At 58.1% G+C, this 459,483-nt stretch carries 407 protein-coding genes, 9 tRNA genes, 10 pseudogenes, 2 riboswitches and 1 other annotated feature (2 of these 429 only partly in view); of the genes and pseudogenes, 188 read left to right on the top strand and 238 right to left on the bottom strand.

All coding sequences use genetic code 11. The features are described from left to right. The 3 genes in view from ACOI6Z_RS03485 to tssK are tightly spaced (at most 3 nt apart) and all read right to left on the bottom strand, a layout consistent with a single transcriptional unit that may run on beyond the window. Positions 1-287, bottom strand: partial view of an OmpA family protein gene (locus tag ACOI6Z_RS03485; protein WP_087824117.1) — the start only. 1,411 nt of this gene lie to the left of the window's left edge; only the first 287 of its 1,698 coding nucleotides appear in the window; its start codon is at positions 285-287; its stop codon lies off the left edge, out of view. Positions 288-290: 3 nt separating this feature from the next. Beyond that, positions 291-944 carry a type VI secretion system protein TssL, short form gene (gene tssL / locus ACOI6Z_RS03480; RefSeq protein WP_023290170.1) on the bottom strand — a complete coding sequence of 218 codons (654 nt, stop codon included), beginning with the start codon at positions 942-944 and terminating at the stop codon, positions 291-293. Beyond that, positions 941-2,281 (bottom strand): type VI secretion system baseplate subunit TssK, encoded by a 1,341-nt coding sequence (tssK, locus tag ACOI6Z_RS03475; protein ID WP_032453324.1) that lies wholly within the window; start codon positions 2,279-2,281, stop codon positions 941-943. Before tssK ends, tssL begins: the two co-directional genes overlap by 4 nt. Positions 2,282-2,878: 597 nt before the next feature. Between tssK and ACOI6Z_RS03470 the strand changes: the two genes are divergently transcribed. Both ACOI6Z_RS03470 and ACOI6Z_RS03465 read left to right on the top strand, forming a co-directional pair. Then, positions 2,879-3,208 (top strand): gamma-glutamylcyclotransferase family protein, encoded by a 330-nt coding sequence (locus ACOI6Z_RS03470; protein ID WP_023290172.1) that lies wholly within the window; start codon positions 2,879-2,881, stop codon positions 3,206-3,208. A gap of 115 nt (positions 3,209-3,323) precedes the next feature. Next, positions 3,324-3,863: a DUF2058 domain-containing protein gene (locus ACOI6Z_RS03465; protein ID WP_023290173.1), complete on the top strand. Its 540-nt coding sequence runs from the start codon at positions 3,324-3,326 to the stop codon at positions 3,861-3,863. 24 nt (positions 3,864-3,887) lie between these two features. Here the strand turns inward: ACOI6Z_RS03465 and ACOI6Z_RS03460 are convergent, their stop codons facing one another. Continuing rightward, a complete protein-coding gene (locus ACOI6Z_RS03460; RefSeq protein WP_032428902.1) occupies positions 3,888-4,586 on the bottom strand; it encodes an RluA family pseudouridine synthase in 699 nt (232 codons plus the stop codon). A gap of 191 nt (positions 4,587-4,777) precedes the next feature. On the opposite strand from ACOI6Z_RS03460, the gene ACOI6Z_RS03455 reads away from it, so the two are divergent. Both ACOI6Z_RS03455 and ACOI6Z_RS03450 read left to right on the top strand, forming a co-directional pair. Beyond that, positions 4,778-5,260: a cold-shock protein gene (locus tag ACOI6Z_RS03455; protein WP_004203243.1), complete on the top strand. Its 483-nt coding sequence runs from the start codon at positions 4,778-4,780 to the stop codon at positions 5,258-5,260. Between the two features lie 114 nt (positions 5,261-5,374). Then, positions 5,375-6,274: a LysR family transcriptional regulator gene (locus ACOI6Z_RS03450; RefSeq protein ID WP_023290175.1), complete on the top strand. Its 900-nt coding sequence runs from the start codon at positions 5,375-5,377 to the stop codon at positions 6,272-6,274. Here the strand turns inward: ACOI6Z_RS03450 and ACOI6Z_RS03445 are convergent. The 3 genes from ACOI6Z_RS03445 to ACOI6Z_RS03435 form a co-directional block, all read right to left on the bottom strand. Further along, entirely contained in the window at positions 6,249-7,058 is an 810-nt protein-coding gene (locus tag ACOI6Z_RS03445; RefSeq protein WP_420687030.1) for a substrate-binding domain-containing protein, read from the bottom strand. The two genes, ACOI6Z_RS03450 and ACOI6Z_RS03445, sit on opposite strands and share 26 nt — an antisense overlap. Positions 7,059-7,069: 11 nt before the next feature. Continuing rightward, positions 7,070-8,365: an MFS transporter gene (locus ACOI6Z_RS03440; RefSeq protein ID WP_044523912.1), complete on the bottom strand. Its 1,296-nt coding sequence runs from the start codon at positions 8,363-8,365 to the stop codon at positions 7,070-7,072. A 333-nt stretch (positions 8,366-8,698) separates the two neighbouring features. After that, positions 8,699-9,631 (bottom strand): LysR family transcriptional regulator, encoded by a 933-nt coding sequence (locus ACOI6Z_RS03435; protein ID WP_044523914.1) that lies wholly within the window; start codon positions 9,629-9,631, stop codon positions 8,699-8,701. 99 nt (positions 9,632-9,730) lie between these two features. Between ACOI6Z_RS03435 and ACOI6Z_RS03430 the strand changes: the two genes are divergently transcribed. Further along, positions 9,731-10,207, top strand: coding sequence for a GNAT family N-acetyltransferase (locus ACOI6Z_RS03430; protein ID WP_420686945.1), 477 nt, complete (start codon positions 9,731-9,733; stop codon positions 10,205-10,207). A 49-nt stretch (positions 10,208-10,256) separates the two neighbouring features. On the opposite strand, the gene pckA is transcribed toward ACOI6Z_RS03430, so the two are convergent. Then, a complete protein-coding gene (gene pckA, locus ACOI6Z_RS03425; protein WP_072413373.1) occupies positions 10,257-11,900 on the bottom strand; it encodes a phosphoenolpyruvate carboxykinase (ATP) in 1,644 nt (547 codons plus the stop codon). Positions 11,901-12,183: 283 nt separating this feature from the next. On the opposite strand from pckA, the gene ACOI6Z_RS03420 reads away from it, so the two are divergent. Then, positions 12,184-13,077, top strand: coding sequence for a LysR substrate-binding domain-containing protein (locus ACOI6Z_RS03420; RefSeq protein WP_023290180.1), 894 nt, complete (start codon positions 12,184-12,186; stop codon positions 13,075-13,077). Positions 13,078-13,082: 5 nt separating this feature from the next. On the opposite strand, the gene ACOI6Z_RS03415 is transcribed toward ACOI6Z_RS03420, so the two are convergent. The 5 genes from ACOI6Z_RS03415 to ACOI6Z_RS03395 form a co-directional block, all read right to left on the bottom strand. Continuing rightward, positions 13,083-13,802, bottom strand: coding sequence for an ABC transporter ATP-binding protein (locus tag ACOI6Z_RS03415; protein WP_023290181.1), 720 nt, complete (start codon positions 13,800-13,802; stop codon positions 13,083-13,085). Further along, positions 13,799-14,674, bottom strand: coding sequence for an ABC transporter ATP-binding protein (locus ACOI6Z_RS03410; RefSeq protein ID WP_044523916.1), 876 nt, complete (start codon positions 14,672-14,674; stop codon positions 13,799-13,801). The genes ACOI6Z_RS03415 and ACOI6Z_RS03410 overlap by 4 nt, the downstream gene beginning before the upstream one ends. Next, positions 14,671-15,957: a high-affinity branched-chain amino acid ABC transporter permease LivM gene (livM, locus tag ACOI6Z_RS03405; RefSeq protein WP_023290183.1), complete on the bottom strand. Its 1,287-nt coding sequence runs from the start codon at positions 15,955-15,957 to the stop codon at positions 14,671-14,673. Before livM ends, ACOI6Z_RS03410 begins: the two co-directional genes overlap by 4 nt. 9 nt (positions 15,958-15,966) lie before the next feature. Next, positions 15,967-16,881, bottom strand: coding sequence for an ABC transporter permease subunit (locus tag ACOI6Z_RS03400; protein ID WP_023290184.1), 915 nt, complete (start codon positions 16,879-16,881; stop codon positions 15,967-15,969). 109 nt (positions 16,882-16,990) lie between these two features. After that, the gene (locus tag ACOI6Z_RS03395; protein WP_162543149.1) at positions 16,991-18,049 is read right to left on the bottom strand and encodes a branched-chain amino acid ABC transporter substrate-binding protein; all 1,059 of its coding nucleotides are present in this window, start codon (positions 18,047-18,049) and stop codon (positions 16,991-16,993) included. 289 nt (positions 18,050-18,338) lie between these two features. On the opposite strand from ACOI6Z_RS03395, the gene ACOI6Z_RS03390 reads away from it, so the two are divergent. Continuing rightward, positions 18,339-18,485 carry a hypothetical protein gene (locus ACOI6Z_RS03390; RefSeq protein WP_004225356.1) on the top strand — a complete coding sequence of 49 codons (147 nt, stop codon included), beginning with the start codon at positions 18,339-18,341 and terminating at the stop codon, positions 18,483-18,485. A gap of 51 nt (positions 18,486-18,536) precedes the next feature. On the opposite strand, the gene pflB is transcribed toward ACOI6Z_RS03390, so the two are convergent. The 5 genes from pflB to tdcA form a co-directional block, all read right to left on the bottom strand. Further along, positions 18,537-20,831 (bottom strand): formate C-acetyltransferase, encoded by a 2,295-nt coding sequence (gene pflB / locus ACOI6Z_RS03385; protein WP_109547180.1) that lies wholly within the window; start codon positions 20,829-20,831, stop codon positions 18,537-18,539. Positions 20,832-20,860: 29 nt separating this feature from the next. Next, a complete protein-coding gene (gene tdcD, locus ACOI6Z_RS03380) occupies positions 20,861-22,069 on the bottom strand; it encodes a propionate kinase (protein ID WP_109547179.1) in 1,209 nt (402 codons plus the stop codon). 27 nt (positions 22,070-22,096) lie between these two features. After that, a complete protein-coding gene (gene tdcC, locus ACOI6Z_RS03375) occupies positions 22,097-23,428 on the bottom strand; it encodes a threonine/serine transporter TdcC (protein ID WP_032453337.1) in 1,332 nt (443 codons plus the stop codon). Positions 23,429-23,453: 25 nt separating this feature from the next. Next, positions 23,454-24,443 carry a bifunctional threonine ammonia-lyase/L-serine ammonia-lyase TdcB gene (gene tdcB, locus ACOI6Z_RS03370; protein WP_044523922.1) on the bottom strand — a complete coding sequence of 330 codons (990 nt, stop codon included), beginning with the start codon at positions 24,441-24,443 and terminating at the stop codon, positions 23,454-23,456. 93 nt (positions 24,444-24,536) lie between these two features. Then, on the bottom strand, positions 24,537-25,475 hold the full coding sequence (gene tdcA / locus ACOI6Z_RS03365; RefSeq protein WP_109547177.1) for a transcriptional regulator TdcA: 939 nt from the start codon (positions 25,473-25,475) through the stop codon (positions 24,537-24,539). Between the two features lie 197 nt (positions 25,476-25,672). On the opposite strand from tdcA, the gene ACOI6Z_RS03360 reads away from it, so the two are divergent. The 6 genes from ACOI6Z_RS03360 to ACOI6Z_RS03335 all read left to right on the top strand — a co-directional run bounded on the left by ACOI6Z_RS03360 (position 25,673) and on the right by ACOI6Z_RS03335 (position 30,857). After that, positions 25,673-25,795 carry a hypothetical protein gene (locus ACOI6Z_RS03360; protein ID WP_218811005.1) on the top strand — a complete coding sequence of 41 codons (123 nt, stop codon included), beginning with the start codon at positions 25,673-25,675 and terminating at the stop codon, positions 25,793-25,795. Positions 25,796-26,232: 437 nt separating this feature from the next. Beyond that, positions 26,233-27,204: an ABC transporter ATP-binding protein gene (locus ACOI6Z_RS03355; RefSeq protein ID WP_420686942.1), complete on the top strand. Its 972-nt coding sequence runs from the start codon at positions 26,233-26,235 to the stop codon at positions 27,202-27,204. After that, positions 27,197-27,826 carry an ABC transporter permease gene (locus ACOI6Z_RS03350; protein WP_023290192.1) on the top strand — a complete coding sequence of 210 codons (630 nt, stop codon included), beginning with the start codon at positions 27,197-27,199 and terminating at the stop codon, positions 27,824-27,826. Before ACOI6Z_RS03355 ends, ACOI6Z_RS03350 begins: the two co-directional genes overlap by 8 nt. Further along, entirely contained in the window at positions 27,826-28,494 is a 669-nt protein-coding gene (locus ACOI6Z_RS03345; RefSeq protein ID WP_048297792.1) for an ABC transporter permease, read from the top strand. The genes ACOI6Z_RS03350 and ACOI6Z_RS03345 overlap by 1 nt, the downstream gene beginning before the upstream one ends. A 61-nt stretch (positions 28,495-28,555) precedes the next feature. Then, on the top strand, positions 28,556-29,455 hold the full coding sequence (locus ACOI6Z_RS03340) for an ABC transporter substrate-binding protein (RefSeq protein ID WP_065812656.1): 900 nt from the start codon (positions 28,556-28,558) through the stop codon (positions 29,453-29,455). Next, positions 29,433-30,857, top strand: coding sequence for an LLM class flavin-dependent oxidoreductase (locus ACOI6Z_RS03335; RefSeq protein WP_309297080.1), 1,425 nt, complete (start codon positions 29,433-29,435; stop codon positions 30,855-30,857). Before ACOI6Z_RS03340 ends, ACOI6Z_RS03335 begins: the two co-directional genes overlap by 23 nt. Positions 30,858-30,904: 47 nt before the next feature. Here ACOI6Z_RS03335 and ACOI6Z_RS03330 read toward each other — a convergent pair whose 3' ends face one another. From ACOI6Z_RS03330 to ACOI6Z_RS03305, 6 genes are all read right to left on the bottom strand, one after another. After that, positions 30,905-31,705: a phosphate/phosphite/phosphonate ABC transporter substrate-binding protein gene (locus tag ACOI6Z_RS03330; protein WP_064154409.1), complete on the bottom strand. Its 801-nt coding sequence runs from the start codon at positions 31,703-31,705 to the stop codon at positions 30,905-30,907. Further along, the gene (locus tag ACOI6Z_RS03325; RefSeq protein WP_074186617.1) at positions 31,698-32,684 is read right to left on the bottom strand and encodes a fatty acid desaturase; all 987 of its coding nucleotides are present in this window, start codon (positions 32,682-32,684) and stop codon (positions 31,698-31,700) included. The genes ACOI6Z_RS03330 and ACOI6Z_RS03325 overlap by 8 nt, the downstream gene beginning before the upstream one ends. Before the next feature lie 422 nt (positions 32,685-33,106). Continuing rightward, positions 33,107-33,853: a proteasome-type protease gene (locus ACOI6Z_RS03320; protein ID WP_032453343.1), complete on the bottom strand. Its 747-nt coding sequence runs from the start codon at positions 33,851-33,853 to the stop codon at positions 33,107-33,109. Between the two features lie 16 nt (positions 33,854-33,869). Continuing rightward, complete coding sequence (locus ACOI6Z_RS03315) at positions 33,870-34,685, bottom strand: transglutaminase family protein (RefSeq protein WP_032453344.1); 816 nt, start codon at positions 34,683-34,685, stop codon at positions 33,870-33,872. Then, complete coding sequence (locus ACOI6Z_RS03310) at positions 34,682-35,611, bottom strand: alpha-E domain-containing protein (RefSeq protein ID WP_002910835.1); 930 nt, start codon at positions 35,609-35,611, stop codon at positions 34,682-34,684. The genes ACOI6Z_RS03315 and ACOI6Z_RS03310 overlap by 4 nt, the downstream gene beginning before the upstream one ends. Beyond that, entirely contained in the window at positions 35,605-37,044 is a 1,440-nt protein-coding gene (locus ACOI6Z_RS03305; protein WP_004180417.1) for a circularly permuted type 2 ATP-grasp protein, read from the bottom strand. Before ACOI6Z_RS03305 ends, ACOI6Z_RS03310 begins: the two co-directional genes overlap by 7 nt. A 486-nt stretch (positions 37,045-37,530) precedes the next feature. Here ACOI6Z_RS03305 and ACOI6Z_RS03300 point away from each other — a divergent pair, with 486 nt between their 5' ends. The 4 genes from ACOI6Z_RS03300 (at position 37,531) to ACOI6Z_RS03285 (ending at position 43,508) form a co-directional block, all read left to right on the top strand. Continuing rightward, complete coding sequence (locus ACOI6Z_RS03300; RefSeq protein WP_023290200.1) at positions 37,531-39,264, top strand: alpha,alpha-trehalase; 1,734 nt, start codon at positions 37,531-37,533, stop codon at positions 39,262-39,264. 255 nt (positions 39,265-39,519) lie between these two features. Next, positions 39,520-41,640 carry a TonB-dependent siderophore receptor gene (locus ACOI6Z_RS03295; RefSeq protein ID WP_420686940.1) on the top strand — a complete coding sequence of 707 codons (2,121 nt, stop codon included), beginning with the start codon at positions 39,520-39,522 and terminating at the stop codon, positions 41,638-41,640. Positions 41,641-41,951: 311 nt separating this feature from the next. Beyond that, the gene (locus tag ACOI6Z_RS03290) at positions 41,952-42,671 is read left to right on the top strand and encodes a hypothetical protein (RefSeq protein ID WP_224222698.1); all 720 of its coding nucleotides are present in this window, start codon (positions 41,952-41,954) and stop codon (positions 42,669-42,671) included. 12 nt (positions 42,672-42,683) lie between these two features. Next, positions 42,684-43,508, top strand: a complete 825-nt coding sequence (locus tag ACOI6Z_RS03285; protein ID WP_044523943.1) for a hypothetical protein — start codon at positions 42,684-42,686, stop codon at positions 43,506-43,508. 32 nt (positions 43,509-43,540) lie between these two features. Here ACOI6Z_RS03285 and emtA read toward each other — a convergent pair whose 3' ends face one another. After that, positions 43,541-44,152, bottom strand: coding sequence for a membrane-bound lytic murein transglycosylase EmtA (gene emtA, locus ACOI6Z_RS03280; RefSeq protein WP_044523945.1), 612 nt, complete (start codon positions 44,150-44,152; stop codon positions 43,541-43,543). Between the two features lie 175 nt (positions 44,153-44,327). Here emtA and ldcA point away from each other — a divergent pair, with 175 nt between their 5' ends. Together ldcA and ACOI6Z_RS03270 are read left to right on the top strand one after the other, a co-directional pair. Further along, on the top strand, positions 44,328-45,242 hold the full coding sequence (gene ldcA / locus ACOI6Z_RS03275; RefSeq protein ID WP_044523947.1) for a muramoyltetrapeptide carboxypeptidase: 915 nt from the start codon (positions 44,328-44,330) through the stop codon (positions 45,240-45,242). A 92-nt stretch (positions 45,243-45,334) separates the two neighbouring features. Further along, on the top strand, positions 45,335-47,068 hold the full coding sequence (locus tag ACOI6Z_RS03270) for a potassium/proton antiporter (RefSeq protein ID WP_087827134.1): 1,734 nt from the start codon (positions 45,335-45,337) through the stop codon (positions 47,066-47,068). 16 nt (positions 47,069-47,084) lie between these two features. Here the strand turns inward: ACOI6Z_RS03270 and dadX are convergent, their stop codons facing one another. From dadX to ACOI6Z_RS03255, 3 genes are all read right to left on the bottom strand, one after another. Further along, positions 47,085-48,155: a catabolic alanine racemase DadX gene (dadX, locus tag ACOI6Z_RS03265; RefSeq protein WP_420686935.1), complete on the bottom strand. Its 1,071-nt coding sequence runs from the start codon at positions 48,153-48,155 to the stop codon at positions 47,085-47,087. A gap of 9 nt (positions 48,156-48,164) precedes the next feature. Continuing rightward, complete coding sequence (locus tag ACOI6Z_RS03260) at positions 48,165-49,463, bottom strand: D-amino acid dehydrogenase (RefSeq protein WP_218799153.1); 1,299 nt, start codon at positions 49,461-49,463, stop codon at positions 48,165-48,167. Positions 49,464-49,561: 98 nt separating this feature from the next. Continuing rightward, complete coding sequence (locus ACOI6Z_RS03255; RefSeq protein WP_060591653.1) at positions 49,562-49,708, bottom strand: hypothetical protein; 147 nt, start codon at positions 49,706-49,708, stop codon at positions 49,562-49,564. Between the two features lie 76 nt (positions 49,709-49,784). Between ACOI6Z_RS03255 and ACOI6Z_RS03250 the strand changes: the two genes are divergently transcribed. Further along, positions 49,785-51,317 (top strand): SpoVR family protein, encoded by a 1,533-nt coding sequence (locus tag ACOI6Z_RS03250; RefSeq protein ID WP_004203310.1) that lies wholly within the window; start codon positions 49,785-49,787, stop codon positions 51,315-51,317. A 74-nt stretch (positions 51,318-51,391) separates the two neighbouring features. Here the strand turns inward: ACOI6Z_RS03250 and fadR are convergent, their stop codons facing one another. After that, positions 51,392-52,111, bottom strand: coding sequence for a fatty acid metabolism transcriptional regulator FadR (gene fadR, locus ACOI6Z_RS03245; RefSeq protein WP_004203311.1), 720 nt, complete (start codon positions 52,109-52,111; stop codon positions 51,392-51,394). Between the two features lie 248 nt (positions 52,112-52,359). Between fadR and nhaB the strand changes: the two genes are divergently transcribed. The 3 genes from nhaB to ACOI6Z_RS03230 all read left to right on the top strand — a co-directional run bounded on the left by nhaB (position 52,360) and on the right by ACOI6Z_RS03230 (position 55,064). Then, positions 52,360-53,910 carry a sodium/proton antiporter NhaB gene (gene nhaB / locus ACOI6Z_RS03240; protein WP_023290206.1) on the top strand — a complete coding sequence of 517 codons (1,551 nt, stop codon included), beginning with the start codon at positions 52,360-52,362 and terminating at the stop codon, positions 53,908-53,910. Positions 53,911-54,038: 128 nt separating this feature from the next. After that, complete coding sequence (gene dsbB / locus ACOI6Z_RS03235) at positions 54,039-54,569, top strand: disulfide bond formation protein DsbB (protein ID WP_004203315.1); 531 nt, start codon at positions 54,039-54,041, stop codon at positions 54,567-54,569. A gap of 150 nt (positions 54,570-54,719) precedes the next feature. After that, positions 54,720-55,064: a DUF1971 domain-containing protein gene (locus ACOI6Z_RS03230; protein WP_072413385.1), complete on the top strand. Its 345-nt coding sequence runs from the start codon at positions 54,720-54,722 to the stop codon at positions 55,062-55,064. 6 nt (positions 55,065-55,070) lie between these two features. Here the strand turns inward: ACOI6Z_RS03230 and ACOI6Z_RS03225 are convergent, their stop codons facing one another. The 3 genes from ACOI6Z_RS03225 to ACOI6Z_RS03215 form a co-directional block, all read right to left on the bottom strand. Beyond that, positions 55,071-55,517: a YcgN family cysteine cluster protein gene (locus ACOI6Z_RS03225; protein ID WP_017900197.1), complete on the bottom strand. Its 447-nt coding sequence runs from the start codon at positions 55,515-55,517 to the stop codon at positions 55,071-55,073. Between the two features lie 94 nt (positions 55,518-55,611). Continuing rightward, entirely contained in the window at positions 55,612-56,271 is a 660-nt protein-coding gene (locus tag ACOI6Z_RS03220; protein WP_117133796.1) for a fumarylacetoacetate hydrolase family protein, read from the bottom strand. 16 nt (positions 56,272-56,287) lie between these two features. Next, positions 56,288-56,569 (bottom strand): YcgL domain-containing protein, encoded by a 282-nt coding sequence (locus tag ACOI6Z_RS03215; protein WP_048297801.1) that lies wholly within the window; start codon positions 56,567-56,569, stop codon positions 56,288-56,290. A gap of 126 nt (positions 56,570-56,695) precedes the next feature. Between ACOI6Z_RS03215 and minC the strand changes: the two genes are divergently transcribed. From minC to minE, 3 genes are read left to right on the top strand one after another with little or no spacing between them, the layout of a single operon-like run. Next, positions 56,696-57,394, top strand: a complete 699-nt coding sequence (minC, locus tag ACOI6Z_RS03210) for a septum site-determining protein MinC (RefSeq protein ID WP_023290209.1) — start codon at positions 56,696-56,698, stop codon at positions 57,392-57,394. A gap of 23 nt (positions 57,395-57,417) precedes the next feature. Beyond that, complete coding sequence (minD, locus tag ACOI6Z_RS03205; protein ID WP_002910900.1) at positions 57,418-58,230, top strand: septum site-determining protein MinD; 813 nt, start codon at positions 57,418-57,420, stop codon at positions 58,228-58,230. 3 nt (positions 58,231-58,233) lie between these two features. Next, positions 58,234-58,503: a cell division topological specificity factor MinE gene (gene minE / locus ACOI6Z_RS03200; RefSeq protein ID WP_004103270.1), complete on the top strand. Its 270-nt coding sequence runs from the start codon at positions 58,234-58,236 to the stop codon at positions 58,501-58,503. A gap of 77 nt (positions 58,504-58,580) precedes the next feature. Here minE and rnd read toward each other — a convergent pair whose 3' ends face one another. The 5 genes from rnd to ACOI6Z_RS03175 form a co-directional block, all read right to left on the bottom strand. Then, positions 58,581-59,696, bottom strand: a complete 1,116-nt coding sequence (gene rnd / locus ACOI6Z_RS03195; protein ID WP_023290210.1) for a ribonuclease D — start codon at positions 59,694-59,696, stop codon at positions 58,581-58,583. A gap of 81 nt (positions 59,697-59,777) precedes the next feature. Beyond that, a complete protein-coding gene (gene fadD, locus ACOI6Z_RS03190) occupies positions 59,778-61,463 on the bottom strand; it encodes a long-chain-fatty-acid--CoA ligase FadD (protein WP_085551111.1) in 1,686 nt (561 codons plus the stop codon). A gap of 205 nt (positions 61,464-61,668) precedes the next feature. Then, a complete protein-coding gene (locus tag ACOI6Z_RS03185; protein ID WP_032453356.1) occupies positions 61,669-62,250 on the bottom strand; it encodes a Slp family lipoprotein in 582 nt (193 codons plus the stop codon). 38 nt (positions 62,251-62,288) lie between these two features. Continuing rightward, positions 62,289-62,984, bottom strand: a complete 696-nt coding sequence (tsaB, locus tag ACOI6Z_RS03180) for a tRNA (adenosine(37)-N6)-threonylcarbamoyltransferase complex dimerization subunit type 1 TsaB (RefSeq protein ID WP_023290213.1) — start codon at positions 62,982-62,984, stop codon at positions 62,289-62,291. 145 nt (positions 62,985-63,129) lie between these two features. Continuing rightward, on the bottom strand, positions 63,130-65,040 hold the full coding sequence (locus ACOI6Z_RS03175; protein WP_004175456.1) for an ATP-dependent DNA helicase: 1,911 nt from the start codon (positions 65,038-65,040) through the stop codon (positions 63,130-63,132). A 131-nt stretch (positions 65,041-65,171) separates the two neighbouring features. On the opposite strand from ACOI6Z_RS03175, the gene ACOI6Z_RS03170 reads away from it, so the two are divergent. After that, positions 65,172-65,516, top strand: coding sequence for a RidA family protein (locus ACOI6Z_RS03170; protein WP_002910910.1), 345 nt, complete (start codon positions 65,172-65,174; stop codon positions 65,514-65,516). Here ACOI6Z_RS03170 and ACOI6Z_RS03165 read toward each other — a convergent pair whose 3' ends face one another. Continuing rightward, the gene (locus ACOI6Z_RS03165) at positions 65,517-65,702 is read right to left on the bottom strand and encodes a YoaH family protein (protein WP_004203339.1); all 186 of its coding nucleotides are present in this window, start codon (positions 65,700-65,702) and stop codon (positions 65,517-65,519) included. Between the two features lie 88 nt (positions 65,703-65,790). On the opposite strand from ACOI6Z_RS03165, the gene pabB reads away from it, so the two are divergent. The 4 genes from pabB to ACOI6Z_RS03145 all read left to right on the top strand — a co-directional run bounded on the left by pabB (position 65,791) and on the right by ACOI6Z_RS03145 (position 71,001). Continuing rightward, a complete protein-coding gene (pabB, locus tag ACOI6Z_RS03160; RefSeq protein WP_064157411.1) occupies positions 65,791-67,146 on the top strand; it encodes an aminodeoxychorismate synthase component 1 in 1,356 nt (451 codons plus the stop codon). Positions 67,147-67,149: 3 nt separating this feature from the next. Beyond that, entirely contained in the window at positions 67,150-67,728 is a 579-nt protein-coding gene (locus tag ACOI6Z_RS03155; protein WP_023290215.1) for a CoA pyrophosphatase, read from the top strand. Between the two features lie 162 nt (positions 67,729-67,890). After that, positions 67,891-69,255, top strand: coding sequence for an L-serine ammonia-lyase (gene sdaA, locus ACOI6Z_RS03150; protein WP_004203344.1), 1,365 nt, complete (start codon positions 67,891-67,893; stop codon positions 69,253-69,255). Positions 69,256-69,444: 189 nt separating this feature from the next. Then, positions 69,445-71,001: an EAL domain-containing protein gene (locus tag ACOI6Z_RS03145; RefSeq protein ID WP_420686929.1), complete on the top strand. Its 1,557-nt coding sequence runs from the start codon at positions 69,445-69,447 to the stop codon at positions 70,999-71,001. A 36-nt stretch (positions 71,002-71,037) separates the two neighbouring features. Here the strand turns inward: ACOI6Z_RS03145 and yoaE are convergent, their stop codons facing one another. After that, the gene (gene yoaE, locus ACOI6Z_RS03140) at positions 71,038-72,597 is read right to left on the bottom strand and encodes a CNNM family cation transport protein YoaE (RefSeq protein ID WP_023290217.1); all 1,560 of its coding nucleotides are present in this window, start codon (positions 72,595-72,597) and stop codon (positions 71,038-71,040) included. A 446-nt stretch (positions 72,598-73,043) separates the two neighbouring features. On the opposite strand from yoaE, the gene manX reads away from it, so the two are divergent. From manX to mntP, 5 genes are all read left to right on the top strand, one after another. Then, the gene (manX, locus tag ACOI6Z_RS03135) at positions 73,044-74,015 is read left to right on the top strand and encodes a PTS mannose transporter subunit IIAB (RefSeq protein WP_008804289.1); all 972 of its coding nucleotides are present in this window, start codon (positions 73,044-73,046) and stop codon (positions 74,013-74,015) included. 56 nt (positions 74,016-74,071) lie between these two features. Beyond that, positions 74,072-74,872 (top strand): PTS mannose/fructose/sorbose transporter subunit IIC, encoded by an 801-nt coding sequence (locus ACOI6Z_RS03130; RefSeq protein ID WP_004203359.1) that lies wholly within the window; start codon positions 74,072-74,074, stop codon positions 74,870-74,872. Between the two features lie 12 nt (positions 74,873-74,884). After that, positions 74,885-75,736, top strand: a complete 852-nt coding sequence (locus tag ACOI6Z_RS03125) for a PTS mannose transporter subunit IID (protein ID WP_004145526.1) — start codon at positions 74,885-74,887, stop codon at positions 75,734-75,736. Positions 75,737-75,798: 62 nt separating this feature from the next. Beyond that, complete coding sequence (locus ACOI6Z_RS03120) at positions 75,799-76,257, top strand: DUF986 family protein (protein WP_023290218.1); 459 nt, start codon at positions 75,799-75,801, stop codon at positions 76,255-76,257. A gap of 199 nt (positions 76,258-76,456) precedes the next feature. Further along, a riboswitch (yybP-ykoY riboswitch) is annotated at positions 76,457-76,559 on the top strand. Positions 76,560-76,676: 117 nt separating this feature from the next. Beyond that, a complete protein-coding gene (mntP, locus tag ACOI6Z_RS03115; RefSeq protein WP_023290219.1) occupies positions 76,677-77,243 on the top strand; it encodes a manganese efflux pump MntP in 567 nt (188 codons plus the stop codon). Positions 77,244-77,246: 3 nt separating this feature from the next. Here the strand turns inward: mntP and rlmA are convergent, their stop codons facing one another. The 6 genes and pseudogenes from rlmA to mgrB form a co-directional block, all read right to left on the bottom strand. Then, positions 77,247-78,041 carry a 23S rRNA (guanine(745)-N(1))-methyltransferase gene (gene rlmA / locus ACOI6Z_RS03110; RefSeq protein ID WP_420686928.1) on the bottom strand — a complete coding sequence of 265 codons (795 nt, stop codon included), beginning with the start codon at positions 78,039-78,041 and terminating at the stop codon, positions 77,247-77,249. A 61-nt stretch (positions 78,042-78,102) separates the two neighbouring features. After that, on the bottom strand, positions 78,103-79,851 hold the full coding sequence (ftsI, locus tag ACOI6Z_RS03105) for a peptidoglycan glycosyltransferase FtsI (RefSeq protein WP_032428912.1): 1,749 nt from the start codon (positions 79,849-79,851) through the stop codon (positions 78,103-78,105). A gap of 187 nt (positions 79,852-80,038) precedes the next feature. Continuing rightward, positions 80,039-80,248: a transcription antiterminator/RNA stability regulator CspE gene (cspE, locus tag ACOI6Z_RS03100; protein WP_001062678.1), complete on the bottom strand. Its 210-nt coding sequence runs from the start codon at positions 80,246-80,248 to the stop codon at positions 80,039-80,041. An 85-nt stretch (positions 80,249-80,333) separates the two neighbouring features. Further along, positions 80,334-80,405: pseudogene (locus tag ACOI6Z_RS03095) on the bottom strand (DUF2627 domain-containing protein); the annotation flags it as partial. A 591-nt stretch (positions 80,406-80,996) separates the two neighbouring features. After that, positions 80,997-81,287: a YebO family protein gene (locus ACOI6Z_RS03090; RefSeq protein WP_023290222.1), complete on the bottom strand. Its 291-nt coding sequence runs from the start codon at positions 81,285-81,287 to the stop codon at positions 80,997-80,999. A gap of 74 nt (positions 81,288-81,361) precedes the next feature. Continuing rightward, complete coding sequence (mgrB, locus tag ACOI6Z_RS03085; RefSeq protein WP_002911375.1) at positions 81,362-81,505, bottom strand: PhoP/PhoQ regulator MgrB; 144 nt, start codon at positions 81,503-81,505, stop codon at positions 81,362-81,364. A 159-nt stretch (positions 81,506-81,664) separates the two neighbouring features. Between mgrB and ACOI6Z_RS03080 the strand changes: the two genes are divergently transcribed. Then, complete coding sequence (locus tag ACOI6Z_RS03080; protein WP_023290223.1) at positions 81,665-81,904, top strand: YobH family protein; 240 nt, start codon at positions 81,665-81,667, stop codon at positions 81,902-81,904. 57 nt (positions 81,905-81,961) lie between these two features. Here ACOI6Z_RS03080 and kdgR read toward each other — a convergent pair whose 3' ends face one another. Beyond that, entirely contained in the window at positions 81,962-82,753 is a 792-nt protein-coding gene (gene kdgR, locus ACOI6Z_RS03075) for a DNA-binding transcriptional regulator KdgR (RefSeq protein WP_004203369.1), read from the bottom strand. A 177-nt stretch (positions 82,754-82,930) separates the two neighbouring features. On the opposite strand from kdgR, the gene ACOI6Z_RS03070 reads away from it, so the two are divergent. Then, positions 82,931-84,301 (top strand): MFS transporter, encoded by a 1,371-nt coding sequence (locus ACOI6Z_RS03070; RefSeq protein WP_044523967.1) that lies wholly within the window; start codon positions 82,931-82,933, stop codon positions 84,299-84,301. 69 nt (positions 84,302-84,370) lie between these two features. Here ACOI6Z_RS03070 and htpX read toward each other — a convergent pair whose 3' ends face one another. The 4 genes and pseudogenes from htpX to ACOI6Z_RS03050 form a co-directional block, all read right to left on the bottom strand. After that, entirely contained in the window at positions 84,371-85,255 is an 885-nt protein-coding gene (gene htpX / locus ACOI6Z_RS03065) for a protease HtpX (RefSeq protein ID WP_023290225.1), read from the bottom strand. Between the two features lie 234 nt (positions 85,256-85,489). Continuing rightward, positions 85,490-87,538: a carboxy terminal-processing peptidase gene (gene prc / locus ACOI6Z_RS03060; protein ID WP_032453364.1), complete on the bottom strand. Its 2,049-nt coding sequence runs from the start codon at positions 87,536-87,538 to the stop codon at positions 85,490-85,492. A 19-nt stretch (positions 87,539-87,557) separates the two neighbouring features. After that, a complete protein-coding gene (gene proQ / locus ACOI6Z_RS03055; RefSeq protein WP_023290227.1) occupies positions 87,558-88,235 on the bottom strand; it encodes an RNA chaperone ProQ in 678 nt (225 codons plus the stop codon). An 81-nt stretch (positions 88,236-88,316) separates the two neighbouring features. Continuing rightward, positions 88,317-88,830, bottom strand: a pseudogene (locus tag ACOI6Z_RS03050) (GAF domain-containing protein). A 132-nt stretch (positions 88,831-88,962) separates the two neighbouring features. Here ACOI6Z_RS03050 and yebS point away from each other — a divergent pair. From yebS to ACOI6Z_RS03025, 5 genes are all read left to right on the top strand, one after another. Further along, positions 88,963-90,246 carry a membrane integrity lipid transport subunit YebS gene (gene yebS, locus ACOI6Z_RS03045; protein WP_032428915.1) on the top strand — a complete coding sequence of 428 codons (1,284 nt, stop codon included), beginning with the start codon at positions 88,963-88,965 and terminating at the stop codon, positions 90,244-90,246. After that, positions 90,215-92,848, top strand: a complete 2,634-nt coding sequence (locus tag ACOI6Z_RS03040) for a PqiB family protein (protein WP_017900210.1) — start codon at positions 90,215-90,217, stop codon at positions 92,846-92,848. Before yebS ends, ACOI6Z_RS03040 begins: the two co-directional genes overlap by 32 nt. 129 nt (positions 92,849-92,977) lie before the next feature. Next, entirely contained in the window at positions 92,978-94,408 is a 1,431-nt protein-coding gene (gene rsmF / locus ACOI6Z_RS03035; RefSeq protein WP_032428917.1) for a 16S rRNA (cytosine(1407)-C(5))-methyltransferase RsmF, read from the top strand. A 115-nt stretch (positions 94,409-94,523) separates the two neighbouring features. Next, positions 94,524-94,763 carry a YebV family protein gene (locus ACOI6Z_RS03030; RefSeq protein WP_002911393.1) on the top strand — a complete coding sequence of 80 codons (240 nt, stop codon included), beginning with the start codon at positions 94,524-94,526 and terminating at the stop codon, positions 94,761-94,763. 97 nt (positions 94,764-94,860) lie between these two features. After that, positions 94,861-95,052, top strand: a complete 192-nt coding sequence (locus ACOI6Z_RS03025) for a YebW family protein (RefSeq protein ID WP_002911395.1) — start codon at positions 94,861-94,863, stop codon at positions 95,050-95,052. Here the strand turns inward: ACOI6Z_RS03025 and pphA are convergent. Then, positions 95,049-95,702 (bottom strand): protein-serine/threonine phosphatase, encoded by a 654-nt coding sequence (gene pphA / locus ACOI6Z_RS03020; RefSeq protein WP_420686925.1) that lies wholly within the window; start codon positions 95,700-95,702, stop codon positions 95,049-95,051. The two genes, ACOI6Z_RS03025 and pphA, sit on opposite strands and share 4 nt — an antisense overlap. Positions 95,703-95,858: 156 nt before the next feature. Here pphA and ACOI6Z_RS03015 point away from each other — a divergent pair, with 156 nt between their 5' ends. Then, positions 95,859-96,827: a VirK/YbjX family protein gene (locus tag ACOI6Z_RS03015; protein ID WP_420686923.1), complete on the top strand. Its 969-nt coding sequence runs from the start codon at positions 95,859-95,861 to the stop codon at positions 96,825-96,827. Positions 96,828-96,930: 103 nt separating this feature from the next. Beyond that, on the top strand, positions 96,931-97,074 hold the full coding sequence (locus ACOI6Z_RS03010) for an Ecr family regulatory small membrane protein (protein WP_032425946.1): 144 nt from the start codon (positions 96,931-96,933) through the stop codon (positions 97,072-97,074). Between the two features lie 639 nt (positions 97,075-97,713). Here ACOI6Z_RS03010 and ACOI6Z_RS03005 read toward each other — a convergent pair. Genes ACOI6Z_RS03005 through yobA form a run of 3 tightly spaced genes read right to left on the bottom strand, consistent with a single transcriptional unit; the run spans position 97,714 to position 99,316 of the window. After that, positions 97,714-98,052 carry a YebY family protein gene (locus tag ACOI6Z_RS03005; RefSeq protein WP_050533809.1) on the bottom strand — a complete coding sequence of 113 codons (339 nt, stop codon included), beginning with the start codon at positions 98,050-98,052 and terminating at the stop codon, positions 97,714-97,716. 16 nt (positions 98,053-98,068) lie between these two features. Further along, the gene (gene copD, locus ACOI6Z_RS03000; RefSeq protein WP_048297809.1) at positions 98,069-98,938 is read right to left on the bottom strand and encodes a copper homeostasis membrane protein CopD; all 870 of its coding nucleotides are present in this window, start codon (positions 98,936-98,938) and stop codon (positions 98,069-98,071) included. 3 nt (positions 98,939-98,941) lie between these two features. Beyond that, the gene (gene yobA / locus ACOI6Z_RS02995) at positions 98,942-99,316 is read right to left on the bottom strand and encodes a CopC domain-containing protein YobA (protein WP_032453372.1); all 375 of its coding nucleotides are present in this window, start codon (positions 99,314-99,316) and stop codon (positions 98,942-98,944) included. A gap of 112 nt (positions 99,317-99,428) precedes the next feature. Between yobA and ACOI6Z_RS02990 the strand changes: the two genes are divergently transcribed. After that, positions 99,429-99,659 (top strand): DNA polymerase III subunit theta, encoded by a 231-nt coding sequence (locus ACOI6Z_RS02990; protein ID WP_002911406.1) that lies wholly within the window; start codon positions 99,429-99,431, stop codon positions 99,657-99,659. Between the two features lie 78 nt (positions 99,660-99,737). Further along, positions 99,738-100,397 (top strand): exodeoxyribonuclease X, encoded by a 660-nt coding sequence (gene exoX / locus ACOI6Z_RS02985; RefSeq protein WP_023290237.1) that lies wholly within the window; start codon positions 99,738-99,740, stop codon positions 100,395-100,397. A 3-nt stretch (positions 100,398-100,400) separates the two neighbouring features. On the opposite strand, the gene ptrB is transcribed toward exoX, so the two are convergent. From ptrB to ACOI6Z_RS02970, 3 genes are all read right to left on the bottom strand, one after another. After that, a complete protein-coding gene (gene ptrB, locus ACOI6Z_RS02980) occupies positions 100,401-102,461 on the bottom strand; it encodes an oligopeptidase B (protein ID WP_048297811.1) in 2,061 nt (686 codons plus the stop codon). A 120-nt stretch (positions 102,462-102,581) separates the two neighbouring features. Next, positions 102,582-103,241 (bottom strand): tellurite resistance TerB family protein, encoded by a 660-nt coding sequence (locus tag ACOI6Z_RS02975; RefSeq protein ID WP_032453375.1) that lies wholly within the window; start codon positions 103,239-103,241, stop codon positions 102,582-102,584. Positions 103,242-103,440: 199 nt separating this feature from the next. After that, positions 103,441-103,788: a YebG family protein gene (locus ACOI6Z_RS02970; protein WP_023290240.1), complete on the bottom strand. Its 348-nt coding sequence runs from the start codon at positions 103,786-103,788 to the stop codon at positions 103,441-103,443. A gap of 135 nt (positions 103,789-103,923) precedes the next feature. Here ACOI6Z_RS02970 and purT point away from each other — a divergent pair, with 135 nt between their 5' ends. Then, positions 103,924-105,102, top strand: a complete 1,179-nt coding sequence (gene purT, locus ACOI6Z_RS02965) for a formate-dependent phosphoribosylglycinamide formyltransferase (protein ID WP_032453377.1) — start codon at positions 103,924-103,926, stop codon at positions 105,100-105,102. 56 nt (positions 105,103-105,158) lie between these two features. On the opposite strand, the gene ACOI6Z_RS02960 is transcribed toward purT, so the two are convergent. The 4 genes from ACOI6Z_RS02960 to ACOI6Z_RS02945 form a co-directional block, all read right to left on the bottom strand. Continuing rightward, entirely contained in the window at positions 105,159-105,800 is a 642-nt protein-coding gene (locus ACOI6Z_RS02960) for a bifunctional 4-hydroxy-2-oxoglutarate aldolase/2-dehydro-3-deoxy-phosphogluconate aldolase (RefSeq protein WP_002911423.1), read from the bottom strand. Positions 105,801-105,838: 38 nt separating this feature from the next. Next, positions 105,839-107,650 (bottom strand): phosphogluconate dehydratase, encoded by a 1,812-nt coding sequence (gene edd / locus ACOI6Z_RS02955; RefSeq protein ID WP_023290242.1) that lies wholly within the window; start codon positions 107,648-107,650, stop codon positions 105,839-105,841. 222 nt (positions 107,651-107,872) lie between these two features. Beyond that, positions 107,873-109,348, bottom strand: a complete 1,476-nt coding sequence (zwf, locus tag ACOI6Z_RS02950; protein ID WP_004203394.1) for a glucose-6-phosphate dehydrogenase — start codon at positions 109,346-109,348, stop codon at positions 107,873-107,875. A gap of 10 nt (positions 109,349-109,358) precedes the next feature. Then, positions 109,359-109,508 (bottom strand): hypothetical protein, encoded by a 150-nt coding sequence (locus ACOI6Z_RS02945; RefSeq protein WP_032453387.1) that lies wholly within the window; start codon positions 109,506-109,508, stop codon positions 109,359-109,361. A 159-nt stretch (positions 109,509-109,667) separates the two neighbouring features. On the opposite strand from ACOI6Z_RS02945, the gene ACOI6Z_RS02940 reads away from it, so the two are divergent. Continuing rightward, complete coding sequence (locus tag ACOI6Z_RS02940) at positions 109,668-110,573, top strand: MurR/RpiR family transcriptional regulator (RefSeq protein ID WP_072096624.1); 906 nt, start codon at positions 109,668-109,670, stop codon at positions 110,571-110,573. Positions 110,574-110,698: 125 nt separating this feature from the next. Further along, positions 110,699-112,141, top strand: coding sequence for a pyruvate kinase (pyk, locus tag ACOI6Z_RS02935; RefSeq protein ID WP_002911440.1), 1,443 nt, complete (start codon positions 110,699-110,701; stop codon positions 112,139-112,141). Between the two features lie 63 nt (positions 112,142-112,204). Here the strand turns inward: pyk and ACOI6Z_RS02930 are convergent, their stop codons facing one another. Continuing rightward, a complete protein-coding gene (locus tag ACOI6Z_RS02930; protein ID WP_348852801.1) occupies positions 112,205-113,539 on the bottom strand; it encodes a 2-hydroxycarboxylate transporter family protein in 1,335 nt (444 codons plus the stop codon). 416 nt (positions 113,540-113,955) lie between these two features. On the opposite strand from ACOI6Z_RS02930, the gene ACOI6Z_RS02925 reads away from it, so the two are divergent. The 3 genes from ACOI6Z_RS02925 (at position 113,956) to dcuR (ending at position 117,421) form a co-directional block, all read left to right on the top strand. Further along, positions 113,956-114,903: an AEC family transporter gene (locus tag ACOI6Z_RS02925; protein WP_044523982.1), complete on the top strand. Its 948-nt coding sequence runs from the start codon at positions 113,956-113,958 to the stop codon at positions 114,901-114,903. 62 nt (positions 114,904-114,965) lie between these two features. Next, the gene (locus ACOI6Z_RS02920) at positions 114,966-116,651 is read left to right on the top strand and encodes an NAD-dependent malic enzyme (RefSeq protein ID WP_124073870.1); all 1,686 of its coding nucleotides are present in this window, start codon (positions 114,966-114,968) and stop codon (positions 116,649-116,651) included. A 53-nt stretch (positions 116,652-116,704) separates the two neighbouring features. After that, complete coding sequence (dcuR, locus tag ACOI6Z_RS02915) at positions 116,705-117,421, top strand: two-component system response regulator DcuR (RefSeq protein WP_165457769.1); 717 nt, start codon at positions 116,705-116,707, stop codon at positions 117,419-117,421. Between the two features lie 30 nt (positions 117,422-117,451). On the opposite strand, the gene lpxM is transcribed toward dcuR, so the two are convergent. The 3 genes from lpxM to znuA all read right to left on the bottom strand — a co-directional run bounded on the left by lpxM (position 117,452) and on the right by znuA (position 120,820). Beyond that, entirely contained in the window at positions 117,452-118,423 is a 972-nt protein-coding gene (gene lpxM, locus ACOI6Z_RS02910) for a lauroyl-Kdo(2)-lipid IV(A) myristoyltransferase (protein ID WP_420686918.1), read from the bottom strand. 117 nt (positions 118,424-118,540) lie between these two features. Next, positions 118,541-119,860 carry a murein DD-endopeptidase MepM gene (mepM, locus tag ACOI6Z_RS02905; RefSeq protein WP_023290249.1) on the bottom strand — a complete coding sequence of 440 codons (1,320 nt, stop codon included), beginning with the start codon at positions 119,858-119,860 and terminating at the stop codon, positions 118,541-118,543. A gap of 15 nt (positions 119,861-119,875) precedes the next feature. Next, positions 119,876-120,820 carry a zinc ABC transporter substrate-binding protein ZnuA gene (gene znuA, locus ACOI6Z_RS02900; RefSeq protein ID WP_048336020.1) on the bottom strand — a complete coding sequence of 315 codons (945 nt, stop codon included), beginning with the start codon at positions 120,818-120,820 and terminating at the stop codon, positions 119,876-119,878. Between the two features lie 111 nt (positions 120,821-120,931). Between znuA and znuC the strand changes: the two genes are divergently transcribed. Continuing rightward, positions 120,932-121,651 (top strand): zinc ABC transporter ATP-binding protein ZnuC, encoded by a 720-nt coding sequence (znuC, locus tag ACOI6Z_RS02895; RefSeq protein WP_228958578.1) that lies wholly within the window; start codon positions 120,932-120,934, stop codon positions 121,649-121,651. After that, positions 121,651-122,436 carry a zinc ABC transporter permease subunit ZnuB gene (gene znuB / locus ACOI6Z_RS02890; RefSeq protein ID WP_102004406.1) on the top strand — a complete coding sequence of 262 codons (786 nt, stop codon included), beginning with the start codon at positions 121,651-121,653 and terminating at the stop codon, positions 122,434-122,436. Before znuC ends, znuB begins: the two co-directional genes overlap by 1 nt. A gap of 62 nt (positions 122,437-122,498) precedes the next feature. Here the strand turns inward: znuB and ruvB are convergent, their stop codons facing one another. The 6 genes from ruvB to aspS form a co-directional block, all read right to left on the bottom strand. Beyond that, a complete protein-coding gene (ruvB, locus tag ACOI6Z_RS02885; protein ID WP_004148860.1) occupies positions 122,499-123,509 on the bottom strand; it encodes a Holliday junction branch migration DNA helicase RuvB in 1,011 nt (336 codons plus the stop codon). 8 nt (positions 123,510-123,517) lie between these two features. Then, entirely contained in the window at positions 123,518-124,129 is a 612-nt protein-coding gene (ruvA, locus tag ACOI6Z_RS02880) for a Holliday junction branch migration protein RuvA (RefSeq protein WP_002911454.1), read from the bottom strand. A 79-nt stretch (positions 124,130-124,208) separates the two neighbouring features. Further along, complete coding sequence (gene ruvC, locus ACOI6Z_RS02875; protein ID WP_004203412.1) at positions 124,209-124,730, bottom strand: crossover junction endodeoxyribonuclease RuvC; 522 nt, start codon at positions 124,728-124,730, stop codon at positions 124,209-124,211. A 34-nt stretch (positions 124,731-124,764) separates the two neighbouring features. Beyond that, positions 124,765-125,505, bottom strand: coding sequence for a YebC/PmpR family DNA-binding transcriptional regulator (locus ACOI6Z_RS02870; protein ID WP_002911459.1), 741 nt, complete (start codon positions 125,503-125,505; stop codon positions 124,765-124,767). A 27-nt stretch (positions 125,506-125,532) separates the two neighbouring features. Continuing rightward, positions 125,533-125,976: a dihydroneopterin triphosphate diphosphatase gene (nudB, locus tag ACOI6Z_RS02865; RefSeq protein WP_002911477.1), complete on the bottom strand. Its 444-nt coding sequence runs from the start codon at positions 125,974-125,976 to the stop codon at positions 125,533-125,535. A 1-nt stretch (position 125,977) separates the two neighbouring features. Further along, positions 125,978-127,765 (bottom strand): aspartate--tRNA ligase, encoded by a 1,788-nt coding sequence (gene aspS / locus ACOI6Z_RS02860; RefSeq protein WP_348852800.1) that lies wholly within the window; start codon positions 127,763-127,765, stop codon positions 125,978-125,980. Between the two features lie 267 nt (positions 127,766-128,032). Here aspS and ACOI6Z_RS02855 point away from each other — a divergent pair, with 267 nt between their 5' ends. From ACOI6Z_RS02855 to cmoB, 5 genes are read left to right on the top strand one after another with little or no spacing between them, the layout of a single operon-like run. Next, positions 128,033-128,599, top strand: a complete 567-nt coding sequence (locus ACOI6Z_RS02855) for a hydrolase (RefSeq protein ID WP_420686915.1) — start codon at positions 128,033-128,035, stop codon at positions 128,597-128,599. Beyond that, on the top strand, positions 128,596-129,414 hold the full coding sequence (locus tag ACOI6Z_RS02850; protein WP_334069200.1) for a DUF72 domain-containing protein: 819 nt from the start codon (positions 128,596-128,598) through the stop codon (positions 129,412-129,414). Before ACOI6Z_RS02855 ends, ACOI6Z_RS02850 begins: the two co-directional genes overlap by 4 nt. Positions 129,415-129,466: 52 nt before the next feature. Then, positions 129,467-129,862 (top strand): MAPEG family protein, encoded by a 396-nt coding sequence (locus ACOI6Z_RS02845; RefSeq protein WP_004203421.1) that lies wholly within the window; start codon positions 129,467-129,469, stop codon positions 129,860-129,862. A gap of 39 nt (positions 129,863-129,901) precedes the next feature. After that, positions 129,902-130,645: a carboxy-S-adenosyl-L-methionine synthase CmoA gene (gene cmoA, locus ACOI6Z_RS02840; RefSeq protein ID WP_004203422.1), complete on the top strand. Its 744-nt coding sequence runs from the start codon at positions 129,902-129,904 to the stop codon at positions 130,643-130,645. Further along, the gene (cmoB, locus tag ACOI6Z_RS02835; protein ID WP_064154391.1) at positions 130,642-131,646 is read left to right on the top strand and encodes a tRNA 5-methoxyuridine(34)/uridine 5-oxyacetic acid(34) synthase CmoB; all 1,005 of its coding nucleotides are present in this window, start codon (positions 130,642-130,644) and stop codon (positions 131,644-131,646) included. Before cmoA ends, cmoB begins: the two co-directional genes overlap by 4 nt. Positions 131,647-131,726: 80 nt before the next feature. Here the strand turns inward: cmoB and cutC are convergent, their stop codons facing one another. Next, positions 131,727-132,470 (bottom strand): copper homeostasis protein CutC, encoded by a 744-nt coding sequence (gene cutC, locus ACOI6Z_RS02830; RefSeq protein WP_101866313.1) that lies wholly within the window; start codon positions 132,468-132,470, stop codon positions 131,727-131,729. Positions 132,471-132,546: 76 nt separating this feature from the next. Next, on the bottom strand, positions 132,547-133,116 hold the full coding sequence (locus ACOI6Z_RS02825) for a VOC family protein (RefSeq protein ID WP_023290260.1): 570 nt from the start codon (positions 133,114-133,116) through the stop codon (positions 132,547-132,549). 236 nt (positions 133,117-133,352) lie between these two features. Here ACOI6Z_RS02825 and argS point away from each other — a divergent pair, with 236 nt between their 5' ends. Further along, entirely contained in the window at positions 133,353-135,086 is a 1,734-nt protein-coding gene (gene argS, locus ACOI6Z_RS02820) for an arginine--tRNA ligase (protein WP_420686913.1), read from the top strand. Between the two features lie 60 nt (positions 135,087-135,146). On the opposite strand, the gene ACOI6Z_RS02815 is transcribed toward argS, so the two are convergent. Together ACOI6Z_RS02815 and ACOI6Z_RS02810 are read right to left on the bottom strand one after the other, a co-directional pair. After that, positions 135,147-136,286, bottom strand: coding sequence for a glycoside hydrolase family 88/105 protein (locus tag ACOI6Z_RS02815; protein ID WP_087824142.1), 1,140 nt, complete (start codon positions 136,284-136,286; stop codon positions 135,147-135,149). A gap of 4 nt (positions 136,287-136,290) precedes the next feature. After that, positions 136,291-137,874, bottom strand: coding sequence for an MFS transporter (locus ACOI6Z_RS02810; protein WP_065881137.1), 1,584 nt, complete (start codon positions 137,872-137,874; stop codon positions 136,291-136,293). A gap of 356 nt (positions 137,875-138,230) precedes the next feature. Here ACOI6Z_RS02810 and uspC point away from each other — a divergent pair, with 356 nt between their 5' ends. After that, entirely contained in the window at positions 138,231-138,659 is a 429-nt protein-coding gene (uspC, locus tag ACOI6Z_RS02805) for a universal stress protein UspC (protein WP_004203433.1), read from the top strand. Positions 138,660-138,682: 23 nt separating this feature from the next. On the opposite strand, the gene otsA is transcribed toward uspC, so the two are convergent. From otsA to ACOI6Z_RS02780, 5 genes are all read right to left on the bottom strand, one after another. Beyond that, positions 138,683-140,107, bottom strand: a complete 1,425-nt coding sequence (otsA, locus tag ACOI6Z_RS02800; protein ID WP_032453397.1) for an alpha,alpha-trehalose-phosphate synthase — start codon at positions 140,105-140,107, stop codon at positions 138,683-138,685. Then, positions 140,082-140,870, bottom strand: a complete 789-nt coding sequence (gene otsB, locus ACOI6Z_RS02795; RefSeq protein ID WP_023290265.1) for a trehalose-phosphatase — start codon at positions 140,868-140,870, stop codon at positions 140,082-140,084. The genes otsA and otsB overlap by 26 nt, the downstream gene beginning before the upstream one ends. A 161-nt stretch (positions 140,871-141,031) precedes the next feature. Then, complete coding sequence (gene araH, locus ACOI6Z_RS02790; protein ID WP_023290266.1) at positions 141,032-142,012, bottom strand: L-arabinose ABC transporter permease AraH; 981 nt, start codon at positions 142,010-142,012, stop codon at positions 141,032-141,034. 14 nt (positions 142,013-142,026) lie between these two features. Further along, positions 142,027-143,541: an L-arabinose ABC transporter ATP-binding protein AraG gene (gene araG / locus ACOI6Z_RS02785; RefSeq protein ID WP_044523997.1), complete on the bottom strand. Its 1,515-nt coding sequence runs from the start codon at positions 143,539-143,541 to the stop codon at positions 142,027-142,029. A 60-nt stretch (positions 143,542-143,601) separates the two neighbouring features. Then, positions 143,602-144,582 carry an arabinose ABC transporter substrate-binding protein gene (locus tag ACOI6Z_RS02780; RefSeq protein WP_004203441.1) on the bottom strand — a complete coding sequence of 327 codons (981 nt, stop codon included), beginning with the start codon at positions 144,580-144,582 and terminating at the stop codon, positions 143,602-143,604. Positions 144,583-145,474: 892 nt separating this feature from the next. On the opposite strand from ACOI6Z_RS02780, the gene ACOI6Z_RS02775 reads away from it, so the two are divergent. Then, positions 145,475-145,984 carry a non-heme ferritin-like protein gene (locus ACOI6Z_RS02775; protein WP_048297826.1) on the top strand — a complete coding sequence of 170 codons (510 nt, stop codon included), beginning with the start codon at positions 145,475-145,477 and terminating at the stop codon, positions 145,982-145,984. Between the two features lie 103 nt (positions 145,985-146,087). Here ACOI6Z_RS02775 and ACOI6Z_RS02770 read toward each other — a convergent pair whose 3' ends face one another. Continuing rightward, complete coding sequence (locus ACOI6Z_RS02770) at positions 146,088-146,222, bottom strand: succinate dehydrogenase (RefSeq protein ID WP_135717122.1); 135 nt, start codon at positions 146,220-146,222, stop codon at positions 146,088-146,090. A 65-nt stretch (positions 146,223-146,287) separates the two neighbouring features. Here ACOI6Z_RS02770 and ACOI6Z_RS02765 point away from each other — a divergent pair. Continuing rightward, positions 146,288-147,743 (top strand): annotated as a pseudogene (locus ACOI6Z_RS02765) (MFS transporter). A gap of 37 nt (positions 147,744-147,780) precedes the next feature. On the opposite strand, the gene ACOI6Z_RS02760 reads toward ACOI6Z_RS02765, so the two are convergent. Beyond that, a complete protein-coding gene (locus ACOI6Z_RS02760) occupies positions 147,781-148,032 on the bottom strand; it encodes a DUF2766 family protein (protein ID WP_004203448.1) in 252 nt (83 codons plus the stop codon). A 147-nt stretch (positions 148,033-148,179) separates the two neighbouring features. Between ACOI6Z_RS02760 and ACOI6Z_RS02755 the strand changes: the two genes are divergently transcribed. After that, positions 148,180-149,616: an MFS transporter gene (locus ACOI6Z_RS02755; RefSeq protein WP_420686909.1), complete on the top strand. Its 1,437-nt coding sequence runs from the start codon at positions 148,180-148,182 to the stop codon at positions 149,614-149,616. A gap of 37 nt (positions 149,617-149,653) precedes the next feature. Here the strand turns inward: ACOI6Z_RS02755 and ACOI6Z_RS02750 are convergent, their stop codons facing one another. Further along, positions 149,654-150,292 (bottom strand): RpiB/LacA/LacB family sugar-phosphate isomerase, encoded by a 639-nt coding sequence (locus tag ACOI6Z_RS02750; protein WP_420686907.1) that lies wholly within the window; start codon positions 150,290-150,292, stop codon positions 149,654-149,656. A 242-nt stretch (positions 150,293-150,534) separates the two neighbouring features. On the opposite strand from ACOI6Z_RS02750, the pseudogene ACOI6Z_RS02745 reads away from it, so the two are divergent. Together ACOI6Z_RS02745 and ftnA are read left to right on the top strand one after the other, a co-directional pair. Further along, positions 150,535-150,645, top strand: a pseudogene (locus ACOI6Z_RS02745) (hypothetical protein); the annotation flags it as partial. A 57-nt stretch (positions 150,646-150,702) separates the two neighbouring features. Next, positions 150,703-151,200: a non-heme ferritin gene (ftnA, locus tag ACOI6Z_RS02740; protein ID WP_004203451.1), complete on the top strand. Its 498-nt coding sequence runs from the start codon at positions 150,703-150,705 to the stop codon at positions 151,198-151,200. Positions 151,201-151,236: 36 nt separating this feature from the next. On the opposite strand, the gene ACOI6Z_RS02735 is transcribed toward ftnA, so the two are convergent. Next, on the bottom strand, positions 151,237-151,476 hold the full coding sequence (locus ACOI6Z_RS02735; protein ID WP_023290274.1) for a YecH family metal-binding protein: 240 nt from the start codon (positions 151,474-151,476) through the stop codon (positions 151,237-151,239). A gap of 192 nt (positions 151,477-151,668) precedes the next feature. Between ACOI6Z_RS02735 and tyrP the strand changes: the two genes are divergently transcribed. After that, complete coding sequence (gene tyrP, locus ACOI6Z_RS02730; RefSeq protein ID WP_032428925.1) at positions 151,669-152,880, top strand: tyrosine transporter TyrP; 1,212 nt, start codon at positions 151,669-151,671, stop codon at positions 152,878-152,880. 25 nt (positions 152,881-152,905) lie between these two features. Here tyrP and ACOI6Z_RS02725 read toward each other — a convergent pair whose 3' ends face one another. After that, complete coding sequence (locus ACOI6Z_RS02725) at positions 152,906-153,574, bottom strand: YecA family protein (protein WP_004203454.1); 669 nt, start codon at positions 153,572-153,574, stop codon at positions 152,906-152,908. 98 nt (positions 153,575-153,672) lie between these two features. Beyond that, positions 153,673-154,554: a dihydrodipicolinate synthase family protein gene (locus tag ACOI6Z_RS02720; protein WP_072421503.1), complete on the bottom strand. Its 882-nt coding sequence runs from the start codon at positions 154,552-154,554 to the stop codon at positions 153,673-153,675. Here ACOI6Z_RS02720 and ACOI6Z_RS02715 point away from each other — a divergent pair. Continuing rightward, a complete protein-coding gene (locus tag ACOI6Z_RS02715) occupies positions 154,547-154,924 on the top strand; it encodes a hypothetical protein (RefSeq protein WP_130940524.1) in 378 nt (125 codons plus the stop codon). The two genes, ACOI6Z_RS02720 and ACOI6Z_RS02715, sit on opposite strands and share 8 nt — an antisense overlap. Then, on the top strand, positions 154,882-155,772 hold the full coding sequence (locus ACOI6Z_RS02710; protein ID WP_048297830.1) for a DUF1796 family putative cysteine peptidase: 891 nt from the start codon (positions 154,882-154,884) through the stop codon (positions 155,770-155,772). The genes ACOI6Z_RS02715 and ACOI6Z_RS02710 overlap by 43 nt, the downstream gene beginning before the upstream one ends. Before the next feature lie 386 nt (positions 155,773-156,158). On the opposite strand, the gene ACOI6Z_RS02705 is transcribed toward ACOI6Z_RS02710, so the two are convergent. The 6 genes from ACOI6Z_RS02705 to uvrY form a co-directional block, all read right to left on the bottom strand. Next, positions 156,159-156,245: transfer RNA gene (locus ACOI6Z_RS02705), tRNA-Leu, on the bottom strand. Between the two features lie 13 nt (positions 156,246-156,258). Beyond that, a tRNA-Cys gene (locus tag ACOI6Z_RS02700) sits at positions 156,259-156,332 on the bottom strand. A 40-nt stretch (positions 156,333-156,372) separates the two neighbouring features. Next, a tRNA-Gly gene (locus tag ACOI6Z_RS02695) sits at positions 156,373-156,448 on the bottom strand. 150 nt (positions 156,449-156,598) lie between these two features. Then, positions 156,599-157,147 (bottom strand): CDP-diacylglycerol--glycerol-3-phosphate 3-phosphatidyltransferase, encoded by a 549-nt coding sequence (gene pgsA / locus ACOI6Z_RS02690; protein ID WP_004141115.1) that lies wholly within the window; start codon positions 157,145-157,147, stop codon positions 156,599-156,601. A gap of 57 nt (positions 157,148-157,204) precedes the next feature. Further along, a complete protein-coding gene (uvrC, locus tag ACOI6Z_RS02685) occupies positions 157,205-159,037 on the bottom strand; it encodes an excinuclease ABC subunit UvrC (protein ID WP_050533826.1) in 1,833 nt (610 codons plus the stop codon). Beyond that, on the bottom strand, positions 159,034-159,690 hold the full coding sequence (gene uvrY / locus ACOI6Z_RS02680) for a UvrY/SirA/GacA family response regulator transcription factor (protein ID WP_002911539.1): 657 nt from the start codon (positions 159,688-159,690) through the stop codon (positions 159,034-159,036). Before uvrY ends, uvrC begins: the two co-directional genes overlap by 4 nt. 461 nt (positions 159,691-160,151) lie before the next feature. Between uvrY and ACOI6Z_RS02675 the strand changes: the two genes are divergently transcribed. After that, the gene (locus ACOI6Z_RS02675) at positions 160,152-160,376 is read left to right on the top strand and encodes a DUF2594 family protein (protein WP_023290279.1); all 225 of its coding nucleotides are present in this window, start codon (positions 160,152-160,154) and stop codon (positions 160,374-160,376) included. 67 nt (positions 160,377-160,443) lie between these two features. Here ACOI6Z_RS02675 and sdiA read toward each other — a convergent pair whose 3' ends face one another. The 5 genes from sdiA to tcyJ all read right to left on the bottom strand — a co-directional run bounded on the left by sdiA (position 160,444) and on the right by tcyJ (position 164,795). Then, positions 160,444-161,166 (bottom strand): transcriptional regulator SdiA, encoded by a 723-nt coding sequence (sdiA, locus tag ACOI6Z_RS02670; RefSeq protein ID WP_044524003.1) that lies wholly within the window; start codon positions 161,164-161,166, stop codon positions 160,444-160,446. A gap of 313 nt (positions 161,167-161,479) precedes the next feature. Continuing rightward, the gene (gene tcyN / locus ACOI6Z_RS02665) at positions 161,480-162,232 is read right to left on the bottom strand and encodes an L-cystine ABC transporter ATP-binding protein TcyN (protein ID WP_004203465.1); all 753 of its coding nucleotides are present in this window, start codon (positions 162,230-162,232) and stop codon (positions 161,480-161,482) included. After that, positions 162,229-162,897, bottom strand: coding sequence for a cystine ABC transporter permease (gene tcyL, locus ACOI6Z_RS02660; protein WP_008804215.1), 669 nt, complete (start codon positions 162,895-162,897; stop codon positions 162,229-162,231). Before tcyL ends, tcyN begins: the two co-directional genes overlap by 4 nt. A gap of 15 nt (positions 162,898-162,912) precedes the next feature. Next, entirely contained in the window at positions 162,913-163,899 is a 987-nt protein-coding gene (dcyD, locus tag ACOI6Z_RS02655) for a D-cysteine desulfhydrase (protein ID WP_420686902.1), read from the bottom strand. 95 nt (positions 163,900-163,994) lie between these two features. After that, on the bottom strand, positions 163,995-164,795 hold the full coding sequence (gene tcyJ, locus ACOI6Z_RS02650) for a cystine ABC transporter substrate-binding protein (protein ID WP_004203468.1): 801 nt from the start codon (positions 164,793-164,795) through the stop codon (positions 163,995-163,997). A 200-nt stretch (positions 164,796-164,995) separates the two neighbouring features. Between tcyJ and amyA the strand changes: the two genes are divergently transcribed. After that, entirely contained in the window at positions 164,996-166,483 is a 1,488-nt protein-coding gene (gene amyA, locus ACOI6Z_RS02645; protein ID WP_044524008.1) for an alpha-amylase, read from the top strand. A gap of 41 nt (positions 166,484-166,524) precedes the next feature. Here amyA and yedD read toward each other — a convergent pair whose 3' ends face one another. Beyond that, positions 166,525-166,959 carry a lipoprotein YedD gene (gene yedD / locus ACOI6Z_RS02640; RefSeq protein ID WP_072096626.1) on the bottom strand — a complete coding sequence of 145 codons (435 nt, stop codon included), beginning with the start codon at positions 166,957-166,959 and terminating at the stop codon, positions 166,525-166,527. 374 nt (positions 166,960-167,333) lie between these two features. On the opposite strand from yedD, the gene rcsA reads away from it, so the two are divergent. Next, complete coding sequence (gene rcsA, locus ACOI6Z_RS02635) at positions 167,334-167,957, top strand: transcriptional regulator RcsA (RefSeq protein WP_023290286.1); 624 nt, start codon at positions 167,334-167,336, stop codon at positions 167,955-167,957. A 32-nt stretch (positions 167,958-167,989) separates the two neighbouring features. On the opposite strand, the gene dsrB is transcribed toward rcsA, so the two are convergent. Beyond that, positions 167,990-168,181 (bottom strand): protein DsrB, encoded by a 192-nt coding sequence (gene dsrB / locus ACOI6Z_RS02630; protein ID WP_004203477.1) that lies wholly within the window; start codon positions 168,179-168,181, stop codon positions 167,990-167,992. Between the two features lie 136 nt (positions 168,182-168,317). Here dsrB and yodD point away from each other — a divergent pair, with 136 nt between their 5' ends. Next, positions 168,318-168,539 (top strand): YodD family peroxide/acid resistance protein, encoded by a 222-nt coding sequence (gene yodD, locus ACOI6Z_RS02625; protein ID WP_004203478.1) that lies wholly within the window; start codon positions 168,318-168,320, stop codon positions 168,537-168,539. A 299-nt stretch (positions 168,540-168,838) separates the two neighbouring features. Here yodD and dgcQ read toward each other — a convergent pair whose 3' ends face one another. Both dgcQ and ACOI6Z_RS02615 read right to left on the bottom strand, forming a co-directional pair. Further along, positions 168,839-170,518 carry a cellulose biosynthesis regulator diguanylate cyclase DgcQ gene (dgcQ, locus tag ACOI6Z_RS02620; protein WP_420686900.1) on the bottom strand — a complete coding sequence of 560 codons (1,680 nt, stop codon included), beginning with the start codon at positions 170,516-170,518 and terminating at the stop codon, positions 168,839-168,841. A 116-nt stretch (positions 170,519-170,634) separates the two neighbouring features. Beyond that, on the bottom strand, positions 170,635-171,546 hold the full coding sequence (locus ACOI6Z_RS02615; RefSeq protein WP_044524012.1) for a DUF808 domain-containing protein: 912 nt from the start codon (positions 171,544-171,546) through the stop codon (positions 170,635-170,637). 183 nt (positions 171,547-171,729) lie between these two features. Between ACOI6Z_RS02615 and yedA the strand changes: the two genes are divergently transcribed. After that, positions 171,730-172,641, top strand: a complete 912-nt coding sequence (gene yedA, locus ACOI6Z_RS02610) for a drug/metabolite exporter YedA (RefSeq protein WP_023290289.1) — start codon at positions 171,730-171,732, stop codon at positions 172,639-172,641. Here yedA and ACOI6Z_RS02605 read toward each other — a convergent pair. The 4 genes from ACOI6Z_RS02605 to drpB all read right to left on the bottom strand — a co-directional run bounded on the left by ACOI6Z_RS02605 (position 172,616) and on the right by drpB (position 175,602). Beyond that, positions 172,616-173,110, bottom strand: coding sequence for a very short patch repair endonuclease (locus ACOI6Z_RS02605; RefSeq protein WP_050533831.1), 495 nt, complete (start codon positions 173,108-173,110; stop codon positions 172,616-172,618). The genes yedA and ACOI6Z_RS02605 overlap by 26 nt on opposite strands. Further along, positions 173,091-174,491, bottom strand: a complete 1,401-nt coding sequence (locus ACOI6Z_RS02600; RefSeq protein WP_023290291.1) for a DNA cytosine methyltransferase — start codon at positions 174,489-174,491, stop codon at positions 173,091-173,093. The genes ACOI6Z_RS02605 and ACOI6Z_RS02600 overlap by 20 nt, the downstream gene beginning before the upstream one ends. Positions 174,492-174,567: 76 nt before the next feature. Then, positions 174,568-175,278 carry a phosphohydrolase gene (locus tag ACOI6Z_RS02595; RefSeq protein ID WP_050533833.1) on the bottom strand — a complete coding sequence of 237 codons (711 nt, stop codon included), beginning with the start codon at positions 175,276-175,278 and terminating at the stop codon, positions 174,568-174,570. A 42-nt stretch (positions 175,279-175,320) separates the two neighbouring features. Next, positions 175,321-175,602, bottom strand: a complete 282-nt coding sequence (gene drpB / locus ACOI6Z_RS02590; protein WP_023290293.1) for a cell division protein DrpB — start codon at positions 175,600-175,602, stop codon at positions 175,321-175,323. 540 nt (positions 175,603-176,142) lie between these two features. Here drpB and ompC point away from each other — a divergent pair. Then, positions 176,143-177,279 carry a porin OmpC gene (gene ompC / locus ACOI6Z_RS02585; RefSeq protein WP_044524020.1) on the top strand — a complete coding sequence of 379 codons (1,137 nt, stop codon included), beginning with the start codon at positions 176,143-176,145 and terminating at the stop codon, positions 177,277-177,279. Positions 177,280-177,554: 275 nt separating this feature from the next. Here ompC and ACOI6Z_RS02580 read toward each other — a convergent pair. After that, positions 177,555-177,644 (bottom strand) — tRNA-Ser (locus tag ACOI6Z_RS02580). Between the two features lie 90 nt (positions 177,645-177,734). On the opposite strand from ACOI6Z_RS02580, the gene mtfA reads away from it, so the two are divergent. Both mtfA and ACOI6Z_RS02570 read left to right on the top strand, forming a co-directional pair. Beyond that, entirely contained in the window at positions 177,735-178,535 is an 801-nt protein-coding gene (mtfA, locus tag ACOI6Z_RS02575; RefSeq protein WP_183129973.1) for a DgsA anti-repressor MtfA, read from the top strand. 100 nt (positions 178,536-178,635) lie between these two features. After that, positions 178,636-178,711: transfer RNA gene (locus tag ACOI6Z_RS02570), tRNA-Asn, on the top strand. Positions 178,712-178,990: 279 nt separating this feature from the next. On the opposite strand, the gene ACOI6Z_RS02565 is transcribed toward ACOI6Z_RS02570, so the two are convergent. Continuing rightward, on the bottom strand, positions 178,991-179,380 hold the full coding sequence (locus ACOI6Z_RS02565) for a RidA family protein (RefSeq protein ID WP_186983073.1): 390 nt from the start codon (positions 179,378-179,380) through the stop codon (positions 178,991-178,993). A gap of 140 nt (positions 179,381-179,520) precedes the next feature. Between ACOI6Z_RS02565 and ACOI6Z_RS02560 the strand changes: the two genes are divergently transcribed. Beyond that, positions 179,521-180,441 (top strand): LysR family transcriptional regulator, encoded by a 921-nt coding sequence (locus tag ACOI6Z_RS02560; protein ID WP_112201418.1) that lies wholly within the window; start codon positions 179,521-179,523, stop codon positions 180,439-180,441. A gap of 382 nt (positions 180,442-180,823) precedes the next feature. Here the strand turns inward: ACOI6Z_RS02560 and ldtA are convergent, their stop codons facing one another. From ldtA to nac, 3 genes are all read right to left on the bottom strand, one after another. Beyond that, positions 180,824-181,765, bottom strand: coding sequence for a L,D-transpeptidase (gene ldtA / locus ACOI6Z_RS02555; RefSeq protein ID WP_023290298.1), 942 nt, complete (start codon positions 181,763-181,765; stop codon positions 180,824-180,826). Between the two features lie 78 nt (positions 181,766-181,843). Further along, positions 181,844-182,794, bottom strand: a complete 951-nt coding sequence (gene cbl / locus ACOI6Z_RS02550; protein WP_023287797.1) for an HTH-type transcriptional regulator Cbl — start codon at positions 182,792-182,794, stop codon at positions 181,844-181,846. A gap of 106 nt (positions 182,795-182,900) precedes the next feature. Next, positions 182,901-183,818 (bottom strand): nitrogen assimilation transcriptional regulator NAC, encoded by a 918-nt coding sequence (gene nac, locus ACOI6Z_RS02545; RefSeq protein ID WP_004203498.1) that lies wholly within the window; start codon positions 183,816-183,818, stop codon positions 182,901-182,903. Positions 183,819-184,148: 330 nt separating this feature from the next. Here nac and ACOI6Z_RS02540 point away from each other — a divergent pair. Then, positions 184,149-184,224, top strand: a tRNA-Asn gene (locus tag ACOI6Z_RS02540). A 95-nt stretch (positions 184,225-184,319) separates the two neighbouring features. On the opposite strand, the gene ACOI6Z_RS02535 is transcribed toward ACOI6Z_RS02540, so the two are convergent. Further along, positions 184,320-185,954 carry a Na+/H+ antiporter gene (locus tag ACOI6Z_RS02535; protein ID WP_023290300.1) on the bottom strand — a complete coding sequence of 545 codons (1,635 nt, stop codon included), beginning with the start codon at positions 185,952-185,954 and terminating at the stop codon, positions 184,320-184,322. Positions 185,955-186,447: 493 nt separating this feature from the next. Here ACOI6Z_RS02535 and ACOI6Z_RS02530 point away from each other — a divergent pair. The 3 genes and pseudogenes from ACOI6Z_RS02530 (at position 186,448) to ACOI6Z_RS02520 (ending at position 189,177) form a co-directional block, all read left to right on the top strand. Beyond that, positions 186,448-187,273: pseudogene (locus ACOI6Z_RS02530) on the top strand (TetR/AcrR family transcriptional regulator). Next, positions 187,212-188,126: an MDR family oxidoreductase gene (locus tag ACOI6Z_RS02525; RefSeq protein WP_420687027.1), complete on the top strand. Its 915-nt coding sequence runs from the start codon at positions 187,212-187,214 to the stop codon at positions 188,124-188,126. The pseudogene ACOI6Z_RS02530 and the gene ACOI6Z_RS02525 overlap by 62 nt, the downstream one beginning before the upstream one ends. Positions 188,127-188,244: 118 nt before the next feature. Then, positions 188,245-189,177, top strand: a complete 933-nt coding sequence (locus ACOI6Z_RS02520) for a nucleoside recognition domain-containing protein (RefSeq protein ID WP_420686894.1) — start codon at positions 188,245-188,247, stop codon at positions 189,175-189,177. On the opposite strand, the gene ACOI6Z_RS02515 is transcribed toward ACOI6Z_RS02520, so the two are convergent. Continuing rightward, a complete protein-coding gene (locus tag ACOI6Z_RS02515) occupies positions 189,088-190,710 on the bottom strand; it encodes an alpha/beta hydrolase (protein ID WP_023290304.1) in 1,623 nt (540 codons plus the stop codon). The genes ACOI6Z_RS02520 and ACOI6Z_RS02515 overlap by 90 nt on opposite strands. A 272-nt stretch (positions 190,711-190,982) precedes the next feature. On the opposite strand from ACOI6Z_RS02515, the gene pmrD reads away from it, so the two are divergent. After that, the gene (pmrD, locus tag ACOI6Z_RS02510; RefSeq protein ID WP_023290305.1) at positions 190,983-191,228 is read left to right on the top strand and encodes a signal transduction protein PmrD; all 246 of its coding nucleotides are present in this window, start codon (positions 190,983-190,985) and stop codon (positions 191,226-191,228) included. A gap of 129 nt (positions 191,229-191,357) precedes the next feature. Continuing rightward, positions 191,358-192,812: an AMP nucleosidase gene (locus ACOI6Z_RS02505; protein ID WP_420686892.1), complete on the top strand. Its 1,455-nt coding sequence runs from the start codon at positions 191,358-191,360 to the stop codon at positions 192,810-192,812. 168 nt (positions 192,813-192,980) lie between these two features. On the opposite strand, the gene ACOI6Z_RS02500 is transcribed toward ACOI6Z_RS02505, so the two are convergent. The 3 genes and pseudogenes from ACOI6Z_RS02500 to ACOI6Z_RS02490 all read right to left on the bottom strand — a co-directional run. Next, positions 192,981-193,056, bottom strand: a tRNA-Asn gene (locus tag ACOI6Z_RS02500). Between the two features lie 126 nt (positions 193,057-193,182). Then, positions 193,183-194,619, bottom strand: a complete 1,437-nt coding sequence (locus ACOI6Z_RS02495; RefSeq protein ID WP_032456343.1) for an EmmdR/YeeO family multidrug/toxin efflux MATE transporter — start codon at positions 194,617-194,619, stop codon at positions 193,183-193,185. 89 nt (positions 194,620-194,708) lie between these two features. Then, positions 194,709-194,807: pseudogene (locus tag ACOI6Z_RS02490) on the bottom strand (DUF5951 family protein); the annotation flags it as partial. A 5-nt stretch (positions 194,808-194,812) separates the two neighbouring features. On the opposite strand from ACOI6Z_RS02490, the gene ACOI6Z_RS02485 reads away from it, so the two are divergent. Next, a tRNA-Asn gene (locus tag ACOI6Z_RS02485) sits at positions 194,813-194,888 on the top strand. Between the two features lie 253 nt (positions 194,889-195,141). Then, positions 195,142-196,245 (top strand): AarF/UbiB family protein, encoded by a 1,104-nt coding sequence (locus ACOI6Z_RS02480; RefSeq protein ID WP_130953023.1) that lies wholly within the window; start codon positions 195,142-195,144, stop codon positions 196,243-196,245. Here ACOI6Z_RS02480 and ACOI6Z_RS02475 read toward each other — a convergent pair. The 3 genes from ACOI6Z_RS02475 to ACOI6Z_RS02465 all read right to left on the bottom strand — a co-directional run bounded on the left by ACOI6Z_RS02475 (position 196,242) and on the right by ACOI6Z_RS02465 (position 199,009). Beyond that, a complete protein-coding gene (locus ACOI6Z_RS02475) occupies positions 196,242-197,213 on the bottom strand; it encodes a sensor domain-containing diguanylate cyclase (protein ID WP_023290317.1) in 972 nt (323 codons plus the stop codon). The two genes, ACOI6Z_RS02480 and ACOI6Z_RS02475, sit on opposite strands and share 4 nt — an antisense overlap. Before the next feature lie 204 nt (positions 197,214-197,417). Then, positions 197,418-198,254: an alpha/beta fold hydrolase gene (locus tag ACOI6Z_RS02470; RefSeq protein ID WP_044524034.1), complete on the bottom strand. Its 837-nt coding sequence runs from the start codon at positions 198,252-198,254 to the stop codon at positions 197,418-197,420. 179 nt (positions 198,255-198,433) lie between these two features. After that, a complete protein-coding gene (locus tag ACOI6Z_RS02465; RefSeq protein ID WP_420686889.1) occupies positions 198,434-199,009 on the bottom strand; it encodes a hypothetical protein in 576 nt (191 codons plus the stop codon). A 131-nt stretch (positions 199,010-199,140) separates the two neighbouring features. On the opposite strand from ACOI6Z_RS02465, the gene ACOI6Z_RS02460 reads away from it, so the two are divergent. Then, entirely contained in the window at positions 199,141-200,055 is a 915-nt protein-coding gene (locus ACOI6Z_RS02460) for a LysR substrate-binding domain-containing protein (RefSeq protein ID WP_048297841.1), read from the top strand. Positions 200,056-200,060: 5 nt separating this feature from the next. On the opposite strand, the gene ACOI6Z_RS02455 is transcribed toward ACOI6Z_RS02460, so the two are convergent. Beyond that, complete coding sequence (locus ACOI6Z_RS02455) at positions 200,061-200,396, bottom strand: DUF1869 domain-containing protein (RefSeq protein WP_023290321.1); 336 nt, start codon at positions 200,394-200,396, stop codon at positions 200,061-200,063. Positions 200,397-200,400: 4 nt separating this feature from the next. Next, positions 200,401-200,733: a DUF1971 domain-containing protein gene (locus ACOI6Z_RS02450; RefSeq protein WP_002911866.1), complete on the bottom strand. Its 333-nt coding sequence runs from the start codon at positions 200,731-200,733 to the stop codon at positions 200,401-200,403. Here ACOI6Z_RS02450 and ACOI6Z_RS02445 point away from each other — a divergent pair. Beyond that, the gene (locus ACOI6Z_RS02445) at positions 200,732-200,986 is read left to right on the top strand and encodes a hypothetical protein (RefSeq protein WP_048297843.1); all 255 of its coding nucleotides are present in this window, start codon (positions 200,732-200,734) and stop codon (positions 200,984-200,986) included. The genes ACOI6Z_RS02450 and ACOI6Z_RS02445 overlap by 2 nt on opposite strands. Here ACOI6Z_RS02445 and ACOI6Z_RS02440 read toward each other — a convergent pair. Together ACOI6Z_RS02440 and ACOI6Z_RS02435 are read right to left on the bottom strand one after the other, a co-directional pair. Further along, a complete protein-coding gene (locus tag ACOI6Z_RS02440) occupies positions 200,957-202,867 on the bottom strand; it encodes a putative bifunctional diguanylate cyclase/phosphodiesterase (RefSeq protein WP_072422157.1) in 1,911 nt (636 codons plus the stop codon). The genes ACOI6Z_RS02445 and ACOI6Z_RS02440 overlap by 30 nt on opposite strands. 10 nt (positions 202,868-202,877) lie before the next feature. Further along, positions 202,878-203,375: a molybdopterin-dependent oxidoreductase gene (locus ACOI6Z_RS02435; RefSeq protein WP_032428930.1), complete on the bottom strand. Its 498-nt coding sequence runs from the start codon at positions 203,373-203,375 to the stop codon at positions 202,878-202,880. 305 nt (positions 203,376-203,680) lie between these two features. On the opposite strand from ACOI6Z_RS02435, the gene shiA reads away from it, so the two are divergent. After that, positions 203,681-205,000: a shikimate transporter gene (shiA, locus tag ACOI6Z_RS02430; RefSeq protein ID WP_420686886.1), complete on the top strand. Its 1,320-nt coding sequence runs from the start codon at positions 203,681-203,683 to the stop codon at positions 204,998-205,000. Between the two features lie 46 nt (positions 205,001-205,046). Continuing rightward, positions 205,047-205,787 (top strand): lipoyl protein ligase domain-containing protein, encoded by a 741-nt coding sequence (locus ACOI6Z_RS02425; protein ID WP_420686884.1) that lies wholly within the window; start codon positions 205,047-205,049, stop codon positions 205,785-205,787. On the opposite strand, the gene ACOI6Z_RS02420 is transcribed toward ACOI6Z_RS02425, so the two are convergent. After that, a complete protein-coding gene (locus ACOI6Z_RS02420) occupies positions 205,747-206,703 on the bottom strand; it encodes a LysR family transcriptional regulator (protein WP_048297844.1) in 957 nt (318 codons plus the stop codon). The genes ACOI6Z_RS02425 and ACOI6Z_RS02420 overlap by 41 nt on opposite strands. 116 nt (positions 206,704-206,819) lie before the next feature. Between ACOI6Z_RS02420 and ACOI6Z_RS02415 the strand changes: the two genes are divergently transcribed. Further along, positions 206,820-207,209 (top strand): tautomerase family protein, encoded by a 390-nt coding sequence (locus tag ACOI6Z_RS02415; protein WP_023290327.1) that lies wholly within the window; start codon positions 206,820-206,822, stop codon positions 207,207-207,209. A 21-nt stretch (positions 207,210-207,230) separates the two neighbouring features. Here the strand turns inward: ACOI6Z_RS02415 and ACOI6Z_RS02410 are convergent, their stop codons facing one another. Continuing rightward, on the bottom strand, positions 207,231-207,962 hold the full coding sequence (locus tag ACOI6Z_RS02410; RefSeq protein WP_023290328.1) for an HPP family protein: 732 nt from the start codon (positions 207,960-207,962) through the stop codon (positions 207,231-207,233). Positions 207,963-208,161: 199 nt separating this feature from the next. On the opposite strand from ACOI6Z_RS02410, the gene ACOI6Z_RS02405 reads away from it, so the two are divergent. Continuing rightward, positions 208,162-209,271: an adenosylhomocysteinase gene (locus ACOI6Z_RS02405; RefSeq protein ID WP_101992230.1), complete on the top strand. Its 1,110-nt coding sequence runs from the start codon at positions 208,162-208,164 to the stop codon at positions 209,269-209,271. A 44-nt stretch (positions 209,272-209,315) separates the two neighbouring features. Here the strand turns inward: ACOI6Z_RS02405 and cobT are convergent, their stop codons facing one another. The 6 genes from cobT to dacD form a co-directional block, all read right to left on the bottom strand. Continuing rightward, a complete protein-coding gene (cobT, locus tag ACOI6Z_RS02400) occupies positions 209,316-210,383 on the bottom strand; it encodes a nicotinate-nucleotide--dimethylbenzimidazole phosphoribosyltransferase (RefSeq protein WP_420686881.1) in 1,068 nt (355 codons plus the stop codon). A 27-nt stretch (positions 210,384-210,410) separates the two neighbouring features. Beyond that, complete coding sequence (gene cobS, locus ACOI6Z_RS02395; protein WP_023290330.1) at positions 210,411-211,151, bottom strand: adenosylcobinamide-GDP ribazoletransferase; 741 nt, start codon at positions 211,149-211,151, stop codon at positions 210,411-210,413. 310 nt (positions 211,152-211,461) lie between these two features. Then, complete coding sequence (locus tag ACOI6Z_RS02390; protein ID WP_002911883.1) at positions 211,462-211,785, bottom strand: DUF496 family protein; 324 nt, start codon at positions 211,783-211,785, stop codon at positions 211,462-211,464. 167 nt (positions 211,786-211,952) lie between these two features. After that, positions 211,953-213,011: an FUSC family protein gene (locus tag ACOI6Z_RS02385; protein WP_004203544.1), complete on the bottom strand. Its 1,059-nt coding sequence runs from the start codon at positions 213,009-213,011 to the stop codon at positions 211,953-211,955. Positions 213,012-213,109: 98 nt separating this feature from the next. Further along, positions 213,110-213,583 carry a DNA gyrase inhibitor SbmC gene (gene sbmC / locus ACOI6Z_RS02380; protein WP_048336055.1) on the bottom strand — a complete coding sequence of 158 codons (474 nt, stop codon included), beginning with the start codon at positions 213,581-213,583 and terminating at the stop codon, positions 213,110-213,112. Positions 213,584-213,768: 185 nt separating this feature from the next. Beyond that, on the bottom strand, positions 213,769-214,932 hold the full coding sequence (gene dacD, locus ACOI6Z_RS02375) for a serine-type D-Ala-D-Ala carboxypeptidase DacD (RefSeq protein WP_023290332.1): 1,164 nt from the start codon (positions 214,930-214,932) through the stop codon (positions 213,769-213,771). A gap of 180 nt (positions 214,933-215,112) precedes the next feature. Here dacD and sbcB point away from each other — a divergent pair, with 180 nt between their 5' ends. Together sbcB and ACOI6Z_RS02365 are read left to right on the top strand one after the other, a co-directional pair. Then, complete coding sequence (gene sbcB / locus ACOI6Z_RS02370; protein ID WP_023290333.1) at positions 215,113-216,537, top strand: exodeoxyribonuclease I; 1,425 nt, start codon at positions 215,113-215,115, stop codon at positions 216,535-216,537. After that, the gene (locus ACOI6Z_RS02365) at positions 216,538-216,666 is read left to right on the top strand and encodes a hypothetical protein (protein WP_021313317.1); all 129 of its coding nucleotides are present in this window, start codon (positions 216,538-216,540) and stop codon (positions 216,664-216,666) included. It abuts the gene before it with no gap. A 222-nt stretch (positions 216,667-216,888) separates the two neighbouring features. Here the strand turns inward: ACOI6Z_RS02365 and fusA are convergent, their stop codons facing one another. Continuing rightward, complete coding sequence (fusA, locus tag ACOI6Z_RS02360; protein WP_032453436.1) at positions 216,889-218,991, bottom strand: elongation factor G; 2,103 nt, start codon at positions 218,989-218,991, stop codon at positions 216,889-216,891. Between the two features lie 240 nt (positions 218,992-219,231). Here fusA and ACOI6Z_RS02355 point away from each other — a divergent pair, with 240 nt between their 5' ends. Next, positions 219,232-219,540 (top strand): ArsR/SmtB family transcription factor, encoded by a 309-nt coding sequence (locus tag ACOI6Z_RS02355; RefSeq protein WP_023290335.1) that lies wholly within the window; start codon positions 219,232-219,234, stop codon positions 219,538-219,540. Positions 219,541-219,559: 19 nt separating this feature from the next. Here ACOI6Z_RS02355 and nifJ read toward each other — a convergent pair whose 3' ends face one another. Then, entirely contained in the window at positions 219,560-223,072 is a 3,513-nt protein-coding gene (gene nifJ / locus ACOI6Z_RS02350; protein WP_068814765.1) for a pyruvate:ferredoxin (flavodoxin) oxidoreductase, read from the bottom strand. Between the two features lie 403 nt (positions 223,073-223,475). On the opposite strand from nifJ, the gene nifH reads away from it, so the two are divergent. The 14 genes from nifH (at position 223,476) to nifM (ending at position 237,093) form a co-directional block, all read left to right on the top strand. Continuing rightward, a complete protein-coding gene (nifH, locus tag ACOI6Z_RS02345; RefSeq protein WP_004203553.1) occupies positions 223,476-224,357 on the top strand; it encodes a nitrogenase iron protein in 882 nt (293 codons plus the stop codon). 16 nt (positions 224,358-224,373) lie between these two features. Beyond that, positions 224,374-225,822: a nitrogenase molybdenum-iron protein alpha chain gene (gene nifD, locus ACOI6Z_RS02340; RefSeq protein WP_023290337.1), complete on the top strand. Its 1,449-nt coding sequence runs from the start codon at positions 224,374-224,376 to the stop codon at positions 225,820-225,822. Between the two features lie 55 nt (positions 225,823-225,877). Then, complete coding sequence (gene nifK / locus ACOI6Z_RS02335) at positions 225,878-227,440, top strand: nitrogenase molybdenum-iron protein subunit beta (protein WP_087827362.1); 1,563 nt, start codon at positions 225,878-225,880, stop codon at positions 227,438-227,440. Between the two features lie 39 nt (positions 227,441-227,479). After that, positions 227,480-227,698 carry a putative nitrogen fixation protein NifT gene (gene nifT, locus ACOI6Z_RS02330; protein ID WP_004203557.1) on the top strand — a complete coding sequence of 73 codons (219 nt, stop codon included), beginning with the start codon at positions 227,480-227,482 and terminating at the stop codon, positions 227,696-227,698. 10 nt (positions 227,699-227,708) lie between these two features. Continuing rightward, a complete protein-coding gene (locus tag ACOI6Z_RS02325) occupies positions 227,709-228,371 on the top strand; it encodes a NifB/NifX family molybdenum-iron cluster-binding protein (protein ID WP_420686876.1) in 663 nt (220 codons plus the stop codon). A 586-nt stretch (positions 228,372-228,957) separates the two neighbouring features. Then, complete coding sequence (nifE, locus tag ACOI6Z_RS02320; RefSeq protein ID WP_420686874.1) at positions 228,958-230,331, top strand: nitrogenase iron-molybdenum cofactor biosynthesis protein NifE; 1,374 nt, start codon at positions 228,958-228,960, stop codon at positions 230,329-230,331. Between the two features lie 9 nt (positions 230,332-230,340). Further along, on the top strand, positions 230,341-231,726 hold the full coding sequence (gene nifN, locus ACOI6Z_RS02315) for a nitrogenase iron-molybdenum cofactor biosynthesis protein NifN (protein WP_420686872.1): 1,386 nt from the start codon (positions 230,341-230,343) through the stop codon (positions 231,724-231,726). Further along, entirely contained in the window at positions 231,713-232,183 is a 471-nt protein-coding gene (locus tag ACOI6Z_RS02310; RefSeq protein ID WP_023290342.1) for a NifB/NifX family molybdenum-iron cluster-binding protein, read from the top strand. The genes nifN and ACOI6Z_RS02310 overlap by 14 nt, the downstream gene beginning before the upstream one ends. 194 nt (positions 232,184-232,377) lie before the next feature. Next, a complete protein-coding gene (gene nifU, locus ACOI6Z_RS02305) occupies positions 232,378-233,217 on the top strand; it encodes a Fe-S cluster assembly protein NifU (protein WP_032454927.1) in 840 nt (279 codons plus the stop codon). A 15-nt stretch (positions 233,218-233,232) separates the two neighbouring features. After that, positions 233,233-234,435: a cysteine desulfurase NifS gene (gene nifS, locus ACOI6Z_RS02300; RefSeq protein ID WP_130953018.1), complete on the top strand. Its 1,203-nt coding sequence runs from the start codon at positions 233,233-233,235 to the stop codon at positions 234,433-234,435. A 15-nt stretch (positions 234,436-234,450) separates the two neighbouring features. Next, on the top strand, positions 234,451-235,593 hold the full coding sequence (gene nifV / locus ACOI6Z_RS02295) for a homocitrate synthase (protein WP_110243226.1): 1,143 nt from the start codon (positions 234,451-234,453) through the stop codon (positions 235,591-235,593). A 2-nt stretch (positions 235,594-235,595) separates the two neighbouring features. Beyond that, positions 235,596-235,853: a nitrogenase-stabilizing/protective protein NifW gene (locus ACOI6Z_RS02290; RefSeq protein WP_023290346.1), complete on the top strand. Its 258-nt coding sequence runs from the start codon at positions 235,596-235,598 to the stop codon at positions 235,851-235,853. Next, positions 235,850-236,293 carry a nitrogen fixation protein NifZ gene (locus tag ACOI6Z_RS02285; RefSeq protein WP_023290347.1) on the top strand — a complete coding sequence of 148 codons (444 nt, stop codon included), beginning with the start codon at positions 235,850-235,852 and terminating at the stop codon, positions 236,291-236,293. Before ACOI6Z_RS02290 ends, ACOI6Z_RS02285 begins: the two co-directional genes overlap by 4 nt. Continuing rightward, positions 236,293-237,093, top strand: a complete 801-nt coding sequence (nifM, locus tag ACOI6Z_RS02280) for a nitrogen fixation protein NifM (protein ID WP_420686869.1) — start codon at positions 236,293-236,295, stop codon at positions 237,091-237,093. The genes ACOI6Z_RS02285 and nifM overlap by 1 nt, the downstream gene beginning before the upstream one ends. A 22-nt stretch (positions 237,094-237,115) precedes the next feature. Here nifM and ACOI6Z_RS02275 read toward each other — a convergent pair whose 3' ends face one another. After that, positions 237,116-237,646: a flavodoxin gene (locus tag ACOI6Z_RS02275; RefSeq protein ID WP_044524061.1), complete on the bottom strand. Its 531-nt coding sequence runs from the start codon at positions 237,644-237,646 to the stop codon at positions 237,116-237,118. Positions 237,647-237,965: 319 nt separating this feature from the next. Here ACOI6Z_RS02275 and nifL point away from each other — a divergent pair, with 319 nt between their 5' ends. The 4 genes from nifL (at position 237,966) to ACOI6Z_RS02255 (ending at position 243,107) form a co-directional block, all read left to right on the top strand. Then, a complete protein-coding gene (nifL, locus tag ACOI6Z_RS02270) occupies positions 237,966-239,450 on the top strand; it encodes a nitrogen fixation negative regulator NifL (protein WP_023290350.1) in 1,485 nt (494 codons plus the stop codon). Next, positions 239,447-241,021, top strand: a complete 1,575-nt coding sequence (gene nifA, locus ACOI6Z_RS02265; protein WP_177335431.1) for a nif-specific transcriptional activator NifA — start codon at positions 239,447-239,449, stop codon at positions 241,019-241,021. The genes nifL and nifA overlap by 4 nt, the downstream gene beginning before the upstream one ends. A gap of 164 nt (positions 241,022-241,185) precedes the next feature. Continuing rightward, on the top strand, positions 241,186-242,592 hold the full coding sequence (gene nifB, locus ACOI6Z_RS02260; protein WP_072413427.1) for a nitrogenase cofactor biosynthesis protein NifB: 1,407 nt from the start codon (positions 241,186-241,188) through the stop codon (positions 242,590-242,592). Then, positions 242,592-243,107 (top strand): nitrogen fixation protein NifQ, encoded by a 516-nt coding sequence (locus ACOI6Z_RS02255; protein ID WP_023290352.1) that lies wholly within the window; start codon positions 242,592-242,594, stop codon positions 243,105-243,107. The genes nifB and ACOI6Z_RS02255 overlap by 1 nt, the downstream gene beginning before the upstream one ends. A 1,425-nt stretch (positions 243,108-244,532) precedes the next feature. On the opposite strand, the gene plaP is transcribed toward ACOI6Z_RS02255, so the two are convergent. The 4 genes and pseudogenes from plaP to ACOI6Z_RS02235 form a co-directional block, all read right to left on the bottom strand. Beyond that, positions 244,533-245,891 carry a putrescine/proton symporter PlaP gene (gene plaP / locus ACOI6Z_RS02250; protein ID WP_004203583.1) on the bottom strand — a complete coding sequence of 453 codons (1,359 nt, stop codon included), beginning with the start codon at positions 245,889-245,891 and terminating at the stop codon, positions 244,533-244,535. Next, positions 245,881-245,943 carry a membrane protein YoeI gene (gene yoeI, locus ACOI6Z_RS02245; protein ID WP_096335043.1) on the bottom strand — a complete coding sequence of 21 codons (63 nt, stop codon included), beginning with the start codon at positions 245,941-245,943 and terminating at the stop codon, positions 245,881-245,883. Before yoeI ends, plaP begins: the two co-directional genes overlap by 11 nt. Positions 245,944-246,179: 236 nt before the next feature. Then, positions 246,180-247,070 (bottom strand): annotated as a pseudogene (locus tag ACOI6Z_RS02240) (LysR family transcriptional regulator). Between the two features lie 38 nt (positions 247,071-247,108). Next, positions 247,109-247,933, bottom strand: a complete 825-nt coding sequence (locus ACOI6Z_RS02235) for an SDR family oxidoreductase (protein ID WP_004152513.1) — start codon at positions 247,931-247,933, stop codon at positions 247,109-247,111. A 176-nt stretch (positions 247,934-248,109) separates the two neighbouring features. On the opposite strand from ACOI6Z_RS02235, the gene hisL reads away from it, so the two are divergent. From hisL to hisIE, 9 genes are all read left to right on the top strand, one after another. Continuing rightward, positions 248,110-248,160, top strand: a complete 51-nt coding sequence (gene hisL, locus ACOI6Z_RS02230; protein WP_004899375.1) for a his operon leader peptide — start codon at positions 248,110-248,112, stop codon at positions 248,158-248,160. Continuing rightward, positions 248,136-248,258 (top strand) — a sequence feature (His leader region). It overlaps the preceding gene by 25 nt. A gap of 47 nt (positions 248,259-248,305) precedes the next feature. After that, positions 248,306-249,205, top strand: coding sequence for an ATP phosphoribosyltransferase (gene hisG / locus ACOI6Z_RS02225; protein WP_023290356.1), 900 nt, complete (start codon positions 248,306-248,308; stop codon positions 249,203-249,205). Positions 249,206-249,244: 39 nt separating this feature from the next. After that, complete coding sequence (gene hisD, locus ACOI6Z_RS02220; protein ID WP_086076367.1) at positions 249,245-250,549, top strand: histidinol dehydrogenase; 1,305 nt, start codon at positions 249,245-249,247, stop codon at positions 250,547-250,549. Continuing rightward, entirely contained in the window at positions 250,546-251,607 is a 1,062-nt protein-coding gene (hisC, locus tag ACOI6Z_RS02215) for a histidinol-phosphate transaminase (RefSeq protein ID WP_420686864.1), read from the top strand. The genes hisD and hisC overlap by 4 nt, the downstream gene beginning before the upstream one ends. Then, the gene (gene hisB / locus ACOI6Z_RS02210) at positions 251,604-252,671 is read left to right on the top strand and encodes a bifunctional histidinol-phosphatase/imidazoleglycerol-phosphate dehydratase HisB (protein WP_017899706.1); all 1,068 of its coding nucleotides are present in this window, start codon (positions 251,604-251,606) and stop codon (positions 252,669-252,671) included. Before hisC ends, hisB begins: the two co-directional genes overlap by 4 nt. Then, positions 252,671-253,261 carry an imidazole glycerol phosphate synthase subunit HisH gene (gene hisH, locus ACOI6Z_RS02205; protein ID WP_002912227.1) on the top strand — a complete coding sequence of 197 codons (591 nt, stop codon included), beginning with the start codon at positions 252,671-252,673 and terminating at the stop codon, positions 253,259-253,261. Before hisB ends, hisH begins: the two co-directional genes overlap by 1 nt. Then, on the top strand, positions 253,261-253,998 hold the full coding sequence (hisA, locus tag ACOI6Z_RS02200) for a 1-(5-phosphoribosyl)-5-[(5-phosphoribosylamino)methylideneamino]imidazole-4-carboxamide isomerase (RefSeq protein ID WP_072413431.1): 738 nt from the start codon (positions 253,261-253,263) through the stop codon (positions 253,996-253,998). Before hisH ends, hisA begins: the two co-directional genes overlap by 1 nt. Continuing rightward, positions 253,980-254,756 (top strand): imidazole glycerol phosphate synthase subunit HisF, encoded by a 777-nt coding sequence (hisF, locus tag ACOI6Z_RS02195; protein WP_032453444.1) that lies wholly within the window; start codon positions 253,980-253,982, stop codon positions 254,754-254,756. The genes hisA and hisF overlap by 19 nt, the downstream gene beginning before the upstream one ends. Beyond that, positions 254,750-255,346: a bifunctional phosphoribosyl-AMP cyclohydrolase/phosphoribosyl-ATP diphosphatase HisIE gene (gene hisIE, locus ACOI6Z_RS02190; RefSeq protein ID WP_023290360.1), complete on the top strand. Its 597-nt coding sequence runs from the start codon at positions 254,750-254,752 to the stop codon at positions 255,344-255,346. Before hisF ends, hisIE begins: the two co-directional genes overlap by 7 nt. Before the next feature lie 38 nt (positions 255,347-255,384). Here hisIE and wbdC read toward each other — a convergent pair whose 3' ends face one another. Genes wbdC through ACOI6Z_RS02150 form a run of 8 tightly spaced genes read right to left on the bottom strand, consistent with a single transcriptional unit; the run spans position 255,385 to position 267,291 of the window. Next, on the bottom strand, positions 255,385-256,500 hold the full coding sequence (wbdC, locus tag ACOI6Z_RS02185) for an N-acetyl-alpha-D-glucosaminyl-diphospho-ditrans,octacis-undecaprenol 3-alpha-mannosyltransferase WbdC (RefSeq protein WP_044524108.1): 1,116 nt from the start codon (positions 256,498-256,500) through the stop codon (positions 255,385-255,387). 9 nt (positions 256,501-256,509) lie between these two features. Then, positions 256,510-257,655: a glycosyltransferase family 4 protein gene (locus ACOI6Z_RS02180; protein WP_008804110.1), complete on the bottom strand. Its 1,146-nt coding sequence runs from the start codon at positions 257,653-257,655 to the stop codon at positions 256,510-256,512. A gap of 46 nt (positions 257,656-257,701) precedes the next feature. Continuing rightward, positions 257,702-260,224, bottom strand: coding sequence for a polymannosyl GlcNAc-diphospho-ditrans,octacis-undecaprenol 2,3-alpha-mannosylpolymerase WbdA (gene wbdA, locus ACOI6Z_RS02175; protein ID WP_080901752.1), 2,523 nt, complete (start codon positions 260,222-260,224; stop codon positions 257,702-257,704). Between the two features lie 10 nt (positions 260,225-260,234). Beyond that, positions 260,235-262,361, bottom strand: a complete 2,127-nt coding sequence (locus ACOI6Z_RS02170) for a methyltransferase domain-containing protein (RefSeq protein ID WP_420686860.1) — start codon at positions 262,359-262,361, stop codon at positions 260,235-260,237. 19 nt (positions 262,362-262,380) lie between these two features. After that, positions 262,381-263,676, bottom strand: coding sequence for an O9 family O-antigen export ABC transporter ATP-binding subunit (gene wzt, locus ACOI6Z_RS02165; RefSeq protein ID WP_072413436.1), 1,296 nt, complete (start codon positions 263,674-263,676; stop codon positions 262,381-262,383). Between the two features lie 2 nt (positions 263,677-263,678). Next, positions 263,679-264,464: an O9 family O-antigen export ABC transporter permease subunit gene (wzm, locus tag ACOI6Z_RS02160; protein WP_004203602.1), complete on the bottom strand. Its 786-nt coding sequence runs from the start codon at positions 264,462-264,464 to the stop codon at positions 263,679-263,681. A gap of 5 nt (positions 264,465-264,469) precedes the next feature. Then, complete coding sequence (rfbK, locus tag ACOI6Z_RS02155; protein ID WP_012967600.1) at positions 264,470-265,852, bottom strand: O9 family phosphomannomutase RfbK; 1,383 nt, start codon at positions 265,850-265,852, stop codon at positions 264,470-264,472. Positions 265,853-265,875: 23 nt separating this feature from the next. Continuing rightward, positions 265,876-267,291, bottom strand: a complete 1,416-nt coding sequence (locus tag ACOI6Z_RS02150) for a mannose-1-phosphate guanylyltransferase/mannose-6-phosphate isomerase (protein WP_012967599.1) — start codon at positions 267,289-267,291, stop codon at positions 265,876-265,878. Positions 267,292-268,367: 1,076 nt separating this feature from the next. On the opposite strand from ACOI6Z_RS02150, the gene ACOI6Z_RS02145 reads away from it, so the two are divergent. Next, on the top strand, positions 268,368-269,372 hold the full coding sequence (locus tag ACOI6Z_RS02145) for an NAD-dependent epimerase (RefSeq protein WP_044524123.1): 1,005 nt from the start codon (positions 268,368-268,370) through the stop codon (positions 269,370-269,372). Between the two features lie 399 nt (positions 269,373-269,771). Continuing rightward, positions 269,772-269,894: a small membrane protein gene (locus tag ACOI6Z_RS02140; RefSeq protein WP_000429184.1), complete on the top strand. Its 123-nt coding sequence runs from the start codon at positions 269,772-269,774 to the stop codon at positions 269,892-269,894. A gap of 418 nt (positions 269,895-270,312) precedes the next feature. On the opposite strand, the gene ugd is transcribed toward ACOI6Z_RS02140, so the two are convergent. The 20 genes from ugd to ACOI6Z_RS02040 all read right to left on the bottom strand — a co-directional run bounded on the left by ugd (position 270,313) and on the right by ACOI6Z_RS02040 (position 295,140). Next, positions 270,313-271,479 carry a UDP-glucose 6-dehydrogenase gene (gene ugd, locus ACOI6Z_RS02135; protein ID WP_000704810.1) on the bottom strand — a complete coding sequence of 389 codons (1,167 nt, stop codon included), beginning with the start codon at positions 271,477-271,479 and terminating at the stop codon, positions 270,313-270,315. A gap of 180 nt (positions 271,480-271,659) precedes the next feature. Continuing rightward, positions 271,660-272,214, bottom strand: a complete 555-nt coding sequence (gene rfbC / locus ACOI6Z_RS02130; RefSeq protein WP_080935511.1) for a dTDP-4-dehydrorhamnose 3,5-epimerase — start codon at positions 272,212-272,214, stop codon at positions 271,660-271,662. Between the two features lie 14 nt (positions 272,215-272,228). Next, complete coding sequence (gene rfbD, locus ACOI6Z_RS02125) at positions 272,229-273,119, bottom strand: dTDP-4-dehydrorhamnose reductase (protein WP_064188111.1); 891 nt, start codon at positions 273,117-273,119, stop codon at positions 272,229-272,231. 31 nt (positions 273,120-273,150) lie between these two features. Beyond that, a complete protein-coding gene (gene rfbA, locus ACOI6Z_RS02120) occupies positions 273,151-274,020 on the bottom strand; it encodes a glucose-1-phosphate thymidylyltransferase RfbA (protein WP_032735999.1) in 870 nt (289 codons plus the stop codon). Between the two features lie 26 nt (positions 274,021-274,046). After that, a complete protein-coding gene (rfbB, locus tag ACOI6Z_RS02115; protein ID WP_080935509.1) occupies positions 274,047-275,111 on the bottom strand; it encodes a dTDP-glucose 4,6-dehydratase in 1,065 nt (354 codons plus the stop codon). A gap of 174 nt (positions 275,112-275,285) precedes the next feature. Further along, positions 275,286-277,142: an acyltransferase family protein gene (locus tag ACOI6Z_RS02110; protein WP_420686856.1), complete on the bottom strand. Its 1,857-nt coding sequence runs from the start codon at positions 277,140-277,142 to the stop codon at positions 275,286-275,288. A 433-nt stretch (positions 277,143-277,575) separates the two neighbouring features. Beyond that, entirely contained in the window at positions 277,576-278,982 is a 1,407-nt protein-coding gene (gene gndA, locus ACOI6Z_RS02105) for an NADP-dependent phosphogluconate dehydrogenase (RefSeq protein WP_000043542.1), read from the bottom strand. 161 nt (positions 278,983-279,143) lie between these two features. Beyond that, positions 279,144-280,469, bottom strand: a complete 1,326-nt coding sequence (locus ACOI6Z_RS02100) for a lipopolysaccharide biosynthesis protein (RefSeq protein ID WP_080935507.1) — start codon at positions 280,467-280,469, stop codon at positions 279,144-279,146. Continuing rightward, the gene (locus ACOI6Z_RS02095) at positions 280,466-281,692 is read right to left on the bottom strand and encodes a glycosyltransferase (protein ID WP_080935506.1); all 1,227 of its coding nucleotides are present in this window, start codon (positions 281,690-281,692) and stop codon (positions 280,466-280,468) included. Before ACOI6Z_RS02095 ends, ACOI6Z_RS02100 begins: the two co-directional genes overlap by 4 nt. Next, complete coding sequence (gene wcaK / locus ACOI6Z_RS02090; protein WP_186983055.1) at positions 281,689-282,957, bottom strand: colanic acid biosynthesis pyruvyl transferase WcaK; 1,269 nt, start codon at positions 282,955-282,957, stop codon at positions 281,689-281,691. Before wcaK ends, ACOI6Z_RS02095 begins: the two co-directional genes overlap by 4 nt. Positions 282,958-282,984: 27 nt before the next feature. Then, positions 282,985-284,226, bottom strand: a complete 1,242-nt coding sequence (locus ACOI6Z_RS02085; protein WP_080935504.1) for a hypothetical protein — start codon at positions 284,224-284,226, stop codon at positions 282,985-282,987. 27 nt (positions 284,227-284,253) lie between these two features. Then, entirely contained in the window at positions 284,254-285,414 is a 1,161-nt protein-coding gene (locus ACOI6Z_RS02080; RefSeq protein WP_080935503.1) for an EpsG family protein, read from the bottom strand. Between the two features lie 11 nt (positions 285,415-285,425). Next, complete coding sequence (locus ACOI6Z_RS02075; protein ID WP_186983053.1) at positions 285,426-286,262, bottom strand: glycosyltransferase; 837 nt, start codon at positions 286,260-286,262, stop codon at positions 285,426-285,428. Positions 286,263-286,273: 11 nt separating this feature from the next. Further along, a complete protein-coding gene (locus ACOI6Z_RS02070; protein ID WP_186983052.1) occupies positions 286,274-287,149 on the bottom strand; it encodes a glycosyltransferase in 876 nt (291 codons plus the stop codon). 186 nt (positions 287,150-287,335) lie between these two features. Beyond that, positions 287,336-288,247 (bottom strand): glycosyltransferase family 2 protein, encoded by a 912-nt coding sequence (locus ACOI6Z_RS02065; protein WP_080935500.1) that lies wholly within the window; start codon positions 288,245-288,247, stop codon positions 287,336-287,338. 33 nt (positions 288,248-288,280) lie between these two features. Further along, the gene (wbaP, locus tag ACOI6Z_RS02060) at positions 288,281-289,708 is read right to left on the bottom strand and encodes an undecaprenyl-phosphate galactose phosphotransferase WbaP (RefSeq protein ID WP_080935971.1); all 1,428 of its coding nucleotides are present in this window, start codon (positions 289,706-289,708) and stop codon (positions 288,281-288,283) included. 99 nt (positions 289,709-289,807) lie between these two features. Beyond that, entirely contained in the window at positions 289,808-291,973 is a 2,166-nt protein-coding gene (locus ACOI6Z_RS02055) for a polysaccharide biosynthesis tyrosine autokinase (protein ID WP_080935499.1), read from the bottom strand. 15 nt (positions 291,974-291,988) lie between these two features. Further along, a complete protein-coding gene (locus tag ACOI6Z_RS02050) occupies positions 291,989-292,423 on the bottom strand; it encodes a protein-tyrosine-phosphatase (RefSeq protein ID WP_016831488.1) in 435 nt (144 codons plus the stop codon). A gap of 2 nt (positions 292,424-292,425) precedes the next feature. Beyond that, positions 292,426-293,562, bottom strand: coding sequence for a polysaccharide export protein (locus tag ACOI6Z_RS02045; protein ID WP_004175230.1), 1,137 nt, complete (start codon positions 293,560-293,562; stop codon positions 292,426-292,428). A gap of 144 nt (positions 293,563-293,706) precedes the next feature. After that, the gene (locus ACOI6Z_RS02040; RefSeq protein ID WP_080935498.1) at positions 293,707-295,140 is read right to left on the bottom strand and encodes a capsule assembly Wzi family protein; all 1,434 of its coding nucleotides are present in this window, start codon (positions 295,138-295,140) and stop codon (positions 293,707-293,709) included. 330 nt (positions 295,141-295,470) lie between these two features. On the opposite strand from ACOI6Z_RS02040, the pseudogene ACOI6Z_RS02035 reads away from it, so the two are divergent. Next, positions 295,471-295,554: pseudogene (locus tag ACOI6Z_RS02035) on the top strand (hypothetical protein); the annotation flags it as partial. Positions 295,555-296,099: 545 nt separating this feature from the next. Here ACOI6Z_RS02035 and ACOI6Z_RS02030 read toward each other — a convergent pair. Next, on the bottom strand, positions 296,100-296,729 hold the full coding sequence (locus ACOI6Z_RS02030; RefSeq protein ID WP_284118463.1) for a phosphatase PAP2 family protein: 630 nt from the start codon (positions 296,727-296,729) through the stop codon (positions 296,100-296,102). A gap of 315 nt (positions 296,730-297,044) precedes the next feature. After that, positions 297,045-298,017: pseudogene (galF, locus tag ACOI6Z_RS02025) on the bottom strand (GalU regulator GalF). 758 nt (positions 298,018-298,775) lie between these two features. Here galF and ACOI6Z_RS02020 point away from each other — a divergent pair. Beyond that, complete coding sequence (locus tag ACOI6Z_RS02020) at positions 298,776-300,359, top strand: TerC family protein (RefSeq protein ID WP_420686850.1); 1,584 nt, start codon at positions 298,776-298,778, stop codon at positions 300,357-300,359. Positions 300,360-300,938: 579 nt separating this feature from the next. On the opposite strand, the gene asmA is transcribed toward ACOI6Z_RS02020, so the two are convergent. The 4 genes from asmA to alkA all read right to left on the bottom strand — a co-directional run bounded on the left by asmA (position 300,939) and on the right by alkA (position 305,093). Continuing rightward, the gene (gene asmA, locus ACOI6Z_RS02015) at positions 300,939-302,786 is read right to left on the bottom strand and encodes an outer membrane assembly protein AsmA (protein WP_420686849.1); all 1,848 of its coding nucleotides are present in this window, start codon (positions 302,784-302,786) and stop codon (positions 300,939-300,941) included. 30 nt (positions 302,787-302,816) lie between these two features. After that, the gene (dcd, locus tag ACOI6Z_RS02010; RefSeq protein ID WP_004151145.1) at positions 302,817-303,398 is read right to left on the bottom strand and encodes a dCTP deaminase; all 582 of its coding nucleotides are present in this window, start codon (positions 303,396-303,398) and stop codon (positions 302,817-302,819) included. A gap of 90 nt (positions 303,399-303,488) precedes the next feature. Continuing rightward, entirely contained in the window at positions 303,489-304,130 is a 642-nt protein-coding gene (gene udk / locus ACOI6Z_RS02005) for a uridine kinase (RefSeq protein ID WP_002912442.1), read from the bottom strand. Positions 304,131-304,244: 114 nt separating this feature from the next. After that, entirely contained in the window at positions 304,245-305,093 is an 849-nt protein-coding gene (alkA, locus tag ACOI6Z_RS02000) for a DNA-3-methyladenine glycosylase 2 (protein WP_177335788.1), read from the bottom strand. 137 nt (positions 305,094-305,230) lie between these two features. Between alkA and yegD the strand changes: the two genes are divergently transcribed. From yegD to ACOI6Z_RS01975, 5 genes are all read left to right on the top strand, one after another. Continuing rightward, positions 305,231-306,583: a molecular chaperone gene (yegD, locus tag ACOI6Z_RS01995; protein ID WP_420686846.1), complete on the top strand. Its 1,353-nt coding sequence runs from the start codon at positions 305,231-305,233 to the stop codon at positions 306,581-306,583. Positions 306,584-306,872: 289 nt separating this feature from the next. After that, the gene (locus ACOI6Z_RS01990) at positions 306,873-308,729 is read left to right on the top strand and encodes a sensor histidine kinase (protein WP_420687025.1); all 1,857 of its coding nucleotides are present in this window, start codon (positions 306,873-306,875) and stop codon (positions 308,727-308,729) included. Positions 308,730-308,743: 14 nt separating this feature from the next. After that, positions 308,744-309,448, top strand: coding sequence for a response regulator transcription factor (locus tag ACOI6Z_RS01985; RefSeq protein ID WP_048297884.1), 705 nt, complete (start codon positions 308,744-308,746; stop codon positions 309,446-309,448). Positions 309,449-309,685: 237 nt separating this feature from the next. After that, positions 309,686-309,826, top strand: coding sequence for a small membrane protein (locus tag ACOI6Z_RS01980; protein ID WP_004146563.1), 141 nt, complete (start codon positions 309,686-309,688; stop codon positions 309,824-309,826). Positions 309,827-309,942: 116 nt separating this feature from the next. Then, positions 309,943-310,554: a helix-turn-helix transcriptional regulator gene (locus ACOI6Z_RS01975; RefSeq protein ID WP_023290390.1), complete on the top strand. Its 612-nt coding sequence runs from the start codon at positions 309,943-309,945 to the stop codon at positions 310,552-310,554. Between the two features lie 274 nt (positions 310,555-310,828). Here the strand turns inward: ACOI6Z_RS01975 and ACOI6Z_RS01970 are convergent, their stop codons facing one another. Further along, entirely contained in the window at positions 310,829-312,103 is a 1,275-nt protein-coding gene (locus tag ACOI6Z_RS01970; RefSeq protein WP_032453470.1) for a dicarboxylate/amino acid:cation symporter, read from the bottom strand. Between the two features lie 300 nt (positions 312,104-312,403). Between ACOI6Z_RS01970 and ACOI6Z_RS01965 the strand changes: the two genes are divergently transcribed. The 8 genes from ACOI6Z_RS01965 to yegS all read left to right on the top strand — a co-directional run bounded on the left by ACOI6Z_RS01965 (position 312,404) and on the right by yegS (position 326,292). Continuing rightward, on the top strand, positions 312,404-313,642 hold the full coding sequence (locus ACOI6Z_RS01965) for an MdtA/MuxA family multidrug efflux RND transporter periplasmic adaptor subunit (RefSeq protein WP_420686844.1): 1,239 nt from the start codon (positions 312,404-312,406) through the stop codon (positions 313,640-313,642). Continuing rightward, a complete protein-coding gene (locus ACOI6Z_RS01960) occupies positions 313,642-316,764 on the top strand; it encodes an MdtB/MuxB family multidrug efflux RND transporter permease subunit (RefSeq protein WP_023290393.1) in 3,123 nt (1,040 codons plus the stop codon). Before ACOI6Z_RS01965 ends, ACOI6Z_RS01960 begins: the two co-directional genes overlap by 1 nt. Continuing rightward, entirely contained in the window at positions 316,765-319,842 is a 3,078-nt protein-coding gene (gene mdtC / locus ACOI6Z_RS01955; RefSeq protein WP_032453476.1) for a multidrug efflux RND transporter permease subunit MdtC, read from the top strand. A gap of 1 nt (position 319,843) precedes the next feature. Next, entirely contained in the window at positions 319,844-321,259 is a 1,416-nt protein-coding gene (locus ACOI6Z_RS01950; RefSeq protein ID WP_105491221.1) for an MFS transporter, read from the top strand. After that, entirely contained in the window at positions 321,256-322,752 is a 1,497-nt protein-coding gene (gene baeS / locus ACOI6Z_RS01945) for a two-component system sensor histidine kinase BaeS (RefSeq protein WP_023290396.1), read from the top strand. The genes ACOI6Z_RS01950 and baeS overlap by 4 nt, the downstream gene beginning before the upstream one ends. After that, positions 322,749-323,471, top strand: coding sequence for a two-component system response regulator BaeR (baeR, locus tag ACOI6Z_RS01940; RefSeq protein WP_023290397.1), 723 nt, complete (start codon positions 322,749-322,751; stop codon positions 323,469-323,471). Before baeS ends, baeR begins: the two co-directional genes overlap by 4 nt. A 320-nt stretch (positions 323,472-323,791) precedes the next feature. Then, positions 323,792-325,153 carry a tRNA 5-hydroxyuridine modification protein YegQ gene (gene yegQ, locus ACOI6Z_RS01935; protein WP_004201559.1) on the top strand — a complete coding sequence of 454 codons (1,362 nt, stop codon included), beginning with the start codon at positions 323,792-323,794 and terminating at the stop codon, positions 325,151-325,153. 242 nt (positions 325,154-325,395) lie between these two features. Continuing rightward, positions 325,396-326,292, top strand: a complete 897-nt coding sequence (gene yegS, locus ACOI6Z_RS01930; protein WP_023290399.1) for a lipid kinase YegS — start codon at positions 325,396-325,398, stop codon at positions 326,290-326,292. Here yegS and ACOI6Z_RS01925 read toward each other — a convergent pair whose 3' ends face one another. The 12 genes from ACOI6Z_RS01925 to dalD all read right to left on the bottom strand — a co-directional run bounded on the left by ACOI6Z_RS01925 (position 326,293) and on the right by dalD (position 339,626). After that, positions 326,293-326,763, bottom strand: a complete 471-nt coding sequence (locus ACOI6Z_RS01925; RefSeq protein ID WP_233672587.1) for a hypothetical protein — start codon at positions 326,761-326,763, stop codon at positions 326,293-326,295. Next, entirely contained in the window at positions 326,750-327,559 is an 810-nt protein-coding gene (locus ACOI6Z_RS01920) for a winged helix-turn-helix domain-containing protein (protein ID WP_420686839.1), read from the bottom strand. The genes ACOI6Z_RS01925 and ACOI6Z_RS01920 overlap by 14 nt, the downstream gene beginning before the upstream one ends. 419 nt (positions 327,560-327,978) lie before the next feature. Then, complete coding sequence (locus tag ACOI6Z_RS01915) at positions 327,979-328,752, bottom strand: ABC transporter ATP-binding protein (protein WP_023321305.1); 774 nt, start codon at positions 328,750-328,752, stop codon at positions 327,979-327,981. Positions 328,753-328,762: 10 nt separating this feature from the next. Then, positions 328,763-329,626, bottom strand: a complete 864-nt coding sequence (locus tag ACOI6Z_RS01910; protein WP_004103764.1) for an ABC transporter ATP-binding protein — start codon at positions 329,624-329,626, stop codon at positions 328,763-328,765. Then, complete coding sequence (locus ACOI6Z_RS01905) at positions 329,598-330,503, bottom strand: ABC transporter permease (RefSeq protein WP_004103766.1); 906 nt, start codon at positions 330,501-330,503, stop codon at positions 329,598-329,600. The genes ACOI6Z_RS01910 and ACOI6Z_RS01905 overlap by 29 nt, the downstream gene beginning before the upstream one ends. Next, positions 330,500-331,537, bottom strand: coding sequence for an ABC transporter permease (locus ACOI6Z_RS01900; RefSeq protein ID WP_049592941.1), 1,038 nt, complete (start codon positions 331,535-331,537; stop codon positions 330,500-330,502). The genes ACOI6Z_RS01905 and ACOI6Z_RS01900 overlap by 4 nt, the downstream gene beginning before the upstream one ends. Next, complete coding sequence (locus ACOI6Z_RS01895; protein WP_420686837.1) at positions 331,534-333,156, bottom strand: ABC transporter substrate-binding protein; 1,623 nt, start codon at positions 333,154-333,156, stop codon at positions 331,534-331,536. Before ACOI6Z_RS01895 ends, ACOI6Z_RS01900 begins: the two co-directional genes overlap by 4 nt. Before the next feature lie 119 nt (positions 333,157-333,275). Next, positions 333,276-334,430 (bottom strand): mandelate racemase family protein, encoded by a 1,155-nt coding sequence (locus ACOI6Z_RS01890; protein ID WP_420686835.1) that lies wholly within the window; start codon positions 334,428-334,430, stop codon positions 333,276-333,278. Between the two features lie 297 nt (positions 334,431-334,727). Further along, positions 334,728-335,390 (bottom strand): HAD family hydrolase, encoded by a 663-nt coding sequence (locus ACOI6Z_RS01885; protein ID WP_087849492.1) that lies wholly within the window; start codon positions 335,388-335,390, stop codon positions 334,728-334,730. 48 nt (positions 335,391-335,438) lie between these two features. Continuing rightward, entirely contained in the window at positions 335,439-336,716 is a 1,278-nt protein-coding gene (gene dalT, locus ACOI6Z_RS01880; RefSeq protein WP_048336184.1) for a D-arabinitol transporter, read from the bottom strand. A gap of 69 nt (positions 336,717-336,785) precedes the next feature. After that, positions 336,786-338,249 carry a xylulokinase gene (gene xylB, locus ACOI6Z_RS01875; RefSeq protein WP_065813257.1) on the bottom strand — a complete coding sequence of 488 codons (1,464 nt, stop codon included), beginning with the start codon at positions 338,247-338,249 and terminating at the stop codon, positions 336,786-336,788. A gap of 9 nt (positions 338,250-338,258) precedes the next feature. Further along, complete coding sequence (dalD, locus tag ACOI6Z_RS01870) at positions 338,259-339,626, bottom strand: D-arabinitol 4-dehydrogenase (RefSeq protein WP_049013472.1); 1,368 nt, start codon at positions 339,624-339,626, stop codon at positions 338,259-338,261. 206 nt (positions 339,627-339,832) lie between these two features. Between dalD and ACOI6Z_RS01865 the strand changes: the two genes are divergently transcribed. Next, positions 339,833-340,774: a sugar-binding transcriptional regulator gene (locus ACOI6Z_RS01865; RefSeq protein WP_048982266.1), complete on the top strand. Its 942-nt coding sequence runs from the start codon at positions 339,833-339,835 to the stop codon at positions 340,772-340,774. A gap of 21 nt (positions 340,775-340,795) precedes the next feature. On the opposite strand, the gene ACOI6Z_RS01860 is transcribed toward ACOI6Z_RS01865, so the two are convergent. Continuing rightward, entirely contained in the window at positions 340,796-341,797 is a 1,002-nt protein-coding gene (locus tag ACOI6Z_RS01860; RefSeq protein ID WP_065813255.1) for a substrate-binding domain-containing protein, read from the bottom strand. Positions 341,798-342,052: 255 nt separating this feature from the next. Here ACOI6Z_RS01860 and ACOI6Z_RS01855 point away from each other — a divergent pair, with 255 nt between their 5' ends. The 3 genes from ACOI6Z_RS01855 (at position 342,053) to ACOI6Z_RS01845 (ending at position 345,802) form a co-directional block, all read left to right on the top strand. After that, entirely contained in the window at positions 342,053-342,802 is a 750-nt protein-coding gene (locus ACOI6Z_RS01855; protein ID WP_004180592.1) for an SDR family oxidoreductase, read from the top strand. Between the two features lie 27 nt (positions 342,803-342,829). Then, on the top strand, positions 342,830-344,437 hold the full coding sequence (locus ACOI6Z_RS01850) for an FGGY-family carbohydrate kinase (protein WP_023290406.1): 1,608 nt from the start codon (positions 342,830-342,832) through the stop codon (positions 344,435-344,437). An 81-nt stretch (positions 344,438-344,518) separates the two neighbouring features. Further along, on the top strand, positions 344,519-345,802 hold the full coding sequence (locus ACOI6Z_RS01845) for an RbtT/DalT/CsbX family MFS transporter (RefSeq protein WP_072413730.1): 1,284 nt from the start codon (positions 344,519-344,521) through the stop codon (positions 345,800-345,802). A gap of 60 nt (positions 345,803-345,862) precedes the next feature. Here the strand turns inward: ACOI6Z_RS01845 and fbaB are convergent, their stop codons facing one another. The 3 genes from fbaB to thiM form a co-directional block, all read right to left on the bottom strand. Continuing rightward, positions 345,863-346,915 carry a class I fructose-bisphosphate aldolase gene (fbaB, locus tag ACOI6Z_RS01840; RefSeq protein ID WP_004201578.1) on the bottom strand — a complete coding sequence of 351 codons (1,053 nt, stop codon included), beginning with the start codon at positions 346,913-346,915 and terminating at the stop codon, positions 345,863-345,865. A 147-nt stretch (positions 346,916-347,062) separates the two neighbouring features. Continuing rightward, positions 347,063-347,863: a bifunctional hydroxymethylpyrimidine kinase/phosphomethylpyrimidine kinase gene (gene thiD, locus ACOI6Z_RS01835; RefSeq protein WP_065813253.1), complete on the bottom strand. Its 801-nt coding sequence runs from the start codon at positions 347,861-347,863 to the stop codon at positions 347,063-347,065. Beyond that, a complete protein-coding gene (gene thiM / locus ACOI6Z_RS01830) occupies positions 347,860-348,633 on the bottom strand; it encodes a hydroxyethylthiazole kinase (RefSeq protein WP_048297892.1) in 774 nt (257 codons plus the stop codon). Before thiM ends, thiD begins: the two co-directional genes overlap by 4 nt. 34 nt (positions 348,634-348,667) lie before the next feature. Continuing rightward, positions 348,668-348,765: riboswitch (TPP riboswitch) on the bottom strand. Positions 348,766-349,003: 238 nt separating this feature from the next. Between thiM and ACOI6Z_RS01825 the strand changes: the two genes are divergently transcribed. After that, on the top strand, positions 349,004-350,980 hold the full coding sequence (locus ACOI6Z_RS01825; protein WP_023290409.1) for an alkyl/aryl-sulfatase: 1,977 nt from the start codon (positions 349,004-349,006) through the stop codon (positions 350,978-350,980). A 65-nt stretch (positions 350,981-351,045) separates the two neighbouring features. Here ACOI6Z_RS01825 and ACOI6Z_RS01820 read toward each other — a convergent pair whose 3' ends face one another. Beyond that, entirely contained in the window at positions 351,046-351,681 is a 636-nt protein-coding gene (locus ACOI6Z_RS01820) for a helix-turn-helix domain-containing protein (RefSeq protein WP_223065696.1), read from the bottom strand. Between the two features lie 201 nt (positions 351,682-351,882). On the opposite strand from ACOI6Z_RS01820, the gene ACOI6Z_RS01815 reads away from it, so the two are divergent. Both ACOI6Z_RS01815 and ACOI6Z_RS01810 read left to right on the top strand, forming a co-directional pair. Further along, a complete protein-coding gene (locus tag ACOI6Z_RS01815) occupies positions 351,883-353,859 on the top strand; it encodes an alkyl/aryl-sulfatase (RefSeq protein ID WP_223065855.1) in 1,977 nt (658 codons plus the stop codon). A gap of 140 nt (positions 353,860-353,999) precedes the next feature. After that, on the top strand, positions 354,000-354,422 hold the full coding sequence (locus tag ACOI6Z_RS01810) for a universal stress protein (RefSeq protein WP_023290412.1): 423 nt from the start codon (positions 354,000-354,002) through the stop codon (positions 354,420-354,422). Here the strand turns inward: ACOI6Z_RS01810 and ACOI6Z_RS01805 are convergent. Next, positions 354,419-355,333 (bottom strand): LysR family transcriptional regulator, encoded by a 915-nt coding sequence (locus ACOI6Z_RS01805; RefSeq protein ID WP_048336188.1) that lies wholly within the window; start codon positions 355,331-355,333, stop codon positions 354,419-354,421. The genes ACOI6Z_RS01810 and ACOI6Z_RS01805 overlap by 4 nt on opposite strands. Before the next feature lie 120 nt (positions 355,334-355,453). Between ACOI6Z_RS01805 and ACOI6Z_RS01800 the strand changes: the two genes are divergently transcribed. Continuing rightward, positions 355,454-357,265, top strand: a complete 1,812-nt coding sequence (locus tag ACOI6Z_RS01800) for an adenine deaminase (RefSeq protein ID WP_065812296.1) — start codon at positions 355,454-355,456, stop codon at positions 357,263-357,265. A gap of 2 nt (positions 357,266-357,267) precedes the next feature. Continuing rightward, on the top strand, positions 357,268-358,611 hold the full coding sequence (locus ACOI6Z_RS01795; protein WP_023290415.1) for an NCS2 family permease: 1,344 nt from the start codon (positions 357,268-357,270) through the stop codon (positions 358,609-358,611). On the opposite strand, the gene ACOI6Z_RS01790 is transcribed toward ACOI6Z_RS01795, so the two are convergent. Then, positions 358,601-359,500 carry a LysR family transcriptional regulator gene (locus ACOI6Z_RS01790; RefSeq protein WP_032453496.1) on the bottom strand — a complete coding sequence of 300 codons (900 nt, stop codon included), beginning with the start codon at positions 359,498-359,500 and terminating at the stop codon, positions 358,601-358,603. The genes ACOI6Z_RS01795 and ACOI6Z_RS01790 overlap by 11 nt on opposite strands. Before the next feature lie 183 nt (positions 359,501-359,683). Here ACOI6Z_RS01790 and ACOI6Z_RS01785 point away from each other — a divergent pair, with 183 nt between their 5' ends. Next, entirely contained in the window at positions 359,684-360,001 is a 318-nt protein-coding gene (locus ACOI6Z_RS01785) for an RcnB family protein (RefSeq protein WP_004201590.1), read from the top strand. Further along, complete coding sequence (locus ACOI6Z_RS01780; RefSeq protein WP_065812295.1) at positions 359,976-360,437, top strand: GNAT family N-acetyltransferase; 462 nt, start codon at positions 359,976-359,978, stop codon at positions 360,435-360,437. Before ACOI6Z_RS01785 ends, ACOI6Z_RS01780 begins: the two co-directional genes overlap by 26 nt. On the opposite strand, the gene apbC is transcribed toward ACOI6Z_RS01780, so the two are convergent. After that, positions 360,434-361,543 carry an iron-sulfur cluster carrier protein ApbC gene (apbC, locus tag ACOI6Z_RS01775; protein ID WP_023290418.1) on the bottom strand — a complete coding sequence of 370 codons (1,110 nt, stop codon included), beginning with the start codon at positions 361,541-361,543 and terminating at the stop codon, positions 360,434-360,436. The two genes, ACOI6Z_RS01780 and apbC, sit on opposite strands and share 4 nt — an antisense overlap. 153 nt (positions 361,544-361,696) lie before the next feature. Here apbC and metG point away from each other — a divergent pair, with 153 nt between their 5' ends. Next, entirely contained in the window at positions 361,697-363,730 is a 2,034-nt protein-coding gene (metG, locus tag ACOI6Z_RS01770; RefSeq protein ID WP_032429194.1) for a methionine--tRNA ligase, read from the top strand. Between the two features lie 109 nt (positions 363,731-363,839). Here metG and ACOI6Z_RS01765 read toward each other — a convergent pair whose 3' ends face one another. The 3 genes from ACOI6Z_RS01765 to ACOI6Z_RS01755 are packed head-to-tail and all read right to left on the bottom strand — an operon-like array spanning position 363,840 to position 366,759. Further along, positions 363,840-364,310: a DUF1456 family protein gene (locus tag ACOI6Z_RS01765; protein ID WP_023290420.1), complete on the bottom strand. Its 471-nt coding sequence runs from the start codon at positions 364,308-364,310 to the stop codon at positions 363,840-363,842. Between the two features lie 47 nt (positions 364,311-364,357). After that, a complete protein-coding gene (gene btsR, locus ACOI6Z_RS01760) occupies positions 364,358-365,077 on the bottom strand; it encodes a two-component system response regulator BtsR (RefSeq protein ID WP_420686828.1) in 720 nt (239 codons plus the stop codon). Further along, entirely contained in the window at positions 365,071-366,759 is a 1,689-nt protein-coding gene (locus ACOI6Z_RS01755) for a sensor histidine kinase (RefSeq protein ID WP_004189065.1), read from the bottom strand. The genes btsR and ACOI6Z_RS01755 overlap by 7 nt, the downstream gene beginning before the upstream one ends. 229 nt (positions 366,760-366,988) lie before the next feature. Here ACOI6Z_RS01755 and ACOI6Z_RS01750 point away from each other — a divergent pair, with 229 nt between their 5' ends. Beyond that, positions 366,989-367,102: a protein YohO gene (locus ACOI6Z_RS01750; protein WP_002912762.1), complete on the top strand. Its 114-nt coding sequence runs from the start codon at positions 366,989-366,991 to the stop codon at positions 367,100-367,102. Here the strand turns inward: ACOI6Z_RS01750 and ACOI6Z_RS01745 are convergent. The 5 genes from ACOI6Z_RS01745 to bglX all read right to left on the bottom strand — a co-directional run bounded on the left by ACOI6Z_RS01745 (position 367,077) and on the right by bglX (position 373,254). After that, positions 367,077-367,814: an ABC transporter permease gene (locus ACOI6Z_RS01745; protein ID WP_064154329.1), complete on the bottom strand. Its 738-nt coding sequence runs from the start codon at positions 367,812-367,814 to the stop codon at positions 367,077-367,079. The two genes, ACOI6Z_RS01750 and ACOI6Z_RS01745, sit on opposite strands and share 26 nt — an antisense overlap. Then, the gene (locus tag ACOI6Z_RS01740; RefSeq protein WP_060590017.1) at positions 367,798-368,745 is read right to left on the bottom strand and encodes an ABC transporter ATP-binding protein; all 948 of its coding nucleotides are present in this window, start codon (positions 368,743-368,745) and stop codon (positions 367,798-367,800) included. The genes ACOI6Z_RS01745 and ACOI6Z_RS01740 overlap by 17 nt, the downstream gene beginning before the upstream one ends. Beyond that, positions 368,738-369,895, bottom strand: coding sequence for an ABC transporter permease (locus ACOI6Z_RS01735; protein ID WP_044524199.1), 1,158 nt, complete (start codon positions 369,893-369,895; stop codon positions 368,738-368,740). Before ACOI6Z_RS01735 ends, ACOI6Z_RS01740 begins: the two co-directional genes overlap by 8 nt. A 7-nt stretch (positions 369,896-369,902) precedes the next feature. Continuing rightward, on the bottom strand, positions 369,903-370,820 hold the full coding sequence (gene osmF, locus ACOI6Z_RS01730) for an ABC transporter substrate-binding protein (RefSeq protein WP_065812294.1): 918 nt from the start codon (positions 370,818-370,820) through the stop codon (positions 369,903-369,905). Positions 370,821-370,956: 136 nt separating this feature from the next. Continuing rightward, positions 370,957-373,254: a beta-glucosidase BglX gene (gene bglX / locus ACOI6Z_RS01725; protein ID WP_065812293.1), complete on the bottom strand. Its 2,298-nt coding sequence runs from the start codon at positions 373,252-373,254 to the stop codon at positions 370,957-370,959. Positions 373,255-373,448: 194 nt separating this feature from the next. Here bglX and dld point away from each other — a divergent pair, with 194 nt between their 5' ends. Both dld and ACOI6Z_RS01715 read left to right on the top strand, forming a co-directional pair. Then, positions 373,449-375,194, top strand: a complete 1,746-nt coding sequence (gene dld / locus ACOI6Z_RS01720; RefSeq protein WP_065812292.1) for a D-lactate dehydrogenase — start codon at positions 373,449-373,451, stop codon at positions 375,192-375,194. Positions 375,195-375,279: 85 nt separating this feature from the next. Continuing rightward, positions 375,280-375,834, top strand: coding sequence for a GNAT family N-acetyltransferase (locus ACOI6Z_RS01715; RefSeq protein ID WP_002912829.1), 555 nt, complete (start codon positions 375,280-375,282; stop codon positions 375,832-375,834). Positions 375,835-376,339: 505 nt separating this feature from the next. On the opposite strand, the gene pbpG is transcribed toward ACOI6Z_RS01715, so the two are convergent. Next, entirely contained in the window at positions 376,340-377,290 is a 951-nt protein-coding gene (gene pbpG / locus ACOI6Z_RS01710) for a D-alanyl-D-alanine endopeptidase (protein ID WP_074194602.1), read from the bottom strand. Between the two features lie 188 nt (positions 377,291-377,478). Further along, positions 377,479-378,066, bottom strand: coding sequence for a Yip1 family protein (locus ACOI6Z_RS01705; RefSeq protein WP_032453512.1), 588 nt, complete (start codon positions 378,064-378,066; stop codon positions 377,479-377,481). Positions 378,067-378,220: 154 nt separating this feature from the next. On the opposite strand from ACOI6Z_RS01705, the gene ACOI6Z_RS01700 reads away from it, so the two are divergent. Beyond that, entirely contained in the window at positions 378,221-378,790 is a 570-nt protein-coding gene (locus ACOI6Z_RS01700) for a DedA family protein (protein ID WP_023290430.1), read from the top strand. A 32-nt stretch (positions 378,791-378,822) separates the two neighbouring features. Here the strand turns inward: ACOI6Z_RS01700 and mdtQ are convergent, their stop codons facing one another. Next, entirely contained in the window at positions 378,823-380,262 is a 1,440-nt protein-coding gene (gene mdtQ / locus ACOI6Z_RS01695) for a multidrug resistance outer membrane protein MdtQ (protein WP_065812291.1), read from the bottom strand. A gap of 128 nt (positions 380,263-380,390) precedes the next feature. On the opposite strand from mdtQ, the gene ACOI6Z_RS01690 reads away from it, so the two are divergent. Further along, positions 380,391-381,125 carry a class I SAM-dependent methyltransferase gene (locus ACOI6Z_RS01690; protein ID WP_032453514.1) on the top strand — a complete coding sequence of 245 codons (735 nt, stop codon included), beginning with the start codon at positions 380,391-380,393 and terminating at the stop codon, positions 381,123-381,125. Between the two features lie 33 nt (positions 381,126-381,158). On the opposite strand, the gene ACOI6Z_RS01685 is transcribed toward ACOI6Z_RS01690, so the two are convergent. The 5 genes and pseudogenes from ACOI6Z_RS01685 to dusC all read right to left on the bottom strand — a co-directional run bounded on the left by ACOI6Z_RS01685 (position 381,159) and on the right by dusC (position 388,212). Beyond that, a complete protein-coding gene (locus ACOI6Z_RS01685) occupies positions 381,159-382,553 on the bottom strand; it encodes a glycoside hydrolase family 1 protein (protein ID WP_048297900.1) in 1,395 nt (464 codons plus the stop codon). Positions 382,554-382,568: 15 nt separating this feature from the next. Further along, positions 382,569-384,540, bottom strand: a pseudogene (bglF, locus tag ACOI6Z_RS01680) (PTS beta-glucoside transporter subunit IIABC). 29 nt (positions 384,541-384,569) lie between these two features. Then, the gene (gene bglG, locus ACOI6Z_RS01675) at positions 384,570-385,403 is read right to left on the bottom strand and encodes a transcriptional antiterminator BglG (RefSeq protein WP_048336199.1); all 834 of its coding nucleotides are present in this window, start codon (positions 385,401-385,403) and stop codon (positions 384,570-384,572) included. Between the two features lie 155 nt (positions 385,404-385,558). Beyond that, positions 385,559-386,923, bottom strand: a complete 1,365-nt coding sequence (locus tag ACOI6Z_RS01670; protein WP_072413738.1) for a carbohydrate porin — start codon at positions 386,921-386,923, stop codon at positions 385,559-385,561. Positions 386,924-387,279: 356 nt separating this feature from the next. Continuing rightward, complete coding sequence (dusC, locus tag ACOI6Z_RS01665; RefSeq protein ID WP_023290437.1) at positions 387,280-388,212, bottom strand: tRNA dihydrouridine(16) synthase DusC; 933 nt, start codon at positions 388,210-388,212, stop codon at positions 387,280-387,282. A 358-nt stretch (positions 388,213-388,570) separates the two neighbouring features. Between dusC and ACOI6Z_RS01660 the strand changes: the two genes are divergently transcribed. From ACOI6Z_RS01660 to sanA, 4 genes are all read left to right on the top strand, one after another. Then, on the top strand, positions 388,571-388,975 hold the full coding sequence (locus tag ACOI6Z_RS01660) for a CidA/LrgA family protein (protein ID WP_023290438.1): 405 nt from the start codon (positions 388,571-388,573) through the stop codon (positions 388,973-388,975). Continuing rightward, positions 388,965-389,660: a CidB/LrgB family autolysis modulator gene (locus tag ACOI6Z_RS01655; protein ID WP_004201621.1), complete on the top strand. Its 696-nt coding sequence runs from the start codon at positions 388,965-388,967 to the stop codon at positions 389,658-389,660. Before ACOI6Z_RS01660 ends, ACOI6Z_RS01655 begins: the two co-directional genes overlap by 11 nt. Positions 389,661-389,788: 128 nt before the next feature. Next, positions 389,789-390,673 (top strand): cytidine deaminase, encoded by an 885-nt coding sequence (gene cdd, locus ACOI6Z_RS01650; RefSeq protein WP_048336202.1) that lies wholly within the window; start codon positions 389,789-389,791, stop codon positions 390,671-390,673. 337 nt (positions 390,674-391,010) lie between these two features. Then, positions 391,011-391,727 (top strand): outer membrane permeability protein SanA, encoded by a 717-nt coding sequence (sanA, locus tag ACOI6Z_RS01645; protein WP_004201624.1) that lies wholly within the window; start codon positions 391,011-391,013, stop codon positions 391,725-391,727. Between the two features lie 70 nt (positions 391,728-391,797). Here the strand turns inward: sanA and mglC are convergent, their stop codons facing one another. The 6 genes from mglC to folE form a co-directional block, all read right to left on the bottom strand. Continuing rightward, positions 391,798-392,808, bottom strand: coding sequence for a galactose/methyl galactoside ABC transporter permease MglC (gene mglC / locus ACOI6Z_RS01640; RefSeq protein WP_002912871.1), 1,011 nt, complete (start codon positions 392,806-392,808; stop codon positions 391,798-391,800). A 15-nt stretch (positions 392,809-392,823) separates the two neighbouring features. Further along, on the bottom strand, positions 392,824-394,344 hold the full coding sequence (gene mglA / locus ACOI6Z_RS01635) for a galactose/methyl galactoside ABC transporter ATP-binding protein MglA (protein ID WP_004201625.1): 1,521 nt from the start codon (positions 394,342-394,344) through the stop codon (positions 392,824-392,826). A gap of 118 nt (positions 394,345-394,462) precedes the next feature. Continuing rightward, a complete protein-coding gene (gene mglB, locus ACOI6Z_RS01630; protein WP_023290441.1) occupies positions 394,463-395,461 on the bottom strand; it encodes a galactose/glucose ABC transporter substrate-binding protein MglB in 999 nt (332 codons plus the stop codon). Between the two features lie 296 nt (positions 395,462-395,757). Continuing rightward, positions 395,758-396,780, bottom strand: a complete 1,023-nt coding sequence (gene galS / locus ACOI6Z_RS01625) for an HTH-type transcriptional regulator GalS (RefSeq protein ID WP_023290442.1) — start codon at positions 396,778-396,780, stop codon at positions 395,758-395,760. Positions 396,781-396,935: 155 nt separating this feature from the next. Next, positions 396,936-398,093, bottom strand: a complete 1,158-nt coding sequence (gene yeiB, locus ACOI6Z_RS01620) for a DUF418 domain-containing protein YeiB (RefSeq protein WP_065812288.1) — start codon at positions 398,091-398,093, stop codon at positions 396,936-396,938. Positions 398,094-398,108: 15 nt separating this feature from the next. After that, a complete protein-coding gene (gene folE, locus ACOI6Z_RS01615; RefSeq protein WP_023290444.1) occupies positions 398,109-398,777 on the bottom strand; it encodes a GTP cyclohydrolase I FolE in 669 nt (222 codons plus the stop codon). A gap of 360 nt (positions 398,778-399,137) precedes the next feature. Between folE and fghA the strand changes: the two genes are divergently transcribed. Then, positions 399,138-399,971: an S-formylglutathione hydrolase gene (gene fghA, locus ACOI6Z_RS01610; RefSeq protein ID WP_064157250.1), complete on the top strand. Its 834-nt coding sequence runs from the start codon at positions 399,138-399,140 to the stop codon at positions 399,969-399,971. A 57-nt stretch (positions 399,972-400,028) separates the two neighbouring features. Here fghA and cirA read toward each other — a convergent pair whose 3' ends face one another. The 3 genes from cirA to yieE form a co-directional block, all read right to left on the bottom strand. After that, positions 400,029-402,002: a catecholate siderophore receptor CirA gene (cirA, locus tag ACOI6Z_RS01605; RefSeq protein WP_065812287.1), complete on the bottom strand. Its 1,974-nt coding sequence runs from the start codon at positions 402,000-402,002 to the stop codon at positions 400,029-400,031. A 497-nt stretch (positions 402,003-402,499) separates the two neighbouring features. Further along, positions 402,500-403,969 (bottom strand): amino acid permease, encoded by a 1,470-nt coding sequence (locus ACOI6Z_RS01600; RefSeq protein WP_023290447.1) that lies wholly within the window; start codon positions 403,967-403,969, stop codon positions 402,500-402,502. A gap of 179 nt (positions 403,970-404,148) precedes the next feature. Then, positions 404,149-405,015 (bottom strand): DNA-binding transcriptional regulator YeiE, encoded by an 867-nt coding sequence (gene yieE, locus ACOI6Z_RS01595; protein ID WP_004201638.1) that lies wholly within the window; start codon positions 405,013-405,015, stop codon positions 404,149-404,151. A 265-nt stretch (positions 405,016-405,280) separates the two neighbouring features. On the opposite strand from yieE, the gene ACOI6Z_RS01590 reads away from it, so the two are divergent. Both ACOI6Z_RS01590 and nfo read left to right on the top strand, forming a co-directional pair. After that, the gene (locus tag ACOI6Z_RS01590; protein ID WP_044524219.1) at positions 405,281-406,330 is read left to right on the top strand and encodes a YeiH family protein; all 1,050 of its coding nucleotides are present in this window, start codon (positions 405,281-405,283) and stop codon (positions 406,328-406,330) included. Between the two features lie 71 nt (positions 406,331-406,401). After that, positions 406,402-407,256: a deoxyribonuclease IV gene (gene nfo, locus ACOI6Z_RS01585; protein WP_023290450.1), complete on the top strand. Its 855-nt coding sequence runs from the start codon at positions 406,402-406,404 to the stop codon at positions 407,254-407,256. Between the two features lie 53 nt (positions 407,257-407,309). On the opposite strand, the gene fruA is transcribed toward nfo, so the two are convergent. The 3 genes from fruA to fruB are packed head-to-tail and all read right to left on the bottom strand — an operon-like array spanning position 407,310 to position 411,090. After that, positions 407,310-409,004 (bottom strand): PTS fructose transporter subunit IIBC, encoded by a 1,695-nt coding sequence (gene fruA, locus ACOI6Z_RS01580; RefSeq protein ID WP_044524221.1) that lies wholly within the window; start codon positions 409,002-409,004, stop codon positions 407,310-407,312. 16 nt (positions 409,005-409,020) lie between these two features. Then, positions 409,021-409,959 (bottom strand): 1-phosphofructokinase, encoded by a 939-nt coding sequence (fruK, locus tag ACOI6Z_RS01575; RefSeq protein WP_002912941.1) that lies wholly within the window; start codon positions 409,957-409,959, stop codon positions 409,021-409,023. Continuing rightward, positions 409,960-411,090 carry a fused PTS fructose transporter subunit IIA/HPr protein gene (fruB, locus tag ACOI6Z_RS01570; RefSeq protein WP_023290452.1) on the bottom strand — a complete coding sequence of 377 codons (1,131 nt, stop codon included), beginning with the start codon at positions 411,088-411,090 and terminating at the stop codon, positions 409,960-409,962. 336 nt (positions 411,091-411,426) lie between these two features. On the opposite strand from fruB, the gene setB reads away from it, so the two are divergent. Then, positions 411,427-412,608: a sugar efflux transporter SetB gene (setB, locus tag ACOI6Z_RS01565; protein ID WP_032453530.1), complete on the top strand. Its 1,182-nt coding sequence runs from the start codon at positions 411,427-411,429 to the stop codon at positions 412,606-412,608. Between the two features lie 34 nt (positions 412,609-412,642). On the opposite strand, the gene ACOI6Z_RS01560 is transcribed toward setB, so the two are convergent. Both ACOI6Z_RS01560 and ACOI6Z_RS01555 read right to left on the bottom strand, forming a co-directional pair. Next, positions 412,643-413,779 carry an HlyD family secretion protein gene (locus ACOI6Z_RS01560; protein WP_064157254.1) on the bottom strand — a complete coding sequence of 379 codons (1,137 nt, stop codon included), beginning with the start codon at positions 413,777-413,779 and terminating at the stop codon, positions 412,643-412,645. Between the two features lies 1 nt (position 413,780). Then, complete coding sequence (locus tag ACOI6Z_RS01555; protein WP_050533193.1) at positions 413,781-414,125, bottom strand: DUF3302 domain-containing protein; 345 nt, start codon at positions 414,123-414,125, stop codon at positions 413,781-413,783. Positions 414,126-414,338: 213 nt separating this feature from the next. Here ACOI6Z_RS01555 and ACOI6Z_RS01550 point away from each other — a divergent pair, with 213 nt between their 5' ends. Beyond that, a complete protein-coding gene (locus ACOI6Z_RS01550; RefSeq protein WP_032453533.1) occupies positions 414,339-415,271 on the top strand; it encodes a LysR family transcriptional regulator in 933 nt (310 codons plus the stop codon). Between the two features lie 2 nt (positions 415,272-415,273). On the opposite strand, the gene ACOI6Z_RS01545 is transcribed toward ACOI6Z_RS01550, so the two are convergent. Further along, a complete protein-coding gene (locus ACOI6Z_RS01545; protein WP_023290454.1) occupies positions 415,274-415,528 on the bottom strand; it encodes a YkgJ family cysteine cluster protein in 255 nt (84 codons plus the stop codon). Positions 415,529-415,675: 147 nt separating this feature from the next. Here ACOI6Z_RS01545 and yeiP point away from each other — a divergent pair, with 147 nt between their 5' ends. Beyond that, the gene (gene yeiP / locus ACOI6Z_RS01540; protein WP_002912951.1) at positions 415,676-416,248 is read left to right on the top strand and encodes an elongation factor P-like protein YeiP; all 573 of its coding nucleotides are present in this window, start codon (positions 415,676-415,678) and stop codon (positions 416,246-416,248) included. 71 nt (positions 416,249-416,319) lie between these two features. Here yeiP and uxuA read toward each other — a convergent pair whose 3' ends face one another. Beyond that, a complete protein-coding gene (gene uxuA, locus ACOI6Z_RS01535; protein ID WP_023290455.1) occupies positions 416,320-417,510 on the bottom strand; it encodes a mannonate dehydratase in 1,191 nt (396 codons plus the stop codon). A 207-nt stretch (positions 417,511-417,717) separates the two neighbouring features. Between uxuA and ACOI6Z_RS01530 the strand changes: the two genes are divergently transcribed. From ACOI6Z_RS01530 to yejF, 9 genes are all read left to right on the top strand, one after another. Then, positions 417,718-419,184, top strand: coding sequence for a mannitol dehydrogenase family protein (locus ACOI6Z_RS01530; RefSeq protein WP_023290456.1), 1,467 nt, complete (start codon positions 417,718-417,720; stop codon positions 419,182-419,184). Positions 419,185-419,304: 120 nt separating this feature from the next. After that, positions 419,305-420,282 (top strand): CobW family GTP-binding protein, encoded by a 978-nt coding sequence (locus tag ACOI6Z_RS01525; protein ID WP_065812284.1) that lies wholly within the window; start codon positions 419,305-419,307, stop codon positions 420,280-420,282. Positions 420,283-420,319: 37 nt separating this feature from the next. Next, positions 420,320-421,033, top strand: coding sequence for a phosphatase PAP2 family protein (locus ACOI6Z_RS01520; protein ID WP_074186063.1), 714 nt, complete (start codon positions 420,320-420,322; stop codon positions 421,031-421,033). A gap of 426 nt (positions 421,034-421,459) precedes the next feature. Further along, entirely contained in the window at positions 421,460-422,029 is a 570-nt protein-coding gene (mepS, locus tag ACOI6Z_RS01515) for a bifunctional murein DD-endopeptidase/murein LD-carboxypeptidase (RefSeq protein WP_004201653.1), read from the top strand. Between the two features lie 188 nt (positions 422,030-422,217). Continuing rightward, positions 422,218-423,780 carry a cyclic di-GMP phosphodiesterase gene (locus ACOI6Z_RS01510; RefSeq protein ID WP_065812283.1) on the top strand — a complete coding sequence of 521 codons (1,563 nt, stop codon included), beginning with the start codon at positions 422,218-422,220 and terminating at the stop codon, positions 423,778-423,780. Positions 423,781-423,848: 68 nt separating this feature from the next. Continuing rightward, positions 423,849-425,654, top strand: coding sequence for an extracellular solute-binding protein (locus ACOI6Z_RS01505; RefSeq protein ID WP_420686814.1), 1,806 nt, complete (start codon positions 423,849-423,851; stop codon positions 425,652-425,654). Positions 425,655-425,663: 9 nt separating this feature from the next. After that, positions 425,664-426,758: a microcin C ABC transporter permease YejB gene (locus tag ACOI6Z_RS01500; RefSeq protein WP_023290462.1), complete on the top strand. Its 1,095-nt coding sequence runs from the start codon at positions 425,664-425,666 to the stop codon at positions 426,756-426,758. Beyond that, positions 426,758-427,783 carry a microcin C ABC transporter permease gene (locus tag ACOI6Z_RS01495; protein ID WP_023290463.1) on the top strand — a complete coding sequence of 342 codons (1,026 nt, stop codon included), beginning with the start codon at positions 426,758-426,760 and terminating at the stop codon, positions 427,781-427,783. The genes ACOI6Z_RS01500 and ACOI6Z_RS01495 overlap by 1 nt, the downstream gene beginning before the upstream one ends. A gap of 1 nt (position 427,784) precedes the next feature. Next, on the top strand, positions 427,785-429,374 hold the full coding sequence (gene yejF, locus ACOI6Z_RS01490) for a microcin C ABC transporter ATP-binding protein YejF (RefSeq protein ID WP_420686811.1): 1,590 nt from the start codon (positions 427,785-427,787) through the stop codon (positions 429,372-429,374). 3 nt (positions 429,375-429,377) lie between these two features. On the opposite strand, the gene ACOI6Z_RS01485 is transcribed toward yejF, so the two are convergent. The 3 genes from ACOI6Z_RS01485 to rsuA form a co-directional block, all read right to left on the bottom strand. After that, entirely contained in the window at positions 429,378-429,722 is a 345-nt protein-coding gene (locus ACOI6Z_RS01485) for a YejG family protein (RefSeq protein WP_002912974.1), read from the bottom strand. A 330-nt stretch (positions 429,723-430,052) separates the two neighbouring features. Next, entirely contained in the window at positions 430,053-431,249 is a 1,197-nt protein-coding gene (locus tag ACOI6Z_RS01480; protein ID WP_023290465.1) for a Bcr/CflA family multidrug efflux MFS transporter, read from the bottom strand. After that, the gene (gene rsuA, locus ACOI6Z_RS01475) at positions 431,246-431,965 is read right to left on the bottom strand and encodes a 16S rRNA pseudouridine(516) synthase RsuA (protein ID WP_023290466.1); all 720 of its coding nucleotides are present in this window, start codon (positions 431,963-431,965) and stop codon (positions 431,246-431,248) included. The genes ACOI6Z_RS01480 and rsuA overlap by 4 nt, the downstream gene beginning before the upstream one ends. 147 nt (positions 431,966-432,112) lie before the next feature. Between rsuA and ACOI6Z_RS01470 the strand changes: the two genes are divergently transcribed. Both ACOI6Z_RS01470 and rplY read left to right on the top strand, forming a co-directional pair. Beyond that, a complete protein-coding gene (locus tag ACOI6Z_RS01470; protein ID WP_032453539.1) occupies positions 432,113-433,870 on the top strand; it encodes a DEAD/DEAH box helicase in 1,758 nt (585 codons plus the stop codon). A gap of 136 nt (positions 433,871-434,006) precedes the next feature. Then, on the top strand, positions 434,007-434,291 hold the full coding sequence (rplY, locus tag ACOI6Z_RS01465) for a 50S ribosomal protein L25 (RefSeq protein WP_032453540.1): 285 nt from the start codon (positions 434,007-434,009) through the stop codon (positions 434,289-434,291). A gap of 58 nt (positions 434,292-434,349) precedes the next feature. On the opposite strand, the gene ACOI6Z_RS01460 is transcribed toward rplY, so the two are convergent. After that, a complete protein-coding gene (locus ACOI6Z_RS01460) occupies positions 434,350-435,237 on the bottom strand; it encodes a LysR family transcriptional regulator (RefSeq protein WP_064157259.1) in 888 nt (295 codons plus the stop codon). Positions 435,238-435,340: 103 nt separating this feature from the next. On the opposite strand from ACOI6Z_RS01460, the gene ACOI6Z_RS01455 reads away from it, so the two are divergent. Beyond that, positions 435,341-436,627 carry a serine hydrolase domain-containing protein gene (locus ACOI6Z_RS01455; RefSeq protein WP_064157260.1) on the top strand — a complete coding sequence of 429 codons (1,287 nt, stop codon included), beginning with the start codon at positions 435,341-435,343 and terminating at the stop codon, positions 436,625-436,627. Between the two features lie 20 nt (positions 436,628-436,647). On the opposite strand, the gene ACOI6Z_RS01450 is transcribed toward ACOI6Z_RS01455, so the two are convergent. Then, the gene (locus tag ACOI6Z_RS01450; protein ID WP_032453543.1) at positions 436,648-437,244 is read right to left on the bottom strand and encodes an NUDIX domain-containing protein; all 597 of its coding nucleotides are present in this window, start codon (positions 437,242-437,244) and stop codon (positions 436,648-436,650) included. 81 nt (positions 437,245-437,325) lie between these two features. Here ACOI6Z_RS01450 and ACOI6Z_RS01445 point away from each other — a divergent pair, with 81 nt between their 5' ends. Beyond that, on the top strand, positions 437,326-438,093 hold the full coding sequence (locus tag ACOI6Z_RS01445) for a DeoR/GlpR family DNA-binding transcription regulator (RefSeq protein ID WP_049013174.1): 768 nt from the start codon (positions 437,326-437,328) through the stop codon (positions 438,091-438,093). Positions 438,094-438,106: 13 nt separating this feature from the next. On the opposite strand, the gene yejK is transcribed toward ACOI6Z_RS01445, so the two are convergent. Further along, positions 438,107-439,114: a nucleoid-associated protein YejK gene (gene yejK / locus ACOI6Z_RS01440; RefSeq protein ID WP_004144267.1), complete on the bottom strand. Its 1,008-nt coding sequence runs from the start codon at positions 439,112-439,114 to the stop codon at positions 438,107-438,109. Positions 439,115-439,300: 186 nt separating this feature from the next. Between yejK and ACOI6Z_RS01435 the strand changes: the two genes are divergently transcribed. The 5 genes from ACOI6Z_RS01435 (at position 439,301) to eco (ending at position 443,423) form a co-directional block, all read left to right on the top strand. Next, positions 439,301-439,528: a YejL family protein gene (locus ACOI6Z_RS01435; protein WP_064157332.1), complete on the top strand. Its 228-nt coding sequence runs from the start codon at positions 439,301-439,303 to the stop codon at positions 439,526-439,528. A gap of 18 nt (positions 439,529-439,546) precedes the next feature. Next, the gene (yejM, locus tag ACOI6Z_RS01430) at positions 439,547-441,307 is read left to right on the top strand and encodes an LPS biosynthesis-modulating metalloenzyme YejM (RefSeq protein ID WP_049013176.1); all 1,761 of its coding nucleotides are present in this window, start codon (positions 439,547-439,549) and stop codon (positions 441,305-441,307) included. 76 nt (positions 441,308-441,383) lie between these two features. Next, a tRNA-Pro gene (locus ACOI6Z_RS01425) sits at positions 441,384-441,460 on the top strand. Between the two features lie 187 nt (positions 441,461-441,647). Beyond that, positions 441,648-442,757 carry an AI-2E family transporter gene (locus ACOI6Z_RS01420; protein ID WP_032453546.1) on the top strand — a complete coding sequence of 370 codons (1,110 nt, stop codon included), beginning with the start codon at positions 441,648-441,650 and terminating at the stop codon, positions 442,755-442,757. Positions 442,758-442,931: 174 nt separating this feature from the next. Then, a complete protein-coding gene (eco, locus tag ACOI6Z_RS01415; protein ID WP_023290474.1) occupies positions 442,932-443,423 on the top strand; it encodes a serine protease inhibitor ecotin in 492 nt (163 codons plus the stop codon). Positions 443,424-443,478: 55 nt separating this feature from the next. Here eco and mqo read toward each other — a convergent pair whose 3' ends face one another. Next, positions 443,479-445,113 (bottom strand): malate dehydrogenase (quinone), encoded by a 1,635-nt coding sequence (gene mqo, locus ACOI6Z_RS01410; protein ID WP_023290475.1) that lies wholly within the window; start codon positions 445,111-445,113, stop codon positions 443,479-443,481. Between the two features lie 281 nt (positions 445,114-445,394). Between mqo and ACOI6Z_RS01405 the strand changes: the two genes are divergently transcribed. Beyond that, positions 445,395-446,633, top strand: coding sequence for a SulP family inorganic anion transporter (locus ACOI6Z_RS01405; protein ID WP_065812281.1), 1,239 nt, complete (start codon positions 445,395-445,397; stop codon positions 446,631-446,633). Here ACOI6Z_RS01405 and mgtE read toward each other — a convergent pair. The 6 genes from mgtE to ACOI6Z_RS01375 all read right to left on the bottom strand — a co-directional run bounded on the left by mgtE (position 446,596) and on the right by ACOI6Z_RS01375 (position 453,959). Then, the gene (gene mgtE / locus ACOI6Z_RS01400; RefSeq protein ID WP_023290477.1) at positions 446,596-448,032 is read right to left on the bottom strand and encodes a magnesium transporter; all 1,437 of its coding nucleotides are present in this window, start codon (positions 448,030-448,032) and stop codon (positions 446,596-446,598) included. The genes ACOI6Z_RS01405 and mgtE overlap by 38 nt on opposite strands. A gap of 149 nt (positions 448,033-448,181) precedes the next feature. After that, positions 448,182-449,825, bottom strand: coding sequence for a multidrug ABC transporter permease/ATP-binding protein (locus tag ACOI6Z_RS01395; protein ID WP_065812280.1), 1,644 nt, complete (start codon positions 449,823-449,825; stop codon positions 448,182-448,184). 74 nt (positions 449,826-449,899) lie between these two features. Beyond that, positions 449,900-450,553, bottom strand: coding sequence for a DNA oxidative demethylase AlkB (gene alkB / locus ACOI6Z_RS01390; RefSeq protein WP_065812279.1), 654 nt, complete (start codon positions 450,551-450,553; stop codon positions 449,900-449,902). After that, complete coding sequence (gene ada, locus ACOI6Z_RS01385) at positions 450,553-451,617, bottom strand: bifunctional DNA-binding transcriptional regulator/O6-methylguanine-DNA methyltransferase Ada (protein WP_065812278.1); 1,065 nt, start codon at positions 451,615-451,617, stop codon at positions 450,553-450,555. The genes alkB and ada overlap by 1 nt, the downstream gene beginning before the upstream one ends. Before the next feature lie 73 nt (positions 451,618-451,690). After that, positions 451,691-452,743, bottom strand: coding sequence for an FAD:protein FMN transferase ApbE (gene apbE / locus ACOI6Z_RS01380; RefSeq protein ID WP_023290481.1), 1,053 nt, complete (start codon positions 452,741-452,743; stop codon positions 451,691-451,693). Positions 452,744-452,846: 103 nt separating this feature from the next. Continuing rightward, positions 452,847-453,959 (bottom strand): porin OmpC, encoded by a 1,113-nt coding sequence (locus tag ACOI6Z_RS01375; protein WP_065812277.1) that lies wholly within the window; start codon positions 453,957-453,959, stop codon positions 452,847-452,849. Between the two features lie 772 nt (positions 453,960-454,731). Here ACOI6Z_RS01375 and rcsD point away from each other — a divergent pair. Both rcsD and rcsB read left to right on the top strand, forming a co-directional pair. Beyond that, on the top strand, positions 454,732-457,389 hold the full coding sequence (gene rcsD, locus ACOI6Z_RS01370; protein ID WP_065812276.1) for a phosphotransferase RcsD: 2,658 nt from the start codon (positions 454,732-454,734) through the stop codon (positions 457,387-457,389). Positions 457,390-457,404: 15 nt separating this feature from the next. After that, positions 457,405-458,055, top strand: coding sequence for a response regulator transcription factor RcsB (gene rcsB / locus ACOI6Z_RS01365; RefSeq protein ID WP_002913007.1), 651 nt, complete (start codon positions 457,405-457,407; stop codon positions 458,053-458,055). A gap of 44 nt (positions 458,056-458,099) precedes the next feature. Here the strand turns inward: rcsB and rcsC are convergent, their stop codons facing one another. After that, positions 458,100-459,483: the 3' portion of a two-component system sensor histidine kinase RcsC gene (gene rcsC / locus ACOI6Z_RS01360; RefSeq protein ID WP_023290484.1), read on the bottom strand. Its footprint extends 1,457 nt past the window's final position; only the last 1,384 of its 2,841 coding nucleotides appear in the window; the start codon falls outside the window, past its right edge — the gene reads right to left on this strand; the stop codon is at positions 458,100-458,102.

The raw sequence follows: 459,483 nt of genomic DNA, 5'->3' as shown, positions 1-459,483 counted from the left end.
CCGAGGCGGGTTTCGCAGTGCGCCGAACGCCCGGGAAACAGACCGTCGGTATCCCCGCAGACCAGAACCACCGCCCCCTGAAAATCCTCGGGCGGCAGGACGATTTCCGGTCGCTGACGGCTGACTGCCCGGCGACGCTGACGCCAGAGCGCCGCGCCGCCCACCAGCAGGATGCACAGACTGACGATCACCTGGTTGCCGATGGACAGCGGCCAGAAGCCCAGCGCCAGCCACAGGGCCAGGATGACGGTCAGTAGCGTAAGCAGACGACGGGCGTTATCACGCATCTCTTATCCCTGCCCTGCTATCTGCGCCACCATCTGTGACAGCATGGAGGAGAAGGTCAACCACAGCGCGGCCAGCGCCACAATGCCAGCCGCCCAACCGCACCAGTACATCCGCCGTCCGCTGCGCAGCCGGGAGGCACGAACCACCACCGGCGCCTCCTGGGTTATGCTGAACGGCGGAACCCGCGCGCCAAGCGCATGCGCTACATCCTCACGCCGTTCGTCATCCTGGGCGCGGTACTCTCCGACAAACCCCAGCTGCAAAGTACGAAAGAAGCAGGTCAGCACTGCCGCATCCGCCGCGGGCTCTCGTAGCAGCTGGCGGATCCGTTCCCAGAGCTCTTCCCCGGCGTTGAGGGTGCTGAAAAAGCGCGCCTGCAGCGGATCCTTGCGCCACCTGCGCCAGCCATCATCCTGACTGGCGCGGTTAAGGACGCTCTCATCAAGCAGCGCGCAGTAGGCATAGAGCATCTGCTCAGCGCTGGCTTCACTGACGCCTGCCGCCGCCAGCGCCTCGCGCGCCTCGGTCACCCATCGACAGGCCTGACGATAGAGCGCCTCGCCATCGGTCACCGGCTGGCCGCAGCGTAACTGACTGACCATCAGCCAGCCCGGGTAAAAGGTTTTGTTGATCAGATCGCTTTCAGAGATATTCATGAGCGCAGTACCGCAAAGAGTTCAAGTTTCACGTCGCCAAGCGATTCCGGGGTATAGAAGGTGCAGTTGCCAGCCTCCAGCATCGCGCGGGCGGCATCCGTGGAAAGATCCAGAGCGAAATATTGGTTTTCCAGACGTAGCGGAATGGCCGCCGGCACATGGCTCAGCGGTTTGATCGCGATGCCGCTGAGGGCAATGTTGACGACCTCGGCGACATCATCATGGCTACCCGCCTTACAGAGCTGCGGAAAGCGGCTCTGTAGCTGGTGAGGGGGGAGTGAAGAGCGCACCGACAGATAAAAATCCGCCCCCTCGCGCAGCCGTGCATCGTGCAGCCTCCCCCGCCAGATCTCCCGGTCAGCACCCTGCTCCAGCGCGATGGCGATCACCCTTGAGGGCAAGCTGACTTCGAGCAGCGTATCCAACAGGGCAAACAGCGGTGGGAATACCTGCTCCGGCGAGGCATGCCGGTAGCGGGGGATCGCGTCCAGATGATGTTCAAGAGAGAAGGTCAGCAGACTGCCGGCCAGCCTGGCCAGTTCACGATAGAGCAGCTCCGGATGGCGCGAAGGGTCCTGATGCAGCTCGCTGAGCACCGGCTCGGCGCTGTTCAGTGCGTTGAGCAGCCAGAACAGGGAAACATCCGCCACGGCAAAATCAGCCATCCGCGCATTGCTTTCACGGCGCATGGCCATCAGGCGTCTGCGTCGGGCCTGCAGGCGATGTAGCAGCTCGCCCAGCTCGCTGACCAGCGTCGGGCTTGCGGCCAGCGACAGCAGCGGCGGGATGAATTTCGGGTCAAAGATCCACTGCCCCTGGGCGTCGCGTACCAGACGCGCTACCGGGCAGGTTAGGAAGGCTGCGTTTTCTTCGATGGAGAGACGCAGCGTCAGCGTGTGCCGCAGGACGGCCAGCTCGCTGCGTTCATGGCCTGCCAGCTCCTGCACGGTCACCTGCTCGGCGCGCCAGCGGCGCGGGCGGGCGCTTTCCTGGCCGTCATCAAGATTGCCGCCGCTGGCGCTGAGCAGCGGCAGAGCGAGCAGAACCTCCACGTTGTCCTGCATCACGTCCGATACATCGCGGACCGGTGGCAAAATATCCGCCAGCTCGGTGTCAATCAGCGCGCCGTCGGCGAAACGCACGATCAGCCGGGTGGCGTTGAGCCGGGAAAGGGTGAGCGCGCTGGCGTCAAACTCCGCGCGCAATACCCCCCAGGGGTGGGCGAGCGCCATGCGGGAGACCGTATCGGCGACGTGCGCGTCCCAGCGGGCCTGTTGCTGAAACTGCTGCGGAACCAGAAAAGCCCCATCGCGCCATAATGGGCGGAAAATCTTCATCGCACCTCCTGTGCCTTTCACTTTCATCTGTCTGCAGACAGGACCAAATGCCCGGTGGGATATCCTTCATATACCTTGCGTTCGCCTCAGCCCCTGCATTTGCTCTGGCCTGTTCCTCACTAGCGGTTTTTCTCCCGAACGTCGTTCGTCTCGATTGATTGCCTGCCGCTTCAAGGAAAGGAAATATCTCCCCTGCCCGCGAGAATTTCGAAATCAGATGGTATTTTTTGTTCAAGGGAGGTTTATCTTAAAGTGAAATAGCCAGGGGAGGTAACGCCTGGCCCTAAATAATATCTGAATTCAACCCAAGGAAGTTTTATAATTCCTCTTCATTCCATTCACGCAGCTTATTCCATAAGCCGTCCATTTATTATTTCGCTATTAAATATTATTTATATTCACCTGCAAATAATAAAAAAACTCAACACTAAAATTGTCACTGCAGTAAATATGCCACCGACAGCGCCGGCGCCTGAATCTCCCCGGCATCAGAGAGACGCCTGACCCCCACCCGGCCATTGCCAGGCGCTGAATTACCCCGTATTTTGGTTTTCCGCTCCGCTGGGGGCGGGTATCAGGGCGAACGAGAGAGAGAAAATGAAACCGCTATTTGTCTATGGGACGCTCTGTCCCGGTCGCAGCAATGCGCATATTCTGGAGGCGATCGGGGGCGAGTGGCGTCCGGGTTACGTTACCGGTACCTTTTACGCGCGCGGCTGGGGCGCAGCCGCTGATTTTCCGGGGATCGTCCTCGACGCCAACGGCCCGCGGGTCAACGGCTATCTGTTCCTGTCCGACCGGCTGGCGGCGCACTGGCCCATGCTGGACGACTTTGAGGAGGGGTACGATCGGGTGTCGGTGGAGGTGACCACCGACGATGGACAGCAGGTCAGCGCCTGGATTTATCAGCTCCAGCCCCGGGAGTAATCCCCGGCCAGTCTCGCGCTACCGGGCACAGCGGCCCAGTACGTCCGCGGGTCTGGCGTCGTTTCCGCCAATGCAGGTATACTTGCCAGATGTTTCCTAAGCTTCAGATACGCAAATGACAAAACTTACCTTACAAGAGCAGATGCTCAAAGCCGGCCTGGTCAGCAGCAAAAAAATGGCCAAAGTCCAGAGAACGGCGAAAAAATCCCGCGTGCAGGCCCGTGAGGCCCGGGAAGCGGTGGAAGAGAATAAAAAAGCCCAGCTGGAGCGCGATAAACAGCTCAGCGAGCAGCAAAAGCAGGCGGTGCTGGCGAAAGAGTATAAAGCTCAGGTCAAGCAACTGATTGAGATGAACCGCATTACGGTCGCCCGGGGCGATATCGGCTTTAACTTTACCGATAATAATCTGATCAAAAAAATCATGGTCGACAAGACCACCCAAACCCAGCTGATTAACGGTCGCCTGGCGATTGCCCGCCTGGCGGTGGATAACAAACCTGAAGGGGAATATGCAATTATTCCGGCGATTGTGGCTGAGAAAATTGCCCAGCGCGATGCCAGCAGCATCGTGTTGCACAGCGCCCTGAGCCAGGATGAGCAGGATGAAGACGATCCGTACGCCGACTTTAAGGTGCCCGACGACCTGATGTGGTGATCGCGGGCTTCCGGCGGCAGGCGCTCAGAACGAGCTTGCCTGCTGGATATGCATCGGCTCGCGACTGACGGGGTGGCGAAAACGCAGTTCGCTGGCGTGCAGCATCAGCCGCGGAGCCTGTTCCGTGCCCGGCAATTCCCGGCCGCCATACAGATCGCAGCCAAGGATCGGATAGCCCAGCAGCTGACAGTGGATCCGCAGCTGATGGGTGCGCCCGGTCTCCGGGGTGAGCGCCACCCTCGTCAGCGCCAGCGCCCTCTCCCCTTCCCGCGTCTGGTACATACGGTCAATTACCCGGTAGCGCGAACGCGCCGGTTTGCCGTGCCGGGCGCAGATCGACATGCGCGGGAAACGGGCCGGGTCTTTGGCGATCGCCGCCTCCACTATCCCTTCATCTTCCGGCAGATGACCGCACAGCAGCGCCGTATAGACCTTACCCACCGTGCGCTGACTGAACTGCTGGCACAGCGCGGCGTTAATCACCTTGTTGCGGGCGACCACCATCAGACCGGAAGTGCCGAAATCAAGGCGGTGTACCAGGGTGCAGCCCGGAAAGCGCTGGACCAGTCGATGATGCACGGAGTCGAGGTTGCGCGGATCTTTGCCTGACAGGCTCAGCAGCCCGGCAGGTTTATTGATCAGCAGCAGGTGTTCGTCCTGATACAGGAGGGTTATCTGCTCGCGGCACGGCGGAGCGACAAAGGTATCGATAATGGTGGACATCAGACGGCCCGAAGAAGGAGTGGCCGACGATAGTACCCCATTTTGCCCGCCGGTACGACGCTGGCGCACGATCCGCCCTCGCGGCGGCGTCATTTATCACCCACACTTATCGCAAAGGCATGGTCTGCGCAGGCAATGTGCTTTACACTGCGCGCTGCAAAATTTGAGTTAACCAACGAGTAAGAACGGTAATGGCGATGAACGGAACAATCACAACGTGGTTTAAAGATAAAGGTTTTGGATTTATCAAAGATGAAAACGGCGAAAACCGGTATTTTCATGTGATTAAGGTCGCCAATCCCGATCTCATCAAGAAAGACGCGGCGGTGACTTTTGAACCTACCACCAACAATAAAGGGCTGTCGGCCTACGCGGTGAAGGTCATTCCGGAAAGCAAATATATCTATATCGCCGGCGAGCGGCTGAAGCTGACCTCCATCAAATCCTATGTGGTTTACCGGGAAGAAGAGCCGGTCGAGACCCGCGTGGATAAAGAAAACGCAGTGCTATCGGTCGGGCTGCTGATGAACAGCATCCGGCCAAAATCCACGGTGCAGCCGGGAGAGATGCGCTCGGTGAAAAAGCTGGCGATCACCACCTTTCAGGGGACAACCCTGATCTTCTCGGAAGACGAAATCGATATCGATGCCACGGTAAAACTGCTCAAGGTATGACGACCCGGCGTGCGGTCAGCCGCGCGCCCAGTCACCTGCCGAGCCGATTTTCGTCGCCATCGCCCCTCACCGGACGGGGCGAGGCGCCAGACAGCCGATAAGGATGCCGCCGCCATGCCCGTAAATTTTGACTTCAACGATCTCTATGCCTTTCGCGCCCTGATGGAGTATGGCAGCTTTCGGCTGGCCGCAGAATCCATTTGCCTGTCGCAGTCGGCCCTCAGCCGCCGCATTGAAAAGCTGGAGACCGCGTTAGGCAACCGGCTGTTCGAGCGCACCACCCGCCGCGTGACCCTTACGCTGTATGGACAGAATTTTGCCGAACGTTCGGAGCAGCTGCTGGCCCACGTCGAGACGGTGCTGGCGGATATCAGCCAGGTCAGCAAGGCGCGAACCGGGCTGGTGACAGTGGCGACGGTACCTTCAGCCGCCTACTACTTTATGCCGGAAATCATCCGCAGCTTTCAGGCGCGCTTTCCCCAGGTGCGTATCCGGCTGATCGACAGCAGCGCCGGGAATGTCATTGAGGCGGTGAGCAGCGGACAGGCTGACTTTGGCCTCTGCTTTGCCAAAAACCTGCCGGCCAGCATCGAATTCACCCCGCTGGCCGACGACCGCTATGTCGCCGCCTGTCGGCACGACCATCCGCTGGCGAGCAGGACGCACCTCAGCTGGCAGGCATACTTTGAACAGGATTATATTGGCCTCGATCGGGTCTCCGGCAACCGGACGCTGCTCGACAGGGAGCTGGCGCATCTGACGCCGGCGCGGCCAAGCATTTGCGAAACCCGCCACGTCACCACGATGCTGGGGATGGTGGAAGCGGGCATCGGCATTGCCGCCGTGCCCGCGATGTCGATGCCCGCCGGGGAGCATTCCGTTCTCCGCGCCGTACCGCTTACCGAGCCGGTGGTCACCCGTACGGTAGGCCTGATCCGCCTCAGCGGCCGTATTCAGTCCTACGTGGCGGCAGAGCTGGAGAAGCTGATTATTGAACAGTATCCTTCTGGATGACCGGCGCGGCGGCAGCTACGCTTCGCATACCGGTGGCGTGGATGGTCTCCTGCGCCGCCGGTGAGGCCAGATACGTCAGCAGCGCCTTTCCTTCCTGCGGGTGGTCGGCGCTGACGGTCACCGCCCCGGCAAAGCGGGTGATGTACTGCAGGTTATCCGGCAGTTCGCCGACAAAGGTCACGCCGGGCACCGGCAGCAGTTCGCTCACCTGCTGAAAACCGATCGCATACCGTCCCTTCGCCACTTCCGAGGCCACCGGAATACGCTCCACCATCTGCGCTTTGCTCTGCATCGCCTCATCAATGCCCAGGCGGTGGAACAGCGTCGAGCTGACATAGCGTCCGCTGGCGCTGTCGGAGTACGCGACCGACGGCGCAGCCAGCAGCGCCGCCCGCAGCTGGTCTGCGCTGCGGATAGCCGGCAGCGGCGCTCCCGCTTTCACCACCACGCCGATGGGCGAGTCGGCCAGCTCCCGGCGCGAATCCGGTTGCGTACGGCCCGCTTTCTCGAGGCTGGTCAGCGCGTCGCCGACCATAATCACCACGTCCGCGTGTTCGCCTCGCGCCAGGCGGTTAGGGATCGCCTGCGGCGTTTTCCCCATCGACGGCCCGGGGATCACCACGAGGTGGTTACCGCTTTGTTTTTCCCATGCCGGGGTCAGCTTTTCCAGCGCCGCTTTGAAGCCGCCGGAGATCATCACGGTGACCTCAGCGGACAGCGCGCTGCCGCCGGTGGCGGCCAGCAGCAGCGTGGCCAGCAGGGTTCCTGTCGTTTTACGCATCATCATCTCCCTGATTAACGTGCCGTCTGCAGCGTAACGGCGCTGCGGCGATAGAGGTAGCAAGTGGCCAGCAGGCCGCAGACGGCGGCAAAGCTCATCCAGTAGCCTGGGGAAGCTTTATCACCGGTATATTCAATTAGCGCCGTGGAAATCACCGGCGTGAAGCCGCCAAACACCGCGGTCGCCAGGCTATAGGCCAGCGAGAAGCCTGCCACGCGCACTTCGGCGGGCATAATTTCGGTCAGCGCCGGGATCATCGCCCCGTTGTACATGCCGTAGATAAAGGACAACCACAGCAGCACGCTCAGCATCATCAAAAAGCTCGGCGCGTTCGCCAGCATGGTCAGCGCAGGCCACGCGGTAGCCAGCGCCAGCAGGGTCATGGCAATCAGCACCGGTCGGCGGCCAAAGCGGTCGGACAGCGCCCCGCCCACCGGCAGCCAGAAGAAGTTGGAAATCGCCACCAGCAGCGTGACCAGCAGGCTGTCCGAGGCGCTGAGCATCAGCACTTTTTTGCCAAAGGTCGGCGCATAGACGGTGATCAGATAGAACGCGGTGGTGGTCATCGCCACCATCATCATCCCGGCGATGACCACCTGCCAGTTCGCCAGCAGGGTGGCGAATACCTGGCGCATCGCCAGATGATGGCGGCGGGCAGTAAACTCCTGGGTCTCCTCCAGCTTACGGCGCAGCACAAAAATGAACGGGACGATCAGGCAGCCGAAAAGGAACGGAATACGCCAGCCCCAATCGCTGATGGCGCTCTGCTCCAGCACGGCGTTGAGGGCAAAGCCCATCGCGGCCGCCACCATAATGGCGACCTGCTGGCTGCCCGACTGCCAGCTGGTGTAAAACCCTTTGCGGCCCGGGGTGGCGATCTCGGCCAGATAGACGGATACCCCGCCCAGCTCAGCGCCGGCGGAGAAGCCCTGCAGCAGGCGGCCGATCAGCACCAGCAACGGCGCCCACAGGCCAATGGCCTGGTAAGAGGGGATCAGCACGATCAGGAAGGTGCCGGTGGCCATGATCGACAGGGTCACAATCAACCCTTTGCGCCGCCCTACCTTGTCGATATAGGCGCCAAGCACGATGGCGCCGATGGGCCGCATCAGAAAGCCGGCGCCAAAGACCGCGAAGGTCATCATCAGCGAGGCGAATTCACTGCTCGCCGGAAAAAAGGTATGTGCGATGTAGGTGGCATAAAACCCGAACAGGAAAAAGTCGAACTGTTCGAGAAAGTTACCGGACGTGACGCGCAGAATGGCGCCGAGCCGGTCACGGGTACTCATCAGTGAGGTTGTCGAATGCATGCAGGTCTCCAGTTTGTTATCCACGCGTTGTCGCGCGCCTGTTGCTGAAGACTGAAACAGAACCGGGAATGAAATAAGCGTAATAAACGCATCCATTGATGCAATTTACGCATAAATAACATTTAACTAATTAACATTACTTTTATATACAATCATTTAACACTCTCTGCGCCATCAGCGTCGGCGGCAGGGATGAAAAGGTGAGTTTTCCGTTTTGTGACCGAGGCCAGGGTACGCCGCTGCGCCCCGGGCGCCAGGCGGTAAAAGACATACCCGGCCCGGCAGGGTTAACGCGACGCCGAGCGGCGAGATGTTAATAATCCGGACGTGACCTCAGGGCGCCGGCGCCGCGGCGGCGTTCCCCAGCGTCTGCAACAGGGAGATCAGCCAGCGGGTGGCCTCGCGTTTCCCGCTGCGTTTGTGGGCGTAAATCTTGACGTCAAACGGGGGAACCGGAAACGGCAGCGGGAAAATGGTCAGCCGGGCGGCGCGAGCCATCGTCTCCGCCGCCCGCCGGGGCAGCGCCATCAGCAGATCGCTCTGCTCAATAATAAAGGGAGCGCTCAGCATCGAGGGCGTTTTCACCGCCACCTGCCGCGAATAGCCCTGCCGCTCCAGCTCACAGTCCAGCACCCCCTGCCGCTCATTCCACGGGGTCACCACCAGATGACGGGCCGCAAGGTAGGCGTCCAGGGTCAGCGCCGTTCGGTCGGCCTGGCTAATAACCACATATTCGTCCCGCAGCCAGTTGATCTCCTCGAGATCGGGATGAGCTGGCTCGTCAGGGGTATTGAACCCGAGAGCCAGATCGACCTCGCCCGCCAGCAGCTCGGTCAGCGCCGGGCTGTGGGGCAGATAACGGAGCTCAAACCGCAGCCCGGGCGCCTCACGCTGCAGGTGGTGCATCAGCGTCGGAAAGACGCAGAACGCGGTGAAATCGGTGATCGCAATCTGCATGCAGTCGGTGCTGGCGGCCGGCACAAACGCCGCCGGCGGCGTCAGCTCCTGATTGAGAAATTTCAGCGCCGAAGCGATAGAGGGCGCCAGCTGGCTGGCATAGACGCTGGGACACATCCGGTGACCTTCCCGATAGAACAGCGGGTCGTTGAGGGCGCTGCGCAGCCGGGAGAGCGCATGGCTCAGCGCCGAGGTGCTCATCGCCAGCTCTTCTGCCGCCAGGCGCACCGAGCGGGAGCGATAGACCGCGTCAAAGACCGGCAGCAGGTTGAGGTCGATACGGCGCAGGACAGGATGCATAATATTCATCGTTTGCTGATTTCATTGCACTTAATTCTTTTCACAATACCGCTTATGCTCTGGGTCAGCAATTTTGCTTTCCTTCATACCATTCAGACAGGACGACCCATGAGCATCACAATCCGCCTGGCCACCCCGGACGACGCCACCGCTATTTATGACATGATTTATGAACTCGCGGTCTACGAGAAAGCCCCCGAAGAGGTGGTGACAACGGCAGAGGAGATCAGAGAGACGCTGTTTGCCAGCAGCAGCAAAACCGAGGCGCTGATCTGCGAGGTGGCGGGCAAAGCGGTGGGCTACGCCGTGTTCTTCACCAGCTACTCCACCTGGCTTGGCCGTAACGGCATCTATATGGAGGATCTGTACGTAACCCCCGACTATCGCGGGATCGGCGCCGGAAAAGCGCTGCTGAAAACCATCGCGCAATATGCTGTACAGCGTCAGTGCGGGCGTCTGGAGTGGAGCGTGCTCGACTGGAACCAGCCGGCGATTGATTTCTATCTGAGCATTGGCGCACAGCCGCAGGATGAGTGGGTGCGTTATCGCCTCACTGGCGATGCGCTGCGGGCCTTTGCGGAGTAAAGCGGCTCGCCAGCAGGTCGGCGCCAGGCGTCGACCTGCTGGCCGCGGATCAGGCTTCGACCGCGCTATTCTGCAGCTGCGGACCGGCCAGCGCCAGACGCGCGCCCGCTTCGGTATCGCTGTACTGCTTAAAGTTATCCATAAACAGCTGAGCCAGACTCTCCGCCTTCTCCTGCCACTTATCCGCTGAGCTCCAGCCATTACGCGGATCCAGCACTGCGCTGTCGACGCCCGAAATGCTCTGCGGGATCGCAAGATTGAACACCGGGATCGCTTCATCGCGCAGCGGGCCGGTGGTGCCATTGAGGATCGCGCTGATGATGCTGCGGGTATCGCGCAGCGACAGGCGTTTGCCCTCGCCGTTCCAGCCGGTGTTGACCAGCCAGGCTTCCGCACCGGATTCCGCCATCTTCGCCGCCAGTACGCTGGCGTACTGGGTCGGGTGAAGCAGCAGGAACGCCGCGCCGTAGCAGGCGGAGAAGGTCGGCGTCGGCTGGGTAATGCCGCGCTCGGTGCCCGCCAGCTTCGAGGTGAAGCCCGACAGGAAATGGTACTGCATCTGCTCGGTGGTCAGACGGGAGACCGGCGGCAGGACGCCAAACGCGTCTGCGGCAAGGAAAATCACCTTCGACGGATGGCCCGCCCGGGACACCGGCTTGACGATATTGTCGATATGCGACAGCGGATAGGAGACGCGGGTGTTCTCGGTTTTGCTGCCGTCGGCGTAATCCACGCTGCCGTCGGCGCGCACCACCACGTTTTCCAGCAGCGCATTGCGGCGGATGGCGCCATAAATCTCCGGCTCCGCCTGCGGGTCGAGATTGATGGTCTTGGCGTAGCAGCCGCCTTCGAAGTTAAACACCCCATCATCGTCCCAGCCGTGCTCGTCATCGCCAATCAGTTGACGATGCGGATCGGTGGACAGCGTGGTTTTGCCGGTACCGGAGAGGCCGAAGAACAGCGCGACGTCCCCTGCTTCGCCGCGGTTGGCCGAGCAGTGCATCGACGCGATGCCTTTCTGCGGCAGCAGGTAGTTCATGACCGAGAACAGCCCTTTTTTCATTTCGCCGCCGTACCAGGTGCCGCCGATGAGCTGAATACGCTCGCTCAGGTTAAAGGCGACGAAGTTCTCGGAGTTCATGCCCTGCGCCTGCCAGTTGGCATTGGTGCAGCCGGCGCCGTTGAGCACCACGAAGTCCGGGGTAAAGCTGGCCAGCTCGTCGGCGCTCGGCACGATAAACATATTTTTGACAAAGTGGGCCTGCCACGCCACCTCGGTGACGAAGCGCACGCCAAGGCGGGTGTCCGGGCTGGCGCCGCACCAGGCGTCGATGATGTACAGTTTTTTGCCGCTCAGCTGGCCTGCGACCAGGCTTTTCAGGCTGCGCCACACTTCTGGCGATAACGGCTTATTGTCATTGCGGCCGAGGCCGGAGTCAGCCCACCATACGGTGTCGCGCGTCTGCTCGTCTCTGACGATATATTTATCGCGCGGCGAGCGGCCGGTGAAGATGCCGGTATCCACTGCCACAGCGCCAGAGTCGGTCATTACGCCGCGGGCCGCGCCGGTCAGCTCAGGAGCGGTTTCATGTGCAATAAGCAAATCGTAATCAGGGTTGTAAAACAATTCGCCGCTTGCATTAATCCCCAGCTCCTGCAGAGCCATTTTTACTGATTCAATTTGTTGTGACATGGAACTCCTGACAAACTATTTAAGGTAAGAGGCCTGGGTTATTCATTGCTTTCGTCATCGTCGCCAGCTATTTAATAAGATAAATCCTGGGTAATGAAATAAAGCAATAAATAACCGTGAGTCGCGATTTCATATCGTGCTCATGTAGGGTCGCCGATACGCATTCATAAATCTCAACTTTCCAAAAAATGTTAACACCTGTCGATAATTATGTTAATTGCATAGTTTCTATGCGCTATGCTAAAATTGCATAGCCTTTATTGCGTTTTTGAGGACTGGATCGGTGTTGGCAAATCTGGAAGTTAAATGGCTGTATGATGTGATTGCTCTCGAGGAGTCACGCAGCTTTACCCTGGCGGCCAAAGCCCGCAATATCTCCCAGTCCTCGTTCAGCCGACGCATCCAGTCGCTGGAGGCTTCCCTCGGATTCAGCATCTTCGACCGCAGCGCCAACCCCCTACAGTTGACCAACCGCGGGAAAATTTTTGTCGGCTATGCGCGAAATATGCTCGACGACATGGATTTTCAGATCAGCCGAATTAAAGGTTTAAATAACACCACGCAGAAAATAAGAATCGACGCCGCCCCTTCGCTGTCGGTGTTATTGCTGCCGGAAATTATCGCCGGTTACACCGACCGTAAAAATAAGACTTTTCATGTTGAATCGATTAACGTCAACGACGCCGTATTTAACCTGAAAGAGGGTAAAAGCGATTTTATCCTCTCCTTCTATAATGAAGAATTAATGAACTATCCGTTTATTAATCATAAAATTTTTGATTCTTACCTGCACCTGGTCTCCCCCTGCGACGAACATGGCCGGCCGCTGTTTCATTTACATCGCGGCGTGCTGCCGCTGATGAAATACGCCAACGACAGCTATATGGGGCGCCAGGTGAACCAGGTCATCGACCGCACGCCGGAGATCACCTTCTCCCTCACCTTTGTCTCTTCCATGAGCGAGCTGCTCAAGCGCATGATCCTCAATGGCGACGGCGTGGGCTGGCTGCCGCAGTACTCCATTCAGCGCGAGCTGGACGAAGGGCGACTGACGATCCTCGATGAGAGCCTGTCGCTGCCGATCGGCGCCTGGCTCTACCGCTCCGGCTCGCGGCTTAACCAGGCCGCCGAACGTTTCTGGCAGCACATTAAAACCCGTAACCAACCGCGGGATTAACCCTCTCAGCCGCTGATCCCTAGATACGCCTTACGCACCTCCGGGTCGTTGAGCAGCGCCTGGCCGCTACCGCTCAGGCGGATCTGGCCGTTCACCATCACGTAGGCGCGGTCCGACAGGTTGAGGGCATGGCGGGCGTTCTGCTCCACCAGAAACAGCGTCATCCCCTGGGCCGTCAGCTCGCGCAGGATCTGAAATATCTGCTTCACCACCAGCGGCGCCAGTCCCAGGCTCGGCTCATCCAGCAGCAGCAGGCGCGGCCGGCTCATCAGCGCCCTGGCGATGGCCAGCATCTGCTGTTCGCCGCCGGAGAGGGTCATCGCCCGCTGTCCCCGCCGCTCTTCCAGCCGGGGGAACAGCTGGTACATCCGGGCCTTGTCCTCGGCCTGATAGCGGTTGCCAATGGCAATGGTCCCCATCAGCAGATTCTCCTCGACGGTCATATCGGGAAAGATGCGCCGCCCTTCCGGGGCCTGGGCGATGCCGTTGCTGGCGATAAAGTGGGTCGATTTCCGGCTGATCGCCTCCCCGCGATAGAAAATCTCCCCGCCGGCAATACGCGGCTGCCCAAAGACCGACATCAACAGCGTCGATTTACCCGCGCCGTTGGCGCCGATCAGCGCCACCGTCTCCCCCTCGTTGACGGTCAGGGAGACCTGCTTCAGGGCCTGGATCGGCCCGTAGAAGACATCCACCTCATCAAAGGCAAGCAGTGGCTGGCTCATCGGCGCGTCTCCTCTTCCTCAGCGCCAAGATAGGCGGCAATCACGCTGGCGTTGGCCTGAATCGCCTGCGGCGCGCCGCGGGCGATGACGTCCCCGTGATCGAGGACGATGATATGATCCGAAATCTCCATCACCATCCCCATATCATGTTCGATCAATAGCACCGTGATGCCGTGCTGCTGGCGCAGAAAGCGGATGATCCGGCTCAGCGCCTGGGTTTCGACCGGGTTGAGTCCGGCCGCCGGCTCGTCCAGACAGATCATCTCCGGACGGGTGCACATGGCGCGGGCGATCTCCAGCCGCCGCTGCTGTCCGTAGGAAAGCGTTCCCGCCAGACGGTTGGCGCAGTCCACCATCTCCACCACCTCCAGCCAGTAAAACGCGCGATCCAGCGCCTGACTTTCCGCCTGCCGATAGCCGCGGGTGTTGAGGATCCCGGCCAGCAGATGGCGGTTGACCTGGGTATGCTGGGCCACCAGCAGGTTCTCAATCACCGACATCTCGCGGAACAGGCGAATATTCTGGAAGGTGCGGGCCAGACCGGCGCGGTTCACCAGATGGGTGCCGCCGAACATCTTGTAATAGATCCGCCGCCCCAGCTGCGCCGGGTGGAGGAAATCGTCCGGGTGAAGCTTTTGCCCCAGCACCTGAATGACATCGGTGACCTTTTCCCGCGCCCGTAGCACGATACTCCCCCCCGTCGCCCGGTAAAAGCCGGTCAGGCAGTTAAATACCGTGGTTTTGCCCGCGCCGTTGGGGCCGATCAGGGCGGTGATCGACCCCCGCTCCACCTCCAGATTGACGTCATTCAGCGCTTTGATGCCGCCGAAATGCATCATCAGATGCTCAACGCGTAAGATGCTGTCGCTCATGGCGCGACTCCTTTTCGCAACGCGACCCCGCTGCGGCTGGTGCGCACCAGGCCGCGCGGCCGCCAGATCATCATCAGCACCATCAGCACGCCAAACAGCAGCACGCGATATTCGTCAAACCCGCGCAGCAGCTCCGGGGTGACCGTCAGGACAAACGCCGCCAGCACCACCCCAAGGGTGGAGCCCATTCCCCCCAGCACCACAATCGCCAGGATCAGCGCCGACTCAAAAAAGGTGAACGACGTCGGATTAACAAATCCCTGATAGCTGGCGAAGAACACTCCGGCGATGCCGGCGGTCGACGCGCCGAGCATGAACGCCGAGAGCTTAACCAGCACATGGTTGAGCCCCATCGCCCGACAGGCGATCTCATCCTCGCGCAGCGCCTCCCAGGCGCGGCCGATGGGCATCCGCGTCAGGCGATGCTTCACCAGCAGCACCAGTATCACCACCATGCACAGCACGGCGTAGAGGAAGATGAATTTCAGGTTGGGGTTGTAACTGACGTGGAAGAATTCATGGATAGGGATACCGCCATCCTTTGCCCGGCGGGTAAATTCGAGGCCAAACAGCGTGGGGGACGGCACCGGGACGCCGTTGGGGCCGCCGGTGAAGCTCACCCAGTTGTTAAGCACCAGGCGAATGATTTCGCCAAAGCCGAGGGTGACGATGGCCAGATAGTCGCCGTGCATGCGCAGCACCGGAAAGCCCAGCAACGCCCCGGCGAGGGCCGCCATCACCGCCCCCAGCGGCAGCATCGCCCAGAAGCCGAGACCCAGGTACTGGTAGCCCAGCGCCAGGCCGTAGGCGCCGATAGCATAGAACGCCACATAGCCCAGATCGAGCAGCCCCGCGAGACCCACCACGATATTCAGCCCCAAACCGAGCAGGACGTAGATCAGCCCGAGGATCGCCACGGTCAGCAGGTATTTGCTGGCGAGAAACGGAAAGGCGATAGCCAGGCCCACCAGCAGCGGCATTATCCAGCGCAGCCGCGAGCGGTAGCCCGGGGGCCGGACGTACACCCCGTCATCCGCCCCCTCAAAGCGGGCAACCAAGGCCTTGCCCCGCCGGCTCTGCAGCAGCAGGCTGAGCGCCAGTCTGCCGGCCATCACCACCGCCACCAGGATCGCCACCCGCGCGGGCGCGAGGGTAAAGCCATAGCCTTTGAGCACCACGCCGACGATCGGGCCAAAGACAATTAACGCGCAAAGACCGGCCAGCACGCTGTCGATCAGCGCGCTTTTGATATCCCGCGCAGGCTGGCGCGTCAGTTCACCCATAGAGCCCCCTCAGACCTTGGCCACCAGCGGTCGACCCAGCAGCCCCTGCGGGCGAAAAATCAGGATCGCCACCAGCAGCGCAAAGGAAAAAACGTCTTTGTAATCCGAATTCACCATTCCGGCGAACTGCGCCTCGGCCACCCCGAGCAGCAGTCCGCCCAGCATCGCGCCAGGCAGCGAGCCAATCCCGCCCAATACCGCGGCGGTGAAGGCTTTGATGCCGATAATAAATCCGATGTAGAAGTCGAAGGTGCCGTAGTTCATGGTCACCAGCACCCCGGCCAGGCCGGCCATCGCCGCGCCGATAACAAACACCAGGGAGATCACCCGGTCGGTATTGATGCCGAGGATCGCCGCCATGCGCCGGTCCTGCTGGGTGGCGCGGCAGATGCGCCCCAGCCGGGTGTACTGGATAATCCAGGTCAGGATCAGCATCCCCACCAGCGCGGCGACGAGAATAAACACCTTGGTCCAGGTGATCTGCACTACCCCATCGCCCACCGTCATACGCAGCGCGCCGCTGAGCAGCGTCGGGATCCCCTGCTGGTTTGGCCCCTGGCTCAGCTGAACATAGTTCTGCAGGATCAGCGACATTCCAATAGCCGAGATCAGCGGCGCCAGGCGCGTCGAGTTGCGCAGCGGCCGGTAGGCGATGCGCTCGATCGCCCAACCGTACACGCCGGTGACCACAATGGTGAATACCAGGGTGGCGAAAATCAGCAGCGGAAACGAATGGATCCCGAAGAAGGAGAGCAGCGCCAGGCCGATGGCGCACAGGTAGGCGGAGACCATATACACCTCGCCGTGGGCGAAGTTGATCATGCCGATGATCCCATACACCATGGTGTAGCCGATGGCGATTAAGCCGTACACCGCGCCCAGCGTCAGCCCATTGATCAGTTGTTGCAGAAAAAACGCCGTCATAGCCCCTCCAGCCGCCAGGCCGACGGCCGCCGGGATCGGTACCCGGTCGACCGCCGTCGTGAGACGATTAGCCAATCAAAACAACGGATAGTTCCTGGGTGGTAGCCGATCAGAGCTGGTGATATTTGCCCTTGTCGTCCCACTGATAGACCACATAGTCCGACACCTTGAGGTCGCCTTTGCCATCCCAGCCTTTTTTGCCCATCACCGTCTCGACGTCGTGGCTCTTCAGCCAGTCGCTGGCTTTGGCGTTATCGGTGCCGACGGCGTTCCAGGCGGCGGCGATAGCCTGAATAGAGGCATAGGCGTAGAGGGTATAGCCTTCCGGCTCAAAGCCGCCGGCGCGGAACTTCTCGATCACCGCTTTGCCTTCCGGGAGGGTGCGCGGGTCCTGACCAAAGGTCATCAGCACGCCGTTGGTGAACTGCGGCCCGCCGGCGGCCGTCACCAGCTCCTCGGTGACAATACAGTCGCCGGAGAAGAATTTCGCCTGCACTCCCTGCTCGCGCATCTGGCGCACCAGCGGGCCCGCCTCAGGGTGGCAGCCGCCAAAATAGACCACGTCCGGCTTGAGGGCGCCGATCTTGGTCACCAGGGCGTTAAAGTCTTTTTCACCGCGGGAGAGGCCTTCGTACAACACTTCTTTGGTGCCCCGCTTCGCCAGCGCCGCGCGGGTGGCATCGGCCAGCCCCTGGCCATAGGTGTCTTTATCGTGGATGACGGCAATTTTCTTCGCCTTCAGCACGTCCAGCATATAGTTGGCGGCAATCGCCCCCTGCTGATCGTCGCGGCCGCACATGCGGAAGAGATCCTTCATGCCGCGCTCGGTGATCTGCGGATTGGTGGAGCCGGGGGTAATGGTCAGAATCCCGGCTTCGTCATACACCTCGGAGGCCGGCATCGTTGAGGAAGAGCAAAAGTGCCCCACCACGGCGGAGACTTTCGCTTCGTCCACCAGCCGGTTGGCCACCGCTACCGCCTGTTTCGGTTCGCACGCGTCATCCCCCTGCACCAGCACAATCTTTTCGCCTTTGATGCCGCCGGCGGCATTGATATCAGCCACCGCCTGCGAGGCCCCCTTCCAGTACTGGGCGCCGTAGGTAGCGTTGGGGCCGGTGAAGGGCCCGGCGACGCCGATCTTCACGTCAGCCTGGGCGTAAAAGGCCATGCTCATACAACCTGCTATCACAACATGAAGCGTCATTGTTTTCAGTTTCAAAGACATTCGGATATTCCTCAGCGATTTAGAGCCTGGCGTCATGGAATGACGCAGAAAATATCACTTACCGTGTGGTACCGACGCAGGCGCAGCGCCAGGACGGCCAGGGTGGAAGAAGCAAAAATCCCGCCAGGTAGAGAGATCGCGCCGGAGAGCGGACGCCCCGGTCGGTGCGCACGCGACGACAACCCGTGCCGCATCCGGCAAGGGCGCATTCCCTTTCAGGTCAGGAGATCGGTTGCCATCACGTGGCGAGCCGGACAACGCGGTATCCGTACCGGCCCGTGAGCTAAACATAGATGCAGTTAGCGGTCGCTGCGCGCCAGCGTGGTGCAAAAATGCGAATATGATCAACAGTGGTGATTATTTTGTTGCGGTAATGTGAAGGTGATAACAGGAGAGCCCGTTAAGGGCTCCCCTGTGGCCCGGCGGCCGCTCAGAGCTGGCTGGTGAACGTTCGCGAGATCACATCCTGCTGCTGCTCGCGGGTTAGCGCGTTAAAGCGGACCGCATAGCCGGAGACGCGGATCGTCAGATTCGGATACTGCTCCGGATGTTCTATCGCATCGAGCAGCTTTTCCCGGTTCAGTACATTGACGTTGAGGTGCTGTCCCCCCTCCACCGTCTCCTCGTGATGGAAGTAGCCGTCCAGCAGCCCTACCAGGTTGTTTTCCTGCGCCGACGGCGCTTTGCCGAGGGCCGCCGGCACGATGGAGAAGGTGTACGAGATGCCATCTTTGGCGTAGGTAAACGGCAGTTTCGCCACCGAGGTCAGCGACGCCACCGCCCCTTTGCGGTCGCGGCCATGCATCGGATTGGCCCCCGGGGCGAACGGCGTCCCCGCCCGACGTCCGTCCGGCGTGTTGCCGGTTTTCTGCCCGTACACCACGTTGGAGGTAATGGTCAGGATCGACTGGGTCGGCACCGCCTGGCGCCAGGTGGGCAGCGCCTGGATTTTGCGCATAAAGCGCTCCACCAGGTCGCAGGCGATGGCATCGACGCGATCGTCGTTGTTGCCATATTGCGGATAATCCCCCTCAATGACAAAGTCCACCGCCAGCCCGTGATGGTCGCGCACCGGCTTCACCCGGGCGTACTTTATCGCCGACAGCGAATCCGCTGCCACCGACAGGCCGGCGATGCCGCAGGCCATCGTACGGTAGACGTCGCGGTCGTGCAGGGCCATCAGCGCCGCTTCGTAACTGTACTTATCATGCATGCAGTGGATGATGTTCAGCGCGCTGATGTACTGCACCGCCAGCCAGTCCATAAAGTGGTCGAGGCTGGCCATCACGCTGTCGTAGTCCAGCACCTCATCGCGCAGCGGCGCGGTTTTCGGCCCCACCTGGATCTTCAGTTTCTCATCCACCCCGCCGTTAATCGCGTAGAGCAGCGTTTTGGCGAGATTGGCGCGGGCGCCGAAGAACTGCATCTGCTTGCCGATCACCATCGGGCTGACGCAGCAGGCGATGGCGTAGTCGTCACTGTGAAAATCGCTGCGCATCAGATCGTCGTTCTCATACTGCAGCGACGAGGTGGCGATAGAGACCCGGGCGGCGTATTTTTTAAACGCCACCGGCAGCGCCTGCGACCAGAGCACGGTCAGGTTCGGCTCCGGCGCCGGACCCATGGTGTGCAGGGTATGCAGGTAACGGAAGGTGGTTTTACTGACCAGGGTGCGGCCATCCAGCCCCATACCGCCCAGGACTTCCGTCGCCCAGATGGGATCCCCGGAGAACAGCGAGTCAAATTCCGGGGTACGCAGGAAACGCACCATGCGGATCTTCATGATGAAGTGGTCAATCAGCTCCTGGGCCTGCTCCTCATTGAGTAAACCGGCGCGCAGATCGCGTTCAATATAGATGTCAAGGAAGGTGGCCGTCCGTCCCAGCGACATGGCGCCGCCGTTCTGCGACTTCACCGCCGCCAGGTAGGCGAAGTAGAGCCACTGCACCGCCTCCCGGGCGTTACGCGCCGGGTGGGAGATATCGCAGCCGTAACGGGCCGCCATCTCCTGCATCTGCTGCAGCGCGCGCCGCTGTTCGGCCAGCTCTTCGCGCAGGCGCAGGGTGGACTCCAGCGCCTCGCCGCGTTCAAGGGCCGGCTGCAGGTCGGCAAACTGCAGCTCACGTTCGCGGACCAGATAGCGAATGCCGTACAGCGCCACGCGGCGGTAATCGCCGATGATCCGTCCGCGACCGTAGCCGTCCGGTAGCCCGGTCAGCACCCCGGACTTACGGCAGCGCAGCATATCCGGGGAATAGACGTCAAATACGCCCTGATTGTGGGTCTTGCGCAGCGCCGTAAACTGATACTCAAAATCGGGGTCCATTTCGCGGCCATAGGCCTCGAAGGCGCTTTTGATCATATTGATGCCGCCAAAGGGATGCAGGGCGCGCTTCAGCGGCCGGTCCGTTTGCAGGCCGACGATCTTTTCCAGCGGCTGGTTGATATAGCCCGCCGCGTGGGCGGTGATGCTGGTGGCGACATTGGTGTCGAAATCCACCGGCGCATGGGTGGCGTTCTCGACGCGGATCCCGGCCATCACCTGCTCCCAGAGGGCGGTGGTGGCCGGCGTCGCGTCGGCAAGGAAGGACTCATCGCCCTCGTAAGGGGTGTAGTTATGCTGAATAAAGTCGCGAACGTTAATCTGCGTTTGCCACGCCGTACCGCGAAAGCCCTGCCAGGCGTCGGCGTATCGTGCGTCGTGGGTGTCGATATCTACTTTCATGAACATCGTCTCTCTACAGAATAAAAAAATCAGGCCAGCGCCGCCGCGGTGTGGATCCGGCCTAAGCGGATCGCATCGAGGGCAATCATGCGCTCTTCATTGGTGGGGATAACCGCGCAGCGCACCCGGCTGCCGTCGGCGGAGATCAGGCGCTCGCCGGCCGAATTAGGCTGCTGGTTGCGGGCAGCGTCCATCTCAAGGCCAAAGACCGCCAGCCGCTCGCTCACCAGCCGACGGATCAGCACCGAGTTTTCACCAATCCCGCCGGTGAAAATAATGCTGTCGAGACGCTGCAGCGCGGCGGCGTGGCCGGCGATATGGCGGGCGATGCGATGGACGAAGGTTTTGATCGCCAGGCGGGCGCGGGCATGGCCCTCATGCCAGGCCTGCTCCAGTACCCGCAGGTCGGAGGAAAGGCCGGAGATCCCCAGCAGGCCGGAGGCGGTGTTGGCCACCCGCTCCAGGTCGCTGAAGGTCTGCCGGGTTTCCGCGGCAATCCACGCCATGGCGCCGAAGTCGACATCGCCGCTGCGGGTGCCCATCATCAGCCCCTCCAGGGGCGTCATACCCATCGAGGTGTCCACGCTGCGGCCGTTGCGCACCGCGCAGATCGAGGCGCCATTGCCCAGGTGGGCGATCACCAGGCCGCTCTCCTGCTCCGGCAACCCGAGCAGCGCCAGGGCGCGCCGGGAGACATAGCGGTGGGATGTTCCGTGGAAGCCATAGCGGCGCACCCCGAGGTTCTGGTAATACTCCCACGGCAGGCCATAGAGAAAGGCTTCCGGGGCCAGGGTCTGGTGAAAGCTGGTATCAAAGACCGCCACCTGCATGACCCCCGGGAACAGCCGCTGCGCCGAGGCGATGCCGCTAAGGCTGGCGTAGTTATGCAGCGGGGCCAGGGACGATACCTGGCGAATATTGTCGATAACCTCCTCGCTGATAATGACCGACTCGGTGAAGAGGTCGCCGCCGTGGGCGACGCGGTGGCCAATCAGGGCCACGCTGTCGATAAGATCGCGTTGGGCTAATGCCCCGGCAATCGCCTGCAGGGCGCCTTCGTAGCCGCGCGGCGCCAGCGCCACCGGCTCGCCGCCGTTGAGCGAGAGAGACGCCTGGTCCGCGTTGATGCCCTCGGCTACGCCGTTGAGCAGGCAGTCGCAGCTGGCGGCGTCCAGTACGGAAAATTTGATCGACGACGAGCCGCAGTTGATCACCAGCACTACCGGAAATTCAGTCATGTTGTACTCCGCGTGGCCTGAGCCGGATTAGAACAGTTTGTAAACGATATTGAGGATGGTCAGCAGACCAATGGCGGTCACAAAGAGGTTATCGAGACGGCCACGGTATTTGGCCAGCGAAGGCGCTTTACGAATGGCGTACATCGGCAGCAGGCACAGCAGCGAGGCGATAATCGGCGCGCCCATGGCCTCAATCAGGTCGAGGATATTGGGGTTGGCATAGGCCACCACCCAGGTCGAGCCCATAATGAACACCATGCTCAGGGTATTGAGCTTGCCGCTGGAGACCCGGGTTTTATCCCCTTTATAGCCGAAGCGCAGGATCAAACCGTTCAGCCCTTCGAGGGTGCCGAGATAGTGGCCGAAGAACGATTTGAAGATGGCCACCAGGGCGATGATCGACGCGCCATACTCCAGCAGGGTGGCAAAGGTGGATTTGGCGCCCGACATCGAGGCAAAGTGGTTCGCCAGATAGGAGAGCACCGGGATATTCTGCGCCTTGGCGTCCGCCATGTTCTGCGGCGAGAGGGTAAACAGGCAGCTGAAGGCGAAGAACATCACCACCGCCACCATCAGCATACTGGCCCGGGAGATGATCTGCGAGCATTTGTGTTCGGTATACTCCCGGCCAAACTGCGCTTCATACTCTTCGCGTTTGGAGACCACAAACGAGGAGACGATCGGCGAGAAGTTAAAGGAGAACACCATAATGGAGATGCCCAGCCACACTGTCACCAGAATGCCGTCGTGACCGGTTAAGGCGATATCGCTGAGGTTCACCTGATCAATCACCGCGCTATTCCAGTAAGGGATCAGAGACAGGGAGATCACCACCAGGCTGGCGATAAACGGCCACACCAGATAGCTCATCACCTTGACCATCAGGTCTTTGCCAAACCAGATGACAAACGCCATCAGCAGCAGCAGGAGCAGCGCCACCACTCCGCGGTTGAGGGCCGGCATCTGCAGCTGGTTCTCCCAGAAGGTCATGAAGGTATTGGTGATCGTCACGCCATAAATCCACAGCAGCGGGCAGATGGCGAAGAAGTACAGAAAGGTGATCACCACCCCGCCGGTTTTGCCAAAATGCTCTTCCACCGTTTCGGTGATATTGCCGGAGGGGTTAGCCCCCGACAGGCACAGCCGCGCCAGCGCCCGGTGGCAATAGAAGGCGATGGGATAGGCCAGCACCAGCATCACCAGGATCGGGATCAGCCCGCCGAAGCCGGCGCGGATGGGGAAAAACAGCACCCCGGCGCCGATGGCGGTGCCAAACAGGCCCAGGGTCCAGGTGGTGTCGGATTTACGCCAGGACGAAAGGCTTGTCTGGCTGGATGCAATGCTCTCAGTCGTACTCATATCCTGTCCTCACTTATGTATTGAATTAAGCGTCAACAAAACCGGTAATTTGCGATACCCGCGAGAGATCGATATTGCCGCCGGAAATCAGGCTGACCGTTTTGCGGTTCTGGATATAGCTGTCTAATTTGCCGCTTAATAACGCGGCGCAGGCCAACGCTCCGGCCCCTTCGGTGATCACTTTATTGCGCTGAATTAAGGCGACCATGCTCTGGCGAATGTCGTCCTCGCTGACGAGGACGATGTCATCCACCAGCTGGCGGGCGATTTCATAGGTCAGTTTTCCCGGGCGGGCGACATCGCAGCCATCGGCTAAGGTGCCGGCGTGGCGATGGCTGGTGATCTCTCCGGCGTACCAGGAGGCGGCCATGCCGTGAACATTCTCCGACTGCACGCCGATAATGCGGATCGTCGGGTTAATGGATTTAATCGCAATCGCGATGCCGGCAATTAAGCCCCCGCCGCCAATCGGCACAATGACATTATCCACGTCATACAGATCTTCTAATATTTCGAGACCGATGGTGCCCTGCCCGGCAATAACCTGGGGATCGTCATAGGGGGGAATAAAGATACGGCCTTCAAGTTCAACAATATCGCTGGCTTTGGCGAGGGTATCGTTAAAATTATCGCCATGCAGCACCACCTCCGCCGAATAATCGCAGGTGGCGGCGACTTTCGATTTCGGCGCCCCTTTCGGCATCACCACTTTCCCGTCAATGCCGAGCATGGCGCAGGAGAGCGAGACGCCCTGGGCGTGGTTGCCCGCTGAGCAGGCCACCACCCCTTTGCGTTTTTCCGCTGCGGTTAAGCCGCAGAGCTTATTAAAGGCGCCGCGAATTTTAAATGAGCCCGTGCGCTGCATATTTTCGAATTTAAGAAATATTTCACCCTTGCAGCGTTCGCTAAAATAATTCGACCGCGGCATACCCGTTTTATATATTTTTCCTGTCAGGCGTTGCTTCGCTTCGAGAATATCGTCAATGGATACCGGAAGATCGTAGGTAATATGCATTATGGCCTCTGTATCTTAATATAAAGTCAATGACCGGGCGTCATCCTGCTGACAACAGCGAGGATGGTTGTTGGATTATTTAATCAATATCAGTCAGCCAATTTCTATTGGCTGCCAGTGGCGGTTGCCCTGCCCCGATGAATACTGTTTCGCCATCTCCACCAGCGACGCCGCCGCGGTTTTCAGCCGGTAATTTTTCGACCACACCGCCGCATAGCGCGCCACCGGCAAGGCCTCTTTAATGGGGATGGTGACAAACTGGCTCGAGCCGAACGGCGTGGTCATGTCGCAGGGAATGACCGTCAAAAAATCGGCATTGAGCACCAGGTTATAGATCGTCACCACCGAATCGGTATTGACGATATTTTCACGGCGGATGCCGCTGCGCTGCAGGGTGGTCAGCAGTTCGCTGTAGTAGCCCATATTGGTCTCCGGCAGCACCCACTGCTCGTGCTGGAGCGAGGCCAGGCGGACGGTGCCGTTGCCGATCCGCGCCCGGTTCGCCACCAGCACAAACTCAGACTCAAACAGCGGCTCGACGTGCAGGTCCTGCAGCTTCATCTCATCGCTCAGCGTCCCGATGGCAAAGTCGAGGCGCCCGTCGCGGATCGCCGGCAAGAAGGCAGAGAGCTGCGCCTCATACATCGATACCCGCGCCTTGGGGAAGGTCATTTTGAACTGATGCACCATCTCCGACATAAAGGTAAACCCCACCAGCGAGGGAAAACCAAAGGAGACATCCACCACCGTGCTGTTGGTCAACGCATTCATTTCATTGACCATATTTTTCATTTCCCGGGTGATCGCCTCTGACCAGTTCAGAAATACCTGCCCGGCCTCGGTGAGCGAGACGCCGGTATTTCGCCGGACGATTAATTCGCTGCCAAAATAGCTTTCCATGTCGCCAATGATTTTACTGACCGCCGGCTGAGTGAGTCCTAACGCTTTTGCTCCAGCCCCGATTGACCCGCTGCGGATCACTTCCTGGAAAACCACCAGATGCTGAGTTTTAGGCAGAGAAAAAGTATTCATCACGTCTCACTTTCATTCCTTTGTTGACGGCGGAAAGTGTAACAAATCGCGATTAGCGGGTTATGTGAGAGCTCTCACAAAGGCTCCGCCGTGGCCGATTAGCAGGATTCCCCACCCAGAATAATCCATTTAAAATCAATGCGTTAAGATCATAGTGAACGTCGTTTGCGCGTTTATTGCCGTAACCGAATGCGGGGATAAAAATAATTGATGGCGATAACATCGACGGCAAAATGGCGATAAAAAATACGCTTTTTGTACGCTATTTGACCCGCGCCGTCAGGGCGATAAAAAAGGCGAAAATTAAATTAATGCTGTAAAGAATAAAAAGCGGACATAATCAACGCCATTATTTAACGACAAGTCGGTTTGGCATCACATTTTATCGGCGGCGGGCGGGAAAAAGGCGCAGGCATTATTTACATCAAAGAAACATTAAATTCACAATCTTGTTTTTCTTGTGCGGCGGAGGGGGCGGCTTTTTCCGCCATATCGCAGGCGGTCATACTTTGATTAAAATCAACCCTGGCAATTTATCTTTTGCGGCGCCTGGCAGGCAGTCATTTGTGTTGCCGATCACAAATCCATAAAACAACCTCCCGGCCTCTCTTCCACCGCAACTGATTAACCAGCTTTTCACTATGCAAATGCAAATAACGTATTTGCCCTCCCCGCAGGCGCTCTGTAGTTTGAGCCTGGATCCCGGCGCCACTTTTTCCGGGTCAGGACTTTATTATTCAGAGTGTTGAATTCCGCCATGATAAAATTAGCGCATCTTTTCAAAACCTATTCAGGCAGCGCCCAGCCGGCCATTCGCGACCTCAGTCTGGATATTGATCATGGCGAATTCTGCACTTTCGTCGGCCCGAGCGGCTGCGGAAAAACCACCATCCTGCGGATGATCAACCAGCTGGATATTCCCGACAGCGGCGACGTCTATATTCAGGGCGTCCGCCTCGCTGACGCTGATATTATCCAGGTCCGCCGCCAGATCGGCTTCGTGATGCAAAGCGCCGCGCTCTTTCCCCATCGTACCGTGGCGCAAAATATCGCCACCGTGCCGCGGCTGGCGGGCTGGAGCAAAGCGCGCATCAGCGCGCGCATTGACGAACTGGTAGCGCTGATGTCGCTCGACAGCCATCTGCTGCACCGCTATCCGCATCAGCTCTCCGGCGGCCAGCAGGGACGCGTGGCCATCGCCCGCGCCATCGCCGCCGATCCGCCGATTTTACTGATGGATGAGCCCTTCGCCGCCATCGACCCGGTGGTCCGTGAACGCCTCCAGGACGAGCTGTTGCTGTTGCAGCAGCGGCTGCAGAAAACCATTGTATTAGTGACCCACGACATCAATGAAGCGATCCGCCTCGGCGATAAAATCGCCATTTTCCAGGAAGGCGGCGTGCTGGCGCAGTTTGATACCCCCGACCGTATTCTGGCCCACCCGGCGAGCGAGTTCGTGCGCCGCTTTATCGGCCCGGAGCCCAATCTGAAACGGCTGGGTATGATTCAGGTCGGCCAGCTGCCGCGTCACGATGTCCCCCTGCTCGACGAAGCGCTGACGCCGATCGCCAGCAGCCACAGCCTGCGTTTCGCCTACAGCGCGCTGCTCGACGTGGCGACCGGCGTGCTGGTGCATGTGGATAGCGAAGGACAATACCAGGGGGCGGTGTCCCACGCCCTGCTGCAGCAGGTGCTCGACGGCGCGGTGGGGGTGAGACCTCATGATTGACTGGGGCTGGGTTATCGATAACCGCGCGATGATCGGCGATCTTCTCTGGCAGCATGCGCGGATGGTCCTGCTGGCGCTGTTTTTCGGCTCCCTGCTCACCGGCGGCCTGTTAGCCATTACCCTGCGCTGGCCCGCGACGGCGCAGCCGCTCATCACCCTCTGCGGCGTGCTGTTTACCATTCCCTCGCTGGCGCTGTTTATTTTATTGCTGCCGTTTACCGGGCTGTCGCTGACCACCTCGCTGATTGGCCTGACGCTGTACTCGCTGTTGATCCTGCTGCGCAACGTGCTGGCCGGCATGGAGAAGCTGCCGCAGGCGGCGCTGGAGTCGGCGCGGGCGCTCGGCTACACCCGCGGTTTCCGCTTCTTCGATATCGAGCTGTGGCTGCTGCTGCCCTCTCTGTTTGCCGGGCTGCGCATTGCCTCGGTGACGCTGGTCGGCCTGGTCACTGTCACCGCGCTGATCGGTCAGGGCGGGCTCGGGCAGTTGCTGATGGCGGGCTTTAATCAGGACTTTCTGACACCGATTGTCGTCAGCCTGGTCCTCAGTCTTGTACTTTCGCTGGTCTTTGACGGGCTGATTGCCCGTCTCGGCGACTGGCTAACGCCGTGGACGAAATGATGACGCTGCTTCTCGCCACCTTTCACTGGTTAACCCAGCCGGAGCACTGGCTGGGCGACGATGGCATCCTGCTGCGCCTGGGCCAACACCTATATTACGTGCTGGTCAGCATGGCCGTTGCCTGCGCCATTGCCCTGCCGCTCGGCATCGCCCTGGGTTACTGGCGCAAAGGCGCCTTCGTGGTGATCAACCTGTTTAATCTTGGCCGCGCCCTCCCTTCGTTAGGGCTGATTTTATTATGCATCATCGTTTTCGGCTTTAACGATATCCCGGTGCTGGCGGCGCTGATCGCGCTTTCTATTCCGCCCATTCTCACTAACACCTGGGTGGGGATTTATCACGCCGACCGCCCGCTGTGCGATGCGGCCATCGCGCTGGGTATGACCCCCTGGCAAAGCCTGTGGCAGCTGCGGATCCCGCTGGCGGCGCCGCTGATCCTCGCCGGGATGCGCACCGCGCTGGTCCAGCTTATCGCCACGGCGGTAGTCGCAGCCTATGCCGGCCTGGGCGGGCTGGGACGTTTTCTGATCGATGGCCTCGGGCAACGGGATATCCCGCAGGTGATCGGCGGCTCGCTGGTGGTTTCCCTGCTGGCGATAGGCGGCGAACTGCTTTTCGCCCGCTGCGCCGGACGCTTGACCCACCGCCGAATTGCCGCGCCTTATTAGCGTGTACCTGACATTACCCTCAGCGCCTGGCGCTGATTAACCTGAAAATACAAGAGGTATTATGAAGCAATTATTTGGCAAGGCCGTCACCGCCCGTCGATTTCGTCTCTCGCTGCTGGCCGCCGGGCTCTTCAGTCTGAGCGTTAACACCTTTGCCGCCGGCGTCACCGTGGGCGGGGCCAACTTTACCGAAAGCTCCATTCTCGCCAACATCTACGCCAGCGCGCTAAAGAAAAATCATATTGAGGCCAACACCCGTCTCAACCTCGGCAACCGGGAAATTATTATTCCGGCGCTGCAGAGCGGTGAGATCGATATCGTTCCGGAATATCTTGGCGCCCTGCTCAATTTCTATAACGGCAAAACCGAGGCCACCAGCCAGCAGGACGTCAGCGCAGAGCTGGCCCAGGCCCTGCCCGCCGATTTCACCCTGCTGAACCCGGCCCCGGCCACCTCGATCACCGCCTGGGCGGTACGTGCCGAGACCGCGGATAAATACCATCTGCGCACCCTCTCCGACCTGAAGCCCGTCGCCCCGCAGCTGGTGATCGGCGGACCGCCGGAGCTGGCGGTACGTGCCCTGGGCCTGCCGGGGCTGAAGCGCGTCTATGGTCTTGAGTTCAAAGCGGTGAAATCGCTGGACATGGGTGGGCCGCTCACCCGGCTGGCGCTCAATTCGGGCAAAATCGACGTCGCGACGGTCGTCTCCACCCAGGGCAATCTGGCGAAGGAGAAATGGGTGGTCCTCGAGGATGATAAACATGAACAACCGAGTCAGAACGTGGTGCCGCTGGTGCGCAAAGCCAGTCTGACGCCGGAGATAGGCGCCGTGCTCAATGAGGTTTCCGGCAAGCTGGACAATGCCACGCTGATTGCCCTCAACCAGCAGGTAGATCTCCAGCATAAAGATCCGGCGGCCGTCGCCGAACAGTGGGTTAATGCCAACCTATCCCAACACTGACCGTCACCCCGCCACGGATGGCGTTCAGCCGCGAGTCTACGCTATGTCTAACCGACACATGATCCTGAACCTCTTCTTTTATAACCCACAGGGGGATTACCGTTTCTCCTGGCGCCACCCTGACGCGCCTGAAGCGGACATATTTACCCTCGACTATTACGCCAGCCTGGCGCGTAAGGCCGAAGCGGCGACCCTGGACGCTATCTTTGTCGCCGACCATATCGCGGTGTGGGATACGGTGCCCAGCGGCCTGAGCCACTATGCCAACGCCCGGCTTGAACCCCTGACGCTGCTCTCCGCCCTCGCCGCGGTAACGGAGCATATCGGCCTGATGGCCACCGCGTCGACCTCCTATAACGAACCCTATAATCTCGCCCGTTACTTTGCCTCGCTGGATTTCCTCAGCAATGGCCGGGCAAGCTGGAATGTGGTGACGTCGTGGCTGGAAGAAGAAGCGGCAAACTTCGGTCTGGAGCAGCTTCCCCGCCACGGCACCCGCTACCAGCGGGCCAATGAATTCATCGACGTGGTCACTCGCCTGTGGGATTCCTGGGAAGATGGCGCGGCAATCTTTGATAAAGCGCGCGGAGTCTTCGCCGATGCCGACAAGGTGCATCACCTCGACTATCAGGGCGAGTACTTCCGTGTCCGCGGCCCGCTCAACGTACCTCGCCCGCCGCAGGGCCATCCGCTGCTGGTGCAGGCCGGCTCTTCGGAGGCGGGAAAAGCGCTGGCCGCCGCCTGGTCTGATATGCACTTCGTGTTTATTCATTCGGTCGCCGAAGGGCTGGCCTATCGCGAAGAGATGAACCAGCGGCTGCGCCAGCACGGGCGCGATCCAGCCCATTTCAAAATCATCGCCGGGGTCCTGCCGGTGGTGGTGAACGCCGGCGAGGAGAAGGCGGCCCGCCAGCAGCTTAACGAGCAGCTCATGAGCGACCAGATGGCTATCGATCTGCTCTCCTCTTATCTTCGAATGGATCTCAGCGCCCTGCCGCGGGACCAACCTCTGCCGCCGCTCCCCAATGAAGAGAGCTTTGACGGCATCCGTACCGCGCTGAAGCTTATCCGCCAGTACGATCCGCAGCTCACTCTGCTGGAGTTGGGGAAGTTGTTATTACAGAGTTCTGATAGCTGGCTGCTGCTGGGCAGCGCCGAGGAGATTGCCGCCACCTTAACGGAGACCTGGCAGGCAGGCGCCGCCGATGGGTTCAACCTGATGTTCCCGCTGCTGCCGGGAGACTTTGACCGCTTTATTGACCAGGTGGTGCCGCTTCTGCAGCGTAACGGCGTCATGCGCGACCGCTATCCGCCCGGCACCCTGCGTGAAAAGCTCGGTCTGCCGGCGGTGGAAAACCGCTTCACCGCCCCGCCCCGTCCCGCGTTACCGCCGACGCCGTAGCTTGCCATGGCCCGCCCCGGGGCAGATCGCTGGCCGGGGCATTTTACCTACAGCTGACTGACCCCCAGCGCCGCGGCCTCATCCCGCCACGCCAGCAGCGGAGCATAGGCCTCCCGCGACATATCGCTATAGCCGCAGATCAGCAAGGCGTCGCACAGGGGACGATAGCGCGCATCGCTCACCAGCTGCTGGAGCGCCTCGCGCAGGCTGTTCAGCGTCGCCGCCGGGGTGGCGCCGGCGGTGATCAGCGGCAGCCCTGGCGCGGCCGGGCTCCAGCCGATCGCCGCCAGGCCTGCCAGGGCCTCCGGCTGATGGCGCTGCAGCAGAGCGTAGGTCACGCAGTCGATGGCGGCGATATCGGCGTTTTCCTGCTGCAGCTCGCGCAGCGACTGCCGATGGCTGCCGCTGAACACCACCGCCGAAAAAAATCGCCCCTGCCGGGAGAGCGGCGCGACCATTTTGCGCAGCACGTTGTAGCCAGACTGCGAGTGCTCGGCATTGCACACCGCGCGGCGGCCAAAAAAGTCCGCCAGCATCCGGTGACTATCCGCTTCGCGGACCACCAGCAGGCTGCGGTAGCGGCGCCCCTCGCAACCGGGCGCGGCGTAGTGGAAGCAGCCCACCGTCTGCACCTCCGGCAGCTGGGTCACCAGCGGATAGCCACAGGTCTGGCTCAGCACCAGCCTCGGCTGGCGCCAGTGGGCCAGCAGATCCTCGGGATCGGCCGCCGGAGGGTCCCCCGCCACCCTCACGCCGCGTTCAGCCAGCAGCGACTGCACCGCCAGCCACAGGGCCTGGGTCTGTTGTCGGTGGATGGCATACATGGGAAAGGTCATACGTTCAGCCATGTTCTCCTCCCGCCTGCGCCTGTTCGCCAAAGCCTGGATGGGCGTTCACCGCCACCGCCCGGCGGCTAAAATGGCGTCGCCACTCACCGTACCCGCGCACCAGGAACCCCTGATTACGCTGCAGATAAGCCGTCTGGCGATGCAGATACAGCCGACGTAAAGCGTACCAGGGGACCCCTGGCAGGTCATGATGTACCGCATGGTAGTTGAGATTGAGGAACAGCACCCGCCAGGGGAGCCCGGCCTCGTTGATCACCGAGCGGGCCAGCGGGTCATCCGCGGCCCGGTGTTCGAGAAAAGAGCGCACTTTGGTCAGGGCCAGCGCCGGGTAGCTCACCGCCAGCACAAACCACAGCGGGGAAAAACCCTGCGCCGCCATCCAGGCCAGCAGACCCGTCAACAGAAACAGATGCAGGCTCCACATGGCGATGGCGCGGCGGTCGCCCGCGCGGAAAGCCCGCAGCGCGCTACGCAGGGTGTGAACGATATCCATCAGCGGCGCCAGCAGCAGACGCCCCCAGAAGGTATTGCGCAGGTGGATAAGACGGCGCTGCCAGGCAGAGAAGCGCTGCCAGCTTTCCGCCGTCACATAGTACGACTCGGGGTCGTCCTCGGGGTGCGTCAGCAGATGGTTGCGATGGTGCGCCAGATGGCTGTCGCGGTAGACGCCGTAGGGATACCAGACCGCCAGCGGCAGCGTCCCCAGCAGCTGGTTGAACCATGCCAGCCGGGTGGGATGCCCATGGATCAGCTCATGCTGTAAGGACATATACCAGGCGGTAAACCAGATTAGCAGCAGCGTGGCCGGAAACAGTCCCAGCGTCCGCCAGCTCGTCACACAGGCAAACCAGCCGCCGTAAACCGTCACAATCAGCAGCCAGGTCGGCAGCTCGCTGCGCCACAGCCAGCTGCGCGCCAGCTGGCGGATCAGGATGCGCTGTTGCTCATCCACATAGACAGCCGTCTTCTTTTCCTTCACTTCCCATACCTTGCCGTGTTGCCTCATTTCCTCCGAAGATGTGAGATAACACGTTAAATAACAAAGTATTTAATTTACTTAGCTTTGCCAAAAAGCGCGTTTGCGTTCCGCATGAATCAGAGAATGCCGTCGATGGCGCAACGGGTCGATGGCGTGCAAATAGCGTGGGATTCTGACAGCCGTGGTATGAGTTAAGGGGAGACGTTCGCTGCAACCACCATCCGGTTAAGATGGCCCATCGCCCGGCGGCGCTAAGCTTGCCGGGCCTACGGGATGAACGTCGATCCCCGGTCACTGCAGGCCGGTGTTAGCGCAGCGCCGCCCGGCAATCCACCGCAGGCAACGTACCCCCTTTCTTGCCCGCTGGGGGCTGGCGCCTTATCCGCCTTCGCGCCGGCGTGGCCGGCGGAGCGGCGCAGAGACTACTCCTCTTCCCGCTCCGCTGGGGTCCAGGTCGGCAGGGTCCGGAAGGTGTGCAACAGCCCTTCCGACCACGCCTTGCGGATGCGGTTGAAGTAGGGATCGCTGTCGGTGATGCGATGCTGCCCGGCGCTGCTCAGGCTGCCGCTGCGGTAGAGCAGCGTATCCAGCGGCAGACCGACGGACAGATTACTGCGCAGCGTCGAGTCAATGGAGATCAACGCGCAGCACATCGCCTGCTCCAGCGGCGTATCGATGGTCAGCACCCGATCGATGATCGGCTTGCCGTATTTGCTTTCGCCAATCTGGAAATAAGGCGTGTCGCGGGTGGCTTCAATAAAGTTACCCTCCGGATAAATATGGAACAGACGATGGGTTTCACCGGCGATCTGGCCGCCAAGCAGCAGGTTGCAGTTGAAGTTGGTGTTACTGCAGTTTTGCTGGTTGCTGCTGTCGCGCTGGATCACCTCCAGCAGCGTTTTCCCGATCAGCATGGCGGCGTCGTAGAGGGAAGTTACCTGCATCAGGTTCGGCTCCTGCTGGGTACGGATCCGCGCGCTGAGCAGGCTTATCACGCTCTGGGTGGTGGCCAGGTTGCCGGCGGATTGCAGCACCAGCACCCGTTCCCCTTCCTGATGGAAAACGTGCAGCTTTTTAAAAGTGGCAATATGGTCGACGCCCGCGTTGGTGCGGGAGTCGGAAGCAAACACCAGTCCATCCGCCAGGCACATGGCCACACAGTAGGTCATTGCGGTTATTCCCGTATTATTGCTGCTGCGCCTGCTGGCTGTGTTCGCGCACTTCAGCGTTGGTTAACATAATCTCCCCGCCGCCGCCCAACCGGGTGCCCCGTACCGGGCAGGCGTCGAGATAATCCAGCCCGGTCGCCAGCCGCAGATGCTGATTCAGACGACGGGTATTATTGGTGATATCAAACGACAGCCAGCGGCCGTCGAGCCACACTTCCGCCCAGGCATGCATCGCCACATGCTGGGCGTTATCGCTGTAGACATAGCCGCTGACGTAGCGCGCCGGGATGTCCAGCGCCCGGCAGCAGGCGAGAAAAACATGGGTATGATCCTGGCACACACCCTTCGCCCGGGCGAAGGCGTCGGCAGCGGAGTCCTGCACCTGGGTCGCGCCGGGGGAGTATGGCATTCTTAACAGCAGATCCGCCATCAGTTGATTCAAACTCTCTTCCGCCGCATCGGGACGATAGAGGCGCTGGGCAAACTCGCGGATCGCCGTATCGGCGCGGGTCAGCGGCGTAGAGCGCAGAAAAACCAGCGGCGACAGCAGCTCGGCCTCTTCATCACGCGTCTCTTCCCCCTCGTCGGCGATATCGACAATCCCGCTGGCGCGGATGGTGATCTCTTTGTGCGGGTTATCCAGCGTCAGCACATGCAGCACATTGCCCCAGCCGTCGGTAGTAGTCACCGCCGCGCCGTCCGGCAGGGTCAGCGTCCAGGCGGTGATGGTCTGCCGTCCGGTGCTGCGCGGCGTCAGGCGCAGATACTGGGTGGAAAACTTCACTTCTTCATCGTAGCCGTAGCGGGTGAGATGATCGATGACCAGTTTCATAAGGCCTCCAGATAGGTTTGTCTGATGCTGTCGGACAGGGCGTTAATTCTCGCCAGCAGTCCGTTAAGCGTGGTCTGCAGGTCCGCCTGCGCCAGGTCGTCACGGGTGCTGAAGCGCAGGTCAACGTTGAGCTGATGGGCGAGGCGCAGCGGCTGATAGGAGCGATCGTTGGCGATCTTCTCCAGTTCGCCCACCAGGTCGGCAATGCTGGCGCGCAGCGAACGTGGAATATCGTTACGCAGGATCAGCAGCTCCATCACCGTTTCGCGACTGACCGGCTGGCGGTAGAGGCTGTTGTATGCTTCGCGGGCGCTGACCGCATTGAGCAGGGTATCCAGCCGGTAGTATTCGCGCACCGGGTCCGGATCGTTGGTCAGCTGTTGATCCTTAATCAGCAGCAGCTGGGTGGTGGCGAACGCACGCTCGATCAGCGTGCCGATACCGATAAAGCTCAGGGCATCGTTGCGCAGCAGCGTGCCAATCACCGCCCCGCGAAACAGATGCACCCGCTCTTTCACCCACTCGAAAAAGCCGTCGCTCCCCAGCTCGCCCAGCCCCTGCTGGCGGAGGGTTCGCAGCTCGATGCGGGTGGCATTGATGCTCTCCCACACTTCGGCCGACAGACTGCCGCGCACCGCGTGCGCGTTGTTCCACGCCATCTCCACGCAGCTGTAAATACTGCAGGGGTTGTTGCCATCGAGGGCAAAAAAGTTGAGCAGATTGCTCATGGTAAAGCGGGCGTGGCGCGCCTGAAACAGCTCGTGGGTCATCGACAAATTCAGCGGCAGCGCCAGATCCCGCGACTGCTGACTGTGGCGTGGGATCATTGATAATTTCCAGGTCACGTCCAGCACCCGGGCGTAGCTCTCCGCCCGCTCAAGATAGCGGGCCATCCAGAACAGTTCACTCGCCGTACGACTTAGCATGATGCGTCATCCTCCATCACCCAGGTATCCTTGGTTCCGCCGCCCTGCGACGAGTTGACCACCAGCGACCCTTCGGTCAGCGCCACGCGGGTCAGGCCGCCAGGCACCAGCCGCATCTCCTGCCCGGACAGTACGTAGGGGCGTAAATCGATATGCCGCGGCGACAGCCCTTCATCAACGAAGGTCGGGCAGGTCGACAGCGCGAGGGTGTCCTGGGCGATATAGTTGGCCGGATTGGCCAGCAGGCGCTGGCGGAAGGCCTCCCGCTCTTCTTTGGTGGAACGCGGGCCGACCAGCATGCCGTAGCCCCCGGCGCCATGGACCTCCTTGACCACCATCAGCTCCAGATTGCTCAGCACGTAGCGCAGGTCCTCCGCTTTCCGGCACTGCCAGGTGGGGATATTGCTGAGGATCGGCTGTTCGCCGAGGTAAAAGCGGATCATCTCCGGGACGTACGGGTAGATCGATTTGTCGTCGGCCACCCCGGTGCCGATGGCGTTGGCCAGCACCACGCCGCCGGCGCGATAAACGGACAGCAGCCCCGGTACGCCGAGCATCGAATCGGCGCGGAAGGCCAGCGGGTCGAGCCAGGCGTCATCGATGCGGCGATAAATCACATCCACCCGCCGCGGCCCCTCGGTGGTGCGCATATACACCGCGCCGTTTTTAATAAACAGGTCGGCGCTTTCCACCAGCTCGACCCCCATCTGCTGCGCCAGGAAGCTGTGCTCGAAGTAGGCGCTGTTAAAGCGACCCGGCGTCATCACCACGACGCAGGGATCATCCACCAGCGAACTTTCGCGCAGGGTCTGCAGGAGGTAGCTCGGGTAGCGCTCCACCGGCGCAATGTGATGCTGCTCGAACATCTCCGGATAGAGGCGCATCATCATCTTACGGTTTTCGAGCATGTAGGAGACACCGGACGGCGTGCGCAGATTATCCTCCAGCACGTAGTACTGTCCGTCGTTATTGCGCACCATATCGACGCCGGTGATATGGGCATAGGTGTTGTTTGGCAGGTTGATGCCCTGCATGCACGGCTGATACTGCTCGTTGGCCAGCACCTGTTCGGCCGGGATCAGCCCCGCACGCAGGATATTCTGCTCATGATAGATGTCATAGAGGAAAGCGTTCAGCGCTTTCACCCGCTGGCGTATACCGCGGTCAATGCGCTGCCACTCCCCGGCGGGGATGATCCGCGGCACGCTGTCAAACGGGATCAGCCGCTCGGTCCCTTCATCCTCGCCGTAAACGTTAAAAGTGATGCCGATACGGTGAAAGAGCAGTTCCGCTTGCGCTTTTTTCTGCCGGATAGAGAATTGATCGGTGTTGCGAAACCATTGCCACCAGGCATTATAGTGCGGCCGCTGTTCACCCTGGGCGGTCAGCATCTCGTCATAATAATGCCCGTCAGGAAGCGTTATTTTTATCATGGCCGTCTCCTCCGGTTGTACTCACTTTGTGGTAATCCCGGTAAGAGATAAGCATTAATTATGCCAGGTCATCCGCCGCCGCGGCGTTGTGCAAATCGGTTCTGACCCGCCGTCTGATTGTGCAAAAAATCGCCACAATGGCCGCCTGCGCCCGGCTGCGGTTGCACCGTCGTGAGGCAGGGCGACGATTTTTGCGCCATGGTGGACGCCAGCGCCGTCAGCCAGTGTGCCGCAGGCCGGGCCTCACAACCCTTCTCGATCCGCTGGTATTCGCCTCCAGCGCGCCGTGGCCAGTGGCCCGGGCGCGTTGGCTTGTCTGTAAGACTAATCGCTTTGCCGGCAGTTGTAGCAGAAAACCAGGCAGGTAAATCCTCTGTTTTCGCGCAAAATGTTACCCCTGACACGCGCAGCGGCAGATATTCGTCTAAGGTTTTTGGATGGCCAAACGTCGTGGCCCGCAGTCGATAATGATAAGGAGAACTCCCCATGACGAGTACTGATGCACATCGTCCCGCTGCTTTGCCCTGTTCCCTGCGCCTGGCGATCGGCGGCGCCCTGCTCGCCCTGATGAGCCTGAATGTCCAGGCGGAAGACGGCAAAACCGCGCCGCCACCCTCGCCGGATATTCTGCTGGGCCCGTTGTTCAATGATGTCCAGAGCGCGAAGCTCTTTGCCGATCAAAAAACCTTCGCCGACGCGATCCCTAACAGCGATCCGCTGATGATCCTTGCCGATTACCGGATGCAAAAAAACCAGGCCAGCTTCGACCTGCGCCACTTCGTCGAGCTGAACTTCACGCTGCCGAAAGAGAACGACACCTATGTGCCGCCCAAAGGGCAAACCCTGCGTCAGCATATCGACGGCCTGTGGCCGGTCCTGACCCGCAGCACCGTCGAGGTGGAAAAGTGGGACTCGCTGCTGCCGCTGCCTAAGCCCTACGTGGTCCCCGGAGGACGCTTTCGCGAAGTCTATTACTGGGACAGCTATTTCACCATGCTGGGTCTTGCCGAAAGCGGTCACTGGGATAAAGTCGAAGATATGGTCGCCAACTTCGCCGCGGAAATTGACACCTGGGGCCATATCCCCAACGGAAACCGCACCTATTACCTCAGCCGTTCACAGCCCCCCTTCTTCTCCTTTATGGTAAGCCTGCTGGCGACGCACGATGGCGACCAGGTGCTGAAAACCTACCAGCCGCAGCTGGAGAAAGAGTATCGCTACTGGATGGCCGGGGCGGACGCGCTGGCTCCCGGCAGCGCCGACAAACGGGCGGTGCGGATGGCCGATGGCGCGCTGCTCAACCGCTACTGGGACGATAACGACACCCCACGCCCCGAGTCCTGGCTTGACGACGTCAAAACCGCCAAAAGCAACCCGAATCGTCCGGCCACCGAGATCTATCGCGACCTGCGCTCCGCCGCCGCTTCCGGCTGGGATTTCAGCTCCCGCTGGATGGACAATCCGCAGCAGCTCGCCACCATTCGCACCACCTCGATTGTCCCGGTCGATCTCAATGCCCTGATGTTCCATCTGGAGAAAACCCTCGCCCGCGCCAGTAAAGCTGCGGGGGACAGCGCCGGCGCTACGCGGTACGATGCGCTGGCCAACACCCGCCAGCAGGCTATCGAGAAATACCTGTGGAATGAAAAAGAGGGGTGGTACGCCGATTACGATCTGAAAAGCCACAAGGTGCGCAATCAGTTGACCGCCGCGGCGCTGTTCCCGCTGTACGTCAATGCCGCGTCACGCGAGCGGGCGACGAAAGTGGCGGCCGCCGCCGAGTCACGGCTGCTCAAACCCGGCGGGCTGACCACCACCACCGTCAACAGCGGCCAGCAGTGGGACGCCCCCAACGGCTGGGCGCCGCTGCAGTGGGTGGCCGTCGAGGGGCTGCAAAACTATGGCCAGCAGAAGATCGCCATGGAGGTCAGCTGGCGTTTCCTGACCAACGTGCAGCATACCTATGACAGCAAACAAAAGCTGGTGGAGAAGTATGATGTGAGTTCAACCGGCACCGGCGGCGGCGGTGGGGAATATCCACTGCAGGACGGTTTTGGCTGGACCAACGGCGTCACCCTTAAGATGCTGGACCTGATCTGCCCGCAGGAGAAACCCTGCGATGCGCTGCCCGCCACCCGTCCGGCGACAACGCCTTCATTACAGGACAAACCCGCCGCTAACGACCCCGCCCCTGCGGCACCGCAAAAGACCGGCTCCTGACGCTGTTCCGCTTCCCCCTACCAAAATCGGTAGGGGTGAAGCGGTCTCCCTGGTCACGCCCCTCCCGCGCAGGGCCATTCTGCGGCTCGCGGGAAACACCTCTCCACCCCCTCGCGCTGAACAGGTCACCTTTTCGCTTGATTGCACAAATACAAACAATAATAATTCGCATTACTTTTTAACGAATAATGACAGATTCGTTTTTCCCGCGGCGGCGTACAGGAGTACCAGACCGCGCTGGTTCAGGATGATCTTATGAACGTGGCTATTTCTCGAAAACGCCCGAGGCTGCTGTACGCCCTCGCGGTCGCACTTCCCTTCACCGCGCAGGCCGAAGAGACGGTGGTGGTGACGGCCAGCCCGCCGGCGTCTGCCAGCGCGCCGACTGAAGGCTATAGCGCCAGCACCTCGCTCGGGGCGACGAAAACCGACCAGCCGTTAATCACCACCGCCCAGTCGGTGTCGGTTGTCACCCGCCAGCAGATGGCGGATCAGGGGGCGAATACCATCAGCCAGGCGCTGGAATATACCCCAGGGGTCTACTCCAGCTTCGGCGGCGGCGCCACCCGGTTTGACGCCATCTCCCTGCGCGGCTACCACGGCGGCGACGTCGATAACCTGTTCCTCGACGGCATGCGCCTGATGAGCGACGGCGGCAGCCATAACGTTGTGCAGATCGACCCATGGTTTATCGAACGCGTCGATGTGATCCGCGGCCCTTCCTCCGCGCTCTACGGGCAAAGCGTGCCGGGCGGCGTGGTCAACCTGACCTCCAAGCGCCCGCAGTTCAGTCAGCAGGGCCACGTCCGCCTGACTGGCGGAACGCAAAATACCAAAGGTGCGGCCTTCGATTACACCGACGCCATCAATGAGCAGTGGGCATGGCGGCTGATCGGTATGACCCGCAGCAGCGACACGCAGTATGACCATACCCGCGAAGAGCGCTACGCCATTTCGCCTTCCCTGCTGTGGCAGCCGGACAGCGACACCTCGCTGCTGCTGCGCGCCTATCTGCAAAAAGATCCTTCCGGCGGCTATCATGGCTCTTTGCCGCTGGACGGCACCCGCTTCGCGCACAATGGCCGTAAGCTCTCCACCAGCACCAACGAGGGCGATCCGGGAGATGGCTATCAGCGCCGTCAGCAGATCTACAGCTATGAGTTTGACCACCAGTTCACCGACGTCTGGTCGGTCTATTCCGCCGGGAGCTACACCCACACCAACGTCTCCCTCGATCAGGTCTACCAGGTCGGCTGGATAGATGACAGCGATAGTCTGGCCCGCGGCTACAGCGGCTCGCGCGGTTCGCTGGACGGCTGGTCAACCGATAACCGCCTGCGCGCCGATTTCAACACTGGCGATCTGGCGCATACCCTGATCCTCGGCGCCGAATATCATCGCTTCCGCAACGATCTGTGGACCGGCGCCGGCGGCGCGGCGCCGCTTAACCCGTTTACCGGCTATACCGCCCAGACCGGGCATACCGTGACCTACAGCGATGACAATAATCGCCGCTACTACCAGACCGGGCTGTATCTGCAGGATGAGATGGTCTGGGACCGCTGGCATATGGATGTTTCCGCCCGCTATGACCGCATCGTTTCCCAGCAGGTCAGCGACACCCAGGGCACCTCGAACCGCCGTTCAGACGATCATATCAGCGGCCGCGCCTCGCTGTTGTACGCTCTGGACAACGGGCTTTCACCCTATCTGAGCTACAGTCAGGCGATTACGCCGGCGATGCTGCCCGGCGCGGATGGCAAACCGTTGAAACCGACCACCGCCGAACAGTTTGAAGCCGGCCTGAAGTTCCAGCCGCCGGGCAGAAGCGACCTCTATAGCATCGCGATTTACGACCTGACGCAAAAGGATGTCGCCACCCGCGACCCGAACATCGCCACCGCCACCTATATTCCTGCGGGGAAAGTGCATTCCCAGGGCGTCGAACTGGAAGCGCACCATCAGATCACGCCGCAGCTGAGCACTATCGCCTCGTATACCTGGAATCGTCTGCGCTTCCAGGACACTAAGGACGGTACCGACAACAACACGCCGCAGCTGACCCCGGATCAGATGGCCTCCTTCTGGGCGCGCTATCAGTTCCCGGCGGGGATCTCGGTGGGCGCCGGCGTCCGCTACATCGGCAAACAGTGGGCGGATGATGCCAACACCGCGCGGCTGCCGTCGGTGACGTTGATGGATGCCATGATGCGGGCCGACCTCGGCGTCTGGTCGCCGGGGCTGAAAGGCGCTTATGTGCAGGTTAACGCCAACAATATCGGCAATCGTGAATACGTTTCCGGCTGCTACGGCACCGGCAACTGCTACTGGGGAGCAGAGCGCAGCGTGATGGCTACCGTCGGCTACGACTTTTAACTGACAGCGTAAAGATAAGCCTCCGCCCGTGACGGCGGAGGCTTTCGTTAACAGGTGACGTCACGCTTTGATGGCTAATATTGACTTAAAGATGCCAAGCCATTATTTCACTTGCCCCCTGTGATGAGAGGACTTAATATGCTGGCGAAAACAGGTTAGGACGCTCACAAGGAATAAAAGTGAACCCTTTCGTTAGCTATCTCGCCAATTTACATCCGTTATCATTTATGGGTTACCATATATCATCCACCACAGTGATATATATTCTGGTAAATATAATTATTGCGAAAACCCGCGCCACTGAAAAAAGCATGCCTGTTCCGCTCCCCTATTCCCTGTCTCCCTCTTTTTTAGCCTGGCTGCATAATAGCGCCACCAGCGTCATTCAGCTGGCCATGTTCAGGCTGTTAAGAAAAAACTATGTCACCCTTATCCCTTCGGCGGAGGATATTCAGCTTTGCGCTAATCAGCAGTACGCAGAATGCAAAATGACCTGTGTGGAAAAAATACTGTTTGACCATTTCGCTACGCCAAAATCCAGTTACCAGGATCTGCCGCTTTCTCTGCACGTCGCCGAAAAGAACCACTGGACCACCGATCCTTACAGCCAAGGGCTACGGCTCAGCCCGACGCACCACATGTGGAATATGATATTGATTGCCGCGCCCTCCCTGCTATTAATCGCCGCGCTCGCCTGGAAAACGCTTTTTGATAATCAGGCGATAATTCACTCCAGCGTATTCAGCTGGCTGACAATGGGGATGATTTCCGGCCTGTGGTGGCTGTGGCTGTTATGCATCACCTTAAATGCCACCCGGCTGGACCGGGAAGGGATCGCCGTTAATATCTTTCATCACTATATTGATACCCTGAAGGAGACGCTTATTGCTGACGCAGACACCCTGACCGATGAAAACGCCGATTATTGCGTGGCGATCGGTAAAACCGCCCTGCTTCCCGAAAGATTTGGTGAATATGTAAAAATCATCAACCTTATTAAGTATCCCTTTTGTCTGCAGAGGCTGGATTAACGAGGGGATGGTATGTGGCATTTTATGATGCATCTGCATCCACTGCTGTTTCTCGGCGGTTTTATGCTTATCGTCCCGGGTATCTATATTGCTATCGGTATAATGATTATCCTGACGCGGCCAGCGGCTCAGCCCCAGCCGCACGCGATGGAGGTTAGCCCCTGGCTGCTGGCCTGGCTGACCGGAGAAGGGACCCGGGTGATTCAGCTGGCAATGTTCAGCTTACTCAGTAATAAGCATCTGTGGAGCCCGGAGCCCGGGCAGGTTTTGGCCAACGGACGCTATGCAAACCACGAAATGAACGTCATTGAAAGCATACTATTTGACCATTTTGCGGTGCGAAAGCCGTGTCATGAAGATCTGCCCTGCAGCCTGAGTATTGCCGGACGTAACCTCTGGCAGGAACAGATAGCAAGCGCGGGTTTAGCCTTAAGTCCGCTGCGCCGCGGATGGAATATGCTGGCCATCAGCATCCCTTCGATCGCCCTCTGCGTTATCGTTGTCAGTAAGACCGTTATCTGGCTCGACCTCACCGCTTACAGCATCTTCAGTTGCCTGCTCATGCCCACGGGTTGCGTTCTGTGGGGCGGATTATGGACAGAGGCCATTTGCAAAACCATTCGTCTCGATATCAACGGCATTTCGCATCATGACGCCCATGCCTGCATCAATGCGTTACAAAAAGCGTTAGCGCATAAAGGCGCTCAGGAGGATGACGCGACGGCCATGCTCTGCGTGGCGGTAAACGGCGTGGAATCGCTTCCCGAGCGCTACCGGGAATATAAAGCGTTAATAGCGCCGATTAGCGTTATCACGTCGCTGCGTACCGAGGATTAGGACCCCGCCAGACCGGCGGGGCGAAGGTAAGGCTACATGGCATCCAGCGCTTTCTGCAGCTTCCAGATATAGCGCGGCGCCTGCGGAGCCGGGTGTTTTTTCACCACATGCTCGAAGAACTCATCGGCGTCGAGATCGTTAATATCCTCGATGGCGTCCTGCCGGTTTGACGAGAAGGTGCGCAGCAGCGCGCCCGCGCCGTTGGCGTAGGAGACCACCACCGCATAGCGCATCACCTGCGGGTCTTTGATCCCCGCCAGCGGGCCGTTTTCCAGAATGCTCAGATAGGCGGCCCCCATCGAGATATTCCGTTCCGGGTTTTTCAGCTCGCTGACCGACGGCTCGCCGCGCCAGCCCATTCGCCGATAGACATCGCGTCCGGAGGTCGACGGCTTAAGCTGCATCAGCCCGACGGCGCCGGATTTACTCACTACCGCAGGGTTACCGCCCGACTCGATGGCGATGATCGCCGTGATCAGCTGCGGATCCACGCCCCAGGCGGCGCCGGCTTTTTCACTGATCGGCATCCACTGCATCGCCCGCTTCACCGGGACCTCGGGGTTCCACGGCGGATTGGTGTAATCATGTTTCGAACTACAACCGGCCAGAAAAACGACTAAAATAAGCAACCATCTCAATTTCACACATCTATCCTTATCTACCCAAACGCCATCATGCTGCAGAACGACGGCAGCGGTACGTCCCCCGCCCGCCGACAGCCAGAAGGATGACGGGTGCGGACTGAAGTTAGCCACCTGGAGATGACAATCGCCATTCCAGGCGGCATCATAACCCTTTCATTCATAGCAAGGAATTATCATGTCTCAGTTTTATCTGGTCGCGCCATCCGGTTATTGCATCAACCAGCAGGCGGCGGCCCGCGGCGTCGAGCGTCTGCAGCAGGCCGGACACGAGGTGGCCCACCAGCAGGTCATTCCCCGCCGGCTGCAGCGTTTCGCCGGGACTGAACATGAACGGCTGGCCGATATTAACCAGCTTGCCCAGCTGCCCGGGCGCAACCGGATCGTCCTCGCGGTGCGCGGCGGCTACGGCGCCAGTCGTCTGCTGCCGCATATCGACTGGCAGGGGCTGATTGCCCGCCAGCAGCGCGACCCGCTGCTGATTTGCGGCCACAGCGATTTCACCGCCATCCAGTCGGGCCTGCTGGCCCTGGGCAATGTCGTCACCTTCAGCGGGCCGATGCTCGCGGGCAACTTCGGCGCGGAGACCCTCGATCCGTTTACCGAACACCATTTCTGGCAGGCGCTGCGCCAGCCGGAATTCACCCTCGAATGGCCGGGCGAAGGGCCGAACTGCCGGGTGGAAGGCACCCTGTGGGGCGGGAATCTGGCGATGCTGACCTCGCTTATCGGCACCCCGTGGCTGCCGGCGATCCGCGACGGCATCCTGGTGGTGGAGGATATCAATGAGCACCCGTTCCGCGTCGAACGCATGCTGCTTCAGCTATTGCACAGCGGCGTACTGGCGGCGCAAAAGGCGGTGATCTTCGGCAGCTTCACCGGCGGCACGCCGAACGACTATGACGCGGGTTACGACCTGCCGCAGGTCTTTGATTACCTGCGCCAGCAGCTCTCTGTTCCGATGATTAGCGGACTGGAGTTTGGTCACGAGCAGCGCACGGTGACCCTGCCGCTGGGGGCGCGCGCGCGGCTGGTGAATCAGGCGGCGGCCACCACCCTGACAATCAGCGGCCACCCGGTGCTGGCAGAATAAATTTGTCAGACGCATAGGCGGATCCCCTGCGAATTGTTAAAATAGTGTCACTTTTAGCCATTTTTTCACGCCAGTCAGGGAGTACGTGAACATTGGACGCCGCTGCGGTCATTAGTCTGTTTATTCTGGGTTCTGTTTTAGTAACCTGCAGTATCTTATTGAGCTCCTTTTCTTCTCGCCTTGGCATCCCGATTCTGGTCATCTTTCTGGCTATCGGGATGCTGGCAGGCATTGACGGCATCGGCGGCATCCCCTTCGACAACTACCCCTTCGCCTACATGGTGAGTAACCTGGCGCTGGCGGTGATCCTGCTGGACGGCGGGATGCGCACCCAGGCCAGCTCCTTTCGCGTCGCGCTGTGGCCGGCGCTGTCGCTGGCGACAGTCGGGGTGCTGATCACTTCGGCGCTCACCGGGATGATGGCGGCCTGGCTGTTCAAACTGGATATGATCGAAGGCCTGCTGATCGGCGCCATTGTCGGCTCCACCGACGCCGCAGCGGTCTTCTCGCTGCTCGGCGGCAAGGGGCTCAACGAGCGCGTCGGCTCGACGCTGGAAATTGAGTCAGGCAGTAACGACCCGATGGCGGTTTTCCTGACCATCACCCTGATCGAAATGATCCAGCAGCACCAGACCGGCCTCAGCTGGATGTTCGCCGTGCATATCATTCAGCAGTTTGGCCTCGGGATCGCCATCGGCCTCGGCGGCGGCTACCTGCTGCTGCAGATGATCAACCGCATCGTGCTGCCCGCCGGGCTCTATCCGCTGCTGGCGCTGAGCGGCGGGATCATGATTTTCGCCGTCACCACCACCCTCGACGGCAGCGGTATCCTCGCCGTCTATCTCTGCGGCTTTTTGCTGGGCAATCGGCCGATCCGCAACCGGCACGGTATCCTGCAGAACTTCGACGGTCTGGCGTGGCTGGCGCAAATCGCCATGTTCCTGGTGCTGGGCCTGCTGGTGACGCCCTCCGACCTGCTGCCGATCGCTATTCCGGCGCTGCTGCTGTCGATGTGGATGATTTTCATTGCCCGTCCGCTGTCGGTGTTTGCCGGTCTGCTGCCGTTCCGCGGGTTTAACCTCCGTGAACGGGTGTTTATCAGCTGGGTTGGCCTGCGCGGCGCGGTGCCGATTATTCTCGCGGTGTTCCCGATGATGGCCGGCCTGGACAACGCCCGCCTGTTCTTCAATGTCGCCTTCTTCGTGGTGCTGGTGTCGCTGCTGCTGCAGGGCACCTCGCTATCGTGGGCGGCGAAAAAAGCCAAAGTGGTGGTGCCGCCCATCAGCTGGCCCATCTCCCGCGTCGGGCTGGATATTCACCCGGAAAACCCGTGGGAGCAGTTCGTCTACCAGCTGGGGGCCGATAAATGGTGCATCGGCGCGGCGCTGCGTGACCTGCATATGCCGCCGGAGACGCGGATTGCCGCGCTGTTTCGCAACAATGCCCTGCTGCACCCCACCGGCAGCACCCGCCTGCGGGAAGGCGATATCCTGTGCGTCATTGGCCGGGAACACGACCTGCCTGCGCTGGGCAAAATGTTCAGCCAGTCGCCGCCGGTGGCGCTCGATCAGCGCTTTTTCGGCGACTTTATCCTTGATGCCGAGGCCCGCTTCGCCGATGTGGCGCAAATCTACGGCATCGACGGCGGAGAGGAGTTCCGCGAACATCAGCAGTCGCTGGGGGAAGTGGTTCAGCAGCTGCTGGGCGCCGCGCCGGTGGTGGGCGACCAGGTAGAGTTCGCCGGGATGGTGTGGACAGTAGCGGAAAAAGAGAACGATCACGTGCTGAAGGTAGGGGTCCGGGTCGCGGAAGACGAGGCGGAGTGATCCGCCCCGGAATACGTTACAGGGTCACAACCGGCACCCGCGGCGCCAGGGCGCACATCAGCTCATAGCCGACGGTGCCGCAGCTGGCCGCCACGTCGTCGATTTTAATCTCTTTGCCCCACAGTTCGACCGGCGCGCCAATCCCGGCCTGCGGACAGGGGGTTAAATCGACCGCCAGCATATCCATCGACACGCGCCCGACGGTGGTGGTCCGCACGCCGTCCACCAGCACCGGCGTGCCGCTCGGCGCCACCCGCGGATAGCCGTCGGCATAGCCGCAGGCGACGATGCCGATCCGCTGCTCCTGGGTGGTGCTATACAGGCCGCCATAGCCGATCGCCTCGCCGGGGCGCAGGTTCTGCACGGCGATGATTTCGCTGCGCAGGGCCATCACCGGCTTCAGGCCGGTGTTCGCGATATCCTGCCACTGCCCGGAGGGCGACGCGCCATACAGCACGATGCCCGGTCGAACCCAGTCAAAATGCGCTTCCGGATGCCAGAGGGTCGCCGCCGAGTTGGCCAGCGAGCGCGGGCAATCCAGCCCCTCCGCCGCTTGTTCAATACGGCGCATCGGCTCGACAATCCCCTGCGGGTTCTCCGCCTCCGCGAAGTGCGACATCAGCGTCATCTCGCCGACGTTGCTTATCGCCCGCAGCTGCTGCCAGACGGTATGCACCCGCTCCGGCATAAAGCCCAGCCGGTTCATGCCGCTGTTCACCTTGAGATAGATATCCAGCGGCGCGCGCAGCTTCGCCTGCTGCAGCGCCTTAATCTGCCAGTTGCTGTGAACGCTGGTGGTTAAGCGATATTGATCCAGCACCGCCAGCTCATCGGCATGGAAGAAGCCCTCCAGCAGCAGGATCGGACCTTTCCAGCCCTGCTCGCGCAGCAGGATCGCCTCTTCCAGGTTGAGCAAGGCGAAACCATCCGCCGCGCTCAACGCACTCCATACCCGCGCCACGCCATGGCCATAAGCATTAGCTTTGACCACCGCCCACAGGCGCGACCCGGGGGCCGCGCGACGCACTATCTGTAAATTCTGCCGCAAGGCCAGCAGGTCGATGCTGGCCACTACCGGACGGGTCATGCAAGCTCCTTAGTTGTGTGCGCCATGCAGATGCTGCGGACGCGCCGGGGTGAACCCGGGGCTGTAGCGGGCGACCGCCAGATCGTCGTAAGGGATCGCCGGCGTGCGGCCGGAGATCAAATCGCTGATAAGCTGCCCTGAGCCGCAGGCCATGGTCCAGCCGAGGGTACCGTGACCGGTGTTGAGCCACAGGTTTTTAAACGCCGTGCGCCCGACCACCGGCGTGCCGTCCGGCGTCATCGGCCGCAGGCCGGTCCAGAAGGTGGCCTGCTCAACGTGGCCGCCGCGCGGGAACAGGTCGCGCACCACCATTTCCAGAGTTTCCCGACGCGGCTGCAGCAGCGCTTTGTTAAAACCGACGATCTCGGCCATACCGCCGACGCGAATGCGCTGATCGAAACGGGTGATGGCGATTTTATACGTCTCATCAAGGATAGTGGAAACCGGCGCGCCGTCTTCCTGGGCAATCGGGATGGTTAACGAATAGCCTTTCAGCGGGTAGACCGGAATATCCACCAGTCCCTTGAGCATCGCCGTCGAGTAGGAGCCGAAGGCCATCACATAGGCGTCGCCTTTGATAATCTCATCGCCGCATTTCACCCCGGCAATGTGATCGCCCTCCTGCAGCAGGGCGTCCACCGGGGTATTGAAGCGGAAGGTGACCCCGGCCTGTTCCGCCATCGCCGCCAGACGGGTGGTAAACAGCTGGCAGTCGCCGGTTTCATCGTTTGGCAGACGCAGGCCGCCGGTCAGTTTGTGGCTGACCTCCGCCAGCGCGGGCTCCACTTCCGCCAGCCGCTTCGCCTCCAGCAGCTGATACGGCACGCCGGCGTCCTCCAGCACCGCGATGTCGCGGGTGGCGTTTTCATACTGTTTGGCGGTACGGAACAGCTGCAGCGTCCCGCCCTGACGCCCTTCATACTGAATGCCGGTGGTGTCGCGCAGCGCCTTCAGGCAGTCGCGGCTGTACTCCGCCAGGCGCACCATCCGGCCTTTGTTCTCCATATAGTGGCGGGTGTCGCAGTTGCGCAGCATCTGCCACATCCACTTCAGCTGGAACGACGTGCCGTCAAGGCCGATCGCCAGCGGCGCATGGCGCTGGAACATCCATTTTATCGCCTTCAGCGGCACCCCCGGCGCCGCCCAGGGCGCCGCATAGCCGGGAGAAATCTGCCCGGCGTTAGCCGCGCTGGTCTCCTCTGCCGGACCGGGCTGACGGTCGATAACCGTCACCTCATGACCCGCCTGACTCAAATACCACGCGCTGGCTACCCCAACCACCCCACTTCCCAGTATGACGACACGCATAGCGACTCCGTAACAGTTAAAGAACAATCATCTAATTACAAATTGATAACTCAGATGAAAATATTATTCAACATACGCTTTATTTATGGTGACTTAACTCACAGCAAACCGCACCAGTCCTGCGCTGCGAGATTTACGATCTCATGCTGCGCTTTATTTTTACCCAGCATTATATTCTGTAAATAAGCGCAAAAAACGGCTTTGAGATGGGGAAATCGCGAAGAAAAGCGATTGGCTGACAACACAGTTTGCTGTGCGGTGTTCTATGCTTGTTTAGAGGTTTTCCGTTCAGAGAAAACCAACAACAACGAGGGCGCGCTAATGGCTACGATTGACTCCATGAACAGGGACACCACCCGTTTAAGCGATGGACCCGACTGGACGTTTGAGTTACTGGAGACCTACCTGGCCGAAGTGGACCGGGTCGCTAAGCTCTATCGTCTTGACACCTACCCGCACCAGATCGAAGTCATTACTTCCGAGCAGATGATGGACGCCTACTCCAGCGTCGGCATGCCCATCAACTATCCGCACTGGTCGTTCGGCAAAAAATTCATTGAGACCGAGCAGGCCTATAAGCACGGCCAGCAGGGCCTGGCGTATGAGATTGTCATCAACTCCAACCCCTGTATCGCCTACCTGATGGAAGAAAACACCATCACCATGCAGGCGCTGGTGATGGCGCACGCCTGCTACGGGCATAACTCGTTCTTTAAAAACAATTACCTGTTTCGCAGCTGGACCGACGCCAGCTCAATCATCGATTACCTGATCTTCGCCCGCAAATACATTACCGAGTGCGAAGAACGCTATGGCGTCGACGAAGTGGAGAAACTGCTCGACTCCTGCCATGCGCTGATGAACTACGGCGTCGACCGCTATAAACGTCCGCAAAAAATCTCTCTGCAGGAGGAGAAGGCGCGGCAGAAAAGCCGGGAAGAGTATCTGCAGAGCCAGGTGAATATGCTGTGGCGCACCCTGCCGAAGCGCGAAGAGGAGAAGGCGATTGAGTCCGCCCGCCGCTACCCTTCCGAACCGCAGGAGAACCTGCTGTACTTTATGGAGAAGAACGCCCCGCTGCTGGAATCGTGGCAGCGCGAGATCCTGCGCATCGTGCGCAAAGTCAGCCAGTATTTCTACCCGCAGAAACAGACCCAGGTGATGAACGAGGGGTGGGCCACCTTCTGGCACTACACCATCCTCAATCATCTCTATGACGAAGGGAAAGTGACCGAGCGCTTTATGCTGGAGTTTCTCCACAGCCACACGAACGTGGTGTTCCAGCCGCCATACAACAGTCCGTGGTACAGTGGGATTAACCCCTACGCGCTGGGCTTCGCCATGTTCCAGGACATCAAGCGCATCTGCCAGTCGCCCACCGAAGAGGACAAGTACTGGTTCCCGGATATCGCCGGTTCCGACTGGCTGGAAACGCTGCATTTCGCCATGCGCGACTTCAAGGATGAGAGCTTTATCAGCCAGTTCCTGTCGCCGAAAATCATGCGCGATTTCCGCTTCTTCACCGTGCTCGACGACGACCACAACAATTATCTCGAAATCTCGGCGATCCACAACGAAGAGGGCTATCGCGAGATCCGCAACAAGCTCTCAGCGCAATATAACCTCAGCAATCTTGAGCCGAATATCCAGGTGTGGAACGTTGACCTGCGCGGCGACCGCTCGCTGACGTTGCGCTATGTGCCGCACAACCGCGTCCCGCTGGACAAAGGGCGGCGCGAAGTGCTGAAACATGTGCATCGTCTGTGGGGGTTCGATGTGCTGCTGGAGCAGCAGAACGCCGACGGCAGCATTGAGCTACTGGACCGCTGCCCGGCGCGGCCGAACGCGCTATAGCTTTGCGGGACGTATAAAACGACGAAGGGGGCCATCGGCCCCCTTATTGTGTTTATCGATGGCGAATAGCCAGCTTAACGCACATTCATGGCTAAATCGCCAGGCAGCGATTTCTGCATCCGGTGCCAGATCTCGCCGCTGTCATGGCCGTAGCGACGAACCAGCTCATACACCTGATCGTGCAGGCCGCCTTCGCACACCTTCGCCAGCTGATGATAAAAGCCCAGCGCCAGGCTGCGCGCTTCCGGGCTGGAGAAATAGTGGCGGCCAATGCGGGTATACAGCCCCTTCATGCCGTTGAGGATCAGACCATAGATCGGATTGCCGGAGGCGAACGCCAGACCGCGGAAAATGTTGTAATCGAGGTCGGCGAAGGCGTCGGCGTGATCTTCCACTTCCCGGGCGCTGTCCAGCACCGCCAGCGCTTTATCCGGATGCTGACGGAACGCGGTGCGAATAAAAATCGTGGAAATATTGGTGCGCACGGATAGCAGGTTATCAATCAGCTGCGGGACGCTGTCGTGATCGAGACGCGCCAGCGTTTCAAGGATATTCAGCCCGGAGGTCTCCCAGAAGTTGTTCACTTTGGTGGGTTTGCCGTGCTGAATGGTCAACCAGCCGTCACGCGCCAGACGCTGCAACACTTCGCGCAGAGTGGTGCGGGTGACACCGATCAGCTCAGAAAGCTCGCGTTCAGCGGGGAGAATCGATCCAGGTGGGAAGCGGTTATTCCAGATGCTCTCAATGATATACTCTTCCGCGAAACCCGCAGGGCTCTGCGCCTTAATGACCATAATAATATTTCCATTACACATTGTTGCAATTGCACTCATCATACCAGAGCCGCTATAGCGCAGATAGCATCGCAAGTGAATTAAAAAGGGATCGCCGTTTCATTTTCCGTTTTTACTTTACGCTTTTCCTTCTCTCCCGTAACCGCCGCCGCGCTGCGAAGAAAGTTGCTTCTCATTTTGCTCAGCTGATACTCTTGCCAATCGTTACGCACAAAATCATGTACTAATTGACGGGGAAGGATTCTGTCGTGGAAATTTCTTATGGCCGCGCGCTGTGGCGCAATTTTCTTGGCCAGTCGCCTGACTGGTACAAGCTGGCATTAATTATTTTCTTAATCATTAATCCGCTGGTGTTCGCCTTAGCGCCGTTTGTCGCCGGCTGGCTGCTGGTGGTTGAGTTTATCTTTACCCTCGCCATGGCGCTGAAGTGCTATCCACTGCTGCCGGGGGGGCTGCTGGCATTTGAAGCGGTGCTGATCGGCATGACCAGCCCGGGTCATGTGCGGGAAGAGATCGCCAGCAACCTGGAAGTGCTGCTCCTGCTGATGTTCATGGTGGCGGGCATCTACTTTATGAAGCAACTGCTGCTCTTCGTCTTTACGCGCCTGCTGCTCGGCATCCGCAGCAAAATGCTGCTGTCGCTGGCCTTCTGCCTGGCCGCCGCCTTCCTCTCCGCCTTTCTCGATGCGCTCACCGTGGTGGCGGTGGTGATTAGCGTCGCCGTCGGGTTTTACGGCATCTATCACCGCGTCGCCTCGGCGCGCCCCGACGATAGCGATGTGCAGGACGACAGCCATATCGATCAGCACTACCGCGAGGTGCTGGAGCAGTTCCGCGGTTTTCTGCGCAGCCTGATGATGCACGCCGGCGTCGGTACCGCGCTCGGCGGCGTCATGACCATGGTCGGCGAGCCGCAAAACTTGATTATCGCCAAAGCGGCGGGCTGGCATTTTGGCGAATTCTTCATTCGCATGTCGCCCATCACGCTGCCGGTGCTGGTCTGCGGGCTGCTGACCTGTCTGCTGGTGGAAAAGTATCGCCTGTTTGGCTACGGCGAACCGCTGCCGCCGGCGGTCCGAAAGGTGCTGCAGGACTTTGACGATCGCAGCCGCGCGCAGCGCAGTCGTCAGGAACGGCTGCGGCTGATTGCCCAGGCGCTGATTGGCGTCTGGCTGATCGCAGCCCTCGCATTGCACCTTGCCGAAGTCGGCCTCATTGGCCTGTCGGTGATCATTCTCGCTACCACCTTTACCGGCGTGACCGATGAACATGCGATTGGCAAGGCGTTCACCGAGGCGTTGCCCTTCACCGCGCTGCTGACGGTATTCTTTGCCGTCGTGGCGGTGATCATCGACCAGCAGCTGTTCACGCCGGTCATCGAGTTTGTTCTGCAGGCCTCGCCGCACGCGCAGCTGTCGCTGTTTTATCTGTTTAACGGCCTGCTGTCGTCCATCTCGGATAACGTTTTTGTCGGTACGGTCTACATCAACGAAGCGAAAACCGCCCTCGAGCATGGCGCCATCAGCCTGAAGCAGTTTGAGATGCTGGCGGTGGCGATCAATACCGGCACCAACCTGCCGTCAGTGGCCACCCCGAACGGCCAGGCGGCATTCCTCTTCCTGCTGACTTCCGCGCTGGCGCCGCTTATCCGGCTCTCCTATGGCCGCATGGTGTGGATGGCTCTGCCCTACACCCTCGTGCTGACGCTGGTCGGCCTGCTGTGCGTCGAGTTCACCCTGATGCCGGTCACCGAATGGTTGCTGGCTCACGGCTGGCTGGTTACCCCCACCCTGCCCTGATCCACCCGTCGCCCGGGTTCGCCCGGGCGATTCAATAACCAGTTACGTAATATTTTCCGCCGGGCCGCTGGCGTCGGTTCGGTTTTCGTTTACACTGCCATGATTTAGCATCTTCCAGGGAAATGATTATGTTGCAATATTTAAACCAGTGCTCACGGGGACGCGGCGCCTGGCTCCTGATGGCATTGACCGCGTTCATTCTCGAACTCGTCGCGCTGTGGTTCCAGCACGTGATGCTGCTGCAGCCGTGTGTGATGTGCATTTATGAACGCTGCGCCCTGTTTGGCATCATGGGCGCGGGGCTGGTGGGCGCCATTGCCCCCAAAACGCCGCTGCGCTATGTCGCCATGCTGATTTGGCTGTACAGCGCGGTACGTGGGCTGCAGCTGGCGTGGGAACATACGATGATCCAGTTGCACCCATCGCCGTTCCAGACCTGTGATTTCGCCGCCCGCTTCCCGAGCTGGCTGCCGCTGGATAAATGGTTGCCGCAGGTGTTTGTCGCGTCCGGCGACTGTTCGGTACGCCAGTGGCAGTTCCTGTCGCTGGAGATGCCGCAATGGCTGGTGGGCATTTTCGCGGCCTATCTGGTGGTGGCTATCCTGGTGATCGTTGCTCAGCCTTTTAAAGCGAAAAAGCGCGATCTGTTTGGCCGCTAAGCCGCTGTGAGTACCGCGCATCATGAAACGCCCTCCGGGGCGTTTTTTTGTGCCTGCTGTTCATCGCTGAATCGTTTCCTGTCTGTGGTTGACCACGGCCATCAAAAGATGCATATTTAATACACCTTACATAGCCCCACAGGAGCTCACATGTCATCTTTACTGATCCCCGCAGACTGGAAAGTTAAACGCTCCACCCCGTTCTTTACCAAAGAGAACGTCCCCGCCGCCCTGCTGAGCCACCACAACACCGCAGCCGGCGTCTTCGGTCAGCTGTGCGTCATGGAAGGTACGGTGACCTATTACGGTTTTGCCAATGAACAGGCGACGGAGCCGGAGAAAAAAGTCGTCATTCATGCCGGGCAGTTTGCCACCAGTCCGCCGCAGTACTGGCACCGCGTCGAACTCAGCGACGATGCCCGCTTCAATATTCACTTCTGGGTGGCGGATGAAACCGACGGTGAAAAGGGGCTGTTCCACGCGAAAAAAGCGTGACGGCGCTTACCGCGCCCTGTCAGGCAGATTGAGGATGTGGTCCTGCCAGTCGACAACGGTGGACTCGGGCACCGCAATATGACGGACGGAGATGCGTTCGCCGTGCATCGCCGCTTTTGAGCCGGTCAGCAGCGGGTGCCAGGCCGGCAGAGGCTTGCCTTCCGCCAGCAGGCGATAGGCGCAGGTCGGCGGCAGCCATTCGAAAGTCGGCAGATTTTCGCGCGTGAGCTTGATGCAGTCCGGCTCATATTCGAAGCGACGCTCGTAGTTACGGCACTGGCAGGTTTTGATATTGAGCTGACGGCAGGCGACGTTGGTGAAGTAGATCTCATCGGTATCTTCATCCATCAGCTTATGCAGGCAGCACTGGCCGCAACCGTCACACAGCGATTCCCACTCCGCGTCGGTCATGTCATCCAGGGTTTTTTGTTGCCAGAAAGGTTGTTCGCTCATCGAAGTGTCCGTCGTTGCCAGTTAAGGGTGCACCTTATAACCAGTCTGGCACGACGATGCAAGTTTTGCCGCCCCAAAAGGCGGCAAACCACGCTTACAGTACCCGGGTGGTGAGCGACAGGCCGTTGAAGCCGACCACCAGCTCGTCGCCGCTGTGCAGCGGCCCTACCCCTTCCGGGGTGCCGGTGAGGATCACGTCCCCGGCTTTGAGAGTAAAGAAGCGCGACATATAGGCGATCAGCGGCACGATCTTATGGATCATGTCGGCGGTGGTGCCCTGCTGGCGCACCTCGCCGTTAATCTTCAGGCTTAACGGCGTATTCTGCGGGTCGCCGTGGAACTCGGCGGCCGGAATAAAGCCGGAGATCGGACAGGCGTTATCGAAGCCTTTGGCTTTTTCCCACGGCTGCCCGGCCTTTTTCATCTTCGCCTGCAGGTCGCGCAGGGTGAGATCCAATGCGACGCCATAGCCGGCAATCCCTTTCTGCACATGCTCTTCCGACGCCTGACGCAGCGTACCGCCGATCAGCACCGCCAGCTCGACTTCGTGATGCACCGAGCCCAGCCCCTCTGGAAGCACCAACGGCTGACGGAGATCGCACAGCGCGCTCTCAGGTTTAATAAACAGCACCGGCTCTTCCGGCGTCGCACTGCCCATTTCCTTGATGTGCTTTGCATAATTACTGCCGACGCAAACCACTTTGCTCACCGGATAATCCAGGAGCGCTCCCTGCCAGTTATGATGTTGGTACATTATTTTCCCTCGTGGGTTAATCGGATTGTTTCCCCTGTTCCGCCAGGTGTTTCTTTAGTAGATTTTCAGGCGGCGGAGGAAGTTGCAGGTAATAGCCCTGTTCGCTTAACGCCTGTTTCACTTTTTCCAGGTCGGCGTTAACCAGTTTTTTGCGCCCATCCAGCGGCAGCAGCATCGCCATTTGCGGCGTGCCGAAGCCGCGCATCAGCTCGTCAGGAACGCGTGAGAAATCGTCCTTTTTTTCGACGTATAAATAGGTTTGTTCACGTTTAGTACTTCGATAGATCACACAAAACATAGTTTTACTCGGAATTAGACCCGTGGTCACTTGCCTCAATATATGAGTGACTATAACATGCCTTTTAGTCTTCGGAATATCACCGCACTTCGGCGGTCGATAAACAGCAAATTGAGTAAGGCCAGGATGTCAAATACGCCAATCGAACTTAAAGGCAGTAGCTTCACGTTATCTGTCGTTCATTTGCACGATGCAAATCCCGAGGTTATTCGTCAGGCGTTAGAAGACAAAATCGCCCAGGCTCCCGCCTTTTTACGCCATGCTCCGGTGGTGGTGAATATCGCCAGCGTCGAAGAGAGCGTCGAATGGCGCGCCGTCAACGAGGCTATCGCCGCGACCGGTTTACGTATTATGGGCGTCAGCGGATGCAAAATCCCGCGCCTGAAAACCGAAATCGACCGCGCCGGTATCCCGTTATTAACCGAAGGGAAAGAAAAAGCCCCTCGTCCGGCACCGTCCGAACCCGCCCCGCCGCCGCCAGTTGCTAACCAGATCACAAAAACGCGTTTGATTGACCAGCCGGTACGTTCCGGTCAGCGCATTTATGCGCCACACTGTGATCTTATTGTTACAAATCATGTGAGTGCCGGCGCGGAACTTATCGCTGACGGCAATATCCATGTATATGGCATGATGCGAGGACGCGCATTGGCAGGCGCCGGTGGCGACAGAGACGCCCAGATATTTTGTACCCACCTTGCGGCGGAGCTGGTCTCCATCGCCGGGGAATATTGGCTGAGCGATAACATCCCGGCCGAATTTTATGGCAAAGCGGCACGCCTGCGTTTAGGCGAAAGCGCTTTGACAATTCAACCGTTAAATTAATCCCTTTTTAACAAGGAATTTCTATGGCACGCATTATTGTTGTGACTTCGGGTAAAGGGGGCGTTGGCAAGACCACCTCCAGCGCGGCCATCGCTACAGGTTTGGCCCAGAAGGGAAAGAAAACCGTCGTTATCGACTTCGACATCGGCCTGCGTAACCTCGACCTGATTATGGGCTGCGAACGTCGCGTCGTTTATGATTTCGTCAACGTCATCCAGGGCGATGCCACATTGAACCAGGCGCTGATCAAAGATAAGCGCACGGAAAACCTCTACATTCTCCCGGCTTCCCAGACCCGGGATAAAGACGCCCTGACCCGCGAAGGCGTCGACAAAGTTCTCGAAGAACTGAAGAAGATGGAGTTCGATTTCATCGTCTGTGATTCCCCGGCAGGCATTGAAACCGGTGCGCTGATGGCGCTCTATTTTGCTGATGAAGCCATTATCACCACCAATCCGGAAGTCTCCTCCGTTCGCGACTCCGACCGTATCCTTGGCATTCTCGCTTCCAAATCCCGCCGCGCGGAAAATGGCGAAGAGCCGATCAAAGAGCACCTGCTGCTGACCCGCTACAATCCAGGCCGCGTCAATAAAGGCGATATGCTGAGCATGGAAGACGTGCTGGAGATTCTGCGCATCAACCTGGTGGGCGTGATCCCGGAAGACCAGTCAGTCCTGCGCGCATCCAACCAGGGTGAGCCCGTGATCCTCGATGCCGCGTCGGACGCAGGCAAAGCCTATGCCGATACCGTTGAACGTCTGCTCGGAGAAGAACGCCCTTTCCGCTTCATTGAAGAAGAGAAGAAAGGATTCCTCAAACGCCTGTTCGGAGGATAAATTATGGCTTTACTCGACTTTTTTCTCTCGCGAAAAAAGAACACGGCTAATATTGCGAAAGAACGCCTGCAAATCATCGTCGCCGAGCGCCGCCGCGGGGACGCGGAGCCGCATTACCTGCCGCAGTTGCGCAAAGATATCCTGGAAGTGATCTGCAAATACGTGCAGATCGACCCGGAAATGGTCAGCGTGCAGCTGGAGCAACGGGACGGTGATATTTCTATTCTTGAGCTGAACGTGACCCTACCCGAAACGGAAGAGTCGAAACCCTGACCTGCTGTTCCATCCCGAAAAAAAACCGGCTACGCCACGCGCCGCCGGTTTTTTTATACCCTGAACCAGACCGCCCGCTAGCGCGGATAGTCGTTTAACAGCCTCTTCAGCCGTTCGCCCATCAGCTCACCACGCCAACCGGAAATCAGCTCAGGTTCAGCGGCCTGCGTTTTCAGCTGCCAGTGCCAGTTCAGCAGCTGGTTGATCTGTCGACGCGACGCCAGCAGCTCCGCGCTTACGCCCTTCTCCGCGCTCACTTCCTGCACCAGCGCTTTAATCTCTTTAAAGGCTTTGCGGTAGCCCGGCATGTCGATCAGATTCTGCAGCGGCGCCGGCAGCGACGACTCCGGCAGCGCCTGGGCTTTCTCGACCAGGCCGATCAGCGTTTTGCCATGGAAGCGAATTTCGCTACCGGACAACCCGAGGCTGTCGAGCTCGCCGAGGCTGGTGGGCATATAACGCGCCACGCTCCACAGATGCTCTTCCCGCACCACAAAGTTCACCGCCAGGTCGCGCTCACGCGCTTTGCGCAGACGCCACTCCGCCAGCAGCTGCAGGCAGCCCAGCTGGCGGGTACGCAGCTGCCAGGCGTTGCCGATATCGCGCCAGGCCTCGGCCGGGTCGACCACCTCCTGACGGCGCTGCTGCATCAGGCGACATTCGTCCAGTGCCGCCGATAGCCAGCCCGCGCGATCGGTCTCCGCCATTAATTGGCTGGCGATCGGCAGCAGGTACCAGACGTCGGCCGCAGCGTATTCACACTGACGCTCGGTCAGCGGTCGCGCCAGCCAGTCGGTGCGGGATTCGCTTTTGTCCAGCGCGACCCCGGAATACTCTTCCACCATTGAGGCAAAGCCCCAGGACATCGGCCGACCGCAGAAAGCCGCCAGGATCTGGGTGTCGATCAGCGGCTGCGGCATCAGGTTGAACGCGTTGAGGAAGACTTCTAAATCTTCGCTGCCGGCATGCAGATATTTGGTCACATCCGGGTTGAGCAGCAGGTCGCGCATCGGCGCCCAGTCGTTAATCGTCAAGGGATCGATCAGAGAGACCTGGTGGCCGTCGAACAGCTGCAGCAGGCCCAGCTGCGGGTAATAGGTGCGGGTACGGACAAATTCCGTATCCAGAGCGACGGCGGAGGCCGCGCTTGCCGCTTCGCAGACAGCGCGCAGGCCATCGTCGGTGGTGATCATCTGATAGTTCAAAGCATACTCTCTTAACTTGCGCCCATAAAAAACGCCGGCGTAGCCGGCGTCTGGCGACTCATTCGTTACTCAGCCTTTATTGTCCACTTTAGCGCGCGCTTCGTCACGCAGTTCTCGCCGCAAAATTTTCCCGACGTTGGATTTCGGCAGTTCGTCACGGAATTCCACCAGTTTCGGCACCTTATAGCCGGTCAAATGGCGTCGGCAGAACGTAATCAGCGCTTCTTCGGTTAATGCGGCATCTTTCTTCACCACGAAGATCTTCACCGCTTCGCCGCTGCTGCCGGACGGCACGCCGATGGCCGCCACCTCCAGCACGCCGCTGTGCTGCATGACCACATCTTCGATTTCATTCGGATAGACGTTAAAACCCGACACCAGGATCATATCTTTTTTCCGATCGACGATGCGCAGGAACCCCTCTTCGTCCATCACCGCGATATCCCCGGTGTGCAGCCAGCCGTTCTTGATGATCTCATCCGTCGCGTCAGGTCGCTGCCAGTAGCCCAGCATCACCTGCGGCCCCTTGATACAGAGTTCGCCAGGCTGGCCCGGCGCCACTTCGTTATCGTCATCATCCACCAGTTTGGCTTCGGTGGAAGGCACCGGCAGACCAATGCTGCCGCTGTGGTAGTCGATATCGTGGGGGTTGACGCTGACCAGAGGCGAACACTCGGTCAGTCCGTAGCCCTCAAGCAGATATTGCCCGGTCAGTTTTACCCAGCGCTCAGCCACCGCCTGCTGCACCGGCATGCCGCCGCCGGCGGAGAGGTGCAGCGAGGAGAAATCAAGCTGCTGGAACTCTTTGTTGTTCAGCAAGGCGTTGAACAGCGTATTAACCCCGGTCATGGCGGTAAAGGGATATTTCGCCAGCTCCTTCACCAGTCCGGGTATGTCGCGCGGATTGGTGATCAGCAGATTCTGCCCGCCCAGCTCGATAAACAGCAGGCAGTTCATGGTGAGGGCGAAAATGTGATACAGCGGCAGCGCGGTCACCACGAACTCTTTGCCGCGATGCAGCAGCGGGCCGTAGGTGGCATTGACCTGCTCGAGGTTGGCCAGCATGTTGCGATGGGTCAGCATCGCCCCTTTAGCCACCCCGGTAGTGCCCCCGGTGTACTGCAGAAACGCCAGATCTTCCGCTACGATCTCCGGCTTCACGTACTGCATGCGATAGCCGTGCTGCAGCGCGCTGCGAAACGAGATGGCATCCGGCAGATGGTACTTCGGCACCAGGCGCTTGATGTACTTAACCACAAAGTTCACCAGCGTGCCTTTGGCGGTGGAGAGCTGATCGCCCATGCGCGTCAGGATCACGTGTTTCACCTGGGTCTTCGCCACCACTTTTTCCAGGGTATGGGCAAAGTTGGAGACGATGACGATCGCCGCCGCGCCGCTGTCGTTGAGCTGATGCTCCAGTTCACGCGGGGTATATAAGGGGTTGACGTTGACCACGATCATCCCGGCGCGCAGGATGCCAAACAGGGCCACCGGATACTGCAGCAGGTTAGGCATCATCAGGGCCACCCGATCGCCCTTCTGTAACCCTAAGCCCTCCTGAAGGTAAGCGGCGAAGGCGCGACTGCGCTCTTCCAGCTTACGGTAGGTCATCACTTCACCCATATTGATAAACGCCGGTTGGTCGGCGTAGCGGGTGGTGGCATGTTCAAACAGTTCAACCAGGGATTGATAGCGGTCAGGATTTATCTCCGCCGGAACATCTGCGGGATAACGGTTTAGCCAAACCTTTTTCACTGCATCACCTCTGAAATAGTTATTCGTCGTCATCACAGCCCCTGGGAAATACATTTTGTTAACATTATATTAACTCAGCGTACCAGTTTATTAATTAGGCAATGAGCAGGTTGCGAAGCGCGTCACTATTTTTTTTCTTATTCGACTGAAAACAAAGAAACAGCGGACTGGCCGCTGTTTCTTTGAACTAACAAAAACAACAAAATCATTCAGTTACAACGTTTCTTACCTCAGCAGGGCCGGGGTTGTACCATCCCCATCCGCCATAGCCGTACCCCCAGGGGCGGGGACCCAGCATCCACGGGTCGATGGGCTGCGGGGGCATCACCACCTGCTGCACCACGTTCCAGCGTTTGTAGCCGGTGGCGTTCATCAGCATAAATTTGTAGGGCGTGCTACCCACTTTGCCATCGACCACCCCGGCAATCGGCCCAACCACGGTCACCAGCTGGCCCCGGAAGTCCACCGGATCGAGGAAGCCGTTAACATCGGCAAAGATTCGCCCGCGCGAGGGTTCGCCCAGTTCCGGCCGCGCACCGCTGTCCAGCGGCACGGTAGCGATTTCTAAGCGGGTTTTACCCTGCTGGTTCTGCACGTTGACCACCTTGCCGCCAAAGCGCGCTTCCTGACCAACGTACAGCTGCGGGGCGTTCATCACCCGCACCAAATCCTGCTGCGGCGTGGGGCTGGTGCCTTTGATGGCATCCGGCACCGATACGCAGCCGCTCAGCGCAACGGCAACCGCCGCGGCCAGCAGCCAGCGAACGCCCTGTTTTTGACCCGCCATGATGCGACTCCTTTTCTCAGTCTTCTTGTTACTGAGATTCACTCGCGGCCCGGAAGTTTCTTCCACGCCACCTCGTTACGCAAATAAACCGGCTCCGCTTTCTCCACGGCCACGGTTTTCCCTGCCGCCAGCAGATAACAGGCTAACGGCAGCATATCCTCTGCCGCCGGCAGTTCAATTTCGCCGCTGCTTAAGGTCAGTCCGCTCTCTTTCGCCAGATCCGGCCACGCCTGCCAGCCGGTGCCGACGGTGGCCCATTCGCCGGAAAGCTGCGCCAGCCGTTCGGCCACCGCGTCCGGTTTGAGCACCGCTTCCGTCTCTTCGCCGTGCCAGACGCCCTGCTCGTCGCGCTGGTACTCAGCCCAGTAGACTTCACCCATCCTGGCGTCAATCGCCGCCAGCACGCGGGTGGCGCCGGTTTTGCGCCAGGCGCCCTGCGCCATGGTGGCCAGCGTGGAAACGCCGATCATCGGCAGCTCCGCGCCGAGCGCCAGACCCTGGGCGATGCCGATGCCGATACGCACGCCGGTAAAGCTGCCCGGGCCGCGGCCAAAGGCCAGCGCGTCCAGCTCGGTCAGGGTGGTGCCGCTCTCGGTGAGAACCTCCTGCACCAGCGGCAGGATACGTTGGGTGTGTTCGCGGGGACAAATTTCGAAATGAGCACTAAGGGTGCCATCATTCCACAGCGCCGCGGAGCAGGCCTCTGTGGCGGTATCGATAGCCAAAATTCGCATGGGTGGTCACGCTCTCGTTACATAGTTCAGGCCTTCAGGCAGCCTGTTTACCGGCAGACGGTCAATCCGTCGCCACACCGCCCGAAGTCTAGTGGGAACCGCTAATTAACAAAATGGCGCGCAGCTTAACACATTTTAGGGCGGATTACCTTGCCGGCGGCACGGCGAGGAAGCGCACCGCCCGGCGGATATCGCGGGTCCGCGGCGCGGGCGGCAGGCTGGCCAGGAACACCGCGCCGTAAGGGCGCATCACCAGCCGGTTGTCACAGATAACCAGCACCCCACGGTCGTCGATATCGCGGATCAGCCGGCCTACCCCCTGCTTGAGGGTGATCACCGCGTCCGGGAGCTGCACTTCATCGAACGGATCGCCGCCGCGTAGCCGGCAATCTTCCATCCGCGCTTTCAGCAGCGGGTCGTCCGGCGAGGTAAACGGCAGCTTATCGATGATCACCAGCGACAGCGCGTCTCCGCGCACATCGACCCCTTCCCAGAAGCTGCTGGTGGCCACCAGCAGGGCGTTGCCGGCGCTGACAAACTGCTGCAGCAGCTGGCCTTTACTGGTCTCCCCCTGCAGCAGCACCGGCAGGGTCATGGTGGCGCGGAACTGCTCCGCCAGATCGCGCATCATGGCGTGCGAAGTACACAGCATAAAGCAGCGACCGTCGTTAGCCTCGATCAGTGGTTTAAGCATGGCCGCCAGATGGCGCGCCGCGCCGGGCTGGTTCGGCAGCGGTAGATTACGCGGTACGCAGAGCAGCGCCTGATGCTGATAGTCAAAGGGACTAGGCAACAGCAGAGTCTGCGCCTCGTCGATCCCCAGCCGGGCGGTAAAGTGGTGTAGATCGTCATTTACCGACAGCGTCGCCGAGGTAAAGATCCAACTTCCCGACTTCTGCGCCATCACCTCTTTAAACTTCTCGGCCACGGTCAACGGCGTCAGCGCAAGGGTAAAGTGGCGCGAGGTGCACTCATACCAGTAGCTGTAGCCCGGCTGATTGATCTCTTTCAGCCGCTTCAGACGCCCGCGATAAAGCGTGGCGCGCTCAAAGGCGGCGTCGAGCAGCGCCGAGCGCCCCAGCGAAAGTTTGGCGACGTCGTAACACAGTTCAAGAGCATCATCGAGCAGCAGCAGCGCCCGCTGAATGTGGCTGTCCGCCAGCAGCTCGCGCAGGTTGCCGCGGTAGCCCGGGTCCCCCAGCTGCAGGCGAAAATCCTGGGCGCTTTGCGCGAGGCGGTCGGCGCATTTTTGCAGCTGCTGGGTGTCTTTCAGTTCGGTGCGGTAGGCAATGGTGATGTCTTTCGCCAGATCCAGCAGCTGGCGGCTGGAGAGCGACTGGCCAAAGTACTGGCTGGCGATATCCGGCAGCTGATGGGCTTCGTCGAAGATCATCACCTCCGCCTCGGGGATCAGTTCGGCAAAGCCGCTCTCTTTGACCACCATATCGGCAAGAAACAGATGATGGTTGACCACCACCACGTCGGCATCCATCGCTTTTTTACGCGCCTTCACCACGAAGCAATCTTTATACAGCGGGCAATCGCTGCCGAGGCAGTTATCGTTGGTGCTGGTGACCAGCGGCCAGGCCTGGGAATCTTCCGCCACGCTGGCGCAGGTGCTGATATCGCCATCCTGGGTTTGGTTCGACCAGGAGCGCAGGAGGATCACGTCGCTGAGGGTTTGCACCGGCAGATCGCCCCCCGCCAGCGCCTGCTGTTCCAGGCGTTCGAGGCACAGGTAGTTGGAACGCCCTTTTAGCAGCGCCAGTTTGCCGGTGAATTTGAGCGCTTTGGCGACGGTGGGCAGATCGCGGCTGTAGAGCTGATCCTGAAGCGCTTTCGACCCGGTGGAGATAATCACCTTTTTTTTCGCCCGCAGCGCCGGCGCCAGGTAAGCGTAGGTTTTACCGGTTCCGGTCCCCGCTTCCACCACCAGCGGCCGGGAGGCCTCAATCGCTTCGCTGACCGCCACCGCCATCTGGCGCTGCGGCTCGCGCGGTTTAAATCCCGGTATGGCTTTGGCTAGCTGGCCGTCTGCTGCAAAATCGTCGATCACATTGCCCCCTGGTTATTTGGACAGTGATTATGTCAGGGAGGACGGCGTTTCGCCAGTCCGGGTAGTGACGCGAGCGGAACATTATGGCAGTCTTGCCGCTGCCGAATGGAATGCTCAAAGAGGAATGAGAAATGACAATTACGCGTATTGATGCCGAAGCCCGCTGGTCAGATGTGGTGATCCACAATCAGACCCTTTACTACACCGGCGTACCGGCGAATCTTGATGCCGATGCCTTCGAGCAGACCGCCAACACCCTGGCGCAGATTGACGCGGTGCTGGAAAAACAGGGCAGCGACAAGTCGCGTATTCTTGACGCCACTATTTTCCTTGCCGACAAAAGCGACTTTGCGGCGATGAATAAAGCCTGGGACGCCTGGGTGGTAGCCGGTCACGCCCCGGTGCGCTGCACGGTGGAAGCGACGCTGATGAACCCGCAATATAAAGTTGAGATCAAAATCATCGCCGCGGTGTAATTACTCGTCTTCGTCTTCATCTTCAAAGCGCGCGACGATCCGTTCGCCGGTATGAGTCGCGCGTAGCTCTTCCGCCACCAGGGCAATCGCCTGGCCGCTGCTCATCCCCTGGGCCATCAGTTCCTGGATACGTTCGACCGCTTTTTGCTGTTGCTCGTGGCTCAGCGAAGGTAAACCTGCAAACATCTTGTACTCCTGCTACATTGTGGGGCGTAATTATTTCACGCCGTCCCCGCCTACGCCAGAGGGACGGTAACGTTCAGGATCGAGAAAGATGTTGTCCCCCGCGATTATTACCCTGCCCTGGCGCCCGGATGCCGCCGAATACTATTTTACGCCGTTAAGCGCCACGCCCTGGGCGATGCTGCTGCATTCCGGCTTTGCCGACCATCCGCATAACCGTTTTGATATTCTGGTGGCGGCCCCGCGCGCCACGTTGCTGACGCGCGGTGAACAGACCTGGATCGATGACGGCGAGACCGTTTGTGTCTCGGCTGACGATCCGCTGCAACTGCTTCAGCAGCAGCTGGATCGTCAGCCGTTCACGCCGCAGCCCCATGAGGATCTGCCGTTTCTTGGCGGCGCGCTGGGGCTTTTCGGTTACGATCTGGGCCGCCGTTTTGAGCGACTTCCCGCTGCCGCGCAGGCCGATATCGCGCTGCCGGATATGGCGGTGGGGATTTATGACTGGGCGCTGATCGTCGACCATCAGCGCCAGCAGGTGTCGCTGCTCAGCTATGACGACCCGCAGCAGCGTCTGCAGTGGCTGGAGGCGCAAACGCCGGCGCCGGGTGAAACCTTCGCCCTGACCTCGGCCTGGCAGTCAAATATGAACCGCCAGCAGTATGGCGAGAAATTTCGTCAGGTGCAGGCCTATCTGCGCAGCGGTGACTGCTATCAGGTCAACCTCGCCCAGCGTTTTCAGGCCCGCTACGTCGGGGATGAATGGCAGGCCTTCCGCCAGCTGAACGCCGCCAACCGCGCCCCCTTTAGCGCCTTCATCCGCCTTGCGGAAGGGGCGATTTTAAGCCTGTCGCCGGAGCGATTTATTCAGCTCCGCCAGGGTGAGATCCAGACGCGCCCGATTAAGGGCACCCTGCCGCGGCTCGATTCGCCGCTGGCGGATGCGCAGCAGGCGGAGAAGCTGGCGAACTCGCCGAAAGACCGCGCTGAGAATTTAATGATTGTCGACCTGATGCGCAACGACATCGGCCGCGTCGCCGTCCCGGGCAGCGTGCGGGTCCCCGAGCTGTTCGTCGTGGAGCCGTTCCCGGCGGTCCATCATCTGGTCAGCACCATCACCGCCCGCCTGCCGGCGACGCTTCATGCCAGCGATCTGCTGCGCGCCGCCTTCCCCGGAGGGTCGATCACCGGCGCGCCGAAGGTACGGGCGATGGAGATTATTGATGAACTGGAACCCCAGCGACGCAACGCCTGGTGCGGGAGCGTCGGCTATCTGAGCTATTGCGGCAATATGGATACCAGCATCACCATTCGCACCCTGACGGCCTGGCAGGGGCAACTGTATTGCTCCGCCGGAGGCGGTATCGTCGCGGACAGCGAGGAAGATGCGGAATATCAGGAAACTTTTGATAAAGTTAATCGTATCCTGCACCAACTGGAGAACTAGACCATGGCGGACCACGCCCTCAATCTGGATGATTTTCTGTCCCGCTTCCAGCTGCTGCGCCCTCAGCCTTCGCGCCATGCGCTCAATCAGCGGCAGGCGGCGGTACTGGTGCCGATCGTGCGCCGGCCGCAGCCTGGCCTGCTGCTGACCCAGCGCTCGCCGCTGCTGCGCAAGCACGCCGGCCAGGTCGCCTTTCCCGGCGGGGCGGTAGATAATACCGATGCGACCCTTATCGCCGCCGCTCTGCGCGAAGCCCAGGAAGAGGTGGCGATCCCGCCGGAGACGGTTGAGGTGATTGGCGTTCTGCCGCCGGTGGACAGCGTCACCGGCTTCCAGGTGACGCCGGTGGTGGGTATTATTCCGCCGGATCTGCACTATCACGCCAGCCAGGACGAAGTCTCCGCGGTATTTGAAATGCCGCTCGCCGAGGCCCTGCGCCTCGGGCGCTATCATCCGCTCGATATCCACCGCCGGGGCAACGACCACCGCGTCTGGCTCTCCTGGTACCAGCATTATTTTGTCTGGGGGATGACCGCCGGGATCATTCGCGAGCTGGCGCTGCAGATAGGCGCGCGCCCTTAGCTATACTGATTATGAGAGGGCGCTCTCACTATTAGTAAAATCGCGGTTATCCATTAGTTTAATTCATGTGAATAGTTGAACTGACAGGGCGCTTCCCTCTTACACTATGCGCAGTTATTACATCGTTACCGCACCCGCGGTAACCCTGTCAGGAGTATTATCGTGATTAGTCTATTCGACATGTTCAAGGTGGGGATTGGTCCCTCATCTTCCCACACTGTTGGCCCGATGAAGGCCGGTAAACAGTTCGTCGATGACCTGGTCGAAAAAGGATTGCTTAATGCAGTGACCCGCGTGGCGGTTGACGTCTACGGTTCGCTGTCATTAACCGGCAAAGGCCACCATACGGACATCGCCATTATCATGGGACTGGCGGGCAATCAGCCCGATACGGTCGATATAGACGCGATACCGGCATTTATCCGTGACGTCGAGACACGCGGCCGTCTGCTGCTGGCCAACGGTCAGCACGAAGTCGACTTCCCGGCGGATGACGGCATGCGTTTTCGCAGCGACAATCTGCCGCTGCACGAAAACGGCATGACCATTCATGCCTGGGCCGGCGAGAAAGAGATCTACTGCAAGACCTATTACTCGATTGGCGGCGGCTTTATCGTCGACGAAGAGCACTTCGGCAAAGAAAACGCCAACGAACTGCAGGTGCCCTACCCGTTTAAATCGGCGCAGGAAATGCTGGCCTACTGCAAAGAGACCGGCCTGTCGCTCTCCGGGATGGTAATGCAGAACGAGCTGGCGCTGCACAGCAAAAAAGAGATCGAGGACTATTTCGCTAATGTCTGGCAGACCATGCGCGCCTGTATCGACCGCGGCATGAACACCGAAGGCGTGCTGCCTGGCCCGCTGCGCGTGCCGCGTCGCGCCTCGGCGCTGCGTCGTCTGCTGGTGGCCAGCGATAAGCTCTCCAGCGATCCGATGAACGTGGTTGACTGGGTCAACATGTTCGCGCTGGCGGTCAATGAAGAGAACGCCGCCGGCGGTCGCGTGGTGACCGCGCCGACCAACGGCGCCTGCGGCATCGTTCCGGCGGTACTCGCCTATTACGATCACTTTATCGAATCCGTCAGCCCGGAGATCTATATCCGCTACTTTATGGCCTGCGGTGCGATCGGCGCGCTGTACAAGATGAATGCCTCCATTTCCGGCGCCGAAGTCGGCTGTCAGGGCGAAGTGGGCGTCGCCTGCTCGATGGCGGCGGCGGGTCTGGCTGAACTGCTCGGCGCCAGCCCGGAGCAAGTCTGCGTGGCGGCGGAGATCGGTATGGAACACAACCTCGGCCTGACCTGCGACCCGGTCGCCGGTCAGGTACAGGTGCCGTGCATAGAACGTAACGCCATCGCCTCCGTGAAAGCGATCAACGCCGCGCGGATGGCGATGCGCCGCACCAGCGAACCGCGCGTCTCGCTCGATAAAGTGATCGAGACCATGTACGAAACCGGCAAAGACATGAACGCCAAGTACCGCGAAACCTCGCGAGGCGGCCTGGCGATTAAAGTTCAGTGTGACTAACATGTTGGCTTTCGCCTGCCGCCTCCCGGGGCGCAGGCGCGGAGCGAGGGTAACTAAAAGCCCCTGCCTTCCTGATGCGCCCTCCGTGGCGCATTTTCTTTTTTCTATACCTGGCGATATTCTGCCACTACAATTGCTCTATTAAATAAGCCACGCTTAACCACTCGTCCTGTCGACAGGGTGTCGCACATGCAGACTGCACAAAAAGTCATTACGGCCTATCGCCGCAAACGCATTATAGTCTGCCTGCTGGTCGCCCTGGTGACCCTGGGCGCCACCTTAGCCATTCGATTTATTTCGCAGCGTAGCGAAAATGAAGACTATATCCGCACGGCCGCCAGCCAGCAGGTGGCGGCGCTGAATAATATCCTGCGCCCGCTGAGCGCGGAGCGCACCACCCTGCTTCCTCTGGTGGGCAAACGCTGCCCGGATATCCATCTGACCCTGCGCAAAATGGCAGCCTCGTTGCAGACCGTTCGTTCCGTCGTCCTCGTGACGGACGGTATCGTTTACTGTTCGAGTATTTTCGGGCAACGGCAGGCGGATTTACACCAGCTGCAGCCCTCGCTGCCAGCCCCCCATCCTTTATTACTCTTTTCAACCGAAAAATCGCTGCTTAAAGGGACGCCGGTATTGATCCAGTGGTACCCCACCCCGGAAAGCGGCCAGGACGGCGTGATGTTGATTGTCAATATCGAGCTGCTGGGGACCTTAATTCTCAACGAAAAATCATCCCTGATAAGCGACGTCAGCCTGCAGGTTGGCGATCGTTATTTTAGCAGCCGCGATGGGCTTCTCGATAAAACGCATACCCCGCAGGGAACGGTGATTTATCGCCAACGCTCTAGCGAGTTTCCGTTTACCATCAACATCAACGGCCCTGGCGCCTCGACAATCGCCCTCGAAGAACTGCCCGGCGAGCTGCCGCTGGCGCTGATCTTCAGCCTGCTAATGACCGGCATCGCCTGGCTGGCCACCGCCGGAAGAATGAGCTTCTCGCGGGAGATAAGCCTCGGTATTTCCGCCCGGGAGTTTGCCCTCTGGTGCCAGCCGCTGCAGGATGCGCGCAGCGGCCGCTGCTGCGGGGTGGAGATCCTGCTGCGCTGGAACAACCCTCGCCGCGGAGCGATTTCGCCGGAGGTGTTTATTCCCATCGCCGAAGGGGACAATCTGATCATCCCCCTCACCCGCTACGTCATTGCCGAAACCGCCCGCCGTCTGGATGTTTTTCCCAGCGACCGCCAATTTCATATCGCCATTAACGTCGCTGCCCGCCACTTCGCCAACGGCTTACTGCTGCATGACCTGCATAATTACTGGTTCAGCATGAACCCGGTACAACAGCTGGTGGTCGAGCTGACCGAACGCGATGTCCTGCAGGATGGCGACCAGCATATGGCCGAAGATCTGCACCTGAAAGGCGTACAGCTGGCGATCGATGACTTTGGCACCGGCAACAGTTCGCTCTCATGGCTGGAAAAACTGCGCCCGGACGTGCTGAAGATTGACCGCTCGTTTACCAGCTCGGTGGGGATAGACAGCGTCAATGCCACGGTGACCGATATCATTATCTCCCTCGCCAACCGGCTGAATATTATTACCGTTGCCGAAGGGGTGGAGACGCTGGAGCAGGAAAGCTACCTCAGAAACCACGGCGTCGATGTGCTGCAGGGGTTTTATTATGCGCGGCCGATGCCGGTGGAGGCGTTCCCGGCGTGGCTGGCCAGTCAAGAGGCAACAGAATAACTCGCCGGCCCCCACGGGAACCGGCGCGCAGGACGATTATTCTTCTTCGTCGCTCGGCGGACGGGTGACCACCGCGCGTACCAGATCGACCCGGTAGTCATTCGCTTCCACCACGGTGAAATGCAGCGGCGGCAGCGACACCACGTCGCCAATGCGCGGGATATGGCCATTGGCGGAGATCACCAGACCGGCAACGGTGGCAATATCCTCATCGTCATTGATCAGCGGATCCAGCCCCAGCGCCTGCTGCAGCGCATGCAGGTCGGTCGACCCCTTAATAAGCCAGCCGTCGCCATCGATAACGATCTCCGGCGTCTCATCGGCGTCCGGGAATTCACCGGCGATCGCTTCCAGGACGTCCAGCGGCGTCACCAGCCCCTGCACCACGCCAAATTCATTGGTCACGATGACGAAACTGCCGCGCGCGCGACGCAGGACGCCGAGCAGATTGATCGGGTCCAGCGTTTCAGGCACCACAATCGCCGGAGAGGCGGAGGCCAGCGCCGCGACGTTTTCGCCCGACTCCAGGGCCACCAGCATCTCTTTCGCCCGCACGATGCCAATGATTTCGTCCAGTTCTCCGCGGCAGACCGGGAACAGGCTGTGCGGCGACGAAAGCAGCTGACGGCGAATTTCATCTTCACTCTGCTCAGCATCCACCCAGCTGATTTCCCCGCGCGGAGTCATGATGCTGCGCAGAGAGCGCTGAGCCAGCGTCAGCACGCCGTTAATCATATAGCGCTCTTCTTCCGCAAAGGCGCCCTCCGGTACCGGCACCGACGCCGGGCTGTCGGCGTCATGGTTGACGGAGGCCTGTTTACGGCCGCCCATCAGGCGCAGGATCGCATCCGCGGTACGGGCGCGCAGCGGCAGCGTCGACTGGTGACGAACAAAGTTGCGGCGCGCCACCTGGTTAAAGAACTCAATGATGATCGAGAAACCGATCGCCGCGTACAGGTACCCTTTCGGAATATGGAAGCCAAACCCTTCCGCCACCAGGCTCAGGCCGATCATCAACAGGAAGCTCAGACAGAGCACCACCACCGTCGGGTGCTGGTTGACAAAGCGCGTCAACGGCTTGGACGCCAGCAGCATCATAATCATCGCGATCACGACCGCCGCCATCATCACCGGCAGATGGTTCACCATCCCGACCGCGGTGATCACCGCATCCAGAGAGAAGACAGCATCCAGCACCACGATCTGCAGTACCACCACCCAGAAACTGGCATAGCCTTTCCCGTGCCCGGCGTCATGCTGGCGGTTTTCCAGCCGTTCATGCAGCTCGGTTGTCGCCTTGAACAGCAAGAAGATCCCGCCGAGCAGCATGATGAGGTCACGCCCGGAAAAGGAGAAATCGGCGATAGTAATCAGCGGTTTAGTCAGCGTCACCATCCAGGAGATCACCGACAGCAGCCCCAGGCGCATCACCAGCGCCAGCGACAGGCCGATCAGTCGCGCTTTATCACGCTGCTTCGGCGGCAGCTTGTCCGCCAGGATGGCAATAAACACCAGGTTATCGATACCGAGCACAATTTCCAGAACGATAAGCGTCAACAGGCCGGCCCAGATTGAGGGATCCATTAACAATTCCATGTGCGACTCCGGTTAGCGGCAACGTCAGTCATCGCCATGTCATGCGCGGACGCGACAATAGATGCTGAGAGATAAGCGTGATGCGTGGAGGTGGCAACCAGGTGCCAGAAAGTGAAAAGACGTCGATGACGGTCCATACTGCGGGCTATGCCCTATACTCCTGAGTAATTAAACGGAAGTTAAACATAGCAAAATATAGATCGAAATTGGAAAAGATTTACCTGAATTTGCAATAACTAAGGCTATTTTTTGCGCTGCAAAATTATTACCAGGCGATGCCTGATTAACGGATCTTCATCACATTAATTATTTTTTCACTGTCTAAAATAATTCGCGGTAGTAACTATTTTCTATCTTACACCCTAACTGAATCGATTTTGTCCTCAAGAGTGATTCAGGATGTATCAAAGCAGATGATGCATTCACGATAATAAAGGAGGTAGCAAGTGACGATTGCTATTGTAATAGGCACACATGGTTGGGCTGCAGAACAGCTGCTGAAAACAGCAGAGATGCTGTTGGGCGAGCAGGAAAACGTTGGCTGGATCGATTTCGTTCCGGGTGAAAACGCCGAAACGCTGATCGAGAAATACAATGCCCAGTTGGCAAAACTGGATACCAGTAAAGGCGTGCTGTTTCTCGTCGATACATGGGGAGGCAGCCCGTTCAACGCTGCGAGCCGCATTGTCGTCGATAAAGAGCATTACGAAGTCATCGCCGGCGTCAACATCCCGATGCTGGTGGAAACCTTCATGGCCCGTGATGACGATCCTTCCTTTGATGAGCTGGTCGCCTTAGCGGTAGAGACCGGCAGCGAAGGCGTGAAAGCGCTGAAGGCCAAACCGGTGGAAAAAGCGGCCCCTGCGCCCGCTCCTGCCGCGGCGCCAAAAGCCGCCGCCCCGGCCAAACCGATGGGCCCGAATGACTACATGGTCATTGGCCTTGCGCGTATCGACGACCGCCTGATCCATGGACAGGTCGCCACCCGCTGGACCAAAGAGACCAACGTCACCCGCATCATCGTCGTCAGCGACGAAGTCGCCGCGGATACCGTGCGCAAAACCCTGTTGACCCAGGTTGCGCCGCCGGGCGTCACCGCCCACGTGGTGGACGTCGCCAAAATGATCCGCGTCTACAACAACCCGATGTACGCCGGACAGCGCGTGATGCTGCTGTTTACTAACCCGACCGACGTTGAGCGCATCGTCGAGGGCGGCGTGAAAATCACCAGCGTCAACATCGGCGGTATGGCGTTCCGCCAGGGCAAAACCCAGGTTAACAACGCGATTTCGGTCGATGCCAAAGATATTGAGGCGTTTAACAAGCTGAACGCACGCGGTATCGAGCTGGAGGCACGTAAAGTGTCCACCGACCCGAAACTGAAAATGATGGATCTGATCGCCAAGGTTGATAAATAACCCGGACGATCGCGCCCCAGTTTTCACTTTAAGACTTAATCAACAGGAGAAGTACAATGGAGATTACCCTTCTTCAGATTGTGCTGGTGTTCATCGTCGCGTGTATTGCGGGTATGGAGTCGGTGCTTGATGAATTTCAGTTCCACCGTCCACTGGTCGCCTGTACGCTGATCGGCGCCGTTCTCGGCGATATGAAAACCGGTATTATCATCGGCGGTACGCTGGAAATGATCGCCCTGGGCTGGATGAACATCGGTGCGGCGGTTGCCCCTGATGCCGCGCTGGCGTCCATTATTTCCACCGTTCTGGTTATTGCCGGCCATCAGAGCATCGGCGCCGGCATCGCTCTGGCTATCCCGCTGGCGGCTGCAGGCCAGGTGCTGACCATCATCGTGCGTACCATCACCGTAGCCTTCCAGCACGCAGCGGATAAAGCGGCGGAGAATGGCAACCTGACCGCCCTGTCGTGGCTGCACGTCTCATCCCTGTTCCTGCAGGCGATGCGTATCGCTATCCCGGCCGTCATCGTGGCCATTTCCGTCGGTACCAGCGAAGTCCAGGGCCTGCTTAATGCGATCCCTGAAGTGGTTACCAGCGGCCTGAACATCGCCGGCGGCATGATCGTGGTTGTAGGTTACGCGATGGTTATCAATATGATGCGCGCGGGCTACCTGATGCCGTTCTTCTACCTCGGCTTCGTCACCGCCGCCTTCACCAACTTCAACCTGGTGGCCCTGGGCGTGATTGGCGCGGTCATGGCAATCCTCTACATCCAGCTGAGCCCGAAATATAACCGCGTCGCCGGTGCCCCGGCTCAGGCGGCTGGTAACAACGATCTCGATAACGAACTGGACTAACAGGTGAGCGAAATGGTTGATATGACTAAAAATACCACCGAGAAAAAACTCACTCAGAGTGATATTCGTGGCGTGTTCATTCGTTCTAACCTGTTCCAGGGTTCATGGAACTTCGAACGTATGCAGGCGCTGGGCTTCTGCTTCTCTATGGTTCCGGCGATTCGTCGTCTCTACCCGGAGAACAACGATGCGCGTAAGCAGGCGATTAAGCGTCACCTTGAGTTCTTCAATACCCATCCTTACGTTGCCGCGCCGGTACTGGGCGTAACGCTGGCGATGGAAGAGCAGCGCGCCAATGGCGCAGAGATTGACGATGGCGCCATCAACGGCATCAAAGTCGGTCTGATGGGGCCGCTGGCCGGCGTCGGCGACCCGATCTTCTGGGGTACGGTGCGTCCGGTGTTCGCGGCCTTAGGCGCCGGGATCGCGATGAGCGGAAGCCTGCTCGGACCTCTGCTGTTCTTTATCCTGTTCAACGCGGTGCGACTACTGACCCGCTACTATGGCGTCGCCTACGGTTACCGCAAAGGCGTGGACATCGTGAAAGATATGGGCGGCGGCTTCCTGCAGAAACTGACTGAGGGGGCGTCAATCCTCGGCCTGTTTGTCATGGGGGCGCTGGTTAACAAGTGGACGCACGTGAACATTCCGATGGTGGTGTCAAAAATCACCGGCTCTGACGGACAGGTTCACGTCACCACGGTGCAGACGATCCTCGACCAGCTGATGCCGGGCCTGGTACCGCTGCTGTTGACCTTCGCCTGTATGTGGCTGCTGCGTAAGAAAGTTAACCCGCTGTGGATCATCGTTGGCTTCTTTGTCATCGGTATCGCGGGCTACGCTGTCGGTCTGCTGGGTCTGTAATTTCCAGGTTGTACGCCGGGGGCTTGCCCCCGGCTTTTTTTTATCAGGAGGAACGCAAAGCAATGACATTCACGGACCTGGTGATCATCCTGTTTATCCTTGCGCTACTGGCCTACGCGGTGTATGACCAGTTTATTATGCCGAGGCGCAACGGCCCGGTGCTGCTGGCCATCCCCCTGCTTCGCCGCAGCCGCGTTGACGGCATGATCTTTGTCGGCCTCATCGCCATTCTGATCTATAACAACATCACCCAGCACGGCACCGCGATCACCACCTGGCTATTATCTGCGCTGGCGCTGATGGGACTCTATTTATTCTGGATCCGTACGCCGAAAATCATTTTTAAACCGCGCGGCTTTTTCTTCGCCAACGTGTGGATAGAATATCAGCGAATTAAAGAGATGAATTTATCCGAAGACGGCGTACTGGTGATGCAATTAGAGCAACGGCGGCTGCTGATTCGCGTACGAAATATCGACGATCTGGAGAAAATATACAAACTTCTCGTTTCAACTCAATGATTTAAAAATATAGCCAACGCTATGTTTTTTCAGATTTCGTCTGGGAAATTATATAGCCATGGCTATATTTCCCCCTCTGCCCTTCTGTTTTTCATTAACTATTTATTTACTTATAAATTCAAATGAAAATCGTTATCATTTGGTTATTAAAATAGCGCTCTTCTGTTATTGTTTTATATTCTAAAAATATGTTAAGGTTGCGCCCGTCATTGGGGAGTAGCCGATTTCCTGCCCGTCAGGAAATGTACGTGTCAACATACTCGTTGCAAAACGTGGCACGTACGGGTTGAAGTGATTCAATCAGGCGAGACCATAGATACATCACTGCTGTACGTATTGCTCAGCCATTGAGCGGCTCCGCGTATATTTACTGGGGGCAGCGATGTGTCATATGGATTATCCCCGGTCAGGACAGGCACATGAATTTATCCGCAACCCTTCTTCTCGCTTTCGGCATGTCTATGGACGCCTTCGCGGCCTCTATCGGCAAAGGCGCCACCCTGCATAAACCCAAATTCTCAGAAGCTGTACGCACCGGGCTGATTTTTGGCGCCATTGAAACCCTGACGCCGCTGGTCGGCTGGGGACTGGGCATGCTGGCCAGCCAGTTTGTGCTCGAGTGGAATCACTGGATTGCTTTTATTCTGCTGGTGTTTCTCGGCGGGCGGATGATTGTCGAAGGGCTTCGCGGCGATAGCGACGAGGCGTGCGAGGCGCCCCGCCGGCATGGCTTCTGGCTGCTGGTCACCACCGCCTTCGCCACCAGCCTTGACGCGATGGCCGTCGGCGTCGGTCTGGCCTTCCTGCAGGTCAGCATTGTGACCACCGCGCTGGCGATCGGCTGCGCCACCTTTATCATGTCGACGCTGGGGATCATGGTGGGTCGCTTTATCGGCCCGCTGCTGGGCAAACGGGCCGAAATTCTCGGCGGTATCGTACTGATTGGCATCGGCAGCGAAATTCTATGGAGCCATTTCGCCGGTTAAGCTTTACTCCTCACGCTGCCAGCAATGGATCATAAAATCGGTCTGGCAGCCAAAGGTCGCCTGCTGACGCAGCGCGTCATGCACTTCGGCTTTGGCCCGCCACGCGAACGGCGTCATCTGCAGCAGGGCCTGCGCTTCACTTCCCGTCAGGGTCATCGGATAAGCCAGCTGCTGCTGAGCATCCAGGCGGAACCCCGGCATCGCTTCCGTCTTCAGCTCATGCAGGCGGATCTCATCGTAAATCAGCCCTTTCAGCTCCAGCAGATGGCGGGGTCCCGGCGTGGCAGTGATCACCCATCCGCCAGGCCGCACCACCCGCGCCAGCTCACCGGCGTTGCAGGGGGCGTAAATGCGCACCACCGCATCGAAGCTGTTATCGGAGAATGGCAGCCGCTGGCTGGAGGCGACGCAAAAATTCACCTGCGGATAGCGTTTCGCCGCCGCACGGATTGCCGGCTTCGACACGTCCAGCCCCCAGCTGCGGCTGGCGAAGGCGGCAAATGCGTGGGTGTAATAGCCTTCGCCGCAGCCGATATCCAGTAATGCCTGAGGGGCAGCGTGCCGCATTCGCTCAGCGATAGCGTCCCGCAGCGGCTGATAATGCCCGGCGTCGAGGAACGCCCGACGGGCCTGCATCATCTCAGCGCTGTCGCCGGGATCGCGCGACCGTTTGAACTGCACCGGTAGCAGATTGACGTACCCCTCTTTCGCCAGATCGAACTGGTGCCGCTGCGGGCAGGAATAGTGATTGTCGCTACGGCTGAGCGGCGCGTGGCAAAGGGGGCAACTGTATGACATGACGGCTCCGGTGTCGCTGAAAGGGCGAAAGTGTAGCGCTATTCGCCCCTGCAGACCACTGTTACAGCGCCGGCGCCAGCGGGTGGCTGTCGTGCATAACGATCAGATTCTCCGCGCCTTGTGGCATGCCGTCCGGCATGACGTTCTCCAGCCGCAGGACATCGCCCATAATCTGGCTGAATACCGGGGCGGAAACGGCCCCGCCGTAATAGGAGCCATTGCTCGGGTCGTTCATCACTACAACCAGCGCGAACTGCGGACGGCTGGCGGGCGCCACGCCGGCGGTATAGGCCACATATTTGTCGATATATTTGCCGTCCGGACCGATTTTCTTCGCCGTCCCCGTTTTTACCGCCACCCGGTAGTCGCGCACCGCCGCTTTGGTACCGCCCCCGCCCGGGAGCGCCACGCTCTCCATCATATGCTCCACGCTGTGAACAATATTCTCCGGCATTACGCGCGTGCCAATCACCGGCGGATCAATGCGGGTGATCGACAACGGTCGTTGTATGCCGAAGCCGCCGATGGTGGCGTAAACGTGCGCCAGCTGGAGCGGGGTAACCATCAAACCATAGCCGAAAGCGAAGGTGGCACGATCCAATTGCCCCCAGTAACGACGATGCGGCATCAGCCCGGCGCTTTCGCCGGTCAACCCCAACCCCGTCGGCTCGCCGAAGCCGAAAGCCGTATAGGTGTCAATCAGATGCTGCACCGGCATGGCGAGCGAGAGATGCGATACGCCGGTATCGCTGGATTTCTGCAGGATGCCGGTCAGGCTCAGCTCCGGATAATAGCCGACATCGCGGATACGGTGGCCGTCGAGGACAAACGGATGAGTGTCCACGACGCTGTCCGGCTGGACAATCCCCTGCTGCAGCGCGGTCATGATCACCAGCGGTTTGACGGTCGACCCCGGCTCGAAGGTATCGCTGATGGCCCGGTTGCGAAAATCATCCAGCGTTGCGGCATCGCGATTGTTGGGATTGAAGTCCGGATAGCTGGCCATCGCCAGGATCTCGCCGGTATCGATTTTAATCAGCACCGCCGCCCCGGACTCGGCTTTATTCCAGCGAACAGCGTTGTCGAGGGCATCTTCCGTCACCGTCTGCAGGCGCTCATCGATACTCAGCTGCAGATTATGCGCCGGCACCGGCGGTACTTCGGTAATGTTCTCAATCACATTGCCATGTTTATCTTTCCGCACCAGACGTCGCCCGGGTTTACCGGTCAGCTGGGCGTTGAAGCTTTTCTCCACCCCTTCGATGCCCTGATTATCGACATTGGTAAAGCCCAGCAGATTGGCAGCCACATGGCCTGCCGGATAGAAACGCCGCGATTCATCGCGCAGGTAGACGCCTGGCAGATGCAGTTTATCAATCCACGCCGCCTGCTCGGGATTGATCTGCCGCGCCAGATAGAGAAAGCGGGCGTGGGGATGGCTCTGTACCCGCTGGGCCAGTTCCCCGAGGTTGAGATGCAGCGCTTCGGCCATCGCCTGCCAGCGGGGTCCGTAGCCGACGCCGCCCTTCTCCATGGTGGTCTGCGGGTCGATCCAGATTGCGCTGACCGGAACGCTCACCGCCAGCGGTCGTCCTTCCCGGTCGGTGATCATCCCCCGCTCAACCGCAACGGGCTCTTCGCGCAGAGAACGCATATCCTCTTGTTTTACCAGATTATCGGGGGAAATAATCTGCAGCCAGCCCACGCGGGCCAATAGCAGTCCCAGACAACCGAGTATGGCCACGCAGAGTAACCCGAAGCGAATCGGGGTAAAGCTGGCGGCGGACTTCATTTTTTTATTTAGCACCATAGCTCCGGCATTGTTTTGCAACCAACTGATTTAACAGAAAATTAGCAAAACAGACTGCTACACAATGCTAATAAAGTTGAGTATTTGCAACAAGACGCGACGAGAGGGGGAAAAATGACATGCTTTGCAATAAAAACGCAAAAGCCCCGCGCAGGCGAGGCTTTTATACAAGAAGAGTGGTCTTGTATCAGATAGCAGTTACGTTAACTGCAGCCGGACCTTTCTGGCCGTCCTGAATTTCGAACTCAACGTTCTGGCCTTCAGCCAGAGTTTTGAAGCCGTTACCCTGGATAGCGGAGAAGTGTACGAACACGTCTTTGCTGCCATCAGCCGGAGTAATGAAACCAAAACCTTTAGACTCGTTGAACCACTTAACTTGACCTTTAATCTTTGCCATTTGCAAAATTCCTTAGACTGTTTTCTTCGCCTGCTGGCGTTTACATAGATAAAACTGACACATAACTGCATGAGGCACTAATTTAAGGTTCGGCAGAGAAGCGGTATTCAACGACAACGTGTTTACTCAGGACTTCTTTACTGAAAATGCCACACATAAACAGAACTGTACCTCGTTTAACCCGAAAGGTGTTATCACACACTACGTAAATAATGGCAAGCCATTTTTAAACGTGTCTCGATCGTTCGCACAAATTATAAGGTAATCCTTTGATCGCCTGCACATTTATGCGTGTTTGTCGCCCCTGGCAAGGCGCTATGGCGGTTATCAATAACGCAAGAGCGCAGCCCGGTAACGGCAACTTTTTTACCATAGCTCAACAACTTCGCTTCGTCCAGGTATGTCCGTATACGAACTGCCAGTATACAGGCGACTGGCGGGCCGTGATGAATATTGATGCGCAAAATTCGTTATAACCCCAGACGAAAAATCGCTAAAGCCACGCCAGTGTAGTGATAATAAAACCTGTTAGTCGTCACGCTAAAAATAGTGCTAATTCTGCACCTTAATAATGAAAAAAAGATGACAGCGTCACGTTATCCAACAATAAACGCGGCGGGGATCACTTTATTTACAGCGTGTAAAAAAGGGGATAGTACATTGAGAAAGGAATAATGGAATAAGAATAAGATATTACCGCCCGCTATCATGCAGGTGCGCATCTTATGATGCACACCTGTCGAGGTACTTAGCGCTCTGCCACCAGGCGGATAAACTCGTCCTCCCCTTTCGCCTTACCGGCGACGGTCGGCTCAGCCACGTCCTCTTTTTCCGGCGCACTGGCTTCGCACAGGCGACGTAGCAGCGCATTCTGCCGCTTTTGCTGATCCAACAGCGCCTGCAGCAGTTCTATCTGCTCATTCGCCCGCGAGCTGGCGCGGTTGACGAAGAACCATAACAACAGACCGACAAGCAGCAGCGCCACAGACACGGCCAGCGATGCCAGATTTAAGATCCCAGGATTTAGTAACTCACTCATTTCACCACCTCAAAGAGAAGGCGTTCATTCTACCACCCGCGGCGCAGAAGGAAATCAGTCGTCAGAAAAATGTCTTACCACGGGATAAATTTGTTGATAGTGCAAATGCCGCTGAAAAACTGAACATCCTGGTCGCACATTACGTTAAGCATCTGAGTCCACAGCAACAGGCAGCCTGCTATGATGACTATCAGTAAAACCCACCGTAATTTTTTCACTCCACTCTCCGCATCAGTACTTTATGTCGCCAGGATAACACGGCCTTCTTAAACCGCGGCTAACTGTAATACGAAAGGCAAGTTTAGGAATCATCGACTTGTTTCAAAACGTGTTCGTGTCAAAATCACGGCAAGGATCTTACAAATAATGAGGCATCAATGCGATTAATCATTCGTACTATTGTCGTAGTGGCTATCTTATGGATTGGCGTATTATTAAGCGGCTACGGGGTATTATTCCACAGTGAAGAAAACGTCGGCGGTCTGGGCCTGAAGTGTCAATACCTCACCGCCCGTGGGGTCAGTACCGCACTTTATGTGCATTCCAATAGCGGCGTGATCGGCGTCAGCAGCTGCCCGCTGCTGCGTAAAAGCGCAACCGTCGTCGATAACGGCTAAGATCGAACCGGCGACCGCGACGATAGCGCCGCGGTCGCCGAATGCTTCAGCGCCGGGTCAGAAGGGGTAGTCGTTATATCCCATCTGCTCAGAAATCTTGCGCGCCGCCTGGTGCAGCATCGCCACATATTCATGCAAACGTTCTTCAGAGAAACGTAAGGTCGGGAAAGAGATACTCAGCCCGGCGATGACCACGCCGAAACGGTCGAATACCGGTACCCCGATGCAGCGTAGCCCCTCTTCCTGCTCTTCGTTATCTTCGCCATACCCCTGCTCGCGAACGCCATCCAGCACCTTCAGCAACTCAGCGGTACTAGTGATGGTCCGCTCGGTGCTGCGTTTATACTCCACGCCGTCAAGGATCTGCTCCACTTCGCTGCGATCGCGCCACGCCAGCAGAACCTTGCCAATCGCGGTGCTGTACAGCGGGTTGCGACGGCCGATACGCGAGTACATCCGCAGGTTATACATTGAATCAATCTTGTGAATGTAAACAATACTGTCTTCATCCAGCGCGCCGAGATGGATAGTCTCTTTCGTCAGGCGGGAGAGTTCCCGCATCTGAATATCGGCGCTGCGCACCAGATCGACGTTCTGCAGCGCGCGCGCGCCCAGCTCGAACAGTTTGAGCGTGAGGGAGTATTTCTCAGACTCTCCCTCCTGCGCCACATAGCCCAGTGATTTCATGGTCTGTAAAAAGCGATAAACGGTGCTTTTCGACATCATGACGCGCTGGGACAGTTCGGTAATGCCAATTTCACGCTCTTCACCCAGCGCCTGCAGGATGCCGAAAACCTTCAATACCGAAGAGACAGAATCTGGCTGTTTATCCAAATCTGCACCTGCCATTTATCACCTCGTCGTAACTGTTTTATAAAATTTAGAACCGGTTTTTATTATAAATTCGCCGCCTCTGCGCCGCAATCATTCTTCTGCCACTTCGTTACAAATCTGCGACATACTGCGGAATAATCAATGCTAAACTCATCATTCAAAAAACCGTTTCATTTAAGACTTATATTCACCATGGATAAAAATTCATCCGATGGCGTGCCGCTGCCGCAACGCTATGGCGCCATTCTGACCATTGTGCTTGGGCTGACCATGGCCGTGCTCGACGGGGCTATCGCTAACGTCGCGCTGCCAACCATCGCCAGCGATCTTAACGCCTCGCCGGCGGCTTCAATCTGGATCGTTAACGCCTACCAAATCGCCATTGTTATCGCCCTGCTGCCGCTCTCTTTCCTCGGCGACATGGTCGGTTATCGCCGTATCTATAAGATAGGCCTGGTGGTGTTTATCTTTACCTCGCTGGCCTGCGCCCTGTCGCGCAGCCTCGAAATGCTGACCTTCGCCCGCGTCGCCCAGGGACTAGGCGGCGCCGCGCTGATGAGCGTAAACACGGCGTTGATCCGCCTGATTTATCCGCAGCGCTTTCTCGGTCGCGGCATGGGTATCAACTCCTTTGTCGTCGCCGTCTCTTCGGCGGCAGGCCCGACGATCGCCGCCGCCATCCTCTCCCTCGCCTCATGGCAATGGCTGTTTTTAATTAACGTGCCTCTCGGCATCGTCGCCTTTGTCCTGGCCATGCGCTTTCTGCCGCCCAACAGCGCGCGCAGCAAAATCGTCCGCTTCGATTTGCCGAGCGCCATCATGAACGCGCTGACCTTCGGGCTGTTGATCACCGCCCTGAGCGGTTTCGCCCAGGGCCAGTCCACGCAGCTGGTGCTGGCGGAGGTCGCCGCTATGCTGGTGGTAGGCTTTTTCTTCGTTCGCCGTCAGCTCACGATGCCCGTCCCGCTGCTGCCGGTCGATCTGCTGCGCATCCCGCTCTTCTCCCTCTCAATCTGCACCTCCATCTGCTCCTTCTGCGCACAGATGCTGGCGATGGTCTCTCTGCCTTTCTTCCTGCAGACGATGATGGGGCGCAGCGAAGTGGAAACCGGCCTGCTGCTGACGCCGTGGCCGCTGGCGACGATGGTGATGGCGCCGCTGGCCGGCTATTTAATCGAGAAATGCCATGCGGGGCTGCTGGGGGCCATTGGGCTGCTGGTTATGGCCTGCGGCCTGTTCGGTCTGGCGCTGCTTCCGGCATCGCCCACCGATCTGGATATTATCTGGCGTATGGCGCTGTGCGGCGCCGGCTTCGGGCTGTTCCAGTCGCCCAACAACCACACCATTGTCGCCTCGGCGCCGAGCCATCGCAGCGGCGGCGCCAGCGGCATGCTGGGCACCGCTCGCCTGCTCGGCCAGAGCACCGGCGCCGCGCTGGTGGCCCTGCTGTTCAACCTGCTCGGCAACAGCGGCACCCACACCGCCCTGCTGCTGGCCGGCATCCTGGCGACCGTCGCGGCGCTGATTAGCGGTCTGCGCGTCACCCAGCCGCGCGCAGCCTGACGATGAAGGACAAAAAAAAATCCGCAGCCTTCGGGCTGCGGATTTTTATTTTCAGCGTCAGATGACGGACTATTTCAGATATTCACCGCTACGCAGGGCTTCAATACGCTTGTCCAGCGGCGGGTGGGTCATAAACAGCTCGCTCATGGATTTCGCTTTACCATTAATGCAGAACGCCATCATGCTGCTGGCTTCCTGCGGCTCATAGCTGGTTTTCAGACGCTGCAGGGCGGCAATCATCTTCTCGCGGCCCACCAGGCGCGCCGAGCCGGCATCAGCATGGAACTCGCGATGACGAGAGAACCACATGGTGATAATGCTGGCCAGAATACCGAACACCAGCTCCAGCACCGTGGCGACGGCGAAGTAGATCAGCGGGTTGCCATTGCTGCTCTCGCCTTCATCTTCCCGGTTGCCGCCGAGGAAGCCGGCCGCAATCTGCGCGATAACGCGGGAGATAAAGATAACGAAGGTGTTTACCACCCCCTGGATCAGCGTCATGGTGACCATATCGCCATTGGCGATGTGGCTGATTTCATGGGCGATGACCGCTTCCGCTTCATCACGGCTCATGTTTTGCAACAGCCCGGTACTGACGGCAACCAGCGAGGCGTCGCGACGCGCGCCGGTAGCGAAGGCGTTGATGTCAGGGGCGTGATAGATAGCCACCTGCGGCATGGCAATGCCCGCCTGCTGCGCCTGCTGTGCAACGGTGTTCATCAGCCAGCGTTCCGTTTCGTTGCGCGGCTGCTCGATCACTTCCCCACCCACAGACTTCAGCGCCATCCATTTCGACATCATCAGCGAAACGATAGAACCACCGAAGCCGAACAGCAGGGCCATAATCAACAGACCGGTCATGCTGCTGGATTGGATCCCCGTGAGGCTTAACACCAGCCCGAACACGACCATCACTGCCAGGTTCGTCAGCAGGAAAAGCGCGATTCGCATCATAATTTTCTTTTTACCTCAATTTAACAAAACGCACTATGCGATTACCCACATCGTATGGGTCAGGCTGCAATTTTCAACCATCAGCCCCCGCTAAGTCACGATAAAAACACAACTTTACATTTTGTAGCATCTTGCTGACAGCGGCAGAGCAGGTTGACATTTTGTTAGATGAGCTGAATGGCGATGACCAGGCGCATAAAAAAACGGGCACCTCTCAGGGTGCCCGTTGGCGACTTATTGGCTGGCCGGCGGTTCCACCGCCGGGCGCGCTTTTTCGAGATGCGCCAGGTCTACCGCGATATGGACCGTTTCATCAAGATACGGATCCGGCTCCTGGTAATCCTTCGGCAGATCGTCCAGTTTTTTCAGCGGCGGTTTGCCTTCGCGTTTCAGGCGATCGTTAATCCGCGCCAGACGAATCGCATCATCCTCTTCGTTCTCTTTTTCACGCTGCGCGTAGTTCAGAGAGACGATGTTACGTTTGTCCTTCATCGCGTTATAACGGGCAATATCCTTCATGATGTACTGGAACTCAGGATCCTGGGCAATACGCTCGTCGTGGCGCTTGAGCAGTTCCGGTCCAAACGGGGCGAGGTCCCCGGACTTCACGTAGGTGGCCGCGTTGATGCTATCCCACGGCAGCGCGTTGTCTTCATACTGCTCGCCGGTTTCGCGATCTTCATTTCCGGTTGGCATCATGATATCCGGCGTTACGCCTTTGCGCTGAGTACTGCCGCCGTTAATGCGGTAGAACTTCTGGATGGTGTACTGAACGGAACCTAACGCCGGCCAGTCCGGACGCAGCATCTGATCGTAGATACGATTCAACGAGCGATACTGCTGTACGGTACCTTTACCGAAGGTCGGCTCGCCAACGATCAGCGCGCGGCCATAATCCTGCATTGCGGCGGCAAAGATCTCAGACGCTGAGGCGCTAAAGCGGTCAACCAGCACCACCAGCGGCCCTTTGTAATAGACTACGCCATCGTTATCGCTGTCTTCGCGCACCTTGCCATTGTTATCCCGCACCTGCACCACCGGGCCGGACGGAATAAACAGCCCCGAGAGCGATACCGCTTCGGTCAGCGCCCCGCCGCCGTTGCTGCGCAGATCGATAACCACGCTGCTGACGTTCTGTTTTTCCAGCTTCTGCAACTGCACTTTCACGTCATCGGTCAGGCCGACGTAAAAGCCCGGGATATCCAGCACGCCGACTTTTTCTTTACCGACGGTTTTCACCGACATCTTCACCGCGCGGTCTTCCAGACGGATGCGTTCGCGGGTCAGGGTGACGATACGCGTCTTGGCCCCTTTGCCGGCCGGCAGGATCTCAAGGCGAACCTTGCTGCCCTTCGGCCCTTTAATCAGCGCCACGACGTCATCCAGACGCCAGCCAATCACATCGACCATCGACTTCCCGGTCTGGCCGACGCCGACAATGCGGTCGCCGACGCTGATCGCTTTGCTCTTCGCAGCCGGACCACCCGCCACCAGCGAATTAATGACCGTGTAGTCATCATCCATCTGCAGCACAGCGCCGATCCCTTCGAGTGAGAGACTCATCTCGGTGTTGAACTGCTCGGTATTGCGCGGCGACAGATAGTTGGTGTGCGGGTCGATTTCGCGGGCGAAGGCGGTCATCGCCAGCGAGAAGACATCTTCGCTGTTGGTTTGCGCCAGACGACGGATAGCGAACTTATAGCGACGGGTTAAGGTGTCGCGGATCTCTTTATCGTCTTTCCCCGCCAGCTTCAGGCTTAACTGGTCAAATTTCACCTTGGCGTCCCACAGCTTGTTCAGCTCGGCCTCGTCTTTCGGCCACGGCGCTTTGGAGCGGTCAAGGTTGAAATTATCGTTGCCGGTAAAGTCCATCGGACGTTCCAGCACCTTCAGCGCATACTGATAGCGCTCGAAGCGGCGCTGCTGCGCCAGGTTGTAGAGGTCATAGAAGACGTCCAGTTTCCCGGTGCGCAGTTCGTCGCCGATTTGGTCTTTTTTCGCCGCGAACTTCGCCACATCGCTGGCCAGCAGCACATTATGGCTGTAATCCAGCAGGTTCAGATAACGGTCAAAAATCTTTGCCGAGAAGGCGTTGTCGAGATCGAACTGACGGTAGTGAGAGCGGGTAAAGCGCGATGTCACGCGCTCGCTCACCGTCGCGTGCTGCGGCTCTTCTTTCAGCACGGGGATTTGATCTGCACGGGTTATTTCATCAACAGCGAACGCATGGCCTGCTATTGCCAGCAGGCCCGCAAGCGCGGTGATTTTAAAAAATGTGTTCATGCCTGGCCCGGCCTCCGTTTCAGAACACCAGGTGTTCTGCGCGTACAATCATTGACATACCAGAAGTCAGCTGTACACGAACGCCATCTTTGGTGATTTCCACAACGGTGGCGTCCATTGCGTTATTGCCTGCTTTTACCTTCAGCGCCTGGCCGACGGTCAGAACGGAAACATCCGATACCGGAGTAAGACGCTCTTCACGCGGAGCTTTGGCTGCAACAGGACGCGGTTTACGCTGTTCAGCACCCTCTTTACGACGCGGTTGCTGAGGACGCGGTTTACGCTCGCGGCGAACGCCTTCATCCGGCTGGCCTGCAGCGGCAGCGGCTTCGCGTTTTTTCGCCTGCTGGGCAGCGCGCTGCGCCTGAACGCGAGCTTTCGCTTCTTCCAGCTGCTGACGCGCATGGGCAATGTGCTGCTCTTCCAGTTCGCCGCACGGGTTGCCGTCCAGGTCAACGCGGATAGCGCCGGCTTTTACGCCGTAGAGATAGCGCCAGCTCGAGGTATAGAGACGTAATGCAGCGCGAAGCTGGGTTTTGCTGAGATTCATCTCACCACCCACTCGCTCAACGAGATCCTGAAAAATTCCGATTTTCAGGGGGCGCGCTTCGCCTTCAGCGCTGAAGCACTGAGGGAAACGTTCGGCCAGAAAGGCGATAACTTCTTTACTGCTATTCAACTTAGGTTGATTTTCCATGAAATTTCCTGATTACAACGGACGTAGCCAACAAGCCGCAGGCATGAACAGGCGACATTATAATGACGTCCTCGCTAAATGCTACGTTATCCGTTGATTATCCCACGACACGGGTAAAGATTTTTTGATAATCAGTGGCCGCGATGAGTTTTTCCAGATGCTCGACCAGCGTGCGCAACCCCTGCTCATCTTCAGCAGTGAAGCGGCCGTAAGCCGGACTGTCGATATCCAGCACGCCGATAATCTGGTCGTTCACGCGCAGGGGGAAGACAATTTCCGAATTACTGGCGGCATCGCAGGCGATGTGGCCGTCAAACGCGTGGACGTCCTCGACGCGCTGCACCTGGGCTTGCGCCACCGCCGCGCCGCATACGCCGCGCCCGACCGGGATCCGCACGCAGGCCAGTTTGCCCTGGAACGGCCCCAGCACCAGGGTATCGCCTTCCAGAAGATAGAAACCGGCCCAGTTGACCTCGCCCAGTCGTTCAAACAGCAGCGCGCTGGTATTGGCGATCATCGCCAGGAAACTGGTTTCACCTGCCATCAATGCCTGGAAATCGCGGTTCAAATCCGCGTAAAATTCTGTTTTGCTCATTATATCTTCACTTGGTTGTCTTACTGCCTGATACGTACAGCCTACTAAAATAAGCATTAAATGCGCTTGGGCTCAAGATGAATTCATTCATAGGTTAAGATAGTGGGATACATTCATTCCTGTACGTATTAAATGCCGATAAAAACATCCACCCTTAAGCCTGCGAATAAGATGGTCGTGCATGCCGTGAGCACACCGCTTCCCTATGCGCATTATCAGCGCTGTACGCAGTGTGACATGCTCTTTCGCTTACCGGTGCTTAAACGCAACCAAAGCGCCTGGTGTCCGCGCTGTAACGCGAAGGTGCGCGATGGCCGCGACTGGTCGTTGACCCGTCTGGGCAGCATGGCCCTGGCGATGCTGCTGTTAATGCCCTTTGCCTGGTCCGAACCCCTGCTGCGCCTTCACCTGCTGGGGGTTCGCATTGACGCCAACGTCCTGCATGGAATTTGGCAGATGACTGCGCAGGGCGATCCGCTTACCGCCGCGATGGTGCTGTTTTGCGCGGTGGTCGCCCCGGTGCTGCTGGTGGTTTCGATTAGCTATCTGTGGCTGGGCAACGTGCTGGGGATGAACCTGCGTCCGGTGCTGCTTATGCTCGGTAAGCTCAAGGAGTGGGTCATGCTGGATATCTATCTGGTGGGCATCGGCGTCGCCTCCATCAAGGTGCAGGATTACGCCTTTCTGCAGCCCGGCATCGGCCTCGTGGCATTTATCTCCCTGACGCTGCTGAGCATCCTGACACTTATCCATATGAACGTCGAAGAGCTGTGGGAGCGATTCTATCCCGAACGGCCGGCGACCCGCGCCGATAACAATCTGCAGGTGTGCACCGGCTGCCACTACACCGGCTACCGCGACGCCCGCGGCCGCTGCCGGCGCTGCCACACGCCGCTGCACCATCGCCGACCGCAGAGCCTGCAGCGCAGTTGGGCGGCGCTGATTGCCTCGCTGATTTTGCTCTTACCGGCCAACCTGCTGCCGATCTCCATCATTTACGTTAACGGCGCGCGCCAGGAAGACACCATCCTCTCCGGGATCATCTCCCTCGCCAGCAGCAATATCGCCATCGCCGGCGTGGTATTTATCGCCAGTATTTTGGTGCCATTCACCAAAGTTATAGTGTTATTTACCCTGCTGCTCAGCATACAATTCAAATGCGAGCAGGGGCTGCGCACCCGCATCCTGCTGCTGCGGCTGATAACCTGGATTGGCCGCTGGTCGATGCTGGATCTGTTTGTTATCTCACTCACCATGTCGCTAATCAATCGCGATCAGCTCCTCGCCTTTACGATGGGGCCGGCCGCGGTTTACTTCGGCGGCGCGGTAATTTTAACTATTCTTGCAGTTGAATGGCTGGACAGCCGCTTACTTTGGGACGCACATGAGTCAGGAAACGCCCGCTTCGCAGACTGAAGCCAGAATAAAAACCAAACGTCGTATCTCGCCATTCTGGCTGCTGCCGGTCATCGCGCTGCTGATTGCCGCCTGGCTCATCTGGACCAGTTTTGACGACCGTGGATCGACGATCACTATCGATTTCCAGTCTGCTAACGGCATCGTGCCGGGGCGGACGCCTATCCGCTATCAGGGGGTGGAAGTCGGTACCGTCCAGGACATTAGTCTCAGTAAAGACCTGAGTAAAATTGAAGTTTCCGCCAGCATCAAACGCGATATGAAAGAGGCGCTGCGCAAAGATACGCAGTTCTGGCTGGTGACGCCGAAAGCCTCTCTGGCCGGCGTGTCAGGACTGGATGCCCTGGTGGGTGGGAACTATATCGGCATGATGCCGGGCAAGGGCGAACCCGAAGATCACTTCGTCGCCCTCGACACCCAGCCCAAATACCGCATCAACAACGGCGAGCTGATGATCCACCTGCAGGCGCCCGACCTTGGCTCTCTGAGCAGCGGCTCGCTGGTCTACTTCCGTAAGATCCCGGTCGGGCGGGTGTATGACTTCACGCTGAATGACAATAACCAGGGGGTCACCATTGATGTGCTGATCGAGCGCCGGTTTACCAACCTGGTGAAAAAAGGCAGCCGTTTCTGGAACGTCTCCGGGATCAAAGCCGACGTCGGCCTGAGCGGGGCCAAAGTGCAGCTGGAGAACCTTTCCGCGCTGGTGAACGGCGCCATCGCCTTTGACTCCCCTGCCGATTCGCAGGTCGCGTCGCAAAACGATGACTATCATCTGTACGAAGACCTGGCGCACAGTCAGCGCGGGGTGGTGGTGACCCTCGACCTGCCGGACGGCGACGGCCTGAAAGCGGGCTCGACGCCGCTGATGTATCAGGGGCTGGAAGTGGGCCAGTTAAGCAAACTGAATCTTAACCCTGGCGGCAAAGTCACGGGCGAGATGACCGTCGACCCGAGCGTGGTGACCCTGCTGCGGGAGAAAACGCTGATTCAGATGAAGAAGCCGAAGATCTCCCTTGATAACCCCAGCGTCAGCGCCCTGCTCACCGGCAATACCTTTGAGCTGGTGCCCGGCGAAGGCGAACCGCGTAATCACTTCTCCGTCATGCCAGCGGATAAAGCGCTGCTGGAGGAGCCCAATGTCGCCACCGTCACCCTTTCAGCGCCGGAGAGCTACGGGATCGACGGCGGCCAGCCGCTGGTGCTGCACGGGGTGAAAGTCGGCCAGGTGCTGGAGCGCAAGCTGACGGCCAAAGGGGTGACCTTCCAGGTGGCGATTGCCCCGGAATACCGCGATCTGATTCGCGGCGACAGCAAGTTTGTGGTGAACAGTCGTCTGGACGTCAAAGTGGGGCTCGATGGCGTGCAGGTGCTGGGCGCCAGCGCCAGCGAATGGGTGAACGGCGGGATCCGGGTGATCCCGGGTGAAAAAGGCGAAATGCAGAGCAGCTATCCGCTGTATGCCAACCTCGAAAAGGCGCAGGAAAACAGCCTGAGCGAAGTGCCGACCACCACCCTGAGCCTCTCCGCTGAGACGCTGCCTGACGTTCAGGCTGGCTCGGTGGTGCTGTATCGTAAATTCGCCGTCGGTGAGATCATCGCCGTCAAACCGCGCAAAGACGCTTTCGATATCGATCTGCATATCAAGCCGGAGTACCGCTACCTGCTGACCAACAACAGCGTCTTCTGGGCGGAAGGGGGTGCGAAGGTCAAACTTGACGGCAACGGGCTCACCGTTCAGGCCTCGCCGCTGGCCCGCGCCATTAAAGGAGCGATCAGTTTCGATAACCTCAACGGCAGCAGCGCCAACGCGCGGCTGAATAATAAACGCATCCTTTACGCTTCTGAAACGGCGGCGCGCGCCGTGGGCGGCCAGATCACCCTGCACGCGTTTGACGCCGGGAAGATGGCGGCCGGGATGCCGATTCGCTATCTCGGCATCGATATCGGTCAGATCCAGTCCCTGGAGCTGATCACCGCCAAAAACGAAGTGCAGGCGAAAGCCGTGCTTTACCCGGAATACGTCGGCACGTTTGCCCGCGCCGGGACTCGCTTCTCGGTGATCACCCCGCAGATCTCCGCGGCAGGCGTGGAGCATCTCGACACCCTGTTCCAGTCCTATATTAATGTTGAGCCCGGACGCGGCCCGGCGCGTCGCGACTTTGAGATCCAGGATACGACGATCAGCGACTCGCGCTATATCGACGGTCTGAATATCGTGGTGGAAGCGCCGGAGGCCGGATCGCTTGGCATCGGTACGCCGGTGCTGTTCCGCGGCCTGGAAGTCGGGACGGTGACCGGTCTGTCGCTGGGATCGATGTCTGACCGGGTCATGGTTAAGATGCGCATCAGCAAGCGCTACCAGTACCTGGTGCGCAATAACTCGGTGTTCTGGCTGGCCTCAGGTTACAGCCTCGACTTCGGCCTGGTTGGCGGCGTGGTGAAAACCGGGACCTTCAATCAGTTTATCCGCGGCGGGATCGCCTTTGCCACGCCGCCGGGTACGCCGCTGGCGCCGAAGGCCCAGGACGGCAAGCACTTCCTGCTGCTGGAGAGCGAGCCGAAAGAGTGGCGGGAGTGGGGCACCGCCCTGCCGCAGTAATCCTCACCTCCCCTTCTCCCGCCCCGGCAAACGCCGGCGGCGGGCAGACGACAAACCGCACGCCCCGGTGTCCTGCACCGGGGCGTTTGTGCTAAACTGCGCACCCTTTTTTTCTGTGGTGCGCTGCCCGTGGCCGAAAATACTGTCTATTTCCCTGAAGCGTTTCTCGCTCAAATGCGCGCGGCGATGCCGGCGCACCTCTCTTTCGACGACTTTATCGCCGCCTGTCAGCGCCCGCTACGCCGTAGTATTCGCGTCAATACGCTGAAAATTAGCGTCGATGATTTCCTCTCTCTGGTCGCGCCCTATGGCTGGCAGCTGACGCCGGTCCCCTGGTGTGAGGAGGGATTCTGGATCGAGCGGGACGACGATGCGCTGCCGCTGGGCAGCACCGCCGAACACCTCAGCGGGCTGTTCTATATTCAGGAAGCAAGCTCAATGCTGCCGGTCGCCGCCCTGTTCGCCGACAACCCGCAGCCTGAACGGGTCATGGACGTTGCCGCCGCCCCGGGGTCGAAAACCACCCAGATCGCCGCCCGGATGGGCAATGCGGGCGGCATCCTGGCGAATGAGTTCTCCGCCAGCCGGGTGAAAGTGCTGCATGCCAACATCAGCCGCTGCGGCATCAGCAACGTCGGCCTGACCCATTTCGACGGGCGGGTGTTCGGCGCGGCATTGCCCGAAGCCTTCGACGCCATTCTGCTTGATGCCCCCTGCTCCGGCGAAGGGGTGGTACGCAAAGATGCCGACGCGCTGAAAAACTGGTCGCCGGAGAGCAACCTCGACATCGCCGCCACCCAGCGCGAACTTATCGACAGCGCTTTCCATGCCCTGCGCCCTGGCGGGACGCTGGTCTATTCGACCTGCACCCTGAACCGCGAAGAAAATCAGTCAGTCATTCACTGGCTGCTGTCCCGTTACCCGCAGGCGGTAGAGATCCAGCCGCTGGAAGCGCTGTTTCCCGGCGCGGCCGATGCCCTAACCGCGGAGGGATTTCTGCATGTCTTCCCGCAGATCTACGATTGTGAAGGCTTCTTTGTCGCTCGCCTGCGCAAGACTGCGGCGATCGATCCGCTCCCGGCGCCGGGCTATAAGGTCGGCAAGTTCCCGTTTGTGCCGCTGAAGGGCCGGGAAGCCGCCGCGGCGACCGCCGCCGCCCGCGCTGTCGGCCTGGAATGGGACGCGAGCCACACGCTGTGGCAACGAGATAAAGAGCTGTGGCTGTTTCCGCAGTCTATGGAGCCTCTGTTTGGTCGGGTGCGGTTTTCGCGCATTGGCGTGCGCCTGGCGGAGCTGCACAATAAGGGTTATCGCTGGCAGCATGAGGCGGTTATCGCCTTTGCCGCGCCGCAGCGCGCCTTCGAGCTGACGCTGGAGGAGGCGGAAGCGTGGTATCGCGGACGCGATGTCTATCCGCAAACCCCGCCAGCGCAGGACGAAGCCATTGTCACCTTCCAGGGCGTGCCGCTGGGCCTGGCCAAGCGCGTCGGCTCCCGTCTGAAGAACAGTTATCCGCGCGAGCTGGTACGCGATGGGAAACTTTTTGCCGGCAAGGTGTGACGCCGCGCAAAAAATACGCACTTTTTGACTGGCGGTTTTCCCCCCATTGACTACGCTGAAAAATGACGGCCGCAACTGGTCGTACCACAACTCAGCTGAAAAATGGGGTGAAGCGATGAGTAAAACCAATGTCCGCATCGGCGCGTTTGAGATAGACGATGCCGAACTGCATGGTGAACATCAGGGTGAGCGAACGTTAAGCATTCCCTGCAAATCCGATCCAGATTTATGTATGCAGCTTGACGCCTGGGATGCCGATACCAGCGTTCCCGCGATTCTCAATGGTGAACATTCCGTCCTCTACCGTAAACATTACGACCGCCAGTCCGATGCCTGGGTCATGCGCCTTGCCTGACACCAATGAACCCGTCGCCTGAGACGGGTTATTTATTTCCCCGTCCCGCCGTCATCCCCTACACTAAAGAGTATGTGCCCCCGGACATGAGGCCAGGATGTTTGCCTTAGTGTTGTTTATTTGCTATCTGGATGGCGGCTGCGAGGACATTGTGGTTGACGTCTACCGCGAAGAAACGCAGTGCCTGGTGGCGATGGAAGATCAGCGAATCCGCCACGGCGGCTGCTACCCGATAGAAGATTTTATTGACGGCTTCTGGCAACCCGCCAGCGAATACAGTGACTTTTAGCCTGCCGACTGCAGCGCCACCAGGGTCAGCGTGCCGCCGAACACGGCGCCGGTGTCAATATAGTGTTGATTGTCGTAGTCATAACGCGCGCGAAGCGGCGTATGGCCAAACCAGAAATGGTCAGCCCCGGCGATAGCGCCATGACGCCCCGCCAGATGTTCACTCAGACGATGGCGGCTCCACAGGACCCGCTGGGGATCCACCGGCTGCTGCCAGCGATAGACCGGCGCCGGGTAATCGGCATGGGCGATCACATGCCGCGCCTTTGCGCACTCCACTTCAATAATCAACGGCAGCCGCTGACAGCGCGCCAGCAGCCGATCGACGTCAGCCCGCTGCCGCACGTTGCTCCGGGCGTACCAGTCGCCGCCGTTCATCTGCCAGAGCGTCATATCTCCGCTCTCCAGCGCCTCCAGCGCCATCTGCTCATGATTCCCGCGCACGGCCCTGAACCAGCGGCTGCGCAACAGGCCGAGACAGTCAGCGCTTTGCGGCCCGCGATCGATCAGATCGCCAACCGAGATCAGCAGATCGGCCCAGGGATCAAAGCGCAGCCGGCGCAGGCGCTCCATCAGCAGCGCAAAGCAGCCATGCAGATCGCCCATCAGCCAGATATTACGCCAGTCGCTGCCATTAATACGCTGATACATATAATTACCTCTCTGCCGTAATTATAGGTAATTCCAGCTTACAGCCGCTGTTTTTTATTTACACCTCAATCGATTTTAAACAAACGGCAAATATAGTCGGCCAGAGCATTAAGCTTATCAGTGCCTCGCTTTAAAATAGCAGGAAATAACAACGAGGTGTTTATCGTGACAGACAACAGCCTGCATTCATCCAGCGTGCTTACGCCGCGCTCGCATCTCATTGCCGATCTGGTGATGGGTAGATTAACACCCGCACCTATCTGGCGGCAGAAAAATTACCGCTTTAAGTTTCTGCTGCGCACGGCGTTATTTTATAGCCCTACCAAAGCGATGCTGAAGGCGCTGAGCGCTCGTGACGATTTTAACCAGCTGCTGACGGCGCAGGCGACGCTACCGGGGAAAGTGCACCGTCAATATCTGACGCGCGATCTCAACGCCTGGCAGCGGGCGATGGCGGTCATAAGCCATTATCGCTATGTCGATACCCTGCGCGGGTCGCGGCTGGCGCATGCCATGACCGCGGTGTGCGAGGTCCCGTTGCTGACGCTCAATGGAAAGGATGAACGCCAGTTTACTCTCTCGGCCTCTTCGGCCGGGAAGGCCGAGCGTGAGGGTGAAACCACCCTATGGCTGCGCGACAGCGACCATACCCTGCTGGCCAGCGCGACCTTCAGCGTGACCCGGGAGGGCGACGCCTGGCAGCTGGTCATCGGCGGTTTACAGGGACCGCGACGCCACGTTTCTCATGAGGTGATCAAGCAGGCGACCCGCTCCTGCTACGGTCTGTTCCCGAAGCGCCTGCTGCTGGAGTTTATCTGGCTGCTGGCCGCTCGCAGCCATATCGCGGCGATTTACGGCGTCAGCGATAACGGCCATGTGTTCCGCGCCCTGCGCTATCGCCTGAGCAAGGGGCGCCATTTCCACGCCAGCTATGACGAGTTCTGGCAATCCATCGACGGCAAGCCGGAAAGCCTCTGGCGCTGGCAGCTACCGCTGCGTCTGGAAAGAAAACCGCTGGAGAGCATCGCCAGTAAAAAACGGGCCGAATACCGGCGTCGATTCCAGCTGCTGGATCAGCTGGCGGAGCAGGTGGCAATATTGACGCAGCCGCTGCCGGGCATGTAAATTTCGCGACCAGCGAACCCGCCCCGTTACGCGGCGTTTGCTTATTATGTTCTTATTTCGCTACTATCATGGTCCCGCAGGCCATTGGATAGTCGTTAGCATGATGAGTAAAACCGAAATTTTTCTGCTGATTATTCTGGCGGTCGTGCTGCTGGGCAGCATATGGTTTATTTTCAGCGATGAAATTTGGCTTTTACTCTGCTATCTGGAGAGTCAGATATTTCCCACCTTTAGCGTTCCGGAATAATATTTTTTGCCCGAAACTACGCCCCTGAATATTATTTGCCGCCACGTCGTGGGGCGCGGACGACTAATCGCATGAATTGCCAAATCAATAAGGTTTTGTTTATTCTATTTATCATACAAATAGGTATACTAGCAGACTTCCGATGTTGGCCCGCCAGTTAACCTGCACGCCGGGCCTGTTTAGGTGCAGGTTTTTTCTTTTCCTCTCCCCTCGCTTGCGGTTCCGCCTTCCCCATACCGTTCTTCCGCAGGATGCAATTTGTGTGTAAATGAATTGTGTATGCTAAAAACGGTGTGCTATAACGGGACATCCAGAGGCCAGCCTGGTGATTGACTGACAGGATGTCGCTGGTCATCGCGAAAGCAGACAGATTAAGATAAAAAGAGACCGAATACGATTCCTGTATTCGGTCCAGGGAAATGGCTCTTGGGAGAGAGCCGTGCGCTAAAAGTTGGCATTAATGCAGGCTAAGTCGCCTTGCACTATAAGAATAGTTTAACGCGTCAGCTTTTCCAGTCTGCGGCCAATGTGGCCGAATAATTCCTGGAAAAGAGGGCGCTGTTAGCGAAAAAACCGCCACTGCCGTTGTCCGGCAAGGGCGGTTTTTTTTATGTCATTACAGCGAGATAGCGCGAAAATCTAGCAGAGCTTCTGCGCGCGCTCGATAAACGGCGCGAGGCTCATTTTTTGCCCCGGGTGCTGCGGATCCTCGATCTGGATCACCGAGATCGGCTGGGCGGTGGTTTTGCCGGCTTTGACCTGCTGCTCAGCCACCTCATTGAGCGGATACTGGACCAGGGTGCTCGGGTTGATAGCGTAGAGGGCATTGCCCGGACGACAGGTCAACATCACCTCTTCACGGTTGAACGCCCAGTTCTCCTTTCCTACCTCAAAGCGGCTCACGGTGATAATTTGCGGCGCCGCCAGAGCAGCGCCGGAGCTTGCCAGTAACAACATGGTCAGAACAATTTTTTTCATGATTTTGCCAGTTAATTCAATAAGGTTCCCAGGTGGCAAACAGGCTGACGGCCAGCAGCGCCAGCGCGCCCAGCCCTATCTCGGCCTGCGTGGTTCGCAGGATCAGGCTTTCCGCCCGCGAACCGCTTGCCGACATGCGCGGTACCAGAACATACCTGTTCACTAACGCAATTACCACCATCCCGGCCACCAGCGCACATTTGATCAACAGCAGGCGTCCCCAGGGCGATGCGCCAATCAATCCTCCCTGGATCAACAGCGCATTGATCGCCCCGCTGGCAAGGGTGCCGGCGACGGCCAGATGCCCGTAGCGTGAAAAGCGCGCCATGGTATAGACCGCGGCCTGCCGCCAGCGCCCCTGCGCCAGGCGCAGGCAATAGATAAAGGGCAACAGGCCGCCGAACCAGCTGGCAACGCAGAAGAGGTGGACAGCATGATTAGTCCGCTGCAGGGCGCCGAGTAAACCATCATGCATGGCGGCATGCCCTACCCCAGCGGAAAGCAGCAGCTGGGCCGCCAGCAGGGCCACCAGCTGGCGAGCGCCGTGGCGGGGACGGATCCACACCACGGCGAGGGCGATCCACGCCAGCAGGATCTGCCAGATCCACACCCCGCCGAAGCGGGTACCCGCCACCGCCTGCCAGACGGCGGGTTGCCAGACATCCGCCCAGCCCTCGCCCATCATCCCCCCCTGCAGCAGATACAGCGCCAGGGTAGAGAGCGCGCCGATCAGCAGCAGCGGGCGCAACAGCGGATAGAAGCGCAGCATCAGTACGCGTCGCAGCGGCACCGGCGCCCACCAGGCGCCATACAGCACGCAGCCAAAAGCCAGCATCAGGGCGATAAAATGCCCAAAACGCAGGGTAATATAGAGCCCGGTCAGCATCGCTTACTTCACGCTAAAGGTGTATTGCCCTTTGGTTTTATGGCCATCCACTGAAACTACATGCCATGCCACAGTGTATTCTCCCGGCCGCAAGGTTTCCGCCACAGGCACGGTGACCTGGGTGGGATTGTCGGCGCTGCGGGTCAGTTTGCCGGTGGCCACCGCATGCTGCTGCGGACCGGTGACGGACACCCCGCTGAACGCGGGTTCAATGCCTTCGGAGAAACTGAGCGTCAGCGTCTGCGGAGAAGCCGCCAGCTGCGCACCGGCGGCGGGGATCTGCTGCTGCAGGTGAGCGTGGGCGAGCGCGCCCGTTGCGGTTAATAGCCCGGCAAACGCAACGGAGAGGCGCATCGCGCGTCCAGCAAGAAGTCGCATATTCGTCATTCCCTTTTGTTATGTCTGTAGCACAGAGAATAACCCTGTATAATGGCAGAGTCGAGCCGGGCGTCAGGCCCTGACCGGGTTTACAAGCAGAGTGGAGTGTATGATGGAAAGAAATCTGGCCAAAATTTCGCAAGATGAGATGGATAAAGTCAACGTCGATCTCGCCGCCGCCGGCGTCGCCTTTAAAGAGCGGTATAATATGCCGGTGGTCGCTGATTTGGTCGAGCGTGAACAGCCCGCCCATCTGCGCGACTGGTTCCGCGAACGACTGATCGCCCATCGGCTGGCCTCCGTCTCGCTGTCCCGCCTGCCCTGGGAGCCGAAACAGAAATAATGCCTACTTCCCCCCTCACCGTCAGTTGGCAAGCCCAGCCAATTACTTTACGCTTATTGTTTTGCTCTGGAGCGAGCCATGCTGCGCGTCATTGATACCGAAACCTGCGGACTGCAGGGGGGCATCGTTGAAGTCGCCTCGGTCGACATTGTCGACGGGCAGATCACCAATCCCATGAGTCATCTGGTGCGTCCTGACCGCCCCATCAGCCCGCAGGCGATGGCTATCCACCGGATTACCGAAGAGATGGTCGCCGATAAGCCGTGGATTGAGGAGATTATTCCGCACTATCATGGCAGCCCGTGGTATGTCGCGCATAACGCCAGCTTCGATCGTCGGGTGTTACCGGAGATGCATGGCGAGTGGATCTGTACCATGAAGCTGGCCCGCCGGCTGTGGCCGGGGATCAAATACAGCAATATGGGGCTCTATAAATCACGTAAGCTGAACGTGGCCACGCCGCCGGGGCTGCATCACCACCGTGCGCTGTATGACTGCTATATCACCGCTGCGCTGCTGCTGGATATCATCAACGTTTCCGGCTGGACGCCTGACGAAATGGCCGATATCACCGGTCGGCCGGCGCTGCTCACCACCTTCACCTTCGGCAAATACCGCGGTAAAGCCGTCGCCGAGATTGCTGAAAACGATCCAGGCTATCTACGCTGGTTATTCAACAATCTCGACCGCATGAGCCCCGAGCTGCGCCTCACGCTCAAGCATTATCTCGGGGAATAGCCCCTACACTGCCGCTTTCCCCGGCAGTGTCCCCTGCGCCAGGGCGATGAAAAAGGCGTACTCCAGCGCCACCCCCTCATAGCTTTTAAAGCGCCCGGATTTTCCGCCATGGCCGGAGTCCATATCGGTGCAGAGCAGCAGCAGGTTATCGTCGGTTTTCAGTTCACGCAGTTTCGCCACCCACTTCGCCGGCTCCCAGTATTGCACCTGGGAATCGTGCAGCCCGGTGGTCACCAGCATATGCGGATACGCCTGCGCCTTCACGCCGTCGTAGGGGCTGTAGCTTTTCATGTAGTGGTAATAGGTTTCATCCTGCGGGTTCCCCCACTCTTCAAATTCGCCGGTCGTCAGCGGAATGGTCTCATCCAGCATGGTGGTCACCACGTCGACGAACGGCACCTGAGCTATTACGCCGTGGAACAGCTCTGGACGCTCGTTAACGGCCACCCCCATCAGCATCCCGCCGGCGCTGCCGCCCATGCCATAGCAGAGCCGCGGGTCGCCGTACCCCTGGGCCAGCAGCGCGTCGCAGACGTCCAGATAGTCGTTGAAGGTATTTTTCTTACACAGGAATTTTCCATCCTCATACCACTGCTGGCCCAGCTCGCCGCCGCCGCGAACGTGGGCGATAGCGTAGACAAAGCCCCGGTTGAGCAGGCTCAGCCGGCTGGCGCTGAAATCGGCATCGATACTGTCGCCATACGAGCCATAGCCATAGACCAGCAGCGGATTGCTCCCTTTACGAAAATGGTCGCGATGATAGACCAGCGAGACCGGCACTTCGACGCCATCACGGGCGGTTACCCACAGGTGCTCGCTCTGATAGCAGCGGGTGTCCAGCCCCTTCACCTCCTGCTGCTTGATCACCCGTCGTTCGCCGGTATCCATGTCCAGCTCAAACAGGGTGTCGGGCGTGGTCATCGAGGAGTAGCCGTAGCGCAGGCGCGACGTTTCAGGCTCCGGGTTATAGGCAAGCCAGGTGACATAGGCCGGATCGTCAAAGGCGATCCCTACCACCTCCCGGGTCCTGCGGTTAATCTGCCGCAAACTGGTCAGGCCGCGCTGACGCTCCTCGACGACCAGCCAGTCGGTAAACAGGGTAAATCCTTCGAGCATCACGTCGTGACGCGGCGGGATCAGCGTGGTCCACTGCTCTTCATCGCGCAGCACGGTACGGTAGAGGCCAAAATTCTTCCCCTCCCGGTTGGATCGCAGATAAAAAGCGTGCTGATAGTGATCGAGGCTATATTCATGATCTTTACGCCGCGGCAGGAAGCAGACCGGCTCGGCGTCTGGCAATTCGGCGTTGAGCAGCAGCACTTCGCTGGTGGTGGCGCTGGAGAGATAGATCACCACGAACTGCTGGGATGTGGTTTTATGCACGCTGACGTAGAAGGTCTCATCTTTTTCCTCATAGACCAGCGCGTCGCTCTGCGCCGGCGTCCCGACGGTGTGGCGCCAGACCTGATAAGGAAGCAGCGTGGTGGGATGTTTACGCACATACCACACAAAGCGTGAATCGTTGCTCCAGGCAAAGCCGGAGGTGACATTTTCCAGGGTCTCCGGATACCACTCGCCGTTGCTGAGATCGCAAAAGCGCAGGCCGTACTGGCGGCGGGAGAGATAATCTTCCGCCACCGCCATCAGCTGGTTGTTGGGCGCAATGCCCAGCCCGCCCAGGGTGTAAAACTCGCTTTTCGCCGCCCGCTGGTTGGCATCAAGCAGGATCTCCCACTCGTCCCACTCCTCTTTCAGCACCGACTGGCGCTGGTAGATAGCGTATTCGCAGCCCGGCTCGTACACCTGACGATAGCGAAAGCCGTTTTTGCTGTAGGGGGCCGAGACTTCCCGCTGCGGAATGCGGTCGATAATCTCTTTCAGCAGACGCTCCTGCAGGCTGAGCTGCGAATCCATCACTTGCTTGCCGTAAGCGTTTTCCGCGTGCAGATATTCCAGCACATCAGGCCGCGCGCGTTCATCGTCGCGCAGCCAGTAATAGTTATCGATGCGTGTATCGCCATGCAAGGTCATGGCGTGAGGGATCCGTTTGGCTTTAGGTGGCATGTTATTCTTCTGCTGCTTTTTCGTGACACAAGAGCATTCAGGCCGCAGGGTGGCGCCTGAATGATGACGTGTCTATAAGGGTGGCAAAAGACGCGGGCGATGCAAGCGAAACGTGATAATTTAAACGCTTAGCGCCTGTTTTTGTGACTGGATATCCTGTTCGATGTCGGCCCGGACATCTTTTGGCAACGCCAGGGCCTCACCCAGGGCGTTGAGATAGCTGCGCTCCATAAAGTGGTCGATATCGATCACCGCGCAGCTGACGTAGTAGATCTCCAGCGCCTCCTGCGGGTCAACGATGCCCTCGGCGAGACGCTGCGGATCCAGCGGCTGAGCCAGCGCCTGGTCAATCAGCACCCTGGCCTGAACGTCAATATTGGCCTCCCGAAGCTGGGCTTCAATCTTCGCCCGCTCGTGATCGTCGATATGCCCATCGCTTTTGGCGGCAAACACCAGGGCGGTGATCAGCCGCACGCTGCGCGGATCGACATCCGCCGGCGCCGCAGCCGTCTCTGGTGTCGGGGCGGGCGTGTTCTGAGCGCGCATTTTCTGCTGATACTTGTTCCACAATACGGTACCCGCCACTGCCCCACCGCCAGCCAGCAGCGCGCTGGTGCCATATTTCGCCAGCAGCTTGCGTGACGATTTGCTGGCCACCAACAGCCCTGCCAGCCCGCCGATGGCGCCGGGCAGCAGAGCGCTCCCTTTTGACGATTCGCCGGACGGCGACGCGCCCTGCTGTCCGAGCAGCGACTGCAGTTGATTTAGCCAGTTAGCCATGGTTTTCCTCTCAGGTGACAAACACTGTTATCAGCCTAAACGACGCGATGTCAGGAAATGTTAGATATGGCTAAAGATGCGCAAAGGTGCGCGCGGCGGCGGTACCGGGTCCAACCCACCAACCCACCAACCCACCAACCGACCAACCGACCAACCAGCCCGCCAGCCCGCCAGCCCGCCAGTGGCTGACCGCCAGCCATCAGGCCGCTTTGGCTTTCCGCGTTTTGGCAGCCGGCGCGGCGGCATCTTCCGCCGGGGTAGCCTCTGCGTCCGTTGACGGCGCGGGCGCATCGTGCGCAGTCGCATCCTGCTCCGGCAGTTTGCCGGCGCGCAGGATATGCTGCAGCGCCTCTTTACGCTCCGCCAGCCACATCGCCATGGTATCGCGCTGGGCATCGTCCATTTCCAGCGGCGATGCTACCAGCCAGTCATTCAGCACCTCTGCCAGATCGAGCATTTTGTCGTAAGCGTCGGCCTCTTTTTTGCTGGCAAAAGACATTTTTTCCTCACCTTCGCGGATCACCACATATTTAATTTCAACCGCCATGCTGCAGCCTCTCGATACTGTATTTTTATACAGTATAGCAAATTTCCCTTCCGGACTCAACTCACGCGCGTAAAGACAGACGCAAACGTTTTCGTTTATAATCGACCGCATCTTTTTTTACTGCGGAAGAGAGTTATGACTGTATTAGGCACCGCGCTGCGCCCGGCAGCCACCAAAGTTATGCTGTTAGGCTCCGGCGAGCTGGGTAAAGAAGTCGCCATTGAATGTCAGCGTCTGGGCATTGAAACTATCGCCGTCGACCGCTACCCCGATGCCCCGGCGATGCAGGTCGCCCACCGCGCCCACGTCATCAATATGCTGCACGGCGAGAGCCTGCGCGCGCTGATCGAACAGGAAAAACCTGATTACATCGTGCCGGAGATCGAAGCTATCGCCACCGATACCCTGGTCGAACTGGAGCAGGCCGGGCAGAAAGTGGTCCCCACGGCGCGGGCAGCGAAGCTCACCATGAACCGCGAAGGCATTCGCCGTCTGGCGGCAGAAGAGCTGCAGCTCCCCACCTCCAGCTACCGTTTCGCCGACAGTGAAGACGCCTTCCGCGCGGCGGTCGCGGAGATCGGCTTGCCGTGCATCGTCAAACCGGTGATGAGCTCTTCCGGTAAAGGCCAGAGCTTTATCCGCTCGGCTGACCAGCTCAGCGAAGCCTGGCGCTACGCCCAGCAGGGCGGCCGCGCCGGCGCCGGGCGGGTGATCGTCGAAGGGGTGGTGAATTTCGACTTTGAAATCACCCTGCTCACCGTCAGCGCCGTCGATGGCGTGCATTTCTGCGCCCCGGTCGGCCATCGTCAGGAAGATGGCGATTATCGTGAATCCTGGCAGCCGCAGCAGATGAGCGACCTGGCCCTTGAACGCGCTCAGGATATCGCCCGCAAGGTAGTGCTGGCGCTGGGGGGGCATGGCCTGTTCGGCGTGGAGCTGTTCGTTTGCGGCGACGAGGTGATCTTCAGCGAAGTCTCCCCGCGCCCGCACGACACCGGTATGGTGACGCTTATTTCGCAGGATCTCTCGGAATTCGCCCTGCACGTTCGCGCCTTTCTTGGGCTGCCCGTCGGCGCCATCCGCCAGTATGGCCCAGCCGCTTCCGCGGTGATCCTTCCGCAGCTAACCAGCCAGAACGTCAGCTTCGGCCAGCTGCAGTCGGCCGTCGGAGCTGGCCTGCAGCTGCGTCTGTTCGGCAAGCCGGAGATTGACGGCACCCGTCGTCTGGGAGTGACCCTCGCCGTCGCCGATTCAGTGGAAGAGGCCGTGGCGCGGGCTAAAACCGCCGCCGCGGCGGTTATCGTCGAAGGGTAAAAACAAAAAAACCGGTCGCGTTGCCGCTGACCGGGTTGTTGACCTTGAGGCGCGGTTTACTTCGCGCCTTCCACCGCTTCACGCGCCAGGGTGGTGATGCGATCGTAGTCGCCAGCTTCCAGGGCGTCGGCCGGCACCAGCCAGGAACCACCGATGCACAGCACGCTGTTCAGCGCCAGGTAATCACGATAGTTGGCCGGGGAGATACCGCCGGTCGGGCAGAAACGAATGTGACCGAACGGACCAGCAATCGCCTGCAGCGCTTTCACGCCGCCGTTGGCTTCCGCCGGGAAGAATTTAAACTCTTTCAGACCGTACTGCATGCCCAGCATCAGCTCGGAGACGGTGCTGATCCCCGGGATCAGCGGAATAGTGCCGTCTTCGGTCGCCGCTTTCAGCAGAGATTCGGTCAGCCCCGGGCTGATAGCGAACTGCGCGCCGGCTTCTGTTACCGCTTTCAGCTGCTCGACGTTGGTAACCGTGCCCGCGCCGACAATCGCGTCCGGCACTTCTTTAGCAATCGCGCGGATCGCCTCCAGGGCGCACTCGGTGCGCAGAGTCACTTCCAGGACGCGCACGCCGCCCGCGACCAGCGCTTTCGCCATCGGTACCGCGTGTTCCAGCTTTTTCACTACGATAACCGGGACAACCGGACCGGAGGTGAGGATTGCTTCTGCTGTTGTTTTCCAGTTTTTCATCAGGATTTTCTCTCGCCAGATCTAGAAATTAAATCGTCTTAAAAAGTGATGCAGGTTGCGCCCTGCTCCGCGCCAGAGAGCTTCTCACGCAGCGCCCCAAACATCTCCCGACCGGTTCCTACGCGCGACGCGCTGAGGTCAGGGATATGCGGCTGACGCGCCGCCAGTTCGGCATCGTCCACCAGCAGCGTCAGTTCCCCCGTCTGCCCGTTCACGCGAATAAGATCGCCATCGCGCACTTTCGCCAGCAACCCACCATCATAGGCTTCAGGCGTGACGTGGATGGCTGACGGGACTTTACCGGAGGCGCCAGAGAGTCGGCCATCGGTCACCAGCGCTATTTTGAAACGGCGGTCCAATAATACACCAAGTGGCGGCATAAGTTTATGTAATTCTGGCATCCCGTTCGCTTTTGGCCCCTGATGACGGACCACCACCACGCAGTCTTTGTCCAGCAGACCCGCTTCAAAGGCCGGCAACACGTCGTGCTGGCTCTCGAACACCACCGCCGGCGCTTCGATCACCTGGTTCTCTACCGGGACTGCCGAGGTTTTCATGACCGCACGGCCGAGGTTACCGCTCAGCACCTTGGTGCCGCCGTGACGGGAGAACGGTTTCTCGAAAGTCGCGATGACCTGATCGTCAAGCGGCGCCGTCGCGCCTTCCCGCCAGTCCAGCTCGCCGTTGTTGAGCCACGGCTCGAGGGTGTAGCGCGACAGGCCGAAGCCGGCGACGGTGTGAACGTCCTCATGCAGCAGGCCGCCTTTCAGCAGCTCGCGCACCAGAACCGGAACGCCGCCCGCCGCCTGGAAATGGTTGATATCCGCCGGGCCGTTGGGGTAGAGGCGCGCCAGCAGCGGCACCACGTCTGACAGGTCGGAGAAATCATCCCAGTTAATGATGATGCCCGCCGCGCGGGCCATCGCCACCAGGTGCATGGTGTGGTTGGTGGAACCGCCGGTCGCCAGCAGCGCCACAATGCCGTTAACCACCACTTTTTCGTCAAACATTTTGCCCAACGGCATCCACTCGTTGCCATTGCCGGTCATGCGGGTGACCTGGCGCGCGGCGGCGGCGGTCAGCGCTTCCCGCAGCGGGGCATCCGGATGGACGAAGGACGATCCCGGCAGCTGCATGCCCATAAACTCCACCACCATCTGGTTGGTGTTTGCCGTACCGTAGAACGTACAGGTCCCCGGAGCATGGTAAGAAGCGGCTTCGGACTCCAGCAGCGCCATGCGGTCAACTTTGCCCTCTGCGTACAGCTGGCGAATGCGAACCTTCTCTTTATTAGGCAGGCCGCTGGCCATCGGACCGGAGGGAATAAAGACCGACGGCAGGTGGCCGAATGAGAGCGCCGCCATGGTCAGTCCGGGCACAATTTTATCGCACACGCCGAGATACAGCGCGCCATCGAACATGTTATGCGACAGGCCGATGGCCGCGGACATGGCGATCACTTCGCGACTCAGGAGAGAGAGCTCCATGCCGTCCTGTCCCTGGGTCACGCCGTCGCACATCGCCGGCACGCCGCCGGCCACCTGGCCGACCGCATTGGCGCTGTGCAGCGCTTTGCGAATGATATCCGGGTAGTGTTCGTAGGGCTGATGGGCGGACAACATATCGTTATAGGAGGTGATGATGGCGATGTTGTTGCGCAACATGCTTTTCAGGGAGGCTTTGTCGTCGGCCTGACAGGCCGCGAAACCGTGAGCCAGATTGCCGCAGGCCAGTTGCGCACGATGCACGGTGTCGGTTTTGGCCTGGTTAATCCTTGCGAGGTAAGCCGCGCGGGTATCACGCGACCGTTCGATAATGCGATTTGTTACCCGTAACATTGTCGAATTCATAAAGGCTCCTCAAAATTTTATCTGTCCGGCCGCTGCGAGATGACGTGTTTTGGTGCCCGAAGCCACCAACACCAGCGCTCAGGGGCAAAATGTCTGTAGGCAGTGTAATAAAAAAAGCCCCGTGGGTGAATCCTCACGGGGCTTAAAAGATTAAAAAGCGTGCGACTTTCTGCGTCAGATCATGTTACCGGTAAAATAACCCTGACGGATAAGACCGCGAGCTTACTCGAACTCGTTCCACGAGCGGCCATCGCGGGTGATCATGGCCACCGAGGCCACGGGTCCCCAGGTCCCGGCCTGATACGGTTTCGGCGCATCGCGGTCGGCTGCCCAGGCTTCTGTGATGGAGTCCACCCACTTCCACGCCTCTTCCACTTCATCACGGCGGACGAACAGCGCCTGGATACCGCGCATGGTCTCCAGCAGCAGACGTTCATAGGCATCGGCCAGATGCGTCTGGTTGAAGGTTTCGGAGTAGCTCAGATCCAGCTTGGTGATCTGCAGGTTATGCTTGTGGTCGAGGCCCGGCACTTTGTTCAGGACCTGGATATCCACCCCTTCGTCCGGCTGCAGACGAATAGTCAGCTTGTTCTGCGGCAGCTCCTGCCAGGTCTCTTTAAACAGGTTCAGCTCCGGCGTTTTGAAATAAACCACCACTTCGGAACATTTGGTCGGCAGACGTTTGCCGGTGCGCAGATAGAACGGTACGCCAGCCCAGCGCCAGTTATCGATATCAACGCGGATCGCCACGAAGGTTTCGGTGTTGCTGGTTTTGTTCGCCCCCTCTTCTTCGAGGTAGCCTGGCACTTTTTTGCCCTGGGCAAAGCCGGCGGTGTACTGGCCGCGAACGGTTTTCTCGCGCACGTTGGAGCGGTCAATACGGCGCAGGGATTTCAGCACTTTAACCTTTTCATCACGGATGCTGTCGGCGCTGAGATCGGACGGCGGCGACATGGCAATCATGCACAGGATCTGCAGCAGGTGGTTCTGGATCATGTCGCGCATCTGTCCGGCCTGGTCGAAGTACCCCCAGCGCCCTTCAATGCCTACCTCTTCCGCGACGGTGATTTCCACATGATCGATGGTACGGCAGTCCCAGTTATTGACGAACAGGGAGTTGGCAAAGCGCAGCGCCAGCAGGTTGAGCACCGTCTCTTTTCCGAGGTAGTGGTCGATACGGTAGACCTGGCACTCTTCAAAAAACTCGCCGACCTGATCGTTGATTTCCCGCGAGGTTTCCAGCGAGGTGCCCAGCGGTTTTTCCATGACCACGCGCGCAGGCTTGGCATTGAGCTTCGCTTCGCCCAGACCTTTACAGATGGCGCCAAAGGTGCTCGGCGGCATGGCGAAATAGTTGATGGTGACGCGATTCTTTTGGTCCAGCATGTCGCCCAGGCGGGTGAAGCCGCTGGTGTCATTGACGTCAAGATTACAGAACTCCAGGCGTCCGCTCAGGGAATCCCACAAACCTTCATCAATTTTTTCCTTCATGAAGGTTTCCAGCGCTTCGCGCACCACTTTGGTGTAAGCCGCTTTATCCCAGTCGGCACGGCCGACGCCAATGATCCGGGTGTCGGCGTGGATCTGGCCCGCCTTTTCAAGCTGATACAGGGAAGGCAACAATTTACGCCGCGCCAGGTCGCCCTTCGCGCCGAAAATGACCAGGTCGCATGCCTGGGCCGTTTGCGTTACCGCCATGTCATTCTCCTCAGTTGATAGTCTGGTGCTTTTGCCAGGCTATATTTGTAATTTTCTTACACTGCACTGTACTGTGTTTACGTATTTCCCGAAAGCCTTCCCCTCCGTTTGCGGCGGGAAAACCGCACAGGGTGAAAACATTCGGCGATGATTTGGGCATCTGGCTGATATTGTTCGTTGTTTGTACCTGTTTCAGGTCAGTAAAATACGACTCTGATCATGTAATGAAAAAAAACAACATTTTTTCCCGTCATTCCTCACCGCTTGCGCTTGCGGAGGGGTATATTCTTGCTAAAACGCCCGATGATTTCACCCATTAATGAAATCGTTTCCATTGATGAGCGCCCTGTTACTAATGAACATGCTGGAAAAAATCCAGTCCCGACTGGAACACCTTAGCAAATCTGAACGCAAAGTGGCGGAAGTGATCCTTGCTACCCCCGCGCAGGCCATTCATTCGAGCATCGCCGCCCTCGCCCTTGAGGCCGGGGTGAGCGAACCGACCGTCAATCGCTTTTGCCGCAGTCTCGAAACCCGTGGCTTTCCTGATTTCAAACTGCATCTCGCCCAGAGCCTTGCGCACGGCACACTCTATGTTAACCGCAATGTTGATGAAGACGACAGCGTTGAGTCATACACGGGAAAAATATTTGAATCGGCCATGGCGAGTTTAGATCAGGTCCATCATTCTCTCGACATGTCGGCAGTGAATCGCGCGGTGGATCTCCTGACTCAGGCCAAAAAAATCGCCTTTTTCGGCCTGGGCTCTTCGGCGGCGGTCGCTCATGACGCGATGAACAAATTTTTCCGCTTTAACGTGCCGGTCATCTATTCCGACGACATTGTCCTGCAACGCATGAGCTGTATGAATTGCGATGACGATGATGTGGTGGTGATTATCTCGCATACCGGAAGGACCAAGAGCCTGGTGGAGCTGGCGCAGCTGGCACGTGAAAACGATGCCATGGTGATCGCCCTCACCTCCCCCGGCTCGCCGCTGGCCCGGGAAGCCACGCTGGCCATTACCCTGGATGTGCCGGAAGATACCGACATCTATATGCCAATGGTCTCGCGTCTGGCCCAGTTGACCGTCATTGACGTGCTGGCGACTGGCTTTACCCTGCGCCGGGGAGCAAAATTCAGAGATAACTTGAAGAGGGTCAAGGAAGCGCTGAAGGAATCGCGTTTTGATAAAGAACCGTTCGTACCCAGTGATAATCAATAAAAGTTGATAACAAGCAGTACCCCATTACACCTTCGATAACGATCCGGCTGTGCGACGTTGCAGGCTGGCGCTACCGAATCCATGTTCACGCAACACCAAAGTTGTATCAGTCAACGGAGTATTACATGTCCAGAAGGCTTCGCAGAACCAAAATCGTTACTACCTTAGGCCCGGCAACTGACCGCGATAACAACCTGGAAAAAGTTATCGCCGCGGGCGCAAACGTAGTGCGTATGAACTTCTCTCACGGCACCCCGGAAGATCATCAGCTCCGTGCCGATAAAGTGCGTGAGATTGCGGCAAAACTGGGCCGTCACGTAGCCATCCTTGGCGACCTCCAGGGACCAAAAATTCGCGTATCGACCTTTAAAGAAGGCAAAATTTTCCTCAACGTCGGCGACAAATTCCTGCTCGACGCCAACCTCGGCAAGGGCGAAGGCGACAAAGAGAAAGTCGGAATCGACTATAAAGGCCTGCCGGCGGACGTCGTGCCTGGCGATATCCTGCTGCTCGACGATGGTCGCGTGCAGCTGAAAGTCCTCGAAGTTCAGGGGATGAAAGTGTTCACCGAAGTGACCGTCGGCGGCCCGTTGTCCAACAACAAAGGGATTAACAAGCTGGGCGGCGGCCTGTCTGCCGAAGCGCTGACTGACAAAGACAAGGCCGATATCGTCACCGCCGCTAAAATTGGCGTCGACTATCTCGCCGTCTCCTTCCCGCGCTGCGGCGAAGACCTGAACTACGCCCGTCGCCTGGCGCGCGATGCCGGTTGCGATGCGAAAATCGTCGCCAAAGTCGAGCGTGCGGAAGCCGTCTGCGACCAGGACGCCATGGACGACGTGATCCTTGCCTCCGATGTGGTGATGGTTGCCCGCGGTGACCTCGGGGTCGAAATCGGCGATCCGGAGCTGGTGGGCATCCAGAAAGCGCTGATTCGTCGTGCGCGTCAGCTGAACCGTTCCGTCATCACCGCCACCCAGATGATGGAGTCGATGATCACCAACCCGATGCCGACCCGTGCGGAAGTCATGGACGTGGCCAACGCCGTGCTGGATGGTACCGATGCGGTGATGCTCTCCGCGGAAACCGCTGCCGGTCAGTACCCGTCGGAAACCGTGGCCGCGATGGCGCGCGTCTGTCTGGGCGCCGAAAAAATCCCGAGCCTCAACGTCTCCAAACACCGTCTGGACGTCCAGTTCGACAACGTGGAAGAAGCGATTGCCATGTCGGCGATGTATGCCGCCAACCATCTGAAAGGCATCACGGCCATCATCACTATGACCGAATCGGGCCGCACCGCGCTGATGACCTCGCGCATCAGCTCCGGTCTGCCGATTTTCGCCCTGTCCCGCCACGAGCGCACCCTGAACCTGACCGCTCTCTACCGCGGGGTGACGCCGGTGTTCTTCGACAGCCAGAATGACGGGGTGGCCGCTGCGCACGATGCCGTCAATCTGCTGCGGGACAAAGGCTACCTGGTCTCCGGCGATCTGGTGGTCGTTACCCAGGGTGACGTGATGAGCACCATCGGCAGCACCAACACCACGCGTATCCTCACCGTCGAGTAAGCCTCGGTCTCTACCTGCCAGCGCTACGGCTGGCAGGTATTTTTTTGCCCAACGCCCGGCAGGCTACACCATCCAGCTCAGCAATAGCGTCGCAGCGATCACCGTTGACGCCCCACCGATACGCGTCGCAATCTGTGCAAACGGCATCAATCCCATGCGGTTTGAGGCCGAGAGAATGGCGACATCCCCCGTTCCGCCCAGCCCGCTGTGGCAGCTGGTAACGATGGCGGCTTCCACAGGATACATATTAAGACGTGAAGCGATAAAGAACCCGCTCAGCGCCATAGCAATGACAATGGAGCCGCACACCACGACGTAGCCAACGGAGAAGACCGAGACCACGCTCTCCAGCGGTACATACAGCATGCCCAGGCCGATCATCAGCGGCCACACCAGCGCGGCGGAGACGAACTTGTAGCAACTGTGCGCCCCCAGCTCCATCGCCACCGGGATAACTTTTGTATATTTGCAGAATACCGCCGCCAGAATCATCAGAACCGGCCCCGGAATATGCACCACCTTCTCCAGCAGACCGCCGATGATGAAAAAGGCGCAAATCATCAGCAACCCGGCGCCCATGAGCTGAAAATCGGTGGGCTGCGTACTCTGATTCTGCGCAAAGACGCTATTATCTTCATGGCTGCGGATCAGCATCCCGTTGCCGGACAGCGCCGGGCGACGGGCGCCCATGCGGGCCAGAAAGCCGGCGCAGATAATGGCGAAGATGTTACCCACCACCGCCGCCGGCGCCAGTTGGGCCACGTAGACATCTGGCGCCTGTCCGAGGATCGCCGAATAAGCCAGCGACAACGGCAGGATCCCTTCGCCGATGCCGCCGCCGATAATCGGCACAATGATAAAGAAGAAGGTGTGATACATACTGTAGCCGAATAAGCTGCCCACCAGCAGGCCGGTTACGATTGCCGCGCCGGTTCCGACCACCAACGGGACAAACATGCGCACCATCCCCTGGATCAGTATCGTGCGGTTCATGCCAAGGATACTGCCGACCACCAGGCAGGCGATGACGAAATAGAGGAGATTGGCCTCCTTCATCAGCAAATGCACGGTATCGAGCGTATGCGCTTCAAATACGCCAAAGTAGACCAGCACTGAGGGCGTCATCAGACACAAAATCGCCGGACCGCCAATATCTTTTAACACCGGCACCATGCGGCCAATTTTCGCCAGTGCGAACCCGAGGGTCATGATGACCGCCAGTCCGCCAATCATGTTTTTTGGCAACAACCCCGCGCCAGCGGAGAGCGCCACTATCGTGGCAATACCTATAAACAGCGTTAACGGCACGGCGCCGACTTCGATATTGGCGAAAAGTCGAGTCGCTTGCCCGTTCGGCAACGTTTTATCTATCGGGTGGTTGAGTGAATTATTTTTCATATTTTTACCTGAATAATAAGGAGGTCACGTAGGGTCAGGATGCAATATTAAAATCGCGCAGCACTATGAACTAAAAAGCACTAAACGCCGTATCAACTAAATACACTGAAACGGTAGCACAGGACTTTAAAACTAAAAACGACAACCGTATTAACGCTGCCGGCTTTGTGACTGAGCCATAAAGTTTATTTTAAGTAATTTAATTTATTATCGCGAAGCTAAAGTTATCGCCAGCTAAAATAATGAACTCTGTTAATACAACGCTATGATTTAATAATCTTTTCTCTATTTGTAAGTAAAGTAGCCAAGGCGAAATTATTTAAAGCCAGATGACTGTGATGGCTATCACCTTTTAAATATTAGGGGATCGTTAGATTGGCAGCACAACAACCCGATAATATATGTCAGGACATTTTATGCCTTCACTGCTCTTGCAATCTCTTTTCCCGTTGGTATTTATCATGCTGCTCGGATGGCTTAGCGGTAAACTCGGCTATACCCGCCGTGAGGACGCCTCCGTTCTTGCCACGGTGGTTATCCGCTTTGCCCTTCCTTTTCATCTTTTTATCGGCGCATTACATACCAGCCCGGATAAAATAAAAAACTTCACCTTTATGGCGGTGCTGGTTATTGGTCTGATGGGGTCGTATTTTCTTACGCTACTGATCTCGCGCTACGTTTTTCGTCATGATATTAAAACCAGCGCGATTCAGTCGCTGGTTTGCGCCTTCCCCGATATGGCCTACTTTGGCGCCCCCGTGCTGGCGGTGCTGATAGGTCCGGAGGGCTTTCTCGGGGTGCTTATCGGAAACCTGGTGACCAGCGTGTTGATGATCCCTCTGACCATCATCCTGATCCGCATGGGAGACCAGCCCGGAGACGCTGAGGCTCCCCAGCTCCACGCCAAGCAGTTGATCCTGCAAAACCTACTTAACGCCGTGCGAAATCCCATTGTCTGGATCCCCATTTCCGGGGTGCTGCTCAGCCTGGCCGGGATCCAGCTGCCGCCTCTGCTCAGCGTGCCCGTCGAAATGGTGGGTAAAATCGCCGGCGGTCTGTCACTGTTCGCCCTTGGGCTGCTGTTTTACGGTGAACGTCCGACGGTCAATATTCAAACCTGCACCAACATTAGTATTAAAAACCTGATCCAGCCGGCCATGATGGCGCTGGCCGGGCTGGCCTTTGGGCTCAGTCATACCCTGATGCAACAGGTTATTATCATTGGTGCGACGCCTTCCGCTATCGCGGCGGGGATGTTTGCCCTGCGCAGCGATACCTATATTGAACCCGCCTCATCTTCTATTTTGCTGGGCACCGCCATCGGCGTGGTCACCGAAGGCGTCATGATTTATCTCATTTCGTAATCACAGAAATAAAACACCAAGACATCAGGCAATGTTTTAATTTGATATTCAGGAGTCATGTAATGTTAGCCACAGAAACCTTATACACCCCCTATAACGGTGCTGTCCTGCTGGAAAACCCGTTATTAAATAAAGGCCTCGCGTTTACGGAAAGCGAACGCACAGCGTTTAATCTTCAGGGACTGTTACCGCACAATGTGGAAACCATTGAGGAACAAACAGAGCGCGCATGGGGTCAGTTTTGTCAGTTCAAAAAAAGCATTTCGCGCCATATTTATCTCAGAAATATTCAGGACACAAACGAGACGTTATTCTATAACCTGCTGCGCAGCCATATGAAAGAGACGCTGCCCATTATTTATACCCCGACGGTGGGTGAAGCGTGCGAACACTTTTCAGAAATATATCGCCGGGGACGCGGCCTGTTCATCTCCTGGCCCAACCGTCACCATATTGACGAGATGCTGCAGGGGTTTTCCCGCAACGATATCAAAGTCATCGTGGTAACCGATGGCGAGCGTATTCTGGGGCTGGGCGACCAGGGGATCGGCGGTATGGGGATCCCCATTGGCAAACTCTCGTTATATACCGCCTGCGGGGGCATTCACCCGGCATCAACGCTGCCCATTATGTTAGATGTCGGGACCAACAATCCGCAGCATCTGGAGGATCCGCTGTATATGGGCTGGCGACATCCGCGCATCAGCGATGAGCAGTACCTGGAGTTTATGGACATGTTTGTCCATGCCATTCAGCAGCGCTGGCCGAATGTCTTGCTCCAGTTTGAAGATTTTGCCCAAAAGAATGCCACGCGACTGCTCAACCGCTATCGACACCAGCTGTGCTGTTTTAACGATGATATTCAGGGAACCGCCGCCGTGACCTCGGGAACCCTGATCGCTGCCGCCGCAGCCGCCGGGACGTCGCTCCGCGACCAGCGGGTGGTTTTCCTGGGCGGCGGTTCGGCCGGATGCGGCATTGCGGAAAAAATCATTGCGCTGATGGTGGATGATGGGCTCTCAGAAACGGAAGCACGTCGCCGCATCTTTATGGTTGACCGCTTTGGTCTGCTGACTGATGAGATGCCTAATCTGCTCAATTTTCAGCGCGAGCTGGTCACCCCCCGAGCCAATATCGCCCACTGGGATACCGAGGCGGCCCAGCTGTCGCTGATGGATGTCGTACGCAACGTCCACCCTACCGTGCTGATCGGCGTGTCAGGCCAGCCGGGGCTGTTTAGCGAAGAGATAGTGAAAGAGATGCATCGGCACTGCCCGCGTCCGATTATTATGCCGCTCTCTAACCCCACCTCCCGAGCCGAGGCCCAGCCGAAGGATCTGCTGGAGTGGACCCGGGGTAGCGCGCTCATCGCCACCGGCAGCCCTTTCGACCCTGTCTTCTATGACGGCAAAACCTACGACATTGCCCAGTGCAACAACGCCTATATTTTCCCCGGTCTGGGGCTGGGGATCCTTGCCAGTAAAGCCGAGCGCGTCACCGAAGCAATGCTTATCACCTGCAGTAAAACGCTGGCCGCCCACTCGCCTCTGGCGACCCGCGAAACCGGCGGTTTACTGCCGCCGGTGGAAGAGATCGAGATGATCTCACGGGCTATTGCCGCAGAGGTCGCCCGCGCGGCTCAACTCGACGGCGTAGCGCCGCAGATTGACGAGGCGCAGCTGGCGGCGAATATCGATAAAACCTTTTGGCGAGCGCGCTACACCGCGTATAAACGTTCGTCATTGTGATCGCTCATCTCGCGGGAAGCCGGCTGGCTTCCCGCCACTCGGGGGAACCACCCATGTTCAATGTGCTGATTGTCGATGATGATCCTATGGTGGCCGAACTGAACCGGTTGTTTATCAGCCAGGTAGCTGATTTTCACTGCTGCGGAGTCGCGGCGACGATCGCCGATGCTAACGCGATGCTGAGCCATCTGGCGCCGATCGATCTGCTGCTGCTGGATGTCTATATGCAACAGGAGAGCGGCCTGGACCTGCTGCCGGCGCTTCGCGCTGATGGGCGGAATATTGATGTCATCATGATGACGTCCGCCGCCGATGCGCTCACCGTGCAGACGGCGCTGCGCTATGGCGTGGTTGATTACCTGATTAAACCGTTTCAGTTTCCGCGCTTTGAGGAAGCCCTGCGAACCTGGCGCAATAAACGCGATGCGAAGCAAGCGAAATCCTGCTACGCCCAGGCGGATATCGACACCCTGCTACGCCGCGGGGTTCAACAACAGGACGGCCCACGCCGCTTGCCGAAAGGGCTGACGCCGCAAACGCTTCGCCTGGTGTGCCGGTGGATAATCGCTCATCAGGCGCGAGATTTTTCAACCAATGAGCTGGCGGCGGCACTGCAGATCTCCAGAGTTTCATGCCGCAAATACCTGATTTGGCTGGAGCAGATCAACGTGCTCTTCACCAGCAATCACTACGGTATCACCGGCCGACCGGAGTATCGTTACCGGCTTGCGACTGAGAACATGATGTTGTTGACGCAATATAGCCAGTGAGCCGGGAATGCCCACTGGCGCGCCTGCAGACTACTTCTTAGGGTACAGCTCTTTGCGTTTGTAGGGCTCGATTTCACCCGGCTTGCGCGTCTTCAGCAACTTCAGGATCCAGGTGTACTGCTCGGTGTGCGGCGTAACAAACACCTCCACCTCTTCGTTCATCCGCCGGGCGATCGTTGTATCGTCAGCGTCCAGCAGATCGTCCATCGGCGGGCGCACCAGCACCGTCAGGCGATGCGTTTTGCCATCGTAGACCGGGAACAGCGGAACGACGCGGGCGCGGCATACCTTCATTAAACGGCCAATCGCCGGCAGCGTGGCCTTATAGGTCGCGAAGAAATCCACAAACTCGCTGTGCTCGGCGCCGTGATCCTGATCGGGGAGATAGTAGCCCCAGTAACCCTGGCGCACCGACTGAATAAACGGTTTGATCCCGTCGTTGCGCGCGTGCATCCTTCCGCCAAAACGACGACGTACGGTATTCCACACGTAATCGAAGACCGGGTTACCCTGGTTGTGGAACATCGCCGCCATCTTCTGCCCGCCGGAGGCCATCAGCATCGCCGGGATATCCACGCCCCATGCGTGCGGGACGAGGAAAATCACCTTTTCATTATTGCGCTGCAACTCGTCGATGATCGCTTTACCCTGCCAGTCGACGCGGGCGAGAATTTTCTGCGGATCGCACAGGCCCAGCTCGGCCATCATCACCATCGCCTGCGGCGCCGAGGCGTACATGGCGTCGATGATCGCTTCCCGCTCATGCTCGCTTTTTTCCGGGAAGCAATACAGCAAATTAATCTGCGCCCGGCGGCGCGAGCTTTTCGCCAGACGCCCGACCAGACGACCGAGTTTGCCGAGAAGCGGATCGCGAAAGGAAGGCGGCGTCAGCGCAATACCGGCGAAGGCAAAGACCCCCAGCCAGGCGCCCCAGTAGCGCGGCAGTAAAAAAGATTTTTCAAACTTAGGGATAAACTCAATATTATTTTTTTTCGTTTCCATGCCCAATCCGCAGATCGACTGCTTAATCAAGATAATGGGATAGTGTAGCGAGACGTTGGGTATCCTACAAAATAAAAAGCCGGCGCCCTGGGGCACCGGCTTTCCACTGACCGGTGGTTAGTCAAACCGCAGCTGCGGAACGACCTCTTTGACCTGCGCCAGATAATCGGTACGGTCGGAACCGCTCAGCCCTTCAGTACGCGGCAGTTTCGCCGTCAGCGGGTTGACCGCCTGCTGGTTGATCCACACTTCGTAGTGCAGGTGCGGCCCGGTTGAGCGTCCGGTATTCCCCGACAGCGCAATACGATCCCCGCGCTTCACTTTCTGCCCCGGCTTCACCAGCAGCTTACGCAGGTGCATGTAGCGAGTGGTATAGGTACGGCCGTGGCGGATGGCCACGTAATACCCGGCGGCGCCGCTACGCTTGGCCACCACCACTTCGCCATCACCCACCGCCAGCACCGGCGTCCCCTGCGGCATCGCGAAATCGACGCCACGGTGCGGCGCGACGCGCCCGGTGACCGGGTTCAGACGACGCGGGTTAAAGTTAGAGGAGACGCGGAACTGACGCGCCGTCGGGAAACGCATAAAGCCTTTCGCCAGCCCCGTCCCGTTGCGGTCGTAGAATTTTCCGTCTTCGGCACGGATGGCAAAGTAGTCCTTCCCGTCAGAACGCAGACGCACGCCAAGCAGCTGGCTTTGCTCGCGTTTGCCGTCAAGCATTTCGCGCGACATCAATACCGAGAACTCATCGCCTTTCTTCAGCTTACGGAAATCCATCTGCCACTGCATGGCCTTGATCACCGCGCTGATTTCCGTGCTGGTCAGCCCGGCATCGCGCGCGCTGGAGACAAAGCTGGCGCCGACGGTGCCTTTCAGCACGCTGTTGACCCAGTCGCCTTTCTGCAGCTCGCTGCTCATTTTAAAGCCGTTAGCCACGCGGGTGTAGGTGCGGGTTTCGCGGCGGGACATCTCCCAGGTCAGACTCTGCAGATCGCCGTCGGCGGTCAGGGTCCAGGAGAGCTGCTGGCCAATCTTCAGATTACGCAACTCTTTATCGGCGGAGGAGAGCTGGGCGATATCACCCATATCGATACCGTACTGGTTCAGGATGCTGCTGAGGGTATCGCCGGTCGACACCACGTATTCGTGCCCGCCGGCATCGCTATCGGCTTTTTCGTCGAGTTCATCCTGAGGAATGGCTTCTTCTTCCTGCGGGGCCTGGTCGATCGGCTCGGAGGCTTCCGGCAGCAGGGAGCGGATCTCGCTTTTTTCCAGTTCAATGGTTCTGACGATGGGGGCGGATTCCGGGTGGTAAATGTAGGGTCGCCAGACGGCGACCGCTAAGGTAAGAACGCTAAGCGACCCCAGCATGACGCGATGAGGTCGTGGCAGATTGTTAAATGCCTGAGTGACAGCGCGGGCTATCTGTTGCACGTATTCACTTCCTCGTTAATCTCCTTTCAGGCAGCTCGAATACTGATTCGCCAGCTGGGTGAGGAATTGCGGGTAACTCGCTTTACCCAGCTTAATTCCGCTACCCAGTGGATCCAGGGTCCCCATGCGCACAGACGTGCCCCGGGCAACAGCTTCGATAACCGCTGGCCTGAACTGTGGCTCAGCAAAAACGCAAGTGGCTTTCTGCTCAACCAGTTGTGTTCTGATTTCGTGTAAACGCTGCGCACCGGGCTGTATTTCAGGGTTGACGGTAAAATGCCCCAGCGAGGTCAAACCGTAGTGTTTTTCAAAGTAACCGTAGGCGTCATGAAAAACGAAATAGCCCTTTCCTTTCAGCGGTGCCAGCTCATTGCTAACCTGCTTGTCGGTCGCCGCCAGCGCGGCCTCGAACTGCTGCAGGTTGCTGTCGAGTTTGGCTCGACTCTGCGGCATAAGTTCCAATAATTTATCGTGGATTGCAACCGCCGAAAGCCGCGCTATCTCTGGGGATAACCACAGATGCATATTGTAGATACCGTGATGGTGATCGCCGTCACTTTTTTCCGCTGCGCCATGGTCATGACCATGATGATCGTCATCGTCGTCAGCGCCGGTCATCAGCAGCGGTTTGACCCCATCCAGCTCTGCGATAGTCACCTTTTTATTCGCCGCAATGCTTTGCGTCGACCTATCCATAAAGGCTTCCATTTCCGGACCGATCCACACCACTAAGTCTGCGTTCTGTAAGCGTTTTACATCGGAAGGACGGAGAGAATAATCATGCTCGGAGGCGCCATCGGGCAGCAGCACCTGGGTGTCGGTAACCCCATCGGCGATAGCCGCCGCGATAAAGCCCAGCGGTTTCATGGAAGTCACCACGGCGGCACTGGCCTGCGGTACCTGTGCGAACAAAAAAACAGCGCCAAGTCCAGCGCAAAGAAGCGTATTTTTATGTAACATAATGCGTCTAGTCATCGAAACGAGTGAGTGTGATGTGATATTATAACATTCACTAGCTTGTGCAACCCCTAAATGATTATGACAAACCTTGTAACACTGGAAAATGTCTCGGTGGCCTTTGGCCAACGCCGCGTGCTGTCTGACATCTCGCTGGCTCTCACGCCAGGCAAAATATTGACCCTGCTGGGCCCCAACGGCGCCGGCAAATCGACGCTTGTGCGGGTGGTTCTGGGGCTGGTAGCACCGACAGAGGGTGTTATCAAGCGCGAAGAACGCCTGCGGATCGGCTATGTGCCGCAGAAACTGCATCTCGACGCCACGCTGCCGCTGACCGTCAGCCGCTTCCTGCGTTTGCGTCCGGGCACCCGCAAAGACGACATCCTGCCGGCGCTGAAGCGCGTGCAGGCCGGGCATCTGATCGACGCCCCGATGCAAAAACTTTCCGGCGGAGAAACCCAGCGCGTGCTGCTGGCCCGCGCCCTGCTCAATCGCCCGCAACTGCTGGTGCTGGATGAACCGACCCAGGGCGTCGACGTCAATGGTCAGGTTGCGCTCTACGATCTTATCGACCAGCTGCGCCATGAGCTGGACTGCGCGGTGCTGATGGTCTCCCACGACCTGCATCTGGTCATGGCCAAAACCGACGAGGTATTGTGCCTGAACCAGCATATCTGCTGCTCCGGCGCACCAGAGGTCGTCTCAATGCATCCGGAGTTTATCTCCATGTTCGGCCCGCGCGGCGCGGAACAGCTGGGGATCTACCGCCATCACCATAATCACCGCCACGATCTTCAGGGGCGAATTGTACTGCGTCGGGGAAACAGCCGCTAATGATTGAACTTTTGTTACCTGGCTGGCTGGCCGGGATGATGCTGGCCTGCGCCGCCGGCCCGCTGGGCTCCTTTGTGGTCTGGCGCCGTATGTCCTATTTCGGCGACACGCTGGCGCATGCCTCGCTGCTCGGCGTCGCTTTCGGTTTACTGCTGAACGTCAATCCGTTTTATGCGGTGATCGCCGTCACCCTGCTGCTGGCCGGCGGGCTGGTATGGCTGGAAAAACGGCCGCATCTGGCGATCGATACCCTGCTGGGCATCATGGCGCACAGCGCGCTCTCCCTGGGGCTGGTGGTGGTTAGTCTGATGTCTAACGTCCGCGTCGATCTGATGGCGTACCTGTTCGGCGATCTGCTGGCGGTTACCCCGCAGGACCTGATCGCCATTGCCATTGGCGTGGTGATTGTGATTGGCATTCTGCTCTGGCAGTGGCGGAATCTGCTGGCGATGACCATCAGTCCGGACCTGGCGTTTGTCGATGGCGTGAAGCTGCAGCGGGTCAAACTGCTGTTGATGCTGGTCACCGCCCTGACTATCGGCGTGGCGATGAAGTTCGTCGGGGCGCTGATCATCACTTCCCTGCTGATTATCCCGGCCGCCACCGCCCGCCGTTTTGCCCACACGCCGGAGCAGATGGCCGCCGTGGCGGTGGGCGTGGGCATGCTGGCCGTCACCGGCGGGTTAACCTTCTCGGCTTTCTACGACACGCCGGCCGGTCCATCGGTGGTGCTGTGCGCCGCGGCGCTGTTTATTCTGAGCATGACGAAAAAAGCCGCCAGCTAAAAATGAAAAACCCGGTCGCGCTGCTGACCGGGTCTCCCGATGAACGACACATCCGTAGCGAACTACGGCATCTCCGGCGGCGTAATCCCGAAATGATTCCAGGCGCGCACCGTCGCCATTCTTCCCCGCGGCGTACGCTGCAGAAAACCCTGCTGAATTAAGTAGGGCTCCAGCACATCTTCAATGGTTTCCCGCTCTTCGCCAATCGCGGCGGCGAGGTTATCCAGCCCCACCGGTCCGCCGAAGAACTTATCTATCACCGCCAGCAGCAGCTTGCGGTCCATATAGTCGAACCCTTCCGCATCGACGTTGAGCATATCCAGCGCCTGGGCGGCAATGTCGGCGGAGATAGTGCCGTCGTGGCGCACTTCCGCGAAGTCACGCACCCTACGCAGCAGACGGTTGGCAATACGCGGCGTGCCGCGTGAACGGCGGGCCACTTCCAGCGCGCCCTCGTCGCTCATCTCCAGCCCCATATGGCGGGCGCTGCGGCTGACAATATGCTGCAGATCGGGGATCTGATAGAACTCCAGACGCTGCACGATGCCAAAGCGGTCGCGCAGCGGCGAAGTCAATGAACCGGCCCGGGTGGTGGCGCCGATCAGGGTAAACGGCGGCAGGTCGATTTTAATCGAGCGCGCCGCCGGACCTTCGCCAATCATGATATCCAGCTGGTAATCTTCCATTGCCGGATAGAGCACCTCTTCCACCACCGGCGAGAGGCGATGGATCTCATCGATAAACAGCACATCGTGCGGTTCAAGGTTGGTGAGCATCGCGGCGAGATCGCCCGCTTTCTCCAGCACCGGGCCGGAGGTGGTACGCAGATTCACCCCCATTTCATTGGCGACGATATTAGCCAGGGTGGTTTTCCCCAACCCTGGCGGGCCAAAAATCAGCAGGTGATCGAGGGCGTCGCCGCGCAGCTTCGCCGCCTGGATAAAGATCTCCATCTGCGAACGCACCTGCGGCTGGCCGACATACTCTGCCAGCAATTTTGGGCGGATGGCGCGGTCAGCGGCCTCTTCGAAGCCGCTGCTGTCTGCCGATACCAGCCGGTCTGCTTCAATCATCCCTTACCTCACAACGCGGCGCGCAGCGCTTCGCGGATTAGCGTTTCACTGTTGGCGTCCGGACGCGCGATCTTGCTGACCATCCGGCTGGCCTCCTGCGGTTTATAGCCCAGCGCGACCAGCGCGGCAACCGCTTCCTGCTCGGCATCGTCCGCCGTCGGGCCTGCCGGTGAGGTCAGTACCAGATCGGCGGCCGGGGTGAACAGATCGCCGTGCAGCCCTTTGAAGCGGTCTTTCATCTCAACGATCAGGCGTTCAGCGGTTTTTTTGCCAATCCCCGGCAGCTTCACCAGCGAGGCGACCTCTTCCCGCTCAACGGCGTTGACGAACTGCTGCGCCGACATGCCGGAGAGGATCGCCAGCGCCAGCTTTGGCCCTACGCCGTTGGTTTTGATCAGTTCTTTAAACAGGGTACGCTCCTGTTTGTTGTTAAACCCATACAGCAGCTGGGCATCTTCACGCACCACAAAGTGGGTGAAGACAATCGCCTCCTGCCCGGCCTCCGGCAGCTCATAGAAGCAGGTCATTGGCATGTGCACTTCATAGCCGACGCCCGCCGTTTCCAGCAACACCAGCGGGGGTTGTTTTTCGAGAATGATGCCTCTGAGTCTGCCTATCACGTGGGGCTCCTGCGTTATGGTCTAAGTATCTGGCGGTATCATAAAAAAAGGCTGGATAGATATCCAGCCTGATTTGCGATTATCGTAAGCGCCCTCGCGCCAGATTGAGCCGGGTCTCGCTGATCTGAGCGGCATTCTGACTGACATGGCAATGGGTGATGGCGATCGCCAGCGCATCCGCCGCATCCGCCTGAGGATTGGCAGGCAGCTTGAGCAAAGTGCGCACCATGTGCTGGACCTGACTCTTTTCAGCGCTGCCAATGCCGACAACCGTCTGCTTAACCTGGCGGGCGGCGTATTCAAACACCGGTAGCGACTGATTGGTCGCCGCCACAATCGCCACCCCGCGCGCCTGCCCGAGCTTTAACGCCGAGTCGGCATTCTTGGCCATAAAGACCTGCTCAATGGCGAAAAAGTCAGGCTGGAACTGGGTGATGATCTCCGTCACCCCGGCGTAGATCAGCTTCAGCCGCGACGGCAGATCGTCCACTTTGGTGCGGATACAGCCGCTGCCAAGGTAGCTCAGCTGCCGGCCGACCTGACGGATCACGCCATAACCGGTAACGCGCGACCCCGGGTCAATGCCGAGAATAATAGCCATCACGCGCCTCCGGTGAACCGTGGATGCGGCTGCATCACAGGGTGGCTGCGACCTCGTCGGAGATCTCGCCGTTATGGTACACTTCCTGCACGTCGTCGCAGTCTTCGAGCATATCGATCAGACGCAGCAGCTTCGGCGCCGTCTCGGCATCCATATCCGCTTTGGTGGACGGGATCATCGAGACTTCAGCAGCGTCGGCTTTCAGGCCAGCGGCTTCCAGGGCGTCGCGCACGGCGCCCATCTCTTCCCATGCGGTGTAGACGTCGATCGCGCCGTCGTCATAGGTCACCACGTCTTCAGCGCCAGCTTCCAGCGCCGCTTCCATGATAGTGTCTTCATCGCCTTTCTCGAAGGAGATGACGCCTTTTTTGCTGAACAGGTAGGAGACAGAACCGTCGGTGCCGAGGTTACCACCGGTTTTAGTGAAGGCGTGACGCACTTCCGCAACGGTACGGTTACGGTTGTCGGACAGACATTCCACCATCACCGCGGTGCCGCCAGGGCCATAGCCTTCGTAAATGATGGTTTCCATGTTCGCGTCTTCATCGCCGCCGACGCCGCGCGCGATGGCGCGGTTCAGGGTGTCGCGGGTCATGTTGTTAGACAGCGCTTTATCCACCGCCGCACGCAGACGCGGGTTGGACGCCGGATCGCCGCCGCCCAGACGCGCTGCGGTAACCAGTTCGCGAATGATTTTCGTAAAGATTTTACCGCGCTTGGCATCCTGTGCCGCTTTGCGGTGTTTGGTGTTGGCCCATTTACTATGACCTGCCATAAAAAACTCTCCAAAAAGCGCGCCCTTTCAGGCGGCGTTAATTACAAATTCTTCAATCGCCTGCCGGTTGCTCCACGACTTGGTCAGCGCAGCGGCTTCCGTCGCGCTGACCCAGCGGTAGGCCAGATGTTCGGTAAAGGTAATTTCCCGCTCATGAGGCAGCGCAAGACAGAACCAAAATTCCGTATTACGCTCCACTCCCGGCGCATAGCGATGACGCAAATGAGAAAATATCTCGAACTCCACCGTGCGCTGACAGTCGATTAAGGTCAGTTGCTCGCAGGCAACGTCAATGGCGACCTCTTCCTTTACTTCACGCGCGGCGGCCTGCAGCGCGGTCTCTCCTGCTTCCAGGCTGCCGGTGACCGACTGCCAGAACGCGGGATCGTCGCGCCGCTGCAACATCAGCACCCGTTTGGTATCTTCGGCGTAAATCACCACCAGCACCGAAACGGGCAGCTTAAATGACATATTACTTGTTCTCCAGAGACGCTTTTGCCTCTTTCTCCACAACCTGAATACCCAGTTCACTGAGCGCCGCCGGATTGGCGAAGCTTGGCGCTTCGGTCATCAGGCAGGCGGCCGCGGTGGTTTTCGGGAAAGCGATAACGTCGCGGATGTTATCGGTGCCGGTCAGCAGCATGGTCAGACGGTCAAGACCGAACGCCAGGCCCGCATGCGGCGGGGTACCGTATTTCAGCGCATCGAGCAGGAAGCCGAATTTCTCACGCTGTTCCTGTTCGTTAATGCCCAGAATACCAAATACCGTCTGCTGCATGTCGCCGCGGTGGATACGCACCGAACCGCCGCCGACTTCATAACCGTTAATCACCATATCGTAGGCGTTGGCCACGGCCTCTTCCGGCGCGGCTTTCAGCTCGTCCGCCGTCATATCTTTCGGCGAGGTGAACGGATGGTGCATCGCCGTCAGGCCGCCTTCGCCGTCGTCTTCGAACATCGGGAAGTCGATCACCCACAGCGGCGCCCATTTGCTCTCGTCAGTCAGGCTCAGGTCTTTACCCAGCTTCAGACGCAGCGCGCCCAGCGCGTCGGCCACCACTTTCTTATTATCGGCGCCGAAGAAGATCATGTCTCCGTCCTGCGCACCGGTGCGGTCAAGGATCGCTTCCACGATTTCAGCGGTGAGGAATTTGGCCACCGGGCTGTTGATCCCGTCCATGCCTTTGGCACGCTCGGTCACTTTAATATAGGCCAGCCCCTTCGCGCCGTAGATCTTCACAAAGTTGCCGTATTCGTCAATCAGCTTGCGGGTCAGAGAAGCCCCGCCCGGAACGCGCAGCGCCGCCACGCGCCCTTTCGGATCGTTGGCCGGGCCGGCAAAGACCGCGAACTCCACCGATTTCAGCAGGTCGGCGACGTCCACCAGCTCCATCGGGTTACGCAGATCCGGTTTATCGGAACCGTAGCGACGTTCGGCTTCGGCGAAGGTCATGATCGGGAAATCGCCCAGGTCGACGCCTTTAATCTCCAGCCACAGCTGACGCACCATCGCTTCCATGATCTCACGCACCTGCGGCGCGGTCATAAAGGAGGTTTCCACGTCGATCTGGGTAAATTCAGGCTGACGGTCGGCACGCAGGTCTTCATCGCGGAAGCATTTGACGATCTGATAGTAGCGGTCGAAGCCGGACATCATCAGCAGCTGTTTGAACAGCTGCGGCGACTGCGGCAGCGCGTAGAATTTGCCTTTGTGCACGCGGGAAGGCACGAGGTAATCGCGGGCGCCTTCCGGGGTGGCTTTGGTCAGCATCGGGGTTTCGATGTCGAGGAAGCCATGGTCATCCATAAAGCGGCGCACAAAGCTGGTGATTTTCGCGCGGGTTTTCAGACGCTGCGCCATTTCCGGACGACGCAGGTCGAGGTAGCGGTATTTCAGACGCGCTTCTTCGGTGTTGACGTGATTGGAGTCCAGCGGCAGCGATTCTGAGCGGTTAATGATCGTCAGATCGGAAGCCAGCACTTCGATAGCGCCGGTGACCATGTCCGCGTTGATGTTTTTCTCTTCACGCGCGCGAACGGTGCCAGTGACCTGAATGCAGAACTCATTACGCAGTTCAGAGGCTAACTTCAACGCATCCGCACGATCCGGATCGAAAAACACCTGAACGATGCCTTCGCGGTCGCGCATATCGATAAAAATGAGGCTACCGAGATCGCGACGGCGGTTGACCCAACCACACAGAGTCACCTGCTGCCCAACGTGGGACTGTCGAAGCTGTCCGCAATATTCTGTACGCATGAGATATCCCTTAACTTAGCCGTCGGCGGATTGTCGTCTGCCCTGCAGGCGACGAGGTCGCAGCTTTAGTTGATGTCACAACTGAATGAAAAAAGGCGGCTATTATACTGGAAATTCTGTCGTTCGATAAGTCCGACGCACGATGTACGCTGCTTTGCTGCGCGCTTAACGTCCACACTCACATAAATTAACAAAATTTGTTACCCTTTTGCTGAAGCCGCAAAGGTATTGTAGCCGCCTGACAACAGATGAAGATACGGGGATACCATGTTAGAACTCAATGCGAAAAACACGGCGCTGGTGGTGATCGATCTGCAGGAAGGCATTCTGCCTTTCGCCGGCGGCCCAAATCGGGCTGACGAGGTGGTGGCGCGCGCCGCTCGCCTGGCAGACAAATGCCGGCAACAGGGTTCGCCGGTGATCATGGTCCGCGTCGGCTGGTCGGCCGATTTCGCCGAAGCGCTGAAACAGCCTGTCGACGCTCAGGCCGGGGCGCATACGCTGCCTGAGAACTGGTGGGCCTATCCGGCCGCGCTAGGTAAACAAGAGCGCGATATCGAAGTGACCAAACGCCAGTGGGGCGCGTTCTATGGCACCGACCTTGAGCTTCAGCTGCGCCGCCGCGGTATCGACACCATTATTCTGTGCGGCATCTCCACCAACATCGGCGTCGAATCCACCGCCCGCAACGCCTGGGAGCTGGGCTTTAACCTGGTCATCGCTGAAGATGCCTGCAGCGCCGCCTCCACCGAACAGCATCAGGGCAGCATGACGCATATTTTCCCGCGCATCGGCCGCGTGCGCAGCACCGAGGAGATCCTCGCCGCGTTATGATTTATATTGGGCTTCCCCAGTGGTCGCACCCGAAATGGGTGCGCCTTGGCATCACCAGCCTTGAAGAGTACGCCCGCCACTTCAACTGCGTCGAGGGCAACACCACCCTGTATGCGCTGCCCAAGCCGGAGATTGTCGCCCGCTGGTACGAGCAGACCCACGATGACTTCCGCTTCTGCTTTAAATTCCCGGCGACTATCTCGCACCAGGCCGCCCTGCGCCATTGCGACGAGTTAAGTAGTGAATTCTTCACCCGCCTGGCGCCGCTGGCCTCGCGCATCGGCCAGTACTGGCTGCAACTGCCGGCGACCTTTGGTCCTCGCGATCTCCCCGCGCTATGGCACTTTCTCGACGCACTGCCGAAGGATTTCACCTACGGCGTCGAAGTTCGTCACCCCGAGTTCTTCGCCAAAGGGGAAGCGGAACAGCAGCTCAACCGCGGACTGCACCAGCGCAACGTCAACCGCGTGATCCTCGACAGCCGCCCGGTCCACAGCGCCGCGGCCACCAGTCCGGCGATGATCGACGCGCAACAAAAGAAACCGAAGGTGCCGGTGCATGCAGTGATGACCGCCCGGCAGCCAATGGTGCGCTTTATTGGCGGCGACGATATGGTCCATAATCGGGAACTGTTTCGCGTCTGGCTGCAGACGCTGCCGAAATGGCATCAGTCAGGGACGCCGTGGCTGTTCCTGCATACCCCCGATATTGCCTACGCGCCGACGCTGGTCGATACCCTGTGGGGCGATCTGCGCGCCGCCCTGCCGGCGGCAGGAAATGCGCCGTCGATTCCGCAGCAATCTTCTCTTTTCTGATATCCTGCTATCATATCCGGAGCCATCTGCCAGAGTTAAAGGGAGTTTTCGTATGGTCAGCGCGCTGTATGCCGTTTTAGGTGCGTTATTGTTAGTGAAGTTCTCATTTGACGTGGTGCGTTTGCGCACCCAATACCATGTAGGCTATGGCGACGGCGGCTTCAGCGAGCTGCAGGTCGCCATCCGCGTTCACGGCAATGCCGTCGAATATGTGCCGATTGGCCTCATTTTGCTGTTATTTATGGAGATGAACGGCGCCCAGACCTGGATGGTGCACGTTTGCGGCATTTTATTGATCCTCGGACGACTGATGCACTCCTGGGGTTTTCATCACCGTGTCTACCACTGGCGCCGCTCCGGCATGAGCGCCACCTGGTGCGCGTTGTTGCTGATGGTGCTGGCCAATCTCTGGTATATGCCCTGGGAGTTGGTTTTCTCCCTCCGTTAGCGCACAATACGCCGTTTTCGTTTTTTCGGGTTTAACGTTATGTCTCACCGCGATACGCTTTTTTCCGCGCCGATTGCCAGCCTCGGCGACTGGACCTTTGATGAACGGGTTGCTGAAGTCTTCCCCGATATGATCCAGCGTTCTGTGCCTGGCTACTCCAATATCATCTCGATGATCGGCATGCTGGCCGAGCGCTTCGTTCAGCCCCACACCCAGGTTTACGATCTTGGCTGTTCGCTGGGCGCCGCCACTCTTTCCGTGCGCCGCAATATTAGCCATCCGGGCTGCCGCATTATCGCCATCGATAACTCCCCGGCGATGGTGGAGCGCTGCCGTCGCCATATTGACGCCTATAAAGCGCCGACGCCGGTCGAGGTGATTGAAGGGGATATCCGCGATGTGGCCATTGAAAACGCTTCGCTGGTGATCCTGAACTTTACCATTCAGTTCCTTGAGCCGGGCGATCGCCAGGCGATCCTCAATAAAGTCTATCAGGGGCTGAATCCCGGCGGCGCGCTGGTGCTCTCGGAGAAATTTAGCTTCGAAGACGCCCACGTCGGCGAGCTGCTGTTCAATATGCATCATGACTTTAAGCGCGCGAACGGCTACAGCGAGCTGGAGATCAGTCAAAAACGCAGCATGCTGGAAAATGTAATGCTGACCGACTCTGTGGAAACCCATAAAAAACGCCTGCGTCAGGCGGGGTTCGAACATGCTGAACTGTGGTTCCAGTGCTTTAACTTTGGCTCGCTGGTGGCAGTAAAATCCGGGGAGCAGGCATGATCGACTTCAGTAACTTTTATCAGCTGATCGCCAAAAGCCCGCTGTCTCACTGGCTGGAGACGCTGCCTGCCCAGGTAGCCGCCTGGCAGCGCGAGGCCCTGCACGGCAAGTTTCGCGAATGGGAGCGCGCCGTTGAGTTTCTTCCGGAATTAACGCCCTGGCGTCTGGACCTCCTGCACAGCGTCACCGCCGAAAGCGAAACGCCGCTCAGCGAAGGCCACCGGCTGCGGGTAGAAAACCTGCTTAAAAACCTGATGCCATGGCGCAAAGGCCCTTATTCGCTGTACGGCATCAACATCGATACCGAATGGCGCTCCGACTGGAAATGGGAGCGCGTCCTGCCGCATCTGTCCGATCTTAGCGGACGGACCATCCTCGACGTGGGCTGCGGCAGCGGCTATCACATGTGGCGGATGATCGGCGCGGGCGCGCATCTGGCGGTCGGCATCGATCCCACCCAGCTGTTCCTGTGCCAGTTTGAAGCGGTGCGTAAGCTGCTTGGCAACGACCAGCGGGCGCATCTCCTGCCGCTGGGCATCGAGCAGCTCCCGGCCCTGGAGGCCTTTGACACCGTGTTCTCGATGGGCGTGCTCTACCATCGCCGCTCGCCGCTGGACCACCTGTGGCAGTTGAAAGATCAGCTGGCGCCGGGTGGCGAGCTGGTACTGGAGACGCTGGTGGTCGAAGGCGATGAAAATACGGTGCTGGTTCCGGGCGATCGCTATGCGCAGATGCGCAACGTCTATTTTATTCCCTCCGCGGCGGCCCTGAAAATGTGGCTGGAGAAGTGCGGGTTTATCGATGTGCGCATCGTCGACGCCTGCGTCACCTCGACGGAAGAGCAGCGGCGCACCGAATGGATGACCAGCGAATCGCTGGCCGATTTCCTCGACCCGCAGGATCGGCGCAAAACCGTGGAAGGCTATCCGGCGCCGCTGCGCGCGGTGATTATCGCCACCAAACCGGAAACGCAGCAGTCGCTGGCGAAGAAAGCGAGATAAAAAAAGGCCCCTGTTTAATGGGCAGGGGCCTGGTACGGGCAATCATCATATTGGGCGACATGATGTGCAGCAAAAACCGTTTAACTTCTGTCAGCGGAAATTATCTTTTTCATCTCCGCCACCGCTGCGCCATTGACGGCGTAGCGCCTGTATTCGTCCGCATCGGGATCGGCTGACATCGAAACGCCTGGATGACGAAAGCGCATTTCCGATGGCAACCACTGGCCTGCAGAGCTATGAACCTCTTTCACCCCCGCCTGCAGAAACAGCGGCAGGTTCGCGGCGCGCACTCCCGCACCGGCCATAATGATTGGAGTATCCCCTGCGGCAATAAGTTCCGTAATTAATGAAATACCTTTCTCCGCCGAGGATTGCTGACCGGAAGTCAGGATACGTTTAACCCCCAGCTCACCCAGCGTCTCCCAGGCCTGACGCGGGTCGGCGCACAGATCGAACGCGCGATGAAAGGTCACCGCCAGCGGCCCGGCCGCAGCCATTATTTTTTTCATCCGCGGGATATCGACCTGACCATCGACATCCAGTACGCCGGTCACCAGCCCGGGAAAGCCGAGCTCCCGCACCATGCGGATGTCGCTAAGCATCGCGGCGAACTCCTCTTCGGTATAGCAGAAGTCGCCGCCACGCGGGCGGATAATCGGATGCACCGGGAGAGTAATCGCCTCGCGGACCGAGACCAGCACCCCGTAAGAGGGCGTTAATCCCCCTTCCTGCGGCGCGGCGCAGAGTTCAATACGATCGGCGCCGCAGCGCTCAGCTTCCCTGGCGCACGCCATGCTGTAACAACAAACTTCCAGTACCGCCATTGCTCACTCCCTGATCCAGACAACCTTCTCAGCATGTCATGATTTCACGCGGCAGACGCCGCGCGGCTTCACACTGTTATGTATCGGCTTGCTCGCTGGCGACGATTTGTTCAATAGACCATGGGTGAAATTTGACCGTCACGCTGCCGTCGGTGACCGCCAGGGTGGGATTCGGCAGACGCTCATGTTCCCCTTTCGGCGAGCTGGTTTTGACGACGATCCCCGGCTGGCTGAGTCCGTCATCGGCCAGCAGCGCCAGAGCGCGGGCATTTAAGGTAGCCGGATCGCCGGGCAGGACAATTTCGATATGCTCCCAGCCTTCATGGGGATAACGCTTTTCACCCGGCCACGGCAGCTCAACGATATGAAAGCGCCAGTGCGCCACGCAGACCGGCTCCGCCAGTTTAAACAAGCAGATAGGCCGACCGTTGATCATATTCTCCGACAGCAGGGTTCCGCACTGCGCCAACCCACTGCGCCAGCGCTCCGCGGTGGCGTTCTGATGACAGCGCAGGGAGATATGGTCGGCGTCGAGTCCGCCGATCTCCAGTCCCAGTCGCGCAGCGAAGCGCTGTAGCGCATCGGAAAATCGCGGGAGATCCGCCGTAATATCGGCCAGTTGTTCAATCTGCTGCCAGTTCGCCATGGGTTTGCTCGTCACTTATGTTCATCAATAATAAAAAGGCTAATCTACCGTGTTTTAGGCCGCGGACCAACCGCCACCCTGCCGCTGCGTGACCGACCGACGATGGATTGCCCATGCCGCCGCGCCGCGCGCGATGCTGACGGACGGGGACAAATGCAGTATACTCCCGCCCTAATTTGTCCACATTCCGGCGCCGCCTCCCTCGGGGGCTGGCGCATTACACGTAAGGTATTCCGGTGAATATTCAGGCTCTTCTCTCAGAAAAAGTCAGCCAGGCCCTGATCGCGGCAGGCGCGCCTGCCGATTGCGAACCTCAGGTCCGCCAGTCAGCAAAAGTTCAGTTCGGTGACTATCAGGCCAACGGCGTGATGGCTGTCGCCAAAAAACTGGGCATGGCGCCGCGACAACTTGCAGAGCAGGTACTGTCTCATCTTGGCCTCAACGGCATTGCCAGCAAGGTTGAAATCGCCGGGCCGGGCTTTATCAATATTTTCCTCGACCCCGCGTTCCTGGCGGACAACGTCAACCGCGCGCTGCAGTCAGAACGCCTGGGCGTCGCCACGCCGCAGGTACAGACCATCGTCGTCGACTATTCGGCGCCAAACGTGGCGAAAGAGATGCACGTCGGCCATCTGCGTTCGACCATCATTGGCGATGCCTCGGTCCGTACCCTGGAGTTCCTGGGCCATAAGGTGATCCGCGCCAACCACGTCGGCGACTGGGGCACCCAGTTCGGCATGCTGATCGCGTATCTGGAAAAACAGCAGCAGGAAAACGCCGGCGAGATGGCCCTGGCCGACCTCGAAGGTTTTTATCGCGAAGCGAAAAAACACTACGACGAAGACGAAGCCTTCGCCGAGCGCGCGCGCAGCTACGTGGTTAAGCTGCAGGGCGGCGATGAGTACTTCCTGCAGATGTGGCGTAAGCTGGTGGACATCACCATGTCGCAGAACCAGATCACCTACGATCGCCTGAATGTGACGCTGACCCGCGATGACGTGATGGGCGAAAGCCTGTACAACCCGATGCTGCCGGGGATCGTCGCCGATCTGAAAGCCAAAGGGCTGGCCGTGGAGAGCGAAGGCGCCACCGTGGTGTTCCTTGATGAGTATAAAAACAAGGAAGGCGAACCGATGGGCGTCATCATCCAGAAAAAGGATGGCGGCTACCTCTATACCACTACCGATATCGCCTGTGCGAAGTATCGCTATGAAACACTGCACGCCGACCGCGTGCTCTACTACATCGACTCCCGTCAGCACCAGCACCTGATGCAGGCGTGGACCATCGTGCGTAAAGCAGGCTATGTGCCGGACTCCGTGCCGCTGGAACACCATATGTTCGGCATGATGCTGGGTAAAGACGGCAAGCCGTTTAAAACCCGCGCCGGCGGCACCGTGAAGCTGGCGGATCTGCTGGACGAAGCGCTGGAGCGCGCGCGTCGCCTGGTGGCCGAGAAGAACCCGGAGATGTCCGCTGATGAGCTGGAAAATCTGGCGAAAGTGGTGGGTATCGGCGCGGTGAAATACGCCGACCTGTCGAAAAACCGCACCACCGACTACGTTTTCGACTGGGATAATATGCTGGCGTTCGAAGGCAACACCGCGCCGTATATGCAGTATGCCTATACCCGCGTGCTCTCCGTGTTCCGCAAAGCCGGCATTGACGAAAACGCCCTCACCGACGCGCCGGTGGTGATTGCGGAAGATCGCGAAGCCCAGCTGGCCGCGCGCCTGCTGCAGTTTGAAGAGACCCTCTCCGTGGTCGCTCGCGAAGGGACGCCGCACGTGATGTGCGCCTACCTCTACGATCTGGCGGGCCTGTTCTCCGGTTTCTACGAGCACTGCCCGATCCTCAGCGCGGAAAGCGAAGCGACCCGCAACAGCCGCCTGAAGCTGGCGCTGCTGACGGCGAAAACCCTCAAGCTGGGTCTCGATACCCTCGGTATCGAAACCGTCGAGCGTATGTAAAACCAACCCGGCGAAAGCCGGGTTAGTTTTTTCAGCCGCCGCGCCTGCGGGATCTCCTGCTCAGGAATACTTGCGCAGATACTCGGTCAGACAGAGGATCGCCATCGCCTGGCCGTAGGGCATCGAGGTGAGCGGGATCTGGCGATAGAAATCAAGGTCTGACCCCATTCCGGTGCCAAAGGAAGTCTGCAGCAGCTCCCCCTGCGGCGAAATGTTCTGCACAATTCCGCGAATCGCTTTTTCAGCCACCCCGGCATAGTGCTGCCCGACATATCGCTTGCGCACCGCTTTGAGTATGCCGTAGGCAAAGCCGGCGGTCGCCGAGGCCTCTGGATAAGAGTGCGGGTCGTCCAGCAGGGTATGCCACAGGCCGCTGTCGTCCTGACATTTCGCTAAGGCGGCAATTTGCGCGTTCAGCACCTCGGTCAGATAGCGCCGTACCGCATTCCCCTCCGGGAGATCCACTAACTCAAGAAAATCCGGGATCACCATAGTGAGCCAGCTGTTGCCCCGCGCCCAGCGCGCCCGGGCAAAATTATGCCGACCGTCATAGCTCCAGCCGTGAAACCACAGCCCGGTTTCCCGGTCCATCAGGTTCTGCACGTGGAGCAGGAACTGATAGGTCGCCTCCTCCACATACTGCGGACGGTGAAGCAGCTTGCCAATTTTGGCTAACGGCAACACGGTCATCATCAGCGTGTCATCCCACATTTGCTGGTGGTTTTCTTCCGCCAGGGTGATGTGCTGCATGCCGCCCTGCTCGGTACGCGGCATCTCATACATTGCCCACTCCGCCCAGCTCTCCAGCCACGGCAGATACGCCTTACATCCGGTCTCTTCAAAGCGATAGGCCAGGGTCAGGAACGGCGCCATGGTGTTGACGTTTTTGGTCGTTGCCCCCTCGGCGAAACGGTCGGCAAACCAGCGGTCAATAATATCGCGCATCTCGAGATCGCCGGTTTGCTGATAATACTGATAGATGCCATACAGCCCGACGCCGTGGGTCCACTCCCAGCCGGCCCAGCCTTTGGTATCAATAACGCGCCCGTCATCCAGGCGCAGTAAAAATTGCCCGCTCTCATCCTTAATATTCACCAGGTTTTGCGTCACGTTGCGGATGAGCGCCTGCAGTTCGCTACGGGCGATAAAACGCTCAGGCTGACAGAGTAATGGGCTATGTTTTACCGGCCAAACTTTCATGTTGTTAACCTCGGGTATATGTCGAATTCAAAGCGCCGCCCTGGGTGAGCGCCGGGGCAGCAGGTTTATGACGATTCAGGTAGCCAATATTGTTATTTCCCCACAGGCAGTCGTAGGGCATCCCCGCCAGCATCTCGACGACCGCGCGGTGTTCCGCACTGGTCAGTTCCGGCTGGGCGTGACCGCTTTCGCGCATTCTTAGGGTTTCGCTGCGCAGGACGCTGTGGGTATGCAGATTGAGTTTGAAGCGCAGCGAAACGAGGAAGCCGCAGGCTAAGACCACCAGCGTGCCGACGCTGAGGATCAGCAAAATGGTATGGCTGACCCCTGCAGGCTGTATTTTTTGCCCGGAGACAAACCCCGACAGCTGCATGATGATGCCCACCAGCATCACCGCCCCCGCCTGCGAGGCTTTGCGGGTCAGCGTCATGATGCCGGCAAAAATCCCCTCCCGGCGCTGGCCGGTGATCGCTTCGTCGACGTCGGCAATATAGGTGTAGGTATTCCACGGCACGTAGTTAATCCCGCCGCGTCCCAGTCCGGCGACAGCAGAGATGAGCAGCAATAACGAATAGACGTCGCTCAGTCCGGCGTAATAGAGCAGCGCATAGGAGAGCGAGCTCAGGCCAAAGAGGACCACCACCATGCGGTACGACGGCGCGGGGCCAAAGCGAATGCACAGCGGGATCATGGCGATCACGGCGATAAACTGGAAAATCGCCATCGTCCCCAGCAGATTCGAGGCGACAGAGGCCTCCTGCATCAGAACAAAGACCACGTAATAGGTGAACACGGCATTGAAAACGTCCTGGGCGATATAGCCCCCCAGATACATGCCGAGGTGCTGGCGGAAAATTTTTATCCGCAGCGTGGAGCTCAGCTCAATCACCAGGCGATTGAGGCTCTGGGCGAGGGTTAAGTTCTGTTTTTCCGCTTCCGCCCGCAGCGCCGCCTCTGACCAGGCCTCACGCGGACGCTCCCAGGTGAAACACCAGACGAAGGTCAGCATCACCGCGCACAGGACCGAGAACACCAGACTGGCATAAAAGAACGAGCTGGCATTGTCTTTGCCGAGCCAGGTAAGGAGGATCCCCGGCAGAAAGGAGGCTAAAATCGCCGACATTTGCGCCATTGAGATGCGCGCGCCGGAGAATTTGGTTTTCTGTTTAAAGTCATCGGTCATCTCCGGCACCAGCGTCTCGTAGGGCACCAGAATCATGGTGTAGACCATATCAAACAGCAGATAGGTGAGCAGGTAGTACCAGAAGCCCATCTCGCCAACCCACATCGCCGAGTAGCTGAATACGCACGGGATGCCGAGCAGAATAAAGAATTTTCTGCGGCCGAAGCGCTTGCCGAGCCAGGTGGTGCCGAAGTTATCGGTGAGAAAGCCCATCAGCGGGCTCACCACCGCATCCAGTACGCGGGCGGAAGCGAATATCAGCGTGGCTTCTATCGGAGAGAGTCCGCAGAAGGTGGTGTAAAAGTAGAGCAGCCATGCGGCGGTTAGCGCCGTGGTGCCGGCGCCGAGAAAATCGCCCGCGCCGTAGGCCAGGTAGTTAGCCAGTCCAATCTTTCGTGTTTTCATCGCCGTGATCCTGTGTCTTTTTTTAAGAGAACGCCGACAATCTTTCCGGATTTGCCACCGGAAGGGAGTGGGTACCTGGCTACACTAAAAGCAGCGAAACGACGTTACCTTTGTGCTTTTGCCACGCAACCGCCGCCGGTGGCAAAATGACAAAGAGATGACGTCTTCACTTCACTCATTTATAAAACAGCATTTCTTTTAAATCAAAAGACAGGTTCACCATTGTGATCTGGCCGGAAAAACACCGACTGGCGAAGAGGCTCGCAAATCCCGGGATCGGCCCTTGCGCAGCCGGGTAAACAGGAGTAAAGAAAGAAGGAAAGAAAGGGTTATTCCGCGTATCTCAAGGAGGTCAGATGCCTTATTCACATCTGCTGGTTGCCGTCGCGCCAACGCCGGAGAGTCAGGTATTAATTAAAAAAGCGGTGTCGATTGCCCGACCCGTGAACGCGAAAGTGAGCTTTATCACCCTCGCCACGGATCCGGAGCTGTATAACCAGTTCGCTGCGCCGATGATGGAAAATCTGCGCGAGGTGATGCAGGAAGAGACGCGTGATTTTCTCAACGAGCTGGCGCGTCACGCGGACTACCCGATAGAGAAAATGACCATCGCCTGCGGCGAACTGGGCCATCATATTAAGGACTTCTGCCGGTCGCACCAGGTCGATCTGGTGATCTGCGGCAATCATAACCATTCCCTTTTTTCGCGCGCCACCTGCTCGGCGAAAAATATCGTCGGCAGCTGCGGCGTCGATGTCCTGCTGGTTTCCCTTGAAAAGGGCTAACGCCGGTTAGCCCTTTTCCTGAACTAGGCCAGTTTAGGGAACGTGGCTATCTTCCCCCGCAGGCGGCTCTCCTCACTGCGCGGTGAAATATGCTGCAGATCGTCGACAAAACGCGCCTGCCAGTTATGAATATCATTTTCTCTGATCACGTCCAGCATCGCAGAATGACGGGCAATACGTTCCGCCAGCGGCATGCTAAGGGCGCGATCCAGCGCGGCGGCAACCTCGTCGCGATCGTAGGGGTTGACGATCAGGGCGCTGGTCAGCTCCTGCGCCGCGCCGGCAAACTGCGACAGGACCAGTACGCCAGGGTTATCCGGATCCTGCGCCGCCACGTATTCCTTCGCCACCAGGTTCATACCATCGCGCAGGGGCGTCACCAGGCCGACGTCAGAGTAGCGGAAGACCTTCATCAGCAGCTTACGGTCAAAATGCTGGTTCAGGTAGTAGAGCGGGGTCCAGCCAAGCTGGCCAAACTGGCCATTGATGCGCCCGGATGCGGTTTCCAGCTGGTGGCGGATGTCCTGATAGGCCTGCACATCGCCGCGGGAGGTCGGTGCGATCTGGGTATAACGGATCTTACCGTGATGCTGAGGATACTTTTCGAGCAGCGTCTCATAGGCGAGGAACCGCTCCGGCAACCCTTTCGAGTAGTCAAGCCGCTCCACCGAGAAGATATTCTTCACGTTTTTGAGCTCGTTTTTCAGCTGGACCAGTTTCGGCGGCAGCGGACCTTTGGCGTTGCGCGTAATCTCGTCCGGATCGATCCCTATCGGATAAACCTCAGTGCTGAACGCCTTACCCCACGCCTGATAGCGTTTGTCTCCGAGGTCGGAGAGTCGGGTCTGCATGGCAATGCTGTCAAGAAACGCGGTTCTGTCGCTTTCAGTCTGGAAGCCCAACAGGTCGTAATCGCACAGTTGTTCCAGCAGCTCAGCGTGCGGCGGTAGCGCGTTAAAAATCTCCGGCGTCGGGAACGGAATATGCAAAAAGAAGCCGATCCGGTTGTTGACCCCACGCTTGCGCAGTTCGCTGGCGAAGGGCAGCAGATGGTAATCATGGATCCACAGCGTATCGTCTGGTTCGATCAGCGGCAGAAGCTTGTCCGCCAGCATGGCGTTAACTCGCTGATATCCCTCCCAGGCTTCGCGCTGGAAGCTGACCAGATCAAGACGATAATGGAAGGCCGGCCACAGCACGGCATTAGAGAACTGGTTGTAGTATTCATCATGGTCACGTTCATTAAGGTTGAACGACGCCCATGAAATATTTCCGCGGGAGACCTGCTTCAGCGGTTGCTGGTCATCGCCAATTTCGCCGCTCCAGCCAAACCACAGACCCCCTGCCGCTTTCAGTGCCCCCAGGATGCCGACGGCCAGACCGCCAGCGCTCGATTTTTTATCGTCCGGTAAGGCGATACGGTTAGAGACTACGACTAAACGACTCATGGTCATCCCTCCTTTCGGTTTGCGCGTCATACGCCAGATGTTGCAACCACGTCCTTACGGCGGCGGCATCCGCCAACCGCCAGTGCGCCTGGGTTTCCCCGGCGCCCACTTTTATCGACATTCCCTGCAGTTGATTAACCACGCTGAATCCCGCTTCGTCGGTCAAATCATCGCCGACAAAAACCGGTTCGCGACCGGCAAACGGTGCTTCCTGCATGAAGGCGGTGATCGCCTCCCCTTTGTTGACACCGCGGGGTTTAATCTCCACTACGCACTTGCCAAGCTGTAGCGCCAGCAGCGGGTAGCGCTGAACGATGCGCTGCGCCAGCTCCAGCACCGCGCTCTGCTGCTGCGGCGCCTGGCGGTAGTGGAGCGCGAAGGCCATCTCTTTACTCTCCAGCTCGCACCCGGGGAGCGCCTGCAACGCCGAGGTCAGCTCAGCCGCGATTTCATCGCGCAGAGCCGACGGCAGAGAGACAATATAGGTTTTACCATTGATATCACGGCGTTCAGCCCCGTGAACACCGGCCAGCGGTAGCCGCCAGGGATGGGTTAGCGCGTCAAGTTCAGACATTGAGCGCCCTGAAATCAATGCCACCGCCCCGCCCTGCTGCCGGGCCAGCGCGTTGAGCGCCTGCAGCGTGTTGTCGGGTATCACCACCTGATCGGGGTGCGGCTGGATATCGGCAAGAGTACCGTCGAGGTCAAAGAAAAAAGCGTAGTTTCCGGTTAGCGCAGGCGGTACAGATATCTGGTTATCCACCCTGTTTCCTCCTTATCATGGCCAGCCGAAGCTGGTTGTTAATTATATGTTAGCCATGTAAGTATAGACAGTGTGACCAACCTCGCCATTTTTGATAGATACCGCCAGCGAAACGGGCGCTGGCGGTAATTACTCTGTAGACTTAAAAGTTATGCCTGAAATCAGGCCGCACGTTTGGCTTTTTGTTTGTAGCGGTCAAAAATTACCGCCGCCAGCAGGATGACCCCGCGCACGACGTATTGTGAAAACGGCGAGATGTTCAGCAGATTCATCGCGTTCTCCACGGTTCCGAGGATCAGGATCCCGGCCACCACGTAGGAGATCTTGCCGATCCCGCCCTTCAGCGATACCCCGCCCAGCACACAGGCCGAAATAACAATCAGCTCATAGCCAATCGAGGTCATCGGCTGGCCGCTGGTCATCCGCGACGCCAGGATAATTCCCGCCGCGGCCGATACCAGACCGGAGAGCACAAAGATAATAATCTTGGTGCGCACCACCGGAACACCGGCCAGACGCGCCGCCTCTTCATTGCCGCCTATAGCCAGCGTATTACGGCCAAAGGTGGTTTTGTTTAGTAATAATCCGAAAACCACCAGGCAGGCGACCGTCAGCCAGATCGGTGCCGGCAGACCAAACCAGTTGGCATACCCGAGGGTGAAGAAGCGTTCATCTTCGATCCCCACCGCTTTACCGTCGGAGATAATGTAGGCCAGGCCGCGGACAATCTGCATAGTGGCCAGCGTGGTGATCAGGGCGTTGATCTTCAGCCGGGCAATGACAAAGCCGTTGACCAGGCCACTGATCGCCCCCAGCAGCAGACCGGCGGCAATCCCCAGCCACAGGCTTTCGCTCAGGTTAATCACCACCGCGGTAGTGACCCCGGCACAGGCGATAACCGACGCCACCGACAGGTCGAAATCGCCGGAGGCCAGGCAGAAGAGCATACCGCAGGCCACCATCCCGGACATCGAGATCGCCAGCCCCAGCCCCTTCATATTGACGAATGAGGCAAAGTTAGGCACAAAAATTACGCAGCCGATAAACAGCACCGCAAACACCACCAGCATGCCAAACTGATCCCAGATACGGGCAAAGCTAAAGGCAGAGCGGGTAGCGCCGGACGTAGTCACTGATGACATCATTTACTCCTTACTCAGGCGACAGCCTGACTCACTTTTGGCATCGCAAGGCTTAACGCCTGCTGTTCATTGGCTTCTTCATGCAGCAGTTCGCCGGCGACTTGCCCTTCACGCATCACCACGATGCGGTCGGCGACGCCCAGCACTTCCGGCAGGTCGCTGGAGGCAAATACCACGGCGACACCGGAGGCGGCGAGGCCATATATCACGTTGTAAATTTCATGTTTGGCGCCGACATCGATACCGCGGGTGGGCTCATCGAGCAGGATCACCTTCATCTCTTCCGACAGCCAGCGGCCCAGGATCGCTTTCTGCTGGTTGCCGCCAGACAGGTTCATGATCAGCTGTTCCGGGCCCGGCGTTTTAATGTTCAGCGACTGGATATGCTGATCGGCGTTGTCCGCCTCCCAGGCGTTGTTGATCAGGCACCCGGCGTGGATATGCTTGCGTCGGGCGCTGATATTGATGTTGTCGCGCACGGAGTGAACCGGAATAATCCCCTCCGCTTTCCGATCTTCCGGGCACAGCATCATCCCGGCCTGGATGGCCTGGGCCGGTTTGCGTATGTCGACGGGCTGGCCATCGATATACACCTGACCGCTGGTGATCCGCGTCCCGCCGAACAGACCTTTCATCAGTTCGCTGCGCCCGGCGCCCACCAGCCCAAACAGGCCGACGATTTCGCCACTGCGCACCGAGAGGCTGACCGGCGTGCGCACGCCCGGGGCCTTCACCTCCTCCAGACGCAGCCGCTCTTCGCCGTAGGGGCGAGGTTTCCAGCCGTAAATATCCCCCAGATTGCGTCCCACCATCGCCTGAACCAGCGCGTCGTGGCTGACGCTCGGCATATCATCAAAAGTGCAGACGTAGCGGCCATCTTTAAAGACGGTGATGGCATCGCTGAGGGCAAAAATTTCTTCCATCCGGTGTGAAACATAGATGATGACGCGCCCCTCCTCCCGTAGCTCGCGGATAACGCGAAACAGGTTGTCGATCTCCCGGGCGGAGAGCGAACTGGTCGGTTCATCGAAGGCGATAATTTTGGCGTTACGCGCCAGCGCTTTGGCAATCTCCACCATCTGCCACTGGCCAATGGAGAGATACTTCAGCGGCGTCTCCGGGTCGATATCCAGCCCCAGATGCTCAAGCTGCAGGCGGGCCTCGTAGTTGAGCAGCGAGCGGTTGACGATGCCGCCTCTGTGCGGCAGCTGGCCAAGATAGATATTTTCGGCGACGGTCATCTCCGGGATCAGATGCAGTTCTTGATAGATAATCGCCACGCCGGCGTTGAGCGCCGCCATCGTATTGGTGAACGCCATCTGCTGACCGCCGATCTGCAGGTGGCCCGCGGTGGGGATGTAGTTACCGCTGAGGATTTTCAGCAGCGTCGATTTGCCTGCGCCATTTTCGCCCATCAGCGCGTGGATCTGTCCTGGGTAGCAGTCAAAACTGATATCGGACAAGGCCTTTACGCCAGGGAACGTCATGGTGATGCCGCGAAATGAGAGATAAGGGGTAGACTGTTGCATAACGACTCCGCTCTTCTGCACTCAGCCCCCGCCGCGGCGGGGGCCAGTTCAACCGGGCTGTTACAGCCCTTTTTTCGCCAGCTCTTCTTTGAAGTTATCGCGGGTAATCAGCACCACATCGGTCACCGCAGTGAACTTCGGCGGCTCAACGCCCTTGGTGACCCAGTTGTAGAGCATTTCGCTGGTTTTATAGCCATGAATATCCGGGCTTGGCAGCAGGGAGCCATAGAAACCGGTCGGCTGCGCCTTCGACAGTTCGTTGACGGCATCCACGCCGTTGATGCCAATGCCAATCACATCCGGCGCTTTAAAGCCCTGGCCTTCAGTGGCACGCACGCCGCCGAGCACGGTGTTGTCGTTCATCCCAACGATCAGCCAGTGTTTAACCTGCGGGTGCTGGACCAGCATCGAGTTACCGGCGTCAAACGCCCCCGGGATATCGTTAGATTTTGTCGGAACGCGGTAGATTTGCGCTTCCGGGAAACCGGCCGCCTTCAGGGCATCGATGGAGCCAGTGGTACGACGGCGGGCGGTGTCCAGCTCATCGGCGGTGATGGCCATCACCGCGGTGTCTTTAACATCCCAGCCGCGTTTCTGCATCTCTTTATACAGCTCCTGCCCCTGGCGGGCGCCGATTTCGCTGGCCGCCATCATCACCAGCGGCACGCTCTCCATCGGTTTACCTTTGGCGTTGACGAACTGGTCATCGACGGTAATCACCTTCATGTCATAGCCGCGCGCCTTAGCGACAATCGCCGAGCCGAGCTTAGGATCGGGGGTACAGATGACAAAGCCCTTCGCGCCGCTGGCCGCCAGGCTATCGATGGCGTTCAGGGTTTTCTCACCATCCGGCACCGCAATTTTAATGACGTCAAAGCCTAAATCTTTTCCTGCTTTATCAGCAAATTTCCACTCGGTCTGGAACCATGGCTCTTCCGGCTGTTTCACCAGAAAACCCAATTTCAGGTTTTCCGCCATAGCTGATTGTGACATAACCGCTGCGAGACCAATGGCCGCCAGCGCTTTAGTAAATTTGTGCATGGTAAACTCCAGCTTTAATTCGCTTTCATGTAGGGAAAAATCGGAATTAACTTTTTTATCAGCATCAAAACAAGGCATTAGAAAAATCACATTCCCTACTGCCGTTGTTAGAGTAGTAATACCCGGAAATTATTTCTCCATACGAGAGCATTATCACATCGCGGAATTACAGTAATTGCGTACATAGATTTAGCAAAAAAAGACATAAAAAAAGACATAATTGTCATACAATTTAACCGGCGAATAGCAGGATCATCTATACCACCAGCAGGGTTATCCCTGTGATGTCAGAGGGTGTTTAACAGAGGGTTACGGCACTGTTATATCCAGTGGCTAACGGGGTCGCAGCGGCGGTCAACTGCCTGCCGGCGCTGAAGATCAACAGACGCGCGTCGCCAGTCCGCGCATCGGCCGTTTTATATCGCGATAAAACGGATCTTTTGCGTAATTTATTCCGAATTGAAAAAGATATTCCGGATACATAAAAAAGCCTGCAACAAAAAATAAAAATAATTATCATCACCATGAAACATTGCTCTCTGAAATAACTTATAGCTTTGCGTTATACGACGAATCTCGTAGTCAAATACCTATAACTTATACTTGGCACACCGCGCTAGCGCCCCGGTCTACGCCGCCAATCCCCCGCCAGTCGTCATTCAGGAATAATCGTGTAACAAAACGTAAATTATCCATCTTGAGAGTTTTCTTAATTCCATTCAGCGAGTATTCTAAAATTGTCGGCAAGAGGAAAAATTACCCGACTCATACGGAATGTGTAGAGTTTTATTATTCTGCAACAGTGCAGCGCGCCACTCTTTTATCCTGTTGTTTACCGCAGGAACCGCTGACGCGCACCAGTAACCCCTTCCCGGTTAATAAGGATATTTTTATGGCAGTTCCAGGAATGGCACAAAAGCTAAACACCCAGATGAACCTTGAGTTCCACGCCTCTAACGTTTACCTGAACTTAAGCGAGTGGTGCGCCCGGCATCGCTTCGACGGCGCCGCGACATTTTTGCGCAACCGCGCGCAATGCAGCATCACCCTCACCATGCGCGTATTTGACTATCTGAAAAAAGCCGGCAGCTGGCCGATAGTGAATCCCGACCGCGCCTGTAATCCCGAATGTACCTCGCTGGAAGATCTCTTTACCCAAACCCTGGTCGATTACCGCCAGCGTAGCAGTATGCTGAGCGGTCTCGCCGAGGAAGCCAAAGCGCAGAGCGATGACAACACCTGGCGTTTTCTGATCCGGCTGGCGGAAGAGCAGCAGCAGGATGGGCTGCTGCTGCAAAGCGTGCTCGAGGAAATTCGCAATGCCGACAAAGCCGGGATCGGTATGGAACAGACCGATCGCCGTCTGATGGCCCTCGTCGGAGCGTCACAGAAACCCCATTAATCAGAGGTGTCGGGCCTTTTTCGGCCGATCAGGGGGAGCGCGTTCGCGCTGCCCCGCCCTGTTTATTAATCCGTTATCGCTATACTCCCCTGCCATTTATTCCTCAAAAGAATAAAAAAGTTTTAACTCGATCCCATTCCCTCGTCATCGTTACCCCTTTGGGGGGATTAGTGAGCGCGGTCACTTTTTGTTGAGCCACAAAGAAATATAAAAACAGTGTTTCAAAAATATAAAACACGAGGTTTATTTTTTATGGCTCGATACACGGCTTCAGCCTCTGAAGGGCTGCAGGGAAGACCGATCTTGTTACGCCATCAGTTATCCTACGGCGGCGGTAATCTGTTAGGGAGTGGCGCACTGGCGATAAGCGGGGCATGGCTACTCTATTTTTATACGACCTTTTGCGGCCTGACGCTGATCGAGGCCTCATTTATCTTCTCCGTCGCCAGCATCATCGACGCCATCAGCAACCCGCTGATGGGCTATCTGACGGATAACTTTGGCAAAACGCGGTTAGGCAAACGCTTTGGCCGTCGGCGCTTCTTTTTGCTGATCGGCATTCCGCTGATGCTGTTCTACCCGCTGCTGTGGGTAGAGGGCCTGAGTTTCTGGTACTACCTGTGCACCTACGTGGTGTTTGAGATCATCTACACCTCCATCATGGTGCCCTATGAAACGCTGGCGACAGAGATGACCGATGATTTCTCGCTACGCTCAAAGCTCACCGGCTATAAAGCCATCTTCGGCAAGCTGGCCAACTTCCTCGCCGCATTTATTCCCGGACAGTTCATTCTGCTGTACGGCAAAGATTCCGCCACCCCTTTCTTCCTCACCGGCCTGACCTACGGCGCGATCCTGATCGTCGCGATTACCTGTCTGTGGCTGTGCAGCTGGGAGCGCGAGCGTGCGGAAGCCGTGGATACCAGCGCGAAAAAGGGGCTGCTGAGCACCCTGCTGTCGCTGGCGAAAGACATGCGTTCCACCTTTTATCTGCGCGTGTTCCGCAAACATCTCGGTATGTACCTGTGCGGGTTTGGCGCGGAATGGCTGTTTGCCTCCATCTTCACCTATTTCGTGATATTCGTTCTGCAGCACGATCCGGCAATGGTGGCCGGGCTGAACAGCCTGAACTCGATTCTGCAGCTGATCTCCACCGCGCTGTTTATCGGCCTGTGTGTGAAAAAGGGCTTCAGCAAACCCTATATCCTCGCGCTGGGGATCGTGATTTTCGCAGTCCTGCTGTATACCTCGCTGTGGTTCTTCCATCTGCCGTCAGGCCTGGCGACCGTGCTGATGGACCGTTTACACCTTCCTCGCCGATGTCGACGAGATCTACACCGGACGCCGCCGGGAAGGGATCTATGCCGGCGCCATGACCTTCTCAGGGAAAATTCTGCGCTCGATTGTGGTGTTTTCGATGGGGGCCATCCTGAGCTTTTACGGTTTCCAGTCAAAAGCGCACAGCCAACCGGAAAGCGCCGTGACCGCCATCGCGGTGGTATTCTGCGTCGGTGTCGTCGCCTTAGCCCTGGCCGCCATCGTCTTCAGTAAGCAGATGAAACTGGACCGTAAAGCCCATCTGGTGGTCCTGCAGGAAGTCGCGCGGATTAAAGCGGGCGGTAAAATCAGTGATATTGCGCCGGAGGTGCGGGCAATCGTTGAGGATCTGGTTGGCCATCGCTACGAAGAGTGCTGGGGCAACAGCAAATTGTTTAAAACCGCTGAGGCTGCGCCAACGCAGACCGTGGTTTCCCATTAAAGGAAAAGGCCCCGTCGGTCACCCGCGGGGCCGGTTATTAATGCGTTTCTTCCTGCGGGGTAAACTTCAGCTCAATCAGGGCAATCGCTTTTTGCACCGCGCGAAGCGTCACCGGATCGGCAGAGGCCGGGTGGCTGGCGAAGTCGATGGCTTTCAGCTGACTGGTCATTTTTTCACGCACTTCCACCGGCGCGATGACGTCAATCACGTCGAGGATCTGCTTGATAACCAGCTGGCAGGCAACCACATCGGAAACCAGCTCGTCGTGTTCGGTAAGATGTTGAGACATTAATTACTCCTTTTTTCAGGAGCGTAATAGTACCCTAAATCGTTAACGATAATAAAACCTGCCGTGGCAGGTTTTTTTCGCCACCCGAGTGGCTGGCGGCACCTTTGCTGCCGCTTTGCCGAGGATCCCCTTGATGGCAGCGACAACATGAATACCGCGATCTCTTCCGGGAACGAACGTGCTTTTTCAGCCCCGGCGCTGCTGGTGGCTGGCGCCTTTTTTATGGAGTTTCTCGACGGGACGGTGATCGCTACCGCCCTGCCCGACATGGCGAGAGATTTTGGCGTTACCGCCGTCGAGCTGAATATCGGCATCAGCGCCTATCTGATTACCCTCGCGGTGCTGATCCCCGCCAGCGGCTGGATCGCCGATCGCTTCGGCGCTCGGGCTATCTTCACCCTCGCCCTGGCCATTTTTACCCTTGCCTCGATCTTTTGCGGCCTCTCCAGCGAGATGCATATCTTTGTCGCCATGCGTATCCTGCAGGGGATCGGCGGCGCGCTGATGGTCCCCGTCGGTCGTCTGGCGGTACTGCGCACCACGCCGAAACACCTGCTGATAAAGGCCATCGCCACCCTCACCTGGCCGGCGCTGGTGGCCCCTATTATCGGCCCGCCTTTGGGAGGCTTTATTACCCGCTACGCCAGCTGGCACTGGATCTTCTTTATCAATGTCCCGCTGGGCGTCGCGGCGATTATCCTGTCGCTGCGCATCATTCCTGATATCCGCGAAGCAGAGCGGCGCGCCTTTGATATGACAGGGTTTATCACGACCGCGGTTGCGATGGTCAGCCTGGTCACGGCGATGGAACGGCTCGGCGATCGTCAGCCGCAGATCTGGCCGACGCTGGCCCTCGCCGCGCTTGGCTTCGGCTGTCTGGCGTATGCTATCCGCCACTTCCGCCGGGCGACAGCGCCTATGGTTCGTCTGACGGCGTTGCAGGTGCCGACGTTCCGCGTGACGATGTACGGCGGCTCGCTGTTCCGGGCCTCCATCAGCGCGGTCCCCTTTCTCCTGCCGCTGCTGTTTCAGGTGGGGTTCGGCATGGATCCCTTTCACTCCGGTCTGCTGGTGCTGGCGGTATTTGTCGGCAATTTAACGATTAAACCCGCCACCACGCCGCTGAACCGCTGGCTGGGCTTTCGTCGCCTGCTGTTGATCAACGGCGCGCTGAACGTCTGTTCGCTGCTGGCCTGCGCGCTGCTGGCCTGCGCGCTGCTCACGCCGCAAACTCCGGTCTGGGCGATCATGCTGATCCTTTATCTCGGCGGGGTGTTTCGCTCAGTCCAGTTCACGGGCGTGAGCACGTTGGCCTTTGCCGATGTCCCCGCCGCGCAGATGAGCGATGCCAATACTCTGTTCAGTACCGCGTCGCAGCTGGCGGTGGGGCTGGGGATCACGCTTGGGGCAATCGGCATTCGCCTGGGTGAACAGGTCGGCGACTGGCTGCACCTTTCCGCCGTACCGGGGATCAGCTTTCGCCTGGCGTTTGTGTTTATCGCGGTGATTTGTCTGGTGGGGATGATCGACAGCCTGCATCTGGCCAAAACGGCAGGCAGCAGCGTGTCGGCGAAGAAATCGTAGAGGTTGGAAGGGCCAGCGGCGCTGGCCCTGATAACGATTACCCGACGATCTGGCGGACAAACGCTTCGATCGCTTTATCCTGGCAGTTTTCGAAGAAGCACTGCTGGAAGCGAGGGCCAGAGACCGCGGTTTTCACCAGTTCCGGATCGATGGCGCGCAGGGTATCGAGATAATTTTCTTTGACTACCGCCGCTTTGACCTGGTTGAGGATCCCGGCATTACGCACCTGCGGTTCTTTGCGCTCCGGCGGATAGCCTTCGCCGTTACGACCGGTAAAGGCTTTTTCAAAGATAAACCGCACGTTCAGCTCGGCGCCCCAGCCGAAACCTTTGGCAAACGGCAGCGACAGCGCGTTACCATTGTTGATCTGGGCAAACAGGAACGCATCCGCCGGGTCGATACAGTAGCCGCAGACCACGCCAGGATGGATGTTCAGCGACGTCAGCGCTCCCTGGCCGGTACCGCATCCGGTGACCACGAAGTCGACCGCCTTCGAATTCAGCAGGATGCTGGCCATGATCCCGAGGTGAATATAGGTCAGATGATGATCGTTCTCATCGCTCATACCGACGTTATAGACCGGAAATCCTTTTTCGTCGGCAACCGCGTTAAGCTCCTTGAGGATGATGGCGTTTTTGTTCGCCTGGCTGTTCTCCATCATCAGTGCAATCTTCATGGTTTACTCTCCTGAATGCTGTGCGGGCCTGCCCGCAGAATGTCATTGGCGTTGACTGCACTCTACTACCTGGAAAACAAACTTTCAAATTTTATGAAAAGTTGTTTTAAAAATTACGCAGCGCTTCACACTTTCGCCGCCTCTGCCGCTCAGGTTAGGGTGTCGCCCCCTCATCAGGACGACTCCGCCTGGCGCTCCCCGCCTCGCAATCCGCAGAGGCAGTCATTTCGCCTCCGCAAAAAACTAATAATAAATTAAAACCATTCTCATTTATTATTAAACTGCCAATGCGTGTTATTCCCATTAGCATTTTAAATAAAATCTTTTTAAATTTACTTTTTGCAAATAATTAAATAACAAATTATAGTGGCAGCCGATAACATCTATATTTTAATTCCAGGAGCGCGACGATGCTGAAAACGGAAATGATCGACAAACTGAATGAACAGATGAATCTTGAACTCTATTCTTCTCTTCTTTATCAGCAGATGAGCGCCTGGTGCAGTTATCATAGTTTTGAAGGGGCTGCGGCCTTCCTGCGTCGCCATGCCCAGGAAGAGATGACCCATATGCAGCGCCTGTTCGACTACCTGACCGACACCGGCAGCCTGCCGCGCATCAACGCTATCGCCTCCCCGTTTGCCGAGTATGCGTCACTGGATGAACTGTTCCGCCAGACCTATGAGCACGAGCAGCTGATCACGCAAAAAATTAATGAACTGGCGCACGCGGCTATGACCAGTCAGGATTACCCGACCTTTAATTTCCTGCAGTGGTATGTCGCCGAACAGCATGAAGAAGAGAAATTATTTAAATCGGTAATTGATAAACTGACCCTCGCCGGGAAAAGCGGTGAAGGTCTGTACTTTATCGACAAAGAGCTGGCCACCCTCGATACGCAGAATTAATTGCCCGCGCCGCGACGCTTCTCCGTCGCGGCATTTTCAATGCTGACAAATCTTGTTTTCTGCGGTGGTAAATCCTGCCTCTCTGGCAATAAATTTGCCTTTCTGCTCTAAAAACGCCACCAGCTCCGCAGCGCTCAGATTTTCCGCCGAACAGGTGTGAAAGCGCGCCTCTGCGCCAAAGCGACGGTGAATGGCCGCCTCCAGCGAAGCCACCGTCCAGCACTCCTTCGACGCCAGCATCATCTGCAGCACTTCATGACCATGAATAGAAGACATAACCCCTCCGGAAAAAAACGCCAGCTTAGGCCAGACCGACGGCCCGCGCATTGCGCCAGCGCAGGCTTTCATCCTTTGGACCTTGTAAAGTTTTAATTACAGAGCTTGTAACCCTGATTTGACGAAAGACGCAATATCCCCTACTCTGCGCGGCATAAATTATTGTGATTTGCTGTAGGGATAGCGAAAAGCGTGAAGAACCGCACTCTGGGCAGTATTTTAATCGTAGCCGGCACCACAATCGGTGCAGGTATGTTGGCGATGCCATTGGCCGCCGCAGGCGTCGGCTTTACCGTCACGCTGGGTTTACTTTTCACCCTGTGGGCATTGATGTGCTATACCGCCCTTTTGCTGCTGGAAGTCTACCAGCATGTCCCTGCCGATATGGGGCTCGGTTCCCTGGCGGCGCGCTATCTGGGCCGTTATGGACAATGGATCACCGGGTTCTGCATGCTGTTTCTGCTGTACGCCCTCACGGCGGCCTACATCAGTGGCGCCGGCGAATTACTCGCTTCCAGCCTCAACCAGTGGCTGGACTGGCAGCTGCCGCCGGCTGCCGGCGTACTGATCTTCACCCTGCTCGGCGGGGCGGTGGTGTGCATTGGCACCGCGCTGGTCGACCTGTTCAATCGCTTCCTGTTTAGCGCCAAAATCGTCTTCCTGGTGATTATGCTGGCTCTGCTGATGCCGCACATTCATCAGGTGAACCTGCTCACGCTGCCGGTTGAGCAAGGCCTGGCGCTGTCGGCCATTCCGGTGATCTTTACCTCTTTTGGCTTTCACGGCAGCGTGCCGAGCGTCGTCAGCTATCTGGGGGGCGATATCCGTAAGCTGCGCCGGGTGTTTATTATCGGCAGTTTTATTCCGCTGGTGGCCTATATTTTCTGGCAGCTGGCGACGCTGGGCAGTATCGACGCTCCGGCCTTTACCGCCCTGCTGGCGCAACATGCCGGTCTGAACGGTCTGCTGGAGGCGATCCGCGAAGTGGTAGCGTCACCGCACGTGGAGCTGGCCGTACACCTGTTTGCCGACCTTGCGCTGGCGACCTCCTTCCTCGGCGTCTCGCTCGGGCTGTTTGATTATCTGGCCGATATGTTTCAGCGCAAAAACAGCGTCAGCGGGCGTCTGCAGAGCGGGATGATCACCTTTCTGCCGCCGCTGGCGTTCGCCCTGTTCTATCCCCGCGGCTTCGTCATGGCCCTGGGCTACGCCGGGGTGGCGTTGGCCGTGCTGGCCCTGATGTTACCGGCCATGCTGGTCATGAAGAGCCGCCGACTGCATCCGCAGGCCGCCTGGCGGGTGGCCGGCGGCGCCCCGGCGCTGTGGCTGGTCCTGCTGTGCGGGATCGGCATCGTAGCGATCCAGTTCTGCATCGTCGCCGGGCTGTTACCGGCGGTGGGATAAAAAAAGGGGCCAGCTGGCCCCTTTTTCATTTCGCTAAGCAACACTGCTTATACTTTTTACCGCTGCCGCACGGACAGGGATCGTTACGTCCGACTTTCGTCTCATTTCTTACCGGCTGCGGGACCACCTCCGGCTGTGGATTCGCCATCCAGTACTGGTAAAGCGCCAGCGCCGCCGGGGTGATGCGCTCGATGCTGGCGATAAATTCATCCGCAGTCAGATTATCCAGCGCGGAAAACTGTTCTTCGCTACCGTGGAGCGCAATCGCCTCCAGCTCAGGCTGAAGTTCAGCAGGCAGCGTCGACCAGTCGCTCAGCGCCACGCCGCGCAGATAGCCAAAACACCACTCTTCAACGATGGTCAGCTCCTGACCTTCCGCTTCACGGGTGCCGAACAGCGGTTCGAACTGATCGGGATAAGACTCAAGCCGTTCGGCGATATCGCTCATATGCTGCAGCGTCAGATTGACAAAGCGATCGCGCTCGCGGTCGTTGGCCCAGCGTGGCACATTATCGGCACCACCCCAGATAGCCAGCAGCCACTGGGCGGGTTCGATAGCGGTGGGCGCCGAGAGGATCGCCGTCAACAGGCCATCCAGTTCAGAGACATCCAGAATAGCGCCTTCGGTGGCGTATTTCGCCAGCGTCTCGTCCAGCCATTCCAGTTCGTTTTCGTTTAAAGGTCCGGTATTCATTCACAGGCTCGCATGGTAAAAATCGGGCCTACAGTAGCCGAAATGCCGGCAGAAAGCCACCCGGCAGCGCCCATTGCGCCTGCGTCGACCCGACACAATCAGGCCAGCCCGTGCAGCGCCGCCGCCACGTCGCGACAGGCCTCCTCCCCTAACGGCAGCAAGGGGCGGGGAAGCGTGTCAGGATCACACAATCCCAGAATGGCCGCAGCGGCGGCGACCACCCGCAGGCTGCCGCCGTAGCGGTCAAAGCACCGCCAGAGGGGCGCAAGTTGCTTATTCAGCGCCGCCACCTGTGCCGCATCGCCGTGACGGATGGCTTTCACCAGCGCCAGAGAGATACGTGGAAAGAGGCCGCCGCAGACCGAGTACCAGACCTCGCAGCCGGCCTGCAAGCCCGCTGTCGCCCGAACGTCACCGCTAACGCCAAGCGTCACGCCGCCAGGCAGATGACGACGCAGAGCCGCCACCCGTTCGCTCGCCTGCGGCGCGGGCAGACCGGGAATTTTTATCGAGGCGATGGCCGGTAAGGCAGCAATCTGCCCCTGCAGCTCATCCGATAACGTCACGTGGGTGGTACGGGGGTTGTCATAAAGGCAAACCGGCACCGAGGCATGCCGGCAGACCTCCTCGTAAAAAGCGTAGATCTCCTCCGCAAAGAGCGGCTGATAGGACATCATCGGCAGGAGCAATGCATCCGCCCCGGCCTGCTGGGCATCCTCCACCAGCCGGAGCACCTCGCTGGTGGCGATGGCGCCGACGCCGACCATCATCGGGGTCGACCCGGCATGCGCCTTCGCCACCTGCACCACCCGCTTGCGCTGTTCACGACTGAGATAGGCGTAGCTGCCGGTTGAGCCTAAGATGCCCAGGGAGTCGACTCCGGCATCGGTAAGACGAGCAAGAAGACGAATAAACGCTTTTTCATCGATAGTTTGCTGATGCAGCGGCGTCAGCGGAAATGCGCAAAGCCCTGTGAACATGATGCCTCCGGCAGGCTGGATGAAGTGTCCGGTCGATAGTAGCAGGGAGAGTTCGTTTTGTCCTGGGACAAATGAGCGATTGCCGGTGACAATGGATTGTTTCCCACTACGTGGTGATCCCGTTCGCGAGATTGCCGCCGTCGGCCCAGGCATCGATAGCCACCAGATCCTGCCGAGGATATTCAACGACGCCGTGCCCTGCAGTCGCTATTTTTTTGCTGGATTGCCAATCTTAAATCAACTTGTCATAATCCCGCGCAATTTATATGGCTATATATTTAAGCAGCAATTAAATAAAGCAACACTATGGCTTCAAGCGGATAAAAAATGGCAGATGACATCCAGAAAAAATATCTCAAAATATTGTTAATAAAGTCTACGTATAAAACATTACTGGGTCGCCCCGCAGATCCTGACGGTCTTAAAAATTATTACCATGCAATTTCTGACAAGTCGCTTGCAGAATCAGCACAACTTCTTAACGCATCGCTGATGAACAGTGACGAGTTCAAGCGATTAACACCATCCAGAATGGCATTCGAGAATGTATGTATCCCGCCACATCCTGTATCAGGGATTGAAACTCAAGGACAATGGGCTGTGAAGCACATTGTGTCATTAGGAAGCCATTGTTTAACGTCGTGGACACTGAAAAAATTTAATCTGAAAAAAACCTCTCTGCCTTTTGACTGGATTTTTTCCTGCCCGGCGATGGTCATCGATTGCCTGAGGGACGATTTTCAGACTTTTTTAGACAAAAACGAATATAGCTCATTAAATCGCCAGTCCAAAGAACCCGGCGCCCACCACAATAAATATAAAGAAAAATATAACCTGAATGATATCTTCACCCATCGCGATCCCACCACCCCAGCCGATTATGCGTATTACCTCCGCGCAGTAAAGAGATTCAGGAACATATTAAAAAGCGCGGATGGCAAGCTTTTTGTCATTTGCTGCAGAGAAGAGATCGACCTTGCCAAGGCGCTCCCGGCATTAGTCGCTGAACTTGCTCAGCACACGACGAACTTTTATCTGTTAGCTTTTTCACTGCGGAAACCCTCTCACCTTCAGCTGGAGCGCATCGCGTCCGGGGAGAATTATTCGCTATATCGTTTTACCCCTGAGTCTGAAGAAAGATTTACCGGCAAATTCCCCTCGCTTACGGATGAGATGGTATTTATATCGAAAGTACTTTCTTTCAACCTCGAACTGTAGAGACGGTTTCAACGCCGGTTCGCTGTGTACCCGCTTGCCTCCCCCTGCTGGCCTGGGGGAGCGAGATCGTTCCGATCATATAATCCCCCACCCGCTAAGCCTATTATCCGCCGCGACCCGGACCGGCTTCACTACGGTAAGCCTCTACGCCAGAGGTCTGTGCCGATCACAGACCATGACTTCAGGCCTCTCCTTGCCCGGAGTCAGAACGGCATCCCGTATCATCAGGCGCAGGCTTAGCCAGTAACAATGTTTCGGGTGCAGGACAAGGTGGAGAAGAAAAACAGGATGACATGTCGTGATAAAGCGGGGTTTAAAAACAAAAAAACCACCCGTAGGTGGTTTCACGACACTGCTTATTGCTTTGATTATTCTATATTTCCCAATGGTACCCGGAGTGGGACTTGAACCCACACAGCGCGAACGCCGAGGGATTTTAAATCCCTTGTGTCTACCGATTCCACCATCCGGGCTCGGGATATAAAGTGGAGGCGCGTTCCGGAGTCGAACCGGACTAGACGGATTTGCAATCCGCTACATAACCGCTTTGCTAACGCGCCTTTAATTCTGAAGCACCCGCTACTGCCGATGCTGTTAATCTGGAGCGGGAAACGAGACTCGAACTCGCGACCCCGACCTTGGCAAGGTCGTGCTCTACCAACTGAGCTATTCCCGCATCATCAAGTTATTTGCTAATCACTTGATTTTGTTATCGTCTGGAAGACTGTGCCGCCGTTCGATGCGTTGCATTCTACTTATCTCTCGCGGTGAGTCAACGGTATTTTTCGCAACTTTGCATCGTTTGCTGAAAATAACGGCGAAACGATCACTGATCAAGCAAATCGCCGCGCGCCGCGTTCAAATATTGCAGCATCGACCACAGCGTCAGCACCGCCGCCACGAGGAAAAGCGCGATCCCGGCCCATTCCACCCACGGATAAGGACGCCACAGCATCCACACCAGGGCAGTCATCTGTGCGGTGGTTTTCACTTTGCCAATCCACGAGACCGCCACGCTGCTGCGTTTTCCCAGCTCCGCCATCCACTCGCGCAGCGCGGAGATAATAATTTCACGGGCAATCATCGTCGCCGCCGGCAGCGTGACCCACCAGGTGTGATAGTGCTCAGCGACCAGCACCATGGCGATAGCCACCATGACTTTATCGGCCACCGGATCGAGGAAGGCGCCGAACCGGGTACTCTGGTTCCAGCGACGGGCGAGGAATCCATCAAACCAGTCAGTCACGGCGGCAACAAAGAAAATCAGCGCGCAGGCAAACGGCGCCCAGCTAAAGGGCAGATAAAACGCCAGCACAAAGAACGGGATCAGGATGACGCGGAACAGAGTAAGCAACGTAGGGATATTAAATTGCATAGTGACGGGTAACTATCTGTTGTAAGTAAAAATTAGCCCTATGTTGCTACAGAGCCCCTAATGTTTCAACGAGTAGAAGATCTTTTCTGCCAGAGCGTGAGAGATGCCCGGTACTTTGGCAATTTCTTCGACGCTGGCCTGCTGCAGCCCCTGCAGCCCCCCCATGTACTTCAGCAGCATCTGGCGACGCTTCGGCCCCACCCCCTCGATAGTCTCAAGCGAGCTGGTGCTCTTCACTTTCGCCCGTTTTTTGCGATGTCCGGAGATCGCATGATCGTGCGATTCATCGCGGATATGCTGGATCACGTGCAGGGCCGGCGAATCCGGCGGCAGGCTAAATCCCTCGCCTTCCGGTTCAAAGAATAACGTTTCCAGGCCGGCTTTACGATCGCTACCTTTCGCCACGCCCAGCAGCAGCGGATGATGTTTATCCCAGGGGACGTCCAGCTCGGCAAACACCGCTTTCGCCTGCGCCAGCTGCCCCTTGCCGCCGTCTATCAGGATCACATCCGGAATCTTGTTGTCATCAATCGCTTTACCATAGCGACGGCGCAGGACCTGATTCATCGCCGCATAGTCATCGCCCGGGGTGATGCCGGCGATATTGTAGCGCCGGTACTCCGCGCGCAGGGGGCCATTGCTGTCAAATACCACGCAGGAGGCGACGGTCTGTTCGCCCATGGTGTGGCTGATATCAAAGCACTCCATCCGCTTCACGGCCGGCAGCTCCAGCACGGAGGCCAGCGCCTGCAGACGCTGATGAATGGTCGATTGCTGAGACAATTTCGTGGTTAACGCCGTGGCGGCATTGGTGCGCGCCAGCTTAAGGTAACGCGCCCGGTCGCCGCGCGGTTTAGTTTGCACATGAATTCGGCGCCCCGCCAGTTCCGACAGCGACTCGGCCAGCAGCGTCTTATCCCCGAGGTTGAAGTCGAGCAAAATCTCTCCCGGCAGCGTGCGCATCTGGCTGCCCTGCAGGTAGAACTGGCCGACAAAGGTCTCCACGACCTCGCCCAGCTCGGTGCCGCCCGGCACTTTCGGGAAGTAGCTGCGGCTGCCCAGCACTTTCCCCTGGCGGATAAACAGCACATGGACGCAGGCCATTCCGGCATCGAAGGCAACCCCGATCACGTCAAGATCGTCGCCGGTGTTAGAGACAAACTGTTTCTCCGTCACGCGGCGGACGGCCTGAATCTGGTCGCGAATGCGCGCCGCCTCTTCAAACTCGAGGTTCTGACTCGCCTTCTCCATCCTCGCGATGAGCTGAGTCAGCACCTGATCATCTTTGCCGGCGAGAAACAGCCGCACATACTCCACCTGCTGAGCATACTCGTCTTCACTGACCAGCCCCGCCACGCACGGCCCCAGGCAGCGGCCAATCTGATACTGTAGACAGGGACGGGAGCGATTGCGGTAGACGCTGTTTTCACACTGACGGATGGGAAAGATTTTCTGCAGCAGCGCCAGGGTCTCGCGCACGGCATAGCCGTTGGGAAAAGGACCAAAATACTCGCCCTTCGCATGTTTGGCGCCACGATGCATCGCCAGACGCGGATGGGTATCGCCGCTGAGGAAGATAAAAGGATACGACTTATCGTCGCGCAACAGCACGTTGTACCGCGGCTGGTACAGCTTGATATAGTTGTGTTCAAGCAGCAGCGCTTCCGTCTCAGTATGGGTGACGGTCACGTCGATTTGCGCGATCAGCGCCACCAGCGCTTCCGTTTTACGCGACGCGAGGTTGCTGCGGAAGTAGCTGCTGAGCCGCTTTTTCAAATCTTTGGCTTTGCCAACATAGATGACGGTTCCGCCAGCATCATACATCCGATATACACCGGGCTGGCTGGTTACCGTTTTCAGGAAAGCTTTTGCGTCAAAAACATCACTCACTGGCTTGCTAACGACTCCGCATTACACAGGCCATGGCGAATTGCCAGGTGGGTCAGCTCGACATCGCCATGAATGTTCAATTTGCTGAACATCCGATAGCGATAGCTGTTAACCGTTTTAGGACTCAGATTCAGCTGCTCTGAGATCTCATTCACCTTCTGACCTTTGGTGATCATCAGCATAATCTGCAATTCGCGTTCAGACAAACTGGCAAACGGCGATTCTGTTTTTTCCGGTTCAATCTGACTTAACGCCATTTGCTGAGCAATATCGGAGGCAATGTAACGTTGCCCGGACGCGACGCAACGAATCGCATTCACCACTTCCTGTGGCGCAGCGCCCTTACTGAGATACCCTGCCGCCCCTGCCTGCATGACCTTGGCAGGTAAAGGATTCTCGGTATGCACGGTCAACATGATCACTTTCGTGCCCGCTACCGAGCGCGCGATTTTGCGCGTCGCTTCCAGACCACCGATCCCGGGCATGTTCATGTCCATCAGGACGACATCAGCGGAATTAGCCCGGCACCACTTGACGGCGTCTTCGCCGCAGCAGGCTTCGCCAGCGACTTTAATCCCTTTTATATCTTCCAGAATGCGTCGTATCCCTGCGCGCACCAGTTCGTGGTCATCAACAAGAAGAACGTTGATCAAAGGAATAATCTCCAGAATGAGGGATAACGCTACTGATACTTTATCTCCCACATATTACCGGGTTTTATTGCTAATTTAAAAGGCAAAAAAATGCCGTCTCCTCGATTTGGCTCTCATTTATGGCAATGTCTGTGCACACTGAGTGGAAAGTCATTGCGAACAATCAGTTGCCCGAGGCTTATTTTTTAACAATCCTCATACAGAAGGCACAAAAAACACAACAGATTACGTAGCGCATAAATACGAGGCAAAATATGTAACAATTATTAACGTGCTAAATAATTGGGGGAAATTATTGCGCTGCTGACAGCTATTACGTCTTATCTGATGCATAAAATCATTCACAACTCAGATGAGAGAACAGAAATTAAGCACTCCTTTTTTTTCTGTCGCTTGTGGTATACTGCGCGGCCTTCACATTCAGACAGGCGCAATAGCGCAGCGAGCAAACGAGGATATCGATGAGCACACCAGATTTTTCCACTGCAGAAAATAATCAAGAACTGGCGCAGGAAGTCTCCTGCCTGAAAGCGCTGATGACGCTAATGCTGCAGGCGATGGGTCAGGCAGACGCGGGTCGCGTGATTATTAAAATGGAAAAGCAGATCGCGCAGATGGAAGATGAGGCTCAGGCCGCCGTATTCTCCAGCACCGTTAAGCAAATTAAACAAGCATACCGGCAGTAATCTTGTACCGGCTGAAAGTATGACTGACAGCCGGTATCACGTCTGGCACGCAGAACGGCAGGCGCATTCAGATTAGCCCTGTCGCCACGGCGTAACAGGCAATTTGCGTTTTATTCGGCGCGTTAAATTTCCGTTGCATATTCTTCTGATGGAAATTAACCGTATTTTCCGAAATCGAGAGAATCATCGCCACCTCCGCCGAGGTCTTTCCTTCCGCGGTCCATTTGAGGATCTCCAGTTCGCGCCGGCTGAACTTCATCTCCGGCGGCATCACCATCTCATCTTCCAGACGCAAGAGCGTCAACAGGCTCAACTCCGTCAGCGTTCGCAGGCGCAGCTCCAGTTCATCATCAGGATAAGCGTTCGGCAAACGGTTGTTCGCGGAGACGGAGAGAAAACCCTGAGCATGATTCGGCAACGTCAGACACTGTGTCACCCCTTTTTGCAAACCATGGTCGCGCGCCCCGTCCCATAATGCCTGCGCATCGCGAAACAGCCCATCTTCCCATGGCAGATGGCCACGCATAAAATTCTCCGGGCGTAACACGGGATCTATCGTGAAATAATTCTCTGCCTGGTAATGAGACATCCATGCGCGGGGATAGGTCGACTGAAACGTGACGCGGGGGCGAGTGAAAGGCACCGGGTGACGCACACAAAGCGTGTAGTAATCATATTCCAGCGTTTCTGTTTCTCGTTGCAGGAGATTATAAACCTCCTCACCGGCGGCCATGGACTGAAATTGATGCAGCATATCCCGCCGCCAGCTGAAAAAATCATTGTCCCTCATAGCTGTGCAAATAACTCCTGATTGATAATCATTATTATAAATACAGAAAACTAACACATAAATCTTATTTATATGTATAAAATATCGTAGCTGTCGCATTTATTAGCCTGAAGGCTTGCCTTTTTTCCGCTCGCTGCGCTGAAACTAAGGCCCTCCCTTCATTTTCTACACCCTACACGGGGGGATGGGAAGCGGTGTATACGGCCAGGGGAGTCAATAGCACGAAAATGTGATGATGGGGCGTTCCCCCGGCGTGGAAGCGGGCTGAACGCGGCGGCCCTCGCGATGGAGCGCCGCCGCGCCAGCGCCTGCTCTACTGCATCAGGAATTTTTCGAGGAACTGGCGGGTACGCGGCTGCTGAGGCGAGGCGAACAGCGCTTTGGCCTCGCCTTGTTCAACGATGCGTCCCTGATCCATAAAAATCGCCCGATCGGCAACGTCGCGAGCGAAGCTCATTTCATGGGTCACGATAACCATGGTGCGTTTCTCCTGCGCCAGCTGGCGGATGGTATTGAGCACCTCCCCTACCAGCTCAGGATCAAGGGCCGAGGTCGGTTCATCAAACAGGATCACGTCCGGACGCATGGCCAGCGCGCGAGCAATGGCGACCCGCTGCTGCTGACCGCCGGAGAGGCGGCGCGGATAGCTGTTCTCTTTGCCGCTGAGGCCTACCTTCGCCAGCAGATCGCGCGCCCGCGCCATCGACTCCTGCTTGTCTTCGCCTTTTACGATGACCGGCCCTTCAATAATGTTCTCCAGCACCGTCCGGTGGGGAAACAGGTTAAAGTTCTGGAAGACAAAACCAACGTGCTGGCGCAGCCGCCGAATAAGCCCTTTTTGCGGCCCGAGGCTGCGACCGGCGTCGATCGTCACATCGCCGACGCGGATAGTGCCGCTCTCCGGTTGCTCCAGCAGATTAATGCTGCGCAGCAGGGTAGTCTTCCCCGAGCCGCTGGGACCGATGATCGCCACCACTTCGCCTTCCTGCACCTCCAGGTCGATACCGTGGAGCACCGTCTGGCCATGGAATTTTTTCACCAGGCTTTTTACTTCAATCGCACTCATTTCGGATCACGCTCCTGGCGGTTCAGCTGGTTTTCAAAATAGTTCTGCAGCGAGGAGAGCACCGTCGCCATCACCCAGTAGATCAGAGAGGCTGCCAGATACATGGTGAAGACCTCCAGCGTACGCGAGGTGATAAGCTGCGCCTGACGGAACAGCTCCGGCACCTGGATCGTCGCCGCCAGCGAGGTATCTTTTACCAGGCTGATAAAACTGTTAGAGAGCGGCGGCAAAGCGACCCGCGCCGCCTGGGGTAAAATAGCCCGACGCATTGTCTGCCACGGGGTCATACCGATACTGGCCGCCGCTTCCCATTGCCCTTTGTCAATTGAGGCGATGGCCGCGCGCAGGGTTTCCGCCGCGTAGGCCGCCGTGTTCAGCGACAGGCCGATCATCGCCGCCGGGATCGGGTCAAGTTCAATGCCAAACTGCGGCAAACCGTAGTAGATCATGAACAACTGGGCGATAAGCGGTGTCCCGCGAAAAATGGAGATATACATGCGCGCCAGCCATTTTACCGGCCAGAGGGGCGACATGCGCATCAGCGCCAGGATAAAGCCCAGCACCAGGCCGAAAAACATCCCGCCAATGCTCAGCTGCAGCGTAAAGACGGCGCCTTTCAGCAGAAAAGGCGCGGAATCGATGACCAGTTGGATACTTTCTTGCATGCTGTGGTTTCTATATTAGACGTGAGGATGATAGGCAAACAGCGCCGGCGCTCCGCCGGTGTGGACGAACAAAATCGGCCCTTCATCCTTAAAGCGCTTCTGCGTAATGCCATCGATAAGTCCGGCCATCGCTTTGCCGGTATAGACCGGGTCAAGCAAAATACCTTCCAGTTGCGCCAGCAGCTTCACGGCGGCCATCCCTTCCTCGTTTGGCGTCCCGTAGCCCGGTGCAAAGTAATCATCCCACAGGATGATGTCGGCTTTCGCCTGCAGCTCAAGGCTGTTGGCCACGGCCTGCTGCAGCGCCACCACTTTCGGCAACTGGTCGGCAACAGCGCGCGACACCGTCACCCCGATCAGTTCCGCCTGCGGCATTAGCTGTTCAAGGCCGACCGCCAGTCCGGCATGGGTGCCGGCGCTCCCGGAGGCGACCACCACCGACGAAATCTCCACTGCGTCTTCGCACTGCTGGGCGATTTCCAGCGCGCTTTCCACATAGCCTAGCGCCCCAAGGGCGTTAGAGCCGCCGACCGGAATGACATACGGGCGGTACCCCTGCGCTTCGATACGGGTCGCCAGCTCGTCGAGCTGGGCAGCGGGATCGGTCAGGGCATCGCACATCTCAATCTGGGTATTAAACAGATCCAGCAGCAGGCGGTTGCCATTGCTCAGATAGTTCTCCGCCCGGGTGCCGATGGGATTTTCCAGCAGCGCTACGCAGTGCAGGCCCAGTTTGGCGGCGACCGCCGCCGTCTGGCGCACATGGTTAGACTGGATCGCGCCGGCGGTGATTAAGGTATCAGCCCCTTCGCGCAGCGCATCGGCGGCGAGAAACTCCAGCTTACGCAGTTTGTTGCCCCCCATCGCCAGCGGCGTCGTATCATCACGTTTGATAAAAATTTCGCGCCCGAGGTGATCGGACAGACGCGGAAGATACTCCAGCGGCGTCAGCGCGCCGATCAGTTCCAGACGCGGAAAGCGGGTTAAATTTTGCAGTGACATGGCCCCTCCTGACTCAGTTATGCTTCATTATGCACACAGTTACGCGCTAAATAAAAAAAGGCGCTTCCAGGAGCGCCTTTTTTCACCGCTGGCCGTTATTTTGTCACGTCAGCGCCAAACCATTTCTCGGACAGCGCCTTCAGGCTGCCATCTTTCTGCATATCCGCAATCGCGCCATCTACCGCTTTCAGCAGGTCATCGTTGCCTTTACGCAGCGCAACGCCAGCTTCCTGACGGGAGAACGCTTCGCCGGTGACCGCCAGCGTATTGTTGGTTTTCTTCACCAGATCCAGCGCCGCCAGACGGTCAACCAGAATGGCGTCAATACGGCCTACGCGCAGATCCTGGTATTTGGTCGGGTCGTCGTCATAGGTGCGGACATCCACGCCCTGGACGTTCTGACGCAGCCACTCTTCATAGTTAGTGCCCAGCCCGACGCCCACTTTCTTGCCTTTCAGATCCGCCGCGGTTTTAATCGCGCCTTCGTTGCCTTTCTTCACCAGCGCCTGCACACCGGAGATCGTGTACGGGGTAGAGAAATCGTATTTCTTCTTACGCTCATCGGAGATAGTGACCTGGTTAATCACCACGTCAATGCGTTTGGAGTCCAGCGAGGCCAGCATACCGTCCCACTTGGTCGGTTTGAGGTCGGCCTTCACGCCCAGATGTTTCGCCAGCTCGTTGGCGAACTCCACTTCAAAGCCGGTCAGCTTGCCGTCATCACCCTGGAAGCTAAAGGGAGGATAGGTGCCTTCGAGGCCCACGCGCAGCGTGCCGCGCTCTTTAATCTGATTGAGCAGGTTTTCCGCCGCAAAAGTTTTCACGCTAACGCCAGCCATCAAAACAACGGCCATTGCGCCCATCAGCGCCTGACGACCCAGAAGTGCTAATTTCATAGATACCCCGAAGATTAGGATTTTCCTGTAGTGTAAGGCGCTTAACGGCCCGACACCAACATCGTTACGCTACATCTTATGCAAATTTATTATATATGATCCGCTTTAGGGTATAGCGAAATTCAGGGCTTTCCTCACCCGTTTTGCGGGATATCTCCCATACTGCAAAGGTCAGCCTGTTGACGTCTGGAGCATGGAAGATGAAAAACCCCACCTTGTTGCAATGTTTTCACTGGTACTACCCCGCCGGCGGCGAACTGTGGCGTGAAGTCGAAGCGCTGGCCCCCAGTCTTAACGAAATCGGCATCAATATGGTCTGGTTGCCACCCGCCTACAAAGGCGCCTCGGGCGGTTATTCCGTCGGCTATGACACCTACGATCTCTTCGACCTCGGCGAGTTTGATCAAAAAGGTTCTGTCGCCACCAAATATGGCGATAAAACCCAACTGCTGGCGGCGGTTAACGCCCTGAAGGAGCACGACATCGCCGTGCTGCTGGACGTGGTAGTGAACCATAAAATGGGCGCCGATGAAAAAGAGGCCTTGCGCGTGCAGCGCGTCGATGAGCAGGATCGCACGCAAATTGACGAGACGATCATAGAGTGCGAGGCATGGACTCGCTATACCTTCCCGGTGCGCGCCGGGCAGTATTCGCAGTTTGTCTGGGACTACAAGTGTTTTAGCGGCATTGACCACATCGAGAATCCGACGGAAGACGGAGTATTTAAAATCGTCAACGACTACACCGGCGAAGGCTGGAATGAGCAGGTCGATGATGAGCTTGGCAACTTCGACTACCTGATGGGCGCCAATATCGATTTTCGTAATCACGCCGTCACCGAAGAGATCAAATACTGGGCGCGCTGGGTGATGGAGCAGACCGGCTGCGACGGTTTTCGTCTTGACGCCGTGAAGCATATCCCCGCCTGGTTTTACAAAGCATGGATCGAACATGTTCAGGAGGTGGCCCCGCAGCCGCTGTTTATTGTCGCGGAATACTGGTCCCATGAAGTGGAAAAGCTCCAGCAGTATATCGATCTCGTCGAGGGCAAGACGATGCTGTTCGATGCCCCGCTGCAGATGAAATTTCATGAAGCGTCCCGCCAGGGGCGCGATTACGACATGAGCCAGATTTTCAGCGGGACGCTAGTGGAAGCCGACCCCTTCCATGCCGTCACCCTGGTCACCAACCATGATACCCAGCCGCTGCAGGCGCTCGAGGCGCCGGTTGAGCCATGGTTTAAACCGCTGGCCTATGCGCTGATCCTGTTGCGTGAAAATGGCGTGCCCTCGGTCTTCTATGCCGATCTCTTCGGCGCTTCCTATGAAGATACCGGCGGCGACGGACAAACCTACGCCATAGAAATGCCCGTCATCGAGCAGCTACACGAACTGATCGATGCCCGTCAGCGCTTTGCCCACGGCGTGCAGACTCTCTGGTTCGATCACCCCAACTGCATTGCCTTCAGCCGCAGCGGCACCGACGAGGATCCCGGCTGCGTGGTGGTGATGTCCAATGGTGATGAGGGAGAAAAGACCCTGACGCTGGGCGAGAACTATGGCAACAAACGCTGGCGGGATTTCCTGGGCAACCGGGAAGAGATTGTCGAAACCGACGACGAAGGCTGCGCAACCTTTACCTGTAACGGGGGAAGCGTCAGCGTGTGGGTGCTGGAAGCGGTGCTGTAGTCATCTGACGCCGGACGGGCCAGCAGTGGCCCGCCGGAACCTTAGCGCGCGGTGGTCGGCGCGCTGACCGGAGCGGCCGCACGCGCTTTAGCCCACGCCTTCTCGCACTCCGGGGTGAGACGTTCAACGCGGGTCAACGTCATACGATCGTAGGAAAGGGTGTTGCCCTCGCGCTCGATCGGGTAGATATCCAGGGAAGCGGTCACGTTGTAGATATCGCTATCGCGGTTCATCAGTTTCCCCGGCTGGGCGATCACACGCTGCCACTGGCGGCAGTCGAAGGTGTCCCCTTCTTTGGTGACGATCAGGCTGGCGATGGCGTCCGGACTCATCATCTCACTCTGCGGCCCTTTCGTCTGCCAGTAGCCTTCCAGGCCTGCCGGCGCTGGCGCTTTAACAACGTCTTCGTAACGATCAACCTGCACGCATCCGGCCAGCGCCAGCACCATGCCAGCAAAAACTAACTGTTTCATCATTCATCCCACAAGCTGATAAAAAAGTATTGTGGCATTAAAGCGTTAACCCTTCCACCCCCGCCGCAGGCGGAGAAGTCGGGCAAAACACGGCCAGGCATCGCAGCCTTCATTTGAAATAAGGAAATTCTGAAAGTAAAAGAATCTTTGGGGCCTAACCATAGCATCCGCGGGCACTTTTTGTTTTTAATTCGCTCACACTACCGGTTCTTGACTTTACTTTAAGAGTTTTCCTGGCAAATTATATACAGAGATGCGGAATAGTTTAATGGAACTAATGGGTTCTTTCTTAAACCTACTATTATCACCGCCTGCAAGGACTGCTTCGCACAGCCAGTGTGAAGTGTATATCGTTACGTGTTGATTGAGGATGGGTCATGTCAACGATGATTATGGATTTGTGCAGTTATACCCGGTTGGGACTAACGGGATATCTGACCAGTCGGGGAATTAAAAAACAGGAAATCGTTGAGGTCAACTGCGCTGAGGATCTGCACAGGCATTGTGCGTCATGTTGCCCGGCGGTGGTGTTTCTGAATGAAGATTGCTTTGTGCATGATGATGAAAGTAATGGCATTATTCGCCAGATCATCACGCAAAATCCGGCGACGTTGTTTGTGATTTTTATGTCGCTGGCGAACATCCATTTTGACCGCTATCTACGGGTGCGTAAGAACCTGCTAATCAGCTCAAAATCGATCACTCCAAAAGACCTTGATGTCATTCTGGTTAATTATCTTAAATACAAGAACACGAGTCTGGGGCAGTTAAATTTACCGACGTTGTCGCTGAGCAAAACAGAATCAAATATGCTGCAAATGTGGATGGCCGGGCATGGTACTTCGCAAATTTCAACGCAAATGAACATCAAAGCGAAAACGGTATCATCGCATAAAGGCAATATTAAAAAGAAAATACAGACGCATAATAAGCAGGTGATTTACCACATTGTTCGGCTGACCGAAAACATTACCAGCGGTATTCAGGTGAATCTACGCTGAAACAAACTGGCGGTGGTCCCGCCAGTTCGGTTTTACGAGATTTCTTTTTCCACGAAGATCCCATCCGGGTGCCCTATTTCATTGAAAAACCAGATCCCCAGGGGATAGTCTTCCAGCGAAACCAGATACATCGTCCCTTCACTAAACGACTCAATTGCCAGCACTACGCCCGATCGACGTGGGCCACCGTCGGTCTTCACCGTGACACGATCGTTCACCTGCATAATCCATCTCCTCTCTATTTCCAGCCAGTGTAGAACAAAACCACGCCGCTCGCAGCGTCGCGGGCAGTGACTGGCGTTTTTTTAGACCGACTATACTTAAAGAGGCTTGAGCGACGCTCAGCGAGGGGGGGTAATGATGAAGAACCGATTGACAGACCAGACCGGGAACGACGTTGATGTCAACGTTGATGCTCTGCTGGCGGCGATTAATGAGATCAGCGAAAGCGAAGTCCATCGCATCCTCGATGACCCGCAGCGCGCCAGTATCGATGGCCGCGGGGCGCATACCTGGCGTGAACTGGCGGAGGCATTTGAACTCGATATTCATGATTTCAGCGCCAGTGAAGCCAACCGCTAGCGATGGGCGAAAAAAATCCCGACTCGCAGGAGTCGGGATCAAACTTGCTAATGCAAGAAGCACTTGAAAATTCGTTACACCGGGAAATCCGATGCGTTGAAACATTATCCTCAATTATTTTGCATGACAAGCGATATTCATGGCGCAAAATATTGAGAAAGTTGGCGCTTCGCAGCAGAAAGGGCTGCAGGGCTGATGCGATAAGGCTTAGCCGCAAACCGGTTTCATTCGTTAGCGCGATCCCCATCGAACACTTTAAGAAAAATCTCATTTTGCCTGATTCGGGCGAAACGTTTTGCTCACGCTTCGCTGCGATACCAGACCTGGTTGCGGCCATTTTGCTTGGCCAGATACAGTCGACCATCGGCGACCGACTGCAGGGCTTCAAAGTGATACTCCCCCCGCTCTTCGCTGCCGCTCACCCCTAACGACGCGCTGACCCGCAGCGTCACGTTGTTATGCAAAAAGACCTCCCGGCCATGAATACGCAGGCGTAGCCGCTCCGCTACCGCCGCCGCTTCCTGCAGCGTGGTATTCGGCAGCACGACACAAAACTCCTCTCCGCCCACGCGGCCCAGCAAATCACCGTCCCGGACGGTGCCGGCAAGCGTACTGGCCACCATCGACAGCACTCTGTCACCCGCCTGATGGCCATAGCGATCGTTAATGCCCTTAAAGTGATCCAAATCGAGCTGGATGACCGCCAGCGGTCGTCCGTTGCGCTGGCAGTCGCTGGCTACCGCCATCGCCTTCTCAAACAGCGCCCCGCGATTGAGCAGGCGGGTTAAGGCATCGTGCCAGGCCTGCCACTCCAGGGAAGTCTGGAGAACGCTCATGTTGCGGACCATACGGCGGATCACCAGCCAGGAGAGCAGCAGCATTAAGGTGAAGAGGATCCACATCAGGGTCAGGGCGATGGTGATGGTGCCAAAGTTGCCGCGTACGCCTTCCCGCAGAGTATGGATCCGCAGCAGCACGCCATCAAAATTGCGCAGTTTGGCCCAGCTGATATAGCGCGTCAGCAGACGCAGACCGCCCTGATTATCATGGGCAAACGCGCGGCTGAGCAGTTCCTGTTCGCGCGGCGACAGCAGCGTCAGGACATTCCCCGGCGCAGAAGAGGCCAGCAGGCTAAGATGGCTGTCGTAAAGCTGGTATTCCCCCTCCTGCCCGCCCTGCATCGCGCTGATTAAAAATGCTTTTATTTCGCTGACTGAGAAATCCATCGCCAGCACGCCGCGCCAGTAACCGGCAAAATCCAGCGGTATCGAGGCGGTGACCACCTGCTCTTCCAGCTGCGGGTCATCGTCAGGAAAGGTTTGCCAGATAACGCCGCGGTGCGGATTGTTCCGCTGGGTCTGCCGGGTAAACCAGAGGGCGCTGATGGCGCGCGAATAGTAGGTCTTCACCTGCGATTCATCGCGCAGCGGCAGGGTCGAGGTGAAAAAACCGCTGCGGGAGATATATTGCATCCGCTCGGCAAAATCGCGATCATGCTGCGTCAGGTTTAACAGATAACCCAGCTCCAGCGTCGCCATCAGTTCATTGACCACCAGCGGATCGTCCGGCAAGAGCAGCGGGTGATCCCTGACGACGCCCTCCGAGACGCCAAACACCGGCAGCGTCCGGCGGTTGGGGAGCGCCACCCGCCAGGTCTCCTGGTGGCGTTGGCTCAGATAGCGCTGGCTGGCTTCGTGCAACACATCGACGTCGAGCGGGCGTTCAAGCGCGGACTGCATACCGTGGCGAAAAAACATCATCCTGTCGATGTTGAACTGCAGCAGGCCATCCATTTCATGCGCGACGTTAGCCAGATTATTGCGCTGGTTCGCCACGTAGGCCTCTTCCAGGACATTGATTTCGCGCCAGATCAGCAGCGTGGAGAAAAACAGCACCACGATAAAACAAATGTTAACCACATGCGCCGGGCGAGTCAGGTGGTAGAGTTTTTTCAACTTCAACCGTAGTGGCTTTTCCATCTTTCTCTCGCAGTACGTTGCGCAAATCTGACGTCGTCAGCACGCCCGGTCTCTGTCGATACCGGAGGCGCTTTTAGCGTAGACCACGCGGCGCCGTCATGCGGCGCCGCACCTGACTACTTCACCGCGCCACGCAGGCGACTGACCGCCTTGACGCCCGCCAGCACCACCGCGCCGATGATAAAACCCAGCACCAGATTAGCCACCATCGGCAGCAAGGCGGCCAACATGCCGCCCAGCCCCGCGCTCCAGTGCTCAATGGCATGGTGTAGCGGCGCAATACCGTGAACCACAATCCCGCCGCCCACGAGGAACATGGCCAGCGTTCCGACGATAGAGAGCACTTTCATCAGCCAGGGCGCCACGGTCAATAACCCTTTGCCCAGCCACTGCGCCAGGGTACTGCGTTTCTCCGCCAGCCAGTAGCCCATGTCATCCAGTTTGACGATCACCCCCACCAGGCCATAGACCCCGACGGTGACCAGAATCGCGATCCCCGACAGAATGAGGATCTGATTCAGCAGCGGCGCTTCCGCGACAATGCCGAGGGTGATGGCGACAATTTCCGCGGACAAAATAAAGTCGGTGCGGATCGCCCCTTTGACTTTGTCACGCTCAAAGGCCAGCGGATCACGATCCGCCAGCGCCTGAAGACGCTGCTGCCGTTGCGCTGGGTCCTCTTTGTGCTTACGCGCTTCCAGGCTGTGGAGCACCTTTTCCACCCCTTCAAAACAGAGAAACGCGCCGCCCAACATCAGCAGCGGCGTAATCGCCCAGGGAATGAAGGCGCTGATTAGCAGGGCCAGCGGCACGAGGATGATTTTATTGACGAACGACCCTTTCGCCACGCCCCAGACCACAGGCAGCTCACGATTTGCCCGCACGCCGGTCACCTGTTGGGCGTTGAGGGAGAGATCGTCGCCCAGCACCCCCGCCGTTTTTTTCGCCGCCAGCTTGCCCATCATGGAAATATCGTCCAGCAGCGTGGCGATATCATCGAGTAATGTTAAAAGACTACTTCCTGCCAAAATGATTTTCCTTCTCTTTTCATCAATGTCTCCCTCGAGTATGCGTTAAAAAACGGCCGCTGCCCAAGGTACAATTAGTCAATATAAATTTAACAACCTGACGCAAATTAAGCGCTCGCCAGCAGGATAGTTTTCACGTTTACTATATGTCCCCTTTCTATCTCTGCACCGTCGTGAGGAAGTATGTCTACCCGTCAGCTGTTACCGCTTATCGGGGCGCTGTTTGCGCTGTATATCATTTGGGGCTCTACCTATTTCGCCATCGCCGTCGGCGTCGCCAGCTGGCCGCCGCTGATGATGGCCGGAATTCGCTTTCTCTCTGCCGGCGTGCTGCTGCTGGGATGGCTGTTGGCCACCGGCCATAAACTGCCGGCCCGCGGACCGTTGCTTAACGCCGCGCTGATCGGGGTTTTGCTGCTAGCCGTCGGCAACGGCTTTGTCACCCTGGCCGAACATCAGCACGTTCCCTCCGGGATCGCCGCGGTCATGGTCGCCACCGTTCCGCTGTTCACCCTGTGCTTCAGCCGCTTTTTCGGCATCGCCACTCGTAAACTGGAATGGCTGGGGATTGCCATTGGCCTCGCGGGTATTGTGATGCTTAACAGCGGAGGCAACCTGAACGGCAACCCCTGGGGCGCGCTGCTGATCCTGATTGGCTCCCTGAGCTGGGCCTTCGGCTCGGTTTACGGCTCGCGGATCGAGCTGCCGACCGGCATGATGGCGGGGGCAATCGAGATGCTCGCCGCCGGGATCGTCCTGCTGGCCGCGTCATGGCTGAGCGGCGAAACCTTAACCCGTGTTCCGTCGTGGTCCGGGATCGCCGCTGTGGCCTACCTGGCTATCTTTGGCTCGCTGATTGCCATCAACGCCTACATGTTTTTGATCCGCAATGTCACCCCGGCGGTGGCCACCAGCTACGCCTATGTTAACCCGGTGGTGGCGGTTCTGCTTGGTACCGGATTCGGTGGCGAAAGCCTGTCCCTGATCGAGTGGCTGGCGCTGGCGGTGATTATTTTCGCCGTCGTGCTGGTGACGCTGGGGAAATATCTCTTCCCGGTTCGCAGCGAAGCTACCCCTTGTAAGGCGTCGAAATAAGCGCCAGTTCGCGGATACCCTGGGTGTCGATCTGCGCGTCGTGTCCGGCGCCGCAGATCCACTCTTCCAGACGCTCGGTGAGCGCCTCGTCATTCAGCTTCAGCCGACCGCGCAGGGCGCATTCCCAGACGATAAGCACCCGCCAGCCCTGCTCGGCCAGCTTTTGCCGGTCACGGGCATCGCGCGCCACGTTGCCGGCGATCTTGTCCAGCCAGAACGCGGTCCGGGTGGCCGGCACCTTAAACAGGTAACAGTCATGGTGATGCCAGAAACAGCCGTGGGTAAAGATGACGCAACGGTAATCGGGTAAAGCGAAATCAGGGCGTCCCGGCAGCTCGCGATCCTGGGCAACAAAGGTGAATCCCGCCTGAGTCAACAGCGCCGCTATCCGCTTCTCGATCGCCGTATCGCGCGTGGCGATAGCCCGCATATTTTTACTGCGCGTGGCTTTATCGTGAACATCCGCCATCGTTATCACCCGCTTCGCGACGCGCCACCGCCTGAGCGATGCGCGGGGCCAGGAGCTTCGCCACCGCGGCGAAGACCGGAACCACCACCGAGTTGCCGAACTGACGATAGGCCTGGGTATCCGACACCGGGATGCGGAAACGCGCCCCCTGAGGCGATTCGAAACCCATCAACCGGGCGCACTCCCGCGGCGTCAACCGACGAGGACGCCGCTGTTGATTCTGCGGATCGTCAAAATGCGTCTCGCCCAGCGGCCGGTCCCAGCCGCGATCGACGAGAATTTCGGCGCCATCTTTATAGTAGCGGGCGGAGAGCGTCCGGGCCACGCTGTGGGGATTGGCGGGGTCCACCAGGCCATAACCAAAGCCATTGCCCCGCGCCTGATGTTTGCGGGCATATCGATAAAGATATTTCCACAGTACCGGCGTGAGGATAAATTTAGCATCCACCGTCGGCTCCAGCAGCTCGCCAAATGTTGGCCGAACCGCCGGGTACAGCGCCGCGATATCGCGCAGCGTAAAGCCCTCGTGCAGCTGCAGATCGCGACGGAAGCCCACCAGCACGATGCGCTCCCGGTGCTGCGGTAAGAAATGGCGCCCGTCGATCACCTTCGGATCGTCCGGCCCGCTATGCCCGGCGTCAGCGACCTCATACCCCAGCTCATCCAGCGTCTGCATGATGATGCGGAAGGTCCGCCCCTGATCGTGGCTTTTGAGATTTTTGACATTCTCCAGCACAAAGATCGCCGGCTGACGGGCGGCGATAATTCTCACCACATCAAAAAACAGCGTCCCCTGGGTTTCGCAGGCAAAGCCGTGGGCGCGACCCATGGCATTTTTTTTCGACACGCCGGCGAGTGAGAAAGGCTGGCAGGGAAAGCCGGCCAGCAGCACATCATGCTGCGGGATAGTCTCGCGGATATGCTGCGCCGCCTCGTCATCGCTAACGTCGGGGCGATGGCTGAGGGTGATATCGCGAATATCTTCATTGAAACGGTGTTGCTGCGGATCACAATACCAGTTGGCCTTATAGGTGCGCACCGCATGCTTGTTCCACTCGCTGGTAAAGACGCACTGCCCGCCGATAGCTTCAAAACCGCTGCGGATCCCGCCGATACCGGCAAACAGATCGACAAAACGGAATCCATAGTGCGGATGATGGGCCGGCGGCGACGGCAGCAGCGTCGCCAGATGAGCGACCTCCTGCGGACGCAAACGCGCTGCCGCGCGGCTGAGGGCCGCCACGCGCTTGAGGATCGCCGCGCTCCAGTGCTGCTCCCCGACGCTCACCAGTTCGGCGACCAGCGTTTTTACATCGTAGATCGTCATCAGCTGGCGCAGCAGCGCCTGAGCCTCTTCACCGGCCTGTTCCGTCAATGACAACGACCTGTTTTCCTTGCTTAACTTTTGTGGCATATCCTCAACCAGCGCGGACGATTTTTGCAGAGAGTACCATAAATCACTGGTCGGTTGACGGCTGCGGTGCAAAGCGGCGTAAAACCGCCTCATCCAGCGCCAGGGGTTCCCCCTTCAGCTCCGCGCTGATCTTGGCCATAAACTCGACGAGGAAGCGCGCATTATGCTGTGCCATAGCCCTTCCTCCGGCGGTCTGCATGGTTTCCGGCAGGCGCAGGAGCTTGCACTGGAAATGGTCGAGGGCATATTTTCTGTCATCCAGCGCTCGCCGGTCGGCGAAAGGATCATCGGCATCAAACAGAATGGTGTTCAGGGCGCCGGCGACGGCGAAGACCCGCGCCAGGCCTATCGCCCCCAGCGACTCGAGACGGTCGGCGTCCTGGACGATTTTCGCCTCCAGCGTGCGCGGCGGGATCGCCGCGCTGAAGCTGTGCGCCTCAATAGCGTGGCTGACCGCCGGATACCGGTCTGCGGGAAAATCGGCAAACGACGACTGCAAAATAGCCAGGGTTTTCTCGGCAGCCATCATCGAGGAGCGGCTTCGCTCCGGATGATTTTTAGGCAGACTGACAATGTCATGAAAATAGCAGGCCGTGAGAAGCACCAGTCCGTCGACCTCCTCCTCCCCGGCGGCCAGCCGGGTGGCGGTGGCCCAGACGCGACGAAAATGGGACAGATCGTGCGCCGCATCCTCCCGGGCGTGGTGCGTCAGTATCCAGTGCTCAAATCGCTGCTGCCAGTCAACCAGGTTCATAGGCGTTCCTTTATCTGTAGGTCAGCCTCGAGCATAGCAACTTTACGACCGATGATCCCGCCCGCTTCCGGAGGGCCGTGTATACCAGACGACAGCGCCGAGGATCGCGCCAATGCCGGCGAGTACCAGCATTCCCAACAGGGCGCCAAGCCATTTCCCTGCCATGGTGCCAAAGTCGCCCTCCGCGCTGGCGCCGGGGACACTGTGAATTTTTCCCACCACCCACCAGTAACGCACAATGACCCAGACACAATATCCGCAAAAGGCATACAACGCCCATAGCGCAAGTTTGCCGCCCGGGCTGCGTTTTGCCTGCTCTTCCATCTCATTCCTCTCCGTGACAAATCATACTACCGCCACTCAAAAACGTGACGCTCATCACATTATACCGCCATGCTGCGCCACAGGCAGCAGTTTCATCCTTGTCTTCTGCACCCACTTATCACTTATTCTGCCAATGGAAATACGCAGGGGTGGTTTTTTTATTCTTTACCACGGACTTAAACATTAACGACACCCAGCCATGCCGCGTAGTGTAATTATCCCTCCGCCGGCGACATTGACTAATAAATTATATTTAAAGACTGAATGACCAACTCGCTGTAAATTAATATAAATGATTTCATTCAGTTAACCACGATCGCAACGCAGCAACATAACTTATTGCTATACAACAAAATAATCATTAAAACAGATTCATTTAAATTTAATATAATGAACCACATAGAAATATCTTGTAATATCTTACATTATTTATTTACATATTTTATTTTAAATAAAAATGAACTTAGTCGTTAGTATCTGACAGGCATTCCGGAGGGATTGTCATAATTCACAGAAATTATTATTAAAAGGGAATATATAATGAAAAGAAAAGTACTGGCACTCATGGTACCGGCATTACTCATGGTCAATGCCGTTAATGCTGCAGAAATTTATAACAACAACGCCAACAAACTGGACCTTTATGGGAAAGTCGCCGGCCTGCGTTACTTCTCTGACGACACCAGCGAGGACGGCGACCAGACCTATGCTCGCTTAGGCATCAAAGGCGAAACGCAGATCGCTTCCGAGTTAACCGGCTACGGTCAGTGGGAATACAATGTCAAAGCGAACACCAGCGAAGGAGAAGGCGCGAATTCATGGACTCGTCTGGCCTTCGCCGGTCTGAAGTTTGCTGACTATGGCTCACTGGACTATGGCCGTAACTACGGCGTGGTGTACGACATCGAATCCTGGACTGATATGCTGCCGGAATTCGGCGGCGATACCTACACTCAGACCGACGTTTACATGACCGGCCGCACCAACGGGGTGGCCACCTACCGTAACAGCGATTTCTTCGGCCTCGTCGACGGCCTGCATTTCGCCCTGCAGTATCAGGGGAATAATGAAAACGCCGGTTCTGGCGAAGGCACAAACAACGGCGGCGCTCGTAAACTGGCGCGGGAAAATGGCGATGGGTTTGGTATTTCCAGCTACTACGATCTCGATATGGGCATCAGCTTCGGGGCCGCCTACTCGGCTTCCGACCGTACCCATAACCAGCTGGCGGCAGCACGCAGCAGCCATATTTACGCTAACGGTGATAAAGCCGAGGCCTGGACCGTCGGCGCAAAATATGACGCCAACAACATCTATCTGGCCGCCATGTATGCGGAAACCCGCAACATGACCTTCTACGGCAACGGCGCTATTGCCAACAAGACGCAGAACTTTGAAGTCGTCGCCCAGTACCAGTTCGATGAGTATAATTTACCGCTGCGTCCATCCGTGGCCTATCTGCAATCGAAGGGGAAAGATCTTTACAACTATTCTCGCTATGGCGACAAGGATCTGGTCAAGTATGTCGACATCGGCATGACCTACTACTTCAATAAAAATATGTCCACCTATGTGGATTACAAAATCAACTTGCTGGATGAAGACGACCGCTTCTACCGCAACAACGGTATCTCGACCGATGATATCGTGGCCCTCGGTCTGGTTTACCAGTTCTGATCCCCATCAAAGCCCGCGCTCAGCGGGCTTTTTCTTGTTCCCGCTCCGTTGAGATCACTCTTTTCAACATTGCCGCTTTCCAGGCGTACCTTCCCTCTTTATGATGCGTTTAAGCTCGTTCGGGCAAATTGCGGCGGTAAGACCACAAAAGGACAAGGCGCACTACCGCGTCTTTACGCTGAAACCAGGACGATGATGATGGCGATACCCCAGCGCAGGCGTTATACCTGAAGCTAACGGTGTTATTGAAGGGGAATGGTCAGAGAAAGAATAGTTGGCGGAGAGAGGGGGATTTGAACCCCCGGTAGAGTTGCCCCTACTCCGGTTTTCGAGACCGGTCCGTTCAGCCGCTCCGGCATCTCTCCGCTGTTGTGGTTGCTATAATGCCAGGATCTTTGGCATTTTAATAGCTCCCGTTTCGGTAATCGTGTTCAAGTGACGACTTTGCGAGCAATATGATGTTTAAATGGCCCTGGAAAGCAGATGATGAGTCCGGCAACGCAGAGATGCCCTGGGAGCAAGCGCTTGCCATTCCGGTTTTAGCCCACCTTTCGCCCGCTGAGCAGCATAAGCTGACGCAGATGGCTGCCCGTTTCTTACAGCAAAAACGTCTGGTGGCGCTTCAGGGGCTGGAGCTGACTCCGTTGCACCAGGCGCGGATAGCTATGCTCTTTTGCCTGCCGGTACTTGAGCTGGGGATTGAGTGGCTGGACGGTTTTCATGAAGTGCTGATCTACCCTGCCCCGTTTGTCGTGGATGATGAATGGGAGGATGATATTGGTCTGGTCCACAACCAGCGGGTGGTGCAGTCGGGGCAAAGCTGGCAGCAGGGTCCCGTGGTGCTGAACTGGCTGGATATTCAGGACTCCTTTGATGCGTCAGGCTTTAACCTTGTGGTGCATGAGGTGGCGCATAAGCTTGATGCGCGGAATGGCGATCGGGCCAGCGGGGTGCCGCTGATCCCACTGCGCGAAGTCGCCGGCTGGGAGCACGATCTCCACGCGGCGATGAACAACATTCAGGATGAGATAGATCTGGTAGGGGAAAGCGCCGCCAGCATTGACGCCTATGCCGCCACCGATCCCGCGGAGTGCTTCGCCGTCCTTTCGGAATATTTTTTCAGCGCGCCTGAACTGTTCGCGCCCCGCTTCCCGGCCCTGTGGCAGCGTTTTTGCCATTTTTACCGCCAGGATCCGCTGGCGCGCAGACGTGAAAATGGCCTGCAGGACGAAGACGATCGGCGCATTGTTCACTAAAACAACGTGTTGAGCTAAATTTAGCCAGTTGAATCAGCAGGTTAATTTTAGTGTTGACACAAAAATGCCGGGCCAGTAGTATGCGCCTCGTTCACACGATTCCTCTGTAGTTCAGTCGGTAGAACGGCGGACTGTTAATCCGTATGTCACTGGTTCGAGTCCAGTCAGAGGAGCCAAATTTAAAAAGCCCGCTCAGGGAAACCTGAGCGGGCTTTTTGCTTTCCGTGAGCCCCCCGCCAGCGGGTATAAGCAGCATCGTACCGTTGGTACCGTCCAACGTTCCGTATGCGATCCCCGCAGGTGAAAAGCAGCGCCGCTGCTCCCAACCTTATGGCTACAGACTTTCGATCCGACGGTAACCACTGGGTCTGCCGCTGCGTAGCAGAAGATCCCGATTCGGCATTTACCGCTACAGACAGCGCGGGCTGCCCAACTGGCGGAAAGACCCGTAACGCTTAGGGTAGCCTGGCAATAACCTTAATCTCGAACTTAAATCCATAAAGCCACGTCACGCCGATCCCGGTCAGCGTAGGGTAAGGCGCTTCTCCCCAATATTCTGGCAGGATACTCCAGATAGCGTCGAGATTTGACTCAGGATCGACGACAAAGAGGGTAACGTCAACCACGTCCCCAAACGTGCAGCCCGCCGCCGCGAGCACAGCATTAAGATTTTTGAACGCCAGCCTGACCTGTGCTTTCAGATCGTGCTCAGGCGAACCATCCTCGTGGCTACCTACCTGCCCCGAAACAAACAAGAAACCATTGGATTTGATGGCCGGTGAATAACGATTGCGCTCATAGAGCGCCTGCCGACCGTGGGGAAAAACGGCTTCGCGTGCTGTCATGTTTGTACCTTTATACTGGGGCGAAATCAGCCCGGTGAATATAAAGACACTGTACAACGGCCAGATCGGGCGGATAAACAAGCGACTTTGTCCCTCATTGTTTGTAATATCCAAACAATCGATGAAAGACAGGATAAGAAATGGATCGTTTCGATGCGATGCGCGCCTTTGCTCGGGTGGTGGAGGCAGGGAGCTTCACGAAGGCTGCCCAAACGCTTCATATGAGCAAAACCACGGTGACGCAACTCATTCAGCAACTGGAAGCGCGACTGCGCGTCAAATTGCTCCATCGCACCACCCGCAAGCTTGGAGTGACTCCCGATGGCGCGGTCTACTACGAGCGCGTCATCCGCCTGCTGGCGGACATGGAGGATGCTGAAAACAGCCTGTCCAGTGCGGCGATGACGCCCAGGGGACGGCTACGGGTGGATGTGCCCAGTCCGCTAGCCCGCCTCATCCTGGTGCCGGCGCTACCGGCTTTCCACGCCCGCTACCCTGATATTCAGTTCGACATGGGCGTGAGCGACCGGAAGGTAGATCTGATCGGCGACAACGTGGATTGCGTCCTGCGCGGGGGCGAAATCACCGACCAGTCCCTAATCGCACGCCATGTCGGCGATTTGCCAATCGGCGTCTACGTCGCCCCCCGTTATGTGGAACGCCTTGGCGCTCCCGCACACCCGCGAGAGCTGCAAAATACTGACCATTGCATAGTGGGATTCTTGTCCTCACGCACCAGTAAGATTGATCCTTTGGTACTGCGCTGTGAGAATGAACGTATTGAAATCACGGGCAACTACGTCCTTGCCGTGGATGATGGCAATGCTTACCTCGAAGCTGGGTTAGCTGGCTTAGGCGTGATTGCGCTGCCCAACTATATGGCGGCAGCGCATCAGGCCGTTGGCGCTTTGATTCCGTTATTTACACAATGGCGGATTAGCCCAATGCCTCTGTACCTGGCGTTTCCACCGAACCGCCATGTCAACGCCAAGCTGCGCGTTTTTATTGACTGGATCGTTGAAGTGATGCAGCAGCATGTCCCGATTGCCAACAATAAATAACGACATCCCAGCCCCCTGATTCGCTTATCAACGACGATGGGGGTCAGTAGTAGTGACTGTGGTCAGGCGTGTTTTGACAATAGGGATTCAGCAGAACTCATCCGTCTTATATTCTGGATATTGGCTATCATAACGGGGATATTCGCTTTCATGGACAATGGCAGCCCAAAAAGATCCTCAGTAACAATATTAAGTCCATAGATATATTTGCAGACTTTATCATCCCCGCCTGAGCCTCTCCTGGCGCCCTCATTAACACGCCATCACCGCCACTGTTGATAAGTTAAGGATCGGTTTCCCGATCCTTATCCCCAACAACGTTGAATGCATCGACAGCAAAAGAGCCTTCTTACAATAGCCGTTAATCAGGCTAAACGACCCACTACAAACTCCCCTGCGCCGCTGTGGCGCTGATATTCACCGGCATGCCGGAGCGGCGCTGCAGGGTTTGCTCGGCCTGCGAAGGACTCACTCCCGGCCCCTGAGTAAATTCGCGCAGCGCCGAGGTCATCGGCAAGGGGACTTTTCTGTCGGATTCAAATTCCGCCCGGTTGCGCGACAGCGGCTCGTGCACCTCCAGCCAGTGGCTGCCATCCGGTTCCACGGTGTACTTCACCGGCTGATCGATCAGCTGGACGCGCGTCCCCACCGGCACGTTATCAAACAGGAATTTAATGTCGTCATTGCGCAGGCGGATGCATCCCTGGCTGACGCGCAGCCCGATGCCAAAGTTGGCATTGGTGCCGTGGATGGCGTACAGCCTGCCGATATAGATCGCATACAGCCCCATCGGATTATCGGGGCCGGGCGGCACCATTGCCGGCAGGGTTTTGCCCTCTTTCGCATATTCACGGCGGGTATTGGCGGTCGGTACCCAGGTGGGCCCTTCCTGCTTGCGCTCTACCGCCGTCACCCAGTTACGCGGCGTTTCGCGTCCCGCCTGGCCAATGCCGATTGGCAGGACTTCCACGCTATTGCCCAGCGGCGGGTAATAATAGAGGCGCATCTCGGCGACGTTGATAACGATCCCCTCACGCACGGTGTCAGGCAGGATCAGCTGCTGCGGAATGGTCAGCGTCGAACCGGAGTGCGGCAAATAGACATCGACGCCGGGGTTCGCCTCCAGCATATTGCTCAACCCCTGGCCGTACTGGGCGGCAAAGCTTTCCAGTGGTTGAGTGTTGTTCTCCGGCACGGCAATGGTAAAAGCGCTGCCCACCAGACGGCTCCCCTCCGGCGGCAGCGGATAGCTGACGGCCAGCGCGCTGTGGCTGGCGAACAGCATCAGCGCCGAACAGAGTAATGTCACACGCCGCATCGTCATTTTCCCTTCCTCAGTCGCGACTCTCGTGTGTGAATTATAGCGGCATTTCCTCTCCCCGATCCGCTGGCCAGCATTTCCTTAAATCTGATAGTCGATAGCGGCCTCTTCCGGCTCCATCGCCTGGCGCTTGATCTCATCCAGCGACAGTCCGGCATTGCACAATTCGATAAAGCGCCAGACGTAATTACGCTGCAGCTGACCCCGCTTCAGTCCCAGCCATACGGTATTGGCATCAAACAGATGGCGGGTATCGAGCCGCGTAAAGGTATCCGCTTCGCGGGCATCCCCGGACTGCTCGGCAACCAGCCCGACGCCCAGCCCCAGCTCGACGTAGGTCTTGATCACATCGGAATCCTGGGCGCTCAGCACAATATCCGGCATCAACCCTTTGCGGTTGAAGGCCTCATCGATCCGCGAACGGCCGGTGATCCCCTGGCGATAGGTGATTAACGGCCAACGGGCAATCGCCTCCAGCGTCAGAGGAGACACCTGGGTCAGGGGATGCTCTTTGGGTACCAGCAGGCTGTGATGCCAGCGGAACCAGGGGAAAGCCGCCAGCGTCGGGTCGTTGCTCAGACGCTCGCTGGCGATGCCGATATCCGCCCCGCCGTTATGCAGCAGCGCTTCGATTTCCTGCGGGGTGCCCTGCACCAGCTCGACGCGAACGTCGGAGAACAGCTCGCGGAAAGCTTTAATCACCGGGGGCAGGCTGTAGCGCGCCTGGGTGTGGGTGGTGGCGATGGTTAAGACGCCGGAGGCATCGTTAGTGAAGAGATCCGCCAGCCGCCGGACGTTGCTGGCTTCATTGAGGATCCGCTCAGCAATGGATAACAGCGCTTTACCCGGCTCGGTCATGCCTAACAGGCGTTTGCCGCGACGGATAAAGATCTCAATCCCCAGCTCCTCTTCCAGTTCCCGGATATGGCGGCTGACGCCTGACTGCGAGGTATAGAGCATATTCGCGACTTCCGTCAGGTTGTAATCCTGACGGGCCGCCTCACGGATAATTTTCAGTTGCTGGAAGTTCACCCTTTCCTCCGGGCCAATGGACTTAACGTATCTGCTATTGTTAAAGTCTGTTGTCCCGGGTAACAAATAATAAAAACCAGCAACTTATTCCTTAAGAGAATATAGCCTAACTAACCAGCTGCAGTTCGCGGTTCTCCAGCGACGGACGGCTCACCAGAGACAGCAAGATCTCCTTCACCGCCTGCGCCTGCGGCGACAAACCGCCGCGCGCCGACATGTTCAGCGACAGCGACAGGCTCATTGACGGCGTGCTAATCCGCGCCATCCAGCCGTTCGCCGCGCCGCACAGGGAGCGGGCAGCGGATTCCGGCAGGACCGTCGCCCCCATGCCGCTGGCGATGGCCGCGGTCAGGGTGGTAATGGATTCGATCTCGCCGATAATTTTCGCCGACAGACGACGCAGGGTGAACGCCTCGGTGACCCGCGCCCGTACCGCGCTGTAATCCCGCGGCAGGAACAGGTTCATCTCCGCCACCGCCGTAAGGTCCACGCTCTGCCCCGGGCAGTCGCGGGTGCCGACCAGGTAGAGGTCTTCTTTCAGCAGCGGCTGGCTGACGATGCCGGCCACCGGCGAACGCTCATACAGCACCGCCATATCCAGCTGGCCCGCCAGCAGCTTGTCATTCAGCGCAGTGCCGCTGCTTTCCTGCAGATAGACCATCACCTCGGGCAGCTCATTACGCACCGTCTGCAGCAACGGCATGGTAATGGCGGAGGCCGCTGTGCCCGGCGCCAGGCCGATCGAGACCTGGCCACGCAGCGTCTGGCCGACGTTATTGACCGCCAGCTGCGCCTGCTCACACTGGCGCAGAATGGTCCGCGCATGGGTATAAAGGATTTTACCGGCTTCCGTTGGCGTGACCCCTCGCTTGGTGCGTATCAGAAGCTGCTGGTCCATTTCACCTTCCAGGGTCGCGACCTGCTGGCTGAGGGCCGGTTGGGCGATGTGCAAGACTTCAGCGGCCTGGGTCAGACTGCCGATATCGACGATTTTCACAAAATATTTCAGTCGTCTTAAGTTCATTTTGCCTCCTGTAAGGAACGCCAGCGTCAACGCTGGAAGTATGATGAAACTGGTTTTGCAATTTGCTTGCCAGCTTTTCATTTCCGCTGCCGTTGCCCGCCACAGGCGGTGTTATAAGGGATAGTGATAGCAATCCGGTTTTTATTTGCCCGGTAAGCAGATTGTGGTATGCCCCATTAGGGGTACATTCGCACTACAACGGTGCAATCTGATGAAAAAAACAGCGCATGGGCGGGTGTTGCTGAAATTGTCAGCAGTCGAACGCAATTCTTTGAATCAGGCTTTGACAAGGCCGGGTGGCATCGTTAATATGCGCCCCGTTCACACGATTCCTCTGTAGTTCAGTCGGTAGAACGGCGGACTGTTAATCCGTATGTCACTGGTTCGAGTCCAGTCAGAGGAGCCAAATTTAAAAAGCCTGCTTTCGAGCAGGCTTTTTGCTTTTCCGCGCCAGCTGCGCTGCCGGAAGGCGAAGGATCCCCCCCTCCGGCGATGGCGCCACTAGCGCAAGCTCTCTTCCTTCAGGTCTATCTCTCGCAGCACCTCATAAAAGGTGATATCGCTAATGTTGTGGGCGCGACGCAGCCGGAACAGCTCCTGACGCTGGGCGATAATGACCTCTCTTTGCATATATTTCTCCAGCCTGGCGCGCTTAGCCAGCTCCAGCCCGACGTCCTGCCCTTCGTCATTGTCGTTATAGTGCAGCCGCCGCTGGTAGGTTTCCAGCAGCATATTGCCGGCATCAGCCCGCAGGGCCTGCTCAGTCGGATCCTCCACCGGCTCGTCGAGTAGCGCATTCAGCCGGTTGATAGCCACTTCGGTCATGACGGCGCCAATATCGTCTTTGCCGGTGTCATGGGGTAAATCATCGGCAAGATAGCGGGTCATGAACGGCAGGCCGATAGCCGCCACCACCAGCGACATCAGGATCACCGCCATTGAGAGAAAGATCAGCAGTTCGCGGCCCGGGAAGGGTGAACCATCCGCCAGCACCGCCGGCAGCGTCAGAATACCGGCGAGCGTCACGGAGCCTTTGACCCCCGCCAGCGCCATGACGGCGAGGATGCTGAATCGCGGACGGACGGTGATGGCTTTGCCCCGGCGTTTGCGGCGAAAAATGGTCAGCGTCATCGACAGCCATACCCAGGCGAAACGCATCAGACCGAGCGCGAGAGTGATGGCCACGGCGTACAGCAGCAGATACCAGGGCGAAGGGACGCCGGCCTGGCTGGCTACCGCCGGCAACGTCCTGAGCATGCGGGGCAACTGCTCGCCCAGCATCAGGAAGATCATCCCGTTGAGGGTAGTCTGCAGCATGGACCACACCGCGCTGCTTTTCATGCGCGTCGCGGGTAGCCGGGGCCCCGACAGCTGTTCATAGTGCATCGCAATGCCGGCGGCGACGGCAGCAAGAATGCCGGAGACATGGAACGCCTCGGCCAGCAGGTAGGCGGCGAAGGGGATAAGCAGGCTGATCAGGATCTGGATGGCCGGCTCCTCGCGGGTGCGCCGCACCAGAAAGTTATTACATTTGCCGGTGACCCACACCACCACGAGCCCACTGAGGATGCCCCCGAACGCCATCAGGAAAAACTTCATCACCGCCTCTCCCGGGGAGAAGCTGCCGGTCAGCACCGCGGCGATGGCGAAATTAAAAGCGACGAGGCCCGAAGCATCGTTTAACAGCGATTCCCCTTCGAGGATATGCGCCATCCGGGAAGGCAGCGGCGAGCTGGCGGTCATTGCCGATACCGCCACCGGATCGGTGGGTGACAGAATCGCCGCCAGGGCAAACCCCGCCGCCACGGTGATCGCCGGAATAAGCCAGTGAATAAACAGGCCAATGCCGAGGATAGTGACCATCACCAGGCCTATCGCCAGCGACAGAATCGGCTTCATATCGCGGAAAAACGCGTCTTTCGGGATCCGCCAGCCATCAAGGAAAAGCAGCGGCGGGATAAACAACAGCAAAAAGATGTGCGGATCGAAATCGACCTGAAAACCACCGGCGGCCAGCGCGGCGCCCGCGGCGATCTGGATCAGCGGCAGCGGCACTTTAACGGGCAGAAGATGGGAAATGAACACCGTCACCACGATGGCCATCATAAAGACCAGCACAATAGCGATTAGCGACATTCATCCCCTCCTTTGACGGCAATATTCATTCTGTACATCAGGCTGTTATTCCTTTTTCGCAGGTGTGGTTTCGGCGGCGGGTTATTTATCCAGACGCCGATAATAAAGGACAGGCTTTCCTGCCTTGCGGCGTTTTTATTTAAACTGAGGTGGCAACCGGCGCCCCTTCAGGGGGGACAATGTGTTTTATCATGCCGGAGTTGTCAATCCGCCAGGGTCTGCAAATCATCGCCAGCCCGGCAATATAATCGCTACCATTCATCCTTATCATTCCGTGGCGGCCAGAGAGATATATGGTCAGCGGAATAGTCTCAGCGGATTGATATTCTCTGCAGCAGCCGCGCGGAGAACCACGCATTAATAATTGATGATAATCCGCGTCGCCTTCATAAGCTGACTGCCTCGAAATTCCGCCCTTCTCTGCCTTACATGGCTTGCCCCCCACCGGGATTGGGGGTACCCTGACAAACAATTAAACCATACGGTCTAAATGATGAATCCCGCTACCTCCGCCAACCAGAAGCCCCGCCGCGGCCGACCGCCAAAGGCCGATCGCCAGTTTGTCGACACGCGACAGGCGCTGATTCGCTCGGGCCTGGAGGTGCTGACCGAAACGGGCTATCTCGCGGCGGGTATTGATGCGGTGATCAAGAACATCGCCGTGCCGAAGGGGTCGTTTTACCACTGTTTCAAAAGCAAGGAGGCCTTTGGCCTCGCCGTGCTTGCCGCCTATGGCGACTATTTTGCGCATAAATTAGATAAATTCCTGCTGGACGACGCCGTGCCGCCGCTGGAACGGATGGCGGCCTTCGTGCGTGATGCCGGTCAGGGAATGGAGAAATACCAGTTTCGTCGCGGCTGCCTGGTAGGCAACCTGCTGCAGGAAGCTCCCCTGTTGCCCGAGGCATTTCCCCAGCGGTTGCAGACCATCCTGGCGGCATGGGAGGCGCGCGTGGCCCGCTGCCTGCACGAGGCGCGGGCTGCCGGGACGATCGCCAGCGACACCTCACCGGAGGTGCTGGCCCAGGTGTTCTGGATCGGCTGGGAAGGCGCGGTGATGCGTGCCAGGCTGGTCCAGTCCGCCGCTCCCCTTAACCAGTACTGGGATTTCTTTGCGCACACTATGATGACAATAACACCTGCACAGGACGGCGATAGCGCCGATAACTCCCTTCAGACGAGGAATACTCAGTCATGAAAGCATTAGTTCTGGACCAGATTGACAACCGCACCGTGGCCACCGTCAAAGCGATTGACCTGCCCGCCCTTACCGAAGGCGACGTGCGGGTCGCCATCGACTGGTCGAGTCTCAACTATAAAGATGCCCTGGCGATCACCGGCAAAGGCAAAATCATCCGCCAGTTCCCGATGGTGCCGGGGATTGATTTTGCCGGCCGGGTAAGTGAAAGCCGCGATCCGCGCTTTGTTCCCGGCCAGGACGTGATCCTCACCGGCTGGGGCGTGGGCGAAAACCACTGGGGCGGCCTGGCCACCGAGGCCTGTGTCAAAGGCGACTGGCTGGTAGCCCTGCCAGAGACGCTCAGCGCGCGCCAGGCGATGATCATCGGCACCGCCGGCTTCACCGCGATGCTGTGCGTTGATGCCCTCGTCAGCGCGGGCATCACCCCGGAAAGCGGTGATATCCTGGTCACCGGCGCCAGCGGCGGGGTCGGCAGCACCGCGGTGGTCCTGCTGAAAGCGCTCGGCTACCGGGTGACGGCCGTATCGGGCCGCGAGTCGACGCACGGCTACCTTCGCCAGCTCGGGGCCGACGCCATCCTGCCGCGCAGCGACTTTGCAGAGACCCGCCCGCTGGAGAAACAGCTGTGGGCGGGCGCGGTGGATACCGTTGGCGGCACGATGCTGGCCAAAGTGCTGGCGCAAACGCACTATCGCGGCTGCGTCGCCGCCTGCGGTCTGGCCGGGGGCTTCGATCTGCCAACCACCGTGATGCCGTTTATTCTGCGCAATGTGCGTCTGCAGGGGGTGGATTCGGTGATGGTGCCCACCGCAGAACGCGACGCGGTGTGGCAGCGTCTGGCCCAGCTGCTGCCGGAAAGCTACTACCAACAGGCAGCCACGGAAATCACGCTGGAGCAGGCGCCAGCGTATGCCGCAGATTTCCTCAGCAACAATATTCATGGCCGCACGCTGGTCAACATCGGCCAGTAATCCTCTCCTCCCGGCGCCCCACGGCGCCGGTCCCCGGGGCGATCCTGACATATCATTTCCTTCCCCACGGGATTATGATGACGCGAACGAATGGCTTTGCGAGTGGTAAAGAACGTAAATGGATGTCATAAGCATCATTATGGCGGCGGGCAAATCGTCCGTTGACGTCGCGCTGTATACGCTGTTGCCGATCATGGTGATCATGCTGATTATCATGAAATATCTGGAGGTCCGCGGCATCCTCGATGTGATTGTGCGCTGGGTTGCGCCATTGCTGAAGCCCTTCGGCTTAACCGGGATGAGCGCCTTCGCCCTGATCCAGATTAACTTTGTCAGCTTCGCCGCCCCGCTGGCCACGCTGTCGATTATGGACAAACGCGGCGTTTCTGACCGGCAAATAGCCGCCACCCTTGCCATGGTCTTCGCCATGGGGCAAGGCAACGTCTTTTATCCCCTCACCCCTTTCGGCCTGCACTGGCTGGCCTCGATCGTTATCTCAGTGGTCGGCGGCCTGTGCGCGGCGGCGGTCGCCTGGCACGTCACCGGACGGCGCCTATCGGTCGCCGAGAACCCTCGCGCGGAAGCGCTGCCCAACGCCGAGCAGAACAGCCAGGGCATTCTGGCGGTGATCAACAGCGCCGGCTCCGACGCCATCCGCCTGGCGCTCGGCGCGGTGCCGATGCTGATCCTGTCGTTAACCATCGTCGGACTGCTGCAGGGCGCAGGCGTCATCGACCTGCTGCAGCAGCTGCTGAAACCGGTGCTCGGCTGGCTGCATATTCCGCAGAACTTTGTGCTGCCGGCGCTGGTGAAGTGCGTCGCCGGGGGCACCGCTTATTTTGGCGTCATTTCCGAGCTGATCCAGCAGGGCAAAGTCACCGTCAGCCAGGTCAACGCCTCGGCAGGTCTGCTGATCCAGACCTTCGATCTGCCCGGGATCGGTATTTTCCTCGGCATCAGTTCACGGTTTGTCCGCCTGTTTCGCTTCGTGGCTCCCGCGGCGATCGTCGGCATTCTGCTGCGCACCGTCCTGCACCTGATCCTCTTTTAACGCCTCCGCGCTGGCCTGCGCCTTCAGGCAGGCCACCACCGCCGCCTGCTCGCCGCAGGCGATATGCTCATCGACGCGGGCCAGCATCCACGGAAAGAAAGGATTGGAGGTGACGCGCATTAACGTCTCCAGCCCCACGCTCAGCGTCCCGGTCTCTCCGCGCAGTGAAATGGTGCCCAGGCTAATGCCGTAGCGGTTCTTCTCGTCCGGCTCGCGACCATACAGCGAGTCGCTCAGGGGAAACGGCACTGCCACATGCGACAGGGAGTACATATCCGCCGGCCAGGCAAGGTGTAAGGGATAACGATGCTCTTCCCGTTCCTGCGCCAGCGTGGTACGGGCGATGGTCTGCAGGGTGTGCGCCGTCGCGTTGGTCACCACCGTCGTGGTATAGGCCCGCGGCGCCGGCGGCAACAGCGTATTCACCGCCGCATAGAGCGCGGGACGGAACAGGACCCGGAGATCCGCCGCCTGGTTTATGTCGAACACCACCAGCTCGCTGCCGTTGTCCGGCAGGTAGCGATACAGGGACTCCACCACCGCCCGGGTGCTGACGGTGGAATCCATTATCGACTGAAAGGTGAGGACCGGCGGCAGCGCTTTCAGTTCCCCCTGACGGGACGCGCGAATAATCTGCTGCTGCAGCGCCTGGCTCAACAGCCAGGACTGTCTCGCCGCTTTTACCGGAAACGAGTTGTACTTGAACGGATTAAACTCAGGCGCCACGTTCAGCCAGGCCGCGCGGGCAAACGCCGGGAAGATGGACGGCAGCCCGGCGAGACCGGCAAAACGGGCAAACGCCGTCACGCCGATCATCGGCGACAGCAGGATAATCTGCTGCGGCTGGCGCAAGTGGCTGTCCTCCAGGCTATCGAGGGCATACTTGAGCGCCAGCGCGCCGCCGTTTGAGTAGCCGACCAGATGCAGCGGCACGTCCGCCCCGGCCAGGCGCGTCGCTTCCCGCACCGCCAGACGCGTTGCCGCCAGCCAGGTCTCCCAGTCAACGGCGGTTAACGCTCCCGGCGCGGTGCCGTGGCCCGGCAAACGCGGCGCCACCGCCACATAGCCCCGCTGCCGCCAGAGCTGCGCCAGATAGCGCACGCTGTAGGGCGAATCGGTCAGGCCATGGAGCAGCACCACGCTGCCGCGCGGCTTGCCCTGCGGCAACAGTATAAAAGAACGGTTCCAGTCCTGCGTAAACTGTCCCGGCCAGACGCGGCTGTGGCGATAAAAGCGGTTGACGGGGGTTTTATCTTCCTCCGGTAAAGCATCCGTCACCTCGCGCTGGAGATCGGCGAAAATGGTCTTCTCCCGCGCCAGATATTGGGCAAAGGTCGCCTGGTCGATCTCTTTGGCCGCCATCTCATTGCCGCGCCAGGTATGCCAGCGATGCAGCGCCGGGCCGCGCTGCGACTCATAGATCCGTCCGGCGAGAAACACCACCAGCAGCGCCAGCACCGCAATGCTCCCTTTTTTCAGCAGTGAGCCGATAACGGCGCCCGACGTTCGCCAGTGTCGTAATAGATGCTTCATAACGCTCTCTCTGATATTTATCGCGTAGCCGAACGCGTTCTGCCCTATTCCTGACAGGCGCTTCTCACGATCTGCTTTTCAGCATAGTCATCGCTTCCGGCAAATTAAACCCGGCAGATCATTCCCTGCCGGCGAAAAAAAACCTACCGCTGAGATCAACGTTTGGTCGCCTGTTTTTAAACACTGCATAAACCAGCGGGATAATCTTATTGTCAGATTTTTAAGAAACATGAATTATCGGCGGATGTGTCACCAGGAGAGGAAAAAAACAGATGGAGTGGTGGGTAAAAAAAGTCCAGGATAATTCTCCGTCCAGCCCCTGCCGCGTCGTGCTCCAGAGCGGCGCACTGGAGATGATCGCTGAGATTGAAGCCTGTCGCCTCCGCCTGCGGGAAGGGGATAAACTCACACCGCTGGCCGATGCGCGCTATTGTCTGAATAATAATCCGGCGCAGACATTGAAGATCCGCAACGCCAGCCATTATAGCAGCGCGCGCTGGGCAAACGCCGGTAAATAAATCGAGTCCGGCCCCTGTGCCGGTATTGATCTGAGTATCTTCGCAACTGACAGATAAATTCCCCTTCGCCCTTTTCCCGCTGTGACATACTATCGGGAATGTCAGCAGACCTGAAACAAGGAGCGAATCATGAATAACAAGGCCGCCAGTCTGACCCCGGAACAAGCGCTTGCCGAGCTGGAAGCGCGTTATGAAGCCTCGGTCACGGCGTTGCGCAAAGCCATCGGCGACTATATTGACCATCATACGCTCCCTGATACCGAAGCCCGCGCGGAAGGCCTTTTTGTCTATCCGCAGCTGTCGGTCTCTTGGGACGGCGCCGATCATAAAGCCCTTAAAACGCGCGCCTGGGGACGTTTCACCCATGAAGGGTGCTATACCACCACCATCACCAACCCGAAACTGTTCCGCCACTATTTGCTCGAACAGCTGACCCTGCTGTATCAGGACTATGGCGCCCATATTAGCGTCGAGCTGTCGCAGCATGAAATCCCCTACCCTTACGTGATAGACGGTTCCACCCTGACCCTTGACCGTTCGATGAGCGCCGGTCTGACGCGCTATTTCCCCACCACCGAGCTGTCGCAGATTGGCGATGAGACCGCGGACGGCCTGTTCCATCCTACCGAGTTCTATCCGCTGTCGCACTTTGACGCCCGCCGCGTCGATTTTTCGCTGGCGCGTCTGCGGCACTATACCGGCACCCCGGCGGAACACTTCCAGCCCTACGTGCTGTTCACCAACTATACCCGCTACGTGGATGAGTTTGTCAGCTGGGGCTGCAGCCAAATCCTCGATCCTGACAGCCCCTATATCGCCCTCTCCTGCGCCGGCGGGATCTGGATCACCGCCGAAACCGAAGCGCCGGAGCAGGCTATTTCCGATCTGGCGTGGAAGAAGCACCAGATGCCGGCCTGGCATCTGATCACCCACGATGGCAAAGGGATCACCCTGATTAACATTGGCGTCGGCCCGGCCAACGCCAAAACCATCTGCGACCACCTGGCGGTGCTGCGCCCGGATGTCTGGCTGATGATCGGCCACTGCGGCGGCCTGCGTGAAAGCCAGGCCATCGGCGACTATGTGCTGGCCCACGCCTATCTGCGCGACGACCATGTACTGGATGCGGTGCTACCGCCGGATATTCCCATCCCCAGCATTGCCGAAGTGCAGCGCGCCCTGTACGACGCCACCAAGCAGGTGAGCGGGATGCCGGGCGAGGAAGTGAAGCAGCGGCTGCGTACCGGGACGGTGGTCACCACCGACGACCGTAACTGGGAGCTGCGCTATTCCGCTTCCGCGCTGCGCTTTAATCTCAGCCGCGCGGTGGCTATCGATATGGAGAGCGCGACCATCGCCGCCCAGGGCTATCGTTTCCGCGTCCCCTACGGCACGCTGCTCTGCGTCTCGGACAAGCCGCTGCACGGTGAGATCAAGCTCCCCGGTCAGGCCAACCGCTTCTATGAGGGGGCCATCTCTGAGCATCTGCAGATCGGCATTCGGGCCATCGACCTGCTGCGCGCCGAGGGGGATCACATGCACTCGCGTAAGCTACGCACCTTCAACGAACCGCCGTTCCGCTAACCGGCGACGGGGGAAGAGAGAGGAAAACGCTGGCGTTCCCCGCAGGGGAGCGTCAGTGGCCGGGTGAGCGAGACAAACGGCCCGGCGGTGGCTGCGGATGTTGAGTCCGCAAGGAAACGGACAGACAGAAAAGCAAAAAGCCTGCTCGAAAGCAGGCTTTTTTAAATTTGGCTCCTCTGACTGGACTCGAACCAGTGACATACGGATTAACAGTCCGCCGTTCTACCGACTGAACTACAGAGGAATCGTGTGAACGGGGCGCATATTAACGATGACGCCGGACGCTGTAAAGCCTGTTTTTAATAAAATGAATCGTTTGCCGAATAATTCCTCACTTTGCGCAAAAAATGGCGTTTATCCGGCAAACGGATCAGGTTTCCGGCGTTGAGGCCTTCACCCGCGGGTACTTCCACAGCCATCGGCCGCTCACCATGCGGAAGTAAAACAGCGCGCCACGCACTGCCCAGTCGAGCACCATCCCTAACCAGACGCCGATCACGCCCATCCCCAGCACGATACCCAGCGTATAGCCCGCCACCACCCGGCAGCCCCACATGCCGAGCATCGACACCCACATGGTATAACGTACGTCACGGGCGCCTTTGAAGGCGCAGGGTAAAGTCCACGACAGCGACCAGATCGGCATAAACAGGGCGTTGAGCCACAGCAGCTGCTTCACTACCTCTTTTACGTCTTCTTCATGGGTATAGAACGAGGCGATAAAGCCCGCGAACGGGGCGCTGCCCCAGGCAATCAGCGTCAGAATAATGGTCGACAGCCAGAACACATGCCAGGCCTGGAATTCCGCCTGGCCAATCTGCCCTTTCCCCAGCCGCTTGCCGGTAATGATCGTCGAGGCGGAGCCGAGGGCGTTGCCCGGCAGGTTAATCAGCGAGGCCACCGAAAAAGCAATGAAATTGCCGGCGATAACGTTGGTGCCCATCCCGGCGACAAACATCTGGGTCAGCAGCTTACCGCCATTGAACAGAACCGATTCGATACTGGCCGGGATGCCGATCCCCATCACCTCCCAGATAATGGCGAAGTTAAAGGGTTTGAAGTAGCCCTTCAGCGACAGCCGCAGCGCGGGATTGAGGCCCACCATCAGCACCCAGATAGTGGCGATGGCGCCAATATAGCGGGCAATGGTCAGTCCGAGACCGGCGCCGACAAAGCCCAGCCCCGGCCAGGAGAAGAGGCCATAGATGAGCACGCTGCTGATTAGGATATTGAGGATGTTCATCCCGCCGTTGATCAACAGCGGGATTTTGGTGGTCCCGGCTCCGCGCAGCGCCCCGCTGCCGATTAGCGCAATCGCCGCCGCCGGATAGCTCAGCACCGTCAGCTCGAGATAGGTCAGCGCCAGGTCCTTCACCTGCGGGGTGGCATCGCCGGCGACAAAATTAATAATCTCCTGACCAAAAGCGTGGATCACTCCCGCCAGCACAATAGAAAACAGGGTCATAATGGCCAGCGACTGGCGCGCGGCCGCTCTCGCCCGCCGCCGATCTCGCTTACCGAGGCTAAAGGCCACCACCACCGTGGTACCCAGATCGATAGCGGCAAAAAACGACATGATCACCATGTTAAAGCTATCGGCCAGGCCCACCCCGGCCATGGCCTCTTTGCCCAGCCAGCTGACAAGGAAGGTGCTCAACACCCCCATCAACAGCACACAGGCATTTTCCAGCAGAATGGGCACAGCGAGAGGGCTGATTTCGCGCCAGTACAGCACACGATAACGCTGACGTTTTTTAAACCAGGATGTCCGTTCGACGGCCTGGCGTACGGCGGAGGTGACGTTCAAGAGAGACCTTAGTGAGAGATGTTGAAACAACATTTCAAATGATGATCGAGAAATGGATATCCTGCAAAGTATTTTTCCGTAATCATTGTCGGAAATGACAACAAATTGTTGATGGAAGCGGCAGTTGCACCTGAACGGGCGAATTGATGTTTGACAAAAGATTTTTCGCCGCTAAGATACGACTCCACACGATTCCTCTGTAGTTCAGTCGGTAGAACGGCGGACTGTTAATCCGTATGTCACTGGTTCGAGTCCAGTCAGAGGAGCCAAATTTAAAAAGCCTGCTTTCGAGCAGGCTTTTTGCTTTCTTGCGTCTCTGGCGTTAACTCTGAATCGCACCCAGCCTGGCAAACACCTCATTGACAACGGCGTCAGGGCCGCCGCTCTACGCCCCAGGTATCCTCCGTGAACGCGCCACCGCTCAGCCTGAAAAAGCGCCCGGCGGTAGGATGATTTTGCTGACGCTTGCGGGTGAGATAGCGTGGATAAATCACTCTGTCCCATGTCTTTTAAGGAGGCGCCATGAACCTCAGACAACAGCAGCAGCAGGCGTTCGATCGCAGCGGAGAACCTCTTATCGTCGGCGACGTCAATCACTGTCCACTGCCGCCGGAGACCCTCGCCGCGCTGGCTGCGGATTCACCCTATGTGGTGCAGGTAAACGGTTCGGGGCTGACCGGCGAGGTTTACCGGCTGCGCATCGCCGGCAAGGAGTACAATTTAAAGAAACGACGCGCCGTCGCCGGCGTTGCCAACCTTAACGGCCAGCTGTCGTTTTTAAACGAGGTACAGCGCCGGCAGGCGTTGCAACGGCTGAAGGATGACCCAAATACCGCGCCGCGCTTCACCCACATCGTCCCGACGCTGTATGCCGATTATCGCCTCGGCATCCTCCTCTCCCCCTGGATCGATGGCGAGCCGATTCACCAGCTGACCCCGCCGCTGATCGCTCAGCTGTTCACCACGCTGGAAGCCTGTGAGGAGCAGGGGCTGATGGAGTGGGATCTCTGTAGCGGGAACCTGCTGGTGGACCGGGAGGAGCAGCTGTGGCTGTTCGATTTTGGCTATATGTATCCCTTCGACCCGCTGAGAGAATTCAACAGCAACGGTCTGGCCGATCCCCTGTTTCACTTTGTCGAGCGCTTTGAGACCCGCTTCTTTTTTAGCTGGCTGATGACCCGGGTGCCCGATGCCGAACAGCAGCTGGCGCAATATCGCGAGATGAAGCGGCTGGCGGTCGAAAGCTACCGGCGCAAGCTGGTCTGGCTTCGCGCCCGGCGGGCATCTCCGCAGGTGCAGGCTCATTTTCAGCAGATAACGGCGCGCTGGGAGACGGGGCTGGCGGACCCTGCCGCGCTGAGCCGGTTATTTGCCCTGGAGGCCTTCCGCTCACACGTGCTGGATATTGAAGACGACCTGCATGGCCAGTCCTGCACCTTGCTCACCCTGCAACGTATCGACTGGGTGATAGGCCAGCTGGAACAGCATTATGACTTTATCGCCGATCAGGGCGGCCTGTTTTATGACAACGCGGGGAAATCGCAGCAGGCGCTGCTCGGTGACTATGCGCAGAAGCGGCAGCAGGCGCAGGAGTACCTGCTGAATGCCGCCGCCGCAAAGGATTAACGGCGCTCGCGCCCCTGTTTCTGCTTCGCCTGATACATCAGGCGGTCGGCAGTGGCCACCAGCGCGTTGAGACTGGGGTGGCTGGCGGGATCGTACTCCACGCAGCCCCAGGAGAACGCCAGCTGCCAGGGGTGAGCCGCCTGCTGGTTGAAACGCGCCACGTTGTGGCTGAGCGTCTCCATCGCCGCCGCGGCATCGTGGCGGCTGGTATTGGCGAACAGAATAATAAACTCATCGCCCCCCTGCCTGGCGAGGATATCGGATTCACGGAAGGCGGCTTTCATCAAATCGGCGATGGCGATCAGCGCGCGATCGCCCTCTTCATGCCCCCAGGTATCGTTGATGTGCTTAAAGCGATCGAGGTCGACAAACGCCAGGCTGACCGGCTCATGACGGCGCTGGGCCGTCAGCAGGGCATACTCGGCCAGGGTGAGGAATCCCCGGCGGTTAAACAGTCCCGTCAGCTCATCAGAGGTTGCCGCATCCAGCACCTTGAACTCATCCTCCACGATCGCCGCCAGATCGCTTAAGATCTGCATTTCATGCGCGGAAAACGAACGCGGCTGATGGTCCATCAGGCAAAAAGACCCCACCGTCGCGCCATCCGGCAGCTGCACCGGGTACCCGGCGTAAAAGCGGATAAACGGCGCCTGGATCACCAGCGGGTTGTCGTGAAAACGCTCGTCCTGCTGCATGTCGTTAACGATAAGCGGGTCGGTTTGCAAAATGGTATGGGCGCAAAATGAAATATCTCTCGGCACCGTGTCCACATCCAGACCGGCACAGGATTTGATATGCAGCAGATCTTCCCCTACCAGGCTGATGGACGCCACCGGCAGGTTATACAGCGAACGGGCAAGCCTGGTAAGGCGATCAAAGCGTTCTTCTTTTCCGCTATTCAACAGCCCGGAAGAGCGAAGCGATTGCAGGCGACGCTGCTCGTCGGGATGAAGTCCGGCTAATTTCATTGTCTCTCTCTTGTCTCTTGCGCAGAATTCCACCGGGTTTCCCGCGGGAAACCCGGCGTTTTATCCTGCCAGGGGGAAAATAGTCGTCAGGTATCCCATGAGTTAAGCAGATTTCCCCTGCTCGTCAACCGGCGCGCCCCGGCGACGGGCGACCGGGGCGCTGGCGGAAGGCCATTGCGGCATTCCGCCCGGCGAAAGGGAAGATCAGGCGCGGATAAACGCCAGCAGATCGGCGTTGATGGTATCGGCGTGGGAAGTGTGCATCCCGTGCGGGAAGCCAGGGTAAACGATCAGCTGGCTGTTGGGCAGCAGCTGGTCCTGCAGGATAGCGGCATTTTTATAGGGAACCACCTGATCGTCATCGCCCTGCATGACCAGCACCGGCAGCGTAATCGACTTAAGATCTTCGGTCTGGTCCGTTTCTGAAAACGCCTTAATACCTTCATAATGGGCTTTGGCGCTGCCGATCATCCCCTGTCGCCACCAGTTCTGGATCGTCCCCTGCGACACCTCCGCTCCTTCACGATTAAAGCCATAGAACGGGCCAGAGGCGACGTCGAGATAGAACTGGGCGCGGTTAGCCGCCAGCGCTTTGCGGAAACCGTCAAACACCTCGATCGGCGTGCCGCCAGGATTCTGTTCGGTTTTGACCATCAGCGGCGGAACGGCGCTGATGAGCACCGCCTTCGCCACCCGCCCCTGCGGCTGGCCGTAGCGGGCCACGTAGCGGGCGACCTGGCCGCCGCCGGTGGAGTGCCCGACGTGGACCGCATTGTGCAGATCCAGATGCTCCACTACCGCCGAGACGTCTGCCGCATAATGGTCCATATCATGCCCCTCGCTGACCTGATCGGAGCGGCCATGGCCCCGGCGGTCGATGGCGATGACCCGAAAGCCTTCGGCAAGGAAAAACAACATCTGGTTATCCCAGTCGTCGGCGCTTAACGGCCAGCCGTGATGAAAAACAATCGGCTGAGCTTCCTTCGGACCCCAGTCTTTGAAGTAAATATTGACGCCGTCTTGGGTGGTGACAAATGCCATGTTACAGACTCCTCTTTCAGGATAACCAGCCTGCAGGCCCGTGCCTGGACTGAATGCCGACGGCGGCCGGCTGAGATGCCAGCCGCGCAGGAATGTGATGCCAGTAACAGTGTAGAAGAAATTTATCACCCCGCCGGACGACTTATCCCGTTTCGCTTGATCGGCTCGCCTGAACCCGGCTACGCCGCACTCTCCTGCTGGCGGATGCGCACAATCAGCGCGCCGAGCAGCGCCCAGTCCAGCAGCACGGCGAAGGCAAAGTTCACGCCGCCGCGTCCTGCCCCGGCGGTGTGCCAGGTCAGCAGCGTCGCCGCGATAGCGACAGCCACGCTCAGCGCCGTGGCGCCGCTGACGCGGCGACCCGACAGTGCCGCCCGTCCCGCGGCAACGCGCCAGGCGACAGCCGCCCCCGCGCTGCCGAACGTCACGCCGGGGAGCAGCGACGGCCAGGCCTGGCCGCCATACCAGGCCACCAGCGCCAGCAGCCAGCCGGCCGCCGACACCAGGAAGGCCCAGCGTGTCGCCGTCAGGGGCGCCCGATAGAGCCAGGGCTGCGCGCGCGCGAATCCCCATCCGGCGCCGAAGGCCGCGATCAGGAGCGCCAGCAGACCCAGCGTGCCGCTCCCCCCGATAATGGGGGCCATGATGAACAGCAAGGCCCCGGCGGCGAAGACTACGCTGAGGGCGATGGCGCGACCGCGCGGGTCGAAGGTTCCCGCCGCGTCCGCGGCGGCATGGTGGTGTAAAACGTGCATATTCAGCTCCTGACACATTAAACGGCATGAAAATAACTCATGTCATCGTCTTTACATGCCCGTAGCCTATCGCCACTATACAGGGACACACAAACGCATAGTTTTCAGCCATAGATGAGAAAAACTCAGCCATGAGAACACCCCGCCTGCCGCCGCTGGGCGCCCTGCGCGCCTTTCACGCCGTCGCCCGCCAGCGTAGTTTTAAACTGGCCGCCGGGGCGCTCGGCGTCAGCGCGACGGCGGTCAGCCATCAGATCAAACTGCTGGAATCGGTCCTGGAGTGCCGGGTCTGTGAACGCAGCGCGCAGGGCGTCAGCCTGACCGCCGATGGCGAGATCCTCTACGCCGCCACCCAGCGCGCCTTCAGCGCCCTGGAGCAGGCTGTCGTCCAGATAGCCCAGGCCCGCCAGCCGCCATCCTTAACCGTCACCACCACCTCCAATTTTCTCACCCACTGGCTGGTGCCACGGCTGGCGGACTTCACCGCCCGCTTTCCGGCTATCGACCTGCGTCTGCACACCAGCGTCGAAAGGGTGGATCTGCATCTGGGCACCGTGGACGCCGCGATTCGCTATCGCGAAACGCCCGAGCCGGATCTGTGCTGTACCCTGCTGCATAAGGATCGCTTTATCGTGGTCGCCAGCCCGACGCTGGCCCTCAGCCGGCCTGACGATCTGGCGCAGGTGACGCTGTTTCACGTCGCCAACCGGCACGTACCGGCCGATTCGCCGAGCTGGGAGAACTGGCGTCGCCGCTATGGACCGCCGACGCTGAATATTGACGCGGGGTTAACCTTTAGCGATGAAACCCATGCCCTGCAGGCGGCGGTGGCCGGCCAGGGGGCGGTGATCGCCAGCGAACTGCTGGCGCGGGATCTGCTGCAGCGCGGGGTATTATCCGCGCCATTCAGCGGCGCATTGCCGGGCGCCAGCTACTATCTGGTCACCACCGAAGCGGCAGCGCAGCGGGCGGATATTATCGCGCTGCGGGAGTGGCTGGTGGGTCAGATGGCCCTGGTCGACAGCGGCCAGCCGGCAGCGGGATAGCGGCCTTACCAGCCGCAAACGTTGGTCTCTTCGTCGGACTCATAGCCGCGGACGATATTGATCAGCTCCTTCACCGCATCGGCCGCGGTAAGCGGGTCGCGCAGCGCCGCCAGCGAGGAAAAGCTTTTATCGACCGAGACGCCGTTATTGTTATTGGTGACCGTCAGCACAAACTCCCCCTCTAAATTGTCGTCCGGCAGAGCGCTCAGCAGCCCATTAACGGCCTCTACCGCCTGCTGCGGAATATACAAGACCATCGGTTTGAGGAATATTTTTTCTTGTTTCCGCTGAAGCCGGCCATTCTCTACCGCTAAGGTATAACCTTTATTTTCACTGTTCATAATTTTATCCCTCGATGAGAATTTTCGGATCAACATAGAAGTCGACATTAAATACCGTGTCCTCCGAGAGGGCCTCAATGCAGTGCCATTTTTCCGGCGGAAAAACGCCAAACTGGCCGGCTTCAATGGTCAGCGTTTCAACCGGTTCGGGGCTGGTTTCATCGGCATAGCCGAGATAGCGGATCGCCCCCTGCATCACCGACAGCCGGGGATAGACCCCCTGGCGGGTGCCAGCGTCCAGATGGCGGCGCCAGATAGAGGCCGGAGCGGTCTCCTTAGTCCACAGCGGCGTGCTGCGGGTATGAACGTAATGGGTGGGAATAATAATTCGCTGCATGATTGCGCCTCACTTTACCGTCGCAAAGGATACGGTCAGAAATAGCCTATATGATGCATATCATATACCTCTTTCAAAGGTGAAGGATATTATTTTCCTGGCGAATTTTATCTCTACTCCTTTTTATACCCCTCTGGGATTAGCGCTAAGAGAAAATAAAAAAGGCGATTCCAGCTTGCTGAAATCGCCCGGAATAATATCTTTAAGGGCCTTCATATTTCATTTAGCGCAGCGGACTCGGTTTGCCGATTAAATAGCCCTGCACCAGGTCGCAGCCCAGCGCCTGCAGCGAGGCCAACTGCTCTTCGGTCTCCACGCCTTCAGCCACAATGCGCATATGCAGGCTCTTTCCCATGCTGATAATCAGGCGCACGATATCCAGATCGTCTTTTTGCTCCGGAATATTGATAACAAACGAGCGGTCGATTTTGATTTTATCGAACGGGAAGTAGCTTAAACGCGACAACGAAGAATAGCCGGTACCAAAGTCATCGATGGAGATTTGAATGCCCTGCTCGCGCAGCTGGCTGAGAATTTCCAGCGAACGGGTGTTCTCATTGAACACATCCGACTCGGTGATCTCCAGATCCAGCCGTCGTGGATCGAGTCCAGTCTGCTGCAATACGCTGATAATGGTGTCGGTCAGCGAGGTGTTCATCAGCTGAATCGGTGAAACGTTGACCGAGACCTTGAGCGGCGTCGCCCAGCTGGCCGCTTCGGCACAGGCGGTTTTCAGCACCCACTCGCCGAGGGCATTGATAAGGCCGATTTTCTCTGCCACCGGGATAAACACCGTCGGCGGCACGGCGCCGCGCACCGGATGGAACCAGCGAACCAGCGCTTCATAACCGTAGATTTCGCGCGTAACGGTATCGGCGATCGGCTGGTAGTAGACTTTGAATTCGTCATGGGCCAGGGCCTGCAGCAGATCGTCTTCAAACGATTTATTCTCCTGCAGACGCTGCAGCATTCCCGGCCGGAAGATTTGCACATGGCCGCTGCCCTCTTTTTTCGCCTCATACAGGGCGAGGTCGGCGCACTTGTACAGATAATCGGTCCGGCTTTCGCCATCAGAGATCACGATCCCGATGCAGGCGTCGATATTAATCTGCGCATCGTAGATCAGATAGGGCTGGCTGATCTTCTCCCGGATAACATTGGCCCGCTCGAGCGCCATCTCTTCGGTCAGATCGTAAGAGAGCATCGCGAACTCATCGCCGCCGAGACGATACAGCGTCTCTGAGGTTTTACGGAAAAAAGAGAGGCGGCTGGCCAGATCCTGCAGCAGCTTATCGCCGGCGTCATGCCCGAGGGTATCGTTTACATCCTTAAAGCTGTCGAGGTCGAAAAGCATCACCACGGCGCAGCCATTATAGGGGCGCACCTGATTGACGATCTCCTGCAGACGCTGCCAGAAAGAGAGACGGTTGGGCATACCGGTCAGCGAATCATGGTAGGCATCGTACTGCAGTCGACGGTTCTGCACCTGCAGCTTCTCTTTCGAGGCCTGCAGATCGTTGGCCAGGGTTTTCATACGAACGTGGGCGCGCCGCAGGTTATTATTCTGCCGCAGCATCAGCAGACCGAGGGAAATACACATGGCGATCAGCAGAATGGAGATCACCGAGTAGATATAATAGAGATGCTGAATTTTATCATGGGTGATATTAACGATATTAATATCTTGCGTCAGCGTGGCGGCCGCCATTGAGGTCAGGGGACCATCCAGCTCGCTTAACACCGGCAGGATCGCTTTAACCTGCGCCGGTGTCATGGTATCAACTTGTTTATCAAGCAAATGGAGATTGCGGATCAGCGTGGCGACCACCGCCTTCCGCTGTTCGCTTTTATTAATAAAGCGACCCAGATCGCCCTCCTGCAGGAGTTCGATCTGGCTCATCATGATCTCGAGGCGCAGGCGCACCTCATCGTGGTCCGCCCCTTCGGCCCCAATCGCCATTCCCGCCAGACGAGACTCCAGTCGCATATATTCCGATACCATCTGCGACATTGACCACGAGTCCGTATAGCGGGTAAATTTTTGCAACTCACTTTGTCGCTCATGCACCAGATAAGTAATATATCCAGTCACAATAAACAACGACAAAATAATAGCCGTGAGTATTCGATTCAAGATCCGACCCTTACTCTATTATAATCTTAGAAACTTGCCAGGCCGATCGGGAATAATAGATCTGGTTCTGTAATTCAGCGCTGCTGTCGTAAGGGTAGACGATAAATAACGGGCCTTTATCCCGAACGCGCATATATTGGCCGTTCATTTTTAACGCCATAATGACCGGGAATTTATAAAAATCGTCCATCGGGATAATGGTGGTGTAGTCGTTGAGCGCCAGCACGCGGACGGATTGGCCTTTAGCGCCGACTAAATCCATGAGTTTATTAAGGGGAATGCCGTCAAAACGGACCTTGCCGGTGTACCAGGGGGTGGTGGTTTCCACCGTCTTCATGCCCAGCTTTTCCAGCATCGCGAGATCAAAAACCGCCTTGTCACCGACGTTCGTATTTCCGATTTTGCCGGAAATGGTCAGTACAGGTTTTCCTGTCGGCGCAGGCAGTTTTTCAGCATAAGCAGAAGGCAACATGACAGAACAAAATAAAACTGCAAGAAGTAGACGCATTTAACTCACCATTCCAGAGAAGGAGACATGTTAAGTGTAAACCATTTACGTCAATTCTTAAAAGGTGCTCCTCTTTGTTATCCGTTGATTTAATTAAAAGTATAAGCTTGCTGGCAAATTGCCAGAATGTTGAGTAAAGGGTGTGATTTCGCCCGCCTTTCCGGTCGCTTATTTTTGCACCAGCTCGCCGCTTAGCAGGCAAACTACTTTCCTCCGCGGCCGCTGCGCGGTAGTCTCAGTGCAGACGCTACGCGAAAAGCGTCTCATTCCAATAACAACGAATTACGTGACTGACAGGACAGGGTATGGATTCAACAATAAGCGTGCAGCCCGGCGAGGCGCCGGATTCGCTGCATCGGGCCCGGCGGGCGGCATGGGGCAGCTTTGCCGGCGCCGTGGTCGACTGGTACGATTTTCTTCTCTATGGCATTACCGCCGCGCTGGTGTTCAACCGCGAATTTTTCCCGCAAATCAGCCCGGCGATGGGCACCCTTGCCGCGTTTGCCACCTTCGGCGTCGGGTTTCTTTTTCGCCCGCTGGGCGGGATTATCTTTGGCCACTTCGGCGACCGTCTCGGGCGCAAGCGGATGCTGATGATGACCGTCTGGATGATGGGTATCGCCACCGCCTGCATCGGCCTGCTCCCCTCATTCAGCCAGATCGGCTGGTGGGCGCCGGTGCTGCTGGTGTTTCTGCGGGCGGTTCAGGGCTTTGCCGTCGGCGGCGAATGGGGCGGCGCGGCGCTGCTCTCGGTGGAGAACGCGCCGAAGGGAAAAAAAGCCTTTTACAGCAGCGGGGTGCAGGTGGGCTACGGCGTCGGCTTGCTACTCTCCACCGGGCTGGTATCGCTGATCAGCAGCCTGACCGCCGACGAGCAGTTCCTCAGCTGGGGCTGGCGTTTACCCTTCCTGTTCAGCGTGGCGCTGGTTCTGATTGCGCTGTGGATCCGTAACGGTATGGCCGAATCGCAGGAGTTTGAAGCCCAGCAGAGCCAGGCCAACGCGCCGCAGGTGAAAAAGCGACTGCCGGTGGTGGAAGCCCTGCTTCGCCATCCCGGGGCGTTTTTACTGATTATTGCCCTGCGGTTGTGCGAACTGCTGACCATGTACATCGTCACCGCCTTCGCCCTCAACTACTCGACGCAAAACCTCGGCCTGCCGCGCGAGCTGTTCCTCAACATCGGCCTGCTGGTGGGCGGCCTCAGCTGTCTGACTATCCCCTGCTTCGCCTGGCTGGCAGACCGCTTTGGCCGTCGGCGGATCTATATTACCGGGGCGCTGATCGGCACGCTGAGCGGTTTTCCGTTCTTTATGGCGCTGGAGAGTCAGTCCGTTTTCTGGATCCTGTTCTTCGCCCTGATGCTGGCCAATATCGCCCATGATATGGTGGTCTGCGTCCAGCAGCCGATGTTTACCGAGCTGTTCGGCGCCAGCTATCGCTACAGCGGCGCCGGCGTCGGCTACCAGGTGGCGAGCGTGGTCGGCGGCGGCTTTACGCCCTTTATCGCCGCGGCGCTAGTCACCTTCTCCGGGGGCTCCTGGCACAGCGTGGCCCTCTATCTGACCGCGGGTTGCCTGCTGTCAGCGCTCACCGCGCTGCTGATGAAAAAGCATACCGTCGACTGACCAGCTTTCGGAGGGCGCGACCCGCGCCCTCCGGTAAGGAGAACGCATGTCTCTGTTGCCCCTGGCCGACTGCTGGCCACGCCGCTTTACCCCCGCCTCGCTGGCGCTGCAGTTTTGCGAGGACCCCACCCAGGCGGAACAACCGCTGTTTGCCAAAGCCGGCGCCGGCGAGGCCGTCGCCCAGCTCTGGCAGGCGCCGCAGGGATTCGTGGTGCCGGGGAGCTATCGTCAGTTTGCGGACCTGCCGGCGGTCAGCGCGCGTTTTGCCGCGCGGGGCTGGCCGGTATGGCTCCGCCGCTCCGGGGGCGGTCTGGTGCCCCAGGGGCCGGGGATTATCAACCTCAGCCTCGCCTGGCCGGTGCAGCAGCCGCTCGGCGAGGCCGCCGAAACCATCTATCACTCGCTGTGCGCTGTGCTGCAGCGCACCCTCGCGCGCTTCGGCGTTGCCAGCCACGCCCGGGCGGTGAGCGGTTCCTTTTGCGATGGCCGGTATAACCTCGCCTGCGGAGAGGGAGAGGAGGCGCGCAAGATTGTCGGTACCGCCCAGTACTGGCGGCCGCAGACGGCGAGCGGCGGCCATGTGGTGCTGGCCCATGCGGTGATCCTTATTGACGCCGACCTTAGCGCGGCGCATCAGGCGGCGAACGCCTTCGAAGCGCAGCTCGGCAGCGGGCGGGTCTACCGCGCCGACAAAACCGTCACCCTGGCGCAGTTGCTTCCCGGCGAGCGCCATCTGCTCCCCCGCTTCAGCGAGGCGCTGGCCCGGGAGCTGGACGCGGCTCGCTGAAGGTCGCTTTCAGGTAGCGGCTAAAGGTCTCCACCGCGCGCGACACCCGCGGAGTATAGGGCCGGATGACGTACAGCCGATCGGCGAACACCTCCACCGGCTGCCACGCCGGCAGCAGCTCCTGCACCAGCCCGCGGCCGATAGCCTCCCGGGCGCTAAAATCCGGCAGCAGCGCCACCCCCAACCCCGCCAGCACCGCATCGCGCAGCGACTCGCTGTTGTTGGTGGCGAACGGCCCCTGCACGTTGATGGTCACCCGCTCATCGGGCGTCTGGCGGGAGGCGAACGTCCACTGCGGGCGCTGGGGCCCACGGGGATAGGTCAGGCACTGGTGTTGACGCAGATCGTCAGGCGTCTCCGGGCGGCCATGGCGGCGAATATAGTCGGCGGATGCGACGATCAGCGTGGCCGTGTGGCACAGCGGCCAGGCGACGTGGGTGTCCGGGAGCGCCTCGCGCCGACAGTGGCGGATGGCGAGGTCGAACCCTTCGCTGCCGAGAGAGACCAGCCGGTCGGTCACCTCCAGCTGCAGATGCAGCTGGGGATGTTGATGTAAAAAGGGCGCGATCGCCGGCACCAGCTGCTGACGGGAAAAGGCCACCGGCGCGGTCAGGCGCAACGTCCCCCGCAGCGGTCCGCCCTCATCGCAGGCGCCGGTGAAAATATCCCGCAGCTGGCCAAACGGCTCACTGAGCTCCGCCACCAGCCGCAGCCCGTCGTCGCTGAGGCTGACGCTGCGGGTGGTGCGATGGACCAGCGTTTTACCGGTCACCCGCTCCAGCTCGCTGATTTTCTGGCTGATGGCCGACTTGCTGATCCCCAGCTTTTCCGCGGCCCGGGTATAGCTTTTCTGCTCTTCCAGCACCGTCAGCCAGTAAAGATGGGCCCAGTAACTCTCCGGACGACTCTCGCTCATATTGATTGTTCACCAGTAAAAACAATGTATTCAACTATAGCGGTTTTTGCCCGCGACGGCATCGGCTAGCATCCATATCAGACAGCGATTATTCCCTAACGATAAGGACCACCTGCATGCCATTACTGACATTTGACCTGATTGAAGGCCGTACGGAACAGGAGATCAGAACCCTGCTGGATGCCGCTCATCGCGCCGTGCTGCGCGCCTTCGAGGTACCGGAACGCGACCGATACCAGATTGTTCACGAAAACAAAGCCCATCATATGGTGATTGAAGATACCGGCCTCGGACTGACCCGCACGCGGGATCAGGTGGTGGTGCGGGTCTATACCAGCCCGCGCAGCGACGCGCAGAAGCAGCGTTTCTTCGCCATTCTGCAGGAGGAGCTGGCGGAACACTGCGGCCTGAGCGGCGATGATGTGATGGTGTCGATTATCAGCAACCAGAAAGGCGACTGGAGTTTTGGCCGCGGGGTCGCGCAGTATCTTACCGGCGATCTCTAACCCGCGGCCGGGAGGGCGCTGTCAGCGGCGGCCTGCCGCCGCGATGCGCTGGCGCGCCTGTTGTTCAATATTTTCCAGCAGTTCCTGGACATCGTCTTCGTCAATGTCGAGGAACTGGCCTTCCAGCAGGGCGGCGTGAATATCTTCCCGGGTAACCGAAATGCCCAGCGGCACCGCACGGGATTTGACCTCCTCCGCCGCCAGCGGATGGGGGTAGCGGCGGCCAACCAGATTGTTAAACACGATGGCCAGCAGCGCCAGCATCAGCGAGTTGAGCAGCACCGGCGTCAGCACAAAGTGATAGCCTTCGCTGTGCACCCCGGCGCCGCCGAGGATCGCCGTCAGGGCCACCGCGCCGCCGGGAGGATGCAGGCAGCGCAGAAAATACATCCCGGCGATGGCCAGCGCCGCCGCCAGCCCGCAGGCCAGCGCCGGGTCGGGCACCAGCATACCCACCGTGACGCCGATCAGCGCCGACAGCACATTGCCGCCGACAATCGACCACGGCTGCGCCAGCGGACTGCTCGGCACGCCAAACAGGAGTACCGCCGATGCGCCCATGGGGGCAATAAACCACAGGTTGACTTCGCCGAGCAGCCAGTGGCTGAACATGCTGGTCACCGCCAGCCCGGTGCCGGCGCCGATGGAGCCCAGCACAATATGCCGACGAGCCACCGGCAGCGCGTGCGGCTTCAGCCGCCCAAGGAAAATCCGCAGCCGTGAAAACAGGCCCGCGGGAATAACGCTCAACATCACTTTATCGCTCAGATCATAGGAGTTACTTATATTTTATTTTCTTTTTTTAACCTTACATTAACAACCCTGTATTTAGCAGGGGATCGCGCGGGCGGCGATTTCCGGGCGGCGCAGGGCTGTGAATTCTCGCCCGGGCTGATAGAATCCCTTTTCTGTCAGGGGGATACCCCTTTTGCGAACTGAAGGTCATAACCCAGTGAATAATAAAATCTCTTTAGCGAAAGAAGTGGCATGGGCCAGCCAGAATATGCCGCGTACCCTGCGTCAGGTCGCCGCCCTGCCCGACCTCAGCGGCGTCCGCCTTGCCTGCTGTATGCACCTCGACATGAAAATGATCCCGCTGGTGCAGGGGATCCTCGACAAGGGCGCTCAGGTCTTTTTAACCACCTGTAACCCCACCACCGTGCAGGACGACGTGGTGGCCTGGCTGGTGGAGCGCGGCGCCGAGGCCTGCGCCTGGCGCAATATGAGCGATGCCGACTGGCAACAGTCATGGGAAAAAGCGATCGCCTGGCAGCCCACTCACCTGTGCGAAATGGGGGCCGATCTCACCACCCTCCTTCACCAACGCGGCGAGTTCGGCAACATCATGGCGGGTCTGGAAGCCACCGGCTCCGGCGTCAATCGACTGGGGGATATTCAGCCCGGCTATCCGATCTTTAACTGGGACGATCTGCCGGTCAAAGAGGGGCTGCATAACCGCCATATGGTCGGACTCACCGCCTGGCACACCTTCTTCCAGACCACTCATCTCACCCTGCATGAGAAAAAAGTGCTGGTGATCGGCTACGGCCTGGTTGGCCAGGGCGTCGCGGCGGCGGCAAAAGCCTTTGGCGGCCAGGTGATGGTGGCGGAGATCGATCCTGCCCGTCGGCTGCAGGCGGCCTATGACGGCTGGCACGTGGTCGATCTCCAGGAGGCTATCGCCTCGGCGGACGTGGTAGCCACCGCGACAGGCGGTAAAAACGTGGTTAATCGCCAGGCGCTGGACCGGGCGAAAGCGGGCGTGTTTATCCTTAACGTCGGCCACGTGGCGGAAGAGATCGACGGCGAGTACCTGCGCCAGTACCCTCAGGAAGAGGTGATGCCGTATATCAACGCCTACCGCATGGCTGACAAAACCGTCTACCTGATGGCCAATGGCTCGATGCTCAACCTGACCGCCGGCTTCGGCGACAGCCTTAACGCCTTTGACGTCACCCTGGCGGTGATGGCCAGCGGTATCGGCCATATTGTCAGCGACGGTATGCGCGCCCCGGCGCAGGTTTACCTGCTGCCGCAGGCGGTCTGGCAGCAGGCGCTGTAAACCCGGCGCACCGTCCCCCATCCTCGAGACGATGCGCTTTATCATCAGGACGCTGGCGCGCTATCGGGCAGCACAATGTTGCTCTGCGCCAGGGTCCCCATCTGGTGGTACATCGCGCTGGCGGCATCCAGCAGGTGCATGGCCAGCGCCGCGCCGCTGCCCTCCCCCAGGCGCATGTCCATATCGAGATACGGGCGCAGACCCAGCGCGTCGAGGGCGATCCGCGCCCCTTTCTCCGCCGACAGGTGCGAAGGGATAAGATACGGGTGCGCCGCCGGGGCCATGCGGCAGGCCGCCAGAGCCGAAGCGTAGGAGAGGAAGCCATCCAGCACCACCGGCAGACCGCAGGAGGCCGCCCCGAGGATCACCCCGGTCATACCCACCAGATCAAAACCGCCCACCTTCGCCAGCACGTCCAGCCCGTCCGCCGGGTTCGGCTGGTTATGAGCGATCGCCTGGCGCACCACCGCCACCTTATGGCCCCGCTGCGCCAGCGGCAGATTGGCCCCGCAGCCCACCACCGCGTCGGGGTCGCTGCCGGTCAGGACGCTGATCGTCGCAGCGGCCGGGGTGGTATTGGCCATCCCCAGCTCCCCCACGCCAAAGACGTTCACCCCGTCGGCGGCGAGCTGGCGGGCGAAACGCATGCTGGCCAGCAGCACCGTCTCCGCCTGCTGACGGCTCATCGCCGCCGTCCAGGCGATATTCCCGCTACCGCGGGCCACCTTGAGGTTGATCAGGCCCGGCAGCGGCTCGGCGTCGATGCCGACATCCACCACCTCCACTCTCACGCCAGCCTGCGCCGCCAGCACGCAGACGCCGGTATTGCCCCGCACCATATTGCCGGCATGAATGGCCGTCACCGCCTGCGGGGAAGGGGTCACGCCTTCATGCCAGACGCCGTGGTCGGCGCACATGACCACGATGGCTTTTTCAGTCAGCGCCAGCTGCCCCTGCAGCCCCGGCAGACCGGCCAGCTGTACCGCCAGGCTCTCCAGACGGCCAAGGCTGCCGGGCGGCTTTAACAGGCCATCAATATGCTGCTGCGCGCGCGCCATGCCCGTCACATCGGGCTGCGGAATGGCAGCCAGTAACGCCGAAAGTGTTTCCATTCTGTTCCTCACCGTTGATGCCAGGCCTTACAGTAGCGCCAGTAAAAAGAGTAATTCACCCAGCTCGATCGCCGCTCCGAGGGTATCCCCGGTCTGCCCGCCGAGGGTTCGCTTCAGCGCCCACCCCAGACCCCAGATCAGCACCAGGGCGATCAGCGCGGCGCGCAGCCCCTGCAGCCCCAGCAGGGCGGTGGCCAGCGCGATCGCCAGCGCCATCGTCACCAGCGTCTGCTGCAGGCTAATTTTGCCAATAAACAGATTGCCCAGCCCTTTTTCCCGCGCATAGCGATGGCGATACATCAGCAGCACCGCCATTCCGCGACCGACGGCGCAGGCCGCCGCCAGCGCCGCGATGGGGTTGACATCGCGCAGCAGCAGTTCGCCGACCACCAGCACCTTCGCCACCAGCACAAAAATCAGCGCCAGCCCGCCGTGGGTACCCAGCCGGCTGTCGCGCATGATCTCCAGCATTCGATCGCGGGTGCGGGCGGAGAAGATGCCGTCGCAGGTATCGGCCAGCCCGTCAAGGTGAAATCCGCCGGTGAGCAGCGCCAGCGCCAGCGCGCCGAACAGCGCCGCCAGCGGGACGCCGCACCACGGCTGCAGGAGGTACACCACCGCGCCGGCGATGGCGCCGAGCAATAAACCGACCAGCGGGAAGGTGACGATACTGCGCTGGTACTGTTCGATCTCCAGGCCCTGAGATAACCGCGCCGGGACCGGCAGACGGCTGATAAACGAGAGTGCGGCAAAGAATGACTTAATCACGTGGGGTTGACTCCTGTCGGCGAAAGCAGCGGAAGAGATTCTGTCGCGCCCGGTCAGCACCTGAGTTTGTCTTCTGGCGAATCGATCGTCGGAGAGGTGAGAGGTGTTGAGATATCGCCCTGACGCCGCTGCGTCAGATGCCCGGCCAGGATGAGAGAAACCTTTCCGATATCAATACGTTTTCGCGGGGCAGTATAGCAAAGAGTCGGTGCAGAGAGGCAGTTGCCGGGACAAAGTTTTCGCAGAAAAAGAGACGGGAGGGGGTAGTGCAGAACAGCCCGGCGACGCTGACGCCGCCGGACAGCTGGGATTAGCCTTCGACTTTGGCTTCACCCATCACTTTCAGTTTTTTAGAGATGTCGCGGCGCTCTTTGGACAGCTCGGCATTCTTGATGATGTAGTCATCAACGCGGTCTTCGTAATCGCTCTTCATGCTGGCGATGATGCCCTGGATGGCTTCCACGCTCATGCCCGGTTTGATGTAGTCGCTGAGGTTGTCCAGCAGCAGAACGCGCTTCTGGTTATCACGGATCTTTTTCTCAACGTCCTGAATTTCACGCTGCAGTTTGTTCTTACGACGGTACAGACGAACAAACTCCAGTACGTCCTGGAAAGAAGGCTTAGTTGTTTCCATTTTTACACCCCTAATAATTGAGATTCGGATTCGTAAAGCGACTGCGTTATAGGGCTAACATAACTGCTAGCAGTCGCTGATGACAATGTTTTTTCCTTTGCGTTTATCATAACCCTAAACGCTGCTGAATCGAAACAACCCATGCAGTTACCCGGTGCATCTGGTGCTTATTTGCGCAACGCGCGGCAGATCAGATGCGACAGCAGCTCCAGCTGGCGCGCCAGTTCAATAGAGAGCCAAACATAGCCATGGATCGGGGTTTCCGCCAGGCTATCGTCACCCTGCTCTTTCATCAGCTGGCGCAGTTCGAGGACGATTTCATTCAGCTTTTCATTATTGGCGCGCACAGGCTGAGGGTTCCCTTCGTACAGCGCGTGGGCGATGGCCAACAGCGTCTGCTGGGTCATCTGCTGCGTCTCCCGCAGGGTGTGCGCATTGAGCATGACGAAGTGGCCCGGACGGGTTGCCCACCAGGCGTTGATCTGCAGCTCCAGCATGCACACGAGGTTGCGGCTGACGGTCTGGATAGCCTCGAAGATCGCCTTCTGGATGTGCGTCTCTTTGCTGGCGGGGGTGATCAGCCCGCGCATTTTGACGACGTCGTTGAGCGCCTGTTGGAGATGCTTTTCCAGCCGCGGCCGATCCACCAGATTTGGCGAGAAGCCGGCCTGGTAGAGGCGGTTGAAGTTGGTGACGTAGCTGGCCATCTGGATGCGCCAGTGGATAAACGCCCGCTGCGGCCAGATACCGGTAAACAGCATCGCCAGCAGCGAGCCGAAGATCACGTCGCCGCTTCGCCACAGGGCGGTATGCATATCGCCCGGCGGCGCCCCGACTACCACCGACAGGGTGATGCCGATCAGCAGCGCCTGATAGGGTTTCTTGCCCAGCGCCAGCCAGCCGCAGAGGAACATCGCCGCCGCGCACCAGAGGACCATCAGCGGCAGGGAGATAAGCTCAAGCTTGAGCGCCACCAGCCCCAGCGCCGAGCCGAGGATCGTGCCGCCGATGCGCTGAAACGCCCGCGGCACGACGTTGCCCCAGAAGGAGATCGGCCCCATCACCACCACCAGGGTGATGAGAGGCCAGGTCCCCTCAGGCACGTTCAGCAGCCGCACCAGCAAAAAGGTGAGCACAAAGGCCAGCGCAATCCGCACACCATGCACCACCCGATAATGGCGATACAAGCGGATCTCAAATGGCTTGAGTGATTTATCAGCGCGCACAACCCTCTCCGGCAAAACGAAAAGGCCAATTGTAACTGCTTTTTCGCCCGGAGCGTGCCGGGAATGTAAAAATCCTTGTCCGGAACAGGGGTAAATCGCTACGACGCGACGCGGGCGACGGGAACATACATGTCGATATCCCAGTAGCCGTCGTGGTTGCCGTCGTTAAGATAGACCTCAAAGCAGGGCTGGGGGGCGATGCGATACGCCGTGCTCTGCAGCAGGCTGTCGAAAAACTGCCTCCACGGGGTGGCGAAGTCGTGATCCACCACCCGCGCGCGGGCACAGGCGTAATCCCCGCCGGCAATCGCCGTTATGATCACCCCTTCGCTGTTGGCGGGAATGACGTAATCCTCGTCAACGGCGACCACGGTGGCACAGCGCAGTTTTTCCGCCGGCACGTCCTCCGGGTTATCGTAGTAGACGGCAAGCCACTCGCGGGCGGGCACCTGCCGGCCCTCAACCCACATCATCAGTTGCTCAAACCCCTGCCTGACGGTTTGATCCCAGGGCCCGACCAGATGGAAACCGGCAATGGTTTTCTTGCCGAGGGGGGTGACGCTGTAGTTCATCTTGCCTCCTTTGGAGATAAATGACTGTATGAATATACAGTTAATTTAACAGGAGATCCCCCCTCAGTATGTGCGCGAATTCACAGAGTCGCCATTGCGGCTGATGAAAAAAACGGCGATATTGTCACCGCGTCTGCCGGGCGGCAGGCGAAAAAAAACCGCCTGCAAAGAGGCGGTTGGCGTGGTTACAGCTCGTGGTGCAGGTAATCGCTCATTCGCGAGAACACCCCGCCTTTATTAATGCTTTCGAGGGTGACCAGCGGATAGTGGCCCACGACCTTGTCGCCGTCATACAGTGAAATCTCGCCGACCCGCTGGTTGGCGGCGATCGGCGCCTCCAGATCCTTTTTATCCAGCACGTATTTCGCCTTAATCCGCGACACTTCCGCCTTCGGAAGCGCTAACCAGAAATCCTGATCGGTGCCGAGCTTAATCTGCTCTTTATCGCCGTACCAGATGCGCTCGCTGCCGACCTTCTGCCCCTTCTGCAGCACCTGCACGGTGTCGAAGTTTTGCTGCCCCCAGTGCAGCAGTTTCGCGGCCTGCTGCTCGCGGCCTTTCGGGCTGTCGGCCCCCATCACCACGGCGATCAGCCGGCGCTGGCCATCCACCGCCGAGGCAATCAGGTTGAACCCGGCGCCCGACGTGTGGCCGGTTTTCAGGCCATCGACGTTCAGGGTTTTATCCCACAGCAGACCGTTACGGTTTTGCTGGGTAATGCCGTTCCACGTCAGGCTTTTCTGGCTGTACATGTGGTAGACGTCAGGCTCGCCATGGATAATCGCCCGCGACAGCACCGCCAGGTCATAGGCCGAACTGTGCTGACCCGGGGCATCGAGGCCGTGGACGGTTTCGAAATGGGTATCCTGCAAATGCAGTTTTTCGACATACTGATTCATCAGGGCGACAAACTGCGGCTGACCGCCGGCGACATAGTCGGCCAGCGCGACGCAGGCGTCGTTGCCGGAGTCGACAATCAGCCCGCGGCTGAGGTCGCGGACGCTGACGCGATCCCCTGGCTTTAAGAACATCAGGGATGACCCGTCGAACACCGGGTTGCCCTTCGCCCAGGCGTCTTTCCCCACGGTGACGATATCGTCAAAGGTGATACGATGGCTGTCGATGGCGCGATCGACCACGTAGCCGGTCATTAATTTGGTCAGGCTGGCAGGATTGCGCTGCTGATGTTCGTTACCCGCGGTCAGTACCTGACCGGTGGTGTAATCCATCAGCACCCAGGAGCCAGCCTGAATGGAAGGCGGCGCGACCGTAGCAGGTAAGTCGACGGCAAATGCGCAGGAAACGCTCGAAGCGAGCAAAGATACAGCAATAAACAAACGGCCTTTCAACGGCATATCCTCTAGATTTACAGATCCGCCGTCCTTTTTACGGAACTTCGCGTTTCATATCAGGGTTTAATTGCAAGAAAATATGACACGGCGGAGGATGTTGCTTGCCGTTACCCTTCTGATGACCGGGCAAATCGTTTACCATACCGGTCGCACGCCACCACGGATAATGAACAGACTATGCAAGACAGCGTCAACCAGCCCGGATTTTTATTCCACGATTATGAAACCTTCGGCACCAGCCCTTCCCTTGACCGGCCGGCACAGTTCGCCGCCATCCGCACCGACGCGGAGTTAAACGTGCTGGGCGAGCCCGAGGTGTTTTACTGCAAGCCCGCTGACGACTACCTGCCGCAGCCGCAGGCGGTAATGATCACCGGGATCACCCCGCAGGAAGCGCTGGCCAAAGGGGATAACGAGGCCGCGTTTGCCCGCCGCATCCACGATCTGTTCACGGTGCCGCAAACCTGCATCGTCGGCTATAACAACGTGCGCTTTGATGACGAAGTGACGCGGAATATCTTCTATCGCAACTTCTATGACCCTTATGCCTGGAGCTGGCAGCACGATAACTCGCGCTGGGATCTGCTCGACGTGATGCGCGCCTGCTATGCCCTGCGTCCGGAAGGGATCGCCTGGCCGGAAAATGACGAGGGTCTGCCGAGCTTCCGCCTTGAACATCTGACCGTCGCCAACGGTATCGAACACCAGAACGCCCATGACGCGATGGCCGACGTGTACGCCACCATCGCCATGGCGAAGCTGGTGAAAACCCGGCAGCCGCGGCTGTTTGACTATCTCTACAGCCACCGCAATAAGCGCAAGCTGGCGACGCTCATCGACGTGCCGCAGATGAAGCCGCTGGTGCATGTCTCCGGCATGTTCGGCGCCGCGCGCGGCAACACCAGCCTGGTGGCGCCCCTGGCCTGGCATCCGGAAAACCGCAATGCGGTGATTATGGTCGATCTGGCGGGGGATATGGCGCCGCTGCTGGAGCTGGATGCGGACGCCCTGCGCGAGCGGCTTTACACCCCGCGCGCCGAGCTTGGCGATCTGCCGGCGGCGCCGATCAAGCTGGTGCATCTCAATAAATGTCCGGTGCTGGCTCAGGCCAATACCCTGCGCCCGCAGGATGCCGACCGGCTGGGGATCTCCATTCAGCGCTGTCTGGAGAATGCCCAGCTGCTGCGGGCGAATCCGCAGGTGCGGGAGAAAGTGGTGGCGGTGTATGCCGAAGCCGAGCCGTTCGTGCCGTCCGAAAACGTCGACGCCCAGCTTTACAATGGGTTCTTTAGCGATGCCGACCGCGCGGCGATGAAAATCGTGCTGGAAACGGAACCGCGCAATCTGCCGGCGCTGGATATCACCTTCGCCGACAAGCGCATCGAACGCCTGCTGTTTAACTACCGGGCGCGCAACTTTCCCGGCACGCTCGATGAAGCCGAGCAGCAGCGCTGGTTAGAGCACCGTCGTCAGGTATTTACGCCTGAGTTTTTGCAGGCCTATGCCGATGAACTGCAGATGCTGTATCAGCAGTATGCGGATGATAAAGAGAAGCTGGCGCAGCTGAAGGCGCTGTGGCAGTACGCGCAGGATATTGTCTGATTGGCTGAAATTCCCGGGTTGCGGCTAACGCCTTACCCGGGCTACAAACTGTATCAGCAGTACGCGGATGATAAAGAGAAGCTGGCGCAGCTGAAGGCGCTGTGGCAGTACGCACAGGATATTGTCTGATTGGCTGAAATTCCCGGGTTGCGGCTACCGCCTTACCCGGGCTACAAACGATGACCGGGGAGGACGCCTGACCGTAGGCCCGCGCAAGCGCAGCGCCGCCGGGCATTGCCTCCCCAGTTCGTGCTTACCTTTTTGCCCGGTGGCGGCTTCGCCTTACCGGGCCTGGACGCTGGTACCAGAGTAGCCCGGGTAAGGCGCTAGCCGCTACCCGGGATGACTGGCTTAACTTTTCGCGCGGCTGGCGATGATTTCATCCGCTACGTTGCGCGGCGCTTCCGCGTAGTGGTGGAACTCCATGCTGTAGGTTGCTCGTCCCTGAGACATCGAGCGCAGCGTGGTGGAATAACCAAACATCTCCGCCAGCGGCACATCGGCGCGGATGATCTGGCTGCCGAAGCGCTCTTCCATCCCCTGCACCATCCCGCGACGGGAAGAGAGATCGCCCATGATATTCCCGGCGTACTCTTCCGGCGTTTCCACCTCCACGTGCATCACCGGCTCAAGGATCACCGGGTCCGCTTTGCGCGCCCCTTCGCGGAAGCCGAAGATCGCCGCCATGCGGAACGCCATCTCCGAGGAGTCCACGTCGTGGTACGATCCGAAGGTCAGGGTCGCTTTCACGTCAACCACCGGATAGCCCGCCAGCACGCCCGTGCCCATCGCTTCGCGCAGCCCTTTCTCCACGGAAGGGATGTACTCGCGCGGCACTACCCCGCCTTTGGTGGCGTCCTCGAAGACGAAACCGCTGCCCGGCTCCAGCGGCTCAAGGGTCAGCACGACGTGCCCGTACTGTCCTTTACCGCCGGACTGGCGCACAAATTTGCCCTCCACGTCCGTCACTTTCTTGCGCAGGGTTTCGCGGTAGGTGACCTGCGGACGACCAATGTTGGCCTCGACGTTAAACTCGCGCTTCATCCGGTCGACAATGATCTCCAGATGCAGCTCACCCATGCCGGAGATAATCGTCTGGCCGGACTCTTCATCGGTATGCAGACGGAACGACGGATCTTCCGCCGCCAGCCGCTGCAGCGCGATGCCCATTTTCTCCTGGTCCGCTTTGGTCTTCGGCTCAATCGCCAGCGAAATCACCGGCTCCGGAAACTCCATCCGCTCAAGGGTAATCACCGCATCCGGGTCGCATAACGTATCGCCGGTAGTGACATCCTTCAGCCCAACGCAGGCCGCGATATCCCCGGCGTGCAGTTCGTCCACTTCGTGGCGATCGTTGGCCTGCATCAGGACGATACGCCCGATGCGCTCTTTCTTGCCCTTCACCGGATTCCACACCGCATCGCCTTTCTTCAGCGTCCCGGAGTAGACGCGGATAAAGGTCAACTGGCCGACGTAGGGATCGGTCATCAGTTTGAACGCCAGCGCCGACAGCGGCTCATCGTCGCTCGGATGGCGCTCCGCCGGCTGGCCTTTCTCATCCACGCCCTGTATCGCCGGAATATCCAGCGGCGACGGCATCAGCTCCACCACCGCGTCGAGCATGCGCTGCACGCCTTTGTTTTTAAAGGCGCTACCGCAGAGCACCGCCTGGATTTCACCCTTCACCGTGCGCTGGCGCAGACCGGCGACGATCTCCGCCTCGTCCAGCTCGCCGGTTTCGAGGTATTTATCCATCAGCGCGTCGCTGGCCTCCGCCGCCGCCGAGACCATTTTCTCCCGCCACTCGCGGGCAGTCGCCAGCAGATCGTCAGGGACCGGCCCGTAGCTGAAGGTCATGCCCTGGGTGGCGTCATCCCACAGGATGGCGCGCATTTTCACCAGGTCGACGACGCCGGTGAAATGCTCTTCAGCGCCAATGGGGATGACAATCGGCACCGGGTTGGCCTTCAGGCGGTCGATCATCATCTGCACCACGCGGAAGAAGTCCGCGCCGGGGCGGTCCATCTTGTTGACGAAGGCCAGCCGCGGGACATGGTATTTATTCGCCTGGCGCCAGACGGTCTCCGACTGGGGCTGCACCCCGCCGACGGAGTCATACACCATCACCGCGCCGTCGAGCACGCGCATGGAACGTTCCACCTCAATGGTGAAATCCACGTGCCCCGGGGTGTCAATGATATTGATCCGGTGCGGCTCGAAGCTGCGGTCCATACCCGGCCAGAAGCAGCTCACCGCCGCCGAGGTAATGGTGATCCCGCGCTCTTGCTCCTGGGCCATCCAGTCGGTGGTTGCCGCGCCATCGTGTACTTCACCCAGCTTATGGCTCATCCCGGTGTAAAACAGGATGCGCTCGGTGGTGGTGGTTTTACCGGCATCGATATGCGCGGAGATACCGATGTTGCGATAACGTTCGAGGGGGATGGGTCGGGGCATGATGCGTCCTTAGTCGTTTTGACTGTCAGTCTGCGGTCGGAATGATCCGCAGTTCATTTTACTGCCGCTTATGATAGTACAATTGTACGAGTATATTCGAACTATTTTTACTATTATTATGATTGGTCAGGTTGCGGCGGCGCGCGTGGCATGAGAACAGGAGTTTGGGTATAGTAGCCGCCAGCCGCCGATACGGGCTGCGACCGCCATGCGCCGCGCCACCGCCGACACAGGATTATTATGATCGCCAATCACCCTGAACGAGAACAAATTCGCCTGGAAAATGTCCTTTCCGCGCTCGGCAACCCGCTGCGACTGGAGATCATCCGCACGCTGGCCGACGGCAGCGAGCAGAGCTGTAACGCTCTGCGTCAGGAAGAGGTGGCCAAGTCCACCATGACCCACCACTGGCGCGTCCTGCGCGACAGCGGTGTGATCTGGCAGCGGCCTCAGGGACGGGAGAATATGATTTCGCTGCGCCGGGAAGATCTGGACGCCCGTTTTCCCGGCCTGCTGGATACGCTGCTGAACGTGATGCAGCAGTCGTGAATCGCTAACCTGCTGCCTGCTACTCCCCCGCCAGCCGCTGGTACTGCCTGAAACGGGCCCGGGCATCCTCCTCCGTTTGCCGGAACAGCGCGTCCGCCAGATCCGGGGTGGTTTTGTGCAGCGCGGCATAGCGCACCTCGCCAAGCAGAAAGTCGCGGAAGCTCTCTTCCGGCTCTTCGGAGTCCAGTATAAACGGCGTTTTGCCCTCGGCTTCGCGCTGTGGATGGTAGCGCCACAGGTGCCAGTATCCCGCCTCCACCGCCCGCTTCGCCTCGCGCTGACTGCAGCGCATCCCGGCTTTCAGGCCGTGGTTGATACAGGCGGCGTAGGCGATCACCAGCGACGGTCCCGGCCAGGCTTCAGCCTCGGCGATGGCCCGCAGGGTCTGATCTTTATCGGCGCCCATGGCGATCTGCGCAACGTAAACATTGCCGTAGCTCATCGCCATCATGCCGAGATCTTTTTTCCGCGTGCGTTTCCCCTGGGCGGCAAACTTGGCGATCGCCGCCACCGGGGTCGATTTGGACGACTGGCCGCCGGTGTTGGAGTAGACCTCGGTATCGAACACCAGAATATTGACGTCTTCCCCGCTGGCCAGCACATGATCGAGACCGCCGAAGCCAATATCGTAGGCCCAGCCGTCGCCGCCGAAGATCCACTGCGAACGCCGGACGAAATAGTCACGGTTCTGCCAGAGCTGCTCCAGCAGCGGAACCCCCTCTTTTTCCGCCGCCAGCAACGCACTGAGGCGGTCCGCACGCTCGCGGGTCCCCTCCCCCTCGTCCTGCTGCGTCAGCCATTGCCGCATCGCGGCGTGAAGCGCGTCGCTGACCGGCAGCGCCAGGGCGCGGGTCATCTCCCCGGCGATCTGTTGGCGGATCGCCTGGCCGCCGAGCATCATGCCCAGCCCGAACTCGGCGTTGTCCTCAAACAGCGAGTTTGCCCAGGCCGGCCCGTGGCCGCGGTGGTTGGTGGTATAGGGCATCGAAGGCGCGCTGGCGCCCCAGATCGAAGAGCAGCCGGTGGCGTTGGCGATCAGCATCCGGTCGCCAAACAGCTGGGTGATCAGCCGGGCATAGGGCGTTTCGCCACAGCCCGCGCAGGCGCCGGAAAACTCCAGCAGCGGCGTTTCGAACTGGCTGCCTTTGACCGTCGTTTTGCGAAACGGGTTGTCTTTTGGCGCCAGCCCCAGCGCGTAGTCCCAGACCGGGGCCATCGCGCGCTGGCTGTCGAGGGAGGCCATCTGCAGCGCCTTGCCGCGCGACGGGCAGCTCTCCACGCAGTTGCCGCAGCCGGAGCAGTCCAGCGGCGAGATAGCCAGATGATAGTGGTAGTCTTTGGCCCCCTGGGCCGGTTTGCTCAGCAGCCCGGCGGGCGCCGTATCCTGCTCTTCAGCGTTCAGCAACGCCGGGCGGATCGCCGCATGCGGGCAGACGAAGGCGCACTGGTTACACTGGGTGCAGCCGTCGGGCTGCCAGACCGGCACCTCCAGGGCAATGCCGCGCTTCTCCCAGGCGGCGGTGCCGGAGGGAAAGGTGCCGTCTTCCATCCCGGCGAAGGCGCTCACCGGCAGCAGGTCGCCACGCTGGCGGTTCATGGGCTGCAGAATATCGCGGATGAAGTCCGGCATCAGGGTTGTCGCCTGGGGCGCCGGCGCCTCGAGGGTCGCCCAGTGGGCGGGAACCGTCACCCGACGCAGCGCCGCCATCCCCAGCTCGATCGCCCGCTGGTTCATCTCAATGACGCTCGCCCCTTTGCTGCCATAGCTTTTCTCCACCGCCTGCTTGAGATAGTCCGCCGCGGTTTGCGGATCGATAATCGCCGTCAGCTTAAAGAACGCCGCCTGCATCAGCATGTTAAAGCGCCCGCCGAGGCCCAGCTCGCGGGCGATGTCCACGGCGTTGAGGGTATAAAAGTCGATCTTTTCCTGCGCCAGATAGCGCCGGACGCTGACCGGCAGGTGCTGCTCCAGCTCCGCCTCGGACCAGCTACAGTTGAGCAAAAAGGTGCCTCCCGGCTTCAACCCCTCCAGCAGGTCGTAGCGGTCGACATAGGATTGCTGAGAGCAGGCGATAAAATCGGCCCGGTGGATCAGGTAGGGCGAGGTGATTGGCCGGTCGCCAAAGCGCAGGTGCGAGACGGTGATCCCCCCGGACTTTTTCGAGTCGTAGGAAAAGTAGGCCTGAGCATAGAGCGGCGTGTTATCGCCGATGATCTTAATGGCGCTTTTGTTCGCCCCGACGGTGCCATCCGAGCCCATGCCCCAGAATTTGCAGGCGGTGATCCCGGCGTGGGAGACCGCCAGCGGCACCTGCCGGGCGGGCAGCGAGGTAAAGGTGACGTCATCGACAATACCCAGGGTAAAGCCGTCCTTCGGCAGCGGCTGCCTGAGGTTGTCAAATACCGCGGCGATATCGTTGGGCAGTACATCCTTACCGCCGAGGGCGTAGCGGCCGCCGACAATCAGCGGCGCATCGTCGCGTTGATAGAAAGCGTTTTTGACGTCGAGGCACAGCGGTTCCGCCTGCGCCCCCGGCTCTTTGGTGCGGTCAAGGACGGCAATGCGCTGCACGCTGGCGGGCAGTTGCGCGAAAAAGTGCGCCAGCGAGAACGGGCGATAGAGATGAACGCTGAGCAGCCCCACCTTTTCCCCCGCCGCATTCAGCGCATCCACCACCTCCTGGACGGTGTCGCACACTGAGCCCATGGCGATAATCACCCGCTCGGCGTCCGGCGCGCCGTGGTAATTAAACAGGTGATATTCCCGCCCGGTGAGCGCGGTGATCTTCGCCATATAGCTTTCCACCAGATCGGGCAGCGCGAGGTAGAAGCGGTTACCGGCCTCCCGCTCCTGGAAGTAGATATCCGGGTTTTGCGCGGTGCCGCGGATCACCGGGTGATCCGGATGCAGCGCCTGACGACGAAAGCGCTCCAGCGCCGGGCGGTCCAGCAGCGCCGCCAGTTGCTCATACTCCAGCACCTCGATCTTCTGTATTTCGTGCGAAGTGCGAAAGCCGTCGAAGAAGTTGATAAAGGGTATCCGCCCGGCGATCGCCGCCAGATGCGCCACCGCCGACAGGTCCATCACCTGCTGAACGTTATTCTCCACCAGCATGGCGCAGCCGGTCTGGCGCACCGCCATCACATCCTGATGATCGCCAAAAATATTCAGCGAATTGGTCGCCAGCGCCCGGGCGCTAACGTGAAAGACGCCCGGCAGCAGCTCCCCGGCAATTTTGTACAAATTGGGGATCATCAGCAGCAGTCCCTGCGACGCGGTGTAGGTGGTGGTGAGCGCCCCCGCCTGCAGCGCGCCGTGCACCGCCCCGGCGGCGCCGGCTTCAGACTGCATCTCCATCAGGCGCACCGGCCGACCAAAGAGGTTCTTTTTCCCCTTAGCGGCCCATTCATCGACATTCTCCGCCATCGGGGTGGAGGGGGTAATGGGATAGATGGCCGCCACGTCGGTAAAGGCGTAGGAGATCCAGGCCGCCGCCGCGTTGCCATCCATTGTTTTCATGTTTCCTGACATCGTTCAATCCTCGAAGGTGAGCGTTCTCTTTACCGCGACAGCCCGCGGCAAACCCTGTTTCCTCTTCAAGCACAGCCTGTGCCAGCTCGCGGATTGCCGCCTGTCGCTTATTAATTCAACAGGTTAAGGGAAGAAAGGCGCAGGTCCGTCCGGCGGAATTGCGGGGAATAAGACACAGGGCGCGACAAGCTGTTGAACAGGCGACAAAGCGCCGCGCCGGGCCGGTGGCGGGAAATTGTTCTGTTTCGCACATTTGGTGGCGTTATTGTGCCGTTTGCGCAGGCCCCCGGCGCGGCCGGTTTACAGAAAACACTTATTTATCAAATGACTGCATAAAAAATCACAGCTGGTATGTTCCCTGCACTTCTCTGCTGGCAAACACTCAACAACAGGAGAAGTCACCATGACCATGCGTCAATGCGCTATCTACGGTAAAGGCGGTATCGGTAAATCCACCACCACCCAGAATCTCGTCGCGGCCCTCGCCGAGATGGGTAAGAAAGTGATGATCGTCGGCTGCGATCCGAAGGCGGACTCCACCCGTCTGATCCTGCACGCGAAAGCCCAGAACACCATTATGGAGATGGCGGCGGAAGTGGGCTCGGTCGAGGATCTGGAGCTCGAAGACGTACTGCAAATCGGCTATGGCGATGTACGTTGCGCCGAATCCGGCGGCCCGGAGCCAGGCGTTGGCTGCGCCGGACGCGGGGTGATCACCGCCATCAACTTCCTCGAAGAAGAAGGCGCCTATGAAGAAGATCTGGATTTCGTCTTCTATGACGTCCTCGGCGACGTGGTCTGCGGCGGCTTCGCCATGCCGATCCGCGAAAACAAAGCCCAGGAGATCTACATCGTCTGCTCCGGGGAGATGATGGCGATGTATGCCGCCAACAATATCTCCAAGGGGATCGTGAAGTACGCCAAATCCGGCAAGGTACGCCTCGGCGGCCTGATCTGTAACTCGCGCAAAACCGACCGCGAAGACGAGCTGATCATCGCCCTGGCGGAGAAGCTCGGCACCCAGATGATCCACTTTGTTCCCCGCGACAACATTGTGCAGCGCGCAGAGATCCGCCGGATGACGGTGATCGAGTACGACCCGACCTGTCAGCAGGCCAACGAATATCGTCAGCTGGCGCAGAAGATCGTCAATAACACCAAAAAAGTGGTGCCGACCCCCTGCACCATGGACGAGCTGGAGTCGCTGCTGATGGAGTTCGGCATCATGGAAGAAGAAGACACCAGCATCATTGGTAAAACCGCCGCTGAAGAAAACGCGGCCTGAGCACAGGATCCTCACCATGACCAACGCAACAGGCGAACGTAACCTTGCGCTCATCCAGGAAGTCCTGGAGGTGTTTCCCGAAACCGCGCGCAAAGAGCGCAGAAAGCACATGATGATCAGCGATCCGCAGATGGAGAGCGTCGGCAAGTGCATTATCTCGAACCGTAAATCGCAGCCCGGGGTGATGACCGTGCGCGGCTGCGCCTACGCCGGCTCGAAAGGGGTGGTGTTTGGGCCGATTAAAGACATGGCCCATATCTCGCACGGCCCCATCGGCTGCGGCCAGTACTCGCGCGCCGGACGGCGCAACTACTATACCGGCGTTAGCGGCGTCGACAGCTTCGGCACCCTGAACTTCACCTCAGATTTTCAGGAGCGCGATATTGTCTTCGGCGGCGATAAAAAGCTGAGCAAACTGATTGAAGAGATGGAGCTGCTGTTCCCGCTGACCAAAGGGATCACTATCCAGTCGGAGTGTCCGGTGGGCCTGATCGGCGATGACATCAGCGCCGTGGCCAACGCCAGCAGCAAGGCGCTGGATAAACCGGTGATCCCGGTGCGCTGCGAAGGCTTTCGCGGCGTCTCGCAGTCGCTGGGCCACCATATCGCCAACGACGTGGTGCGCGACTGGGTGCTGAACAACCGCGAAGGGCAGCCGTTTGCCAGCACCCCGTATGATGTCGCCATCATTGGCGATTACAACATCGGCGGCGACGCCTGGGCCTCGCGCATTCTGCTGGAAGAGATGGGGCTGCGGGTAGTGGCGCAGTGGTCCGGCGACGGCACCCTGGTGGAGATGGAGAACACCCCGTTCGTTAAGCTAAACCTCGTCCACTGCTACCGCTCGATGAACTATATCGCCCGCCATATGGAGGAGAAACATCAGATCCCGTGGATGGAATATAACTTCTTCGGCCCGACCAAAATCGCCGAATCGCTGCGCAAAATCGCCGATCAATTTGATGACGCCATTCGCGCCAATGCGGAAGCGGTGATCGCCAAATATGAGGGGCAGATGGCGGCCATCATCGCCAAATATCGCCCGCGGCTGGAGGGGCGCAAAGTGCTGCTGTACATGGGGGGGCTGCGGCCGCGCCACGTCATCGGCGCCTATGAGGATCTCGGGATGGAGATCATCGCCGCCGGCTACGAGTTTGCCCATAACGATGATTACGACCGCACCCTGCCGGACCTGAAAGAGGGCACTCTGCTGTTTGACGATGCCAGCAGCTATGAGCTGGAGGCCTTCGTCAAAGCGCTGAAACCCGACCTCATCGGCTCCGGGATCAAAGAGAAATATATCTTCCAGAAAATGGGGGTGCCGTTCCGCCAGATGCACTCCTGGGACTATTCCGGCCCCTATCACGGCTATGACGGCTTCGCCATCTTTGCTCGCGATATGGATATGACCCTGAACAATCCGGCGTGGAACGAACTGACTGCCCCGTGGCTGAAGTCTGCGTGATTGCCCCTTCACTGTCCCGTCAGTCCACCGATTTGTGGCGCGGGAGGAGAACACCATGAGCCAAACGATCGATAAAATTCACAGCTGTTATCCGCTGTTTGAACAGGATGAATACCAGACCCTGTTCCAGAACAAAAAGAGCCTTGAAGAGGCGCACGACGCGCAGCGCGTCCAGGAGGTATTTGCCTGGACCACCACCGCCGAGTATGAAGCGCTGAACTTCCAGCGCGAGGCTTTGACCGTCGACCCAGCCAAAGCCTGCCAGCCGCTCGGGGCGGTGCTCTGCGCGCTGGGGTTCGCCGGCACCCTGCCCTACGTCCACGGCTCTCAGGGCTGCGTCGCCTATTTCCGCACCTACTTTAACCGCCATTTTAAGGAGCCGGTGGCTTGCGTCTCCGACTCGATGACCGAGGACGCGGCGGTGTTCGGCGGCAACAACAACATGAATCTGGGCCTGCAGAATGCCAGCACGCTGTATAAACCCGAGATTATCGCCGTCTCCACCACCTGCATGGCCGAGGTGATCGGCGACGACCTGCAGGCGTTTATCGCCAACGCCAAAAAAGAGGGATTTGTTGACGACAGTATCGCCATTCCTTACGCCCATACCCCCAGCTTTATCGGCAGCCATGTCACCGGCTGGGACAATATGTTCGAAGGGTTCGCGAAGACCTTTACCGCTGACTACGCCGGGCAGCCGGGCAAACTGCAAAAGCTCAATCTGGTGACCGGATTTGAGACCTATCTCGGCAACTTCCGCGTGCTGAAGCGGATGATGGCGCAGATGGATGTCCCCTGCAGCCTGCTCTCCGACCCTTCAGAGGTGCTCGACACCCCCGCCGACGGCCATTACCGGATGTACGCCGGCGGCACCAGCCAGCAGGAGATCAAAACCGCGCCGGACGCCATTGACACCCTGCTGTTGCAGCCATGGCAGCTGGTGAAAAGCAAAAAGGTGGTTCAGGAGATGTGGAATCAGCCCGCCACGGAGGTGGCCGTTCCGTTGGGTCTGGCCGCTACCGACGCGCTGCTGATGACCGTCAGTCAGCTGACCGGCAAACCGATCGCCGACGCCCTGACCCTTGAGCGCGGCCGGCTGGTGGACATGATGCTGGACTCCCACACCTGGCTGCACGGCAAAAAATTCGGCCTCTACGGCGATCCGGATTTCGTGATGGGCCTGACGCGCTTCCTGCTGGAGCTGGGCTGCGAGCCGACGGTGATCCTCAGCCATAACGCCAATAAACGCTGGCAAAAGGCGATGAAGAAAATGCTCGACGCCTCGCCCTACGGCCAGGACAGCGAAGTATTCATCAACTGCGACCTGTGGCACTTCCGGTCGCTGATGTTCACCCGTCAGCCGGACTTTATGATCGGTAACTCCTACGGCAAGTTTATCCAGCGCGATACCCTGGCGAAGGGCAAAGCCTTCGAAGTGCCGCTGATCCGTCTCGGCTTTCCGCTGTTCGACCGCCATCATCTGCACCGCCAGACCACCTGGGGCTATGAAGGCGCGATGAACATCGTCACGACGCTGGTGAACGCCGTGCTGGAAAAACTGGACCACGACACCAGCCAGCTGGGCAAAACCGATTACAGCTTCGACCTCGTTCGTTAACCATCAGGCGCCCCGCCGCAGGCGGGGCCAGGAGGGAGTATGCCCATCGTGATTTTCCGTGAGCGCGGCGAGGCGCTCTATGCCTATATCGCCAAACAGGATCTGGAGGCCCGGGTGCTTCAGGTCGAACATGACGAGACGGACCGCTGGGGCGGCGCGATTGCCCTTGAAGGGGGACGTCGCTACTACGTCAATCCGCAGCCGGGGCGGCCGGTCTTTCCGATAAGCCTGCGCGCCACCCGCAGCACGCTGCTATAAGGAGCTGGAAATGTCCGATAACGATACCCTTTTCTGGCGTCTGCTGGCGCTGTTCCAGACGCTGCCGGAGCTGCAGCCGGTGCAAGTCGTCGACTGGCTGGCGCAGGAGTGCGGCGAAACCTTGACCCCGGAACGGTTAACCACCCTGACGCAGCCTCAGCTGGCCACCAGCTTTCCTTCGGCGACGGCGGTGATGTCCCCGGCCCGCTGGGCGCGGGTCATCGCCTGCCTGCAGGGGGTGCTGCCCGGCCATTTGCGCATCGCCCGGTCACCCCAGCGGACGCCCCAGCTGCGGGTCGCCTTCTGTTCACAGGATGGCCTGGTCATCAATGGTCATTTTGGCCAGAACCGGCTGTTTTTTATCTATGCCTTCGATGACCAGGGCGGCTGGCTGGCGGATCTGCGCCGCTATGCCTCCCCTTCGGCGACGTCTGACGCCAGCGAGATGCGCGCCAGGCTGCTGGAGGATTGCCATTTGCTGTTTTGCCAGGAGATTGGCGGGCCTGCCGCCGCCCGGCTGATCCGCCATCAGATCCATCCGATGAAAGCGCCGCCGGGCACGACGATCCAGGCCCAGTGCGAGGCGATCAATACGCTGCTGGCCGGTCGGCTGCCGCCGTGGCTGGCGAAGCGCCTCAACCGGGATAACCCTCTGGAGGAACGTGTTTTTTAATCGTTGTGTTGTGCTTGTTGCCCGCCGACCCCGCGGGCCTTTTTTTGCCCCTGCAGGTGACATCCTTTCTTTCAGCAAGGCAAGCGCCGCAGGACAGGGACAAAAGTGACAGCGGGGGGTTAGGCGCATCAGGAAAATTGGCGAGAACGCAGGCGCGCATCCAGGACTGGCCGCCAGGACGGCGGCCAGAGGGCGGTCGAGACAAGGATGTCGAGTCCGCCCGTTCCGCCAGATGAAGCCGGAGTGGAGCGGACCGCGCAGCGGCAATTTTCAGCGCCATGCGGGGGGTCATGGGGGGCGGGCGAAACGCCCCCCATGCCGTTCACCCGCAGAGGGCGCGATGAAATAGAGAGGAAGGTTGGTGAACGGAATATTCCACCTTATAGACGCTTCCCGTCATTCGCCAATATGCGGCAATACTGTCGCGGTAAATCCAGTTATCAGCGCGATAAATCATGCCTTACCCCTGTTTGATTGTTGCCTTTGTCGCAAAGCCCACAACCCTTTTTCCTTAAAAATCAACCCCCCTCTCCCTGGAGCGCGAATTGCATCACCTCCCCGGTCTCCCACCGTCAACGAGGTCACTATGAAGGGAAAGGAAATTCTGGCGCTGCTGGACGAACCCGCCTGCGAGCACAACCAGAAGCAAAAATCCGGCTGCAGCGCCCCTAAGCCCGGCGCCACCGCCGGCGGCTGCGCCTTCGACGGCGCGCAGATAACGCTCCTGCCCATCGCCGATGTCGCGCACCTGGTGCACGGCCCTATCGGCTGCGCGGGAAGCTCATGGGATAACCGCGGCAGCGTCAGCGCCGGCCCGGCCCTCAACCGGCTCGGCTTTACCACCGATCTCAACGAACAGGATGTGATTATGGGCCGCGGCGAACGCCGCCTGTTCCATGCCGTGCGTCACATCGTCGACCGCTATCGCCCGGCGGCGGTCTTTATCTACAACACCTGCGTACCGGCGATGGAAGGCGATGACATTGAGGCGGTGTGCCAGGCCGCACAGACCGCCACCGGCGTCCCGGTCATCGCCATTGACGCCGCCGGCTTCTACGGCAGCAAAAATCTTGGCAACCGGATAGCGGGCGACGTAATGCTCAGGCAGGTGATTGGCCAGCGCGAACCCGCCCCATGGCCGGACAACACGCCCTTTGCCCCGGCCCAGCGCCACGATATCGGCCTGATTGGCGAATTCAATATCGCCGGCGAGTTCTGGCAGGTCCAGCCGCTGCTCGATGAGCTGGGGATCCGCGTCCTCGGCAGCCTCTCCGGCGACGGCCGCTTTGCCGAGATCCAGACCCTTCACCGGGCGCAGGCCAATATGCTGGTGTGCTCGCGAGCGCTGATCAACGTCGCCCGGGGGCTGGAGCTACGCTACGGCACGCCGTGGTTTGAGGGCAGCTTCTACGGGATCCGCGCCACCTCCGACGCCTTGCGCCAGCTGGCGGCGCTGCTGGGGGATGACGACCTGTGCCGCCGCACCGAGGCACTGATCGCCCGCGAGGAGCGAGCAGCGGAGCAGGCGCTAGCGCCGTGGCGCGAGCAGCTCCGCGGGCGCAAAGTGCTGCTCTACACCGGCGGCGTGAAATCCTGGTCGGTGGTCTCGGCCCTGCAGGATCTCGGCATGACCGTGGTGGCCACCGGCACGCGGAAATCCACCGAGGAGGACAAACAGCGGATCCGGGAGCTGATGGGCGACGAGGCGGTGATGCTTGAGGAGGGCAACGCCCGCACCCTGCTCGACGTGGTGTACCGCTATCAGGCGGATCTGATGATCGCCGGCGGACGCAATATGTACACCGCCTGGAAAGCCCGGCTGCCGTTCCTCGATATCAATCAGGAGCGGGAGCACGCCTACGCTGGCTACCAGGGCATCGTCACCCTCGCCCGCCAGCTCTGTCTGACCCTCGCCAGCCCCGTCTGGCCGCAAACGCATGCCCGCGCCCCGTGGCGCTAGGAGAACACCATGGCAGACCTTATCCGTAGCGAAAAACCGCTGGCGGTGAGCCCGATTAAAACCGGGCAACCGCTCGGGGCGATCCTCGCCAGCCTTGGGCTGGCCCAGGCCATCCCGCTGGTCCATGGCGCCCAGGGCTGCAGCGCCTTCGCCAAAGTTTTCTTTATTCAGCATTTTCATGACCCGGTGCCCCTGCAGTCGACGGCCATGGATCCGACCGCCACGATCATGGGCGCCGACGGCAATATCTTCACCGCGCTCGACACCCTCTGCCAGCGCCACAGTCCGCAGGCCATTGTGCTGCTCAGCACCGGACTGGCGGAGGCGCAGGGCAGCGATATCGCCCGGGTGGTACGCCAGTTTCGCGAGGCGCATCCCCGCCATCACGGCGTGGCGATCCTCACCGTCAACACCCCGGATTTTTTTGGCTCCATGGAAAACGGCTACAGCGCGGTGATCGAGAGCATCATCGAGCAGTGGGTGGCGCCGACGCCGCGTCCGGGGCAGCGGCCCCGGCGGGTCAACCTGCTGGTCAGCCACCTCTGTTCGCCAGGGGATATCGAATGGCTGAGCCGCTGCGTGGAGGCCTTTGGCCTGCAGCCGGTGGTCCTGCCGGACCTCTCCCTGTCGATGGATGGCCACCTGGGTCAGGGGGATTTTACGCCCCTGACCCAGGGCGGCGCCTCGCTGCGCCAGATTGCGCAGATGGGCCAGAGTCTGGGCAGCTTCGCCATCGGCGTGTCGCTGCAGCGGGCGGCATCGCTCCTGAGCCAGCGCAGCCGCGGAGAGGTGATCGCCCTGCCGCACCTGATGACCCTCGACCACTGCGATACCTTTATCCATCAGCTGGCGAAGCTGTCCGGGCGCCGCGTACCGGCCTGGATTGAGCGCCAGCGCGGCCAGCTGCAGGATGCGATGATCGACTGCCATATGTGGCTGCAGGGCCAGCGCATGGCGATGGCCGCGGAGGGCGACCTGCTGGCGGCCTGGTGTGATTTCGCCCGCAGCCAGGGGATACAGCCCGGCCCGCTGGTCGCCCCCACCAGCCACCCCAGCCTGCGCCAGCTGCCGGTCGAGCGGGTGGTGCCGGGGGATCTGGAGGATCTCCAGCAGTTGCTGAGCCAGCAACCCGCCGATCTGCTGGTGGCTAACTCTCACGCCCGCGATCTGGCGGAGCAGTTTGCCCTGCCGCTGATCCGCGTCGGCTTTCCCCTTTTCGATCGGCTCGGCGAGTTTCGCCGGGTTCGCCAGGGGTACGCCGGCATGCGCGACACGCTGTTTGAGCTGGCCAATCTGCTGCGCGACCGCCATCACCACACCGACCTCTACCGATCGCCGCTTCGCCAGGGCGCCTACCCCCAGCAAGCTTCAGGAGACGCTTATGCCGCCCATTAACCGTCAGTTTGAGATGGTCCACGCCGACGAGTGGTCGATGAAAGTCGCCTTCGCCAGCTCCGATTACCGCCATGTCGATCAGCATTTTGGCGCCACGCCGCGGCTGGTGGTCTACGGCGTCAAGGCGGATCGGGTCACCCTGCTGCGGGTGGTGGAGTTCCCGGTCGTCAGCGGCCATCAGACCGAGAAAATTGCCGAGCGTATCCACGCCCTGGAGGATTGCGTCACCCTGTTCTGCGTGGCGATTGGCGAGGCGGTTTTTCGCCAGCTGCTGCAGGTGGGCGTCCGCGCCGAACGGGTTCCCGATCAGACCACCATCCTCGGCTTACTGCAGGAGATCCAGCTCTCCTGGTATGAAAAAGCGCAGCGCCGCAGCGCGCGGCAACGCGATCCGCAGCGCTTTAACCGCCTGCTGGAAGAGCAGACGTGGCGGGAGGAGCCCGACCCGCAGCCCTGAGCCTGTCGTTTATGTGACAAAGCCCACAAAACGCCACAACAGTGTCGGCTCTGTCGGGGGCGGTTAACCCGCCAGGTCATTAACAAATAAGGTTTTTATGCGTTGGTACCACAATTGCTTGGGGAACAGTACCACCGCCAGTCTGCGGTGCACCGCGCCCCGGCGTTTTCGTCATCATCCCTGGAGCTGACAGCATGTGGAACTACTCCGAGAAAGTGAAAGACCATTTTTTTCATCCCCGCAACGCGCGCGTGGTCGACAACGCCAACGCGGTGGGCGATGTGGGTTCATTAAGCTGCGGCGATGCGCTGCGCCTGATGCTGCGGGTTGATCCGCACACCGAGATCATCGAGGAGGCCGGCTTCCAGACCTTCGGCTGCGGCAGCGCCATCGCCTCCTCTTCCGCGCTGACGGAGCTGATTATCGGCCACACCCTGACCGAAGCCGGGCAGATCACCAACCAGCAGATCGCCGACTACCTCGACGGCCTGCCGCCGGAGAAAATGCACTGCTCGGTGATGGGCCAGGAGGCGCTGCGTGCGGCTATCGCCCATTTTCGCGGCGAAAGCCTTGAGGAGGAGCATGAGGAGGGCAAGCTGATCTGTAAATGCTTCGGCGTCGACGAAGGACATATTCGCCGGGCCGTGGTGAACAACGGCCTGACCACCCTCGAGGAGGTGATCAACTACACCAAGGCCGGCGGGGGCTGTACCGCCTGCCATGAAAAAATTGAGCTGGCGCTGGCGGCGATCCTCGCCCAACAGCCGCCCGCCCCCCTGCCGGCGGAGACGGCCCACGATGCGCAGTGGCAAAGCGTGGTCGATACCATCAACGAGCTGCGCCCGCACATTCAGGCCGACGGCGGCGACATGACGCTGGTGAGCGTCACCCCGCGCCAGGTCACCGTCAGCCTCTCCGGCAGCTGCAGCGGCTGCATGATGACCGACATGACCCTCGCCTGGCTGCAGCAAAAGCTGATGGAGCGCACCGGAAGTTACATGGACGTGGTGGCGGCCCCGGCCGCGGTTAACTAACCCCAGGGGGACACAATGAAACCTGTTTATCTCGATAACAACGCCACCACCCGTCTCGACCCGATGGTTCTCGACGCGATGATGCCCTTTTTGACCGACTTTTACGGCAATCCCTCGTCGATTCACGATTTTGGTCTGCCGGCGCAGGCCGCCCTTGAACGGGCGCACCAGCAGGTGGCCGCTCTGCTCGGGGCCGACTACCCCAGCGAGATCATTTTTACCTCCTGCGCCACCGAGGCCACGACCACCGCCATCGCCTCAGCGGTGGCCCTGATGCCGGAGCGGCGCGAGATCATCACCAGCGCGGTCGAACATCCCGCCACCCTGGCGGTGTGCGAACAGCTGGAGCGCCAGGGATACCTGATCCACCGTATCGCCGTGGATCGGCAGGGCGCTCTGGATATGGCGCAGTTTCGGGCGGCGCTTAGCCCACGCGTGGCGCTGGTCAGCATCATGTGGGCCAATAACGAAACCGGCGTCATGTTCCCGGTGCCCGAGCTGGCGGAGCTGGCCCATGAGCAGGGCGCGCTGTTTCACTGCGACGCCGTGCAGGTGGTGGGCAAAATCCCGATGGCGCTCAGCCAGACGCGGATCGATATGCTCTCCTGCTCGGCGCATAAATTCCACGGCCCCAAAGGGGTGGGCTGCCTCTGGCTGCGGCGGGGAACGCGTTTTCGTCCGCTGCTGCGCGGCGGCCACCAGGCGCATGGCCGGCGGGCCGGGACGGAAAATATCAGCGGCATTGTCGGCATGGGCGCCGCCAGCGAGCTGGCGCAGGTCCACCTCCCGGGCATGGCGCAGATAAGCCAGCTGCGCGATCGCCTTGAACATCATCTCCTGAGCGCCATTCCGGCGGTAACGGTGATAGGCGGCAGCCAGCCGCGGGTGCCCGGCACGCTTAATCTGGCCTTCGAGTGCATTGAAGGCGAGGCGATCCTGCTGCTGATGAATCAGGCCGGGATCGCCGCCTCCAGCGGCAGCGCCTGCACCTCCGGCTCGCTGGAGCCGTCGCACGTCATGCGGGCGATGAATATTCCTTACACCGCGGCCCACGGCACCGTTCGCTTCTCCCTCTCGCGCTACACCCGGGAAAAAGAGATCGACTACGTCATCGCCGCCCTGCCTCCTGTTATCGACCGGCTGCGCGCCCTGTCGCCCTACTGGCGAAACGGCCAGCCGCTCCTGCAGGATGGCGCCTTCGCGCCGGTCTTCGGTTAAGACGGAGAGACGACAATGGGACGCGTACTGATCAATGACACCACCCTGCGCGATGGCGAACAGAGTCCCGGCGTGGCCTTCCAGGCCAGCGAAAAAATCGCCATCGCCGAGGCGCTGTACGCGGCGGGGATCGAGGCGCTGGAGGTCGGCACCCCGGCGATGGGCGAGGAGGAGTGCGCCCGTATCCGGCTGGTGCGCCGTCAGCTCCCGGGCGCCACGCTGATGACCTGGTGCCGGATGCAGGCCGGCGAAATTCGCCTGAGCGCCGAGCTGGGCATGGACTGGGTGGATATCTCCATCCCCGCCTCCGACAAGCTGCGGCAGTACAAACTGCGCGAGAGCTTACCGCTGCTGCTGGAGCGGCTGACGGGTCTGATCCACCTCGCCCATACCCTTGGCCTGAAGGTCTGCATTGGCTGTGAGGACGCCTCGCGGGCCAGCGACGCGACGCTACGGGATATTGCCCGGCAGGCCGGCGAGGCGGGGGCTGCCCGTCTGCGCTATGCCGACACCGTCGGTATCCTCGACCCATTTACCACCACGGCGCAGATCGCCGCCCTGCGTAACGTCTGGCCCGGCGAACTCGAGATGCACGCCCATAACGATCTCGGGCTGGCCACCGCCAACACCCTCGCGGCGGTACGCGCCGGGGCCACCAGCGTGAACACCACCGTGCTGGGCCTGGGCGAACGGGCGGGCAACGCGGCGCTGGAAACGGTGGCGCTTGGGCTGGAGCGCTGCCTGGGCGTCGAGACTGGGGTGCGTTTCACCGCCCTGCCGGCGCTGTGCGAACAGGTGGCCCTCGCCACCCGCCGCCCTGTCGATCCCCAGCAGCCGCTGGTGGGCGAGCTGGTTTTTACCCATGAGTCCGGCGTGCACGTCGCGGCGCTGCTGCGCGACAGCGAGAGCTATCAGGCGATCGACCCCGCCCTGCTGGGCCGCGGCTATCGGCTGGTGCTGGGCAAACACTCCGGTCGCCAGGCGGTTAACGGCGTCTTCGACCGGATGGGCTATCACCTGACGTCAGCGCAAATTGACCAGCTGCTGCCGGCGCTCCGCCACTTTGCGGAAACCGGCAAACGCAGCCCGCGGGATGATGAGCTGGCGGCAATCTATCACGCGCTCTGCGGCGCCGAAACGCTGCAGGCCAGGGGGTAAGCATGGAGTGGTTTTATCAGATCCCCGGCGTAGACGACCTGCGCTCCGCCGACGCCTTCTTTCAGTTTTTCGCCGTTCCCTACCAGCCCGAGCGTCTGGCCCATTGCAGCCTGCCGGTGCTGGCCGCCTTTCACCGCAAGCTGCGGGCGGAAGTGCCCCTGCTCAACCAGCTGGAGGAGAACCCGCGCGCCCACTGGCTGCTGGCGCGCCGGCTGCTGGCGGAGAGTTATCAGCAGCAGTTCGAGGAGAACACGCCATGAGACCCACATTTACCTTTAGCGAAGCGGTCCGCGTCGTGCGCGCCATCCGTAACGATGGCACCTATGCGGGCCTGCCGTCCGGCGCCCTGCTGGTGCGCCGGGGCAGCATCGGCTATGTCCGCGACTGGGGGGTATTCTTGCAGGACCAGGTCATCTACCAGGTCCACTTCCCGGAGAGCGACCGGATCGTCGGCTGCCGCGAACAGGAGCTGATTGCCGGCGATCGTCCCTGGCTGGCGGGGAATCTGCAGTATGGCGATAACGTCACCTGCCAGACGGCGCTGACGTTGCAGGGCGAAGTGGTGGTCAACGTCGGTCAGCAGGGGCGTATTGAGGCCACCGATCGGGGCGAGCGCGGGGACGGCTATATCGTCGACTTCGGCGGCCGCTGGTTCCAGGTTCCGGTGACCGCGCTGGCCCTGGCAGAGGAGGAAGAATAATGCAGCCATGGCAACGATTTGGCCGGCGGCGGCTGGCGCAGAGCCGCTGGAACTGCGAACCGGCGGCCATCGCCGCGGCGGACCGGGAGGCCTTCGAGGCGGCCTGGCAGCGTCAGGCCCGCTTGGAGCAGGCGCTGGTCGCCGAGGTCGCGGCGGAGGCGATCCCCGCCGCACTACGGGAAGGCCTCGCCGCTTCGCTGCGCCTCTGGCTGGATGAGGGCGGATTTACGCCGCCGGAGCAGGCGGCGATCGTCCTGCACCATGCCCGGCTGGAAACCGCCTTCGCCGGGATTGCCAGCCAGGCGCCGCTGCCGGATCCCGCCGCGGTGCAGGCGTGGTATCTGCGGCACCAGGCGCAGTTTATGCGCCCGGAACAGCGGTTGACCCGCCATCTGCTGCTCACCGTCGATGGCGATGAGCAGGCGGTTTACTCGCGCATCCAGGCGCTTCATGGGCAAATCGCGGCCTCCCGCGAGGCGTTTGCGCCGCTGGCCCAGCGACACTCCCACTGCCCGAGCGCGCTGGACGGCGGGCGACTGGGGTGGATCGGGCGGGGGTTACTCTATCCGCAGCTGGAGGAGGCCCTGTTTGCGCTGACGGAAAATGCGCTGAGCGCGCCGGTGGCCAGCGAGCTGGGCTGGCACCTGGTATGGTGCGAAGCCATCCGCCCCCCCGCGCCGATGACGCCTGAACAGGCGCTGGAAAGCGCCCGCGATTACCTTATTGAACAGAGCCAGCGCCGCCACCAGCGCCAGTGGCTGGCTGAGATGTTAGCGCGCCAGCCGGGGCTGTGCGGGTAGCCGGCAGGCCACCCGCCAGCGTCTACAGCAGTTGCGGTTTGATCTCCTCAAGCCAGGTCGCCAGACGCGTTTCGGTCTCGTCGAACTGGTTATCCTGGTCCAGCACCAGCCCGACAAACCGCTCCCCCTCCAGCGCCGATGAGGCGCTGAACTCATACCCCTCGTTCGGCCAGCTGCCGATCATCGTCGCCCCGCGGGCGCGCAGGGCGTCGTACAGCGGCCGCAGCCCGCTGGCGAAGTTATCGGGATAGCCGCGCTGATCGCCGAGGCCAAACAGCGCCACCGTTTTTCCCTGCAGGCTGACGTCGCCGAGGTTGCGGATAAACTCGGCCCACGACTCGCTCTCGCCCCCGGCCTCAAGGCCAGGCAGCTGGCCGTCGCCCAGCGTCGGCGTGCCCAGCAGCAGGGCCGGGTAGGCCAGCAGGTCCGCCAGCGTGGCGCGGTTAATATTGACCGGGGCAGCGGCGGCCTCCCCCAGCTGCTTGTGGATCAGTTTCGCGATCTTGCGGGTTTTACCGGTATCGGTGCCAAAGAAAATGCCAATGTTCGCCATAGTACGCTCCTGTCGGAATGGTGTCGGAAATAGGGATTACCGCAGGGGTATTGCGAAGGCTGTGCCAGGTTGCCCTGCACCGTGACGGCTCATCCCTGCCCCATCAGGATCGCTTCCCGCCGCCGCAGCGCCCGCGCAAGGCGCCCCCGGCGGGCCGAAAGGTAAAAATCAGCGGATTTTCCCCCTGTCGGATCAATGTTTCGTTCGGTCGTTTCGATAAGGGCGCACCGTTTGCATGGTTATCCGGGTTCGGCTCAGCCCGCCGCGATCCGCGCAGGGTGTCGGACAATTTGTCATAACTGCGACACAGGAGTTTGCGATGACCCTGAATATGATGCTCGATAACGCCGCGCCGGAAGCCATCGCCGGCGCGCTGACTCAACAACATCCGGGGCTGTTTTTTACCATGGTGGAACAGGCCTCAGTGGCGATTTCCCTCACCGACGCCAGCGCCAGGATCATCTACGCCAACCCGGCGTTTTGCCGCCAGACCGGCTATTCGCTGGCGCAATTGTTAAATCAGAACCCGCGCCTGCTGGCCAGCAGCCAGACGCCGCGCGAGATCTATCAGGAGATGTGGCATACCCTGCTCCAGCGTCAGCCGTGGCGCGGCCAGCTGATTAACCAGCGGCGGGACGGCGGCCTGTACCTGGTGGAGATTGACATCACTCCGGTGCTCAGTCCGCAAGGGGAACTGGAGCATTATCTGGCAATGCAGCGGGATATCAGCGTCAGCTATACCCTGGAGCAGCGGCTGCGCAACCATATGACCCTGATGGAGGCGGTGCTGAATAATATTCCCGCCGCCGTGGTGGTAGTGGACGAGCAGGATCGGGTGGTGATGGACAACCTTGCCTATAAAACCTTCTGCGCCGACTGCGGCGGCCGGGAGCTGCTCACCGAGCTGCAGGTCTCCCCAGGCCGGATGACGCCCGGCGTGGAGCAGATCCTGCCGGTGGCGATACGCGGGGCCGCGCGCTGGCTGTCGGTGACCTGCTGGCCGCTGCCCGGCGTCAGCGAAGAGGCCAGCCGCTACTTTATCGACAGCGCCCTGGCGCGAACCCTGGTGGTGATCGCCGACTGTACCCAGCAGCGCCAGCAGCAGGAGCAGGGCCGCCTCGACCGGCTGAAGCAGCAAATGACCGCCGGCAAGCTGCTGGCGGCGATCCGCGAGTCGCTGGACGCCGCGCTGATCCAGCTGAACTGCCCGATTAACATGCTGGCGGCGGCCCGTCGGCTGAACGGCGAGAGCAGCGGCAACGTGGCGCTGGAGGCCGCCTGGCGCGAAGGGGAAGAGGCGATGGCCCGGCTCCAGCGCTGTCGTCCGTCGCTGGATCTCGAAAACCCCGCCGTCTGGCCGCTGCAGCCCTTTTTCGACGACCTGTGCGCCCTCTACCGCACCCGCTTCGATGCCGAGGGGCTGCAGCTGGACATGGCCTCGCCGCATCTGATCGGTTTTGGCCAGCGCACTCAGCTGCTGGCGTGCTTAAGCCTGTGGTTCGACCGCACCCTGGCCCTCGCCGCCGAGCTGCCTTCCGTCCCGCTGGCGATGCAGCTCTATGCCGAGGAAAACGACGGCTGGCTGGCGCTGTACCTGACCGACAACGTGCCGCTGCTGCAGGTGCGCTACGCCCACTCCCCCGACGCGCTGAACTCGCCGGGCAAAGGCATGGAGCTGCGGCTGATCCAGACCCTGGTGGCGCACCATCGCGGGGCCATCGAGCTGACTTCCCGGCCGCAGGGCGGCACCTGCCTGACCCTGCGTTTCCCGCTGTTTAACACCCTGACCGGAGGTGAAGCATGATCCCCGAATCCGACCCGGACACCACCGTCAGACGCTTCGACCTCTCTCAGCAGTTCACCGCCATGCAGCGGATAAGCGTGGTGCTGAGCCGCGCCACCGAGGCCAGCAAAACGCTGCAGGAGGTGCTCAGCGTATTGCACAACGATGCCTTTATGCAGCACGGGATGATCTGTCTGTACGACAGCGAGCAGGAGATCCTCAGTATCGAAGCGCTGCAGCAAACCGAGCAGCAGACTCTCCCCGGCAGCGCGCAGATCCGCTATCGTCCCGGCGAGGGGCTGGTGGGGACGGTGCTGGCCCAGGGGCAATCGCTGGTGCTGCCCCGGGTCGCCGACGATCAGCGTTTTCTCGACCGCCTGAGCCTCTACGATTACGATCTGCCGTTTATCGCCGTGCCGCTAATGGGGCCCAACGCCCGGCCCATGGGCGTGCTGGCGGCCCAGCCGATGGCGCGCCAGGAAGAGCGGCTGCCGGCCTGCACCCGCTTTCTCGAAACCGTCGCCAACCTCATCGCCCAGACCATCCGGCTGATGATCCTCCCGGCCTCCGCCACCCTGCCCGGCCGCCAGCCGCCGAAGGTGGAACGGCCGCCGGCCTGCTCGTCGTCGCGCGGGGTGGGCCTTGACAATATGGTCGGCAAGAGCCCGGCGATGCGCCAGATCGTGGAGGTGATCCGCCAGGTTTCGCGCTGGGACACCACTGTGCTGGTACGCGGCGAAAGCGGCACCGGGAAAGAGCTGATCGCCAATGCCATCCACCACCATTCCCCGCGGGCTGGCGCCGCCTTCGTCAAATTTAACTGCGCGGCGCTGCCGGACAACCTGCTGGAAAGCGAACTGTTCGGCCATGAAAAAGGCGCCTTTACCGGCGCGGTGCGCCAGCGTAAGGGGCGTTTTGAGCTGGCGGATGGCGGCACCCTGTTCCTCGACGAAATTGGCGAAAGCAGCGCCTCGTTCCAGGCTAAGCTGCTGCGCATCCTGCAGGAGGGAGAGATGGAACGGGTCGGCGGCGATGAGACCCTGCGGGTGAATGTCCGCATCATCGCCGCCACCAACCGCCACCTGGAGGAGGAGGTCCGGTTGGGCCACTTCCGCGAGGATCTGTACTATCGCCTGAACGTGATGCCCATCGCCCTGCCCCCGCTGCGCGAGCGTCAGGAGGACATCGCCGAGCTGGCGCACTTTCTGGTGCGCAAAATTGGCCAGCATCAAGGGCGCACGCTGCGGATCAGCGAGGGGGCGATCCGTCTGCTGATGGAGTACAGCTGGCCGGGCAATGTTCGCGAACTGGAGAACTGCCTCGAACGATCGGCGGTGATGTCCGAGAGCGGCCTGATCGATCGCGACGTGATCCTCTTCACCCACCAGGAACGTCCGGCCAAAGCCCAGCCCGCCAGCGGGCCGGCGGAAGACAGCTGGCTGGACAACAGCCTGGACGAACGCCAGCGGCTGATCGCCGCGCTGGAAAAAGCCGGCTGGGTGCAGGCCAAGGCGGCGCGGCTGCTGGGGATGACGCCGCGCCAGGTCGCCTACCGGATCCAGATCATGGATATCACCCTGCCGCGTCTGTAAGCCACGGTGTCAGGTTCAGGACATTGTCGCCTGCGCGGCGGGAACGCGACAATATTTTGCCGCAGGGATGCGGAATAACACCTTTCTTTTCAGCATGATAAAAAATCCCTCTCTGGTATGCCCTTTGCAGCAGGAAGGTATCGCCCAACCAAGAAGGTACGACCATGACTTCCTGCTCTTCTTTTTCCGGCGGCAACGCCTGTCAGTCGGCGGACGCCAGCGCGTTAGCGCCGCGGGTGGCCGATAAGGTCGCCGCGCACCCCTGCTATTCCCGCAGCGGGCACCACCGTTTCGCCCGGATGCATCTCCCGGTCGCTCCGGCCTGCAATCTGCAGTGCAACTACTGCAACCGTAAATTCGACTGCAGCAATGAATCCCGCCCCGGGGTGTCTTCGACGCTGCTGACCCCCGAGCAGGCGGTGCTGAAAGTGCGCCAGGTGGCCCAGGCCATCCCGCAGCTGTCGGTGGTCGGCATTGCCGGGCCCGGCGATCCGCTGGCCAATATGACCCGCACCTTCCGCACCCTGGAGCTGGTCCGCGATCGGCTTCCGGACCTGAAATTATGCCTGTCGACCAACGGGCTGATGCTGCCCGACGCGGTGGATCGCCTGCTGGAGGTCGGTGTGGATCACGTTACGGTGACCATCAATACGCTGGATGCCGGCATCGCCGGACAAATCTACGCCTGGCTGTGGCTCGACGGCGAACGCTACCGCGGGCGGGAAGCCGGGGAGATCCTGATAGCCCGCCAGCTGGAGGGGGTCCGCAGGCTGACCAACGCCGGGGTGCTGGTCAAGATAAACTCGGTGCTGATCCCGGGGATCAACGACAGCGGCATGGCCGAGGTCAGCCGTTGTTTGCGGGAAAGCGGCGCGTTTATTCACAATATTATGCCGCTGATTGCCAGACCGGAGCACGGCACGGTCTTTGGCCTCAACGGCCAGCCAGAGCCGGACGCCGGGATGCTCGCCGCGATCCGCAGCCAGTGCGGGGCCGCGATGCCGCAGATGACGCATTGCCACCAGTGCCGCGCCGACGCCATCGGCATGCTGGGCGAAGACCGCAGCCAGCAGTTTACCCAGCTGCCGGACCCGGACAGCCTCCCCGACTGGCTGCCCATCCTCCATCAGCGCGCCGAACTTCATGCCAGCCTCGCCACCCGGGGAGAGTCGGAGGCCGATGATGCCTGTCTGGTGGCCGTGGCCTCCAGCCGCGGCGAGGTAATTGATTGTCATTTTGGCCATGCCGACCGCTTCTCGATCTACAGCCTGTCTGCCGCCGGCATGGTGCTGGTGGGCGAGCGCTTTACGCCAAAATATTGCCGCGGCGCGGAGGAGTGCGAGCCGCAGGAGAACGAAGCCAGACTGGCGGCGCTTCTCGCGCTGCTCGCCGACGTGAAAGCGGTGTTCTGCGTGCGTATCGGCCATACGCCATGGCAACAGCTCGAGCGACAGGGCATTGAGCCGCAGGTGGACGGCGCGTGGCGGTCAGTCGCCGAGGTGCTGCCCGCCTGGTGGCAGCGGCGGCGACAGAGCCTGGCGGCATCGCGCCTGCGTCAGGGGGTCGCCTGATGGCGCCGGTCGACTGGTTGACCCGCCTGTGGCGACGGTATCACGCAGGAAAAGGCTGCTTTCCGCTGCGCATGGGGCTCAGCGTCGAGGCGTGGCTGGCCCTGCAGCAGCGGCTGGGCGAGGTGGCGACGCCGCTGGACAGCGAGGCGCTGAGCCGCCGCCGGCTGATGACGGAGCTGAATGCCACCCGCGACGAAGAGCGCCGCCAGCTGGCGCGATGGCTGGCGGAGTGGATCGCGCCGGGAGCCGAACCGATGGCGCCGATCGTCGCCGGGGCGGCGCTGGCGTTTAATCATCTATGGGAGGATCTGGGTCTGGATTCGCGGGCGGAACTGGGCCGGCTGATGAGCGACTGCTTTCCGCAGCTGGTGGCGCAGAATGTCCACCATATGCGCTGGAAGAAGTTCTTTTATCGCCAGCGCTGCCTGCAGTCGCAGGGGGAGATCGTCTGCCGCTCGCCGAGCTGCGACGAATGCCTGGAGCGTAGCCTCTGCTTCGAACCGCCGCCGCAATAGACACCCCGCAGGTGCCCCTGCGGCTGCCCCAAAAATGCCCCTGTTTAACCGCTTTACGCGGATTTCTGCCGGGTGGCGCTTCGCTTACCCGGCCTACAAAACCATCTACCTATCAGAAGGTTACTCAACACCCCAGGCCCGGCAAGCGCCGCGCCGCCGGACAAGGACAGCGGGCGCGGAGCCGCTTGTGTGCCGGGTGGCGCTTCGCTTACCCGGCCTACAAAACCATCTACCTATCAGAAGGTTACTCAACACCCCAGGTCCGGCAAGCGCCGCGCCGCCGGGCAAGGACAGCGGGCGCGGAGCCGCTTGTGTGCCGGGTGGCGCTTCGCTTACCCGGCCTACAACGCCATTTACCTATCAGAAGGTTACTCAACACCCCAGGCCCGGCAAGCGCCGCGCCGCCGGGCAAGGACAGCGGGCGCGGAGCCGCTTGTGTGCCGGTTGGCGCTTCGCTTACCCGGCCTACAAAACCATCTACCTATCAGAAGGCTACTCAACACCCCAGGCCCGGCAAGCGCCGCGCCGCCGGGCAAGGACAGCGGGCGCGGTGCCGCTTGTGTGCCGGGTGGCGCTTCGCTTACCCGGCCTACAACGCCATTTACCTATCAGAAGGCTACTCAACACCCCAGACCCGGCAAGCGCCGCGCCGCCGGGCAAGGACAGCGGGCGCAGTGCCGCTTCTGTGCCGGATGGCGGCTGCGCCTTACCCGGCCTGGAGTTCGTGCGACCTGTCGTTAATTTTTTCACCAGCCTTGCTGAAACTGCCGGTGCTGGCGGCCTCAAAATCGCTGAGACGTTCCCGGAAGGCCGGGGCAGCCCGCATGGATGCGGGCTGAGGGCCGTGTTTTGCACGGACGCTGCCTCGGCCCGACCCGCAGCCTGCAGAGATAAGTCGAAGGGACCGCGTAGCGGCGATTTTGCTGGCCGGAGCCCGGGGGTACAGGGGGCGGCGGCGACTGGCCGCCCCCTGTGCGCTCCCTGCGCCACAAAAAACAGAGTGCAGAAAAATTAACCGGGAGCGCAATGTGCGCTGAAGCCACAGATAACATAAATGACCACACGGCGTTGCTTCCCCTCACCCTGGCCCTCTCCCAGGGGAGACGGAACTGTCCGGCCATCGTTTCCGTGGCCAACATATTGCCGGGTGGCGGCTGCGCCTGACCCGGCCTACGGAGTCTGAAAACGTGGTAAACCGATAACAGTCTCCACCGCCGCCGGGCAATACATCAGGCTCCGTGCCCAATATGTTGCCGGGTGGCGCTTCGCTTACCCGGCCTACATAACCATTTAATTTCAGAAGGTTAACCATCACCGTAGGCCCGCGCAAGCGCAGCGCCGCCGGGCAAAAGGTATCGCACCGGGCCAAACGAAAAAAAGCCGGAGGTTTCCCTCCGGCTTTTCTCATTCACATCACGCTACGCCTTACGCCACGTCTTCGTACTGCGGCACCGGGTTGCGGAAGCTTTTGGTCACGCAGGCCAGATAGACCAGACCGATACCGGCCCAGATCAGGCCCAGAATCATCGAGCTCTCTTCCAGGTTGACCCACAGCGCGCCGACGGTCAGGGCGCCGCACATCGGCAGGAACAGATACTGGAAGTGGTCTTTCAGCGTCTTGTTGCGTTTCTCACGGATCCAGAACTGCGAAATCACCGACAGGTTAACGAAGGTAAACGCCACCAGCGCACCAAAGTTAATCAGCGCCGTCGCCATCACCAGGTCGAAGTTAATCGCCAGCAGGGCGATAGCGCCGACCAGGATGATGTTCATCGCCGGGGTGCGCCAGGTCGGGTGCACATAGCCGAAGAAGCTTTTCGGGAACACGCCGTCACGGCCCATCACGTACATCAGACGCGCCACGCCAGCGTGCGCCGCCATACCGGACGCCAGTACGGTAATGGTGGAGAAGATCAGCGCGCCAACCTGGAAGGCTTTACCTGCCACGTAGAGCATAATTTCCGGCTGTGACGCATCCGGATCTTTAAAGCGCGAGATATCCGGGAAGTACAGCTGCAGGAAATAGGTGGCAAAGATGAAGATCAGGCCGCCGATCAGCGCGGTCAGGAAGATCGCGCGCGGAATGACGCGCTCTGCATCTTTGGTCTCTTCAGACAGGTTGCTGATGCCGTCGAAGCCGGTAAACGAGAAGCACAGGATCGTCGCCCCGGTAATCATCGGGATCACGTGCGCGTCACCGGACCAGAACGGACGGCTGCTGGCCAGCGTACCGGCGCCTTCGCCGCCAAACACGCCATAAATCACCATGCCGAGGATAACGGCAATCAGCACCACCTGCAGCACCACGATCACGGTGTTGAAGTTGGCCACGGATTTAATGCTGCGCAGGTTAAAGGCGGTCATAAAGGCGACGAGCGCGATAACAAACACCCACGACGGAATCGAAGGCACCAGCGCTTCAAAATAGATTTTCGCCAGCAGAATGTTGATCATCGGCGCGAACAGGTAGTCGAGCAGCGAGGACCAACCCACCATAAAGCCAACGGTCGGGCTGATGGATTTCTGCGCATAGGTATACGCCGAGCCGGCGGACGGGTAACGACGTACCAGCTTGCCATAGCTCAGGGCAGTAAACAGGATAGCGATTAACGCAAAGGCGTAGGCCGTCGGCACGTGACCGTCGGTCATACCAGAGACGATACCAAACGTATCGAACAGCGTCATCGGCTGCATATAGGCCAGGCCCATCATTACAACCGGAACTAACGTAAGTGTTTTACGTAATTCCACGCGAGAGGTATTTGGAGTAGCGTTATGCGACATAGTTATCCCCTTTTACGGTGAACGCCAGCGCGTAAGCAAAAAATTGCCCCATTTCTTTCTATTCCTCAGCGACAACGACTGTCGGTTTTTAGTAAATATCTATCCGGTACGAAGCCCGGCCTCTTGGTATTGAATGATGTGTCTTTCGACCAAAAAAATAACCGACACTTTAAAAAAAGCGTCGGCTAGTCTCTGGTTTTCAGGCCGCATATTTTGCAACAATATCAACGGCGTTGACAAGATGTTATGAAGTTCATTGCGTGAGCATAATTTTTAAGATGCTAATATCTATACGATTTCCGTATGATAAATTGTAAAAATAGCACTATTTGCTAATAGCGCTTCGCGCCACCATTTCCCGGCCAAACCGCAGGCGGCGTCATTCCAGGCGATCCACGCGCGCTGACGAGGCGACAGCCCGCGCACGGCCAGGCTGACCAGCTCGCCGCTCTCCAGCAGCCCCTGCACCTGATAACGCGGCAGGCAGCCCCACCCCAGCCCCATGCGCAGCAGCGCCAGCTGCCCCGCGGCGTCACACACCGTCAGGGTCTCCTGATCGTCGAACAGCGCCCCGCCCTCGCCGGTGGCCACCGCGCGGTAACGCCGCAGGGTTCGCCAGCTCAACGGGGCGCGGCGCGCCGCCAGAGGATGCTGCGGGGAGACCACCAGCAGCAGCTCCAGCTAGCCAAGGGGAAGATAATCATAGCCGCTAAGCGGCGGCGGCTCGCCGAGCGCCCCCAGCAGGAGATCGGCCTGCCCTTCCGTCAAGGGCCGCCAGTCCAGCAGCGAAGGGGTCAGCGTGAAGCGCAGCCGGGTGAGCGGCTGCTGTTGATAAAAGGCGGCGATCAGCGGCGAGAGTTGCGCCACGGGAAAGGTGCTGTCCACCGCCAGGCGGAGGGTATGTTCCCACCCCTGCTGCAGCTTAACCGCCCGGCTCTCCAGTTCGCGGGCGATGTGCAACACTTCCCGCCCTTTCTCCAGCAGCATCTGTCCGGTGGGGGTAAAGCGCGCGCGGTGGCCGCTGCGGTCGAGCAGCTGAATATTGAGATCGCTTTCCAGCCGGTGAATGGTATAGCTCAGCGCCGAGGGCGTTTTAAAGAGCTTTGCCGACGCCGCGGCAAAGCTCCCCTCTTTTTCCAGCGCGTCGAGGATCACGAGGACATCCAGCAGTGGTTTCATCGCTACCCCCTTACGGTATGCGAATCACCGCTGGCGGATCACTCCATCGGCATCACCAGCGGATCGGGGTACTGGTACTCAAACCCCAGCTCATTGCAGATACGATTGCCATCCACAATCTTGCCCTGGCCGCCGTCCGGGCTGTCGCTGAAGACCGGCGGCGGCAGCCCCAGCTCGCGGGCCATCTGCGGATAAAAGAGGCCGCGCGCCGGATGGCGGGGCGCACATAGATTATAGATGTGCCCGCCCTTCGGAGCCTGCAGCAGCAGTTCGATAGCGGCCACCACATCCTGCAAATGCACCAGGTTGACCACGTGCTGGCCATCCGGCGCCGACTTGCCGGCGAAAAAACGCCCCGGATGGCGGGACGGCCCCACCAGCCCGGCCAGGCGCAGAATATCCACCGAGGTCCCCGGCAGATTGTGCAGCCAGTCCTCCAGCTCCTTGAGCACCTGCCCGCTGGCGGTTTGCGGCAGGCGCGGGGAGTTCTCTTTCACCGTACCGTTGACGTTGCCATACACCGAGGTGGAGCTGGTGAAGACGATCCGCGGAATATGGTACGCCAGCGCGGTATCGACGATCTCCTGCACCGCCTGCAGATAAAACCCTTCCCCCGCCCCGGTCCGCCGGGCCGGCAGCGTGATCACCAGCGCATCGACGTTCATCAGCGCGTCGAGGTCCTCGGTATCACAGACCAGCTGCGGCTCCAGGCGCAGCGGATAGCTGTCGATCCCGCACATCCGCGCCGCCTCCACGCCATCCTGCGTGGTTTTACTGCCGGTGACCTGCCAGCCTCGCGCCGTCAACGACAGCGCCAGCGGCATCCCCAGCCATCCCAAACCGACTATCGCGACCTTTTTCATCCCAGGCTCCTGACTCTTTCGCTGTGCTGATTACAGGCTACGCCAGCCAGCGGCAACTGACAATTTCTTCGCTCAATGTGAAATGAATTAATGATAGAAAAAAGCCCTTGCTTTCTGCGGCGAAAGTGGTTTAGGTTAAAGGACATCAAATGCATAGTCATTCACAGAGAATTTTTATGAACCGCGTTCAATTTAAACACCACCATCATCACCATCATCCTGACTAGTCTTTCAGGCGATGTGTGCTGGAAGACATTTGGATCTTCCAGTGGTGCATGAACGCGCAGAGAGCCCCCGGAAGATTCACTTCCGGGGGCTTTTTTTTGGACCAAATTCGGACAGATTCAGACAGGTATTCAGAGGAAAAGAACAATGTTAGACAACACCCGTTTACGCATAGCTATTCAGAAATCAGGCCGTTTAAGCGAAGATTCACGCGAATTACTCAGCCGCTGCGGCATTAAAGTCAATTTGCACACCCAGCGTCTGATTGCGCTGGCGGAAAATATGCCAATCGACATTCTGCGCGTGCGTGATGACGATATCCCGGGCCTGGTGATGGACGGTGTTGTCGACCTCGGCATTATCGGCGAAAACGTGCTGGAAGAAGAGCTGCTCAGCCGCCGCGCCCAGGGCGAAGACCCGCGCTATTTCACCCTGCGTCGCCTGGACTTCGGCGGCTGCCGCCTGTCGCTGGCGACCCCGGTGGATGAAGCCTGGAACGGCCCGGCGGCGCTGGACGGCAAACGTATCGCCACCTCTTACCCGCACCTGCTGAAGCGTTACCTCGATCAAAAAGGTATCTCCTTTAAATCCTGTCTGCTGAACGGCTCCGTGGAAGTGGCGCCGCGCGCCGGCCTCGCCGACGCCATCTGCGACCTCGTCTCCACCGGCGCCACCCTGGAAGCCAACGGCCTGCGCGAAGTGGAAGTGATCTACCGCTCCAAAGCCTGCCTGATCCAGCGCGACGGCGAAATGGACGACGCCAAACAGCAGCTGATTGACCGCCTGCTGACCCGTATTCAGGGCGTGATCCAGGCCCGCGAGTCGAAATACATCATGATGCACGCCCCGACCGAACGTCTGGAAGAAGTGGTTGCCCTGCTGCCGGGCGCCGAACGGCCAACCATTCTGCCGCTGGCGGGCGACAAGCAGCGCGTGGCGATGCACATGGTCAGCAGCGAAACCCTGTTCTGGGAGACCATGGAAAAACTGAAGGCGCTGGGCGCCAGCTCCATTCTGGTGCTGCCGATTGAGAAGATGATGGAGTAATCGGCCAGCCGGTCACGGGACACACAGGGGAAAACAATCATGAGCTTCAACACAATCATCGACTGGAACGGCTGTAGCGCAGACCAACAGCAACAACTCTTGACGCGCCCGGCGATTTCCGCCTCCGACAGCATCAGTAAAACGGTGGCGGAGATCCTCGATAACGTCAAAGCCAACGGCGACGCGGCGCTGCGCGAATACAGCGCGAAGTTTGATAAAACCACCGTCGCCGCGCTGCAGGTGAGCGAGGCGGAGATCGCCGCCGCCGGCGAGCGCCTCAGCGACGAGCTGAAGCAGGCGATGGCGGTGGCGGTGCAAAACATCGAGACCTTCCACAACGCGCAACAGCTGCAGGCGGTGGATGTCGAAACGCTGCCGGGGGTGCGCTGCCAGCAGGTGACCCGCCCTATCGCCTCCGTCGGGCTGTATATTCCGGGCGGCTCGGCGCCGCTGTTCTCCACGGTGCTGATGCTGGCGACGCCGGCGCGCATCGCCGGCTGTCAGCAGGTGGTGCTCTGCTCGCCGCCGCCGATCGCCGATGAGATCCTCTACGCCGCGCAGCTGTGCGGCGTGAAAACCATCTTTAACGTCGGCGGCGCGCAGGCCATCGCCGCCCTCGCCCTCGGTACCGAGTCGGTGCCGAAGGTGGATAAAATCTTTGGCCCGGGTAACGCTTACGTCACGGAAGCCAAACGCCAGGTCAGCCAGCGTCTGGACGGCGCGGCCATCGACATGCCGGCCGGCCCGTCGGAAGTGCTGGTGATCGCCGACAGCGGCGCCAACCCGGACTTTGTCGCCTCTGACCTGCTGTCCCAAGCGGAACACGGCCCGGACTCGCAGGTGATCCTCCTGACCCCGGACGCCGGGATGGGCAGCCGCGTCGCCGAGGCCGTGGAGCGCCAGCTGGCCGCCCTGCCTCGCGCCGAAACCGCCCGCGTGGCGCTCTCCGCCAGCCGGATCATCGTGGCCCGCGACCTGGCGCAGTGCGTGGCTATCTCCAACCAGTATGGCCCGGAACACCTGATCATTCAGACCCGTCAGGCCCGCGAGCTGGTGGACAGCATCACCAGCGCCGGTTCGGTTTTTCTTGGCGACTGGTCGCCGGAATCCGCGGGCGACTACGCCTCGGGCACCAACCACGTCCTGCCGACCTATGGCTATACCGCCACCTGTTCGAGCCTCGGCCTGGCCGACTTCCAGAAGCGGATGACCGTGCAGGAGCTGTCGCGCGACGGCTTTGCCGCCCTCGCTTCGACGATTGAGATTCTGGCCGCCGCCGAGCGCCTTGACGCCCACAAAAACGCCGTAACGCTGCGCGTTGCCGCCCTGAAGGAGCAAGCATGAGCATTGAAGATTTAGCCCGCGCCAACGTCCGCGCGCTGACCCCGTATCAATCCGCTCGCCGCCTGGGCGGGAAAGGCGACGTCTGGCTGAACGCTAACGAATTCCCCACCGCCGTGGCCTTCCAGCTTACCGAGCAGACGCTGAACCGCTACCCGGAGCCGCAGCCGAAGGCGGTGATTGAGAACTACGCCCGCTACGCCGGGGTTAAACCGGAGCAGGTACTGGTCAGCCGCGGCGCCGACGAAGGCATTGAGCTGCTGATCCGCGCCTTCTGCGAGCCAGGCGAAGACGCGGTGCTCTACTGCCCGCCCACCTACGGCATGTACAGCGTCAGCGCCGAGACCATCGGCGTCGAATGCCGCACCGTGCCGACGCTGGCCGACTGGCAGCTCGACCTGCCGGGCATTGAGGCAAAGCTGGACGGGGTGAAAGTGGTCTTCGTCTGCAGCCCGAACAACCCGACCGGGCAGATTATCGACCCGCAGTCGATGCGCGACCTGCTGGAGATGACCCGCGGCAAAGCCATCGTGGTGGCCGACGAAGCCTATATTGAATTCTGCCCGCAGGCGACGCTCGCCGGCTGGCTCAGCGACTACCCGCACCTGGTGGTGCTGCGCACGCTGTCCAAAGCCTTTGCCCTCGCCGGCCTGCGCTGCGGCTTCACCCTCGCCAACGCCGAGGTGATTAACGTGCTGCTGAAAGTGATCGCGCCGTACCCGCTCTCCACGCCGGTGGCCGATATCGCCGCCCAGGCGCTGAGCGCGGAAGGGATCGCCGCGATGCGTCAGAGCGTGGCGCAGATCCTCGACGAGCGCCGCTACCTGGTGGAACAGCTGCGCGGCATCGCCTGCGTGGAGCAGGTCTTCGATTCTGAGACCAACTACGTCCTGGCGCGAATAACCGCCTCCAGCGCAGTGTTTAAATCTTTGTGGGATCAGGGCATTATCTTACGTGACCAGAATAAACAACCTTCATTGAGCGGCTGTTTGCGTATCACTATCGGTACCCGTGCCGAGAGCCAGCGCGTGATTGACGCCTTGACTGCGGAGAATGTATGACCCAGAAGTATCTCTTTATTGACCGTGACGGCACCCTGATTTCCGAACCGCCGGTAGATTTCCAGGTGGACCGTTTCGACAAGCTGGCGTTCGAGCCGCAGGTGATCCCGGCGCTGCTGAAGCTGCAGCAGGAAGGCTATAAGCTGGTGATGATCACCAACCAGGACGGTCTGGGTACCGACAGCCTGCCGCAGGAGGCGTTTGATGGCCCACACAACCTGATGATGCAGATCTTCGCCTCGCAGGGCGTTAACTTTGAGGAAGTGCTGATTTGTCCGCACTTCCCGGGCGACAACTGCGCCTGCCGCAAGCCGAAAACCCAGCTGGTACTGCCGTGGCTGGAAGAAGGCGTGCTGGATAAAGCCCACAGCTACGTGATTGGCGACCGGGCCACCGACCTTGAGCTGGCGGATAACATGGGGATTATCGGTCTGCGCTATGACCGCGAGACCCTGAACTGGCCGACCATCTGCGAGCAGCTGACCCGCCGCGACCGCTATGCCCACGTCGAGCGCATCACCAAAGAGACCCAGGTGGATGTGAAAGTGTGGCTGGACCGCGAAGGCGGCAGCAAGATCCACACCGGCGTCGGCTTTTTTGACCATATGCTCGACCAAATCGCCACCCATGGCGGCTTCCGCATGGAGGTCAACGTCGGCGGCGATCTGTACATCGACGATCACCACACGGTGGAAGATACCGGCCTGGCCCTCGGCGAAGCCCTGAAGCTGGCGCTCGGCGACAAGCGCGGCATCAACCGCTTCGGCTTCGTGCTGCCGATGGACGAGTGTCTCGCCCGCTGCGCGCTGGATATCTCCGGCCGTCCGCACCTGGAGTATAAGGCGGACTTCACCTATCAGCGCGTTGGCGATCTGAGCACCGAGATGGTGGAACACTTCTTCCGCTCGCTCTCTTACACCATGGCGGTGACGCTGCACCTGAAAACCAAGGGCAAGAACGATCACCACCGCGTGGAGAGCCTGTTCAAAGCCTTTGGCCGTACGCTGCGCCAGGCGATCCGCGTCCAGGGCGATGCCCTGCCGTCTTCCAAAGGGGTGCTGTAATGAATGTGGTGATCCTTGATACCGGGTGCGCCAACCTCAATTCGGTGAAATCGGCGATTGGCCGCCACGGCTATGAGCCGGTGGTCAGCCGCGATCCGGAGGTGGTATTGCGTGCCGATAAACTGTTTCTTCCCGGCGTCGGCACCGCCCAGGCGGCGATGGACCAGCTGCGCGACCGCGAGCTGATCGACCTGATCAAAGCCTGTACCCAGCCGGTGCTGGGTATCTGCCTGGGCATGCAGCTGCTCGGCAAGCGCAGCGAAGAGAACAACGGCGTCGATCTGCTGGGCATTATCGAGGAAGAGGTGCCGAAGATGACCGACCACGGCCTGCCGCTGCCGCACATGGGCTGGAACCGGGTGTATGCCAAAGCGGGCGATCGTCTGTTCCGCGGCATTGAAGAAGGCGCGTATTTCTACTTCGTCCACAGCTACGCCATGCCGGTCAACCCGTACACCATCGCCCAGTGCAATTACGGCGAGGCGTTTACCGCCGCGGTGCAGAAAGATAACTTCTTTGGCGTGCAGTTCCACCCGGAGCGCTCCGGGAGCGCCGGGGCGCAGCTGCTGAAAAACTTCCTGGAGATGTGATGATTATTCCTGCGTTAGATTTAATCGACGGCACCGTCGTTCGTCTCCACCAGGGCGATTACGGCCAGCAGCGCGACTACGGCAGCGATCCGCTGCCGCGCCTGCAGTCCTATGCCGCTCAGGGGGCGGAAGTCCTGCACCTGGTCGACCTGACCGGGGCGAAGGATCCGGCGAAGCGCCAGATCCCGCTGCTGAAATCGCTGGTCGCCGGCGTTGACGTCCCGGTGCAGGTCGGCGGCGGCGTGCGGACCGAGGCGGATGTCGCGGCCCTGCTTGACGCCGGCGTCGCCCGCGTGGTGGTCGGCTCCACCGCGGTGAAATCCCCGGAGGAAGTGAAAGGCTGGTTTAAACGCTTTGGCCCTGAACGGCTGGTGCTGGCCCTCGACGTGCGTATCGACGCCGACGGCAATAAGCAGGTGGCGGTCAGCGGCTGGCAGGAGAACTCCGGCGTGACCCTGGAGGAGCTGGTGGCGAGCTATCTGCCGGTCGGCCTGCAGCATGTGCTGTGCACCGATATCTCCCGTGACGGCACGCTGGCGGGCTCCAACGTCTCGCTGTATGAGGAAGTCTGCGCCCGCTACCCGCAGGTGGCGTTTCAGTCATCCGGCGGCATCGGCGATCTCAATGATATTGCCGCCCTGCGCGGCACCGGGGTGCGCGGCGTGATTGTCGGTCGCGCGCTGCTGGAAGGTAAATTCAACGTAACGGAGGCCATTCAATGCTGGCAAAACGGATAATCCCCTGCCTCGACGTCCGCGACGGCCAGGTAGTGAAAGGCGTGCAGTTCCGTAATCACGAGATCATCGGCGACATCGTCCCGCTGGCCAAGCGCTATGCCGACGAAGGCGCCGACGAGCTGGTGTTCTATGATATCACCGCCTCCAGCGACGGCCGGGTGGTCGACAAGAGCTGGGTGTCGCGGGTGGCGGAAGTGATTGATATTCCTTTCTGCGTGGCGGGCGGGATCAAGTCGCTGGAAGACGCGGCGCAGATCCTCTCCTTTGGCGCCGATAAGATCTCGATTAACTCCCCTGCCCTCGCCGACCCGACGCTGATCACCCGCCTTGCCGACCGCTTTGGCGTGCAGTGCATTGTGGTGGGGATTGATACCTGGTTTGATGCAGAGACCGGCAAATATCACGTCAATCAGTACACCGGCGACGAGAGCCGCACCCGGGTGACGCAGTGGGAAACCCTCGACTGGGTGGAGGAAGTGCAGAAGCGCGGCGCGGGCGAGATCGTCCTCAATATGATGAACCAGGACGGGGTGCGCAACGGCTACGATCTGCAGCAGCTGGCGAAGGTTCGCGCGGTGTGCCATGTGCCGCTGATCGCCTCCGGCGGCGCGGGCACCATGGAACACTTCCTCGAAGCCTTCCGCGACGCCAACGTTGACGGCGCGCTGGCGGCCTCGGTATTCCACAAACAGATTATTAATATTGGCGAACTGAAAGCGTACCTGGCGGCACAGGGCGTGGAGATAAGGGTATGTTGACTGAACAGCTGGACTGGGAAAAAACGGACGGCATGATGCCGGCCATCGTGCAGCACGCCGTATCCGGCGAAGTGCTGATGCTGGGCTACATGAACAAGGAGGCGCTGGAGAAAACCGAAGCCACCGGCAAGGTCACCTTTTACTCACGCACCAAACAGCGGCTGTGGACCAAGGGTGAAACCTCGGGCCATGTCCTCAACGTAGTGAGCATCACGCCGGACTGCGACAACGATACGCTGCTGGTGCTGGTGAACCCGATCGGGCCGACCTGCCACAAAGGCACCACCAGCTGCTTCGGCGACGCCGGCCACCAGTGGCTGTTCCTCTATCAGCTGGAGCAGCTGCTGGCCGAGCGTAAGCACGCCGACCCGGAGAGCTCCTACACGGCGAAGCTGTATGCCAGCGGCACCAAGCGCATTGCGCAGAAAGTGGGGGAAGAAGGCGTGGAGACTGCGCTGGCCGCCACGGTGAACGACCGCTTCGAGCTGAAGAATGAGGCGTCGGACCTGATGTATCACCTGCTGGTGCTGCTGCAGGACCAGGGGCTGGATCTCGGGGAAGTGATTGATAATCTGAAAAGTCGTCACTAACGCGTTGACCCCCGCCGCAACGGCGGGGGTAGCTGGCCTCAGGATTTGCTTTCCAGCAGCGTAGTGTAGAGATTGACGTAAGCGTCAATCATATGGTCGGCAGTAAACATCTCTTCAAACCGACGACGCGAGTTTTCGCCATAGCGGCTGGCGGTTTCATCGTTATGCCAGAGCTCATTCATCGCCTCCACCAGCGCCTGGCTGTCATTCGGCGGGATCACGCAGCCATTCACTTTGTCCTGATTAATGAACGAGGTCCCGGTGCCGATCTCGCAGGAGATCAGCGGCCTGGCGAAGCGCGCGCCTTCCAGTAACGTAATGCCAAACGCCTCGGAGCGCAGATGCGAGGGGAAGACCACGCCACGGCAGAGCTGGAAGAGAATGTATTTATCTTCGTCGTTGAGCATGCCGGTAAACACCACATTGCTCAGCCCGCGCTGCTGCGCTTCACGACGCACTTCCGCCTCCAGCGGCCCGCCCCCGACGATCACCACCGGCAGCCGGCTACGCTCGGCGGCATCCAGCAGAATGTGCAGCCCTTTGTAGTAGCGGAAAGCGCCGACGAAGAGGAAGAAGTTATCGCCGACGGTTTCCCGCCAGTGCGCCACCCGCTGCGGATCGTGCTGCACGTCGTGCTGCTCCAGACCAAACGGGATCACCACGGTTTTATCCTGATATTTTTTCAGGGTCTGGCTGGAGGCCACGTAGTTGGGAGACGAGGCGACAATGCAGTCTACGCTGGCGAGGAATCGCTCCTGCAGCGGCTGGTACAGCTTCATCAACCGTTTTTGTTTCACAATATCAGAGTGATAGGTCACCACCGTTCTGGCGTCAGGCCGCGCCGAGAGATGCAACATATCCATGAATGGAAACGGAAAATGGTAGTTGATGATGTCGTAATCATCTTTAATCTGCTTAAAACGCTTTAACGCTCTCAGCGAAAACGGCGTGGAGGCAATTTCAAAAAGCTGCTTATTATAAATGACCCGATGGTCTTCGTAGGCGACAGGTCCTGTCTCTTTGTCCGGGCTAAAAGTAAATACATCGGCTGCGATTCCCCGGCGGGCGCAGCCCTGACTGAGCTGATAAATGACCTGCTCAATACCGCCGTAGGTATCGGGATAGTAGGTCTTATAGACGTGTAGAACTCTCAACTGACACCCTTAGAGTAATTTATAGGCGTTAATGGTCTGGGTCGTACAGTTCTCCCACGAAAACTGTTTCGCCTGGGCAAGACCGCGCGCGGTGGCGATTTCCCGCCAGCTATCATCCTGCAGGCTCTGCAAAATATGCGCGCTAATCGCGTCTACATCATTAGGATCGGCAACGAGGCCGGCATCGCCAACCACCTCAGGCAAAGAAGTGACATTGGAACATACTACCGGCACACCGCAAGACATCGCTTCAAGAATAGGTAAACCGAATCCCTCATAGAAGGAGGGATAAACAAAGGTTCTGGCCGCCGCGTACAGATAAGGCAAGTCTTCATCCGGGACATAGCCCAGGTAACGGATCCACCCTTCTCGCGTACCGCGCTCGACTAACTGCCACAGCACATCGTCTTCCCAGCCGCGATAACCGCTGAGGATCAGCGGGTAGCGCATGCGGGTCTCCATCGGCAGCAGCTGATAGGCCTGCAGCAAACCGCGGATATTTTTACGCGGCTCCATGGTGCCGATATACAACGCGTAGCCCTGCCACGCCAGCTGATATTTCTGCAGGACCGGCAGGCACTCCGCCGGGCTGCGCGGAATATAGTCGCTGCTGCAGGCCAGCTTGGTGGTGACGATCCGATCCGCCGGATAGTTGAACAGGCGGATGATTTCACTGCGCGAGAAGTCAGAGACGGTCAGGATCAGCTTTGCCGAATCCAGGCTCTCGTGCAGGGACTTCTCCATATAGCGAACCCGATCTTTTGGATGATATTCCGGGCAGGTAAAAATGGAGATGTCATGAAACGTGGTCACGGCGCGTTCCAGGCGATGCGGCAGATAAAAATTGGGACCATGGTAGATGTAATCTTTATAGTCGCGCAATGCCCATGCCTGGCGCCGCGGGTGCAGCAGACGATACGCCTCAATCAGCAGCGGCTGGCGGCGCAGAAACGCCGACAGACGACCATGATTGCTGGCTTTGGTATCGCTTTTATTCTCAACCTGGGGGATCTGATCGATAAACGACGCGCCGTGAAACAGCTTCAGCTCTTCGATTTCGCGAGCGACCGCCAGCCGCTTAACCAGCTCCAGGGAATACCGACCGATGCCCGTTAATGGGTATTTAATTGGCTCAGTAGCAAAAATAATTTTCATAACGAACTCATCACAAGGGCCACCGGGGCGGCCCTGTTGATAGCGATTATTGCTTCGCGGCTGGCGCGATAATCGGCAGGTTTTTCAGGAGAAATTCCGCGCTCTGCTTCCAGGTTAACCAGTTGATATTTTCGGAGCGAGGATGCGCGTTTTGCTCATACAGGGCTAACCAGTCTTCGACGGCCTTCGCGATGTCGGCCGGCGCTTCCCCGGAGAAATACCAGGCATGTTCCTGAGCAATCTCTTTAAACACCGGGATATCGCGGATAATCACCGGCAGCTTTTTCTGCGCCGCTTCAATCAACGGCAGGCCAAAGCCCTCCCCCTGCGAGGCAAAGATCAGCGCGCGTGAACGAGCATATAGCTCGGCCAAAAACTCGTCGCTGATATTCTGCAGCCAGAACAGCTTTTTGTTCAGCTGCGGATGATGGCGTAATTTTTCGCACAAGCTGTCAACGTTCCAGCCCTGTTTGCCGACGATAAACAAGTTGTACTCTTTGCCCTCGCGCCACAGCTCCTCGAAGGCGGCCAGCGTCTGGGCGTGGCCTTTGCGCGGCTCCATGGTGCCAACCATGATAAATGACGGGGCTGCGGCCATCGTGGCTAACAGCGCCTGTGCATTGTCCGGCATACCAGTGGACGGTACGCTGGCATCGAGGTCGGCGCCCAGATGGAAGTTGCTGACGGTCAGCAGCGGATTCGGTTTCACCCAATGGCTATTTTCCGCAATCCACGCTTTCACATCCTCGGCGACACTGGCAGAGACGCAGATCAGCCGGTCGGCATGCTCTGCGAGGCAGGACAGCCAGATCGGGAATTCACGCTGAATGCCTTCGATACTCCACTCCGGTCGACGTAATGGCAAAATATCATGCACCACGAAGCAGGCGAACGCCCCGGCGGCGCGCATGCTGTCAATTTGCGTCACCACCTCCGGGAAGAGATGCGCGGTCAGATCGGTGGCGATCAGAATATCATCTTTGCTGAACAGCACCGGCTCGTCGGCACCATATTCGCCCGGGAAGTTACTGGACAGATATTGGTTGGCGTAGCGATAACACTCGCCTGGGGTGTAGTAGACGGCGGAAACCTCATAACCCGGCACGCCGGATTTCAGTAATTCGCTAAGAATACTGCGCGAGACGCGCTGGATCCCGGTCTTCGCGTCATGCTTCGCCAGAACCGAAATATCCACCAGCAGCTTGCGGGTATGGCGCTTAAAGCCGTTGCGCGCAACCGCCCACGCCAGACCCAGACGGTCGACTTCGCTCAGCGCATCAATTTTCTGCATCGTCTGAATGCGCGAGGCGGTCACGCCTTCCACCTGCCCGGCATGCGCCTCTTTGGACGACTGCAGCAGGCGAGTGAAACCCTCGATCGCCAGATGGGCGGTGTTGGCCCAGGAGAATTTGGCCGACTGCGTCAGGGCATGCGCCTTCAGCTCACGGTAAAACGCCTCATCGGTCAGCGCCTTCTCCATCACCCGGCGAATATCCTGCACGTCATGCGGATTGAACATGGCATCTTCCCAGCCAATGACTTCCGGCAGGCTGGTAATGTTTGAACCTAAGGTCGCCGCCCCGCAGCGCATCGCTTCCAGCGGCGGCAGGCCGAAACCTTCATGCAGCGACGGGAACACAAACAGTTTGCACAGGTTGTACAGGGCAATCAGATCGTCGTCGGTCAGGAAGCCGGTAAAGATAAGCTGGCTGCGTGACAGGCCATAGCTTTCCGCCAGACGCAGAATCCGCTCCAGATCCTCCGGGTGCACCTTATACGCCAGCACCATCGGATAGCGCTGCTGCAATTCGGCAGGCAGCATGCTATAGGCGTGAATAAGCGCTTCGATGTTTTTTCGCGGCTCGATCATCGCCAGCGTCAGAATAAACTCATCGGGCAGGCTGTATTTGTCTTTTAAAGACTGAATACGCTCGGCGGAATAGTCGATAACCGCAAACTCTTCCCCCACCGCCGAGGAGATGTTCAGCACTCGATCGCTGGCGATGTCGGTATATTCGATCACTTCCTGGGCCGCCGACTGCGAAATAGCGAAGATCGCGTCCGCCCGCTCAAACTCCGCCAGCTTGTTCATATAAAACTCGCGGAAATTCGGATCGCCGAGATAACGCTCTTTATTTAACAGCGGGATCAGATCGTGGCATACGCACACTGTCTTCCACGGCACATTGTCCGCCGGAATGGACACGGTATAACTATCCCCATGGCCTTCGAAGAAGCTAATAACATAGACAATATCAGGCGCGATATTGGCGATAGCGATATCGCGGGCCGCCTGGGCGGCTTTGCTACGGCCGTGGTTATCAATATTGCAATAGGCCGTTGGCGCAACGGCGGAGAAGATGAACATATCCTCGTCCGCCAGCAGGTCCCGATAGGCCATTTTTACATCATTAATATTGTCAATGGGATACATACCATTGATCAGAATACTGACGCGATGCTCGCCGGCATTTTCAATAATGGCGCGGCTCATGGCCAGGGTACTGCGACCGATACCGCGGAATTTACTTTCCGACTGGTAACCCTGGACATCAATCAAAATATGCAAGTTAATCTCCTTATTTATTTTTCGTTAGTTTGAGATAAATTTCATAAACCTCCGGAGGTAAAAGCTCCGGATGCATCACTTGCAGCTCAGTCTGCGATAAAATTTGCGCATCAGCCTGATACTGGCTGTGCGGCAGCGGATTCATACGACGATACAAACGGTAGGCCGGCTGATAAAGGCCCAGCTTATGTAACCCATTTACCGCGGTATGTTTTACCTTCGGATGTTTTCTCATAAACGAGAAAACAAACCGCAGGACGCGTTTAATAAAATGTTTACAACGCTGCACGAAACCATACTGCCTCAGCAAATGGATCTGCAGTCCAATATAACGATAACCCTTGGTCATTCTCCAGGAACGGCTGCGATGGATTTTTTCAATCTCCTGGCGAAGCTGCTGGTTTTCGTTATGTAAATGGTGAATCTCCCGGTTAGCGGCTTCCAGTCGCTGGAGGAGCTCAGCGGTTTCCGGCGGCAGCTCGGGCTGAATGTCAGCCTGGGCGTGCGCTTGTGCCGACTCCAGCAGCGCGGTCAGCTGCGCCATATTCTCAGTCAGCCAGCTCAGCTCATGGCTGACTTCCACTGGCTGTTGCGCTTTCTCGACTAACGCACCCTGTGCCGCCTGCAGCTGAACGATCTGTTGCTCCAGGGCATGGATTTCCCCACGCATCGCCTCCGAGCCGGCGCTTTCATTGCGCACCCGGGACTGGAGCTCCAGCAGCACCGTCTCCTGAGCGATGATCCACTGCTCCGTCGCCCCACGCTGCTGTTCAGCTGACGGCAGTTTCGCTTTCTTGTCGAACAGCGCTAACAGCAGGGCAAAGTTCCAGCTGTCAACCGGCTCCTGCCAGACCGCATACAGCCAGTTTGACCACGGCTGCGGCAGGTTGAACGGATGCACGGGCGCCGAGCGCCAGAAACCGTTTATGTTTTTGTTTTCGGCAAACAGCTCGTTCACAAACACGAAAAACGACTGGACAAGGTTTGTCGGCCAGCTGCAGTCCTGTGGGGTGGTGACGATAGAGCCGAAGTCGATTAAACGGGCATGCTGCCGGGCATCGACCATCACGTTCCATGGGCGCACATCGTCATGCCAGAACCCTTGCTTCTCCAGCGCCGCTAAGGAACGGAGCAAGGTGCCAAGGATTTTTTCACGATCGATCTCTTCCCCAGCCGCCAGCATATCGCTCAGCAAGCTACCCGGGAGCTTTTCCATCACCAGCCAGCCAGACTGGGCGTTTTCGCCGTGGGCCAGTAATGCTGGCGCGTCAAAGCCCGCTGGCGGTTGCGCCAGGAACTTTATTTCATTATGCAGTTCATGTTTATTACGCTGGCTCTCTTCCGCCGTCAGGATGCCGTGGGGCATGTCGTAATAGAAAAACTTGCACACATAATCTTCGCCAAAGAAGTAGCGACGGCTGCGCTTATGCGCCAGACCGGCCCCGGCATAGGGCTGATTTTGCCAGTGCTGGAACGGCTGATTAAAATCGTTGAGCAGCACCCGGTGGTTGCTGACCAGGTACATCGGGCGCGGAACGGGGGATAAATGGGTATCAAACTCGCCAATCAGGCGATAAAACGCGCACTGCTCAATCAGTTCGCGCGGATCGTCCGGCTGAGAAACGCCCCAGTAGAGCGGTTCTTCTTTCACCGCCAGCTCAAGGATCACCGCCTGGGTGACATCCGCCAGGCGCGAGAGCAGACGTTTAACTTCATCGATACCATGAAGATGAACAATATGGTGAAACACGCTTAAGCCAATGGCCAGATCAAACTCGCCCTCTTCCAGCGCGGCGATCACCTCTTCAATTCTGCCTACCCGGAATTCGGCGGCAAAGTCGGGGTTTTCTTCGGCCAGCGCGCGGCACACGTTAATATTTTCCTGCTGGAAATCGATACCAACGATAGTCGCGCCTTTGCTTGCCAGGCTCAGGCTGAAAAAGCCCTGAGCGCAGCCCAGATCGAGAACTTTAAGCGGGCGGCCCAGCGCGCGGGATAAGTTATCGTACTGTTCGGTAATCAAATCGAGACGTTGATTACAATCGCGAGCGGCGTCGCCATCCCACTCGGGATGGCCAAAAATAGTTTGATAAATCTCAGGTAATTCGCTAACCAGCGTGTTTAAGTTTTTAGTCATGGAATCGTTTTTCTCAACGTCATTGGTAGCTAGTAAAGGACGACTTAAGATCGATGACACCCCAAAAATCCATGCTCTTGGTCACATGTAAAATAATGGAGTCGTAACGTCTGTCCAGCGGCGTCATATCCGTCTGCGGGTTGCCGGCAGAGATACCAAATGACAGCAGGTAATCGCCACTGTTTAAATCCACCGGAAGGCTAAATTTAAACACCCGAACATCGCCGCGGGAAACCGAAATATTCTCGCGCCCTTCTGAGGCGAGAAAGGAGTTGGTTCCGTAGAGGAATAAGCCATCGAGGGTCTTAATCAGGATGCCTGGCACCACGCAATCAAAATCGTATTCAAACACGACCTTCATCAGAAAATCGGTCTGCTGATTGCCCGTCAGCGAGGGCGGAAAATCAACCCCGGCGCTCTGAATATGGTAATCGATGATTTTCGCGCCCCCCTGCCCCCAGCGATACTCTTCCGGACGGTAGCCTGGTCGCGTGTGGTACACATCTTCAATCTCATCAAGCGACATCTGGCTTTCGCCACTGGCTGACGAGGTAGCCGTTTCGCTTTTCCTGGCGCTGTCTTTATCAGGTTTGCCAAACAGCTCATCCAGGTAACGGTTGGTCACGTCACGGGCGGTGCCGTCCATGCAAATGTCACCATTTTTGAGGAAGATGGCGCGGTCGCAGTGTTTGACGATATCCCCGGCGCTGTGGGAAACCAGCAGCAGCGTGGTGCCCTGCTTTTTGAAGTCCGCAATGCGGGCGTAGCACTTCGCCTGAAAGCGGGAGTCACCAACGGAGAGCGCTTCATCGACGATCAGAATATCCGGGCGAGAAGCGGTGGCCACGGCGAACGCCAGGCGCATTTGCATGCCGCTGGAATAGATGCGCACCGGCTCTTCAATGTAGTCGCCGATATCCGCAAAGGCTTCGATCTCCGGCATTAAGCGCTCGATCTCTTCCCGGCTCAGGCCCATCATCAGCCCGGACATATACACGTTCTGCCGGCCGGTAAAGTCGGGATGGAACCCCATGCCCAGCTCCAGCAGCGCAGCGACGCGCCCCTGGATCTCAATGTTGCCTTTGGTGGGCTGGGTGGTGCCGGTCAGCAGCTTCAGCAACGTACTTTTACCTGCGCCGTTCACCCCGACAATACCGACTGCTTCACCGGGTTCGATGCTGAAATTGATGTCTTTTAACACCCATTTTTTGCTGTGCCGCGGCTTATCGCCCGGCAGCAGTTTCTCAATGACCCGGTTCCATTTGGATGGGTAATATTTATACGCCTTGCCGACGTGCTGAACTTTGATACTCATGATTAAATCTCGTCCACAATATCAGCGGCATGTTTTTTAAATAAACGCCAGGCAAATAAAAACAGAATGACCGACACCACCGTGACCGGAAGCAGCGCCATCCAGTCAGGGCTCTGGTGATAGAGCATCACATTCTGGTAGGAACCGATAATGGTCGCCATCGGGTTATAGGCCAGCAGGCCTGATACCCATTCCGGCAGCGTTTTGGACACGTAAACAATAGGCGTAAACCAGAACCAAAACTGCAGCAGAATATTGACGAACTGGCCGATGTCGCGGACAAAAACGTTCAGCACGCCGAGGATAATCCCCAGGCCCAGGGTAAACAGCATCTGGACGATCAGCACCGGAATGATTTCAAAGAAAATCATGCCCGGGAAATTCCCCGTGACGATCAGAAACAGCACAAACAGACCGAAAATGATCAGAAAGTTAATGAACGCCGAAGCGGTGACAATGATCGGTAAACAGATCCGCGGAAAGCTGAGCTTTTTAAGAATGTTAGCGTTGGTAAGAAAAACGTTGACCAGACTGTTAAGCGTTTCCGTGAACAGCCCCCAGGTTAACACCCCGGAACAGAGGTAGATGCTATAGGCAAAAGGGCCGTCCATGCCCGCCAGGCGGGCACGCATTAATTCAGAAAAGATTAATGTATAGACGGAAATCATGGCGATCGGCTGCAAGATCAGCCATGCCGCGCCTAAAAAGCTGGTCTGGTAACGGGACTGAAAGTCCCGTTTAACGCTGTCAATAATAAAGCCACGGTAGCGATAGATCGCTGAAAACATAGGACTCAAAGCGATTCCTCTTTTAACAGGTTGAGCAGCTCGGCGGTTTTCTCGTTCATCAACGCCGTATCCGCTCTGGACTCAACGTTCAGGCGCACCACCGGCTCCGTGTTGGATGTGCGCAGGTTAAAGCGCCACTCAGGGTATTCAATACTGATACCGTCCGTTGTGTCGATGTGTGCGGCCGCCGGCTCATACTGCGCCCGGATGCGCGCGATCGCCTCCGCCGCATTTCCCAGCTTGCGGTTGATCTCCCCCGACGCCGGGAATGCCGCCTGGCGGTCCGCCACCAGCGATTTCAGCGAGCTGTTCTTCAGGCACAGCAGCTCCGCCACCAGCAGCCACGGGATCATCCCGCTGTCGCAGTAGGCGAAATCGCGGAAGTAGTGGTGCGCGCTCATCTCCCCGCCGTAGATGGCGTCTTCCTGGCGCATCCGCTCCTTGATGAACGCATGCCCGGTCTTCGACATCACCGGCTGCCCGCCGCTGCGGGTCACGATGTCCACCGTGTTCCACGTCAGGCGCGGGTCGTGAATGATTTTCGCCCCCGGCTGCTTCTGCAGGAACGCTTCCGCCAGCAGGCCGACAATGTAGTACCCCTCGATAAACGACGCCTCGTCATCGAACAGGAAGCAGCGGTCGAAGTCGCCGTCAAAGGCGATACCCATGTCCGCCTGATGCGCACGCACCGCGTCGGCGGTGTCCTGGCGGCACTCCGGCAGCAGCGGGTTCGGGATACCGTTCGGGAAATGGCCGTCCGGCTGGTGATGCACCTTGATAAAGGTCACCGGCGCCCCGGCCGCCGCAAAGCGTTTCTCCACCTCATCAATCACGTGCCCCGCCGCCCCGTTGCCGGAGTTCACCACCAGCTTCAGCGGACGGGTGAAGTTCGCCAGGTCCACGTAGCCCATCAGGTGGTCGACGTACTCCTTCAGCACCGAAATCTGGCGCAGGGTGCCGCGACGCGCCGGGTCCACCGGCGGGAACTGGTTTTCCTCCGCCAGGCGCTGGATGTCACGCAGGCCGGTGTCGCCGCTGATGGGCTTCGCGTTCTCGCGCACCAGCTTCATGCCGTTGTAGTTCATCGGGTTGTGGCTCGCCGTCACCTCGATACCGCCGTCCACCCCGAGGTGGAAGGTGGCGAAGTAAATCTCTTCGGTACCGCTCAGGCCGATATCCAGCACGTCGGTGCCGGCGTCCATCAGCCCGCGGGCCAGCGCCAGCTTCAGCGACTCGCTGGTGAGGCGCACATCGCCCCCCACCACTATCTTCCCGGGTTTCAGAAACTCGCCGTAGGCGCGGCCGATACGGTAGGCGATGTCCTCGTTCAGCTCCTCGCCCAGTTCACCACGGATGTCATAAGCCTTAAAGCATGTTAACTGTGTCATTCTGCGTTTTGTCCCGAAAAAAATTAGCAACGACCATACTGGTCTTTAATACGAATAATGTCGTCCTCGCCGAGGTACGACCCCGACTGGATCTCCAGCACTTCCAGCGGAATGCGGCCCGGGTTTTCCAGGCTGTGCTCGGCGCCAATCGGAATAAAGGTGGACTGGTTCTCGGTCAGCAGGAACTGCTTGCCGTTGACCGTCACCTGGCCGGTGCCGGCGAGAATGACCCAGTGCTCGGCGCGGTGGTGGTGCATCTGCATCGAGAAGGCGCCGCCCGGTTTCACGGTGATACGGTTGACGTTGAAGCGCGGGGTCTGGACCACCACGTCGCAGCGGCCCCAGGGACGGTAAATCTCGCGGTGGCGCTTGTACTCGCTGCGCTGGTTCTGCTTGAGGAACTCGACCGCCTTCTTCACGTCCTGGGAACGCTCGCGGTTCATCACCAGCACGGCGTCCTTGGTGCTGACAATCACCAGGTTCTCCACGCCGATGGCCGCCACCAGCTTCTCGTCGCTGTTGATGTAGCAGTTTTCGCTGTTATGCACCCACGCGTCGCCGCTGAGGACGTTGCCCTGCTCATCTTTCGGGCTGACCTCCCACAGGGCGGACCAGGAGCCGACGTCGCTCCAGTCGGCATCGAGACCGACCACCACCGCGTCGGCGGTTTTCTCCATCACCGCGTAGTCCACGGACTCGTCCGGGCACTCGCAGAAAATGTCATGCGGGATGCTGATGAAGTCGCTGCCGTTGTCGGCGGCGTTCACCGCGGCCTGGCAGGCTTCGAGGATATCCGGGCGGAATTTGGCCAGCTCGGAGAGGTATTTTTTGGCGCGGAACATAAACATGCCGCTGTTCCAGTAGTACTCCCCGGAGGCGAGGTAGGCCTCAGCGCGCTCGCGGTCCGGCTTCTCCACGAAGCGGGCCACCTGGTACGGGGTGTGGGCGCTGTCGGTGAGGGCCACGCCGCGCTGGATGTAGCCGTAGCCGGTTTCCGGGGCGTTCGGCACGATACCGAAGGTGACCAGGTGGCCTTCATCGGCATACTGCTCGGCGACGCGGATGGCGTCGTGGAAGACCGGCTGGTTATTGATGATATGGTCGGCGGCGAGAACCAGCATCAGCGGGTCGTCACCGTGACGGGTGGCCTGAAGGGCCGCCAGAGCAATGGCCGGGGCGGTGTTGCGCCCGACCGGCTCAAGAATAATGTTGTTGGACAGCTTGTTGAGCTGGCGCAGCTGTTCGGCCACCAGGAAGCGGTGCTCTTCGTTACAGATGACCATCGGTTCATGGATTTCAAGGCCCGAGAGTCGGGTGATAGTTTCCTGCAGCATGGAGTTCTGCCCGTACAGCCGGAGGAACTGTTTCGGGTAAAGCTCGCGAGACATCGGCCAGAGACGACTGCCGGTACCACCAGCCATAATTACAGGAAGTAACATAATGAAATCCTTAAATAAATAATTGCTTTATTTTACTATCAATCAATCGACCGTCGGGTGGAATGGCCTTTTTCAGGCACGCTACCGCCATTGGCTGTCGCAACCAAAATGCGTACTGCTCCCGTGTTTCAGGCTAAACGCCACCCTCTTTCGCTTCAGGCTATCGGCAGAACGTTCACTCAGCGGCCTGAAAAGCCAGCCTGACGGAACGGGTGTCCTGAAAACCTAAAAGCAGAGATATGTCCTGGGACATATCTCTGCTTTTAATGTACATCTGTCCTCACCTGGCCGCGAAATGCCCCACACTTTCCGCATTTGCCGCCGGGTTAACCATCAGGACTTTCTCATTTACGCAGGGTATCACGCGTGCGCTTTCCGCCACCGACGAAAGGGAAACGGGCGGCCTGCCGGTGTCAGCAAGCGTCAGAAAGGAGCGTCCACGATGCGGGGAAAGATAAGAAGAGACATCGCTTTCGCCACCAGGGAGACAACGCGCGGCCAGGCTTGATGGCCCTTTGCACATGGCGGCGGCGCTTTGTTCCGACAGGAGGGATAAACGACTCATGCTCTACACTGCACATTCCACAAAGAAAATCGTCCGCAGATTATAGCGCTGGTCGCGGGGAATAAAAATAAAAAAGCCTACTGATTAATGGATTACTCAAATAATACACATTATAAACATTCACCAAACAAACAAAACCAATCTAACCCATTGATATTCATCAAAAAACCAGAGAAAACACTACAGAGATTTTGCCCATTTGCTAAATCATCCGCTGACGAAAATATATCTTTAAACAAAATTACGCCATACCGGGGGGATTGGCGACCTTTATGATTGCGCCATGAATCGCTAAACCGCTGACAGGTTACAAGGTTATTATTCGACAGCTAACAGTCAAATGAGAAACGTTGTTATTTATCAGCCTTTGCCACCACGATTTTGCCAGAAAAAAGCGCCCTTCACTTCGCGCCTGGCGGATAAGACGCGGCAAAGCAAGTGATCCCAGCCGCAAGCCAGTGTAAAATCGGCCGTTATGTAGAACGGGATATCCACACCCCGGAGGAAAAATATGAAGTTTTTGGTCACTGGTGCCGCAGGTTTTATCGGCTTTCATATCGCGCAGCGCCTGCTGAATGAAGGGCATGACGTTGTCGGGATCGACAACATGAATGACTACTATGACGTCAGCCTGAAGCAGGCCCGTCTGGATCGCCTGTCCTCTCCGGCATTCCATTTCCAGCAGCTGGATCTTGCCGACCGTGAGGGTATGGCGACGCTGTTCGCCGCAGAACAGTTTGACCGCGTGATCCACCTGGCGGCCCAGGCCGGCGTGCGCTATTCGCTGGAAAACCCGTATGCCTACGCCGACGCAAACCTGATGGGGTACCTGAATATTCTGGAAGGCTGCCGCCATACCAAAGTGAAACACCTGGTATACGCCTCCTCCAGCTCGGTTTACGGCCTTAATCGCAAAATGCCGTTCTCCACGGAGGATTCCGTCGATCATCCGGTCTCCCTGTACGCCGCCACCAAGAAAGCCAATGAGCTGATGGCGCATACCTATTCCCATCTGTACGGCATCCCGACCACCGGGCTGCGCTTCTTTACGGTCTATGGTCCGTGGGGCCGCCCGGATATGGCGCTGTTCAAGTTCACGAAAGCGATGCTGGCAGGAAAAAGTATCGACGTTTACAACTACGGCAAGATGAAGCGCGATTTCACCTATATCGACGATATCGTCGAGGCGGTGGTGCGCGTTCAGGATGTGATCCCGCAGGCCAATGCCGACTGGACCGTTGAGAGCGGTTCCCCGGCCACCAGCTCCGCGCCGTACCGGGTCTATAACATTGGCAACAGCTCGCCGGTGGAACTGATGGATTATATCACCGCCCTGGAAGAAGCCCTGGGGATGGAAGCGAAGAAGAATATGATGCCGATTCAGCCGGGCGATGTGCTGGACACCAGCGCAGACACCCAGCCGCTGTATGACCTGGTGGGCTTTAAGCCACAGACGTCAGTGAAGGAAGGCGTGAAGAACTTCGTCGAGTGGTATAAGGATTACTATCAGATCTAACCTGTCTCTGCCCTGCCGCAATCCGCTGATTGCGGCAACGGATAAGCATCCCGCATTGTCTTCCTTTATCATTCATTTCTTTACCCGAGCCTGGCACAGGCTATACTTTTTTGTGCTAAAGAATAATTTTTACTGGTTTTAACGACGGTGCTGAAACCAGTTCCATCTGCCCGCCAGCGAAAAAGCCAACAACTTTAAGCCTGGTCCCCTGCTGTCACTCTTTTCAATACTATTTTTAATGGCTCCTTCAGCATTTTCTCCTGATAAATAAAAGACATTACTTTCTGTAGGAATTTTCTTAAGAACAGGATATGTTAGAGATCGCAATTCAGCGCTTCCTGGCTGACGTGTTGCTTAACATGCTAATGATTCAACCAACAAAAAGCTGTGGTAGATATTATGGAAAACCTATTTTTCTTAGTGGTCGCTGCCATACTACTTGCTGTGTCTGTTTTCTTTTTAATTTCATATCTGAAAGACAGAAAGAAAACAAAACTGACGTTTAATAAACGCAAGTGGTAAGACTCGCTCCATATTGCATTTAGATTAAGATAATATTAAGAGATAAAAAAATGATATGACAGAATGACCGTTCATTCTGCGTTTTGGCGTGGCCTTAAGGCAAGAAAAAATAACGTTACTCGCTGTTCCTCATATTTCCCCAAGGCATAAATAACAAAAGCCTGCGTTGCAGGCTTCGTTTTACCTCCCGGCGCTTATCTCCGGCATCTACATCACAGTGACGGTAGCTCTTCACAAGGTAAGTTTAACTTATCGGACCTGTTTTCAACCCGCAACGGGTTTTGAGCAGGATCGTAATGTCCATCACAATTTATTGAGGTTAATCTGAATGTGCGAGAAATACGCGCAGTGAGGGATATAGCGGGGAGATAAAGAAGCATACTGGCGGCGGGGAGCCGCCAGTGTCAGACAGGCAGAATTAATCGTTACCAAACAGATCGCGGGTATAAACCTTATCCGCGACATCCGCCAGCTCTTCCGCCATACGGTTAGAAATGATCACATCCGCCTCTTGTTTGAAGGCATCCAGGTCGCGCACGACGCGGGAGTTAAAGAACTCATCTTCCTGCATCACCGGTTCATAGATAATAACCGGAATACCTTTTGCTTTGATGCGCTTCATAATGCCCTGAATAGAAGAGGCGCGGAAGTTGTCTGACCCGCTCTTCATGATCAGGCGATACACACCCACCACTTTTGGCTTACGGGCGAGAATAGAATCCGCAATAAAGTCTTTACGGGTACGGTTGGCATCGACGATAGCCGCGATAATGTTGTTCGGGACCGATTCGTAGTTCGCCAGCAGCTGCTTGGTATCTTTCGGCAGACAGTAGCCGCCGTAGCCAAAGGACGGGTTGTTATAGTGGTTGCCGATACGCGGATCCAGGCATACCCCTTCGATAATCTGCTTGCTGTTCAGCCCCTGGCTTTCAGCATAGCTGTCGAGCTCGTTGAAATAGGCAACGCGCAGCGCCAGATAGGTGTTCGCGAACAGTTTGATCGCTTCCGCTTCGGTGGAGTCGGTAAACAGGGTCGGGATATCCTGCTTAATCGCGCCTTCTTTCAACAGGTCTGCGAAACGTTCGGCACGCGCAGAGCGCTCACCAATGACAATGCGCGATGGATGCAGGTTGTCGTACAGCGCACGGCCTTCACGCAGGAACTCAGGAGAGAAAATAACATTATCAATCCCTAAACGTTCTTTGATGTCGCGGGTGAACCCCACCGGGATGGTCGATTTAATGATCATCACCGCGTTCGGGTTGATCTCGGTGACATCGCGAATAACCGCTTCCACCGTAGAGGTGTTGAAGTAGTTGGTTTTGGGATCGTAATCGGTCGGCGTCGCAATGATCACGTAGTCGGCATTACGGTATGCGTCGTGCTTATCCGTGGTGGCACGGAAGTTTAACGGTTTTTCTGCCAGATATTCCTGAATCTCTTTATCGACAATCGGAGAGATCTTCTGGTTAAGCATATCCACTTTGGCCTGTACGATATCCAGGGCCACCACTTCGTGGTTTTGCGCAATCAGGATACCGTTCGATAAACCAACATAACCTGTACCGGAAATAGTAATTTTCATGAGATTACACTTTAATCAGTTAACTGGATAATGGCGGATAGCCACGAAATTAAATAATGCTGTGGGCGGTTTTACGCTTAGAAAGAAGGTTAGTCAAGTCAGCCGGTTGACCCGGCTTGTTAACGAATAAACATGACGAGTTCCATCTGGAACCCGCCATTTGAGGAAAAAACAACCTAATTATTTATATACTTCTGCGGTGGCCAGAGTATGTGCCTGTAGATCTTTCTCCGACAGCGACAGTGCGCAGTCGCTCAGCGCCGGCCAGTCAATCCCTATCTCCGGATCGTTCCAGATGATGCTCCGTTCTGACTGCGGCGCGTAGTAATTCGTCGCCTTGTAGACAAACTGCACAGTTTCGCTCAGCGCCATAAAACCGTGGGCGAACCCTTCCGGGATCCACAACTGACGTTTATTCTCTGCGCTGAGCACCGCTCCTACCCATTTGCCAAAGGTTGGCGATGAACGACGGATATCCACCGCCACGTCAAATACCTCGCCTTCCACACAGCGGACCAGTTTGCCCTGGGCGTGCGGATCCAGCTGATAGTGCAGCCCGCGCAATACGCCTTTCTGGGACTGGGAGTGGTTATCCTGGACGAAATCCACCTGGCGGCCCACCGCCTCATTAAACACCTTGCTGCTGAAGCTCTCAAAGAAGAAGCCTCGCGCATCACCAAACACGCGCGGTTCAAAAATCAGCACGTCAGGAATATCTGTTTTAATAATGTTCATCTTTTGCTACCCGTTTATTTGCCCAGAACTTCCGTTACCACGCGAGCCACACCCTGACGCCAGTCCGGGAGAGTCACCCCAAATGCCTGCTGGAATTTTTCATTCGACAGGCGCGAGTTGAGCGGACGCTTCGCCGGCGTCGGATAGGCCGTCGTCGGAATGCCCTTCACTTCCTGAACCGCCAGCTCGGCACCATGGGCTCTCGCCACCTCAAAAACATAGCGGGCGTAGTCGCACCAGCTGGTCTCGCCGCTGGCCACCAGATGATAGGTACCGGCCAGCGCCGGATCACGCAGTGTTTCACGGATTGCCGTCGCGGTGCAGTCTGCCAGCAGCTCAGCGCCGGTGGGCGCTCCGTGCTGGTCGTCAATGATGGAGAGCGTCTCTTTCTCACCCGCCAGGCGGAGCATGGTTTTAGCAAAGTTGGCGCCGCGGGTGGCATACACCCAGCTGGTACGGAAAATCAGGTGACGCGGGTTACCCTGCTCCAGTGCCAGTTCACCGGCGCGCTTGGTTTCACCGTAGACGTTCAGCGGGCCGGTTGCCTCATCTTCCCGGCGATAATGGCTGCCGGCGCCGTCGAACACATAGTCCGTGGAATAATGCACCATCAGGGCACCCAGCTTCGCCGACTCTTCCGCCAGTACCGCTACCCCTTTGTCGTTCAGCAGGTCGGAGAGCTCCCGCTCGCTTTCTGCCTTGTCCACTGCCGTGTGCGCGGCGGCATTCACCACCACGTCCGGGCGGACGGTACGCACGGTCTGCGCGATGCCTTCCAGATTCGTCAGGTCGCCGCACAGCTCTTTGTCAAAATAGTCCACCGCGACCACGTCGCCGAGGGTGGACAGTGAACGCTGCAGCTCCCAGCCCACCTGGCCATTCTTGCCAATCAGTAAAATCTTCATTCTCTGTATCCTGTCGTTGACGGAGAGGGCATTAACGCTCGTTCAGCAGGCGCTTCAGATAAGCACCGTACTCGGTTTTCTTCAGGCGTTCGGCCTGAGCCGCCACCCCTTCCGCCGACAGCCACTGATTGCGGTAACCAATCTCTTCCAGGCAGGCGACCTTCATCCCCTGGCGCTTCTCAATGGTGTGAATAAACTGTGATGCGTCCATCAGGCTGTCGTGGGTGCCCGTGTCCAGCCAGGCAAAACCGCGCCCCAGCAGTTCCACATGCAGGTCGCCTTGCTCAAGATACATCTGGTTCAGGGTAGTAATCTCGAGCTCCCCGCGCTCGGAAGGCTTCACGTCCTTCGCCATCTCCACCACGTTGTTGTCGTAGAAGTAGAGCCCGGTCACCGCCCAGTCGGATTTCGGCTTCAGCGGTTTCTCCTCGATGGACAGCGCCTTAAAGTTCTCATCGAACTCCACCACCCCGAAGCGCTCCGGATCCAGCACCTGATAACCAAATACCGTGGCACCGGAGGTCTTCGCCGCCGCCGCTTCCAGCTTTTTACCGAAGCTCTGGCCAAAGTAGATATTATCTCCCAGCACCAGGGCGCAGGCATCGTTGCCGATAAACTTCTCGCCAATGATAAAGGCCTGCGCCAGGCCGTCCGGCGACGGCTGGATGGCGTAGCTGAAGTTCACCCCGAACTGCGACCCGTCACCCAGCAGGCGCTGGAAGGAAGGCATGTCGTCCGGGGTGGAGATGATCAGGATGTCGCGAATGCCCGCCAGCATCAGGACGGACACCGGGTAGAAAATCATCGGCTTGTCATAGATTGGCAGCAGCTGCTTGGAGACGCCCTGGGTGATGGGATATAAACGCGTGCCGGAGCCGCCGGCCAGAACAATACCTTTCATAAATCTATTCCTTAATTAGTCAGATATCAGTTATTGAGGCCCAGACGCTCGCCGGCGTAGGAGCCGTCCAGCACGCGCTGCCACCAGGTCTGGTTGTTCAGATACCAGTGCACGGTTTTTTCAATCCCGCTCTCGAACGTCTCCTGCGGCACCCAGCCCAGATCGCGCTGAATTTTTGCCGCATCAATGGCGTAGCGCAGGTCGTGTCCCGGACGGTCGGTGACAAAAGTGATCAGGTCAGCAAAGTGGGCGATGTTGCCCGGCTTCTGCGCCACCACCTTGTCGAGAATGGCGCAGATGGTACGCACCACATCGATATTTTTACGCTCGTTATGACCGCCGATATTGTAGGTCTCGCCGCTCGTGCCTTCGGTCGCCACTTTGTACAGCGCACGGGCATGGTCCTCAACATACAGCCAGTCACGGATCTGCTCCCCGTTGCCATATACCGGAAGCGGTTTACCCGCCAGGGCATTAAGGATAGTCAGCGGGATCAGTTTCTCCGGGAAGTGATACGGACCATAGTTATTGGAGCAGTTGGTCACTACTACCGGCAGGCCGTAGGTGCGGTTCCAGGCGCGAACCAGATGGTCGCTGCCCGCTTTGGAGGCGGAGTACGGGCTGCTCGGTGCGTACGGAGTTTCTTCGGTGAACAGGTCATCGGTGCCATGCAGGTCTCCGTACACCTCATCGGTGGAGATATGATGGAAGCGGAAAGCTTTTTTCTGCGCTTCTCCAAGCCCGGACCAGTAGTGACGGGCCGCCTCCAGCAGAGTGAAGGTGCCGATCACGTTGGTCTGGATAAAAGCAGCCGGGCCATCAATGGAACGGTCTACATGGCTTTCTGCCGCCAGGTGCATCACGATATCCGGGCGGAACTCGCTGAACTGGGCCGCCACGGCAGCGGCGTCCGTGATATCAGTCTGGGAAAACGAATAGCGTTCACTCCCGGCCACCGGCGCCAGGGATTCGAGGTTGCCGGCGTAGGTCAGGCAGTCCACCACGCGGACTTCATCCCGGGTATTTTCAATGATATGACGAACCACAGCAGAACCAATAAAGCCTGCACCACCAGTAACAAGAATTTTCATATTCAATCTCTAATAAAAAGTTAATGGCACTACGCAATAACAAGGATAAAACCATATGCAGTATAAACATTAGCAATAGTTTAATCCTTGCCATTTATTCTGTTCACGTATATCAAAACCGCGAAACAGGCAATTCTTAAAGTAAGACAATGCAAACCAGGATTAACCTATAAATTATTTTTCAATTCCGGTCGTAGAGATACTTATATTTTTCATAATTAATCGAGACCATGGTAAAGTAAAGTGGTTGTTGTCAAACATTAGAGGGTAATTATCGCTGGAAATATATCTACAGTTGTCATTCATGCATTCAGAATCATATAAATCAATATAATTAACATCTCCACCGTGGAAAATATTAACTAAATAATCATTAAAATGTTTAGGTTCAATCAATTCATGCTTTAATATTTTAGCTGAATCTCCAGATAACGCAATTCTATAGAATGGGGTGTCAAATACTTTTGTTTGTCCTAGGACGAAAACATGTTTTGAATGAGCATTAAGTATTGAAACAGAATGTTTAATGTTTTCAACCATCTGTCTGTCTGTATAGTATTTTCTACCATCAACCCAATTCGCAGAAATTAACACAATGTCAAATTTATATTTGTTGATATATTTTTGATAAAACCCCCTCATTAAATCCACACACCGTTTCTCACCTTTGGCTTCAATAAAAGGCATACATCCAGATGAAGTAACCTGCATTACTAAATGATTAGGATAGTGTTCTTTGGCGGCTTGATAAAACTCCGCAGCATGGCTATCACCTATTAATAATAACCTTGGCTTATTATTGGAAGGGTTATTAACAAGGCATTTATCTTCACTAAAATTTGCTGCATTATTAAAACCACTTGTCAGAAAACAAATTCGTTTAGCATTCCCGAACTGCGCTAAGCCTTCATCAGATGAACTATATGTATGAAACTTATCCATTGCTAAAATCTCCTTAGACATCCAAAATTTTGTAATGCTAATTTTGTCGCTAACCAAAGAGATCAGAGACACACTTAAGGCAATGAGTGCTAATTTAAAGAAAGTAAAACTTTTATTTCTTTCAATATACGAATAAGATAAATAACCCAAAATAACAGAAACAATAATTCCTATTAGCTGATTAATAAAATTGAAGTCGATATTATTCAAATAATACCAAAATACAACTGGCCAATGGAAAAGATATATTGAATAAGAACAAGAGCCAATAAACTGCAAAGGTTTAGCTCTCAACAGAGTTTTTTCATTCCCTACATTAGCATGTAATAAAAAAGCTGTTGCCAATGTTGGAATAAGGGTTTCGAAACCAGGCCAATTACTACTTTCCTTCACAACCGCAGTGAAAGCAATTAAAACGAAAAGACAAACTGCCTCAGTGATTCTTGGAGCTCTATTTTTAATATTTACAGTTGAGGCCAACACCCCGATTAGTAATTCCCAAGCTCTGCTTGGCAGAAGATAAAAGGAATATATCTGATTATATTTAGTAAGTAGAATACAAATGGAAAAAGATAACAATACTAAAATTAAATAAAATATAACTTGACCAAATTTTCTCGTCACTTTGCTTGCCAAGAAAAGCAAGAGTGGAAAAACTAAGTAAAATTGCCACTCGACTGACAATGACCATGTGTGTAAAAAAACAAAACTATCAGCAGCATCAGTAAAATAACCAGATGTTGCTTTCAAATAATATAGGTTTGATGTAAATGTTAACGCAGATATAACTTGATAGAATAACCCTTTTAACATCGACGGAGGAGTCGATGTGAGGGCCAAAAGAAAAGAAAATAATACGCATATTGCAAGCGCTGGATAAATCCTTTTAAATCTTTTTTTATAGAAGTCAATAACCCATTCTTTTGTTCCAACTTTATTCTTGCATATTTCGCTCATCAAAAAACCGGATATGACAAAAAAAACATCTACCCCTGCGTAGCCGCCATAAAAATATCCTATTTTGAAATGAAAAAGTACGACCATCGCAACAGCAATGAAGCGCAAACCATTTATATCAAGACGAAACATTTAGATACCTTGAAATAGTTAGTAATATGAACAGGGATCATTTTTTAATATAATAAAATTAATAAGCCATGTATTTACTTGAACATAAAATCAATAGAATGTTTGAATTATTGTATTTCTCGTCATGAGTTTATTCATCATCCCAAATATGCAGATATTCAAATCACAAAAATATCATACTGAAATATTAATATAGGAAACATACTATATAATGATTAAAATAGAAGACCATTTAAATCATTATTGAATTTGAGAATACGCTTTTAAAACTTATGAAATGTAAATGAATACATATCATCTCATAACTTGTATATCAACCACACTATTGCGTGCTAATTTTTAATATAATTTCATAGAATAATCATAAAATCATGAATAAAGGAACACATTGATTGTGCTCCTTTATAAGAAAAAAGTTAGATACTAATTTCTATCAGTCTAACCACTCAGTATGGAAAACTCCTTCCTTATCGGTACGCTTATAGGTGTGCGCACCAAAGTAATCACGCTGAGCCTGAATCAGGTTAGCAGGCAGAACCGCGGAGCGGTAGCTGTCGTAGTAGGCAATCGCGGCAGAGAAGGTCGGCACCGGAATACCATTCTGCACGGCATACGCCACGACATCACGCAGCGCTTGCTGATAGTCATCAGCAATCTGCTTGAAGTATGGCGCCAGCAGGAGGTTAGCAATGCCCGCGTTTTGCGCATACGCATCGGTGATCTTCTGCAGGAACTGTGCACGAATGATGCAGCCCGCACGGAAAATCTTAGCGATCTCGCCGTAATTCAGATCCCAGTTGTATTCATCAGAAGCAGCACGCAGCTGAGAGAAGCCCTGAGCATAGGAAACGATTTTACCGAGGTACAACGCGCGACGCACTTTTTCGATAAATTCAGCTTTATCACCGGCCGGCTGAGCCTGCGGACCACTCAGCACTTTCGAAGCGGCTACACGCTGGTCTTTAAGCGAAGAGATATAACGAGCAAACACGGACTCAGTGATCAGAGACAGAGGTTCGCCGAGATCCAGTGAGCTTTGGCTGGTCCACTTGCCGGTACCTTTGTTTGCTGCTTCATCAAGAATGACATCGACGAGGTATTTACCCTCTTCATCCTTCTTGGTGAAAATATCTTTGGTAATGTCGATCAGGTAGCTGCTCAGTTCACCTTCGTTCCATTCAGTGAAGGTTTGCGCCAGCTCTTCGTTGGAAAGTGCCAGACCGCCTTTCAAGAGCGCATAAGCTTCAGCAATCAACTGCATGTCACCATACTCGATGCCGTTATGAACCATCTTCACATAATGGCCAGCACCGTCAGCACCGATATAGGTCACACATGGCTCACCGTCTTCAGCAACCGCAGCAATCTGCTTCAGAATCGGAGCAACCAGCTCATAGGCTTCTTTCTGCCCACCAGGCATGATGGAAGGCCCTTTCAGAGCCCCTTCTTCACCACCGGAAACACCGGTACCGATAAAGTTAAAACCTTCGGCAGACAGTTCACGGTTACGACGGATGGTGTCCTGGAAGAAGGTGTTGCCGCCATCAATGATGATGTCGCCTTTATCAAGGTAAGGCTTCAGGGAATCGATGGCGCTGTCGGTGCCAGCCCCGGCCTTCACCATCAACAGGATACGACGTGGTGTTTCGAGGGATTCAACAAACTCTTGTACTGTGTAGTAAGGGACCAGTTTCTTGCCTGGGTTTTCGGCAATCACTTCTTCGGTCTTTTCACGGGAGCGGTTGAAAACGGAGACGGTATAACCACGGCTTTCAATGTTCAGCGCAAGGTTACGCCCCATCACAGCCATACCGACAACCCCGATCTGTTGCTTGGACATTACATACTCCTGTCAGGTGTGTTCACTGCAAATACGTTAACAAATCATTAATACTGATAATAATATCGCAAAATTGACGGATGTCATAGTATTTATCGAAAGAATGTAAAAATATCATGCCATGTATTAATCTTATAAATAAAAGATACATAAAAGCACAGTTACCAAAAAGGAAAAACAAACAGATTAAAATTATAAATCAAATAAACAATAATTGTAAAAGTTATTGTTGCAGGAAGCCAATTCAGGATATATGAAGAAAATTTGACGTTAACAATTGGCTTAACAAAAAAAGGAAAAACCATAAATGTTATAAGAATTTGTGACAAAGAAAGTACAAGGGAAACATACCATAAAGACGAATAAATCAAAATGGTCAATGACACACAAACAACCATAATACCAGCTATAACATTCCAGTAGAATTCTACATTAGTTCTACCATTTGCTTGCGCGATAGCACCAGTCAAACCGCCCATTGGCCTTAACATTCCAAATAAAAGCATAAATGGTAAAAGTGACAAAATAGTCATTCTTTCTGAACCATATAATAATGTTATTATAGTGGGTGAAAAAATATAAATAAAAATAAAAGAGAATGCACTAAACAATACTATTACAGCAGTACCTTTTAAGTATACAGACTTAAGTATATCACTATTATTTTGTGCTTCAGCAAAACGAGGCAAAGCCAATCTGTTTATAACAGGCGTAATTAATTTCAATGGTTGCATTATTAAATCTTTAGCAAGGGAATACAAACCTAAAGAATCGCTACCAAGCACTTTCCCGATTATAATAACATCGAGTTGTGTTCTTAACTGGTTAATAATCTGTGAACCGAGTTGGTAAACACCATATTTAAAGACATCCTTGCACAAACCTTTATCAAAATAAAACAGAGGCCGCCAATCTTTGTCGCCCAATAAAGACATTAATATTAGTCTACACACGGCGTTAATTATTAGCCCAAGTATAACTGCTGACGTTCTTAAATCAGTATAAAATATGAAAAAAATCACGCAGAGAAACGAAATGGTTTTTGCTGTCATCTCTATTTTCGCAAGAAGAACCATTTTTTTCGATTTTATATAATGAGCCTGATATTGAGAAAGAGAACCTAAAAAAAGAAAATTAATACTGGCCAACATAACCAAAGGGGCAAGATTTTGCATTGCATAAAACTTGGCCAAAGGCAATGCACAAATAAATACAAGTAATCCAGCAAAAAGACTTAGCAGGAAATTGACCCAATATATAGTACTCTGCTCATTACGAGTAAGGCTCTGTTTATGAACAATATAACTACTCATCCCCATATCTTGTAATATCATGGCAATCATAAGGATGGAATTTACAATTGCCAACACACCTAACTCATGTAATTCTAGATGCCTCGCCAAGACACTTATCTGGATTATCTGTAATATCGCCGAAAAAAAATTAGAGAATAATAGCCACAGCGCCTGGCTCTTTAGACCACTCATCTAATATGCTCCAACATTGTTGCCATTTTATTATATTCATTATCTTGGTTAAAATTTACCTCGATGTGATTTCGGGCGTTTTTCTCGATATCATTTATTTCTACTTTATCTTCTATAAGTTTGATTATGCAGTTAGCAATTTCTTGAGAATTACCTTCTTTGCACAACCAACCAGAATAATCATTTTGTATAAGCTCAGGGATTCCACTATGATATGATGAAATTACAGGTAATCCTGTAGCCATAGCTTCCATTAAAGCGACTGGAATCCCTTCCATATCCCCGTTAGAAGCGGTGACTGAGGGCAAAAGAAAAACATCACTGTTAGAAAGCATTTTTTTTACAATTGACTGCGGCTGGAAACCAATAATATCAACTTTCGATTTTAAATCTAAATCTATAATCATTTTATTTAATTCATCCAATAATTCTCCATAACCTATAATAGTATAATGAAAGTTGTACCCTGCACGGTTCAGAATATTACAAGCTGAAATTGCATACTTAATGCCTTTTTTTTCAGTCAATCTGCAAACTGAAATTAACCGTATACAATCTGTATTTAGCTTACGAGGTTTAAAAGGAAAATCCTTTAATTGAATTCCCATTCGAACAACACCAATTTTTTCTTCAGTGCAACCCATGTCTAATAGTCTATTTTTCCACATATTACTTACAGGGAGAAATAAATCTCCTTGTAAAAAAAGAGATTTATAAGCAAGTGTATATCGTTTGAGTAAAACTGTAGCAGATAAATCATAACCATGAAAGACGGTCACGACCTTCCCCTGTAATAGAGAAGATGATTTCAATGCATTAGCAAGAACTCCACATGGTCCGAAATGAGCGACTATAATATCGCCTTTTAATTTTTTATTCATTCGACCAATAAGCGACGGTAAGACAAGAGAGTAACTTAAAAAACCAAATTGTGAAACATTAAAAGAACTGAAATGCCCTTTAACTAACGACTTTATTGAATACCAAGCTCTAATGCCAAGTTGATATATTTTATTATTCAACGAAATATCTTTATCGAAAATATACGAAACCTTATTGCTTAATTCGTATTTAATATAATCTTCATGTAACTTATCTAGATCGCCAGGATAAACAGAAAGAATTTCAACTTCATAACCCATTTTAATAAAGGAAACAATTTGATTCAGCACAAATGTTTCGGATGCCAAAGGGAATTTAACACAAAAAAATAAAATTTTCATTTCACACCAATTTTATTAATGATATTTTCCAACATCAAACGACCATCATTCTTAACTTTTGAAACGCCTTGTTCTATTTTATTTTTTACTTCATCTAGATTATTGTGAAGATAATTTATTCTTTCAATAATAACGTTGTCAAAGAGGTTTTTAACATCAATTGATAAGTTATCAACATTTAGAGAGTTCATTATCCCTTTAGATTTATGCTCATAGTTTATAGCTATTGCCGGTGTACCAAAGTTCATAGAGATAATTGCAGAATGCAGTCGAGTTCCGATAGTGAAACTACATTTATTTAGCAGTATTCCTAACTGGATATCATTAATCTCATCCATTACAACATGAACAGATTCTGTATTCTTAATCTTGTTTTTAACAGAAAGAGCAACGATACGGTCATCATTGTTGTAACTTTCAATACCAGTACATGTAGAGAAAATTACTACCTGATATCCTAGACTAAGGATATGTTCGATAATTCCAGCAATAGCTAACTCATATTCTTCTTGGGTTACCCCGAGACGTTTATCAAAGGGAGCTAACTTGCGAACAGTCAGTGCCACCGTTTTATTATGCGAAATGATTGCATTCCAGTGATCAATTATATAATCGTTATCAGATGTCACATTATTGTCTACAAGAAATGCCGTATCTACGCCATCAGTTACATTATCCATCTGAAAATTATCAGAAACAAGGAGTTGCTTGCTGACATTTTCTCTTAGTATCAATTCATTGCAATATTTGAATGCAAACATTGCAATACGTTTGAAGTCACTATTTTTGAATGGTCCAACGCTGTGCCCTACCAAATAAATTGGTTTTTTTGCCAGCAAAGAACAAAATATGTGTTCAAATTGTGCAGAGCCATACAAGTCTACAAAAAATGAACCGCCAACTTGAATAACAGCATCATAATTTCTAACTTTATTAGTAAACTCAATGATATGCGGTGGTAATTTTTTGTATTTTAAAACACCTTCATTCTTGTAGTGAGCCATTAAAATTTTTGGCATCATATAATTATTTATTTTAGCTTTTACCTTGGCATAAAAACCTGGTTTATTGGCATGGCCTTTAGAATATAAAATATCTTGTTCAACCAATTCATTTAACAAGTATGATGAGCTAATAGAATAGCGACTGATAACATCAATCTCTATCTTATTATCAATTTGTCGCAAGCAATTCAACAAACCTCGAAGAATTGCAGCATCGCCACGGTTGCCACAAGTATGATTACCAACCAATAATAACTTCATAATAACCCTTATATTGATAAGCTTAACTTAAATTAAATACCATTTATGATCTAGAAAAACTATCTCTTTATGCCAATTAAAGTTTTTATACTCGACTTCACCAATGATCTTAACATCTGATGTAAAAGTGATATTGCATTTCCCATCACCGATTGATAAGAGCTTTAATGTATAACCATCAGTGAGTAATTTACTAGCAGGCAATTGAACTGTGATATCATTTTTTGTCATGAATATATATTGCGAAAAAGAATCAGTTAATTCGTCGCTATTCTTAATAACTTTTGTTTTATAATTTATTTTTTCTACTTCACCACTAGGGGAAATTGATGCCGTTACTTTTTGTCCATCGGACCATTCAATTGAATGTTTTTTATTGCTTCCTAAAAATTTAACTCCAATATCTGCATTCGATGCGTCTAGAAAACTGACGTTAACATGGTTGACCTCTTTGCTTAAACTTACAAACCCAAATTTGTTACCAAGCGATAAAAAACCATTCTCCCATTGTTGGTTTAACCCTGTATTAGCGGAACGGGCAACATATGCTGAACTACCACCATATTTAGAATAAGGTAAAATGACAGTATCTATACCGTTAATTATGCCATTATTAATTTTATTATTAACAATGCCATTTTCTTGCACAACGCCTTTAACAGCTCTTGAATTTTCTGGAATTGTAATATTAAAGTTTGCAGCCCAAATTTTAGTTATTGGATTGATCAAGAGAGTTTGTGCTTTAGGATATCCCATATGCCTCGTTTGCATATTAACCCAACCACTTGTGATAATTTTACCTTTAGTTACTGAAATAACATAGGTTGTCCACTTAGGGTTTGTTTTTGTTTCAATTATCATTCCCGGCTTGATTAAAGTTGGATCAATACTATTTGAAAGTATTGAGGTAGGCGTTATTTTATCTGCAGATAATATTTCCCATCCGTTATAATCTGGAGCCGTATTATCAGCATAAAGTGCGACAGAGTCACGATCTTTATAATCAACTAATCCATATAACGAGTTAATCCCTAATACTGGGAAGCTAAAGGGATTCTTTGAATTAGCTTTAAATGAAGCAACTACTGCCGATTGTCTCATTCCGAAGGTATTTCTTGATGCATAGATACCTTGCAAATACATTGGGGAGTAGCCGTTAGATGACGAAACTGGCTTACCGAGATAATTAAACTTTAATTCTTCACTAATTGCCGAAACAGAAAGCGGTAAAGTTAACATTAAAACTATATATAAAAGTTCTTTTTTCATGAATACTCCCCATAGTTAAAATCTTCGTTAAGGGTATGAAATAAAGATTGAAGGTGTTCGCCACATAGTTATACAAGAAAGCAACAGTAAAAACACAGATAATGCGATGCAATATTTCGTTAACTTTTTAGGAATTTTTTGTTGTATAAATTCAAGGAACAACGGATAAAAAGCACATGCAAAAAAAGTATTCCAATAGAAATTCCGCATAAACCATGTCATTGAAATCAATAAAACACCGTAAATACTTAAAAGAGAGAAAAGTGAAAGAATACATATTCTCTGAGAATCAGAAAAGAAATACTCCATATTTTTTTTATTAATTGTATAAATAACAAACATCCCTAATGGAATAATAGTTGTCAATATATTATAAATTCTTCTTGGAATATTAAAGTCATAAAAATTTGCACCTTCAACCCCACCAGCTAAATAAGCGTCGGCTTTAGATGATAGATTAACTCCACTGAATAAAAAACCCAAAGATGATACATGCTCATAAAGCAGTCCAACAATATCTACTTTTATAAAAATTGCACACAAAAACATGACAAGAGCAAATCTTGCTGCATAAACAATCATCCTTGAATTCAAGAAAAAGAAAGATACTATGCATGCAAGTACAACAACAACAGCTCCCCAATGAAATGATAATGCAACATAAAACAATAAAGTAGCTGATAAAAACCGCTTCCTGTAAAATAATATACAAGCGATTCCTGCGATTAAGGCAGCTACCCCCTGTCTATAGGCATTCGTTGATAATTCAAGAACGTCCCAACTATAAAAACAAGCCATTAAAAAGAGTGATTTATAACTTTTCCCTTTAAAGGTGAACAGAATAAAAATCAACAAACAAGAAGTTAAAAATAATGAAGATATAAATATATAAATATCATGCGATTTTCCAAATAGAGCAATGAATTTCATTAACCCATAGAATCCCCATCCCCATGTGAAGGAGGCTAGATTAGACAAGCTATCGAATTCTGCGAGATACATTTTTGTATCTGTTGTGCCTGGAAAACGTAATCCATAGAAACAAGTAATTAAAACAAAGGCAAAAAAAAGTGTTGCATTGTCTAATTTGTTGCTTTTAGAAATTATACTTAGTGATGCGAAGAATAATATTACTACAGACAACAAGAAATAAAGTAATATTATTTGGTTATCTAGAAAGTGAGGCATAATATACCTATTTACATTAAACCAAAGCGTTCAAATACATTTACCCATAAGTACTTACATAAAGCATAAGGCAAAAACTGTCTTCTATATCTTAATGCAATATCTATATCGTTCTTCGCAGAATGATATTTAGCCCAATGACTAATTTCTTTTCTTGGTTTATTCCAACCTCTGCAATGGAATGCTTGAAGGCTATTCACTAGAACAACTCTCCAATCATTTTTTTTAATCCTTAAACATAATTCTATATCTTCCTTGTACATATAATAACTACTTTCGAAACCTTTCTTTGCTGATTTATCTAAACACAGTTCTAAGGCTTTGGTCCTTATAAGCATAAAAGCACCACATACAGCTGGCACATCAATTAGTTCTTTAGTAAGTACTTTGGTTTCTTCCCCTGAGCCAATATCAAACCAGCGACCATATCGAGTTGCATCGATGCCAAGCGAATCGTAGACTTGCATATCTTGCATCTCGTCGATAGAGAAACGAACTAAAGGTACAGAGAAGATACCAACATTAGAATTATTGACGTCAGTTGCTATTTTTAGAAGTTCGTCGAGTCTATCACCTTCAATGCGAGCATCAGGGTTTAACAATAGAACCCAGTCAAAGTTCTCATCACTCTGGAGAGCTAAGTTATTTCCTTTAACAAAACCTATATTATTTTCTTTTGTGATTTCTAATCTATGTTTTGACGAAATATTGTCCAGATAATGTATGTTATTTGAGCCTGAATCGATAACTTTTATTTTCAATAGCGACTGAGACGATTCCAGACCGTCAATACACCATTGTATATGCTTTTGGCTATTATGCGTGACAATTATCACTAAACAATTCATATGTTCCTCTATTATTTGTTTGTATTTTTATTCACATATTGAATCAAGTATTTGGCTATATATTTTGGTTCTTTCCTTTTCAAGGCCCATTTTATACTTTCTACAATTTGTCCTTTATTTGATTCTAACGCGACTAAATAATCAACAAAACTTTGCTCCTCTTTATCATATAGTTGATTGTTCCTCATTTTAAGTTCATGCAACGCACGTGAAAATGGATATGCTTTTGATACTCTTTGTTCACCCGGAAGATGATCGTGATGCATTAAATATGTAGCATATGGCAATACCATAAATTCACCATATTTTGCACTCAATCTTAACCATGTATCCCAGTCTTGTAATCTTTTTACATTAACGTCAAATCCGTTAATGGATCTCAATCTTTCAGTTAATGTGAAAACTTGATTAGATGCCAGGTTCTTAAAAAGAATATCCTTATAAGTTAAGATAATTGGTTTAAGATTTTTTTTGTAATGTATTTTCTTGTGCTTTATTTTATAACAATCATAAAAATTACAACTTAGGAAAGAATATCTATCATCCCAATTTTCAACAAATAATTTTATTCGATCAAATGTAAATTCGTCATCATCATCCAAACCGGTAATAAAAAAACCAGTTGCATGACTGATACCTAAATTACGTGTTGCACAAGCACCTTTATTAACATCATTTCTAAAATATCTAACTCTATTATCTTTGGAAGATAGTTCCTCCATATATTCTTTTGTACCATCATTTGAGGCATCATCGCATACTAATAATTCAAGATCCCTGTATTCTTGGTTCAAAACAGACTGTATCGCTCTTTTCAATCTTTCAAGTCTATTATGAGTGGAAATATATACGCTGACTTTTTTGTTTAATTTATCGGTATTATTCATTTGTTTGCCCTAGCTATTCATGCGTTACCACTAATAATATTAACCATAGCACTATATATTTTTCATTACCATATGGTACTACAGACAGGCTTAGTTTATTTTTGAAAAAGATAGTACCAACAGCAAAATGAATAATAAATTAAAATACTACCCCTTTCCATGAACTTATAATTGTATTTGAATCATTTACTTATCCCAATATCGTTTATGCATACTTAGAGATTTTACCAACTTCTTCGGAAGAATTTTAAATCTAAGGCCTAACTTGTAACCTAATATTTTCATGAAATTATTAATTAATGCTATTGGTATCCATAACGGTGCATTATTAATTAAAAATTTAAACTCAGAGATGATGAATTTTTTCCCCTCACCTCCAGCTCCACCTGTGGCTTCGCGTATCCAAGGCTCCATCTCATGAAACACACCAATATCAAAATATCTCTTAAATTCCTCTTTTGGCGTGTAATTGTGAGAATGCCTTACTCGCGCCTCAGATACATATGCTACTTTGTACCCCGCTAATACCGCCTTTGCAGTGAAATACATATCTTCACAAAGTATCGTGTTTGATGGAAAACCATTTAACTCTTCAAATACTGATAATCTGTATGCTGAAAATGAGTTTGACATGAATACTGTTTTTATTCCCATACGGGGTATGTCAGAGGCATCGCAAATATGTGACTTATCAGGATAACTAAAACCTCTCGCATGTCTTGCTAATGGGTTCGCGTCCTCATGAGGTAATTGCCTGCCGTAAGCACAAGCAATATTTTTATCACTGAACACATTTATTATAGTATTTATGAAATTAGGTTCAGGAATAGCATCTTGAGTAAGAAACACAACAATATCATATTCTTTTACATATTTTTTTATGGCCATATTTCTTGTTGCGCCATGATTGAAATCATTACTCGCAATCGATATAACATCAAACTTAGCTTCCTTGGCTATTGATACAGTATCATCTTTACTCCCAGAATCAATTACATGCACTAACGTATTTTCCGGAGCATTTTTTTTAATACTGTTAACAGCACTATGCCAGATTTGTCCGCCATTATATGTTGGTATTGCAATGAAACATTTCATATTAACTCTCTTTTTTATTAAAGATGCACTGTGTTAATATGCACCATCTTTTTTTAATACAACGCCAACTGTTTTGAACAAAATAGCAATATCATTCCACATGGACCAGTTTTTGACATACCAAGCATCAAGGTAAACTCTCGTTTCATAGTCAACATCGCTACGACCACTAACTTGCCACAATCCAGTCATCCCTGGCTTACTCAATAGATAGTAATCTACCTCTTCATTATAACGTTCCAATTCAGCTGTAATAATTGGCCGTGGGCCAACTAAACTCATCTCTCCCTTTAATACATTAAATAATTGAGGTAATTCATCAAGACTTGTTCTTCTTAAGAACCCACCGATCTTGGTTACACGTGGATCATTTTTCAACTTAAATGTCGCATCCCATTCACGTTTGGCTTCAGGATCTGAAGTTAACAACTCATCAAGAACTTCTTTTGAGTTTATTACCATGGATCGAAATTTGAGACACTTAAATGATTTTCCACCTTTCCCAATCCTTTCATGGCCATAGATAGATGGTCCACCATCTTTTTTTACTTTAACACTAATATAAAGCAACAATGGGGATAATATCGAAATAATAAAAATAGAGCCTAGAATATCGAAAAGTCTTTTTATAATTCTTGATGAGAGTTTTGCTAAATTTTGTTGCACACGAAATATCATTACTTCATGACTAAAAATAAATGACATATCTGTACTGTCTAATGGCATCCCTCTTAATGTAGGAATTACAGAAACAAATCTATAACCTTTAATCATGAAATTACGTAACCAAGTGTTACGTATTTCACTCTGATGGGACTCTACCGCTACAATAAATTGTGTCTTTGTATTTTTTGTCCTTAACCATTCTATATTATTATTAACTACTGGTATTCCGTCTATTTTCTCCCCTGCGCACACACCGCCAGGAGTCTCTACAAAGCCAACAACAACTAAACCTAAATTCCGCTCACTTGTTATTGCTTTATATGCTTCTTGAGCATTTTCAGAACTTCCAATAATCCAAGTGTCTCTTTGCCAAATTCCTAATATATCTAAAATACGTTTTGCTCCCATTCTGGCCAATGGAACAAAAATGAGGATTAAAAACCATGTCAAAAACCATAATGTACGATAAAACGACCATGTAGCAAAAGCCATGACCGCAATTTCAATAACGGCAAAAATAATTAATGTTCGAAGCATTTCCTTCAACTCAAACCAAAAGGTTTTACGATAGAAGTAATGCCTCAATCTCATTGAATACCAACCAACACAGCAAAAACCCAACAGCCAATGTAATATTGTCCATCCCTCAACTTGTCCAGTCGAGACAATTTGAACATAATCATCAGAGGTAATGCAAAGCAACCCAATTGCAATATAAAGAGATGCAACGAATGCTAAAAAATCTGATATTGCCAATGAAAGACTGACTATGATATTCCTGACGATAAGCGTCATCATACCCTCTCTTGCTAGATAATTTGTTTCTATATGATTTATAAGATTTCAATACGCAATGAGTGTAGTCATCAAGTATGACTACACTTATTTCATAGCTTAGTTATTATCTTTATATGAATATCCATAATGACTATAGCCATAGCCATAATAACTACTAGCTTTCTTCACAACGCCGTTCAATATGCAACCTTTTACTTGAATGCCAGTATTTTCAAATCTCTTAATACTTACCTCTATTTCTTTAACTGTATTCAATTCAAAACGGGCAACAAGTAAAGTTGTACCTGCATAGTGTCCAATTACAGCAGGATCTGTTACTGCGAGAATCGGTGGAGTATCCAAAACTACAATGTCATAGTTTTCGCTTGCCCAATTTATTAATTCCGCAAATCTCTTATGCATTAAAAGCTCAGCTGGATTAGGAGGAGCCATGCCACGACTAATATAGTCAAATCCAGCTGAAGATATTTTTTTAATACTTTTCTCTATTGAGATTTTACCCGAAAGTACATCAGACAATCCATTATCATTACTGACATTAAATAATTTGTGCGTATATCCTTTCCTCATATCAGTATCAATAAAGATAACTTTCTTTCCTGTCTGAGCAATAACAGCAGATAAATTTGAACTAACAAAGGTTTTACCTGCATTCGGACTCGCACCTGAGATCATAAGAACGTTATTTCTCGATTCCATCATTGCAAAATGAAGGCTGGTTCTTAATCCTCTGATTGCTTCAATGGCCAAGTCAGCTGGATTATCAACGGCTAAAAATCCTTGATTTATTTTGTTTTCTTTGCGAGACCATTTCTTTGATTGCTCAGTGATTTTAGTATAAGCTTCAGCAACTGGTATGCTTGCATACACGTTACATCCAACTTCTTCTAATTGCTCTGGGCTTTCGATACCTTTACGCAAGAATACACGTAATAAAACTAGCCCGATAGATACTATTCCACCAAATACTATACCAATCAGTACTATTAGTATTTTCTTCGGCTTAACTGGTTTAATTTCTGTTACAGCATTGTCAATTATACGAACGTTGCCAATAGCGCTTGATTTAGAAATACTTAGCTCTTGTTGCCTATTAAGTAATTGCATATATACTGCGCGGCCAGATTCAACATCACGGCTAAGACGTAATATTTCTTGTTGTGTTTCTGGCATATTAGCTACGCGTTTATTTAATTTTGCTTTTTCGTCCTGTAACGTTTTCCTTTTTTCTAGCAATGCTTTATATGTTGGATGCTCTTTAGTATATAATTGCGAAATTTCAGACTCGCGAAATGTTAATTCATTTAATTGATTATCTACATTAACAATCTGATCCAGTACAGATTTTGCTTCAAGAGATAGATCTACAGAATCATTTTGTTGTCGGTATTTATTAAGCTTATCTTCAGCAAGATCCAAATCGCTTCGTACTTGCGGTAATTGTTCATTTAAAAAATCTAAACTTTTCGCATCTTGTGCTGCTTGTCTAGCAATATTCTGAGCTAAATAATTATTACTTATGCTATCAACGATCTTCTCAATTAATACTGGATTATCACCTGTTAATGAAATTCCTAACATACCAGTATCTTTACCTTGATCTGCGACTTCTAATGCTTCTTGTAGATCAGATATCGCTTTAAGCCGACTGACATATTTTATAGAAAAAGTTGTCCCAGGAGTGGCTTCAATTTTATCAACTAATAATGCGATACCATCTTTTTCCAGAAGACTACCAGTTTTTCCTTTTAAAACCAAATCGCCGACATCAAGCTTATAGTTACGTTCATCTAATACGGTTAATTTTATTTCAGGAACCTCATCACCTTCACTATTTTTTATGTAGAGCCTTGAAATAGAGATGTTATTTGGTTTTTCTCCTAACAATCTTGCTAAACCACGACCAAAGACTGGAAAGTAATCTTGTTTTGCTCTTATTTGAAGGTTTAAATCATCAACTGTTTTACCTAAAATCATTCTTGAGCCCAACAGTGTAATTTCTGGTGCTGACTGAGGCTGACTGTTGGGTAGCATCTGACTTAAATTGCTGAGTATAGCATTTGCTTGTTTTTGCTCAACTTGTATAAGTGCATCGGCCTGATAAATTGGCGTTGCGAAAATAGCATAAAGTAAAGCAAGTAAAGTAAAGAGAGACGTTACTGACACTATCAGCTTTCTATGGTCAATAACTTCTCCAAGTAAACGTCCTAAATCAAGCCCTTCATCATCTTTAGATGTAGATTTATTTATAACTGATGACATACGAGTTTTCCTAAATTATGCACCTAATTTTTGAGCCCATAGCCCGCCAGCTTGCTCAATTAGCTTATATACCGATAAAAAGGCTTCATTACTTTTCCTATATGGATCTGGAATGTCTCTTTGATTTAACCAGTGCCCAAAAAGCATTGTTTTACCCCGAGCTTCAGGAGCTATTCGACCGATTTGTTCTATATGATATTTTTCCATGACTAGAATCAAATCATATTGTCGACCTAAAGAAGAAGTGAATTGTTTCGCAACATGACCATCCAAAGAAATACCATGACTACTCGCGACTAAAATAGCACTTTCATCAGCAGCATGATCAACCAAAGCACTTGTCCCTGCTGAATCTATTTTCTTATTTGGCAGAAGCGAACGTAAATATCGCTCACCAATTGGTGAGCGGCATATATTTCCTGTACAAACAACTAGAATAGAATTAAACATAATTATGGCCAAGATTTAATATAACGGGCAGTTTCTGTCATATCATGTACGCCTGTTATCGTCGGCACCAGCTGTGATATGACGCGATTCCAACGAACCAAAGGTGCTGTCGTCACATAAACAATATCATAGGGCTGCAATTGGAATTCGGTGCCAAGCACCATTGCTGAGGCATCCTGTGCATTCAATTGATAAATATTGGCAATTTTTCCTTTCTTATCGCCTTTTAACTGGCGAATCACAAAGACACCAGTTGCATCACTCGTTGCCTGCGCCATTCCCTCTGAGGTACCAAGCGCTTCAGCAAGCGTCATACCGCTTCGATCCATCTTAAGCGTACTCTGCTTTCCTACTTCCCCCATCACAAAAACTTTTAAGTCATCATTTCGCGGGACAAATAGTATATCACCAGGATAAAGCAGATGATTCTGTGTCAAATCACCTTTCTGCATTAACGCATACAAAGAAATCTTTGTATCCTTACCATTGTGAGTCAGAACAACATTTCGCCAGTCTGCATCTGTAGCTAATCCACCAGCAGCATTTATAGCATCCATAACTGTTAGGGGAATGTTAGTTATTGGCTGTTGGCCCGATTTAGTAACTTCACCGGTCACATAGGCTTTTTGAGATCGAAAAGCTGCTATGCTGACATCGACCTGTGGACTTTCGATATAGGTAGTCAATCGACTGGCAATGTCTTGCCGTACTTGACTAAGGGTTTTACCTGCCACCTGCACCTTACCAATATAAGGATAGAAAATAGTGCCATCTGAGTTCACCCAGTTACCGGTGTCGCTGGCACTACGGTACTGCCCTGCAGGCGTTGTCAGCTCCGGGTGATCCCAAACAGTAACCATCAATACATCGCCAACCCCGATGCGATATTCATAACTGCGCAGTAAATTATCCAACTGTGGGTTTGGACGAGCAAGAACGGTTTCTGGACGAAGCTGATCGATAAGCCCTGGTGTCATAGGGTAAACATTAACCAATTTATCCAGATCGTAGTCGCTATCCGGAAGCTCAACCACGTTCTTTCGCAGACTGTTTAATCCCTGACCAGGGATAATGGTACAACCCGATAAAAACCCAATTGCCAACGCTAATGCCGAAAATCTAACAATTTTTTTCTTCATAATGTCACATCATCAGTAAATCAAAATTTGCCAATTCCTGAGCAGCTGTCATCGCCGTTACTTCCCTGCCAGCTTATGGAGAGAGAAAAGCTGACTGCATCCTGCAGCGCTACCACCCCCCTCCCCTGTTTTCAGCATTCAGCCTTATAAACTAAACGGTATCTCTATCCCTGCGCTGGCCCCAACGTCATCGCTGTCGCTGTTATTAGCGTTGGTGTACCAAAGTGAGGTATTCAGCCGAACCGACTGATAAACATCTCCGCTCCAACCGAGCTGTACACCTTTCAAGGTATCAGCATGAGGGAATGCTTTATTGATCGACTGATTCTCTGGGTTAACCTTTGCATATACCAAACGCGTGCTCCAGCGCTGGTTATCCTCCGTAATCAGCTCAACCTTACCGGCGAGGAGCTGACCATCCCCGCCCATTGCATCACCCAGCGGATAGCCCTGCTGATAGTAACCATCTTTATAGATATGATGGTTATAGCTGTAATTGGTTCGGCTCATATTGCTGCGCGTATCATGCGCTTCAATGTACCAGTTTACCGCATCCTTACCCCAACCGTGGTGGCCTTCCACACCGCCCAGATACATATTGGCCGAAGGCAAATAACCTGACTCATCTTCGCCAATCATCTGTCCGTAGAAGCTCACCGGCCAGCCGAGAGTTGGCTCGAGTTTGAACTTAAAGTCAAAGCCGGCCAACTGGTTCCCCGGTTCATTATCTGTCCCGGTATTATCATGGCCAGTGAAGCCATCCCAGAAACTGCTGAAGGATTCCGGTCGGCCTTCCCCCCCCCACTGCATAATACGCGACGCGCCTAATTCTAATGACTGAAACGGCGTGAAGGTAAAGCGTCCGCCAATAATTTTGGCATGAGGCACAGCGGTATATTGATTCATCTGGCTGGCGGAGATCTGGTACTGCCATGGGCCTACCCAGCGCAGCCACCAGGTCTCTGGTGCCGCCTGCTCTGCCCGCTGCATCAGGAAGCCGGTCATCGGCCGCATCGCATCCCCGCGGATCAGGCTCCCTTCATACCCAGGCCCCCACCACTGCGGTATCTGGCCAAAGGAGAGCCACTGGTTCCAGAATTTCACCGCACCATAGGCGCCGTTGGCGTTGAAGCGCGATCCGTTGCTGATCCGCTCTCCCCCTTCGACGTTCCCCTGGAGGTGGACATCCCACCACTCACCGCTGTTGTTAAACGCCAGGCCTAACGAGTTATCTGCCGGCTGTGTCTGACCAAACCCCTGCGGAGTGCCCGGCTGATCGGTTGAGGTATAGCCGGTGACCCGAAAATCTGCTTTTAAAGCAGACAGTCGCTGATTGATACGGGCCAGCACCACTTGCTCAGAAGAATAGGACGGTTTAGCTTTTTTTAGCGCCCGGGCGATCTCTTCCTGGCTCAGCGGCCAGGTCGACAGGCTCAGATGGATGACCCCGCGATCGGAAAGCCAGGCAAGGTCGTTACGCAGATCGTTATCATTTACTACTAACCCGGCCGCGTAAGCCTGGGCTCCCAGTGAGGAAAGCAAGCCCAGCGTCACGGCAATGCGCGCAATTTTTATCATTGTACAAGATCCATTTTCAGCCCCGCTGTCGTATCTCAATGAGAATGAGGGGAATAGCAAGATAGAAAGCGCTCGCGGCACCAGCTGACTTCACTGTGCAACACCGGCGAGGCAAGTACAGTTACCCTAAGCTGCTCGTAACCATTATCACATCCACCCAGCTCACAATGTAGGCGAATTTTACCCCACAGGCTATCAATGAGATGGGAAAGTTGGTGTACAGGCGATATCAGCAGCCGCTCCTGACCCCTTTATGAGGAAATCTGATGAGCATGATAGATATCTTATGGTGTAAATCACCCAGAGTGCATCGATTTTTCTAGCCGTTCAGAGGAGGTATTTTGTGCAGCAGCAGGTGGTTTCAGCGACGCTACCGCCCCTGGCTTAACAGCTACCAGCGCACTGACTACCTGAACGGCGTATTTAATCGGCCTGTGGGTGATAAATTGGTCAGGCCTTTATTTTTTGCGGCGTTAAGTCTACGGGATTTCGGTCACAATTGGGAGTCTCGCTGCCGAATATCTGCCAATTAATCCCATCCGCTGTTTTATTGGCGAAAAATAAGCGGCTTGCCAATAAAGATTATTTATTGCTCTTAACAACTAAACATCTGCCTGACGAAGCTATGCCGGCTCAGACACAGATAACTCTCTGTAAAAAAAGACCTTTTTCATCACGCTTACGTCATTTCAAAATCAGATGATGACTCTACAGTCAACTACAATTTCTAATAGTTTCTCGATGCAGGATTATTCATCCAACGTGGAACAGGTGCTTTCTGAACGCATTTAAGAAACGTCTGACCACGGCTATATCCTGGCAAATTGACAATAACAATGTAGTAGCACTGCATTATTTCATAAATATGAATTATCAATTGACTGGCATATAGTAGATTATTTTCTTATTTGTCCAATTAACCGGCGAAAACTTAATTCCCCCTGTAAAACAAATGGCAATTACCAGGCCTGCTTGTGCAGTTCGGTACGCGTAAAGGGTTTGTCCAGCGGACCAATTGTAGTAGCGATCTGCCCCAGCAGGGACTGAGTCGGGGCTTTATTGCCGCTATGCAACAGGATAAGCGGGACCATCACCAGGCACGCGACGCCGCCCCAGGAAATACTCACGCTTTCCGAATGGGTGGTACGTTTTTGCAGCAGCAGGAACAAAGCGCTGCCGGCAGCACCCAGCAGCAGGCCAGCGATCACTTCCGAGACGGAATGCGCATGGATGACCAGCCGTGAATACCCCACCACTGCGGCTAAAACATAGCCGGTGGCGACGGCTACTCTTTGCACACCCGCCGAAAAACGAGCGCTGAGCAGCCATAAGAAGATAGGCCAGAAGGCTGCGGAGAGCGCTGAGTGGCCGCTGAAGCCGGTGTAATCCAGCTCGCGAATACCCAGTCCCCAGCCCATAAAGGCCAGTTTGGAGGCGCAGACGATGGCGCCGGTGATGCCGAACAGCAAACTCCACTGCCACGCCAGCAACCGCGACGTTTTACGCAGCATCAGGACAATAAACAGCGCCGCTGCGCTGGGCAGCAAAACGGTGCTATCGCCAAAAAATGAGATGAGTTGCCAGTTCATATACCTGTGATCCTTCGATGATGTCCACTGCCGTGCTCAGGGATTATCCATAATGTCTGTACCAGCTCGCATGCCAATTCATTTCACATTTTTATGCATGCAAGTGAGATGTTTAAAGCGGAAACATGATCGCAGTCAAGTTTTATTTTTGGCTGACGTTGACCGCTTTCCCTGCACTTTAGGAATTGTCGCACTAAGTGACTATTCATAAAGCATTATTGCCGCTACTCCGACCATTGCACCACAGAGGCCAGAGACAAACTACCAGAAGTCTCCGAAGCCATACGTTTCTTTACAATCGTTATAACATTCACGTTATGAATAAATTCTGCATAACGTGATGAGCGGCAGGACGGATGTTCAGAGCCTGCCGCCGGTCTCAGGCTGGCGTTCAGGCCAGCAGTTTTTTAATGCTTTCGCGGAATTTGGTGCCTTCTTTCAGGTTACGCATTCCGTAGGTGACGAAGGCCTGCATATAGCCCATTTTCTTACCGCAGTCATAGCTTTCGCCAGTCATCAACATCGCGTCGACGGACTGCTTCTTCGCCAGCTCGGCAATGGCGTCGGTCAGCTGGATGCGCCCCCAGGCGCCCGGCTCGGTGCGCTCCAGTTCGGCCCAGATATCTGCCGACAGCACGTAGCGGCCCACCGCCATCAGGTCGGAGTCCAGTGTCTGCGGTTCGTCCGGTTTTTCAATAAACTCGACGATACGTGCGACCTGCCCTTCCGCCACCATCGGCTCTTTGGTCTGGATCACGGAGTATTCGGAGAGATCCCCCGGCATGCGTTTCGCCAGCACCTGGCTGCGGCCGGTCTCGTTAAAGCGGGCGACCATGGCGGCGAGGTTATAGCGCAGCGGGTCCGCAGTACCGCCATCGAGAATGATATCCGGCAGCACCACAACAAACGGGTTATCCCCGACGACCGGGCGGGCGCAGAGAATGGAGTGGCCCAGACCCAGCGGCTGCGCCTGGCGCACGTTCATGATGGTTACGCCCGGCGGACAAATGGCCTGGACTTCCGCCAACAGCTGGCGCTTCACGCGTTGCTCAAGCAGGGCTTCCAGCTCGTAGGAGGTATCAAAGTGGTTTTCCACCGCGTTCTTCGAGGAGTGCGTCACCAGAACAATCTCTTTGATCCCGGCGGCGACGATTTCGTCAACAATGTACTGAATCATTGGCTTATCAACGATCGGCAGCATCTCCTTTGGAATTGCCTTAGTGGCCGGCAGCATATGCATGCCTAGTCCTGCGACCGGAATAACCGCTTTCAAATTCGCCATATTCATCTTCACCTGTTTGGTTGCAAAACACGCGGTTTTGCAAAATTGTACATGTCACAAATCCATTGAAACTGATAATACACGGATACTGCCCGGGCATCTGCCCGCCAAATTCTTAAATTCACTGTCACGTAAAAGAATACACATAACTCCCTTTTACCAACAGTTAGAAGTGAGAATAATCTTATCCTCGATCAGGTTATTCAGCGGTGTGTTTCTCTGCGCCGTGCAAAGTGGCCGCGAACCCCGTCCCCCGGGCGCGGCAAGGCGCCAGCGCTGCCGCGCCGCACTTATGCCCGCAAAGAATAGGTATAGATAATAAATTTATCCAGGCAATATATTTCAGAACTTACCGCTGGACAGTTCGCTATACAAGACATAATCGGCGGAATAAAACCCGGAGCCGCCCTATACTGCGCCCCCTTTATGAGCTGAATTATGCCGAATTTGCGAGGAATTTCGCTCTTCCCCCATGGCGTGGGCATCACCTCTCGCTGCGACGAGCGGTGGCACAGCGCCGCTTTTGCGCCCTGGCGGAAGCGCAGCGGCAGACGTTCTGATATTGGCCCGCTTATTCCAGGGCAACCGCCATGGTGTTATTTTTTCACTGTTCTTTACCGGAACATAATTCTTATCGGTTCGCTTAATCTGCTGGAAATATATCCACCCATGGCAGGGCGCTATCCGAGTCGTTATTGCATTTTATACCCATCTTATCCATGATCGGGGTAACACATACCGCAGTCGTACAGGTTTTAATACATATGGAATGGATTGCCGATCCGTCAATCTGGGCAGGTCTCGTCACGCTGGTCGTTATCGAACTGGTGTTAGGTATCGATAACCTGGTCTTTATCGCTATCCTCGCTGAGAAGCTCCCGCCCGCCCAGCGCGACCGCGCGCGGATCACTGGCCTGATGCTGGCGATGGTGATGCGTCTCCTGCTGCTGGCCTCTATCTCCTGGCTCGTCACCCTGACCAAACCGCTGATTGTTTTTCACGACTTCAGCTTCAGCGCCCGCGATTTAATTATGCTGTTCGGCGGCTTGTTCCTGCTGTTTAAAGCAACCGTCGAGCTTAATGAGCGGCTGGAGGGAAAAGACAGCGATAATCCCACCCAGCGCAGAGGGGCCAAATTCTGGGCCGTGGTGGCGCAGATCGTGGTGCTCGACGCCATCTTCTCGCTCGACTCGGTGATCACCGCGGTCGGGATGGTCGACCACCTGGCGGTGATGATGGCCGCCGTGATCATCGCTATCAGCCTGATGCTGATGGCCAGCAAGGCGCTGACGCGCTTCGTTAACAGCCACCCGACCATCGTGATCCTCTGTCTGAGCTTCCTGCTGATGATCGGCTTCAGCCTGATTGCTGAAGGCTTCAGCTTTATTATTCCGAAAGGCTATTTATATGCGGCAATTGGCTTCTCGGTGATGATTGAAGCCCTTAACCAGCTGGCGCTGTTTAACCGCCGTCGCTTTCTCTCCGCCAATATGACGCTGCGTCAGCGCACTACCGAGGCGGTAATGAATCTTTTGAGCGGGCAGAAAGAAAAAGCTGAACTGGATGCTGACACGGCGTCGCTGGTCGCCGATCAGGACCATCATCCGTTGTTTAATCCGCAGGAACGGCTGATGATTGAGCGGGTGCTGAACCTGAATCAGCGCAGCGTCAGCAGTATTATGACCTCCCGCCATGATATCGAGCGCATCGACCTCAGCGCGCCGGAGGAAGAGATCCGCAGCCTGGTGGAAAAAAATCAGCACACCCGCCTGGTGGTCACCGGCGGAAAGGATAATGAAGACCTGCTGGGGGTGGTGCATGTTATCGACCTGCTCCAGCAGTCCCTGCGCCAGGAGCCGCTGGATCTGCAGGCGCTGGTGCGCCAGCCGCTGGTCTTTCCGGAGGGGTTACCGCTCCTCTCCGCTCTTGAGCAGTTTCGTCAGGCCCGCACCCATTTTGCCTTTGTGGTGGATGAGTTTGGCTCCGTCGAGGGGATTGTGACCCTGAGCGACGTGATGGAGACCATTGCCGGTAATCTGCCCAACGAGGTGGAGGAGATCGACGCCCGGCACGATATTCAGCACCATCCGGACGGTTCGTGGACGGTTAACGGCCATATGCCGCTGGAAGATCTGGTGCAGTATGTTACGCTGCCGCTGGATGATAAACGTGAGTACCACACTGTTGCCGGTCTGCTGATGGAGTATCTGCAGCATGTGCCGCAGGTGGGAGAAACCCTTGAGATTGACGGTTATACCCTGCGCACGCTGCAGGTCGACAGCCACCGGGTGCAGAAGGTGCAGATCGTTCCGCCGGCAAAGCAGGATGAGCTGGATTATGAGGTGTAATCGTCAGGCATAAAACGGCCCGGGGTATCCCGGGCGGTGGGACGGCTAATCAAACCCATGCCTGATGGCGCTTCGCTTATCAGGCCTACTGGATAGCGACACAAACCGGGAGATTACCCCCGCCGCACAACCCAGGCCGGGTCAGGCGTAGCCGCCGCCCGGCACCCACGTGACATCACACCTGGACGACACGCTCACATCACAGGGAATTGATGCTCTACCGCCGCCACACTGCCTGATGGCGCTTCGCTTATCAGGCCTACGGGATGGCGACGCAAACCGGGGGATTCCCCCTGCCGCACAACCCAGCCTAGGTCAGGCGTAGCCGCGACCCGGCATCAACGTGACATCACACCTGGACGACACGCTCACGTCACAGGGAATTGATGCTCTACAGCCGCCATACTGCCTGATGGCGCTTCGCTTATCAGGCCTACGGGATAGCGACACAAACCGGGAGATTACCCCCGCCGCACAACCCAGGCGGGGTCAGGCGTAGCCGCCGCCCGGCATCCACGTGACATCACACCTGGACGACATGCTCACAGCCCGGTAGTCCCGGGCTGCTGGTCTGGACGATTACAGCTTATCGAGCAGCTTTTTGGCGTCTTTGCTCTCTTTGCTGCCTTTATTACGTTCGACCCAGTCGTTGAGGCGCTGCTTCGCTTCATCCTGCAGCTGTTTACGCAGGATCTGGTCCACCTGCAGGCTGTAGCTCAGCGACTGCCAGTCGCCGTAGATGCGCAGCGGGATGGCGGTCTGCTTCAGGCGGTCGATAAGCTTGCCCTCACCTTTCCAGCCGCCGAGCACGCGCACGTTAAAGCGCATATCGCAGTTTTCTTTCTGCAGATCGAGCTGTCCTTCGCCGGTCATCGCCATCACGTCCGACTGCCCCTGCACGCGGTTCAGCGTCACCAGCCCGTTATCCAGCGTCAGCTGGCTGCTCACGGCATCCAACCGGGTGGCGTTGTCGTAATTTTCCTGCGCCCGGACGTTGGTGCTGCGCTCCACGGCCTGCTGCACCAGCTGCTGGAAGTTAAGCCCTTCGGTACGGGTATCCGTCATCTGGATCTGCGCCTGGCCCTGCCAGCGACGGCGGAAATCATCCGCGTCAATGCGCGCTCCGGAAAACTCGCCGGTCAGCGACAGCTTGCCGGTCAGGCTTAAGGAATAGTTGAAGGCTTTGATCAGCGAACCGATCTCCACGTTCTGCAGCGCCGGCTGGAACGTCGCCTGCGGCGTGTCGCCGCGGGCATCAAGGGTGCCGGGGAGGGAAAGCTGGCCGCCGTCGAGGTTGCCCTGCATTTTGCTGACCGTAAGCAGCCCCTGCTTATTGCTGATCTCGCTCTGCACCTCGGTGAAGTTCAGGCCGCGCCACTGCAGCTGGTCGGCGCTCAGGGCCATCCGGCCGGTAAAGCCGCGCAGGCTCTGGTAATCTTCGCGCTCATCGCTGTCGGCGATCACCGGACGCAGCGGGCGCGTCTGGCTCTGGCCCTGCTGGCTGGCGCTGCTGTCGGTCGCCGGCGAAGAGGACGCCAGCAGACTGTCGAGATTCAGGGTGGTGGCGTGCAGATCCAATGACCAGTCCGGGCGCTCTCCCAGCACCACGCTGCCGTTGCCGGTGAGGGTGCTGCCGCTGGCCATCAGGTTCAGATTATCAAAGCGCAGGGTCTTGCTATCTTCCTGCCAGCTGGCCTGCAGACTCCCCTGACCATTGATGCCGTCGGGGGGCAGCTCGGCGCCGCGCAGCTGCCAGCTGAGCTGGCTAAAGTCGGCTTTTAACGAATGCGGATAGTCGCCGCCCTGCACGGTGGCGGAGAAGTTCAGCGCCAGGTCGCGCTGGTCGCGGTTGACGCGGCCGGAGAAATCGACGGTGGCCCGGTGGTTCTCATCCTGCTCCATCTGCAGGCGGATATCGCGCACGGTCACCTGCTCGCCGTTTTCATGCTGGAAGAAGAGCACGCTGTCGGCCACCTGCAGCTGTCGCACGTCGTAGGACCATCCGCGGTCCTCCGGGGCCAGCGGCAGAGTATTGTCATGCGGCACCACTGGCGCCGCGCTGTCGCGAACCGCCTCGGTTTTCGGGGTCAGCTGGATCACCGCCCCCTTGAGCATCACCTGCTTCACCTGCAGCTGGTGCGAAAGCAGCGGCAGCAGCGCCACGTCGAGGCGCATGTTGTCGGCGCGGATCACCGGCTCTTCAGCGCCTCTGGCGGTCAGCGTCATGCGCCCGCTGAGAATGCTGAGCTGCGGCCAGACGTGCCAGCGCAGCGGGCCATCGAGTTCAAGCTGATAACCGCTGCGCTCTGCCACCTCATGCACCATATAGGCGCGAAAATCGTTGGGATTGACCAGCAATACCAACGAGGTAAGCCCGGCGACAATGACCGCCAGCAGGATCATCAGCGTTGTCAGTATTCGTCTCATGGCACCCTCAGCAACACCCCGTTGACGTTATCAATCCTTGTCGATTCGGCTCGCCACCGCGCCCTGCTGGTCGCGATATTTGGCGTCTTCACGGCGGTTATACGGTCGGGCCGCCGGGCCCGATAGCGGTTCAAAGCTCAGCGCGCCGATGGGCATCCCCGGGCGCAGCGCCAGCGGCAGCTTGCCGGAGTTGTAGAATTCCAGCACGATGCAGCCGGACCAGCCCGGGTCGATGCGGTGCGCGGTCACGTGCACCATCAGCCCCAGGCGCGCCAGCGAGGAGCGCCCGTCAAGCCAGCCCACCAGGTCGGCAGGCAGGGTGACCGACTCATAGGTCACCGCCAGCGCCAGTTCGCCCGGATGCAGGAAAAAGGCCTCCCCTTCCGGCAGAACGATCTCTTCGCTCATCACGCGGTCCAGCGCGGCGCTCACCTCGGCCTTCGGGCCGCTTAAATCGATAAACGGCGCCGTGTGGCCGCGGAAGGTGCGGAATTTATTACCCAGCCGTACATCAACCGTCGCGCCATTAATACGCTCAACGGGCGGGCGCGGATTGATGGCCAGTCGCCCTTCATCCAACCAGGCTTCGATATCTCGGTCACACAGACGCATGGGCTTTCTCCTTATAAGGCTGCTTCCCGCACGCTTCGCGGCGGAGAGGGCAACAGGGCTACTCTTTGCACGTTACACAATTCGGCCAGGTTATTCAAAGAACTGACTGATTTTGGCCTTCAGAATATCAATCGCGATGCGGTTTTTGCCGCCACGCGGCACGATGATGTCGGCATACTGCTTCGACGGCTCAATAAACTGCAGGAACATCGGGCGCACGGTCTTCTGATACTGGGCCATCACCGAGTCCATGGAGCGGCCGCGCTCGTTAACGTCGCGCTTAATGCGGCGCATCAGGCAAATATCGAGCGGGGTGTCGACGAAAATAGAGAAGTTGAGCTCGTTACGCAGGCGCGCATCGGTCAGCAGCAGGATACCTTCAAGAATAATCACCTTCTTCGGCTCGACGTGAATGGTGTTCGGCGTGCGGGTATGCTCGACGTAGCTGTAGACCGGCAGTTCAATCGGCTGGCCGCTTTTCAGCATCTGCAGGTGCTGGAACAACAGACTGTGGTCCATTGAGCTCGGGTGGTCATAGTTAGTTTTGACGCGCTCTTCCATCGACAGATGACTTTGATCTTTGTAATAGCTGTCTTCCGGAATGACGCCAATATGTTCGTCGCCAACTTGTTCACGCAATTCGCGATAGAGAGTACTGGCAATAAGACTTTTGCCAGAAGCCGATGCGCCGGCGATGCCTACAATGACGCACTGATGGGACATATCAGTCATAAATTTTTGCGACCTGATTAACCTGGATAGAGATGGAGGGTGGCGGCGGACCGCCAAACGCGGCAATTATAGGGATTTCAGCGTCCCGATACCAGTGGTATGCGCCCCGGACGGCTATTCCGCCGCCGGCGCCCAGTCATCGGTATACCAGATATGCAACAGCGCATAAGATCGCATCGGCTGCCAGCGGCGAGCATAGCGGGCGATGGCGGCCGGGGTCATTCCCGGAAAGCGCTGTTTAATCAGGTAGTCATCCGGCAAAAAGATATCCTTCGCCTGCCAGCCGCGCAGGGCAAAATAACTGGCCGTCCAGCGGCCAATCCCGGGCAAAGTCTGCAATTGACGCAGCCCGGCGTCGATATCCGCCGGCGCGGTAAGGGGCAGCTCGCCGCTGAGCGCCGCCCGGGCAAGGTGGATCAGCGCCTCCGCGCGGCGAAGCGGCATCCCCAGCCCCTTCAGCGCCTGCGGATCGGCCCGGGAAAGCGCCTCCGGCGTCGGGAATAGAACATAGCCGGGGGCGTCCGCCAGCGGTTCGCCCCAGCCGGCCGCCACTTTGGCGGTGAGCCGGGCGGCCATCGCCACGCTCACCAGCTGGCCGAGCACCGCACGCACCGCCTGTTCGAAAGCGTCCAGCGCCCCGGGCAGGCGCAGCCCCGGCCGCGCCTGCGCCAGATCGCCCAGCGTGCGAGCGACCTGCTGCGGGTCGCAGGCCAGATCAAACAGCTGGCCAATTCGCGCATAGCAGATCTCCGCCACCGGCTGCAGCCCCGGGGAGAGCGTCACCCGCAGGCCCTGCGCCTCCTCGTCCGGCGCCAGATGAATCAGCCCGCCGTGGCCTGCTACGCGAAAGCTGCGGCTGTAGCCTCCGTCATGAAAACGCTCGACGCCGGCGACTGCGCGCGCCTGCAGAAAACCAACCATCCACCCCCAGTCGTAGGGCGGGGTCCAGGGTAACAGCACCATAAGCTCTCCTTTATATAGCGTTTCAATGATAGTCGCCCCTCACCGTCAGCGCCTTGCTTTTAAATTCCGGTTGTCGGCATGACGGCGATCCGCTAAAGTCGCCCCCCTTCTTCACCGGCATGGGGATTTTGCAGACGATGTTTATTGGTTTTGACTACGGCACCGCCAACTGTTCGGTGGCCGTGATGCGGGAAAACAAGCCCCAGCTGTTGACGCTGGAAAACGGCAGCGCGCTGCTGCCCTCCATGCTTTGCGCGCCGACGCGCGAAGCGGTCAGCGAGTGGCTCTATCGCCATCACGAGGTGCCGACCCACAGCGACGAAAACCAGGCGCTACTGCGCCGGGCCATCGCCGCCAACCGCGACGAAGACATTGAGGTGCTGCGCAACAGCGTGCAGTTCGGCCTCGCCTCCCTGCATCAGTATGTTGAAGATCCGGAAGAGGTCTACTTCGTCAAATCGCCAAAGTCCTTCCTCGGCGCCAGCGGCCTCAAGCCGCAGCAGGTGGCCCTGTTTGAAGACCTGGTCTGCGCCATGATGTTGCACATCAAGCTGCAGGCGGAAAGCCAGCTGCCCGAGCAGATCGACCAGGCGGTGATAGGCCGGCCGATCAACTTCCAGGGCCTCGGCGGCGACGAAGCCAACGCCCAGGCGCAGGGGATCCTTGAGCGGGCCGCCCTTCGCGCCGGTTTCCGCGATGTGGTCTTCCAGTTTGAGCCGGTGGCCGCCGGGCTGGATTTCGAAGCCACCCTCAGTGAAGAGAAGCGGGTGCTGGTCGTCGATATCGGCGGCGGGACCACCGACTGCTCCCTGCTGCTGATGGGCCCGCAGTGGCGGGAGCGCGCCGACCGCCAGCAGAGCCTGCTCGGCCACAGCGGCTGCCGCATCGGCGGTAACGACCTCGATATTGCCCTGGCCTTCAAATGCCTGATGCCCCTGCTCGGCATGGGCGGCGAAACGGAAAAAGGCACCGCGCTGCCGATCCTTCCGTGGTGGAACGCGGTGGCGATCAACGACGTCCCGGCGCAGAGCGACTTCTACAGCACCGCCAACGGCCGTCAGCTTAACGACCTGCTGCGCAGCGCCCGGGATGCCGATAAAGTGGCCCTGCTGCTGAAGGTCTGGCGTCAGCGCCTGAGCTATCGTCTGGTGCGCAGCGCCGAAGAGAGCAAAATCGCCCTCTCCAGCGCGGACAGCGTCGAGACCGCGCTGCCGTTTATTCAGGACGAGCTGGCCACCGCCATCGCCCGGCAGGGGCTGGAAGCGGCGCTGGATCAGCCGCTGAGCCGCATTATGGAACAGGTGCAGCTTGCCCTCGACAGCAGCCAGACCACCCCGGACGTGATCTATCTGACCGGCGGTAGCGCCCGCTCACCGCTGATCAAAAAGGCGCTGGCGGCCAAGCTCCCGGGTATTCCGCTGGCCGGTGGCGATGATTTTGGCTCAGTAACCGCCGGGCTGGCCCGCTGGGCGCAGGTGGTTTTCCGCTAGCCCTTGCCCGGCGCTGCCGCGCAGCAGGTCTGTCCTGATCGCGGCGCTGCAGATTACGCTGGAATATTCCTGGTCTCCCACGCAAAATGGCCTGTTCGTCCGGACAGGCCTGTCCACTTTCCTCCGCTTCCGGGGGCGTATTATCCATACCGTAGCCAGTCGTCTGCGGTCAGTAATCTTTCCATGCCGCAAGGGGGCGTGATTGAAAAGGGTGTCTGCGATCTTCGCAGCGGTCCGGCGTTGCCGGCCGCGGTTCCTGGCAGGCTGGCTGGTCAGCTGCGGATTGCTCTTGCTGCTGATCGCCCCGCAGGCGCAGTCGGCGCCCCGACAACTGGGGACGGATATCCCCGTCGAATGGTACGCGGACGACAGCGGCCAGATGACCATCGATCGCTTTGCCGACCTGCCCGTGGACCAGCTCGCCACCACCCGGCAAATCCCCTCCTTCGGCTATTCACGCAAAACCCTGTGGCTGCGTAGCGAGCTGCCGGGTGAATGGTTTGCCGGCGAGTCGCGCTGGCTGCAGATTGGCCCCTCTTTCGTCGACCACCTGACTCTCTATTACCGGCCACTGGGCGGCGACGCGCCGTGGACCGCGCGGACCTTTGGCGACCGTGACATCGCCCGGGAGAGCGATCTCCACTATCGGGAAAGCGTGCTGATCCTCCCTCCGCCGCCCACCGCCGCCGGCTATGAGATGGTCTTTCGCCTGCAGAGCACCAGCACCCTGATCCTGCTGGCCTCCCTCTCATCTCCGCAGGCCTATCTGCAGCGGGCCACCGCCGACACCGCCTTCTGGAGCTTCTATTTTGGCCTGGCGGCGGTCGCCAGCGGCGTGGCGCTGTGGCTGGCCCTGGCCCTGCGCCGGCGTCTGCTGTGGGGCATCTGCTTCTTCTCGCTCAATTATCCGCTGGTGGCCGCCCTGCACGGCTTCCCGGAGTGGTTCTTCGGCCGCGCCGCGCTGCCCTTCCAGGACTTTATGATCAGCAGCCTCTCCCTGTTCAGCTATGCCACCGCCCTGTGGCTGCACAGCGAGATATTTGATTTGAAGAAAAATATGCTGCGGCTTTACCGGCTGCTGATCGCCGCCGTGGCGCTCAACCTGCTGCTGCAGGTCAGCATTCCGCTGGGGTTTTACGGCCTCGCCATGCAGATTGAAGGGGTGATCTTTATCATTATCACTCCGGTGCTGCTGTTCACCTCCTGGTGGCTGTGGCGCAAAAAAGCTATCGACCGCAACACCCTCCTGCTGGGGCTCCTGCCGCCGTTCTATGTCGCCGCCGCGGTGCTGGTGCAGCTGTCGATCCACGGTATTATCCCGTTTCATATGGCGATCTATTCCCTCTGGCAGTATGCGCTGATCGTCCACATCATTACGGTGCTGATCATTGCCATCCTGCGGGTGCGGGCTGAAAACCGCCAGCTGGAGCAGAAGCAGCGCCTGGCGCGCGAGCTGCAGATCGAGCGCGAGGCCAGCTTCCACCAGCGGCAGTTTATGGGCATGGTGGCGCATGAATTCCGCACCCCGCTGGCGGTGATCCAGGCCGCGCTGGAGAATCTCCGCCTCTCGGCGGCGTCGGCCAGCCAGGAGGCGCGCTTCGATCGCATCGGCCGCGCCGCCACCCGTCTGGTGCAGCTCACCGATAACTGCCTCGCCGACGCCCGCCTCGCTTCCCACGATCTGCACGTCGACCGCCAGCAGACCGCCCTGCTGACGGTGATCACTATGGCGGCCTCGGTAGTGGCTATCTCCCACGACCATTACCTGAACATTCGCCATCACGGCGCGGTGGAAAGCCCGCAGCTACAGGCCGACGCCGGCCTGCTGTGCATCGCCATCGCCAACCTGCTGGATAACGCGGTCAAGTATTCGCCGCCGGGCGAAATCACCATCGATATTCACGCCGATGCCGGGCAAACAGAGCTGCGCATTCGCGACTACGGTCCTGGGCTCCCCGCCGGACAGGCGGAACTGATCTTTGAGCGCTATCGCCGCGGGGAACATACGTCGCCGGTGCCGGGCGGCACCGGTCTCGGACTGTATGTTGCGCGTCAGATCGTGCAGGCTCATGATGGCAAACTGTGGCTGGCCGAGCATGGCCCGGACGGCTGCACCTTTATTCTCACCCTCCCCACGGTTGCTTAAGAGGAGAACGACGCATGGCTTTACGGCTGGCGATAATTGAAGATAACCCCGATCTGCTGGATGAACTGCTGGCCTGGTTGGGCTATCGCGGCTTCGAGGTATGGGGGACGCGGAGCGCTGAGGCCTTCTGGCGGCAACTGCACAGCCATCCGGTGGACATCGTGCTGATTGATATCGGTCTGCCCGGCGAGGATGGCTTCAGCGTGCTGAGCTACCTGCACGAGCTAGGGCACTACGGTCTGGTGGTGGTCAGCGCCCGCGGCCAGCAGCAGGATAAACTGCAGGCGCTGAGCCTCGGGGCGGATGCTTACCTGATCAAGCCGGTTAACTTCGCCCATCTCGCGGAGACCCTGACCGCCCTCGGCGCCCGCCTGCAACAGGATCGCCCGGCGGCCTCCCCGTCGCCGGAGACGGCCAGCGCCGTCTCTCCCCCCGCTACCGGGCTGTGGCGTCTGCACGAAGATAAACTGATCTCACCCGACGCCCGGACGCTGGAGTTAACCCAGCAGGAATATCGCCTGGTGGAGCTCTTAATGCGCAATCGCAACGAAGTGTGCAGCAAGCTGGATCTCCATGCCTGCCTGTTCGCCCATGAAAGCGAGCCTGACCTGCACCGCATCGACGTGGTGGTTAGCCGCCTGCGCCACAAGGCTCGCCAGCAGGGGATCCACCTGCCCGTACGCGCCATCTTTGGTAAGGGGCTGGCCTTTATCTCCTGATGGACGGGGTATGTCGGCGGCCATGCTGGATATGAATGACTCGCAAGTGTTAATTTTTCTCATTTTCTGAGAGAAATGAGAGGAATGAGACTGACGATGACCTTAAGAACTTTCTTATAGTGCTACTACATAAGGATGATGTCGTATGATTTTCATTGGACAGAAAAGCATATAACAAAACGTATTAGCCGTTCGCGGCAAATTCTGACACCATGCAACACAAACAAGGTATAAACAATGGCCATGCAAACGTGGTTAGTTTTATTGCTATGCATTTTTTTCTTCAGCATCTCTGTATACAGTTTTATTTCCTATCTGAAAGACAGGAGACGGCAGAAATTTACCTTCAACGATAAGCGTTCAATGCGTCGTAAATAATTCACTGTAGAATAATAAAAACATATTGTAGGCACTTTAATACAGTCAACACACCGCATACGCCCGGAGGATGTGTCACAGCATGGCGTTATGTTTTTGCGTAAGGAAATAACGCCATGAGAAACATTAATGTCACCATCAATACCCGTAACACCTTTGTCCGTGAATCGCTGGTCGCCATGGTCAATGACCTCACCCGGGGCGATCAGCGGGCGCGCTTTTCCTGGCGGAATAATGACCTGTCAGGGGAAGACATCATCATTTGCGAAGTGATCCCCGGCGAAATCTACCTGTGCAATACGCTGATTAAAAACAGGAAAAAAGGCAGTTCGCTGATTATCCTCCACAGCTACGACCAGCTGCCGGAAGAGGATTTCATGATTAACTGCCTGAAAGGGGTCATTTTTGTCTCGCTCAAGACGGCCAGTATTCCGCAACTGCTGACGATTATTAAAAGCGAGCTCCAGCATTGTATGGCGCCTTCGGCCACCGACGACGCAGGCCGGGAGCTCAGCTGCGCCAGCTGCCCGCATCGCGTGCTGTCGCGCTCCCAGACCGCCGTGGTGCACGGTATTCTCGAAGGTCTCGATATGAGTAAAATCGCCGCCCTGCAGCGCGTCAGCCCCCGCACCGCCGCTTATCATAAGAATAAGATAATGGAAAAATACAGCCTGAATAATAACCACGACTTTTTCCAGTTTATGAATCTGTTACGTGAGCGCTGGTAGGCAAATAGCGTGCAGAAGAAAATAAGATTTTCACCTGGCTATATTGTCGGAAATCTGAAAATAGCCGCTGAATGCTAAAAAAGCGCCAGCGCTGCCAGACATAACGTTAAACTCTGACGCTTCCTCGGTATAAAGACGTTACCGCGCGCCTTTATATAAGAAAAAAGACTATTTACGAGGAAAACTGATACTTCGTCACATTGCCCCTGACGTGCCTGTCAGGGGTCTTTTTTTCCATGTGGAATGGCGCCCTCTGCGCGAGGGCGCGGCAGGATCAGGCTTCCACTTTTTCCGCTTCCCAGTCCGGCTGCGCTTCCTCGTCGGTGAGCAGACCTTCGTTTTTCGACAGCATGGCGGTGGCGATGCCGTTGCCCAGCACGTTGATGGCGGAGCGCCCCATATCGAGGAAGTGGTCGATGCCCATCAGCAGCAGGATCCCGGCAACCGGAATATGGAAGCTGGGAATGGTGGCCGCCAGCACCACCAGCGCCGAGCGCGGCACCCCGGCGATGCCTTTTGAGGCCAGCATCAGGGTCAGCATCATGACCGTCATCTCGCTGAAGCTCAGCGACACGTTATAGGCCTGAGCGATAAACATCGCGGCGAAAGAGCAGTAAACCATCGAGCCGACGAGGTTGAATGAGTAGCCAATCGGCAGGACGAACGAGACGATATTGCGCGAACAGCCAAACTTCACCAGCCGCTCGAGGGTCTTCGGATAGGCCGCTTCCGAGCTGCTGGTAGTAAAGGCCACCAGCACCGGATCTTTCAGCATGTTCAGCAGACGGAAGACCTCTTTCTTGAGCACCATATAGCCGACGGCAATCAGCACCGCGCTGGTCAGCAGCACCGCCAGGTAATAACCGCCAATGAACGACGCGTAGTTGAGCAAAATTCCCAGCCCCTGCGAGGCAATCACCGACGAGATGGCGGCGAAGATGGCCAGCGGCGCAACGTACATCACATAGCCCGTCACCTTCAGCATAATGTGCGACACCACGTTAAGGGCCGCCACCAGCGGCGCATTAAACTTCTCCCCCAGCGACGCGCCGGCGATGCCAAAGAACATCGAGAACACCACAATCTGCAGGATCTCGTTGTTGGCCATCGCCTCGGTGATGCTGGTAGGAATGGTATGCGACAGGAACCCTTTCAGGGTCATGCCGCTGACCGCCAGGCCGGTATCCACCGCCTCTTTCGGCACCGTCAGGTTTAGCCCGGCGCCCGGGTGCTGGAAGGTGACGATCACCAGCCCGACGAGAATGGACAATACCGAAGAGGTGATAAACCACACCATCGCCTTACCGCCCACCCGGCCAATGGTCGCCGTCTCGCCGAGGCGCATAATACCGACCGTCAGGGTGCTGAACACCAACGGCGCGATGACCATTTTGATTAAGCGCAGAAACAGATCGGTCAGCAGCGTGATGTTGTCTGCCCATGCGGAGATGGTGGTCGGCGTCGCGTAGGCATGGATAGCCGCGCCGGAGAGGATCCCCATCAGCATAAAAATGACGATGAAGAGCGTGAGTTTGTTTGCGTTTGCCACAGCAATGACCTCTGATTATTCAACACGTTGATTTTTAAGTGCATATTTTATTATTATGGAAATGCACTGATTTATTCACCGCATAAATCTAATTAAAGCCCTTGCGGATACAACTATTTTTTACTTTTTTAAACTAAAAGTTGATATCACCCCGGAAATCGGCGGCGAGACCGCCCGCTATCGCCGCCGTTATCCAGACATTTCTCAACCTTCTTTTCATAATTCCTCCATTTTTACGGCCCCTTCCCTCACTAAACTAGTATCATTCAGCGAAACGCTTCAGGATGAGACCGTAAACTAATGAAAGGCAGTAACATACGTCGTTGGGGCGCCGCGCTGGCGGTAGTGATTATCGCCGGGGCCGCCTACTGGTTCTGGCACGATCGTGGAACGAGCGGCAACGGGACGCCCGCCGCCGGGCAGGGTCCGCAGGGGCCGGGCGGCGCGCGCCATGGTCGCTTTGGCGGCGCGCTGGCGCCGGTGCAGGCCGCCACCGCGACCGAACAAGCGGTGCCGCGCTATCTTACCGGGCTGGGTACCGTGACGGCGGCCAATACCGTCACCGTCCGCAGCCGGGTCGACGGCCAGCTGCTGAGCCTTCACTTCCAGGAGGGGCAGCAGGTCAAAGCCGGCGATCTGCTGGCGCAGATCGACCCCAGCCAGTTTAAGGTGGCCCTCGCCCAGGCGCAGGGTCAGCTGGCGAAAGATAACGCTACCCTGGCCAACGCCCGCCGCGATCTGGCCCGTTACCAGCAGCTGGTGAAAACCAACCTCGTCTCCCGCCAGGAGCTCGACACCCAGCAGTCGCTGGTGGTGGAATCCGCCGGCACCGTGAAGGCCGATGAAGCCGCCGTCGCCAGCGCCCAGCTGCAGCTCGACTGGACGCGCATCATCGCGCCGATTGACGGCCGCGTCGGCTTAAAGCAGGTGGATATCGGCAACCAGATTTCCAGCGGGGATACCACCGGGATTGTGGTTCTCACCCAGACGCACCCGATCGACGTGGTCTTTACCCTGCCGGAAAGCACCATCGCCACGGTGGTGCAGGCGCAGAAAGCGGGCAAAGCGCTCAGCGTCGAAGCCTGGGACCGCACCAATAAGCAGAAAATCAGCGTCGGGGAGCTGCTGAGCCTCGACAACCAGATCGATGCGACCACCGGGACCATCAAGCTGAAGGCGCGCTTTAGCAATCTGGACGACGCCCTGTTCCCCAACCAGTTCGTTAACGCCCGCCTGCTGGTGGATACCCAGCAGAACGCGGTGGTGATCCCTGCCGCCGCCCTGCAGATGGGCAACGAAGGGCATTTTGTATGGGTGCTGAACGATGAGAATAAGGTCAGCAAACACAGCGTCACCCCGGGGATTCAGGACAGCCAGAAAGTGGTGATCAGCGCCGGGCTTTCCGCCGGGGATCGCGTGGTCACCGACGGGATTGACCGCCTGACCGAAGGGGCGAAAGTGGAAGTTGTCACCGCCAGCAGCGGCGAGCAGGCGCAGCCCGCCCCGCGCCAGAGCGGTAAACACGGAGCGCGTTCCTGATGCAGGTGTTACCCCCAGGCCGCACCGGCGGCCCGTCCCGGCTATTTATTATGCGTCCGGTGGCCACCACGCTGCTGATGGTGGCGATCCTGCTGGCCGGGATTATCGGCTACCGTTTTCTGCCGGTCTCCGCCCTGCCGGAGGTCGATTACCCGACCATCCAGGTGGTCACCCTCTATCCGGGCGCCAGCCCGGACGTGGTGACCTCCGCCATCACCGCCCCGCTGGAGCGCCAGTTCGGCCAGATGTCCGGCCTTAAGCAGATGTCCTCCCAAAGCTCCGGCGGCGCCTCGGTCGTCACGCTCCAGTTCCAGCTGACCCTGCCGCTGGACGTCGCCGAGCAGGAAGTGCAGGCGGCCATTAACGCCGCCACCAACCTGCTGCCGAGCGATCTGCCCAACCCGCCGGTCTACAGCAAGGTCAACCCGGCGGATCCGCCGATCATGACCCTCGCCGTCACCTCCTCGGCCATTCCGATGACCCAGGTGGAGGATATGGTGGAGACCCGGGTGGCGCAGAAGATTTCTCAGGTTTCCGGCGTCGGTCTGGTGACCCTCGCCGGCGGCCAGCGCCCGGCGGTGCGGGTCAAGCTGAACGCCCAGGCCATCGCCGCCCTCGGCCTGACCAGCGAAACCGTGCGCACCGCCATCACCAGCGCCAACGTCAACTCGGCGAAAGGCAGCCTCGACGGCCCGGCCCGCGCGGTGACGCTTTCCGCTAACGATCAGATGCAGTCCGCTGAGGATTACCGCCGGCTGATTATCGCTTATCAGAACGGGGCGCCGATCCGCCTTGGCGACGTCGCCAGCGTCGAACAAGGCGCTGAGAACAGCTGGCTGGGGGCGTGGGCCAACCAGCAGCGGGCCATCGTGATGAACGTCCAGCGTCAGCCGGGGGCCAACATTATCGACACCGCCGACAGCATTCGCCAGATGCTGCCGCAGCTCACCGAGAGCCTGCCAAAATCGGTGAAGGTGCAGGTTCTTTCCGACCGGACCACCAATATTCGCGCCTCGGTGCGCGACACGCAGTTTGAGCTGATGCTGGCCATCGCCCTGGTGGTGATGATCATCTATCTGTTCCTGCGCAACGTCCCGGCGACCATTATTCCCGGCGTCGCGGTGCCGCTGTCGCTGGTGGGCACCTTCGCGGTGATGGTGTTCCTCGACTTCTCCATCAACAACCTGACGCTGATGGCCCTGACCATCGCCACCGGCTTTGTGGTGGATGACGCCATCGTGGTGATCGAGAACATCTCGCGCTATATCGAAAAAGGCGAGAAACCGCTGGCCGCCGCGCTGAAAGGCGCAGGGGAAATTGGCTTCACCATTATCTCCCTCACCTTCTCGCTGATCGCGGTGCTGATCCCGCTGCTGTTTATGGGCGATATCGTCGGCCGCCTGTTCCGCGAATTCGCTGTCACCCTTGCCGTCGCTATCCTGATCTCGGCGGTGGTCTCCCTGACCCTGACGCCGATGATGTGCGCCCGCATGTTAAGCCACGAATCGCTGCGCAAGCAGAACCGCTTCTCGCGGGCCAGCGAGCGCTTCTTTGACCGGGTGATCGCCGTCTATGGCCGCTGGCTGAGCCGGGTGCTGAACCATCCGTGGCTGACGCTCGGCGTCGCCCTGAGCACCCTGGCGCTGTCGATCCTGCTGTGGATCTTTATTCCCAAAGGCTTCTTCCCGATTCAGGATAACGGCATTATCCAGGGCACCCTCCAGGCGCCGCAGTCGGTCTCGTTCGCCAGCATGGCCCAGCGCCAGCAGCAGGTTTCCGACATTATCCTCAAGGATCCGGCGGTGGAGAGCCTGACCTCGTTTGTCGGCGTCGACGGCACCAACCCGGCGCTGAACAGCGCCCGCCTGCAGATCAACCTCAAGCCGCTGGATGAACGCGACGACCGCGTTCAGACGGTGATTAGCCGTCTGCAGCAGGCGGTGGCCGGCGTCCCCGGCGTGGCGCTCTATCTGCAGCCGACCCAGGATCTGACCATCGACACCACGGTGAGCCGCACCCAGTACCAGTTCACTCTGCAGGCGAACTCCCTCGAGGCGCTGAGCACCTGGGTGCCGCCGCTGCTCAGCCGCCTGCAGGCTCAGCCGCAGCTGGCCGACGTCAGTAGCGACTGGCAGGACAAAGGCCTGGCCGCCTACATCAAGGTGGACCGGGACAGCGCCAGCCGCCTCGGCATCTCGATGGCGGACGTCGATAACGCGCTGTACAACGCCTTCGGCCAGCGGCTGATCTCCACCATTTACACCCAGGCGAATCAGTATCGCGTGGTGCTTGAGCAGGATACCGAAGCGACGCCGGGCCTGGCGGCGCTGGATAATATCCGCCTGACCAGCAGCGACGGCGGCATTGTGCCGCTGACCGCCATCGCCACGGTGGAGCAGCGCTTTACCCCGCTGTCGGTGAACCACCTCGATCAGTTCCCGGTGACCACCATCTCGTTTAACGTGCCGGACAACTATTCGCTCGGCGAAGCGGTGGAGGCGATCCTCGCCGCCGAACAGTCGCTGGATTTCCCGACCGATATCCGCACCCAGTTCCAGGGCAGCTCGCTGGCCTTCCAGTCGGCGCTGGGCAGCACCGTCTGGCTGGTCGTTGCCGCGGTGGTGGCGATGTATATCGTGCTGGGGGTGCTGTATGAAAGCTTTATCCATCCGATCACCATTCTCTCCACCCTGCCCACCGCCGGGGTCGGGGCGCTGCTGGCGCTGTGGCTGGCGGGCAGCGAGCTGGACGTGATCGCCATCATCGGCATTATTCTGCTGATCGGCATCGTGAAGAAGAACGCCATCATGATGATCGACTTCGCGCTGGCCGCCGAGCGCGAGCAGGGCATGCCGCCGCGGGAGGCGATCTATCAGGCCTGTCTGCTGCGTTTTCGCCCGATCCTGATGACCACCCTCGCCGCCCTGCTCGGCGCCCTGCCGCTGATGCTGAGCACCGGCGTCGGCGCCGAGCTGCGGCGTCCGCTGGGGATCGGCATGGTCGGCGGTCTGATGCTCAGCCAGGTGCTGACCCTGTTCACCACCCCGGTGATCTACCTGCTGTTCGACCGCCTGTCGCTGCATCTGAAGCGTCGCTTCCCGCGTCAGGAAGAGGAGGCGTAAGTGAAGTTTTTCGCCCTCTTCATTTACCGCCCGGTGGCGACGATCCTCATCTCGCTGGCCATCACCCTGTGCGGCATTCTCGGCTTCCGGCTGCTGCCGGTGGCCCCGCTGCCGCAGGTGGATTTCCCGGTGATCATGGTCAGCGCCTCGCTGCCGGGGGCCTCGCCGGAGACTATGGCTTCGTCGGTGGCCACCCCGCTGGAGCGCTCCCTGGGGCGGATTGCCGGGGTCAATGAGATGACCTCCTCCAGCTCGCTCGGCAGCACCCGCATCATTCTCGAGTTTAACTTCGACCGCGATATCAACGGCGCGGCGCGCGACGTGCAGGCGGCGATCAACGCCGCGCAAAGCTTGCTGCCGAGCGGGATGCCGAGCCGTCCGACCTACCGCAAAGCCAACCCGTCGGATGCGCCGATCATGATCCTGACGCTGACCTCGGATACCTACTCCCAGGGTGAGCTGTATGATTTCGCCTCCACCCAGCTGGCGCAGACCATCGCGCAGATCGACGGCGTCGGCGATGTCGACGTCGGCGGCAGCTCTCTGCCGGCGGTGCGCGTCGATCTCAACCCGCAGGCGCTGTTCAACCAGGGCGTGTCGCTGGACGCGGTGCGCACCGCCATCAGCGACGCTAACGTGCGCAAACCGCAGGGGGCGCTGGAGGACAGCGCCCACCGCTGGCAGGTGCAGACCAACGATGAGCTGAAGACCGCCGCCGACTATCAGCCGCTGATCGTCCACTACCAGAACGGCGCCGCGGTGCGGCTGGGGGATGTCGCCACCGTCTCGGATTCGGTGCAGGATGTGCGCAACGCCGGGATGACCAACGCCAAACCGGCGATCCTGCTGATGATCCGCAAACTGCCGGAAGCCAATATCATCCAGACGGTGGACAGCATCCGCGCCCGCCTGCCGGAGCTGCAGCAGACCATTCCGGCGGCCATCGATCTGCAGATCGCCCAGGACCGCTCGCCGACTATTCGCGCCTCGCTGGAGGAGGTGGAGCAGACGCTGGTGATCTCGGTGGCGCTGGTGATCCTAGTGGTGTTCCTCTTCCTGCGATCCGGGCGCGCGACGCTGATCCCGGCGGTGGCGGTTCCGGTTTCCTTAATCGGTACCTTCGCCGCCATGTACCTGTGCGGCTTCAGCCTTAACAACCTGTCGCTGATGGCGCTGACCATCGCCACCGGCTTCGTGGTGGATGACGCCATCGTGGTGCTGGAGAATATCTCCCGCCATCTGGAGGCGGGGATGAAACCGCTGCAGGCGGCGCTGCAGGGGAGCCGCGAGGTCGGCTTTACCGTCCTGTCGATGAGCCTGTCGCTGGTGGCGGTGTTTTTGCCGCTGCTGCTGATGGGCGGCCTGCCCGGCCGCCTGCTGCGCGAGTTCGCCGTCACCCTGTCGGTGGCGATCGGCATCTCGCTGGCGGTCTCCCTCACCCTGACGCCGATGATGTGCGGCTGGCTGCTGAAAAGCGGCAAACCCCACCAGCCGACGCGCAACCGCGGCTTTGGCCGCCTGCTGGTGGCCATGCAGGGCGGCTATGGTAAGTCGTTAAAATGGGTGCTGAAGCACAGCCGCCTGACCGGCCTGGTGGTGCTGGGCACCATCGCCCTCAGCGTCTGGCTCTATATCTCGATCCCGAAAACCTTCTTCCCGGAGCAGGACACCGGGGTGCTGATGGGCGGCATTCAGGCCGACCAGAGCATCTCCTTCCAGGCGATGCGCGGCAAGCTGCAGGACTTTATGCAGATCATTCGCGAAGATCCGGCGGTGGATAACGTCACCGGGTTTACCGGCGGCTCGCGGGTCAACAGCGGGATGATGTTTATCACCCTCAAACCGCGCGACCAGCGCCACGAGACGGCGCAGCAGGTGATCGACCGGCTGCGCAAAAAGCTGGCCAACGAGCCCGGGGCCAATCTGTTCCTGATGGCGGTGCAGGATATCCGCGTCGGCGGCCGGCAGTCGAACGCCAGCTATCAGTACACCCTGCTGTCCGATGACCTGTCGGCGCTGCGCGAATGGGAGCCGAAGATCCGCAAAGCGCTGGCGGCGCTACCTGAGCTGGCGGACGTCAACTCGGATCAGCAGGACAATGGCGCCGAAATGGACCTGGTCTATGACCGGGATACCATGTCGCGCCTTGGCATCAGCGTTCAGGACGCCAACAACCTGCTGAACAATGCCTTCGGCCAGCGGCAGATCTCCACCATCTACCAGCCGCTGAACCAGTATAAAGTGGTGATGCAGGTCGACCCGGCCTATACCCAGGACGTCAGCGCCCTGGATAAGATGTTTGTCATCAACAGCGAGGGCAAGCCGATCCCGCTGGCCTACTTCGCCAAATGGCAGCCGGCCAACGCCCCGCTGTCGGTGAACCACCAGGGGCTGTCGGCGGCGTCCACTATCTCCTTTAACCTGCCCACCGGCCGCTCGCTGTCAGAAGCCAGCGAGGCGATTAACCGCGCGATGACCCAGCTCGGGGTGCCGTCCACCGTACGCGGCTCCTTTGCCGGTACCGCTCAGGTGTTCCAGCAGACCATGAACGCGCAGGTGATCCTGATCCTCGCGGCCATCGCCACGGTCTATATCGTGCTGGGGATGCTCTACGAGAGCTATGTGCATCCGTTGACCATCCTTTCGACGCTGCCCTCCGCCGGGGTGGGCGCGCTGCTGGCGCTGGAGATATTCGATGCCCCGTTCAGCCTCATCGCCCTTATCGGGATCATGTTATTAATTGGCATCGTGAAGAAAAACGCCATCATGATGGTTGATTTTGCCCTTGAGGCGCAGCGCACCGGCAACCTGACGCCGGAAGAGGCGATTTTCCAGGCCTGCCTGCTGCGTTTCCGGCCGATTATGATGACCACCCTCGCCGCGCTGTTCGGCGCCCTGCCGCTGGTGCTCTCCGGCGGCGACGGCTCCGAGCTGCGCCAGCCGCTGGGGATCACCATCGTCGGCGGTCTGGTGATGAGCCAGCTGTTAACGCTCTACACCACGCCGGTGGTCTATCTTTTCTTTGACCGTTTGCGGCTGCGTTTTTCGCGTCATTCCACTCAACCGGTAAGCGAATAAGATGACAGACCTCCCGGCCAGCGTGCGCTGGCAGCTATGGATAGTGGCGTTCGGCTTCTTTATGCAGTCGCTGGACACCACCATCGTCAACACCGCCCTCCCCTCGATGGCCAAAAGCCTCGGGGAGAGTCCGCTGCATATGCATATGATCATCGTCTCCTATGTCCTGACGGTGGCGGTGATGCTCCCGGCCAGCGGCTGGCTGGCCGACCGGGTCGGGGTGCGCAATATTTTCTTTACCGCCATCGTGCTGTTTACCGCCGGATCGCTGTTTTGCGCCCAGGCCAGCACCCTCGACCAGCTGGTGATGGCCCGGGTGCTGCAGGGGGTCGGCGGCGCAATGATGGTGCCGGTCGGCCGCCTGACGGTGATGAAGATCGTCCCGCGCGATCAGTACATGGCGGCGATGACCTTCGTTACCCTGCCGGGGCAGGTCGGCCCCCTGCTCGGCCCGGCGCTGGGCGGGGTGCTGGTGGAGTACGCCTCCTGGCACTGGATCTTCCTTATTAACATCCCGGTGGGGATCGTCGGGGCCATCGCCACCCTCTGCCTGATGCCCAACTACACCATGCAGACCCGGCGCTTCGATCTCGCCGGCTTTGTGCTGCTGGCGGCCGGGATGGCGACCCTGACCCTGGCCCTGGACGGCCAGAAAGGGCTCGGCATATCGACACGCTGGCTGGCGGGACTGGTGGCCATCGGCCTCGCCGCCCTGCTGCTGTACCTGTGGCATGCCCGCGGTAACGCCCGGGCGCTGTTCAGCCTCAACCTGTTTCGCAACCGCACCTTCTCCCTTGGCCTCGGCGGCAGCTTCGCCGGGCGCATCGGCAGCGGCATGCTGCCGTTTATGACCCCGGTGTTTCTGCAGATCGGCCTCGGCTTTAGCCCCTTCCACGCCGGGCTGATGATGATCCCGATGGTGCTCGGCAGCATGGGGATGAAGCGGATCGTGGTCCAGGTGGTCAACCGCTTCGGCTATCGTCGGGTGCTGGTCGCCAGCACTCTGGGCCTGGCGGCGGTCAGCCTGCTGTTTATGTTTAGCGCCCTGGCGGGCTGGTATTATGTGCTGCCGCTGATCCTGTTTCTGCAGGGGATGATCAACGCCAGCCGCTTCTCCTCGATGAATACCCTGACCCTGAAAGATCTCCCCGACGATCTGGCCAGCAGCGGCAACAGTCTGCTGTCGATGGTGATGCAGTTGTCGATGAGTATTGGCGTGACCATCGCCGGGCTGCTGCTGGGGCTGTACGGCCAGCAGCATATGAGCCTCGACGCCGCCGGCACCCATCAGGTCTTTCTCTATACCTATCTGAGCATGGCGGCGATCATCGCCCTGCCAGCGCTCATCTTTTCCCGGGTACCGGATGACGTCGGCAGTAATACCGTCATTCGTCGACGCAACAGGAGTGGATCGTGAAATTTTGGCGCCCGGGCATTACCGGTAAGCTGTTCCTCGCTATTTTCGCCACCTGCATCGTGCTGCTGATCAGCATGCACTGGGCGGTGCGCATCAGTTTCGAACGCGGATTTATCGATTACATCAAGCGCGGCAATGAGCAGCGGTTAACCATGCTCAGCGACGCGCTGAGCGAGCAGTATGCCCAGCACGGCAGCTGGGCGTTTCTGCGCAACAACGACCGCTTTATCTTCCAGCTGCTGCGCACCTTCGAACGGGATAATGACGACCGCTCGCCGCCGGGGCACGCCATGAAGCCGGGGGCGATGGACGCGCCGGACGCTGGTCCGGACGGGCCGCCGCCGGATGGCCCCCCTGACGGCCCGCGCCCGAGGCCGGAAATGCCGCCCCACGGCTGGCGCACCATGTTCTGGGTGGTCGATCAGTCTGGCCGCGTGCTGGTGGGCCCCCGCGAGCGCGTGCCGGAGGACGGCAGCCAGCGCAGCATTATGGTCAACGGCGTGGAGGTAGGCAGAGTGATCGCCTCGCCGGTGGAAAGGCTAACCCGCAATACCGACATTAACTTCGACCGGCAGCAGAAGCGCACCAGCTGGCTGATCGTTGCCCTTGCCACCCTGCTTGCCGCGCTGGCCACCTTCCCGCTGGCCCGCGGCCTGCTGGCGCCGGTGAAGCGGCTGGTGGAAGGCACCCATAAGCTGGCGGCGGGCGACTTTTCCACCCGCGTGACGGTGACCGGCGGCGATGAGCTCGGCCGCCTGGCGCAGGATTTTAACCAGCTCGCCAGCACCCTGGAGCGCAACCAGCAGATGCGTCGCGATCTGATGGCCGACATCTCCCATGAACTGCGTACCCCGCTGGCGGTGCTGCGCGGCGAACTGGAGGCAATTCAGGACGGGGTCCGGCGCTTCACTCCTGAGTCCATTCCCTCCCTGCAGGCCGAAGTCGCCACCCTCACCAAGCTGGTGGACGACCTTCACCAGCTGTCGATGTCCGATGAGGGCGCGCTGGCCTACCAGAAAACCTCGCTGGATATCATCACCCTGCTGGAGGTGGCCGCAGGCGCGTTTCGCGAGCGCTTCGCCGGCCGGCAGCTGAGCATTCAGGTGTCGCTCCCGGAGCAGGCGATGATCTTCGGCGACCGCGACCGCCTGATGCAGCTCTTCAACAATCTGCTGGAGAACAGCCTGCGCTATACCGACAGCGGCGGCAGCCTGCACATTACCGCCCGCCGCAGCGGACGGATGCTGGTGATCGACTTCGCCGACAGCGCCCCCGGGGTCAGCGATGAGCAGCTGGCCCGCCTGTGCGAACGCTTTTATCGGGCGGAAGGATCGCGCAACCGCGCCAGCGGCGGCTCCGGCCTCGGGCTGGCGATTTGCCTCAATATCGTAGCGGCCCACGGCGGCGCCCTGCGCGCCGACCATTCGCCTTTTGGCGGGGTTAGCATTAAAGTTGAGTTACCTCTGGAACATGATTTACCGAGAGACGTATGACTGAATTGCCTGTAGATGAAAACACACCGCGCATTCTGATCGTGGAAGATGAACCCAAGCTCGGCCAGCTGCTGATTGATTATCTGCAGGCCGCCGGCTATGCGCCTACGCTGATTAACCATGGCGACAAGGTCCTGCCCTACGTTCGGCAGACCCCGCCGGATCTGATCCTGCTGGATCTGATGCTGCCCGGCACCGACGGCCTGACGCTGTGCCGGGAAATCCGCCGCTTCTCCGACGTTCCGGTGGTGATGGTGACGGCGAAAATCGAAGAGATCGACCGCCTGCTGGGGCTGGAGATCGGCGCCGACGACTATATCTGCAAGCCCTACAGCCCGCGGGAAGTGGTCGCCCGGGTGAAAACCATTCTCCGCCGCTGCAAGCCGCAGCGCGACCTGCAGGCGCTGGACGCCCAGAGCCCGCTGATTGTCGACGAGGGGCGTTTTCAGGCCTCGTGGCGCGACAAGCTGCTGGACCTCACCCCCGCCGAGTTCCGGCTGCTGAAAACCCTCTCCCAGGAGCCAGGGAAGGTCTTCTCCCGCGAACAGTTGCTCAACCATCTGTATGACGACTATCGGGTAGTGACCGACCGCACCATCGACAGCCACATCAAGAACCTGCGGCGCAAGCTGGAGGCGCTGGACGCCGAACAGTCGTTTATCCGCGCCGTATACGGGGTTGGCTACCGCTGGGAAGCCGACGCCTGCCGGCTGGCGTAGTTAGCCTTTTCCCGGCTCGCGCTGCGCTTAGCCGGGCTACACGTTCACCGCCGTCTGCAATCCGTAGCCCGGGTAAGGCGTTTACGCCGCAACCCGGGGGAATTCCATAGAGCCTATCCCACCAGGCGTTATTAGTGCTGTCAGTATGAGCACTGCCCAGGTTCAAAATGGCAAACAAATTAGCCATGCTGAAAGATACCCAACTGATATTTACTCCCCTTCGCCGCGGCGCTACAATGCCCGCCCTTAATGTGGGGACACTCCCCCAACTCGCCGCACCGGGTGCGGCGAATCTGACCTGTCATCAGAACGAGAACACCATGTTTAAACCAGAACTCCTTTCCCCGGCGGGAACGCTGAAGAATATGCGTTACGCTTTCGCCTATGGCGCCGATGCCGTTTATGCCGGCCAGCCGCGCTACTCGCTGCGCGTGCGTAACAACGAATTCAATCACGAAAATCTGCAGCTCGGCATCAATGAAGCCCACGCGCTGGGTAAAAAATTCTATGTGGTGGTCAACATCGCCCCGCATAACGCCAAGCTGAAAACGTTTATTCGCGATCTGAAGCCGGTGGTGGAGATGGGTCCGGACGCGCTGATCATGTCCGATCCGGGTTTAATCATGCTGGTGCGGGAAAACTTTCCGGATATGCCGATCCATCTTTCGGTGCAGGCCAACGCCGTCAACTGGGCGACGGTCAAATTCTGGCAGCAGATGGGCCTCACCCGCGTGATCCTGTCGCGTGAACTGTCGCTGGATGAAATCGAAGAAATTCGCCGCCAGGTGCCGGAGATGGAAATTGAGATTTTCGTCCACGGCGCGCTGTGCATGGCCTACTCCGGCCGCTGCCTGCTCTCCGGGTATATCAACAAGCGCGACCCGAACCAGGGCACCTGCACCAACGCCTGCCGCTGGGAATATAACGTGGCGGAAGGCAAAGAGGACGACGTCGGCAACATCGTCCACAAATATGAGCCGATCCCGGTACAGACGGTGGAGCCAACCCTCGGCATCGGCGCGCCGACCGATAAAGTCTTTATGATCGAGGAAGCCAAACGCCCGGGCGAGTACATGACCGCCTTCGAGGACGAGCACGGCACCTACATCATGAACTCGAAAGATCTGCGGGCTATCGCCCACGTTGAGCGTCTGACCCAGATGGGCGTTCACTCGCTGAAGATCGAAGGCCGCACTAAATCCTTCTATTACTGCGCGCGCACCGCACAGGTTTACCGCAAGGCGATCGACGACGCTGCCGCCGGCAAACCTTTCGATACCAGCCTGCTGGAAACGCTGGAAGGGCTGGCCCATCGCGGGTACACCGAAGGCTTCCTGCGCCGCCATACCCATGACGATTATCAGAACTACGAGTACGGCTACTCCCTCTCCGAGCGCCAGCAGTTTGTCGGCGAATTCACCGGGGAGCGTAACGGCCCGCTGGCGGCCGTGGCGGTCAAAAATAAGTTCAGCGTTGGCGACAGCCTCGAACTGATGACCCCGCAGGGTAACGTCAACTTCACCCTCGAGCATATGGAAAATGGCAAAGGCGAAGCCATGCCGGTGGCCCCGGGCGACGGCTATACCGTATGGTTGCCTGTGCCGGATGACCTGCCCCTGCAGTATGCGCTGCTGATGCGCAACTTTACTGGTCAGACAACCAGAAATCCGCACGGTAACTAGTTAATTTGCGTTATTTTTTCACGATGTAAGGATATTAGAATCGGATCACATACCGTTTCGATCGAAACAGGTATCATCCATTTCGCTGAAAAACATAACCCATAAATGCTAGTTGTACCAGGAACCACCTCCTTAGCCTGCGTAATCTCCCTTACGCGGGCTTATTTTTTTGTCTCTCCTCCGGCCTTCGCTGGCGTCATGCGGTACACTTTATGCAACATTGAGCAATAAAGGTTCCCTTGATGATGTCTACGTTTACTGCCAGCTTACTGATCCTTAACGGCAAAGGTGCCAATGAACCGCAGCTACGCGAGGCGGTTAACCTGTTGCGAGACGAAGGGATCGATATCCACGTCCGCGTCACCTGGGAAAAGGGCGATGCCGTACGGTTTATCGATGAAGCCCTGCAGCTGAACGTTGAAACGGTGATCGCCGGCGGCGGCGACGGCACCATTAATGAAGTGGCGACGGCGCTGGTGGAGCGCGGCAGCAGGATGGCGCTGGGGATTTTACCGCTGGGCACGGCCAACGACTTCGCCACCAGCGTCGGTATTCCGCAGGATCTGGCCAGCGCCCTGAAGCTGGCGATCGTCGGCCGCGATGTGCCGATAGATATCGCCCGGGTTAATGATAAGACCGGCTTTATTAATATGGCGACCGGCGGGTTCGGCACCCGGATCACCACCGAAACGCCGGAAAAACTCAAAGCCGCGCTCGGCGGTGTCTCTTATTTAATCCACGGCCTGATGCGCATGGATACCCTGAAGCCGGACCGCTGCGAGATCCGCGGGGAGAACTTTCACTGGCAGGGCGATGCGCTGGTCATCGGTATCGGCAACGGCCGCCAGGCGGGCGGCGGCCAGCAGCTGTGTCCGGAGGCGTTGATTAACGACGGCCTGCTGCATCTGCGCATTTTCACCGGCGAAGAGCTGATCCCTGCCCTCTTCAGCACCCTGGCGAATCCGGAAAACTCGCCGAATATTGTCGACGGCGTCTCCTCGTGGTTTGAGATCACCGCCCCTCATGAGATGACGTTTAACCTCGACGGCGAACCGCTGACCGGCAAAACTTTCCGCATGGAGCTGTTACCGGCGGCCCTGCGCTGCCGGCTGCCGCCCGACTGCCCGCTGCTACGTTGATCAGGTTTCGCAAAGCAAAGACGGCGCCCGGCTGGTATACAGCAGCCGGGTTCGTTGATTGAGCCGCTGAATTTTAAGGTAAAACGGCACCTGCGGCTGCAGGAAAAACTTGGGCAGGATGTTGTTAATATGCTTCTCCTGCTCGGTTTCGCCGATGCTGACAGAGACGGTTTCCGATCGCAGGAAGTAGTGCTGGCCGTCGCGGGTAAAGCTAAACCAGATGTTCTGGTTGATGGTAAACGATTCACCCTGCGGCGGCGTAATCTCTCCCCGGACAATCACCAGCCCACGGGTGCTATCAAATACGAAGCGTAATGAAATATCGCCCTGATAACCTGAGTTTAATAGCCGCATCTCACCGCTGCACTGGAAATGATTGCGCTGCCAGTATTGCCAGGATTTTATCGTCATACCGCTTAATACTCCGATAAATACGATAGCGATTAACCATTTAATTTCACGCCGGCGCATTGACTACCTCCTTAATGTAATATTTGGTGAGGCATTGATTATCACGCCATTGACTAAATGGCTGACGGCAGCGAATCACCGACACCCGCGCTTGCCCGGGATAAAGCGTCAAATAAATCCATGGATATTCTTCGCATTCAAATTTACTGCGCTTGATAAAATTGACATGACGAACATGGTCAACTACGTCATTATTGGCAAAGAAGTGACATTGTTGCGAAAATTTAGCAATTATGGGCGAATAACTTTGCAAATAAGATTCGAATTCTGTTTGCCACGCAACAAATCCACAAACCAGACAACTCAGCAGCGCCGCAAGCCCCCACAAAAGAGAGCGTCGCGGCCTTAACCGCTTTTTTTCGGGCAAACTCGCAGCTGCGACCTCCTTATGAACAGGCTCGTCAACGGGCGCTTGTGGCTCCTCCGCCGTAGGTGCCTTCTCTACATCGTGCGGCTGAGATTCCGTAACCGTTAATGTTGCATCCAGCCTGACGCCTACCCTCGGCACCGTAATAATAATATCCTCGTCTCCCCCCAGCTCCTTAAATGCCCGACGTAACAGGGAAATATTCTGGTAAAAACCGTTGCTGGTTACCTGGGCGCCATGCTTTATCCACACTTCCTCAAAAAAGGTTTCGCGGGCAACAGTATTGCCATCATGCTGAATAAGCAGTAATAAACAGCGGCTGGCCGGCATATTTAAGGAAACCGTTTTCGTCTCGTCAGCAATAAGTATTAGAGCGCTACGCTGAGGAAAAAAGGCAATTCTTCCATTAATCGTATATATTTTTTCCATCCTGTTCTCTGAGAATAGTAATCACGTGGATGAGCGGCAGGGGGTACCCTACTATAAATAGGGTAATCCGCCATGACGTTGATGACATCTTAAGATTATTCGCAGGCGAGTTTACTCTATTACTCAGCAGATCTGGAGGCGTAATACGCAGTTTTTCCTTGTTATTAGCAAGGTTTAAATGAATTTACAGAACGGAATATTTTGTACTTCGAATTGAAATTGGCTATTTATTTCAAAAAAAAATAATAAATACAAGCTATAATTCGTAAAAGATGCATTCACACAACAGATACTTTCATTTTAGATCTAAATACCACACTTACATTAATAGACGATATTTATAACTATAACTACATATCGTTTCAAAGTTTTATCTATAAAATGGGCGCATTTCCCGCGTGACAAATGCGCCATAAAGCTTAGTATGCCGCCACCTCGCGCGCCATTTCGCGCGTATATTGCCGACTGGCGTTGACCAGCATCTGCGTATAGGCCGTCCGCGCCTCGCCGCTGACCAGCGCATCGACCGTCAGGGTTTCAAGGATCTTCCCGTACTGCATCACCGCCACGGTCTGGCATAAATGGGCAATAACCCCGAGATCGTGAGTAACCATCAGGTAAGTGAGCTTAGCCTCCTGCTGCAATTCTGCCAGCAGATTGAGGATCTCCGCCTGCACCGACACATCCAGCGCCGACGTCGGCTCATCCAGCAGCAGTACCTGAGGCTCAAGAATCAGCGCTCTGGCTATCGCCACGCGCTGCCGCTGCCCGCCGGAGAGCTGATGCGGATAGCGCTCGCGAAAGGCACGGTTGAGGCCAACTTTGTCCAGCAGCGCATTGATCCGCCGGTCGCGGTCGTTGATACGATGGATCTGCAGCGGCTCTTCGAGGATATCGCCAATGGTGTGACGAGGATGCAGCGATCCGTAGGGGTCCTGAAATACCATTTGCACCTGACGGCAGCGCCTGCGGCTAATTTCATGCCCTAAGCGCTGACCATCGATGGCCAGCGCCCCCTGCCAGTGGGTAAACAGCCCCGCCAGGCACTTGAGCACCGTCGTTTTACCGGAGCCGGACTCGCCTACCAGACCGTAGATCTCGCCGGGCTTAACGTGGAAACTGACGTCATACAGCACCTGGTTACGCTTCTCCCCCTCGCCAAACGCGAGGTTGAGATGTTGAACTTCAATCATCATCCGCTCCTTATTCCGTTAACCAGCTGGCCTGACGCTGCAGCACCGGCAGTATCGGGCGACGATGCTGCATATCCGGCAGCGAGTTAATCAATCCCTGAGTATAGGGATGACGGGCGTTATCGAGATCTTTAGCAGCGATGGATTCCACTACCCGTCCGGCGTACATCACCAGTACGCGGTCGCAGAAGCTGCGCACCAGGTTGATATCGTGGCTGATAAAAATCAGCCCCAGCCCGCGCGACTGAACCAGGTCATCCAGCAGGCCCAGCACCTGCAGGCGCACCGACACATCCAGCGCGGAGGTCGGCTCATCGGCAATGATCAGCTCCGGGTCGGTAATCAGCATCATGGCGATCATGATGCGCTGCCCCTGTCCGCCGGATATTTCATGCGGATAAAGCTGATAAACGCGCTCCGGCTGGCGAATACGCACCACCTCCAGCATCTCCAGCGCCCTGGCTTTCGCCTCATCTTTGCGCCCGGGATGATGAGTAAGCCAGGCCTCGGCGATTTGCTTACCCACGCAGACCACCGGATTAAGCGAATATTTCGGGTCCTGCATAATCATAGAGATACGTTTGCCGCGTACGCCGCGCATTTGCGCTTCGCTAAGATGCTGCAGATCGAGGTCGGCAAACTGCATCCGGCTGGCGCTGACGCGGGCCTTTTTCGGATGCAGCTGCAGCAGCGCGCGCCCAACGGTGGACTTACCCGAACCGGACTCGCCGACAATCGCCAGCTTTTCGCGCCCCAGCTGGAAGGAGACGCCGCGCACGGCATGGGTCACCGCGCTGCCGTTAACAAAGTCGACGCACAGATCGCGCACGTCGAGCAGCGGGGCATTATTCACTGCGGGGATCGAGGATGTCACGTAGGCCATCTCCTAAGAAGTTGAACGCTAAGCTGTTGATCAGAATCGCCAGCCCCGGAATTGTTACGACCCACCAGCACTCCATCATATAAGTGCGCCCGCTGGAGATCATCGCTCCCCACTCCGGCTCCGGCGGCTGCGCGCCGAGCCCGAGAAAGCCGAGACCGGCCGCGGTCAGAATGATCCCGGCCATATTCATGGTGATACGGATAATGACCGAAGGCAGACACAGCGGCACGATATGGCGCCAGAGGACGCGGGACGATGAAGCGCCCTGCAGACGCACGGCGGAGATAAAATCGGCCTGGCGCAGAGAGAGCGTTTCGGCGCGCGCCAGACGGGCTATCGGCGGCCAGGCGGTAAGCGTGATGGCGATAACCACATGCTCCAGCCCCGGCCCTAAGGCGGCGACAAACGCCAGCGCCAGAACCAGACTCGGGAAGGAGATGAAAATATCGGTGACGCGCATCAGCACCATATCGACTTTACCGCCGAAATAGCCGGCGCTGACGCCCAGCAGCAGCCCGAGCGGACCGACGGTCACCGAGACCAGCAGCACGATATAGAGCGTGATGCGCGAGCCGTACACCAGGCGACTAAAGATATCCCGGCCAAACTCATCAGTGCCGAACCAGTGCTGCGCATTCGGCGCGACCAGCGCGCTGTTCAGGTCCTGCACCAGCGGGTTATAAGGCGCAATCAGCGGCGCGAAAATCGCCACCACCAGCAGCAGAAAGATAATTCCTCCGCCGATGGCCGTTAGCGGGTTGCGCGCCATTTTGCCGATAAACCCGACGGCCCGCGCCGCCGCGCGTTGCAGCCGCTGACGGCCTTCGCCCGCACCGCCCGAAAGCGGCGAATCCAGAGAAACGGTCATGATTTTGTCCTCGGGTCAAAGAATTGATACAGCATGTCGGAGAGCAGGTTGAGCATCACGAAGATCACTCCCACCAGCAGCACGCAGCCCATCACCGCATTCATATCGCCCAGCAGCAGGCTACCGGTAAGATAGGAGCCGAAACCCGGCCATGAGAAGACGGTTTCAATCAGCACCGCGCCTTCCAGCAGCGCGCCGTAGGCCAGCGCCACCACCGTCAGCAGCTGCACGAGGATGTTACGAAACGCATGGTTCCAGATAACCTGACGCTCGGTCAGCCCTTTCACCCTCGCGGTAATAATGAACTCCTGCGACAGCTGGGCCAGCATAAAGCTGCGGGTCATACGGCTGATATAAGCCAGCGAGTGAAAACCCAGCAGCGAGGCGGGAAGAATCAGATGATTAATGGCGTTCCAGAACACCTGTCCGTTTCCTGCCAGCAGCGCATCAACGGTCATCAGGCCGGTACGGCGCGGCACAATGCCGTCCAGACCGAGGTCTACCCGCCCGGCGCCGCCCACCCAGCCGAGCCAGGCATAGAAAACCAGCAGCCCCATCATTCCGACCCAGAAAATCGGCGTCGAGTAGCCCGCCAGGCTGATAATGCGTACCACATAATCGGAGAAGCTATTGCGTCGCGCCGCCGCCAGCACGCCCAGCGGAATTCCGAGACCCGCGCCGACGAGAATCGCCATCGTCGCCAGCTCCATGGTGGCCGGGAAGACGCGGATAATATCGTCCACCACCGGTTTCCCGGTCAGCAGCGCATTGCCCAGATCGCCGTGCAGCAGGTTGACGAAATAGATGCCAAACTGGGTGGCCAGCGATTTATCAAACCCCAGCTGCTGGTAAACCTGCTGATAGGTACTCTGGTCAGCATCCGGACCGACGATCGCCAGCACCGGGTCGATAGGCATGACGCGGCCAATGGTAAAGGTCAGCAGCAGCAGGCCGAACAGCGTAATCACCACCTGCAGCAGCCGTTTGGATAAGCGCCGGCCGCGTGAGCCGGGCGCAAGGATTGCGGTACTCATCCTTTCTCTCCTTCGCGGACTTTATAGACGTCACGCAGAAAAGTGGTGGCGGAGGGGTGCGGCTGATACTCTCGTACCTCGTTGCGCACCACCACGGAATCGACCATCTGCGAAAGCGGAATTAAAGCCGGAATCAGCTGGTCGTAGCGCGCCTGGATGGCCTGGTAGTCAGCCACCTGTTTTTGCGGATCGCGTTCCAGCAGGGCCTGGTCAATCATCGTATTGAGCTGCGGGTCGTAAAAACCGGTACGCCAGCCCTGAAAGTTGGTCAGACGCGCCTCATCGCTGTTATCCGGGTTATAGACCAGCGCGCGCAGGCTGGAGTGCGGATGCGGCTCCATTCCGCTGCCGCCGCGTCCCACCAGCAGGTCAAATTTACGCTCGCGCATCGCGCCGTAGATCTGGTTACCGGTGCCGGTGATGATTTTGGCGTTAATCCCCGCCTGCATCAGCGTCGACTGCACGGCGATAGCAATGTTAAGAAATGGCTGATCGGAGAGGACCCGCAGCGTGGTATCAAAGCCGTTGGGATAACCCGCTTCCGCCAGCAGCTTTTTCGCCCGCGCCACGTCCAGCTTATAGCCAGGGTCAGGCAGCGTAGACGGCATGCCCGCCTTAATCGGTCGCTGGTGCAGCACACCGTAGCCCGGCATCAGCGCTTTATTGATACCCTGGTAATCAATCAGATAGCGCACCGCTTCGCGCACTTTCGGTTGGGCGAAGTGCGCCTCTTTCATGCTCATCGCCACGTAGTACATGGTGCCGCGCTGCACCGCATCGACGGTCAGCTGCGGGTCGCTGCGCAGGGCGTTAATATCGGAAACCGCCATATTGTTGGCAATATCGAGGTCGCCTTTTTCGATCATCAGACGCAGGGTTTGCGACTCCTGGAAATGGCGCAGCACCACGCGGCTCATTTTCGCCTCGCCGCGCCAGTAGTCAGGATTGCGCTTCATGCGCAGCACATCTTTTGCCTGCCAGGTTTCCAGCGTAAACGGCCCGGAACCGGCTTCATGGGTGGTCAGCCAGCGGTTACCCCAGTCGTCATCCTGCTGGTGGCTTTGCACCGTTTTACTGTCCAGCACCCCGAGGTTGCCCAGCGCCGCCAGCGAGTAAATCACCAGCTGCGGATCGTTATCTTTGGGTAACTCGATTTGCACCGTGAAGCGGTCCGGCGCGCTGACCTGGCTGTCGATATTTTTCTTACTGAAGCCATAGGATTTCCATACCGAGGCCTGAGCCAGGTTGAGGTGCAGGATGCGCCGCATTGACCACACCACGTCAGCGGCGGTCAGCGGGTTGCCGGAGTGAAACTTAACGTCGTCGCGCAGATGTAAGGTCAGGGTTTTGCCGTCGGGGCTGATATCCCAGGATTTCGCCAGCGCGGGCCTAACGTCGGTGAGCTGTTCAGGGTCAAGCTCTACCAGCGAGTCGTAGAGGTTGACCACGATTCCCACCACTTCGTTACCGGTCATCGCCGCCGGGTCAAGGGTGAGCAGGTTATTCATATTCATGCCGATGATAAGCTGATCGGGCGGCGTTTTCGCCACCGCCGCCCCGCTTCCCATCGACACGGCGAGCGTGAATAAGCACGCTGCCAGTAGGGAGTTTTTTTTCATATCTCTGTTTGCCTGTACTGTAGGGTACATGTTGCCGGATGGCGGCATTTTCGCCTTATCCGACCTACCGGGCCGCAGACCCGATAAGCGCAGCGCCATCGGGCATATATTTTTTTGAATCAGTCGTGGCTAACGGTATTGGCTTCGATATACGCAAAATTAATGTCTTCGCCGAGGCCCGGACGTTGTGACAAATGCACAAATCCCTGGTCATCCATCGGGTCAACAATGCTATTGAGATAAGCCGCCGGTTCATCGTAGTCGAGGAACGGATGCAGCAGGCCGCGCTCGTACCAGCGGCAGTTGCGGATCGCGCCGACCACCGCCAGGCTTGCCGCGCCGTTGCCGTGGACTTCGCAATCCATGCCGAAAGATTCCGCCAGCGCCGCGACCTTCATGGTCGGGGTAATACCGCCCACGCCGTTAGCGCCGGCGCGCAGAATGTCGCAGGCTCCGGCTTTCACCCATTCGGCGCGCATGTGGTGCTTGCCGCCGAAGCTCTCCGGCCCGACGATGGGGATCGACAGGTTTTCCGCCAGCCACGCGTAGGAGGACATCGAATCCTCCTCCATCGGCTCTTCAAACCAGGCGAAATTGAGTTTTTCCAGCTCTTTGCCGATCCACAGCGCCTCGGCGCGGCTGTACCAGTGATAGCCGTCAATCATCAGGTCAATATCCGGCCCTACCGCTTCGCGCACCGCCGCGCAGGCTTTAATATCCATTTTGGGATTGGGCGCAAAAGAGATTGGCGGCATCCAGGTGTGCAGCTTGATGGCCTTGTAGCCGCGGGCGACCAGCTTTTCGGCAAAGGCGGCATACTCCTCCGGGGTCGACAGACCACCCGGCAGATCGTCGCCGCACATCGTGCTGCCGTAAGCCGGGACGGTGTCGCGATAGCCGCCGAGCAGCTTGTAAACCGGCATCTTAAGGCTGCGGCCTATCAGATCCCACAGCGCCTGTTCAATAAACGACAGCGCGCGCTCCGTTAGCTGATGTGCACTACCGCGCTGCCAGTGGTTAAGATCCTGCCAGATACGCTCGCGGTTAAACGGGTCCTGCCCCACCAGCACTTTGCGGAAAAAAGTATTCACCACGAACGGGCGCACGACTTCCGGAGGCGCAAACGAAAAACCCTGCGCCCCATCATCAGCGGTGATGATCAGCATCGCCATTTTGGCCATGCTTTCAGCCCCCGGATGGGAGTGCCCGGCGCTGTCGGAAACCCGACGTGTGGGATACTGGAAAACGGTGACATTCACAGATTCAATTTTCATGTTCAATCCTTATCACGGCCAAATCCGATCGATAGAAGCAAATCGGCAAAGTGGTTTCACATTATTGAAAATACGTTTCAATATCTAATCTAAGTACAATTACGTAGCAGTGCCTCGGACAAACACCGCTAAGCAAGGCAATAAATTTGGGCATTGGCACAACAAGACGTGACTGTTTTCACAAAAGATGAGTGAAATGTGAGGCGGATCGGCATGGAGAAAAAAGGGCGTGAGCGCAGAAGATAGAGTGACCGACCGTGTACATCCCGGGATTTTCTGGGCTCACGAAAGCGTGAGTTATGCGACCGCCTCTGGCTCGGCGGTAAGCGCTTCCAGCAGTTCAGGCAGCGCCCGGTAACGGCCCACGGCGGCCTGAAAACGCGCGTGCTGGCTATCTTCGGCAATCACCACCGTAGGAATACCTGCGGCCTGAGCCGCGCAAAAGCCGTTGAAGCTGTCTTCGATCACCAGGCACCGGCTGGCGTCGAGATTAAGCTTATCCAACGTCGTCAGATACACCGCCGGATGCGGCTTGCCCTGCGCTTCATCGTCCGCGCTGCAAATCACATCAAAATAGTGCCACAGCGAGAGCTTGTTCAGCACGGCGGCGATAACCTGCCGGGACGAGGAGGTGGCGAGGGCAATGTTATAACCGGCATGGCGAAAATAGCGTAACGCCTCATGCACCCCGCGCATCGGCTCGCCTTCGGCGGCGATCAGGCCGGTGATGCGCTGCAATATGGCGTCTTCCAGCAGCGACGGGGCAAGGTTAAGCTGAAAATAGCGGCACCAGGTGCCGGCGATCTCATCGAGGCGCTTGCCTTTGGTCAGGGTTTCGCACTCCTCGACGCTCGCCGTTGCCCCCCACTGCGCGAGGGCGTCGATTTGCGCCTGCCGCCACAGGCTTTCGGAATCAATAATCACGCCATCCATGTCAAAAATCACTGCCTGAATACTCATCATTCACCTCATTAAGGCTGGCATGCCTGGCACGCCAGCCGCATCACCTTAAGAGAACTCCACCTGCTCGCTGGCCGGCGCTTCCTTGTGGGAAAATCCCGGCTGCTCGACGCGGATAAACGCACAGAGGAAAAAGGCCACCACGTACAATGCGGTATAGGCGATAACGACCCCAATGGTGCTGAAGAACGGCAGCAGCACCACGGCGATCGCCGGGGCGAGAAAGTTCGACATCCCCGCCGACAGGTTATATACCGAAATCGCTGCGCCTTTGTGCTTCGGCTCCAGCGCCGGGAACACGGCGGCCAGCGGCACGAAGGCGGCGACAAAGATCCCCAGGGCGATGGCCGGGATCAGCGCCATCGCAAAGCTGTGGCCGAAGTGCTGAGGGATGTAGTAAAACGCCAGGCTGGAGAGCGCCATCCCGATGCAGCCAAACCAGCGCACCACCTTCATCCAGCCCAGTTTTTCGCCCAGAATGCCCCACAGCACGTTAGAGAAAATGGTGGTGAAGAAGAAGACCGCCCACACCTGGAGCCATTCTGAGGTGGTGAAGCCCAGCTCATCGACGAACATCATCGGCATAATCACCGCAAAGCCGAACAGCGAGAGCGTATTGATAATTCGCACCATGCTCGACAGCAGAATATTGCGGTTGGTATAGAGCAGCGTCGCGGCGCGGCCCAGCTCGGCGAACTTCTCGCGGGTGGTCAGATTCTGCATATGCTGCGGCGTTTTAATATGGCGCAGGGAAGCCAGCGCAATCACGCCCCCGGTAACGCAGAAGGCCAGCGCCAGCCACAGGGTGCCCATTTCGCCAATGTGCGGAATGGTGAAACTCGGAATATAGCTGCCGAAGACGCCGATGCCGATGGAATAGACCGCCCAGAACCAGCCGATGGCCGAGCTGGCGTTGTCGCTTTTGACGTTATGGACAATCGCCACGATAAACGAGTAGAGGAATAGCGGATACGCGAAGCCGCGAATGCCGTAGAAAACCAGGATCAGCGCATAGTTGGCGTGACCGAGGCCGAAAACGAGGAACAGCACGTGGAATACGCACCACAGCACGAAGCCAATCATCATGGTTTTCAGCGGCGTAATAATTTCCGCCACCACGCCGGAAATCCACGCCGACAGCGCGGCGGCCAGGCCATAGAGGGTAAAGGCAAAGGAGGCCTCCGCCGGGGAGAATCCGAGCGCTTTGATATAGTGCGAGAGAAAGGCTAATTCAAAACCGTCGCCGGTCATAAATACGGCAATGGCGATGTATCCCCAGAGCAGGTTCAGGGGTAAACCGAGCCACTGTTTATTATTGATAGACATAATGACCTCGTTTTCAGGGTACAGGAGGCCGCTCCGGTCAGTTCACCGGAGCGGTTATGGTGATAAAAATTAATGCTGCCGATAATGCAGATCGTTTAAATACAGGGCCTTAAACTGCGCGTAGCGTTGCATCAGGGTGTGGTGGCGAACGGGATCCGCACGCCAGGTCTGCCAGACTTCCGGTTTTTCACATACCGCGGCAACCGGTTTGCCCGCCGCCAGGCAGGCCAGCCGCGCCGCGCCCAGCGCGCCGCCAGTCTCTCCGCCTTTGTGGGTCACCACCGGCATAGCGAGAATATCGGCCAGCAGCTGGGCCCAGAACGGACTGCGGGCGCCCCCGCCCACCAGCGAGCACTGCGCGATCGGCGTCCCGCTCTCTTTCAATACCTGCAGGCCGTCGTTGATGCCAAAGCTCACCCCCTCCAGCACCGCGTAGCCGAGCTGGGCGCGCAGGCTGGAGTGGGTCATGCCCCAGAAGATGCCGCGAGCGTCAGGATCGTTATGCGGGGTACGTTCCCCGGAGAGATAGGGCAGGAAGAACGGCGCGTTGGCCTTCTCCTCTTCGCTTAGCTCGGCAATCTCCGCCAGCAGCGCCACCTCCGTGGTGCCGGTCAGGCGGCAGAACCACTGCAAACAGCTGGCGGCGCTGAGCATCACGCTCATCTGATGCCACAGGTTCGGCAGAACGTGACAAAACGCATGGACCGCCGACTGCGGCGCCGGACGATAGGCGTCGGTCACCACAAACAGCACCCCTGAGGTTCCGAGCGAAATAAACGCGTCCCCCGGCGAGACCGCGCCGACGCCAATGGCGCTGACCGCGTTATCGCCGCCGCCCCCGGCCACCACCACCGAGGCGTTCAGCCCCCAGCGTTCGGCCACTTTCGGATCAAGGGTGGCGGAAACCTCGCAGCCTTCCACCAGCGTCGGCATCTGGCTGCGCGACAGACCGCACTTGTCCAGCAGCGCATCGGACCAGTCGCGCTTAGCCACGTCCAGCCACAGCGTCCCGGCGGCGTCCGACATATCGGAGACTTTCTTCCCGGTCATCCGGTAGCGCAGATAATCCTTCGGCAGCAGCACCGTGGCGGTGCGCTGAAAGTTTTGCGGCTCGTGACGATGCACCCACAGCAGCTTCGGCGCGGTAAAGCCGGGCATCGCCAGGTTGCCCGCCACCTGATGCAGCTCCGGCGCCATCTCCTCCAGCTCAGCGCACTCTGCGGCGCAGCGGGTGTCATTCCACAGAATGGCCGGACGGATCGTCTCCCCCTTTTCATCCAGCAACACCGCGCCGTGCATCTGTCCGGACAGGCCAATCGCCTTGACGGCCGGCCAGTGCTGGGCGCATTTTTCCCGCAGCGTGGCCATCAGATACTCTGTCGCCTCCCACCATAACTCCGGTGATTGTTCTGACCAGTGCGGATGAGGCCGCTGAATGCTCAGCGGCGCGCTATGGCTGGCGATCACCTGATTGTTCTCATCAATGACCAGCGCTTTGACTTCCGATGTGCCAAGATCGATACCCAGATACATAGCCACCTCTTATTTAATCAGCGTGTAAACGGCGGCGACTTTCTCGCGCATCAGCGCCAGGAAATCCGCGTTGTCGGCCAGGTCACCAAACAGGGCTTTATCGCGGGCGAAGACAGCCAGCGGATCCTGAGCCTCATACATCTCATGCACCGCCTGCTCATCCAGGATGCCGTCCTGGTACTGATACGGCAGGGTTCCCTTATGCCACTGCTCCATAAAGACGAAGAACAGCGCCGGCAGCATGGCGGTCGCTTCCGGGCGGACGCCGCGCTGATAGCACTCCTGCAGGGTTGGGGCGATCATCGCCGGAATTTTCGAGAAACCGTCGGCGGCGACGCGCTGGTTGGTGTCCTGGATATGCGGGTTGGTAAAGCGCTTGAGCACCACATCGCGGTAGGTCGGCAAATCAATGCCGTTATCGCCCAGGCATGGGATCACATCTTCCGTGACGTAGCGGTCGGCAATGGCGTAGATAACATCGGTGAGCGTGCTTTCGTGAATATACTGCTGGCCGATTAAGGTCCCCGCCCACGCAATGCAGCTGTGCGACGCGTTCAGGATGCGGATTTTCGCCTCTTCATACGGGATAACCGACTCGACCATCTCCACGCCGACCGCTTCCAGGTTCGGGCGGGCATCGCGGAAATTGTTCTCCACCACCCACTGGATAAAGGTCTCGCCCATGACCGGCGCCTTATCGTCAATGCCGGTTTGCGCTTTGATACGGGCCGGCAGATCGGCCGCCGGACGCGGGGTGATGCGGTCCACCATGGTGTTCGGACAGGTGGTATTGGCCGCCATCCAGTCAATCACCGCCTGTTTGCCGGTAAGTTGCAGGAACTCCACCATCCCGTCGTGGAAGCGCTCGCCGTTATGACGCACGTTGTCGCAGTTGAGCAGGGTCAGCGGCCCGGCGTTGTCCGCCATGCGCTTTTCCAGAATTCGCGCGAGGGTGCCGTAAATGGTTTTGCATTCGCCTTTCAGGTCAGCCTGCAGATCGGGGTTGCTGGTTTCCAGTTGATGGCGGGTATTCAGGTAGTACCCCCCTTCCGTCACGGTAAAGGCGATAACTTTGGTTTGCGGGTTGGCCCCTTCGTTAATCAGCGGCTGCAGCCCGGCCTGCCACGGCAGCAGTTTCTGAATTGAGGTGATCTCTTCATATTCACGCTCCCCTTCCGGGCTGACGGTCTCCAGGACGTAACGTCCGCCCTGCGCCGTCAGCGCCTGCACCACCTGCTCGGCGTCATTGCGAATATTGCCCGCCGCGATGCGCCAGCGCTTATCGCCGGAAGCGATCAGACGATGCAGATACCACGCCTGATGCGCGCGATGAAAAGAACCCAGACCGATATGAAGCCATGTGAATTGATTGTTCATGTTCTGCTCTCCTTGAGTGGATGGCGCCACTGTAATTGATCATTTGACCAAAATAAGAGCCACGGATCACAAAAGAGCAATTACCCATTTAAATTACAAATGACCAGTAAAGAGCAAAAGCTTGCCAGTTATGGCAACCACGGCGAGAATGCGGATATTCGCCGGGCCAATTGCGCGCCCTGGCCAGCAACTTAGGGCGGGAAACCATGAGTAAAGAAGACGATATCCGGTTGGATCAGAAGGTGCGTGCCGCATGGATGTACTACATCGCCGGCCAGAATCAGAGCGAGATCGCCAGCCAGTTGGGCACCTCCAGACCGGTGGTGCAACGGCTGATCGCCGCCGCGAAAGAAGAAGGGATTGTGTCGATTAATCTGCACCATCCGGTGGCGAACTGCCTCGATTATGCGCAGTTGTTGCAGGAAAAGTACCGGCTTCTCGAATGCAATGTGGTCCCCGCCTTTAGCGAAGAGAGTACCCTCGACAGCGTATCGTTTGGCTGCTATCAGCTGATGGCTCGCTATCTGCAGGATGATAAAGAGAAAATCATCGGCCTGGGCTCGGGCCTGACCCTGAAAAAAGCGCTGCAGCGCATCGATTTCGACAGCCTGAATACCCGCTGCGTGGCGCTGATCAGCGCCATGGACGCCGACGGGCAGTGCAACTATTACGATGACGTGCCCCTGCTGCTCACCCGCAAAATTAAGGCCAAGTACTATCAGTGGCCTGCGCCGCGCTACGCCCAGACCGCGGATGAGTATGAGATGTGGTGCACCAATCGCTTATTTCGCAGCGTCTCTGGCGTCGCCCGGGAGGCGGATGTGATTTTTGTCGGCATTGGTCCGCTGGGCACGCAAAGTCCCATCTTTAAAGACGGCTTTATCAATCAGGCGCAGATGGATGAGCTGACCGCCCGCGGCGGCATCGGGGAGATCCTCGGGCGGTTTATCGATGCAGAAGGCGAGGTGGTAGACAGCGAGATCAACCGCATGATCACCAGCTATGATATCCGCCAGAACCACTGCCCGCGGATTGCCGCGGCCTGTGGAGAATACAAACGACCGGCGATCCTGGCCGCCCTTAAAGGCGGCTGGATCAACGGTCTGGTGACCGATGAACATACCGCGCGCTGGCTGCTGACGCGCTAACGGCAATCAGCAGACGGCGACTCAGCTACTGCTCATCAATCGCGGCGGAATTTCAATCCGCTGCTGGCTGGCTTCGCCGGCGTCAATAATCGAAAAAACAGCGTTCAGCATCGCCGGTACGTCCTGCTGCACCATGTCGATATCGTGCCCCAGCAGATAGACAAACGGATCCCAGTCGAAGCAGCCCATCGGCGGCTGCTCGCTGCCGGTCAGCCCCACCTGCGACAGCCAGCGCACAACCCCTTCGAGGGATATCGTCGAGTTAACAAATATCCCCTGCAATAGCGTCTTCGCGCTGCCAAACCGCTCCTGCAGGCAGGCCTCAACGTGACCTTTCGAATAGCCGGGAGCCAGAATATTCGCCTGCGGCACGCGCAGCCCCTGCTCGTGATGCGCATCGTGGAAGCCGCGTAAGCGCTCGCTGGTGTTATGGTCGTTGCTGCGCCCGCCGATGAAGGTCAGCGGCGCCAGCTCTCCCCGACGGCGGGCGCTGTTAGCGAGGATCTTGTGGGTCAGCGCTTTCGCGCCGCCGTAGTTATCTGAAATCACCGACGGAGAGAGAGACCCCGGCAGGTCGAGATTGATCGTGGGCACGCCCGCCTGCTGGCACAGCGCGGAAATTTTATCCGGATTGGTCGCCCCGGTCGCGATCACCCAGTCAACCTGCCAGGAGAGCATCGCTTTTACCGCTTCGATCTCCAGATCCGGGCTTCGGCGCGTACAGGTGATAATCGGCAGCAGGCCACGCTCGCGGGCCATCTCCTCAAAGCGTTCGGCGACGGAGCCGAAGTAGCGGTTATCGTATTTGGGGATAATCATGCCAATGACGTGTGATTTTTTACTGCGCAGCATGCTGGCCTGGCGGTTAATCGCATAGCCCTGCTCCTCAGCAATCCGTGTCACCTTTTCGGCAAGCTTTGCGCTGATGCGGCGTTTTTTCCAGTTGCCGTTGAGGATTGCGCTCACCGCGCTCGCCGAAACGCCGGAAAGCTCCGCCAGGTCGTAAATCGTTATCTTCTTCATTTTTCCAACTTGCGTCACAAAATCATGTCGCTGTTAATTTCCCCACTTGCTCAATCGATGAAGCGAGAGCAACATAGCTTCATCGATTGAGCATCCATTTCACGCCAGGAAGTACGCGCGCATACCGCCTTAACATGCCAGCAAGCCTGAATAATGATGCTGATATTCAATAGGTTACCATGTTTTTGTCCATCACCTCGAACGCGATGCCCTCGGGTTCGATAGTTGCAACCAGACACGGCAAAGGATTATAAAATGAACCACTCTGTCTCCTCTATGAATACTTCCCTCAGCGGTAAAGTCGCCGCGATCACCGGCGCGGCGTCCGGTATCGGCCTCGAGTGCGCGAGGACCCTGCTGGGAGCTGGCGCAAAAGTGGTGCTTATCGACCGCGAAGGCGAAAAGCTCAACAAACTGGTCGCCGAACTTGGCGAAAACGCCTTCGCTCTGCAGGTGGATCTGATGCAGGCGGACCAGGTCGATAACCTTCTGCAGGGCATTTTGCAGCTCACCGGGCGTCTCGATATCTTCCACGCCAACGCCGGGGCCTATATCGGCGGGCCGGTGGCCGAGGGCGACCCGGACGTCTGGGACCGCGTGCTGCACCTCAACATCAACGCCGCCTTCCGCTGCGTGCGCAGCGTCCTGCCGCATCTGATCGCGCAAAAATCCGGGGATATTATTTTCACCAGCTCCATCGCGGGCGTGGTGCCGGTGATCTGGGAGCCTGTCTATACCGCGTCGAAATTCGCCGTGCAGGCGTTTGTACATACGACTCGTCGCCAGGTGGCGCAGTATGGCGTGCGCGTCGGCGCCGTACTACCGGGCCCGGTGGTGACCGCTCTGCTGGACGACTGGCCAAAAGCCAAAATGGATGAAGCGCTGGCCAACGGCAGTTTGATGCAGCCGATTGAAGTGGCGGAGTCAGTGCTGTTTATGGTGACGCGTTCGAAAAACGTCACCGTACGCGACATTGTGATCCTGCCGAACAGCGTGGATCTCTGATCCGTAACCAGCCTGTGAGAGGATGTGATGCAAAACGATACGCAAAACATTATTGGTGTGGATGTCGGTTCGGGCAGTGTGCGCGCCGGGGTATTCAATCTGCGGGGCGAGCTTCTCGCCCACGCGACCCGGGAAATTACCCTCTTTCGCAGCGCCGGAAACAGGGTGGAGCAGTCGAGCCGTGAGATCTGGCAGGCGGTGTGCTACTGCATTAAAACCGCCGTGGCCAGCGCCGGCGTCCCGCCGTCATCGATCGCCGGGATCGGCTTCGATGCCACCTGTTCGCTGGTGGTGATTGGCGATAACGACGCGCCGCTGGCGGTCGGGCCTTCGGACGATCCGGACCGCAATATTATCGTCTGGATGGATCATCGCGCCACCGGGCAGGCGGAAAAGATCAACGCGACGGGCCACCCGGTGCTGCAGTACGTTGGCGGCAAAATTTCGCCGGAGATGGAAACGCCGAAAATTCTGTGGTTGAAGGAGAATCGCCCGCACATCTATCAGCAGGCGCGCCACTTCTTCGACCTCGCTGATTACCTTACCTGGCGCTCAACCGGCGATGAAGCCCGCTCGGTCTGCACTGTGACCTGTAAATGGACCTACCTGGCGCATGAACAACGCTGGGATGCCGGCTACTTCCGCCAGATTGGCCTCGAAGAGCTGGCGGATGAAGATTTTGTCCGCATCGGCCAACGGATTGTCGAACCTGGAACCCCCTGCGGCGACGGTCTTTGCGCCACGGCGGCGGAGGAGATGGGCCTGCCGATCGGTACGCCGGTGGCGGTGGGGATGATTGACGCCCACGCGGGCGGCATCGGCACCGTCGGGGTACTTAACGGCGCGGTCAACAATATGGCCTACGTCTTCGGCACCTCCTCCTGCACCATGACCACCACTGAGGAAGCGGTGTTCGTCCCCGGCGTCTGGGGCCCATACTATTCGGCGATGGTGCCTGGCTACTGGCTGATTGAAGGCGGACAAAGCGCCGCCGGCGCGGCTATCGACCAGTTGCTGAGCTTCCATCCGGCGGCGGCGGCGGCTCGCGAGGAGGCGAAAGCGGCGGGCGTCCCTCTGCCGGTCTGGCTGGCGGATCGCGTACTGGCGCAGACGGCTTCGCCTTCTGAGGCGGTAACGCTGGCCGCCGGTCTGCACGTGGTGCCCGAATTTCTCGGTAACCGCGCGCCGCTTGCCGACCCACACGCGAAAGCGCTGATTGCCGGGCTGGGGATGGAGCGGGACCTGGATAACCTGACCGCGCTATACGTTGCCGGATTATGCGGGATTGGCTATGGCCTGCGACAGATCCTCGACGCCCAGCGCGCCTGCGGGATTGAGAGTGAAAATATCGTCATCAGCGGCGGGGCCGGACAGCATCCGCTGGTGCGTCAGCTGCTGGCCGACGCCTGCGGCGTTAGCGTCGTGAGCACCGTCAGCAGCGAGCCGGTGCTGTTAGGCTCCGCCATCCTCGGCGCGGTGGCGGGCAGAGTCGCGGCTTCGCTGCCGGAGGCCATGAAGCAATTCACTCAGGTGGATGCCACCTATCACAGCGAGACTGCGTTTAGCTCGCTACATCAGCGCAGATATGAGGCCTATAAGGCGCTACAACAGGCCGGCAGGCTGATTCGCGAATAACATCCCTCTTTTTTTAATAACAATAATGCTCCGCTGCTGTGCAGCGGAGACACTCATCTGCACTCTGAAATCGAGGTCAACATGTCCGTTAATAACAAACAGTGGTATGGTCTACCGCTCAACCTCATCTGGGGATATGTCGCCATCGCCGTGTTTATGACCGGCGACGGCTTTGAGCTGGCTTTTCTGTCGCACTACATCAAAACACTCGGATTCACCCCGGCGCAGGCTTCCTTTGCCTTTACGCTTTACGGTCTGGCCGCCGCCCTCTCGGCGTGGATCTCCGGCGTGGTGGCGGAAATCATCACCCCGCGCAAGGCCATGATGATCGGCTTCGTGCTGTGGTGTGTATTCCACGTGCTGTTCCTCGTCTTCGGCCTCGGTCGCGCCAACTATGCGCTGATCCTGCTGTTTTATGGCATTCGCGGCCTGGCCTACCCGCTGTTCCTCTACTCATTTATCGTCGCCATTATCCACAACGTTCGCAGCGACAGTTCCAGCTCTGCGCTGGGCTGGTTCTGGGCGGTCTACTCCGTGGGTATCGGCGTGTTCGGCAGCTATATTCCGAGCTTCACCATTCCCCACATTGGCGAAATGGGCACCCTGTGGCTGGCGCTGGTCTTCTGTGCCACCGGCGGCATCATTGCGTTGGTGTCGATGCGTCATACCGAAACGCCGCGCCATATGCAGAACCTGACCACTCGCGAAAAACTCGCCGAACTGGGGCGCGCTGCGACGCTGATCTATACCAACCGCAGCATCCTGTTCTCCAGCATCGTGCGCATTATTAACACCCTGTCGCTGTTTGGTTTTGCGGTAATTATGCCGATGATGTTCGTTGATGAGCTGGGCTTTACCACCTCGGAGTGGCTCCAGGTGTGGGCGGCCTTCTTCTTTACCACCATCTTTTCGAACGTTTTCTGGGGGATCGTGGCGGAGAAAATGGGCTGGATGAAGGTGATTCGCTGGTTCGGCTGCATCGGGATGGCGCTTTCCAGCCTGGCGTTTTACTACATCCCTCAGCACTTTGGCCACAGCTTTGCGATGGCGCTGGTGCCGGCTATTGCCCTGGGTATTTTCGTCGCCGCGTTCGTGCCGATGGCGGCGGTGTTCCCGGCGCTGGAGCCGAACCATAAAGGCGCGGCGATTTCGGTCTATAACCTGTCTGCCGGGCTGTCGAACTTTCTGGCGCCGGCGATCGCCGTGGTGCTGCTGCCCTATTTCAGCACCATCGGGGTGGTGATTGCCTATACCGCCTTATATATTCTGGCCTTCTTCCTGTGCCCGTTAATCCGCGTTGAACAGCCTGGCATTACCCGCGCTCAGAGTACGAAACCATTTACCGCCAACGCGGCGGAGTCTTAATAAACCCGACATCTGCTATGAACAACGAGCAATCCGGGCGGTGACGCCCGGATTTTCGCCTTAGGCGATAGTCACTTTGCCGTCCAGATAGACATCCTGTACGGCATTGATCAGCTTCACGCCGTCGGCCATCGATTTCTTAAACGCTTTGCGGCCAAGGATCAGCCCCATGCCACCGGCGCGTTTATTGATCACCGCGGTGCGCACCGCGTCGGCAAGGTCGGTCTCCCCGCCCGCCGCGCCGCCGGAGTTAATCAGCCCGGCGCGGCCCATGTAGCAGTTGGCCAGCTGGTAGCGCACCAGATCGATGGGGTTATCGCTGGTCAGTTTGCTGTACACCCGGTCGTCGGTATAGCCGAAGTTAACCGCTTTGTAGCCGCCGTTATTCTCCGCCATCTTTTGCTTGACGATATCGGCGCCGATGGTGGCCGCCAGGTGGTTGGCCTGACCGGTCAGGTCAGCGGAAACATGGTAGTCGACACCGTCTTTCTTGAATGCCGAATTGCGCAGATAGGCCCACAGCACGGTGACCAGGCCCAGCTCATGGGCCCGCTCAAAGGCCGCGGAGATCTCTTCTATCTGACGACGCGATTGTTCCGAGCCGAAATAGATCGTCGCGCCCACAGCCACCGCCCCCATATTGAACGCCTGCTCAACGCTGGCGTAGAGGGTCTGGTCGTACTCGGTGGGGTAGCTCAGCGTTTCGTTATGGTTGAGCTTCACCAGGAAAGGAATACGATGCGCGTAACGGCGCGACACCGAGGCCAGCACGCCGTAGGTCGACGCCACGCAGTTACAGCCGGCTTCGATCGCCAGCTCGACGATATTCTTCGGATCAAAGTACAGCGGGTTGGCGGCGAAGGAGGCCCCCGCCGAGTGCTCCACGCCCTGGTCGACCGGCAGAATGGACAGGTAGCCGGTCCCCCCCAGTCGTCCGGTGTTGTACAGGGTTTGCATATTGCGTAGCACCGCCGGCGGCCGGTTGTTATCCACCATCACCCGATCAACATAATCTGCGCCAGGCAGATACAGCTGGTCGGCCGGAATGGTTATACAACGGTGCTGCAAAAGGCTCTCGGCATCTTTGCCCAGCAACTGCGTAATATCAGTCATAGCAATCTCCCGTAAGGCCGGCCGGAGCCGGCATGCATTATCCCAACCCAATTATTTTGGGCAGGTTAAGCCTGGTACCGACTTAGCCTATTTTCCAGCCGGGAGGGCATTTTTTCAGGAGATTCTGCTGTCCCGTTACGCTGCCATTTACCACCAGGCATGGAAATGGTGCACCGGCCCGATACCGTGGCCCACCTCCAGGGAGTCGGCCTGCGCCAGGGCCGCCGACAGCCAGGCCTTGGCCTCGGTAACGGTGGCCGCCCAGTCGGCGTGACGCGGACGCAGCGCCGCCAGCGCCGCCGAGAGCGTGCAGCCGGTGCCGTGCGTGTTTTTGGTCTGTACTCGCGGCGCGGTAAATCGCTGTTCCCCTTCGCGGGTGAAGAGCCAGTCCGGGCTCTCGGCATCGTCGAGATGGCCGCCCTTCATCAATACCGCGCCGCAGCCCAGCGCCAGCAGCGCCCGCCCCTGCTCCAGCATTTCGCGCTCGTTGTGCGCATGGGGTGCATCAAGCAGGGCGGCCGCTTCCGGCAGGTTCGGGGTGATCAGCGACACCTGCGGCAACAATCGTTGACGCAGGGTCTCCACCGCCGAGGCCGACAGCAGCGGATCGCCGCTTTTCGCCAGCATGACGGTATCCAGCACCACGTTGGCCACCCGGTAGCGCGCCAGCCGCTCGGCCACGGCTTCCACAATATCGGTTTCCGCCAGCATGCCGATTTTGGTGGTATCGATGCGCACATCGCTGAACACCGAATCGAGTTGCGCCGCCACAAAGTCCGGTTCAATACGATAGACCGACTGCACGCCGCGGGTATTCTGCGCCACCAGGGCGGTGATCGCCGAGCAGCCGTAGGCCCCCAGCGCGGAGAAGGTTTTCAGATCGGCCTGGATACCGGCCCCGCCGCTGGGATCGGTGCCGGCGATGGTCAGAGCATTGATGCGTTTCATGCGCGCACCTCCTGATACAGCGCGTCGAGAAACGCCGGAACAAAGCTCCCGGGCCCCCCGTGACGGGCGGCGATTTCCCCGGCCTGTTTCATGAGCCCGCAGGCGGCGGCCACGTTTTCCAGCCGGTCTCCCGGCAGCGCCGCGCTCGCCGCCACCACCGCCGACAGCGCGCAGCCGGTGCCCACCACCCGGGTCATCAGCGCACTGCCGCCCGCCACGCTGAGCACCCGCTCGCCGTCGGTGACGTAATCCACCTCACCGGTGACCGCCACGACGGTGGTCAACTGACGAGCCAGCGCCTGGGCCGCCGGCAGCGCCGCGGCGGCCGTATCGGTGGTATCCACCCCGCGCCCGCCGGCGCTCATCCCGGCCAGCGCCAGAATTTCGGAGGCATTCCCGCGAATGGCCGCCGGCTGGAAGGCCAGCAGCGCGTGACAAAAGGCCGTGCGCACGGTCAGGGCGCCGACCGCCACCGGATCCAGCGTCCAGGGCTTGCTGGCCTGGCGGGCCTGCTCCACTGCGGCACGCATGGCCACTGCGCGATCTTCGGTCAGGGTGCCGACGTTGATTAACAGCGCATCGGCGATGGCGGCGAACTGCGCCGCTTCGCGGGGATCGATCACCATCGCCGGCGAGGCGCCGACGGCCAGCAGGACATTGGCGGTAAAGGTCTGCACCACGTCATTGGTCATGCAGTGCACAAGGGGGAAATGGGCGCGCAGCAGATGGCGCAGGTGCGCGACAGGCGCGGGATTCAACAGCTCAGGCATGGTTTGCTCCCGCCAGACGAGGTAGAAGCAATGACCCTGCGGTCTCTGACTTCCCTACGCTGGCATTATCCAGATCAGGTGGTACGGGTATTTCTCAGCCTTCATTTAAGAAGGGCACCCCGAGTCATAAAAGCGGTACAACATTTTCCTGAAGCAGGATATGAAATGTGGCGGTGTAACACAAGCTGACCGGCTTTTTCCCCCGTTCGCCAGCTAATACAAAAGGCGTAATTTCTGATTAAAAATGTGTTTTTTGCAAGCAAAACTGGATGAATGTAAATGTGTGGTTATATTTAAAAAATCTGTAACAAACAGTCACCTGCGTTAAATCGGTAAAACCGAACGAACCATGCAATAAATGAGGATTCCAATGAAATTAACCCCGATAGTGAAAGGGTTAGCGTTAGCGGGCATGTTGAGTAGTCTCGCTTTCGCCGCCTGGGCAGATACGTCAGCCAAAGAGGCAACCGAAGCGACCAAAAAAGCGAACGATGCCCTCTACAACCAACTCCCCTTCTCCGATAACACCGATTTCACCAATGCGCATAAAGGCTTTATTGCCGCCCTGCCGCCAGAGGTCATCAAAGGCGAACAGGGTAATGTCATCTGGGATCCGGGCCAGTACGCCTTCATTAAAGAAGGGGAAAAAGCGCCAGAAACCGTAAACCCGAGCCTGTGGCGCCAGTCGCAGCTGATCAACATCAGCGGCCTGTTTGAAGTCACCGACGGGGTCTACCAGATCCGCAACCTCGATCTCTCCAATATGACAATCATTGAGGGCAAAGAGGGGATCACCGTCGTAGACCCGCTGGTCTCGGCTGAAACCGCCAAAGTCGGCATGGATCTCTACTATAAAAACCGGGGTAAAAAACCGGTCGTCGCGGTGATCTACACCCACAGCCACGTTGACCATTACGGTGGCGTGCGCGGCGTGGTTGATGAAGCCGACGTCAAAGCGGGTAAAGTAAAAATCTACGCGCCGTCCGGCTTTATGGAAGCGGCGGTGGCGGAAAATATCATGGCCGGGAACGTCATGAGCCGCCGCGCCAGCTATATGTACGGCAACCTGCTGAAGCCGGACGCTAAAGGCCAGGTGGGCGCGGGCCTGGGGACGACCACCTCGGCAGGCACCGTCACCCTGATTGCGCCAACCAACATCATTGATAAGGATGGCCAGAAAGAGGTGATTGACGGCCTGACCTATGACTTCATGCTGGCGCCAGGCTCCGAAGCGCCGTCAGAAATGCTGTGGTATATCGAAGAGAAGAAATTGATCGAATCCGCAGAGGATGTCACCCACACTCTGCATAACACCTACTCGCTGCGCGGGGCGAAGATCCGTGAACCGCTGCCGTGGTCGAAATATATCAACCAGGCGATCGTTCGCTGGGGCGATAAGGCTGAGATCATTATGGCCCAGCACCACTGGCCGACCTGGGGCAACGAGAACGTGGTTAACCTGCTGAAGAGTCAGCGTGACCTGTATCGTTACATCAACGACCAGACCCTGCGGATGGCTAACGAAGGCCTGACCCGCGATGAAATCGCCGCTAACTTTAAGCTGCCGGACGGCCTCGCCAATACATGGGCTAACCGCGGCTACTACGGCTCGGTCAGCCACGATGTGAAGGCCACCTACGTGCTGTATCTCGGCTGGTTCGACGGCAACCCGGCCACCCTTGACGAACTGCCGCCGGAAGAAGCGGCGAAGAAGTTCGTCGAGTACATGGGCGGCGCGGATGCCATCCTGAAGAAAGCGAAAGAGGATTACGACCAGGGTAACTACCGCTGGGTTGCCCAGGTGGTGAGCAAAGTCGTCTTCGCCGACCCTAACAACCAGCAGGCGCGTCATCTGGAAGCCGATGCCCTGGAGCAATTAGGCTATCAGGCGGAGTCCGGCCCGTGGCGTAATTTCTACCTTACCGGCGCCCAGGAACTGCGCAATGGCGTAGTGAAAGGTCCGACCCCGAACACCGCCAGCCCGGACACCGTCCGCGCCATGACCCCGGAAATGTTCTTTGATTATCTGGCGGTCCATATCAATGGCGAAAAAGCGGGCAATGCGAAGTCGGTCTTCAATATCGATCTGGGCAATGACGGCGGTAAATATAAACTGGAACTGGAAAACGGCGTGCTGAACCACACCGCCAATGCGCAAGCCAAAGAGGCGGATGCCACCCTGACGCTGGATCGCGCCACCCTGAATAAAATCATTCTCAAAGAAGAGACCCTGAAGCAGGCGGAAGATAAGGGGGAAGTTAAAATCAGCGGTAACGGGGCTAAACTCGATGAAATGTTGGGCTATATGGACCCGTTTGACTTCTGGTTTAACATCGTGACGCCGTAATGATTCGCTGACGGCTATCCTGGTAACAAGGCGGTGATCCCGCCTTGTTACCCTCTCCTGCCCGGTCAGTACTCCGCAGGCAGCGGTCGATCGATAGAGATCAGTTTGCCACGTTTCATCGTGATATATCCCCCCGCCTTTAAGTCCGCCAGCACGCGAAACACATGAGTGCGCGAAAGATTCGTACGCCGGATGATAAATAACGCCAGCCCCTCGTTTTCACCCTCATACGTATGCTGCCGATACAAATAGCGATACAGCATCGGACGAATCGTCTGGTAGCTGGTGACCTGGCGACGTTCATTGTGCAGGTCGATGGTAAAGATACTCATGAACACCAACACCTTCGCCAGCGCCTCAATGCGCTGCGGGTGGGTTGCAATAAAAAGGCGATCAAAAGTGGCGTAGGAAATTTTACGCAGCGTCACGGTTGCGCTTCCGGTATATTCAAATTTCGCCAGCGGGCAATACCGTTCCATCAGGCCAATCGGCATATGCTCAATAGTATTACCGATATTCAACCCATCATCCGGCATTAATATGGATAGCGAACCCTCGGTGCAAAAATAAATATACCCCGGTTGCGGGCACCATTTTTTATTGGCGGCGAGAATAACCTCTTCACCTTCCACGAGGATATCGGCAAAAAAGTCGGCTATGGCTAACGTCTTATAATAACTATGTATTTCCTGGAAATTCATTCTCTGCCCTCGCCTGCGCCGTTAGCGACAGTATAGCAGCCCTCGCCTGCTAAAGACGAGGAGATCCTTTAGCGGCGCCGCGCCAGTCCCATATGGGACTATTCAGCGGAATATTAGTCTTTAGAATAAACGACAAGCCATTCACTTTTTAAGCGGGAGATATTTTTTATTTCCGCATAATAAATTACCTGAGAGGTAGTGATGAAATTAAATCAGATAGCCAAAAATCTGGCGCTGGCCGGAATGTTATCGTCTTTGTCGGTAACCGCCTTTGCCGCCGCGCAACAACAGGATGCCACACCGGCCACGCGGGAGGCGAACCAGGCGCTATACCGTAAACTGCCGTTTGCGGATAAAACCGACTTTAACAACGCCCATCAGGGATTTATCGCGCCCCTGCCGCCGGCGATGCTCAAAGGTAACCAGGGAAATATTATCTGGGATCCGGCCAAATATAATTTCGTCAAAGAGGACGAAAAGGCGCCGGACACCGTCAATCCCAGCCTGTGGCGACAGTCGCAGCTGCTTAATATCGGCGGTCTGTTCAAAGTCACCGACGGCGTTTACCAGATCCGTAATCTCGATCTTTCCAATATGACCATTATTGAAGGCAAAACCGGGATCACCATCATCGACCCGCTGCTAAGCGCCGAACCGGCTAAAGAGGCTCTGGCGCTCTATTTTGCCCACCGGCCGAAAAAACCGGTGGTGGCGGTGCTGTTTACCCACAGCCATGTGGACCACTACGGCGGTATCCGCGGGGTGGTGGATGAAGCCGATGTCAAAGCCGGAAAAGTGAAGATTTACGCCCCGGACGGCTTTATGGAAGAAGCGGTTTCCGAAAATATCATGGCCGGTACCGCAATGAGCCGCCGCGCCAGCTATATGTATGGCAACCTGCTGAAGCCGGACGCCAAAGGTCAGGTTGGCGCCGGTCTCGGCACCACCACCTCGGCGGGTACCGTCACGCTGATCCCGCCGACCAACTACATTACCCATACCGGTCAGCAGGAAGTGATCGACGGCCTGACCTATGACTTTATGATGGCGCCGGGCTCGGAAGCGCCGTCTGAGATGCTGTGGTATGTCAAAGAGAAGAAAATGATCGAGGCGGCAGAGGATGTCACCCATACCCTGCACAACACCTACTCGCTGCGCGGCGCCAAAATCCGCGATCCGCTGGCGTGGTCGAAATACATCAACGCCGCCATCGACCGCTGGGGCAACGATGCGGAAGTGATTATCGCGCAGCACCACTGGCCGACCTGGGGCAACGACAATATCGTTAAGCTGATGAAAGGTCAGCGCGATATGTATCGCTATATCAACGACCAGACTCTGCGGATGGCGAATTTGGGCATGACCCGCGATGAGATCGCCGCCAACTTCAAGCTGCCGGAGTCCCTTGAGAAACAGTGGTCCAGCCGCGGCTACTACGGTTCCGTCAGCCACGATGTAAAAGCGACCTACGTCTTCTACCTCGGCTGGTTCGACGGCAACCCGGCCACCCTCGACGAGCTGCCGCCAGAGCAGGCGGCGAAGAAGTTCGTGGAATATATGGGCGGCGCCGATGCCATCATGCAGAAAGCCAAAGCCGACTACCAGCAGGGGAACTACCGCTGGGTGGCGCAGGTGACCAGCAAAATCGTCTTCGCCGATCCGAACAATCAGCAGGCGCGTCATCTGGAAGCCGACGCCCTGGAGCAGCTCGGGTATCAGGCGGAAGCCGGGACCTGGCGCAACTTCTACCTCACCGGCGCTCAGGAGCTGCGTAACGGCGTGCAGAAACTGCCGACGCCGAACACCGCCAGCCCGGATACCGTGCGGGCGATGACGCCGGAAATGTTCTTCGATTATCTCGGGGTGCATATCAATGGCGAAAAAGCCGGGGCGGCTAAAGCGGTCTTTAACATCGACCTGGGTAAAGACGGCGGCAAGTACAAACTGGAGCTGGAAAACGGCGTGCTTAACCATACCGCCAATGCGGTAGCCGACAACGCAGACGCCAGCATCTCGCTCAGCCGCGACACCCTGAATAAGATCATCCTGAAACAGGAGACGCTGAAGCAAGCTCAGGCCAACGGCGAGGTTAACATTAGCGGCAATGGCGCTAAGCTCGACGAAATGCTGAGCTACATGGACACCTTTGCCTTCTGGTTCAACATCGTCACCCCGTAAGCGCAACGCGCCCCACGCTCCCCCGCCGCCCGTCAGGCCGCGGGGGAATTTTATCTTCAGGCAAACGCGCCGAGGGTTTGCCATCCCCCCGCCCGCGGCTCAAAATACGCTGAGGACAACTTTTTTGCGCGGAGGTATTTATGGCGCTTTATCACCATGCGCTGGTACTGATTAACAGCAGTCAGGACGGCGTCCCGCTGCTCGAGCATGCCGCCAGAATGGCGGAAGAGAACGGCATGCGCATCACTATCGCCCACATCAGCACCGACTACCGGGCGCTGAACTATGTTTCCGACAGCCTGCGCGACGATCAGGTCTCGCAGGAGGTGATCCAGGCCAAAGCCCTGCTCAACGAGCTGGCCTGCACCGTCTCCCTGCCGGTGGATACCCTCTCGCTGGTGACCACCCGCCGCTTTGAAGATGTCGAAACCTGCGTTCGACAGCGGCAGATCGATTTAATTATTGCCGGGCACCATAACCGGCTGCTGGGCGTCCTCTCCTCACACTCGCTGGAGTACATCAACCACTTGACCATAGACGTGCTGATCAAGCACCTGCCCTAGCGCAAGGCGGCCTGCAGCAGGGAAAAACAGTCTTCGATAAGCGGCGGCAGCGCCTGCGGCCCGCGCATCAGGGCCACCGTGCGGGTCAACGCCGGCTGCTGCAGCTGGGCGACCTTGAGCGCCGGGTCCTGCAGATGGGTGGTGTACAGCTCCGGCAGTATCGCCACCGCTAAGCGCGAGCGCACCAGGCCATACAGGGTTTCGATATAGTCCACCTGGTAGCGGGTGGTCAGCGTCAGGCGATGGCTCTCCACTAATGCCGCCACCAGCCGCTGAATATTGCCCTTCGAGAAGACGGCAATGTCCCGCCCCACCAGCTGTTTCCACGGCAGATGCGCCTGCGCGGCCAGCGGATCGTCGCGGTGCAGCACCGCCACGAAGGGATCGTCGCGCAGCGGATAGACCAGCAGTTCTGCGGGCAGTGAGCTGTCGATCGCCCCGATGCCGAAATCAATCTCGCCGCGCTGCAGCGCCTGGATGAGCGCATCGTTGGTCTGATCGTGAAATTCAATACGCAGGCGGGGAAAGGCCTGGGCCAGGGTCTGCGGCAGCAGCGGAAACAGCAGCGAACTGACCGACGGCACCAGGCCGATGCGCACCGTCCCGTCGCCGCCCGCCTCGACGATCTGCTGCATATCGAAAAAGGCCGCCTGCGCCACGCTGAGGATCCGCTGGGCGTGGGGTAAAATCGCCGCCCCCAGTTCAGTCAGGGTGACCGCCGAAGCGGTGCGGTTGACCAGCTTGCCGCCGAGCACCGTTTCAATCTGCCGCAGAGCGCTGCTCAGCGCCGGCTGGCTAATCGCCAGCCGACTGGCGGTATCGGTAAAATGGCGCAGCTGGGCCAGGGTGACGAAATACTGAAGCTGTTTAAGAGAGAGCGCGGGCAGCCGCTGCCAGGGTTCGTTCATCATCGGGTTCGCTACGGTGGTCCTGCACAATAACCCGAGCTTATCGGGTGATAAATTTATTCATCTGGGCAAACGTTTGCTGTGCCCCTAGAGTATCCGCATTATCCTTGTGCCGGAGTGGTTATGTCCAGCAATGCTCAAGTCCGCCGTCGCGCCGTGCAGGCCGCGCGCGGCGAATCCCCGTTTGATCTGCTGCTGGTCGATGCGCAGATCGTCGATATGGCCACGGGCGAAATCCGCCCGGCTGACGTCGGTATCGTCGGCGAGATGATCGCCAGCGTCCACCCGCGCGGCAGCCGCGTCGACGCCCATGAAGTGCGTTCCCTGTCCGGCGGCTACCTGTCGCCCGGCCTGATGGACACCCACGTGCACCTCGAAAGCTCCCACCTGCCGCCCGAGCGCTACGCCGAAATCGTCCTCACCCAGGGCACCACCGCGGTGTTCTGGGATCCGCATGAGCTGGCCAATGTGCTCGGCGTCGAGGGCGTGCGTTACGCGGTAGACGCCAGCCGCCACCTGCCGCTGCAGGTGATGGTCGCCGCGCCGTCGAGCGTGCCCTCCACCCCCGGCCTCGAAATGTCCGGCGCCGATTTCGCCGGCGCGGAAATGGAGACCATGCTCGGCTGGCCGGAAGTGCGCGGCGTGGCGGAAGTGATGGATATGCATGGCGTGCTGCACGGCAGCGAGCGGATGCAGGAGATTGTCCAGGCCGGTCTCAACAGCGGAAAACTGATCGAAGGCCACGCCCGCGGGCTGAGCGGCGCCGACCTGCAGGCCTACCTCGCCGCCGGCGTCACCTCCGATCATGAACTGACCTCGGCGGACGACGCGCTGGAAAAACTGCGCGCCGGGCTGACGATCGAGATCCGCGGCTCGCACCCCTACCTGCTGCCGGAGATCGTGGCGGCGTTGAAAACGCTGCCGCACCTCTCCTCGCAGATCACCGTCTGCACCGATGACGTGCCGCCGGATATGCTGCTGGAGAAAGGCGGGATCATCGCCCTGCTCAACCTGCTGATCGAGCATGGATTACCGGCGGTCGATGCGCTGCGTTTCGCCACCCTCAACGCCGCTATTCGCCTGCAGCGCCACGATCTTGGGCTGATTGCCGCCGGGCGACGCGCCGACCTGGTGGTGTTTGATTCTCTGGAGAAACTGGCGGCCCGCGAAGTCTACGTTGGCGGGGAACGGCTGGCCCATGCCGGCCGCCTGCTGAAGCCGATCGCCCCGGCGCCGGGCGTGACGCCGCCGCGCGATACCTTGCAGATAGCCCCCCTCGCCGCCGATGACTTTATCCTGCGCATCAAGGGCATTCGCCACGGCGTCGCCCGCCTGCGCCATATCCGCGGCGCGCGCTTCACCCAGTGGGGCGAGGTCGAAGTGCAGATCCGAGACGGCCAGGTCCAGCTGCCCGCCGGCTTCAGCCTGATCTGGGTCAAGCACCGCCACGGCCGCCATCAGGCGACGCCGCAAATCGCCCTGCTTGAAGGCTGGGGCGAGCTGCGCGGGGCCATCGCCACCAGCTATTCCCACGATTCACACAATCTGGTGGTGCTCGGGCGCAATGCTGAGGATATGGCGCAGGCGGCCAACCAGCTTATCGCCTCCGGCGGCGGGATGGCGCTGGCGCAACGGGGCGAGATCCTCGCCCATGTGGCGATGCCGATTGCCGGCATGCTGTCGGATCTCCCGGCCGCCGAGCTGGCGCGTCAGTTCCGCGAGCTGCGCGATCTGAGCAGCAAAGTCGCCGACTGGGAGCCGCCGTACCGGGTCTTTAAGGCCATTGAAGGCACCTGTCTTGCCTGTAACGCCGGGCCGCATTTAACCGATTTGGGTCTGACCGACGGCGGCAGCCGCCAGATAGTCGACCCGTTGATAGCCTGCCGGGAAACCCCGGCGCCAACGCCTCACAACAATAATCCTCAGGGAGCCTGAGCATGGCCGATAACACACTTCACTCTTCCGCCCGCGATAACTGGCTGGAGCGCCGCTTTGCGCTGCGCTCGCGCGGCGGCACGCTGCGCAGCGAATGCCTGGCCGGGATCACCGGTTTTCTCGCCGCCGCCTATTTACTGGTGGTCATCCCGGGACTGCTGGCGATCGGCGGAATGGACAAAGGCGCCGCCACCACCGGCACCATTCTGGTCTTCGTCGTCGGCTCGCTGCTGATGGCGTTTTACGCCAACCTGCCGTTTATCGTCGGCCCGGGCATTGGCGGCTCAGTGCTGGTGGGGGTCACGCTGGCCGGTAGCGAGGGGATTGGCTGGCAGACAGGCCTCGGGATCGCCTGCTGGTCGGGGGTTCTCTTCTTCCTGCTGACCCGCTTTGGCCTGCGCGAAGTGGTCACCCGCTCGGTTCCGCAGTCGATCAAGCTGGGGCTGACGGCCTCCATCGGCCTGTTCGTCGCCGTCCTCGGCTTTCGCAACGCCGGGCTGGTGCTCGCCAATGCCAAAACCAACGCCCTGATGCTCGGCGACTTCCTCGCCCCCGGCGCGCTGGTGGCGCTGTGTGGCCTGTTCCTGGCGATAGCCCTGCAGGCGCGTAAGGTGCCGGGCGCCATTTTGTGGGCCATTCTGTGCGCTACCCTGGTGGGGATCCCGTTCGGCGTCACGAAACTGCCGACGCATTTTATCGATGTCCCCCACTCGCTGGCCCCGGTGCTGGGAGAGGTTGACCTGCTGGGGGCGTTAAACATCGCCTTCCTGCCGTTCCTGTTCGTCTTTTTCGCTTCTGAGTTTTTCTCCACCATGGGGACGACGCTGGCGGTGGGCGGCGAGGCGGGTCTGCTGGATGAAGAAGGCAACATGCCGCAGATTAATCGCCCGTTTATGGTCGATTCGATTGCCGCGGCGCTCGGCCCGTGGGTAGGTATTCCGGCGGCAACGGCGCTGATTGAGTCCTCGGCGGCGGCGGAAGCCGGCGGCAAAACCGGCCTCACCGCGCTGTCAGCGGCGGTGATGTTCCTGCTGATGCTGCTGTTCACGCCGGTGGCGCTGATGATCCCGAAGGAGGCCACCGCCCCGGCGCTGATCCTGATCGGCCTGAACATGTTCAGCGGCCTGCGCAAAGTGGATCTTGGCAACTTCACCGACGGCCTGCCGGTGCTGATGATGGTGATGATCACCCTCATCGCCAACAGCTTCGGCACCGGCATCGCCGGCGGGCTGCTGTTTTACATTGTGATCAAGGCCATCGCCGGCAAGTGGCGGGAAATCCCGATTGGCCTGTGGGTGCTGGCCGTCCCGCTGGTCTACTACTTCGCGACCTTAGTTAGACATTAAGCCCTTCACAATGTGATTTCACCTCTTCATATAACAAACGCACCGCGGCAGAGAGCTGTTTGCGGTGCGGACAAATCAGGTTCAACGGCACCACATCCCCCTGGTAACGCGGCAGCAGGCGCCGCAGGCGGCCCGCCCGCAGATCGTCGCTGACGTCGAGCATCGATTTATAGGCAATGCCCTCCCCGGCCACCGCCAGCCGGCGGATCACCTCCGCGTCATCGCTCATCACCGTGCCGGAGACCTTCTGCTGCAGAACTTCGCCGTCGAGGCTCAGCGACCAGCGGTCGAACGGGCGGCCGCGCAATATGTAGATCAACGCATTGTGCTGGCCGAGCTCCTCAAGGGTCTGCGGCTCGCCGTGGCGGGCGATCCACTCAGGAGAGGCCACCAGCACCCGACGATTTTCCGGCGCCACCGGCAGCGAAATAAACGAGGCGTCATCGTTATTGCCATAGCGAAACGCGACGTCCACCGGATCTTTAAACACGTCGGTCAGCTGGTCGGAAAAGAGCAGCCGCAGGCGCAGCGCCGGGTGGCGTTGCCGAAAGTCGCGGAACAGGGTCAGGAGCAGGTTACGCCCGAGATCCGACGGCACGGCGATCTGCAGCATGCCGCGAATTTCATCGTCCGGGGTCTGGATCTTCTGCAGGCCGGCCTCGAGGGTATCGAGCATCTGGGTGGCATACGGCAGCCAGGTCTCCCCCTCCGGCGTCAGGCGCAGGCTGCGGGTCGAGCGGGCGAACAGGCGAATATTGAGGATCGTCTCCAGACGCTTAATCGCCGCGCTCACCTGCGCCGGTTGCTGCCCCGCCTCGCGCGCGGCGTCGCTAAAACTGCCCAGTGCCGCGGCGCGGACAAATAAGGTCAGATCTTCCAGCCTGAACATGCCGATTCTCCCCTGCTTCAGATTGCTCCCAAAATAGGCATCACCGTCGCTGCAACGCAAGCGGCGCAGGACTTGCGCCGTGTTTTGCTTACACTTTTTAAAAATCCAGTGCTTGCCATTTCAGCAACGCATCAGGAATGATACGAGGCTGCTATTTTGAGTCCAGGTAATATTGAGGAAACTATGCGTAAAACAAAAATGATGCTTCTGGGCGTACTCCTTGCCACCGCCGGCGCCAGCTGGACGGCTTCTGCCGCGGGGATCGATCAGTATGCGCTGAAAGAGTTCACCGCCGACTTCACCCAGTTTCACATTGGCGACACCGTTCCGGCGATGTACCTCACCCCCGAATACAACATCAAAGGGTGGCAGCAGCGTAATCTGCCCGCGCCGGACGCCGGCAGCCACTGGACCTATATGGGCGGTAACTACGTGCTGATCACCGACACCGAAGGCAAAATCCTCAAGGTGTACGATGGCGAGATCTTCTATCATCGCTGATCCGCTCAAACTCCGCATCCGCCCCGGCGAACCAGCGGTCTTTCCGGCGCTGCGCCAGCTCTTTCTGCGGGCGCGCAGTATGTCGTGGACCTGGCTTCCCTCCACGACATGGCGGCTGGAAGATTTCGATGCCGCCACCGCGGATGAACAGCTATGGGTCGCGGAATACGACGGCCTGCCGGTGGGCTTTGCCGCCGTATGGACCGCCGATAACTTTCTTCACCATCTGTTCGTCGACCCGGACTGGCAGGGCAAACATATCGGCAGCGCGCTGCTGGCGCAGGTCGAACGGACCTTTACCGCCAGCGGGACGCTGAAGTGCCTGATGGAAAATAAAAACGCCCTGCGCTTCTACCAGCGTCACGGCTGGACCATCGAAGCACAGGGCGCCTCGCCCGAGGGCGGATACTGGCTGATGCGCTCGCCGCGGCCTTAAACGGCGCGGAAGGCAATCTCGCCCGGGATCACTTCTCCCTGCCAGTACATCTGGGCCGCCACCCGACCCGCCAGCTGGCGGTAGATGTCGGTAAATTCGCTTTCCGGACGCGCCACCACCGTCGGCGTGCCGTTATCCAGATCTTCCCGCAGCGTAATATGCAGCGGCAGCTGGCCCAGCAGCTGAGTGTGGTATTTCTCGGCCAGTTTTTGCGCGCCGCCGGTGCCGAAGATCGGCTCATGGTGCCCGCAGTTGCTGCAGATATGCATGCTCATGTTTTCCACGATCCCCAGCACTGGCACTTCCACTTTTTCGAACATCACGATGCCTTTTTTGGCGTCGATCAGCGCGATATCCTGCGGCGTGGTGACTACCACCGCGCCGGTGACCGGAATGTTCTGCGCCAGCGTCAGCTGGATGTCGCCAGTGCCCGGCGGCATATCCAGCACCAGGTAGTCGAGATCCGGCCACAGGGTCTCCTGCAGCATCTGCATCAGCGCCTTGCTGGCCATCGGCCCGCGCCACACCATGGCGTTGTCGTCGGTCACCAGGTAGCCGATGGAGTTGGTGGCCAGACCGAACTTCATGATCGGCGCCATATGGGTACCGTCCGGCGAGGTCGGGCGGCTGTCTTCCGCGCCAAGCATGGTCGGAATCGACGGGCCGTAGATATCGGCATCCAGAATGCCCACCTTCGCCCCTTCCGCGGCGAGCGCCAGCGCCAGGTTTACGGCAGTAGAAGATTTACCGACGCCGCCTTTCCCGGAGCTGATGGCGATAATGTTCTTCACGCCATTGATGCCGGGCTGGTTTTTCACGCGCTTGAGGGTCGCGATGCTGTGGGTCAGCTTCCAGTCGATGGCCTTCGCGCCAGTGATGCGCAACAGCTCGGCGCTGCACTGCTCTTTGAGCGCTTCGAAGGCGCTGCTCCAGACGAACGGCATTTGTAGCTCGATATGAACGGTATCGTCCAGCCAGGCGACATGGTGCAGCGCCTTGAGGGTGGTGAGATTATGCTTCAGGGTTGGGTGCTGGAAATTGGCCAGCGTCCCGGCGACCATCGCGCGGAGGCGCTCGGGGGATTTGGCCTGGGATTGCGAATTCATCCCGACTCCTTTGTTGTTTTGAGATGCTTTCAGTAATCACAGAGTTTATCACAGGAAAGGATTATCCATATATGGGCAGCCATTTATGGCGCACCCACAGCCCTTTTGGTAATATCGGAAGCCCTTTTTACAACAGAAGATGTAATGCTCACTATGACTCAAGTCGCGAAGAAAATTCTGGTAACGTGCGCCCTGCCGTACGCCAACGGCTCCATCCACCTCGGCCACATGCTGGAGCACATCCAGGCTGATGTCTGGGTCCGTTACCAGCGAATGCGCGGCCACGAGGTCAACTTCATCTGCGCCGACGACGCCCACGGCACGCCGATCATGCTCAAGGCGCAACAGCTCGGTATCACTCCGGAGCAGATGATTGGCGAGATGAGTCAGGAGCATCAGACCGATTTTGCCGGCTTCGACATCAGCTACGATAACTATCACTCGACGCACAGCGACGAGAACCGCGAGCTGTCGGAGCTTATCTACACCCGTCTGAAAGAGAACGGTTTTATCAAAAACCGCACCATCTCTCAGCTCTACGATCCGGAAAAAGGCATGTTCCTGCCGGACCGTTTTGTGAAAGGCACCTGTCCGAAGTGTAAATCTCCGGACCAGTACGGCGATAACTGCGAAGTGTGCGGCGCGACCTACAGCCCCACCGAACTGATCGACCCGAAATCGGTGGTCTCCGGCGCCACGCCGGTGATGCGTGACTCCGAACACTTCTTCTTCGACCTGCCGTCGTTCAGCGAAATGCTGCAGGCGTGGACCCGCAGCGGCGCGCTGCAGGAGCAGGTGGCGAACAAAATGCAGGAGTGGTTCGAATCCGGCCTGCAGCAGTGGGACATCTCCCGCGATGCGCCGTACTTCGGCTTCGAAATTCCGAACGCGCCGGGCAAATATTTCTACGTCTGGCTGGACGCGCCGATCGGCTACATGGGCTCTTTCAAGAACCTGTGCGACAAGCGCGGCGACACCACCAGCTTCGACGAATACTGGAAGAAAGACTCCACGGCCGAGCTGTATCACTTTATCGGCAAGGACATCGTCTACTTCCACAGCCTGTTCTGGCCGGCGATGCTGGAAGGCAGCCAGTTCCGTAAACCGACCAACCTGTTCGTGCATGGCTACGTGACGGTCAATGGCGCGAAGATGTCTAAGTCGCGCGGCACCTTCATTAAGGCCAGCACCTGGCTGAAGCACTTTGATGCCGACAGCCTGCGCTACTACTACACCGCCAAGCTCTCTTCGCGCATCGATGATATCGACCTCAACCTGGAAGACTTTATCCAGCGCGTTAACGCCGACATCGTCAACAAGGTAGTTAACCTCGCTTCGCGCAACGCCGGCTTTATCAGCAAGCGTTTTGACGGCGTGCTGGCCGCTGAGCTGGCCGACCCGGCGCTGTACAAAACCTTCACCGACGCGGCGGAAAGCATCGGCGAAGCGTGGGACAGCCGCGAGTTCGGTAAGGCCATCCGCGAAATCATGGCCCTCGCCGACGTGGCCAACCGCTATGTCGATGAGCAGGCGCCGTGGGTGGTGGCGAAACAGGAAGGCCGCGACGCCGACCTGCAGGCCATCTGCACCATGGGCCTGAATATGTTCCGCGTGCTGATGACCTGGCTGAAGCCGGTCCTGCCGCAGCTGGCCGCGCGCGCGGAAGCGTTCCTCAACAGCGAGCTGAGCTGGGACGCCATCCAGCAGCCGCTGCTGGCGCATAAGGTCAATCCGTTTAAGGCGCTGTACAACCGCATCGAGATGAAGCAGGTGGAAGCCCTGGTGGAAGCCTCTAAAGAAGAGGTGAAAGCCACCGCGGCGCCGGTCAGCGGCCCGCTGGCGGACGATCCGATTCAGGAAACCATCACCTTTGACGATTTCGCCAAAGTCGACCTGCGCGTGGCGCTGATTGAAAACGCGGAATTCGTCGAGGGCTCCGACAAGCTGCTACGCCTGACGCTGGATCTTGGCGGCGAGAAGCGTAACGTCTTCTCCGGCATCCGCTCCGCTTATCCGGATCCGCAGCCGCTGATTGGCCGCCTGACGGTGATGGTCGCCAACCTGGCGCCGCGCAAAATGCGCTTCGGCATCTCGGAAGGGATGGTGATGGCCGCCGGCCCTGGCGGGAAGGATATCTTCCTGTTAAGCCCTGACGACGGCGCGAAGCCGGGTCAGCAGGTGAAATAATAAAAAAGCCGGAGAATATCTCCGGCTTTTTTTTGCCCGGCGGCGCTACCCTTGCACGGGCCGACGGGTTTTGTAGGCCGGGTAAGGCGAAGCCGCCCCCGGCTAACCATCACGCCTTCGGGTTATGCACCCGCTGGGTCAGGCCGCGCAGGAAATTGCGCAGAAACTGGTCGCCGCACTCGCGGTAGTTTTTGTGGTCAGGCGACCGCATCATGGCGGTCACTTCCGGCACCGAGACGCGGTATTTCTGCTCGCTCATGATCGCCACAATATCATCCGTTTTCAGCGAGAAGGCGATCCGCAGCTTTTTCAGCACCGTATTGTTATTCACCCGGCGCTCCAGCGCCAGCTCCGGCGCCGAATCGTCTTTACCGCGCTTGTCATAGATAAGGCCGTTGAGGAAACCCGACAGGATAATGTCCGGGCAGCGGACAAAGCCCTCTTCATCCTCTTTCGTCGTCCAGGTGTCAAAGCTGGCGGAGGTGGATTCCATATCGGATAGCGCAAGAATGCGCACCATATCGTTATTATTGACTTTCAGGGTGTAGCGCAGGCTACGAAGAATATCATTACTGAGCATGAGTGCCTTTTACTGTCGATGATGCAATGGGGCGCAGTGTAGCAGCTTTACAGGCCAATCGCCTCTTTCAGGCTTTTTAAATAGCGCCGGCTCACCGGCACCGTTTGCCCGGCGCGCATCAGCAGCTCCGCCTGACCATTCTCCTCCAGGCGAATCTCCTTCAGGTGCGCCATATTCACCAGATACTGGCGATGACAGCGCAGCAGCGGCGTGCGGCTCTCAAGGGTGCGCAGGGTTAGCTCGGTAAACCCTTCCTTGCCCTCGCGGTCGGTCACGTAGATCCCGCTCATCCGGCTGCTGACAAAGGCCACATCCTCCATCTGCAGCAGCCAGATACGGCTGTGGCCGGTACAGGGTATGTATTTCAGCGTCTGCCGGGCGTCATCCAGCAGCGACACATCCTGCAGATTACGCTCCTGGCGCAGGCGGGCGAGGGTTTTCTCCAGCCGGGCAGCTTCAATCGGCTTGAGCAGATAGTCAAAGGCGTGCTCCTCAAAGGCTTTCACCGCGTATTCATCAAAGGCGGTGAGAAACACGATATAGGGGCGGTGCTCCGGGTCGAGCATCCCGACCATCTCCAGGCCGCTGATGCGCGGCATCTGGATGTCGAGAAACAACACGTCGGGACGCAGCTTATGGACCGCGCCAATCGTCTCCACCGCGTTGCCGCATTCGCCGACGATCTCGATATCGCGCTGAGTCTCCAGCAAAATACGCAGGTTTTCCCGCGCCAGCGGCTCATCATCGACGATCAATACTCTCAGCATGCATTCTCCTCCAGGGGCAAACGTAGGGTGACACGGGTAAAGCGCTCCGGTTCGCAGGTGACGCTGATACCGCAGTCGGCGCCAAAACGCGCCCGAAGCCGCCTGTCCACCAGATTCATCCCCAGCCCGCTGGCCTGAGGGTTGGCCCGGTACAGCCCGGCGTTATCTTCGATATCCAGCTGCAGCCAGCGATCGTCCTGGCTGGCGCGAATGGTAATTTCGCCGACGCCAAGATGTTGCGATGTGCCATGCTTAATGGCGTTCTCCACGATCGGCTGCAGGGTAAAGGCCGGCAGCTGGTGATGCGCCAGCCCTTCCGGCACCGCCATCTGGATCTGCAGGTTAGCCTGAAAGCGGGCCTTCTCAATCTGCAGGTAGGCGTTAACATGCTCGATCTCATCGGCGAGGGTGACGATTTCTGTCGGCCGCTTCAGGTTCTTGCGAAAGAAGGTCGACAGATACTGCACCAGCTGGCCGGCCTGCTCGCTGTCGCGACGGATCACCGCCTTCAGGGTGTTAAGCGCGTTAAACAGGAAGTGCGGGTTGACCTGGGCATGCAGAAGCTTGATTTCGGATTGCGTCAGCAGCGCCTTCTGCCGCTCGTACTGCCCGGCGAGGATCTGCGCCGACAGCAGCTGGGCAATCCCCTCCCCGAGGGTGCGGTTGATCGAACTGAACAGGCGGTTTTTCGCCTCATACAGTTTGATGGTGCCGATCACACGCTGGTTCTCGCCGCGCAAGGGGATCACCAGCGTCGACCCCAGCTTACAGTGCGGATGAATCGAGCAGCGGTAGGGCACCTCGTTGCCGTCGGCATACACCACCTCCCCGGTCTCAATCGCCCGTTGCGTATACGAGGAGGAGATAGGTTTGCCCGGCAGGTGGTGGTCGTCGCCGATGCCGGTAAACGCCAGCAGCTTGTCGCGGTCGGTGATCGCCACCGCGCCGATATCCAGCTCCTGGATCAGCACCTGGGCCACCTTCATGCTGTTCTCTTCGTTGAACCCCTGACGCAGGATCCCCTCGGTGGACGCCGCCACCTTCAGCGCCGTGGCGGAAAAGGCGGAGGTGTACTTCTCGAACATCGCCCGCTTGTCCAGCAGAATGCGCATAAACAGCGCCGCGCCGACGGTATTGGTCACCATCATCGGCGCGGCAATGCTCTGCACCAGATGCAGGGCGTCCTGGAACGGGCGGGCAATCAGCAGAATAATCATCATCTGCACCAGCTCGGCCACGAAGGTGATCGCCCCGGCGGTCAGCGGGCTAAAGACTTTGTCCGGCCGGCCGCGCTTGACCAGCACGCTGTGCACCAGACCGCCCAGCAGCCCCTCGACGATAGTGGAGACCATGCAGCTTAAGGCGGTCATCCCCCCCAGCGAGTAGCGGTGCAGGCCGCCAGTCAGCCCCACCAGCCCGCCGACCACCGGGCCGCCGAGCAGGCCGCCCATCACGGCGCCGATGGCGCGGGTGTTGGCGATAGAGTCTTCGATATGCAGACCAAAATAGGTCCCCATAATGCAGAAAATGGAGAAGGTGACGTAGCACAGCAGCTTGTGCGGCAGGCGAACGGTGACTTGCATCAGGGGGATAAACAGTCGGGTTTTGCTCATCAACCACGCGATGACCAAAAATACGCACATCTGCTGAAGCAGCAGCAACACCAGATCAAACTCGTACATACCCGCAAACCACACATTCTTGAAAGCGCGTACCTTACACTGCCTGGCGGAGACTTTCTTTGAAGCCCTGCATAAAAATGAAAAATGACGGGCAGGATCACACTTTTTTGCGGCGCGTGACGCAGCAAAAGCGGCAAAAAGCCCGGCGCGGCGCGCTAAACCGCAATTAATGTTTCATTAACACCTGTGCTTCACCGTATAATCCCCCTGTTAACATCAGGAGTCTATTATGAAGCCAGCGAAAATCGCGGTCGTCACTCTCTTCTTACTTATGGCCATCGGCGGGATCAGCGGCGTGATGCTGGCCGGCTATTCCTTTATTGTACGTGGCGGTGTCGGCTGAGCCAGCGGGCCAGGCGCTCAAATGCGCGGTCGACAATAATCGCCGCCAGCGCCACCAGCAGCGCCCCCTGCACGATATAGGCGGTATTAAACCCGCTCAGGCCGATGATGATCGGCGTCCCAAGCGTATTGGCCCCCACCGTCGAGGCTATCGTCGCGGTACCAATATTGACGATGACCGAGGTGCGGATCCCCGCCAGGATCACCGGGGCCGCCAGAGGCAGCTCCACCTTGCACAGACGCTGCCAGCCGGTCATGCCCATTCCTTCTGCCACATCTGACACGCCCGACGGTATCGACCCCAGACCGGCCAGAGTCCCTTGCAGCACCGGTAGTATGCCATACAGCGCGAGGGCGATCAGCGCCGGCAGCCAGCCAAAGCCCAGCACCGGCACCGCCATCGCCAGCACCGCCACCGGCGGAAAGGTCTGCCCGATAGCGGCGATGGTCTCCACCAGCGGACGAAACGCGCTGCCCGCGGGCCGGGTGACCGCCACCCCTGCCCCCAGCCCGACAGCGGTCGCCGCGAGGCTGGACGCCGCCACCAGCCAGCCGTGATCGACAGTGAGCGCCCAGAAGCTCTCCTGCTGGTAGACCGGCCGCGGCAGTTCCGGAAACAGCCGGCTGAACAACGGCGCGCTGTAGGGCAGCCCCGCCAGCAGGCCGATAAACATCGCGCTAAGCCACCACAGCGGCTCACGAAGCGCCTTCATGACTCGCCTCCTGGCGCAGCAGATCGGCAAAATGCAGCGTGCCGCAGGGTTGCCCCTCGGCATCCACCACCGGCAGCGCCTCGCAGCGCCGGGCGACAAACTGCGACAGCGCTTCCCGCAGGGTCATGGTGACGGTCAGCCCCTCGCCCGCCAGCCGCTCGTCGGGACGCAGATAGTCCCGCACCTCGCGCAGCGACAGCAGGCGCACGCCCAGCTCGCTGCGGCCAAAAAAGGTTTGCACAAAGCGATTCTCTGGCCGCAGGAGCATCTCCAGCGGCGCCCCCTGCTGGACCACCTCGCCGCCGTCCATCAGCACCAGGTGGTCCGCGAGACGCAGCGCTTCGTCAATATCATGGGTCACCAGGACAATCGTCCGCCCCAGCAGGCGATGGATGCGCAGCATCTCCTGCTGCAGCGCCTCACGGGTCACCGGGTCGAGGGCGCCGAAGGGCTCATCCATCAGCAGTACCTCCGGGTCTGCCGCCAGCGCCCGCGCCACCCCGACCCGCTGCTGCTGGCCGCCGGAGAGCTGATGAGGGTAGCGGTCGCGCAGCGTTGCCTCCAGCCCCAGCAGCGCCATCAGCTCGTCGACCCGGTCGGCGATCCTCCCCCGCGGCCATTTTTGCAGCTGCGGCACGGTGGCGATATTCTGCGCCACCGTCCAGTGGGGAAACAGGCCGATGGACTGGATGGCATAGCCCATCCGCCGTCGCAGGGTCAGGAGCGGCTGCTGGCGGATGTCTTCGCCGGCAAAGCGAATCATGCCCCGGTCCGGCTCCAGCAGGCGGTTGATCATTTTCAGCGTCGTCGACTTGCCCGAGCCGGAGGTTCCCACCAGCACCGAGAAAGCGCCTTCGCGCAGCTGCAGGGTCAGGTCCTTCACCGCCGGGTGGCCGGCAAACGCTTTGCTGACCCCTTCAAATTCAATCATTGGCCTCTCCTTTCAGCCAGGCGCCCCACAGGGCGAACAGAGCATCCACGACCACCGCCAGGGCAATGGTCGGCACGACCCCGAGCAGCACCAGATCCAGCGCGCTGCTCAGCAGCCCCTGGAACACCAGCGCGCCAAAGCCGCCGGCGCCGATCAGCGCCGCCACCACCGCCATGCCGACGGTTTGCACGCTGACCACCCGCAGGCTGCGCAACAGCACCGGCATCGCCAGCGGGAGCTGCACCTGACGAAAACGCTGTCCGGCGCTCATGCCCATTGCCGTCGCGCTCTCCAGCGCATCCCGCGGCACCTGCTGCAGGCCGGTCACCACCCCGCGCACCAGCGGCAGCAGCGCATACAACGTCAGGGCGATCAGGGCCGGCGCCACGCCGGTCCCGGAGACGCCCAGCTCGCCCAGCGCCGGGAAATAGCGCGCCAGACCGGCAAGCGGGGCAATCAGCAGGCCGAACAGCGCCACCGACGGGATAGTCTGGATCACATTGAGCACGGTGAAGGCCGGCGCCTGCCAGCGCGGACGCCGCCAGAGCCATACCCCCAGCGGCAGGCCAATGATCAGGCCCGGCAGCAGGGTGCCAAACAGCAGAAGCAGATGCTGGCGCAGGGCGTCGTCAAACACCTCCTGGCGGTTGGCATACTCCTTCAGCAGCGAGAGCTGATCGAGCGCCCCGGCGGCGAGCAGGATGATGGGCAGAAGCCAGACTTGCGCATTCAGCAGCCAGCGCCACAGCGGCCGGGCGGTAAGATGACGAATGGCCTCGCTGGCCAGCAGCAGGCAGAGCGCCAGCGACAGCCACAGACCGCTGCCGGGCGAGGTGCGCGCCAGCGGCGAGCCGTGCCGGGAGAGCTCAATCGCCGCCTGGCCGCTGCCCCAGATAAGCAGCGGGAAAAGCAGTTCGGCCAGCAGCAGATGGAGAAGCGGCGCAACCCTGCCCGGCAGCCAGCAGAGCAGGATCCCGGCGAGGGCTGCCGCCAGCTGAACGCCGGCGAGCCAGGGCATCACCTGCCACAGCCCGCGCCCTTCCCCGGAGAGTAAGCGATTCGGCGCGTAAGCGATAAACGGCAGCGCCAGCGTAACCAGCAGCAGGCCTGTCAGCAGCAGGCCGACGCGGTGAGTACAGCGAATGGTCACCGGTGGCTTACTTCAGCAGGCCTTTCTGCTGCAGATAATCTGCCGCCACGCGCTTCGCATCCTGGCCTTCCACCGCGATGCGGGCGTTGAGCTGCTGCAGGGTCTTTTCATCGAGGCTGGCGAAGACCGGCTTCAGCCAGTCGGCGATCTGCGGGTAGGCTTTAAGCACCGCCTCGCGCACCACCGGCGTCGGGGCGTAAATCGGCTGCACGCCCTGCGGGTCGCTCAGCGTCTGTAACCCCAGAGCCGCCACCGGGCCGTCGGTGCCGTAGGCCATCGCCGCGTTAACGCCGGAGGTCTGCTGCGCCGCCGCTTTGATGGTCACCGCCGTATCGCCCCCGGCCAGCGACAGCATCTGGTTCTGGTTGAGTTTGAAGTCATACGCTTTTTCAAACGCCGGCAGCGCGTCCGGGCGTTCAATAAACTCCGCCGAAGCCGCCAGCTTAAATTCGCCGCCCTGCTGCAGATAGCGGCTGAGGTCGGCCAGCGAGGTCAGATGATTTTTCTCCGCCAGCTCCTGGCGCACGGCGATGGTCCAGGTGTTGTTAGCCGGCGCCGGGGTGAGCCATACCAGCTGATGTTTCTCCTGATCCAGGCGTTTCACCTTCTCATAGCCCTGCCGGGCATTCTTCCATGCCGGGTCGTTTTCATCTTTAAAGAAGAAAGCGCCATTGCCGGTATACTCCGGGTAGATATCCAGCTCGCCGGCGACAATCGCCCCGCGCACCACCGGCGTGGTGCCGAGCTGGATTTTATTAATCGTTTTGACGCCGTGGTTTTCCAGCACCTGCTGGATCATATTGCCCAGCAGCGCCCCTTCGGTATCAATTTTCGAGCCGACCTTCACCGGCTCCGCCGCCTGCAGCGGCACACTTATCAGGGCGGCCAGCGCCAGCGCGCCGGACCATTTCGTCGCCATCTTCATCCCGCTTCCCTCAGTTCTTTTGCGCTTCGCTTACAGAAGCTTAAGAGAAAAGCGTAGTCCATTTGCCAGCGATACGAAAAAGAAAAGGCCGATTAATCGGCCTTTAACGTGTGACGTTGGGCTTAAGGGCTCTGCCTTACAACAGCTCAAACTCGCTCTGCTGCACGCGGGCGGAGTCCACGCCGATAAAGACATTGAATTTGCCCGGCTCAGCGACGTATTTCATCTGCTGGTTCCAGAACTTCAGCGCGTCGACGTCGATCGGGAAGCTGACGGTTTGCGTTTCACCCGGCTTGAGGGTGACCTTTTTAAAGCCGCGCAGCATTTTCACCGGCCGGCTCATGGAGGCGGTGACGTCCTGCAGATACAGCTGAATGACCGTCGCCCCTTCGCGTTTGCCGGTGTTGGTCACCTGCACGCTGGCGGTCACGCTGCCGTCGCGCGGCAGGGTGGCCGACGACATAGTGACATCGGAGACGCTAAAGGTGGTGTAGCTCAGGCCGTAGCCAAACGGGTACAGCGGGCCGTTGGCCTCATCGAAGTAACGCGAGGTGTACTTGTTCGGCTTCTCCGGATTATACGGCCGACCGGTATTCAGATGGCTGTAGTAGGTTGGGATCTGCCCCACCGAGCGCGGGAAGGACATCGGCAGCTTGCCCGACGGGTTATAGTCGCCAAACAGCACGTCGGCGATGGCATGCCCGCCTTCGGTGCCGGCAAACCAGGTCTCCAGCAGCGCATCGGCTTGCTGATCCTCTTTCACCAGCGCCAGCGGACGGCCGTTCATCAGCACCAGCACCAGCGGTTTGCCGGTGGCTTTGAGGGCGGCAATCAGATTGCGCTGGCTCTGCGGCAGGGTGATGTCGGTCCGGCTGGAGGCCTCATGGGCCATCCCCTGCGCCTCGCCCACTACGGCGACCACCACGTCGGCTTGCTTCGCCGCCGCGACGGCTTCGTCGATCATTTCCTGCGGCGAGCGCGGGTCAACCTGCACTGCTTTCTCATACAGATTGAGGAAATCGACAATGCCTTTGTCGTCGGTAACGTTCGCCCCTTTGGCGTAAATCACTTTGCCGTTATCGCCCAGCGCTTCTTTGATGCCGGTCAGGACGGTCACCGACTGATCGGCCACGCCCGCCGCCGACCAGCTGCCCATCATGTCGCGTTTGCTGTCCGCCAGCGCGCCCACCACCGCGATAGTGCCGGATTTTTTCAGCGGCAGCGTATCGAGACGGTTTTTCAGCAGCACCAGGCTCTCGCGGGCCACTTCGCGCGCCTCTTTACGATGCAGACGGCTTTCCGCGTTGGTGTCCTGCGGGTCAGAATCTTTTGGTCCCAGGTGGCTGTACGGATCGTTGAACAGCCCCATGTCATATTTGACGTTGAGCACGTGACGGGTGGCGTCATCCAGCTCAGCCATGGTCACCTTGCCGGATTTCACCAGCCCCGGCAGGTATTTGCTGTAATACTCGTCGCTCATGCTCATGTTGATGCCGGACTTCAGCGCCACGCGCACCGCGTCTTCCGGGTCGGAGGCCACGCCGTGCTTGATCAGCTCTTTGATGGCGCCGTGGTCGGAAACCGTGATGCCTTTAAAGCCCCACTGGTCGCGCAGGACATCTTTCAGCAGCCAGGAATCGGCGGTCGCCGGGGTGCCGTTCAGCGAATTCAGGGCCACCATCACCGCGCCGCTGCCGGCATCGAGACCGGCTTTATACGGCGGCATATAGTCGTTGAACAGACGCTGCGGGCTCATGTCGACCGTGTTGTACTCTTTCCCGCCCTCCACCGCGCCGTAGGCGGCGAAGTGCTTGACGCTGGTCATCACCGAATAGCGGTCAGCAGGGCTCTTGCCCTGCATCGACGCCACCATCGCCTGGCCCATCATCGTGGTCAGATACGTGTCTTCCCCGAAGCCTTCGGAAGCGCGTCCCCAGCGCGGGTCGCGGGAGACGTCGACCATCGGCGCCCAGGTCATGTTCAGCCCGTCATCGGCGGCTTCATAAGCTGACACGCGGCCCACGGTTTTCACCGCGTCGAGGTTAAACGACGAGGCCAGACCGAGGCTTATTGGGAAGACAGTGCGCTGGCCGTGCAGCACATCGTAGGCAAAGAACAGCGGGATCTTCAGGCGGCTAAGCTGCATCACCTGATCCTGCATGACGCGGATATCCGGACGGGTGACGGTGTTAAAAATCGCTCCCACCTGGCCCGCTTTGATCATCTCGCGGATCGCTTCTTTCGGGTTATCCGGGCCGACGCTTATCAGACGCAGCTGCCCGATTTTCTCGTCCACGGTCATTTTTTTCAGCAGGTCGGTAACAAAGGCATCCCGCGCCTGCGGGGTCAGGGGGTGGTTACCAAACAGTTCATCCGCCAGCGCGGGTTGCAGCGCCAGACTCACGGCGACGCCTACAGTGCAGAGCCATTTCATTGTTATCTCGCTTTTTCTCAGACGGGGACTTGGTAAAACATAATAAAAACCGCAGTTTGCCATATATATAAACAACGCGCCCGCAGAATGCTAAGGTTCTTCTCTGATTTTTGCGAAACATTCATGCATCAAATTGTCATACAAAGCGCTATGCTTATCCTCGATATTTCGCGCACCACCACAAGGAGTGGAACATGTCATCTGCACCCACTAACACCCATAAAACGTTTCTGGCTGACCTGGCGCGCCTGGTTGGCCCTGCGCATCTGCTGACCGACCCGGCAAAAACCCAGCGCTACCGCAAAGGCTTCCGCTCCGGCCAGGGCGAAGCGCTGGCGGTTGTCTTTCCCGGCACCCTGCTGGAACTCTGGCGCGTGCTCAACGCCTGCGTCGACGCCGATAAAATCATTTTGATGCAGGCGGCCAACACCGGCCTGACCGAAGGCTCCACCCCCAACGGCAATGATTACGATCGCGAGATCGTGATTATCAGCACCCTGCGCCTGGATAAGCTGCATCTGCTGGACAAAGGCGAGCAGGTGCTGGCCTGGCCCGGCACCACTCTCTATTCACTGGAAAAAGCGCTGAAACCGCTGGGGCGCGAGCCGCACTCGGTGATCGGCTCATCGTGCATCGGCGCGTCGGTGATCGGCGGGATCTGCAACAATTCCGGCGGCTCCCTGGTGCAGCGCGGGCCAGCCTATACCGAGATGTCGCTGTTCGCGCAGATTGACGCCGACGGTAAGCTGAAGCTGGTCAACCATCTTGGCATCGATCTCGGCAGTACGCCGGAGCAGATCCTCAGCCGACTCGACGACGAGCGGATCAGCGATAGCGATGTGCTGCACGATGGCCGTCACGCCCACGATCACGACTATGTTACCCGCGTGCGCGATGTCGATGCCGACACCCCGGCGCGCTACAACGCCGACCCGGACCGCCTGTTCGAATCCTCCGGCTGCGCCGGTAAACTGGCGGTTTTCGCCGCGCGTCTCGATACCTTCCCGGCGGAAAAGCGCCAGCAGGTGTTTTACATTGGCACCAATCAGCCGCAGGTATTGACCGAGATCCGCCGCCATATCCTCGCCGAGTTCCAGCATCTGCCGGTGGCCGGGGAATATATGCACCGCGATATTTACGATATCGCCGAGAAGTATGGCAAAGACACCTTCCTGATGATCGACAAGCTCGGCACCGACAAAATGCCGTTCTTCTTCACCATGAAGGGGCGCACCGACGCGATGCTGGAGAAAGTGTCGCTGTTTAAGCCGCACTTTACCGACCGCTTTATGCAGAAGCTCGGCCACGTCTTCCCGGCGCATTTACCGGAGCGGATGAAAACCTGGCGCGACAAATATGAACACCATCTGCTGCTGAAGATGGCCGGCGACGGCATCGAAGAAGCGCAGCGCTGGCTGACAGCGTACTTCCAACAGGCCGAGGGGGAGTTCTTCGCCTGCACGCCGGAGGAAGGCAGCAAAGCGTTCCTCCATCGCTTTGCCGCCGCGGGCGCGGCGATCCGCTATCAGGCGGTGCATGCTGACGAGGTGGAAGATATTCTGGCGCTGGATATCGCCCTGCGCCGCAACGATACCGAGTGGTTCGAACATCTGCCGCCGGAGATCGACAGCCAGCTGGTGCATAAGCTCTACTATGGCCACTTTATGTGCCATGTGTTCCATCAGGATTACATCGTCAAGAAAGGGGTCGACGCCCATGCGCTGAAGGAGCAGATGCTGGCGTTGCTGAAAGCCCGCGGCGCCCAGTACCCGGCGGAGCATAACGTGGGTCATCTGTATGAAGCGCCGGAGAGCCTGCAGCAGTTCTATCGCCAGAACGATCCGACCAACAGCATGAACCCGGGGATCGGCAAAACCAGCAAGCAGAAATACTGGGGTGAAGCGGCCCCGGCGCCAGTCTCCCCGACGGATCCGCAATAATCGGCGGCAGGACTATTCAGCCTGGCGCTTCTGTATTACGCTGCACGCCGGAGAATGTTTCTCCGGCAGATTCAGGAGCGCCGCCATGCCTGCAGAGGCCCCGTTACTCGACAGTGATTTAGAAATTCGTGAAGCGCTGCCCGACGATGCGCACGCCATCGCCGCGCTGTATGTCTGGCACGTGCTGAATGGCCGCGCCTCCTTCGAAGAGATCCCCCCCACCGTTGACGAAATGCGTAAACGGATCCAGACCGTGCGCGATAACGGGCTGCCCTGGCTGGTAGCGCTGTGGCGCGGGGCTATCGTCGGCTACTGCTACGCCACTTTCTATCGCCCGCGCCCGGCCTATCGCTACACCCTCGAAGAATCGATCTACGTGGAATCCGGAATGGGCGGGCGCGGCATCGGCAGCGCGCTGCTGTCGCGGCTGATCGCCGAATGCGAGAAAGGCCCATGGCGGCAGATGCTGGCGATCATCGGCGATGGCCATAACAATGCCGGCTCGCTGGCGATCCATAAAAAGTTCGGTTTTACCGTGGCAGGTCAGCTGCGCAGCGTCGGCTATAAGATGGGCGACTGGCGGGATACGTTGATTATGCAGCGCGCGCTGGGTGACGGCGACTGGACGCTGCCGGAGTAATATTCGGCGTTACATCCCGCGGCTCGCGGCATAAACGCCCCAGCCCGATCGCCCGGCGGCGCTGCGCTTGCCGGGCCTACTAAGGGGCGGAACCCGGCGCCAAATAATGTAGGCCGGATAAGGCGTCCGCCGCCATCCGGCACAAACGCGACACTCGGCGTGATTGCCCGGCGGCGCTGCGCTTGCCGGGCCTGCGAAGGGGCCGAACCCGGCGGTAAATAACGTAGGCCGGATAAGGCGTTAGCCGCCATCCGGCACAAACGCGGCACTCGGCGTGATTGCCCGGCGGCGCTGCGCTTGCCGGGCCTACTAAGGGGCGGAACCCGGCGCCAAATAACGTAGGCCGGATAAGGCGTCCGCCGCCATCCGGCACAAACGCGGCACTCGGCGTGATTGCCCGGCGGCGCTGCGCTTGCCGGGCCTACAAGACCTGATAACCCTTTGATATAAATGCATCTTTATCCCGGATAAGGCGCAATGCGCCGTCATCCGGGGCATATGCAGATTAATCGTTCTGCGCGGTCTGGGCGCCGCCTTTCAGCATCGCCTCCGCCATCTGCGCTTCGCGCTGCTTTTTATAGCTCAGCGCCGAAGCCGGGACTGGCATCACCTTCCCGGTCTCGATCCACGTCCGCAAACGGCTGGCATCGGCGAAGTGGGTATATTTGCCGAAGGCATCCATCACCACCAGCGCCACCGGACGTTGGTTAATCACCGTGCGCATAATCAGGCAGTGGCCGGCAGCGTTGGTGAAGCCGGTTTTGGTCAGCTGGATGTTCCAGTTGTCGCGATACACCAGATGGTTAGTGTTGCGGAACGGCAGGCTGTAGGCCGGATGGGCAAAGGTGGCGGTCTCTTCTTTGGTGGTGCTCAGCTGGCCAATCAGCGGATACTGCTCGCTGGCGATCAGCAGTTTGGTCAGATCGCGGGCGGTGGAGACGTTATGCACCGACAGACCGGTGGGCTCCACATAGCGGGTATGGGTCATACCCAGCGCCTGCGCTTTGGCGTTCATCGCGCGAATAAAGGCGTCGTAGCCGCCCGGATAGTGATGCGCCAGGCTGGCGGCCGCGCGGTTCTCGGAAGACATCAGCGCCAGCAGCAGCATATCGCGGCGGCTGATCTGGCTATTGAGACGCACGCGGGAGTAAATCCCCTTCATTTCCGGAGTATGGCTGATATCCACCGTCAGCATTTCATCCAGCGGCAGATGGGCATCGAGTACCACCATGGCGGTCATCACCTTGGTGATCGACGCCATCGGGCGCACCAGATCCGGCTGGCTGGCGTAGATGATTTTTTTGGTGGCCAGATCGACGATCATGGCGCTGCCGGAAGCGATGTCCGGCTGCGAGGCGGTTACCGCCGTCGGGGTTTTTGCTAACGCCTGGGGCGCAAAAGGCACAGCCAGCAGCAAGGTCAGGCTGAGCAAAGAGACTCGGAATTTCGGCATCATGGGCATTCTGAAAAGTATTTTTGCACGTTATGGAACGTACGCCGCGAGGTTAAGTGGGCAACTTCGCTGGCAAACGCCATCATACCGCGCCGTAAGGCCCTGTGCCTAATAAGAATCGTGAAGAAATGCTGCATTGCCGACATAAAATACATATTTGCCGGCAATGCATATTGACCCGTTTCGTCCGATCAGAACAGTCGGTAGCCATACCCCCATAGCACCACGGTGATCGCCAGCAGTACTTCCAGCACCAGCACCCCGATGGCCAGGGTCGAGCTGGCGAAACTGAGCCCCTCTTCCCGGTTAATGCTCAGGAAGGTCGGGATCCCGAGATAGAGCAGATAACCGGTATAGAACAGGGCAACGGTACCGATCAGCGCGCACAGCCAGACCAGCGGATAGAGCGCCACAATCCCGCTCAGGAACAGCGGCGTGGCCACATAGCCGGCAAAGACCATGCAGCGTTTCAGGGAAGGCTGCTGCGGATATTGCCTGGCCATCCACCAGATAACCCGCCCCATGATCGCCACCCCGGCCAGCATCACGGCATAAAACAGGACAGCCAGCGCCAGCCCGGTCCACATCGACAGTTTAATAATGGTGCCGTCACCGAAGTTCCAGCCCAGCTGCGTGGTGCCGATAAAGGCGCAAACCACCGGAACCGCCGCCATCAGCAGCACATGGTGCGTATAGTGATGAGAAATGGTTTCATTCTCGCTCTTTATCACGCTCATCTCCCGATTGGGATGAGCGAAGAGCCCCCAGACATGGTTCATAGCGTCCCCCTTGTCACGGCTTCGTACTGCACTGATCCAAGTATAATTCACCCTGTAGATTATTTTGTGTACAGCACAAAAAATCTGCGTTCGACGCGTTTTGGCCTGCAGGGTGTATGATTAACAGGTGATGAGGTAAGGAGATAAGCTGTTTATGGATATCAATCACCTGATTTCCCAGTATGGCTACGCGGCGCTGATCGTCGGCAGCATGGCGGAAGGTGAGACCATTACCCTGCTGGGCGGCGTCGCGGCGCATCAGGGGCTACTGAAGTTTCCCCTGGTGGTGATCGCTGTCGCCCTCGGCGGGATGATTGGCGATCAGTTGCTCTATCTGCTTGGTCGCCGCTTCGGCGGGCGCATTCTGCGCCGTTTCGCCAGCCAGAAGGCGCGGATCAGGAAAGCCCAGCGCATGATCCAGCACCGGCCGTGGCTGTTTGTCATCGGCACCCGCTTTATGTACGGCTTCCGGGTGATCGGCCCCCTGCTGATCGGCGCCAGCCGCCTGCCGCCGCGCATTTTCCTGCCGCTGAATATTGCCGGGGCGCTGGTGTGGGCTCTGCTGTTTACCACCATAGGCTATCTTGGCGGCGAGGTGGTTGGCCCGTGGCTGCACCACCTCGACGCCCATCTGAAGCACTGGATCTGGCTGATCCTCGCGGTGGTGGTGGTCGTGGCCGCCCACTGGTGGTTCAGGCGGCGCGAAGGGAAGAAGAAAGACTGAGCGGCGCGCCCGCTAACGCGCCGGGTGGCCGGTTACTTCACCGCCTGGTGGTAGCCGCCGCCGAGAGCCGAGGTCAGCTGAATGCTGGCGTCAATCCACTGGCCGTGCAGGCGCAAGGCGGTGATACGCTCCTGCAGCGCCGGGAGCTTCGCCATACTGACCCGGGAGCCGGGCAAGATCCCCGCCGCCATCCGGGCCTGCGCCAGGTCCACCACCCGCTGGGCGTCTTTTTCAACCTTCTGCTGCTGTTGGCTCTTGGCCATCAGCGTCTCGACCTGGCTGGCGGTTTTCGCCACCTGGTTGACGGCATCCACCACCGCTTTGTTGTACTGGGCGATGGACAGGCTGTTCTGCGCGCTGGCGATATCCAGATTGGCATTGAGGCGACCGCTGTCGAAGATCGGCAGCGTCAGTCCGGCGGTGACGCCCATCTGCTGCGCCGAATGGCGGAAAAGATCGCTTAAGTGCAGGGCATCCTGCTGCAGGAACGCCATCAGATTGATGTCCGGGTAAAACGCCGCCTTCGCCGCGTCCACTTCGCTCAGCGACGCCTCGATATACCAGTGAGCGACCTGCAGATCCGGACGACGCGCCAGCAGCTCATAGCCAAGGGTGTCCGGCAGCTGCGCGCTGACCGTCGGCAGGCTGGCGGGTTTGAGGTTTAGCGACTGGCTCTGGCTGTTGGTCAGGGCCATCAGCCGCGCTTCAATCTCTTTCATCGTGCCCGCCACGTCCGCCAGCTGCTGGTCGGTTTTGCTGACGTTAATATCGTTTTCCGCCCCTTCGGCGGAGTTGGTGATCCCGCGCTGATACAGGGCCTTGTCGACCGTCACGATATTATTTTGCTCGTTTTTCACCTGCTGCAGCACCGCTTTGATCGCCGCTTCCGTCTGCCACTGCCAGTACAGGCGCGCCACGCTGCCGGAGAGCAGCTCGCGGGTCTGAGCCTGCTCGGCCACCTGGGCTTTCAGCTCGCCGATGCGGGCTTTCACCAGCGCACGGTTTTTGCCCCACAGATCGAGATCCCAGCCGGCGGTCAGGCCGAAGGTACCGTTGGTGTACCACGGGCCGGTATTGCCGTCGGTGTCGGTGGCGAACGGCCCCATCAGGCCTTCGGCCGACATGCGTTGACGTTCGATGTCAGCGGAGAAATCCATCTCCGGGCCAAGATTCGCCTGCGACATTCTGGCCTGCGCTTCGGCAAGCCTGATGCGCTGTTCGGCAATCTGCATATCCGGTGCGTTGGCGAGCGCGCGCTGAATCAAATTATCCAGTTGGGCATCGTGGTAGTCTTTCCACCAGTCGGTCTGCGGCCAGCCGTTTTTGACGGCGGCGGGAAGATCCATGGCAACGTGGGAAGCCGGAATTTGCTGCTGCGGCGGACGAGCAACCTCATGGGAAGGCGCGCAGCCTACCAGCGCGATGGCCAGGGGCAAGGCCGCCAGCGCGCTATTATTTAATCTCAATTTCATTAGACAGGTCAGATAACATAATCAGGTGAGTGATCATAAGTTAATTGAATTAAACGCGTTTAGTAAAGCGTGTGACTAAATTATTAGTTAGCTAAAAATAAACAAACTTATCAATTCAAGGGATGAATATGAGCCAGAATATTTATGACGATCCGCACTTCTTCGCCGGCTATGCAACCCTCGATCGTTCGGTGAAAGGGCTGGATGGCGCACCGGAGTGGCCTGCCCTGCAGCAAATGCTGCCGCCGCTAGCCGGTTTGCGGGTGGTGGATCTCGGCTGCGGCTACGGCTGGTTTTGCCGCTGGGCGCAGCAGCAGGGAGCCAGCCAGATAATGGGTTTTGATATCTCCCGGCGTATGCTGGCGCAGGCACGGGAAATGACCCGCGGGGATGAGATTGACTACCGCTGCGCCGATCTGCAAACCCTGACGCTGCCCGCCAACAGCTGCGATCTGATCTACAGCTCGCTGGCCCTGCATTATTTACCCGACATCGCCCCGCTCTTCTCCACCCTGCAGCAGGCGCTGGTCCCTGGCGGTATCCTGGTTTTTTCTGCCGAACATCCCATCTATACCGCGCCGCTGCAGCAGGGATGGCAGGTGAATGAACAGGGGCAAAAGAGCTGGCCGGTCAGCCACTATCAGCAGGAGGGGGAGCGCGTCAGCAACTGGTTTGCCGAGGGCGTCATTAAACAGCACCGCAAACTCTCGAGCTGGATAAACGCGCTTATCGCCGCCGGTTTTGTGCTGGAGCAGCTGGATGAGTGGGGACCAGGCGCCGAACAGATTGCTCAACAGCCCGCCCTGGATGAAGAGAAAGAGCGGCCGATGATCTTTTTACTGCGCGCGCGTAAACCGGCTTAATCCCCCGCCCGACGATGGCCGGGCGGAGAAGCGTTACGCTTTCAGGCTGGCGCCGCGGCTGGCAATCACCTCTTTATACCAGTCAAAGCTCTTCTTCTTACTGCGCGCCAGGGTGCCGGTGCCGTCATCATGGCGGTCGACATAGATAAAGCCGTAGCGCTTCGACAGCTCCGCCTTCGAGGCGCTCACCAGGTCAATCGGTCCCCAGCTGGTAAAGCCCATCAGCTCAACGCCATCGTCAATGGCCTCCCGCGCCTGCACCAGATGGTCGTTCAGGTAGCTGATGCGGTAGTCATCGTTAATGCTGCCGTCGGCTTCCACCTTATCTTTGGCGCCCAGACCGTTTTCCACGATAAACAGCGGCTTCTGATAGCGATCCCACAGCACGTTCAGCAGCGTACGCAGGCCCAGGGGGTCTATCTGCCAGCCCCACTCCGAGCTCGCCAGGTGCGGGTTCGGCACCATGCTGAGAATATTGCCGCGCGCCTGCTGGTTCAGCGCCTCATCTGCGGTGACGCACCCGGTCATGTAGTAGCTGAAGGAGATAAAATCGACGGTGGTTTTCAGCGTGTCGCGATCGGCCTCGGTGATGTCGAGCGTGATGCCGTTGTCGCGGAAAAAGCGCTGCATATAGCCCGGGTACGCCCCGCGCGCCTGCACGTCGCCGAAGAACTGCCAGCTGCGGTTCTCCTGCAGCGTCTCGAACACATCTTCCGGTTTGCAGCTCAAGGGATACATCAGCCCGCCGAGCAGCATATTGCCGATTTTGCCCTCGGGCACCAGCTCGTGACAGGCTTTGACCGCCAGGGCGCTGGCCACCAGCTGGTGGTGAATGGCCTGATATACCTCGCCTTTGCTGCTGCCGGCCGGCAGGCCGACGCCGGTCATCGGGGCATGCAGCGACATATTGATTTCGTTAAAGGTCAGCCACAGTTTGACCCTGTTTTTATAACGGCTGAACACCGTCCGGGCGTAGCGCTCAAAGAAGCCAATCACCTCCCGGCTACCCCAACCGCCGTAGTTTTTCACCAGCGCCCACGGCATTTCATAATGCGACAGCGTCACCAGCGGGGTGATGTTGTGCTTCGCCATCTCGTCGAACAACTTGTCGTAGAACACGAGTCCGGCTTCGTTCGGCTCGGCGTCATCGCCGTTGGGGTAGATACGGGTCCAGGCGATGGACACCCGCAGGCAGTTAAAGCCCATCTCGGCAAACAGGGCGATATCTTCCGGGTAACGATGGTAAAAATCGATCGCCACATCCTTAATCCCGCTGTCGCCGGGTACGCGCTCGACCACTTCGCCGAAGACGCCGTGCGGCTGCGCATCGGAGGTGGATAACCCTTTGCCATCTTCCAGGTAAGCCCCTTCCACCTGATTCGCCGCGGTCGCGCCGCCCCATAAAAAATCTGCCGGGAATGTTTTCATCTCTCTCTCCTGTGATTAATGGCTGACTGACAACAGCGGCTGACCGGCTTCGACGGCGCTGGGCGCCACCGTGTCGATCTCACGATAGTCATCGCTGTTGCTGATAATAATCGGGGTCGCCAGGTCGTAACCGGCGTCCAGAATTGCCTGACGATCGAACTCAATCAGCAGATCGCCGGCCTGTACTCTGTCGCCCTCTTTCACATGCGCGGTAAACGGCACGCCGTCGAGTTTGACCGTGTCGATGCCGACGTGGATCAGCAGCTCAATGCCGCTGTCGCTCTGCAGGCCGATGGCGTGTTTGGTCTGAAACAGAGAGGCCACTTCGCCGGTGAACGGGGCGATGACTTTGCCTACCGCCGGGATAATGGCGACCCCTTTCCCCAGCAGGCCGCTGGCGAAGGTGCTGTCCGGCACCTGATCGAGGGCGATGACGCTGCCGCTTATCGGCGCCAGAATGTCGTTTGCCGAGACCGGCGCTACCGCCACGGCGCCCGGCGCGGCGCTGGCGCGCGGCAGGCCGGCGAAGAAAGTTAAGCCACAGGAGATAATCAACGCCGCGAAGATGCCCACTATGCCGCCCCAAACGGTGCTATCAAGCCCTTGGGGCGGGATCATTTGCGCCACGGTAAAAATGTTCCCGAAGCCAAATGAATAGACGTTAGCGTTACTGAAACCCACAATAGCGCCGCCGATGGCGCCCGCCACGCAGCCGAAGATAAACGGCCGGCGCAGCGGCAATGTTAAGCCATAGATAGCGGGCTCGGTAATGCCGAAGATGCCCGCTGAAAACGCAGAACCGGCCAGCACTTTCTGACGGGCATCGCGGGTTTTCAGCAAAATACCCAGCACCGCGCCGACCTGCCCCATAACGGCTGGCAGCAGCATGGGCAGCATGGAATCATGGCCAAGCACCGTCAGATTGTTAATCATCAGCGGAATCAGTCCCCAATGCAGGCCGAAGATCACACAAACCTGCCACAGCGCGCCCATCGCCGCTCCCGCCAGCCACGGCGCCACCGCGTAGATAATCTGATACCCCTGGGCCAACAGATGACTGAGCCAGGTCGCCAGAGGGCCAATCAGCAGAAACGTCAGCGGAACCACAACGGCGAGACAAATCGCCGGCGTAAAAAAGTTTTTCATCGATGACGGCAGCAGCGCGTTGCTCTTGCGCTCCAGCCAGCAGCAGACCCATGAGGCGAGAATAATCGGGATCACCGATGAGCTGTAATTAATAAAGGTCACCGGGATGCCGAGAAAGTGCTCCACCGCCGCGCCCGGCGCCTGGCTGGCCTCAAAGGCCTGAATCATCAGCGGGTGGGTTAACGCCCCGCCGATCACCATCGAGACAAACGGGTTACCGCCAAATTTTTTACCGGCGGTGTAGCCGAGAAACAGCGGGAAGAAAAAGAACAGCGCGTCGCTGGCGGCAAACCAGATTTTATAGGTTCCCTGTTGCGGGGTCAGCCAACCGCAGACGACCGCCAGCGCCAGCATCCCTTTCAGGATACCGGAGGCCGCCAGCACGCCGATAAACGGCGTGAAAATTCCCGACACGACATCGATGATCTGCCCCAGCAGCGACCCTTTTTCAACGCTTTCCGCCACCGGTTCGCTGTCGTCGCTTAACCCTGCCTCCTGACGCACCGCCAGCCAGACGTCGTGAACGTGGTTGCCAATCACCACCTGAAACTGGCCGCCGCTCTCCACCACCATAATGACGCCCGGGTTGGCCTTCAGCCCTTCGGCATCGGCTTTGCCGTTATCTTTCAGCTTAAAACGCAGACGTGTCGCACAGTGAACCAGACTCACAATGTTCTCTTTGCCGCCGACGCGGCGGAGAATATCCTGCGCGAGTGCTTTATATTCCATGCTCTTTTCCTTACTGCCGCTGTCCGCAGACAACCGGCGACTGAGTAGTAAAAATAAAAAAAACCCGAGAACCACGCCGGTAGGCGTCGCGCTCAGGTTTTGCCTGCATCATGCAGTAACAATCCAGTTTTGTCGGGGGACTTAGCGTCCCTCTTTTCTTACCCGTTCAATATGAATGGCAAGAAACATAATTTCTTCGGTGGTCAGCGCCCGCTGATACTGCTTTTGCAGATGCGTCGCCACCGTTTCCGCGCACTTCCACGCTTTGGCGTAGTTGTCTTTCACCGCGCTGTGCAGCGAGACGTCGTCATCTTCCACCACCGTGCGGGTCAGCATCCGCTGAGCGAAAAACTTCAGATGGGTGACGAAACGCTGATAGCTCAGCGACTCCTCGTCGTAGTTCAGATGCAGCTGATACTTCACCAGCTGCAGGATCTCCTGCATCACCCGGGTCACGTGCATGACCTCCGGCATTTCGCTGTTGAGCTGCGCCGTCACCAGATGGAGGGCGATAAATCCGGCTTCATCCTCCGCCAGCGCCACGCCGAGCCGTTTGCCAATAATGGCCCTTGCCTCCTGGCCCAGCGCGAACTCCTTCGGATAGAGCCGCTTGATCTCCCACAGCAGCACGTTACGCAGTGCGATGCCCTTTTTCTGCCGCTCGATAGCAAAGTGACAGTGATCCGTTAACGTGATGTACAAACTTTCCTGTAACTTGCCCAACCGCCCGCGCGCCAGGTCGATAATGCGATCGCAGGTGGTCATCACTTCTAACGGAATCTGACTGAGCAGTTCACCTAAGCGGCCGACCAGTTCATCACTTTGTAAGGCGAAGACTTTTTCAATTTTGCTGTCGTCCAGCGCGTCGCCCGGGCGTTTCTGAAAGGCCAGCCCTCGCCCCATCACCACCTGTTCGCGCTGGTGTTCGTCAAGAACCACCACCACATTGTTATTGAGTACTTTGGCGATTTGCATATTGACCCCAGAAACAAAAAAACCTGACCCCCGACGAAACGCCAGGTAATCAGGTTTTGCCTGCCGCAGCAGTTGCAATCCAACGCCAGCACTGTAACAACTTCTGCTGCGCGCTCAACCTGACAAGTGAAAAAACGTGATTAAGATCGCGACTATCAGAAGGTCACGACGGTTTTCCACTCCACCACCCACGCGTCCTGGGTCTGCGCAACGCCGCCCGGACGGTGCCAGTACTGCAGGCCCGGCTGCAGCTCCAGCCAGGAGACTGGGCGGAAGCGATAATAGAGTTCGCCGTTCAGCGAGTGGCCGGCCACCGGCTGCCAGGCCGGATCGTTATAGTCGGCGGCGCCGCTGAGCTGGTTCATGTAGCGCTGATTGCGCGCGTAGTGGCTGCTCATGTCGATCCACGTCAGGCCGAAGCCGATCCAGTCCTCCGGACGGGCGTCAAACAGCCCGCGGTAGCGCATCGAGGCGGCGACGGCGGAGTGGATATAGTTGCTGCGCTGGTCGCTGAGGCTGCCGCTCAGCGAGACGCTCATTCCCCGCAGCGGATCGTCGGCGTGGCGGGTAATCTGCTGGTTCAGGCCGGCGTACATAAACCAGGTGCTGTCGTGCTCGGCGTAGCCCTGCGGGTCCGTCGCCCCGGCGCCGCCGGATTTGCCGCTGTAGAGGTCGCTTTGCGGCGCGTTAGTCCAGACCACGCCGAGGTTATAGGCTCCCGGCAGGCCATTTATCAGCGGACGGGTTTCGATCTCCATCGGCAGTAAAATGCCTTTGCTGCCCTTCGTCGACCAGCTCCAGGCATGGCTGCGCGCGGTAGCCTGCGGGTTTTGCTCCATCACCCCGCCTTTGAGGGTGACCGTCGGCGTCAGCTTGTACTCCAGGGTGGTGCCCCAGGTGTGGATGTTCCAGTTATTCCAGGTCAGCGAGTTGGCCGATTTGCCGCCGCACTGGGTCAGCAGCTGGAAATCGCAGGGAATGATCTGGTCGAAGGTTTGCACCTTGTTCATCATGCCGATGCGCCAGGTCAGGCGACGGTCGTCAAAGCTGCGGGCGAAGGTCAGCCAGCCGAGACGGGTGATCGACCCGCCGCCCCAGCTCTCCTGCGACAGATCGTTGAAGCTGACCCGCGGATCCTGCAGCCGTTTCGTGGTGAGGTTATCATCGTGGTTGCGGTTGACGATGTTGCCCTCGAGACGGGCGTCCGGTATGCCGGTCCAGCGCTCCAGATCCTGGGTAAAGGTCAACGACACCTGGTCAATATAGGCCAGATGTTTATCGTGGTTATAACCGCCGCCGGCGTTGTAGGCCATCTCGTTAAGATAGCCGAGATTATAATGAAAGCCGTTCTCTTCAAGGATTGGACGAATGCCCAGCATATCGCCCAGCAGCCCTGGCTGTCCGGCTTCAAACCCCAGCACGCTGCCGTTCCACGCCGGGGTTTGCGCCGCGTTCACGACGGGCGCCATCGCCGCCAGCGCCGCGCCGATAAAAAGCTGATTTATTTTTTTGTTATACATTGTGATCTCCACCGTGACTGAATAAAAACAAAGGGGATCCCCAGGCTATTTATTTACCTGTTTTCTTTTTTAAAAAATGAATGGCAAGGGGCCTCCTTCGGTAATAAAACCGCGACCGTGCCAGAGAAAAGATGAATGACAATCTCTTGTTTTACGTCATCATTTACCCACCGTTAAATTTTGGCCAAAAAAAAACCTAAGCACTTGCCGCCACGAATGACGGAAGTGCTTAGGTTTTGCCTGCGTTCAGTAGCAATCCTGAATTGATTGACCGCACAGTATCACTTTATTTCACTCATGCCTATCATCAATAGGCAGACAAGTAATAATATGTGAAGCGAATAACAATATGGCGCTTAATAGCGGGCGATCGCCGCCGCTATTTCAGCAGAGGTTTGCAGGGCGCGAATTTCATTAAACAGCGTCAGCGCCTCGGTATATTCCTTGCGTAAATAGCCCAGCCACTGTTTAATTCTCGCCACATGATACAGGCCGGTATCGCCCTGCTTTTCCAGACGGGTATATTTTTGCAACAGCTGAACCACCTGCGGCCACGGCATGCGTGGTTCGTTGTATTTGATCACCCGGCTGAGGTTCGGTACGTTGAGCGCCCCGCGGCCAATCATCACCGAATCGCAGCCGGTGACGGCCATACAGTCCTGAGCGCTTTGCCAGTCCCAGATTTCGCCGTTGGCGACTACCGGAATGGTCAGGCGCCGGCGGATCTCGCCGATGGCCTGCCAGTTGATGCGCTCCGCTTTGTAGCCATCTTCTTTAGTGCGGCCGTGGACCACCAGCTCGCTGGCCCCCGCCTGCTGCACCGCGTCGGCGATTTCAAAGCGCCGTTCGCCACTGTCCCAGCCGAGACGAACTTTCACCGTCACCGGCAGATGTCCGGGCACCGCCTCGCGCATCGCCTTCGCGCCGCGATAGATAAGCTCCGGATCTTTCAGCAGCGTCGCCCCGCCGCCGCTGCCGTTCACCAGCTTCGACGGACAGCCGCAGTTTAAATCGACGCCCCACGAGCCCAGCGCCACCGCGCGGGCGGCGTTTTCCGCCAGCCACTCGGGATATTGCCCCAGCAGCTGGACGCGCACGCGGGTACCGGACGGGGTGCGGCTTTGATGATGCAGTTCCGGGCACAGCCTGTAGAACGATTTAACCGGCAGCAGTTGATCCACCACCCGCAGAAACTCGGTGATGCACAGATCGTAATCGTTCACTTCGGTCAGCAGCTCGCGCACCAGCGAATCGAGCACGCCTTCCATCGGCGCCAGTAGTACACGCATATCGTTACCCGGAAAAAAAAGAGGCGCTATGGTAGCGCCTCCGGGCGTTGGTTGAAAGTGCTCAATGCGTCCCGCCTGCCGTACGCCATTCCCCATTCGGCGAATGCGGCAAAGCGAGGAGATAATCTCTATGCTTTACAGGAGTCTGCGGCATCTCATACCGCCTTCATTTGCCGCTTCTCTTCCAAAAAGGTAGCGTGGGACCCGATATACCCAAAGCTGCGAGCTGTCAGGTCCTGCCGGGAGAGGCTATTGTTCCCGTACGCTATCAGCGCTATGCATAGAATTCATGATGTGATCGGTAGCACATTTTAGGGATTAATTGTATGATGAATGCACTTCATCAAGGGTTATTACCATGAGTAAATCGCTGACTATTATCTGGCACTACCTGCGGGCTTTCGTCCTGATTTACGCCTGCTTATACGCCGGAATATTTATCGCCGGGCTGCTGCCCATCACCATCCCCGGCAGCATCATCGGCATGCTGATCCTCTTCGTGCTGCTGGCGCTGCAAATTATGCCGCCGCAGTGGGTCAACCCCGGCTGCAATATCCTGATCCGCTATATGGCGCTGCTGTTCGTGCCGATCGGCGTCGGCGTGATGCAGTACTGGGATCTGCTGCGCGCCCAGCTGGGGCCGGTCGTCATCTCCTGCGCCATCAGCACGCTGGTGGTGTTTGTGGTGGTGAGCTGGAGCTCCCACCTGGTGCACGGCGAACGCAAAGTGATTGGGCAAAAGGAAAAGAAAAATGATGCATGAAATCTGGTGGTCGCTGCCGCTAACCCTGATCGTCTTTTTCCTCGCCCGCAAACTGGCGGCCCGCTTCAAATTCCCGCTGCTCAACCCGCTGCTGGTGGCGATGGTGGTGATAATCCCGTTTCTGCTGCTGACCGGGATCTCCTATGAGCGTTACTTTGCCGGCAGCAAGATCCTGAACGATCTGCTGCAGCCGGCGGTGGTCGCGCTGGCCTTCCCGCTGTATGAACAGCTGCACCAGATCCGCGCGCGCTGGAAATCGATCATCACCATCTGCTTTATCGGCAGCTGCGTGGCGATGATCACCGGCACCACCGTGGCCCTGCTGATGGGCGCCACACCGCAGATCGCCGCCTCTGTTCTGCCCAAATCGGTGACCACGCCGATTGCCATGGCGGTAAGCGGCAGTATCGGCGGCATCCCGGCCATCAGCGCCGTGTGCGTGATTTTTGTCGGCATCCTTGGCGCGGTATTCGGCCATACCCTGCTCAACCTGATGCGTATTCGCACTAAAGCGTCGCGCGGCCTGTCGATGGGCACCGCCTCGCACGCCCTCGGTACCGCGCGCTGTGCGGAACTGGACTATCAGGAAGGGGCGTTCAGCTCGCTGGCGCTGGTGCTGTGCGGGATCATCACTTCGTTGATGGCGCCGTTTTTATTCCCGCTGATCCTTGCGGTAGTGGGATGAAATGTGATTCAAATCACACTTATCAATGCAACAATGAAAAGTTGCATTAGCAATGAGACGTAAATCACATTTGAAACCCCTTGACGCCCGTACACTGGTTTCCCATTACACTGTTATGAGGCAACGCTATGCACTCACGTTTTCAAGCTGCTTTGACGACTCTGGCAGCAGACCTGCAGGCGGCCATCGCCCCGATGCTCGCCGACCCGCACTTCCCGGCGCTGCTCGAAGCCGATCAGGTGGCGATGCTGCAACAGGCGACAGGTCTGGACGAAGACGCGCTGGCCTTTGCGCTACTGCCGCTGGCCGCCGCCTGCGCGCGCGCCGACCTTTCCCACTTTAACGTCGGGGCTATCGCCCGCGGCGTCAGCGGCCGCTGGTACTTTGGCGGCAACATGGAGTTTCTCGGCGCCACCATGCAGCAGACCGTCCATGCGGAGCAGAGCGCCATTAGCCACGCCTGGCTGCGCGGTGAAACCTCCCTGCGCGCTATCACGGTGAACTACACGCCGTGCGGCCATTGCCGTCAGTTTATGAACGAACTGAACAGCGGACTGGCGCTGCGCATTCATCTGCCCGGTCGCGAAGCCCATGCGCTGCAGCACTATCTGCCGGATGCCTTCGGCCCGAAAGACCTGGAGATCAAAACCCTGCTGATGGACCACCAGAACCACGGCTTCCCGGTCAGCGGCGATGCCCTGTCCCAGGCGGCGATTGAGGCCGCTAACCGCTGCCACGCGCCGTACAGCCACTCGCCTTCCGGCGTAGCGCTGGAGCTGAAAGATGGCACCCTTTTCAGCGGCAGCTATGCGGAAAACGCGGCGTTCAACCCGACGCTGCCGCCGCTGCAGGGGGCGCTGAATCTCCTCAGCCTCAACGGCTATGATTATCCGGACATCCAGCGGGCGATCCTGGCGGAGAAAGCCGATGCGGCGCTGATTCAGTGGGACGCCACCGTCGCCACCCTGAAGGCGCTGGGCTGCCACAATATCGAGCGCGTGCTGTTAGGTTAATCAGCCTGAGCAGATGGCCGGATGGCGGTTTCGTCTAATCCGGCCGACCTTTTATGCCGTTATGTTGTCGGGTGGCGCTCCGCTAACCCGACCTACCATTCGCGCCATTGCGAGCTGAAGATCGCGATGGCTGCTGAAACTGCCGACCTGACAGCCTCAAAGTCGCTGAGACGTTCCCGGAGGGCCGGAGAACAGGTTGCGGCTACGCCTTACCCGGTCTGGGATCGGCGATCGGTCCATATTGCTGAAAATCCCCGCAATTAAACGCGGGTTTCTTGCGCTTACCCGGCGGGTAAAGTAGCCTGAAGACTCCGTTGTCTATTATTGAGCCAAGTTCATGTTAAAGCGTGTGTTCTACAGCCTGTTAGTCCTGCTCGGCCTGCTGCTGTTGACCGTGCTGGGTCTTGACCGCTGGATGAGCTGGAAAACCGCGCCCTATATCTATGACGAGCTGCAGGACCTCCCCTACCGCCAGGTCGGCGTGGTGCTGGGCACCGCTAAATACTACCGCACCGGGGTGATCAATCAGTATTACCGCTACCGCATCCAGGGCGCGCTCAACGCCTACAACAGCGGCAAGGTCAACTATCTGCTGCTGAGCGGGGATAACGCCCTGCAAAGCTACAATGAACCGATGACTATGCGCCGGGACCTGATTAAAGGCGGCGTCGATCCGGCGGATATCGTGCTGGACTATGCCGGTTTCCGCACGCTCGACTCGATCGTCCGCACCCGCAAAGTGTTCGACACCAACGACTTCATTATCATCACCCAACGCTTCCACTGCGAACGGGCGCTGTTTATCGCCCTGCATATGGGGATCCAGGCTCAGTGCTACGCGGTGCCGTCGCCGAAGGATATGTGGAGCGTGCGGCTGCGCGAATTCGGCGCCCGCTTCGGCGCGCTGGCGGACCTCTACATCTTCAAACGGGAACCGCGCTTCCTCGGTCCTTTAATCCCGATTCCGGCGCAGCAGCACGACGTGCCGGATGACGCCCAGTCCTACCCGGCGGTCACCCCGGAGCAGCTACTGGAGCTGCAGAAAGAAAAGTAGCCTCCATCAACGCATCCGTTTCAGATATAAAAAAACCCGCGCCAGGCGCGGGTTTTTACTCAGGCAAAAATTACTTCTTACGGGCGTATTTCAGGGAATCCAGCGCCACGGCGAAGATAATGATCGCCCCCTTAATGATGTACTGCCAGTAAGGGTTAACGCCGATATAGGTCAGGCCGTAGTTGATCACGGTGAAGATAATCACCCCGGTCACCACGCCGAATACGGTCCCTACCCCGCCGCTGAACGATACGCCGCCCACCACGCAGGCGGCGATGGCGTCCAGTTCGTACATAAAGCCGAGGTTATTGGTCGCCGAGCCGATACGACCGGCTTCCAGCAGGCCGCCGAAGGCGTAGAACACGCCGGAGAGGGCGTAAATCATCAGCAGGTTCAACGCTACGTTGACCCCGGAGACCTTCGCCGCTTCCGGGTTACCGCCGATAGCGAAGATGTTTTTGCCAAAGCGCGTCTTGTTCCACAGGATCCAGACAAAGAAGACGGCAATCAGCGCGTAGAAGGTGATGTAGGACAGGCGGAACGAGCCCAGCGCCACAAACCCCTGCGCGAAATGGGAGAAATGGCTGTCGAAGCCGGAGATCGGCGACGCGCCCACGAAGTCGTAGTACAGCGAGTTAATGCCGTAGACGATGATCATGGTCCCAAGGGTGGTAATAAACGGCGTCACGTTCAGATAGGCAATGACGATCCCGTTAATCAGGCCGATGACCGCCCCGATGGCGCATACCAGCAGGATGACCAGCGGGATCGGCATGGTCGCCATATCCGGGAACACCTTGTTGGCATTATCCACCGCCTGCAGCATGGTTGCGGCAATCACCGCCGCCAGTCCCACCTGACGGCCGGCGGAGAGGTCGGTGCCCTGCGTGACGATCAGTCCGGCCACCCCGAGGGCAATAATAATACGCACCGAGGACTGGGTCAGAATATTACTCAGGTTGAGCAGACTTAAAAATGTCGGATCCTGGAAAATAATAATGGCCAACAGGACCAGAAGGACGACATATATCCCACCCTCTTTCAGGTAAGTGAGAAAACTCTTTTTATTTAACGCACTCATATGAAGCCCCTGATCTTAAAGGTGCAATGACGCAAGACGCAGTATTTCGTTTTGCGTGGTGGTTTTAGTCTCAACAATGCCCGCGACCAGGCCGTTGCTCATCACCAGAATGCGGTCGGTAATCCCCAGCAGTTCCGGCATTTCGGAGGAAATAATAATGATCCCTTTATCTTTTTTAGCCAGCTCGGCAATCAGCTGATAGATCTCGAATTTGGCGCCGACGTCGATACCGCGCGTCGGCTCGTCCAGCATCAGGATCTCCGGCTGGGTCAGCAGCCAGCGGCCAATAATGACCTTTTGCTGGTTACCACCGGAAAGCGAACCAATCTGCGTATGCTGGCCGGGGGTTTTAACGCGCATAGAGTCAATGACCCATTGGGTATCGCTCTTCATCCGCGAGTTATCCAGCAAGCCGACGCTGTTTTTATATTTCTTAATATTGGAGATCAGCGAGTTAAAACCGATATCCAGATAGGCGTAAATCCCGGTGGAGCGCCGCTCCTCGGTCACCAGCGCAAAACCGTGGTTAATCGCCTCATTGGCGCTGTGGTTGTTGATCTTCTTCCCGTGCAGGGTGATGGTGCCGCTGGCCTTCTCACGGATCCCGAACAGGGTCTCCACGATGTCGGTACGCTTCGCGCCCACCAGACCGGCGATACCGAGAATTTCGCCCTTATGCAGATCGAAGGAGACATCGCGAATGGACGGCTGGCGCAGGGAGGTAAGATTGCGCACCTGGAGGATCACTTCTCCCGGGGTGTTTTCGCGATCCGGAAAGCGCTGGTTGAGCGAACGCCCGACCATCATGGCGATGATCTTGTCCATATCCAGCCCTTCCAGCGGCTGGGTGGCGATCCACTGGCCGTCGCGAAGGATGGTAATTTCATCGCACAGCTGGAAAATCTCTTCCATTTTGTGCGAGATATAGACGATACCGCAGCCGCGATCTTTCAGCTTGCGGATGATCTTAAACAGATGGTTGACCTCTTTTTCCGTCAGCGAGGACGTCGGCTCGTCCATGATGACGATTTTGGCGTCATAGGAAAACGCCTTGGCGATCTCAATCATCTGCATCTGGGATACCGATAAGGTACCGACGCGGGCGCGCGGGTCGATATCAATATCCAGCTCATCAAATATGGCCTTGGTGTCCCGGTACATTTTGTCCTGATCGACAAACATACCTTTAGTGGGATAACGCCCGAGCCACATGTTGTCCATGACCGAACGCTGTAAGACCAGGTTTAATTCCTGATGTACCATCGAAATACCGTTTTCCAGGGCTTCTTTCGCCGAATGGAAATCGATCTCTTTTCCCTGAAAAAGAATGCTGCCGGAATCTTTTTGATAGATCCCAAAAAGGCATTTTAATAATGTCGATTTACCGGCGCCGTTCTCACCCATTAACGCATGAATGGAGTGCGGACGAACCTTCAGGTTGACATTATCAAGAGCCTTGACGCCAGGAAACGATTTGTTGATGTTGGTCATTTCCAACAAATATTCGCCTGACCGTTCGCTATTATTGCTGACCATAGTTATACCTGGCTGCGTTCATGCACGCCCCGTCCGGCGCAATAACGCCAGCAGGAGTCTGGTTCTGTATCAGGAATAATCGGGCGTGGATAACCCACGCCCGCAACTCACATCACGATTATTTGCCGGTAAACTGGCTCAGGTTGTCTTTATCGACGCCCACATAGGGGACGCGAACAATCTTGTTGTCAATTTTCCAGTTGGTGCCTGCCGCAGCGTCTTTTCCGTCGGCCAGGTTTTTCGCCAGATCGAAGGTCGCTTTCGCCTGGTTGTTAGCATCATTCAGCACGGTACCGGCCATCGCGCCGGATTTCACCAGCGCCAGGGCTTCCGGCAGCGCATCCACACCGAACACCGGAATGCTGCTCTTGTTGTGCGCTTTCAGCGCTTCAACCGCGCCCATCGCCATGGCGTCGTTGTTAGCGATCACCACTTCAATCTTGTTCGCATTCGGGCCGGAGAGCCAGGCGTCCATTTTGTCTTTCGCCTGGGCGGTATCCCACATGGCGGTGTCCATCTGCAGCTGCTGGGTCTTCAGGCCTTTATCATTCAGCTCTTTAATAACGTAGGTGGTACGCGCTTCCGCATCCGGATGGCCCGGCTCGCCTTTCAGCAGGACGTACTGGATCTGGCCGTCTTTATTCAGATCCCAGTTCGGGTTGGCTTTCCAGTGCTTGGCGATCAGATCGCCCTGAATAATCCCGGATTCTTTCGAGTCGGTACCGACGTAATAAGCTTTGTCATAGCTATCCAGCGCTTTACGGGAAGGCTCTTTGTTGAAGAACACCACCGGAATGTTCTGCCCGCGCGCTTTTTCGATGACCGTTCCCGCCGCAGCCGGGTCAACCAGGTTGATCGCCAGGGCTTTCACGCCTTTCGCCAGCAGCACGTCAATCTGATCGTTTTGTTTCGACTGGTCGTTCTGCGAGTCATTCATCAGCAGCTGGACGTCAGGCGCGGATTTGCCATCTTTTTCAATCGCCTTACGCACCACCGACATAAAGTTGTCGTCATATTTATAAATCGTCACGCCGATACGGGTATCTGCTGCGTGTGCTGCGGCGCCAAATAACAGACCAGCCATTACAGCAGAGAGGGTAAACACCTTCTTATTCATGGAATCTCCGGTTTTATTATGCAGGGTCATTTTTGTGAAAAAGTGCGGGCGGGATTTGTTGCATTAGTGTTACCGCACAACGCATTTCACGACGAAAATTCGGTCTTCCGTGTCGGGTAACGCTCCAGAAAAATACGACTCTAATACTCGTTTAACGCCTTGTTCCTACTGAAGAAAGTGAGGATTTCCCATCACCTCGCGGTTCAGACTGGTAAACGCTGCCATCATAATCAGGTGAATGTTAATATACTGTGAATTTACTCACAAATTGAAAGCGGTTACATCCCGCCGCCACTTCAGTTAGTGATCGGCCCCACAGTTTGCCGCTGGGCAACGGAGTGACGGCGCACCAGGGTGGGCATAAAGCAGTGCGTCGCCTCGCGATCCAACTTGCCGGCCGCCCCCAGCAGCGCCAGCTCGGTGGCCAGCTTCGCCATCGACATCACCGGATAGCGCACGGTGGTCAGCTGAGGATCGGTGTAACGGGAAATAGGAATATCATCAAAGCCAATCAGCGACAGATGCTGCGGCACGACAATGCCGTTGTCCTTCAGCGTGGTCAGCGCGCCGGCCGCCATGCTGTCGTTATAGGCGAACACCGCAGTGAGACCGAGATTCCGCCCCAGCAGTTCGACCATCGCCGCTTCGCCGCCCTGCATGTCCGGGGAGCCGGAGCCGACCCAGCTGTCCGGGGCGATGATGCCCTGCTCCTGCAGCGCTTTGCTCCACCCTTCCCGGCGCATATCGTCGTCTTCAATGCCGTGATTGGAGGAGAGATAACCGATGCGCTGGTGGCCGTGATTGAGCAGCATGCGGGTAGCCATCAGCGCGCCGCTAACGTTGTCGAGGCCGACGCAGCGATGGGCAAAGCCCGGCACGATGCGGTTGATCAGCACCATTCCCGGGATATGTTGCATAAAGTCGCTCAGTTCAGCATCGCTGAGCGCTTTAGAATGGACGATCAGCGCCGAGCAGCGCTGGCGGATCAGCACCTCGATGGCATGGCGCTCTTTTTCCGCCTCGTGGTAGCTGTTGCCGATCAGCACATACTTATGATGCTGCTGGGCGACGGTATCCACCGCTTTCACCAGCGCGCCGAAGAAGGCATCGGAGACGTCCATCACCACCACGCCGATGGTATCGCTGACCTGGGTGGCCAGCGCCTGGGCGTTGGCGTTGGGCCGGTAGCCCAGCTGGGTCACCGCTTTCATCACCACGTCGCGCGTATCCGGACTCACCAGCGCGCTATTGTTCAGCACCCGCGACACGGTGGCCACGGATACGCCCGCCTGGCGGGCGACATCACGAATGGTGATCATACTCAGCGACCTTAAGAGAATTACAGCACGTCACATTCACCTCCTGTGCTCAGCAAGGAGGCTATTCTGGCAGCGACCCGCGGTCCGCTACGTGAGTGAGGTCACACGGCTGGAAACGTTTACATCCGTTTTGTTAATGATTGTGATCGAGATCGTTATCTGGATGTGTCTTTCAATGATGTCCCTGACGCACGCAGGGTTAACTGACGCCACAGCCATTCCACCGGCCCCTGGCGGAAGCGGCGCAGCCAGAGTGATGACACGAGGAGGTTGACGGCCCAGATGGGGGGAACAAAGGCCAGCAGCTGCAGACGATCGAAGCGCATAAACAGCCCGAGATGATAAAACAGGGTGGTGCAGATCAGGGTCTGCAGCAGGTAGTTGCTCAGCGCCATGCGTCCGACGCAGGCGATAGCCCCCACCAGGCGGAAACGGCAGAGCTGCGGCCAGTAGCCCCAGGCCAGCGAGGCATAGCCGATAGCCTGCAGCGGGGCGCTCAGTTCACGCGGCGCCTGCAGTAAAAACGCGCACCAGCGATAGTCCCAGGCCAGATACCACTGGGCGACAATAGCCGGCACATTCACCGCCATCCCGGCTAGCACCAGCAGCGCGCCGGTGCGCCGATAGTGACGCTGGCTGAACTGCCCTTTCAGCCAGCCGCTGCGCATCAGCGCCGCGCCTATCAGCATCATCCCCGCCAGCTGCCAGCCATACTGCGCGCCGAGCGCCAACAGATTGTCCGACAGCATATCCGCCCGGTTGCTGACCGCCTCCATGCCGCCGTGCAGCTTCCAGTACTGCTCATACTGCAGATTGGCCGCGTCCGGTACCCAGGAGCGATTCGCGGCCGTCCCCGAGATAATCCCCAGCAGGACCAGCACCGCAATGCCGGTGAGGTAGAGCACCACCCCGGTGTTAAACAGCGATTTAACATGCTGCGCCTCGCGCACCATGCGCCAGCTCACCAGCCCCACCAGGGCGTAGGCCAGCAGAATATCGCCATCCCAGAAGAAGAGACCGTGAATGAAACCAAGCAGCGCCAGCAGGGTCAACCGCGACTGGATCCAGCGTTTGCCGCGGAGGAGCAGGAGCTGCAGACCGGCGCCAAACAGCAGCGCGAACAGGGTAAGAAACTTCACCTGCGCCAGCAGGTCAAGGATCGCCCAGGTCCAGGTGTCGCTGAGGGTCGCGTTTCCTGACCAGGCCGGATTGAGGTAAGCGGCCTTCGGCAAGCCGAAGGCGCTGATATTGAGAAGCAGGATACCGAGGATGGCGACGCCGCGGACAAAGTCCAGCGTGACATTTCTCTCCATGTACCCTGCTCCGTTTTAGTTGTGGTGACGTACTGCGCGCAGGAATTCCTGGCGGGTATTCTGGCTGGATTTGAACAGGCCACCGAGGGAGGTGGTGGTAGTGGCGCTGGTCGCGTCGCGGATGCCGCGCGCTTTCACGCAGTAATGCACCGCGTCAATGGATACCGCCACGTTGCTGGTGCCGAGCAGCGTCTGCAGCGCGATCAGGATCTGCTGCGTCAGACGCTCCTGGACCTGCGGGCGCTGGGCGAAGAACTGCACGATGCGGTTGATTTTCGACAGGCCGATCACCGAATCTTTCGGGATATAGGCTACCGTCGCTTTACCATCGATGGTGACAAAGTGGTGTTCGCAGGTGCTGGTCAGGGTGATATCGCGCACGGTGACCATTTCATCGACCTTCATTTTGTTTTCAATGACGGTGATTTTCGGGAAGCGGGAGTAATCCAGTCCGGAGAAGATCTCATCGACATACATTTTGGCGATGCGATGCGGGGTCTCCATCAGACTGTCATCACTCAGATCCAGATTCAGCAGTTGCATAATCTCGGTCATATGACCGGTAATCAAACGCTTGCGTGTTTCGTTATCAATTTCTTGTACTGGCGCACGCATCGGCGTCTCCAGCCCACGAGCGACCAGCGCTTCATGAACGAGGACGGCTTCTTTACTCAGTGATGACATTTGGGTTTCTCCTGCAGGTGTGGCGCTCTTTGCTTTTTCTGGGGGCAAAGTTTGTATTCATTGTGCGTGAGGTGGCGCACAGAATCCAGTAGCCGTAACGATAATTATTGAAATTGGCGCTGCCTTTTATTAAGGCGCGAAGCCACGCCTCAGGCGCGACGCCAAATCCCTATCGCCGAATCCGGAATGATCCAACCGCTGTACGCATCCATAAGCGCCATCGCTACACCGGCATGTTGGCTATAAGTTGCATTAATGATGCAGTAAGTTCTCAAAAGGAGAAAGTGAAAGTTGCTCACCGGCTAATGAAATATCTGTATTATGAACGTTTACGCGCACATCCCTTCCGAGGAGCCTTGCATGGAACTGCTTGAAGAGCATCGCTGTTTTGACGGCCGGCAACAACGCTGGCGTCATCACTCCCCTGTCCTGAACTGCGCCATGACGTTCAGCATTTTTTTACCGCCTGAGCGCGAAACGCCGCCGCCGGTGCTGTACTGGCTGTCCGGGCTGACCTGTAATGATGAAAACTTTACCACCAAGGCGGGCGCTCAGCGCATTGCCGCCGCGCTGGGCATCGCGCTGGTGATGCCGGATACCAGCCCGCGCGGTGACGAGGTGGCCAACGATGACGGTTACGATCTGGGGCAAGGCGCTGGCTTCTACCTGAACGCCACCGAGGCGCCGTGGGCGGCGCACTACCGGATGTACGATTACCTGCGCGACGAACTGCCCGCGCTTATCCGCAGCGAGTTTACCGTCGGCGAACGCTGCGCCATCAGCGGCCACTCGATGGGCGGTCACGGCGCGCTTATCATGGCGCTCACCAATCCCGGCCGCTACGCCAGCGTCTCCGCCTTCGCGCCAATCGTCAATCCCTCCCAGGTGCCGTGGGGCAAGAAAGCGTTTACCGCCTATCTCGGCGCCGATGAATCGACATGGCGCGCCTGGGACAGCTGCGCCCTGATGCAGGCCAGCCAGCCGGCGGACGCGGTGCCGACGCTTATCGATCAGGGCGATAACGATCCGTTCCTCGCCGGACAGCTGCAGCCCGCGGTGCTGGCGGAGGTCGCGCGGCAGAAGGCCTGGCCGTTAACGCTGCGCATCCAGCCCGGTTACGATCATAGCTACTACTTTATTGCCTCGTTTATCGAAGACCATCTGCGTTTCCACGCGCAGCATCTCTTTAGCTAAACGCAACCTGCGCCGCGACTCCACGTCGCGGCGCAGGCCATCGTTAAGCGCCAACGATCAGAAGCGATAATCCACGGCCATAAAGTAGCGACGGCCCTCTTCGGTATAGCTGTAGTCGTCCCGGTTGAGATCTTTATCGCCCACGTTCTGCACCCCGGAGCGCAGTTTCACGTTTTTGGTGACCTGCCACGCCGCGCCGACGTCAAACAGGGTATAGCCGCCCGGCGTTTTGCCGGTGGCGCTCACCGCGCGCTGCTGGCCGGTATAGTTGGCCGTCACGTAGAAGGACCAGTCGTCCAGCGGTTTCCAGTCAAGCGTGCCGTTGGCGGTATGGAACGGCAGCGTCTGCAGCGGTTTGTCGCCGCCGTTGCTCAGATCGCGACCATCGTTGTAGGTGTAGTTCACCGTCAGCTTCCACTCATCGCCGAACGGGATCTTCACCTCAGTCTCCACCCCTTTGATGCGCGCTTTGTTGACGTTGAAATAGCGGAAGATCGGCACGCGCTTACCGTTGACGGTTTTCCAGCCGACAAAGTTCGGGTAGCCCGGCGCTTCGCTGGCGCTGGAGGTGCGCAGAACATCAATCATATCGTCGACATTATTCTGGAAGGTGGTGATGCTGCCTTCAACATCCTGCAGCCAGCCCTCTTCCCCACGATAGTAGAGACCAAGCTCGAAGCTTTCGCTGGTTTCCGGCTTCAGATCCGGGTTACCGATGATGCTGCACGAGCCGCGGCAGGAGTTGGTGGTCCAGTCGGGGTTAAGCTGCAGCAGCGACGGGGCTTTAAACGCCGTCGCCCAGCCGCCTTTGACGGTGACGGTATCGGTGGCGTTATACACCAGATAGGCGCGCGGGCTCCAGTGATCGCCATAGGTCTGATGGTCGTCCATACGAATGCCGGTGGTCAGCGCCAGCGGCTCGATGATGCGCCATTCGTCTTCAATAAACAGGGCGTACTGGCTGGCGGAGGTGGACTGGCCGCCGCTGCTCAGGTTGACCGGATCTTTCAGCTTGTCGTGGCGCCATTCGCCGCCGAAGGTCACCAGCTGGTTAATCATGTCCAGCGGCAGGACATACTTGCCGTCGATGGCATTGCTTTCCGAGGTGATGGTGCCGTTCTGCCCCGGATTTTTGTTATCCACCTTTTCGCCGTAAAACTTGAGCTCGCTGCTGCCCATCTCCCAACGGCCGTTATGGCTCAGGGAGTAGTTCTCACGCTCAAGGCGGTTGCGGTCAAGGGAATCGGAGTCGCGATCCTGGCGGTCAAAGCCATAGCCCGCGGTGAAATCGTGGTTGTCGCTCGGCGTCCAGGCGAATTCAACATTGCCATCGCGGCTGGTGAAGCCCTCGATGCGCGGCGTTTCGCCGGTGGCATTGCTGGAAGACTGCGGATCGTCCTTGGCGCGCTTCGCCAGGCTGCCGTAGGCCTTCATCCCGAGCACGCCGTCGATCAGCGGGCCGCTGGTGAAGAACTGGCCGTTCCAGGTATCGCCGCGGTCGCGGTGTTCCTGAATGGTGGTATCGGCGCTCAGCGTCCCGGTCCATTTCTGGCCGATTTTTTTGGTAATAATGTTGACCACGCCGCCGAGCGCATCGGAGCCGTACAGGGAGGACATCGGGCCGCGCACCACCTCGATACGTTCGATGGCATCCACCGGGATCCAGTTCAGGTCGAAGTCATTGTGGCGGAAGACGGCGTTCCGGGAGTTGACGCGTTTCCCGTCGACAAGGATCAGGGTATAGCTGCTGCTCAGACCGCGAATGCTGACGCCCTTGCGGTTATCCCCTTCGTTGGTGAGCTGGACCCCGGGCACATCGCGCAGTACGTCTTTCAGGTTCTGCACCGGCTTGCGCTGCAAATCCTGCTGGGTGATGACGCTGATGCTCGCCGGTGCGTCTTTGACGCTCTGTTCAGTGGCCGAGGCGGTCACCACCAGCGTTTCTTCATTCACATCGGCCAGGGCCGGAAACGCCAACGATACGACGGACGCAGACAATCCCGCCCGGATAAAAGGGTTTAACCTGAACATTCCAAATCTCCATGAGGTGTACAACCAAACAAACAAAAAGGTGTTGCTCACACGCGCTGGCGGCCTGCCGCTCTGTCGGCGATAGACTCGCGCTGTTTTCTCGTCGATGTGGCTGGTCGCCCGATGTCAGTCTGTACACATGGCAGAGACGGGGGGAGTGGCTTCATCCGTAATGGTCGGAAATGATAAAGATAATGATTTCTATTATCAATCTAATTATGAATAATTGTGTCAGGCTGTAACCGTGTGGACATAAAAAAAGCCCTCTTTTCAGAGGGCTTCCGGGTGATACAAACCTGTTTTCGTTATCGTACTCATCTGTCTGCCGGGTGGCGGCTTTCGCCTTACCCGGCCTACGAAAAATTGCAATATCAAACAGTTACGCAAATATCTGTAAGCCCGCGCAAGCAGCGCCGCCGGGCAATTCCTGAAGATTGCGCTTGACCAGCAAGATGAAGCCCTCTTTACAGAGGGCTTTCATCGCACAATAGCGAAGATTAACGCTTAAAGCGGTCCGGGAAGGTCATTTCGCTGTAGCGAACGAAGCGGGTGCCTTTCGCCAGTTTGTACCCAAACCAGATGACGAGGAACAGCGGAATACCGATGTAGGTCGCCGCCACGCCGCCCCAGTCAATGGTGTCCTTGAGGAACGCTTCGTAGTTCTGTCCGAGGGTGATGATCAGGCACAGCACGAAGGCGAAGATCGGCCCCAGCGGGAAGAACCCGGAACGATACGGCAGATTATTAATATCGTTACCCTGCAGGACGAAGCCACGACGGAAACGATAGTGGCTGATGGCAATCCCCAGCCAGGCGATAAAGCCCGTCATCCCCGAGGTGTTCAGCAGCCACAGGTACACCGTCTGGTTACCGAACATCGAAGTCAGGAAGCACAGCGCCGCGATAACGGTGGTCGCGTACAGGGCGTTGCGCGGTACGCCGCCACGCGACAGCTTCGAGAAAATGCGCGGCGCTTTGCCGTCGCAGGCCAGGGTATACAGCATACGCGTAGAAGCGTACATCCCCGAGTTACCCGCCGACAGAACGGCCGTCAGGATAACGGCGTTCATGATCGCCGCCGCCGACAGCAGACCGGCGTGCTGGAAGACCAGCGTGAACGGGCTGACGGAGATATCTTTAACATCGTTGCGCAGCAGGCTCGGATCGGTATACGGAATGATCAGGCTGATAATCAGGATCGCGAAGACGTAGAACAGCAGGATACGCCAGAAGACCTGGCGCACCGCGCGCGGAATGTTCTTTTCCGGGTTCTCAGACTCACCGGCGGCAATACCGATAAGCTCGGTGCCCTGGAAGGAGAAGCCGACAATCATCGCCACGCCGATCATCGCCGAGAAGCCGCCGGCAAACGGCGCATCCGCGATCCCCCAGTTGCTCCAGCCGGCAGGCTGCGCCCCTTTGAAGATGCCGACAATCATCATCACGCCGACGATGATAAAGATAATGACGGTGGCCACTTTGATCAGCGAGAACCAGTATTCCGCCTCGCCAAAGCCGCGCACCGAGATCCAGTTCAGCAGGAACATAATGCCGAGGAACAAGGCGCTCCAGATCCAGCCTGGGGTGTCAGGGAACCAGTAGCTCATCACCAGCTGCGAGGCCACGAGGTCAACGGCGATCGTTACCGCCCAGTTGTACCAGTAGTTCCAGCCCAGCGCGAAGCCGAAGCCCTCTTCAACATAATTCTGCCCGTAGGTGGCGAAAGAACCGGACACCGGCATAAACGCCGCCAGTTCGCCCAGGCTGGTCATCAGGAAATAGACCATCAGACCGATCAGAATATAAGACAGCAGCGCCCCGCCGGGACCTGCTTGCGAAATCGTTGCGCCAGAGGCAACAAAAAGACCCGTACCGATGGAACCGCCGATGGCGATCATGGTCAAGTGGCGCGCCTTTAGTTCACGACGTAGCGTGGGCGCTTCTGTGGTTTTAGTTTCCGAAACCATGTGATAATGCTATCCATCCAAAAAATGAGGCGCGATTGTAGCAGACGATCGGGGTTCCATCCGGTACAAATGCAAAGTTATAAGAGAGCTTCATGATCGACCGCAAATTATTAGTAAAGCACTAACCTGCGGAATTGCCAGCAAATTCCCCCCCTCTATCAGGCGATAAAGCCGGATCGCTACACCTGGCAATACTGCAGAAAACGTTGTAATGCTTTGGAAATATGCTTCTGCCGGTGGTGGATGCGCCACAGCGTGCGCGTCAGCCGGGGCAGCGGCACTTTCAGCTCCGCCAGCGTGCCGGAGGCCAGCTGTTCGGCAATCACCCGCCGCGATAAGCAGCTGATCCCCAGCCCATGGCGCACCGCGTGTTTGATCGCCTCCGAGTTGCCCAGCTCCATCCCCAGATGAAACGCCGGCAGATGCGACAGCAGAACGTAATCGACAATCTCCCGGGTGCCAGACCCATGCTCGCGCAGGATCCACGGCGCCTCGGCCAGTTGCTGCAGGGTCACCTCCCCCGCCAGCAGCGGCGAGTCAGGCGCGGCAAACACCACCAGCTCATCTTCCAGCCACGGCTCGGCGATAATATCGGCGGCATGGCACGGCCCCTCGATCAGACCGAAATCCACCCGCAGGTCGGCAACGGCGTTGATCACGTCCAGGCTGTTGCCCACGCTCAGCTCAACCGGCAGATCCGGGAAGTCATGGCGATAGCGGGCAATGATCTCCGGCATAATATAGTTGCCGATGGTGCTGCTGGCGTAGACCCGAATCGCCCCGTTGTCGCCGCGAAACAGCTGCTCGATCTCCAGGGCCCGCTCCAGCAACGCCAGGGCGCGCGGATAGAGCAGCCGTCCATGCTCATTGACCACCAGCCGCTTGCCGACGCGGTCGAACAGCTGTACGCCAAGCTGCCCTTCCAGATCGGTCAGCGCGGCGCTGACCGCCGATTGCGAAAGCGCCAGCATCTGTGACGCCTGAGTGGTCGACCCACTCTTATGGACTTCGGCGAACACTTCCAGCTGCCGCAGCGTAATATGCATAACCCACCCGTTTAGTAATCCAGTCTGAATAACCTTCCTTACTATGGTGACACAAATCGAGGCGGCTGACGGAAGGAAAATCCCCTTACGTCACAAAATCATCGTCTTGCTGACAAGAGCAGCTCGCTTGCGCGCCTCACTCCCCTGCCCCGTTGTCCCCGGCGAAGCGGCCATTAACCACTTATTACGATTGATTATAAACATATAATCAATTTTATATTTAATCCCGCGCGGCGTAACCTTTAGGCAGACAAAGGAGAAGGTTATGACAGCACTCACTTTACCCACCAAACATCGTTCCCTGTGGCATTTTGTCCCAGGCCTGGCGCTGACCGCCGCCCTGACCGGCGCCGCCCTGTGGGCCGGTAGCTTCCCGGCCATCGCCGGGGCGGGCTTCAGCGCTCTGACCCTCGCTATTCTGTTCGGGATGGTCGTCGGTAACACGGTCTATCCGAAAATCTGGCAGCCCTGCGACGGCGGGGTGATCTTCGCCAAACAGTATCTGCTGCGCCTGGGGATCATCCTCTACGGCTTCCGCCTGACGTTCGCCCAGATTGCCGACGTCGGCGTGAGCGGTATTTTGATTGACGTTCTGACGCTCTCCAGCACCTTTTTCATCGCCTGCTTCCTGGGCCAGAAAGTGTTTGGGCTCGATAAGCACACCAGCTGGCTGATCGGCGCCGGCAGCAGCATCTGCGGCGCGGCGGCAGTGCTCGCCAGCGAACCGGTGGTCAAAGCCGAAGCCAGTAAAGTGACCGTCGCCGTCGCCACGGTGGTGATCTTCGGTACCATCGCCATCTTCCTCTACCCGGCGATGTACCCGCTGCTGGCGCACTGGTTTACCCCGGAGACCTACGGGATCTATATGGGTTCCACCATGCATGAAGTGGCGCAGGTCGTCGCCGCCGGCCATGCGGTCAGCCCGGATGCGGAGAACGCCGCGGTTATCGCTAAAATGCTGCGCGTGATGATGCTGGCCCCGTTCCTGCTGTTCCTGGCGGCGCGTGTTAAACAGCTGACCCCGGCGGGTAACGGCGAGAAAAGCAAAATCACCATTCCGTGGTTTGCCATTATGTTCATCCTGGTGGCGGTGTTTAACTCCTTCCATCTGCTGCCGAAAGCGGTCGTGGAGATGCTGGTGACGCTGGATACCGTCCTGCTGGCGATGGCGATGGCCGCTCTTGGGGTGACCACTCACGTCAGCGCCCTGAAAAAAGCCGGGGCGAAACCGCTGCTGATGGCGCTGATGCTGTTCGTCTGGTTGATTGTTGGCGGCGGGGCCATTAACGTCGCCATCCACAGCCTGATGGCATAAAGCACTACATCTTTCTCCAGTTAAGCCGCTATCATTACCCACCCCCCAGCGGCTTTAACTGGAGTTTTTTTATGAAATACGTAGGAGCGCACGTGAGCGCCTCAGGTGGACTGGCCAATGCCGCCATTCGCGCCGCCGAAATCGAAGCAACCGCCTTCGCCCTCTTCACCAAAAATCAGCGCCAGTGGCGCGCCGCGCCGCTCAGCGACCAGACCATCGCCGAATTCAAAGCCGCCTGTGAAAAGTATCACTTTGGCCCCGGACAGATCCTGCCGCACGACAGCTACCTGATTAACCTCGGCCACCCGGTGGAAGAGGCGCTGGAAAAATCCCGTGACGCCTTCATCGATGAGATGACCCGCTGCCAGCAGCTGGGGCTGACGCTGCTCAACTTCCACCCCGGCAGCCATCTGCAGCAGATCCCGGAGGAAGAGTGTCTGGCGCGCATCGCCGAATCGATCAATATCGCGCTGGCGAAGACCGAAGGCGTTACCGCGGTGATCGAAAATACCGCCGGCCAGGGCAGCAACCTCGGCTTTAAGTTCGAGCACCTCGCGGCCATCATCGACGGCGTGGAAGATAAAACCCGCGTCGGCGTCTGCATCGATACCTGCCACGCGTTCGCCGCCGGCTATGACCTGCGCAGCGCGGAAGCCTGCGAGAAGACCTTTGCCGACTTCGACCGTATCGTCGGCTTTCAGTATCTGCGCGGCATGCACCTTAACGATGCCAAGAGCGCCTTCGGCAGCCGGGTTGACCGTCACCATAGCCTGGGGGAGGGCAACATCGGCCACGATTGCTTCAGCTGGATCATGCAGGACAACCGCTTCGACGGCATTCCGCTGATTCTGGAAACCATCAACCCGGATATCTGGGCGGAAGAGATTGCCTGGCTGCGGGCGCAGCAGATCGCCGAAGTGGCGTAAATAGAGACATAAAAAAAGGGCCGAACAGTCGGCCCTTTTTTATTGCGGAGAGATTATGCCGCTTTTTCGACTTCCGCTACCTGCGCTTCCGGGCGTTTCAGCACCGCGTAGGAGAGGCCCGCCACCAGCGTCCCGGCAACAATCGCCAGCAGGTAGCCCAGCACTGGCGTAATCGCCCCCGGGATCAGCAGAACAAACAGCCCGCCGTGCGGCGCCATCAGTTTCGCGCCAATCGCCATCGAGATAGCGCCGGTTACCGCGCCGCCGACGATACAGCAAGGCAGCACGCGCATCGGGTCACGGGCGGCAAAAGGAATCGCCCCTTCAGAGATAAAGCACAGGCCGAGAACCAGCGCGGCTTTACCCCCTTCCCGCTGCCCTTTGTCGAACTTATTGCGGGCAACCAGCGTCGCGATACCCATCGCCAGCGGAGGCACCATACCGGCCGCCATGATCGCCGCCATCGGCGCGTAGGTCTGGGTACTCAGCAGGCCAACGCCGAAGGCATAGGCCGCTTTGTTCACCGGGCCGCCCATGTCGGTACACATCATCGCGCCGAGGATCGCGCCCAGCAGAACCGCGTTGGCGGTGCCCATGGTTTGCAGCCAGTGGGTCAGCCAGGCGAGGATACCGGCGACCGGTTTACCAATCAGGTAGATCATCGCCAGGCCCACGATCAGGCTGGAGACCAGCGGAATGATCAGGATCGGCTTCAGCGCTTCCATACTCTGCGGCAGTTTCAGCTTAGTGCTGATGGCTTTCGCCACGTAACCGGCAAGGAAACCGGCAATGATCCCGCCGATAAAGCCGGAGCCGCCGCTGACCGCCAGCATACCGCCGATAAGACCCGGGGTCAGACCCGGACGGTCGGCAATGGAGAAGGCGATAAAGCCCGCCAGCACCGGCACCATCAGCGCGAAGGCCGAGCCGCCGCCGATTTGCATCAGCGCCGCCGCGAGGGTGTCTTTCACTTCAAACGCTTTGATCCCGAAGGCAAAGGAGAGCGCGATACACAGGCCGCCCGCCACCACCATCGGCAGCATGTAGGAGACGCCGGTCAGCAGGTGGCGGTAGGCGCCCGCCGACTCTTTTTTACCTTCGCCAGCAGCCTGAGGTTTACCGGAAGGTTGGTACGGTTTGGCTTCAGCAACCGCTTTGTCCAGCTCCTGGGCGGTTTTCTTCAGCGCCAGACCGGTGGTGGTGCGATACATCGGCTTGCCGGCGAATTTCGCCAGGTCGACTTCGATATCGGCGGCGACGATCACCAGATCCGCCTCGGCCACCTCTTCCGGGGTGATAGCATTGCCCGCGCCGACGGAGCCACGGGTTTCCACTTTCACCCACCAGCCGCGTTTTTTCGCTTCGGTTTCAATGGCTTCAGCCGCCATAAAGGTGTGGGCAACGCCGGTCGGACAGGCGGTGACCGCGACAATACGTTTCGGCCCGCCGGTGGCCGCCGGGACTGCCGCGGCGGCAGGCGCCGCGTACGGCGTCGCGTGGCCTTTGGCTTCGCTGAGGAACAGCTCCGGGTGCGCCACGGCGCGATTAATATCGCCGAGGTAGACCTGTTTGCCGTTCAGCGCGCTGTCAGTGGGCAGCGCCGACCCGAGAACAATCACCAGTTCGGCGTCGTTCGGATTATCAATCAGTTCAAGGTGCGCTTTTGGCGCTGCGGCACCCAGCAGGGTTTTCGCCATATAGGCGCGCGCCTGTCCGAGTCCGGCATCAATAATCAGCAGCGTTTTCATTATGCCTCTCCTGCTGTCAATTAAAGGGTTGTAAGTCGACGCGCGCCATCATCGCGGCCAACTGGGTACGGTCGGTGATCCCGACGTTGCTCTGGCTGACGGCCAGGGCAGCGACGGCGGTCGCCAAGCGCAGGGTATGCTCGCTGGATTCTCGCATCAGCAGGCCGTAAATCAGGCCGCCGACCATCGAATCGCCGGCGCCAACGGTGCTGACCACTTCGACTGAAGGCGGTTTGGCAATCCACTCGCCGGAGGCGTTCACCCACAGCGCGCCCTCTTCGCCCAGGGAAATCACCACGTGGGCGATCCCCTGCTCGCGCAGCGCATGGGCGGCGTCGATAACGTCTTTCATCTCCGGCAGCTTACGGCCAGCCCAGATCTCCAGCTCGCGACGGTTCGGTTTCACCAGCCACGGCGCCGCTTTCAGTCCGGCAACCAGCGCTTCGCGGCTGCTGTCGAAAATGATGCACGGGCACTGGCTGCGCAGACGGGTCATCCAGTCGGTAAAGGCCTCCGGGCTGACGCCGGACGGCAGGCTGCCGCTGACGCAGACCATATCGAACTGCCCCAGCCAGCTCAGGGAGTCGTTGACGAAGCGTTCCCAGTCGCCTGGGGTGACTTCAAAGCCGGAGAAGTTGAAATCGGTCACTTCGCCATCTTTTTCCGTCAGCTTAACGTTGATGCGGGTCCGGCCCTGCACCACCTGGAAACGGTTGGCGATCCCCAGCTCGCTGAACAGCTGCTGAAAGCCATCCTGGTTGTCTTTCCCCAGGAAGCCGCCGACGGTGACGTCAATACCAAGATCTTTCAGCACTTTCGCCACGTTAATGCCTTTCCCGGCGGCGTGCAGGCCGGTGGTACGCACCAGGTTCACTTCACCGCGCTCGATCTCCGGGGTGAAGCCCACCAGATCGTACGCCGGGTTTAAAGTAATGGTTGCTACACGTCTGCTCATTTATGCGCCCTCCCCAAGGCCTGCGGCGATCGCTTCGCCAATCGCATCCAGCGCTTGTTGCGCATCCTCACCCTGCGCGGTAAAGCGCAGACGGTGACCTTTTTTCACACCCAGCGCCACGACCTTCATCAGGCTGCGGCCGTTGGCCGGCTTGCCGGAACCGTCGAGGTTAGTGACGGTGACGTCGCTGGAAAATTGTTTAATGGTGTTGACCAGCATGGTGCCCGGACGGGCATGCAGGCCGTGCTCATTGCGCACCACGAATTCGGCGCTCAGCACATCTTCGGCAATCGCGTCGTCGCTGGTCAGCAGCGCCAGCACGGTGGCGGCGTCGGCTTTCAGCAGATGGTCAGCTTTCTTGTCCAGCAGCAGCTTGCTCAGGCGGTTCAGCACCGCGGTTGGCTGATCGTCGGTCATCGCCACCGTGACCAGCAGGGAAACCGGCTGGTCGTCGCGGGTGAAGGCGGTGGCGGCGCGGCTGACCGCCACGGCGCTGCGCAGATTGCCTTCGGCGCTGTCGTTCAGCCAGATGCCCTGACCGAGGTTCAGCGGCGTATCGTTAATGACGTGGCTAACGAAGGCGGAATCCACAGCGCCTGCTTCTTTCAGACGCGCGGCGTTCAGCGCCTGCAGGGTCAGCAGATCGCTGGCCGCGACGTCGAGACTCAGGGTCTCGTTGTCCAGCTTCAGCGCTTCGCTCTGCTTCTCCCCCATCAGCAGCGCCCGCAGCTCTTCCGCGGTGGTGGCGGACTGCAACTGGGCGGCGACCGCGTCATCGCTCAGCACATGGGTCAGCTGACGCAGCAGGCCGAGGTGTTCATCTGAGCTGGCGGCAATCCCGATCGCCACATAGGCGGTCTGCCCTTCGCCCCAGGTGACGCCCTGCGGGAACTGAAACACCTGAACGCCGGTCTTCAGCACCTGGTCACGCGTATCCGTCGTGCCGTGCGGGATCGCGATCCCGTTGCCGAGGAAGGTGGAGGTCTGCTGCTCGCGCGCCAGCATGCCGTTCACGTAGCCATCGGCCACGTTGCCGGCGCTGACCAACGCGGCGGCGACCTGCCGGATGGCCTCTTCTTTATTACCGGCCTGCTGGCCGGGATGAATATCCTGCACAGATAACTGGAACATGGTTCTCCTCTCCTGCTGAATTGAATCGTTTCAGCTAACTTGAGAAAAAAGGCGCCATCTGACGGTGAACGATATGCCGAATGACGCTGAAACGTTTCAAGAATTCTGTACCTTTCTTGCTCAACGCGCAAGGTACGTCAGCGACTTGATTGCAGAACTTAGAGGTACTGCACACTTTTGCTGAAGCCCTGGCGCCTGGCCGCGGTAAACGTCAGCTTTTTGCTGAACCCTCTATTTTGAAACGCCTTTTTAATTATTCGTGCCATACTACTGTTTATTTTCAGCCAGCAGGCGTAAACTCCGCGCCGTCTCCTGAAACTACAGAAAACCAAACACATGGAAAACCGAAGCGCCGCCCTTCCCCGACGCGGGTTCGATGTCACCTCTTCCGCCTTCCTGATCGTCGCCTTTCTGACGGGCATTGCCGGGGCGTTGCAAACGCCGACCCTGAGCCTGTTTCTGACCAATGAAGTGCATGTCCGCCCGGCGATGGTGGGTTTCTTTTTTACCGGCAGCGCCGTCATCGGCATTCTGGTCAGCCAGTTCCTCGCCGGACGTTCTGACCGTCAGGGCGATCGCAAGCAGCTGATTGTCGTCTGCTGCCTGCTGGGGGTGCTGGCCTGCGTGCTGTTTGCCTGGAACCGGAACTATTTCATTTTGCTGTTCATCGGCGTATTCCTTAGCAGCTTTGGTTCGACCGCCAACCCGCAGATGTTCGCCCTCGCGCGCGAGCATGCCGACAAAACCGGCCGCGAAGCGGTGATGTTCAGCTCCATTTTGCGCGCCCAGGTCTCCCTGGCCTGGGTGATTGGTCCCCCGCTGGCCTATGCCCTGGCGATGGGGTTTGGCTTTACCGCGATGTACCTCAGCGCCGCGGCGGCGTTTATCGTCTGCGGGATCATGGTCTGGCTGTTCTTGCCCAGCATGCGCAAAGCGAAGGCGGTGGCGACTGGCCGGCTGGAAGCCCCGCGCACGCACCGCCGCGATGCGCTGCTGCTGTTCAGCATCTGCACGCTGATGTGGGGCACCAACAGCCTGTACATCATTAATATGCCGCTGTTTATCATTAACGAGCTGCATCTGCCGGAGAAGCTGGCCGGCCTGATGATGGGGACCGCCGCCGGGCTGGAAATTCCCACTATGCTGATTGCCGGTTACTACGCCCGGCGCTTCGGTAAACGCTTTCTGATGCGCCTTTCCGCGGTGGCTGGGGTGCTGTTTTATGTGGGCATGCTGACGGTGCATACGCCGGCGCTGCTGCTGGCGATGCAGGTGCTGAACGCCATCTATATCGGGATCCTCGCCGGGATTGGCATGCTTTATTTCCAGGATTTGATGCCCGGGCAGGCGGGCGCGGCCACCACCCTCTACACCAATACCACCCGCGTCGGCTGGATCATCGCCGGCTCACTGGCGGGCGTGGTGGCAGAGATCTGGAGCTATCATGCGGTGTTCTGGATAGCGCTGGTTATGGGGATCGCCACCCAGGCCTGCCTGTGGCGGATCAGAGACGTATAGATAAGGTTGCCCGGCCGGAGCCGGGCAGTGGAGATTAGTGATCCAGATAGAGATAATGCAGCCAGCTGGTCATGCGCAGCAGAACCTTGCGCATAATCGACACATGGGCAAAATAATCGGTATATACCACCGCCTGGGCGCTGACCCCGTCCGGTAAATGTTCCACTTCCGGATGGGGATCGAGGTCGATCAGCACGTAAATGCCCTCTTTCCCCGCCCCGGCGTTCAGCCCCTGCAGAGCGCCGCTGGCCTGATAGCTGCCGTCCGGGACGGTCGGCAACACGCGCGATACCTTACCGCTGTAGACGCTGCCCGGCAGACCGTTAAACACCACCTCCGCGCTGTCCCCGGCCGTCAGACGCAGGACCGAGTTCTGACGGAATACCGCCACCACCTGGCGCTTTTGCTGGGGAATAAACACCAGCACCGGCTTGAAGGGCAGACGCACCGCGGTCATCCCCGGCCGCGCCAGAAGCTGGGTGACGTAGCCGTCGCTCGGCGCGCGAATCACGGTTTGCGCCAGATTATACTCCGCCTCAAGGATCTGCGATTTCAGGCTGGCAATATTGGCATCCAGCCCGTGGTAGCGGCCGGATACCTGCTCTCTGGCGTTTTGTAATTGCGCTTTCGCCGCCTGCAGGACCGCCGCCTGGATCTGCACCTGCTGCCTCGCGTGAGTCACATCCTGTTCCGAAAAAGGATTCACCGGCATGGCCGCCCCCTGAGCATAGCGCTGGTCGTCGCGGGTGACCCGGTCGTACTCCGCCTGCGCCTGCTGTACTCTGGCACGGGCATCGTCAATGGTCGCCTGCTTCGCCCGCAGCGTGGCCTCTTCGGCCGCCAGATCGGCTTTCAGCTTGTTCAGCCGCGCGCGGTAGCGGGTATCGTCGATGCGGAACAGCAGTTCGCCCTTCTTCATTAACACATTGGTTTTACTGGTAACCTCCACCACCTCGCCTGATACCTGGGGCACCATCGGAATGGAGACGACAATTTTTTGCGCTCGCATCGTATAGGGGTGGTTATAGTTCATCGTTAATATTAACGCGCCAACGACCACTATTCCGCCTAATATCGCTGTCGGGATTGTCCATTTATTTACTGGAATGCGAAATATCTTAAACACGCCCCAGGCAATGGCGACATAGCAAAGGATAATTAACAGATCCATATTATTTCTCGCTATTCTCCGCCGACGCCTGCTGGCTGTTTTTTAATGCCGCTTCAAGAAACGCAATGCGTTTTTCCAGCTCCGCTCGCTGCTGATGTCCCTCGGACTGCGAAGCCATCCCCCAGCCACGATCGGGCCGGTACAGCGTGGCCCAGATCCACAGGAAAGGCCAGATAGCATGCAGGGTAAACAGGCTTATCCAGCCCGCCACATGAATCGCGTCCTGATGGGGGTGCTGGCGTTTTTGCGCGATGTGATAGGGAATATCGTGGATAATAATAACTCCATAAAACAGTATGAGAAAAACCAGTATTAATACAAATAAAGCAAAATAATTAAGCAGCATGGTGCATATACACTCAGTAAGCCAGCGGGAAGATCGTTATTTTTAATGACGTCGATAACCACAAAAGAATTAATAAAACGCACAGGTTTCCTTAAATAACCGACTGTTCACGGCAAAGGCCATCATACGTTCAGCAGATCAATAAATCACATGGCAATTCCGCCAAACTTGTATATCATTTTTGATATACCATCAATATCAGGCAGCGATAAGATGTTGAAAGACTTTAAAATGGATGAGCTGAGGATCCTCTGCGCCATCGCCGAAACCGCCAGCGTAAGCCGGGCAGCACAGCGCCTGAATATGCCCCAGTCTAACGTCTCACGGACGCTGACCAGCGTGGAGCGGAAAGTCGGCCTGGCCATTTTTCTGCGCACCGCCAGGGAACTGGTGCGTACCGAGTTCGGCGAGCAGTTTATCCACGCCAGCAGCGCCGTTCTTGAGCAGCATGAGCAGCTTATCAACCTCGCCGACCGTTATAAAAACACGCTGCAGGGCGTCGTCACCCTTGGGGCGCCCATCGGCATCCACCAGTTTCTCGGGCGCTATATTCTGCCGGCGCTAAGAAAAACGCTGCCGGAGCTGCAGATCAATCTGGTCACCCGCAACGCCAGCGAGCGGGAACAGAAATACGGCGCCATTTTCAATAGCGACTGCGATCTGCTGATAAGCCCCTTTAAGCCACAGAATGAAAACCTTATCGCCCGCCCCTTCACCCGCTTTCGCACCGGCGTCTTCGCCTCCCCGGATTATCTGGCGCAACACCCTATCGCCGAGCCGGAGGCGCTGGTGGATCATGAGTGCATCACCCTGCGCATGCTGGGCGGCAGCGACAATATCTGGACCTTCAAAAGCAAAAACGGCAAACCGCTCAATCTCACGGTAAAGGGGGGATTCGTGTGCGATAACACGCTGCCGGCGGTGGAGCTGGCGAAGCTGGGAATGGGGATCGTTTATGCGCCCTACTATTCACTCGCCACCGAGCTGGCGGCAGGACAGCTGGTTCCCTGTCTGAAGAAGGAGCGCTGCATCGATCTGCAGGCCTGGCTTATCTACCAGCGACGGGACATTCTTCCGCTACGCGTCCAGGCGCTGCTGGACGGCCTCAGCGTCCATATCAAAAACCTGTCTCATTTGCTGCTTTAAGCTCAGGGCGCGGTGGCCAGCTCAAGCTCCAGCAGCCAGGTGATGGCGTCATCACGATGAGTGAAGCACATCTCCGGCGAGGGCTGCAGGCTGGCGCACACCTTCGGACGCAGTGGGGAGCCGAAAATCAGGCACAGATTGTGCTCGGAGAGCTGAATACAGCGGGTATTGGCCGGCTTGCCCTGCGGCATGCCGGGGATCGGCGAGGATATAGAGGGGGCGATGCAACATGCGCCACAATCAGTACGACATTCCACAACCCAACTCCCAAACGCTCATTTTGCGCCACAGCCTAAACGTTTTGCCAGAAGATAGCAAAACTCGCGAATTCCACTTGCCTGAACGCCCGGGCGCGAGTAGTTTTACGCGATATTTTTGACTCGTTAAGTGACAGGATTACTGCAATGCCAAGAGCGAATGAAATTAAAAAAGGTATGGTGCTGAATTACAACGGCAAGCTGCTGATTGTGAAAAATATCGATATTCAGTCACCCAGCGCCCGCGGTGCTGCGACACTGTATAAAATGCGCTTCTCCGATGTGCGTACCGGCCTGAAAGTAGAAGAGCGCTTCAAAGGCGACGATATCGTCGATACCGTGACCCTGACCCGCCGTTTCGTTGACTTCTCCTATGTCGATGGCAACGAATACGTGTTCATGGATAAAGAAGACTACACCCCTTACACCTTCACGAAAGAGCAGATCGAAGAAGAGCTGCAGTTTATTCCGGAAGGCGGCATGCCGGATATGCAGGTGTTGACCTGGGACGGCCAGCTTCTGGCGCTTGAGCTGCCGCAGACCGTGGACCTGGAAATTATCGAAACCGCGCCGGGTATTAAAGGGGCATCCGCCAGCTCCCGCACCAAGCCCGCCACCATGAGCACCGGCCTGGTGATTCAGGTGCCGGAATACCTGACCACCGGTGAGAAAATCCGCATTCATATCGAAGAGTGCCGCTATATGGGCCGCGCGGATTAATTTTCCGTGACGAGTTGACCAGAAAAAAGGACAGCCGCTGGCTGTCCTTTTTGTTATCCCCGTTGCCGCGATTACAGCAGTTCAGGGTATTTGGTCATCTTCAGCGCCAGCTCCACGCCGCGCACTTCCGCCATCCCCTTGAGACGGCCAATCGCCGAATAGCCTGGGTTGGTTTTCTTGCGCAGATCGTCCAGCATCTGATGACCATGATCCGGACGGAACGGGATCGGGCGCAGATCGCCGGCCTGTTTACGCCGCTGCTCTTCACGCAGAATCGCATCCACCACCGCCACCATATTGACGTCGCCGCTAAGGTGCGCCGCCTCGTGGAAGGTTTTCGGGTTCGCCTCGCGGCAGGTGGCGCGCAGATGGGTAAAGTGGATGCGATCGCCAAAGGTTTCCACCATCTTCACCAGATCGTTATCGGCGCGGACGCCATAGGATCCGGTGCACATGGTAAAGCCGTTATTGATGCTGTCCACTGTCTCTTTCAGCCACTGCATATCTTCGATGGTCGACACGATACGCGGCAGGCCCAGGATCGGCCGCGGCGGATCGTCCGGATGCACTGCCAGTCGGATCCCCACCTCTTCGCACACCGGTACGATGGCCCGCAGGAAATAGGCCATATTTTCGCGCAGCTGCGCTTTATCGATGTGGTCATATTCCGCCAGGCGCGCGCGGAACTGGTCGAGGGTGTAGCCCTCTTCCGCCCCCGGCAGGCCGGCGATGATATTGCGGGTCAGTTTCTCAATGTCCGCTTCGCTCATCGCCTTGTAATACGCCTCGGCCTGGCGCTGCTCTTCTTCGCTGTAATCCGCTTCCGCCCCCGGGCGTTTGAGGATATGCAGTTCAAAGGCGGCGAAGGCGATCTGATCGAAACGCAGCGCCCGGGAGCCGTCCGGCAGCTCATATTCCAGATCGGTGCGCGTCCAGTCGAGGATCGGCATAAAGTTGTAGCATACGGTATCGATGCCGCAGGCCGCGAGGTTGCGGATGCTCTGCTGATAGTTGGCAATCCAGGTCGCATACTGTCCGCTGTGGGTTTTAATATCCTCGTGCACCGGAATGCTTTCGACCACCGACCAGGTCAGCCCTTTCGCCGCTAACAGCGCCTGACGCTCTTTAATCTCGTCGACCGGCCAGACCTGACCGTTTGCAATATGGTGCAGCGCAGTGACGACCCCGGTCGCCCCCGCCTGTCGTACATCATCAAGCGATACCGGATCGTTCGGCCCATACCACCGCCAGGTTTGCTCCATCGCTATGCCCTCACAAAAGTTGTTATACCAATAATGGCGACAATCATGACGACTACCATACATGTTTCTCGTCAGGCTGCAAACAGAGCCGGCGCATTGATTGATCCAGCTCACAGTCAGCGGATAATTTCGGCTTACCAATTTAATTTCCTGTCATATAACTTTAGACTGGCAATGTTAATAAGCAGTTAAACAGGTGTGTAAAGAATGACAACAATTGCAACCGCTACGCTACCGGAAAACGTGCAACGTCCTCAGTACGATCGCAGCCAGCTCCGCTCGCGTATTGTCCATTTCGGCTTTGGCGCGTTTCATCGCGCGCACCAGGCGCTGCTGACCGATCGCGTGCTGAATAACATCGGCGGCGACTGGGGGATCTGCGAAATCAGTCTGTTCAGCGGCGATACGCTGATGAGCCAGCTTCGCGAACAGGACCACCTGTTTACCGTACTGGAAAAAGGCGCCGACGGTAATCAGCCCATTGTTATCGGCGCGGTACACGAATGCCTGAACGCCAGGCTCGATTCGCTGGCGGCGATTATCGAGAAATTTTGCGAGCCGCAGGTAGCGATTGTCTCGCTGACCATCACGGAAAAAGGCTATTGCATCGATCCGGCGACCGGCAAGCTGGATCCGACGCATCCGCGTATCGTTCACGATCTGGAAAATCCGACGCTGCCGCAGTCGGCTCCCGGTATTTTAGTTGAAGCGCTGGCCCGCCGCCGGGAACGAGGCCTGTCGCCCTTTACCGTGCTCTCCTGCGATAACATTCCCGACAACGGCCACGTGGTGAAAAATGCCGTCCTCGGCATGGCGGAAAAACGCAGTCCGGCGCTGGCGAGCTGGATCGCCGACAACGTTAGCTTCCCTGGCACCATGGTGGATCGCATTGTTCCCGCCGCCACCGCGGAGTCGCTGGCGGAAATCGCCGCCGTGCTGGGGGTGGAAGATCCCTGCGCCATCAGCTGCGAACCCTTCATTCAGTGGGTGGTCGAAGACCACTTTGTCGCCGGGCGCCCCGCCTGGGAGACGGCGGGCGTGCAGATGACCGACGACGTGCTGCCCTGGGAGCAGATGAAGCTGCGGATGCTCAACGGCAGCCACTCTTTCCTCGCCTGGCTTGGCTATCTGGCAGGTCATGCGCACGTCAGCGACTGCATGCAGGATGAGGTCTTCCGCCGCGCCGCCCGCCAGCTGATGCTTGACGAACAGGCCCCGACGCTGACCATTACCGGCGTCGATCTGGCGGCCTATGCCGACAGCCTGATCGCGCGCTTCAGCAACCCGGCGCTCAAACACCGTACCTGGCAAATCGCCATGGACGGCAGCCAGAAGCTGCCCCAGCGTATGCTCGACGGTATTCGCGTGCATCTTGAGCGCGGCAGCCGCTGGCCGCTGCTGGCCCTCGGCGTAGCCGGCTGGATGCGCTACGTCAGCGGTACGGACGATGCCGGTCAGGCCATCGACGTCCGCGATCCGCTGGTGGACAAGATCCAGCAGCGGGTGGCACAGAGCGATGAGCAGCAGCGCGTTGACGCCCTGCTGGGTCTGGAGGAAATATTTGGCCGCGACCTGCCGCGCAACGCGCAGTTTGTCGCCGGGATCCGCGCCGCCTGGCAGCAGCTGGCGATGCACGGCGCCCGCGAGGCGGTTGCCCGCGCGCTCAATTCTTAACAATATTTGCGCTTATGCGGACAGAATTTCCTTCTGTCCGCCTCAGGACTTCTCTTTTCCCTCTTTTTTCGTCAGGATAGGCGTAACTGTTACAACATTACATTTATCCTGGAGAAAAGAGTGACCAGAACCAATTTGATCACCGGCTTTCTCGGCAGCGGTAAGACGACCTCGATTCTTCATCTGCTGGCGCAGAAGCCTGTGGATGAAAAATGGGCCGTACTGGTTAACGAGTTTGGCGAAGTCGGGATAGACGGCGCCCTGCTGGCCGACAGCGGCGCCCTGCTCAAGGAGATCCCCGGCGGCTGCATGTGCTGTGTCAATGGCCTGCCGATGCAGGTCGGGCTGAATACCCTGCTGCGCCAGGGGAAACCCGATCGTCTGTTGATTGAGCCCACCGGACTTGGCCATCCAAAGCAGATCCTCGATATCCTCACCGCGGCGGTGTATGAACCCTGGATCGATCTGCGCGCGACCCTGTGCATCCTCGATCCGCGTCAGCTACTGGACGAGAAAGCGGTCAACAACGACAACTTTCGCGACCAGCTGGCGGCGGCGGATATCATCGTGGCCAATAAAAGCGATCGGGAAACGCCCGAAAGCGCTCAGGCGTTTGTCGACTGGTGGCAACGCTGGGGCGGCGATCGCCGCCAGGTGTCAGCGACCCAGGGTAATATCGACCTGGCCCTGCTTGATGAACCGCGGCGCAACACCGCCCCGCTGCCGGCGAGCGCGGAGCACGCCCACCGCCATCCCCCCACAGCCGGTCTCGCCGCCCTTAGTCTGGCGGAACACCAGCGCTGGCGACGCCACCTTAACAGCGGCCAGGGCTATCAGGCCTGCGGCTGGATCTTCGACGCGGAAACGGTCTTTGACATCATCGCCCTGCTGGAGTGGGCCCGTCTGGCGCCGGTGGCGCGCGTCAAAGGTGTGCTGCGCATTTCCGAAGGGGCGGTGCGGATCAACCGCCAGGGCGAGGATCTGCATATCGAGACCCTTAGCGTCGCCCCGCCCGATAGCCGCATCGAGCTTATCTCCGCCCATGAAGCCGACTGGAACGCGCTCCAGACCTCATTGTTGAGGCTTCGTTTAAGTTAAGGCGGCTAAGGTTGCCGCCGACTGTCACAAAATCGCAATGGCTATGATGAAAAACCGAATTCCTTTAATCCTGCTGCTTAACATCGCGGGTGTGGCGCTATTTTGCTCCTGGTATCTGCCAGCCAACCACGGCGCGTGGGCGCCGGTAGACGCCGCGATCTTCCATTTCTTTAACCATGGCGTCAGCGTCTGCCGCGCTTACGCCTGGCTGCTGGCGATCATCAACAATCGCGCCTTCGACGCCTGCTCGCTGCTGGCGATGGGTTGTCTGATGCTCAGCTACTGGCTCAAGGCGCCGGCGGCAGGCCGTCGTCAGATTGCCATTATGGGCGTGGTGATGCTGCTGGCAGCGGTGATCATCAACCAGCTGGCGCAACACCTGATGCCGGTTCAGCGCGCCAGTCCGTCGCTGTTTTTTAACGGTGTTACCCGCGTCAGCGACGTCGTTAATTTCCCCACTAAGGATGCTTCCAAAGACAGCTTCCCCGGCGATCATGGGATGATGCTGCTGATCTTCGCGAGCTTTATGTGGCGCTATTTTGGCCGCCGCGCGCTGGCCGTGGCGCTGGTGATATTTGTGGTCTTTGCTTTCCCGCGGGTGATGATTGGCGCCCACTGGTTCAGCGATATTGCCGTCGGCTCTCTGACCGCCGTGCTGATTGGCGCGCCCTGGGTATTGATGACGCCGCTGAGCGATAAACTGATCGCCTTTTTCGATCGCTACTTACCCGGCGGAATATCGGCCAAATAAAGCCGCGGGCCGCCGCCAGGGGCATTATCTATAAGGGGACCTTTTGGGTCCCTTTTTTCAATTGTCCTTTTTTTCAACATCGCGTTCATCTTCTTGTCACATTAATCCCGTGACAAATGAAGGAATTGTCTGTTTTTTGCCCGTAATTGCCGCAATTTTGTCCTTTCCCGATGATTCACTTTTTGTCACCAAAATACTTATAAGAAATCGCGCAAAACCGCTCGCCATGCGGCGTTTGATAGGGTAATCTCGTTCTCGTTTTGCCTTTTCCGCAACATTAATTCAGGCCCTGAATAAAATTGTGCGTGACTGCACAAATTTAAGCTTAAGGAATTGTCTCATTGCGGATGGGTATTTAGGCTCTAACACGTTTGGCATTTTTTATAACGACATTGTCGTTAAGGACAACAAGGGAAAATAAACAGCATGGTCAAATCTCAGCCGATTTTGAGATACATCTTGCGGGTAGCCCCCGCGATTGCAGTAGCGGTTCTGCTTTCCGCGTGTAGTTCAACAAGTACCGCCAGGAATATGCATTCTGAGACGCATGCTGTGGGTAGTGGCGATTTATCATCACTGCAAGCCTCTCAGGATGAATTTGAAACGATGGTCCGTAACCTGGACGTGAAGTCCCGTTTAATGGATCAGTATGCCAGCTGGAAAGGCGTGCGTTACCGCCTCGGCGGCAGCACTCGCAAAGGTATCGACTGCTCGGCGTTCGTGCAGCGCACCTTCCGCGAACAATTTGGTCTGGAACTGCCGCGTTCAACTTCTGAACAGCAGGAAACCGGAAAATCGATTTCCCGTACCCAGCTGCGTACTGGCGATCTGGTTCTATTCCGCGCCGGCTCTACCGGCCGCCATGTCGGGATCTACCTCGGCAACAACCAGTTTGTTCACGCCTCTACCAGCAGCGGAGTGACCATCTCCAGCATGGATGAGCCATACTGGAAAAAGCGCTACAACGAAGCGCGTCGAGTTCTGAGCCGCTCGTAAACTGTCCTCTACCGCCGCCGGTTATCCCTTGGCTGGAAGCGGGATAAAAAACACTGCCCCGGCAGTGTTTTTTTTTTGCCACCTGATTCTGAACGACGCAAAATAAGCTATGTCTTTTAAGTGGGAATGAGAAAAACGACGACTGACAACCCGTTGCTGCGCATCAATAACACGGAAAGACTATAGCTATGCTGACTCGCTACTTTTCGCCCCAGCGTAAAACCTGGCTAACCAGCCTGTGCGTGGGAATTATCGTCGCGCTACTGGCTGGCAGCATTCAATTTATGGTGATTTACCATAACCGGGCGGAGCGTTTCGACGCCATTATCAACAACGTTAATACCTATCTAAAGCGCTATTTTCACGACCTGCGCCAGACCATTGACGGCCTGCAGCCGCTGGTGGACCAGCCCTGCGAGAATATTGACTCCGGGCTTACCTCCCACGCCGCGTTCAGCCCTAACGTCCGCGCTTTCCTGCTGGTCAAAAACGGCGTGGCCTTTTGCTCCTCGGCAACCGGCGCCATGAATACTCCCCTCACCCAGCTGATCCCGGCCATTGATATCCGCAAACCCCTTGATATGGCGATTTTGCCAGGCACGCCGATGATGCCGAAGAGCGCGGCGCTGGCGCTATGGGTAGGCAAACCCGGTGATGAAAACAGCGGCATTTTCGTGTCGATTAACGCCAATCTCACGCCGTATATCCTCTATTCCGCACGGCAGAATGATTTCAGCGGTATTGCGCTGGTCATCGGCCACACCGCTATCTCCACCTTCAGTAACCGGCTGGTGGATCCGCAAACGCTGCATAACGTGCCGATCCGCGAAGTGCAGATCGACGGTTTCCCCCTCAAGGTCTACCTGTATGCCAACAGCTGGCTGGCGGAAAATACGCAGTTTGCTCTGCTGCTCGGGGTGGTGTGCGGCCTGCTGGCGGGGCTGCTCTGCTATTACGTGCTGTCGATCAAATCCGATCCGCGAAAATCCATCCTGCTGGGGATCAAAAACAACCAGTTCTACGTCGTCTATCAGCCGGTGGTGAATGCCCAGACTCTGCGTATCAGCGGCGTGGAGGTCCTGATGCGCTGGCGCCATCCGGTGGTAGGCGAAATTCCGCCTGACGTCTTTATTAACCTCGCGGAAACCCAGCAGATGATCGTGCCGCTGACCGATCACCTGCTGGCGCTGATCGCCCGCGACGCGCCGGCGCTGAAGCGTATTCTGCCGCACGGCGTCAAGCTGGGGCTCAATATTTCCCCCACCCATCTTCAGGCCGACAGCTTCCGCGACGATATGCTGCGCTTCGCCGCCGCGCTGCCCGCCAGCCATTTTCACGTGGTGCTGGAGGTCACAGAGCGGGCGATGATTGACAAAGAAAAATCGGTCGCTAACTTCGCCTGGCTGCACCAGCACGGTTTTGAAATCGCGATCGATGATTTTGGCACCGGGCATAGCGCGTTGATCTATCTCGAACGCTATAACTTCGATTATCTGAAGATCGATCGCGGCTTTGTGCAGGCGATCGGCACCGAAACCGTCACCTCGCCGGTGCTGGATGCGGTGCTGACCCTCAGCCGTCGGCTGAAATTGATGACCGTTGCCGAAGGGGTGGAGACCCAGGAGCAGGCGGAGTGGCTCCGCGCTCAGGGAGTGCATTTCCTGCAGGGGTACTGGATCAGCCGGCCGCTGTCGCTGGCGGCGCTGGTGGCCGCGCACGATGAACCCGCGAATTATTTCACAACGCGTTAAGTCTCACTTATGATGCGGGAACAGAAGTCGGCCACGGGGGCCGGCTGTGACAGGGTATTCTGCCGCCTATGTATGCGCGACTTTTTCTGCTTCTGCTTGCTCTGTTTAGCCTGAGCGCTAAAGCGCAATCCATTCAGGAAAGCGTCGCCTTCGCGATTATCGGCGAACCCAAATACGCCGCCGGTTTCAGCCATTTTGATTATGTTAATCCACAGGCGCCGAAAGGCGGCACCCTCACCCTGGCGGCGATTGGCACCTTTGACAACTTCAACCGCTACGCGCTGCGCGGCAATCCCGCGGTACGCACTGAGGCGCTCTACGATCCCCTGTTCACCACCTCGGATGATGAGCCCGGCAGCTACTATCCGCTGATTGCCGAACGGGCGCGCTACGCCGGGGACTATTCATGGATGGAGATCGCCCTCAACCCGCGCGCCCGTTTTCACGACGGCACGCCGATCACCGCCCGCGATGTCGCTTTTACCTTCAATAAGTTTATGACCGAAGGGGTGCCGCAGTTCCGCCTCTTTTATAAAGGCACCACCGTGAAGGCCATCGCGCCGTTGACCGTGCGTATCGACCTCGGCCAGCCCGGTAAAGAGAACATGCTGAGCCTGCTGAGCCTGCCGGTGATGCCCGAGGCGTTCTGGCGTCATCACAAACTAAGCGACCCGCTGTCAAAGCCGCCGCTGGCCAGCGGGCCCTACCGCATCAGCGCCTGGCGGATGGGACAGTATATTACCTATTCCCGGGTCGCCGACTACTGGGCGGCCGACCTGCCAGTCAACCGCGGTCGCTGGAACTTCGATACGCTGCGCTATGACTATTATCTTGACGACAACGTCGCTTTCGAAGCCTTTAAAGCCGGGGCCGTCGACCGCCGGGAAGAGACGGTCGCCAAAAACTGGGCCACCCGCTACGTCGGCCGCAACTTCAGCCGCGGCTACATCATTAAAGAGGAGTATGCCAACACCTCGGCGCAGGATACCCAGTGGCTGGCGTTCAATATTCAGCGCCCGGTATTCGCCGATCGCCGGGTGCGGGAGGCCATTACCCTGGCGTTTGATTTTGAATGGATGAACAAGGCGCTGTTTTACAGCGCGTATCAGCGCGCCAACAGCTATTTCCAGAACACCGAATATGCCGCCCGCAGCCTGCCCGACGCGGCCGAGCTGGCCCTGCTGACGCCGATGAAAAACGAACTGCCCCCCGAGCTCTTCAGCCAGGTGTACCAACCGCCGGTCTCCCGCGGCGATGGCTTCGACCGCGCCAACTTACTCCAAGCCGACGCCCTGCTTAACGCGGCGGGCTGGACGGTGAAGAACCAGCGCCGGGTTAACGCCGCCACCGGCAAGCCGCTGCGCTTTGAACTGCTGATGCCGGCCGGAAGCAATGACCGCTGGGTGCTGCCGTTTCAGCACAACCTGCAGCGCCTGGGGATCGTCATGGATATTCGTCAGGTGGATAACTCGCAGTACAGCAACCGCCGCCGCCGCCGCGATTACGACATGATGCCGAGCCTGTGGCGCGCCATGCCCTGGCCGGGGACTGACCTGCAAATCTCCTGGGCGTCGGACTATATTCACTCCAGCTACAACGCGCCGGGGGTGCAAAGTCCGGTGGTGGATAAACTGATTGCGCAGATCCTGCAGTGGCAGGGTAATAAGCAGAAGCTGATCCCGCTTGGCCGGGCGCTGGACCGCGTCCTCACCTGGAACCACTACATGTTGCCGATGTGGTATATGGCGCAGGACCGCACCGCGTGGTGGAATAAATTCTCGTTCCCCCAAACCCGCCCCATTTATTCGTCCGGCCTTGATACCTGGTGGTATGACGCGAACAAAGCGGCCACCCTCCCCGCGGACAGACGCTAAGGACATACCATGGGCAGCTACCTGATCCGCCGTTTGCTGTTAGTGATCCCCACCCTGTGGGCCATCATTACCATTAACTTTTTTATTGTACAGATCGCTCCCGGCGGCCCGGTCGACCAGGCCATCGCCGCCATCGAATTTGGTCAGCACGGCGGAATGCCAGGCGCCGGCGACGGCGGGATGGGCGCCAGCCATGCCCGCACCGGCGCCGGCAATATCAGCGAGGGTCACTATCGCGGGGGGCGCGGCCTCGATCCGGAAGTCATCGCCGAGATCACCCACCGCTACGGCTTCGACAAACCGCTGCACGAACGCTACCTGAAGATGCTGGGCGATTATCTGCGCTTTGATTTTGGCGACAGCCTGTTTCGCAGCGCCTCCGTGCTGCAGCTGATTAAAGACAGCCTGCCGGTCTCGGTGAGCCTCGGGCTGTGGAGCACGCTGATCATCTATCTGGTCTCCATTCCGCTGGGCATCCGCAAAGCCGTCAGCAACGGCAGCCGCTTTGACATCTGGAGCAGTACGCTGATTATCGTTGGCTATGCGATCCCCGCCTTTCTGTTCGCCATCCTGCTGATCGTGATTTTCGCCGGCGGCAGCTATTTCGACCTCTTCCCGCTGCGCGGTCTGGTCTCGCCAAACTTCGACACCCTCCCGTGGTATGAAAAGATCCTCGACTATCTGTGGCACATCACCCTGCCGGTGCTGGCGACGGTGATCGGCGGCTTTGCCGCCCTGACCATGCTGACTAAAAACAGCTTCCTTGACGAGATCCGCAAACAGTATGTGGTCACCGCCCGCGCCAAAGGCGTCGGTGAGAAACAGATCCTCTGGGGACACGTGTTCCGCAACGCCATGCTGCTGGTGATCGCCGGTTTCCCGGCCACCTTTATCAGTATGTTCTTTACCGGCTCGCTGCTGATCGAAGTGATGTTCTCCCTGAATGGTCTGGGGCTGCTGGGCTATGAAGCGACGGTCTCCCGCGACTATCCGGTGATGTTCGGCACGCTCTATATTTTCACCCTGATCGGCCTGCTGCTGAATATCGTCAGCGATATCAGCTATACGCTGGTCGACCCGCGTATTGATTTTGAGGGCCGCTAATGTCGTTCTTCAGTCCCGTTAATCAGGCCCGCTGGGCGCGCTTTCGCCACAACCGTCGCGGTTACTGGTCGCTGTGGCTGTTTTTAATCCTCTTCCTCTGCAGCCTGGGGGCTGAGCTGCTGGCCAACGATCGGCCGCTGCTGGTGCAGTACCGGGGCCAGCTGTACGTCCCGGTGTTAAAAAACTATACCGAGCAGACCTTCGGCGGCGCATTCGCCACCGCCGCCGACTATCAGGATCCCTGGCTGCAGCAGCAGCTGGCCAGCCACGGCTGGGCGCTTTGGCCGCCGGTGCGCTTCGGCGCGACGACGATCAATTTTGCCAGCACGGTTCCTTTTCCATCGCCGCCCTCGGCCAGCAACTGGCTCGGCACCGACGCCAACGGCGGCGATGTGCTGGCGCGGATCCTTTATGGGACGCGCATCTCGGTACTGTTTGGTCTGCTGCTGACGCTGTTCTCCAGCGTGCTGGGGGTGCTGGCCGGTGCGATACAAGGTTATTACGGCGGTAAAATCGACCTCTGGGGGCAGCGTTTTATCGAAGTCTGGTCCGGTATGCCGACGCTGTTTCTGATCATCCTGCTCTCCAGCGTCGTGCAGCCGGGCTTCTGGTGGCTGCTGGCGATCACCGTCCTGTTTGGCTGGATGACGCTGGTGGGCGTGGTGCGCGCTGAATTTCTCCGCACCCGCAACTACGACTATATCCGGGCGGCGCAGGCGTTAGGGGTCAGCGACCGGCAGATCATCCTGCGGCATATGCTGCCCAACGCGATGGTGGCGACCCTCACCTTCCTGCCTTTTATTCTCTGCAGCTCTATTACCACCCTGACGTCGCTGGATTTTCTCGGCTTCGGCCTGCCGCTCGGCTCGCCCTCCCTCGGCGAGCTGCTCCTGCAGGGCAAAAACAACCTGCAGGCGCCCTGGCTGGGCATTGCCGCGTTTCTCTCTGTCGCCGTGCTGCTGACGCTGCTGATTTTCATCGGTGAAGCGGTGCGCGACGCCTTTGACCCCAGTAAGGCGGTGTAATATGACCCACCCGCTGTTAGCTATCGACAATCTCTCTATCGCCTTTCGCCAGCAGGGGGAGACGCAGACCGTCGTGCATAATCTGTCGCTCGAGGTGGCGGCCGGCGAAACGCTGGCCCTGGTGGGGGAATCCGGCTCCGGTAAGAGCATCTCCGCCCTGTCGGTGCTGCGGCTGCTCCCTACCCCGCCGGCCAGCTACCCCAGCGGCGATATCCGTTTTCATGGCCAGTCGCTGCTGCATGCGGATGAGGCGACCCTGCGCGGCGTGCGCGGCAACCGGATCGCGATGATCTTTCAGGAGCCGATGGTGTCGCTCAATCCCCTCCATACCCTGGAAAAACAGCTCTACGAGGTGCTGTCGTTACACCGGGGAATGCGCAAAGAGGCGGCGCGCGGGGAGATCCTCGACTGCCTGGAGCGCGTCGGGATCCGTCAGGCGCCGCGGCGGCTGGCGGACTATCCGCACCAGCTCTCGGGCGGCGAGCGCCAGCGGGTGATGATCGCCATGGCGCTGCTGACGCGCCCGGAGCTGTTGATTGCCGACGAGCCGACCACCGCCCTCGATGTGTCAGTGCAGGCGCAAATTCTGCAGCTGCTGCGCGAGCTAAAGCGGGAGCTGAACATGGGGTTGCTGTTTATCACCCATAACCTGAGCATCGTCCGCCAGCTGGCTGACCGGGTGGCGGTGATGCAGAACGGCCGCTGCGTGGAGCACAATCACTGTCGGGCGCTGTTTAGCGCGCCGGCCCATCCTTACACCCAACGCCTGCTGGATAGCGAACCGGACGGCGAGCCGGTGCCGCTGGCCGCCGATGCCCCGGTGCTGCTGCAGGCGGAGGCGTTACAGGTGGCGTTCCCCATTCGCCGGGGGATCCTGCGTCGGGTGGTCGATCACCATCGGGTGGTCAATGATCTCCATTTCCAGCTACGGGCCGGCGAGACGCTGGGTCTGGTGGGAGAATCGGGTTCCGGCAAAAGCACGACCGGTCTGGCGCTGCTGCGCCTGATCCCCTCCGAGGGCAAGATAACCTTTGCCGGCCAGCCGATTCAGGGACGCGGTCGCCGACAGCTGCTGCCGCTGCGCCGACAGATGCAGGTGGTTTTTCAGGATCCGAACTCGTCGCTCAATCCGCGCCTGACGGCGCAGCAGATCATTGAGGAGGGCCTGCGCGTCCACCAGCCGACGCTGACGGCGGCTGAACGCGAACATGCGGTGATCCTTGCCATGCAGGAGGTCGGCCTCGACCCGGCCAGCCGCCAGCGCTACCCGGCGGCTTTCTCCGGCGGCCAGCGCCAGCGTATCGCCATCGCCAGAGCGTTAATCGTCAAGCCGCAGCTGATCGTCCTCGACGAGCCGACTTCCTCGCTGGATAAAACCGTTCAGGCGCAGATCCTGAATCTGCTGAAAGCATTACAGCTGAAGCATCAGCTGGCCTATATTTTTATCAGCCATGATTTAGGCGTGGTGCGCGCGCTGTGTCACCAGGTGATGGTGTTGCGGCAGGGAGTGGTGGTCGAACAGGGCGAGTGCCAGTCCGTCTTCAGCGCGCCCCGGCATGAGTATACCCGCCAGCTGCTGGCGCTAAGCTGACGGTCAGAAAGGGTTATTGCCGGAGAAGGGCTCGGCGATCGCCACGCCAAAGTTTTTCAGACGACAGGTGGCGGCAAACTCATCCTGCAGATTAACGAACAGGCAGGGCTCGCCTTCGCACTCCAGAACGGAACAGTCGACTTCGATGTCGCTTAACGCCTGGCTGAGCTTATGCATCACCGGCCAGGCTTTTTCACCGTCCGGACTCAGCAACTTCAGGGCGACGAGACTGTTTTCGTTCTGCGCGCCGTTTTGCGGAATCGGTTCAACTCTGGAACCCGCAAAACCGGCCAGCCAGCGATAGCTCTGCGGCAGACGGTGTACGATAGAGAGTTGTTGTGTATTCACGTGGTTTCCCCGGAAGCAAAAGGCTTCACAATAAATTTACATCAATATTAACACACTGTTGACAAATAGTCCTGCTCAGACGCAGAAAACGTTTACAGCCGCGGCGGCCCAGGGTTAAGCGCTTATATTCCAGCGTGTTATTTTTTAACCCGGCAAGCCGATTGGCGCTATATGTACCCGTATCTGTGATCCAAAACAACTTTTTTATCGCAACAATGCGACTTTTTACACTAATTGATTTTACATAAAGGAAACAAATCGCAGAACCCTGAAGCCCATTGCGGTTGACGTGCATCAAGAAAGGGGCGATTTCGCCCCTGAAAATGTGACCTAGCGTGCGATTTTTCGCCGGCGGGAAGCGTAAAGGGAGAAGAAAATAGAGCTGGTGGCGCAGAAGGCGATGGAGATCAGCATCGGCCAGGCGGTGGTAAAGGTGGCCATCGACAGCAGCGCGCCGATAATCGCCCCGATACCAAAGCGGAAAGTCCCCGCCAGCGACGAAGCGGTGCCCGCCATATGCGGAAACTCATCGAGGATCACCGCCATCGCGTTCGACGACACCATCGATACGCAGCCAACGAAGGCCGCCACGCCGATGACCAGCGACCAGAAGCCGACGTCGAGCAGCGCGCAAACCACCATCCACACCGCCATGGCAAACTGGATCCACAGCCCGGCGCGGAACATGCGCAACGCTCCTACCCGCCGCACAAACCGGCTGTTGAACATGGTCATCAGGAACAGAAAGACAATGTTCAGCGCAAAATAGTAGCCAAAGTGCTGAGGCGCGACGTGGTTAATATTGATATAGACGAAAGGCCCGGCGCTAAGAAAAGAGAACATGCCCGCGAAGCTGAAGCCGCTCGCCAGCATATAGCTCAGGACCCGCTTATGGCGGAACAGGGTGGCAAAGTTACCCATCGTGGTGCGCAGGTGGAACGGCTGACGCCTTTCAGCCGGCAGCGTTTCGCGGATAAACAGGCCGATCATCAGCGACGCCAGCAGGGCCGCCAGGGCGAGGATCCAGAAGATGGCATGCCAGCTGAACCAGACCAGCACCGCCCCGCCGACCATCGGCGCCACCAGCGGCGCAATGGTCGTCACCAGCATGACAAACGACATCATCCGCGAAAACTCATCTTTCGGATAGATATCGCGCATCAGGGCGTTGATCACCACGCTGGCCGCCGCGGCCGCCAGACCGTGGAAGAAGCGCATGGCGATCAGCATCTCGATGGTCTGCGACAGGGCGCAGGCCACCGCCGCCGCGGCGAAGACCAGCGTTCCGCCGAGGATCACCGGCTTGCGGCCGAGGCTGTCGGCCATCGGACCGTACAGCAGCTGCCCCAGCGCAAAGCCGAGGATATAGGTGCTGAGGGTCATCTGCGCGCTGCCGTCCGGCACGTGGTACTGGGCAGCGATCACCGGCAGGGCCGGGAGATACATATCGATCGACAGCGGCATCAGCATGGCCAGCAGGCCAAGGATAAAGACAATCCCCAGAGACGAATTTTGCTTCAGCGTCACGTTTTGCTCCGTGGCTGCGGGGCGCCCACGCTGGCGATTTCCGCTTCCGTCAGCGGACGATATTCACCCGGCGCCAGAGATTCATCCAGCAGGATGTCGCCGATGCGTTCCCGATGCAGGCCAACCACGTGGTTGCCCACGGCGGCGAACATGCGTTTCACCTGATGGTAGCGGCCTTCGCTAATGGTGAGGCGCACTTCGGTCGGAGTGATAACTTCCAGCACCGCCGGTTTGGTGAGATCTTTTTCGTTATGCAGCTGGACGCCTTTGGCAAACAGCTCCGCGGTCCCTTCCGCCAGCGGGCTTTCCAGCGCCACCAGATAGGTTTTTTCACAGTGGTGTCGCGGCGAGGTAATGCGGTGCGACCATTGGCCGTCATCGGTCATCAGCACCAGTCCGGTGGTGTCGATATCCAGCCGACCGGCGGCATGCAGCTTATGCGCCACCGGCTCGTCGAGGAAATAGAGGATAGTCGGATGATCGGGATCGTCGGTGGAACAGACGTACCCCTGCGGCTTGTTGAGCATAAAATAGCGCGGGCCGTTCTGCTGGGTCAGCGTGTTCCCGTCATACTCCACCTCGTGCTCCGGCTGAAGCTTAAAGGAAGCATCTTTTACAATGTCGCCGTCCACGGTAACGCGGCTGCCGCGGATTTCACGCCCGGCAATAGCCCGGCTGACGCCAAGCTGCTGAGCGATAAACTTATCAAGTCGCATGAGATTTTTTTAGCCTGTCAAAGTGCTGGAGCGGGCAAATCGCCCGAAAAAGAAGAAATTCACTGGCTAGTATAACGGGCTCTTAACACCACTCAAGGGAAAAGATTCATGGCATACTATTCGCGAGTTAATTAGCCCCGTGAATTCATGACTTTTACATTACGTCCCTACCAACAAGAAGCCGTCGATGCCACCCTCGCCTGGTTTCGTCGCCATACCGAGCCGGCGGCGATTGTCCTGCCCACCGGCGCGGGCAAAAGCCTGGTGATCGCCGAGCTTGCCCGACTGGCCCGCGGCCGCGTGCTGGTGCTGGCCCACGTCAAAGAGCTGGTGGCGCAGAATCATGCTAAATACTGCGCCCTTGGCCTCGAGGCGGATATCTTTGCCGCCGGACTGCAGCGTAAAGAGAGCCACGGCAAAGTGGTGTTCGGCAGCGTGCAGTCGGTGGCGCGCAATCTGGCGCAATTTCGCAGCGAGTTTTCGCTGCTGATCGTCGATGAATGCCACCGCATCAGCGATGATGACGACAGCCAGTATCAGCAGATCATCAGCCACCTGCGGCAGGTCAACCCGCAGCTCCGGCTGCTCGGCCTGACGGCGACCCCGTTCCGCCTCGGCAAGGGGTGGATCTATCAGTTCCACTACCACGGGATGGTGCGTGGCGATGAAAAAGCGCTGTTCCGCGACTGCATCTATGAGCTGCCGCTGCGCTATATGATTAAGCACGGCTACCTGACGCCGCCGGAACGCCTCGATATGCCGGTGGTACAGTACGATTTCAGCCGCCTGCAGGCGCAAAGCAACGGCCTGTTCAGCGAGGCCGATCTTAATCACGAACTGAAAAAACAGCAGCGCATTACACCGCATATCGTCAGCCAGATCGTGGAGTTCGCCGAAAGCCGCAAAGGGGTGATGATCTTCGCCGCCACCGTGGAGCACGCCCGGGAAGTGACCGGCCTGCTGCCGGCAGGCCAGGCGGCGCTGATCACCGGGGAAACCCCGGGTCCGGAGCGAGATCGCATCATCGAGGCGTTTAAAGCGCAGGCGTATCGCTATCTGGTGAACGTCGCGGTGCTGACCACCGGCTTCGACGCCCCGCACGTCGACCTGATCGCCATCCTCCGCCCCACCGAGTCGGTGAGTCTTTACCAACAGATCGTTGGCCGCGGCCTGCGCCTGGCACCGGGAAAAACCGACTGCCTGATCCTCGACTACGCCGGCAACCCGCACGACCTGTACGCCCCGGAAGTGGGGACGCCGAAGGGCAAAAGCGACAACGTGCCGGTGCAGGTCTTCTGCCCGGCCTGCGGCTTCGCCAACACCTTCTGGGGAAAAACCACCGCCGACGGCACCTTGATTGAGCATTTTGGCCGCCGCTGCCAGGGGTGGTTCGAAGATGACGACGGCCACCGCGAACAGTGCGACTTCCGCTTTCGCTTCAAAAACTGCCCGCAGTGCAACGCGGAAAACGATATCGCCGCCCGTCGCTGCCGGGAGTGCGACACCATTCTGGTTGACCCGGACGACATGCTGAAGGCGGCGCTGAAGCTGAAGGACGCGCTGGTGCTGCGCTGCAGCGGCATGGCCCTGCAGCACGGTAGCGACGAGAAAGGCCCGTGGCTGAAAATCACCTACTACGATGAGGACGGCGCCGACGTCAGTGAGCGCTTCCGTCTGCAAACGCCCGCCCAGCGTACCGCCTTTGAGCAGTTGTTTATCCGCCCGCATACCCGCACGCCGGGAGTGCCGCTGCGCTGGATAACGCCGGCGGATATCGTGGCCCAGCAGGCGCTGCTGCGCCATCCGGACTTTGTCGTCGCCCGCATGAAAGGCCAGTACTGGCAGGTGCGGGAAAAAGTGTTCGATTATCAGGGGCGTTTTCGCCGCGCCAACGAGCTGCGTTAATCACCCGAAAGCTGAGGTTTTGATTGCCCGTGTGTCGTTTGGCGGCTATAATGCCGCCCGCTTTTGCATTCGCAAAGCAGATAATCCGCCTGTTGCTGGGTCGCCTGTAGCAGGCTTTATATATAGAGAGACATCAATGTTTACTATCAACGCAGAAGTACGTAAAGAGCAGGGTAAGGGTGCGAGCCGCCGCCTGCGCGCAGCTAACAAGTTCCCGGCAATCATCTACGGTGGCGAAGCTGCTCCGGTTGCTATCGAACTGGACCACGACAAAGTATGGAACATGCAGAGCAAAGCTGAGTTTTACGGCGAAGTTCTGACCGTCGTTGTTGATGGCAAAGAAGAAAAAGTCAAAGTTCAGGCTGTTCAGCGCCACGCGTTCAAGCCGAAACTGACTCACATCGACTTCGTTCGCGCGTAATCGCCGATAGCAAGTTGTATGGCAAGCGCCCCGGGGTCTTCGGCTCCGGGGCGTTTTGTTATCCGCGCCGCCAAAGCGCCGGCGCCTCGTCCACGATGTCGCTCAGCAGCCGGTGCTTATTCATTCCGGGCAGCCAGAGCATCACCATGGTGACGTTCAGCCCCTGACTGCCGACCTCCGTCGCGATTTCACCGACTCCCCGCCACTCGCCTGGCCGCAAATGGTCCGGTAAAAACCCCCAGCCCCTCCCCTGCTCCATCGCATGGCGCAGCAGGGTAATTTCGTTCATATACAGCGTATGGCCGGAGATCTGCAGCCGGCGGGCAATCTGATCGTCGCTGCGCCGGTGCATCACCAGCTGCGGCGTCAACGACAGATTGAGCAGCGTCAGCGGCCGCGCGGCATCCCGGAACAGGCGGTCCGCCGCGTAGAAACGCAGATCCACGGTGCCGAGCGCCCGCCACTCCATTTCGCTGCCCAGCGTGCGGTTGTTGGCCTGGCACATCGCCATATCCGCCACGCCATCGCTCAGCGCCTGCTCGGCTTCGCGCCGCGAGGCGCTCCAGCAGCTTAACCGGATCTGCCGCCGGGCCAGCGTATCGGCCAGCGCGCAGAGAAAATCACGTGGGATAAAGGGATCATACGCCAGACGCAACTCCTGCCCGGCGGTTTGCGGCAGCGTTTGCGCAAAAGACTCGAAAGCCTGCGCCTGACGCAACAGCAGATGCGCCTGACGAAAAAGCTGCTCCCCTTCGGCGGTTAAGGTCAGGGTACGCCCTTCCCGGCTGAACAGCCGATAGCCCAGCGCATCTTCCAGATAGTCCAGCAGATCGCGCAGCGTGGTTCGGTCTTTACCTAACCGAATGGCCGCCCGCGACAGGCTGCCGGTCTCGGCGATGGTGGCGAATGCTTCAATCTGCGCGAAAGAATACTGCAGGGTTTTCATCCTTCTCTCCCTTGCGGGGGAAAATCCCCCCTTTGCTGATTTTAGCCGCCGCGCGCCGATTTATATACTGCGATGCGAATCTATGGCAAACGAGGAAAGGATGATGATAAGAAAACCACTGGCCCTGGCATTAATCCTGGCGGCGCTGCCGGCCGCGGCAATGGCACAACGCTGCGGCGACCTGACGCTGGATGTCTGCCCAACGCCTTACGACCAAACGCTACCCGCCGCCAAAGATATGCTCAGCTGGGATCAGACTTCACGCGTGATTGGCTTTCGAAATGACTATCGCAACTATGCCGGCGATGTTTTCCGCCACGGCGCCTCGGCGCCGCTGGAACGCGCTGAAAAACAATTGACCGATGCCCGCTATACCCTTAACGGCCACACCTGGACCCTGCAGGATTACCTGAAGCGCGAGAACGTCAGCGGTATGCTGGTGCTGAAAGACGGCAAAGTCGCCTGGAAATATCTTGGCGACGGCAACACCGATACCACCCTGTGGACCTCACGCTCGGTGGGAAAATCGGTGGTCTCAACGCTGGTGGGCATCGCCATTCAGCAGGGTAAGATCCACTCCCTCGATGATCTGATTACCGTTTATGAACCCGAACTGAAAGGCACCGCCTGGGACGGCGTGACGCTGAAGCAGTTGATGCAGCACACCAGCGGTGTGGAATGGAATGAAGACTACACCGACCCGCAGTCGCACTTCGCCCGCCTGACCCAGTGCGAGGCGCAGCCCGGGGCCTATGCCTGCGTGCGCAAGATCGTCACCGGCCTGGCGCGCAAACATCCGGCGGGCGAGCAGTGGTCCTACTCTTCCGGCGGCGCCTGGCTGCTGGGCGATATCCTGGAGCGCGCCACCAGCATGTCGCTGGCCGCCTGGCTTGAGCAGTCGCTGTGGCAGCCCGCCGGGATGGCCCACGACGGCGTATGGCATGCTTATCAGCAAGGGAAGCACGATGTCGGCGCCCACGGCTTTAACGCCACCCTTGAAGACTGGGGCCGCTTCGGCGAATTCGTCGCCCGCGATGGTCGGTTAAGCAACGGCAAACAGCTGGTGCCGGCGGGCTGGTTCGATCAGGCCGCAAGCTGGACCACTGCGCTAAACTCGGTCTCGGCGGCGCATCCGCAAGGTATCTACGGCTATCAGTGGTGGAATAACGCCATACCGGCGAATGCGCAAAACGTCCAGCCGACGCCGCAGGAAGGGCTGAAAGACTCGCTGTGGGCGCTGGGGATCTACGGCCAGGTGATCATGGTGAACCGCGCGGAACACCTGGTGATCGTCCAGTGGTCGACCTGGCCGCAGGCGGAACCCTCCTTTAACGCCCAGCCGCTGGAAGCGGCGCTGATGTACAGCGCCATTGCCCGCGAGCTGCGTTAACCCTCCCTGCTCCTTGCCGCTCAGCCGGCGAGGAGCGTGTCGGCATTCAGCGCCAGGTGCTGCAGCAGGATAATGGTTTTGGCATCCATGATCTCGCCATCGCGAATGGCCTGCAGCGCCCGCGCCAGGGGCCACTCCAGCACTTCAATGTCCTCACCTTCCGCCGCCAGCCCGCCGCCGTCTCCCTGCCGGTCATCGGCCTGATATTCGGCGATAAAAAAGTAGAGTTTTTCGGTGACAGATCCGGGGCTCATAAAGACGGTGAAGAGGGGCTCGATGCGCGTCACCCGAAAGCCGGTCTCCTCTTCCGCTTCGGCAACGATCCGCGCCTCCGGCGAGGCGTTATCCAACAGCCCTGCCGCCGCTTCAATGAGATATCCGTCGTGACCGTGAGTAAACACCGGAAAACGGAACTGACGGGTCAGGACCACCGTCCGCTTTTCCCGGTTGTAGAGTAAAATGACCGCGCCGTTGCCGCGATCGTAGGCCTCGCGGCTCTGCTCCTGCCAGCGTCCGTCCCGGCGCTGCAGTTCGAAGGTATATTTTTTCAGCGTGTACCAGTTATCAGAGAGCAGCGTCTCGCGAACGTGACGGACGTGCGGTGCGTGAGTTTGCATGTTATATCCCCTTTCAGATGACAGCAGGCACCATAACATGCATAATCGTGCATAAACAAGATCACTCGTGAAGGAAAAATCATGCTCGCCAGTCAACGAAAACAGCAAATCCTGCAGATCCTTGCGGAGGAAAAACAGGTAATGTCCGGGGAGCTGAGCCAACGGTTTAACGTCTCTGAGGACTCCATTCGCCGCGATCTACGCGAGCTGGCGGCGGAAGGAAAACTGCAGCGGGTCCACGGTGGGGCGCTGCCGGTCTCTGCCGCCATCGCCCCTATTGAAACACGCAAAAGCGTGCAAATCGCCTCCAAACAGGCGGTGGCGCGCGCTGCCGCCGGCCTGATCCAGCCGGGACAGGTGGTGATTGTCGATGGCGGCACCACCACCGCGGCGATGATCGGCTTATTACCCGCCGACCTCAGCTGCACGGTGGTCACTCACAGCCCCGGCATCGCCGTGGCGCTGGTCGATCACCCGCGAATCGAGGTGATCCTGCTCGGCGGCAAAGTGTTTAAGCATTCGGTTGTCGCCGTCGGCCCTGAAACGCTGGAAGCAATGGCGCGGATCAACGCCGATGTGTTCTTTATGGGGGTGACCGGCGTCCACCCGCGAGCGGGTTTTACCACCGGTGATTATGAAGAGGCAGGCATCAAGCGCGCGCTGGCGGCCAGGGCCGCGGAAACCGTGGTGATGGCCTCCCGGGAAAAGCTCAACGCCGCGTCGGCCTTTGCCATCGGCGAGCTGAACCTCGCCAGTACGCTTATCGTCGATGGGGAGCCCGACGCCGCGCTGCGCCAGCGGCTGGTGCAGAGCGGCGTGGAGATCGTCCCCGTTCAGCGGTCGCGCTGACGGGGCGTGGCGCTTAGTTGCCGCCGGACGTCCGGCGCTGCAGCTGGTCGCGCAGGTTCGGCGGGGTGCCCTTAATGGTCAGGGTATCGGTGGCGGGATCCCAGAATACGCGTTCGCCCAGCAGCATCGCGTCGAAGTTAATGGTCAAACCGCCGCCGCTGCCGGCAAACTTGGTCAGCTGACGTAAGGTGCTGCGATCCGCCGGGAAGCTCTCTTCCAGCTCGTAGCCCTGCTCGGCGGTGAATTCCTGGAAGCTCTTTTCGCTGACGCCGGCGAGCTCTTTGGACAGCGACTCCAGCTCAATCTCTTCCCCGGCCTGCAGCTGTTCATTGCAGTAAGCATAGACCTGCTGACGCACATTCTGTCGCTCGGATTTATCAAGCTGCGCGTCGGCGGCAAAGTCATCCACCGCCTGCAGCAGGCCGCGGTTCTGCGCTTTGGCGTTGAGACCTTCGCTGGCACCGAGGAAATCCATGAAGAAATCGGCCACTTTGCGCCCTACCCGCCCTTTCAGGAAGGTCAGGTAGCGGGTCGACTCCGGGTTGGTTTCCCACTCGGTCAGATCGATGCGCGCGACGATATCGGCATGGTTAATATCCAGATAATGGGTCGAGCGGATATCCAGCTCTTCGTTGACGCGCATGCTGCTGAGGTTATTGAGCACCGCCACCAGCAGATACTCGACCGCCAGGTAACGATACTGACAGAAGAGGACAATGCCCCCTTCGGCGAACGGGTATTTCGCCAGCTCATCGCGCAGGCGGCCGGTCGCCGCGCGGCTGAACGCCAGAAACTCCTCTTCCCCCTGACGCTGCAGGCGCAGCGCCTGCGCCAGTTCGCTCTCTTCATTGAACAAGCCATAGGCTTTGCTTTTGGCGCTATAAACCCGGTGCAGTTCAGCCATCATCTCGACGACCGTCGCGTTCGGCTCCAGCAGTGACTCGCGCAGCACCAGCTCCAGATTTTGTTCATCACGTTTGATTAACTGATGCAGGGCAATCTGGTCGATATCCAGACTCATGTTAAACTCTCCTTTTAGACCGGGCGGTATTCAACCACCGCCGGGTTGCCGACGCAACTGGCGCCACACATTTCGACGTCATGACTGACGATCGGTGCGCTTTTGCGCCGCGGCGAAAAAATGCGGAAAAAAAGCTGCTGCTACGGTAATATGTTGCCCTTTCACGAACAAACAGATTTTGAGTTTATGCCGCAAATTTCCCGCTATAGCGATCAACAGGTCGAACAGTTGCTCAGCGAGCTGACGAACGTCCTGGAATCACACAAAGCCCCGGTTGACCTTTCACTGATGGTGTTAGGCAATATGGTGACCAACCTGATCAACAGTAGCGTCGCGCCGGCGCAGCGTCAGGCCATCGCCCGTACTTTCGCGCAGGCTTTGCAATCTTCGATTAACGACGATCCAGCGCATTAAGGATAACAGCAACAGTATATGGTGACTCTACGTCAGCCCTACCGAGAAAAAGTCTCCCAGATGGTTAGCTGGGGGCACTGGTTCGCCCTGTTCAACATGTTGTTGGCCATGGTGCTCGGCAGCCGCTACCTTTTTGTCGCCGACTGGCCGACGACGCTTGCCGGACGACTCTTTTCGTACGTCAGTCTCGTCGGGCACTTCAGCTTCCTGGTGTTTACCAGCTATGTGCTGATCCTCTTTCCGTTGACCTTTATCGTGGTCTCGCAGCGCCTGATGCGCTTCCTGTCGGTGATCCTTGCCACCGCCGGGATGACGCTGCTGCTGATAGACAGCGAGGTCTTTACCCGCTTTCATCTTCATTTAAACCCGGTGGTCTGGGAGCTGGTCATCAACCCTGACCAGAATGAGATGGCGCGCGACTGGCAGCTGATGTTTATCAGCGTCCCGGTCATCTTTTTGATTGAAATGCTCTTCGCCACCTGGAGCTGGCAAAAGCTGCGCAGCCTGACGCGTCGCCGCCATTATGCCCGCCCGGTCGCCTGGTTCTTCTTTTTGTCGTTCATCAGCAGCCACCTGGTCTATATCTGGGCGGATGCCAATTTTTATCGCCCGATCACCATGCAGCGAGCGAATCTACCGCTCTCTTATCCGATGACCGCCCGTCGTTTCCTTGAGAAACATGGCCTGCTCGACGCCCAGGATTATCAGCGTCGCCTGGTGGAGCAAGGGGCGCCGGAGGCGGTATCGGTCCAGTATCCGCTCAGTAACCTGCGCTACCGCGACCTCGGCGCGGGCTATAACGTATTACTGATCACCGTCGACAACCTGAACTACTCGCGGTTTGAAAAAACGATGCCGGCGCTGGCGGCGTTTGCCAAAGAAAACGTGAACTTTACCCAGCATATGAGCTCGGGCAATACCGCCGACAGCGGCCTGTTTGGCCTGTTCTACGGCATTTCGCCAGGCTATATGGACGGTGTCCTCTCGGCGCGTATTCCCGCGGCGCTGATCACCGCTCTCAACCAGCAGGGTTACCAGCTGGGCCTGTTCTCTTCCGATGGGTTTAGCAGCCCGCTGTATCGCCAGGCGCTGCTCTCCGACTTCTCGCTGCCGAGCGCGAAGACCCAGAGCGACGAGCAGACCGCCAATCAGTGGATCGGCTGGCTGGACCGTTACGCGCAGGATGAGAATCGCTGGTTCTCGTGGGTCTCGCTCAATGGCACCACCCTCGACGATACGCAGCAGCAGGGCTTTGTCCGCCGTTATAGCAAGGCGGCAGGCGACGTTGATGCCCAGATCGATCGGGTGCTGACCGCGCTGCGCGAAGCCGGCAAGCTCGATAATACGGTGGTCATTATCACCGGCGGCCACGGCAAGCCGCTTAACGTCAAACACGACCCGTTCGACTGGTCGCGCGAGCAGCTGCAGGTGCCGCTGGTTATTCACTGGCCGGGCACGCCGGCCCAGGAAATTGCCACCCTGACCGATAACAAAGATGTGATGACCACGCTGATGCAGCGCCTGCTTCACGTGTCGACGCCGGCCAATGAGTATTCGCAGGGGGAAGATCTGTTCAGCGCCGCGCGGCGTCGGAACTGGGTCACCGCGGCCAACGGCGATACGCTGGCCATTACCACCCCGGCTATCACCGTGGTCCTCAACCATAACGGCACCTATACCACCTGGAGCCGCGACGGTGAGAAAATCAAAGATCAGAAACCGCAGCTCAGCCTGTTGCTGCAGGTCCTGACCGACGAAAAACGCTTTATCGCTAACTGATTGATTAATTATGAATCAATCGCGCGCGACCCGCTTGCATTCGCCTGGGGAACGGGTAATATTGTTCCCCACGCGTCGGCACGTAGCGCAGCCTGGTAGCGCACCGTCATGGGGTGTCGGGGGTCGGAGGTTCAAATCCTCTCGTGCCGACCAAAAATCCCTGAGAAACCAGCCTTTTAAGGCTGGTTTTTTTATGCCCCTCTTTTACGCCTGTTCCCCTCAGCTCGTTGAATTTGTGCCCTTTCCGCGCCACAGCGTATAGAGTACGACTATCCTGATGGTAAATTACGTCGTAGCATCTATTATTCGACCGTATGACTCATAAGCAGGAGCGGATGACATGAGAGTTAATGGACTTACCAAAGGATTTTTCATCCTTATCGTCTTCATTGTAACCCTGGCCTTTTTTGATGTTCTCTCACCCTATTATTCCGCCATCCTCTGGGCCGCCATCCTCGCGGTGATTTTCAATCCGGTCAAAAACAAGATGCGCACCCGCCTCGGCGAACGTAACGGCCTTGCGGCGCTGATGACCATCGTCATTATCTGCCTTATCGTGTTCACGCCGCTGGCGATTATCCTGTCGTCACTGGCCTACGAGCTGAACGTGGTGTACAGCAAACTGCAGCATAACGATACCCAGTTCCCGACGGTGGTCGCCAGCCTGATCGCCCACCTCCCCGGCTGGGCCAGAAGCTTCCTCGCCGAACATAACCTGGATAGCGCGCAGCAGATCCAGCAGCAGCTCTCCGATGTCGCCCTGAAAGGCGGCCAGTATCTGGCCGGCAGCGCGTTTCTGATTGGTAAAGGCACCTTTGGCTTCACCGTCAGCTTCGGCATTATGCTCTACCTGCTGTTCTTCCTGCTGAAGGATGGCCCTCACCTGGTGCTGTTGATCCTCGAATCTCTGCCGTTATCCAGCTACGTGAAGCAGCACCTCTTCGCTAAGTTCGCCGCGGTGGCCCGCGCCACGGTAAAAGGCACCGTCGCCGTGGCGCTGGCGCAGGGGGCGCTGGGCGGCTTTGCCTTCTGGATCGCCGGTCTGGACGGCAGCATTCTCTGGGGCGCGCTGATGGCGTTCCTGTCGCTTATCCCGGCGGTAGGCTCGGCCATTATCTGGGTGCCGGCGGCGATTTACCTGTTTGCCACCGGCCAGCTGTGGCAGGGCGCCTTTATTGTCGGCTTCTTTGTCATTGTGATTGGCCTGGTGGACAACATTCTGCGTCCGCTGCTGGTGGGCAAGGATACCAAAATGCCGGACTACCTGATCCTGATCGCCACCCTCGGCGGCATGGAGATCTACGGTATTAACGGCTTTGTTATCGGCCCGCTGATCGCCGCCTTGTTTATCGCCTGCTGGAATTTGCTGTCGGGGCGGGAACACGCTGGCAACACTGATGAAATCGATGAAGAATTTATTGAGGAAGCGAAAAATAGCCGTAATGAATAATTTCACCGGCAGGCCTCTGGCGGCCTGCCAGCGCCCCTGTTGCGCTCTGCGCGGCCGACGTCTTACCAGTAGATAACACTATTCATTTTGCAAAAATTGGTAAATAAATCTTAACATTTAGCAAAGTGATGATAGGCTATCTCTGTCAGGAACGAAAATAAAGGATGATCAACCGTGAAAAAAATCACTACGCTAGCCGTTTCTCTGCTGACCGCCGCCTGCATGTCCGCCGGCGCCCTGGCCGCAGACCAGCCGCTGGAAAAAGTCGCGCCGTTCCCGAAAGCGGAAAAAGGCATGAAGCGTCAGGTTATTCAGCTGCCGCAGCAGCAGGATGAATCGGCGCTGAAGGTTGAGCTGATGATCGGCCAGACGCTGGAAGTTGACTGCAACCACCATCGTCTTGGCGGGGAGCTGGAAAGCAAAACCCTGGAAGGCTGGGGTTATGACTACTATGTTTTTGATAAGCTGAGCGGCCCGGTATCCACCATGATGGCCTGCCCGGACGGCAAGAAAACGAAGAAATTTGTGACTGCCGGCCTCGGCGATGACGCCATGCTGCGCTACAACAGCAAGCTGCCGATCGTCGTCTACACGCCGACCAATGTCGATGTGAAATATCGCATCTGGCGCGCGGAGGAGACTATCGGTAACGCCGAGGTCCGCTAAGGCGCGCCATTAAAACGGCAATAAAAAAACGGCAGCCCGCAGGCTGCCGTTTTTGTCAGAGCGCGATATCCGCTATCGGCTTGCCGCCGCTCAGCGGCTTCAGCTCCGCCTGCGGGGCTTTATCCATCGCCGCGGCTGGCTCATATTTCAGCTCAAGCACTTCACTGGTCCACGCCAGCGCTTTCTCAATCTCCGCCGGGTTACCATCAAGGCGAATACCGTAGGTCGGGATGATCGCCTTCAGCCTGGCCTGCCATTCCGGCGAATTAACTTTGTCCTTAAACACTTTTTCCATCAGCTGCAGCATGATAGGCGCCGCGGTGGAGGCGCCTGGCGATGCGCCGAGCAGCGCCGCGACGGTGCCTTCGTCATCGCTGACCACTTCGGTGCCCAGGCGGAGTACCCCGCCCTTCTTCGCATCGCGCTTGATGATCTGCACGCGCTGACCGGCCTGCCACAACCGCCAGTCCTCTTTCCGCGCTTCCGGATAGTATTCGCACAGCGCGGCCAGACGATCTTTATCTTTCTGCATCACCTGGCTAATCAGATATTTCACCAGATCGAAGTTGTCCAGGCCGACGTTGAGCATCGGCAGGATATTCGAGGTATTGGTCGAGGCCAGCAGATCCCACAGCGAACCGTTCTTCAGGAAGCGGGTCGAGAAGGTCGCGAACGGCCCGAACAGCACCACGCGTTTACCGTCGATAATACGGGTATCGATGTGCGGCACCGACATCGGCGGCGCGCCCACTTCGGCCTGGCCGTATACCTTCGCCAGATGGTGGTTTACCACCTCCGGATTTTCGCAGACCAGGAACTGGCCGCCGACCGGGAAGCCCGCATACTCTTTGGCCTGCGGAATGCCGGTTTCCTGCAGCAGGGTCAGCGCCGCGCCGCCGGCGCCGATAAAGATAAATTTGGCTTTAATAACCCGCTTCTGACGACGGTTGTCGGCATCCGCGAGGGTGACCGTCCAGCTCTTGTCGGCGTTGCGCTTGAAGCGACGTACCACGGTGCCCAACTGGAGGGAGAAATTATCATGCTTTTGCAGGCTGGCGATCAGCTGGCGGGTGATTTCGCCATAGTTGACGTCGGTTCCCACTTCCGTACGGGTGGCGGCCACTTTTTGCAGCGGGTCGCGACCTTCCATCACCAGCGGCGCCCAGGCTTTGATCTGCTGATGGTCTTCAGAGTAACGAATGCCGCGGAACAGTTCGCTCTGCTGCAGCGCCGCATAGCGCGCGCGCAGGAAGTTGACGTTATCTTCGCCCCACACAAAGCTCATGTGCGGCACGCTGTTAATGAATGATTTTGGTTTGTTCAGGACGCCGCGCGTCACCTGATGCGCCCAGAACTGACGCGAGATGTGAAAGGCTTCGTTGATGTCGACCGCTTTGTCGATATTGATGCCGTTGGCGGTCTGCGGCGTGTAGTTCAGCTCCATCAGCGCCGCGTGGCCGGTCCCCGCATTGTTCCACCCGTTTGAGCTCTCTTCCGCCACGCTGGACATCTGCTCAACCATGGTAATAGACCAGTCTGGCTCAAGCTCCTGCAGCCAGGTTCCCAGTGTGGCGCTCATAATGCCGCCGCCAATCAACAATACATCCGTCTCTTGCTCATGGCGGGTGTTGGTCCGAGTGCTGTTGGGACCAACCGCCTGTGAGCGTGGTACGGCCATCTTTTTATTCATCGGATTTGAGCCTTACTTTACTCGCTGTTTTTATTTAGCGCAGGTGATACGATTCTCACCCCTCACGTTACCACCGAAGCTCAAAAATTTAAATATTGTTTAAATTTTAAGTTCTGTTTTGAGATCCGTTATAAAAATGTTTAATAAATGTATACAGCAAATCACTTTTTGTACTGGTGCGCTGGTAGATTCCGCGCTATCATCCCTGGTTTTGTGACAGACCGCACGGAAGCAGGGTCTGACACCGCTCCTCCTTTTTTTATAAGCTGCGAACTTTTTTTATGCCTCCAGTTTCTGACTCCGCCGCTTCCGGCAACCTGCGCACCATCCTCCGTTCTCCGTCGCTGCTGACGCGCGAAGCCCTGGCCGGCGTGCTCACCGCCCTGGCGTTAATCCCGGAAGTGATTTCGTTTTCTGTCATCGCCGGCGTTGACCCGCAGGTGAGCCTGATTGCTTCCGTGGTGCTCTGTCTGGCGATGTCGCTACTCGGCGGACGCCCGGCGATGGTCACCGCCGCCGCGGGCTCAGTAGCGCTGGTCATTGGCCCGATGGTGCATCAGCACGGCGTGGGTTACATTCTGCCAGCCGTCATTCTGGCGGGTATTATTCAAATTTTGTTTGGTCTGTGCGGCATGGCGCGCCTGATGCGCTTTATCCCCCCGGCGGTGATGACCGGGTTCGTCAACGCCCTCGGGATCCTGATTTTCTTTGCCCAGGTGCCGCACTTCTGGAGCCGTCAGCCGCTCATCGTCGGCCTGTTTGTCCTCACGCTGCTTATCGTCCTGTGGGCGCCGCGCTTTATTAAGGCTATCCCGGCGCCGCTGATCGCCATCGTCGCGCTCACTCTCTATACCGTCACCACCGGCCAGCTGCTGCCGACCGTCGGCGATGAAGGCTCGATGCGCGGCGGCCTGCCGGGATTCACCGCCCTGACCGTTCCCCTCAATCTTGCCACGCTGCAGATTATCTGGCCGTGCGCCCTCAGCATCGCCTTTGTCGGCCTGATGGAGTCTTTGCTGACGGCTAAGCTGGTGGATGACCTGACCCATACGCCGTCGAATAAATCGCGGGAGAGCGCCGGGCTGGGTATCGCCAACATCCTCGCCGGCTGTTATGGCGGTATCGCGGGCTGCGCGATGATCGGCCAGACCATCGTTAACGTGGAAATGGGCAAAGCCCGCAGCCGTCTCTCTACGGCGATCGCCGGCCTGGTGCTGCTCCTGCTGGTGACAGCGCTCAGCCAGGTGATGGCGAAGATCCCGATGGCGGTCCTGGCCGGGGTGATGGTGATCGTGGCGGTGAAGACCTTTAGCTGGCACAGCATTCGCCCGGGCGAGCTGGCGCGCAATCCGTGGCCGGAAACGCTGGTGATGCTGGTGACCGTCGCCGCGACGGTGGGAACCAGCAACCTGGCGATTGGCGTGCTGGCGGGGATCGTCGCGATGGCGATCATCCCCCGCCGCCTGCGGGCAAAAGCGCAGGCTACATCAGAAACAGCGTCGCCAGCCCCAGAAAAATAAAGAAGCCGCCGGTGTCGGTGATAGCGGTGATCATCACGCTGGAGCCGACCGCCGGGTCGCGCCCCAGCTTCACCATGACCATCGGGATGATGACGCCCATCATCGCCGCCATCAGCAGGTTGAGCATCATGGCCAGCGTCATCACTCCGCCAAGCTGCGGATCGTCATACAGCCACCAGGTGATGCCCCCCATGATCCCGCCCCACACCAGGCCATTAATCAGCGCAACGCCCATTTCACGCAGGATCAGGAAGGTAAAGCTGCCGGGCTGGATCTGCTGCAGCGCCATCGCCCGGACGATCATGGTGATCGTCTGGTTGCCGGTATTGCCGCCGATCCCGGCGACGATCGGCATCAGCGAGGCCAGCGCCACCAGCTGAGAAATGGTGTGTTCGAAGCCGTCGATGACCCTGGAAGCGATAAACGCCGTACACAGGTTGACCGCCAGCCACGCCCAGCGCGTTTTCACCGCCTTGCTGACCGGGGCGAAGACATCTTCTTCATCGCTCAGACCGCCCATCCGCCGCAGATCGTTGTCGGTCTCTTCATAGACCACATCGACGATCTCATCGATGGTCAGACGGCCGATAAGCTTACCATCGGCATCGATAACGGCGGCGCTGAGCAAGTCATCACGTTCGAAGGTGCGCGCCACCTTCTCCGCCTCTTCGTGCGGCTGAAAGGTGACCGGATCGCCCTCCATCACCTCCCCCACCCGCTTCTGCGCATCGTTGAGCAGAATGGTCTGCAGCTCCAGCTCGCCGAGCAGCAGCTTATTGCGGGTGGTGACAAACAGTTTGTCGGTGTTCTCCGGCATTTTACCGAGACGCCGCAAATAGCGCTGGACCGCCGCCAGGGTGGCCTCCGGCCGCACCGTAATGACCTCAAACTCCATGATCGACCCGACGCTGTTGTCGGCGTAGCGCATGATCTGGCGAATACGGGCGCGCTTCTCGGCCGGCAGGGTCGCCAGCAACCGTCCGGTCAGGTTGCGCGGCAGATGCTGCAGCAGGTAAACCTGTTCATCGATATCCAGCGGCTGCATCGCCTGCAGCAGCTCGTGGTCGCTCATCTTATCGATGAGGTCGCCCCAGACGTTTTCTGAGGCTTCCAGCAGCACTTCGCCGCGTTTATCGTCGGGCACCTGGCACCACAGCGCGGTGCGGGCGTCATAGGGAAGCGCTTCCAGCGCATCGGCGAGATCCGGCGGCGGCAGATGCGAGACCAGGATTTCCACTTCGGCCAGGTCATCGGCGAGCGTACCTTCATCGTAACGTTCTGCCAGCGTCAGTTTGCCCAGCAGCGCAGAGGTCACCGCTTTATCGGTGCTCAACAGCCAAATCAGACGGGCGCGCTCTTCGTCACGCAAGCGGGCGCTTTTTTTATGCAAAACGGACATCGGTCGGGCAATCCTTTTGAGAATAGTGAGCCGGCCTGCGGGCCGGAAGCCTTAAGCATAGCGCGAGGAGGGGGAAATAATAACCGTCAGCAATGTAGACGCTGAAAATTTCAGCGGCGCCCGGGCTTTCCCCGGGCGCGCAGCGTGAATCAGGCCGTGCGGGCCACCGCATCGCGGGAGGCCTGCGCTCGCTCTTCGCCGGTGAGCTCTGACAGCTGCCCGGCACGCATCTCCAGCAGGCGATCGGCGTGCTGGAAGTAGTGATCGTCATGGCTGATGGCGAACACGGTTTTGCCCATCTGCTTCATCAACGGCAGCAGGACCTGGTAGAACTCGCGGCGGAAATGCGGATCCTGATCCGCCGCCCATTCATCCAGCAGAATGATATCCCGGGACTCGGCCAGCGCCAGCAGGAGCGCCACGCGCTTCTTCTGCCCTTTCGACAGCCGCAGGTCGCCGATCTTACCGTTTTCCAGCTGCAGCTTGTGGGCCATTTGCAGACGCTCCAGCCACGTTGCCACCAGCGCCGGATCGGCCTCCTCGCCCTGCGGCCCGAGCAGACGGTCGAACAGCCAGACGTCGGTAAACACGGCGGAGAACAGTTTGCGGTACGCCTCCGGTTTATCCGCCGCCAGCGGCTGGCCGTCCACCAGAATCTGACCGGAAACCGGCTGATACAGGCCGGTCAGGAGCATCGCCAGGGTTGACTTGCCGCTGCCGTTGCCGCCGATCAGAAACACCAGCTCGCCGCGGTTTAGCGTCAGATTAAGCGGCCCTACCGCAAAGCGATGGTCCGGATAATGGAAAGTGACATCGCGTAGCTCCAGCGTCTGCCAGTCAGCCTGCGGCTGCGGCCGGGGGAAATCGGCCCGGTAAGGGGCGAGGGAGAACTGGCGCAGCTTGTTGAACGCCACCTGGGCGCTCAGCAGCGTGGGCAGCGCGCCGACGGCGGAGAGCAGCGGCGTGCGCAAAAACAGCAGCGTCAGGGAGTAGGTCGCCGCCACGGCGGTATCGGCCCAGCCGAGGCTGTTGGCCATCCAGAACACCAGCCCGATGGCGCCAAGCATCATAATATTCGACCAGTTGACCGCGCTGAGATGGAAAGTATCGGCGCGAACGATGTGGTGCCGGTACTCACGGGCGTCCGGGAGGTAGAGCTGATTAAACACATACTCCGCGCGCTCGCGGTTGAGGGTCAGCTCTTTGCGCCCTTCCAGCACCGTCTGGTAGTCGTGATAGAGCTTATCTTCCGTTTCGCGCAGGCTGGCCATATGTCTGTAGACCCGCGATACCAGCACAAAACCGCCCCAAATGGTGAGCGCCATCCACAGGGCCGTCACCAGCATCATTTTTTCTGACAGCCAGGCCAGATAAGCGGCGGAGCCGAAGGTGAGAATGATCCCCTGCACCAGCTCAGGGAGGCGTACAAAGGCGATGGTAATATTGCGGATATCGCTGGTCAGCCCGGCAAGCAGCGACGCGCTGCCGATCTTCTCCACCTGCTCAATCTGGGTATCGAGGATGCGTTTCACAAACTCGCCGCGCAGGCGATAAACAAAATGGTGGCCGAGGGTGGTCAACGCCAGCTGCGAGCCCAGGGTCACCACCATCAACAGCCCCAGCAGGCCAAGAAATTCCGGCAGCACCCGCAGCGAGGTATCGACAGTGGCGATCAGGCGCAGGTTAATAAAGGCGATTAAGCCGATACCCAGCGCGGCGCTGAGCAGGCTGAGGGCAATAACGCCCAGAAACGGCCAGCGATACTGGCGCCAGACGAGAGAAAGAAGTTCCATAACAGGCTATCCGGAAAAGCAAAACAGCCAGCAGTTTAAACGGCTCGCCGGTGACATCAAGAATAATTCTTATTTTAATCGCCGGGACGGCCCGCCTGCCGAAAGGTGAGGTTATATCGACAGTCTCCGGTCTCGGGATGATGGCCCGCTTTCAGCGGCTGAACGCCATGATAAAACAGGCGCGACTCCCCGCCCCAGACCACCACATCGCCATGCTCCAGCAGCAGCCGCTGCAGCGGGTCGCTGCGCTGCAACCCGCCAAACTGAAAGATGGCCGGCACGCCCAACGAGACCGAGACGATCGGCGCCCGCAGATCCTGTTCATCTTTATCCTGATGCAACGACAGCTTTGCGCCGGGCTGGTAGCGGTTAATCAGACAGGCGTCGGGGGAAAAGCCCGGATAGCCGCCGGCCGCGGCTGCCGCCAGCGCCAGTTCACGGAATACGGCCGGCATCGGCGGCCAGGTGTGATGAGTTACCGGGTCGACCGGGGCGTAGAGGTAGCCGTGGCGATCGGTGGTCCAGCCCAGCCGGCCGCAGTTGGTCATCGCCACCGACATGGTGTACCCGCCCGGCGTGACCATCTGGCGAAACGGCGACTGACGGGCGACGTCGGCAATCGCCTGCAGCAGCTCCGGAGCGCGCTCACGGGCAAAGCGCCGAAGGACCACCGCGCCGGGGGCCAGCGGCTCCTGCCACGGTGGGGTATCGCTAAACAGATCGAGCATTACTCCTCCTCTCGTTGCGCCTCGCGCGCCAGCAGCTGCGCTTTTCGCGCGGTTCCCCAGCGATAACCGGACAGCGCGCCATTCTCACGCACCACCCGATGGCAGGGAACGATCACCGCCAGCGAATTCGCCGCGCAGGCGCCGGCCACGGCTCTTACCGCCCGCGGCTGGCCAATATGCTCCGCCACCTGGCGGTAGCTGCGGGTCTCGCCCGCCGGGATCTGCCGCAGCGCCTGCCAGACCTGCAGCTGGAACGCGGTGCCCTGCAGATCCAGCGGCAGCGACACCGGCCGCCGGCTGTCGTCGAGGTGGGCGAAAATCTCCGCCATCTGACGACGAAACTCAGGGTCGCCCTGGCGCAGCTCGGCGCGGGGAAAGCGCTGGCGCAGATCGTCGAGCAATGCAGCATCGTTATCACCCGGCAGCACGGCGCAGACGCCGCGTTCGCTTTGCGCCACCAGGCAGCGGCCCAGCGCGCAGCCACCCGTCGTCCAGGTCACCACGGCGGCGGCGCCGCCGCGGCGAAACTGGCTGGCGGTCATCCCTAAGGCGGCATCGGCCTGGCGATAATAGCTGCTGCTGTCGGGGAAGCCGGCCGCCAGCGCGGCGCGGGTCACCGGTTTCCCCTGCTCCAGCGCCTCCCGCAGGCGTCGCGCGCGCCACGCCTGCTGCCAGGCTTTGGGGGTCATACCGGTCACGGATTTGAATAAACGGTGGAAATGAAACGGGCTGACCGCCAGCTCGCGCGCCAGCGCCTCGAGGGTCAGGGGCGCCTCCTGCTCCAGCAAGCGACAGGCCTGCGCCACTTTATCAATCCTTTGCTGCTGCGGGCAGGCTTTATCCGGCTGGCAGCGTTTGCAGGGGCGGAATCCCGCCGCCACGGCAGCAGCGACGTCAGCAAAAAAGCGCACGTTTTCCCGCCGCGCGCGCCGCGAGCGGCAGGAGGGACGGCAGCAGATGCCGGTGGTCAGTACCGCAAAGACGAACTGACCATCGGCCCGGGTATCACGCTCGCAGACAGCCTGCCAGCGGCGGTCATCGGTATCGGCAACTATCGGTTTCATCACGGGTCTCCTGCTGTAAGTGTATCCTCAGTCTGCGGTAAAGCCCGCCGCAAAAAACCCGCAATCTTGCTTTTTAATTTTTTTCGCCGACGAGGAAGGTACGGAACTGCGGCGACATCCAGGTTTTAAAGCCCTCCCCCTCTTTGACGATCATGTAGACCGCCAGCCCCTGTTCGCGCACCACCTGCTGCGCTTTTTCCGGCCCCAGCACCATCAGCCCGGTATCCCAGCCGTCCGCCTCCAGCGCCGTTGGCGCAATAACGGTCACCGAGACCAGCTTATGGGTTATCGGCTGCCCGGTCTGCGGGTCGATGACGTGTGAGATACGTTTCCCGTCGAGTTCATAGTAGTTGCGATAGCTGCCGGAGGTGCTGATGCCGTGGCCATTGATGTCGACAATCGCCTGAACGGCGTTTTCCCGGTCGGTCGGTTTCTGGATCGCCACCCGCCAGGGCTTGCCTTCGCCATTCATCCCGCGGCTGACCAGCGCCCCGCCCACCGACACCAGATAGCGGGAGATCCCCTCCTGCTCCATCAAGCGCGCAAGGTGGTCGGCGGCATAGCCTTCCCCCACGGTGGAGAGGTCGACAAACAGATCGGGAATATCTTTTTGCAGGAACTGCCTGCCGCTCTGATTGATAACCTGCAGATGCTGCAGGCCGGTGCGCGCTTTCGCCGCGGCGATCGCCTGCGCATCCGGGGTGGCGACCGGCTGTTTATCCGGGCCAAAGCCCCACAGATTGACCAGCGGCCCCACGGTGATGTCCATCGCGCCGTCCGTTTTGGCGCCAATCCGCAGCGACAGGGTCACGATGTCCGCCATCGCTTCGCTCACCGGCCAGGGCCGGGTATCCGCCGCGTGGTTGAAACGCATCAGCGCCGAGTCGTTTTTCCAGGTCGACAGCAGGCGATCGTCGGCGTCCAGCTGGGCCTGAACCTTGGCGCGCAGCGCCTGGGCCTTTGCCTCATCCACGCCGATAACGCTGACCCGCCAGAAGGTGCCCATCGTTTTACCATCCAGTACGGTGGCCGTTGAGGCGGGTGTCGCGGGAGTGGTGGCTGAATCGCAGCCAGAGAACAGTACGCAGGCGCCCAACAGCGCGGCGCGAAAGAAAGTCATATCCATTAATCGAGGCTCCTCTTACCAGGGCGACAAGAGTATACCAGCGAGGTTAAACCAGACATAAAAAAAGGCGCCAGAGGCGCCTTTTTGTTATGCAGCTTGCAACTTAGAACTGGTAAACCAGGCCCAGTGCAACCACGTCGTCGGTAGAGATACCGGCTTTACGAGTGAAGTCGTTTTCATCCAGCAGGTTGATTTTGTAGTCAACATAGGTGGACATGTTTTTGTTGAAGTAGTAGGTCGCGCCCACGTCAACATATTTCAGGATGTCCTGGTCGCCGTAGTTTACACCTGTGAAGTTATTCTGCAGGTTTTTACCTTTAGACTGCAGGTAAGCGACGGACGGACGCAGACCGAAGTCGAACTGGTACTGAGCAACCACTTCGAAGTTCTGCGCTTTGTCAGCAAAGCCCAGGGAACCAGCGCGAGTTGCGTTGTAGGTCTGGGTGTACTGAGTGGCCAGGTAGATGTTGTTCGCGTCGTATTTCAGACCGCCGGTGTAGGTTTCAGCGTTGTCGCCACGACCCAGTGCCGGAACACTATTCTGCTCGTCGGTACGTTTGGAGTGAGAGTACGCGAAACCAGCGCTGATGCCATCAAAGATGTCATAGGTCAGAGAGGTGCCGAAGCCGTCGCCGTTCTGTTTGCTCCAACCACGACCGTTGTTGGTCGCACCTTCGCCGCTGACGCTGCCGTTTTTACCCTGGTACTGCAGAGCAAAGTTCAGGCCGTCAACCAGACCGAAGAAGTCAGAGTTACGGTAGGTTGCAACGCCGTTAGCACGGGACTGCAGGAAGTTGTCAGAACCGTAGGTGTCGCCGCCGAATTCCGGCAGAACGTCGGTCCAGGACGTTACGTCGTATACTACGCCGTAGTTACGACCGTAGTCGAAAGAGCCCGCGTCGCCAAATTTCAGACCGGCGAATGCCAGACGAGTCCAGGCCTGATCGCTGGAGCTTTCAGTGTTGTTCGCCTGAACGTTGTATTCCCACTGGCCGTAACCGGTCAGCTGGTCGTTGATCTGAGTTTCGCCTTTCACGCCTACACGCATGTAGGTCTGGTCGCCGTCGACGCTCTTGTCGTCAGAGAAGTAGTGCAGACCGTCAATTTTACCGTACAGGTCTAATTTGTTGCCGTCTTTGTTATAAATTTCAGCCGCATTTGCTGCGCCTGCTACCAGCAGAGCCGGTACCAGGAGGGACAGTACTTTAACTTTCATGTTATTAACCCTCTGTTTGTTATATGCCTTTTATTATGCCACTGCTTACTGATTACCCTTCTAATCAGTCGGCTATTTCATTGTGCTGCAAAATGCAGAATAATCCAACAAGAATATGATACTAAAACTTCTAAGATGTTTCAAAGTTCCCACAAGATGTTTCAATTTGTAAATGCAGCGGAACTTTTTTTCACCCCAAAATGGCCAGGGAAATACGCACTAATAATCAAAAAAATTATTTAGCCATTCAAAATCAATACGATATACAAAACCAAGCCTATAGCACTGAATGGTAAAACAAAATGATCATTGGTGACTAAAATAAGAGTCGCTATCATCATTAACTTTATTTATTACCGTCATTCAGTTCTGAATGTCTGTTTACCCCTATTTCAACCGGATGCCTCGCATCCGGTTTTTTTTACCCTTCTTTACACAACTTTAATTTATCTGTGCTATAGCCAATGATTCCCTAACGACTATTAATCAATCAATTAGGCCGCCTTTCGTGCTTATTCCGCCAATGTCTTGTTATTTCGTGCGATTCTTCGCTTTTGTTTCTGCCAATATCGTCAGCTGTCAGCCTTGCGGACGCGGTTTCATTTACGCTTCGTTTCTAAGATAATTCCTGGGCGGTATCGCGCCGCTGGCGCCAATCTGTAGTATGGATTTACGCCATTAGCCTTTATACTGCCTGCAGCATCTGCTTTGTTGCCAGTTACTCTGGTGCTACATCCTGTTTACAAACAATGATGAGTCGTTCAGCCACAAGATGACCCCGAAAAAATTCTCTCTGATCCCCGGCAACATCAGCCGCTTCTTCATTTTGATGGTTATTGTCCTGCTGGCGACGATGGGGGTGATGATTCAAAGCGCCGTCAATGCCTGGCTGAAAGAGAAAAGCTATCAGGTGGTTGATGTCTCTCATGCCCTGCACCAGCGTATTGATACCTGGCGCTATGCCACCTGGCAAATCTACGACAATATCGCCGCCACCTCTTCCAACACCGCCAGCGGCGGCCTGCAGGAGACGCGTTTAAAGCAGGACGTGTACTATCTGGAGAAGCCCCGACGTAAAACCGAAGCCCTGATCTTTGGCTCCCACGACAGCTCGACCCTCGAGATGACGCAGAAAATGTCCGATTATCTGGATATTTTGTGGGGCGCGGAGACCATTCCGTGGTCGATGTACTATCTCAATGGTCTGGATAATAGCCTGATTCTCATCTCCACCCTGCCGTTGAAGGACCTCTCCTCAAGCTTTAAAGAGTCAACCATCAGCAGCGTGGTGGAATCCCGGCGCGCGGAAATGCTGCTGCAGGCCAATACCCTTGATGAGCGCGAGACCTTCTCGCCGCTGCGCCATCTTGCCTGGCAGAACGCGCACTACTTTACGTTACGTACTACCTTCAATCAGCCAGGACACCTGGCGACAGTGGTCGCCTTCGACCTGCCGATTAACGATCTGATCCCGCCGGGCATGGCGCTGGACAGCTTCCGTATCGAGCCTGATCCCTCGCAGAATGTTGCCGCCAGCCCCGAGAAAGAGGCTAGCGATCATATCGGGATCACCTTCAACGGCATGCAGATTGACATCGCCACCGACATCAGCACCACCGGTATGCAGGTGCTGTGGACGGTCCCGATGAGCACCATGCTGCTGGAGTCCCTGCAGAACATTCTTCTGCCGCTGCTGCTTAACATTGGCCTGCTGGCGCTGGCCCTGTTCGGTTTCGCCACCTTTCGGCATTATAAAGGACGCAGCAGCGCCTCGGGCGCCGGGCTCCCCTCCGCCGCCAATAGCGAACTGCGTTTACTGCGCGCCATTAATGAAGAAATTGTGTCTTTGCTGCCGCTGGGGCTGCTCGTCCACGATCAGGAAGCCAACCGAACGGTGATCAGCAACCCGATTGCCGACCATCTGCTTCCGCACCTGAACCTGCAGAACATCACCAACATGGCGGACCAGCATCAGGGGGTGATCCAGGCCACCGTCAACAACGAACAGTATGAGATCCGCCAGTATCGCAGCCAGGTAGCGCCGCGCACGCAGATCCTGATCATCCGAGACCAGGACCGCGAAGTGCTGGTCAATAAAAAGCTCAAACAGGCCCAGCGCTTGTATGAGAAAAACCAGCAGGGCCGGGCGGCCTTTATGCAGCATATCGGCAGCGCCCTGAAGCAGCCCGCCCTGAACCTGGCGGCCGAGGCAGCGGCGCTCGACGGCGCGGAGAACCGGACGCTGGCGCAGCATGCCGATGAGCTGGTCACACTGATCGATGACATTCAGCTGGCTAACCTGCTGGAAAGCGATGCCTGGAAAACCAGCCAGTCGCTGTTCTCGGTGCAGGAGCTGATCGACGACGTCGTACCGGAGGTGCTGCCGGCGATGAAGCGCAAGGGGCTGCAGTTGCTTATCAATAACGCGCTGCCTGCCGGCGAACAACGCTATGGCGACCGTGAAGCGCTGCGGCGCACGCTGGTGCTGCTGATCCAGTATTCCGTCACCACCACGCCGATCGGCAAGATCACCCTCGACGTCTGCCAGGAAGAGTCGGCCAGCGATCGCCTGACCTTCCGCATTCTCGATACCGGCAACGGGGTCTCGGCTAACGAGATCGACAATATGCACTTCCCGTATCTCAATGAGACCCAGAGCGATCTGTACGGCAAAGCGAACGCCCTCACCTTCTGGTTATGTGACCGCATGACGCGCAAGCTGGGCGGGCAGTTGACCATCAAAGCGCGAGAGTCGCTGGGGACTCGCTATAGCCTGCATCTGAAAATGCCGGCCAGCGAAGAGGCGCCAGAGGCGGGAGAACATCTGCTGGATGACGTTATCGTCCTGCTGGATGTGACCTCCAGCGAAGTGCGGCGGATTGTCACCCGCCAGCTGGAGAGCTGGGGGGCGTCCTGCATCACGCAGGACGATCGGGCGACAAGTCAAGCGTTCGATCTGTATTTAACGGATAATCCGTCTAATCTTACTGCTTCGGGCTTGCTTTTAAGCGATGATGAGGTTGGGATACGCAAAATCGGCCCGGGCCAACTGCGGGTCAACTTTAATATTAGCACGGCGATGCAGGAGGCTATCCTGCAGCTTATTGAGCAGCAGCTGGCGGAGGAGGCGGTTCAGCCCGCCACCTCAGGAAACGAGAGTAACGCCGAACTCCATGCCAGCGGCTATTACGCACTGTTTGCCGATACGGTACCGGATGATGTTCAGAGATTGTATACTGAAATCGAAGCGGGCGATTTTGCTGCTCTGGCACAAACCGCCCACCGCCTCAAAGGGGCATTTGCTATGCTTAATCTGATACCCGGCAAGCAGTTATGTGAAACGCTTGAGCATCTGATTCGCGAAAAGGATGCGCAAGGCATAGAAAAATATATCAGCGACATTGACGCTTACGTCAAGAGCTTGCTGTAGAAGGTAGCCTTATACATGAACACTATGAACGTAATTATTGCCGATGACCATCCGATCGTACTGTTCGGTATTCGTAAGTCACTTGAGCAAATTGAGTGGGTGAACGTCGTTGGCGAGTTTGAAGACTCCACGGCCCTTATTAACAATCTTCCGAAGCTGGACGCCCATGTGCTGATCACCGATCTGTCCATGCCCGGTGATAAATACGGCGACGGGATCACGCTGATTAAATACATCAAGCGCCACTTCCCGGATCTGTCGATCATTGTTCTGACCATGAACAACAACCCGGCGATCCTCAGCGCGGTGCTGGATCTGGATATCGAAGGGATCGTCCTCAAGCAGGGGGCGCCGACCGATCTGCCAAAAGCGCTGGCCGCGCTGCAGAAAGGGAAGAAATTCACCCCGGAAAGCGTCTCTCGTCTGCTGGAAAAAATCAGCGCCAGCGGCTATGGCGATAAACGCCTGTCGCCGAAAGAGAGCGAAGTGCTGCGTCTGTTCGCCGAAGGCTTCCTGGTGACCGAGATCGCCAAAAAGCTTAACCGCAGCATCAAAACCATCAGTAGCCAGAAAAAGTCGGCGATGATGAAGCTGGGCGTCGAAAACGACATCGCCCTGCTGAACTACCTGTCCTCCGTCTCGCTGAGCGCGACGGACAAAGAGTAACCCTACGCTCTCTCCGTCTCGCCCCGGCGAGACGGAGTTCCCCGTTATTCCCGCCCTTTACGTACCCGCGCCGCATATACCGTCAGCGTTTGCTTCAGCACGTCAAGCGTCACCGGCTTGGACAGACAGCTGTCCATCCCCGATTCCAGACAGCGCTGCTTCTCTTCCGCCAGGGCATTGGCCGTGACGCCAATCACCGGCAGCGTCAGGCCAAGCTGACGAATGCGCTGCGTCAGGCGATAACCATCCATATTAGGCATGTTGACGTCGCTGAGCACGATATCGATGTGCTGCTTGCTGAGGACGTTGAGCGCGTCGACCCCGTCGTTCGCGGTCACGCACTGGTAGCCGAGCGATCCCAGCTGATCCGCCAGCAGGCGCCGGTTGATCGGATGATCGTCGACCACGAGGATCATCATGTCGTCGTTATTGCCGGCCTGCGCCTCCGGCGCCATCAGCGCCCGGCTATTGTCCGCACTGGCCAGCGCGACGTGGAAAATACGCCCCAACAGCGGCAGCAGTTCATGCGGCGTCGTCACGCTATGCAACCACTCGCCGGCGGCCCGTTCCTGCGGAATACCGATATGACGACGGCAGAAGATGACCATCGCCCTTCCCTGCCAGCCGCTCAGCGCTTCATCGTCAGTGAGTAAGACATCCTCGGCGTCCGGGGTTTCTCCGGCATGACGACGTACCGTAAGGCCGTGATAGCTGAGCAGCGAGGTGACGAACATCGCCAGCGAGGTGTTGTGGATGGCCAGCCAGCAGGTCTTGCCAGCGAAACCGTTCGCCGTCATCTGCGGCGTGTTCTGCACGCCATACAGCGGGATGCGGATGGTAAAGCGGCTGCCCATTCCCGGCTCCGTTTCCACGGCGATATCGCCATCCATCATGCTGATCAGTTTTTCACAGATCGCCAGGCCAAGGCCGGTGCCCTGGAAGTTGCGCTGCACGCCGGTCCCCACCTGGAAGAAGGGGTCGAAGAGGCGCAATACCTCTTTCGCCGGGATCCCCTCCCCGGTGTCGCGGACGCTAATCTGCAGATAATCCCCCGCGCACTGGACGTGCAGGATAATGCAGCCGGTGTCGGTGAACTTGATCGCATTGCTCAGCAGGTTGGAGATCACCTGCTGCAGGCGCATCGGGTCGCCGGACATCTGTTCCGGAACGTCCGGTTCGATAAAGCAGTACAGACCCAGCTGCTTGCGCACCACCAGCGGCAGATAGTTGGCGGAGATATGGTTCATGACCTCGCGCGGGGAAAATTCCCGCGGCTCGATCTTCAATTGCTCGGACTCGATTTTGGAGAAATCGAGAATATCGCTGATGATTTTCAACAGCAGGCTTGAGGAGTTGTTCATCGCCGTCACCAGGCGATCGACGCCCTTCGGCAACGCTTTGGTCTGCAGCAGATCGAGGTTGCCGATG

This window comes from Klebsiella sp. C239 (assembly GCF_048822715.1).
GTDB classification, from domain to species: Bacteria; Pseudomonadota; Gammaproteobacteria; order Enterobacterales; family Enterobacteriaceae; genus Klebsiella; species Klebsiella quasipneumoniae.
The sequence above is the reverse complement of the archived record's forward strand: the minus strand, read 5'-3'. Positions and strand labels throughout refer to the sequence as shown.

What these genes read in the sequence shown, in the direction of transcription:
- tssL (WP_023290170.1), bottom strand. Translation starts at nt 944, where the DNA reads ATGAATATCTCTGAAAGCGATCTGATCAACAAAACCTTTTACCCGGGC.
- tssK (WP_032453324.1), bottom strand. Translation starts at nt 2,281, where the DNA reads ATGAAGATTTTCCGCCCATTATGGCGCGATGGGGCTTTTCTGGTTCCG.
- ACOI6Z_RS03470 (WP_023290172.1), top strand. Translation starts at nt 2,879, where the DNA reads ATGAAACCGCTATTTGTCTATGGGACGCTCTGTCCCGGTCGCAGCAAT.
- ACOI6Z_RS03465 (WP_023290173.1), top strand. Translation starts at nt 3,324, where the DNA reads ATGACAAAACTTACCTTACAAGAGCAGATGCTCAAAGCCGGCCTGGTC.
- ACOI6Z_RS03460 (WP_032428902.1), bottom strand. Translation starts at nt 4,586, where the DNA reads ATGTCCACCATTATCGATACCTTTGTCGCTCCGCCGTGCCGCGAGCAG.
- ACOI6Z_RS03455 (WP_004203243.1), top strand. Translation starts at nt 4,778, where the DNA reads ATGGCGATGAACGGAACAATCACAACGTGGTTTAAAGATAAAGGTTTT.
- ACOI6Z_RS03450 (WP_023290175.1), top strand. Translation starts at nt 5,375, where the DNA reads ATGCCCGTAAATTTTGACTTCAACGATCTCTATGCCTTTCGCGCCCTG.
- ACOI6Z_RS03445 (WP_420687030.1), bottom strand. Translation starts at nt 7,058, where the DNA reads ATGATGCGTAAAACGACAGGAACCCTGCTGGCCACGCTGCTGCTGGCC.
- ACOI6Z_RS03440 (WP_044523912.1), bottom strand. Translation starts at nt 8,365, where the DNA reads ATGCATTCGACAACCTCACTGATGAGTACCCGTGACCGGCTCGGCGCC.
- ACOI6Z_RS03435 (WP_044523914.1), bottom strand. Translation starts at nt 9,631, where the DNA reads ATGAATATTATGCATCCTGTCCTGCGCCGTATCGACCTCAACCTGCTG.
- ACOI6Z_RS03430 (WP_420686945.1), top strand. Translation starts at nt 9,731, where the DNA reads ATGAGCATCACAATCCGCCTGGCCACCCCGGACGACGCCACCGCTATT.
- pckA (WP_072413373.1), bottom strand. Translation starts at nt 11,900, where the DNA reads ATGTCACAACAAATTGAATCAGTAAAAATGGCTCTGCAGGAGCTGGGG.
- ACOI6Z_RS03415 (WP_023290181.1), bottom strand. Translation starts at nt 13,802, where the DNA reads ATGAGCCAGCCACTGCTTGCCTTTGATGAGGTGGATGTCTTCTACGGG.
- ACOI6Z_RS03410 (WP_044523916.1), bottom strand. Translation starts at nt 14,674, where the DNA reads ATGAGCGACAGCATCTTACGCGTTGAGCATCTGATGATGCATTTCGGC.
- livM (WP_023290183.1), bottom strand. Translation starts at nt 15,957, where the DNA reads ATGGGTGAACTGACGCGCCAGCCTGCGCGGGATATCAAAAGCGCGCTG.
- ACOI6Z_RS03400 (WP_023290184.1), bottom strand. Translation starts at nt 16,881, where the DNA reads ATGACGGCGTTTTTTCTGCAACAACTGATCAATGGGCTGACGCTGGGC.
- ACOI6Z_RS03395 (WP_162543149.1), bottom strand. Translation starts at nt 18,049, where the DNA reads ATGGCCTTTTACGCCCAGGCTGACGTGAAGATCGGCGTCGCCGGGCCC.
- pflB (WP_109547180.1), bottom strand. Translation starts at nt 20,831, where the DNA reads ATGAAAGTAGATATCGACACCCACGACGCACGATACGCCGACGCCTGG.
- tdcD (WP_109547179.1), bottom strand. Translation starts at nt 22,069, where the DNA reads ATGACTGAATTTCCGGTAGTGCTGGTGATCAACTGCGGCTCGTCGTCG.
- tdcC (WP_032453337.1), bottom strand. Translation starts at nt 23,428, where the DNA reads ATGAGTACGACTGAGAGCATTGCATCCAGCCAGACAAGCCTTTCGTCC.
- tdcB (WP_044523922.1), bottom strand. Translation starts at nt 24,443, where the DNA reads ATGCATATTACCTACGATCTTCCGGTATCCATTGACGATATTCTCGAA.
- tdcA (WP_109547177.1), bottom strand. Translation starts at nt 25,475, where the DNA reads ATGAATACTTTTTCTCTGCCTAAAACTCAGCATCTGGTGGTTTTCCAG.
- ACOI6Z_RS03355 (WP_420686942.1), top strand. Translation starts at nt 26,233, where the DNA reads ATGATAAAATTAGCGCATCTTTTCAAAACCTATTCAGGCAGCGCCCAG.
- ACOI6Z_RS03350 (WP_023290192.1), top strand. Translation starts at nt 27,197, where the DNA reads ATGATTGACTGGGGCTGGGTTATCGATAACCGCGCGATGATCGGCGAT.
- ACOI6Z_RS03345 (WP_048297792.1), top strand. Translation starts at nt 27,826, where the DNA reads ATGACGCTGCTTCTCGCCACCTTTCACTGGTTAACCCAGCCGGAGCAC.
- ACOI6Z_RS03340 (WP_065812656.1), top strand. Translation starts at nt 28,556, where the DNA reads ATGAAGCAATTATTTGGCAAGGCCGTCACCGCCCGTCGATTTCGTCTC.
- ACOI6Z_RS03335 (WP_309297080.1), top strand. Translation starts at nt 29,433, where the DNA reads ATGCCAACCTATCCCAACACTGACCGTCACCCCGCCACGGATGGCGTT.
- ACOI6Z_RS03330 (WP_064154409.1), bottom strand. Translation starts at nt 31,705, where the DNA reads ATGGCTGAACGTATGACCTTTCCCATGTATGCCATCCACCGACAACAG.
- ACOI6Z_RS03320 (WP_032453343.1), bottom strand. Translation starts at nt 33,853, where the DNA reads ATGACCTACTGTGTGGCCATGTGCCTGGCGGATGGACTGGTGTTTGCT.
- ACOI6Z_RS03315 (WP_032453344.1), bottom strand. Translation starts at nt 34,685, where the DNA reads ATGAAACTGGTCATCGATCATCTCACCCGCTACGGCTACGATGAAGAA.
- ACOI6Z_RS03310 (WP_002910835.1), bottom strand. Translation starts at nt 35,611, where the DNA reads ATGCTAAGTCGTACGGCGAGTGAACTGTTCTGGATGGCCCGCTATCTT.
- ACOI6Z_RS03305 (WP_004180417.1), bottom strand. Translation starts at nt 37,044, where the DNA reads ATGATAAAAATAACGCTTCCTGACGGGCATTATTATGACGAGATGCTG.
- ACOI6Z_RS03300 (WP_023290200.1), top strand. Translation starts at nt 37,531, where the DNA reads ATGACGAGTACTGATGCACATCGTCCCGCTGCTTTGCCCTGTTCCCTG.
- ACOI6Z_RS03295 (WP_420686940.1), top strand. Translation starts at nt 39,520, where the DNA reads ATGAACGTGGCTATTTCTCGAAAACGCCCGAGGCTGCTGTACGCCCTC.
- ACOI6Z_RS03290 (WP_224222698.1), top strand. Translation starts at nt 41,952, where the DNA reads ATGCCTGTTCCGCTCCCCTATTCCCTGTCTCCCTCTTTTTTAGCCTGG.
- ACOI6Z_RS03285 (WP_044523943.1), top strand. Translation starts at nt 42,684, where the DNA reads ATGTGGCATTTTATGATGCATCTGCATCCACTGCTGTTTCTCGGCGGT.
- ldcA (WP_044523947.1), top strand. Translation starts at nt 44,328, where the DNA reads ATGTCTCAGTTTTATCTGGTCGCGCCATCCGGTTATTGCATCAACCAG.
- dadX (WP_420686935.1), bottom strand. Translation starts at nt 48,155, where the DNA reads ATGACCCGTCCGGTAGTGGCCAGCATCGACCTGCTGGCCTTGCGGCAG.
- ACOI6Z_RS03260 (WP_218799153.1), bottom strand. Translation starts at nt 49,463, where the DNA reads ATGCGTGTCGTCATACTGGGAAGTGGGGTGGTTGGGGTAGCCAGCGCG.
- ACOI6Z_RS03250 (WP_004203310.1), top strand. Translation starts at nt 49,785, where the DNA reads ATGGCTACGATTGACTCCATGAACAGGGACACCACCCGTTTAAGCGAT.
- fadR (WP_004203311.1), bottom strand. Translation starts at nt 52,111, where the DNA reads ATGGTCATTAAGGCGCAGAGCCCTGCGGGTTTCGCGGAAGAGTATATC.
- dsbB (WP_004203315.1), top strand. Translation starts at nt 54,039, where the DNA reads ATGTTGCAATATTTAAACCAGTGCTCACGGGGACGCGGCGCCTGGCTC.
- ACOI6Z_RS03230 (WP_072413385.1), top strand. Translation starts at nt 54,720, where the DNA reads ATGTCATCTTTACTGATCCCCGCAGACTGGAAAGTTAAACGCTCCACC.
- ACOI6Z_RS03225 (WP_017900197.1), bottom strand. Translation starts at nt 55,517, where the DNA reads ATGAGCGAACAACCTTTCTGGCAACAAAAAACCCTGGATGACATGACC.
- ACOI6Z_RS03220 (WP_117133796.1), bottom strand. Translation starts at nt 56,271, where the DNA reads ATGTACCAACATCATAACTGGCAGGGAGCGCTCCTGGATTATCCGGTG.
- ACOI6Z_RS03215 (WP_048297801.1), bottom strand. Translation starts at nt 56,569, where the DNA reads ATGTTTTGTGTGATCTATCGAAGTACTAAACGTGAACAAACCTATTTA.
- minC (WP_023290209.1), top strand. Translation starts at nt 56,696, where the DNA reads ATGTCAAATACGCCAATCGAACTTAAAGGCAGTAGCTTCACGTTATCT.
- minD (WP_002910900.1), top strand. Translation starts at nt 57,418, where the DNA reads ATGGCACGCATTATTGTTGTGACTTCGGGTAAAGGGGGCGTTGGCAAG.
- minE (WP_004103270.1), top strand. Translation starts at nt 58,234, where the DNA reads ATGGCTTTACTCGACTTTTTTCTCTCGCGAAAAAAGAACACGGCTAAT.
- rnd (WP_023290210.1), bottom strand. Translation starts at nt 59,696, where the DNA reads ATGATCACCACCGACGATGGCCTGCGCGCTGTCTGCGAAGCGGCAAGC.
- ACOI6Z_RS03185 (WP_032453356.1), bottom strand. Translation starts at nt 62,250, where the DNA reads ATGGCGGGTCAAAAACAGGGCGTTCGCTGGCTGCTGGCCGCGGCGGTT.
- tsaB (WP_023290213.1), bottom strand. Translation starts at nt 62,984, where the DNA reads ATGCGAATTTTGGCTATCGATACCGCCACAGAGGCCTGCTCCGCGGCG.
- ACOI6Z_RS03170 (WP_002910910.1), top strand. Translation starts at nt 65,172, where the DNA reads ATGACAATTACGCGTATTGATGCCGAAGCCCGCTGGTCAGATGTGGTG.
- ACOI6Z_RS03165 (WP_004203339.1), bottom strand. Translation starts at nt 65,702, where the DNA reads ATGTTTGCAGGTTTACCTTCGCTGAGCCACGAGCAACAGCAAAAAGCG.
- pabB (WP_064157411.1), top strand. Translation starts at nt 65,791, where the DNA reads ATGTTGTCCCCCGCGATTATTACCCTGCCCTGGCGCCCGGATGCCGCC.
- ACOI6Z_RS03155 (WP_023290215.1), top strand. Translation starts at nt 67,150, where the DNA reads ATGGCGGACCACGCCCTCAATCTGGATGATTTTCTGTCCCGCTTCCAG.
- ACOI6Z_RS03145 (WP_420686929.1), top strand. Translation starts at nt 69,445, where the DNA reads ATGCAGACTGCACAAAAAGTCATTACGGCCTATCGCCGCAAACGCATT.
- yoaE (WP_023290217.1), bottom strand. Translation starts at nt 72,597, where the DNA reads ATGGAATTGTTAATGGATCCCTCAATCTGGGCCGGCCTGTTGACGCTT.
- ACOI6Z_RS03130 (WP_004203359.1), top strand. Translation starts at nt 74,072, where the DNA reads ATGGAGATTACCCTTCTTCAGATTGTGCTGGTGTTCATCGTCGCGTGT.
- ACOI6Z_RS03125 (WP_004145526.1), top strand. Translation starts at nt 74,885, where the DNA reads ATGGTTGATATGACTAAAAATACCACCGAGAAAAAACTCACTCAGAGT.
- ACOI6Z_RS03120 (WP_023290218.1), top strand. Translation starts at nt 75,799, where the DNA reads ATGACATTCACGGACCTGGTGATCATCCTGTTTATCCTTGCGCTACTG.
- mntP (WP_023290219.1), top strand. Translation starts at nt 76,677, where the DNA reads ATGAATTTATCCGCAACCCTTCTTCTCGCTTTCGGCATGTCTATGGAC.
- rlmA (WP_420686928.1), bottom strand. Translation starts at nt 78,041, where the DNA reads ATGTCATACAGTTGCCCCCTTTGCCACGCGCCGCTCAGCCGTAGCGAC.
- ftsI (WP_032428912.1), bottom strand. Translation starts at nt 79,851, where the DNA reads ATGGTGCTAAATAAAAAAATGAAGTCCGCCGCCAGCTTTACCCCGATT.
- cspE (WP_001062678.1), bottom strand. Translation starts at nt 80,248, where the DNA reads ATGGCAAAGATTAAAGGTCAAGTTAAGTGGTTCAACGAGTCTAAAGGT.
- ACOI6Z_RS03090 (WP_023290222.1), bottom strand. Translation starts at nt 81,287, where the DNA reads ATGAGTGAGTTACTAAATCCTGGGATCTTAAATCTGGCATCGCTGGCC.
- ACOI6Z_RS03080 (WP_023290223.1), top strand. Translation starts at nt 81,665, where the DNA reads ATGCGATTAATCATTCGTACTATTGTCGTAGTGGCTATCTTATGGATT.
- kdgR (WP_004203369.1), bottom strand. Translation starts at nt 82,753, where the DNA reads ATGGCAGGTGCAGATTTGGATAAACAGCCAGATTCTGTCTCTTCGGTA.
- ACOI6Z_RS03070 (WP_044523967.1), top strand. Translation starts at nt 82,931, where the DNA reads ATGGATAAAAATTCATCCGATGGCGTGCCGCTGCCGCAACGCTATGGC.
- htpX (WP_023290225.1), bottom strand. Translation starts at nt 85,255, where the DNA reads ATGATGCGAATCGCGCTTTTCCTGCTGACGAACCTGGCAGTGATGGTC.
- prc (WP_032453364.1), bottom strand. Translation starts at nt 87,538, where the DNA reads ATGAACACATTTTTTAAAATCACCGCGCTTGCGGGCCTGCTGGCAATA.
- proQ (WP_023290227.1), bottom strand. Translation starts at nt 88,235, where the DNA reads ATGGAAAATCAACCTAAGTTGAATAGCAGTAAAGAAGTTATCGCCTTT.
- yebS (WP_032428915.1), top strand. Translation starts at nt 88,963, where the DNA reads ATGCCGATAAAAACATCCACCCTTAAGCCTGCGAATAAGATGGTCGTG.
- ACOI6Z_RS03040 (WP_017900210.1), top strand. Translation starts at nt 90,215, where the DNA reads ATGAGTCAGGAAACGCCCGCTTCGCAGACTGAAGCCAGAATAAAAACC.
- ACOI6Z_RS03030 (WP_002911393.1), top strand. Translation starts at nt 94,524, where the DNA reads ATGAGTAAAACCAATGTCCGCATCGGCGCGTTTGAGATAGACGATGCC.
- ACOI6Z_RS03025 (WP_002911395.1), top strand. Translation starts at nt 94,861, where the DNA reads ATGTTTGCCTTAGTGTTGTTTATTTGCTATCTGGATGGCGGCTGCGAG.
- pphA (WP_420686925.1), bottom strand. Translation starts at nt 95,702, where the DNA reads ATGTATCAGCGTATTAATGGCAGCGACTGGCGTAATATCTGGCTGATG.
- ACOI6Z_RS03010 (WP_032425946.1), top strand. Translation starts at nt 96,931, where the DNA reads ATGAGTAAAACCGAAATTTTTCTGCTGATTATTCTGGCGGTCGTGCTG.
- ACOI6Z_RS03005 (WP_050533809.1), bottom strand. Translation starts at nt 98,052, where the DNA reads ATGAAAAAAATTGTTCTGACCATGTTGTTACTGGCAAGCTCCGGCGCT.
- copD (WP_048297809.1), bottom strand. Translation starts at nt 98,938, where the DNA reads ATGCTGACCGGGCTCTATATTACCCTGCGTTTTGGGCATTTTATCGCC.
- yobA (WP_032453372.1), bottom strand. Translation starts at nt 99,316, where the DNA reads ATGCGACTTCTTGCTGGACGCGCGATGCGCCTCTCCGTTGCGTTTGCC.
- ACOI6Z_RS02990 (WP_002911406.1), top strand. Translation starts at nt 99,429, where the DNA reads ATGGAAAGAAATCTGGCCAAAATTTCGCAAGATGAGATGGATAAAGTC.
- exoX (WP_023290237.1), top strand. Translation starts at nt 99,738, where the DNA reads ATGCTGCGCGTCATTGATACCGAAACCTGCGGACTGCAGGGGGGCATC.
- ptrB (WP_048297811.1), bottom strand. Translation starts at nt 102,461, where the DNA reads ATGCCACCTAAAGCCAAACGGATCCCTCACGCCATGACCTTGCATGGC.
- ACOI6Z_RS02975 (WP_032453375.1), bottom strand. Translation starts at nt 103,241, where the DNA reads ATGGCTAACTGGCTAAATCAACTGCAGTCGCTGCTCGGACAGCAGGGC.
- ACOI6Z_RS02970 (WP_023290240.1), bottom strand. Translation starts at nt 103,788, where the DNA reads ATGGCGGTTGAAATTAAATATGTGGTGATCCGCGAAGGTGAGGAAAAA.
- purT (WP_032453377.1), top strand. Translation starts at nt 103,924, where the DNA reads ATGACTGTATTAGGCACCGCGCTGCGCCCGGCAGCCACCAAAGTTATG.
- ACOI6Z_RS02960 (WP_002911423.1), bottom strand. Translation starts at nt 105,800, where the DNA reads ATGAAAAACTGGAAAACAACAGCAGAAGCAATCCTCACCTCCGGTCCG.
- edd (WP_023290242.1), bottom strand. Translation starts at nt 107,650, where the DNA reads ATGAATTCGACAATGTTACGGGTAACAAATCGCATTATCGAACGGTCG.
- zwf (WP_004203394.1), bottom strand. Translation starts at nt 109,348, where the DNA reads ATGGCGGTAACGCAAACGGCCCAGGCATGCGACCTGGTCATTTTCGGC.
- ACOI6Z_RS02945 (WP_032453387.1), bottom strand. Translation starts at nt 109,508, where the DNA reads ATGCCCAAATCATCGCCGAATGTTTTCACCCTGTGCGGTTTTCCCGCC.
- ACOI6Z_RS02940 (WP_072096624.1), top strand. Translation starts at nt 109,668, where the DNA reads ATGAAATCGTTTCCATTGATGAGCGCCCTGTTACTAATGAACATGCTG.
- pyk (WP_002911440.1), top strand. Translation starts at nt 110,699, where the DNA reads ATGTCCAGAAGGCTTCGCAGAACCAAAATCGTTACTACCTTAGGCCCG.
- ACOI6Z_RS02930 (WP_348852801.1), bottom strand. Translation starts at nt 113,539, where the DNA reads ATGAAAAATAATTCACTCAACCACCCGATAGATAAAACGTTGCCGAAC.
- ACOI6Z_RS02925 (WP_044523982.1), top strand. Translation starts at nt 113,956, where the DNA reads ATGCCTTCACTGCTCTTGCAATCTCTTTTCCCGTTGGTATTTATCATG.
- ACOI6Z_RS02920 (WP_124073870.1), top strand. Translation starts at nt 114,966, where the DNA reads ATGTTAGCCACAGAAACCTTATACACCCCCTATAACGGTGCTGTCCTG.
- dcuR (WP_165457769.1), top strand. Translation starts at nt 116,705, where the DNA reads ATGTTCAATGTGCTGATTGTCGATGATGATCCTATGGTGGCCGAACTG.
- lpxM (WP_420686918.1), bottom strand. Translation starts at nt 118,423, where the DNA reads ATGGAAACGAAAAAAAATAATATTGAGTTTATCCCTAAGTTTGAAAAA.
- znuA (WP_048336020.1), bottom strand. Translation starts at nt 120,820, where the DNA reads ATGTTACATAAAAATACGCTTCTTTGCGCTGGACTTGGCGCTGTTTTT.
- znuB (WP_102004406.1), top strand. Translation starts at nt 121,651, where the DNA reads ATGATTGAACTTTTGTTACCTGGCTGGCTGGCCGGGATGATGCTGGCC.
- ruvB (WP_004148860.1), bottom strand. Translation starts at nt 123,509, where the DNA reads ATGATTGAAGCAGACCGGCTGGTATCGGCAGACAGCAGCGGCTTCGAA.
- ruvC (WP_004203412.1), bottom strand. Translation starts at nt 124,730, where the DNA reads ATGGCTATTATTCTCGGCATTGACCCGGGGTCGCGCGTTACCGGTTAT.
- ACOI6Z_RS02870 (WP_002911459.1), bottom strand. Translation starts at nt 125,505, where the DNA reads ATGGCAGGTCATAGTAAATGGGCCAACACCAAACACCGCAAAGCGGCA.
- nudB (WP_002911477.1), bottom strand. Translation starts at nt 125,976, where the DNA reads ATGTCATTTAAGCTGCCCGTTTCGGTGCTGGTGGTGATTTACGCCGAA.
- aspS (WP_348852800.1), bottom strand. Translation starts at nt 127,765, where the DNA reads ATGCGTACAGAATATTGCGGACAGCTTCGACAGTCCCACGTTGGGCAG.
- ACOI6Z_RS02855 (WP_420686915.1), top strand. Translation starts at nt 128,033, where the DNA reads ATGTTAGAACTCAATGCGAAAAACACGGCGCTGGTGGTGATCGATCTG.
- ACOI6Z_RS02850 (WP_334069200.1), top strand. Translation starts at nt 128,596, where the DNA reads ATGATTTATATTGGGCTTCCCCAGTGGTCGCACCCGAAATGGGTGCGC.
- ACOI6Z_RS02845 (WP_004203421.1), top strand. Translation starts at nt 129,467, where the DNA reads ATGGTCAGCGCGCTGTATGCCGTTTTAGGTGCGTTATTGTTAGTGAAG.
- cmoA (WP_004203422.1), top strand. Translation starts at nt 129,902, where the DNA reads ATGTCTCACCGCGATACGCTTTTTTCCGCGCCGATTGCCAGCCTCGGC.
- cmoB (WP_064154391.1), top strand. Translation starts at nt 130,642, where the DNA reads ATGATCGACTTCAGTAACTTTTATCAGCTGATCGCCAAAAGCCCGCTG.
- cutC (WP_101866313.1), bottom strand. Translation starts at nt 132,470, where the DNA reads ATGGCGGTACTGGAAGTTTGTTGTTACAGCATGGCGTGCGCCAGGGAA.
- ACOI6Z_RS02825 (WP_023290260.1), bottom strand. Translation starts at nt 133,116, where the DNA reads ATGGCGAACTGGCAGCAGATTGAACAACTGGCCGATATTACGGCGGAT.
- ACOI6Z_RS02815 (WP_087824142.1), bottom strand. Translation starts at nt 136,286, where the DNA reads ATGAAAGTTTGGCCGGTAAAACATAGCCCATTACTCTGTCAGCCTGAG.
- ACOI6Z_RS02810 (WP_065881137.1), bottom strand. Translation starts at nt 137,874, where the DNA reads ATGAAAACACGAAAGATTGGACTGGCTAACTACCTGGCCTACGGCGCG.
- uspC (WP_004203433.1), top strand. Translation starts at nt 138,231, where the DNA reads ATGCCTTATTCACATCTGCTGGTTGCCGTCGCGCCAACGCCGGAGAGT.
- otsA (WP_032453397.1), bottom strand. Translation starts at nt 140,107, where the DNA reads ATGAGTCGTTTAGTCGTAGTCTCTAACCGTATCGCCTTACCGGACGAT.
- araH (WP_023290266.1), bottom strand. Translation starts at nt 142,012, where the DNA reads ATGTCATCAGTGACTACGTCCGGCGCTACCCGCTCTGCCTTTAGCTTT.
- araG (WP_044523997.1), bottom strand. Translation starts at nt 143,541, where the DNA reads ATGCAACAGTCTACCCCTTATCTCTCATTTCGCGGCATCACCATGACG.
- ACOI6Z_RS02780 (WP_004203441.1), bottom strand. Translation starts at nt 144,582, where the DNA reads ATGCACAAATTTACTAAAGCGCTGGCGGCCATTGGTCTCGCAGCGGTT.
- ACOI6Z_RS02775 (WP_048297826.1), top strand. Translation starts at nt 145,475, where the DNA reads ATGGCAGTTCCAGGAATGGCACAAAAGCTAAACACCCAGATGAACCTT.
- ACOI6Z_RS02760 (WP_004203448.1), bottom strand. Translation starts at nt 148,032, where the DNA reads ATGTCTCAACATCTTACCGAACACGACGAGCTGGTTTCCGATGTGGTT.
- ACOI6Z_RS02755 (WP_420686909.1), top strand. Translation starts at nt 148,180, where the DNA reads ATGAATACCGCGATCTCTTCCGGGAACGAACGTGCTTTTTCAGCCCCG.
- ACOI6Z_RS02750 (WP_420686907.1), bottom strand. Translation starts at nt 150,292, where the DNA reads ATGAAGATTGCACTGATGATGGAGAACAGCCAGGCGAACAAAAACGCC.
- ftnA (WP_004203451.1), top strand. Translation starts at nt 150,703, where the DNA reads ATGCTGAAAACGGAAATGATCGACAAACTGAATGAACAGATGAATCTT.
- ACOI6Z_RS02735 (WP_023290274.1), bottom strand. Translation starts at nt 151,476, where the DNA reads ATGTCTTCTATTCATGGTCATGAAGTGCTGCAGATGATGCTGGCGTCG.
- ACOI6Z_RS02725 (WP_004203454.1), bottom strand. Translation starts at nt 153,574, where the DNA reads ATGAATACCGGACCTTTAAACGAAAACGAACTGGAATGGCTGGACGAG.
- ACOI6Z_RS02720 (WP_072421503.1), bottom strand. Translation starts at nt 154,554, where the DNA reads ATGTTCACAGGGCTTTGCGCATTTCCGCTGACGCCGCTGCATCAGCAA.
- ACOI6Z_RS02710 (WP_048297830.1), top strand. Translation starts at nt 154,882, where the DNA reads ATGGCAGATGACATCCAGAAAAAATATCTCAAAATATTGTTAATAAAG.
- pgsA (WP_004141115.1), bottom strand. Translation starts at nt 157,147, where the DNA reads ATGCAATTTAATATCCCTACGTTGCTTACTCTGTTCCGCGTCATCCTG.
- ACOI6Z_RS02675 (WP_023290279.1), top strand. Translation starts at nt 160,152, where the DNA reads ATGAGCACACCAGATTTTTCCACTGCAGAAAATAATCAAGAACTGGCG.
- sdiA (WP_044524003.1), bottom strand. Translation starts at nt 161,166, where the DNA reads ATGAGGGACAATGATTTTTTCAGCTGGCGGCGGGATATGCTGCATCAA.
- tcyN (WP_004203465.1), bottom strand. Translation starts at nt 162,232, where the DNA reads ATGAGTGCGATTGAAGTAAAAAGCCTGGTGAAAAAATTCCATGGCCAG.
- tcyL (WP_008804215.1), bottom strand. Translation starts at nt 162,897, where the DNA reads ATGCAAGAAAGTATCCAACTGGTCATCGATTCCGCGCCTTTTCTGCTG.
- dcyD (WP_420686902.1), bottom strand. Translation starts at nt 163,899, where the DNA reads ATGTCACTGCAAAATTTAACCCGCTTTCCGCGTCTGGAACTGATCGGC.
- tcyJ (WP_004203468.1), bottom strand. Translation starts at nt 164,795, where the DNA reads ATGAAATTAGCACTTCTGGGTCGTCAGGCGCTGATGGGCGCAATGGCC.
- amyA (WP_044524008.1), top strand. Translation starts at nt 164,996, where the DNA reads ATGAAAAACCCCACCTTGTTGCAATGTTTTCACTGGTACTACCCCGCC.
- yedD (WP_072096626.1), bottom strand. Translation starts at nt 166,959, where the DNA reads ATGATGAAACAGTTAGTTTTTGCTGGCATGGTGCTGGCGCTGGCCGGA.
- rcsA (WP_023290286.1), top strand. Translation starts at nt 167,334, where the DNA reads ATGTCAACGATGATTATGGATTTGTGCAGTTATACCCGGTTGGGACTA.
- dsrB (WP_004203477.1), bottom strand. Translation starts at nt 168,181, where the DNA reads ATGCAGGTGAACGATCGTGTCACGGTGAAGACCGACGGTGGCCCACGT.
- yodD (WP_004203478.1), top strand. Translation starts at nt 168,318, where the DNA reads ATGAAGAACCGATTGACAGACCAGACCGGGAACGACGTTGATGTCAAC.
- dgcQ (WP_420686900.1), bottom strand. Translation starts at nt 170,518, where the DNA reads ATGGAAAAGCCACTACGGTTGAAGTTGAAAAAACTCTACCACCTGACT.
- yedA (WP_023290289.1), top strand. Translation starts at nt 171,730, where the DNA reads ATGTCTACCCGTCAGCTGTTACCGCTTATCGGGGCGCTGTTTGCGCTG.
- ACOI6Z_RS02605 (WP_050533831.1), bottom strand. Translation starts at nt 173,110, where the DNA reads ATGGCGGATGTTCACGATAAAGCCACGCGCAGTAAAAATATGCGGGCT.
- ACOI6Z_RS02595 (WP_050533833.1), bottom strand. Translation starts at nt 175,278, where the DNA reads ATGAACCTGGTTGACTGGCAGCAGCGATTTGAGCACTGGATACTGACG.
- drpB (WP_023290293.1), bottom strand. Translation starts at nt 175,602, where the DNA reads ATGGAAGAGCAGGCAAAACGCAGCCCGGGCGGCAAACTTGCGCTATGG.
- ompC (WP_044524020.1), top strand. Translation starts at nt 176,143, where the DNA reads ATGAAAAGAAAAGTACTGGCACTCATGGTACCGGCATTACTCATGGTC.
- mtfA (WP_183129973.1), top strand. Translation starts at nt 177,735, where the DNA reads ATGATGTTTAAATGGCCCTGGAAAGCAGATGATGAGTCCGGCAACGCA.
- ACOI6Z_RS02565 (WP_186983073.1), bottom strand. Translation starts at nt 179,380, where the DNA reads ATGACAGCACGCGAAGCCGTTTTTCCCCACGGTCGGCAGGCGCTCTAT.
- ACOI6Z_RS02560 (WP_112201418.1), top strand. Translation starts at nt 179,521, where the DNA reads ATGGATCGTTTCGATGCGATGCGCGCCTTTGCTCGGGTGGTGGAGGCA.
- ldtA (WP_023290298.1), bottom strand. Translation starts at nt 181,765, where the DNA reads ATGACGATGCGGCGTGTGACATTACTCTGTTCGGCGCTGATGCTGTTC.
- nac (WP_004203498.1), bottom strand. Translation starts at nt 183,818, where the DNA reads ATGAACTTAAGACGACTGAAATATTTTGTGAAAATCGTCGATATCGGC.
- ACOI6Z_RS02535 (WP_023290300.1), bottom strand. Translation starts at nt 185,954, where the DNA reads ATGTCGCTAATCGCTATTGTGCTGGTCTTTATGATGGCCATCGTGGTG.
- ACOI6Z_RS02520 (WP_420686894.1), top strand. Translation starts at nt 188,245, where the DNA reads ATGGATGTCATAAGCATCATTATGGCGGCGGGCAAATCGTCCGTTGAC.
- ACOI6Z_RS02515 (WP_023290304.1), bottom strand. Translation starts at nt 190,710, where the DNA reads ATGAAGCATCTATTACGACACTGGCGAACGTCGGGCGCCGTTATCGGC.
- pmrD (WP_023290305.1), top strand. Translation starts at nt 190,983, where the DNA reads ATGGAGTGGTGGGTAAAAAAAGTCCAGGATAATTCTCCGTCCAGCCCC.
- ACOI6Z_RS02505 (WP_420686892.1), top strand. Translation starts at nt 191,358, where the DNA reads ATGAATAACAAGGCCGCCAGTCTGACCCCGGAACAAGCGCTTGCCGAG.
- ACOI6Z_RS02480 (WP_130953023.1), top strand. Translation starts at nt 195,142, where the DNA reads ATGAACCTCAGACAACAGCAGCAGCAGGCGTTCGATCGCAGCGGAGAA.
- ACOI6Z_RS02475 (WP_023290317.1), bottom strand. Translation starts at nt 197,213, where the DNA reads ATGAAATTAGCCGGACTTCATCCCGACGAGCAGCGTCGCCTGCAATCG.
- ACOI6Z_RS02470 (WP_044524034.1), bottom strand. Translation starts at nt 198,254, where the DNA reads ATGGCATTTGTCACCACCCAAGACGGCGTCAATATTTACTTCAAAGAC.
- ACOI6Z_RS02465 (WP_420686889.1), bottom strand. Translation starts at nt 199,009, where the DNA reads ATGCACGTTTTACACCACCATGCCGCCGCGGACGCGGCGGGAACCTTC.
- ACOI6Z_RS02460 (WP_048297841.1), top strand. Translation starts at nt 199,141, where the DNA reads ATGAGAACACCCCGCCTGCCGCCGCTGGGCGCCCTGCGCGCCTTTCAC.
- ACOI6Z_RS02455 (WP_023290321.1), bottom strand. Translation starts at nt 200,396, where the DNA reads ATGAACAGTGAAAATAAAGGTTATACCTTAGCGGTAGAGAATGGCCGG.
- ACOI6Z_RS02445 (WP_048297843.1), top strand. Translation starts at nt 200,732, where the DNA reads ATGATTGCGCCTCACTTTACCGTCGCAAAGGATACGGTCAGAAATAGC.
- ACOI6Z_RS02450 (WP_002911866.1), bottom strand. Translation starts at nt 200,733, where the DNA reads ATGCAGCGAATTATTATTCCCACCCATTACGTTCATACCCGCAGCACG.
- ACOI6Z_RS02435 (WP_032428930.1), bottom strand. Translation starts at nt 203,375, where the DNA reads ATGCGTCTACTTCTTGCAGTTTTATTTTGTTCTGTCATGTTGCCTTCT.
- shiA (WP_420686886.1), top strand. Translation starts at nt 203,681, where the DNA reads ATGGATTCAACAATAAGCGTGCAGCCCGGCGAGGCGCCGGATTCGCTG.
- ACOI6Z_RS02425 (WP_420686884.1), top strand. Translation starts at nt 205,047, where the DNA reads ATGTCTCTGTTGCCCCTGGCCGACTGCTGGCCACGCCGCTTTACCCCC.
- ACOI6Z_RS02420 (WP_048297844.1), bottom strand. Translation starts at nt 206,703, where the DNA reads ATGAGCGAGAGTCGTCCGGAGAGTTACTGGGCCCATCTTTACTGGCTG.
- ACOI6Z_RS02415 (WP_023290327.1), top strand. Translation starts at nt 206,820, where the DNA reads ATGCCATTACTGACATTTGACCTGATTGAAGGCCGTACGGAACAGGAG.
- ACOI6Z_RS02410 (WP_023290328.1), bottom strand. Translation starts at nt 207,962, where the DNA reads ATGTTGAGCGTTATTCCCGCGGGCCTGTTTTCACGGCTGCGGATTTTC.
- cobT (WP_420686881.1), bottom strand. Translation starts at nt 210,383, where the DNA reads ATGGAAACACTTTCGGCGTTACTGGCTGCCATTCCGCAGCCCGATGTG.
- ACOI6Z_RS02390 (WP_002911883.1), bottom strand. Translation starts at nt 211,785, where the DNA reads ATGGAAACAACTAAGCCTTCTTTCCAGGACGTACTGGAGTTTGTTCGT.
- sbmC (WP_048336055.1), bottom strand. Translation starts at nt 213,583, where the DNA reads ATGAACTACAGCGTCACCCCCCTCGGCAAGAAAACCATTGCCGGTTTC.
- sbcB (WP_023290333.1), top strand. Translation starts at nt 215,113, where the DNA reads ATGCAAGACAGCGTCAACCAGCCCGGATTTTTATTCCACGATTATGAA.
- fusA (WP_032453436.1), bottom strand. Translation starts at nt 218,991, where the DNA reads ATGCCCCGACCCATCCCCCTCGAACGTTATCGCAACATCGGTATCTCC.
- ACOI6Z_RS02355 (WP_023290335.1), top strand. Translation starts at nt 219,232, where the DNA reads ATGATCGCCAATCACCCTGAACGAGAACAAATTCGCCTGGAAAATGTC.
- nifJ (WP_068814765.1), bottom strand. Translation starts at nt 223,072, where the DNA reads ATGTCAGGAAACATGAAAACAATGGATGGCAACGCGGCGGCGGCCTGG.
- nifH (WP_004203553.1), top strand. Translation starts at nt 223,476, where the DNA reads ATGACCATGCGTCAATGCGCTATCTACGGTAAAGGCGGTATCGGTAAA.
- nifD (WP_023290337.1), top strand. Translation starts at nt 224,374, where the DNA reads ATGACCAACGCAACAGGCGAACGTAACCTTGCGCTCATCCAGGAAGTC.
- nifK (WP_087827362.1), top strand. Translation starts at nt 225,878, where the DNA reads ATGAGCCAAACGATCGATAAAATTCACAGCTGTTATCCGCTGTTTGAA.
- nifT (WP_004203557.1), top strand. Translation starts at nt 227,480, where the DNA reads ATGCCCATCGTGATTTTCCGTGAGCGCGGCGAGGCGCTCTATGCCTAT.
- ACOI6Z_RS02325 (WP_420686876.1), top strand. Translation starts at nt 227,709, where the DNA reads ATGTCCGATAACGATACCCTTTTCTGGCGTCTGCTGGCGCTGTTCCAG.
- nifE (WP_420686874.1), top strand. Translation starts at nt 228,958, where the DNA reads ATGAAGGGAAAGGAAATTCTGGCGCTGCTGGACGAACCCGCCTGCGAG.
- nifN (WP_420686872.1), top strand. Translation starts at nt 230,341, where the DNA reads ATGGCAGACCTTATCCGTAGCGAAAAACCGCTGGCGGTGAGCCCGATT.
- ACOI6Z_RS02310 (WP_023290342.1), top strand. Translation starts at nt 231,713, where the DNA reads ATGCCGCCCATTAACCGTCAGTTTGAGATGGTCCACGCCGACGAGTGG.
- nifU (WP_032454927.1), top strand. Translation starts at nt 232,378, where the DNA reads ATGTGGAACTACTCCGAGAAAGTGAAAGACCATTTTTTTCATCCCCGC.
- nifS (WP_130953018.1), top strand. Translation starts at nt 233,233, where the DNA reads ATGAAACCTGTTTATCTCGATAACAACGCCACCACCCGTCTCGACCCG.
- nifV (WP_110243226.1), top strand. Translation starts at nt 234,451, where the DNA reads ATGGGACGCGTACTGATCAATGACACCACCCTGCGCGATGGCGAACAG.
- ACOI6Z_RS02290 (WP_023290346.1), top strand. Translation starts at nt 235,596, where the DNA reads ATGGAGTGGTTTTATCAGATCCCCGGCGTAGACGACCTGCGCTCCGCC.
- ACOI6Z_RS02285 (WP_023290347.1), top strand. Translation starts at nt 235,850, where the DNA reads ATGAGACCCACATTTACCTTTAGCGAAGCGGTCCGCGTCGTGCGCGCC.
- nifM (WP_420686869.1), top strand. Translation starts at nt 236,293, where the DNA reads ATGCAGCCATGGCAACGATTTGGCCGGCGGCGGCTGGCGCAGAGCCGC.
- ACOI6Z_RS02275 (WP_044524061.1), bottom strand. Translation starts at nt 237,646, where the DNA reads ATGGCGAACATTGGCATTTTCTTTGGCACCGATACCGGTAAAACCCGC.
- nifL (WP_023290350.1), top strand. Translation starts at nt 237,966, where the DNA reads ATGACCCTGAATATGATGCTCGATAACGCCGCGCCGGAAGCCATCGCC.
- nifA (WP_177335431.1), top strand. Translation starts at nt 239,447, where the DNA reads ATGATCCCCGAATCCGACCCGGACACCACCGTCAGACGCTTCGACCTC.
- nifB (WP_072413427.1), top strand. Translation starts at nt 241,186, where the DNA reads ATGACTTCCTGCTCTTCTTTTTCCGGCGGCAACGCCTGTCAGTCGGCG.
- ACOI6Z_RS02255 (WP_023290352.1), top strand. Translation starts at nt 242,592, where the DNA reads ATGGCGCCGGTCGACTGGTTGACCCGCCTGTGGCGACGGTATCACGCA.
- plaP (WP_004203583.1), bottom strand. Translation starts at nt 245,891, where the DNA reads ATGTCGCATAACGCTACTCCAAATACCTCTCGCGTGGAATTACGTAAA.
- ACOI6Z_RS02235 (WP_004152513.1), bottom strand. Translation starts at nt 247,933, where the DNA reads ATGAAAAAGGTCGCGATAGTCGGTTTGGGATGGCTGGGGATGCCGCTG.
- hisG (WP_023290356.1), top strand. Translation starts at nt 248,306, where the DNA reads ATGTTAGACAACACCCGTTTACGCATAGCTATTCAGAAATCAGGCCGT.
- hisD (WP_086076367.1), top strand. Translation starts at nt 249,245, where the DNA reads ATGAGCTTCAACACAATCATCGACTGGAACGGCTGTAGCGCAGACCAA.
- hisC (WP_420686864.1), top strand. Translation starts at nt 250,546, where the DNA reads ATGAGCATTGAAGATTTAGCCCGCGCCAACGTCCGCGCGCTGACCCCG.
- hisB (WP_017899706.1), top strand. Translation starts at nt 251,604, where the DNA reads ATGACCCAGAAGTATCTCTTTATTGACCGTGACGGCACCCTGATTTCC.
- hisH (WP_002912227.1), top strand. Translation starts at nt 252,671, where the DNA reads ATGAATGTGGTGATCCTTGATACCGGGTGCGCCAACCTCAATTCGGTG.
- hisA (WP_072413431.1), top strand. Translation starts at nt 253,261, where the DNA reads ATGATTATTCCTGCGTTAGATTTAATCGACGGCACCGTCGTTCGTCTC.
- hisF (WP_032453444.1), top strand. Translation starts at nt 253,980, where the DNA reads ATGCTGGCAAAACGGATAATCCCCTGCCTCGACGTCCGCGACGGCCAG.
- hisIE (WP_023290360.1), top strand. Translation starts at nt 254,750, where the DNA reads ATGTTGACTGAACAGCTGGACTGGGAAAAAACGGACGGCATGATGCCG.
- ACOI6Z_RS02180 (WP_008804110.1), bottom strand. Translation starts at nt 257,655, where the DNA reads ATGAAAATTATTTTTGCTACTGAGCCAATTAAATACCCATTAACGGGC.
- ACOI6Z_RS02170 (WP_420686860.1), bottom strand. Translation starts at nt 262,361, where the DNA reads ATGACTAAAAACTTAAACACGCTGGTTAGCGAATTACCTGAGATTTAT.
- wzt (WP_072413436.1), bottom strand. Translation starts at nt 263,676, where the DNA reads ATGAGTATCAAAGTTCAGCACGTCGGCAAGGCGTATAAATATTACCCA.
- wzm (WP_004203602.1), bottom strand. Translation starts at nt 264,464, where the DNA reads ATGTTTTCAGCGATCTATCGCTACCGTGGCTTTATTATTGACAGCGTT.
- rfbK (WP_012967600.1), bottom strand. Translation starts at nt 265,852, where the DNA reads ATGACACAGTTAACATGCTTTAAGGCTTATGACATCCGTGGTGAACTG.
- ACOI6Z_RS02150 (WP_012967599.1), bottom strand. Translation starts at nt 267,291, where the DNA reads ATGTTACTTCCTGTAATTATGGCTGGTGGTACCGGCAGTCGTCTCTGG.
- ACOI6Z_RS02145 (WP_044524123.1), top strand. Translation starts at nt 268,368, where the DNA reads ATGAAGTTTTTGGTCACTGGTGCCGCAGGTTTTATCGGCTTTCATATC.
- ACOI6Z_RS02140 (WP_000429184.1), top strand. Translation starts at nt 269,772, where the DNA reads ATGGAAAACCTATTTTTCTTAGTGGTCGCTGCCATACTACTTGCTGTG.
- ugd (WP_000704810.1), bottom strand. Translation starts at nt 271,479, where the DNA reads ATGAAAATTACTATTTCCGGTACAGGTTATGTTGGTTTATCGAACGGT.
- rfbC (WP_080935511.1), bottom strand. Translation starts at nt 272,214, where the DNA reads ATGAACATTATTAAAACAGATATTCCTGACGTGCTGATTTTTGAACCG.
- rfbD (WP_064188111.1), bottom strand. Translation starts at nt 273,119, where the DNA reads ATGAAGATTTTACTGATTGGCAAGAATGGCCAGGTGGGCTGGGAGCTG.
- rfbA (WP_032735999.1), bottom strand. Translation starts at nt 274,020, where the DNA reads ATGAAAGGTATTGTTCTGGCCGGCGGCTCCGGCACGCGTTTATATCCC.
- rfbB (WP_080935509.1), bottom strand. Translation starts at nt 275,111, where the DNA reads ATGAAAATTCTTGTTACTGGTGGTGCAGGCTTTATTGGTTCTGCTGTG.
- ACOI6Z_RS02110 (WP_420686856.1), bottom strand. Translation starts at nt 277,142, where the DNA reads ATGTTTCGTCTTGATATAAATGGTTTGCGCTTCATTGCTGTTGCGATG.
- gndA (WP_000043542.1), bottom strand. Translation starts at nt 278,982, where the DNA reads ATGTCCAAGCAACAGATCGGGGTTGTCGGTATGGCTGTGATGGGGCGT.
- ACOI6Z_RS02100 (WP_080935507.1), bottom strand. Translation starts at nt 280,469, where the DNA reads ATGAGTGGTCTAAAGAGCCAGGCGCTGTGGCTATTATTCTCTAATTTT.
- ACOI6Z_RS02095 (WP_080935506.1), bottom strand. Translation starts at nt 281,692, where the DNA reads ATGAAAATTTTATTTTTTTGTGTTAAATTCCCTTTGGCATCCGAAACA.
- wcaK (WP_186983055.1), bottom strand. Translation starts at nt 282,957, where the DNA reads ATGAAGTTATTATTGGTTGGTAATCATACTTGTGGCAACCGTGGCGAT.
- ACOI6Z_RS02085 (WP_080935504.1), bottom strand. Translation starts at nt 284,226, where the DNA reads ATGAAAAAAGAACTTTTATATATAGTTTTAATGTTAACTTTACCGCTT.
- ACOI6Z_RS02080 (WP_080935503.1), bottom strand. Translation starts at nt 285,414, where the DNA reads ATGCCTCACTTTCTAGATAACCAAATAATATTACTTTATTTCTTGTTG.
- ACOI6Z_RS02075 (WP_186983053.1), bottom strand. Translation starts at nt 286,262, where the DNA reads ATGAATTGTTTAGTGATAATTGTCACGCATAATAGCCAAAAGCATATA.
- ACOI6Z_RS02070 (WP_186983052.1), bottom strand. Translation starts at nt 287,149, where the DNA reads ATGAATAATACCGATAAATTAAACAAAAAAGTCAGCGTATATATTTCC.
- ACOI6Z_RS02065 (WP_080935500.1), bottom strand. Translation starts at nt 288,247, where the DNA reads ATGAAATGTTTCATTGCAATACCAACATATAATGGCGGACAAATCTGG.
- wbaP (WP_080935971.1), bottom strand. Translation starts at nt 289,708, where the DNA reads ATGACGCTTATCGTCAGGAATATCATAGTCAGTCTTTCATTGGCAATA.
- ACOI6Z_RS02055 (WP_080935499.1), bottom strand. Translation starts at nt 291,973, where the DNA reads ATGTCATCAGTTATAAATAAATCTACATCTAAAGATGATGAAGGGCTT.
- ACOI6Z_RS02050 (WP_016831488.1), bottom strand. Translation starts at nt 292,423, where the DNA reads ATGTTTAATTCTATTCTAGTTGTTTGTACAGGAAATATATGCCGCTCA.
- ACOI6Z_RS02045 (WP_004175230.1), bottom strand. Translation starts at nt 293,562, where the DNA reads ATGAAGAAAAAAATTGTTAGATTTTCGGCATTAGCGTTGGCAATTGGG.
- ACOI6Z_RS02040 (WP_080935498.1), bottom strand. Translation starts at nt 295,140, where the DNA reads ATGATAAAAATTGCGCGCATTGCCGTGACGCTGGGCTTGCTTTCCTCA.
- ACOI6Z_RS02030 (WP_284118463.1), bottom strand. Translation starts at nt 296,729, where the DNA reads ATGAACTGGCAACTCATCTCATTTTTTGGCGATAGCACCGTTTTGCTG.
- ACOI6Z_RS02020 (WP_420686850.1), top strand. Translation starts at nt 298,776, where the DNA reads ATGGAATGGATTGCCGATCCGTCAATCTGGGCAGGTCTCGTCACGCTG.
- asmA (WP_420686849.1), bottom strand. Translation starts at nt 302,786, where the DNA reads ATGAGACGAATACTGACAACGCTGATGATCCTGCTGGCGGTCATTGTC.
- dcd (WP_004151145.1), bottom strand. Translation starts at nt 303,398, where the DNA reads ATGCGTCTGTGTGACCGAGATATCGAAGCCTGGTTGGATGAAGGGCGA.
- udk (WP_002912442.1), bottom strand. Translation starts at nt 304,130, where the DNA reads ATGACTGATATGTCCCATCAGTGCGTCATTGTAGGCATCGCCGGCGCA.
- alkA (WP_177335788.1), bottom strand. Translation starts at nt 305,093, where the DNA reads ATGGTGCTGTTACCCTGGACCCCGCCCTACGACTGGGGGTGGATGGTT.
- yegD (WP_420686846.1), top strand. Translation starts at nt 305,231, where the DNA reads ATGTTTATTGGTTTTGACTACGGCACCGCCAACTGTTCGGTGGCCGTG.
- ACOI6Z_RS01985 (WP_048297884.1), top strand. Translation starts at nt 308,744, where the DNA reads ATGGCTTTACGGCTGGCGATAATTGAAGATAACCCCGATCTGCTGGAT.
- ACOI6Z_RS01980 (WP_004146563.1), top strand. Translation starts at nt 309,686, where the DNA reads ATGGCCATGCAAACGTGGTTAGTTTTATTGCTATGCATTTTTTTCTTC.
- ACOI6Z_RS01975 (WP_023290390.1), top strand. Translation starts at nt 309,943, where the DNA reads ATGAGAAACATTAATGTCACCATCAATACCCGTAACACCTTTGTCCGT.
- ACOI6Z_RS01965 (WP_420686844.1), top strand. Translation starts at nt 312,404, where the DNA reads ATGAAAGGCAGTAACATACGTCGTTGGGGCGCCGCGCTGGCGGTAGTG.
- ACOI6Z_RS01960 (WP_023290393.1), top strand. Translation starts at nt 313,642, where the DNA reads ATGCAGGTGTTACCCCCAGGCCGCACCGGCGGCCCGTCCCGGCTATTT.
- ACOI6Z_RS01950 (WP_105491221.1), top strand. Translation starts at nt 319,844, where the DNA reads ATGACAGACCTCCCGGCCAGCGTGCGCTGGCAGCTATGGATAGTGGCG.
- baeR (WP_023290397.1), top strand. Translation starts at nt 322,749, where the DNA reads ATGACTGAATTGCCTGTAGATGAAAACACACCGCGCATTCTGATCGTG.
- yegQ (WP_004201559.1), top strand. Translation starts at nt 323,792, where the DNA reads ATGTTTAAACCAGAACTCCTTTCCCCGGCGGGAACGCTGAAGAATATG.
- yegS (WP_023290399.1), top strand. Translation starts at nt 325,396, where the DNA reads ATGATGTCTACGTTTACTGCCAGCTTACTGATCCTTAACGGCAAAGGT.
- ACOI6Z_RS01925 (WP_233672587.1), bottom strand. Translation starts at nt 326,763, where the DNA reads ATGCGCCGGCGTGAAATTAAATGGTTAATCGCTATCGTATTTATCGGA.
- ACOI6Z_RS01920 (WP_420686839.1), bottom strand. Translation starts at nt 327,559, where the DNA reads ATGGAAAAAATATATACGATTAATGGAAGAATTGCCTTTTTTCCTCAG.
- ACOI6Z_RS01915 (WP_023321305.1), bottom strand. Translation starts at nt 328,752, where the DNA reads ATGATTGAAGTTCAACATCTCAACCTCGCGTTTGGCGAGGGGGAGAAG.
- ACOI6Z_RS01905 (WP_004103766.1), bottom strand. Translation starts at nt 330,503, where the DNA reads ATGACCGTTTCTCTGGATTCGCCGCTTTCGGGCGGTGCGGGCGAAGGC.
- ACOI6Z_RS01900 (WP_049592941.1), bottom strand. Translation starts at nt 331,537, where the DNA reads ATGAGTACCGCAATCCTTGCGCCCGGCTCACGCGGCCGGCGCTTATCC.
- ACOI6Z_RS01895 (WP_420686837.1), bottom strand. Translation starts at nt 333,156, where the DNA reads ATGAAAAAAAACTCCCTACTGGCAGCGTGCTTATTCACGCTCGCCGTG.
- ACOI6Z_RS01890 (WP_420686835.1), bottom strand. Translation starts at nt 334,430, where the DNA reads ATGAAAATTGAATCTGTGAATGTCACCGTTTTCCAGTATCCCACACGT.
- ACOI6Z_RS01885 (WP_087849492.1), bottom strand. Translation starts at nt 335,390, where the DNA reads ATGAGTATTCAGGCAGTGATTTTTGACATGGATGGCGTGATTATTGAT.
- dalT (WP_048336184.1), bottom strand. Translation starts at nt 336,716, where the DNA reads ATGTCTATCAATAATAAACAGTGGCTCGGTTTACCCCTGAACCTGCTC.
- xylB (WP_065813257.1), bottom strand. Translation starts at nt 338,249, where the DNA reads ATGTATCTGGGTATCGATCTTGGCACATCGGAAGTCAAAGCGCTGGTC.
- dalD (WP_049013472.1), bottom strand. Translation starts at nt 339,626, where the DNA reads ATGAACAATCAATTCACATGGCTTCATATCGGTCTGGGTTCTTTTCAT.
- ACOI6Z_RS01865 (WP_048982266.1), top strand. Translation starts at nt 339,833, where the DNA reads ATGAGTAAAGAAGACGATATCCGGTTGGATCAGAAGGTGCGTGCCGCA.
- ACOI6Z_RS01860 (WP_065813255.1), bottom strand. Translation starts at nt 341,797, where the DNA reads ATGAAGAAGATAACGATTTACGACCTGGCGGAGCTTTCCGGCGTTTCG.
- ACOI6Z_RS01855 (WP_004180592.1), top strand. Translation starts at nt 342,053, where the DNA reads ATGAACCACTCTGTCTCCTCTATGAATACTTCCCTCAGCGGTAAAGTC.
- ACOI6Z_RS01850 (WP_023290406.1), top strand. Translation starts at nt 342,830, where the DNA reads ATGCAAAACGATACGCAAAACATTATTGGTGTGGATGTCGGTTCGGGC.
- ACOI6Z_RS01845 (WP_072413730.1), top strand. Translation starts at nt 344,519, where the DNA reads ATGTCCGTTAATAACAAACAGTGGTATGGTCTACCGCTCAACCTCATC.
- fbaB (WP_004201578.1), bottom strand. Translation starts at nt 346,915, where the DNA reads ATGACTGATATTACGCAGTTGCTGGGCAAAGATGCCGAGAGCCTTTTG.
- thiD (WP_065813253.1), bottom strand. Translation starts at nt 347,863, where the DNA reads ATGAAACGCATCAATGCTCTGACCATCGCCGGCACCGATCCCAGCGGC.
- thiM (WP_048297892.1), bottom strand. Translation starts at nt 348,633, where the DNA reads ATGCCTGAGCTGTTGAATCCCGCGCCTGTCGCGCACCTGCGCCATCTG.
- ACOI6Z_RS01825 (WP_023290409.1), top strand. Translation starts at nt 349,004, where the DNA reads ATGAAATTAACCCCGATAGTGAAAGGGTTAGCGTTAGCGGGCATGTTG.
- ACOI6Z_RS01820 (WP_223065696.1), bottom strand. Translation starts at nt 351,681, where the DNA reads ATGAATTTCCAGGAAATACATAGTTATTATAAGACGTTAGCCATAGCC.
- ACOI6Z_RS01815 (WP_223065855.1), top strand. Translation starts at nt 351,883, where the DNA reads ATGAAATTAAATCAGATAGCCAAAAATCTGGCGCTGGCCGGAATGTTA.
- ACOI6Z_RS01810 (WP_023290412.1), top strand. Translation starts at nt 354,000, where the DNA reads ATGGCGCTTTATCACCATGCGCTGGTACTGATTAACAGCAGTCAGGAC.
- ACOI6Z_RS01805 (WP_048336188.1), bottom strand. Translation starts at nt 355,333, where the DNA reads ATGATGAACGAACCCTGGCAGCGGCTGCCCGCGCTCTCTCTTAAACAG.
- ACOI6Z_RS01800 (WP_065812296.1), top strand. Translation starts at nt 355,454, where the DNA reads ATGTCCAGCAATGCTCAAGTCCGCCGTCGCGCCGTGCAGGCCGCGCGC.
- ACOI6Z_RS01795 (WP_023290415.1), top strand. Translation starts at nt 357,268, where the DNA reads ATGGCCGATAACACACTTCACTCTTCCGCCCGCGATAACTGGCTGGAG.
- ACOI6Z_RS01790 (WP_032453496.1), bottom strand. Translation starts at nt 359,500, where the DNA reads ATGTTCAGGCTGGAAGATCTGACCTTATTTGTCCGCGCCGCGGCACTG.
- ACOI6Z_RS01785 (WP_004201590.1), top strand. Translation starts at nt 359,684, where the DNA reads ATGCGTAAAACAAAAATGATGCTTCTGGGCGTACTCCTTGCCACCGCC.
- ACOI6Z_RS01780 (WP_065812295.1), top strand. Translation starts at nt 359,976, where the DNA reads ATGGCGAGATCTTCTATCATCGCTGATCCGCTCAAACTCCGCATCCGC.
- apbC (WP_023290418.1), bottom strand. Translation starts at nt 361,543, where the DNA reads ATGAATTCGCAATCCCAGGCCAAATCCCCCGAGCGCCTCCGCGCGATG.
- metG (WP_032429194.1), top strand. Translation starts at nt 361,697, where the DNA reads ATGACTCAAGTCGCGAAGAAAATTCTGGTAACGTGCGCCCTGCCGTAC.
- ACOI6Z_RS01765 (WP_023290420.1), bottom strand. Translation starts at nt 364,310, where the DNA reads ATGCTCAGTAATGATATTCTTCGTAGCCTGCGCTACACCCTGAAAGTC.
- btsR (WP_420686828.1), bottom strand. Translation starts at nt 365,077, where the DNA reads ATGCTGAGAGTATTGATCGTCGATGATGAGCCGCTGGCGCGGGAAAAC.
- ACOI6Z_RS01755 (WP_004189065.1), bottom strand. Translation starts at nt 366,759, where the DNA reads ATGTACGAGTTTGATCTGGTGTTGCTGCTGCTTCAGCAGATGTGCGTA.
- ACOI6Z_RS01750 (WP_002912762.1), top strand. Translation starts at nt 366,989, where the DNA reads ATGAAGCCAGCGAAAATCGCGGTCGTCACTCTCTTCTTACTTATGGCC.
- ACOI6Z_RS01745 (WP_064154329.1), bottom strand. Translation starts at nt 367,814, where the DNA reads ATGAAGGCGCTTCGTGAGCCGCTGTGGTGGCTTAGCGCGATGTTTATC.
- ACOI6Z_RS01740 (WP_060590017.1), bottom strand. Translation starts at nt 368,745, where the DNA reads ATGATTGAATTTGAAGGGGTCAGCAAAGCGTTTGCCGGCCACCCGGCG.
- osmF (WP_065812294.1), bottom strand. Translation starts at nt 370,820, where the DNA reads ATGAAGATGGCGACGAAATGGTCCGGCGCGCTGGCGCTGGCCGCCCTG.
- bglX (WP_065812293.1), bottom strand. Translation starts at nt 373,254, where the DNA reads ATGAAATGGCTCTGCACTGTAGGCGTCGCCGTGAGTCTGGCGCTGCAA.
- dld (WP_065812292.1), top strand. Translation starts at nt 373,449, where the DNA reads ATGTCATCTGCACCCACTAACACCCATAAAACGTTTCTGGCTGACCTG.
- ACOI6Z_RS01715 (WP_002912829.1), top strand. Translation starts at nt 375,280, where the DNA reads ATGCCTGCAGAGGCCCCGTTACTCGACAGTGATTTAGAAATTCGTGAA.
- pbpG (WP_074194602.1), bottom strand. Translation starts at nt 377,290, where the DNA reads ATGATGCCGAAATTCCGAGTCTCTTTGCTCAGCCTGACCTTGCTGCTG.
- ACOI6Z_RS01705 (WP_032453512.1), bottom strand. Translation starts at nt 378,066, where the DNA reads ATGAACCATGTCTGGGGGCTCTTCGCTCATCCCAATCGGGAGATGAGC.
- ACOI6Z_RS01700 (WP_023290430.1), top strand. Translation starts at nt 378,221, where the DNA reads ATGGATATCAATCACCTGATTTCCCAGTATGGCTACGCGGCGCTGATC.
- mdtQ (WP_065812291.1), bottom strand. Translation starts at nt 380,262, where the DNA reads ATGAAATTGAGATTAAATAATAGCGCGCTGGCGGCCTTGCCCCTGGCC.
- ACOI6Z_RS01690 (WP_032453514.1), top strand. Translation starts at nt 380,391, where the DNA reads ATGAGCCAGAATATTTATGACGATCCGCACTTCTTCGCCGGCTATGCA.
- ACOI6Z_RS01685 (WP_048297900.1), bottom strand. Translation starts at nt 382,553, where the DNA reads ATGAAAACATTCCCGGCAGATTTTTTATGGGGCGGCGCGACCGCGGCG.
- bglG (WP_048336199.1), bottom strand. Translation starts at nt 385,403, where the DNA reads ATGCAAATCGCCAAAGTACTCAATAACAATGTGGTGGTGGTTCTTGAC.
- ACOI6Z_RS01670 (WP_072413738.1), bottom strand. Translation starts at nt 386,923, where the DNA reads ATGTATAACAAAAAAATAAATCAGCTTTTTATCGGCGCGGCGCTGGCG.
- dusC (WP_023290437.1), bottom strand. Translation starts at nt 388,212, where the DNA reads ATGCGTGTACTACTGGCGCCGATGGAAGGCGTGCTCGATTCGCTGGTG.
- ACOI6Z_RS01660 (WP_023290438.1), top strand. Translation starts at nt 388,571, where the DNA reads ATGAGTAAATCGCTGACTATTATCTGGCACTACCTGCGGGCTTTCGTC.
- ACOI6Z_RS01655 (WP_004201621.1), top strand. Translation starts at nt 388,965, where the DNA reads ATGATGCATGAAATCTGGTGGTCGCTGCCGCTAACCCTGATCGTCTTT.
- cdd (WP_048336202.1), top strand. Translation starts at nt 389,789, where the DNA reads ATGCACTCACGTTTTCAAGCTGCTTTGACGACTCTGGCAGCAGACCTG.
- sanA (WP_004201624.1), top strand. Translation starts at nt 391,011, where the DNA reads ATGTTAAAGCGTGTGTTCTACAGCCTGTTAGTCCTGCTCGGCCTGCTG.
- mglC (WP_002912871.1), bottom strand. Translation starts at nt 392,808, where the DNA reads ATGAGTGCGTTAAATAAAAAGAGTTTTCTCACTTACCTGAAAGAGGGT.
- mglA (WP_004201625.1), bottom strand. Translation starts at nt 394,344, where the DNA reads ATGGTCAGCAATAATAGCGAACGGTCAGGCGAATATTTGTTGGAAATG.
- mglB (WP_023290441.1), bottom strand. Translation starts at nt 395,461, where the DNA reads ATGAATAAGAAGGTGTTTACCCTCTCTGCTGTAATGGCTGGTCTGTTA.
- galS (WP_023290442.1), bottom strand. Translation starts at nt 396,780, where the DNA reads ATGATCACCATTCGTGATGTCGCCCGCCAGGCGGGCGTATCCGTGGCC.
- yeiB (WP_065812288.1), bottom strand. Translation starts at nt 398,093, where the DNA reads ATGGAGAGAAATGTCACGCTGGACTTTGTCCGCGGCGTCGCCATCCTC.
- folE (WP_023290444.1), bottom strand. Translation starts at nt 398,777, where the DNA reads ATGTCATCACTGAGTAAAGAAGCCGTCCTCGTTCATGAAGCGCTGGTC.
- fghA (WP_064157250.1), top strand. Translation starts at nt 399,138, where the DNA reads ATGGAACTGCTTGAAGAGCATCGCTGTTTTGACGGCCGGCAACAACGC.
- cirA (WP_065812287.1), bottom strand. Translation starts at nt 402,002, where the DNA reads ATGTTCAGGTTAAACCCTTTTATCCGGGCGGGATTGTCTGCGTCCGTC.
- ACOI6Z_RS01600 (WP_023290447.1), bottom strand. Translation starts at nt 403,969, where the DNA reads ATGGTTTCGGAAACTAAAACCACAGAAGCGCCCACGCTACGTCGTGAA.
- yieE (WP_004201638.1), bottom strand. Translation starts at nt 405,015, where the DNA reads ATGCATATTACGCTGCGGCAGCTGGAAGTGTTCGCCGAAGTCCATAAG.
- ACOI6Z_RS01590 (WP_044524219.1), top strand. Translation starts at nt 405,281, where the DNA reads ATGACAGCACTCACTTTACCCACCAAACATCGTTCCCTGTGGCATTTT.
- nfo (WP_023290450.1), top strand. Translation starts at nt 406,402, where the DNA reads ATGAAATACGTAGGAGCGCACGTGAGCGCCTCAGGTGGACTGGCCAAT.
- fruA (WP_044524221.1), bottom strand. Translation starts at nt 409,004, where the DNA reads ATGAAAACGCTGCTGATTATTGATGCCGGACTCGGACAGGCGCGCGCC.
- fruK (WP_002912941.1), bottom strand. Translation starts at nt 409,959, where the DNA reads ATGAGCAGACGTGTAGCAACCATTACTTTAAACCCGGCGTACGATCTG.
- fruB (WP_023290452.1), bottom strand. Translation starts at nt 411,090, where the DNA reads ATGTTCCAGTTATCTGTGCAGGATATTCATCCCGGCCAGCAGGCCGGT.
- setB (WP_032453530.1), top strand. Translation starts at nt 411,427, where the DNA reads ATGGAAAACCGAAGCGCCGCCCTTCCCCGACGCGGGTTCGATGTCACC.
- ACOI6Z_RS01560 (WP_064157254.1), bottom strand. Translation starts at nt 413,779, where the DNA reads ATGGATCTGTTAATTATCCTTTGCTATGTCGCCATTGCCTGGGGCGTG.
- ACOI6Z_RS01555 (WP_050533193.1), bottom strand. Translation starts at nt 414,125, where the DNA reads ATGCTGCTTAATTATTTTGCTTTATTTGTATTAATACTGGTTTTTCTC.
- ACOI6Z_RS01550 (WP_032453533.1), top strand. Translation starts at nt 414,339, where the DNA reads ATGTTGAAAGACTTTAAAATGGATGAGCTGAGGATCCTCTGCGCCATC.
- yeiP (WP_002912951.1), top strand. Translation starts at nt 415,676, where the DNA reads ATGCCAAGAGCGAATGAAATTAAAAAAGGTATGGTGCTGAATTACAAC.
- uxuA (WP_023290455.1), bottom strand. Translation starts at nt 417,510, where the DNA reads ATGGAGCAAACCTGGCGGTGGTATGGGCCGAACGATCCGGTATCGCTT.
- ACOI6Z_RS01530 (WP_023290456.1), top strand. Translation starts at nt 417,718, where the DNA reads ATGACAACAATTGCAACCGCTACGCTACCGGAAAACGTGCAACGTCCT.
- ACOI6Z_RS01520 (WP_074186063.1), top strand. Translation starts at nt 420,320, where the DNA reads ATGGCTATGATGAAAAACCGAATTCCTTTAATCCTGCTGCTTAACATC.
- mepS (WP_004201653.1), top strand. Translation starts at nt 421,460, where the DNA reads ATGGTCAAATCTCAGCCGATTTTGAGATACATCTTGCGGGTAGCCCCC.
- ACOI6Z_RS01510 (WP_065812283.1), top strand. Translation starts at nt 422,218, where the DNA reads ATGCTGACTCGCTACTTTTCGCCCCAGCGTAAAACCTGGCTAACCAGC.
- ACOI6Z_RS01505 (WP_420686814.1), top strand. Translation starts at nt 423,849, where the DNA reads ATGTATGCGCGACTTTTTCTGCTTCTGCTTGCTCTGTTTAGCCTGAGC.
- ACOI6Z_RS01500 (WP_023290462.1), top strand. Translation starts at nt 425,664, where the DNA reads ATGGGCAGCTACCTGATCCGCCGTTTGCTGTTAGTGATCCCCACCCTG.
- ACOI6Z_RS01495 (WP_023290463.1), top strand. Translation starts at nt 426,758, where the DNA reads ATGTCGTTCTTCAGTCCCGTTAATCAGGCCCGCTGGGCGCGCTTTCGC.
- yejF (WP_420686811.1), top strand. Translation starts at nt 427,785, where the DNA reads ATGACCCACCCGCTGTTAGCTATCGACAATCTCTCTATCGCCTTTCGC.
- rsuA (WP_023290466.1), bottom strand. Translation starts at nt 431,965, where the DNA reads ATGCGACTTGATAAGTTTATCGCTCAGCAGCTTGGCGTCAGCCGGGCT.
- ACOI6Z_RS01470 (WP_032453539.1), top strand. Translation starts at nt 432,113, where the DNA reads ATGACTTTTACATTACGTCCCTACCAACAAGAAGCCGTCGATGCCACC.
- rplY (WP_032453540.1), top strand. Translation starts at nt 434,007, where the DNA reads ATGTTTACTATCAACGCAGAAGTACGTAAAGAGCAGGGTAAGGGTGCG.
- ACOI6Z_RS01460 (WP_064157259.1), bottom strand. Translation starts at nt 435,237, where the DNA reads ATGAAAACCCTGCAGTATTCTTTCGCGCAGATTGAAGCATTCGCCACC.
- ACOI6Z_RS01455 (WP_064157260.1), top strand. Translation starts at nt 435,341, where the DNA reads ATGATAAGAAAACCACTGGCCCTGGCATTAATCCTGGCGGCGCTGCCG.
- ACOI6Z_RS01450 (WP_032453543.1), bottom strand. Translation starts at nt 437,244, where the DNA reads ATGCAAACTCACGCACCGCACGTCCGTCACGTTCGCGAGACGCTGCTC.
- ACOI6Z_RS01445 (WP_049013174.1), top strand. Translation starts at nt 437,326, where the DNA reads ATGCTCGCCAGTCAACGAAAACAGCAAATCCTGCAGATCCTTGCGGAG.
- yejK (WP_004144267.1), bottom strand. Translation starts at nt 439,114, where the DNA reads ATGAGTCTGGATATCGACCAGATTGCCCTGCATCAGTTAATCAAACGT.
- ACOI6Z_RS01435 (WP_064157332.1), top strand. Translation starts at nt 439,301, where the DNA reads ATGCCGCAAATTTCCCGCTATAGCGATCAACAGGTCGAACAGTTGCTC.
- yejM (WP_049013176.1), top strand. Translation starts at nt 439,547, where the DNA reads ATGGTGACTCTACGTCAGCCCTACCGAGAAAAAGTCTCCCAGATGGTT.
- ACOI6Z_RS01420 (WP_032453546.1), top strand. Translation starts at nt 441,648, where the DNA reads ATGAGAGTTAATGGACTTACCAAAGGATTTTTCATCCTTATCGTCTTC.
- mqo (WP_023290475.1), bottom strand. Translation starts at nt 445,113, where the DNA reads ATGAATAAAAAGATGGCCGTACCACGCTCACAGGCGGTTGGTCCCAAC.
- ACOI6Z_RS01405 (WP_065812281.1), top strand. Translation starts at nt 445,395, where the DNA reads ATGCCTCCAGTTTCTGACTCCGCCGCTTCCGGCAACCTGCGCACCATC.
- mgtE (WP_023290477.1), bottom strand. Translation starts at nt 448,032, where the DNA reads ATGTCCGTTTTGCATAAAAAAAGCGCCCGCTTGCGTGACGAAGAGCGC.
- ACOI6Z_RS01395 (WP_065812280.1), bottom strand. Translation starts at nt 449,825, where the DNA reads ATGGAACTTCTTTCTCTCGTCTGGCGCCAGTATCGCTGGCCGTTTCTG.
- alkB (WP_065812279.1), bottom strand. Translation starts at nt 450,553, where the DNA reads ATGCTCGATCTGTTTAGCGATACCCCACCGTGGCAGGAGCCGCTGGCC.
- ada (WP_065812278.1), bottom strand. Translation starts at nt 451,617, where the DNA reads ATGAAACCGATAGTTGCCGATACCGATGACCGCCGCTGGCAGGCTGTC.
- apbE (WP_023290481.1), bottom strand. Translation starts at nt 452,743, where the DNA reads ATGGATATGACTTTCTTTCGCGCCGCGCTGTTGGGCGCCTGCGTACTG.
- ACOI6Z_RS01375 (WP_065812277.1), bottom strand. Translation starts at nt 453,959, where the DNA reads ATGAAAGTTAAAGTACTGTCCCTCCTGGTACCGGCTCTGCTGGTAGCA.
- rcsD (WP_065812276.1), top strand. Translation starts at nt 454,732, where the DNA reads ATGACCCCGAAAAAATTCTCTCTGATCCCCGGCAACATCAGCCGCTTC.
- rcsB (WP_002913007.1), top strand. Translation starts at nt 457,405, where the DNA reads ATGAACACTATGAACGTAATTATTGCCGATGACCATCCGATCGTACTG.